400 protein-coding genes, 1 tRNA gene and 44 pseudogenes (2 of these 445 only partly in view) are annotated in these 461,373 nt (G+C 69.5%); 251 read left to right on the forward strand and 194 right to left on the reverse strand.

Translation table 11 applies throughout. The features are described 5' to 3' along the window. The 6 genes from OHA64_RS45620 to OHA64_RS45645 all read left to right on the forward strand — a co-directional run. Positions 1–371, forward strand: partial view of a TetR/AcrR family transcriptional regulator gene (locus OHA64_RS45620; protein WP_405623159.1) — the 3' portion only. 286 nt of this gene lie to the left of the window's left edge; only the last 371 of its 657 coding nucleotides appear in the window; the start codon falls outside the window, past its left edge; the stop codon is at positions 369–371. 30 nt (positions 372–401) lie between these two features. Then, on the forward strand, positions 402–1,124 hold the full coding sequence (locus OHA64_RS45625) for a response regulator transcription factor (protein WP_405623160.1): 723 nt from the start codon (positions 402–404) through the stop codon (positions 1,122–1,124). A gap of 293 nt (positions 1,125–1,417) precedes the next feature. Next, positions 1,418–2,647, forward strand: a complete 1,230-nt coding sequence (locus OHA64_RS45630; RefSeq protein WP_405623161.1) for a cytochrome P450 — start codon at positions 1,418–1,420, stop codon at positions 2,645–2,647. Between the two features lie 50 nt (positions 2,648–2,697). Beyond that, complete coding sequence (locus OHA64_RS45635) at positions 2,698–2,895, forward strand: ferredoxin (protein ID WP_405623162.1); 198 nt, start codon at positions 2,698–2,700, stop codon at positions 2,893–2,895. Next, positions 2,892–4,076 (forward strand): NAD(P)/FAD-dependent oxidoreductase, encoded by a 1,185-nt coding sequence (locus OHA64_RS45640; RefSeq protein WP_405623163.1) that lies wholly within the window; start codon positions 2,892–2,894, stop codon positions 4,074–4,076. The genes OHA64_RS45635 and OHA64_RS45640 overlap by 4 nt, the downstream gene beginning before the upstream one ends. 143 nt (positions 4,077–4,219) lie before the next feature. Beyond that, positions 4,220–4,741, forward strand: coding sequence for a MarR family winged helix-turn-helix transcriptional regulator (locus OHA64_RS45645; RefSeq protein ID WP_405623164.1), 522 nt, complete (start codon positions 4,220–4,222; stop codon positions 4,739–4,741). Positions 4,742–4,754: 13 nt separating this feature from the next. On the opposite strand, the pseudogene OHA64_RS45650 reads toward OHA64_RS45645, so the two are convergent. Further along, positions 4,755–5,922: pseudogene (locus tag OHA64_RS45650) on the reverse strand (MFS transporter). Between the two features lie 99 nt (positions 5,923–6,021). On the opposite strand from OHA64_RS45650, the gene OHA64_RS45655 reads away from it, so the two are divergent. From OHA64_RS45655 to OHA64_RS45670, 4 genes are all read left to right on the forward strand, one after another. Continuing rightward, positions 6,022–6,813, forward strand: coding sequence for an AraC family transcriptional regulator (locus OHA64_RS45655; protein ID WP_405623166.1), 792 nt, complete (start codon positions 6,022–6,024; stop codon positions 6,811–6,813). 32 nt (positions 6,814–6,845) lie between these two features. Further along, positions 6,846–7,226 (forward strand): hypothetical protein, encoded by a 381-nt coding sequence (locus OHA64_RS45660; RefSeq protein WP_405623167.1) that lies wholly within the window; start codon positions 6,846–6,848, stop codon positions 7,224–7,226. Then, positions 7,223–7,690: a peroxiredoxin gene (locus OHA64_RS45665; RefSeq protein ID WP_405623168.1), complete on the forward strand. Its 468-nt coding sequence runs from the start codon at positions 7,223–7,225 to the stop codon at positions 7,688–7,690. Before OHA64_RS45660 ends, OHA64_RS45665 begins: the two co-directional genes overlap by 4 nt. Positions 7,691–7,754: 64 nt before the next feature. Further along, positions 7,755–10,094: a SpoIIE family protein phosphatase gene (locus OHA64_RS45670; protein ID WP_405623170.1), complete on the forward strand. Its 2,340-nt coding sequence runs from the start codon at positions 7,755–7,757 to the stop codon at positions 10,092–10,094. Between the two features lie 6 nt (positions 10,095–10,100). Here the strand turns inward: OHA64_RS45670 and OHA64_RS45675 are convergent, their stop codons facing one another. Then, entirely contained in the window at positions 10,101–10,703 is a 603-nt protein-coding gene (locus OHA64_RS45675) for a DNA polymerase ligase N-terminal domain-containing protein (protein ID WP_405623172.1), read from the reverse strand. Between the two features lie 68 nt (positions 10,704–10,771). After that, on the reverse strand, positions 10,772–11,602 hold the full coding sequence (locus tag OHA64_RS45680; RefSeq protein WP_405623173.1) for an aldo/keto reductase: 831 nt from the start codon (positions 11,600–11,602) through the stop codon (positions 10,772–10,774). Positions 11,603–11,769: 167 nt separating this feature from the next. Between OHA64_RS45680 and OHA64_RS45685 the strand changes: the two genes are divergently transcribed. Further along, positions 11,770–12,744: a TauD/TfdA dioxygenase family protein gene (locus tag OHA64_RS45685; RefSeq protein ID WP_405623174.1), complete on the forward strand. Its 975-nt coding sequence runs from the start codon at positions 11,770–11,772 to the stop codon at positions 12,742–12,744. A gap of 6 nt (positions 12,745–12,750) precedes the next feature. Here OHA64_RS45685 and OHA64_RS45690 read toward each other — a convergent pair whose 3' ends face one another. From OHA64_RS45690 to OHA64_RS45710, 5 genes are all read right to left on the reverse strand, one after another. Continuing rightward, positions 12,751–13,797, reverse strand: a complete 1,047-nt coding sequence (locus tag OHA64_RS45690; protein ID WP_405623175.1) for an LLM class flavin-dependent oxidoreductase — start codon at positions 13,795–13,797, stop codon at positions 12,751–12,753. A 77-nt stretch (positions 13,798–13,874) separates the two neighbouring features. After that, entirely contained in the window at positions 13,875–15,377 is a 1,503-nt protein-coding gene (locus OHA64_RS45695; RefSeq protein ID WP_405623176.1) for a metallophosphoesterase family protein, read from the reverse strand. Between the two features lie 78 nt (positions 15,378–15,455). Next, positions 15,456–16,370 carry an MHYT domain-containing protein gene (locus tag OHA64_RS45700; RefSeq protein WP_405623178.1) on the reverse strand — a complete coding sequence of 305 codons (915 nt, stop codon included), beginning with the start codon at positions 16,368–16,370 and terminating at the stop codon, positions 15,456–15,458. Positions 16,371–16,691: 321 nt separating this feature from the next. Beyond that, entirely contained in the window at positions 16,692–17,447 is a 756-nt protein-coding gene (locus OHA64_RS45705) for a dienelactone hydrolase family protein (protein ID WP_405623179.1), read from the reverse strand. A 124-nt stretch (positions 17,448–17,571) separates the two neighbouring features. Beyond that, on the reverse strand, positions 17,572–18,192 hold the full coding sequence (locus OHA64_RS45710) for an L-threonylcarbamoyladenylate synthase (RefSeq protein WP_405623180.1): 621 nt from the start codon (positions 18,190–18,192) through the stop codon (positions 17,572–17,574). 646 nt (positions 18,193–18,838) lie between these two features. Between OHA64_RS45710 and OHA64_RS45715 the strand changes: the two genes are divergently transcribed. The 4 genes from OHA64_RS45715 to OHA64_RS45730 all read left to right on the forward strand — a co-directional run bounded on the left by OHA64_RS45715 (position 18,839) and on the right by OHA64_RS45730 (position 25,252). After that, the gene (locus OHA64_RS45715) at positions 18,839–20,371 is read left to right on the forward strand and encodes a helix-turn-helix domain-containing protein (protein ID WP_405624390.1); all 1,533 of its coding nucleotides are present in this window, start codon (positions 18,839–18,841) and stop codon (positions 20,369–20,371) included. 262 nt (positions 20,372–20,633) lie between these two features. Continuing rightward, positions 20,634–20,870: a hypothetical protein gene (locus tag OHA64_RS45720; RefSeq protein ID WP_405623181.1), complete on the forward strand. Its 237-nt coding sequence runs from the start codon at positions 20,634–20,636 to the stop codon at positions 20,868–20,870. 304 nt (positions 20,871–21,174) lie between these two features. Further along, a complete protein-coding gene (locus OHA64_RS45725; protein ID WP_405623182.1) occupies positions 21,175–22,914 on the forward strand; it encodes a hypothetical protein in 1,740 nt (579 codons plus the stop codon). Positions 22,915–22,969: 55 nt separating this feature from the next. Continuing rightward, positions 22,970–25,252 carry an NB-ARC domain-containing protein gene (locus OHA64_RS45730; RefSeq protein WP_405623183.1) on the forward strand — a complete coding sequence of 761 codons (2,283 nt, stop codon included), beginning with the start codon at positions 22,970–22,972 and terminating at the stop codon, positions 25,250–25,252. Positions 25,253–25,492: 240 nt separating this feature from the next. Here the strand turns inward: OHA64_RS45730 and OHA64_RS45735 are convergent, their stop codons facing one another. Next, positions 25,493–26,509, reverse strand: coding sequence for a helix-turn-helix domain-containing protein (locus OHA64_RS45735; protein WP_405623184.1), 1,017 nt, complete (start codon positions 26,507–26,509; stop codon positions 25,493–25,495). A gap of 319 nt (positions 26,510–26,828) precedes the next feature. Between OHA64_RS45735 and OHA64_RS45740 the strand changes: the two genes are divergently transcribed. The 5 genes from OHA64_RS45740 to ykgO all read left to right on the forward strand — a co-directional run bounded on the left by OHA64_RS45740 (position 26,829) and on the right by ykgO (position 28,566). Next, a complete protein-coding gene (locus tag OHA64_RS45740) occupies positions 26,829–27,299 on the forward strand; it encodes a hypothetical protein (protein WP_405623185.1) in 471 nt (156 codons plus the stop codon). A 1-nt stretch (position 27,300) separates the two neighbouring features. Further along, a complete protein-coding gene (locus OHA64_RS45745) occupies positions 27,301–27,771 on the forward strand; it encodes a pyridoxamine 5'-phosphate oxidase family protein (RefSeq protein ID WP_405623186.1) in 471 nt (156 codons plus the stop codon). A gap of 133 nt (positions 27,772–27,904) precedes the next feature. Continuing rightward, complete coding sequence (rpmG, locus tag OHA64_RS45750) at positions 27,905–28,069, forward strand: 50S ribosomal protein L33 (RefSeq protein ID WP_405623187.1); 165 nt, start codon at positions 27,905–27,907, stop codon at positions 28,067–28,069. A gap of 47 nt (positions 28,070–28,116) precedes the next feature. After that, positions 28,117–28,380 (forward strand): type B 50S ribosomal protein L31, encoded by a 264-nt coding sequence (locus OHA64_RS45755; RefSeq protein ID WP_405623188.1) that lies wholly within the window; start codon positions 28,117–28,119, stop codon positions 28,378–28,380. A 63-nt stretch (positions 28,381–28,443) separates the two neighbouring features. Beyond that, positions 28,444–28,566, forward strand: coding sequence for a type B 50S ribosomal protein L36 (gene ykgO, locus OHA64_RS45760; RefSeq protein ID WP_405623189.1), 123 nt, complete (start codon positions 28,444–28,446; stop codon positions 28,564–28,566). Between the two features lie 306 nt (positions 28,567–28,872). Here ykgO and OHA64_RS45765 read toward each other — a convergent pair whose 3' ends face one another. From OHA64_RS45765 to OHA64_RS45780, 4 genes are all read right to left on the reverse strand, one after another. Then, complete coding sequence (locus OHA64_RS45765; protein ID WP_405623190.1) at positions 28,873–29,382, reverse strand: carboxymuconolactone decarboxylase family protein; 510 nt, start codon at positions 29,380–29,382, stop codon at positions 28,873–28,875. A gap of 136 nt (positions 29,383–29,518) precedes the next feature. Then, the gene (locus OHA64_RS45770) at positions 29,519–29,893 is read right to left on the reverse strand and encodes a peptidase M23 (RefSeq protein ID WP_405623191.1); all 375 of its coding nucleotides are present in this window, start codon (positions 29,891–29,893) and stop codon (positions 29,519–29,521) included. 42 nt (positions 29,894–29,935) lie between these two features. Then, the gene (locus tag OHA64_RS45775) at positions 29,936–30,304 is read right to left on the reverse strand and encodes an SH3 domain-containing protein (protein ID WP_405623192.1); all 369 of its coding nucleotides are present in this window, start codon (positions 30,302–30,304) and stop codon (positions 29,936–29,938) included. Positions 30,305–30,483: 179 nt separating this feature from the next. Then, entirely contained in the window at positions 30,484–31,326 is an 843-nt protein-coding gene (locus OHA64_RS45780; RefSeq protein WP_405623193.1) for a serine/threonine protein kinase, read from the reverse strand. A 678-nt stretch (positions 31,327–32,004) separates the two neighbouring features. Between OHA64_RS45780 and OHA64_RS45785 the strand changes: the two genes are divergently transcribed. After that, complete coding sequence (locus tag OHA64_RS45785; protein WP_405623194.1) at positions 32,005–33,534, forward strand: MFS transporter; 1,530 nt, start codon at positions 32,005–32,007, stop codon at positions 33,532–33,534. On the opposite strand, the gene OHA64_RS45790 is transcribed toward OHA64_RS45785, so the two are convergent. Continuing rightward, positions 33,508–33,642: a hypothetical protein gene (locus tag OHA64_RS45790; RefSeq protein WP_405623195.1), complete on the reverse strand. Its 135-nt coding sequence runs from the start codon at positions 33,640–33,642 to the stop codon at positions 33,508–33,510. The two genes, OHA64_RS45785 and OHA64_RS45790, sit on opposite strands and share 27 nt — an antisense overlap. Positions 33,643–34,616: 974 nt before the next feature. Here OHA64_RS45790 and OHA64_RS45795 point away from each other — a divergent pair. From OHA64_RS45795 to OHA64_RS45815, 5 genes are all read left to right on the forward strand, one after another. Then, positions 34,617–34,976 (forward strand): DUF485 domain-containing protein, encoded by a 360-nt coding sequence (locus tag OHA64_RS45795; protein WP_405623196.1) that lies wholly within the window; start codon positions 34,617–34,619, stop codon positions 34,974–34,976. Beyond that, a complete protein-coding gene (locus OHA64_RS45800) occupies positions 34,970–36,562 on the forward strand; it encodes a cation acetate symporter (protein WP_405623198.1) in 1,593 nt (530 codons plus the stop codon). Before OHA64_RS45795 ends, OHA64_RS45800 begins: the two co-directional genes overlap by 7 nt. A gap of 232 nt (positions 36,563–36,794) precedes the next feature. Then, a complete protein-coding gene (locus OHA64_RS45805; protein ID WP_405623199.1) occupies positions 36,795–37,454 on the forward strand; it encodes a YceI family protein in 660 nt (219 codons plus the stop codon). 372 nt (positions 37,455–37,826) lie between these two features. Further along, positions 37,827–39,881, forward strand: coding sequence for a discoidin domain-containing protein (locus tag OHA64_RS45810; RefSeq protein WP_405624392.1), 2,055 nt, complete (start codon positions 37,827–37,829; stop codon positions 39,879–39,881). 33 nt (positions 39,882–39,914) lie between these two features. Then, positions 39,915–40,523: a TetR/AcrR family transcriptional regulator gene (locus OHA64_RS45815; protein WP_405623201.1), complete on the forward strand. Its 609-nt coding sequence runs from the start codon at positions 39,915–39,917 to the stop codon at positions 40,521–40,523. Between the two features lie 78 nt (positions 40,524–40,601). On the opposite strand, the gene OHA64_RS45820 is transcribed toward OHA64_RS45815, so the two are convergent. The 3 genes from OHA64_RS45820 to OHA64_RS45830 all read right to left on the reverse strand — a co-directional run bounded on the left by OHA64_RS45820 (position 40,602) and on the right by OHA64_RS45830 (position 45,264). Continuing rightward, the gene (locus OHA64_RS45820; RefSeq protein WP_405623202.1) at positions 40,602–42,689 is read right to left on the reverse strand and encodes a hypothetical protein; all 2,088 of its coding nucleotides are present in this window, start codon (positions 42,687–42,689) and stop codon (positions 40,602–40,604) included. 160 nt (positions 42,690–42,849) lie between these two features. Further along, positions 42,850–43,965, reverse strand: coding sequence for an SGNH/GDSL hydrolase family protein (locus OHA64_RS45825; RefSeq protein WP_405623203.1), 1,116 nt, complete (start codon positions 43,963–43,965; stop codon positions 42,850–42,852). A 147-nt stretch (positions 43,966–44,112) separates the two neighbouring features. Continuing rightward, positions 44,113–45,264, reverse strand: coding sequence for a M23 family metallopeptidase (locus OHA64_RS45830; protein WP_405624393.1), 1,152 nt, complete (start codon positions 45,262–45,264; stop codon positions 44,113–44,115). A gap of 928 nt (positions 45,265–46,192) precedes the next feature. On the opposite strand from OHA64_RS45830, the gene OHA64_RS45835 reads away from it, so the two are divergent. Together OHA64_RS45835 and OHA64_RS45840 are read left to right on the forward strand one after the other, a co-directional pair. After that, positions 46,193–47,581, forward strand: coding sequence for a diacylglycerol/lipid kinase family protein (locus tag OHA64_RS45835; RefSeq protein WP_405623204.1), 1,389 nt, complete (start codon positions 46,193–46,195; stop codon positions 47,579–47,581). Continuing rightward, entirely contained in the window at positions 47,574–48,149 is a 576-nt protein-coding gene (locus OHA64_RS45840; RefSeq protein WP_405623205.1) for a phosphatase PAP2 family protein, read from the forward strand. The genes OHA64_RS45835 and OHA64_RS45840 overlap by 8 nt, the downstream gene beginning before the upstream one ends. A 165-nt stretch (positions 48,150–48,314) precedes the next feature. Here OHA64_RS45840 and OHA64_RS45845 read toward each other — a convergent pair whose 3' ends face one another. The 8 genes from OHA64_RS45845 to OHA64_RS45880 form a co-directional block, all read right to left on the reverse strand. Beyond that, complete coding sequence (locus OHA64_RS45845; RefSeq protein ID WP_405623206.1) at positions 48,315–49,706, reverse strand: Tat pathway signal sequence domain protein; 1,392 nt, start codon at positions 49,704–49,706, stop codon at positions 48,315–48,317. A 299-nt stretch (positions 49,707–50,005) separates the two neighbouring features. After that, the gene (locus OHA64_RS45850) at positions 50,006–50,737 is read right to left on the reverse strand and encodes an FAD binding domain-containing protein (RefSeq protein ID WP_405623209.1); all 732 of its coding nucleotides are present in this window, start codon (positions 50,735–50,737) and stop codon (positions 50,006–50,008) included. Positions 50,738–50,994: 257 nt separating this feature from the next. Continuing rightward, a complete protein-coding gene (locus OHA64_RS45855) occupies positions 50,995–51,513 on the reverse strand; it encodes a GNAT family N-acetyltransferase (protein ID WP_405623211.1) in 519 nt (172 codons plus the stop codon). Between the two features lie 323 nt (positions 51,514–51,836). Further along, positions 51,837–52,997, reverse strand: a complete 1,161-nt coding sequence (locus tag OHA64_RS45860; protein WP_405623213.1) for a S1 family peptidase — start codon at positions 52,995–52,997, stop codon at positions 51,837–51,839. A gap of 200 nt (positions 52,998–53,197) precedes the next feature. Then, positions 53,198–54,163: a YihY/virulence factor BrkB family protein gene (locus OHA64_RS45865; protein WP_405623214.1), complete on the reverse strand. Its 966-nt coding sequence runs from the start codon at positions 54,161–54,163 to the stop codon at positions 53,198–53,200. Between the two features lie 98 nt (positions 54,164–54,261). After that, positions 54,262–55,587: an alpha/beta fold hydrolase gene (locus OHA64_RS45870; protein ID WP_405623216.1), complete on the reverse strand. Its 1,326-nt coding sequence runs from the start codon at positions 55,585–55,587 to the stop codon at positions 54,262–54,264. A gap of 225 nt (positions 55,588–55,812) precedes the next feature. Beyond that, positions 55,813–56,460, reverse strand: a complete 648-nt coding sequence (locus tag OHA64_RS45875) for a DUF6629 family protein (protein WP_405623217.1) — start codon at positions 56,458–56,460, stop codon at positions 55,813–55,815. 338 nt (positions 56,461–56,798) lie between these two features. Then, on the reverse strand, positions 56,799–56,936 hold the full coding sequence (locus OHA64_RS45880) for a hypothetical protein (protein WP_362447144.1): 138 nt from the start codon (positions 56,934–56,936) through the stop codon (positions 56,799–56,801). A 246-nt stretch (positions 56,937–57,182) separates the two neighbouring features. Here OHA64_RS45880 and OHA64_RS45885 point away from each other — a divergent pair, with 246 nt between their 5' ends. From OHA64_RS45885 to OHA64_RS45920, 8 genes are all read left to right on the forward strand, one after another. Then, a complete protein-coding gene (locus OHA64_RS45885) occupies positions 57,183–57,578 on the forward strand; it encodes a hypothetical protein (RefSeq protein ID WP_405623218.1) in 396 nt (131 codons plus the stop codon). Between the two features lie 118 nt (positions 57,579–57,696). Beyond that, positions 57,697–58,230 (forward strand): GNAT family N-acetyltransferase, encoded by a 534-nt coding sequence (locus tag OHA64_RS45890; RefSeq protein WP_405623219.1) that lies wholly within the window; start codon positions 57,697–57,699, stop codon positions 58,228–58,230. Positions 58,231–58,363: 133 nt separating this feature from the next. After that, on the forward strand, positions 58,364–60,376 hold the full coding sequence (locus OHA64_RS45895; RefSeq protein WP_405623221.1) for an alpha/beta fold hydrolase: 2,013 nt from the start codon (positions 58,364–58,366) through the stop codon (positions 60,374–60,376). A gap of 81 nt (positions 60,377–60,457) precedes the next feature. Continuing rightward, complete coding sequence (locus tag OHA64_RS45900) at positions 60,458–61,201, forward strand: YqjF family protein (RefSeq protein WP_405623222.1); 744 nt, start codon at positions 60,458–60,460, stop codon at positions 61,199–61,201. Positions 61,202–61,396: 195 nt separating this feature from the next. Further along, positions 61,397–63,733: a glycosyl hydrolase family 95 catalytic domain-containing protein gene (locus OHA64_RS45905; RefSeq protein WP_405623223.1), complete on the forward strand. Its 2,337-nt coding sequence runs from the start codon at positions 61,397–61,399 to the stop codon at positions 63,731–63,733. A 36-nt stretch (positions 63,734–63,769) separates the two neighbouring features. Then, positions 63,770–65,671: a glycoside hydrolase family 97 catalytic domain-containing protein gene (locus OHA64_RS45910; protein ID WP_405623224.1), complete on the forward strand. Its 1,902-nt coding sequence runs from the start codon at positions 63,770–63,772 to the stop codon at positions 65,669–65,671. Positions 65,672–65,752: 81 nt separating this feature from the next. Continuing rightward, positions 65,753–66,229: a carboxymuconolactone decarboxylase family protein gene (locus OHA64_RS45915; RefSeq protein ID WP_405623225.1), complete on the forward strand. Its 477-nt coding sequence runs from the start codon at positions 65,753–65,755 to the stop codon at positions 66,227–66,229. A gap of 329 nt (positions 66,230–66,558) precedes the next feature. Continuing rightward, a complete protein-coding gene (locus tag OHA64_RS45920; protein WP_405623227.1) occupies positions 66,559–67,665 on the forward strand; it encodes an NAD(P)/FAD-dependent oxidoreductase in 1,107 nt (368 codons plus the stop codon). A 311-nt stretch (positions 67,666–67,976) separates the two neighbouring features. Here OHA64_RS45920 and OHA64_RS45925 read toward each other — a convergent pair whose 3' ends face one another. Then, positions 67,977–68,843 (reverse strand): hypothetical protein, encoded by an 867-nt coding sequence (locus tag OHA64_RS45925; protein WP_405623228.1) that lies wholly within the window; start codon positions 68,841–68,843, stop codon positions 67,977–67,979. A 627-nt stretch (positions 68,844–69,470) separates the two neighbouring features. On the opposite strand from OHA64_RS45925, the gene OHA64_RS45930 reads away from it, so the two are divergent. From OHA64_RS45930 to OHA64_RS45950, 5 genes are read left to right on the forward strand one after another with little or no spacing between them, the layout of a single operon-like run. Further along, positions 69,471–70,757: an extracellular solute-binding protein gene (locus tag OHA64_RS45930; protein WP_405623229.1), complete on the forward strand. Its 1,287-nt coding sequence runs from the start codon at positions 69,471–69,473 to the stop codon at positions 70,755–70,757. Positions 70,758–70,763: 6 nt separating this feature from the next. Further along, positions 70,764–71,669, forward strand: a complete 906-nt coding sequence (locus tag OHA64_RS45935; RefSeq protein ID WP_405623230.1) for a carbohydrate ABC transporter permease — start codon at positions 70,764–70,766, stop codon at positions 71,667–71,669. Then, positions 71,669–72,607, forward strand: a complete 939-nt coding sequence (locus tag OHA64_RS45940) for a carbohydrate ABC transporter permease (RefSeq protein WP_405623231.1) — start codon at positions 71,669–71,671, stop codon at positions 72,605–72,607. The genes OHA64_RS45935 and OHA64_RS45940 overlap by 1 nt, the downstream gene beginning before the upstream one ends. Next, positions 72,604–75,183 carry a beta-galactosidase gene (locus OHA64_RS45945; RefSeq protein WP_405623232.1) on the forward strand — a complete coding sequence of 860 codons (2,580 nt, stop codon included), beginning with the start codon at positions 72,604–72,606 and terminating at the stop codon, positions 75,181–75,183. The genes OHA64_RS45940 and OHA64_RS45945 overlap by 4 nt, the downstream gene beginning before the upstream one ends. A 6-nt stretch (positions 75,184–75,189) precedes the next feature. Then, complete coding sequence (locus tag OHA64_RS45950; RefSeq protein WP_405623233.1) at positions 75,190–76,461, forward strand: ROK family protein; 1,272 nt, start codon at positions 75,190–75,192, stop codon at positions 76,459–76,461. Positions 76,462–76,532: 71 nt separating this feature from the next. On the opposite strand, the gene OHA64_RS45955 is transcribed toward OHA64_RS45950, so the two are convergent. Further along, positions 76,533–77,891, reverse strand: coding sequence for an MFS transporter (locus tag OHA64_RS45955; protein WP_405623234.1), 1,359 nt, complete (start codon positions 77,889–77,891; stop codon positions 76,533–76,535). Between the two features lie 595 nt (positions 77,892–78,486). On the opposite strand from OHA64_RS45955, the gene OHA64_RS45960 reads away from it, so the two are divergent. Then, positions 78,487–79,773, forward strand: a complete 1,287-nt coding sequence (locus OHA64_RS45960; RefSeq protein WP_405623235.1) for a phosphatase PAP2 family protein — start codon at positions 78,487–78,489, stop codon at positions 79,771–79,773. A gap of 249 nt (positions 79,774–80,022) precedes the next feature. Beyond that, positions 80,023–81,216, forward strand: coding sequence for an MFS transporter (locus OHA64_RS45965; RefSeq protein ID WP_405624394.1), 1,194 nt, complete (start codon positions 80,023–80,025; stop codon positions 81,214–81,216). 63 nt (positions 81,217–81,279) lie between these two features. On the opposite strand, the gene OHA64_RS45970 is transcribed toward OHA64_RS45965, so the two are convergent. Further along, entirely contained in the window at positions 81,280–82,188 is a 909-nt protein-coding gene (locus tag OHA64_RS45970; RefSeq protein ID WP_405623236.1) for an aminoglycoside phosphotransferase family protein, read from the reverse strand. Between the two features lie 309 nt (positions 82,189–82,497). On the opposite strand from OHA64_RS45970, the gene OHA64_RS45975 reads away from it, so the two are divergent. The 4 genes from OHA64_RS45975 (at position 82,498) to OHA64_RS45990 (ending at position 89,355) form a co-directional block, all read left to right on the forward strand. Continuing rightward, positions 82,498–85,323, forward strand: a complete 2,826-nt coding sequence (locus OHA64_RS45975) for a SpoIIE family protein phosphatase (RefSeq protein WP_405624395.1) — start codon at positions 82,498–82,500, stop codon at positions 85,321–85,323. Between the two features lie 136 nt (positions 85,324–85,459). Beyond that, on the forward strand, positions 85,460–87,013 hold the full coding sequence (locus tag OHA64_RS45980; protein WP_405623237.1) for a sugar ABC transporter ATP-binding protein: 1,554 nt from the start codon (positions 85,460–85,462) through the stop codon (positions 87,011–87,013). Positions 87,014–87,054: 41 nt separating this feature from the next. After that, entirely contained in the window at positions 87,055–88,122 is a 1,068-nt protein-coding gene (locus tag OHA64_RS45985; RefSeq protein ID WP_405623239.1) for an ABC transporter permease, read from the forward strand. Positions 88,123–88,191: 69 nt separating this feature from the next. Continuing rightward, positions 88,192–89,355, forward strand: coding sequence for a substrate-binding domain-containing protein (locus OHA64_RS45990; protein ID WP_405623240.1), 1,164 nt, complete (start codon positions 88,192–88,194; stop codon positions 89,353–89,355). 32 nt (positions 89,356–89,387) lie between these two features. On the opposite strand, the gene OHA64_RS45995 is transcribed toward OHA64_RS45990, so the two are convergent. Together OHA64_RS45995 and OHA64_RS46000 are read right to left on the reverse strand one after the other, a co-directional pair. Beyond that, positions 89,388–90,221 carry a class II glutamine amidotransferase gene (locus OHA64_RS45995; RefSeq protein WP_405623241.1) on the reverse strand — a complete coding sequence of 278 codons (834 nt, stop codon included), beginning with the start codon at positions 90,219–90,221 and terminating at the stop codon, positions 89,388–89,390. A gap of 172 nt (positions 90,222–90,393) precedes the next feature. Next, positions 90,394–90,945, reverse strand: coding sequence for a GNAT family N-acetyltransferase (locus OHA64_RS46000; protein WP_405623243.1), 552 nt, complete (start codon positions 90,943–90,945; stop codon positions 90,394–90,396). A gap of 194 nt (positions 90,946–91,139) precedes the next feature. Between OHA64_RS46000 and OHA64_RS46005 the strand changes: the two genes are divergently transcribed. Beyond that, positions 91,140–92,141: an aldo/keto reductase family protein gene (locus OHA64_RS46005; RefSeq protein ID WP_405623244.1), complete on the forward strand. Its 1,002-nt coding sequence runs from the start codon at positions 91,140–91,142 to the stop codon at positions 92,139–92,141. Between the two features lie 188 nt (positions 92,142–92,329). Next, positions 92,330–92,698: an amphi-Trp domain-containing protein gene (locus tag OHA64_RS46010; protein WP_405623246.1), complete on the forward strand. Its 369-nt coding sequence runs from the start codon at positions 92,330–92,332 to the stop codon at positions 92,696–92,698. A 29-nt stretch (positions 92,699–92,727) separates the two neighbouring features. Here the strand turns inward: OHA64_RS46010 and OHA64_RS46015 are convergent, their stop codons facing one another. From OHA64_RS46015 to OHA64_RS46030, 4 genes are all read right to left on the reverse strand, one after another. Beyond that, the gene (locus OHA64_RS46015) at positions 92,728–93,429 is read right to left on the reverse strand and encodes a response regulator (RefSeq protein WP_405623247.1); all 702 of its coding nucleotides are present in this window, start codon (positions 93,427–93,429) and stop codon (positions 92,728–92,730) included. A gap of 340 nt (positions 93,430–93,769) precedes the next feature. Beyond that, positions 93,770–94,489: a CBS domain-containing protein gene (locus OHA64_RS46020; RefSeq protein WP_405623248.1), complete on the reverse strand. Its 720-nt coding sequence runs from the start codon at positions 94,487–94,489 to the stop codon at positions 93,770–93,772. A gap of 33 nt (positions 94,490–94,522) precedes the next feature. Next, positions 94,523–94,987 carry a cyclic nucleotide-binding domain-containing protein gene (locus OHA64_RS46025; RefSeq protein ID WP_405623249.1) on the reverse strand — a complete coding sequence of 155 codons (465 nt, stop codon included), beginning with the start codon at positions 94,985–94,987 and terminating at the stop codon, positions 94,523–94,525. Positions 94,988–95,272: 285 nt separating this feature from the next. Then, on the reverse strand, positions 95,273–96,985 hold the full coding sequence (locus tag OHA64_RS46030; RefSeq protein WP_405623250.1) for a SulP family inorganic anion transporter: 1,713 nt from the start codon (positions 96,983–96,985) through the stop codon (positions 95,273–95,275). 373 nt (positions 96,986–97,358) lie between these two features. On the opposite strand from OHA64_RS46030, the gene OHA64_RS46035 reads away from it, so the two are divergent. From OHA64_RS46035 to OHA64_RS46045, 3 genes are read left to right on the forward strand one after another with little or no spacing between them, the layout of a single operon-like run. Beyond that, complete coding sequence (locus OHA64_RS46035; protein WP_405623251.1) at positions 97,359–98,264, forward strand: universal stress protein; 906 nt, start codon at positions 97,359–97,361, stop codon at positions 98,262–98,264. Positions 98,265–98,297: 33 nt separating this feature from the next. Continuing rightward, positions 98,298–99,320: a zinc-dependent alcohol dehydrogenase gene (locus OHA64_RS46040; protein WP_405623252.1), complete on the forward strand. Its 1,023-nt coding sequence runs from the start codon at positions 98,298–98,300 to the stop codon at positions 99,318–99,320. Next, positions 99,320–100,201, forward strand: coding sequence for a universal stress protein (locus OHA64_RS46045; protein WP_405623253.1), 882 nt, complete (start codon positions 99,320–99,322; stop codon positions 100,199–100,201). The genes OHA64_RS46040 and OHA64_RS46045 overlap by 1 nt, the downstream gene beginning before the upstream one ends. A gap of 17 nt (positions 100,202–100,218) precedes the next feature. Here the strand turns inward: OHA64_RS46045 and ppk2 are convergent, their stop codons facing one another. Further along, positions 100,219–101,022 carry a polyphosphate kinase 2 gene (ppk2, locus tag OHA64_RS46050; protein ID WP_405623254.1) on the reverse strand — a complete coding sequence of 268 codons (804 nt, stop codon included), beginning with the start codon at positions 101,020–101,022 and terminating at the stop codon, positions 100,219–100,221. Between the two features lie 48 nt (positions 101,023–101,070). On the opposite strand from ppk2, the gene OHA64_RS46055 reads away from it, so the two are divergent. The 7 genes and pseudogenes from OHA64_RS46055 to OHA64_RS46085 all read left to right on the forward strand — a co-directional run bounded on the left by OHA64_RS46055 (position 101,071) and on the right by OHA64_RS46085 (position 108,903). After that, positions 101,071–103,452 (forward strand): phosphoketolase, encoded by a 2,382-nt coding sequence (locus tag OHA64_RS46055; protein ID WP_405623255.1) that lies wholly within the window; start codon positions 101,071–101,073, stop codon positions 103,450–103,452. 88 nt (positions 103,453–103,540) lie between these two features. Continuing rightward, positions 103,541–103,792: pseudogene (locus OHA64_RS46060) on the forward strand (GNAT family N-acetyltransferase); the annotation flags it as partial. A gap of 19 nt (positions 103,793–103,811) precedes the next feature. Beyond that, entirely contained in the window at positions 103,812–104,309 is a 498-nt protein-coding gene (locus OHA64_RS46065) for a flavodoxin domain-containing protein (protein WP_405623256.1), read from the forward strand. A 181-nt stretch (positions 104,310–104,490) separates the two neighbouring features. Further along, entirely contained in the window at positions 104,491–105,561 is a 1,071-nt protein-coding gene (locus tag OHA64_RS46070) for a zinc-dependent alcohol dehydrogenase family protein (RefSeq protein WP_405623257.1), read from the forward strand. Between the two features lie 19 nt (positions 105,562–105,580). After that, the gene (locus OHA64_RS46075) at positions 105,581–106,255 is read left to right on the forward strand and encodes a helix-turn-helix domain-containing protein (protein ID WP_405623259.1); all 675 of its coding nucleotides are present in this window, start codon (positions 105,581–105,583) and stop codon (positions 106,253–106,255) included. Positions 106,256–106,369: 114 nt separating this feature from the next. Next, a complete protein-coding gene (locus tag OHA64_RS46080) occupies positions 106,370–106,810 on the forward strand; it encodes a pyridoxamine 5'-phosphate oxidase family protein (protein WP_405623261.1) in 441 nt (146 codons plus the stop codon). Positions 106,811–107,184: 374 nt separating this feature from the next. Next, positions 107,185–108,903, forward strand: coding sequence for a GAF domain-containing protein (locus tag OHA64_RS46085; protein WP_405623262.1), 1,719 nt, complete (start codon positions 107,185–107,187; stop codon positions 108,901–108,903). 143 nt (positions 108,904–109,046) lie between these two features. Here the strand turns inward: OHA64_RS46085 and OHA64_RS46090 are convergent, their stop codons facing one another. Then, entirely contained in the window at positions 109,047–109,520 is a 474-nt protein-coding gene (locus tag OHA64_RS46090) for an FMN-binding protein (protein WP_405623263.1), read from the reverse strand. A 7-nt stretch (positions 109,521–109,527) separates the two neighbouring features. Then, positions 109,528–110,880, reverse strand: a complete 1,353-nt coding sequence (locus OHA64_RS46095) for a ferric reductase-like transmembrane domain-containing protein (protein ID WP_405623265.1) — start codon at positions 110,878–110,880, stop codon at positions 109,528–109,530. A gap of 230 nt (positions 110,881–111,110) precedes the next feature. Between OHA64_RS46095 and OHA64_RS46100 the strand changes: the two genes are divergently transcribed. Together OHA64_RS46100 and OHA64_RS46105 are read left to right on the forward strand one after the other, a co-directional pair. Beyond that, entirely contained in the window at positions 111,111–111,860 is a 750-nt protein-coding gene (locus OHA64_RS46100) for a response regulator transcription factor (protein ID WP_405623267.1), read from the forward strand. A 35-nt stretch (positions 111,861–111,895) separates the two neighbouring features. After that, positions 111,896–113,392: a sensor histidine kinase gene (locus OHA64_RS46105; RefSeq protein ID WP_405624397.1), complete on the forward strand. Its 1,497-nt coding sequence runs from the start codon at positions 111,896–111,898 to the stop codon at positions 113,390–113,392. A 22-nt stretch (positions 113,393–113,414) separates the two neighbouring features. Here the strand turns inward: OHA64_RS46105 and OHA64_RS46110 are convergent, their stop codons facing one another. The 5 genes and pseudogenes from OHA64_RS46110 to OHA64_RS46130 form a co-directional block, all read right to left on the reverse strand. After that, positions 113,415–114,086, reverse strand: a complete 672-nt coding sequence (locus tag OHA64_RS46110) for a DUF4389 domain-containing protein (protein ID WP_405623268.1) — start codon at positions 114,084–114,086, stop codon at positions 113,415–113,417. Between the two features lie 135 nt (positions 114,087–114,221). Continuing rightward, complete coding sequence (locus OHA64_RS46115) at positions 114,222–114,752, reverse strand: hypothetical protein (protein ID WP_405623269.1); 531 nt, start codon at positions 114,750–114,752, stop codon at positions 114,222–114,224. 425 nt (positions 114,753–115,177) lie between these two features. Next, positions 115,178–115,944, reverse strand: a pseudogene (locus OHA64_RS46120) (hypothetical protein). Between the two features lie 309 nt (positions 115,945–116,253). Continuing rightward, complete coding sequence (locus tag OHA64_RS46125; RefSeq protein WP_405624399.1) at positions 116,254–117,399, reverse strand: RNA polymerase sigma factor; 1,146 nt, start codon at positions 117,397–117,399, stop codon at positions 116,254–116,256. Between the two features lie 8 nt (positions 117,400–117,407). Further along, the gene (locus OHA64_RS46130) at positions 117,408–117,815 is read right to left on the reverse strand and encodes a YciI family protein (protein WP_405623270.1); all 408 of its coding nucleotides are present in this window, start codon (positions 117,813–117,815) and stop codon (positions 117,408–117,410) included. A gap of 243 nt (positions 117,816–118,058) precedes the next feature. Between OHA64_RS46130 and OHA64_RS46135 the strand changes: the two genes are divergently transcribed. Further along, positions 118,059–118,583, forward strand: coding sequence for an ATP-binding protein (locus tag OHA64_RS46135; protein ID WP_405623272.1), 525 nt, complete (start codon positions 118,059–118,061; stop codon positions 118,581–118,583). An 82-nt stretch (positions 118,584–118,665) separates the two neighbouring features. Here the strand turns inward: OHA64_RS46135 and OHA64_RS46140 are convergent, their stop codons facing one another. After that, positions 118,666–119,136: a DUF3592 domain-containing protein gene (locus tag OHA64_RS46140; RefSeq protein WP_405623274.1), complete on the reverse strand. Its 471-nt coding sequence runs from the start codon at positions 119,134–119,136 to the stop codon at positions 118,666–118,668. Between the two features lie 273 nt (positions 119,137–119,409). Between OHA64_RS46140 and OHA64_RS46145 the strand changes: the two genes are divergently transcribed. Continuing rightward, positions 119,410–119,494 (forward strand) — tRNA-OTHER (locus OHA64_RS46145). 86 nt (positions 119,495–119,580) lie between these two features. On the opposite strand, the gene OHA64_RS46150 is transcribed toward OHA64_RS46145, so the two are convergent. The 4 genes from OHA64_RS46150 to OHA64_RS46165 all read right to left on the reverse strand — a co-directional run bounded on the left by OHA64_RS46150 (position 119,581) and on the right by OHA64_RS46165 (position 125,947). Beyond that, the gene (locus OHA64_RS46150) at positions 119,581–120,549 is read right to left on the reverse strand and encodes an MASE1 domain-containing protein (protein ID WP_405623275.1); all 969 of its coding nucleotides are present in this window, start codon (positions 120,547–120,549) and stop codon (positions 119,581–119,583) included. Positions 120,550–120,810: 261 nt separating this feature from the next. Beyond that, the gene (locus OHA64_RS46155) at positions 120,811–122,145 is read right to left on the reverse strand and encodes a PP2C family protein-serine/threonine phosphatase (RefSeq protein WP_405623277.1); all 1,335 of its coding nucleotides are present in this window, start codon (positions 122,143–122,145) and stop codon (positions 120,811–120,813) included. A 728-nt stretch (positions 122,146–122,873) separates the two neighbouring features. Then, positions 122,874–124,178: an MFS transporter gene (locus tag OHA64_RS46160; RefSeq protein WP_405623278.1), complete on the reverse strand. Its 1,305-nt coding sequence runs from the start codon at positions 124,176–124,178 to the stop codon at positions 122,874–122,876. 248 nt (positions 124,179–124,426) lie between these two features. After that, positions 124,427–125,947, reverse strand: coding sequence for an argininosuccinate lyase (locus OHA64_RS46165; RefSeq protein ID WP_405623279.1), 1,521 nt, complete (start codon positions 125,945–125,947; stop codon positions 124,427–124,429). 157 nt (positions 125,948–126,104) lie between these two features. Here OHA64_RS46165 and OHA64_RS46170 point away from each other — a divergent pair, with 157 nt between their 5' ends. After that, positions 126,105–127,127, forward strand: a complete 1,023-nt coding sequence (locus OHA64_RS46170; RefSeq protein WP_405623281.1) for a LacI family DNA-binding transcriptional regulator — start codon at positions 126,105–126,107, stop codon at positions 127,125–127,127. Between the two features lie 174 nt (positions 127,128–127,301). Beyond that, complete coding sequence (locus tag OHA64_RS46175) at positions 127,302–128,201, forward strand: aminoglycoside phosphotransferase family protein (RefSeq protein WP_405623283.1); 900 nt, start codon at positions 127,302–127,304, stop codon at positions 128,199–128,201. 91 nt (positions 128,202–128,292) lie between these two features. Here the strand turns inward: OHA64_RS46175 and OHA64_RS46180 are convergent. Next, a pseudogene (locus OHA64_RS46180) lies at positions 128,293–128,653 on the reverse strand (type III effector protein); the annotation flags it as partial. Between OHA64_RS46180 and OHA64_RS46185 the strand changes: the two are divergent. Beyond that, a pseudogene (locus OHA64_RS46185) lies at positions 128,612–128,991 on the forward strand (DUF2267 domain-containing protein). The pseudogenes OHA64_RS46180 and OHA64_RS46185 sit on opposite strands and share 42 nt — an antisense overlap. 528 nt (positions 128,992–129,519) lie before the next feature. Beyond that, positions 129,520–131,556, forward strand: a complete 2,037-nt coding sequence (locus OHA64_RS46190) for a S8 family serine peptidase (RefSeq protein WP_405623284.1) — start codon at positions 129,520–129,522, stop codon at positions 131,554–131,556. A gap of 255 nt (positions 131,557–131,811) precedes the next feature. On the opposite strand, the gene OHA64_RS46195 is transcribed toward OHA64_RS46190, so the two are convergent. The 6 genes from OHA64_RS46195 to pqqA form a co-directional block, all read right to left on the reverse strand. Continuing rightward, positions 131,812–132,891, reverse strand: coding sequence for a PQQ-dependent sugar dehydrogenase (locus OHA64_RS46195; protein WP_405623286.1), 1,080 nt, complete (start codon positions 132,889–132,891; stop codon positions 131,812–131,814). Between the two features lie 339 nt (positions 132,892–133,230). Next, positions 133,231–134,379, reverse strand: coding sequence for a pyrroloquinoline quinone biosynthesis protein PqqE (pqqE, locus tag OHA64_RS46200; RefSeq protein WP_405623287.1), 1,149 nt, complete (start codon positions 134,377–134,379; stop codon positions 133,231–133,233). Then, a complete protein-coding gene (pqqD, locus tag OHA64_RS46205; RefSeq protein ID WP_405623288.1) occupies positions 134,376–134,648 on the reverse strand; it encodes a pyrroloquinoline quinone biosynthesis peptide chaperone PqqD in 273 nt (90 codons plus the stop codon). The genes pqqE and pqqD overlap by 4 nt, the downstream gene beginning before the upstream one ends. After that, positions 134,642–135,391 carry a pyrroloquinoline-quinone synthase PqqC gene (gene pqqC, locus OHA64_RS46210; RefSeq protein WP_405623289.1) on the reverse strand — a complete coding sequence of 250 codons (750 nt, stop codon included), beginning with the start codon at positions 135,389–135,391 and terminating at the stop codon, positions 134,642–134,644. Before pqqC ends, pqqD begins: the two co-directional genes overlap by 7 nt. Next, the gene (gene pqqB / locus OHA64_RS46215) at positions 135,388–136,302 is read right to left on the reverse strand and encodes a pyrroloquinoline quinone biosynthesis protein PqqB (protein WP_405623290.1); all 915 of its coding nucleotides are present in this window, start codon (positions 136,300–136,302) and stop codon (positions 135,388–135,390) included. The genes pqqC and pqqB overlap by 4 nt, the downstream gene beginning before the upstream one ends. 9 nt (positions 136,303–136,311) lie before the next feature. Then, complete coding sequence (gene pqqA / locus OHA64_RS46220; protein WP_405623291.1) at positions 136,312–136,452, reverse strand: pyrroloquinoline quinone precursor peptide PqqA; 141 nt, start codon at positions 136,450–136,452, stop codon at positions 136,312–136,314. Between the two features lie 731 nt (positions 136,453–137,183). On the opposite strand from pqqA, the gene OHA64_RS46225 reads away from it, so the two are divergent. Together OHA64_RS46225 and OHA64_RS46230 are read left to right on the forward strand one after the other, a co-directional pair. Next, complete coding sequence (locus OHA64_RS46225) at positions 137,184–137,567, forward strand: signal peptidase I (protein ID WP_405623292.1); 384 nt, start codon at positions 137,184–137,186, stop codon at positions 137,565–137,567. Positions 137,568–138,453: 886 nt separating this feature from the next. Next, positions 138,454–138,777, forward strand: coding sequence for a MerR family transcriptional regulator (locus OHA64_RS46230; RefSeq protein ID WP_405623293.1), 324 nt, complete (start codon positions 138,454–138,456; stop codon positions 138,775–138,777). A gap of 177 nt (positions 138,778–138,954) precedes the next feature. On the opposite strand, the gene OHA64_RS46235 is transcribed toward OHA64_RS46230, so the two are convergent. The 6 genes from OHA64_RS46235 to OHA64_RS46260 all read right to left on the reverse strand — a co-directional run bounded on the left by OHA64_RS46235 (position 138,955) and on the right by OHA64_RS46260 (position 143,443). Next, positions 138,955–139,494: a GNAT family N-acetyltransferase gene (locus OHA64_RS46235; protein WP_405623294.1), complete on the reverse strand. Its 540-nt coding sequence runs from the start codon at positions 139,492–139,494 to the stop codon at positions 138,955–138,957. A 64-nt stretch (positions 139,495–139,558) separates the two neighbouring features. Beyond that, the gene (locus OHA64_RS46240; protein WP_405623295.1) at positions 139,559–140,257 is read right to left on the reverse strand and encodes a Clp protease N-terminal domain-containing protein; all 699 of its coding nucleotides are present in this window, start codon (positions 140,255–140,257) and stop codon (positions 139,559–139,561) included. Positions 140,258–140,585: 328 nt separating this feature from the next. Continuing rightward, on the reverse strand, positions 140,586–140,939 hold the full coding sequence (locus OHA64_RS46245) for a hypothetical protein (protein WP_405623296.1): 354 nt from the start codon (positions 140,937–140,939) through the stop codon (positions 140,586–140,588). Positions 140,940–141,319: 380 nt separating this feature from the next. Further along, entirely contained in the window at positions 141,320–141,535 is a 216-nt protein-coding gene (locus OHA64_RS46250) for a hypothetical protein (protein WP_405624455.1), read from the reverse strand. Positions 141,536–141,945: 410 nt separating this feature from the next. Beyond that, positions 141,946–142,482 carry a hypothetical protein gene (locus tag OHA64_RS46255; protein ID WP_405623297.1) on the reverse strand — a complete coding sequence of 179 codons (537 nt, stop codon included), beginning with the start codon at positions 142,480–142,482 and terminating at the stop codon, positions 141,946–141,948. Positions 142,483–142,819: 337 nt separating this feature from the next. Further along, the gene (locus tag OHA64_RS46260; protein WP_405623298.1) at positions 142,820–143,443 is read right to left on the reverse strand and encodes a histidine phosphatase family protein; all 624 of its coding nucleotides are present in this window, start codon (positions 143,441–143,443) and stop codon (positions 142,820–142,822) included. 314 nt (positions 143,444–143,757) lie between these two features. Here OHA64_RS46260 and OHA64_RS46265 point away from each other — a divergent pair, with 314 nt between their 5' ends. Continuing rightward, entirely contained in the window at positions 143,758–144,228 is a 471-nt protein-coding gene (locus OHA64_RS46265; RefSeq protein WP_405623299.1) for a hypothetical protein, read from the forward strand. 283 nt (positions 144,229–144,511) lie between these two features. Here the strand turns inward: OHA64_RS46265 and OHA64_RS46270 are convergent, their stop codons facing one another. Continuing rightward, positions 144,512–145,537, reverse strand: coding sequence for an Lrp/AsnC family transcriptional regulator (locus tag OHA64_RS46270; protein WP_405623300.1), 1,026 nt, complete (start codon positions 145,535–145,537; stop codon positions 144,512–144,514). Between the two features lie 144 nt (positions 145,538–145,681). Between OHA64_RS46270 and OHA64_RS46275 the strand changes: the two genes are divergently transcribed. Both OHA64_RS46275 and OHA64_RS46280 read left to right on the forward strand, forming a co-directional pair. Further along, positions 145,682–147,100, forward strand: a complete 1,419-nt coding sequence (locus tag OHA64_RS46275; protein ID WP_405623301.1) for a diaminopimelate decarboxylase — start codon at positions 145,682–145,684, stop codon at positions 147,098–147,100. A 146-nt stretch (positions 147,101–147,246) separates the two neighbouring features. Beyond that, positions 147,247–148,875, forward strand: a complete 1,629-nt coding sequence (locus OHA64_RS46280; protein ID WP_405623302.1) for an amidohydrolase family protein — start codon at positions 147,247–147,249, stop codon at positions 148,873–148,875. Positions 148,876–148,892: 17 nt separating this feature from the next. Here the strand turns inward: OHA64_RS46280 and OHA64_RS46285 are convergent, their stop codons facing one another. Continuing rightward, positions 148,893–149,099, reverse strand: coding sequence for a hypothetical protein (locus OHA64_RS46285; protein ID WP_405623303.1), 207 nt, complete (start codon positions 149,097–149,099; stop codon positions 148,893–148,895). Between the two features lie 62 nt (positions 149,100–149,161). Here OHA64_RS46285 and OHA64_RS46290 point away from each other — a divergent pair, with 62 nt between their 5' ends. From OHA64_RS46290 to OHA64_RS46305, 4 genes and pseudogenes are all read left to right on the forward strand, one after another. Further along, entirely contained in the window at positions 149,162–149,941 is a 780-nt protein-coding gene (locus OHA64_RS46290; protein WP_240436932.1) for an amino acid ABC transporter permease, read from the forward strand. Next, the gene (locus tag OHA64_RS46295; protein WP_405623304.1) at positions 149,938–150,750 is read left to right on the forward strand and encodes an amino acid ABC transporter ATP-binding protein; all 813 of its coding nucleotides are present in this window, start codon (positions 149,938–149,940) and stop codon (positions 150,748–150,750) included. Before OHA64_RS46290 ends, OHA64_RS46295 begins: the two co-directional genes overlap by 4 nt. Positions 150,751–150,780: 30 nt before the next feature. Then, complete coding sequence (locus tag OHA64_RS46300) at positions 150,781–151,653, forward strand: substrate-binding periplasmic protein (RefSeq protein WP_405623305.1); 873 nt, start codon at positions 150,781–150,783, stop codon at positions 151,651–151,653. Position 151,654: 1 nt separating this feature from the next. Further along, positions 151,655–152,088: pseudogene (locus OHA64_RS46305) on the forward strand (IS701 family transposase); the annotation flags it as partial. Between the two features lie 363 nt (positions 152,089–152,451). On the opposite strand, the gene OHA64_RS46310 reads toward OHA64_RS46305, so the two are convergent. After that, entirely contained in the window at positions 152,452–152,847 is a 396-nt protein-coding gene (locus tag OHA64_RS46310) for a hypothetical protein (protein ID WP_405623306.1), read from the reverse strand. Here OHA64_RS46310 and OHA64_RS46315 point away from each other — a divergent pair. The 4 genes from OHA64_RS46315 to OHA64_RS46330 all read left to right on the forward strand — a co-directional run bounded on the left by OHA64_RS46315 (position 152,812) and on the right by OHA64_RS46330 (position 157,416). Then, a complete protein-coding gene (locus OHA64_RS46315) occupies positions 152,812–154,056 on the forward strand; it encodes a hypothetical protein (protein ID WP_405623307.1) in 1,245 nt (414 codons plus the stop codon). The two genes, OHA64_RS46310 and OHA64_RS46315, sit on opposite strands and share 36 nt — an antisense overlap. 129 nt (positions 154,057–154,185) lie before the next feature. Beyond that, a complete protein-coding gene (locus OHA64_RS46320; protein WP_405623308.1) occupies positions 154,186–155,283 on the forward strand; it encodes an IS630 family transposase in 1,098 nt (365 codons plus the stop codon). A gap of 304 nt (positions 155,284–155,587) precedes the next feature. Then, positions 155,588–156,082, forward strand: coding sequence for a MarR family winged helix-turn-helix transcriptional regulator (locus OHA64_RS46325; RefSeq protein ID WP_405623309.1), 495 nt, complete (start codon positions 155,588–155,590; stop codon positions 156,080–156,082). Positions 156,083–156,276: 194 nt separating this feature from the next. Next, positions 156,277–157,416 carry an ABC transporter substrate-binding protein gene (locus OHA64_RS46330; RefSeq protein WP_405623310.1) on the forward strand — a complete coding sequence of 380 codons (1,140 nt, stop codon included), beginning with the start codon at positions 156,277–156,279 and terminating at the stop codon, positions 157,414–157,416. 168 nt (positions 157,417–157,584) lie between these two features. On the opposite strand, the pseudogene OHA64_RS46335 reads toward OHA64_RS46330, so the two are convergent. After that, a pseudogene (locus OHA64_RS46335) lies at positions 157,585–158,129 on the reverse strand (DUF1707 domain-containing protein). 293 nt (positions 158,130–158,422) lie between these two features. Then, positions 158,423–159,826, reverse strand: coding sequence for an IS1380 family transposase (locus OHA64_RS46340; RefSeq protein WP_405623311.1), 1,404 nt, complete (start codon positions 159,824–159,826; stop codon positions 158,423–158,425). Positions 159,827–160,048: 222 nt separating this feature from the next. On the opposite strand from OHA64_RS46340, the gene OHA64_RS46345 reads away from it, so the two are divergent. Both OHA64_RS46345 and OHA64_RS46350 read left to right on the forward strand, forming a co-directional pair. Then, on the forward strand, positions 160,049–160,645 hold the full coding sequence (locus OHA64_RS46345) for a sensor histidine kinase (RefSeq protein ID WP_405623312.1): 597 nt from the start codon (positions 160,049–160,051) through the stop codon (positions 160,643–160,645). A gap of 14 nt (positions 160,646–160,659) precedes the next feature. After that, a complete protein-coding gene (locus OHA64_RS46350; protein ID WP_405623313.1) occupies positions 160,660–161,076 on the forward strand; it encodes a roadblock/LC7 domain-containing protein in 417 nt (138 codons plus the stop codon). A 70-nt stretch (positions 161,077–161,146) separates the two neighbouring features. Here the strand turns inward: OHA64_RS46350 and OHA64_RS46355 are convergent, their stop codons facing one another. The 9 genes from OHA64_RS46355 to OHA64_RS46395 form a co-directional block, all read right to left on the reverse strand. Then, entirely contained in the window at positions 161,147–161,806 is a 660-nt protein-coding gene (locus tag OHA64_RS46355; RefSeq protein WP_405623315.1) for a CoA transferase subunit B, read from the reverse strand. Further along, complete coding sequence (locus OHA64_RS46360) at positions 161,803–162,585, reverse strand: CoA transferase subunit A (RefSeq protein WP_405623316.1); 783 nt, start codon at positions 162,583–162,585, stop codon at positions 161,803–161,805. The genes OHA64_RS46355 and OHA64_RS46360 overlap by 4 nt, the downstream gene beginning before the upstream one ends. A gap of 90 nt (positions 162,586–162,675) precedes the next feature. Continuing rightward, positions 162,676–163,449 carry an SDR family NAD(P)-dependent oxidoreductase gene (locus tag OHA64_RS46365; RefSeq protein WP_405623317.1) on the reverse strand — a complete coding sequence of 258 codons (774 nt, stop codon included), beginning with the start codon at positions 163,447–163,449 and terminating at the stop codon, positions 162,676–162,678. Next, a complete protein-coding gene (locus OHA64_RS46370; protein ID WP_405623318.1) occupies positions 163,446–164,417 on the reverse strand; it encodes a fumarylacetoacetate hydrolase family protein in 972 nt (323 codons plus the stop codon). Before OHA64_RS46370 ends, OHA64_RS46365 begins: the two co-directional genes overlap by 4 nt. Positions 164,418–164,524: 107 nt before the next feature. Beyond that, positions 164,525–165,463, reverse strand: coding sequence for a VOC family protein (locus tag OHA64_RS46375; RefSeq protein WP_405623319.1), 939 nt, complete (start codon positions 165,461–165,463; stop codon positions 164,525–164,527). Positions 165,464–165,475: 12 nt separating this feature from the next. After that, complete coding sequence (locus OHA64_RS46380) at positions 165,476–166,510, reverse strand: amidohydrolase family protein (protein WP_405623321.1); 1,035 nt, start codon at positions 166,508–166,510, stop codon at positions 165,476–165,478. Then, positions 166,507–167,670, reverse strand: coding sequence for an FAD-dependent oxidoreductase (locus tag OHA64_RS46385; protein ID WP_405623322.1), 1,164 nt, complete (start codon positions 167,668–167,670; stop codon positions 166,507–166,509). Before OHA64_RS46385 ends, OHA64_RS46380 begins: the two co-directional genes overlap by 4 nt. 167 nt (positions 167,671–167,837) lie before the next feature. Next, positions 167,838–168,809 (reverse strand): cyclase family protein, encoded by a 972-nt coding sequence (locus OHA64_RS46390; protein WP_405623323.1) that lies wholly within the window; start codon positions 168,807–168,809, stop codon positions 167,838–167,840. Then, positions 168,806–169,786 carry a fumarylacetoacetate hydrolase family protein gene (locus OHA64_RS46395; protein ID WP_405623325.1) on the reverse strand — a complete coding sequence of 327 codons (981 nt, stop codon included), beginning with the start codon at positions 169,784–169,786 and terminating at the stop codon, positions 168,806–168,808. Before OHA64_RS46395 ends, OHA64_RS46390 begins: the two co-directional genes overlap by 4 nt. 121 nt (positions 169,787–169,907) lie before the next feature. Here OHA64_RS46395 and OHA64_RS46400 point away from each other — a divergent pair, with 121 nt between their 5' ends. Next, complete coding sequence (locus OHA64_RS46400; RefSeq protein WP_405623327.1) at positions 169,908–170,873, forward strand: LysR family transcriptional regulator; 966 nt, start codon at positions 169,908–169,910, stop codon at positions 170,871–170,873. Between the two features lie 146 nt (positions 170,874–171,019). On the opposite strand, the gene OHA64_RS46405 is transcribed toward OHA64_RS46400, so the two are convergent. The 3 genes from OHA64_RS46405 to OHA64_RS46415 form a co-directional block, all read right to left on the reverse strand. Beyond that, positions 171,020–172,291: an MFS transporter gene (locus OHA64_RS46405; protein WP_405623328.1), complete on the reverse strand. Its 1,272-nt coding sequence runs from the start codon at positions 172,289–172,291 to the stop codon at positions 171,020–171,022. Between the two features lie 424 nt (positions 172,292–172,715). Continuing rightward, complete coding sequence (locus OHA64_RS46410; protein ID WP_405624400.1) at positions 172,716–173,363, reverse strand: response regulator; 648 nt, start codon at positions 173,361–173,363, stop codon at positions 172,716–172,718. Then, positions 173,351–175,000, reverse strand: a complete 1,650-nt coding sequence (locus OHA64_RS46415; protein ID WP_405623330.1) for a histidine kinase — start codon at positions 174,998–175,000, stop codon at positions 173,351–173,353. The genes OHA64_RS46410 and OHA64_RS46415 overlap by 13 nt, the downstream gene beginning before the upstream one ends. Before the next feature lie 366 nt (positions 175,001–175,366). Between OHA64_RS46415 and OHA64_RS46420 the strand changes: the two genes are divergently transcribed. Continuing rightward, positions 175,367–177,007, forward strand: coding sequence for an AMP-binding protein (locus OHA64_RS46420; RefSeq protein WP_405623332.1), 1,641 nt, complete (start codon positions 175,367–175,369; stop codon positions 177,005–177,007). 71 nt (positions 177,008–177,078) lie between these two features. On the opposite strand, the gene OHA64_RS46425 is transcribed toward OHA64_RS46420, so the two are convergent. Together OHA64_RS46425 and OHA64_RS46430 are read right to left on the reverse strand one after the other, a co-directional pair. Beyond that, entirely contained in the window at positions 177,079–177,732 is a 654-nt protein-coding gene (locus tag OHA64_RS46425; protein ID WP_405623335.1) for a GntR family transcriptional regulator, read from the reverse strand. A 48-nt stretch (positions 177,733–177,780) separates the two neighbouring features. Next, positions 177,781–178,464 carry a 4-carboxy-4-hydroxy-2-oxoadipate aldolase/oxaloacetate decarboxylase gene (locus tag OHA64_RS46430; RefSeq protein WP_405623336.1) on the reverse strand — a complete coding sequence of 228 codons (684 nt, stop codon included), beginning with the start codon at positions 178,462–178,464 and terminating at the stop codon, positions 177,781–177,783. A 203-nt stretch (positions 178,465–178,667) separates the two neighbouring features. Between OHA64_RS46430 and OHA64_RS46435 the strand changes: the two genes are divergently transcribed. The 10 genes and pseudogenes from OHA64_RS46435 to OHA64_RS46480 form a co-directional block, all read left to right on the forward strand. Further along, the gene (locus tag OHA64_RS46435; RefSeq protein ID WP_405623337.1) at positions 178,668–179,417 is read left to right on the forward strand and encodes a PIG-L deacetylase family protein; all 750 of its coding nucleotides are present in this window, start codon (positions 178,668–178,670) and stop codon (positions 179,415–179,417) included. Beyond that, a complete protein-coding gene (locus tag OHA64_RS46440; protein WP_405623338.1) occupies positions 179,414–179,731 on the forward strand; it encodes a hypothetical protein in 318 nt (105 codons plus the stop codon). The genes OHA64_RS46435 and OHA64_RS46440 overlap by 4 nt, the downstream gene beginning before the upstream one ends. Before the next feature lie 144 nt (positions 179,732–179,875). Continuing rightward, complete coding sequence (locus tag OHA64_RS46445; RefSeq protein WP_405623339.1) at positions 179,876–180,922, forward strand: PDR/VanB family oxidoreductase; 1,047 nt, start codon at positions 179,876–179,878, stop codon at positions 180,920–180,922. Between the two features lie 27 nt (positions 180,923–180,949). Further along, positions 180,950–181,993, forward strand: a complete 1,044-nt coding sequence (locus OHA64_RS46450; RefSeq protein WP_405623340.1) for a Rieske 2Fe-2S domain-containing protein — start codon at positions 180,950–180,952, stop codon at positions 181,991–181,993. Further along, positions 181,990–182,706 (forward strand): alpha/beta hydrolase, encoded by a 717-nt coding sequence (locus tag OHA64_RS46455; protein ID WP_405623341.1) that lies wholly within the window; start codon positions 181,990–181,992, stop codon positions 182,704–182,706. Before OHA64_RS46450 ends, OHA64_RS46455 begins: the two co-directional genes overlap by 4 nt. An 18-nt stretch (positions 182,707–182,724) precedes the next feature. Then, positions 182,725–183,006 (forward strand): muconolactone Delta-isomerase family protein, encoded by a 282-nt coding sequence (locus OHA64_RS46460; RefSeq protein ID WP_405623342.1) that lies wholly within the window; start codon positions 182,725–182,727, stop codon positions 183,004–183,006. Continuing rightward, positions 183,003–183,746, forward strand: a complete 744-nt coding sequence (locus OHA64_RS46465) for an SDR family NAD(P)-dependent oxidoreductase (protein WP_405623344.1) — start codon at positions 183,003–183,005, stop codon at positions 183,744–183,746. Before OHA64_RS46460 ends, OHA64_RS46465 begins: the two co-directional genes overlap by 4 nt. 32 nt (positions 183,747–183,778) lie before the next feature. After that, complete coding sequence (gene ligA / locus OHA64_RS46470) at positions 183,779–184,135, forward strand: protocatechuate 4,5-dioxygenase subunit alpha (protein WP_405623346.1); 357 nt, start codon at positions 183,779–183,781, stop codon at positions 184,133–184,135. Between the two features lies 1 nt (position 184,136). Further along, complete coding sequence (locus OHA64_RS46475) at positions 184,137–184,976, forward strand: class III extradiol dioxygenase subunit beta (RefSeq protein ID WP_405624402.1); 840 nt, start codon at positions 184,137–184,139, stop codon at positions 184,974–184,976. 102 nt (positions 184,977–185,078) lie between these two features. Next, positions 185,079–185,447 (forward strand): annotated as a pseudogene (locus OHA64_RS46480) (YeiH family protein); the annotation flags it as partial. A 49-nt stretch (positions 185,448–185,496) separates the two neighbouring features. On the opposite strand, the pseudogene OHA64_RS46485 reads toward OHA64_RS46480, so the two are convergent. Both OHA64_RS46485 and OHA64_RS46490 read right to left on the reverse strand, forming a co-directional pair. Continuing rightward, positions 185,497–186,335: pseudogene (locus OHA64_RS46485) on the reverse strand (transposase); the annotation flags it as partial. Between the two features lie 122 nt (positions 186,336–186,457). Continuing rightward, a pseudogene (locus tag OHA64_RS46490) lies at positions 186,458–187,569 on the reverse strand (IS630 family transposase). Positions 187,570–187,822: 253 nt separating this feature from the next. Here OHA64_RS46490 and OHA64_RS46495 point away from each other — a divergent pair. Further along, entirely contained in the window at positions 187,823–189,745 is a 1,923-nt protein-coding gene (locus OHA64_RS46495) for a glycoside hydrolase family 5 protein (protein WP_405623348.1), read from the forward strand. 192 nt (positions 189,746–189,937) lie between these two features. Then, positions 189,938–190,723: a polysaccharide deacetylase family protein gene (locus tag OHA64_RS46500; protein ID WP_405623349.1), complete on the forward strand. Its 786-nt coding sequence runs from the start codon at positions 189,938–189,940 to the stop codon at positions 190,721–190,723. 44 nt (positions 190,724–190,767) lie between these two features. Here OHA64_RS46500 and OHA64_RS46505 read toward each other — a convergent pair whose 3' ends face one another. Beyond that, positions 190,768–191,625: an SDR family NAD(P)-dependent oxidoreductase gene (locus tag OHA64_RS46505; protein WP_405623350.1), complete on the reverse strand. Its 858-nt coding sequence runs from the start codon at positions 191,623–191,625 to the stop codon at positions 190,768–190,770. Positions 191,626–191,856: 231 nt separating this feature from the next. Between OHA64_RS46505 and OHA64_RS46510 the strand changes: the two are divergent. Further along, a pseudogene (locus OHA64_RS46510) lies at positions 191,857–192,477 on the forward strand (helix-turn-helix transcriptional regulator); the annotation flags it as partial. 120 nt (positions 192,478–192,597) lie between these two features. Here the strand turns inward: OHA64_RS46510 and OHA64_RS46515 are convergent. The 4 genes from OHA64_RS46515 to OHA64_RS46530 form a co-directional block, all read right to left on the reverse strand. After that, the gene (locus OHA64_RS46515) at positions 192,598–193,056 is read right to left on the reverse strand and encodes a pyridoxamine 5'-phosphate oxidase family protein (RefSeq protein WP_405623351.1); all 459 of its coding nucleotides are present in this window, start codon (positions 193,054–193,056) and stop codon (positions 192,598–192,600) included. A 324-nt stretch (positions 193,057–193,380) separates the two neighbouring features. Further along, positions 193,381–194,766: a hypothetical protein gene (locus OHA64_RS46520; protein WP_405623352.1), complete on the reverse strand. Its 1,386-nt coding sequence runs from the start codon at positions 194,764–194,766 to the stop codon at positions 193,381–193,383. 65 nt (positions 194,767–194,831) lie between these two features. After that, entirely contained in the window at positions 194,832–196,076 is a 1,245-nt protein-coding gene (locus tag OHA64_RS46525; protein WP_405623354.1) for a CU044_5270 family protein, read from the reverse strand. Beyond that, on the reverse strand, positions 196,073–196,732 hold the full coding sequence (locus OHA64_RS46530) for an RNA polymerase sigma factor (RefSeq protein ID WP_405623355.1): 660 nt from the start codon (positions 196,730–196,732) through the stop codon (positions 196,073–196,075). Before OHA64_RS46530 ends, OHA64_RS46525 begins: the two co-directional genes overlap by 4 nt. 251 nt (positions 196,733–196,983) lie before the next feature. Here OHA64_RS46530 and OHA64_RS46535 point away from each other — a divergent pair, with 251 nt between their 5' ends. Further along, on the forward strand, positions 196,984–198,066 hold the full coding sequence (locus OHA64_RS46535; RefSeq protein ID WP_405623357.1) for a MerR family transcriptional regulator: 1,083 nt from the start codon (positions 196,984–196,986) through the stop codon (positions 198,064–198,066). 104 nt (positions 198,067–198,170) lie between these two features. Here OHA64_RS46535 and OHA64_RS46540 read toward each other — a convergent pair whose 3' ends face one another. Continuing rightward, positions 198,171–199,124, reverse strand: coding sequence for an AraC family transcriptional regulator (locus tag OHA64_RS46540; protein WP_405623358.1), 954 nt, complete (start codon positions 199,122–199,124; stop codon positions 198,171–198,173). A 100-nt stretch (positions 199,125–199,224) separates the two neighbouring features. Here OHA64_RS46540 and OHA64_RS46545 point away from each other — a divergent pair. Then, positions 199,225–200,145: pseudogene (locus tag OHA64_RS46545) on the forward strand (MBL fold metallo-hydrolase). 61 nt (positions 200,146–200,206) lie between these two features. Here the strand turns inward: OHA64_RS46545 and OHA64_RS46550 are convergent. Then, positions 200,207–201,106, reverse strand: coding sequence for an NAD-dependent protein deacetylase (locus tag OHA64_RS46550; protein WP_405623360.1), 900 nt, complete (start codon positions 201,104–201,106; stop codon positions 200,207–200,209). 323 nt (positions 201,107–201,429) lie between these two features. Then, positions 201,430–203,031 (reverse strand): GMC family oxidoreductase, encoded by a 1,602-nt coding sequence (locus OHA64_RS46555; RefSeq protein ID WP_405623361.1) that lies wholly within the window; start codon positions 203,029–203,031, stop codon positions 201,430–201,432. Between the two features lie 278 nt (positions 203,032–203,309). Between OHA64_RS46555 and OHA64_RS46560 the strand changes: the two genes are divergently transcribed. Beyond that, on the forward strand, positions 203,310–205,031 hold the full coding sequence (locus OHA64_RS46560; protein ID WP_405623363.1) for a serine/threonine-protein kinase: 1,722 nt from the start codon (positions 203,310–203,312) through the stop codon (positions 205,029–205,031). A 40-nt stretch (positions 205,032–205,071) separates the two neighbouring features. Here the strand turns inward: OHA64_RS46560 and OHA64_RS46565 are convergent, their stop codons facing one another. Together OHA64_RS46565 and OHA64_RS46570 are read right to left on the reverse strand one after the other, a co-directional pair. Beyond that, complete coding sequence (locus OHA64_RS46565; protein ID WP_405623364.1) at positions 205,072–207,417, reverse strand: ABC transporter permease; 2,346 nt, start codon at positions 207,415–207,417, stop codon at positions 205,072–205,074. Further along, on the reverse strand, positions 207,414–208,106 hold the full coding sequence (locus tag OHA64_RS46570) for an ABC transporter ATP-binding protein (RefSeq protein WP_405623365.1): 693 nt from the start codon (positions 208,104–208,106) through the stop codon (positions 207,414–207,416). The genes OHA64_RS46565 and OHA64_RS46570 overlap by 4 nt, the downstream gene beginning before the upstream one ends. Before the next feature lie 213 nt (positions 208,107–208,319). Between OHA64_RS46570 and OHA64_RS46575 the strand changes: the two genes are divergently transcribed. Both OHA64_RS46575 and OHA64_RS46580 read left to right on the forward strand, forming a co-directional pair. Next, complete coding sequence (locus OHA64_RS46575) at positions 208,320–209,615, forward strand: sensor histidine kinase (protein WP_405623367.1); 1,296 nt, start codon at positions 208,320–208,322, stop codon at positions 209,613–209,615. After that, complete coding sequence (locus OHA64_RS46580) at positions 209,612–210,385, forward strand: response regulator (protein ID WP_405623368.1); 774 nt, start codon at positions 209,612–209,614, stop codon at positions 210,383–210,385. Before OHA64_RS46575 ends, OHA64_RS46580 begins: the two co-directional genes overlap by 4 nt. 55 nt (positions 210,386–210,440) lie before the next feature. On the opposite strand, the gene OHA64_RS46585 is transcribed toward OHA64_RS46580, so the two are convergent. After that, on the reverse strand, positions 210,441–211,712 hold the full coding sequence (locus tag OHA64_RS46585; protein WP_405623370.1) for an MFS transporter: 1,272 nt from the start codon (positions 211,710–211,712) through the stop codon (positions 210,441–210,443). A 1,059-nt stretch (positions 211,713–212,771) separates the two neighbouring features. Here OHA64_RS46585 and OHA64_RS46590 point away from each other — a divergent pair. After that, positions 212,772–213,011, forward strand: a complete 240-nt coding sequence (locus OHA64_RS46590) for a hypothetical protein (RefSeq protein WP_405624403.1) — start codon at positions 212,772–212,774, stop codon at positions 213,009–213,011. A gap of 106 nt (positions 213,012–213,117) precedes the next feature. Next, positions 213,118–213,337: pseudogene (locus tag OHA64_RS46595) on the forward strand (hypothetical protein); the annotation flags it as partial. Here the strand turns inward: OHA64_RS46595 and OHA64_RS46600 are convergent. The 3 genes from OHA64_RS46600 to OHA64_RS46610 all read right to left on the reverse strand — a co-directional run bounded on the left by OHA64_RS46600 (position 213,273) and on the right by OHA64_RS46610 (position 214,804). Then, the gene (locus tag OHA64_RS46600; RefSeq protein ID WP_405623372.1) at positions 213,273–213,422 is read right to left on the reverse strand and encodes a hypothetical protein; all 150 of its coding nucleotides are present in this window, start codon (positions 213,420–213,422) and stop codon (positions 213,273–213,275) included. The pseudogene OHA64_RS46595 and the gene OHA64_RS46600 sit on opposite strands and share 65 nt — an antisense overlap. 128 nt (positions 213,423–213,550) lie before the next feature. Then, on the reverse strand, positions 213,551–213,961 hold the full coding sequence (locus OHA64_RS46605; protein ID WP_405623373.1) for a hypothetical protein: 411 nt from the start codon (positions 213,959–213,961) through the stop codon (positions 213,551–213,553). 36 nt (positions 213,962–213,997) lie between these two features. Further along, the gene (locus OHA64_RS46610) at positions 213,998–214,804 is read right to left on the reverse strand and encodes a TNT domain-containing protein (protein ID WP_405623375.1); all 807 of its coding nucleotides are present in this window, start codon (positions 214,802–214,804) and stop codon (positions 213,998–214,000) included. A 617-nt stretch (positions 214,805–215,421) separates the two neighbouring features. Between OHA64_RS46610 and OHA64_RS46615 the strand changes: the two genes are divergently transcribed. After that, entirely contained in the window at positions 215,422–216,072 is a 651-nt protein-coding gene (locus OHA64_RS46615; RefSeq protein WP_405623376.1) for an FMN-dependent NADH-azoreductase, read from the forward strand. A 560-nt stretch (positions 216,073–216,632) separates the two neighbouring features. On the opposite strand, the gene OHA64_RS46620 is transcribed toward OHA64_RS46615, so the two are convergent. Together OHA64_RS46620 and OHA64_RS46625 are read right to left on the reverse strand one after the other, a co-directional pair. Further along, positions 216,633–218,054: an MFS transporter gene (locus tag OHA64_RS46620; protein WP_405623378.1), complete on the reverse strand. Its 1,422-nt coding sequence runs from the start codon at positions 218,052–218,054 to the stop codon at positions 216,633–216,635. Between the two features lie 112 nt (positions 218,055–218,166). Next, entirely contained in the window at positions 218,167–218,487 is a 321-nt protein-coding gene (locus OHA64_RS46625; RefSeq protein WP_405623381.1) for a GYD domain-containing protein, read from the reverse strand. 214 nt (positions 218,488–218,701) lie between these two features. Here OHA64_RS46625 and OHA64_RS46630 point away from each other — a divergent pair. After that, a pseudogene (locus tag OHA64_RS46630) lies at positions 218,702–218,788 on the forward strand (IS5/IS1182 family transposase); the annotation flags it as partial. Here OHA64_RS46630 and OHA64_RS46635 read toward each other — a convergent pair. From OHA64_RS46635 to OHA64_RS46645, 3 genes are all read right to left on the reverse strand, one after another. Further along, positions 218,781–219,833, reverse strand: coding sequence for a zinc-binding dehydrogenase (locus OHA64_RS46635; RefSeq protein ID WP_405623382.1), 1,053 nt, complete (start codon positions 219,831–219,833; stop codon positions 218,781–218,783). The pseudogene OHA64_RS46630 and the gene OHA64_RS46635 sit on opposite strands and share 8 nt — an antisense overlap. Further along, positions 219,779–220,192, reverse strand: coding sequence for a hypothetical protein (locus OHA64_RS46640; RefSeq protein ID WP_405623383.1), 414 nt, complete (start codon positions 220,190–220,192; stop codon positions 219,779–219,781). The genes OHA64_RS46635 and OHA64_RS46640 overlap by 55 nt, the downstream gene beginning before the upstream one ends. 577 nt (positions 220,193–220,769) lie before the next feature. Continuing rightward, positions 220,770–220,955, reverse strand: a complete 186-nt coding sequence (locus OHA64_RS46645) for a hypothetical protein (RefSeq protein WP_405623384.1) — start codon at positions 220,953–220,955, stop codon at positions 220,770–220,772. A gap of 298 nt (positions 220,956–221,253) precedes the next feature. On the opposite strand from OHA64_RS46645, the gene OHA64_RS46650 reads away from it, so the two are divergent. Then, positions 221,254–222,438, forward strand: coding sequence for a type III polyketide synthase (locus tag OHA64_RS46650; protein ID WP_405623387.1), 1,185 nt, complete (start codon positions 221,254–221,256; stop codon positions 222,436–222,438). A gap of 169 nt (positions 222,439–222,607) precedes the next feature. Here the strand turns inward: OHA64_RS46650 and OHA64_RS46655 are convergent, their stop codons facing one another. Further along, complete coding sequence (locus OHA64_RS46655; protein ID WP_405623388.1) at positions 222,608–224,770, reverse strand: SpoIIE family protein phosphatase; 2,163 nt, start codon at positions 224,768–224,770, stop codon at positions 222,608–222,610. Positions 224,771–225,425: 655 nt separating this feature from the next. On the opposite strand from OHA64_RS46655, the gene OHA64_RS46660 reads away from it, so the two are divergent. From OHA64_RS46660 to OHA64_RS46680, 5 genes and pseudogenes are all read left to right on the forward strand, one after another. Beyond that, positions 225,426–226,469 (forward strand): PDR/VanB family oxidoreductase, encoded by a 1,044-nt coding sequence (locus tag OHA64_RS46660; RefSeq protein ID WP_405623389.1) that lies wholly within the window; start codon positions 225,426–225,428, stop codon positions 226,467–226,469. Positions 226,470–226,516: 47 nt separating this feature from the next. Beyond that, positions 226,517–227,731 (forward strand): cytochrome P450, encoded by a 1,215-nt coding sequence (locus OHA64_RS46665; RefSeq protein WP_405623391.1) that lies wholly within the window; start codon positions 226,517–226,519, stop codon positions 227,729–227,731. A gap of 55 nt (positions 227,732–227,786) precedes the next feature. Then, positions 227,787–228,254, forward strand: a pseudogene (locus OHA64_RS46670) (zinc-binding dehydrogenase); the annotation flags it as partial. A gap of 113 nt (positions 228,255–228,367) precedes the next feature. Next, positions 228,368–228,826 carry a MarR family winged helix-turn-helix transcriptional regulator gene (locus OHA64_RS46675; protein WP_405623392.1) on the forward strand — a complete coding sequence of 153 codons (459 nt, stop codon included), beginning with the start codon at positions 228,368–228,370 and terminating at the stop codon, positions 228,824–228,826. 100 nt (positions 228,827–228,926) lie between these two features. After that, positions 228,927–229,730, forward strand: coding sequence for an MBL fold metallo-hydrolase (locus OHA64_RS46680; protein ID WP_405623393.1), 804 nt, complete (start codon positions 228,927–228,929; stop codon positions 229,728–229,730). Between the two features lie 334 nt (positions 229,731–230,064). Here OHA64_RS46680 and OHA64_RS46685 read toward each other — a convergent pair whose 3' ends face one another. From OHA64_RS46685 to OHA64_RS46695, 3 genes are all read right to left on the reverse strand, one after another. Further along, positions 230,065–232,776: a GH92 family glycosyl hydrolase gene (locus OHA64_RS46685; RefSeq protein WP_405623395.1), complete on the reverse strand. Its 2,712-nt coding sequence runs from the start codon at positions 232,774–232,776 to the stop codon at positions 230,065–230,067. 488 nt (positions 232,777–233,264) lie between these two features. Beyond that, on the reverse strand, positions 233,265–233,744 hold the full coding sequence (locus OHA64_RS46690) for a nucleoside deaminase (protein ID WP_405623397.1): 480 nt from the start codon (positions 233,742–233,744) through the stop codon (positions 233,265–233,267). A gap of 208 nt (positions 233,745–233,952) precedes the next feature. Then, positions 233,953–234,936 carry a BtrH N-terminal domain-containing protein gene (locus OHA64_RS46695; RefSeq protein ID WP_405623399.1) on the reverse strand — a complete coding sequence of 328 codons (984 nt, stop codon included), beginning with the start codon at positions 234,934–234,936 and terminating at the stop codon, positions 233,953–233,955. A gap of 80 nt (positions 234,937–235,016) precedes the next feature. On the opposite strand from OHA64_RS46695, the gene OHA64_RS46700 reads away from it, so the two are divergent. Continuing rightward, positions 235,017–235,967: a MerR family transcriptional regulator gene (locus OHA64_RS46700; protein ID WP_405623401.1), complete on the forward strand. Its 951-nt coding sequence runs from the start codon at positions 235,017–235,019 to the stop codon at positions 235,965–235,967. 480 nt (positions 235,968–236,447) lie between these two features. Here the strand turns inward: OHA64_RS46700 and OHA64_RS46705 are convergent, their stop codons facing one another. Beyond that, positions 236,448–237,125 carry an SDR family NAD(P)-dependent oxidoreductase gene (locus OHA64_RS46705; RefSeq protein ID WP_405623403.1) on the reverse strand — a complete coding sequence of 226 codons (678 nt, stop codon included), beginning with the start codon at positions 237,123–237,125 and terminating at the stop codon, positions 236,448–236,450. A gap of 147 nt (positions 237,126–237,272) precedes the next feature. On the opposite strand from OHA64_RS46705, the gene OHA64_RS46710 reads away from it, so the two are divergent. The 6 genes from OHA64_RS46710 (at position 237,273) to OHA64_RS46735 (ending at position 244,115) form a co-directional block, all read left to right on the forward strand. Beyond that, positions 237,273–237,980 carry a TetR/AcrR family transcriptional regulator gene (locus tag OHA64_RS46710; RefSeq protein WP_405623404.1) on the forward strand — a complete coding sequence of 236 codons (708 nt, stop codon included), beginning with the start codon at positions 237,273–237,275 and terminating at the stop codon, positions 237,978–237,980. 558 nt (positions 237,981–238,538) lie between these two features. After that, the gene (locus tag OHA64_RS46715; protein WP_405623406.1) at positions 238,539–240,131 is read left to right on the forward strand and encodes an ABC transporter substrate-binding protein; all 1,593 of its coding nucleotides are present in this window, start codon (positions 238,539–238,541) and stop codon (positions 240,129–240,131) included. 1 nt (position 240,132) lies between these two features. Beyond that, positions 240,133–241,062, forward strand: a complete 930-nt coding sequence (locus tag OHA64_RS46720; RefSeq protein WP_405623408.1) for an ABC transporter permease — start codon at positions 240,133–240,135, stop codon at positions 241,060–241,062. Beyond that, positions 241,059–242,063: an ABC transporter permease gene (locus OHA64_RS46725; protein WP_405623409.1), complete on the forward strand. Its 1,005-nt coding sequence runs from the start codon at positions 241,059–241,061 to the stop codon at positions 242,061–242,063. Before OHA64_RS46720 ends, OHA64_RS46725 begins: the two co-directional genes overlap by 4 nt. Beyond that, entirely contained in the window at positions 242,060–243,073 is a 1,014-nt protein-coding gene (locus OHA64_RS46730; protein WP_405623411.1) for an ABC transporter ATP-binding protein, read from the forward strand. Before OHA64_RS46725 ends, OHA64_RS46730 begins: the two co-directional genes overlap by 4 nt. Further along, positions 243,066–244,115, forward strand: coding sequence for an ABC transporter ATP-binding protein (locus OHA64_RS46735; protein ID WP_405623413.1), 1,050 nt, complete (start codon positions 243,066–243,068; stop codon positions 244,113–244,115). The genes OHA64_RS46730 and OHA64_RS46735 overlap by 8 nt, the downstream gene beginning before the upstream one ends. An 11-nt stretch (positions 244,116–244,126) precedes the next feature. Here OHA64_RS46735 and OHA64_RS46740 read toward each other — a convergent pair whose 3' ends face one another. The 6 genes from OHA64_RS46740 to OHA64_RS46765 all read right to left on the reverse strand — a co-directional run bounded on the left by OHA64_RS46740 (position 244,127) and on the right by OHA64_RS46765 (position 251,081). Further along, positions 244,127–245,221 carry an ABC transporter permease gene (locus OHA64_RS46740; RefSeq protein ID WP_405623415.1) on the reverse strand — a complete coding sequence of 365 codons (1,095 nt, stop codon included), beginning with the start codon at positions 245,219–245,221 and terminating at the stop codon, positions 244,127–244,129. Next, on the reverse strand, positions 245,221–246,744 hold the full coding sequence (locus OHA64_RS46745) for a sugar ABC transporter ATP-binding protein (protein WP_405623417.1): 1,524 nt from the start codon (positions 246,742–246,744) through the stop codon (positions 245,221–245,223). Before OHA64_RS46745 ends, OHA64_RS46740 begins: the two co-directional genes overlap by 1 nt. 5 nt (positions 246,745–246,749) lie before the next feature. Beyond that, positions 246,750–248,402, reverse strand: a complete 1,653-nt coding sequence (locus tag OHA64_RS46750; RefSeq protein ID WP_405623419.1) for a GMC family oxidoreductase — start codon at positions 248,400–248,402, stop codon at positions 246,750–246,752. After that, on the reverse strand, positions 248,402–248,581 hold the full coding sequence (locus OHA64_RS46755; RefSeq protein ID WP_405623421.1) for a hypothetical protein: 180 nt from the start codon (positions 248,579–248,581) through the stop codon (positions 248,402–248,404). Before OHA64_RS46755 ends, OHA64_RS46750 begins: the two co-directional genes overlap by 1 nt. A 129-nt stretch (positions 248,582–248,710) precedes the next feature. Continuing rightward, positions 248,711–249,859 carry a substrate-binding domain-containing protein gene (locus tag OHA64_RS46760; RefSeq protein ID WP_405623422.1) on the reverse strand — a complete coding sequence of 383 codons (1,149 nt, stop codon included), beginning with the start codon at positions 249,857–249,859 and terminating at the stop codon, positions 248,711–248,713. A gap of 181 nt (positions 249,860–250,040) precedes the next feature. Then, the gene (locus OHA64_RS46765; protein WP_405623423.1) at positions 250,041–251,081 is read right to left on the reverse strand and encodes an NAD(P)-dependent alcohol dehydrogenase; all 1,041 of its coding nucleotides are present in this window, start codon (positions 251,079–251,081) and stop codon (positions 250,041–250,043) included. A 111-nt stretch (positions 251,082–251,192) separates the two neighbouring features. Here OHA64_RS46765 and OHA64_RS46770 point away from each other — a divergent pair, with 111 nt between their 5' ends. The 25 genes from OHA64_RS46770 (at position 251,193) to OHA64_RS46890 (ending at position 279,084) form a co-directional block, all read left to right on the forward strand. Then, on the forward strand, positions 251,193–251,993 hold the full coding sequence (locus OHA64_RS46770; protein WP_405623425.1) for an SDR family NAD(P)-dependent oxidoreductase: 801 nt from the start codon (positions 251,193–251,195) through the stop codon (positions 251,991–251,993). Positions 251,994–252,221: 228 nt separating this feature from the next. Then, positions 252,222–253,091: a branched-chain amino acid ABC transporter permease gene (locus tag OHA64_RS46775; protein WP_405623427.1), complete on the forward strand. Its 870-nt coding sequence runs from the start codon at positions 252,222–252,224 to the stop codon at positions 253,089–253,091. Between the two features lie 11 nt (positions 253,092–253,102). Next, entirely contained in the window at positions 253,103–255,652 is a 2,550-nt protein-coding gene (locus tag OHA64_RS46780; protein WP_405623429.1) for an ATP-binding cassette domain-containing protein, read from the forward strand. Positions 255,653–255,702: 50 nt separating this feature from the next. Beyond that, positions 255,703–257,043, forward strand: a complete 1,341-nt coding sequence (locus OHA64_RS46785; RefSeq protein ID WP_405623430.1) for an FAD-binding protein — start codon at positions 255,703–255,705, stop codon at positions 257,041–257,043. Positions 257,044–257,085: 42 nt separating this feature from the next. Then, entirely contained in the window at positions 257,086–258,654 is a 1,569-nt protein-coding gene (locus OHA64_RS46790) for an aldehyde dehydrogenase (RefSeq protein ID WP_405623431.1), read from the forward strand. A 58-nt stretch (positions 258,655–258,712) separates the two neighbouring features. Further along, positions 258,713–259,846, forward strand: a complete 1,134-nt coding sequence (locus tag OHA64_RS46795; RefSeq protein WP_405623433.1) for an acyl-CoA dehydrogenase family protein — start codon at positions 258,713–258,715, stop codon at positions 259,844–259,846. 18 nt (positions 259,847–259,864) lie between these two features. Further along, on the forward strand, positions 259,865–261,811 hold the full coding sequence (locus OHA64_RS46800; RefSeq protein WP_405623435.1) for an FAD-dependent oxidoreductase: 1,947 nt from the start codon (positions 259,865–259,867) through the stop codon (positions 261,809–261,811). 360 nt (positions 261,812–262,171) lie between these two features. After that, complete coding sequence (locus tag OHA64_RS46805) at positions 262,172–263,227, forward strand: alcohol dehydrogenase catalytic domain-containing protein (protein ID WP_405623437.1); 1,056 nt, start codon at positions 262,172–262,174, stop codon at positions 263,225–263,227. 110 nt (positions 263,228–263,337) lie between these two features. Continuing rightward, positions 263,338–264,126, forward strand: coding sequence for an enoyl-CoA hydratase/isomerase family protein (locus tag OHA64_RS46810; RefSeq protein WP_405623439.1), 789 nt, complete (start codon positions 263,338–263,340; stop codon positions 264,124–264,126). A gap of 5 nt (positions 264,127–264,131) precedes the next feature. Beyond that, a complete protein-coding gene (locus OHA64_RS46815) occupies positions 264,132–264,512 on the forward strand; it encodes a Zn-ribbon domain-containing OB-fold protein (protein ID WP_405623441.1) in 381 nt (126 codons plus the stop codon). Then, entirely contained in the window at positions 264,509–265,654 is a 1,146-nt protein-coding gene (locus OHA64_RS46820) for a thiolase family protein (protein WP_405623443.1), read from the forward strand. Before OHA64_RS46815 ends, OHA64_RS46820 begins: the two co-directional genes overlap by 4 nt. A 43-nt stretch (positions 265,655–265,697) precedes the next feature. Then, positions 265,698–266,900 (forward strand): acyl-CoA dehydrogenase family protein, encoded by a 1,203-nt coding sequence (locus tag OHA64_RS46825; RefSeq protein ID WP_405623445.1) that lies wholly within the window; start codon positions 265,698–265,700, stop codon positions 266,898–266,900. Then, a complete protein-coding gene (locus tag OHA64_RS46830) occupies positions 266,897–267,871 on the forward strand; it encodes a phosphotransferase family protein (protein ID WP_405623447.1) in 975 nt (324 codons plus the stop codon). Before OHA64_RS46825 ends, OHA64_RS46830 begins: the two co-directional genes overlap by 4 nt. Positions 267,872–267,911: 40 nt before the next feature. Then, on the forward strand, positions 267,912–269,195 hold the full coding sequence (locus OHA64_RS46835) for an acyl-CoA dehydrogenase family protein (RefSeq protein WP_405623448.1): 1,284 nt from the start codon (positions 267,912–267,914) through the stop codon (positions 269,193–269,195). Continuing rightward, positions 269,192–269,968 carry an SDR family oxidoreductase gene (locus OHA64_RS46840; protein WP_405623450.1) on the forward strand — a complete coding sequence of 259 codons (777 nt, stop codon included), beginning with the start codon at positions 269,192–269,194 and terminating at the stop codon, positions 269,966–269,968. The genes OHA64_RS46835 and OHA64_RS46840 overlap by 4 nt, the downstream gene beginning before the upstream one ends. 95 nt (positions 269,969–270,063) lie before the next feature. Further along, complete coding sequence (locus tag OHA64_RS46845; protein ID WP_405624405.1) at positions 270,064–270,813, forward strand: SDR family NAD(P)-dependent oxidoreductase; 750 nt, start codon at positions 270,064–270,066, stop codon at positions 270,811–270,813. Next, on the forward strand, positions 270,810–271,712 hold the full coding sequence (locus OHA64_RS46850; protein WP_405623451.1) for an enoyl-CoA hydratase-related protein: 903 nt from the start codon (positions 270,810–270,812) through the stop codon (positions 271,710–271,712). The genes OHA64_RS46845 and OHA64_RS46850 overlap by 4 nt, the downstream gene beginning before the upstream one ends. Before the next feature lie 47 nt (positions 271,713–271,759). After that, positions 271,760–272,908, forward strand: a complete 1,149-nt coding sequence (locus tag OHA64_RS46855; protein WP_405623452.1) for an acetyl-CoA C-acetyltransferase — start codon at positions 271,760–271,762, stop codon at positions 272,906–272,908. An 81-nt stretch (positions 272,909–272,989) separates the two neighbouring features. Further along, complete coding sequence (locus OHA64_RS46860) at positions 272,990–273,610, forward strand: TetR family transcriptional regulator (protein WP_405623454.1); 621 nt, start codon at positions 272,990–272,992, stop codon at positions 273,608–273,610. Positions 273,611–273,840: 230 nt separating this feature from the next. Continuing rightward, on the forward strand, positions 273,841–275,031 hold the full coding sequence (locus OHA64_RS46865; RefSeq protein WP_405623455.1) for an ABC transporter substrate-binding protein: 1,191 nt from the start codon (positions 273,841–273,843) through the stop codon (positions 275,029–275,031). A 66-nt stretch (positions 275,032–275,097) separates the two neighbouring features. Beyond that, the gene (locus tag OHA64_RS46870; protein WP_405623456.1) at positions 275,098–275,457 is read left to right on the forward strand and encodes a nuclear transport factor 2 family protein; all 360 of its coding nucleotides are present in this window, start codon (positions 275,098–275,100) and stop codon (positions 275,455–275,457) included. Positions 275,458–275,502: 45 nt separating this feature from the next. Continuing rightward, positions 275,503–275,889 (forward strand): hypothetical protein, encoded by a 387-nt coding sequence (locus OHA64_RS46875; protein ID WP_266395054.1) that lies wholly within the window; start codon positions 275,503–275,505, stop codon positions 275,887–275,889. 67 nt (positions 275,890–275,956) lie between these two features. After that, positions 275,957–276,277: an EthD domain-containing protein gene (locus OHA64_RS46880; RefSeq protein ID WP_057614575.1), complete on the forward strand. Its 321-nt coding sequence runs from the start codon at positions 275,957–275,959 to the stop codon at positions 276,275–276,277. A gap of 163 nt (positions 276,278–276,440) precedes the next feature. Continuing rightward, on the forward strand, positions 276,441–277,940 hold the full coding sequence (locus OHA64_RS46885) for a class I adenylate-forming enzyme family protein (RefSeq protein ID WP_405623457.1): 1,500 nt from the start codon (positions 276,441–276,443) through the stop codon (positions 277,938–277,940). 103 nt (positions 277,941–278,043) lie between these two features. Further along, positions 278,044–279,084: an MBL fold metallo-hydrolase gene (locus OHA64_RS46890; protein ID WP_405623458.1), complete on the forward strand. Its 1,041-nt coding sequence runs from the start codon at positions 278,044–278,046 to the stop codon at positions 279,082–279,084. 120 nt (positions 279,085–279,204) lie between these two features. Here OHA64_RS46890 and OHA64_RS46895 read toward each other — a convergent pair whose 3' ends face one another. Genes OHA64_RS46895 through OHA64_RS46905 form a run of 3 tightly spaced genes read right to left on the reverse strand, consistent with a single transcriptional unit; the run spans position 279,205 to position 282,226 of the window. Beyond that, positions 279,205–279,963, reverse strand: coding sequence for an SDR family NAD(P)-dependent oxidoreductase (locus tag OHA64_RS46895; protein ID WP_405623459.1), 759 nt, complete (start codon positions 279,961–279,963; stop codon positions 279,205–279,207). 35 nt (positions 279,964–279,998) lie between these two features. After that, a complete protein-coding gene (locus tag OHA64_RS46900; protein ID WP_405623461.1) occupies positions 279,999–281,027 on the reverse strand; it encodes a phosphotransferase family protein in 1,029 nt (342 codons plus the stop codon). Then, on the reverse strand, positions 281,024–282,226 hold the full coding sequence (locus tag OHA64_RS46905) for an acyl-CoA dehydrogenase family protein (RefSeq protein ID WP_405623462.1): 1,203 nt from the start codon (positions 282,224–282,226) through the stop codon (positions 281,024–281,026). Before OHA64_RS46905 ends, OHA64_RS46900 begins: the two co-directional genes overlap by 4 nt. Positions 282,227–282,358: 132 nt before the next feature. On the opposite strand from OHA64_RS46905, the gene OHA64_RS46910 reads away from it, so the two are divergent. After that, positions 282,359–283,084, forward strand: coding sequence for a TetR/AcrR family transcriptional regulator (locus tag OHA64_RS46910; RefSeq protein WP_405623463.1), 726 nt, complete (start codon positions 282,359–282,361; stop codon positions 283,082–283,084). 91 nt (positions 283,085–283,175) lie between these two features. Here OHA64_RS46910 and OHA64_RS46915 read toward each other — a convergent pair whose 3' ends face one another. Next, positions 283,176–284,147 (reverse strand): SMI1/KNR4 family protein, encoded by a 972-nt coding sequence (locus tag OHA64_RS46915; RefSeq protein ID WP_405623464.1) that lies wholly within the window; start codon positions 284,145–284,147, stop codon positions 283,176–283,178. Between the two features lie 374 nt (positions 284,148–284,521). Here OHA64_RS46915 and OHA64_RS46920 point away from each other — a divergent pair, with 374 nt between their 5' ends. Genes OHA64_RS46920 through OHA64_RS46930 form a run of 3 tightly spaced genes read left to right on the forward strand, consistent with a single transcriptional unit; the run spans position 284,522 to position 287,336 of the window. Continuing rightward, positions 284,522–284,707, forward strand: coding sequence for a hypothetical protein (locus tag OHA64_RS46920; RefSeq protein ID WP_405624456.1), 186 nt, complete (start codon positions 284,522–284,524; stop codon positions 284,705–284,707). Between the two features lie 41 nt (positions 284,708–284,748). After that, positions 284,749–286,116, forward strand: a complete 1,368-nt coding sequence (locus OHA64_RS46925) for an MFS transporter (RefSeq protein ID WP_405624408.1) — start codon at positions 284,749–284,751, stop codon at positions 286,114–286,116. Beyond that, positions 286,113–287,336 carry an FAD-dependent monooxygenase gene (locus OHA64_RS46930; RefSeq protein ID WP_405623466.1) on the forward strand — a complete coding sequence of 408 codons (1,224 nt, stop codon included), beginning with the start codon at positions 286,113–286,115 and terminating at the stop codon, positions 287,334–287,336. Before OHA64_RS46925 ends, OHA64_RS46930 begins: the two co-directional genes overlap by 4 nt. 97 nt (positions 287,337–287,433) lie before the next feature. Here OHA64_RS46930 and OHA64_RS46935 read toward each other — a convergent pair whose 3' ends face one another. Continuing rightward, entirely contained in the window at positions 287,434–288,045 is a 612-nt protein-coding gene (locus OHA64_RS46935) for a TetR family transcriptional regulator (protein WP_405623467.1), read from the reverse strand. Positions 288,046–288,177: 132 nt separating this feature from the next. Here OHA64_RS46935 and OHA64_RS46940 point away from each other — a divergent pair, with 132 nt between their 5' ends. Beyond that, complete coding sequence (locus tag OHA64_RS46940; protein WP_405623468.1) at positions 288,178–288,801, forward strand: hemerythrin domain-containing protein; 624 nt, start codon at positions 288,178–288,180, stop codon at positions 288,799–288,801. Next, on the forward strand, positions 288,798–289,484 hold the full coding sequence (locus tag OHA64_RS46945; RefSeq protein WP_405623469.1) for an SDR family oxidoreductase: 687 nt from the start codon (positions 288,798–288,800) through the stop codon (positions 289,482–289,484). Before OHA64_RS46940 ends, OHA64_RS46945 begins: the two co-directional genes overlap by 4 nt. A gap of 562 nt (positions 289,485–290,046) precedes the next feature. On the opposite strand, the gene OHA64_RS46950 is transcribed toward OHA64_RS46945, so the two are convergent. Further along, a complete protein-coding gene (locus tag OHA64_RS46950; RefSeq protein ID WP_405623470.1) occupies positions 290,047–290,442 on the reverse strand; it encodes a winged helix-turn-helix transcriptional regulator in 396 nt (131 codons plus the stop codon). Between the two features lie 158 nt (positions 290,443–290,600). Between OHA64_RS46950 and OHA64_RS46955 the strand changes: the two genes are divergently transcribed. Beyond that, positions 290,601–291,332 carry an alpha/beta fold hydrolase gene (locus OHA64_RS46955; RefSeq protein WP_405623471.1) on the forward strand — a complete coding sequence of 244 codons (732 nt, stop codon included), beginning with the start codon at positions 290,601–290,603 and terminating at the stop codon, positions 291,330–291,332. Between the two features lie 570 nt (positions 291,333–291,902). Here the strand turns inward: OHA64_RS46955 and OHA64_RS46960 are convergent. The 5 genes from OHA64_RS46960 to OHA64_RS46980 form a co-directional block, all read right to left on the reverse strand. Beyond that, positions 291,903–292,874 (reverse strand): cyclase family protein, encoded by a 972-nt coding sequence (locus tag OHA64_RS46960; protein ID WP_405623473.1) that lies wholly within the window; start codon positions 292,872–292,874, stop codon positions 291,903–291,905. A 21-nt stretch (positions 292,875–292,895) separates the two neighbouring features. Further along, entirely contained in the window at positions 292,896–293,624 is a 729-nt protein-coding gene (locus tag OHA64_RS46965; protein ID WP_405623474.1) for an IclR family transcriptional regulator, read from the reverse strand. Positions 293,625–293,776: 152 nt separating this feature from the next. Next, on the reverse strand, positions 293,777–294,055 hold the full coding sequence (locus OHA64_RS46970; protein WP_405623475.1) for a hypothetical protein: 279 nt from the start codon (positions 294,053–294,055) through the stop codon (positions 293,777–293,779). A gap of 15 nt (positions 294,056–294,070) precedes the next feature. Further along, positions 294,071–295,411, reverse strand: a complete 1,341-nt coding sequence (locus OHA64_RS46975) for a TRAP transporter large permease subunit (protein WP_405623477.1) — start codon at positions 295,409–295,411, stop codon at positions 294,071–294,073. Further along, entirely contained in the window at positions 295,408–296,805 is a 1,398-nt protein-coding gene (locus OHA64_RS46980) for a DUF1932 domain-containing protein (protein WP_405623478.1), read from the reverse strand. The genes OHA64_RS46975 and OHA64_RS46980 overlap by 4 nt, the downstream gene beginning before the upstream one ends. A 225-nt stretch (positions 296,806–297,030) precedes the next feature. Between OHA64_RS46980 and OHA64_RS46985 the strand changes: the two are divergent. Together OHA64_RS46985 and OHA64_RS46990 are read left to right on the forward strand one after the other, a co-directional pair. Next, positions 297,031–297,334: pseudogene (locus OHA64_RS46985) on the forward strand (hypothetical protein); the annotation flags it as partial. 34 nt (positions 297,335–297,368) lie between these two features. After that, complete coding sequence (locus tag OHA64_RS46990; protein ID WP_405623479.1) at positions 297,369–298,340, forward strand: SDR family NAD(P)-dependent oxidoreductase; 972 nt, start codon at positions 297,369–297,371, stop codon at positions 298,338–298,340. A gap of 478 nt (positions 298,341–298,818) precedes the next feature. Here the strand turns inward: OHA64_RS46990 and OHA64_RS46995 are convergent, their stop codons facing one another. The 5 genes from OHA64_RS46995 to OHA64_RS47015 form a co-directional block, all read right to left on the reverse strand. Then, positions 298,819–299,883 (reverse strand): zinc-binding alcohol dehydrogenase family protein, encoded by a 1,065-nt coding sequence (locus OHA64_RS46995; RefSeq protein ID WP_405623480.1) that lies wholly within the window; start codon positions 299,881–299,883, stop codon positions 298,819–298,821. Between the two features lie 321 nt (positions 299,884–300,204). Next, the gene (locus OHA64_RS47000) at positions 300,205–301,335 is read right to left on the reverse strand and encodes a sensor histidine kinase (protein WP_405623482.1); all 1,131 of its coding nucleotides are present in this window, start codon (positions 301,333–301,335) and stop codon (positions 300,205–300,207) included. A gap of 22 nt (positions 301,336–301,357) precedes the next feature. Next, entirely contained in the window at positions 301,358–302,062 is a 705-nt protein-coding gene (locus OHA64_RS47005) for a response regulator transcription factor (RefSeq protein ID WP_405623483.1), read from the reverse strand. A gap of 427 nt (positions 302,063–302,489) precedes the next feature. Further along, entirely contained in the window at positions 302,490–303,641 is a 1,152-nt protein-coding gene (locus tag OHA64_RS47010; protein ID WP_405623484.1) for an amidohydrolase family protein, read from the reverse strand. A 1,121-nt stretch (positions 303,642–304,762) separates the two neighbouring features. Then, entirely contained in the window at positions 304,763–305,557 is a 795-nt protein-coding gene (locus OHA64_RS47015; protein ID WP_405623486.1) for an alpha/beta fold hydrolase, read from the reverse strand. A gap of 143 nt (positions 305,558–305,700) precedes the next feature. Between OHA64_RS47015 and OHA64_RS47020 the strand changes: the two genes are divergently transcribed. Together OHA64_RS47020 and rox are read left to right on the forward strand one after the other, a co-directional pair. Next, entirely contained in the window at positions 305,701–306,300 is a 600-nt protein-coding gene (locus tag OHA64_RS47020; RefSeq protein WP_405623487.1) for a TetR/AcrR family transcriptional regulator, read from the forward strand. Positions 306,301–306,658: 358 nt separating this feature from the next. Then, entirely contained in the window at positions 306,659–308,203 is a 1,545-nt protein-coding gene (gene rox / locus OHA64_RS47025; protein ID WP_405623488.1) for a rifampin monooxygenase, read from the forward strand. A gap of 638 nt (positions 308,204–308,841) precedes the next feature. Here the strand turns inward: rox and OHA64_RS47030 are convergent. Next, positions 308,842–309,963: an FAD-dependent oxidoreductase gene (locus tag OHA64_RS47030; protein WP_405623489.1), complete on the reverse strand. Its 1,122-nt coding sequence runs from the start codon at positions 309,961–309,963 to the stop codon at positions 308,842–308,844. Between the two features lie 635 nt (positions 309,964–310,598). Here OHA64_RS47030 and OHA64_RS47035 point away from each other — a divergent pair. The 3 genes from OHA64_RS47035 to OHA64_RS47045 are packed head-to-tail and all read left to right on the forward strand — an operon-like array spanning position 310,599 to position 311,678. Further along, a complete protein-coding gene (locus OHA64_RS47035) occupies positions 310,599–310,934 on the forward strand; it encodes an FGGY family carbohydrate kinase (protein WP_405623490.1) in 336 nt (111 codons plus the stop codon). A gap of 22 nt (positions 310,935–310,956) precedes the next feature. Continuing rightward, positions 310,957–311,112, forward strand: a complete 156-nt coding sequence (locus OHA64_RS47040) for a hypothetical protein (RefSeq protein WP_405623491.1) — start codon at positions 310,957–310,959, stop codon at positions 311,110–311,112. Continuing rightward, positions 311,109–311,678 (forward strand): FGGY-family carbohydrate kinase, encoded by a 570-nt coding sequence (locus OHA64_RS47045; RefSeq protein WP_405623492.1) that lies wholly within the window; start codon positions 311,109–311,111, stop codon positions 311,676–311,678. The genes OHA64_RS47040 and OHA64_RS47045 overlap by 4 nt, the downstream gene beginning before the upstream one ends. Before the next feature lie 87 nt (positions 311,679–311,765). Here the strand turns inward: OHA64_RS47045 and OHA64_RS47050 are convergent, their stop codons facing one another. Continuing rightward, complete coding sequence (locus OHA64_RS47050) at positions 311,766–313,205, reverse strand: DUF1996 domain-containing protein (RefSeq protein WP_405623493.1); 1,440 nt, start codon at positions 313,203–313,205, stop codon at positions 311,766–311,768. Between the two features lie 634 nt (positions 313,206–313,839). Between OHA64_RS47050 and OHA64_RS47055 the strand changes: the two genes are divergently transcribed. Together OHA64_RS47055 and OHA64_RS47060 are read left to right on the forward strand one after the other, a co-directional pair. After that, complete coding sequence (locus OHA64_RS47055; RefSeq protein ID WP_405623494.1) at positions 313,840–315,285, forward strand: amino acid permease; 1,446 nt, start codon at positions 313,840–313,842, stop codon at positions 315,283–315,285. A gap of 23 nt (positions 315,286–315,308) precedes the next feature. After that, positions 315,309–315,422: pseudogene (locus OHA64_RS47060) on the forward strand (transposase); the annotation flags it as partial. Between the two features lie 45 nt (positions 315,423–315,467). Here the strand turns inward: OHA64_RS47060 and OHA64_RS47065 are convergent. The 4 genes and pseudogenes from OHA64_RS47065 to OHA64_RS47080 form a co-directional block, all read right to left on the reverse strand. Continuing rightward, positions 315,468–316,049, reverse strand: a complete 582-nt coding sequence (locus OHA64_RS47065; protein ID WP_405624409.1) for a VC0807 family protein — start codon at positions 316,047–316,049, stop codon at positions 315,468–315,470. A gap of 406 nt (positions 316,050–316,455) precedes the next feature. Next, positions 316,456–316,650, reverse strand: a pseudogene (locus OHA64_RS47070) (TetR family transcriptional regulator); the annotation flags it as partial. 65 nt (positions 316,651–316,715) lie between these two features. Continuing rightward, on the reverse strand, positions 316,716–317,726 hold the full coding sequence (locus OHA64_RS47075) for a Gfo/Idh/MocA family protein (RefSeq protein ID WP_405623495.1): 1,011 nt from the start codon (positions 317,724–317,726) through the stop codon (positions 316,716–316,718). Next, a complete protein-coding gene (locus OHA64_RS47080; RefSeq protein ID WP_405623496.1) occupies positions 317,723–318,709 on the reverse strand; it encodes an NDP-hexose 2,3-dehydratase family protein in 987 nt (328 codons plus the stop codon). Before OHA64_RS47080 ends, OHA64_RS47075 begins: the two co-directional genes overlap by 4 nt. Before the next feature lie 18 nt (positions 318,710–318,727). On the opposite strand from OHA64_RS47080, the gene OHA64_RS47085 reads away from it, so the two are divergent. From OHA64_RS47085 to OHA64_RS47105, 5 genes and pseudogenes are all read left to right on the forward strand, one after another. Next, positions 318,728–319,966 carry an acyltransferase gene (locus OHA64_RS47085; RefSeq protein ID WP_405623498.1) on the forward strand — a complete coding sequence of 413 codons (1,239 nt, stop codon included), beginning with the start codon at positions 318,728–318,730 and terminating at the stop codon, positions 319,964–319,966. A 241-nt stretch (positions 319,967–320,207) separates the two neighbouring features. After that, positions 320,208–320,822 carry an HAD family hydrolase gene (locus tag OHA64_RS47090; protein WP_405624411.1) on the forward strand — a complete coding sequence of 205 codons (615 nt, stop codon included), beginning with the start codon at positions 320,208–320,210 and terminating at the stop codon, positions 320,820–320,822. Positions 320,823–320,953: 131 nt separating this feature from the next. Then, positions 320,954–321,369 (forward strand): annotated as a pseudogene (locus tag OHA64_RS47095) (fic family toxin-antitoxin system, toxin component). Between the two features lie 1,125 nt (positions 321,370–322,494). After that, positions 322,495–322,776: a hypothetical protein gene (locus OHA64_RS47100; protein ID WP_405623499.1), complete on the forward strand. Its 282-nt coding sequence runs from the start codon at positions 322,495–322,497 to the stop codon at positions 322,774–322,776. A gap of 363 nt (positions 322,777–323,139) precedes the next feature. Next, the gene (locus tag OHA64_RS47105) at positions 323,140–323,541 is read left to right on the forward strand and encodes a hypothetical protein (RefSeq protein WP_405623501.1); all 402 of its coding nucleotides are present in this window, start codon (positions 323,140–323,142) and stop codon (positions 323,539–323,541) included. 314 nt (positions 323,542–323,855) lie between these two features. Here OHA64_RS47105 and OHA64_RS47110 read toward each other — a convergent pair whose 3' ends face one another. After that, on the reverse strand, positions 323,856–325,592 hold the full coding sequence (locus OHA64_RS47110) for a SpoIIE family protein phosphatase (RefSeq protein WP_405623502.1): 1,737 nt from the start codon (positions 325,590–325,592) through the stop codon (positions 323,856–323,858). A 240-nt stretch (positions 325,593–325,832) separates the two neighbouring features. Between OHA64_RS47110 and OHA64_RS47115 the strand changes: the two genes are divergently transcribed. From OHA64_RS47115 to OHA64_RS47125, 3 genes are read left to right on the forward strand one after another with little or no spacing between them, the layout of a single operon-like run. Then, on the forward strand, positions 325,833–326,357 hold the full coding sequence (locus OHA64_RS47115; RefSeq protein WP_405623503.1) for a PadR family transcriptional regulator: 525 nt from the start codon (positions 325,833–325,835) through the stop codon (positions 326,355–326,357). Continuing rightward, positions 326,354–327,046: an ABC transporter ATP-binding protein gene (locus OHA64_RS47120; protein ID WP_405623505.1), complete on the forward strand. Its 693-nt coding sequence runs from the start codon at positions 326,354–326,356 to the stop codon at positions 327,044–327,046. Before OHA64_RS47115 ends, OHA64_RS47120 begins: the two co-directional genes overlap by 4 nt. After that, positions 327,043–329,391 (forward strand): ABC transporter permease, encoded by a 2,349-nt coding sequence (locus OHA64_RS47125; RefSeq protein WP_405623507.1) that lies wholly within the window; start codon positions 327,043–327,045, stop codon positions 329,389–329,391. Before OHA64_RS47120 ends, OHA64_RS47125 begins: the two co-directional genes overlap by 4 nt. 772 nt (positions 329,392–330,163) lie before the next feature. Here the strand turns inward: OHA64_RS47125 and OHA64_RS47130 are convergent. The 4 genes from OHA64_RS47130 to OHA64_RS47145 all read right to left on the reverse strand — a co-directional run bounded on the left by OHA64_RS47130 (position 330,164) and on the right by OHA64_RS47145 (position 332,497). Next, a complete protein-coding gene (locus tag OHA64_RS47130; RefSeq protein WP_405623510.1) occupies positions 330,164–330,523 on the reverse strand; it encodes a hypothetical protein in 360 nt (119 codons plus the stop codon). Between the two features lie 296 nt (positions 330,524–330,819). Then, the gene (locus OHA64_RS47135; protein WP_405623511.1) at positions 330,820–331,371 is read right to left on the reverse strand and encodes an AAA family ATPase; all 552 of its coding nucleotides are present in this window, start codon (positions 331,369–331,371) and stop codon (positions 330,820–330,822) included. Then, on the reverse strand, positions 331,368–331,748 hold the full coding sequence (locus OHA64_RS47140) for a hypothetical protein (protein ID WP_405623512.1): 381 nt from the start codon (positions 331,746–331,748) through the stop codon (positions 331,368–331,370). Before OHA64_RS47140 ends, OHA64_RS47135 begins: the two co-directional genes overlap by 4 nt. A gap of 113 nt (positions 331,749–331,861) precedes the next feature. After that, positions 331,862–332,497: a TetR/AcrR family transcriptional regulator gene (locus OHA64_RS47145; RefSeq protein WP_405623513.1), complete on the reverse strand. Its 636-nt coding sequence runs from the start codon at positions 332,495–332,497 to the stop codon at positions 331,862–331,864. Between the two features lie 170 nt (positions 332,498–332,667). Here OHA64_RS47145 and OHA64_RS47150 point away from each other — a divergent pair, with 170 nt between their 5' ends. From OHA64_RS47150 to uidA, 4 genes are all read left to right on the forward strand, one after another. Beyond that, positions 332,668–333,960, forward strand: a complete 1,293-nt coding sequence (locus OHA64_RS47150) for a sugar ABC transporter substrate-binding protein (protein WP_405623514.1) — start codon at positions 332,668–332,670, stop codon at positions 333,958–333,960. Then, a complete protein-coding gene (locus tag OHA64_RS47155) occupies positions 333,957–334,910 on the forward strand; it encodes a carbohydrate ABC transporter permease (RefSeq protein WP_405623515.1) in 954 nt (317 codons plus the stop codon). The genes OHA64_RS47150 and OHA64_RS47155 overlap by 4 nt, the downstream gene beginning before the upstream one ends. Position 334,911: 1 nt before the next feature. Beyond that, the gene (locus OHA64_RS47160) at positions 334,912–335,787 is read left to right on the forward strand and encodes a carbohydrate ABC transporter permease (RefSeq protein ID WP_405623516.1); all 876 of its coding nucleotides are present in this window, start codon (positions 334,912–334,914) and stop codon (positions 335,785–335,787) included. A 122-nt stretch (positions 335,788–335,909) separates the two neighbouring features. Next, positions 335,910–337,700 carry a beta-glucuronidase gene (gene uidA, locus OHA64_RS47165; protein ID WP_405623517.1) on the forward strand — a complete coding sequence of 597 codons (1,791 nt, stop codon included), beginning with the start codon at positions 335,910–335,912 and terminating at the stop codon, positions 337,698–337,700. 268 nt (positions 337,701–337,968) lie between these two features. Here the strand turns inward: uidA and OHA64_RS47170 are convergent, their stop codons facing one another. Continuing rightward, positions 337,969–338,400: an NUDIX domain-containing protein gene (locus OHA64_RS47170; RefSeq protein WP_405624412.1), complete on the reverse strand. Its 432-nt coding sequence runs from the start codon at positions 338,398–338,400 to the stop codon at positions 337,969–337,971. Positions 338,401–338,403: 3 nt separating this feature from the next. Here OHA64_RS47170 and OHA64_RS47175 point away from each other — a divergent pair, with 3 nt between their 5' ends. The 3 genes from OHA64_RS47175 to OHA64_RS47185 all read left to right on the forward strand — a co-directional run bounded on the left by OHA64_RS47175 (position 338,404) and on the right by OHA64_RS47185 (position 340,226). Next, on the forward strand, positions 338,404–338,742 hold the full coding sequence (locus OHA64_RS47175; RefSeq protein WP_405624457.1) for a hypothetical protein: 339 nt from the start codon (positions 338,404–338,406) through the stop codon (positions 338,740–338,742). 162 nt (positions 338,743–338,904) lie between these two features. Continuing rightward, entirely contained in the window at positions 338,905–339,939 is a 1,035-nt protein-coding gene (locus tag OHA64_RS47180; protein WP_405623518.1) for a M4 family metallopeptidase, read from the forward strand. 11 nt (positions 339,940–339,950) lie between these two features. Then, positions 339,951–340,226, forward strand: coding sequence for a protealysin inhibitor emfourin (locus tag OHA64_RS47185; RefSeq protein ID WP_405623519.1), 276 nt, complete (start codon positions 339,951–339,953; stop codon positions 340,224–340,226). Between the two features lie 536 nt (positions 340,227–340,762). On the opposite strand, the gene OHA64_RS47190 is transcribed toward OHA64_RS47185, so the two are convergent. The 4 genes from OHA64_RS47190 to OHA64_RS47205 all read right to left on the reverse strand — a co-directional run bounded on the left by OHA64_RS47190 (position 340,763) and on the right by OHA64_RS47205 (position 346,388). After that, complete coding sequence (locus tag OHA64_RS47190; RefSeq protein ID WP_405623520.1) at positions 340,763–341,959, reverse strand: MFS transporter; 1,197 nt, start codon at positions 341,957–341,959, stop codon at positions 340,763–340,765. Positions 341,960–342,116: 157 nt separating this feature from the next. Beyond that, positions 342,117–343,172: a GDSL-type esterase/lipase family protein gene (locus OHA64_RS47195; RefSeq protein WP_405623521.1), complete on the reverse strand. Its 1,056-nt coding sequence runs from the start codon at positions 343,170–343,172 to the stop codon at positions 342,117–342,119. Positions 343,173–343,856: 684 nt separating this feature from the next. Beyond that, positions 343,857–344,921 carry a DUF6215 domain-containing protein gene (locus tag OHA64_RS47200; RefSeq protein ID WP_405623522.1) on the reverse strand — a complete coding sequence of 355 codons (1,065 nt, stop codon included), beginning with the start codon at positions 344,919–344,921 and terminating at the stop codon, positions 343,857–343,859. A gap of 732 nt (positions 344,922–345,653) precedes the next feature. Beyond that, positions 345,654–346,388, reverse strand: coding sequence for a heparin lyase I family protein (locus tag OHA64_RS47205; protein ID WP_405623523.1), 735 nt, complete (start codon positions 346,386–346,388; stop codon positions 345,654–345,656). Between the two features lie 149 nt (positions 346,389–346,537). Here OHA64_RS47205 and OHA64_RS47210 point away from each other — a divergent pair, with 149 nt between their 5' ends. Continuing rightward, a complete protein-coding gene (locus OHA64_RS47210; protein ID WP_405623524.1) occupies positions 346,538–346,849 on the forward strand; it encodes a hypothetical protein in 312 nt (103 codons plus the stop codon). Between the two features lie 81 nt (positions 346,850–346,930). Here OHA64_RS47210 and OHA64_RS47215 read toward each other — a convergent pair whose 3' ends face one another. Beyond that, positions 346,931–347,689, reverse strand: coding sequence for a DUF4232 domain-containing protein (locus tag OHA64_RS47215; RefSeq protein WP_405623525.1), 759 nt, complete (start codon positions 347,687–347,689; stop codon positions 346,931–346,933). Between the two features lie 502 nt (positions 347,690–348,191). Between OHA64_RS47215 and OHA64_RS47220 the strand changes: the two genes are divergently transcribed. From OHA64_RS47220 to OHA64_RS47230, 3 genes and pseudogenes are all read left to right on the forward strand, one after another. After that, positions 348,192–349,151, forward strand: a complete 960-nt coding sequence (locus tag OHA64_RS47220) for a DUF1152 domain-containing protein (RefSeq protein WP_405623526.1) — start codon at positions 348,192–348,194, stop codon at positions 349,149–349,151. Between the two features lie 212 nt (positions 349,152–349,363). Beyond that, complete coding sequence (locus OHA64_RS47225; RefSeq protein WP_405623527.1) at positions 349,364–349,738, forward strand: VOC family protein; 375 nt, start codon at positions 349,364–349,366, stop codon at positions 349,736–349,738. 149 nt (positions 349,739–349,887) lie between these two features. Beyond that, positions 349,888–350,123 (forward strand): annotated as a pseudogene (locus OHA64_RS47230) (4-hydroxy-2-oxovalerate aldolase); the annotation flags it as partial. A gap of 44 nt (positions 350,124–350,167) precedes the next feature. Here the strand turns inward: OHA64_RS47230 and OHA64_RS47235 are convergent. The 4 genes and pseudogenes from OHA64_RS47235 to OHA64_RS47250 form a co-directional block, all read right to left on the reverse strand. After that, positions 350,168–352,486, reverse strand: a complete 2,319-nt coding sequence (locus OHA64_RS47235) for a protein kinase domain-containing protein (protein ID WP_405623528.1) — start codon at positions 352,484–352,486, stop codon at positions 350,168–350,170. Positions 352,487–352,922: 436 nt separating this feature from the next. Beyond that, positions 352,923–353,069: a hypothetical protein gene (locus OHA64_RS47240; protein WP_405623529.1), complete on the reverse strand. Its 147-nt coding sequence runs from the start codon at positions 353,067–353,069 to the stop codon at positions 352,923–352,925. An 11-nt stretch (positions 353,070–353,080) separates the two neighbouring features. Beyond that, the gene (locus OHA64_RS47245) at positions 353,081–353,245 is read right to left on the reverse strand and encodes a hypothetical protein (protein ID WP_405623530.1); all 165 of its coding nucleotides are present in this window, start codon (positions 353,243–353,245) and stop codon (positions 353,081–353,083) included. A 39-nt stretch (positions 353,246–353,284) separates the two neighbouring features. Then, positions 353,285–353,383, reverse strand: a pseudogene (locus tag OHA64_RS47250) (dihydrofolate reductase); the annotation flags it as partial. Positions 353,384–353,397: 14 nt separating this feature from the next. Between OHA64_RS47250 and OHA64_RS47255 the strand changes: the two are divergent. Then, a pseudogene (locus OHA64_RS47255) lies at positions 353,398–353,574 on the forward strand (transcriptional regulator); the annotation flags it as partial. A gap of 407 nt (positions 353,575–353,981) precedes the next feature. Here the strand turns inward: OHA64_RS47255 and OHA64_RS47260 are convergent. Beyond that, entirely contained in the window at positions 353,982–354,812 is an 831-nt protein-coding gene (locus OHA64_RS47260) for an alpha/beta fold hydrolase (protein ID WP_405623532.1), read from the reverse strand. Between the two features lie 128 nt (positions 354,813–354,940). Here OHA64_RS47260 and OHA64_RS47265 point away from each other — a divergent pair, with 128 nt between their 5' ends. Beyond that, positions 354,941–355,273 carry a hypothetical protein gene (locus tag OHA64_RS47265; protein ID WP_405623534.1) on the forward strand — a complete coding sequence of 111 codons (333 nt, stop codon included), beginning with the start codon at positions 354,941–354,943 and terminating at the stop codon, positions 355,271–355,273. A gap of 17 nt (positions 355,274–355,290) precedes the next feature. Here the strand turns inward: OHA64_RS47265 and OHA64_RS47270 are convergent, their stop codons facing one another. The 3 genes from OHA64_RS47270 to OHA64_RS47280 form a co-directional block, all read right to left on the reverse strand. Then, positions 355,291–355,506, reverse strand: a complete 216-nt coding sequence (locus OHA64_RS47270) for a hypothetical protein (RefSeq protein WP_405623535.1) — start codon at positions 355,504–355,506, stop codon at positions 355,291–355,293. A gap of 181 nt (positions 355,507–355,687) precedes the next feature. Next, a complete protein-coding gene (locus OHA64_RS47275; protein WP_405623537.1) occupies positions 355,688–355,825 on the reverse strand; it encodes a hypothetical protein in 138 nt (45 codons plus the stop codon). A gap of 352 nt (positions 355,826–356,177) precedes the next feature. Beyond that, positions 356,178–356,540 carry a hypothetical protein gene (locus tag OHA64_RS47280; RefSeq protein ID WP_405623538.1) on the reverse strand — a complete coding sequence of 121 codons (363 nt, stop codon included), beginning with the start codon at positions 356,538–356,540 and terminating at the stop codon, positions 356,178–356,180. A 296-nt stretch (positions 356,541–356,836) separates the two neighbouring features. On the opposite strand from OHA64_RS47280, the gene OHA64_RS47285 reads away from it, so the two are divergent. From OHA64_RS47285 to OHA64_RS47315, 7 genes are all read left to right on the forward strand, one after another. After that, entirely contained in the window at positions 356,837–357,415 is a 579-nt protein-coding gene (locus OHA64_RS47285; protein WP_405623540.1) for a TetR/AcrR family transcriptional regulator, read from the forward strand. A gap of 110 nt (positions 357,416–357,525) precedes the next feature. Further along, positions 357,526–358,821 carry a hypothetical protein gene (locus tag OHA64_RS47290; protein ID WP_405623541.1) on the forward strand — a complete coding sequence of 432 codons (1,296 nt, stop codon included), beginning with the start codon at positions 357,526–357,528 and terminating at the stop codon, positions 358,819–358,821. A gap of 38 nt (positions 358,822–358,859) precedes the next feature. Beyond that, positions 358,860–359,738, forward strand: a complete 879-nt coding sequence (locus OHA64_RS47295) for an alpha/beta fold hydrolase (RefSeq protein WP_405624413.1) — start codon at positions 358,860–358,862, stop codon at positions 359,736–359,738. A 660-nt stretch (positions 359,739–360,398) separates the two neighbouring features. Next, on the forward strand, positions 360,399–361,694 hold the full coding sequence (locus OHA64_RS47300) for a sensor histidine kinase (RefSeq protein ID WP_405623542.1): 1,296 nt from the start codon (positions 360,399–360,401) through the stop codon (positions 361,692–361,694). Next, the gene (locus tag OHA64_RS47305; RefSeq protein ID WP_405623543.1) at positions 361,691–362,341 is read left to right on the forward strand and encodes a response regulator; all 651 of its coding nucleotides are present in this window, start codon (positions 361,691–361,693) and stop codon (positions 362,339–362,341) included. The genes OHA64_RS47300 and OHA64_RS47305 overlap by 4 nt, the downstream gene beginning before the upstream one ends. 225 nt (positions 362,342–362,566) lie before the next feature. Further along, complete coding sequence (locus OHA64_RS47310; protein ID WP_405624415.1) at positions 362,567–363,334, forward strand: ABC transporter ATP-binding protein; 768 nt, start codon at positions 362,567–362,569, stop codon at positions 363,332–363,334. 223 nt (positions 363,335–363,557) lie between these two features. Further along, on the forward strand, positions 363,558–366,089 hold the full coding sequence (locus OHA64_RS47315; protein WP_405623544.1) for an ABC transporter permease: 2,532 nt from the start codon (positions 363,558–363,560) through the stop codon (positions 366,087–366,089). 112 nt (positions 366,090–366,201) lie between these two features. Here the strand turns inward: OHA64_RS47315 and OHA64_RS47320 are convergent. Both OHA64_RS47320 and OHA64_RS47325 read right to left on the reverse strand, forming a co-directional pair. After that, positions 366,202–366,359 (reverse strand): annotated as a pseudogene (locus OHA64_RS47320) (peptidase); the annotation flags it as partial. Positions 366,360–366,644: 285 nt separating this feature from the next. Next, complete coding sequence (locus tag OHA64_RS47325; protein ID WP_405623545.1) at positions 366,645–366,827, reverse strand: hypothetical protein; 183 nt, start codon at positions 366,825–366,827, stop codon at positions 366,645–366,647. A 399-nt stretch (positions 366,828–367,226) separates the two neighbouring features. On the opposite strand from OHA64_RS47325, the gene OHA64_RS47330 reads away from it, so the two are divergent. From OHA64_RS47330 to OHA64_RS47345, 4 genes are all read left to right on the forward strand, one after another. Further along, positions 367,227–367,811, forward strand: coding sequence for a hypothetical protein (locus OHA64_RS47330; RefSeq protein ID WP_405623546.1), 585 nt, complete (start codon positions 367,227–367,229; stop codon positions 367,809–367,811). Further along, positions 367,808–368,413 carry a toxin-antitoxin system, toxin component gene (locus tag OHA64_RS47335; protein ID WP_405623547.1) on the forward strand — a complete coding sequence of 202 codons (606 nt, stop codon included), beginning with the start codon at positions 367,808–367,810 and terminating at the stop codon, positions 368,411–368,413. Before OHA64_RS47330 ends, OHA64_RS47335 begins: the two co-directional genes overlap by 4 nt. A gap of 729 nt (positions 368,414–369,142) precedes the next feature. After that, on the forward strand, positions 369,143–369,643 hold the full coding sequence (locus tag OHA64_RS47340; RefSeq protein ID WP_405623548.1) for a DUF6545 domain-containing protein: 501 nt from the start codon (positions 369,143–369,145) through the stop codon (positions 369,641–369,643). Next, positions 369,636–371,075: an FAD-dependent oxidoreductase gene (locus tag OHA64_RS47345; RefSeq protein ID WP_405623549.1), complete on the forward strand. Its 1,440-nt coding sequence runs from the start codon at positions 369,636–369,638 to the stop codon at positions 371,073–371,075. The genes OHA64_RS47340 and OHA64_RS47345 overlap by 8 nt, the downstream gene beginning before the upstream one ends. Positions 371,076–371,969: 894 nt before the next feature. Here the strand turns inward: OHA64_RS47345 and OHA64_RS47350 are convergent. From OHA64_RS47350 to OHA64_RS47360, 3 genes and pseudogenes are all read right to left on the reverse strand, one after another. Continuing rightward, positions 371,970–373,361 carry a TolB family protein gene (locus tag OHA64_RS47350; RefSeq protein WP_405623550.1) on the reverse strand — a complete coding sequence of 464 codons (1,392 nt, stop codon included), beginning with the start codon at positions 373,359–373,361 and terminating at the stop codon, positions 371,970–371,972. Between the two features lie 362 nt (positions 373,362–373,723). Beyond that, positions 373,724–373,843, reverse strand: a pseudogene (locus tag OHA64_RS47355) (nuclear transport factor 2 family protein); the annotation flags it as partial. A 162-nt stretch (positions 373,844–374,005) separates the two neighbouring features. Beyond that, complete coding sequence (locus tag OHA64_RS47360; RefSeq protein WP_405623551.1) at positions 374,006–374,896, reverse strand: LysR family transcriptional regulator; 891 nt, start codon at positions 374,894–374,896, stop codon at positions 374,006–374,008. A gap of 149 nt (positions 374,897–375,045) precedes the next feature. Here OHA64_RS47360 and OHA64_RS47365 point away from each other — a divergent pair, with 149 nt between their 5' ends. After that, complete coding sequence (locus OHA64_RS47365; RefSeq protein WP_405623553.1) at positions 375,046–375,492, forward strand: nuclear transport factor 2 family protein; 447 nt, start codon at positions 375,046–375,048, stop codon at positions 375,490–375,492. 75 nt (positions 375,493–375,567) lie between these two features. Continuing rightward, positions 375,568–376,764, forward strand: a complete 1,197-nt coding sequence (locus tag OHA64_RS47370; protein ID WP_405623555.1) for an NAD(P)/FAD-dependent oxidoreductase — start codon at positions 375,568–375,570, stop codon at positions 376,762–376,764. A gap of 211 nt (positions 376,765–376,975) precedes the next feature. Here OHA64_RS47370 and OHA64_RS47375 read toward each other — a convergent pair whose 3' ends face one another. After that, complete coding sequence (locus OHA64_RS47375) at positions 376,976–377,359, reverse strand: DoxX family protein (RefSeq protein ID WP_405623556.1); 384 nt, start codon at positions 377,357–377,359, stop codon at positions 376,976–376,978. Between the two features lie 171 nt (positions 377,360–377,530). Here OHA64_RS47375 and OHA64_RS47380 point away from each other — a divergent pair, with 171 nt between their 5' ends. From OHA64_RS47380 to OHA64_RS47405, 6 genes and pseudogenes are all read left to right on the forward strand, one after another. Then, positions 377,531–378,004: a carboxymuconolactone decarboxylase family protein gene (locus OHA64_RS47380; protein WP_399725528.1), complete on the forward strand. Its 474-nt coding sequence runs from the start codon at positions 377,531–377,533 to the stop codon at positions 378,002–378,004. 178 nt (positions 378,005–378,182) lie between these two features. After that, complete coding sequence (locus tag OHA64_RS47385) at positions 378,183–379,103, forward strand: RNA polymerase sigma-70 factor (protein ID WP_405623558.1); 921 nt, start codon at positions 378,183–378,185, stop codon at positions 379,101–379,103. Between the two features lie 155 nt (positions 379,104–379,258). Beyond that, positions 379,259–380,092 carry an NAD(P)H-binding protein gene (locus OHA64_RS47390; protein WP_405623560.1) on the forward strand — a complete coding sequence of 278 codons (834 nt, stop codon included), beginning with the start codon at positions 379,259–379,261 and terminating at the stop codon, positions 380,090–380,092. Beyond that, positions 380,089–380,757, forward strand: a complete 669-nt coding sequence (locus OHA64_RS47395) for an NAD(P)-dependent oxidoreductase (protein WP_405623561.1) — start codon at positions 380,089–380,091, stop codon at positions 380,755–380,757. Before OHA64_RS47390 ends, OHA64_RS47395 begins: the two co-directional genes overlap by 4 nt. A gap of 146 nt (positions 380,758–380,903) precedes the next feature. Continuing rightward, a complete protein-coding gene (locus OHA64_RS47400) occupies positions 380,904–381,410 on the forward strand; it encodes a DUF1772 domain-containing protein (protein WP_405623563.1) in 507 nt (168 codons plus the stop codon). 26 nt (positions 381,411–381,436) lie between these two features. Next, positions 381,437–381,727 (forward strand): annotated as a pseudogene (locus OHA64_RS47405) (IS982 family transposase); the annotation flags it as partial. A gap of 203 nt (positions 381,728–381,930) precedes the next feature. Here the strand turns inward: OHA64_RS47405 and OHA64_RS47410 are convergent. From OHA64_RS47410 to OHA64_RS47435, 6 genes and pseudogenes are all read right to left on the reverse strand, one after another. Continuing rightward, on the reverse strand, positions 381,931–382,824 hold the full coding sequence (locus OHA64_RS47410) for an RNA polymerase sigma-70 factor (RefSeq protein ID WP_405623565.1): 894 nt from the start codon (positions 382,822–382,824) through the stop codon (positions 381,931–381,933). A gap of 72 nt (positions 382,825–382,896) precedes the next feature. Continuing rightward, positions 382,897–384,075 (reverse strand): NAD(P)/FAD-dependent oxidoreductase, encoded by a 1,179-nt coding sequence (locus tag OHA64_RS47415; RefSeq protein ID WP_405623566.1) that lies wholly within the window; start codon positions 384,073–384,075, stop codon positions 382,897–382,899. A 627-nt stretch (positions 384,076–384,702) separates the two neighbouring features. Next, positions 384,703–384,948, reverse strand: a pseudogene (locus OHA64_RS47420) (ATP-binding protein); the annotation flags it as partial. After that, complete coding sequence (locus OHA64_RS47425; protein WP_405623568.1) at positions 384,900–385,466, reverse strand: hypothetical protein; 567 nt, start codon at positions 385,464–385,466, stop codon at positions 384,900–384,902. The gene OHA64_RS47425 and the pseudogene OHA64_RS47420, both read right to left, overlap by 49 nt. 92 nt (positions 385,467–385,558) lie before the next feature. Further along, the gene (locus OHA64_RS47430; RefSeq protein WP_405624416.1) at positions 385,559–386,257 is read right to left on the reverse strand and encodes a DUF4232 domain-containing protein; all 699 of its coding nucleotides are present in this window, start codon (positions 386,255–386,257) and stop codon (positions 385,559–385,561) included. A 249-nt stretch (positions 386,258–386,506) separates the two neighbouring features. Continuing rightward, positions 386,507–387,121: pseudogene (locus tag OHA64_RS47435) on the reverse strand (hypothetical protein); the annotation flags it as partial. A gap of 383 nt (positions 387,122–387,504) precedes the next feature. Between OHA64_RS47435 and OHA64_RS47440 the strand changes: the two are divergent. Further along, positions 387,505–387,828 (forward strand): hypothetical protein, encoded by a 324-nt coding sequence (locus tag OHA64_RS47440; protein ID WP_405623570.1) that lies wholly within the window; start codon positions 387,505–387,507, stop codon positions 387,826–387,828. A gap of 86 nt (positions 387,829–387,914) precedes the next feature. Here OHA64_RS47440 and OHA64_RS47445 read toward each other — a convergent pair whose 3' ends face one another. Next, the gene (locus tag OHA64_RS47445) at positions 387,915–389,141 is read right to left on the reverse strand and encodes a HEAT repeat domain-containing protein (RefSeq protein ID WP_405623571.1); all 1,227 of its coding nucleotides are present in this window, start codon (positions 389,139–389,141) and stop codon (positions 387,915–387,917) included. A gap of 308 nt (positions 389,142–389,449) precedes the next feature. Here OHA64_RS47445 and OHA64_RS47450 point away from each other — a divergent pair, with 308 nt between their 5' ends. From OHA64_RS47450 to OHA64_RS47470, 5 genes and pseudogenes are all read left to right on the forward strand, one after another. Next, entirely contained in the window at positions 389,450–390,724 is a 1,275-nt protein-coding gene (locus OHA64_RS47450) for an IS701 family transposase (protein WP_405606877.1), read from the forward strand. 166 nt (positions 390,725–390,890) lie between these two features. Then, positions 390,891–391,061: pseudogene (locus OHA64_RS47455) on the forward strand (transposase); the annotation flags it as partial. A 71-nt stretch (positions 391,062–391,132) separates the two neighbouring features. Next, the gene (locus OHA64_RS47460) at positions 391,133–391,447 is read left to right on the forward strand and encodes a DUF6980 family protein (RefSeq protein WP_405623573.1); all 315 of its coding nucleotides are present in this window, start codon (positions 391,133–391,135) and stop codon (positions 391,445–391,447) included. 120 nt (positions 391,448–391,567) lie between these two features. After that, positions 391,568–391,843: a hypothetical protein gene (locus OHA64_RS47465; RefSeq protein WP_405623575.1), complete on the forward strand. Its 276-nt coding sequence runs from the start codon at positions 391,568–391,570 to the stop codon at positions 391,841–391,843. 1,106 nt (positions 391,844–392,949) lie between these two features. After that, complete coding sequence (locus OHA64_RS47470) at positions 392,950–393,303, forward strand: VOC family protein (protein WP_405623576.1); 354 nt, start codon at positions 392,950–392,952, stop codon at positions 393,301–393,303. A 183-nt stretch (positions 393,304–393,486) separates the two neighbouring features. Here OHA64_RS47470 and OHA64_RS47475 read toward each other — a convergent pair whose 3' ends face one another. Then, positions 393,487–393,774, reverse strand: a complete 288-nt coding sequence (locus OHA64_RS47475; RefSeq protein WP_405623577.1) for a hypothetical protein — start codon at positions 393,772–393,774, stop codon at positions 393,487–393,489. A gap of 70 nt (positions 393,775–393,844) precedes the next feature. Continuing rightward, positions 393,845–393,973: pseudogene (locus tag OHA64_RS47480) on the reverse strand (MarR family transcriptional regulator); the annotation flags it as partial. Between the two features lie 328 nt (positions 393,974–394,301). On the opposite strand from OHA64_RS47480, the gene OHA64_RS47485 reads away from it, so the two are divergent. The 3 genes from OHA64_RS47485 (at position 394,302) to OHA64_RS47495 (ending at position 398,253) form a co-directional block, all read left to right on the forward strand. Further along, positions 394,302–395,954: a serine/threonine-protein kinase gene (locus OHA64_RS47485; protein WP_405623578.1), complete on the forward strand. Its 1,653-nt coding sequence runs from the start codon at positions 394,302–394,304 to the stop codon at positions 395,952–395,954. Next, the gene (locus tag OHA64_RS47490; RefSeq protein WP_405623579.1) at positions 395,951–396,745 is read left to right on the forward strand and encodes a hypothetical protein; all 795 of its coding nucleotides are present in this window, start codon (positions 395,951–395,953) and stop codon (positions 396,743–396,745) included. The genes OHA64_RS47485 and OHA64_RS47490 overlap by 4 nt, the downstream gene beginning before the upstream one ends. A gap of 401 nt (positions 396,746–397,146) precedes the next feature. Then, complete coding sequence (locus tag OHA64_RS47495) at positions 397,147–398,253, forward strand: IS110 family transposase (RefSeq protein ID WP_405606644.1); 1,107 nt, start codon at positions 397,147–397,149, stop codon at positions 398,251–398,253. Between the two features lie 596 nt (positions 398,254–398,849). On the opposite strand, the gene OHA64_RS47500 is transcribed toward OHA64_RS47495, so the two are convergent. Next, the gene (locus OHA64_RS47500) at positions 398,850–399,125 is read right to left on the reverse strand and encodes an SDR family oxidoreductase (RefSeq protein WP_405623580.1); all 276 of its coding nucleotides are present in this window, start codon (positions 399,123–399,125) and stop codon (positions 398,850–398,852) included. Between the two features lie 84 nt (positions 399,126–399,209). On the opposite strand from OHA64_RS47500, the gene OHA64_RS47505 reads away from it, so the two are divergent. The 3 genes from OHA64_RS47505 (at position 399,210) to OHA64_RS47515 (ending at position 400,812) form a co-directional block, all read left to right on the forward strand. Beyond that, positions 399,210–399,875 (forward strand): TetR/AcrR family transcriptional regulator, encoded by a 666-nt coding sequence (locus OHA64_RS47505; protein ID WP_405623581.1) that lies wholly within the window; start codon positions 399,210–399,212, stop codon positions 399,873–399,875. A gap of 219 nt (positions 399,876–400,094) precedes the next feature. Next, a complete protein-coding gene (locus OHA64_RS47510) occupies positions 400,095–400,364 on the forward strand; it encodes an SDR family NAD(P)-dependent oxidoreductase (RefSeq protein ID WP_405624417.1) in 270 nt (89 codons plus the stop codon). A 229-nt stretch (positions 400,365–400,593) separates the two neighbouring features. After that, the gene (locus OHA64_RS47515; RefSeq protein ID WP_405623582.1) at positions 400,594–400,812 is read left to right on the forward strand and encodes a recombinase; all 219 of its coding nucleotides are present in this window, start codon (positions 400,594–400,596) and stop codon (positions 400,810–400,812) included. A 63-nt stretch (positions 400,813–400,875) separates the two neighbouring features. Here the strand turns inward: OHA64_RS47515 and OHA64_RS47520 are convergent. The 3 genes and pseudogenes from OHA64_RS47520 to OHA64_RS47530 form a co-directional block, all read right to left on the reverse strand. Then, positions 400,876–401,720 (reverse strand): annotated as a pseudogene (locus OHA64_RS47520) (LLM class flavin-dependent oxidoreductase). A gap of 385 nt (positions 401,721–402,105) precedes the next feature. Further along, entirely contained in the window at positions 402,106–403,359 is a 1,254-nt protein-coding gene (locus OHA64_RS47525) for an MFS transporter (RefSeq protein WP_405623583.1), read from the reverse strand. After that, positions 403,356–403,910: an ArsR/SmtB family transcription factor gene (locus OHA64_RS47530; protein ID WP_405623584.1), complete on the reverse strand. Its 555-nt coding sequence runs from the start codon at positions 403,908–403,910 to the stop codon at positions 403,356–403,358. Before OHA64_RS47530 ends, OHA64_RS47525 begins: the two co-directional genes overlap by 4 nt. A gap of 194 nt (positions 403,911–404,104) precedes the next feature. Between OHA64_RS47530 and OHA64_RS47535 the strand changes: the two are divergent. The 5 genes and pseudogenes from OHA64_RS47535 to OHA64_RS47555 form a co-directional block, all read left to right on the forward strand. Continuing rightward, positions 404,105–404,362: pseudogene (locus tag OHA64_RS47535) on the forward strand (HNH endonuclease); the annotation flags it as partial. Between the two features lie 74 nt (positions 404,363–404,436). Continuing rightward, a pseudogene (locus tag OHA64_RS47540) lies at positions 404,437–404,894 on the forward strand (dienelactone hydrolase family protein); the annotation flags it as partial. Positions 404,895–405,181: 287 nt separating this feature from the next. Next, entirely contained in the window at positions 405,182–405,658 is a 477-nt protein-coding gene (locus OHA64_RS47545; protein ID WP_405623585.1) for a hypothetical protein, read from the forward strand. Beyond that, positions 405,655–406,266: a hypothetical protein gene (locus tag OHA64_RS47550; RefSeq protein WP_405623586.1), complete on the forward strand. Its 612-nt coding sequence runs from the start codon at positions 405,655–405,657 to the stop codon at positions 406,264–406,266. Before OHA64_RS47545 ends, OHA64_RS47550 begins: the two co-directional genes overlap by 4 nt. A 625-nt stretch (positions 406,267–406,891) precedes the next feature. Then, positions 406,892–407,638 (forward strand): annotated as a pseudogene (locus tag OHA64_RS47555) (alpha/beta hydrolase); the annotation flags it as partial. A 123-nt stretch (positions 407,639–407,761) separates the two neighbouring features. Here the strand turns inward: OHA64_RS47555 and OHA64_RS47560 are convergent. After that, positions 407,762–408,097, reverse strand: a complete 336-nt coding sequence (locus tag OHA64_RS47560; RefSeq protein ID WP_405623587.1) for a LysM peptidoglycan-binding domain-containing protein — start codon at positions 408,095–408,097, stop codon at positions 407,762–407,764. A gap of 144 nt (positions 408,098–408,241) precedes the next feature. Here OHA64_RS47560 and OHA64_RS47565 point away from each other — a divergent pair. The 5 genes and pseudogenes from OHA64_RS47565 to OHA64_RS47585 form a co-directional block, all read left to right on the forward strand. Beyond that, positions 408,242–408,469, forward strand: a pseudogene (locus OHA64_RS47565) (LysR substrate-binding domain-containing protein); the annotation flags it as partial. A 497-nt stretch (positions 408,470–408,966) separates the two neighbouring features. Further along, positions 408,967–409,116, forward strand: a complete 150-nt coding sequence (locus OHA64_RS47570) for a hypothetical protein (RefSeq protein ID WP_405623588.1) — start codon at positions 408,967–408,969, stop codon at positions 409,114–409,116. 31 nt (positions 409,117–409,147) lie between these two features. Beyond that, positions 409,148–411,601: a glycoside hydrolase family 3 C-terminal domain-containing protein gene (locus OHA64_RS47575; RefSeq protein ID WP_405623589.1), complete on the forward strand. Its 2,454-nt coding sequence runs from the start codon at positions 409,148–409,150 to the stop codon at positions 411,599–411,601. 139 nt (positions 411,602–411,740) lie between these two features. Next, positions 411,741–413,345 carry a carboxylesterase/lipase family protein gene (locus tag OHA64_RS47580; RefSeq protein WP_405623590.1) on the forward strand — a complete coding sequence of 535 codons (1,605 nt, stop codon included), beginning with the start codon at positions 411,741–411,743 and terminating at the stop codon, positions 413,343–413,345. A 58-nt stretch (positions 413,346–413,403) separates the two neighbouring features. After that, a pseudogene (locus tag OHA64_RS47585) lies at positions 413,404–413,780 on the forward strand (RNA-guided endonuclease InsQ/TnpB family protein); the annotation flags it as partial. 65 nt (positions 413,781–413,845) lie between these two features. Here OHA64_RS47585 and OHA64_RS47590 read toward each other — a convergent pair. Both OHA64_RS47590 and OHA64_RS47595 read right to left on the reverse strand, forming a co-directional pair. Next, positions 413,846–415,111 carry a sensor histidine kinase gene (locus OHA64_RS47590; RefSeq protein ID WP_405623591.1) on the reverse strand — a complete coding sequence of 422 codons (1,266 nt, stop codon included), beginning with the start codon at positions 415,109–415,111 and terminating at the stop codon, positions 413,846–413,848. A gap of 176 nt (positions 415,112–415,287) precedes the next feature. Continuing rightward, positions 415,288–415,782 (reverse strand): annotated as a pseudogene (locus OHA64_RS47595) (MMPL family transporter); the annotation flags it as partial. Between the two features lie 1,312 nt (positions 415,783–417,094). On the opposite strand from OHA64_RS47595, the gene OHA64_RS47600 reads away from it, so the two are divergent. From OHA64_RS47600 to OHA64_RS47630, 7 genes are all read left to right on the forward strand, one after another. Then, positions 417,095–418,000, forward strand: coding sequence for a helix-turn-helix domain-containing protein (locus tag OHA64_RS47600; RefSeq protein ID WP_405623592.1), 906 nt, complete (start codon positions 417,095–417,097; stop codon positions 417,998–418,000). 183 nt (positions 418,001–418,183) lie between these two features. After that, positions 418,184–418,393 (forward strand): hypothetical protein, encoded by a 210-nt coding sequence (locus OHA64_RS47605; protein WP_405623593.1) that lies wholly within the window; start codon positions 418,184–418,186, stop codon positions 418,391–418,393. Between the two features lie 120 nt (positions 418,394–418,513). Next, positions 418,514–419,218 (forward strand): MauE/DoxX family redox-associated membrane protein, encoded by a 705-nt coding sequence (locus tag OHA64_RS47610; protein ID WP_405623594.1) that lies wholly within the window; start codon positions 418,514–418,516, stop codon positions 419,216–419,218. Further along, positions 419,148–419,648, forward strand: a complete 501-nt coding sequence (locus OHA64_RS47615) for a TlpA disulfide reductase family protein (protein WP_405623595.1) — start codon at positions 419,148–419,150, stop codon at positions 419,646–419,648. Before OHA64_RS47610 ends, OHA64_RS47615 begins: the two co-directional genes overlap by 71 nt. After that, positions 419,645–421,567, forward strand: coding sequence for an ABC transporter ATP-binding protein (locus OHA64_RS47620; RefSeq protein ID WP_405623596.1), 1,923 nt, complete (start codon positions 419,645–419,647; stop codon positions 421,565–421,567). Before OHA64_RS47615 ends, OHA64_RS47620 begins: the two co-directional genes overlap by 4 nt. Further along, positions 421,564–422,064 carry a S26 family signal peptidase gene (locus OHA64_RS47625; protein ID WP_405623597.1) on the forward strand — a complete coding sequence of 167 codons (501 nt, stop codon included), beginning with the start codon at positions 421,564–421,566 and terminating at the stop codon, positions 422,062–422,064. Before OHA64_RS47620 ends, OHA64_RS47625 begins: the two co-directional genes overlap by 4 nt. Before the next feature lie 631 nt (positions 422,065–422,695). Beyond that, positions 422,696–422,935: a hypothetical protein gene (locus tag OHA64_RS47630; protein WP_405624458.1), complete on the forward strand. Its 240-nt coding sequence runs from the start codon at positions 422,696–422,698 to the stop codon at positions 422,933–422,935. 276 nt (positions 422,936–423,211) lie between these two features. Here the strand turns inward: OHA64_RS47630 and OHA64_RS47635 are convergent. The 3 genes and pseudogenes from OHA64_RS47635 to OHA64_RS47645 form a co-directional block, all read right to left on the reverse strand. After that, positions 423,212–423,472, reverse strand: a pseudogene (locus OHA64_RS47635) (helix-turn-helix domain-containing protein); the annotation flags it as partial. Between the two features lie 58 nt (positions 423,473–423,530). Then, positions 423,531–424,358, reverse strand: a complete 828-nt coding sequence (locus OHA64_RS47640; RefSeq protein WP_405623599.1) for a class I SAM-dependent methyltransferase — start codon at positions 424,356–424,358, stop codon at positions 423,531–423,533. Between the two features lie 11 nt (positions 424,359–424,369). Then, entirely contained in the window at positions 424,370–424,666 is a 297-nt protein-coding gene (locus OHA64_RS47645) for a hypothetical protein (RefSeq protein ID WP_405623600.1), read from the reverse strand. A 368-nt stretch (positions 424,667–425,034) separates the two neighbouring features. Between OHA64_RS47645 and OHA64_RS47650 the strand changes: the two genes are divergently transcribed. Beyond that, positions 425,035–425,352: a hypothetical protein gene (locus OHA64_RS47650; RefSeq protein WP_405623601.1), complete on the forward strand. Its 318-nt coding sequence runs from the start codon at positions 425,035–425,037 to the stop codon at positions 425,350–425,352. Positions 425,353–425,785: 433 nt separating this feature from the next. On the opposite strand, the gene OHA64_RS47655 is transcribed toward OHA64_RS47650, so the two are convergent. Together OHA64_RS47655 and OHA64_RS47660 are read right to left on the reverse strand one after the other, a co-directional pair. After that, positions 425,786–426,244, reverse strand: a complete 459-nt coding sequence (locus tag OHA64_RS47655) for an ATP-binding protein (protein ID WP_405623602.1) — start codon at positions 426,242–426,244, stop codon at positions 425,786–425,788. 348 nt (positions 426,245–426,592) lie between these two features. After that, the gene (locus OHA64_RS47660) at positions 426,593–427,156 is read right to left on the reverse strand and encodes a VanZ family protein (protein WP_405623603.1); all 564 of its coding nucleotides are present in this window, start codon (positions 427,154–427,156) and stop codon (positions 426,593–426,595) included. 455 nt (positions 427,157–427,611) lie between these two features. Here OHA64_RS47660 and OHA64_RS47665 point away from each other — a divergent pair, with 455 nt between their 5' ends. Together OHA64_RS47665 and OHA64_RS47670 are read left to right on the forward strand one after the other, a co-directional pair. Beyond that, positions 427,612–428,025, forward strand: a complete 414-nt coding sequence (locus OHA64_RS47665) for an ATP-binding protein (protein WP_405623604.1) — start codon at positions 427,612–427,614, stop codon at positions 428,023–428,025. Between the two features lie 5 nt (positions 428,026–428,030). After that, positions 428,031–428,600, forward strand: coding sequence for a hypothetical protein (locus tag OHA64_RS47670; protein ID WP_405623605.1), 570 nt, complete (start codon positions 428,031–428,033; stop codon positions 428,598–428,600). On the opposite strand, the gene OHA64_RS47675 is transcribed toward OHA64_RS47670, so the two are convergent. The 4 genes and pseudogenes from OHA64_RS47675 to OHA64_RS47690 all read right to left on the reverse strand — a co-directional run. Beyond that, entirely contained in the window at positions 428,594–428,728 is a 135-nt protein-coding gene (locus OHA64_RS47675; protein ID WP_405623606.1) for a hypothetical protein, read from the reverse strand. The genes OHA64_RS47670 and OHA64_RS47675 overlap by 7 nt on opposite strands. A gap of 205 nt (positions 428,729–428,933) precedes the next feature. Beyond that, entirely contained in the window at positions 428,934–429,170 is a 237-nt protein-coding gene (locus OHA64_RS47680) for a hypothetical protein (protein ID WP_405623608.1), read from the reverse strand. A gap of 298 nt (positions 429,171–429,468) precedes the next feature. Further along, positions 429,469–430,663: pseudogene (locus tag OHA64_RS47685) on the reverse strand (alpha-amylase family glycosyl hydrolase). Further along, a pseudogene (locus tag OHA64_RS47690) lies at positions 430,636–430,872 on the reverse strand (alpha-amylase family glycosyl hydrolase); the annotation flags it as partial. The pseudogenes OHA64_RS47690 and OHA64_RS47685, both read right to left, overlap by 28 nt. 774 nt (positions 430,873–431,646) lie before the next feature. Between OHA64_RS47690 and OHA64_RS47695 the strand changes: the two are divergent. Continuing rightward, positions 431,647–432,021, forward strand: coding sequence for a hypothetical protein (locus tag OHA64_RS47695; protein WP_405623611.1), 375 nt, complete (start codon positions 431,647–431,649; stop codon positions 432,019–432,021). Positions 432,022–432,698: 677 nt separating this feature from the next. Continuing rightward, positions 432,699–432,962 carry a hypothetical protein gene (locus OHA64_RS47700; protein WP_405623613.1) on the forward strand — a complete coding sequence of 88 codons (264 nt, stop codon included), beginning with the start codon at positions 432,699–432,701 and terminating at the stop codon, positions 432,960–432,962. A 36-nt stretch (positions 432,963–432,998) separates the two neighbouring features. Here the strand turns inward: OHA64_RS47700 and OHA64_RS47705 are convergent, their stop codons facing one another. Then, positions 432,999–433,169, reverse strand: coding sequence for a hypothetical protein (locus OHA64_RS47705; RefSeq protein WP_405623615.1), 171 nt, complete (start codon positions 433,167–433,169; stop codon positions 432,999–433,001). 159 nt (positions 433,170–433,328) lie between these two features. Here OHA64_RS47705 and OHA64_RS47710 point away from each other — a divergent pair, with 159 nt between their 5' ends. Beyond that, entirely contained in the window at positions 433,329–437,174 is a 3,846-nt protein-coding gene (locus OHA64_RS47710) for an XRE family transcriptional regulator (RefSeq protein ID WP_405623616.1), read from the forward strand. Positions 437,175–437,244: 70 nt separating this feature from the next. On the opposite strand, the gene OHA64_RS47715 is transcribed toward OHA64_RS47710, so the two are convergent. Continuing rightward, the gene (locus OHA64_RS47715; RefSeq protein ID WP_405623617.1) at positions 437,245–437,628 is read right to left on the reverse strand and encodes a DUF6355 family natural product biosynthesis protein; all 384 of its coding nucleotides are present in this window, start codon (positions 437,626–437,628) and stop codon (positions 437,245–437,247) included. A gap of 709 nt (positions 437,629–438,337) precedes the next feature. Then, entirely contained in the window at positions 438,338–438,808 is a 471-nt protein-coding gene (locus OHA64_RS47720) for a hypothetical protein (protein ID WP_405624459.1), read from the reverse strand. Here OHA64_RS47720 and OHA64_RS47725 point away from each other — a divergent pair. Next, positions 438,771–439,006, forward strand: a pseudogene (locus OHA64_RS47725) (IS5/IS1182 family transposase); the annotation flags it as partial. The gene OHA64_RS47720 and the pseudogene OHA64_RS47725 overlap by 38 nt on opposite strands. 70 nt (positions 439,007–439,076) lie before the next feature. Here OHA64_RS47725 and OHA64_RS47730 read toward each other — a convergent pair. Then, positions 439,077–439,550, reverse strand: coding sequence for an RICIN domain-containing protein (locus OHA64_RS47730; RefSeq protein ID WP_405623619.1), 474 nt, complete (start codon positions 439,548–439,550; stop codon positions 439,077–439,079). A 66-nt stretch (positions 439,551–439,616) separates the two neighbouring features. Between OHA64_RS47730 and OHA64_RS47735 the strand changes: the two are divergent. From OHA64_RS47735 to OHA64_RS47770, 8 genes and pseudogenes are all read left to right on the forward strand, one after another. Continuing rightward, a pseudogene (locus OHA64_RS47735) lies at positions 439,617–439,949 on the forward strand (transposase); the annotation flags it as partial. 52 nt (positions 439,950–440,001) lie between these two features. Then, a pseudogene (locus tag OHA64_RS47740) lies at positions 440,002–440,692 on the forward strand (IS701 family transposase); the annotation flags it as partial. Positions 440,693–441,034: 342 nt separating this feature from the next. After that, positions 441,035–441,379 carry a hypothetical protein gene (locus tag OHA64_RS47745; RefSeq protein WP_405623620.1) on the forward strand — a complete coding sequence of 115 codons (345 nt, stop codon included), beginning with the start codon at positions 441,035–441,037 and terminating at the stop codon, positions 441,377–441,379. 439 nt (positions 441,380–441,818) lie between these two features. After that, positions 441,819–442,457 carry a nucleotidyltransferase domain-containing protein gene (locus OHA64_RS47750; RefSeq protein WP_405623622.1) on the forward strand — a complete coding sequence of 213 codons (639 nt, stop codon included), beginning with the start codon at positions 441,819–441,821 and terminating at the stop codon, positions 442,455–442,457. A 339-nt stretch (positions 442,458–442,796) separates the two neighbouring features. After that, positions 442,797–442,988, forward strand: coding sequence for a hypothetical protein (locus OHA64_RS47755; protein WP_405623623.1), 192 nt, complete (start codon positions 442,797–442,799; stop codon positions 442,986–442,988). Positions 442,989–443,295: 307 nt separating this feature from the next. Next, positions 443,296–443,442 (forward strand): hypothetical protein, encoded by a 147-nt coding sequence (locus OHA64_RS47760; protein ID WP_405623624.1) that lies wholly within the window; start codon positions 443,296–443,298, stop codon positions 443,440–443,442. A gap of 351 nt (positions 443,443–443,793) precedes the next feature. Beyond that, on the forward strand, positions 443,794–444,030 hold the full coding sequence (locus OHA64_RS47765) for a hypothetical protein (protein ID WP_405623626.1): 237 nt from the start codon (positions 443,794–443,796) through the stop codon (positions 444,028–444,030). Positions 444,031–444,178: 148 nt separating this feature from the next. After that, positions 444,179–444,778, forward strand: coding sequence for a GNAT family N-acetyltransferase (locus tag OHA64_RS47770; RefSeq protein ID WP_405623627.1), 600 nt, complete (start codon positions 444,179–444,181; stop codon positions 444,776–444,778). Positions 444,779–445,120: 342 nt separating this feature from the next. Here the strand turns inward: OHA64_RS47770 and OHA64_RS47775 are convergent, their stop codons facing one another. Both OHA64_RS47775 and OHA64_RS47780 read right to left on the reverse strand, forming a co-directional pair. After that, positions 445,121–446,212: an MFS transporter gene (locus OHA64_RS47775; protein WP_405623628.1), complete on the reverse strand. Its 1,092-nt coding sequence runs from the start codon at positions 446,210–446,212 to the stop codon at positions 445,121–445,123. Positions 446,213–446,500: 288 nt separating this feature from the next. Continuing rightward, positions 446,501–447,091 (reverse strand): alkaline phosphatase family protein, encoded by a 591-nt coding sequence (locus tag OHA64_RS47780; RefSeq protein WP_405623629.1) that lies wholly within the window; start codon positions 447,089–447,091, stop codon positions 446,501–446,503. 159 nt (positions 447,092–447,250) lie between these two features. Here OHA64_RS47780 and OHA64_RS47785 point away from each other — a divergent pair, with 159 nt between their 5' ends. Then, a complete protein-coding gene (locus OHA64_RS47785; protein ID WP_405623630.1) occupies positions 447,251–448,312 on the forward strand; it encodes an alkaline phosphatase family protein in 1,062 nt (353 codons plus the stop codon). Between the two features lie 227 nt (positions 448,313–448,539). Here OHA64_RS47785 and OHA64_RS47790 read toward each other — a convergent pair whose 3' ends face one another. Continuing rightward, positions 448,540–449,088, reverse strand: coding sequence for a helix-turn-helix domain-containing protein (locus OHA64_RS47790; RefSeq protein ID WP_405623631.1), 549 nt, complete (start codon positions 449,086–449,088; stop codon positions 448,540–448,542). Positions 449,089–449,141: 53 nt separating this feature from the next. Between OHA64_RS47790 and OHA64_RS47795 the strand changes: the two genes are divergently transcribed. Next, positions 449,142–450,449: a hypothetical protein gene (locus OHA64_RS47795; RefSeq protein WP_405623632.1), complete on the forward strand. Its 1,308-nt coding sequence runs from the start codon at positions 449,142–449,144 to the stop codon at positions 450,447–450,449. 419 nt (positions 450,450–450,868) lie between these two features. Further along, complete coding sequence (locus OHA64_RS47800) at positions 450,869–451,363, forward strand: hypothetical protein (RefSeq protein WP_405624418.1); 495 nt, start codon at positions 450,869–450,871, stop codon at positions 451,361–451,363. A gap of 475 nt (positions 451,364–451,838) precedes the next feature. Here OHA64_RS47800 and OHA64_RS47805 read toward each other — a convergent pair whose 3' ends face one another. Together OHA64_RS47805 and OHA64_RS47810 are read right to left on the reverse strand one after the other, a co-directional pair. Further along, the gene (locus OHA64_RS47805; RefSeq protein WP_405623634.1) at positions 451,839–452,612 is read right to left on the reverse strand and encodes a class I SAM-dependent methyltransferase; all 774 of its coding nucleotides are present in this window, start codon (positions 452,610–452,612) and stop codon (positions 451,839–451,841) included. Between the two features lie 506 nt (positions 452,613–453,118). Next, complete coding sequence (locus OHA64_RS47810) at positions 453,119–453,742, reverse strand: TetR/AcrR family transcriptional regulator (RefSeq protein ID WP_405623635.1); 624 nt, start codon at positions 453,740–453,742, stop codon at positions 453,119–453,121. Positions 453,743–453,813: 71 nt separating this feature from the next. Between OHA64_RS47810 and OHA64_RS47815 the strand changes: the two genes are divergently transcribed. The 4 genes and pseudogenes from OHA64_RS47815 to OHA64_RS47830 form a co-directional block, all read left to right on the forward strand. After that, positions 453,814–454,236: a hypothetical protein gene (locus tag OHA64_RS47815; RefSeq protein ID WP_405623636.1), complete on the forward strand. Its 423-nt coding sequence runs from the start codon at positions 453,814–453,816 to the stop codon at positions 454,234–454,236. A 604-nt stretch (positions 454,237–454,840) separates the two neighbouring features. Further along, positions 454,841–454,990 (forward strand): annotated as a pseudogene (locus OHA64_RS47820) (IS5/IS1182 family transposase); the annotation flags it as partial. A gap of 394 nt (positions 454,991–455,384) precedes the next feature. Then, positions 455,385–458,054, forward strand: a complete 2,670-nt coding sequence (locus OHA64_RS47825; protein WP_405623637.1) for a discoidin domain-containing protein — start codon at positions 455,385–455,387, stop codon at positions 458,052–458,054. Positions 458,055–458,122: 68 nt separating this feature from the next. Beyond that, positions 458,123–458,332 (forward strand): annotated as a pseudogene (locus OHA64_RS47830) (DUF1949 domain-containing protein); the annotation flags it as partial. Between the two features lie 134 nt (positions 458,333–458,466). On the opposite strand, the gene OHA64_RS47835 reads toward OHA64_RS47830, so the two are convergent. Beyond that, positions 458,467–459,942: a carboxylesterase/lipase family protein gene (locus tag OHA64_RS47835; protein ID WP_405623638.1), complete on the reverse strand. Its 1,476-nt coding sequence runs from the start codon at positions 459,940–459,942 to the stop codon at positions 458,467–458,469. Positions 459,943–460,174: 232 nt separating this feature from the next. Further along, positions 460,175–461,373, reverse strand: partial view of an aldehyde dehydrogenase family protein gene (locus OHA64_RS47840; protein WP_405623639.1) — the 3' portion only. Its footprint extends 238 nt past the window's final position; only the last 1,199 of its 1,437 coding nucleotides appear in the window; the start codon falls outside the window, past its right edge; the stop codon is at positions 460,175–460,177.

Raw genomic sequence — 461,373 nt, forward strand, 5'->3', positions numbered from 1 at the left:
GCCTGGTCCGCCCGGTACCGGAGCATCTCGCGGCGCTGGGCAGTCCCACCTGGTACGCGCGGTTCTGTGCGCAGGTGATGACCGACCCGGCGCTGCGGCGGACCATGGCGGAGGAGTCCCTGGCGTCCCCGGACCTGCGGCAGATCGTGGAGGGGGTGCGGCGGTGTCTGCCCGAGCTGCCCGCCGAAGTGCGCACCGAACGCGGTGACATGGCCCGCCATCTCATCGTGCACGTCTGCGCCGAACGGGAGCGCGCGCTCGCCGAGAACGCGCCCACGCCACGCTCCAGCTGGCACGACGCCGCCACCGGCCTGGTGGACGCGGTCGTCGGCATGTGGCTGGCGCCCGTAACCCCGGGCAAAATTACTTGAGTTAGGCAATCAGCGGGGTAGGGTGGGAGCATGTACGGCGGCATCCGTGAGAAACCGGCGCCGGCCCGTGGGGCCGGACAGCACCTTCTGCTCGTCGTCGACGAACCGGACATGGCCGAACTGCTCTCCACCACCCTCGAACTGGCGGGGTACCGCATCACCGTGGTCGGCAGCGGGACCGAGGCGCTGGCACGGCTCACCGAGCGCCGGTTCGACCTCCTGGTCGTCGACGCGACGCTTCCGGACATGGAGAGCCTCGGCCGCGACCGGCCCGCCGTCGTGGACCGCCCGCCGGTGCTCCTGCTGACCGTGTACGAGTCCCTCGACCGGCTGGTCCCCGAACTGGGCCCGGGGGAGCGGGACTACGTCACCAAGCCCTTCCGGGTGGCCGAGGTCCTCGCTCGGGTGCAGGTCCTGCTGCGCGGATCGGGTCCCCGGCGACCGCGCCTCGACGAGCTGGGATACCGGGACCTGGTCCTGGACGACACCCGCTGCGAGGCGCGCCGCGGCACCCGGCGGCTCGACCTCACGCCGGCCGAGTACCGACTGCTGCGTCACCTTCTCGCCAACGCGCACCGGGTGCTGTCCAAGGAGCAGATCGGCCGCTACGTCTGGGGCGACTTCCGCGGCGACAACGCCATCGAGCAACTCGTCTCCCGACTGCGTCGCAAGGTCGACCAGGACGCGCCGGTGCTGATCCATACCCGCCGGGGCTTCGGTTACTGGCTGGGAGGAGCCGACGCCGAGCTCTGAGGCGTCGTAGAGCAGTCGTAGAGCAAACGCCCGTTCCCGGCAGGGGCTTTGTGTCATGGCCCTGCGGGCGCGTCAGCGTACGCGTTCAGGCATGGCCATCCTTTACAACTCCCTTATAAAACAAGGGGATCAGTGCATCCCGAGTGTGACTGTGATCCCGGTCACGTCAGCTTTCTGTCAGGAAACTGACGGGTTGACGTCAGTCCTCTCTGTTTGCATGTGCTCATCGAGGCCTCACCCATTTCACCCCGGCGTTCCGCCCGACGAGCGGAACCCCCACACCGAGGAGAACCATGGCCGACACCCTTGCCGGCGGCGCGCCCGACGCGGCCACGCCGGTGCCCGAGTTCCCGATGGCCAGGGCGGCGGGCTGTCCCTTCGACCCGCCCCCGACCCTCCAGGCCCAGCAGGACGAGGGCCGCCTCGTCAAGGTCCGTCTCTGGGACGGCAGCACGCCCTGGCTGGTGACCCGCTACGAGGACCAGCGAGCCCTGCTCCTCGACCCCCGGGTCAGCGCCGACATCACCACCCCCGGCTATCCGCTCCAGGCGCCGAGCAACGGCAAGAACAACATCAGCTTCATCCTGATGGACGACCCAGAGCACGCCCGCCTGCGGCGCATGGTGACGGCGCCGTTCGCGGTGAAGCGGATGCAGGCGCTTCGGCCCGGCGTGCAGAAGATCGTGGACGACCTGATCGACGACATGCTCACCGCCGGCGGCCCCGTCGACCTGGTGCAGGCGTTCGCCCTGCCGGTGCCCTCGCTGGTCATCTGCCGGCTCCTCGGAGTGCCGTACGCCGACCACGACTTCTTCCAGGAGAACAGCAGGACCCTCATCACACGGGACGCGGCCATGGAGGACCGCATGGCCGCCCACGGCAGGCTGATCGGCTACCTCGACGAGCTGATGGGCCGGAAGATGACCGACCCCGAGGACGACCTGCTCTCCGGGCTCGTGGCACGGGTCGAGGCGGGCGAGCTGACGCGGCAGGACGCCGCCCAGATGGGCGTACTGCTGCTGCTGGCCGGCCATGAGACGACCGCCAACATGATCGCGCTCGGCACGCTCGCCCTGCTCGAGAACCCGGACCAGCTCGCGCTGCTGCGTGACAGCGACGACCCCAAGCTGGTGGCGTCGGCGGTGGAGGAACTGCTGCGCTACCTCAACATCGTGCACGGCGGCCGGCGCCGGGCGGTGCTGGAGGACATCGAGATCGCCGGACAGGTGCTCCGGGCCGGCGAGGGCCTGATCCTGCCCAACGACATCGCAAACCGCGACCCCGAGGCCTTCGCCGACCCGGACCGGCTGGACATCACCCGCGACGCCCGTCGGCACGTCGCCTTCGGCTTCGGCGTCCACCAGTGCCTGGGCCAGCCGTTGGCCCGGATGGAACTCCAGGTCGTCTACAGCACCCTCTACCGCCGTATTCCGACCCTCCGGCTCGCCGCCGAGGTGGACAGCCTGCCGTTCAAGCACGACGGCTCGGTCTACGGCGTCTACGAACTGCCCGTCACCTGGTGACTCCCGCACCGATGGTCAATCCCCCGCACAGAACGAACGAGGTGCAGAGCATGCGCGTGGAACTGGACGAGCCGAAGTGTGTCGCGTCGGGGCAGTGCGTGATGGCAGCCCCCGAGGTCTTCGACCAGCGCGACGAGGACGGCATCGCCTTCCTGCTGGACGACAGGCCCCCGGCGGACTCCCTCGACGACGTGCGTGAGGCCGTGGCGATCTGCCCGGCCGCCGCCATCCGGCTGGTGGAGCGGTGAGGCGGATCGTCGTCGTGGGTGCCTCGGCCGCCGGACTCGCGGCGGCCGAGACGCTGCGCCGCGAGGGCTACGACGGCACGCTCACCCTGGTCGGTGACGAGCCGCTGCCCCCGTACGACCGGCCGCCGCTGTCCAAGCAACTCCTGGCCGCGGAGTGGGAGCCGGAGCGGCTGGCGCTGCGCACCTCCGCCGACCTGACCGCGCTCGGCCTCGACCTGCGGCTCGGGGTCGCGGCCACCCGCCTCGAACTGCCCCAGCGGATCGTCGAGTTGGCTGACGGCAGCGAAGTGCCGTACGACGGACTGGTGGTGGCGACCGGGGTCCGGCCGCGACGGCTGCCCGGCGAGGGGGCCCACGTGCTGCGCACCCTCGACGACGCCCTGACGCTGCGGGACCGGCTCACGCCGGGACGGCGCCTGGTCGTGGTGGGCGCCGGCTTCCTGGGCGCGGAGGCCGCCGCCGTCGCCTGGCGTCTGGGCGCCCACGTCACCCTCCTCGAACCCGCCCCGGTGCCGTTGGCCCACGCCGTCGGCACGTCCGTCGGGGAGGTGCTGACCCGGGCTCACCTGGACCGGGGCGTGGACCTGCGGTGCGGGGTCACCGTCACCGAGGTGACCGAGGGCGGGGTGCGGCTCGCGGACGGCGAGGTCGTCGACGCCGACGAGGTGCTGGTCGCCGTCGGCTCCCGGCCGAACACCGAGTGGCTGGAGGGCAGCGGCCTCGCCCTGGGTGACGGGGTGGTCTGCGACGAGTACTGCGAGGCCGCGAAGAACGTGTACGCGGCCGGGGATGTCGCCCGCTGGTACAACCCGCTGTTCGGCACGTCGATGCGGATCGAGCACCGCACCAACGCCGCCGAACAGGGCATGGCCGTCGCCCGCAACCTGCTTCGCCCCGAGGCGCGCAAGCCGTTCGCGCCGGTGCCGTACTTCTGGTCGGACCAGTACGAGATGAAGATCCAGGCGTACGGCTTCCTGCGCGGCCACGACGAGGTCGCGGTGGTGGACGGCGATCTCGCGGAGCGCCGGTTCGTCGCCGTGTACCGCACCGGCGACCGGGTCAGCGGCGCCCTCGCGGTCGGCATGCCCCCCAAGGCGCTCCGGACATGGCGGCAGGCCATCGCGGCCGGAGCGCCGTGGGACGAGACCGTCCGCGTCGAGGTCTCGGCGACCGAGGCATGACCTGAGCCGTCGAGGCAGGTCGCGGCGGGTCCGCTCCGGCGGATTGTTCGCCCGACGGACGGGGTGAGCGGGCTCGGGGGGCGGCCGTGCACGCGCGCCACCAGATTACTTGAGTTACGCAACAAGATGGTAAAGTGGCGCGCATGTCCACACAGCCGCTCCCCGACATCCCCGCCTCCCCGGAAGTCACCGAGATCGAGCGGGCGCTCACCCGCATCACCTACCTGAGCACGCGCGCCCGGCAGCACGAACGGCTCATGGCCCTGGCCGAGGTCCCCCTCGACCGTGCCGCCGTGGCGCTGCTGCGCCAGGTCGCCGACTCCGAGCCGCTGCGGCCGGGGGAACTGGCCAACCGGCTGGGCGTGGAGGCCTCCCACGTCACCCGCACCGTGCAGCAACTGCAGAAGTCGGGGTACGTCACCCGCGTCCCCGACCCCGACGACCGCCGCGCCCAGCGCATCCAGCTCACCGACACGGGCCGGCAGGCCATCGCCCGGATCCGGGACGCGGGCGCCCGCGGAATGCAACTCGCCCTCGGGCACTGGTCGCCCGAGGAACTGCGCCGGCTCGCCACGCTCTTCCACCGTATGGTCGACGACTTCCTGTCCTACTCCGTCGACGAGGACACCGAACCGGTGGCCGCGGCGCCCGCCGAGACCGCCTGACCGCATGGCCCGATCACCTCGACGCCGCACGGGAGCGGCGGCGAGGCGGCCGGTCGGCCGACACCGCCTCCCCGGGCGGTACGGGTTCCCGCAGGCCGCACAGCAGAAGGCACCCCAGCGCGGGCAGGGCCGCCAGCGGCACGAGCGCGGCCCGCAGAGACGTCGCATCGGCCACCGTCCCCAGAATCGGCGCGGCCAGACCCCCGACGCTCACGGTCAGGCCCAGCGTCACACCGCTCGCTGTGCCCATCCGCTCGGGCAGGAAGTCCTGCCCGAGCGTGACCTGCAGCGAGAACGGCACGTACAAGCCGGCCGAGGTGAGCGCGACGAACGGATACACCGCCGGGCCCGGGGCCAGCAGCACCCCCGCCACGGCGAGCACGGTCAGCGCGTACGACCACCGCACCACCGCCAGCCGGCCGTACCGGTCGGCGAGCCGGCCCCCGGCCAGGGTGCCCGTCGCTCCCCCCGCGTAGAGCACGCACAGCGCGACCGTACCGGCCAGGTCCCCGCCGCCGGTGCGCTCACGGACGTACAGCGAGACGAAGGCGCTCAGGCCGACGAAGACGATCGAGCGGCAGACGACGGCACCGGACAGCCGCAGGAACGACGGCCAGTCGTCGGTGCCGGTGCCCCCGGCGTCAGCGGCGACCGTGACGCGGGCGCCCCGTCGTGCGGACCGCGGCCGCGGACAGTACCGCTCCCAGCACGGCGGGGACGGCCAGCAGGGGAGTGGCGCGCAGGCCGCCGACGGCGACCACGCCGGCGACGAGCAGCGGGGCCAGGGCGAAACCGACGTTGCCGCCGAGAGCGAACCAGCCCATCGCCGTGTTGCCCTCGCCCGCGGCGGCACGGGCCGCACGGGCCGCCTCCGGATGGTAGGCGGCGATCCCGATCCCGGAGAGGGCGACCGCGGCCAGGGTGAACGCGTAGGAGCCGCCGATCCCGCTCGCGGCGACTCCGATCCCGGCGGTCAGGGCGCTCAGCGGCAGCAGCCCCGGCATCGCCCACCGGTCGGTGAGCGCCCCGAAAAGGGGCTGCACCACCGACGACAGCAGCGACGCCGCCAGGACGATGCCGGAGGCGGCGGCATAGGTGTAGGCGCGCTCGGCGACGAAGAAGGGGACGAGCGCGGCGACGGCTCCCTGATAGACGTCCACGCAGGCGTGGCCCAGGGACATCAGCGTGATGGTTCGGTCACCGGCTCGGTGACGGTTCTCGGACACCCGTCGATCGTCGCGGGACGACCGGGCGGCCCGCTTTCGATAACCTGCCGCACTGTGTCGAACATCCGCCACACGCCCACGGCCCCGACCCGCGCCCAGCCCCTGGCCGCCGGGGAACGCGTCGACGCGCACCGCCACGACGACCACCAGATCGTCTACGTGGGCTCCGGAGTCCTGGCCGTCACCACCGACGCCGGAACCTGGTTCGCGCCCGGCACCCGTGCCATCTGGGTCCCGGCCGGCACCGTGCACGCCCACCGCGCCCACGGCCGGCTCGACCTGCACCTGATCAGCCTGCCCGCCGAGGACAACCCGCTCGGCCTGGACACGCCGACCGTCCTCGCCGTCGGGCCGCTCCTGCGCGAACTGATCCTGGCCTACACCAGCGACCCCGCCGACGGCGGTCCCGAACGCCGGCGCCTGCTCGCCGTCCTGCGCGACCGGTTGCGCGCCTCACCGCAACAGCCGCTGTGGCTGCCCACCCCCACCGACCCGCGGCTCGCCGCGGTCTGCCGGATCGTCCACGCCGACCCCGCGGAACCCCGCACCCTCGCCGCCCTCGGGGCCGCGACCGGCGCCGGGGAGCGCACCCTCAGCCGCCTCTTCCGTCAGGAGTTCGGCATGACGTTCCCGCAGTGGCGTACCCAGTCCCGCCTCTACCACGCCCTGCGCATGCTGGCCGACGGCACACCGGTCACGGCCGTCGCGCACCGCTGCGGCTGGTCCTCCGCGAGCGCGTTCATCGACGTCTTCCACCGCGCCTTCGGCTACACGCCGGGCACGCACAACCGCCGTTGTCCGGCCGACGCGGACCCGGCGGGTCCCCGGGGTTGTACCGTCCAGTAATATCGCGCGGCAGGTCATCACGAGGAGGAACCGTGTCACGGTCCGAACGCTCGCCCCTGCTGCTCGCCGGCCTGCTGGCCGCCGCGGGTGTCACCCACTTCGCCGCTCCACGCCCGTACGACGCGACCATCCCGAGCGGTCTGCCGGGGCCGCCCAGGGCCTGGACCTACGCGAGCGGGGCCGTCGAACTGGCGCTGGCCGCGGGTGTGGCCCTGCCGCGCACCCGGCGGACGGCCGCGCGAGCCACGGCCGCGTTCTTCGTCGGGGTGTTCCCCGCCAACGTCAAGATGGCCCTGGACTGGCGCCACCGACCCGCACCGCAGAAGGCCGCGGCCTTCGGGCGGCTGCCCCTCCAGGTGCCGCTCGTCCTGTGGGCGCGCAGCGTCGCCGCGAGCGGGGAGGGCCGGTCGTGACCACACGTACAGAGGTCGGAGACACGGTCGAGGACTTCGAGCTGCCGGACGAGACAGGCACGCTCCGCAGCCTCACCGGCCTGCTTGCCGACGGACCCGTCGTGCTGTTCTTCTATCCCGCGGCCCTCACCACCGGCTGCACCGCGGAGGCCTGTCACTTCCGCGACCTGGCCGCCGAGTTCGCCGCCGTCGGCGCCCGGCCCGTCGGCGTCAGCGGCGACCCCGTCGAACGCCAGCAGGAGTTCTCCGGGCAGCACAACCTGGGCATGACCCTGCTGTCCGACCTCGAGGGGACGGTCCGTGAACGGTTCGGCGTCAAGCGGGGCTTCTCGCTCGCGCCCACCAAGCGGGTCACCTTCGTCATAGCCGAGGACCGGACGGTCCTGGAGGTCGTCCGCAGCGAACTGCGGATGAACACCCACGCCGACCGCGCCCTCGACGCGTTGCGAACTCACCGGAAGTGACGCAGGGGCCCAGGTAGCGGCCTCGCGCTTGATGCGGTGTGACAAAGAGACCATCCTGGACGATATGGAGCATGTCTCCGCTGCGGCGACCACGGATGCCCACGGCATCGTGACGGGGTGGAGCGAGGGTGCCCGGCGGCTGACGGGACGCACGGCCGAGGAGGCCGTGGGAGTCGCGGCGCGGGAACTGCTCGCCGAGGACCCGCCGGACCGAGCCGTGGCGGAGCTGGCCGGCACCGTCGTACTGCGGCACCGGGACTCCACCCCCGTCACGGTCACCCTGCGGGCGCAGCCGGTGCTCGGCGCGGACGGCACACCGAACGGCTACGTGATCACCGAGCAGCCCGGCGAGGGGGAACCCACCCTCGCCGGGCAGGCCTTCCAGCAGGCGTCCGTGTCGATGTCCGTCTTCGACACCCGGCAGCACTATCTGCGCCTCAACGACACCGCCTGCCGGGTGATGGGCGTGCCGGAAGAGGCTCTGATCGGCAGACCGTTCCCGGAGACCGTGGAGGACGCCGAGTACAGCCGGGGTTTCCACAACAACCTGCGCCAGGTCGCCGAGACCGGCCGGCCGGTCCACTACGAGAGCTTCGCGGGCGCGCCCGCCCTCAACCGGGAGCATGCCTGGACCACCGAGATGTGGCCCGTGCGGGACGACTCCGGGGTGGTGACCGGAGTCGCCCTCGCGGCGCTCGACAGCACTGAACAGCACCGGGCCCGGCAGCGTCTGGCCCTGCTCAACGAGGCGTCGGCCGCCATCGGCACCACCCTGGACGTGGTGCGCACCGCCGAGGAACTGGTCGAGCTCCTCGTTCCCGGGTACGCCGACTTCGCCAGCGTGGACCTCCTCGAATGGGTCCTCGGGGCGGACGAACCCCAGACGGCACTGGACGGAGAGGTAGTCCTGCGCCGCGTCGCCCACGGCTCCGGCACCGAGGGCACCCCGGAGGCGGCCGTGCACCTGGGCGAGACGGACGCCTACCCCGGGTACTCGCCGCCCGCCCGTGCCCTGCGGGAGGGCCGGGCGGTCCTCGGCCAGGCCGGCGAGCCGGACTTCATACGCTGGGTCGCCGAACGCAACGCCCGCGCCCCCGAGGGACGACCCCAGCGCAAAGGCGTCCACTCGATGCTCGCGGTGCCGCTGCGGGCCCGCGGCACCACCCTGGGCGTCGCCGTGGCCGTCCGCATCGCCCACCCGGACGACTACGGTGCCGACGATGCCGTCCTCGCCGAGGAACTCGCCAGCCGCGCCGCCGTCTGCGTCGACAACGCCCGCCGCTTCGCCCGCGAACGCACCACCGCCCTGGCCCTCCAGCACAGTCTGCTGCCCCGCGGCCTGCCCGGACAGGCGGCGGTCGAGGTCGCCCACCGCTACCTGCCCTCCGGCTCACTGGCCGGCCTCGGCGGCGACTGGTTCGACGTGATCCCGCTCTCCGGCAGCCGGGTCGCCCTGGTCGTCGGCGACGTCGTCGGACACGGCATCCCGTCGTCTGCGACCATGGGCCGCCTGTGCACGGCCGTGCGTACCCTCGCCGACGTGGACCTGCCGCCGGACGAACTGCTCACCCACCTCGACGACCTGGTCATCCACCTCGCGGCCGACGACCGCGACGCAGAGGCCGCGGAACTGGGCGCCACCTGCCTCTACTCCGTCTACGACCCGGTCTCGCGCCGCCTCACCCTGGCCTCCGCCGGTCATCCGCCGCCCGCCCTGGTGCTGCCCGACGGCACCACGAGCCTCGTCCCGCTGACCGCGGGCCCACCGCTCGGCCTCGGCGGCCTGCCCTTCGAGGCGACCGTGGTGGAACTGCCCGAGGGCGCCGTCGTCGCCCTGTACACCGACGGACTCGTCGAGGACCGCGACCGCGACATCGATCACGCCACCGACGAACTGTGCCGCGCCCTGACCGCCCGCACCGACACCCTCGACGCCCTGTGCGACACGGTCCTGAAGGCCGTCCTGCCGGAAGAGCCCGGCGACGACGTGGCCCTGCTGCTGGCCCGCACCCGGTCGCTGGGCGCGGACCGGGTCGCCACCTGGGACGTCGTCCCGGACCCCGTCCACGTGGCCGCCACCCGACAGGCCGCCACCGAGCAACTGACCGCGTGGGGACTGGACGAGGCGGCCTTCGTCACCGAACTGGTCGTCAGCGAACTGGTCACCAACGCCATCCGCTACGGCGAACCGCCCATCCAGCTGCGGCTGATCCGCGACCGCACCCTCATCTGCGAGGTCTCCGACGGCAGTTCCACCTCGCCGCACCTGCGCCGGGCGCACGCCTTCGACGAAGGGGGCCGCGGCCTGCTCCTGGTCGCCCAGCTCACCCAGCGCTGGGGCAGCCGGCAGACCGGCAGCGGCAAGACGATCTGGGCCGAGCAGTCGCTGACGCCGGAGTTCTGACGGTGCTCACCCCTCCCGGCCGCCGGCGGCGACCTGGGCGAGGGTGCGGCCGGAGCGCGCGGACCGGGCCCGGCGCGGGTCGGGCGTGCCCTGTGCCCCGGTGCGTCCCTCGGACGCCTTCACCAGCAGCCAGGACTCGTCCTTCCCCTTGCGGAACCGGGTCAGGGCGTACTCGCCGTGCAGCTTCGACCCGTGCAGCCGGAACCTCGCGTGCCCGTGCTCCAGGGACTCACCGAAGTCCACGGGCCGTCCCTGGCGGTCGTGGCTCAGCGGCTCGAACGTGCCGTGGTCCCAGACGATCACCGTCCCGCCGCCGTACTCGCCCCGCGGGATGACGCCCTCGAACTCGTCGTAGTCCAGCGGGTGGTCCTCGGTGGGCACCGCGAGCCGCTTGTCCTTCGGATCGTCGGAGGGGCCCTTCGGGATCGACCAGGACTTCAGGACGTCGTCGACCTGGAGCCGGAAGTCGAAGTGCAGGGTGCTCGCGTCGTGGATCTGCACGACGAACCGGGGCGCGCTTCCGGGGGACGCCGTCCGTCCCTCCGGTTCCTCGGTCCGGCCGAAGTCTCGTTTTCCGCGGTAGTCCCGCAGCCGCTCCTGTCCGCCCACGGCTGCCTCCTTCCCGAGCGCCCCGAGTACCCCGCCGAGGGCCCGCACAACGCCACAGGCCCACCGCCTCAGAACTCCTCGTGCGTCTCCGGATCCCCGCCGACGCGCCGGTGGGGACGGTCGGCGATCGCGTCCATCTGGTCGGCGCTCAGCTCGAAGCCGAAGACATCGAGGTTCTGGCGCTGCCGCTCGGGGTCCGAGGACTTCGGGATGGGGAGCGCGCCGAGCTGGACGTGCCAGCGCAGGACGACCTGGCCGGGCGTCACCCCGTGTGCCTCGGCGACGGAGACCACGGCGGGATCCTCCAGCAGCTCCGTGCCCCGCCCCAGCGGGCTCCAGCTCTCGGTCAGGACGCCCTTGTCGGCGTGGAAGGCGCGCAGCTCCTCCTGCGGGAAGAAGGGGTGCAGTTCGATCTGGTTGACGGCGGGCAGGACCCCCGTCTCCTTCTCCAGCCGCTCGATGTGCTCGGCCGTGAAGTTGGAGACGCCGATCGAGCGGACGAGGCCCTCCTCGCGCAGCCCGACCATGGCCTTCCAGGAGTCCACGTACTTGTCGACGCGGGGGAGCGGCCAGTGGATCAGGTACAGGTCCACTTGGTCCACACCGAGGCGGGCGCGGGACTCCTCGAAGGACGCGAGAGTCTCCTCGTAGCCGTGGTGCCGGCCCGGGAGCTTCGTGGTCACCACGATCTCCTCCCGGGGCACCGCGCCTCCCGCCAGGCCGCGGCCGACACCGGTCTCGTTGCGGTAGTTCGTCGCCGTGTCGACGAGGCGGTATCCCGTCTCCAGGGCGCCGCGTACCGCCTGCTCCGCCTGCGTGTCGTCCATCGGCCAGGTGCCGAGGCCGAGTGCCGGGATCGTCGTACCGTCGTTGAGCGTGTGCGTCGGGATGCTGATCACTGCCGGACCTTCCCTTGACTGTGGCTGTGCCCGTGTCGGGTACCCAGTCTCACCGGCTCGGACATGACCGTGCGACGCACTGTCGCCCGGCACTCCGAACGCTGTCACGATCTTCAGTGACCGGCACGGACCGAGCCGGTGCGGACGGACGGATCAACGGAGCGTGTATGACGACGGACAGGGCCACTGCGGACCGCTCGGACGAGGCCACGGGGGTCGAGGTGCGACCGGCCGCCGGACACATCGGCGCCGAGATCACCGGTGTCGACCTGGCCGGTGGCCTCGACGACGCCGTGATCGCCGCGATCCGGGCGGCGGTGCTGCGCTGGAAGGTGGTGTTCTTCCGGGAACAGCGGCTCGACCACGCCGGGCAGGTGGCGTTCGCCCGTCGGTTCGGCGAACCGGTCGCGCCGCGCAGACGAGGCAGCGCCTCTCCGCAGGACTTCCCCGAGATCGAGACGACCGCCGACCGGTTGGAGCTGGGCGGCAGGTTCGGCATGGAGCACGACGAATGGCTCAGGCGCCGCCGGCACACCCTGCTGCGCGGCTGGCACTGCGACCACGGAGCCCGTATCGACCCGCCGATGGCGACGATCCTGCGCGCCGAGACCGTGCCGCCCTACGGAGGGGACACCACCTGGTCGAACCTGGCCGCGGCGTACGCCGGACTCTCCCTGCCGGTAAGGGAGTTCGTGGACGGGCTCCGGGCCGAGCACCGGCTGGGTGTCGGCTACCAGGCACGGCCCGGCGAGGACGCGTACGTCCGGCATCTGCTGGACCATCAGGTCGCCTCGCTGCACCCGCTGGTCCGGGTCCACCCCGAGACGGGGGAGCGGATCCTGTACGTCAACGGCTACTACGTCGAGCAGATCGCCGGCCTCTCCCGGGCCGAGAGCGGCGCGATCCTGGAGATGCTCCTCGACCAGGCGACCCGGCCCGAGTACACGGTCCGCTTCCGCTGGGAGCCCGGCAGCGTCGCCTTCTGGGACAACCGGGCCACCATCCATCTGGCGCCCGGCGACAACGCGCACCTCGACTTCCCCCGGACCATGCACCGGGTGATGCTCGCCGGTGATGTTCCGGTCGGCGTGGACGGCAAGCCCTCGGAGCCGATCACCGGGACCGAGCCCGGGCGCTGGTGATCCCGCTCAGGCGCCGGGCCGCCAGCCCAGCGCCGGGCCCAGCTTCGTCGCCATGTCGGTGAGGATCTGCACGTAGTCCTCGTGCCCGAACGTGAACGGCAGCGCGAACGCCACCTCGTCGACCTCGCGGAACGCGGCGTGCGCATGGAGCCGTTCGGCGATCTCGTCCGAGGTGCCGACGATGTCCGGCGCGAACATCAGCCGGGCCGGTCCCTGCGGTGCCGCGGTACGAGGGGTGCGCTTCGCCGCGTACTCCTCGTACCGCGCGCGCTGCTCGGGCGAGGCGGAGTCGATGGGGATGACGACGAGGCCCTGGGAGACACGGGCGTCGTCGCCGTCGGGGTGGGCGGCGCGGAAAGCGCGGATGTGGGAGAGCTGGATCTGGGCGAAGTCCGGTGCCCCTTCGGCCTGTTCCACCTGTTCGGCCTGTTCCGCCTTGACGACGCTGCTGACCAGGAAGTTCATACCGTGCTCACCGGCCCACTTCGCCGAGCCCAGGCTGCCGCCGCCGTACCAGAGGCGCCGACCGAGGCCGGGGGAGTGCGGCTGCACCCGGTCGCTGAACACCTCGAACCCCTCGGCCCCGCTGAAGCCGGTGGCAGGCTCCCCGCGCACGAAGTCCAGCAGCCGCCGCACCCGCTCGTAGCTGAAATCCTCGGCGTCAGCGGTGTCCGGGTACAGCGCGCCCTTGACCTCGTCGTAACGCATGGGCGGGCCCACGCTCACACCGGGGTTGACGCGGCCGCCCGACAGCAGGTCGACGGTCGCCAGGTCCTCGGCCAGCCGCAGCGGGTTCTCCCAGCCCAGCGGGATCACCGCGGTGCCGAGTTCGATACGGCTGGTGCGCTGCGAGGCCGCCGCCAGGACCGCGACGGGCGACGAGATGCCGTACTGCAGATGGCGATGCCGCAGCCACGCGCTGTCGAAGCCCAGCCGCTCACCCAGCTCGATGATCTCCAGCGTGGACTCGTGGCCCCGGCGCGGATCCGCCTCGTCGAACAGGCCGATGGTCAGGAAGCCCAGCTTGCGCAACGGGCGAGAGGCGGGTGGCACGGGCTCCTCCGGCGTTCTTCGATCAACGCGTACGACGGTGCCAACCGGACCGTGACGGGAAGTGTTCCCGCGCCCCGTCAGGCAAGCGGAATCGTGACCTCGTCCTCGATCGGCGGCTCCATCTCCTGGGCGCGGTTTCCCGTCGCCGCGTAGCAACGCAGCCGGATCGCCTCCGGGGTGACGTCCAGACGCAGGAAGCACTTGAAGAAGGGCGGACTGTACGTCGCCGAGCTCGGGGAGAACAGCTGCGTGTAGATCTTGCGCACCGGGAGCCGGAAGCGTGACGTGCGGTCGGGGCGGCCCCCGGCGCCCAGGAGACTGGCCACGAGCCGGGTCCGCGCGGTGACCCGGACGACCCCGCCCGGGGCGCGGGTCGCGGAGATGCCGAGCCGCTCCGCGATGACGGCCGTGGCCTCGGCCTCGGTGAGCGTGAAGAAGCGACGCAGGCGCAGACGGCGGCCGTAGAGGCGGCTGTAGAAGGCGAGGGAGTCGCCCCGCAGCGGGTAGCAGCGGAAGTCCTTCTCGGTGACGCCGCCGACCGAGATACGGGGGATGGTGTGGGTGGCGTGCATGAACGCCCCGCCGCCGCCCGAGACGACGTACTGGAGGGTGCGGTCGCCCACCCGCACCGGATAGCGCTGGTAGTTGTGGATGTCGCCGCCTATCGCCGCCACGTAGTGGTGGTCCGGGTCGCGGACGATGTCGTCCACCGTGCCACCGCCCTCCATCGGGCACGGGTGGTGCTCGCCGTCCACGTACAGGGGCGACCCGGTGATGAGGAGCTTCGGGCGAGGGCCCTGCGAGACCTCACGGAGCCAGGCCCCCTGCTCGGCGTCGAGCGTGCCCAGCAGACCAGTGTCGATCCCGATGATCCGCACCGGTCCGGCGTCCACCGCCCAGTACGGGCCCGGCTGGACGGCCCGTTGGGCCGCCGAGCCGCGCAACTCCCGTTCCTGGTCGAGACGGTGGCCGTCGTGCGGATGCGGCCGGTGCCACAGGAACGACCGCAGCCAGGCCTTGGTGAGGGGCCGGGGCGTGGGCTCGGGAGTAAGGGGCGGGGCGTCGTCGCAGAAGACACGCATGAACGCGCCGAGGTCCTCGTACCAGTCATGGTTGCCGGGTATCGCGTAGATCGGCGCCCGGTAGTCCTGGTACGGGCGGAAGAACTTGGTGCCGTAGTCGTCGGCGCTGCCCACCGGATAGATCACGTCACTGGCGATGACGGCGAAGCGGGTGTCCTGACCCGTCTTCAGGAAGCCCGGCACGACGGCGTACTGGGGATCGTCGCCCTCGCCCGTGTCGCCGATGACCATGAACGAGAACTCGTCCGGGTCGTCCCGCCGGATCACCTTGTCGGCGGGCGCACCGGCCGCCGCCCGCTGCGCCACCCACCGGCTGCGGATCCGGCCCGTGGGGTCCCCGAACCAGGAGGCCACGACGCCGTTGCGGGCGGCCCACAGCGTCTTCGGGTTCAGCCAGGAGATCTTCTCGACCTTGGACGGCATCAGCCGCTGGTACTCGCCGCGTTCTGCGGTGCCCCAGCCGGCGCCTTCGGCGGTATCGCGTGAGGAGTCAGACACCGGTGCACCGTAACAACGATCTAGAACCGGCCGAGAGGGGAGTCCCCCAGTGCGTGCCCGCGCGGCACCAACTGACCGCTACCGCCGCCGTGGTCGCGGGGAGGCCCGGTGCGGATCCCGCGAGGCTCCCGCGTCCCCGTCGCGCCGGGCGGAACCGGCGGCCGAATCGAGGCGGAAGTCCGGCCGGGCGGCGGTCCGTGGTCCGGCCGCAGCTCCCTCAGCGCTCTCCCGGGGCGTCGCGCCCCGGCTCCGTTCGCCGTTGCCCAGGACCAGCAGGGGGTCGAACATCACCACCACCCCGGCCAGTACCAGGAAGACGATCGGTCCCAGAAGCATGGGTAACAGCAGTGAGCTGGGCGAGTCGCCCGCCCAGGTCCCAGGGCCGGCGTCGTGCAGGTGGACGCTGACGGCGGCCATGCCCGTGTAGTGCATTCCCGACACCGCCACGCCCATGATCAGACTGGCTCCGAGGCTGGTCAGGAACCCGCGGATCGAAACCGCCGCCCACAGGGCCGTCGTGGCCGCGACGATCGCGATCACCACGGAGAGCGCGACGACGGCCGGTGCGTAGCGTAAGTCGCCGTTCAGATGCATCGCCGCCATGCCCAGATAGTGCATCGCGGCGACACCGAGACCGGTGATCGTGCCCGCGACGCCGAGCGTGGCGCGGCTCGCACCGCGACGGCCGACGATGAACACGCCCACGCCGACCATGACGATCGCCACGACGAGACTGAGCACCGTCAGGCCCACGTCGTACCGGATCCGGGTCTCCTCGACCTGAAAACCGATCATGGCGATGAAGTGCATCGTCCAGATACCGCTGCCGATCGAGGCGGCGCCCAGCGCCAGCCAACCCGCTTTCCAGGCCTGCGTGTCCAGAAGTGTGCGGACGATGCAGCGCAGCCCCAGAGCCCCGCCCAGGCACGCCATCAGATACGCAGCCACAGGGGTCACCGCTCCATAGCGGAACCCGTCAACCGTGCCTTCCATATGCCAACTCCCCACGTCACGGCTGTTCGTGGGCAAGGTCTACGTGGAGGAGAAGAACAAAAGCAAGGGCTTACCGGGGGTACGCCGAGAACTCTCGATCACCATGGGTTGACTCGAGTCACACAGCGGCGATTTCCAGCCAGACGGACTCCTCGACCGGTGCGATGTGGCACCGTCCTCGGGGCACGCTCCATGCCGGAGGGCCCCGAGGCCGGGGGCGGAAGGTGCGCTCGCGGGTCGGAAGACGCACTTCAGGAGGCGCGCTTCGGGAGGCGTGCTCAGAAGGTGCTCTTCAGCAGGCGTGCTTCAAGAAGGTGAGCTTCAGAAGGTGCGCTTCAGGAGGTCCAGCAGGGCCGTCCAGTGCCGTTCGTCGCCCGCGGCGTCGTACGAGGCGGTGTCGGCCTGCGTGAAACCGTGGTGCGCCCCGGCGTAGACCTCGCAGGTGTGGCGGACACCGGCGGCGGTGAGCGCCTCCTCCAGGCGCTCGATCTGCTCGACGGGCAGCGACGGGTCCTGGTCGGCGTGCCCGAAGTACAGCTCGGCGGTGACGCTGTCGGCCACCAGGTGCGGGCTGTCCGGGGTGTCGGTCGCGAGGCGCCCGCCGTGGAAGCCGGCCGAGGCGGCGACCCGATCCGGATAGGTGCCCGCGGTGAGCAGGGCGATCCGTGCGCCCAAGCAGTAGCCGGTGAGGGCGACCGGACCGGCGGCGGCCGCCGGAGAGTCGGCCAGCGCCCGCAGGTAGGCGCCGGCGTCCCGCATCGCGAGGTCCGGCGTCAGTTCCTGCATGACCGGGCCGATCCGCTCGAAGATCTCCGGACGCGCGCCCGGGTCGATGAACTCCGGCAACTCGAAGACGGGCGCCCGCCCGTGACGGTAGAACAGGTTGGGCACCAGAACCGTGTAGCCGGCCCCGGCCAGCCGGTCCGCCATGGACCTCAGCTGCGGGCGCAGCCCGAAGGCGTCCATGTAGAGCAGCACCGCGGGACGCGGTTCTCCGTCGGCGGGGTGGACCAGGTAGGCGTCGGCGACGCCGTCCTCAGTGGGTATGTCGACGGCGGTTCCCTGTACGGCGGTCATGCCGGGCCTGCTCTCTGCGTGGGGATTCGGTGAACGCCCTGCCCGCGCTCGGACGGGGCAGGTCCGATCATCGTGGCATGGGGCCGTCGGTCCGCCGCTCCGGCCCCGGGGGCCGGCAGAACCCCTACTCGAACCGTGAGACGTCGCCCGCGCCCTTCCGCACGATCTCGGCCTCGCCGCCGGAGAAGTCGATGACCGTCGTCGGCTCGGTCCCACAGTCCCCGGAGTCGACCACCCCGTCCAGGACGTGGTCGAGCCGGTCCTTGATCTCCCAGCCCTGGGTCATCGGCTCGTCCTCGTCGGGCAGCAGCAGTGTGCTGGACAGCAGCGGCTCCCCGAGTTCGGTCAGCAGCGCCTGGGTGACGACGTGGTCGGGGATCCGGACGCCGACCGTTTTCTTCTTGGGGTGCTGGAGCATGCGCGGCACCTCCTTCGTCGCGGGCAGGATGAAGGTGTAGCTGCCCGGGGTCGACGCCTTGATCGCACGGAACACGTCGTTGTCGACCCGTACGAACTGGCCGAGCTGCGCGAAGTCCTGGCAGACCAGGGTGAAGTGGTGGCGGTCGTCCAGGCGGCGGATGGTCCGGATCCGGTCGATGCCGTCACGGCTGCCGAGCCGGCAGCCCAGCGCGTAGCAGGAGTCCGTCGGATACGCGATGAGCGCGCCCGAGCGGACGCTGTCGGCGACCTGGGCGATGGTGCGCGGCTGGGGGTTGTCTGGGTGCACGTCGTAGTACTTCGCCATCCGTCGAGCTTATGCCGTGCCGCGGCGCCGGTCGCGCGAGCCCCGCGCCGGGCGCGATCGCAGCGGTACGACACCTGTGGCGGGCGCCGCTCGCCAACGGCACGGAGACCGGGCGTCGACGGGGAAGCCCGGGCGCCGACGGGGGAAGCCCGGGGGTTCCGGAGCCTTTCCGCACGGAGCCGGCCGCGGTGGCCAAAGGCCGTCCGCCCGGCCGACCGGCGGACGTAGCCTCCGGCCATGGACATCACAACCGTACGACTGGAAGCCCCCGCCACCCCTACCGCTCCCGCGCTCGCCCTGCGGCCGTGGCACCCGGCGGACGCCACCGGCCTGGCGGCCGTGTTCCGCGACGACGAGGTGACGCGCCTGGACCTGTTGCACCAGGTGGACAACACCGCGTCCTGCCGGGTCGCGGACAAGTGCGGGTACGTCTTCGACACGCTGTTGCCGGCGGCGCCGCCCGCCTTCCCGCTCGACGGCCACCGGCATGTGCGCGCGTGGGGAACATGCGGCAGGACAGCGGGAAATGTGGACAAGTTGTTAAGTGGTCAAGGCGAGTTTCCGGGGCGGGAGTCCGGCGGGAAAGGGTGGGGTACCGTCCGAGCGGCAGGGCGTGACACGAGTGAAAGGGCCGGGGGCGGGCGACGTGGCTGGGCGGGAGGACAGGCACCTTCCTACAGGGGCGACGGGCGGCGAGAACGCGGACTGGGCACAGGAACTGCTCGACCACCTGCGACCGACCGGGCGCGACGTCCGCCGGGTCGTCGACTGGCTCGCGGCCGCCGTGCAGGGCACCGCCTCCCTCCAGGACGGCACCGGCGCCCTCCTCGCCGGCACCCGCGTCGTGGTGGACGAGGACCTGATCCGGGACATCGTGACCGGCCGCATCGCCTCCGCATCCTGGGAGGGGCAGGACCAGCACATGCGCCTGGTGAGAGTGGAGCGCCCGCACCCGGCCATGGCGGGCGTGCTCGTCGTCTCGCGCACGGCGCCGTTCGACCGGCGCGCCGCGGACGTGGTGCTGCGCACGGCGCAGGTCGTCGAACTGCTGCTGCGGGCCCATGAGACGACCGCGGCCGGGCACCGACTGCGGCGCGCGGCGTCCGATCTGCGGCTGGCGATCCTGCAACTGCTGATGGTGGAGGACACCGTCTCCGCCCGCCGCGTCGCGGCGGGCCTGTGGCCGGGCCTGCTCGACACGGACACCGCCTGTGTCTACGTCCTTGAGGGCGACGCCGGCGCCCGCGACCGCCTCGCCGACGAATGCCTCGACGCGACGCACGAACAGGCCCTCGTCGTGCGCTGCCCCGCGGTGGACCAGCACGTGATCGTGGTGGCCCCAGGGGAGTTCGCGGCCGGGGCGCTGAGGTCGCTGGCCGCCCGGACCCCGGACACGTTCCTCGGTGGCAGCGTCCGACAGAGCCTCGCCCGTACCGCCACCGCCTACGGACAGGCCGTCAGCGCCCTCGCCGTCGCCCGCTTCCGGCCGGAGAAATCGGCCGTCTACGCCGAACGCACCCACCCCGAACGCCTGATGGACCCGGCCGGACTGCACCACTGGAGCTCCCGCGTGCTGCGGCCGCTCGACACGCTCCCGCACCACACCCGCGCCGAACTGCTCGCCACCACCCGGCTGGGCCTGGAGTTCACCGCCGTCAGCGCCGCCAAGGTCCTCGGCGTCAGCCGCAACACCGTGCGGGCCCGTATGGAACGCGTCGAGGGACTGCTGGCCACGGACTTCTCCGACCTCACCGTCCGCGCGGTCGCCCACCTGGCCCTCAACACCCAGGTCGGCTTCTCCGAGGCGCCGGCCGAGGACACCGGGCCGCAACCGGCCCCCGCCCGGTTGGTCGACCTGCTGGCGGGGACCGCGGTGCGGGGCTGGGCGCAGGACCTCCTGGGACGGTTGGGCGCGGACACTCGCGACCTGCGCCGGACGCTGCGCACCTGGATCGCGGCCGGAGGCAACGCCGAACGCGCCGCGCTGACCCTCGGGATGCACCCCCAGACCGTGCGTGACCACGTCCGCAGCGCGGAGCCCGTCCTGGAGCACCACCTGCTCGTCACCGGCAGCGACCTCTACGAGGTCGTCCTCGCCCACTTGGCCGTCGGTGACCTGGAAGCCCCCGTCCTGGACCCGGCGAACCGGGGCGATCCGGACTCATCTGTGCACGGGTGAGTCCTCCGGGCCGACCGGCGGGCACCGATGCGATTCACAACGGTTCTGCCTGGGACGTAAGTTCTACGCACCGCATGGGGCACGACCGGAACGGGGGACCGGTCGCGCACCCGTGCGGTACACACCGTCACCGGACGAATTCGCCCGGTTGTCGAAGGCCTCCGCGGAAACCGTCCCCGGTCTGCGTCCGCCATGTTCCCTCGTGGAGCCGGCGGGTACTCGTCCGACTCCGGAACGACGACGAGCGCTGGAGGGGATCTTCATGACCAGCAGCACGGAGACCGGCGGCGTGACCGGTACGCCGGACAAGGACTACAACCTGATCTGGTATGTGGAGGCGTGCCTCAACAACGCGCTGCGACTGGATTCCTACATCCAGGACGCGGAGCGCGAGAAGGACACCGAGGTCGCCGACCTGTTCCGCAAGGCCCAGGCGGACAGCCGCAAGGGTGCCGAACTGGGCAAGGGGCTCCTGCGATCGCGACTCGACGGCGGCTGACGCCGGCGTATCCCGACGGCCCGGTCACCACGGAGGCTTCCGGTGGCCGGGCCGTCGGCGCGTGAGGTCGGGCGCTCGCCGCTTCCCGGAAGTGACCGTCGTAGTACCCCGGGAGCGACCGTCGTCGTACCCCGGGAGTGATCGTCGTAGAACGACGACACTCGAGTCGCACGTCGACGCTCCGGTCGCACGTCGACACTCCAAGGGGGCCCGCGAGGAGATTCCCGGCACGAAGAGGCTCAGATCGGGGAAAATCGGCTCCGGGACCGGACCTGCCGAGCGGCAGCACAGTCAGGAGTGACGCATGGGGTACTACGATCTCGGCCCGTACGGCCGCTCCGTGACGACTCCGTCCGCCGAGGCCCAACTGTGGTTCGACCGGGGACTGTTGTGGACGTACGCCTTCCACCACGAGGAGGCCGTCGCCTGCTTCGAGACGGCGGCCGAGGCCGATCCCGACTGCGCCATGGCCTACTGGGGCATCGCCTACGCCCTCGGCCCGAACTACAACAAGCCCTGGGAGTTCTTCGACGGCCAGGAACTGACCAGGACCGTCGACCGTACCCACGCCGCCGTCGAACTGGCCCATGCGAAGGCCGGCGGTGCCACCCCGGTGGAGCGGGCGCTGATCGGCGCGCTGCGCGCCCGGTATCCGCAGGCCCAGCCGGTCGCGGACTGCTCGGTGTGGAACACGCCCTACGCCGACAGCATGCGCGCCGTCCACGCCCTCGCCCCCGACGACCCGGACATCGCCACGCTGTACGCCGACGCGCTGATGAACCTCACCCCCTGGCAACTGTGGGACCTGCGCACCGGTGAGCCGGCCGACGGGGCCCGCACCTCGGAGGCCAAGACCGTCCTGGAGCGCGCGCTCGCCACCGACGCCGGAAGGCGGCACCCGGGCGTCCTGCACCTGTACATCCACCTGATGGAGATGTCGCCGGCCCCCGAGCTGGCCCTGCCCGTCGCCGACCGGCTGCGCGGTCTGGTGCCCGACGCCGGTCACCTCCACCACATGCCCTCGCACCTGGAGGTGCTCTGCGGCGACTACCGACGCGTGGTGTCGGACAACAGCGCCGCGATCATCGCCGACGAGAAGGTCCACGCACGCTCCGGGGCGATGAACTTCTACACCCTGTATCGGTCGCACAACTACCACTTCAAGATCTACGGCGCGATGTTCCTCGGCCAGTCCGAGGTCGCCCTGGAGACCGCCGAGCAACTGGAGGCGTCCATTCCGGAGGACCTGCTGCGTGTACAGAGCCCGCCCATGGCCGACTGGCTCGAGGCCTTCCTCGCCATGCGGGTGCACGCCCTGATCCGCTTCGGCCGCTGGGAGGACATCCTCGGGCGGCCCCTGCCGGCCGACCCGGACCTGTACTGCGTGACGACCGCGATGCTCCACTACGCCCGGGGCGTCGCCCTCTCCGCCACCCATCGGGTCCCCGAGGCGGAGGCCGAACGGCGACTGTTCCACGAGGCGGCTGCCCGGGTCCCCGAGACCCGCATGCTGTTCAACAACACGTGCGCCGACATCCTCGCGATCGCCTCCGCGATGCTCGACGGCGAACTGGAGTACCGCAAAGGCCACCACGAGGCCGCCTTCGCCGCGCTCGAACGGTCGATCGCACTGGACGACAACCTCCCCTACGACGAGCCCTGGGGCTGGATGCAGCCGACCCGCCACGCGTATGGGGCCCTACTCCTCGAACAGGGGCGCGTCGTCGAGGCCGAGGCGGTCTACCGGGCGGACCTCGGCCTCGACGACACGCTCCCGAGGGCCCTCCAGCACCCGGGCAACGTCTGGGCCCTGCACGGCCTCCACGAGTGCCTGGTACGCCTGGGCAGGACGGGCGAGGCCCGGATCGTCGCCCAGCAATTGCGTATCGCCGCCGCGTCGGCCGACGTACCGGTCGAGGCGTCGTGCTACTGCCGCCTCGGCACCGGCTCCGAGACCACGGACACCCACACGGACACGGACACCGATACCGGCACCGTTCCGAGCTCCGGAACGGGCGGGGTGGGCCACTGCTGCGGGGACTGAGCACCGTCGGCCGTCCTCTAGGCTGGGACGTCGCCGATGAGAGGAAAGCGCCGTCGTGGTCGGTCCGCAACCGGACGCCCTGGGTCCGTTGCTTCGCGGCTTCAGACATGCGGCGGGCATGACGCTGGAGGAGCTCGCCGAGGCCTCGGACGTCAGTGATCGCGCCATCGGCGACATGGAGCGGGGGCACAGCAGAGGACCACAGGCGCGCACCGTCCAGGCCCTGGCCACCGCCCTCGGCCTCCGGCCGGAAGACGCCGACGCCCTGCTCGCCGCAGCCCGCGACGGCCGTCGCCGCACCCGACGCACGCCGTCCGGACTGTGCGACCTCCCTCCGCCCATCCCCGACTTCGCCGGCCGCGACGAGGAGATCCGCTGGCTCGACACGGTCGGGGGACCGGGAGCGGGCACGCACGCCGTCATCATCAGCGGAGCTCCGGGGCTCGGCAAGACGACACTGGTCGTCCAGGCCGCCCACCGGCAGGCGAAGCGGTACGAGGACGGATGCCTGTTCATCAATCTGCGCGGCCTGGACGCCCAGCCCCTCGCCCCTCATGAGGCGCTGGCCCGCTTGCTCAAGGCTCTGGGCGTACGGGAACGCGACCTGCCGGCGGACCTCGAGGAACGCCAGGTGCTGCACCGTCGTCTGATCCGCGACAAGAACGTTCTCGTGATCCTCGACAACGCCGCCGACGAGGCGCACCTGCGCCCGCTGCTGCCGGGCGAAGGGACCTGCACCTTCTGGACAACCAGCCGCCGCGCCCTGACAGGCATCGAGCACGCACGCCGGCTCGTACCGTCCCCTCTCGCGGCCGACGCGGCCACCGCCCTGCTGGAGACGATCACCGGGGACCGACCGGGCTCCGGGACGGACGAGCAGGACACCGCCTCCCTGCAGCGCATCGCCGACCTCTGCGGAGGCCTGCCGCTCGCCCTGCGTATCGCGGGCAACCGCCTGGTGAGCCGTCCGGCCTGGACCGCGACCAGCCTGGCCGCCCGGCTCGCCGCCGAGGACCTGCGCCTGGACCGGCTGACCGCCGGAGACCTCCGGATCAAAACGGCCTTCACCCTCTCCTACGAGCAACTGGCCGAGCCTGCCCGGAAGTTGTTCCGGCGGCTCTCCCTGGTACCGGGCCCCGACTTCGCTCCCGCCCTCGGAGCGGCACTCACCTCCTTAGGGCCCGCGCAGGTGGAACAGCTGACGGACGAGCTCATCGAACTCGGCCTGCTGAACGCCGCCGGCGATGACCGGGCCGCCTTCCACGACCTGGTCCGGCTGTACGCGCACCAGCGCCTGAGCGAGGAGGAAAGCGCCGAGGAACGGGAGGCGGCCCGCACCGCCCTGCACACCTGGCTCCTGGACACGGCCTGCAGCGCCGGGCAGTGGTTCGAACCGGTCGTCGGCCCACGGACCGTCGACGATCCGCTCGTCGACCTGCGCCACGCACCGGCCGCCCAGGACTGGCTGCGGACGGAGAGCGCCAACTGGTTCGCCGCCCTGCGCAGCGCGGCGGCGGCCGGCGAACACCGCAGGGTCGTCGAGGTCGCGGAGTCCATGCACTGGTTCTCCGACCGCTGGATCCACTGGGGACACTGGCACACCGTCTTCGCGCTCTCGCGAGCCGCCGCCCATGCACTCGGTGACCCCGGTCTCGAAGCCACCCATGCCAACTACCTCGCCTGGGCGTTCAACAGCTGCCTCGGACGGCCCGCCGACGGCATGGCCCTCGCCCTGGAGGCCGCCGAGCTCGCCAGGCAGGCCAATGACCCCGTGCAGGAGGCGTGGTCACTGACGTACGCCACCTACGCCGCCACGGACTCGGGGAAGTTCGGTGTGGCTGTCGACAAGGCCCGGCGCGCGGTCGCCCTGTTCGCCGCCGCGGGGGACAGGGAGGGACACCCGCAGGCCCTCATGGGCCTCGCCCTCAACCTGCGCGCGGCGGGGCGCTTCCAGGAAGCCGTCGAGACCTTCGACACCGCCGTGGCGTGGGTGAGCGACCCGGCCACCGCCCCGGCGCCGCACATCGCCGACGTCACGGCCATGAACGCCTTGAGCGGCAAGGCTCTGGCACTGCTGGACCTCGGACGCTGGGAGGCGGCGATCGAGACCTGCGACCGCGCGCTGGAGCGGGACGCCCGGGTCGGTGTTCCGCTCAACCGCGGCGTGCCGGCGATGCGCAAGGCGCGAGCTCTGTGGGCGCTGAACCGGCGGGACGAGGCGACAAAGATGATCGAGGACGCCGTCCGCTGCTTCAGCGAGGCCAGGTCCGAACGATGGCTGGACGAGGCGAACAGCCTGCGGGAGAGGTGGCTGGAGCAGGGCGGGGCCACGGACTGAGGCGGGGGTGCGGGGCCTGCTTGGGCAGGCTGTGCGTGTCGGCGTGTCGGCGTGTCGGCGTGTCGGCTTGTTGGTCTGTCGATCTGTCGGCTTGTGCAGGGGCGTGCGTCTACGGCGGCTCGATGGTCGTGCGGGCCGGCTCGACGGTCGTGCGGCCCTCGACGGGGCGTCGTTCGTGAGGGCCCCGTCGTCGTCCGCGTACGCCGGGGCAGAGCCCGCGTGGGTCCGGTCGGCATCCGCTCATCCCTGGTCAGCGTCCGCGTATGCCGGTCGCGGCCCGTCCGCCGGAGTCCGCGTGTGCTCGCTCGCGCGCGCCGTCGCCTGCCAGTCGCTGGGCGACACGCCGTACGCGGCCCGGAAGGCGCGGCTGAAGTGCGCGGGACTGACGAAACCCCAACGCCGGGCCACGGACGCCACGCCGAGCCCGCGTGACGAGTGGCGTGCCAGGTCCCGACGGCACATGGCCAGCCGACGTGTCTGGATCCACCTGGCCAGCGTGGTGTCCTCGGACTCGAAGAGCTTGTGCACGTACCGGACCGAGACGTGGTGCGCGTCCGCGATCGACTGGGGCGACAGCCCGGGATCCATCAGATGCCTCAGCGCGTGGTCCTTGACGCGGACCAGCATGGCGCGGGTCGCCTCGGGGGCCTGAGGAGCTTGCCGATCCTGACGCTCCCGGATCAGGGTGGCCAGCAAGTCACAGGCGGTGAGCCCCAGTTGGCGTCCGGCCTCGGGTGGGACCCCGGCCGCGTCGCGGGCCAGCGCTCCCAGATAGGCCGCCACGACGCCGACGCAGCCGCCGGTGGGGGAGAACACGGTGGCGGTGAGGGCCCGTAAGTCCCCGTCGGTCACGTTGAGCGCGGTGCGGGGCAGATGGAACGCCGTGAAACCGAACTTCGCCGGCAGCTCCTTCAGGAAGGGCCGTGCGGAGTCGGACAGGGCGAACTGCCCCGGCTCCAGGAACGCCTCACGCCGGTCCTGTTCCAGCCGGGCGGTGCCGTGGTGCTGAATCGTGAGCGTGAGGTGGCTCTCGCCGCCCCGCGCGATCATCCGGCGATCCCGTACGACCTTCTGCGGTCCCGCCGAGACGGACGAGACCTGGAGCGGTCCCAGCTGATGGCTGGTGATCGTCGCCGCGGACGGCTGGGCCTCGTACAGCTCGACGTCCAGCGGGATGAACGTGTGGGACACGGCGTCACGCCAGAACTCCGCGCGGTCGGACGGGGACAGCGAAGAGGTCGACAGGGTGATGCTCATGGCGACTCCTTGATGGATCCTGACGCGACCACGACCGTGCGGCGCCATCCATCACACCTCGCGCCCACTCCCCGCGCCAGGAAGAACAACAGGAAGAACAACAAGGAGGAACAACAAGGAGGAACAAGGGAGAACAAGACGGAACAGGGGAGCAGCCCGGAACAGAGGAACCAGGCAAAACAAGGCAAAACAAGTAGAACAAGGAGAACAAGGAGAACAAGGCAGAACAGCAAGAGGGACGCGGTACGACCGATGAGTTCCTCCCGCCACCGAGGTCCCCCCTTCGAGGAGATCCGACGACCGCGAGGAGGCATGCGCGATGAGCGCGACGGAAGAATCGGCACGGCAGGAATCCCTGCGGAGGTTGGACGTTCTGGTCGGAGCGTGGGGCGTGGAGGCCGACTTTCCGGGCCTGGCGGCGCCCGTCGCACACAGCGTGTTCGAGTGGACCCTGGACGGACGGTTCCTGATCCAGCACACCAAGATCCCCATTGCCGAGGCACCGGACAGCATGGCGATCATCGCGGTCGACCCCGAGACGGGCGCGTACACCCAGCACTACTTCGATTCGCGCGGCGTCGTGCGGCTGTACGCGATGACCTTCGCCGACGGGATGTGGAGGCTGCTGCGGGAGACGCCGGACTTCTCCCCTCTGGCGTTCCGGCAGCGGTTCACCGGGGATGTCGATGACGACGGCGACACCATCCATGGCACCTGGGAGACATCGCCGACCGGCGGCCCGGCCGCCTGGGAGCGGGACTTCACGGTCACCTATCGCAGGAGCCGCTGACATGGTGACCGGTGCATCGCCGGCCGAGATCGCCCGCGCGGTGATCGACACGAACCGGTACCTGGTGCTCGCCACAGCCGACCGCACGGGCACACCGTGGAGTTCGCCCGTGTACTTCGCCCACCGGGGATTCAGGGAGTTCTTCTGGGTCTCCGCGCCGGAGGCCGCCCACTCGCGCAACATCGCGGTGCGACCCCAGGTGGGCATCGTGGTCTTCGACTCCTCGGTACCGATCGGCTGCGGTCAGGGCGTCTACCTGTCGGCCGTCGCCGCCGTGGTGGAGGGGCCGGACACGGACGCCGCGATCGAGGTCTTCTCCCGCCGCTCGGTCGTACACGGGGGCCAGGTGTGGACGGCCCGCGACGTACAGGTCGCCTCCGGCCTGCGGCTCTACCGCGCGGTGGCCGAGGACCACTCCATCCTCGCCAAGGACGGACGACCGGACCACCGCGTCCCGGTCCGCCTCACCTGACGCGCTCGGAACCCGAGCTGCCCATCGCCCGGGGAGAGGAGTCGGGAATGCACGGGCGGGGGACGGCGTTGTGACCCACGTAGCTGACATGCACGGGCCAAGAAGTCCGTGATGTGGGCGGAAGGAGGACCTCATGGCACGCACCACCGCGCGTCCCGTCGTCACACTCAGGTCGACGGCCGGGACCGGAGTCACCTACGTGACACGCAAGAACCGCCTCAACGACCCCGACCGACTGGTCCTGCGCAAGTACGACCCGGTGGCCGGGGAGCACGTCACCTTCCGCGAGGAGCGATGACCGCGATCACCGCACCCCACCGGACGGGCGTGAGAAAGGAAAACACCATGAGGTCCGACATCCACCCCGCCTACCGCCCGGTCGTCTTCCGCGACCGCGCGGCGGGAGCCACGTTCCTCACCCGCTCGACCGCACGAACGTCGCGGACGATCGAGTGGACGGACGGCTCCACCTACCCGCTGATCGACGTCGAGATCTCCTCGGCCGGACACCCCTTCTACACCGGCGCCTCGCGGGTCGTGGACACCGCGGGCCGGGTGGAGCGGTTCCGGCGACGCTACGGAGACACAGTGACCACCGTCCGCCACTGACCAGGCAACTACGGTCGAGGCCGTCGGAGTGGAAAGTGTGTTCGAGCAGGAGGAGGCACGTACATGAAGGTGCGCAATTGGCTGCGCTCGCTGAAGTCCAGGCCCGGGGCCCAGGTGGTGCGCCGCCGGGGCGTGACATTCGTGATCAACAAGAAGGACCCGCGCTTCAAGGCCCGCCAAGGCTGACACAGCGCGTCCACCCGGTCGGCCCGGCCCGCGCCTCGTGGCGGCCGGGACGACCGCCACGACGAACCGGCGACGCGCGCCCCGCCGGGCGCGCGCAGGTCGGCAGTAGGGGCCGCCGGAGCAAGGACCTGGAATGCAAGGGGTCCGACCCCACCCGCGGAGATGCGGATGCGCGAAGCCCTGTCAGGCGCCGCGGACCGAGCCCGTGACGCGCCGCCGACCGGCCCGGTCCGCGCGCCCGGTCCGCGCGCCCGTTCCGCTCGGCCAAGCCCACGCCCCCGGGCCCAGGCCGGCGCCACATCGCCGTCAGGCCGATGACGGCGGCGATGTCGGCGCGGGAACACCGCGCACGGGATGCTTGCTCATGACGGAGACCCGGTTGAAGGCGTTGATCGTGATCGCCACCCAGATCACCGCCGATATCTCGTCGTCGGACAGCACCGCCCGCGCCTGGGCCCAGGCGCTCTCCTGCGCCGCGATGTCCGCCGGACGCGTGGTGGCCTCGGCCAGTGCGAGCGCGGCCCGCTCCTGGGGCGTGAACAACTGGGTGTCCCGCCAGGCCGGAAGGACCCCCAGACGCTGGGAGGTCTCGCCGGCCCGCAGCGCGGCCCTGGTGTGCAGGTTGAGGCAGTACGCGCAGGCGTTGATCTGCGACACCCGGATGTTGACGAGCTCGACGAGGAGCCGGTCCAGTCCCGCGGCGGCGGCCACTCCCCGAACGGCCTCGGCCGTAGCGGTCAGGGCGTGGTACGCCTCGGGGCTCTGTTTGTCGACGAAGACCCGTCCGCCGGTGGTCGCCGGTGCCGCTTCTGTCACGTGCGCTCCTTGATCGCGATGTCTCGCTGATCGTCTTATCACGCGCCGAAGACCCCGACCGCGCCGGGAAGGCGGGCCGGGGCCGGGCGAGCAGGCACGCAGAACGGCAGCGGGTGCGGCGGCGTGCGGACCGAGGTCAGCAGTCCGGGACACCCGCGATCTTCTGGCCGCCCCGCAGGTACAGGTTGTTCACATAGGCGATGTCACTGCCGGACAACTCCTGGACGGCGGTCCACCAGTTGTTCGTCCCGACGGCGGGGTCGGTGATGGTCTGGCCCTGCTTCTGGCACACGGCGTCCAGCCAGTATGTCGAGCGGACGGCGAGCACCGCGGAAGAGGTGGTCGGCTGCGCGCGCAGGTTGACGTCGGTCGCCCAGATGTAGACGTCGGTGAGGGTCGGGTCACCGCCGTCGGCGGTGGCCGGAGCGGCCTGTGCCGTGGTGGCGAGGGCGCCGGTGGCGAGCGCGGCGACGGCCAGGGCGGTGGCGGAGCGACGTATCAGACTCTGCATGTGTGGGTCCCCCATGAGGTGGATGATGCTCGTACGGACGGTTCAGCAGGTCGCGGAGGCGGGCAGTCCGCCGTACTGGTCGCCCTTGAGGTAGACGGCGCTGACGTAGCCCTCGACGAGCTGCACCCAGACGTCGTTGACGTAGCCGTTGTCGCGGATGGTCTCGCCGTGCTTCCAGCAGTAGGCGCCGCGCGGCTGGCCGGCCGCGACACTGCCGACCTTGTCGTACGAGGTCGCCGGGCCCGAGCGGACGTTGACCGTCTCGTACGGCTCGACCGCGTACGGAGCCGCCAGTGCGGTGGCGGAGCCCCGGTCGGGGGCGGCGACGGCGGACGTGGCCGCGATCGGGCCGAGCAGGGCGAGCGCGCCGGCGCCGACGAGTGCGGCCCTGGCGATGGTGCGAGTGGGCATGCTGTGTTTCCCCCTGTGGTCATGTGGTCTGCGCGGCACCTGGCCGGCACTCAGCACGATAGGGAGAGGAGAGGCCCCGCGGTTCCTGACACATGTCAGGGACCCGCGCGAGGACAGCGGTGTAGGTGCGGGAGTCAGCGGCCTTCGTTTGCGGGCGGTCAGCGGTCAGCGGTCAGCGGTCAGCGGTGCGCGGGAGCCGGTGGCGCCGCCACCTCGGGTGCCGTCGCCGGGCACGGCGCGGAGGTGCGCCTGGGCAGCAGCGCGAGGTGCTCCTCGCGCACCAGGTTGAACCGCAGGGCCAGCGTAACCACGTCCTCGCGCTTGGCACCCACCCGCCCGCCGTCCCTCGGGCCGGCCGCCGGCAGGTCGTCCTCGTGGACGCTCCGCAGCCGGAGCTTCGCGGCCGTCAGATAGTCGATGTGGTAGTTCACCGCCGAGCGGGTCAGGTCACCGCACGACTCCAGAGGACGCAGCCGCTCGACGATCTCCCCGGCGCCGGGCAGGGCCGCACCGGAGGAACTGCGCAGCCTCGGCTCGCACAACGCGACCAGGACCAGGAAGTACTTCGATGTCGGGTCGAGGGAGAAGGGACTGACGGTCCGCTCCCCGTGGTCGGGACCCGCCCCGTCCGGCGCGTAGGCGTGCTGCGGTGCGAAGACCTTGAACGTCGAGGTGCCGTCCAGCGCGGGCAGTACCACTCTGGAGAACTCGAACGGAACGGGGGCGCCGAGCCGTCCCGGGGCGACCTTGATGTACTCGCCGGCCCCTTCGAGGTTCTCCACCACATAGGTGGAGGTGGCGCTGAAGTTCGACAGGCGCCAGAAGTCCCCGGCGGCCTCGATGCGTCCCGCAAGGCGCGACACCCCTGGATCGGCCAGCACGATGGCGGGCGCGTCGCCGGGCGCCCCCCGGCCGAAGTCCTTCGTCTCACCGGGCCCCATGTGGATCAGCCGCGGCTTCCGGTGAATTCCGCTGTGGTGCGCCGCTGTTTCGTCGGGCAACTGCACGATAACGGTGTCCATTACACACTTCCCCCGTCGTGGTCGTCGAAATCCTAAAGGCCCCGTGGACATTCCCGAGAGTCGCAACAGGCCGTTCTCCACCACTTGTTCTCGGGAACGCGCCCTCCCGACAGGATCCGAACATCCGGTCCCTACGGTTCCGGCGAAGCCTGTCGCGCCGGCGAATGACCGCTGCCCGTAGGCCCGGAAAGATCAGCCGCCGTCGTCGTTTCCGCGATGCCCGCGCGAGTGGCCTGGTGACCCCTCCTGACCTCGGTGCAGCAATGTCGGTGAACCCCGCCGGTCCACGAAGGGTTCGCCAACCGAATGCGACTTGGACGACTCCTGCGGGATTCCGGGACATCCCAACCCGGCGGAACTACGGTCCGACGCGCACGACCCGCTACCCGTGCGACCAAGGCGTCGCCAAATCCCCCTGATCGTCCAGGAACACGGCCGTGGAGGCCAGGTGCGCACCGAGCGCGATTACGCCGCGGACTCGCCGAGGTATGCGATCGCCGACGGGCCGCCGCAGCTCCGCATCGGCGGGGTCGAGGACGAGCATCCGCCGCCGCGCCCGCCAGCGACGTGATCGTTTGCTGTGTGGCACGCGCAAACCCGGGCAGCAGCACTGACGTGCGCCGGACGATCGGCGTGACACAGACGAAGTCGGTAGAAAGGCGGCAAATTGTGGCAGACGTGGATCTTGAGGAACAGCCCAATCCGCCGAGCAAGGGAAACCTTCCGAAGTCCGTTGCCAAGCTGCCGCAGCAGGTCCGGGAAGAACTGACCCGACGGCTGCGACGGAACAAGCGCGCCTTCCGCGAGGAGGACGTCCAGGTCGTCGAACCGCCGCTGTTGAGGCGTGCGGTCGGCGCCTCGGCGCTCGGCAACTGCATGGAATGGTTCGACTTCGGCGTCTACAGCTACCTCGCCGCCACCATCGGCAAGGTGTTCTTCCCTGGCGCCTCACCGGCCGCCCAGGTCATCTCCTCCTTCGCGACCTTCGCCGCGGCGTTCGTGGTGCGCCCCCTCGGCGGCCTCATCTTCGGCCCGTTGGGTGACCGGGTCGGCAGGCAGAAGGTACTCGCCACCACCATGATCATGATGGCGGTCGGCACCTTCGCCATCGGCCTGATCCCGAGTTACGGCACCATCGGCATCGCGGCGCCCATCCTGCTGCTGCTCGCCCGCATGGTCCAGGGCTTCTCCACCGGCGGCGAGTACGGCGGCGCCACCACCTTCGTCGCCGAGTACTCCCCGGACCGCCGCCGAGGCTTCCTCTCCAGCTGGCTCGACTTCGGCACCTTCACCGGCTACGCCCTCGGCTCCGCCCTGGTCACCGTGCTGAACCTGTTGCTCACCGACGCGGAGATGCTCTCCTGGGGCTGGCGGATCCCCTTCCTGATCGCCGGGCCGCTCGGGGTGATCGGTCTGTACATGCGGCTCAAGCTGGAGGAATCCCCGGCGTTCCAGCAGCAGTTGGACGAACACGAGAAGAGCCTCGCCCAGGAGTCGGCGGGCAGCGAGCTGCGGAGCATCGTCAAGGACCACTGGCGGCCGCTGCTGATCTGCATGGGCCTCGTACTGCTCTACAACGTGACCAACTACATGGTCACCGGTTTCCTGCCCACCTATCAGACGGAGACGTTGCACCGCTCGAGCAGCTCCGCGGACGTCCTGGTGCTGATCGGCATGGTGTGGATCGTGCTGCTGATCACCTTCCTCGGCCGGTTCAGTGACCGGGTCGGCCGACGGCCCCTCTACGGTGTGGCGGCGGCCGCGATGATCGTCCTCGCCGTCCCGTCCTTCCTGCTGATCAAGGCGGAGGGAACGTGGGCACCCATCTTCGGCGTGCTCATCCTCTCCACCCTGCTGGGCTGCTTCGCCGCACCGAGCGCCGCCACCCTGCCCGCCCTGTTCCCGACCGCCGTCCGCTACGCGGCCATGGGCATCGGCTTCAACTTCGCCGTCGCCGCCTTCGGCGGCACCACTCCGCTCGTGACCGAGGCGCTGGTCAGCGTCACCGGCGACGATCTGATGCCCGCCTACTACCTGATGCTGGCCGGGGTCATCGGCCTGGTGACGGTGAAGTTCCTGCCGGAGAGCGCCCAGGTACCGCTGAACGGCTCGCAGCCGATGGTCGGTTCGCGGGAGGAACAGCGGGAACTGATCAGCACCAGCACGGACCTGTACCGGGTGTCACGCGAAACCACCGGAGTCCGCTGAGCCGGTGCTTCGGCCGAGGGCCGTCTCCCAGGCGGCCACGGCGTGGTGCACATCCATCCCGTGGCGGGCGTACAGCTCGGACGCCCCGGTGGCGTTCGAGGTGTCCACGCCCCGTCCGGGAGGGTCCCGCCTCCCCCAAGCAGCCACCACCGGCACGCCGCGACACGACAGCCGCCGCGGTGCGAGTGTGGGTTCGCGCAACCTCCAGCCTGGGGTAAGCTTGATCCAGAACGCGGCGCCGAACTTCCGGTGTCCGACGATGCGTTGGTGGTCCAAGGAAAGACGCCCCGCTTCCTGCGGGGAGATGCAGGTGCAAGGCCTGCCCAGCGCTCGAACAGGAACCCCATCCCGCCCAGCGGGGTGGGGTTTCCGCATGTAGGCACCCCTTCCTCAGCTCGCCGCAAGGACGCGAACGCGACCGCCGGGGAGCATGGAGAGCGCGCCGACGGCGGCTGTGCCGAAGAGTCATGAGAGGCGAAAAACTGCCCCGACCATGGCGGGGTGGGCGAGGGCGGCGAGGGTCAGACCCAGTGCACCGAACACGAACTGCTCGCGGCGTCGGCGCCCTCATGGGCCGCAGCCCTCGTCCTGGACCTGTCGCGTACAAAAGCTGAGCACTGCATTTGAGCCAACCTGACCCTGGAAAAAGGTGCAGACCTATTCCGAAGGGCGTCCTTTCCGCAGGCCGTCCAGCAGTGAGTCCGGACGCCTCGCCATGTGAATGAGTCAGCGTCAAAAACAATCTGTCTGCCGGTTGATTGTTCAACGGGTGCGCTGCGACAATCCCCTCCCGGCCGGCGTCGCCACCCCCCGACGTATCGGCCGGACGCCGAACAAGGCACCAGTCTCACGGACATTCGAAGCACGCGAATTTCGTATTCACGAACCCCCCACAAGTCCGCACAGGGAATGACTCGGGTGCGCCTCGGCGCGCGCCTTGAGCCGCTGGGTCGGCAGCTCGAACGAGTCGGATGCGCGGCGACGAGCAGCAAAGAAGGTGCATATTGTCAGGGCACTCCACGCCGTTCGGCGGACCGTCGCCACATCCCGACGCGGCCCCCGGACATGCCGAGCTTCGATCCGTGTCCCACGATCCCGCCTATGAGTCACTCCGTCGCGCCCACCGTCGATTCTCTGTCAGGGCGACAGCCGTCGCCGTGGGTGGATTCCTCTCGTACGTCCTGCTGTCCAGCTTCGTGCCCGACCTGATGAACGTGTCCTTGAGCGGCCACTTCACTCTCGGACTGGCCCTGGGCCTTGGGCAGTTCGTGCTGATGGCCGTGATCGTGTGGCGCTACCTCGTCCATATGCGTACCCGCGTCGCACCGGTGGCCCGCGGGCTGCGTGGACTGGCCCGTCACCAGGAGGAGGTCGCGGCGCGAGGGCGTGCGACGGCCGAGCCGCCGGTGGCCCCCGGAGCGGGGGAGTACCGCCCGTGGTGACGACCTCAGCCGCGGTCGAAGATCGCTTCAGTCTGCAACTGACGCTCGTACTCTTTCTGTCCGTGGTCGTGGTCTCCCTGTTCACGGCTCTGCTGACCGCACCCCAACGCGACGAGATCAGCGAGTTCTACCTCGGTGACCGCACCATGACACCGCTGCGGAACGGGCTCGCGATGTGCGGGGACTACCTGTCGGCCGCGACGCTGCTGGGCAGTACCGGGCTGGTCGCCCTGACCGGGTACGACGGACTGCTGTACCTGTGCGGCACGGCCGTCGCCTGGATGATGGTCCTGCTGCTGATCGCCGAACCCCTCCGCAACACCGGCAGGTTCACCCTGGGAGACACGCTGGCGCTGCGCCTGCCACGCAAGCAGCGGCCTGTGCGGCTAGCCCTGGCGGTCTGCACGCTGACCATCGCCACCCTCTACCTGGTGGCCCAACTCGTCGGCAGCGTGGCTCTGTTGACCCAGTTCACCGGCGAGCCCAGTCCCGCCACCCGCACCCTGTGCGTCGTCGTCATCGGCACCATCGTCATCGTCTACGCCGCCATCGGGGGTATGCCCGGAGCCACGTTCATCCAGATCGTCAAGGCCGTGATGCTGGTCTCGGGAGTCAGTGTCACGGCCGTGATGGTCCTGCAGCACTTCGACTGGAACGTGGGCGCCCTGCTCGCCGCCGCCGCGGACAACAGCGGTTCGGGAACCCGGTTCCTGAAGCCCGGGCTGCGCTACGGCGCGAGCACCAACAGCAAACTGGACTTCCTCAGCCTGCAGTTGGCCATCGTGCTCGGCCTGGCCGCCCTTCCGCACGTGATGATGAGGCTGCTCGCCCCGAAGTCGGGCAGCGTCCTGCGCTCCTCGGTGGTGTGGGCCATGGGGCTGGTCAGCCTGGTCTGCCTGGCCGCGGGCATTCTCGGCCTGGGCGCCACCGCCATCGTGGGCCGGGACACCATCGTGCAGACCGACCGCAAGGGAGACGCCGCCGTCCTGCTGCTGGCGCACGCCCTTGGGGGCGGTGTCCTCACCGCCCTGCTGTCCTGTCTGGCCTTCGTGACGCTGCTGGCTGTCGCGGCCGGCCTCACCCTGGCCGCGGCCTCCTCTCTCGCTCATGACGTCTACGGCGAGGTGATCCGCAAGGGCAGGGCGAAACAGACGGAGGAACTGGCCGTGGCCCGGCTCTCCGCGGCCGTCATCGGTGTCCTCGGCATGCTGCTCGCGCTGATCTCCTGGGGCGCGAACACGGCCACGCTGGCGTTCCTCGCCTTCGCCATCGCCGCGTCCGCCATCCTGCCGACGCTCGTGTACACCTTGTTCTGGCGGCGCTTCACCGCACAGGGCGCTCTGCTCAGTCTCTGCGGAGGCCTGCTGTGCTCCGTACTGCTCGTCGTCTTCTCTCCCGTCGTCTCCTCCACCCCCGCGTCGCTCTACCCGGCCGCCGACTTCGCCTGGTTCCCGTTGCAGAACCCTGGCATCATCTCCATCCCCGCCGGTTTCCTCCTCGGCTGGCTCGGCTCCATACTGAGCCGGGGCGAAGACCCCGAAATCTACGAGGACTTCGAGACCCGTACCCTCGTCGGAGTCGACTAGGACCTGTCCTAGGGGTATTCGGGATGTTTGGCCCCAAGGAGTCATTGACGACCAGATCGCGTCCGCCACTCGGAATTCCCGCTGCTTCCTGGGAGTTCGGTGGCGGATGTGTGGAGTTTGCGTTCCTCTTTCATGCCCAGGAGGTGCGTGGTTTGTGCGGTGTACCTTCGGAAAGCGCCGGTGACCGGTGCGGACTTGCGGCAGGATCTCTCGTGCAGTAATCAGGTGAATCATGAACTTGTTCAGTCGTGGCAACGTGTTCCGACGCCCGGAGCCCACCGCCGCCCCCCACCCCCACACCCGGTCGACGGGCGCCGCCTCGGCCGTTCTTCCGGAGCCCGGTCTGTCGGCGCTGACCGGAGAATGGGTCATCGACCCGGCACACAGCAGGATCGGCTTCTCCGTGCGGCACGCCATGGTGACGACGGTCCGCGGTGCCTTCACCGACTACCAGAGCCGCCTCTACTTCGACGGTCGCGACCCGGCTCGCTCGAAGGCGGAGATCATCGTGTCCACCGCCGGCGTCGACACCGGCGTGGAACAGCGCGACGCCCACCTGGTGGGCCGCGACTTCCTGGACGCCGCGACCTACCCGCGCCTGCGCTTCGCCAGCACCGCCGTCGAGGTGTCCGGCAACGATGTCTACCGCATGACCGGCGACCTGACCATCAAGGCAGTCACCAGGCCGGTCGTGCTGGAACTCACCTACATAGGGCACGTCACCGACCCCTTCGGCTACGAACGTGTCGGCTTCGACGGGACCACCACCATCAACCGCTCCGAATGGGGTCTGACGTACAGCTCCAAACTCGCCGAAGGCGGCGCCATGGTGAGCGAGAAGGTGCGCCTGCAACTCGACATCGCCGCTATCCGCGCCATCCCCGGCGCCTGAGCACGCGGCCGACACCCGCGCGCCGATCGCTCCGGTGCTCGCGTGCGGCCGGCGAGTCGGGCGAGGGGAAGCCGACGGCGACGGGCGGCGGGCCTGGGCGACGAAACCGGCCTGGTCGGACAGGGGTTGGGTAGTGACGGGGGCGTTCTCCATGCCGCCCGTCACTGCCCGCCCCACCCTCGGCCGAGCCCAACGGTGGAGAACAGGTCGAGCGCGCGCTCATCAGGTCAAGCGTCCCGGACTCTTGACTCGGAATGCGCGCGCCGCGATCCTCGTCAGCATATGTTGCGCCGGTCATGACAACTCGCTGGGCAGTCAGGGTGCCTTCGTCGACCGTGCCATCCCGCCGATCGAGGGACGTGGGCAGTGACCATGACCGGACGCCCGTACCGCCGACGCAAAGACGTCACCTTGATGTCGCTGCTGCTTCTCGTGTTGGCCATGTTCCTTGGCCCTACGCCGAGTTCGGCGGCCGGCGCCGACTGGTGGGTGCCGACCGCGCGCCCGGCGCCGGACTCCCAGATCAACGTCACCGGTGAGCCGTTCACCGGCACGAACGCACAGGGCGAGGTACGCGGCTTCGTCGACGCCCACAACCACCTGTTCGCCAACGAGGGCTTCGGCGGGCGGCTCATCTGCGGAAAGACGTTCTCCGAGGCCGGCGTCGCCGACGCGCTCAAGGACTGTCCCGAGCACTACCCCGACGGCTCCCTCGCGATCTTCGACTACATCACCAACGGCGGTGACGGCAAGCACGATCCGGCCGGCTGGCCCACCTTCAAGGACTGGCCCGCCTACGACTCGCTGACCCACCAGCAGAACTACTACGCCTGGGTGGAGCGCGCCTGGCGCGGCGGCCAGCGGGTGCTCGTCAACGACCTCGTCACCAACGGCGTGATCTGCTCGATCTACCCCTTCAAGGACCGAAGCTGCGACGAGATGACGTCGATCCGCCTCCAGGCGAAGCTGACGTACGACCTCCAGGCCTACGTCGACAAGATGTACGGCGGCACGGGCAAGGGCTGGTTCCGGATCGTCACCGACAGCGCTCAGGCCCGACAGGTCGTCGAGCAGGGCAAGTTGGCGGTCGTCCTGGGCGTCGAGACGTCCGAGCCGTTCGGCTGCAAGCAGGTCCTGGACATCGCGCAGTGCAGCAAGGCCGACATCGACAAGGGGCTGGACGAGCTGTACGCGCTGGGTGTGCGCAGCATGTTCCTGTGCCACAAGTTCGACAACGCGCTGTGCGGCGTCCGCTTCGACGAGGGCGGGCTCGGAACGGCCATCAACGTCGGGCAGTTCCTGTCGACCGGCACCTTCTGGAAGACGGAGAAGTGCACCGGCCCCCAGCACGACAACCCCATCGGCACCGCCGCCTCCAAGGCGGAGGAAGACCTCCCGGCGGGCGTGCAGGTCCCCGCGTACGACGATGACGCCCAGTGCAACGCGCGCGGACTGACCGACCTCGGCGAGTACGCCGCCCGCGGCATGATGAAACGCAAGATGATGCTGGAGATCGACCACATGAGCGTCAAGGCCACCGGCCGGGTGCTCGACATCTTCGAGTCGGCGTCGTACCCCGGTGTGCTCTCCTCGCACAGCTGGATGGACCTCAACTGGACCGAGCGGGTCTACGGCCTCGGCGGCTTCGTCGCCCAGTACATGTACGGCTCCGAGAAGTTCAGTACCGAGGCGAAGCGCACGAACGCCCTGCGCGACAAGTACGACGTGGGCTACGGCTTCGGCACGGACATGAACGGAGTCGGCGGCTGGCCGGCCCCGCGCGGCGCGGACGCCGCCAACAAGGTCACCTACCCCTTCAAGAGCGTCGACGGCGGCTCCGTCATCGACAAGCAGACCACCGGCCGACGCACGTGGGACCTGAACACCGACGGCGCCGCGCACTACGGTCTCGTCCCGGACTGGATCGAGGACATCCGGCGCGTCGGCGGTCAGGGCGTGGTGGACGACCTCTTCCGGGGCGCCGAGTCCTACCTCGACACCTGGGGCGCGACGCAGCGGCACCAGGCGGGCGCCAACCTCGCCAAGGGCGCGTCGGTCACGGCCAGTTCGTCGGAGTCGAACCCGGTCACGAGCTACGCGCCGGGCCGTGCCGTGGACGGCGACACGGGCACCCGCTGGGCCAGCGACTGGAGCGACGACCAGTGGCTGCGGATCGACCTGGGCTCCACGAACCGGGTCGGGAGCGTCACGCTCGACTGGGAGCGCGCCTACGCGACGTCGTACCGCGTCGAACTCTCCACCGACGGCGTGAGCTGGCGGACCGCCTGGTCCACCACCTCGGGCGACGGCGGCCTGGACACGGCCCGCTTCACCGGTACACCGGCCCGCTACGTCCGCTTCGTGGGCCTGGACCGCGGCACGGACTGGGGCTACTCGCTGCGCGAGGTCGGCGTCCACAGCAGCTGACGGCAGGCCGGCACGAGCACGAGGGGCACGCACATGGCACGGATGCCGTCGGCACAACGGCGCCGACAGCTGACGGAGGCGGCGATCAGGGCGATGACCCGGGACGGCGTCGCGAGGACGACGACCCGGTCCATCGCCGCTGAGGCGGAGGTGTCCCTGAGCGTCTTCCACTACTGCTTCGACTCCAAGCAGGCCCTGATCGAGTCCGTCATCACGACCCTCACGGAGCACTCCGTGACCGTGGTGAAGGAGGCGATACGGCCCAGGGCCACGCTGGAGGAGACCGTCCGGGCCGGGTTCCAGGCGTACTGGGACCACGTCCGTGCCCACCCCGACGAGCACATGCTCACCTACGAACTGACCCAGTACGCCCTGCGTCAGCCGGGGTTCGAGCATCTGGCGCGACGCCAGTACGAGCTCTACGGCGACGCGTATGCCGAACTCATCGACGAGCTGGGCCGGAGCATGGACTTCCGACTGGGCGTGGAGGTCTCCGTCCTGGCCCGCTACCTGGCCGCGATGACGGACGGGCTGACCCTCAACTACCTGGTGCTCGGCGACGACGCGGCCTGGACCGACATCCTCGACACGGTCACCGCCCACATCGCCGGCCTCGTGGACACCGACGCCCCACCACGATGACCGGGCGCGCGGGCGCCGTCAGCCGAGTCACCGCCGCCGGAGCGGGGGACAGTGCCGAACGGGCCCGCGCGACACCCCTCAGACGTTGCTCAGAGGGGCCGGCCGATCGGACGGACCGGCCAGGTCCACACGAGGAGCCGAGTCGGTCCGCTGCGTCGGAATCACCAGGCTCTGCTCACGCTCGGTCAGCTCCGCCTCGGACAGGGCGGCCAGCGCGTTGAGGGCGGTGTTGAACCGCTCCATGGATGTGGGCGTGTCCGGGCCGAGGACGTACTCCTTGAGCGTACGGCGCTGCGGGGCCATCGGATCGTGGTCCGGCTCGCGGACCGACCGCAGGATCTCCGGCAGCCGGGCGCAGTCGCGGTCGAGCAGGTAGGCGCCCCCGGCGGTGGTGTACGCGGCCCGGAACTCCTGGTCGGGCAGGTCGTTGGCGTTGGTCAGGACATACGGCTTGAGGCTGGCCACGAAGTCGGCGACCACGGAGGAGACGTCGCTGATCAGGATGTCCGCCTGGTTGAAGCACTCGTACAGGGTCGGCAGCTGGCTGAGGATCACGTTGTGCCGGACGGCACCGCGGCTCTCCCAGTAGATCCGGTGCCACTCGGCGTGCAGTTCGTGCCACTCGGCCGCGCCGTCGTGGCCGGGGACCCGCGCGGCGCGGGTCTGCTCGGCGTAGTCACCCTGGTGTCGGCCGGCCAACTCGTCGAGCCGGGCCCGGATCTCCGCCAGCCGCGGCCGGACGGCGGCGAGCGCCTCCTGCGCCTGCGCGGCCTCGCGCTGCTCGTTGTCGGCGGTCAGCATGGCCCGGATGGCCCGGTCCGCGGCGGTGGCCTCGGGTGAGCGTTTGCCGGTGAGCGGATGCGGTTTGTAGATGACCCGTACGTTCTGCGCGAGCAGCTTCTCGATCAGGGGCACGCCCATCGGGATCAGGGAGGTGTGGCAGTCGTCGTCGCTCCAGCCCTCCCAGGTGGGGGCGTACAGCACGACGGGCAGCGGACCGGGCGTGTGGTCGGCGTGCAGCCGGATGGGCGCCAGTTGCGGGCGGCCCACCTCGACTATGGAGTCGTCGCTGATGGCGTGCCGCACCCGCTGGTACCGGTCGCGGCCGGCCCGGCCGGCCACCCAGATCTCGTCGTACACCTTGCTGACCCGGTTGCTGCTGGCGAGCTTGTCACTGTCGCCGTGGCCGATGAAAACATGCTTGGCCTCGGCGATCCGCAGCATGTGTACGTTCTTGCCCGCGTTGCCGGGATACAGGACGACGCGCACGCCGGACAGGTCCAGCTCCGCGAGGTCGTCCGCCTTGGGCACGCACAGCACGGGGAGCGAGGTACGGCTGAGATGACGGAACGAGGCGTGCTCCCGGAGGATGATCAACGGCCGCCGGTCGAGCTGCTCAAGCGTCTCGATCCACATGTTGACCTGGTACATGAAGTCCCGTGACACCGCGGCGAAGCTGAAATACAGGGCCACCTCGGGCCGGTAGTCGGCCAGTTGCCGGTTGACCTCGCGGATGAGTTCGTCCCGCGGCGGCGTCCGGCGGGCAGCACGGAACTGGACCAGCAGGGCCAGCACCGCCGCCACGGGCAGCCCGGCCGTCACGGCGTAGCCGATGCCCGCCGGATACCAGGTTCCGGCGGCCAGCGCCGCGAGCAGTGCCGCGTGCGCCGCCACATCGAGATGGAGCAGCTTGCGCAGGAAACGCCGGTAGAGGAAGGCCGGCGGCTGCGCCGGGATACCCGCCTCGCTCATGTCGAGATTACGCACGGCCACCGGCAGGACCCGCCGCAGGCGAATGCCGCGGTGCAGCGCCGTATAGAGCATCACCATCGCGAAGTGGGTGGTGAAGGCGGCCAGGCCGGCGGCCAGCACCACCTCCGGTGCATCCATACGCTGGGCCAGCGCGAGGAGCATGACCGTGCGGGCGGCGAACCGCATGGTGCGATTGAACTGCAGCGACGCCAGTCGGCGGACGAAACCGGGCGCTCGGACATGCAACGCCTCGTCCGCGAGGTAACTCACGGCGGACGCCGCCGCGAAGCCCCACAGGGACGGCATCAGTGCGAAGACGGGGAGCAGTGCGAAGCCGGCGCCGAAGAGGAACACCAGGCAGAGGTCGGCCTTCCCGCGCACGCGCAGGACGGCACACAACCAACGGACGATCACGGACAAGACTTCCCCCCAGGGACTTGCATGCGGCAGGTGACGCGTTGTTCGCCAGTTCGACGTGATCAGGGGGTGAAAGGTTGTACACCTGACAGACGAAAGTAATTCACCTTTGCTTCATGAAGGATCTGCATGGAGGATTCCGTCCCGCGTCAGCGGGCTACCAGCGCAGCGGCAGGCCGGCGAGGTGGTCCTCCAGCAGCCCGGAGATGATCCGGTGGTCGCTGAGGGAGGGGTGCCAGTCGCAGCCGAGGTGGTCCAGGCCGGGATCGTCGTAGTACCAGTGGCCGACCCGGCTGTCGCCGCGCCGGTTGCGCTGCTGGACGATGCGCAGGGTCGCGTCGGTGAACGCGGTGGTGTTCCAGAGGTGGGTGGCGCTGACCACGATGAACGTCCTGGGGCCGTAGCGGGTGCGCAGCTTGTCGAGGAAACCGTGGTACGCGGTCTCGTAGGCGGCGACCAGTTCGTCCTGCGTCGCCCAGCGTTCGCCGGGGTTGAGGGGTGTGGAGAAGTCGTTGAGGCCCAGTCCGATCACGACGACCTGTGGACGCCAGTCGGTAGGTCTGCGCCAGACGTCGCCGTCGACGTTCAGCAGGGCCCGGTCGTAGTAGGTGCGGAAGTCGGCCTCGGGGCTGCCGCCGTTGTAGTTGCGCACCATGCCGCGGCCGGAGAAGGCGTTGATCTGGTAGTCGGCGCCGAGGCCGCGGGCGGTGAGGGCGCCGAACGCGAGGTCGGCGTTGGTGTTCCGGTTGACTCCGCCGTTGCTCGAACAGTCGCGCGTGGTGGAGACGTTGCCGTAGCCGGCGGTGTTCGAGTCACCGATGAACTCGATCTGTCTGCTCCGTGCCCGCGGGCCCGGGAGGACGGCGCCTCCGGGAGCGGCGACGAATCCGCCGAACCGGCCGACCGCCCACGGGCTTTCGGTGCGTTTCACGAGCCGCACGCGGTGCTCGGTGTCGGAGAGGCCGTCGAGCCAGAACGTGGTCCGTCCCGGCGTCACCAGTGTTTCGACGGTGGTTCCGTCGATCTGGACGTCGTAGTCGTTGTCCGCGTCGTCGAGGGCGACGCCGACCCCGGTCCCGCGGAAACGCCCCTCGAAGTAGATGCCGGGCCAGCTGTACCGCACAGACCCGTCGGCGCTCCCTTTGACCCGACCCGCCGTGTGGAACCGGGCCCGCGTGCCGGATGCCTGCGAGGGGGAGGCGACTCCGGCCACGGCACCCGCGACGGCGGCCGTGACGAACGTCCTTCGGGATAAGCGACCGGGCGTGTCCATGAGGCCATCCTTCGATCCGCGAGTATGGGAGCGCTCCCATTTCTGGCTGCTATCGAAGGTGACCGCCACGCACGCCGTCGTCAACCCCTTGCGGAGCGCGACTTCAGGGAACCAGGCAGAACTCCCGTGCCGACAAGGCGTGTTGTGTCACGAGCTCGGGCTGAGCCACGGCATTGGATCGGTGTATCCCCCGTCGAAGATCACTTCGAAGTGCAGGTGGGGGCCGGTGGACAGGCCGGTGGACCCGACGAGTCCGATCGGCGTGCCGGCTTCGACCGTCCGGCCGACGGGAACCTGGAGGGACGACAGATGGCTGTAGGTCGTCTGCAGGGGCTTGCCGCTGATGGTGCCGTGGTCGACCACGACGCGGTTGCCGTACGCCTTCGTCATCCCGGCGAACACGACGCGTCCCGCGGCGGCGGAGGAGACCTGCGCTCCCTGCGGCGAGCCGAAGTCCACCCCGGTGTGGAGCTTGGTCACTCCGGTCAGCGGGTGCTCGCGGGAACCGTAGGACGAGGTGACGGTGAGGGTGCTCACCGGCGCTGCCAGGACCGCGCCCGGCGCCCGGTTCGCCGTGTCGTCGGGATTCTCGCGGTCGAACGCCTCGTAGCGCGGGAGCAGTGCCTTCACCTCGGCGACGTAGTCGCGCGACTCCGCTGGCACACGGCCCGCTTCCGCCACCGCCTCCGTGCCGACGGCGTAGGCGGCCAGCGTCAGGTCCACGAGGTTGCCGGTGACGGTGCCGTCGGTCCTGAGGTCGGTCACCTTCTCGGCCAGCGAGCAGTCCTGCCGGCCGAGCGCCATCATCGCGTCCGCCGGATCACCGGGCGAGGAGCGCCCGTTGCCGTCGTCGTCCTTGCCCCAGGTGCGCCATCGGGCGTCCGTGAAAGCGGCTATCCCCTTCTCGCCCGAGAGGCGTTCGGTGTCGTTGCTCCAGCCGGAGAGCTGCTCGATCTGGGCGGCGAGGACGGCAGGCGTGAGCACCGAGCAGGCGGAGGCTGACTTGCGGAGCCACGGAAGGTAGGAGGCGTCGACGCGGGTCGTGCCGACCGGGCCGGGAGCGGAGTTCTGTGGCGGGTCGGGGGACAGGCCACCCGTCAGCACCAGCCAGCCGACGATGCCCGTCAGTGTGACCAGCCCCGGCAGCACCACGACGGTGAAGAGGCCCGGGCCGCGTCGACGGGGTTTCACGGCCCGATCCGCACGGGCCTGTTCCCCGCCCTCCCTGCTCGCTTCGTCCGCTTCATGTGCTTCATCTGCTTCGTTCAACCGGCCGGTCGTGGCCGGTGGACCCTCCATGCCGTACGACGTTCCCTGCGATACGGCCTGGGCGTAGGGAGCGGGCGCACCCTGTGGGATCGGCGCCGACGGCGAATCCGGAGGGGTCTCGATGGTCACGGACGGACGGTAGCGCGCCGTCGCCCGGGCATCACGAGGCGCGGAGGCAGAGTGACCTGCCCGAACGGGCAGAGCTCACGGACGCCCGATGCTTCCCGGAACCTGGCCGCGTCCGACGGCGTCACTCCTGACGACTGATCAAGGACCGACTTCCCACCGACGACGCATTGACGACCGGCCGACGGCCGACCGACCGACCGATCAAGGGGCCGCCCCGGACCGACGGTCGATCAGGGGCCGACGACCGCAGAGAGGACCGGCGCACAGTGAGTGACGCGCAGCGAGGGCCAGAGACCGATACCGATACCGATGTCGACATATCGCCCGCGGGTCCCGAACCCTGGTGGGCCGGACTGAAGCCGGCGGCCGGAGTGGCCCTCGTCGTGTGTGGCGGGGCGCTGCTGTTGTGGCTCCTTCTGCGGGGGAACGGGGTCGAGGAGCACTGGGGCGCCTATTTCGGAACCGGCAAAGTAGTGGCCCTCGGTCTCGTCGTCGCGGGCACCCCCCTTGTCGCCAGGCGACGCGGGAAGGGCCGGGGGGATTAGGAACGCGAGGAGTGGACGCGTGCCCAGGGAGCGAACACACAGGGAGTGGACGCGTACACCTCGTGCCGCGACCGGCCGCGGCCCCATGAGATCGTTGGCTCGCCGAGCCTGAAGTCGCAGGTCCGCCTGATTCCGTGGCACTGGTCCGCGGATGTCGGGATACCGGGCCGGCGGCCCGAAACGACCATGGAGAGAGAGGCAGGGAAGGGACCCCGAGCAGGTGGGGAAACCGTTGGCCGCGTGCACGCGGAACGCGGAACCCCGGGGGGACCACCCGACGCATCATGAACGCGACCCGAACGAGCAGCGAGCCGGCACCGAACGGCACCGCCCGACGGGATGTGCTGTCGGTGCGAGCCCTGGCCAGGCTCGCCCTGCTGTGTGTCGCCGGTGCCGTCGCGGCCGTGGTGGCAGGCGCCGGATCCGGCCGGTGGCCGATCCTGCTGCTGGGGCTCGCAGGACTGGCCCTGGCCGGTGCCGGCATCTGGTGGGCCCTGGCCCACCGGGGGCCGGCCCGCCTTCTGGGCGCCCTGCTGGCGCTGGCCGCGCCTGTGGGCGTCCTGGTGCTCTACGCCGTGTCAGGACTGCTGGTGGTGGCGGTGGCGGCGGTGGCGTCGTGGGCGCTGGGGCTGGTCTGCGCCAGGAGCGCGCTGCGCCGCCTGCGAAAGCCGCACGGCATGCACACCCGGTCGGCCCGGCCGCCCCGCCGACCGGTGCTGATCATGAACCCGCGCTCCGGAGGCGGCAAGGTCGGCCAACACGACCTGGTGGAGCGGGCGGAGGCGTTGGGCGCCCGGGTGGTGCTGCTCGACCTCGACACCAACCCGGATCCGGTGGCCTTGGCGCGACAGGCCGTGGCCGAGGGGGCGGATCTGCTCGGCGTGGCGGGTGGTGACGGCACACAGGCCCTGGTGGCAGGGGTGGCGGCCGAACACGGGCTGCCGTTCCTGGTCGTGGCCGCCGGCACCCGCAACCACTTCGCCATGGACCTCGGCCTGGACCGCGACGACCCGGCCGCCTGCCTGGACGCTCTGTCGGACGGTGTGGAACTGCGCCTCGACCTGGGGGACGTGGAAGGGCGGCCGTTCGTCAACACGGTCTCGTTCGGGGCGTACGCGGAGATCGTGCAGAGCCCCGACTATCGCGACGCCAAGGCGGCCACCGCCCTCGAGCAGTTGCCGGATCTCCTGGTCGGCGACGGCGGCGCCTCCCTCGACGTCCGGGCGGACGACGAACGGGTGCACACCCCGCAGGCCCTCCTGGTCAGCAACAACCCCTACGGCAGGGCCGATCCCCTCGGAGGTGGACGCAGACCCAGACTCGACGCGGGCAGGCTCGGTGTGATCGCGGTCCGGGTGGAAGGCCCCGCGCAGGCCGCCGAACTGGCGTTGCGCGGTGAACGGGCCAGCAGTATCACGGCGTTGAAGGCACGTCGCGTGGTCGTCGAGGCCGACGAGGAGTTCATCCCGGTGGCCGTCGACGGCGAGGCCCTGACCCTGCCCCAGCCCGTCGTGTGCACGGTACGGCCCGGCGTCCTGAGGGTGCGGGTGCCCAGACATCGTCCGGGCGCGCCGTACGTCGCACCGTCCGTCGACTGGCGGCGTGTCGTCCGTCTCGCCTTCGGTCGGACCCCCCACCCGTCCCGTAAGAAACAGGAGCAGAGCGATGCTTGACCGCCCCTCGCGGAACCAGCGGGCGCAGCGAGGCCTGATGCGTGATCTCGCCGCCCTCGACCAGGCGCTCTACGAGGCCGTCACGATCACCAGGACACCCACGCTGGACTCCGCACTGCGGCGGCTGTCGGCGGCCGCGGACCACTCCAAGATCTCGTTCGTGGCCGCGGGACTTCTCGCCCTGCGCCCCGGTCGGCCGCGTCGTGCCGCCGTTCTCGGTGTCGCGGCCGTCGGTGTCGCCTCCACGACCGCCAATCTGCTCGGGAAGCGTCTCGTCCGGCGGCCGCGTCCCCACCGTGCCGAGGACTCGCCGTTCCCGGGCAGGCACGTGCCCATGCCGGCGTCCGCGTCCTTTCCCTCCGGCCACACGGCCTCCGCTGTCGCCTTCGCCGCCGCGGTGGGCCCCGCGTTCCCGGTCGCCACGGTCCCGCTCGGCCTGCTGGCCTGCGCGGTGGGCTACTCGCGGATCCACACCGGAGTGCATTACCCGGGCGATGTCGTCGCCGGCGCGGTCCTGGGAACCGGCGCGGCGGCCGCGGTCCTCGCCGCCGCCCACTGGGACGGCTGAGCGGGACCGCCTTCCGCCATGTTCAGGTGCTCGGGGCCGACGTGAAGGCCGCATGAAGTCGACGGGATGGTCGGCATGAAAGTCGACGTGAAGGCCGGCAAGCAAGCTCGATTGAAGGCCGGCAATCAAGATTGACTTTAAGGCCGGCATGAAGGTCGGCGTGGCTCAGGCCCGCAGCGGGTTCGCGCGGGCCACCGCCAACAGGTACCAGGCGGTGGCACCCGCATGGCGGTACGGGTAGTAGCCGAACCCGAAACCCGTGTCGAGCGGGCTGCTCGCGGAGACGACTCCGGACCGCACGGGAAGTGCTCCGCCGCCGACGGTCTGTCCGTCGCCGAGCAGGTCCTGGGCGCGCTCGACGGAGGCGAGCAGCCGCCGAGCGTGTGTCTCGTCGCCGGCGGCGCGCCGGTCGCGCAGGGCGAGCGCCAGGTGCGCGGTTCCCTCGAACCACACGCCGTTGCGGTCGGGCTTGGGCTGGCCCTCGGCGATCGGAGCGTCCTCGTTCGCCAGCAGACCGGCCGAGCTGAAGGTGACACCCTCGTACGACTGTCCCGCCGGCACCGTGCTGTTGCGTCGGTCGGCCGTGTCCAGGACGGCCAGTTCGGTCGCGGCCCAGTCCAGCGAGCGGGCGTGGGCGGGGGAGGCGAGGGCGAGGTGGGTCCAGGTCTGGGTGTCCTCGGGGATCGGCGACCTGTTGATCGTCACGCCGTCGTTGGTGCCGGTGTAGAAGAAGCCCCCCGACGGTTCCCACATGCTCGTGACGAAGGCCGCGGCCCGTGCCCGCCGTTCACGCCACTCCTTGTCGCCGGTGAGCCGGCCGAGCTGTCCGAACAGGGCGACCAGGTCGGTGTTGTGCTCGGTGGAGGTGAAGGGCAGTTTCGCGTCGGCGCCGTCGACGCCGAACTTGTAGCCGCCGAGCGGTTCGTCGGTACGGCCGACGCGCTCGATCCACTCGCCGATCCGGACGGCCCCCGTGAGGAAGCGGCGCTGCCCGGTCCGGCGGGCCAGCGCGCCGAGCGCGATGCCGGCCCAGGCCATGTCGCCCACGGCGGTGCCGGTGAAGCCGAACTGGGTTCCCACGTTGGCCGTACCGTCCGCTCGTACGAAGCCGTCCGGCTGCGGTGAACCGTCGTAGAAGGTGTACGGCCCCACGTTGTACGCCTGCCGCAGCCTTCCGTCGTCGTGGGCGGGGTCATGGGCCTGGGCGTAGAGGAGCGCGTCACCGAGCGCCACGGCCCGGGAGCAGCTGTCCCGGGTGCCTGACGCGAGATGGGCCAGGATCACGAGTGCGTTGTCGTACGTGAACGCGGTGCTGAACAGGCCGGCCTGGTCGGAGTAGCTCTGGGCGAGCCGGATCGTGCCATGGTCCGGATAGGCGTCCGTGGCGGCGGCGAGGAAGGCATACGCCCGCTGTGGTGCGCCGGCTCTGCCCGCGGACGGGCGTTCCGCCGCCGAAGCCGCGGCGGCTCCGCCCACGGCGAGGACCGAGGCGCCGACACCGAGGCCGGTCCCGATGAGGGCGCGACGGCTGAATACCGGGCCTTGGCTGCCGGTCATGGGTCTCCTCGAAGGTGCGGGTCAGGCCGGGAGAGGGCACACGGCAGGCCTGAGAGCGCTCTCACGAGTGCGCGCGCTCATTGTGCTGTCGTGCGTGCTTCTGGTCAACGTACGTGACACCTGTGTCAGTTGGGCGTCAGGTCACGCCCCCTCAGTACGCGCAGGGCAGCACGCACGGGACGGCACGCACGGGACGGCGCCCGCAGGGACGCACATGATGGCGGCCGGACCTCCACCTCATGGCGCGGCGGTTGTGAAGGGCGGCACTCGCCGCCTGGCCACGCGAGCCGGCCGCGTCTTCAGTGGCCGGTGAGGCCCGCCAGCACCTCGGTGACGTGCTGGCGGACCACGTCCCAGCCGGAGGCGTCGAGAGTGCCGAGGGTTGTGCCCTGGAGGGCGTTCAGTATCTGTTCGGTGCCGGTGCCGGTGCCGATGTCGTACACGGTGCTGTCGTTGAGGACCTCGTAACCGTCACGGACGGCGACACGAAGGAGGTGGCGTCCGCCGTCGGCATGAACGGCGGCGGCGACTATGAAGGGCGGCGGTCCACCGGCCTCACCGTCCAGCTTGCGGTACCCGCTGACGACCGGCTCGTGCCAGCGAAGGCCGAGCAGGAGGTGACGCTTGGCCAGAACCTCGGCGAGGTCGGTCTCGTGGACCCGGTCCACCTCCAGAACGACGCCACGGGCGTTGAGTACGAGAGCCGCGGGCAGCAGACAGCGCAGGGTGCTGCCGACCAGGTTGCCGCCGACCGTGGCGGTACGACGCACGGCTCCGGTCCCCACCGTCGAGGCCGCCCGACGCAGTGCCTCGGGCACGCGGTCGTCGATCTGGCGCAACACCACGGCCGCGCCGAGGGCCTCGCGCTCGATCACGTTGGCCTCCGGCAAGTGGCGCAGGGACATGGCCTGGTCGGGGAACCCGTCCTGTTGCCAGGTGGCCCACACGAGCGTCGCACCGCCGATCGGCACGGCCCCCTCAGTCAGGCACTCCTGTGCTTCGGACACGGACACCGGCAGACGCAACAACACGGGAACCGACCAGCCCTTCCGGCGAGTTGATGGCGGAGGAGAGAAGAGACGGAGAACAGCACCTCAGCCACACGATCACTGACGTGGCGCATTCTTTCCCTTGGGGAGGGGGCGCATGCAGGGCTCATCGCCCCGCGGGCCCGCGCCCCTCGCGCGCTGGCCCGCGCCGCGGGCGGGGACGTGGGTGCGGGCCGTCATCGTCGCCCGGTGCGCACGGGGGTGGTCGGCGTACCGCTTTCCACCCCCGTGCCCTCGGGTCAGCGCCGGTTCGGGCGCCTCTTCGTGACGTGGAACCGGGCTACGCCGTCCTGCCTGCCGATCTCCTGGAAGCCGGCCTTCTCCAGCACTCGGACGGAGGACGGGTTGGCGGTTTCGACGTCGGCCTGAACCGTGTGGACATCGGGAGCGGTGAGAGCGAACTCCGCCAGCGCCCGGGCGGCTTCGGGTGCGTAGCCGCGTCCGCGACGGGTGGGCACGATGCCGTAGCCGAGTTCCAGTGCACCATCGGTGGGGGGCCAGAACAGGCCGACAGAGCCGACCACCAGGCCGCTGCCGCGTTCGACCACGAGACGGTGGCCGTAGGCGCCGAGCCAGTCGGCGTTCCGGCCGATGAGGCCGGCGACGACCTGGTCGCCCTCCGCGGGGAAGTCCTCGGCCCAGTGGTCGAGTCGGGAACCGTGCAGGACGGTTGCGATCTCGTCGGGAGACCATGGCCGCAGGATGAGCCGGTCGGTACGTAGGTCCGCGTCAGCGGATGAGGGGAGAAGAGAAGACACGTGACACTCCTGGTCGTTCGTACGACCCGGACCACGCTCCAACGGCGCGCGGACCGGACAAGGGCATGCTGAACACGGCCATGGCAGCCATCTTCATCAACCTCCTCGCCGAACCGTGAGCACGTGTCTGTCGCCGCGCGACGCTACCGAAGGCTCAATGGTCGCGACAACTGGGTATTCCTCGAAGCGAGTTGGACCGCATCGAACCGATGGCCGGAGGATCCGCATCGAACCGGTGGGCCGGAGGATCCGCCGCCGGTTCGCCGCGATCCTCCGGCCATTCCGTGCCTTGCGTGCCTTCCGGCCCTTCCGGCCTCTTCGGTTCAGGCCGTGTGCAGGGTGAGCCCGTAGCGGCCGAGGATCTCGTTGACGGGCTGGAACCAGGTCTCTCCGCCACTGCCGCAGTTGCCCCAGCCACCCGAGGTGACCCCTTGTGCCTGGTCACCGCTGATGAAGGAGCCGCCGGAGTCCCCGGGTTCGGCGCAGACGCTGGTCTTCGTCATCTGGCGCACCGCGCCCTGGCTGTAGTTGACCGTCTCGTTCTTCGCCAGCACCGTGCCGCAGTGCCAATGTGTGGTGGAGCCGGAGCGGCAGATCGAGGCACCGACCGGCGACTCGGCCGAGCCGCGCACGAGTTGGTCCGGGATCGTGCCCCAGCCGAGGACCACCGGCACCGTCCACCATCCGCTGCCCACGCTGACCCACGCGTAGTCGTTGTCGGGGAACGAGGAGCCCTGGAAGGTGCCGATGTACGAGCCGTCCCAGCCGCTGACGCCGGCTCCCGCCCGGCCGCAGTGCCCGGCGGTGACGAACCCGCCATGGACCGAGAAGCCGATGGAACAGCGGACGTTGCCCGTGTAGTAGGGGTCACCGCCCACCGTGCCCGCCGCGAAGGTCCGGGGCTCGTTCCGCACCGTCCGTACCGTCACCGGGCCGGTCTCGCGGGCCCGGGCGACGAACCGCAGGACATCGTTGTCGGCGCGCTCGCCTTCGACCACGTTCACCACGACCGCGTTGGCCGACGGGTCGACGGACCAACTGCTGACGCCCGATGGCGCGCCCAGCCGGTCGATGCGTGCCTTGGTGGCGTCCAGTTGCCGCGCGCTGTGCTCCACGGTCCGCACCTGCGCGCCGGTGGCCCGTACCGCCCGGACCGTCGTGGCCGCCGTGTCCGAGGCGACCGCCACGGTCAGCCGCCGGCTCGCGGCGTCGAACCACGAGCCCCCGTACGCCGCTCCGGCGGCCCGGCGCGCGGTGGGCAGCAGGGCGGTGGCGTCGCGCTCCGCGGTCAGTCGAGCCTCCGCCTCGGCCTTCGACAGGCCGAAGTCCCGCTGCATCGGTTCCAGTAGACCGGGGGAGGCGGTCTCGGACGCGGCCGAGTCGGAGGAGTCGCTCGCTGCGGCCGGCAGGGTCCCGGCCGCCGACCAGCTGCCGAGCATGAGGAGGACGGCCAGGGTGACGTGCTGGAGTCTGCTGCGTCTCATGTGAACTGCCTTTCGTCGTTCCAGGGTGGGGGCGGAACAACGCAATCTGAGAGCGCTCTCATGGCGTTGGGCAGAGCCTAGCCCCAGGCCGCCATCAGGTCTAGGCCAATGCAAGCCTGTTCGTGTCAGGGCGAGTTGGCTCGGTTCGGTCGCAGGTCGGTCGCGGCGGCGATCGAAAGGCGGAGAGCCGAGGCGGGTAGTCAGTCCCCGGGTCCGGGGTCCGGACGTACCGCTGATGCGATGCCGGCGCGGGCCGCTTCGAGTTGGGCGGCGAACGCGATGCCGAGGAAGAGCGCGACAGCGGTGAGGTTGGCCCACAGCAGCAGGGCGACGAAGGCGGTGAGCGGTCCGTACACGGATCCGAAGGCGCCGCTCTCCTCGACGTACAGCGCGAGCAGCCACGTGGCCGACACCCACAGGAGGAGATGGACGGCGGAACCGAACGCCAGCCAGGTGTAGCCCGGTTGGACCCGCCGGGGCGACCAGCGGAAGATCACGGCGGAAGCCACCCAGGCCAGCGCGAGACCGACCGGAACGTCGAGCACGCCCCACCACTGCGGCCCGGCGCCCGCCCACCCGGCCGAGCGGGCCACCGCATCACCGACGGCCGCGCCCGCGACGAGGACGACGAACCCCAGCACCATGGGCAGTCCCGCCGTGAGTGCCAGCACCAACGCTCGGGCGTACTTGCGAGGGAAGGGACGATCACGCTCGATGCCGTAGATGCGGTTGGCGCCGCGCTCGATCTGCCCCATGGCCGAGGCGAGGTTCAACAGCGCGAACGCCAGACCGAGCCACAGGGCGAGCGTGCTCCAGACGTCGCCCTGGGCGCTGCGCCGGGTCCCGTCGAAGGCATCCTCGACGACGTCGGCGCTGGCACCCGGCACGATCCGGCCGAGGGTGAGCTCGATGATCCGGCCCACCCCCTCCGTGTGCACCGAGGTTGCCAGACCGACGAGCGCCACGGTGAACGGCACCAGTCCGAGCACCACTTGGAAGGCGAGCGCCCGTGCGTTGGTGAAGCCGTCCGCGTACCGGAACCGTGCGAAGGAGTCGGTCAGCAGCCTCCGTCCCCCGTAATGCCGCAGGGCGGTGAACGCTTCGTCGCCGGAGAGTTCGTCTCCGATCATGTCCCGGGTCTGCGGGACGTGGACGGTGGTTCCCATGCGCGGGCGCTCCTCGTCGTGCGGCGGCTCTCCTGTCCGGTTGCCCCGAGAACCGTCCCGTCCGACCTCGCCCCGCGGGTCTGTGGTGAGGCCGCTCCTCAGGGCTGCGAGGGCAGGCCGGAGCAGTTGGGCGTGGCGGGTTTGCCGGTGAGGCGGTCGGTGAGCCAGGAGATGGCCTCGCCCTGGTCGGTGAGCAGGGGAGCGAAGTGGTTGATCAGCGAGTTGCCCACGTCGGGCAGGGCAACGTACTTGTAGGTCACGTCGGCGCCTTTGCGGCACCAGTCGACGGCGAGCTGACGGGCCTGCGCGTGGGGTACGAGGTTGTCGCTGGTGCCGGTCGCCAACCGGACCGGGCCGCTGGGCTTGATCGTGCCGATCCGCTGTGCGGCGAGGAACGCGCGCAGGGCGGGTTCCTCCGCGATGATGTCGCTGATCGGCCGGCCGTCGGTGGTCCAGGTCGTGCTGCGCGCGGAGTTGTAGGCGAACAGTGCGTCGCCGACGCACATGGTCGACAGGTCGGTGAGCGCCGCTTTGCCCGTCGCGTTGAGGTGGGCGTCGGCGATCGGCCGAAGGGCGGGGTCGGACTGCAGGAACCCGTTGACCGACCAGCCCAGTGCCCCGGCGAGGTCGCTCCCGTCGATGGCTTTGGTGACCTCGGCCAGGTCGGCGGGCGGTGCTCCGGAGTAGGTGCCGGCGAGGGTGATGTCGGGAGCGTAGGTGGCCTGGAGTTCGGCGGCCGCCGCGGTGGCGCCGCCGCCCTGGCTGTAGCCGAACAGTGCCACGCGGGAGCCGGCGGTGACGGACGTCCCGGGCAGGGACCGGGCCGCACGGACGGCGTCCAGAACGGCGTGGGCCTCGTCGACGCGGTTGACGTAGGTGTGCAGACGGTCCGTGGCGCCGAGCCCGGCGTAGTCGGTGACCACGACGGCGATCCCCTTGGCGAGCAGACGGTAGACGGCCAGGGTCTCGTAGCCGACGGAAACGGTCTGCCCGTTGAACCGGAGAGGATGCTCGAGGCCGAGGGAGGCGGCGCACTGGTCGCCCTGTCCCATGGTGCCGGGTGCGACGGCCACCAGCGGTCGTGCGCCGTTGCCCTTCCAGGCGGCGGTCGGCTCGATGTAGGCGCCGGTGACCGCCACGGGCCCGCCGTCGGAGTCCGTGGACTTGTACATCAGACGGGTGGCCGTGCCCGGCAGTGGTCCGTCGATGCCGGGCAGGCTCAGCGCCAGCGGGAGGGGCTCGCTGCGCACCAGGGCACCGTTGGCCACCGGCAGGGTGGCGGGCGGGTTGTAGAACGTGGGGATGGTGACGCCGCGTGAGGTCACGGCGCCGGTGTCCGTTGTCGCGGCGGCCGGTACGGCTGTGGCGCCGAGGCAGGCGGCAGCGGTGACGGCTGCGGCCACTATGCGTGCGTTTGCGGGCATGGCGGACCTCCGAATGTGGGGGGAGGCCGAGCTTCGCGTGCGGCTCGGGGGCTGACTGTCCGGTGGGCGGACAAGGCGGAGCGGGCAGCCCGGCCGTCCAGCCGGCGCTGCCCGTACAGCTCTTAGACGGACTGTCAGGACCGTAGCCGCAATGATGTTACCGGCGGTAGCGCTTGGAAGGTTACGGTTCAGTAATATGGCTTGGGGGAGCCAGGTGCCCCGATGTCAGTGCCGTGCGGCCGGACCACGCGCAGTCGGCACGGAAGCCGGCCGTGTGCCGACCCAACGGAACAGCACCAGGGAGCACACCGCCGCGAGCGCGCACCAGGTGGAGACGACCTCCAGCCGCCACAGAACCCAGCAGCCCAGTGCCCCCACGGCGACCAGCGTCCCCAGCATCAGCAGCCACCGGTCACCGGACACCAGCAACGAGCCCACCGTGGCCAGGAGGTAGCCCGCGATGAGCAGAGGCGTCAGGGGAAGGTCGAACGTGTAGCCGACCGTGCGACCGCGGATCTCGGCCGTCACCGGCCCGGTGACGAGCCCGTACGCCAGCATCGCGGCCGTCGCGGCTCCGACGGCGAGCAGGGCGTACACCCGGGGCCGGGCGTGCGGCGGGCAGGCGCACAGCACCCCGGCCGGCACCCACACCGCCAGCAGGGGCAGCGCGATGACCGCCCATGCGATGGTCGCGGGTCCGCTGCCGCCCCCCGATTCCCAGACGGCCGACTCGACGATCTGATGGGCTCCGAGCAGCAACGGCAGCGCGGCGAGCGGCAGCTCCCGACCGCTGCGCACCCGCGCCACGCAGGCCACCCCCACGCCCGCGACGGCGCCGCCCGCCACGAGGTCGGCCGTCGCACTCCAACACATCACGCCACCATGGGATTCGTCGTCGTGTGTATCCGGCTTGTCACCGCGGACCAAGCTACGTCCGGGTGCCCCGACGGCCGGGGTGACACGACGGCCGCGTCACACGGGACGGAGGCGGCTGCCTCGCGGGTACGTGAGCGAGGGGGAGCAGGTGGACGCCCCCAGGGCATCAGAACGTGGATGGTTTGCCGATGGCCGGTTCGTCGACAGTGGCTTCGTCGACGCCGGGCTTGTCGACGGCACGCCGGGTGAAAGTCGTCGGGCGCGATCGAGCGGCCCGGCCGCGTCCGTGGGCCGGGCCGCGAGAACCCCGAGGGGACGGCGGATGGCGGCCGCCGTCAGCGGCGGCCGCGGAGCTTGCCCAGCAGGCGCTGTGCCTGGGCCCGCCGTCGAGGGTCGGCGGCGGCCCGCCGCGCCTGCTCGACCGTGCGTCGCCCTTGCGGGCTCTGCGCGAACCGCTTGATTCGTTCCAGCATGCCTGGCATGTGGCTCCTTCCCTCCGGCGCCGACGGCGCCTCTCGCTGCCTCAACTCGCTTACCCCCTGCGGAACTGCTCACCCCGTTCACCCGTCTTCAGTCCTGAGAACGACTCGGCGTCAGCACCCGTGAGGCAGCCACGCTGCCGCGTTGTCAGTGGTGTGATGAACAATGCCGAGAAAGCGAGATCAAGATCGTCTGCACTGGGTAGCCGGTCTTGAGTCCCCGCAGGAAGGTCACCGCAGATGCAGTCCACGCCCCAACCAGCGCAGCGCCCCGTTTCCGTCCTCACCTCGGGTCGTTCCCGCACACCGGTCAGCTCCACCGGTGGTGACGTTCTGCGGGTCATCTCCGACCCCTGCACCCCTGTGTTCCTCACCGTGCACGCGGACGGACGCCGCAGATACAGCTATTGGCAGCCGTTCGACCCCGACACGGGGCGAGGAAGCTGTTACGCCGCACTGCCGACCAAGGAATGCGACGCGCTGCACTCCACGGGCAGGATCACCTTCGGCGAGGCCGTCGTCGATCCGACCAGGACCACCCACCGGGTGCGGCCGGCACGTACTCCGGCTGTACCCGCGCGCCCCGCGGCGGCCCTGCCCGCACGCTCGATGCGGCAGCGGGTGCGCGCCGCGTGACCGGCCGGTCGTAAGAGAACGGCGACGTAGGAGAACCACGTCGTAGGAGAACAACCACGGTCCGCGCGGGCGAGTGCCGATTACCGGTGCGGCCCCCTCCTTCGGCAGGATGGGCGCCATGATCGAGATCCGCACTCCCCGTCTCCTCCTCCGTCGCTGGCACGACGACGACCTCGTGCCCATGGCGGACATCAACGCCGACCCGCGGGTGATGCGCTGGATCGACGACGGTTCGGTACGGGACGTGGAGCACACGGCGGAGGAGATCGAGCGGTGGGAGGAGGAATGGGACGAGGAGGGCTTCGGACTGTTCGCCGTCGAGCTGCTCGCCTCCGGTGAACTGGCCGGCTGCGTCGGTCTGTCGGTACCCGACTTCCTTCCGGAGGTATCGGCCGATGTGGCGATCAGCTGGCGCCTCGGCTCACCGTTCTGGGGACAGGGCTACGCGTCCGAAGCGGCTCATGCCACGCTGGAGTTCGCCCTTCAGGACCGTGGTCTCGGCCGCGTCATCAGCATCAGCCGCGCGGGCGACGACGCCTCCGAGAACGTCATCCGCAAGCTCGGCATGGTGCCGGAACGCGAGACCGTACATCCGGTGTACGACGTTCCGCTGCGTGTTCACGTCATCGATCTCACCGAGTTCGACGCGTGACTCGGTAGGCCCTTTTCGGTGTCTGGCGCTGTTCCAGCTCAGGTTCCCCGATTGACGGACGTCGTCGGGGCGTTGTCCGACCCGCGTCGCGGGGGCCTGTCGTGAAGCGGCCGGCGCAGGCAGGATGATCGCCATGCCTCATGTCCCGGCAGAGACCCCCGCCTTCCACGATCTGTTCGCCGCACAACCCCGCCTGACCGAGCTGGTCCTCGCGCCCGACGGAAGACGCTTGCTCGTCTCCGCGCAGACGAGCGACGACGAAGGGACCAGATACGTCTCGACGTTGTGGGAGGTGGACCCGGCCGGCGGACGGGGACCCCGCCGCGTCATCGGGTCCGACCAGGGCGAGTTGGCGCCCGCCTTCGCGGCGGACGGCACACTGCTGTTCCTCTCCGCCCGGGAGAAGGCCGACTCCTCCGGCGGGAACGGTGACCCTCAGGGTGTGGCGCTGTGGGCGCTGCCCGAGCGCGGCGCGGCCGAGCGGATCGCCCACCACCCAGGAGGCATATCCGCCTTCACCGTCGCCAGGGGCGCCGACGCGGTCGCCTACACCGCGGGTCTGCTGCCCGGCGCCGTGGACGTAGAGACACACGCCGGACTTCGCCGGGACCGCCAGAAAGCCGGGGTGAACGCCGTCCTGTTCGGGGCGAGCGCGACCCGGGCCGGGGGCAACACTCTCGGCCCGGACGAACCGCACACCTTCGTCCTACGCCCCGGCGACGCTCCGGTCGACGTCGGCAGCCAGGGCCTCGAGGGCGGCGGGGACGCGGCACTCTCGCCGGACGGATCGCTGGTCGCCTACACGCGGGCCGAGGCCGGCCGCGCCGCGGACACGAACGTCGTGGTGGTCGCCGACGCGGCGACAGGCGCCGAGCGCCATGCCCTCTCGCGCCCCGGCCATCAGTACTACCGCCCTGCGTTCACCGCCGACGGCGGGACACTGATCTGCCAGCGCCAGCGGGAGGAGACCTACGACACCGAATGGCGGGTCACCCTCGTCGCCTTCGACCTGGCCTCCGGTGAAGAGACAGATCTCCTGCCCGAGTTCGACAACTGGCCCTGGCCCGGGCGAGCGGTCCTCTCGCCGATTCCCGGGGACGGCACGCTGTGGTTCACCGGCGACGAGCGGGGTCACTGCCCGGTATTCCGCCGCGACACGGACGGCACGATCACCCGTCTGACAGCCTCCGGTGCCTATGCCGCGCTGTGCGTGACACCCGACGGGGCCGCCCTCTACGCACTGCGCGGCACGATCGACAGCCCACCTCGGGTGGTCCGGCTGGACGCCGCCACCGCCGACCAACAACCCGCCTTCCTCAACGCCCCCGGGGACCTCGGACGGCTCCCCGGCACCCTGACCGAGGTGCACGCCGAGGCCGAAGACGGCTTCCCGCTGCGCGCTTGGCTCACGCTGCCCGAGGGCGCCTCGGCCGAACGCCCGGCGCCGCTGATCGTCGTCCCGCACGGCGGACCGCAGGGGTCCTGGAGCAACTGGAGCTGGCTGTGGAACCCGTGGCCGTTCGTCGCCCGCGGCTACGCGGTGCTGCTGCCGGACCCGGCGCTGTCCACCGGCTACGGGCAACGCATGCAGGAGCGCGGCCGCGGCCAGTACGCCGGTCAGCCCTACCGTGACCTCATCACGCTGACCGACACGGCGCTGGCACGCGACGACCTCGACCCGGCCCGCACCGGCCTGGCCGGCTGGTCCTACGGCGGCTACCTGGCGAACCGGACCGCGACCCGCACCGACCGCTTCAAGGCGATCGTCTCGCACGCCGGGATGTGGAACCTGGAGGCGTTCCAGAACGACACGGACCTGCACGCCTACTTCCTGAAAATCTTCGGCGACCCGAGGACACGACGCGAACGGTACGAGGCGGACTCACCCCACCTCGACGTGGCGAAGGTGACGACGCCGATGCTGATCGTGCAGGGCGGCAAGGATTACCGGGTGCCGGTGGGCCAGGCACTGGGGCTCCACAACGACCTGCAGCGGTACGGCGTGCCCGTTCGTCTCCTGTACTTCCCGGACGAGAGCCACGGCATCGCGGTGCCGAACCACATCAGGATCATGTACGAGACGGTGCTGAACTTCTTCGACGAGCATGTCCTGGACCAGGAGTGGAGACGACCCGGGCTGCTCTGACGCATCGTGCGCACGCTGCTGTGCCGCCCACGGGGGCCGGGCGGTGATACTGGCGGGGTGACGCCTCCTCCTCCTCCTCCGTTGCCCGGCGAGCCCGTCACCGCCGACGCACCGGCCGGCGTCCGGCGTCCTCTGCTCACACAGTCATGGCTCGATGTGACCTTCCTGCACTGGGCCGCGGATCCGGCCGAGGTGGCCGGTGTGCTGCCGCCGGACGTCAGTCCCGACACCATGGACGGCGTCACCTATGTGGGACTGGTGGCGTTCCGGGTGCACCGTTCCGGCTGGTTCGGGCTGCCCCCGGTACCCGGTCTCGGCAGTTTTCCCGAGACCAACGTCCGCCTCTACACGGTGGACGCGCACGGACGGCGCGGTGTGGTGTTCTGCTCGCTGGATGCTTCCCGGCTGGTCCCTGTGGCCGTGGGCCGTATCGGCTTCGGCATGCCGTACATGTGGTCGCGCATGTCCCTGCGCGCCCGCGGTGACACCGTCACCTACACCAGTGCGCGGCGGTGGCCCGGACCGCGGGGTGCCCGCAGCAATATCACGGTGCGGGTCGGCGAGCCCATAGGAGAGCCGACCGGACTGGAGCACTTCCTGACCGCTCGCTGGGGCCTGCACAGCACCGTCTTCGGCCGTCGGCTGTACCTGCCCAACGCCCATCCGCGCTGGCCGTTGCACCGGGCCCGGCTGGTGACGTGCGAGGAGGACCTGGTGTCGGCGGCGGGGCTGCCCCGCCCGACGGGGGAGCCGGTGAGTGTCCTGTACTCGCCCGGCGTTCCGGCCCGCTTCGCCCGCCCGGTCGGGGCTCCGCCCACAAACTGAGGCAACCTCAATACATCGGATGGATCAAGAGTCTGGTCGGTCGGCGGGGGTGGGTGTGAAGCCGAATTGACCTCCGATTCCCCAAGTCGTTGCCGAATACCGCAGTCGTCCTAGTCATTGACAGGTACACAAGGGGTGCCTAAGTTCGCCGATACACCCGATGTATCGAGGATCCGTCAGGTCTGGAGGACGAAGGTGACCTCACAGCAGGGAAAGCGCCCGCCGGTGGCCCGCAGAGCCTTGCTCGGTACCGCGTTGAGCGGTGCGGCAGTGGCGGCTCTGCCCGGAACGGCCCATGCCGAACAGGCGGTTGCGGCGGCGGGGGCAGAGGGCCCGGGGGAGGCGGTCGGGGGCGGCAGACGCCCCTGGAAGCTCCGCGACACCATGACCACCGACGCCGCCTGGGACAGGTTCCTGCGCGGTCAGGACCTGAGGTGGACCAGGCTGCCCACGCTCTGGTACGAGGGCCCGTTCCTCGGCGACGGTCTGCTCGGCAGCATGGTCTACCAGGAGCCCGGCGCCAACCAGATCCGCTTCACCGTCCAGCACGGCCGCGTCCAGGACCACCGGCCCGAGTTCGGCAGCGGCTGGGGCACCTGCCGTCTGCCGGTCGGGCGCCTCACCCTCGAACCGGTCGGCACCATCACCGCCGTCGACTGGCGGCTGAGCCTGTGGAACGCCGAACTCACCGGCACCGTCACCACCACCGCGGGCACACTCGACCTCTCCGCCCTCATCCACGACGAGGTCCTGGCAGTCCGCGTGAAGGCCGGCGGCGGTGAACGGGCCACCTGGACGTTCCACCCCGAGGAGGCCCTCAGCCCCCGGCGCGTCAGCGAGGCCCCGCCCTCCGGCTACACCGCCAACCCGCCCTGGACGACCCGGACCACCGCCGACGGCACCGAGCAGGTGCTCCAGCCCCTCACCGCCGGCGGACAGACGGCCACCTCCTACCGGCGCGCCGGCAACGACCTCCTGCTCAGCGTCGGACACAGCTTCCCCTCCGACACCGCCGCCGAGGCTGACTCGCTGCGCAACCTCCGGCGCGCGACGTCGTACAGCGCCCTCAGACGGCGCCACACCCGCTGGTGGCACGCGTTCTACCAGAAGAGCTTCGTCTCGTTCCCCGACCAGCGGCTGCAGAGCTTCCACTGGATCCAGCTCTACAAGGTCGCCTCCGCCAGCCGAGCGGGCGGCCCCGTCATGGCCACCTCCGGACCGTGGCTGGAGCCCACGCCGTGGCCCGCGGTCTGGTGGAACCTCAACGTCCAGTTGGAGTACTGGCTCATCCACGGCTTCAACCACCCGGAACTCGACTCGCTCGCCACCACGCTGCGGCAGAACCAGGAACAGCTGATCGCCAACGTGCCGGCCGCCTACCGCGCGGACAGCGCCGGCGTCGGCCGCAGCTCCGACATGTTCGCCAACCGGACCGTGGGCCGGCCCGGCACGGGTGCCGAGACCGGTGACCTCACCTGGGCGCTGCACAACGTGTGGCTGTCCTACCGGCACTCCATGGACAAGGCGTTACTGCGCGACACGATCTACCCGGTGCTGCGCCGGGCGATCAACTACTACCTGCACTTCCTCACCCCGGGCAGCGACGGCAAACTCCACCTCCCGAGCACACTCTCGCCCGAATACCCCGTCGTACCGCCGCAGGACACCAACTACGACCTGGCCCTGATCCGCTGGGGCTGTCAGACCCTCATCGAGTCCGCCGAACTGCTCGGCATCGACGACGAGTTGACCCCGCGCTGGCAGGAGGTGCTGGCCAAGCTCACGCCGTACCCGGTCGACGACAACGGCTTCATGATCGGCGCCGACACCCCGTACGCGCAGTCCCACCGGCACTACTCGCACCTGCTGATGGTGTACCCGCTGTACCTCGTCAACTGGGACCAGCCCGGCAGTCGCGAGCTGATCACGAAGTCGGTGGTCCGCTGGCAGGCGCTGACCGGTGCCCACCGGGGCTACAGCTACACCGGGGCCGCCTCGATGTACGCGATGACCGGTGACGGCGACACCGCGATCACGTACCTGCGGAAGTTCTTCGACCCCACCACCCGCTACCCCTGCCGCGCCAACACGCACTACACCGAGGCCGGTCCGGTCATCGAGACGCCGCTGTCCGCCTCGCAGTCCCTGCACGACATGTTCTGCCAGAGCTGGGGCGGCGTGATCCGCGTCTTCCCGGCCGTCCCGTCCGCCTGGGCCGACGTCACCCTGCACGACTTCCGTACCCAGGGCGCCTTCCTGGTCACCGCCGTCCGGAAGAAAGGAGCGACCCGCTTCATCCGGATCCGGAGCCTGGCGGGCGAGCCGCTCACACTCCGGCACGGCCTCAGCGGCCGGCTCACCGTACTCCTCGACGACGGCAGCCCGGCCCGCACCCACGACCTGGGCGACGGCCTGCTCTCCATCGACCTGCCCCGGGGCCGCGAGGTGCTGATCCACTCCGGCTCCCGCCCCGACCTCGACATCGCGCCCGTCGCCGTCAGCGAACCGGGCACGGCCTGGGGACTGCCGTAACGAACGCCCGCCGGATCCACAACAGGAAAGATTCTCATGGCTGTTCCGATCAGAACCGCGGTCGCCACGCTCTGCGCCGGGCTGGTGGCCACCCTCCTCACGACCGTGCCCGCGCGGGCCGAGCAGGACCAGGGCTCCCGCGACCACGTCTGGGCCGTCTCGGCGGCGCCCCACGCACCCCGAGCGCGGATATCCCTGGACGACACCACCGGCACGCTCAGCCTCGCGGTGTCCCGCGACGGCCGTACGGTCATCGAGCCGTCGCCCGTCGGCATCGTCACCGAACAGGCCGACCTTTCCCAGGACTTGCGCTTCCTGGGCCGCAAGGACCGGCTGGTCGACGAGCGGTACCGGGCGAAGTCCGGCAAACGACTGGACCGCCGGGTCCGCATGAACGAGACCCGGCTGTCGTTCGCCACCCCCGCCGGCGCCCGGCTCGACCTCGTCGTCCGCGCCTCCGCCGACGGCGTCGCCTACCGCTATGTCCTGCCCGCCGGGCACGGCGACGTACTCGGTGAGACCTCCGCGTTCAACCTGCCCGCGGACGCGGGCGCCTGGCTCAGCACCTACCGGGTCGACAACGAAGGCCAGTTCGCCCAGTACACCGCGGCGACCGCGCCCACCAACGCCTACTCTCCACAAGCGCTCTTCTCCACCCCCGGCGGGTACACCCTGCTCGCCGAGTCCGACCTCACCGGCAGCTATTCGGGGGGCCGGCTCGCCCACACCCAGGGCAGCGGCACCTACCGCATCCAGCTCGCCGACGAACGGGTCCGCGCCGACGGCCCTCTCGCCACCTCCTGGCGGGCCATGGTGACCGGCGACCTCGCCACCGTGACCCGCTCCACCTTCACCGACGACCTCGCGCCCGCCTCCAAGGTCGCGAACTCCTCCTGGATCCGGCCCGGCACGGTGCTGTGGACCTGGCTCGCCGGCGGCAAGGAAGCCGGGCAGAGCCTCGCGGCACAGAAGGCCTACGTCGACTACGCCGCCGAACGCAACTGGCCCTACGAGGCCGTCGATTCGGGCTGGTACTTCAAGAAGGACGAGTGGGACGTCACCGACCCCGACTGGCAGACCAACAGCTGGATGCCGGAACTCGTCGACTACGCGCGGGCCAAGGGCGTCGGGATCATCGTCTGGATCCATCAGCGCGACCTCGACACACCCGAGGAACGCGCACAGTGGCTGCCCACCCTGGAGCGGTGGGGCGTCAAGGGCGTCAAGATCGACTTCATGAACTCCGAGGCGCAGTCCATGCTCCAGTGGTACGACGCCATCCTCCCGGAGACCGCCGCCCACCATCTCCTGGTCGACTTCCACGGCTCCACGATCCCCAAGGGCATCCAGCGCACCTGGCCGCATGTGATGACCCTGGAGGGCGTCGGCGGTGAGGAGAAGCGGACCAACACCGCCGCCCATCTCACCACCCTGCCGTTCACCCGCAATGTCATCGGCTCCATGGACTTCACCCCGGGCGCCTTCCAACGCGTCGGCCTGCGCCCCAACTCCGACGCCGCCGAGGTCGGGCTCACCGTCGCCTACGAGTCGGGCCTGCAGATGTTCGCGGGCACCCCAGAGTCGTACGACGACCGGCCGCTCGCCCGGGACTTCTTCGACCAGGTCCCCGCCGCCTGGGACGACACCCGGCTGCTCGCCGGGGCTCCCGGCCAGGAGGCCGTCCTGGCCCGCCGCAGCGGCGACCGGTGGTTCCTGGGCGGGGTGTACGCCGGCGCCGCCCGCACGGCCGAAGTGCCGCTGTCCGTCGGCCCGGGACGGTGGCTGGTCGAGACGATCCGGGACGGCGCCGACGGCCTGGTCCAGGACCGGCGGGTGCTGCGCGGCGGCGACACTCTCAGCGTCGATGTCGTCGGCAACGGAGGCTTCGCCGGGATCGCCTGCCCCTGGCGTCCGGGCGTAACGACCTGCTACCGCTGAGCAATTGGGCTTCCCATGTCACAACTCGCCGAGCTGTCCCGTCGTAGAGGTGTATCCGCCCACAACGGCAAGGAGAGCACCATGGAAGCCCGACTGAACCTCTTCGCCAGCCCGCTCGCAGCCAAGGCCCTGAAGCACCTGACCGCGGCGGGCAAGGTGATCGCCGCGGACTCGACACTGCCGTCCGCGACCCAGGACCTGGTGCTGCTCCGGGCCAGTCAGATCAACGGCTGCGGCTTCTGCACCGACATGCACACCAAGGACGCCGTGCACGCCGGGGAGACCTCGGTGCGGCTCAACCTGGTCGCGGCCTGGCGGGAGGCCACGGTCTTCACCGACGCCGAGCGCGCCGCCCTGGAGCTGACGGAGCAGGGCACGCGCATCGCCGACGCGGCCGGCGGGGTCCCGGACGAGGTCTGGGCGAACGCCGCCAAGCACTACGACGAGGAGCAGCTCGTCGCTCTGGTGTCGCTCATCGCCCTCATCAACTCCTTCAACCGCCTGAACGTCATCGTCCAGCAGCCGGCCGGCGACTACCAGCCCGGCCAGTTCGGATAACTCGGCCGACGACGACGACGACCGGCTGGCCGGTCGACCGGTCCGCCGGTATCACCCGACACCGGCGGCAGCGCACGCCCCGGGCACCGCTCGACGGTGCCCGGGGCGTGCGCTGCCCACCCATGGGTGCGACTGACGCGCTGCGGGCCTGTTGTGCCAAGGGCGCCGGCCTGGTCGTACACCGACATCCGCACGGTCGCTTCACACAAGACACACCAACCCCTCCCTAAGCTTTATGTTTCAAGCGTTACGCTCACCGGCACGAGTGGCCGAGGACGGCGCCTCCATCACGGCACTCGCATCCCCCACAGCTTCACAGGAGGCTCGGCGTGCGTGACGGCGACGTAGTAGTGATCGGCGGCGGCTATGCCGGCGTGCGTTTGGCGAAACGACTGGACGGGACGGCGCGGGTCACACTGGTGGATCGTAAGGAGATCTTCTTCCACCGCATCGCCTCCCTGCGCGCCGGTGTGCGCCCGGAGTGGACCGCGACCCCGTTCATCCCGTACGACCGGCTGCTGCGCAACGGGCGAGTGGCCGCGGGCAAAGCCATCCGAATCGACACCGCCGGGCGGCAGGTCGTGCTGGCCACGGGCGAACGCCTCCCGTACGACGTCGTGGTGATCGCCACCGGCGCGGACTACCCCGAACCGGCCCGCTTCACCGGCACCACCGCCGAGGAGGCGGCCAAGTCGTTCGCCGGACACCAGCGGAGCATCGCCGGCGCCGAGCACGTCCTCGTCGTCGGCGGTGGGCCCTCCGGCGTCGAGCTCAGCGCCGAGATCCGGCTGGCCCGGCCGGACGCCCGGGTCACCCTCGCCCACGCCGGGCCGGCGCTCCTCGAGGTCACAGGCAGCGCACGGGCCGGGAACAAGGCCCGTGCCTGGCTGGAGTCCCACGACGTGGACGTGCGGCTCGACTCCTTCATGTCCCCGGGCCACACCTTCGGTACGTATCGCGACGCCCGCGGAAACGTCATCGAGGCCGACCTCTCCTTCTGGGCGACGGGCACCACCCCCAACACGCTCTGGCTGCGTCTGGCCGGGCACGGCGACTGGCTGAACCCGAGCGGGCAGGTGAAGGTCGACCGGACCCTCCGGGTCCACGGACGGCAGGACGTGTTCGCGGTCGGGGACGTGAACGACGCCGCCGAGCTCAAGATCACCCCAGTCGCACTCGCCCAGGCCGACCTCGCGGCCTGGAACATCCGCGCCCACCTGCAGAGTTCCGGCAAGCACCGCAAGGAGCCCCGCTTCTACCGGCCCATCCACCGCACCCCGCTCATCGTGCCGTTCGGCCCCTCCGACGGGGTGACCATGATGCCCGTGCCCGGTGGCGAAACCGCGGTCCTGGGCTCTCGCACCAGCACCCTCGGCAAGGCGAAGACCCTGCTGACTCCGTACATGAGACGGCAACTCGGATACAGCGCGGCCTGAGCCGCCGACCGCGGAGAGCACGTCGGACAAAACCCCGGGGACGGTCCAGCGCACGGAGCGCAGGACCGTCCCCGGGGTTTTGTCCGACGCCGAAGCGCGTGGCGCTGGTGCTACGGAACGACGTGCCGTAGGCCCGCGCGCCGGTAGGCGGCAGCCGGGGCGGGGACCTGGACAGACCCCGGCTCGCTCATACCGCGGTCACGAGACTCGTCGGCGTCATCGACGACACCGTGGTCGATGACGCCGACGCCTCCCGTGGCCCGGGATCGAGCAGGGGCGACCACGCGCCCGTCACCCATCGCCGGCCACGGTCAGCCGATGCACACCACGAGCAGGCACAGTTGCGTCGGCGATGTGGACGCCGGGGCGGGACTCGCCTGGGAGGAGTCCGAGCCCGTGCCCGTGGTGGGCGCGGACGTCGACGGCTGCTCCGTCGCCGTCTCGGCCGTAGGGGTGGCGTCGGGGACCGTGGTCTCGGGGGTCGGTGTCGTGCTCTGCGTCCGCGGCCCCGACGTGGTGACCGGACGGGGCGGCGCGGCGGGATCCGGCCGATCGACCGACCTGGTCGTGCGGGACGGGGTCGAGAGGGACTGCTCCCGCGGCTCGTTGGTGACCGGTCGCTCCGCCTCGGGGGTGGTGCGTGACGACCGCTGAAGGGTGGGCGGTGTCGACACCGGACGGGCGTGCACGGGTGCCTGCTTCTCCGCGGCGCCCATCGTCCTGTCGTCGGGCGCGGCGGCCGCCTGGGGCTGGGCGGTGGAGCCCCGGTTCATCGCGCTGATGGTCAGGCCGCCTCCGACGAGTGCGACGGCGGTAGCGACCACGGCCCGACGCTGGTTCTTCTTCCAGCGAGCCCGTTGGCGGCGGCGGGCCGCCCGCCCCTCCCCGGTGGGCGGACCGCCGTCGACATCGGCGGACGGGGCGGTGTACGGGGCCGTGTTCGCGCCCCTCCCGAGCTCTGCCTCGTCACGTTCGGTTTCGTCGAACCACCGGTCGGAAGCCGCGGACTCTGCTGCGTACGCCGTGCCGGCTGCGTCACCCTTCATCTCCCACGAGCCCGGGGCCAGGCCGATGCGGCCGTCGACGAAGGTCGGAGCGATGTCGGGGGCGTAGGCACCGCACCCGGGACACATCAGGGCACCGTTGAGGTGCCGACGACACGAGGAGCAGTAGTCCATCTGGCTCTTCCTGGGTTGACTGCGCCGCGACCCGCTCGGGCCACGAACTGACACGTTCGTACGAAGGATGGAACGGCAGTCACGCTATCCAGGCTTTCGAAAGGCCAAGTGCAGCCTGTGTGATGCTCCTGCGCAGATTCGCCGACTCGCGCATATCCGGCCCGGACCGCAACCCACTGCTGTGTCGGCGTGCACGGCCCCGCCGCTGCCGCCTACGCGGCCCGCGGTGAAGAGGGTGAAGAGGGGACGGGTACGGCCCGTTCGCGTGTCGTCCTCCTCAACAGGCTTTACTCGGCAAAATCCCCCACCCGTCGCACCGGCGTCAAGAGCGGTACCCGAACCCGTCGGTGGCCGTCCGGTCACGGAACGGGAGGGGAGGGTCCTGGCCGACGCGTCTGACGACATTCGGTTCCCGGCGAGGGTGCTTCCCGCACTGGCACCCCACCTGCGGGGACATCGAAGATGACCGCTTTTGCGGAGGCGTGCGACGGGATGCTGACTGAAACCTGTGTGAAACAAGGTCTTGTCGCTGGCTTAAAACGAGGGTTAGTTTAACCGCCATTCGAAGTCCGGCGTGATCGTCGGACGGCTTCCGGGCGTGTGCGTGCTTCACGGAAAGGCAGTGCCATGACGCTTGACAGAGCGCGGTTTTCGCGACGGGGTTTTCTGGGCCTAGGAGTCGCGGCGGGCGTCATCACGCTCACGGCGTGCGGCTCCAGCGCGGGTTCGAGCGACGACCCCCTGGTGATGACGGTGTGGGGCGGCGAGACCGACCGGGCCACGTACCAGAAGCGCATCAACCTGCTGGTGAAGAAGTACCCCGACCTGAAGGTCAAGCTCCAGCTGATCCCGGTGGAGTCGTACCCGCAGAAGGTGCAGACGATGATCGCGGGCGGCAAGGGCCCGGACATCATGCAGGTCGCGGAGAGCGTCAACGTCTACTCGAGCAAGAACCAGCTCAGGCCGCTCGACGACCTCGCCAAGAGCGCGGGGCTGGACCTGTCGCAGCGGTTCGGGACGATCGGGTCGCTCTATTCCTACGAGGACAAGGTCTACGCGATACCGGACCGTTCCGGCGCGATGATCGTCTACTACAACAAGACTCTGTTCGACAAGAAGGGCATCAAGGCGCCCACGGCCGAGTGGACTTGGGACGACGCCCTCGACGCGTTCAAGGAGCTGACGGAGAAGGGCAAGACCTGGGGCTACGGCGGCGCGGGCTGGTGGCCCCAGTGGTGGAGCCTGGCGTACCAGAACGGTGGCGCGATCATCGACGCCGACGGGAAGCCGACGGCGGACAGCGACGAGGTCGTCGAGGCGCTGCAGTGGGTCGGTGACCTGACCTTCAAGCACGGCGTGGTGCCGACGAAGGCGCAGTACGCCGACATGGGCACGGACGTCGGCGGCGACCAGGCCTTCGCGGCCGGCACGGTAGCGGTCAACGCCACCGGGTTCTGGGCCATCGCCGGCCAGGCGCAATCCAAGTTCGAGTGGGACATCGCGCCGATGTGGCGCGGCAAGAAGCAGGCCGTGTCCTCCTTCGGCAGCGGTCTCGCCATCTCCCGCACCGCGAAGAACCCGGACAACGCCTTCAAGGCGATCGACTTCCTTACTTCGCCCGCACCTCAGCAGCAGATCATCGCAGCCGCCGAGGACGTGCCGGCCAACCTCGAGGTGCAGAAGAGCGAGGCGTTCCTCAAGCCGGCGTGGATGAAGACGAAGGTGGACATGGGCGTGTTCGCCGAGTCCAGCGAGTTCCTCTTCAAGGCGCCGTTCATCCCCGAGTGGAACGAGATGCTCGCGGCGATCGACACGGCGACGGCCGACTTCTGGCTCGGCAAGGAGAAGAGCGCCAAGAAGGCGCTCACCGCACTGCAGAAGAACCTCGAGTCCATCATCAAGCCCGCGGGCTGACCTGCGATGGCCATGACGAAACGGCGGCGCCGTGAGGCGCTCTGGTTCTACGTGTTCGTCTCACCGTGGGTGATCGGCTTCATCGCGTTCCTGCTCGGACCGATGATCTCGTCGATCTATCTCTCGATGACGGACTGGGACTCCTTCACCCCGCCCAAGTGGGTCGGTCTGGACAACTACGTCAAGCTGCTGACCGAGGACCCCGTGTTCTGGAAGGCACTCGGCAACACTCTCCACTACGCGGCGGTATCCGTCCCGCTCAGCCTGCTGGTCGGGCTGTGGCTGGCGAACCTGCTCAACAAACAGGTCCGTGCCCGCAAGCTGTTCCGCACCCTGATCTACCTGCCGACGCTGGTACCCCTGGTCGCCGCGTCGATGGCTTTCCGGGTGGTGCTCGCGCCGTCGGGTCCGCTCAACGACGTGCTCGGGTGGGTCGGAATCTCCGGGCCGCAGTGGCTACTTGACCCGAGCTGGGTGAAGTACGCGCTGATCCTGCTGTCGGTGTGGAGCGCCGGCAGCGCCACCGTCCTGCTGCTCGCCGCCATGAAGGGCATTCCGCGGGAGCTGTACGAGGCGGCCGAGATCGACGGCGCCGGCCCGGTACGGCAGTTCTGGAGCATCACGGTGCCCCAGCTGACGCCGGTCATCTTCTTCAACCTGGTGATGGGGCTGATCGCGGCGTTCCAGATCTTCTCCCAGGTGTACATCCTCACCCCGAAGGCGCAGCAGCCCGGCACCTACAACGCGAGTCAGACCACGGTGCCGTACCTCTTCGACCAGGCCTTCTCCTACTACCACATGGGCTACGCGTCGGCGATCTCGTGGCTGCTGTTCGCCGTGATCCTGGTGTTCACCCTGGTGGCCTTCCGCACCACCCGCCGCTGGGTGTTCTACGAGACCGAGGTGAAGTGATGGCGACCGTCGTATCCGCCGCCGCTCCGCAACAGCAGCAGGGTGCCAAGCGTCAGGGCGACCCGAGGCGCGCCGGCGACGCGCCCCGCGTCCTGCGGGTGTTCCGGGCGACACCGTTCACCTACGCGACCCTGATCGTGGTGTCCGCGCTGCTCTCGACACCGTTGATCTTCGCCGTGTCGATCGCGCTGTCGAGCGACCACACGGTGACCACGAACACGTTCACGATCCTCCCGCACGAGTTCCACTGGCAGAACTTCACCAAGGTGTTCGGCACCGATCTGCCGATGGGTCGGTTCCTGATCAACTCGCTGATCATCTCGGTGGGTTCGGTCATCGGCCAGATGGTGTCGAGCGGACTGGTCGGCTACGCGTTCGCGCGCCTGCGGGCCCCCGGGAAGAACGCCCTGTTCCTCGTCGTCATCGCGACGATGATGATCCCGACGCAGATCACGATGATTCCGCAGTTCATCCTGTTCAAGGACCTGGGCTGGGTGAACACCTACTGGCCGCTGATCGTGCCCAACTTCTTCTCGAACGCCTTCAACGTCTTCCTGGTGCGGCAGTTCGTGTCCCGCCTGCCCAGCCAGCTCGACGAGGCCGCCATGGTGGACGGGCTCGGGTTCTTCGGCATCTACCGGCGCATCATGCTCCCGATGCTGTGGCCCGTGCTGATCGCGATCGGCATCTTCACCCTGACATTCTCCTGGGGTGACTTCATGGGGCCGTTGATCTACCTCAACGACGAGTCGCAGATGCCCCTGGCGCTGGGCGTGCAGTACATCACCACCACGGCGGTGGCCGGTCAGCCGCCACCATGGAACCTGGTGATGGTCGGCTCGATCCTGCTCACGCTTCCGATGATCGCCGTCTACTACCTCGGCCAGCGGTACCTGTACGAAATGGACATCAGCAGCGGAAGCGCGGGGGTCAAGTGAGCCGGCCGACAGCCGTCAGCACGGGCGTCGAGCTCGACGCCCGTGGCATCCGGACCGACGGCGGACCGCGTGTCGTGCTGTGCGCGTCACTGTTCTACTTCCGCCTTCCGCGGGAGCAGTGGCGGGCGCGGCTCGAACAGGTGCGGGCCTCGGGATACACCTGTGTGGACGTCTACCTGCCGTGGAACTTCCACGAGACGGCGCCCGGCCGCTGGTCCTTCGAGGGCAGACGCGATGTCGCCGCCTTCCTGGACCTCGCGCAGGAGACCGGCCTGTACGTGATCGCCCGGCCGGGCCCCTACATCTGTTCCGAGTGGGACGGCGGCGCGCTGCCCGCCTGGCTCGGCCTCGATCCCGACCTGCGGGTCCGCCAGCACGAGCCGCGCTTTCTCGCCCAGGTCACCGCGTGGTTCGACCAGGTGCTGCCGCTCCTGGCCCGCCGTCAGTACCCGGCGGGCGGCCCGGTCATCATGGTGCAGTTGGAGAACGAGCTGGACTTCTTCGACTGCGCGGACCGCCCGGCCTATCTGACCGACCTGCGTGACCAGGCGATCCGCCACGGCATCACCGTGCCCCTCATCGCCTGCGCCGGACAGGGCGACATCGAAGGAGCCACCGGGAACGTCCCCGACGTCGTACCGGCGTGCAACTTCTACCCGGACGACGACTCCCCGCACATCGAACCCGAGGTACGGCGGTATGCCGAGGTGCTGGCGGAGCGGGACCTGCCGCTGCTGATCACGGAGACGAACCGGCGCCACCGGACGCTGCGGCGGCTCCTGGCGAGCGGTGCCTCGTTGATCGCGCCCTACCTCCAGTCGTCCGGGTGGAACTTCGGCTACACGCCGTCCACGGGGAACTGGGGCACCCCCGGCAACTTCATGAGCCATGGCTACGACTTCGGCGGATACGTCTCGTCCACCGGTACCGAACGGCCCGAGTACGCCCAGGGCCAGGTGCTCGCCCGCGTGATCGGCACCCTGGGATCACCACTGGCGCTCGCCACCTCGGCCGTGCCCCGGGTGCCGGTGACCGCCGACTTCCCGACCAGTTCGTCACTTTCGGCCCTTGACCTCGACGGAGGCGGCCAGCTCATCGCCGTACCGCATCTGGGGACGACACCGGGCAGGGCGGTCGTGAACGGCGTGCCGGTCGCCGTCTCCCCGGACTCCTGTCCATTGATGCTGGTGGACGTACCCCTCCGGTCCTGGGGATTCGACGCGACGCTCACCCTGGCGTCCGCGGATCTGGTGGCGGCGTCGGACAGCGTGCTGACGTTCTCCTCCGAGGTGCCGGTCACCGTCGTCCTGGGCGGAACCCGGGTCGAGATCCCGGCGCCGACGGCCGGTGCGCCCGAGCGGACGGTCGTCGGGGGAGTGACACTGGTCGCGCTGGCGCCGTCGGACGCCGCGCGTCTGCGAGCGACGGACGGCGACGGCACGGTGCACCTGGCCGACGCGCCACCCGCGCGGAGCACGACGCCGCCCACCGCCGTACGGGTCGCGCGGCGCCGGCCGGGCGTCGCGCCGGAGGAGCCGGCGGGCTCGCACGAGGTGCCGCCGTCGCTGGAGTCGCTCGGCGTGTACCGGGGGCGCGGAACCTATCGGACCACCTCGGATCTGACGGGTGTCGACGAACTGCTTCTCGTCGGTGCGGCGGACATCGTCGACCTGTCGATCGACGGCCGGGTACGTCCGACGATCGCCGGATTCGGTGCGGCACGGCGGATCGACGTCCGTGACGCGACCGGCCCCGTCGCCGTCGAGGCCCTGGTGGAGATCTGGGGGCACGCGAACTTCGACGACGCGCGGCTGCCGGCACTCCGCCTCGGCGCGCTGCGTGGACTCGGCACGCTGTGGACGGTCCGGGGTGTGGCGGACGTGTCGGCCTTGTGGGCGGTGAGCGGCCAGTGGACCGGCCTGCCGGCACCCCTGCGCGAGCTCGGCGGGTGGAGCAGTACCCGGGTCGCCCTCCCGGTCACCTACACCCGCGACGTCCGGTCGGCCACCCCGTCGGCGCTGCATCTGCGGGGCGTGGTCGAGCCGGTGCGCGTGAGCGTGGACAACGGTGAGCCGCGCACCGTGCACGCCGAGGACCCCTGGGTTCTGCTGCCTGCCGGAAACCACCAGATCTCCGTCACGATGCCGCACCACCCCAGTGGCGGTGGCCTCCGAGCCGAGTTGCTCAGCCTTGAACCGGTCACGGACTGGTCGTGCGCCGTGCAGGACGACGACCTTCTGACCGGGTTCGCCGCCGGGGCGGGCCCCACGCAGGGCGTTCAGCTACCGCTGGTCCTGGACGCGGGGGAGGAGGCGTGGCTCGACGTCGACCTGCCGCCGTCCGACGACGGCTTCCTGGTACGGCTGGACGGGTCTCAGATCCGGGCGACCGGATGGGCCGCCGGTGAGTGCGTGGGCCGCGTCTGGGTCGGTGCCCGGCCGGAATTCTCGGGCGGAGACCCCAACGTATTCTGGATTCCGCCGGGATGGTCCGGGTTGACCCTGTTGCTGAAGGGCATCGCGGGGCCGGGCGACGCGGAGCTCCGTACGGTGTGGCTGGAGCCATCTGACAGCTGAAGGAGAATGGTGGCGCGGCACACGGCCCGTGATCTTCGAAGCGAAAACCGGTTCGAGGTTCTGCATGCCCTGTTCGAACTCGGGTCGTCCACCCGTCAGGAACTCGCCCGGCACACCGGACTCAGTCCGGCGACCGTGGCGACCCTGGTCACCGAGTTCCTGTCCGAGGACGTCCTGCACATCGCGACCGTGGAGCGCAACACCGGAGGGCGGCCGCAGGAGCGTCTCACCATCAACCCCGACCGCGGTCGCATGGTCGGCGTCGACGTGGCCGAGACCTACGTCGACGCCACCGTGTACGACCTCGCGCTCGGGGCGCTCGGCAAGGGCGAGGTCTCGCTCGACGAGCACGAGAACGACCCGGACTACGTCGTCGACGGGATCTTCCGAGCGATCGAGGCGGCCGTGGGGTCCGGCGGAACCGAGCGCGAGCGCATCATCGGCGTCGGCGTCAGCATGCCCGGTCACGTCCATCCCGACGCCGGTGTGTCCGTCTTCGCACCGAACTGGGACTGGCACGACGTCCACATCGAGCGGATGCTGGAGAAGGACCTCCAGATGCCCGTCTACGTCGACAATCCGCTCAAGGCGGTCACCCTGTCCGAGATGTGGTTCGGTGTCGGGCGCACCGTCGACACCATGGCCGTCGTCAACCTCGGCACCGGCGTCGGCACCGGCATCGCCGTCGACGGCTCACTCGTTCGCGGCACCACCAACAACGCCGGCGAATGGGGCCACACACTGCTCCAGTTGGACGGCAGACAGTGCCGTTGCGGTCGGCGAGGTTGTGTCGAGGCATATCTCGGAGTCCATGGTCTGCAGACGACGCTCGCCGAGATCGACCTGAGGCATCCCGCGCTCCGGGAGCGGCGGCAGCGCGACTTCGTCGAGGCGGTCGCCGACGGTCTCGCCGCGGGCGATCCGGCGCTGATCGCCCTGGCCCTGCGTACCTCGCGCTATCTCGCCGCGGCGCTCGGCGACCTGGTCAACCTCCTCAACGTCCCGAGGATCACCCTCACCGGCTGGACCTCGAAGGCTCTGGCCGAATGGCTCGTGCCCGCCGTACGCGACGAACTTCCTCACCATGTCCTGCCCGGTTCGCTGCATGGTCTCACCGTCGAGCCGTCCCAAGTCCCGGGCAACGCGGTGGCCCTGGGCATGGCGGCCTTCACTCTGCAGCAGTTCCTCACCCGTCTCGGCCTGGCCAGCCCGGCCCGCACCCGGCCGCGAACGGAACCCGATCAGGGAAGCGATCCGTCAGGGCACGGGCGAGCGTAGGGCGTTGGGCGTTGGGCGCACCCAGTGGCTGATGGAGTCGGCCCGGGAGGGTGCGCGGACCCCACTCGGCGTCACCTGGCGGGTGGCTGCTGGTCTCGCGGAGGGGGTGTCTCGTCGGCCTGGGGCCCGCCGACTGGCGGCGGCGCGTCCTGCGGCGCCGGAAGCGTGGGTCCCAGGCGGCCGAGCGGGCTCAGAGTCATCAGCACCGGGGACAGCATCATGCCCGCGGCCGCTGCCAGCAGGCTGGTGCGCAACCCCCACTCCTGCGCGAGGAATCCGCCGAGCAGGGAGCCGAGCGGGGTCATCCCCATGCCGGCAAAGGTGATCGTCGCGGCCACGCGGCCCTGCATCCCGTCCGGAGTGAGTGTCTGCCGGACAGCCATGACCGTGACGTTCACCAGCTGACCGCCGGTCCCGAACACGAAGTTGACGGTGAGGAGCACGGGAATCGTCACCGCGGCGGAGCCACGCAGCGCGGGCACACACAGCATCACGCCGTCACCGAGTACCGCCGCGCACACGAGAACGGGACCGTACCCGAACCGTTGTGGCAGGCGGGCGGCCAGCACGGAGCCCAGGAGTGCGCCGGGTCCGGTCGCCGCGAGCGCCAGCCCGACGACAGTGCCCGACAGGTGCAGTTCGCGCGGCAGGAAGAGCAGATAGACGGTCATCGTGGCCGCGAAGGAGAACTGAAAGGCGGCCGAGGCGAGGCAGACGGCCCGCAGCGAGGTGTCACCGATGACGAACCGGAGGCCCTCATGGATCCGCCGCCAGACCCGAGGGGGAGGTTCCGCGTGCTTCGGCAACGGTTCGATCCGACGGATCCGCCGGATCGACAGGAACGACAGCGCGAAGAACAGTGCGCTGGAGGCGGCGGCGATCGGCGCCGACAACAGGGACACCAACGCTCCGCCGAGGGCGGGACCGCCGATCTGGGCTGCGGACCGACTGCCTTCCAGCGCGCTGTTTCCCCGCACCAACTGATCGCGTTTCACCAGCCGTACGAGAGACGTCTGGTACGCCACGTCGAAGAACACGGACAGGGCGCCGACGACGACGGCGCCCACGAACAGCGCGGGCAGACCCAGCCAACCGAGGACACCGGCCACGGCGGCCGTGCCCAGGGCCAGGGTCCGGCCGATGTCCGTCAGCACCATCACGGTGCGGGCCCGCCACCTGTCCACCCAGGCGCCGACGAAGAGCGAGAGCAACAGGATCGGCGTCTGCCCCACCGCGCGCAGGACGCCCAACTGGCCGGCGTCGGCCTCGAGGGTCAGGACGGCGATGAGCGGAAGAATCACCAGGCTTGCGTGTTCGCCGAGTTGGGAGGCGGTCTGCCCCACCCAGAGTCTGCGGAAGTCGTCGTCCCGCCACAGGCTGGGCGGAACAGGTCGACCGGAATCGGATTCAGCGCGGGAAGCGGACGGCACGGAGATCCCTTGGGTTACCGAAAGACGAGGCCCGCCACCCGGGCGCCCAAAGGCGCACCTACGGTTCAGACGGGGAAGGCTCGCTGTGCCGCAACATCAAGGGCAGCACGCGATGACGGGCCGATCACGGCCTACGACGTCAACGCGCGCTCGGACGACCGGGCATGTCTTGTCTCCTCGTGGCTCACTCGCTGCCCCCGAACACTAGCCCGCGGCGGCCCGGCGCGACACGCATTTAGGGCCGGGGGCAGACAGTCACGTCCAGGGGGCAGCCCATCGCACGCAACCGTGGGACTCCTGCCCTTGCACATCACCGAGCAGAGAGGCTCGTCGAACGCTACAGCGCCTGAAGCGGCTGCTGCCGGACCGGGGGTTCAGGCCCGGGCCGTCAGGCCGCTCCGCTAGCATGTTCGAACTCGTGACGAGTGCTGTCATTGCCAGTCCTTCAGCGGAAAACCCAGCTATCCGGCACAAAGAGTGACCTATTTAAATAACACCTAACAAAACGGCCAAACAATTGATATCTCTCGTATCGCGAATGTTTTCGCGAACAGATGGCAGAAACAACCTCGCCACGTGGCGTCGACCACGGGTGATGTTGTGGACCGCAGCGGGTGTGGGGACCCTCGGATTCCTCATCGTGCTGGAGATCGCCGCGCGCGGCTACGGGCTGCCAGGGCCGATCACCACGCAGGCGCAAGAGGCGATATTCCCGCCGAAATCAGGCTTCCTGTTGTACGCCAGCATGGCGTTGATGATGGTGGTCCTCACCTGGCGGCAACGGTTCATCGCGGCGGGTGTCGCGATCGGTATCGACGTCGCCTTCCTGCTGGTGCGGTGGGCGGCCGGTGCCGAGATGACCGACGGTCATCCCTTCGGAAACGGCGCGTTGTGGGTGATTCTGGGCTATGCGGTCATCGCTGTCACACGCCGCACCGGCCGGGAACGTGTCCTGCTGCTGAAGGGCGTCGGGCTGGGCCTGCTGCTGGTGACCGGCCGTAAGACGGGCGATGCCTGGCTGCTCATCACGTCGAAGACCCGCCCGGTGGTGCTCGACCAGTACGTCGCGACCGCCGATCAGGCGCTGGGCAACCCGTCATGGCTGGTAGGCCGGATCGTCACGGCCTCCGGCCCGATAGGCACCCATGTTCTCGACGTCGTCTACACCCTGCTACCGGTGGCCGCGGTCGCCGTCACGCTGTACCAAATGCGCAATGTGGCGGTCGAGCGCCGCTTCCCGGGTCATCATCTGGTGCGCACCTTTCTGGCCATCGGCCTCCTCGGGCCGGGCATCTACATGATCTTCCCGGTGGTCGGGCCGATCTTCGCCTACGGCGCCGACGGCGGACACTGGGCGGTGGCCAACCTGTGGCCGAACACGCCGCCGCCGATCGGTGCCCCGCTCCCGATGCCATTCGACGGGATCACGCCACGCAACTGCATGCCCAGCCTGCACACCGCGTGGGCTACCGCGATCTTCATTCATTCCCGCCAGGGTCCACGGATTCTCCGATTCGGAGGCGCGTTCTGGCTGATTGCCACGCTCGGCGCAACGCTGGGATTCGGCTACCACTACGGCGCGGATCTCGTTGCCGGCGTGGTGTTCACCTTCACGATCGAGGCAGCGCTGCGCGCGTTCGATCGTGGCTGGGACCGGTCAGGCATCCAGCTGGTCACCTACGGTGCGACGGTCTTCGCCGCACTCCTGGTGGCATATCGCTATCTTCCGGCGGAGATGGCCGAGTATCCGTGGGTGTTCGGGCCGCTCCTCATTCTGGCGATGGCCTCAGTGGTCCACGGCTACGTGCGGACCACCAAACAGTGGGATCCGGAGACCGCACCAGCGCAGCAACCGGAACCACAACTCGAACCAGTTGTCTGACCAGTTGTCTGAGTCGTGTCGCATCAGGCTGACCGCTGAGCGTCGACGGACTCGATGCGTCCCAGGCCCGGTGCCGAACCTTCGTCACTTTCGTCCAAGCGTCGTTGATCTTTGTCCATGGACGGACCCGCCACCGGAGTTGAGGGTGGTGCCATGAGTGAATTCGAGGTCGGGGACAGGGAGTTCCTGCTTGAAAGTGACGGCAACTCTGGAATTGCTTCGGGTAAGCCCGCGATCGAACAGCGCCGGATGCCGAGTGGACTTGTCGCGCTGGCACTCGGAGGTTTCGGCATCGGTCTGACCGAGTTCCTGATCGCCGGGCTGCTGCCGCAGGTGGCGTCGAGTTTCGCGGTGTCCGAGGCGGCGGCGGGGTGGCTGATCTCCGGGTACGCGTTGAGTGTCGCGATCGGCGCGATCGCGCTGACCGCGGCGACGGCACGGCTGCCACGCAAGGGAGTTCTGGTCGGCCTGGTGGCGTTGTTCGTCATCGGCAACCTGTTGTCCGCCGTCGCGCCGAACTATCAGGTGATGCTGCTCGGGCGGATCGTCGCCGCGTTGTGCCATGGTTCGTTCTTCGGTATCGGTTCGCTGGTCGCGCGCAGTCTGGTCGCGCCGGAGAGGAAGTCCCGCGCGGTGGCGCTCATGTTCGCCGGGCTGACGGTCGCGAACGTGCTGGGCGTGCCGTTCGGCGCGCTGGTCGGTGAGCGCTGGGGCTGGAGGGTGGCCTTCTGGGCGGTCACCGCGATCGGCGTGCTCGCGCTGGCGGGCATTGCCGCCCTCGTTCCGAGCGGCGCGGGGGAGGCGCGGTCGGCGGCGGAGACGGGCCACTCGGAGCCGATGCCGCCCACCAGCTTGCGGGCCCAGCTCCGTGCGTTCCGTTCCTGGCAGGTCTGGCTGACCCTCGCAGCCACCGCACTGAGCTACGGCGGGATGTTCGGTGCGTTCAGCTACATCGCCTACACGTTCACCGAGGTCGGCGGCTTCGCCCCGTCGGATGTCGCCTGGCTGCTGATGGTGTACGGCGTCGGCCTGGTCGTCGGGAACCTCGTCGGCGGGCGAGCCGCCGACCAGGACCGTGACCGCGCCCTGATCCTCGCTCTGCTCGGACTCACCGTCACCCTGACCGTGTTCGGCCTGCTGGCGGGCAGCCCCACCGCGTCGGTGATCCTGGTGTTCCTGATGGGACTGTTCGGGTTCGCCGGCGTGCCCGGGATGATCACTCGCGTCACCGACGTCGCCCACGGGGCCGCACTCGCCGCCAGCGCCAACGTGTCCGCGTCCAACGTCGGCAACGCCTTGGGCGCCTGGCTCGGGGGCCTGGCCATCACCGCGGGCCTCGGGTACACCGCGCCGCTCTTCGTGGGCGCCGGCATCGTCCTGGTCTCCGTCATCGTCATGGCCGTCGCCGCACGCCAGGTCAGGTCACTCGCGTCAGCGGACTGATCGCCGCGGGCGACCGCCTCTCCCGCGCCTCGTCCGGCGTCCCGCGTCCGGCCAGGACCACCTCTAAGCGAAGCGTTCGTGATCAGCGAGGACCTCGTCGAGCACGTGCCGGGAAGAGGCGGCGAGTGCCTCGTCGGTGTCGATGCACTCGGACAGGACCAGCAGCGCCTTCCACAGGGCCCAGCCCCTGGACCGTGCCCACATACCGTCGTCCTGGCCGACCGTGTTCCGGAACGCTTCCCTGCCGGCGCCGGAGAACATCGTCCAGGCGATCACCAGATCACAGGCCGGATCACCGACACCCGACGTGCCGAAGTCGATGACGGCCGTCAGCTTGCCGTCCATGACCAGCAGGTTGCCGCCGGCGATGTCCCCGTGGAACCACACGGGCTCTCCGTGCCACTCGGCGGCGAGGGCGGCGTCCCAGACCTCGGAGGCCCGCCGCGTGTCGACTCGGCCGTCGAGAACGGCGAGGCAACGTCGGGTCTCGTCGTCGTAGTGGGCCGGTGACGCTCCCCGGTACCAGCTGTGCTCCCCGGCGACAGGTCCGCCGACGGCGTCGCAGCGCTGGAGGGCCAGCACGAAGTCCGCGACGGCGATCGCGAACCGGGTCATGTCGGCGATGCGTTCGGGAGAGGAGGTCTGGCCCTTCAGCCAGCCGCGCACGGACCAGGGGAAGGGGTATCCCTCGCCCGGTGCTCCCTTGGCGAGGATCGTGGGGACGGCCACGGGCAACGATGCTGCCAGGCGGGGCAGCCACTCGCACTCCTTGCCCACCGCGGGGACGTAGCCGGCCGCGGTGGGCAGCCGGACCGTCATGTCGTCACCAAGACGATATGTGCGGTTGTCCCAGCCGTCGACTTCCACCGGGGTCACGGGTAAGCCGGTCCACTGCGGGAACTGAGCGGCGATCAGTCTTTTGACCAGTTCGGCGTCGATGCCCGCGCGGCCGTCGGGGGGTATGGAGACCATGCAGCGATGATCGCCGGTTCGAGAAGGGCAGTACAACCACATAACGACATCAGAAAGTCGGTGCCGCCGAGCCGACCCGTACCCCGATCGTGAGGGTCTCCTCCCACGAGGGACCTCGCCCCTTTGATGAACGGTTCGGCACCGTCACCATGTGTGAGAATTTTTACCAATCGTGACTCATATGCCTAATGCCCGTATCCTCGTCAATGCCGGAGTTTTTGCGAAATTTGGTTGTCTCACGTGTGAGAGAGGCGGAGCGTGGTTCGGTCCGACGGGGACCCGATGGCGCTGGGGCGTGCTGCGGACGGCATGGGGCCCGCCCGTTTTCGTGAGCGGTTTTTGCAGGGTGAGACGGTTGAGAAGGGCGTACGGACGTCGATCCTGGGCTCCTGGCAACGCTGCCGGTCCCTGGGCCTGTCTCCGGACCAGTCCGACCTTCCCTTCCGGGAGGACTTCGATCCGGACGGCCGGATCGTGCGCGCGGCCGAGCCGGTGCTCGACCGGCTGCAGTCCATGCTCTCCGGAAGCGAGATCAACATCTCCCTCGCCGATGCGGGCGGGACGGTCCTCCTGCGCCGTTTCGGCCAGGTGTCGCTGGCCAGTAGCCTCCCGGCGATCCAGCGGGTCCCGGGCTTCGTGTTCGCCGAGCGGTTCGCCGGCACCAATGGCATCGGTCTCGCCCTCGCGGAGCGGCAACTCATCCGGGTCTACGGTGCCGAGCACTTCGCGGAGCGTTCCCAGGCGAACGCCTGCGTGGCGCTTCCCGTCCGCGACCCGCTCAGCGCGCGCATCGAGGGCGTCCTGTGCTTCGGATATCCGCGCAGTGCCGAGACCCCCGCGCTGGGCGCTCTGATACGCAGAGCGGCGGACGCCGTGGAGCGGCGGCTGCTGGGACAGAGTTCCGCGCGTGAGCGCGCCCTGCTGCGGGCGTACCTGACCACCGGAGCCGAAGCCGCCGGCGGCCCGCACCGTGGTGTCGCGGTGGATGAACCGGCCCTTGATCTGCTTCCCCGTGACCGGGCGATCCTCATGGAGAAGGCCGCCGAGCTGATCTCCCGCGCGCAGCTGGCCGCCGTCGACGTTCCCCTGCCCGGCGGTCGGCGGGCCACACTCATGAGCCGTCCGATGACGAGCGCCTCCGGGGTGGAGGGCGTCGCGATCGAGGCTGTCCTCCCCGGCACCGCGCCCGGAGTACCCCCGGACCTCTCGCATCAGGCCGATGAGCTGCAAGGCTTCCTCGCCGCACCTGACGGCGTCGCGGCCGTCTCACGGCTCGCGCCGCTGCCCGTCACCTCGCTGTCCACCTACCTTCCCGAAGCGCCGGCCACGCACCGTCCCGAAGCCGCGCCCGGTCAGGCCGCCACGGGTGGCAACGGCGTCACGGCCGACGGTGCCTGGGGCGCTCACCCCGAACCGCTGCTCGGGGCCAGAGGGCTCGTACTGGTGGGGGAGCCGCACGTGGGGGCGTACGCCCTGGCCGCGCGACGCCGCCTGGAATTGCTCTCCGAGGCCAGCGTCCGCATAGGCACCACCCTGGACGTGCGCCGTACCGCCGAAGAACTCGCCGAGACGGCCGTCCCGCGACTGGCCGACTTCGTCACCATCGACCTGCCCGAGGCCGTGCTGCGCGGGGAGGAAGCCGCCGACCCCCTCGGCGACCTGCGCCGTGCGGTGGTCCAAGGCATCCGCGACGATCTCCCCTTCACCCCGGTCGGCAAGCGGACCGACTTCGGCCCGACCACGCCCCAGGGGCGGAGTCTGACCAGCGGACAGGCGGTGCTGGAACCCGACCTCAAGGCCGCCGCGGGCTGGCTCGCCCAGGATCCCGAGCACACCGACCGGCTGCTGGCCCACGTCCACTCCCTCATCGCCGTACCTCTGGTCGCCCGTGGTGTCGTCCTGGGCATCGCCAGCTTCTACCGCGCCCAGGATCCCGCCCCCTTCGGGGACGACGACCGCTCGCTGGCCCTGGAACTCGCCGCTCGCGCCGCCCTGTCCATCGACAACGCCCGGCGCTACACGCATGAGCGCACCATGGTCCTGGCCCTGCAGCGCAGACTGCTCCCGCACCGGCTGCCCGATCAGGACGCCGTCGAGGTCGCCCATCGCTATCTGCCCGCCGAAGCCGACGTGGGCGGAGACTGGTACGACGTCATCCCCCTCTCCGGCTGCCGCATCGGCCTCTTCGTCGGCGACGTCGTCGGCCACGGCATGCTTTCCGCCGCCACCATGGGCCGGCTGCGTACCGCCGCTCGCAGCTTCGCCGAACTCGACTTCCCTCCGGACGAGGTCCTCATCCACCTCGACAACCTCGTGGGGCGTCTGGACCGGGAGGATCCCGACGGCGAGGGCGCCGGCATCATCGGAGCGACCTGCTTGTACGCCATCTACGACCCGACCTCGCAGCGGTGCGTCATGGCACGCGCCGGTCATCCTCCGCCCGCGCTGGTCCGCCCGGACGGCGCCGTCTCGTATCCCGACCTGCCGGCCGGACCCCCTCTCGGCCTCGGGGGGCTGCCCTTCGACGCCGTCGAGATCGACCTCCCCGAGGACAGCCAGCTGGTCCTCTACACCGACGGACTCATCGAGGACCGGCACCGCGACGTCGACGTGGTCCTCGAACAGCTGCGCGCGGTCCTGGCCCATCATCCGGAGCGCGCTCCCGAGGAGACCTGTCAGGCGATCCTGGACGCCGTGGCACCCGCCCACCCGTGCGACGACATCGCCCTGCTCGTCGCCCGCACCCACGCCCTGGCCCCCGGTCGGGTCGCCACCTGGGACCTGCCCGCCGACCCGGCCTCCGTCGGCGAAGTCCGTGCGTCCGCCCTGCGGCAACTGGCCGACTGGGGGCTCGACGAGACCGCGTTCGCCGCCGAACTGATACTGAGTGAGCTGGTCACCAACGCCGTACGCCACGGTACGGGGCCCATCCGGGTACGGCTGCTCTACGACCGCACCCTGATCTGCGAGGTCTCCGACACCAGCAACACCGCCCCGCACCTGCGTCGGGCGGCCGCCACCGACGAGGGCGGGCGCGGCTTGTTCCTCGTCGCGCAGCTGTCGCAGACCTGGGGTACTCGCTACCTCTCGGAGGGCAAGGTCATCTGGGCCGAATGCGGACTCGACGACAGGTGAGGACGCACCCCGGTGCTCCGGGACCGACTCGCTGGCCCGTTGGAGTCACAGTGGGTCGAATTATCTGAAATGATGCAATTCGCTCGGCTAGTATCCGTCGAACATCGGGCAGAAATCGCCAGGCCGACCCCCGGAGATGTCCGTGCACGACGCTCCCGACCCGTCCGCGAAGGCGACGGCGCCCTTCGAGGCGGACCCCCTGGTCCGCATCCGTGGGCTCGCCAAGCGGTTCGGCGGGACCCTCGCGTTGGCCGGGGTCGACCTCGACATCCACGCCGGCAGCGTCCTCGCCCTCCTCGGACCCAACGGCGCCGGAAAGTCCACGCTCATCAAGGTGCTGGCCGGCGTCCACCACGCCGACGCGGGACAGATCACGGTGGACGGACACCCGCTCGGCACTCCTGCCGCCTCCCGCAGCATGTCGTTCATCCATCAGGACCTCGGTCTCGTGGAGTGGATGACGGTCGCCGAGAACATCGCCCTGAGCGCAGGCTATCCACGGCGCGCCGGACTGATCTCGTGGCGGCAAACCCGCGAGCGCTGCGTGGACGCCCTGCGGCTCGTCGCCGGACATCTCGACCCTGACGCGCCGCTCGCCCGACTCGCGCCGGCCGAGCGTTCGCTGGTCGCGATCGCCAGGGCCCTCGCGGCGCGCGCGAAGCTCATCGTCCTCGACGAGCCCACCGCCCGCCTCCCGTCAGCGGACTGCGCACGGCTGTTCCGCGTCCTGCACGCCCTTCGCGACGAGGGGCACGCCATCCTCTACGTGAGCCACCGCCTGGACGAGGTGTACGAGGTCGCCGACACCTTCGCCGTGCTGCGGGACGGCCTTCTCGTCAGCCACGGCTCACTGGCCGGCCACAGCCCCGCCCGTCTGGTGCACGACATCGTCGGCGAGGCACTGACAGGCCACCGGCCCGCCGCGGCTCCGGTCGACGGGCCGGCCGTACTGGCCCTCTCCGACGTAAGGGCCCCCGGCACCGGACCGGTCAGCCTGGAGCTGAGGGCCGGTGAAGCCCTGGGCCTGGTCGGCCTGTCGGGCGCCGGGCAGCGGGAGCTGGGCCGGGCCGTCGCCGGTATGGGGCCCCTCCTCGGCGGCCGCGCCCTTCTCGGCGGCCGGCCGTACCGACCCCGCACGGTCGCCGACGCCGTGGGTCTCGGGGTCGGCCTGGTACCCGGCGACAGACTGCGGGAGGGTTGCCTCGCCGAGCTGACCGTACGGGAGAACCTCCTGGCCAATCGTCGCGTGGGAGGCCGGCCGGCGCCGCGCTGGATCAGCCCTCGCCGCGAACGCTCCGAGGCCGCCACGCTGATCGAACGGTTCGCGGTGCGCCCCCGCGACACCGAGGCGCCCATCGCCGTCCTGTCCGGTGGAAACCAGCAGAAGGTCATGATCGGCCGATGGCTCAGGGTGGGCCTGCGTCTGCTGATCCTCGAGGAACCGACCGCGAGCGTGGACATCGGCGCCAAGGCCGCGATCCACCGCCTGCTCGACCAGGCTTTGGCCGAAGGGCTCGCGGTCCTGCTCGTCTCCACCGACTTCGAGGAGATCGCGGGGGTGTGCCGACGCACCCTGGTCTTCGTCCGCGGATCCGTGACTGCCGAGTTGAGCGGCGCGGCCCTCACGGTCGCCGAGCTCACCCGGGCGGCTTCGGCCATGCCCCCCTCCGGAACCGGAACGGCCTCGTGACCGCCCAGCCGCCCCCGCCCCGAGCGGGCGGAGCGGGCAGAGTGGGGCGACTGCGTGGTCCCGGGGGGCACCTCATCGGCGCGTACGGCCTCCTGGCCCTCACCGCTCTGCTCGTCCTGACCTTCTCCCTCGCCCTGCCGCGCACCTTCCCCACGCTGGACACCGTCGACTCGATCCTGTCCAACCAGTCGATCCCGGCCGTGCTCGCACTCGCCGCCATGGTGCCCATCGTGACCGGCGCGTTCGACCTCTCCATCGGCTACGGACTCGGCCTGGCACACGTCATGGTGATGCAACTCGTCGTCAACAGCGGCTGGCCCTGGCCGCTCGCCTGCCTCGCGGTGATCGTGGGAGGGGCGGTCGTCGGCGTCCTCAACGGTGTCATCGTCGTGTTCGGCCGGATCGACTCCTTCATCGCCACCCTCGGGACCGGCAGCATGCTGTACGCCGTGACCGGCTGGATCACCGACGGCGGCCGGATCGTCCCCGGCCCGCAAGGCCTCCCGGCGGCCTTCACCGACCTCTACGACTCCACGTTCCTCGGCCTTCCGGTCCCGGCCTTCTACGTGCTCGCCCTCGCACTCGTGCTCTGGCTCGTGCTGGAACGGCTGCCGCTGGGCCGAAACCTGTACGTCGTCGGCTCGAACCCCCGCGCGGCCGACCTCGTCGGTATCCCGACCCGCACGTACACGATCTACGCGTTCACCGCCTCCGGGCTGATCGTCGGCTTCGCCGGTGTGCTGCTCGCGTCCCAGCAGCAGATCGGCAATCCGAGCGTCGGCCTCGACTACCTGCTGCCGGCCTTCGCCGGTGCCCTGCTCGGCTCCACGGCGATCAGACCCGGTCGGCCCAACGCCCTCGGCACCGTCGTGGCCGTCGCCGTCCTCGCCGTCGGCCTCACCGGCATCGGTCAGTTGGGCGCCGACTTCTGGACGGTCCCGCTGTTCTACGGAGGCACCCTGCTCATCGCCGTCGGCCTGGCCGGATACGCCGCCCGCCGACGTCTGCGCAGCGGTGCCGCCGCGGCCCGCGACGCGCCCCCCGAGCCGCCGCGGCCGCCGTCCTCCTGGAGGCAGGACGGCGGCACGACAGGCACCACTACTCCCTGACCCGAGCCATGGGCACCGCCTCCGTGCCCCGGCCGCATCCGCCCGCTCGTTCCTCCGCGAGGAGTTCCCGTGCACGGCAACCGCAAGCTTGTTCCCGGAGTCTTCAAGGTTCGCCCCGCCGCCTGCGCCCTGCTGGTGACGGCAACGGTCCTCGTCGGCTGCGAACGCGGCTCCTCGGGTGGCGCGGGGGATCCCCCCACGGGCCCGAACGGCTGCCCCGCTGTCCACAGCAGGGCCGAGGCCGCGGTCGCCCGGGCGGAGGAGACCGACGTTTCCTGGGACGGGCCGACCAGCGGTCCCGCGGCGGTGTCCGACAAGACCCTCGTCTACGTCGCCCAGACCATGACCAATCCCGGAGTCGCGGGCGCCGCGAAAGGGGTGCGGGAGGCCGCGCGGGTCATCGGATGGAACGTCCGGGTGATCGACGGCGGAGGCACCCCCGCCGGCATTCAGTCGGCCATGAGCGAGGCCGTGTCGCTGAAGCCCTCGGGCATCGTCATCGGAGGCTTCGACCCCGACTCGACGTCGCGGCAGGTCTCGCAGGCCAACGCGCAGAACATCCCGATCATCGGCTGGCACGCGGTCGCCGCTCCCGGCCCCAGTCGGCGACCCGAGCTCTTCACCAACGTCACCACCCGCGTCGAGGAGGTGGCCGGCATCAGCGCACAGTGGATCATCTCGGACTCCAACGGCCGCGCCGGGGTCGTGCTCATCACCGACGCCTCGATCCCCTTCGCCAGGAACAAGTCCGAGCTGATCAGGAAGGAGCTCGCCACCTGTCCGGGCGTGAAGCTGCTCGCGTACGAGAACATCCCGATCCCGGATGCGAGCGCCCGCACCCCGCGGGAGATCTCCTCCCTCCTCTCCCGGTTCCAGAGCAGGTGGACCCACTCCGTCGCCATCAACGACCTGTACTTCGCCGACGCCGCCCCCGCCTTTCGCGCGGCAGGCGAGAACGGCTCAGGCCCGCCCTTCAACATCGGCGCCGGCGACGGGGACCCCTCGGCCTTCCAGCGCATCAACAGCAGGCAGTACCAGGCCGCCACCGTGCCCGAGCCGCTGTCCCAGCAGGGCTGGCAGATCGTCGACGAGTTCAACCGCGCCTTCTCCGGCCGTCCCGCCAGCGGATACGCGGCCCCTGTCCACATCGCCACGGCCGACAACAGCGACGGCGCCACGACGTGGGATCCGTCGGGTTACCGGGAGGCGTACCGGAAGATCTGGGGCAGGTGACGGCCGTGCAGGGCGCCGCGCCGGAGCGGGCGCTAGACAGGCAGCGGGGCGAAGGGGAGGCGTTCGTCCGCTCCGGGCTGCACGACGGTGCATGTGCTCTCGGGGACCTCGCTCCAGGCGCCGGGCAGATCGCCCAACGGCTCGGACACGATGAGGCGGGTCTCGTCCGAGATCCCCCGCAGGAACTCCAGGTCGGGGTGGAGTGCTCGCAACGTGTGCACCTCGGTGCTGGCGTACAGCGAGCGTGACGTTCCCTGGCTGGAGTAGCGGAAGATCCACACTCCCTGTCCGTCCGACACGGCGACCGTCATCTGCAACGGGAACTCCACCCCGTGCTCGTGACCGGTCCGTTCCACCAGGCCCGCCATCCGCGCGACGGCGCTCGGGGGGTCGTCCTCCAGGCCGAAGGTGAGAGCCAGCAAGAACATCAACTCGGAGTCCGTCGATCCCTCGATGCCGGCGAAGAGCGTCGGGTCGACGGACAACGCGAGATCTCGATGGACCAGGTGGAAGTCGGCGATCGCACCGTTGTGCATCCACATCCAGCGGCCGTGACGAAACGGGTGACTGTTGGTCTGCTGCACCGCGGTACCGGTCGAGGCTCGGATGTGCGCGAAGAACAGCGGAGAGCGGACGTGGTCGGCGATCTCCCGCAGATTGCGATTGCTCCACGCCGGACCGGTGTCGCGGACGACCGCGGGGGAGTCGATCTCCGGTGAGTACCAGCCGACGCCGAACCCGTCGCCGTTGGTGGTCTCGACGCCCATCCGGGAGTGCAGGCTCTGGTCGATCAGAGAGTGAGCCGGTCTGTAGAGGATGGTGTCGAGCAGAATGGGCGTTCCTGAGTAGGCGAGCCACCGGCACATCAGCTACCACCTTCCTGGTGCTCTGATCTGCGCTGCGCGGCGCCGACTGGGGGCGATCGACAGAGCCTGACCAGGCACCGACTCCGGTCCCGCCGCTGAGGGGGACCGGGCCGGGGGGAACGGCCTTCTCAGGGTCGTACGCCTGGCCGTTGATCGCCACACGACGGGTTCTTCACAGGCCCGGACCGGCCGCCGTCCTCGCACGGTCCAGGAGGCCCGTGCCTGGCGCCCTCGCCAGGTCAGCCGGAATCAGGAACTCGAGCTCGGGACGGTCCCACACCACAGCGGGCGGGTTCGCGGACACGGTCCCGGTGTGCACCGCCCCCACGCTGCGGTAGAAGCCCTCGGCGGGGGGATGCGACACCACCCGGACGCTGTCGAGCCCGGCGGCGCGAGCCTCGGACTTCATGTGCGCGACCAGCTGCCGTCCGATGCCACGCCCCTGTGCCCCGTCGGCGACGAACAGCAGGTCGAGCTCCGGTGGCGCGAGGACAAGCGAGTAGAACCCGAGGACTCGGCTCTCGTGCTCGTCGGCGGCGACGGCCACGAACACGCGGTGGGTCTCGATGTAGTCGGGACCCACCCGGTAGCCCGCGACCATGGCCGCGTACTGCCCTTCGTAGGCGCGTGAGCCACGCACGAGCCGCGTGAGCCGTTTGGCGTCGCGCGCGACGGCCCTCCGCACTGTGATCGTCCCGCTCCTGGGCGTAATGCTCGGATTCATCAGGAGAGTATTACGCACCAGGAGGCGCCTTCACGCGGCGGGTGCGGGGGAGCAGTACGGCGCTCGCCGAGCGTCCGCGACCCGAGCCGCTGGTGCCCGGCCTCTCCCTCGACGCACGATCCTGCCCCGGCCGTCGTATCAGCGACCGGCTGGGGCAGGATCATCAGCACACCTACGCGATGAGGGGTTCAACGATGGAATACCGGCACCTCGGCAACAGCGGCATGATCATCAGTGAGATCGCCTACGGCAACTGGCTGACCCACGGCTCGCAGGTCGAGGAAGAGGCCGCCGTCGCCTGCGTGCGAGCCGCTCTCGACGCGGGCATCACGACGTTCGACACCGCTGACGTCTACGCCGAGACCCGCGCCGAGTCGGTGCTCGGGCGGGCGCTGAAGGGCGAACGTCGCGAAGGGATCGAGATCTTCACCAAGGTGTACTGGCCCACCGGCCCCGGGAAGAACGACCGCGGGCTGTCGCGCAAGCACATCATGGAGTCGATAGACAACTCGCTGCGCAGGCTCGAGACCTCGTACGTGGACCTCTACCAGGCGCACCGGTTCGACCGGTTCACGCCGCTGGAGGAGACCATGGAGGCATTCGCGGACGTGGTCCACTCCGGTAAGGCCTTGTACATCGGCGTCTCCGAGTGGACGGCCGATCAGATACGACGGGCGCACGCGCTGGCGCGGGAGCTGCGGATCCCGCTGGTGTCGAGCCAGCCCCAGTACTCGATGTTGTGGCGGGTGATCGAGGGGGAGGTCGTGCCGACCAGCGAAGAGCTGGGCATCGGGCAGATCGTGTGGTCCCCGATCGCCCAGGGTGTGCTGACCGGCAAGTACCTTCCCGGGCAGCAGCCGCCGACCGGGTCACGGGCGACGGACGACAAGGGCTCGGCGATGATCAGCCGCTTCCTGCGCGACGAGGTGCTCGAGGCGGTGCAGCGGCTGAAGCCGCTGGCCGACGAGACCGGCCTGACCCTGGCCCAGCTGGCGGTCGCCTGGGTGCTGCAGAACAGCAACGTCTCTGCCGCGATCGTCGGCGCCTCGCGGCCGGAGCAGGTGGCGGAGAACGCGAAGGCGGCCGGTGTGACGCTGGACGCGGATCTGATGGCGCGCATCGACGAGATCGTGCTGCCGGTGGCGGTGACGGATCCGCATCTCGTGCACCAGAGCGTTCCGCCGCAGCGTCCCTGAGTCGTCGGAGGGTGTCAGCGCCCCTCGTGGAGGGGGCCGCCGGTGGCCCGGCGCTGGTCTCGTCGCTATGACGGCGTCGAGCAATTCGGCCCGCGCCGGGCTTGGCCACGTTGCCATGAGGATGTCCGATCTCGTGCATGGCGTCAGAATTGGCGGTATGTGCTGTTCGTCCCGGATCGGAGACCCGTATGAAGGACCTCAAGTTCGAGCAGAAGCGCTCGCTGTCACGCTTCGAGGCGGCTGACCAGCTCACGGCACTGGCGGCCGTGCTGAGGGAAGGTGGGGAGGCCGACCTGGAACTCGGCCCCGGGACGCTGAGTCTGCGCGTCCCCGACGACCTTCGCGGCGAGATCGAGGTCGAGGTCGGTGACGGGCAGATCGAGCTGGAGATCGAGTTCACGTGGCCGACCGCACCGGCCGGGACGGCGCCGTCGCGAGCGGCCGCGGGCACGGAGAAGGCCACGAGGCGAAAGAGCGCGCCCGCCAAGCCCCGTCGGAGCAGCACGGGCACCGGCAGGAGCAAAGGCGCGAAGAGGACTGCGGCAAAAAAGTCCTGAGACTTCTGCCGCCGATGGCCCGTCCTTCGTCACCGGGTTCGGTGTTCGCCCGTGTCCGGCTGCTCCAGATGGGAGGCCAGGACCGCGGCCTGAACCCGGCGTTGCACGCCCAGCTTGGCCAGCAGACGGGAGATGTGGTTCTTGACGGTCTTCTCCGACAGGTAGAGCTTGTTGCCGATCTCGCGGTTGGTCAGGCCGTCGCCGATCAGAGCCAGGATGTCCCTCTCGCGCGGTGAAAGGCTTGCCAGCTCGGACGGCACGGCCGGGCTGTCCGCGGGGTCGGCCCGAAGCGAGCGCATCAGGCGGGCCGTGGTCGCGGGATCCAGCATCGACTGCCCCGCGGCCACCGTGCGAACGGCCGAGACCAGATCGGATCCCTTGATCTGCTTGAGGACGTAGCCGGAGGCGCCTGCCATGATCGCGTCGAGCAGGGCCTCCTCGTCGTCGAACGAGGTCAGCATCAGACAGGCGAGCTCGGGCATCTGGTTGCGCAGCTCCCGGCAGACCGAGATGCCGTCGCCGTCCGGCAGTCGCACGTCCAGGACGGCGACGTCGGGGCGTAGCGCCGGGCCTCGCACGAGTGCGTGGTCAACGGTGCCGGCATCGCCGACCACCGAGATGTCCGGCTCGGCGTCGAGTAGGTCGGCCAGGCCGCGGCGAACAACCTCGTGATCGTCCAGCAGAAACACACGGATCGGGTTCTGCTTGGTGAAGATGCGTGGCTCTTGCATGGCGGACTCCTCGTTCCCCGGTGGAGGACAGGCTGCGGGCTGTCCCTGGTGCCGATCATCACGCGCCCGGACCGAACGCACCAGGGCCGACCGGCCTTACTCGCGCGGATGAAGCGGCCGCTCTGGCAAGGCCGATGATCACACGGTGGCAGGGGTCCCCCTCGTGGGCAATTCCCCGCGGCGGTACAGCGACGCCGTCGAGGCCGGCATGGTGCCAGTGCTGTGGGCGCGATCCTCGCCGACGGGGCCCTTGTCGGTCTCGCGGGAGCGCAGGCCATGGGCGGCGTTGTGCCCGTGGGCGGGCCGCACCGTTCCGCATCCGCCACAGCTCCTGGCAGGTTCATGAGGTGCTCTTGGTGTCACCTGCGGGCGCGTCCCGCGGCCGGGCCGGCTCGACGTGGCGTGTGAGGTCGAAGTCCACGTCCACGACGCCCTCGACGGCCCGGACCAGCCGTGCTGCCACCGGCACCAGCGAGGTGTCCCGGACCTGGCCGAGGAGCTTGACCACGCCGTCCAGCACCTCCACGCGGATGCTCGAGTTCGGCGCGGGGAACAGGCAGGAGACGACCTCCCGGCGGACCTCTTCGGCGATCTCGTCGTCGGTGCGGAGGAAGACCTTGAGCAGGTCGGCACGGCTGACGACGCCTTCGAGCAGGCCCACGGCGTCGACCACGGGGAGCCGCTTGACCCCTGCCCGGGCCATGGTCCGGGCGGCTTGGGCGAGGGTGGCGTCCGGGTGGACCGTGACGACGGGGGAGGTCATGAGTTCCTCCGCGGTCACCGCGCCGGCCTTCGCCAGATCTGACAGGCGGGGCGGTTGGGTGGTGGGGGTCCCCCAGGTCGAGCGAAGCCGAGGATCGCTGTCGCGGAACTCCTCCTTGGGCAGCAGGTCCGCCTCGGAGACGACGCCGACGACACGACCCTCACCCTCGACGACGGGCAGGGCGCTGACCTTCCAGTCCTGCATCAGCTGCACGATCTCCTTGAAGGTCGCGCTGCGGCCGACTGCCGCGACGGTGTGGGTCATCACATCGCTGACGATGTGCACGGTGGCGTCCATGGCCACTCCTTCGTCGCTGCTCGAGGGGGTGGATCAGAGGGAGCTGCCGGCGCCGTAGGGGGCGTACAGGTCCAGCAGGCGCGTCCTGGCCGAGCGGAGACGGTGGGCGAGTATCTGGCCCACCCACTGGCTGACGTCGCTGCCCAGGGTGGGGTCGTCCCGGCACATCGACCGGACGGCCGTGGCATCGAACTCGTAGGCCCGTATCGGTGTGGTCGCCTCTGCGCCCAGGTGCCAGACGTGCGGCGCGAAGAGCCAGGACCAGCCGACCAGCTCGTTGTGCCCGAGGCTCTCGATGACGGCCGCCCGACGGCCGGGCACATGCATGTCGAGCTCGATGGTGCCGGTGCGGATGATCCAGAAACGGTCGGCGCGTGCACCCTCTTCGAACAGGCGTGTCCCCTGAGGTATGGACACTTCCTGTGCGACGCGCATGAGCTGCTGACGGTGTTCCGCTGACAACGAGCGCAGCATGGTGGGGGTGGGAGAATCGTTCATGGCCTGCCTCCGCGGAGGGGTGTGCGAACTTCCAAGGCCAGCGTGCGCCGGGTCCTCCTGGCAGCCCATGGGCCACCTGGTCCATCGATCGGGGCCATTCAGTACCGATGAGCTTCTGCGGTACGGAGTCGAGGTGGGACCGCTGACACCCGTGTCGTCTTGGACAGGTTGCCGGTCGAGTTCTTCAGCGTACGAGCAGGCCCGGGACGGCATTCGCCCCACCGACGATCACCCCGCAGTCGTGACCGGGAGCGTCCGCGAACGCTCAGGGGTAGGAGCGTCGGGCTACTGGCGGCCGAGCCATGTGCGGTACGCGGTCACGGCCGTCGGGAGCGTCGGGAAGATCCGGTCATTGCCGACGGAGTCCGTCAGGCCGTACGCCTCCAGATCGTCCAGCAGGTCCTGCTTCACGCGGGCCAGAGCGAACACGATGCCGTGGTGGGCCAGTTCGCGGCGCAGTTCGTCGACCGCGTCGAGGGCTGTGATGTCCACCTCCACGTTGGCCTCGGTGTTGAGGACGAACCAGCGGACCGGTTCGCTCTGTTCGTCGACGGTTGCCAGGGCGCGGCGCCGGAAGTCCTCCGCATTGGCGAAGAACAGCGGAGAGTCGTAGCGGTAGACCAGCAGACCGGGGATCGTGCGGGCCTGTGGGTAGTCGTCGACGTCGTGCATGCCGGCCACGCCGGGCACCAAGCCCTCGACGGCGTCGTGCGGGCGCGCCACCCGGGTCAGCAGCTCGGCCACCGACAGGCCGACGGCCACGATCACGCCGTACAGGATGTCCAGGGCGAGCACCCCGGCGAGGCAGCCGAGGGCCAGAAGCAGCTCCCGGCGGCGGAAGGAGGCCAGCCGTCCGAAGCCCGCGAGGTCGATCATGCGGACCGCGGCGTAGACGACGAGCGCGCCGAGTACCGCGGAGGGTGTGCGCGTCAGCAGCGGGCTGAGGAAGAGCAGCACGGCTAGGACCACAGCCCCGGCCACCAGGGAGTATGCCTGACTGCGGGCGCCCGCCGACGAGGCGAGGGCGGTGCGGCTGGCGCTGCTGCTCACCGGGAAGCCGTGCAACATGCCGGCGCCGAGGTTGGCCGAGCCCAGGGCGAGGAACTCCTGGTTGGCGTCGAGACCGGGGCCTTCGTCGTCGCGGACGCGGAAGGCCCGCGCGGTGAGGATGAAGTCGGTGTAGGCGACCAGAAGCACACCGAGCGCGGGCAGCACGAGGCGTGGTAGTTCCCCCAGGTCCGGGACGGCGAGGCTCGGCAGACCGGACGGGACCTCGCCGATCACCCTGAGCCCGTACCGGCCGTCGAGGTCGAATGCCACGACGGCCGCGGTGCCGAGAACGACGGCCACCAGCGGGCCGGGCACGGCAGGGACGTAACGGGCCGTCACGAAAAGGAACACGAGTGTGACGGCGGAGAACACGACGGTGGCAGGGTGCGCGTCCGACAGATGGGTGACGAAGGACCACAGCTGGGGGAAGAACTCCGCGCCGGTCGTCCGTACGCCGGTGAGTTTGGGCAGCTGGTCCACCATCATGATGAGCGCCACGCCCGCGAGATAGCCGATCAGGACGGGGCGGGAGAGCAGGTCCGCGAGAAAGCCCAGCCGCACCGCCCGGGCCACCAGGCACAGCAGTCCGACCGTGACCGCGAGGGCCGCCGCCAGTGACGCGTAGCGCCCGGAGTCCCCGGCGGCGAGTGGTGCGATCACGGTAGCCGTCAGGAGGGCGGTCGTGGACTCCGGGCCGACCGACAGCAGGCGCGACGAACCGAACAGGGCGTACAGCGCGAGCGCCGGGAGGATCGCCCACAGACCGGCCACCGGTGGCAGCCCGGCCACGCCCGCGTAGGCCATGACCTGCGGTACGAGGTAGGAGGCCACGGTCACACCGGCGAGCAGGTCGCCCTTCAGCCACGAGCGCCGGTATCCGAGGAGCATGACCAGCCCGGGAGCCAAGCGCTGCCACCCCGATACGTGTCTGCCCGAGCCTGGGGACATCTGCCGCCTTCCGTCGTCTGACGTCATGGTCCACCGTGGTCCGACCGGGCGCGAGGACTACGACGGAGGACTACGACGACGGTCCGCGAGTCCGGTGCGCCGTACCGAGTCCAACGGCCCCTGAAGACAGGGCCGTTCAGCCCAATGACCGTAGACCTTCGGCATCCGGTGTCGCCCGGCGCGCGGGGCGAGAGTGAGTCGCGTCAGGCAACGCCCCGACCACTCACCTGATCCATGCCGCTGTCGGCCGCGCTGACCGCCGAGGGAGGCACGGCGGGCCGGTCGGCCCTCAGTCGGGACCAGTGGCCCCTGCGCAAGGAACCCCCCGACCACGACGCTGGAATCCGATCCCTCGCCCCAGGAGGTGGAGATCATGCTCCGCACCATCACCGTAGGTCTGGACGGTTCGCCCGAAAGCCGGGCCGCCGCGGAATGGGCAGCCCGCGAAGCGAAGCTGTGCGACCTGTCACTGAAGGTCGTCCACATCTGGGAGCCGGTACCGGACCCCATGGCTCAGGCCCCGCTCCTCGGAGTCGGGACCCAGCAGCACTGGACCGAGAGGGTCCCCCGCGAAGCCGCCGAGGGAATCAGCCTGCGCCACCCCGGCGTCACGGTGACCAGTGAGCACGCCGTCGGCCGCCCGAGCGAGGTGCTGGCCGAGGCGGCGAAGCACGCCGAACTGCTTGTCCTCGGCTCGCGCGGCCTCGGCGGGATCGGCGGGTTCATGGTCGGCTCCGTCGGCCTCTCCGTCGTGGCGCACACGGAGTGCCCCGTGGTGCTGGTCCGCGCGCTGGAGCAGGCGGCCGGCGAGCACGAGATGGACCCGGCGGGCATTCCGTCCGCCGCGACTCCGTTCCGGCCCGTGGTGCTCGGGCTCGATGTCGAGCGCCCGGACGAGACGCTGATCGAGTTCGCCTTCGACGCCGCCGAGCGCTGCGCCACGTCCCTGCGGGTCGTCCACGGCTGGAACCCGCCGCCCTATTACGCGTACGGCACGCCCGTCAATCCCGCGCTGCACGAAGCACTGTCCCTGAGCGAGTCCGAGGCCCTGACCGAGGCGCTTCGGCCCTGGCGGCAGAAGTTCCCGGACATGGAGGTCGTCGGAGAGTCCCGCTACGGCAGCGCGGCCGTCCATGTCGTGGAGGCCTCGCGTGATGCCTCCCTCGTCGTGGTGGGCCGACGGAGGCGCCGCAGCCCGTTCGGCGCCCACATCGGCCACGTCACGCACGCCGTCCTGCACCACTCCGCCGCCCCCGTAGCCGTCGTCCCCCACGACTGAGCCACCCCTGTCACCTGCGAGGAGAAGAAACCCATGAAGGCAGCGGTCGTACGAGCATTCGGCGAGCCTCTGGTCATCGAGGAGCGCCCCGATCCGGAGCCCGGCCCCGGCCAGGTCCGGGTCCGGGTGGAGGCGTGCGGGCTGTGCCACACCGACATCCACGCATCCCGCGGTGACTGGCCGGTCAAGCCGAACCCGCCGTTCGTTCCCGGTCACGAGGGCGTGGGTCTGGTGGAGGCGCTCGGCGAGGCTGTCACCCACCTGTCCGTCGGGCAGCGGGTCGCCGTGCCCTGGCTCGGCAAGGCGTGCGGACGGTGCGAGCACTGCCTGTCCGGCTGGGAGACGCTGTGCGAGCAGCAGATCAACACCGGTTACGGCTGCGACGGCGGCTACGCCGAGAAGATGCTCGCCTGGGCCGACTTCGCCCAGTTGGTGCCCCAGGGCGTCACCGCCATGGACGCCGCCCCGCTGACCTGCGCCGGGGTGACGACGTACAAGGCACTGAAGGTCGCCGGCGTCCGGCCCACCCAGCTCGTCGCGATCTCGGGCGTCGGCGGGCTCGGTCACCTGGCGGTGCAGTACGCGAAGATCGCCGGCGCGCGGGTCGCCGCGATCGACGTCACCGACGAGAAGCTCGAACTCGCCTCGGAACTCGGCGCCGACCTCGTCATCGACGCCCGCAAGGACGATGTGGGCCAGACGCTCAAGCGGTACGGCGGCGCGCATGCGGCCATCGCGCTCGCGGTGAACGACGCGGCCTTCGAGGCGGTCAACTCCGGGCTGCGGCGCGGCGGGAAGCTGGTCATGGTGGCCCTGCCGGCGCACGGCACGGTCCGCCTGCCCGTCTTCGACACCGTCCTGAACGGTACCTCCGTGATCGGCTCGATCGTCGGCACCCGGCAGGACCTCGCCGAGGTCTTCCAGCTGCACGCGGCCGGGCGCACCAAGGTCATCTACCAGGCCCGTCCGCTCGTCTCCGTCAACGACTCCATCGACGAGGTACTGCGCGGCGAGGTCAAGGCCCGCATCGTGTTCGACCTGGGCGCGGGGCGGTGATGACGATGACGGAACTTCCTCTGGTCGTAGGCGTGGACGGCTCCGAGTCGAGCCTGCGGGCCGTCGACTGGGCGGCCGACGAGGCCGCCCTGCGCGGGGCGACGCTGCGCCTCGTGTACGCCTCCCTCTGGGAGCGGTACGAGGGTGCCGCGCTCGCGGGAGACCTCGGCAAGCCGTCCGAGCAGGTCATGGCCGAGGACATCGTGAGGGCCGCCGCACAGCGGGCCCGTCTGCGCCAACCCGGCGTCAAGGCCGCCACCGACATACTGCCCGAGGAACCCGGGTACGCCCTGGTCCGTGAGGGCCGCAACGCCTCCGCGCTGGTGCTCGGCAGCCGCGGTCGCAGCGGGTTCGCCGAGCTGCTGCTGGGCTCGGTCAGCCTGACCGTCGCCGCCCATGCGGACTGCCCGGTGATCGTGCTGCGCGGCAGCCATGACAACCAGGTTCGGTCCGGGCCGAGCGGCCGGGTTGTCGTCGGCGTCGGCGAGCAGGGCACGGACTCCGCCGCACTGCGCTTCGCCGTCCAGGAGGCGAGGATCCGCGGCGCGACCCTGGACGCGGTACGGGCCTGGCGGTGCCCCGCGCACGAGACCACCGACCACCTCCTGCTCGCCGGCGAACCCGCCAGGCTGCACGAACAGCACGCTGCTGAGATCCTGGAGCAGGCACTGAAGGACGCGCCCACGGATGTGGAGCTGCGCCGGAGCACGGTGGAGGGCCCGGCCCGCAGGGTGCTCCTGGCCGCCTCGCACGAGGCCGACCTGCTGGTGGTCGGGGCCCGGCGCAACCCGGGGCAACTCGGTCTCCAGATGGGGCGCGTCGCCCACGTGGTGCTGCACCACGCCGACTGCGCGGTTGCGGTCGTACCCGAGCGGGCGTGAGCGGGGTGACCGGCTGTTCAGAGGCTCGCCGCATGGTCGGGGACGTAGGTCTGCAGATCGCGGGACGGGCGCACATAGCCGGTGGACTCCGGCCGCTTCGGCAGCCGCAGCACGGGCGGGGGAGCATCGAGATACGGCAGGGAGCCCAGCAGATGGGCGATCATGTTCAGCCGGGCCCGGCGCTTGTCGTCGCTCTCGACCACGTACCACGGCGCCTCGCTGATGTCGGTGTGCACCAGCATCGCGTCCTTGGCCCGCGAATAGGCCTCCCAGCGGGTGATCGACTCCAGGTCCATCGGGGACAGCTTCCAGCGCCGCAGCGGATCCTCCAGACGGCGCCGGAAGCGTTCCTGCTGCTCGGTGTCGCTCACCGAGAACCAGTACTTGCGCAGCAGGATCCCGTCCTCGACCAGCATGCGCTCGAAGAGCGGGCACTGGCGGAGGAAGAGCTGGTGCTCCTCCTTCGTGCAGAAGCCCATCACATGCTCGACCCCGGCCCGGTTGTACCAGGACCGGTCGAACAGCACGATCTCCCCAGCGGCCGGAAGATGCTCGACGTAGCGCTGGAAGTACCACTGGGTGCGCTCGCGCTCGGTCGGCTTAGGCAGCGCCGCGATCCGTGCCACGCGCGGGTTGAGGTGTTCGGCGACCCGTTTGATGGTGCCGCCCTTGCCCGCCGCGTCCCTTCCCTCGAAGACGACGACCAGCCGGGCGCCCTCCACCCGCACCCACTCCTGCAGCTTCACCAGCTCCGTCTGCAGGCGGAGCAGTTCCCGCTCGTACGCCTTGCGAGGCAGCCTCTCCGCCTTGTTGCCGGCCATGCCGCCTCCACGCCCGATGACCTACGCCGATGACATCCGGAGTCACTCATGCCCACGGTCGAACACCAGAACGCCACCGTACTGACCGACGACGAACTGCGCACCCTGGACGCCCACTGGCGCGCCGCGAACTACCTGGCCGTCGGACAGATCTACCTGATGTCCAACCCACTGCTCACCGAGCCCCTGCGCCCCGAGCACATCAAGCCCCGGCTGCTCGGCCACTGGGGCACCTCACCCGGCCTCAACCTCGTATACACCCACCTCAACCGCGTGATCAAGGCGCGCGGACTCGACGCCCTGTGTGTCTGGGGGCCGGGGCACGGCGGTCCGTCCGTGCTCGCCAACTCGTGGCTGGAGGGTACCTACAGCGAGACCTACCCGGACGTGCCGAGGGACGGGGACGGCATGGACCGGCTGTTCCGGCAGTTCTCGTTCCCCGGCGGTGTGCCGAGCCACGTCGCCCCGGAGACACCGGGCTCGATCCACGAGGGCGGTGAACTCGGCTACTCGCTGGCGCACGCCTACGGGGCCGCCTTCGACAATCCGGACCTGCTGGTCGCCTGTGTGATCGGTGACGGAGAGGCGGAGACGGGGCCGCTGGCCGCGTCCTGGCACTCCAACAAGTTCCTCGACCCGGTGCACGACGGCGCGGTGCTGCCGATCCTGCACCTCAACGGCTACAAGATCGCCAATCCGACGGTGCTCTCACGGCTCCCGGAGGCCGAACTCGACGCTCTGCTGAGGGGATACGGCCACGAGCCGATCCACGTGAGTGGCGACGACGCGATCCAGGTGCACCGGTCCATGGCCCGGGCGTTCGACGACGCGCTGGAGCGCATCGCCGTGATGCAACAGACCGCCCGCGAGGACGGCGTCACCGAACGCGCGCACTGGCCGATGATCGTGATGCGTACCCCGAAGGGCTGGACGGGTCCCGCCGAAGTCGACGGCGTGCCCGTCGAGGGCACCTGGCGCGCCCACCAGGTCCCGCTCGCAGCGGTCCGCGAGAACCCCGAGCATCTGCGCCAGCTGGAGACCTGGCTGCGCTCGTACCGGCCCCAGCAGCTCTTCGGCACGGACGGCCGCCCCGTCGCCGACGTTCTCGCCTGCGTCCCCGACGGTTCGAAGCGGCTCGGCGCCTCTGCGCACGCCAACGGCGGCCTGCTCGTGCGGGACCTTCCCGTCAGGTCCCTCGACGACTTCGCCGTACCGGTCGACAAGCCCGGAACCACCCTGCACGAGCCGACCCGCATCCTCGGAGACCTCCTCGAGAAGGTCATGGAGGACACCTCGGAAAGGCGCGATTTCCGTGTCGTCGGTCCGGACGAGACCGCATCCAACCGGCTGCAGGCCCTCTTCGACGCCAGCGGGAAGGCCTGGCAGGCGCAGACACTCACGGGAGACGAACACCTGGACCGGCACGGCCGGGTGATGGAGATCCTCTCCGAACACCTCTGCCAAGGCTGGCTGGAGGGCTACCTCCTCACCGGACGCCACGGGCTGTTCTCCTGCTACGAGGCCTTCGTGCACATCGTCGACTCGATGGTCAACCAGCACATCAAGTGGCTCAGGACGTCGCGGGAGTTGCCGTGGCGGGCGCCCATCGCATCCCTCAACTACCTGCTCACCTCGCACGTGTGGCGCCAGGACCACAACGGCTTCTCCCACCAGGACCCCGGCTTCGTCGACCACGTCCTCAACAAGAGCCCGGAGGTCGTACGGGTCTACCTGCCGCCGGACGCCAACACCCTGCTGTCGGTGGCGGAGCACGCCCTGCGCAGCAGGGACTACGTCAATGTGATCGTGGCAGGCAAGCAGCCCTGCTTCGACTGGCTGTCCATGGGCCAGGCTCGCGCCCACTGCGCACGAGGCGCCGGCATCTGGGAGTGGGCCGGCACGGAGAACGGCGGTGAGCCGGACGTCGTACTCGCCTGCGCCGGAGACGTGCCCACCCAGGAAGTGCTGGCCACCGCGCAACTGTTGCGCCGCCATCTGCCCGAGCTCGCCGTTCGCGTGGTCAACGTGGTCGACATGACCCGGCTGCTGCCGCGCGAGGAACACCCGCACGGGATGAGCGACTTCGAGTACGACGGCCTGTTCACCACCGACAAGCCGGTGATCTTCGCGTACCACGGCTACCCGTGGCTCATCCACCGCCTCGCCTACCGCCGCACCGGCCACAAGAACCTGCACGTACGCGGCTACAAGGAGTCCGGCACCACGACCACGCCGTTCGACATGGTCGTCCGCAACGACCTCGACCGCTACCGCCTCGTCATGGACGTCATCGACCGCGTCCCCGGCCTGACCGTGCGCGCCGCCGCGGTGCGCCAGCTGATGGCCGACGTCCGCACCCGCCACCAGGCCTGGATCCGCGAGCACGGCATGGACCTGCCCGAGGTCGTCGATTGGACCTGGAACGGCTGACCGCGCCGCGCAGGGCACACGCAGTGTTCGAGGAGCCCGCAGATGGCCCGCTGAACGGCATTCGGCGCTGGTCGCCGACGACCGACGACTGCGGAGGGGGGTGGCCGCACCGCCCCCTTGCCGCGAGGTGCGGTTCTTCGCCGAGAGCCGACGCTCGGCCGCCCTGGCCGCCGACCGGGCCTGTGCCCCGGCCCGCCCGGGCTACCAGGCCCTGGTGGCCGAGGCGGATGGCCGGATGATCGGCGTCGCCGAGTACGACACCGGCGAGCAGAAGGACGACGCGGAGATCTCCATCGCCGTGGCCGACCGCCCGCACCACCGGGGTGTGGGCACCCTGCTGTGAAAGGAGGCGGATCACCATGACCGACACCGTGCTGGTCACCTACGGAACGACGAACGGATCCACGGCGCGGATCGCCGAAGCCGTCGCCGATGTACTGCGCAAGGACGGGCTTACCGCCGAGTTGCTGCCGGCCCGGTCCGTGACGAGCGTGGCGCCGTACGACGCCGTCGTGGTCGGCGGCGGGCTGTACGCGGGACGCTGGCACAAGGACGCGCGGCGTTTCGTCCGCCGTCACAGCGGCGAACTCGCGAAGCGCCCCGTGTGGTTCTTCAGCAGTGGTCCGCTCGATCCCTCGGCCTCCGAGCGGAACATCCCGCCCGTGCGCGGCGTGCAGCGGGCGATGACCCGCCTGGACGTCCGGGATCACGTCACTTTCGGAGGGTGCCTGGAGGAGGGCGCCAAGGGACGCGTGGCCGGGATGATCCTCCGCTCCGGGAAGGGCGGCGACTTCCGGGACTTCGGCGCGATCGAGGCATGGTCGGAGAGCGTCGCGGATGCCCTGACACACGCGTAGGAGGGAGAGGAGAGGGGGTGTTCGGCACCTGCCGACCGGCCCCGGCGCCTGAGTCGAAAGGCGCATCGGGGCCGGACTCATGGCGCGCAGGGCCGGACGGCCCAAGCGGTGCAGACGGTCGGTGGACACGCTGGATCTGTGGGGCAATCTCGGCACTCGACCAAAGGATGGTGAGGAGCGCATGAAGGGCTTCGTCTTCCACGGCCCCGGGCAGTCCGCCTGGGAGGAGGTCCCGGACCCTGCCATCAAGGAGCCCACCGACGCCGTCGTGCGGGTCGACACCGTCACCATCTGCGGGACGGACCTGCACATCCTCAAGGGCGATGTGCCCGAAGTACGGCCGGGCACCGTCCTGGGCCACGAGGCCGTCGGCGAGATCGTGGAGGTCGGCAGCGACGTTCGGACCGTCCGTCCGGGTGACCGTGTGCTGGTCTCCTGCATCAGCGCCTGCGGCCGTTGCCGTTACTGCCGTGAGGGCAGCTACGGCCAGTGCCGGGGCGGCGGGGGCTGGATCCTCGGCCACCTGATCGACGGCACCCAGGCCGAGTACGTCCGCGTCCCCTACACCGACCTGTCCGTGCACGCGCTGCCCGGCGGGGTCGAGAGCAAGGACGCCGTACTGCTGGCCGACATCTTCCCGACCTCCTACGAGGTGGGCGTACTCAATGGGCGGGTACGCCCCGGTGACACCGTCGCCATCGTCGGAGCCGGTCCCATCGGCCTCGCGGCGATCACGACGGCGCGCCTGTTCGCGCCCGAGAGGATCGTCGCCGTCGACCTGGTTGCGTCCCGGCTGGAGGCCGCCAGGCGACTCGGCGCCGACGCGGTGGCCGACGCCCGCGAGGACCCCGAGCAGCTGATCGCCGATCTCACCGACGGTCTCGGCGCGGACGTGGTCATCGAGGCGGTCGGCGCGCCGGAGAGCTTCGAGCTGTGCACGCGCATGGTGCGGCCGGGCGGCCACGTGGCCAATATCGGCGTCCACGGCAAGCCCGCCACACTGCACCTGGAAGACCTGTGGATCAAGAACGTGACCATCACCACGGGTCTGGTGGACACCCACTCGACGCCCACCCTGCTGCGCATGGCGGCCGCCGGCAGGCTGCCGACCGCGGAGCTGGTCACCCACGCCTTCCCGCTGGAGCGCGTGGAGGAGGCGTACGAGGTCTTCGCCCGGGCCGCCGACACCGGCGCCCTCAAGGTGGTGCTCGGCGGGCCGTCGCACGAAGAGGTCGCCGTCCGGGCGGCCTGACGAGAGGACGTGACGGGCCATGACCGAACAGACACAGGCGAACGCTACGGACAGCCCACCCTCGGGTGACCTGGGCCGCCGAATCGCCGCACGCCGCGTTCAACTCGGGCTGACGCGAGAGGAGACGGCCGCCCGAGCGGGCATGGCCCCCACCTATCTGGCGCACTTGGAGCAGCATCCTGGTGCCGGGCCGAGCCGGGGCGCCCTGCTCACGCTGGCGGCGGTTCTGCGGACCCGGGTATCGGCGCTCACCGGCGGCGATGCCGAGGTGCCACCTGGTCCTGGACAGGCCGCTCGTGCTCCCGAGTTCACCGAGCTGAGCAGGACCGAGTGTGCTGACCTGCTCGCGACACACGGTGTGGGAAGGCTCGCGTTGTCCACGGACCAGGGCCCCGTGATAGTCCCCGTCAATTACAGCGTCGTCGACGGCAGCGTCGTCTTCAGGACCGCCCAGGGCGCGACGCCGTCGCTGGCGTCCGGCTGCCGGGTCGCGTTCGAGGTCGACCGCATCGACGACGTGTTCAGCCAGGGCTGGAGCGTGCTGGTGCGTGGCCACGCACGCATGGTGACGGACCCCGGCGAGGCGCAGCGGCTCGCACGACAGGCGTACAGCACGCCGTGGGCGGGGGGCCGTCGCGACGTGTGGGTGCGCATCGAACCGTATGCCGTCACGGGACGCCGGATCGAGGTCTGAACCCGGCCCTTCTCAGGGAAGCCAGGGACCATCGGTCCCTGGCTGAGGGTTTCCTCACCACGTCAGGATGGGCCAGCGCAGGACGGCTTTGTCAGGTCAGAGACGAGAAGGCAGATGTACGCCAACGACGGATTCCGCGAACTCGACCGGCAGGAGTGCGTGCGCCTGCTGGTCCAGGTGCCTGTGGGGCGCATCGTGTACACACGGCAGGCGTTGCCCGCCGTGCTGCCGGTCAACTTCTGCCTGGACCGCGACGGCGCGATACTGGTGCGCACCTCGGCCTCCTCGGAACTGGTGAGCGCGATCGACGGAGCCGTGGTCGCCTTCGAGGCCGACGAGGTCGACGCCGCCGCCCACTCCGGCTGGAGCGTCGTGGTCACCGGAGCGGCCACCCTGGTGACCGACCCGGCCGAGCACGCACAGCTCCTGCGGACCGGGCCGCGTTCCTGGGTGCCGGCGCCGCTGGAGGTCTTCCTGCGCATCGACCCGGAGCTGGTCACCGGGCGCCAACTCTTTGGCGGCCCCACCCTGGACAGCGTGCGCCTTCCCTCCTGAATCCCGATCACCAGGTACGTCAGGGCCGCAGTCCTGGCCTGGACCGAACGGCCCTTGCGGCTGGGGCCGTTCGGCGCACTTCCGCAGGTTCTCTCGGTTTCTCGGAGCGGCCGGACACCGTCCGGCTCGGTGCCGGTGGAGAGAAAGGCCCGGTAGGCGTCGGTGGTCACGTTGAAGCCCGGCGGGACCGGAAGTCCCAGCGTCGGGACGGGACGGCCAGGTACTGTCGGTCCCCCTCCGCTGGGCCGATCGGCCGTGGCAGGAAACCCGGGGGACCCGGCCCGGTCCGCTACCACCCCAAGCCGCCGGCCATTACCGTGGCAGTTGACCGGACCGGTGCCTGTCCGTGCGTCAGGGGACCTGGAGGAGCGCAGGTGGGAAGCCCCGAGGAAGCCCGCGTACGGCTGCCTCAGCTGCGGCTGGACGAATTGCTGGAGCAGTTGCAGGCGCGGCTGGACGCGGCCCGCGGCACCCGCGACCGGGTGCACAGCCTCCTGGAGGCGGTGCTCTCGGTCGGCCGGGATCTGAACCTGGAGCAGGCGTTGTACAGCATCGTGGAGGCCGCGGCCACCCTGGTGGACGCGGAGTACGCGGCCCTGGGTGTGATCGGACCGGACGGCAAGCGGCTGTCCGCCTTCCACACCATCGGAGTCACCCATCAGCAGATCGACCGGATCGGCCCCTTCCCGGAGGGGCACGGCATCCTCGGAGAACTGATCAGCCACCCCGAGCCCCTGAGGCTGGTGAAAATTTCCGAACACCCCTCCTCGTACGGCTTTCCGCCCCACCACCCGCCGATGAACACGTTCCTCGGCGTCCCCATCCGCGTGCGCGACCAGATCTTCGGCAACCTGTACCTGACGGAGAAGCGGGGCGGGCTGCAGTTCGACGAGGAAGACGAATCGGTGCTGGCGACCCTGGCCGTCGCGGCCGGCGTCGCGATCGACAACGCCCGCCTGTACGAGGACTCCCGGCTGCGCGAGCGCTGGCTGGGGGCCAACGCGGAGATCACCCACAGCCTGATGTCCGGCCGCCCGCACACCGAGGTCCTCGGTCTGATCGCCGAGCGGGCCATTGAGATCACCGGGTCGGCCCTGGCGGCGGTCGCGCTGCCCATGGAGGACACCGGGTCACTCGCCGTGGAGATCGCCGTCGGGATGGACGCCGAGGCGCACCGGGGACTCGTACTGCCCCTGGACAGGAGCCTGATGGGGCTTGCCTTCTCCGGCGCCGCACCGGTCACCAGCGGGGACGTCGGCCACGACGATCGGATCTCACTGGAACCGCCGCGTTTCGGGGGGCTCGGCCCCGCCGTCGCGGTGCCCATCGGCACGGGCGAGGCGGGTGCACGAGGTGTGGTCCTGCTGGCGCGGGAAGCCGGTCGGCAGGCGTTCTCGGCGACGGAGACCGAGACCTTGCAGGCCTTCGCCGCGCAGGCCGCCGTCGCGATGGAGCTGGCGGAACGCCGCCAGGACGCCGAGGAGGTCGCGGTGCTCAAGGACCGCGACCGGATCGCCCGCGACCTGCACGACCTCGCGATCCAGCGGCTGTTCGCCACCGGTATGACCCTGCAGAGCGCGGGCCGCTTCATCGAGCACCCGGAGGCCTCCGAACGCGTGGCGCGGGCGGTGGACGACCTGGACGAGACCATCAAGATCATCAGGTCGACGATCTTCGGCCTGCGCACGCGCGGGGGCGCCGGGGAGGCCGGGCTGCGGGCCCGCACCGTACGGGTGGCCGGGGAGGCGGCGCCGCTTCTGGGCTTCGCTCCCAGTGTGCGGATGGAGGGTCTGCTGGACACCGACGTGCCGAAGGAGATCGCCGACCACATGGTGGCGGTGCTCTCCGAGGCGCTGGCCAACGTCGCCCGGCACGCCCGTGCCGACCGGACCGAGGTGGTCCTGGCCACGGACGGACGGGAGGTACGGCTGTCGGTCACCGACAACGGCGTGGGCATCCCGGCCGACGGCCGCCGCAGCGGGCTGAGCAACATGGCGGAGCGCGCCGAGCAGCTGGGGGGCCGACTGGAGCTCGGCGAACCCGAGGGCGGCGGCACCACGCTGGTGTGGCGGGTGCCGTCGAGGAAGCTCTAGGAACCGAGGTGCGCGGCATCCGCCCCGACCGACCCGCGGTCCCGCGGGCCTAGGGTCTTTCGTTTGGATCAGGCCGGATCAGGGTGCGGTGCCAGACCCCGCGAGCCCGGCATGATCCAAACGAGAGGCCCTAGTGGCAGGGGTCAACGGCTCGCGGAGTCCAGGGCCGACTGGAGTGAATCGTGGTAGCCCTCGCTGGTGTACGTGGCTCCGGAGACCGTGTCGATGTCGGCGCTCTGGGCGGTGAGCGCCTCTCTGGTCAACTGCGGGATGGCGTACGCGTTGATCTGCTGATCCCTCGGGTTCTCCTGCGGGTAGGTGACCGCGGTGACGTCGGTGAGCTTCCCGTTCTTCAGCGTGACGCGGACCTGGACGGGGCCGTAGCGGGTCTGGACCGAGTCCCCGGTGAGGGTCTGGGTGCCCGTGGCCGAGCCGCTCGATCCGGTTGCTCCACCTGACGTGCTCGAACTGCTGGGTGGTGCGGGAGACGTGGCCGTCCCGGTCACGGAGGGCGTCGTGTGCGGCTTCAGCGACAGCAGCAGCACCATCCCGGAGACGGTCGCGGCGCTCGCCAGCACGACGCGGCGCAGCGGACGGTTCTTCCTCAACGTGTGCAAGACGGCCTCACAGCTCGAAGGACTCGTGGTGGATACGGCGGTCCGGAACCCCGGCGGTGCGCAGCGCCTCGTACAGGTCCCGCGCGAACCCGTGCGGGCCGCACAGGTACACGTCATGGGCGTCCAGGTCGGGCACGGCCGCGCGCAGGGATTCGGCGGTGATAATCGGGCGGTGACCGTGCGGACCGTTCAGGGCGTAGAGCACCTTCGCTCCGCGCCACCGTGCGACGGCCTCCAGTTCGCCGCCCAGAGCGAGGTCCTCGGCCGTGCGCGCGCGGTACAGGAGGGTGACGTCGCCGGGCAGCGTCTCGAACAGGGCCCGCAGCGGGGTGATGCCGACACCGCCCGCGACCAGCAGGGACTTGTGCGAGGTCTGACGGTCGGCGGTCAGCGCCCCGTAGGGTCCCTCCGCCCACACCCGGGTGCCCGGCCGCAGCAGGGCGACGGCGGCGCTGTGGTGGCCGAGCGCCTTGACGGTGATGCGCAGCAGGTCCGGGCGCGGCGGCGCCGACAGGGAGTACGGGGTGGAGGTCCAGCGCAGGCCCTCGGTGAGGAACCGCCAGCGCAGGAACTGTCCCGGCCGGGCACCCACCTCGTGCAGTCGTCGACCCCATACGACGACGGAGTACACGCCCGGCGCCTCCCTGTGCACGGAGTCGACCCGCAGCCGGTGACGCAGGTTGAGCCGTACCGGCGTGAGGATCCGGAACCACCCCACCAGGGCCGCGACGCCCAGGTACAGCGCGTACCAGGCCGCCTGAACGGGCCGACTGCCGACGAGGTCGGACCCCAGGGCGAGCTGGTGGCCGAAGGAGAGGAAGACCGCGGCGTAGGTGAGCAGGTGCAGGTAGTACCAGAACTCGTGGCTGACCCGACGGCGCACCGCGCCGGCCGAGACGAGCCCGACCGCGAAGAGGATGACGGCGCCGGCGGTGGCCTTGAGCATCTCCGGGTAGTCCAGGACCACGGTGAGGGTCTCGTCCAGGATCGAGGAGCCGTCCTGGGCCGCGTATCCGAGCAGTATGAGCACGACATGTGTCACCAGCAGGCAGATCGTGTAGCGGCCCGCCCTCGCGTGCCAGCGCGCCACCCGGTCCGACCCGATCCGCCGCTCCAGGAGCGGGACACGGGCCATCAGAGCGACGAGGACGGCGCAGGCGTATCCGCACAGCAGCCCGGCGATCCGCCCGGCGCCGGTCAGCCGGCCCGCGGTGCCGACGACCGACCCGGTGTCGTGCCACCACAGGGCGAGCACGGCGCCGGCTCCGCCCCACAGGACGGCGAGCACGGGGCCGGCGGGGGAGCGCCGTGGTGCAGGAGGCGCTGGGGCGACCCTTCGTTGCGCGTACGCCGTCGTCATCCGTATGTCCCTTCGGCTGTCCGTACGTCCTGTCGGCCGTCCGGGACGACACTGTGCCGACGCAACCTCTGAGCCCGCTCTCAGCGCGTGGTGGGCGGTGCGGGCCCCGCCGCAGGTGGGAAGGGCCGCCGAGCCGATCGGAGTCGACGGGTGGCGCGGCGGACTCACAGCGAACTCAGAGGTCGGGAAAGCGGCCCGGGACACGGTGAGACCGCATCCTGGTACGTGAGATGAACACTCCCCGCCACCGCGGCTCCGGCCGCCCCGCGCTGACCCGGACCGACGGCGCCCCGCTCCGGGTCCTCGTCGTCGACGACGACCCCGACCTCGCGGAGGTCCTCTCCGGTGCCCTGCGGTACGAGGGCTGGGAGGTACGCACGGCCGGCGACGGCGTGTCGGCCCTCGCCGGGGCACGCGAGCTGTTGCCCGACGCCGTCGTCCTCGACGTCATGCTCCCGGACACCGACGGCTTCGCCGTGCTGCGCTCGTTGCACGCCGTGCGGCCCGACGTGTGCGTGCTCTTCCTGACCGCACGGGACGCCGTCGAGGACCGTATCGCGGGCATCACGGCGGGCGGCGACGACTACGTGACGAAACCCTTCAGCCTGGAGGAGGTCGTGGCCCGCCTGCGCGGACTGCTCCGCCGTGCCGGCATGGCCCGGCAGACCGAGGACGGACCGCGGCTGACGGTCGGCGACCTGGTCATGGACGAGGAGGCCCGTGAGGTCACCCGCGGTGGCGAGCTCATCGAGCTGTCCCCGACGGAGTTCGAACTGCTGCGCCTGCTCATGCGCAACCCGCGACGCGTGCTCAGCAAGGCAAAGATCCTGGACCGCGTATGGTCCTACGACTTCGGCGGGCAGGCCCATGTCGTCGAGCTGTACATCTCCTACCTGCGCAAAAAGGTGGACGCGGGCCGCCCGCCCATGATCCACACGGTGCGAGGCGCCGGTTACGTGCTCAAGCCGGTCGCCCGGTGAGGGCGGGGCCGCGGCAGCGTCTCGCGCGCGATCCGCTGCGGCCCGGGGCGAGGCGGTGGCTGCCGCGCCCGTCCTGGCCGCACACGCTGCGGGCGCGGCTCACCGTCGGCCTCGTCGTGCTGCTCGCGGTCAGCTGCGCGGCCGTCGGGGTGGCGGCGGTGGTGGAGCTGAACGGCTTTCTCACCGGCCGTCTCGACCAGCAGCTGCGCGAGACGGGCGCACGGTTCCCGGCAAGCCTGGAGCACGGCGGCAGCCTGCCGTCGGACCACGACGGTGACGAGGACGGCGACGGTGACACCCGCCGGCAGACCGTTGGAACCTTCGGCGCCCGGCTGGTCGGCGACACGGTCACCAACGCCGCGGTGGTGGCGTCCGGCAGCGGTACGGGCACGGTGACCGTCTCACTCGGGGCGCAGGACAGGAGACGGATCGCCGGGCTGCCGGCCGACGACGAGGGGCACACCACCGATCTCTCGTCCTTGGGCGAGTACCGCCTGATGGCAGCCCAGGGCAGGGACGGCGACATCCTGATCACCGGGCTGCCCATGGAGCCCGTGGAGGCCACCGTCCACCGGCTGGAACTCGTCGCCGCGGTCGTCTTCGGCGCGGCGCTCGCCGTCGCCGGTGTCGCGGGAGCGCTGTGGGTGCGCTGGTCGCTGCGACCGCTCAGCCGGGTGGCCGCGACCGCCACCCGGGTCAGTGAACTACCGCTCTCCAGCGGTGAGGTGGCGCCCGCGCCACGCGCGCCCGAGAGCGACCCGCGCAGCGAGGTCGGACGCGTCGCCGACGCCTTCAACGCGATGCTCGGCCACGTCGAGGACGCGCTGACCAAACGGCACGCCAGCGAGGAACGACTGCGCAGCTTCGCCGCCGACGCCAGCCACGAGCTGCGCACGCCCGTGGCATCGGTCCGCGGTCACGCGGAACTGGCGCTGCTGCACCCGGGCCCGGTGCCGGGGAAGGTGGTGCGGGCCCTGGAGCGTATCGAGGCCGAGGCGGCCCGCATGGGCGAGATGGTCGACGACCTGCTGCTCCTCGCCCGCCTCGACGCGGGCCGCCCCCTGGAGCGCCTGCCCGTCGACCTGACCCGCCTGGTCCTGGACGCGGTGACGGACGCGCAGGCCGCGGGCCCCGGACACCGCTGGACGCTGGAACTGTCCGAGGAGCCGGTGACGGTGCCGGGCGACGCCCACCGGCTCCATCAGGTGCTGGCCAACCTGCTGGCCAACGCGCGCCTGCACACACCCGTCGGCAGTACGGTGACCATCTCGCTGGAGACCGAGGACAGCACGGCGTTGCTGAAGATCCACGACGACGGTCCGGGCGTCGCCGGGGATGTGCGGCCCAGGGTCTTCGAACGCTTCACCCGCGCGGACCGCCGCCGCACCGAGGACGCGGGCGCCGGTGCCGGCACCGGCCTCGGTCTGTCGATCGTGGCGGCGGTGGCGGAGGCCCACAGCGGAAGCGTCACCCTCGCGAGCCGTCCTGGATCGACCACGTTCACCGTACGGCTCCCCACCGACGTCGGATGATCGCAAGCCGTCGGAGCGGTGATCACGGGCGCTCCTGAGCGGCGGTCGGCTCCGAGCCGCCCTGGTCGAGGCGGAACGGTGGGTACGTGTCCGTCATCAGAGCTGCGTAGGCGCACACTCGCAGGACCCACCGGTCGAGACCGATGATCAGATCGAACAGATCCTTCGGATACTTCTCGGTGAAGGCCAGGACCACGGCCGCGATGACCGTCAGCAGGGTGATGAGCCCGCCGGACCACCAGCCGACGTGGGCGCCGCCGAGGAAGAAGCCGAGGACCATGTAGTGCGGGATGGCCAGGAGCCACCACTTCACCAGCACCAGGCCGCGGGAGAGACGCTCCGGGTAGGCGATGTCCAGCCGTGCCGGGTAATCCGGTTCCTCGCCCAGGCTGAACGGCGGGTAACGGTCGGTGCCCAGGGCGTCGTACGAGTAGAAGGCGACCCGCCAACTCCAGCGCAGCACACCCAGGTTGAAGTCGAACAGAGAGCGGGGATAGCGCTCGGTGAACAGGATGGCGAAGAACGCGATCACGGTCACCACGGTGAAGGCGATCCAGAGGAAGAACAGCACGATGTAGTGCGGAATGGCGAGGATCCACTTCACGAGCCACAGCCATCGGGACAGTGGCGAGTCGATACGCGCGTTCACCTGGACCGGCTGGCCCGGGAATCCGACCGGAGACGTCATGGTCATCAGCTCCTTCGCCCCGACGGTTGAATCGAGGGGGTGGGCTCATGACCAGCCTGACTGCTTCCGCGCGACGCCGCGAGGGCAGCGTGGACCGGCCAGAGAGGAGGTGTTCCTGCGCAGGCGCCGACCGGTCCCGCATCACGTGGCCTTGGGCCCCCACTGAGGTCCGACCTGAGCCCACTCACGGCCCCACTGTTCGTATCGCCCCTGGTCGAGCCGCCACTGCGCGAGGCGTCCGGCGGCGAGCGTCAGACCCCCGAAGGTGAGCGCGGCCCCGGCGCCGAGCAGGGCCGCCTCGGCGGCCGCCGCACCCGCGGTGGGCGGCTCTGCCGCGAGCTGACCCTGACTGTCCATCCAGACCATGACTCTTGATCCGGGCTTGTGCCCGGAGCCCACCAGGGTCCAGCCGGTACGGGTGGAGCCGTCCGACACCGTCCAGCGGACTTTCGCCCGGACACGTTCGGAGGTCGTGGCTTCCCCTGTCGACACCGCTCCGGCCGTGTTCTCCACGAGGACGGCCGGAACCGAGTGGCGCTCGCGTCGCAGTTGAGCGAAGGAGTCCTCGGCCGCGTGGGCCGCCACCACGCCGACGAGGGTGCCGCCCACCGCGATGACCGTCCAGACGACGAGGACGATCCAGGCCTCGACGATGTCCGCGTGCCGACGCAACGGATTCCTCCGCCACCGCCAGCACCTCCGCGTCGTTCGCGTTGCCTCGCGCATGGGCCGCACCTCCTCGTCGTCCCTGAGAGGAAGGTGACACCCGGGAACGAGCGGCGCTGGGGCCGACCGGACGACACCGTGGGGCCGGCCGGTACACCCCTCACCTCCAGCCTTGGACTGTTCGCGCTGGTGCGCAAGCGGTGGCAGGGGCCTCCGGAGCCGCGCCCCGGCAGCGCTGCCGCGGGCGCTGCTGCGGGCCGGGTGCGGGCCCGGTCGTCGGGCTCGTCGTGGAAGCGCGCGCTCGGTGCGTGTTTTGCTGGCCCTGAAGCGTCCCGCCCGTCCCGCTAGGGGGATCGCCCTGGCCGTGCGGACAGCCGTCCGCACGGCCAGGCGGGAGAGACGTGGCGGTGCGCGAGCCCGCCGACGCGCGGCTACCGCGGTCGCATCAGGTCCAGGTCGGCACCCCACGCGTCCAGCACCGCGCCGTGCCCGGCCCGGCGGGCCACGGCCTCGACCTGGACGAAGAGACGACGCTGCGCGGACACCTCGCCCGTTCCCGAGATGTGGTCCACGGCATCGAGCAGCTTGCCGGTGTCCCAGCCGGGCAGCGGGAATCGGGCAAGTTCCCATTCCGGTACTTGTTGTAGGGGCGGGGGCGGGGGCGGGGGCGGGGGCGGGGGCGGGGGCGGGGGCGACGGTCGAGCGCGAAGAGCAACTCCAGCAGAGACCGGATGCTGTCGGCGGCGTCGAGTCGGGCCGCGAGCGCATGTCCGTCGCGGTCGTTCTTGACCGAGCGGTAGAGGGAGTTGGCGTAGGCATCGAGCCACGCGCCCGACTCCCGGAAGGCTTCGTCGGCGTCGAGCCGTGCCTTGCCTGCCAGGATCCGGGCGATGCCTCCGTCGAGCCGGTCGAGCACGACCCGGGCGTGGGCGAGGGTGTACCGCTCGAAGCCCCCGGCACCGCGGAACTCGTCGAGGGAGAGAACGACGAGGTCGAGTTCCGGGGCGCGGTGCCCCGTGAACCGGGTGAGGGGCGTCGTCGCGCCATCGGCGAGAACGACGTACAGGTCGTGGTCGGAGTACTCGGTGGTCATGCCCTCGTGGGCCCGGGAACCCTTGAGGACAAGGCCGAGGACAGCTGGATCAGCGGCGGCGAGCTCGACGAACGCGTCGTAGGCGATGGGCTGCTGAGCAGTCATTGCGTGATCTCCGGTGGTGTGACGACGGGTATGCCAACCGGGCGGCCCCACTCGGATCGGGGTCACCCATACCGTCTGCGGCGGCGTTCGGCCGCCGCCCGGAAGATCAACGCACGTGCGGACTCTACCGCCCGGCCGTCCGAGAGGTCTCGCCCTTTCGGTCGTGAAAGAGGGGGCGGGCGACGTGCCCGCCTCCCGCTCACGCCGCGACCAGGCACCGCAATCGCGGTCACGCCAGGACCCCTGGAGCAGGTCGCGTGGCACCGTGTGCGGCCTCGTGCGGACTCGTCCGGGAAGGAGCGCGACCTCTCAGCGGCACCGGCGTGTGTTGAGCCGGGCGGCCTGGCGGGTCAGGTGGTCGCGCTCGGCGAGGTTGGGTGCCTTTCGGGCCGCCTCGGCGTACAGCTGTGCCGCCGTTGCCAGGTCTCCGTCGCGTTCGTGGAGGTACGCCGCCACCGCGGCGTGGCGGGGCAGTGACTCGTCCAGCGCCGCCAGCGCCTTCAGGCCGGCGCGTGGTCCGTCGGCTTCGCCGACGGCCACCGCGCGGTTGAGCCGGACGACCGGACTGTCGGTCAGGCGCGCGAGTTCGTCGTACCACTCGACGATCTGCACCCAGTCGGTCTCCTCGGCGGTGGGCGCGTCGGCGTGGAGTGCCGCGATGGCGGCCTGGGCCTGGAACTCGCCCAGCCGGTCGCGGGCCAGGGCCCTCTGCAGGATCTCGACGCCCTCGGCGATCACCGCGGTGTCCCAGCGGCCGCGCTCCTGCTCGGCGAGTGGCACCAGGCTGCCGTCGGGGGCGGCCCTGGCGGCGCGCCGGGCGTGGTGGAGCAGCATGAGGGCGAGCAGCCCCGCCACCTCGGGGTGGTCGATCGCCGCCGCGAGCTGCCGGGTGAGCCGGATGGCCTCGGCGGCGAGGTCGACGTCGCCCGAGTAGCCCTCGTTGAAAACCAGGTAGAGGACGCGCAGCACGGTGGCGACGTCGCCGGGCTGGTCGAAGCGCACGCTGGAGACGGTGCGCTTTGCCCGGCTGATGCGTTGCGCCATGGTTGCCTCGGGCACCAGGTAGGCCTGGGCGATCTGGCGGGTGGTCAGCCCGCCGACAGCGCGCAGCGTGAGGGCGACCGCGGACGACGGTGTCAGCGACGGGTGGGCGCACAGGAAGTAGAGCTGGAGCGTGTCGTCCACCGCGGGCGTGGGACCGGGCGCCGGTTCCTCGTCGACAAGGTCCTCACGCCGACGGCGGGCGGTGTCCGCGCGGGCCTGGTCGAGGAACCGGCGCCAGGCCACGGTGACCAGCCAGCCCTTCGCATCCCGTGGCGGGTCGGCCGGCCAGACGCGGACCGCCTCGACCAGCGCGTCCTGGACGGCGTCCTCGGCCGCCGCGAAGTCGGCTCCGCGGCGGACGAGGATCCCGAGGACGCTCGGTGTGAGGCTCCGGAGCAGTACCTCGTTCACGGCAGGGGTCACTCCGTGATGGTGGGCGGCTCGGTCAGGAAGGGGCGCAGTTCGAGCCACTCGTGGATCGGCTGCCCGCCCGCCCCGGGGGCCGCCGACAGCTCCCCGGCCAGCTCGACGGCGCGGTCGTAGCTGTCGACGTCGATCACCATCCAGCCGGCGATGAGGTCCTTGGTCTCGGCGAACGGTCCGTCGGTGACCGGCGGGCGCCCCTCGCCGTCGTACCGGACCCACTTACCCTCGGGCGCGAGAGCCTGACCGTCGACGAACTCCCCGCTCTTCTCGAGCCGGGCCGCGAAGTCGTTCATGTACTGCACGTGGGCCGAGATCTCCTCCTGCGTCCACTGGTCCATGGGGATGTCGTTGACCGCAGCAGGGGCCCCGCGGTAGTGCTTGAGCATCAGGTACTTGGCCATCGTGCTTCTCCTCGGTGCTGGTGCGGCCCATTGTGGTCGCGTTCACTGCAGGGACGGAGCCGGACACGGGTTCTCGACATCGGCAGCCGACTTTTTTTGGCTTTTTTTCAGGCGGAACCTGAGTGAGCTGTCTCGCGGCGTCCGGGTCCACTCGGTGTGACTGGGCGGGACCTTTTCGTGTGTGCCCGTTCTGTGACATGAACGGCGCCCATCGCGGCCCGGACACCGCTAGCGTCGGGCCCCATGATCGTATGGCTCAACGGCACGCACGGCGCAGGCAAGACGACGACCAGTGCACTCGTGCAGCAACTCCTTCCGGATTCACGGGTGTTCGACGCCGAAAAGGTGGGTGAGGCGCTCATGGACATCACGCCCGGGCTGCCCTCGACGGACAACTTCCAGCACTGGCCGCCGTGGCGGCCGCTCGTCGTCGAGACCGCCCGCCGCGTACTCGACTACACCGGCGGCACCCTGGTGATGCCCATGACCGTCCTGGTCGAGCAGTACTGGCGCGAGATCAGCACGGGCCTCGCCCAACATGCCATCCAGGTACAGCACTTCGTCCTCCATGCCGACCAGGACACCCTCCGCGGGCGCATCGCGGGCGACACTGTTGTCGGCCCCAACTCCTCGTTCCGTCTCCACTACCTTGAGCCCTACGCCGAGGCGGCCCGCACATGGCTGCACGCCGAAGCCGAGGTCGTCGACACCACGCACCTCACTCCCGCCCAGGCCGCCCTGCGGATCGCGGAAGCCGTCAAGAGCTGACCTTCACGACGCTGCTGATGTGGATATCACCTGTACTGAACACACCGCTGTACCGAACACACCGCCGTACTGAACACACCGCCTAGGAACGCCCACGCCCCACCATCGCAACGGCCGTCCCGATCCCCGCGGCCAACAGCCCGAGCCCGCCGAAGATCAGCGGCAGCAGCCACAGCGAGACGAACCCGTTGATCCGCGCGTCCTCGGGGGAATCGGCGTGGTACAGCACCTCGACCCGGTCGCCCTCCTCGTACGACGGTGGATTGGAACCCGTCGAGTTCCGGAACGTCCTCTGCGTGCCGTCCGACGACGTGAACTCGACCACCGGGTACGCATGGGGCTCGTTGTTCCCACGCTGTTTGCGAGACGCACTGCTGTAATCGTTCCGCCAATCCAGGGCCACCACTGTGCCCTTGGCGCGCTCCGCATCAGACAGGAATGAGACCGACACCCCCGCCAGGATCAACCCGATGACCAAGAACAGCGACCCGAACCCGATCGTCCCGAACGCGATCCACTGGCGGGCACCCCACCTACGCACCTGCAACTGCACGACGTCCCTCTCACTTGTCCTGACAGGGAGGGACGCTATCCCAGGCACCCTGGTCGCAGCCCTCCCGCCCCGGGCGGTCCGGCGTCGTTCCGCCTTCAGGAGTCGTCGGATCCGGACCCTGCCGCCCTCATCTGACGGAGCGGCGCCGCAGGAGCGCCGAGTTGCTCGGTCGGGAGGCGGCGGACCGCGGGATCGGGTATCGACGTGACATGTTCAAGGCCCTTCGCCGGAAGAGGCAGGCGGAGCCGATCCGTGAGCGGATAGGGTCTGTCCGGCCATGCGTCGTTCAGCGGCCCAGGACACCGGTATCGGTTTCGCGGCGACGCGGAAACCCCGGTTCGAATCCGGGCCATGGCCACCTCCGCCCACGAGGGGACCCAAAGTGCGCGGCACTGGCCTCATCGGCAACGGCCTCATCCGCACCGGCCTCATGTGCTCCACTGATCACGCCGGTTTCTTGGTTTGTCCGCCGGGATCTTTCTTCCCCCGCTCGTTCCCACCGTCGTGGAGCGGCGGGTAGTGGTCACCAGCGGTGATCTTGGACACCATCTCGGCGAGCATCCCGACGGCGCGCACGATCTCCATCTGGGTCCGGTCGCGCTCGCTGACGGCTGCCCCGACCAGGAGCGCCGTCAGTGACGAAGAACCGTTGAACGCCTGCAAGGCGATCATGGTGCTGAGCAGGTCATGACCGGCGAACGGGCCAGATCTCTCGGCAGCGGCGACGATGGCAAAGATCGACACGTACAGGGCGCAGGGGGCGGCACCGGCCAGCTGGAAGCGGAAAGCTGCCCAGATCAGCAGCGGGAAGCCGAGGAAAATGAGCGGAGTGTCGGCGGTCTCGAGGAAACCGACGCCGACCGTTGCCGCCACAAGGAGCAGCCCCTCCGCCCAACGCGACGGCGGAACCCCCTTGGGCCGGCGTGCGGAGTGGAGAACGAGCAGAACCGGGGTGACGAGCAATACGCCCATCGCGTCGCCGGTCCACCACACCGACCACGTCGGCCAGAACTCGTCTGCGCTCAGCACACCGGTGAGGGCGAGGGTCCCGCTGCCGATCGTCGCGCTGACCAGCATCCCGGTGAACGCACCGAGAAAGATCAGTGCAAGCGCATCCGGCAAACGGTCCAATTGTTTGTGGAACCCCGTACGGCGGAGCAGTGCGTACGAGCAGAGGGGCGCGATGGTGTTCCCCAGCACGATCGCGAGCACGGCCGGGATCGATGGCCCGAGCGAGACATTGACCAGGAAAGCCCCCAGCGCGATCCCGGGCCAGACCCGAGGGCCGCGTAGGAGCAGGGTCGCCACGGCGATACCGGTCGGCGGCCACAGCGGCGTGACCTGCCCGCGCACCAACTGCTGGAGCAGTCCCACCCTGGCCGAGCCGTAGTAGAGCGCGGCAACGACGCACATCTCCAGGACAGCCAGGCCACCGCGACGGAGCCGCTCCTCCCGCGCGACAGTCATCGAGCGACCTCCGCATCGACATGGCCCCGAGTCCATCATGCGTCGGGTGGCTCGGATCCTCCACGGCACCGCTGAGATGGACGTTCGGCTCCGTATGGCAGAGCGTGTCTGCGTCGCGCAGCCATTTTCGCCGTTCCACGTGCGTGGATCGTCGCCGCGCCGACCGAGGCCGAGACCCCACGAGAGGGTGGCCGACACATGTGTGCGTCAGGTGTGCGGGGTTCGCAGGGCGAGGATGGCCATGTCGTCGTGACCGTCGCTGGGGTGGTGATCGGCCAGTGCTCGAACGAACTCGTCCAGGGGCAGGGCGGCATGTTCGGTGCAGAGCTCGGCGAGCTCGGCGAGACTCTCGTCGATGGGGTGGCCCGGGTGTTCGACCAGCCCGTCAGTGAAGAAGACCACGGTGGTGTCCGGGGGTAGGAAGCGGGAATGGTCGGGGCGGGGGTGCTCGGGGTCGACGCCGAGCGGTAGCCCGGGCTCGGCGAACAGGTATTCCACTCGGCGCCCAGGCCAGATCAGCAGTGGTGGGACGTGGCCCGCGGAGCTCCAGTGAAGTCGCCAGCCCGGCCCCTCCGGCGCGATGCGCGCGAGGATGGTGGTGGTGACGGGATTGTCCGTCATGGCCTGCAGAGCGCGGTCGAGCTGGGCAAGGACCGCTCCGCACGGACTTCCCTGGTCGAACAGGAGAGCACGCAGCATGTTACGGGTGGCGGCCATGGAGGCGGCTGCCTGCAGATCGTGGCCGACCACGTCACCGATCACGACCGCCACGACGTTGTCGGGCAGCGGGATGGCGTCGTACCAGTCCCCACCGAGTTGCGCGGGCTCGGCTGCGGGCCGGTAGATGGCGGCGGCACTGAAGGGCCTCAGGTCGGGCAGCGCCGGCAACAGCAGCCGCTGGAACTGCTCGGCTCCGAGGCGAACCCGTTCGAACAGGCGGACGTTCTCGATCGCGATGCCGGCGGCACTGGCCAGGGCAATGACGACTTTCTCGTCGTTGACGTCGAAGGGCTGTCCATCGTGCCGCTCGGACAGATAGAGGTCACCGTAGATTTCGCCGCGCACACTGATGGCGACGCCGAGCAGGGTGTGCAGGTGCGGGTGGCGGGGCGGGAACCCCACGGACGACGGATGGGCCGAGATGCCGTCGATCCGCAGGGGTTCGGGGTGGCGGATCAGGTGCCCGAGGACACCCAGGCCGCGAGGCAGGCCGGTCTCGGCCAGATCAGCGCGTTCCTGTTCGGACAGACCGGAGGCGATGAACTGCTCCAGGTACTCTCCGGATTCGTTGAGTACGCCCAGCGCTCCGTAGCGGGCGCCGACCAGGTCCATGGCGGTGGTCACGATACGGTGCAGCACCGCGGACAGCTCCACCTCCCGGCTGATGGCCACGACGGCGTCCAGCAGGCCCTGTAGTCGGTCCATGGCGGCCAGCAGTGCCCGCAATTGCTCGTCGACCCTGCCCAATTCGTCGCGCAGACGCACGTGCAGGTCGACGGGGTGCGGCTGGCCCGGTCGTCTCCCTTCCTCCTTTCCTGCCATCACGAGCGTCCACTGGCCGAATGTTCCGCAGTGGTCACCTTCACCCGGCACCCATCGATGCCGGGTGAAGGGAACGCCTGGAGCGGGTTGAGCCCCTTGCCGCGGAGGGATCTCACGGAACTCGGCGACGGGGCGACATCGGTCTCGTCAGGTCTGCCGGACATGCGCTCCGACAGTGTCGGGTCCGCCCGCAGGACATGAGGGATCCGCTCGTACAGCTCTTCACCAGAGCGGTACATTCCGGCCTCCTGACGCGACCCTGATCAATCGAGAGCACAGCGTGGCACGGTCGAAAACGCCAAACGGTCATTACTCCAAGAGCGGCATGCCACACCGGGCCGCGCCGGCCGAGGAGCAAGAAGCGACTGGAGGCCGACGTTACCCCCAGGACAGCCGACGTTACCCCCAGGACAGGGGCAAGCCCACACCAACAACCACGAATACCAAAACCTGCACTGCCTGTTTCGGGCAGTCCGACCGCATCTTCGACATCGGGGGGGCGTCGGGTTGGAAGGGTCGTGAAGGCGAGGCCGCCGGGTGAACGAGGCCATCAAGCTTCGGGACGGCATCCGGGACGGGCCTGGCCCTGGTGGCCCCTTCGATGCTGAAACCGGACCTCCACAAGGCGAGGTCAAGTAGCCGCTCTCCGGCCGGAGTTCAGCACACCGGCGGGAACGTCGGTCCCGTCCGCCTGGGCCGGCGCCTGTCCGGCCCCTGGGAGCCGTTCTTCACCGGGTGGACTTGACGAAGGCCACGGCGATGGCACCCAGGAGCGCGAATCCCGCGGCGCTGAGGTAGAGGGCCGCGTAGTTGGAGCCGCTCCCCATGGCGAGGAACAGGGGCGCGATGGCGGGCGCGACGCTCTGCGGGAGGGCGTTGGCGATGTTGAACAGTCCCATGCCCTTCGCGGCGTCGGTTTCGCTGTTGGGCAGGACGGAGACGACCAGCGCGTAGTCGACGCCCACGTAGATGCCCTGGCCCACACTGGCAACGGCGATACCGACGACGAAACCGGTCACGCTGGAGGAGAGGGCGATGAGGACCATGCCCGCGCCGAACACCAAGGACGCCACCGCGATGAAGATCTTGCGGCGCTGGAGCTTGTCGGACAGCCATCCGCTGATATTGCTGCCGACGACGACGCCGACCGCCAGGACGAGCATGGCCCAACTCAGGATGGACGCGGCCTGGTCCGCGGTGTAGCCGAGGTGGTCCATGAGGAAGTACGTCTTGTAGGTGAGCAGCAGCGCCTTGCCGGTCCAGACGAGAAACCGGCTGACGAACGCCCATGCGAAGTCACGGTGGCGCAGGGGATTGATCCACATGCTGCGCGGGATCTCCCGCCACGACATGGGAGCCACCTCGTCCTTGCCGCGGGGGATCTCCCTCAGGTAGAAGACGAAGACGACGACCAGGACCAGGCCCAGCAGTGAGGGCACGACGAACATGGTCAGCCCCTGGGTGCCGGTGACGGTGACCAGGAAGGCTCCGCTGACCGTGGCGACCTGGTTGGTCATGCCCATCAGGCCGGAGACGGTACCGCGGCGTTCCTTGGGTACGCGGTCGGGCAGGACGGCGATGAGGGCGGCCATGGCGGCGTTCAGCGCGACCTGGGTCAGACACCAGCCGACCAGAACGACGGGAAGGCTGGGCGCCATGCCGATGACGACCAGGGACGCGCCGCCCACGACGGCGCCGGTGATGATGAACGGACGCCGTCGGCCCCAGCGGGAGGTACAGCGGTCGCTGAAGTGCCCGAAGACCGGGTTGGCGACCATGGCGAATATCGCGCCGACGCCCGCCACCAGGGCCAAGGAAGAGGCCTTGTTGTCGGGGTCGAGGTCCGCGATGCGCAGGGACAGCGTGACCGAGGCGGGCGTGAGCAGGGCGATCCAGACGCCGATGATGGCGAGGATGTACAGGGCGGTGAAGCCACCGCCCACACGCTGGCCGGTGAGCCGGGCCGAGCGTTCGGGTGCGGTCTCTCCGCTGTCGGCCGCGGCGGGCGCGGCATGGGGTGCGGGTGCGGACACGGGGACTCCTTTGTCGAGCGTGAGGGAACGGGCCTGGGGGCGCAAGAGGCGAGACCGAAGGGCTCACGGGGCCGAAAGGCTCGCGGGGCCGAGGTGTGCACGGGACGAACGGTGTGCGTCCTCGGGCTGGGCGGGCCGAGCTGAAGGTGCTCATGGCCGGCCGGGTGCCCCGGAGTGGATCGGCGAGAGAGCCGACCGGGGCGGAGACTTCCGCCGGGGGAGGGGCGGGGAGGGGGAAGCGACCGGCGTCAGCGCCGGTCGGCCCCGGCAGCGGCGGGTCGGCGGGTCGGCTGCTGACCGAGGAGGGTGACGGCGTCGCGCACGAGGCGGGCCTTCGCCTGTTGCGCCGCGGTGGTCAGCGACGTGACCGTGTCCTGGTGGGCCTTGAGATCACCGGCTGCCTCGGTGGCCAGTTCCGCACGCCGGGCGGGGCTCGTTCCGCCGTCGCTGTGGCGGCTGTCGACGAAGGTCTGCACGTCGAGGATGTCGCGCAGACGTTCCGGGCTGTAGTCGCGCAGGGGGCCGTCGGCGAGATCGGGACGGATCGTCGCGTCGGTCGCGCCGGCCGCTTCGTGAGCGGTGATGAACCGGGCGACCGTCTCGTGGGCGGCGCGGAAGCTCAGTCCTCGGGAGCGCACGAGGTCGTCGGCCAGGGCGCTGGCAGTCGACCAGTGCCGACCGGCGGACTCGCGCAGCCGTTGGACGTCGGTCTCCAGCGTGGACACCGCATGGGCCAGCAACTGGACGGCGCCCGCCGTCTCGCGGCAGTACCCGGGCAGGCGGTTGTGGACGTAGCCCTGGTCGGCGTCGGTGGATGTCGCGAAGTGCAGCAGCCCCAGTTGGCTCGCACCCCACCCCGCCGCGTCTCCGGCCAGGCCCCGGATGCGTTCCAGCACGATCGGGTTGCGCTTCTGCGGCATCATGCTCGACGTGCCGCACAGCGACGCGTGCAGCCGTACGAGAGCGACCTCGGAGGACGACCAGTAGAACAGGTCGGACGCGCACCTGCTGACACCGGACAGGGTCAGGCCGAGGACCGAGGCGAGTTCGGCGCCGGCGTCCAGCGCGGACAGCCCCGCGTCCCTGGCGTTGCGCACCGGGCGGGTGAAGCCGAGGTAGGCGGCCGTGGTGTGCCGGTCGATGGGCCAGTCGGTGCCGCTGTGCGCGGCTCCGCCCAAGGGGCATTCGTTCAGCCGCTCGTACAGCTGCGCCATGCGCGCCAGGTTCCGTGACACCGACCAGTAGTGGGCGTTGAAGTAGTGGCCCAGCGTTGTGGGCTGGGCGTGCTGGAGATGGGTGTATCCCGGGGCGATCACCGCGTCATGCTCGGCGGCCGCCTCCAGCAGGACCTCTCCCAGGCGCAACAGTTCGCTCATGACGTGCAGAAGCGCCGCGCGGTCGGCCATGCGTACCCCGGTGGCCTTCTGGTCGATGCGGCTGCGTGCCCGTTGGATGTCCAGGCCCTGCGGACCGCACTGCTCCTCCAGGTACCTCTCCAGCTGCAGGGCGATCGTGCCGATCGCCGCGTCGCCGTCCAGTGCCTGCTCCGCGTCCCCCTCCAGCAGGCGCAGCAGCGCCCCGACCAGCTTGCGGCCCTGCTCGGGACCGAACACCTGCTGCTGGGTCAGCATCAGGGCGTGCGCCAGGTCGATGCGGACGAAGTGCTCCGCGGCGGCCACCTCGTCTTCCAGTTCGACTCCGTTGACATGGTCGACCAGCGCCTTGTCCGGGCTCGCGCCCAGGCGGCCGTCGGTGAGTAGGGGTTTCATGGATCTGATCTCCCGAACGATCGATTGTTTCCCGCCATGTAAACGTCAACATGGCTATGTAAACGTCAACACGGCCTCAGTGTTAAGGTCGCCCTTGGAGCATGTCAACGGTTACATCGCGGTGAATCTGCTCAGGATTCACATCCGAGGGGGCACGATGCCGAGCAGTGCGGAACAACGAGTCACCCTGCGTGACGTCGCGACGGCGGCCGGCGTGAGCACCGCCACCGTGACCCGGACGCTGCAGAACTCCCCCCGGGTGGAGCCCGACACCCGCCAACGCGTCATGGAACAGGTCCGGCGCCTCGGCTACTCGCCCAACCCCATCGCACGCGATCTGCGCTACGGACGCCGGGAGGGAGCCGTCGGACTGGTCACCGCCGGCTTCACCAACCTCTTCCAGGCGGGCGTCGCCTCCGGCGCCGAACGGGAACTGCGCCGGGCGGACCTGCAGCTGATCATCGGCTCGACGGATGACACCCCCGAGCGCGAACCAGAACTGGCCCGGGCCATGATCGACCGCCGAGTCAGCGCGCTGCTGATGATGCCCGACGGCGACCACCGCGACTTCCTCGCCCCCGAGCACACGTACGGCACCCCCGTGGTCCTGGTGGGCCGTCCCGCGACGGGACTTGCCGCCGATGTCGTGATGACCGACGACGACCAGGCCGTCCAGCAGGCCACCGAGCATCTCATCGAGCTTGGACACCGTCGTATCGCCGCGCTCGTCGGCCGCCTGGACAGCTTCCGCTCCGCCCAGCGCCTCAGCGGGCATCGCGCCGCTCTCGCCCGACGCCGACTCCCCGAGGACCCGCACCTGACCGTCGGCGACCTCACCACCCCCGCACAGGCCCGCGACGCGCTCACGCGACTGTTGTGCTCGCCCTCACCGCCGACCGCCGTCCTCGGCCTCAACCTCGGCATCAGCACCGGCATCCTCATCGAACGCCTCGCCGGACACCACACCTTCGCCTTCATCGGTCTCGACGAGAACGAGCTTTCCAAGGGCCTCGGCGTCTCCGCCGTCGTCCGCGACCCCCAGGAAGTCGGCCGCCAGGCAGCGCGCCTGGCCATCGACCGCATCGCCGACCCCGACCGGCCACCCCGTACCGTCACCGTCCCCAGCACCCTTGTCCATCGCGGCACCGGTGAAGCGAAACCCGCACGCAGCGGAGCCTGAGGCCAGGGCCGAACAGGGCCGTCACCCCACGTTCGCCTTCGCGCCGATCACATCAGGGGTGCCGCAGGCGTCGGATGACGGTCGGACGGGAAATTCGGTCGACAGGCGAGCCCGCGACGCACTGTCATGGCTTCGACTGCCCGACGTGTGGAGCGGGCCGACTGGGAGCGGGACTTGGCAACCGAGAGAACCGCGGACACCCGTCCGGCGATCAATGTGGAACTGGTCCAGCGCCTGGTCGATGCGCAGTTCCCGCAGTGGGCCGAGCTGCCTCTCGAACTGCTCGACCCAGCCGGGTCGGACCATGTGATCTACCGGCTGGGCGAGGAGCTGACCGTCCGGCTGCCCCGTCATGCGGGCGCCATCGGGCAGGCCAGGAAGGAGTTCGAGTGGCTGCCCCGGCTAGCCCCACACGTGCCGCTGGCCATCCCGGAACCCGTGGGAGTGGGTGAGCCCGACTTCGGCTACCCGTGGCCGTGGGCGGTGTCCCGCTGGTTGCACGGCGAGGTCGCCACCGTCGAGGCGTTGGCCGGCTCGTCGCGGACTGCCGTCGAGCTGGCGGAATTCCTGACCGCCCTTCAGCGGTTCACGCCCGCGGACATCCCGGTCGGGGCCGCCCGCGGGGACCTCACCGTCCAGCCACTGGCCGACCGCGACCGCGCTACACGGGCCGCCATCGCGGAGGTTGACGGCCGATTCGACACCGCGGCCATGACCGAACTGTGGGACGCGGCGCTGGGCGCCCCCGGGTGGGACCGCCCTCCGGTCTGGTTCCACGGTGACTTCCACACCGGCAACCTGCTGACCGTCGACGGCCGCCTCAGCGCGGTCATCGACTTCGGAGGGCTCGGCATCGGCGACCCGGCCTGCGACTTGACCATCGCGTTCACCCTGATGTCGGCCGGGAGCCGGGCTGCCTTCCGGGCCGCGCTCGGCGTGGACGACGCCACGTGGACCCGGGGCCGCGGCTGGGCTTTGACCACCGGTCTGAACGCCTACACCTCCTACGCCGCCGTCAACCCCCGGGTCGCCGCATCGACCACCCGGCAGATCACCGAGGCGCTGATCGGCTGAGCAGTCAACTCTGACCGGGAACTCTGACCGGGGTGGAACCTCATGCGGAGGGTTCACCGCGGATCGAGCGGGACGACCGAAAGCGCGGAGATCACGCTCGGTTCCGGCGCTGGTCGCCGCTGTGCCGGCGGAGTCGGCCGGTGTGCCGGGCGACGTCGTCGACGCGCGCCGCGAGGTCGGGGTGGCGGGGTGCCAGGTAGGCGTGTGTCGCTGTCAGGGGACCGACGAGGGCGGCGGCGTCGTTGTCGGCGAGGGCCGTGGTGAGCTCGGTGAGTGGAGCGCGGGCGGCGGCAGGGAGGTCGGTGAGCGCGGTGATCTGACCGATGAGTTGTCGAAGGTCCGCGGCATTGGCGCGGGCCCAGGCGGTGACCGTGCGGTCGGCGGCGCGGCGGTCGCGGGTGGCCTGTCCGTTGCTCGCCCGTGGACCCAGGATTTCCGGGGCGTACGCGCAGGCCCGGGCTGAGGAGTCGCTGCGTGCCGTGCTGGCCGCCTTCGGCCGCCAGCTCACGGGTGATGAGCGCGTGGAGCTCGCGGCCAGGCTGCCGCACGAGGCCGCCGTCACCTTCACATCCGGGATTCCGGCCACCGAGCCCCTCACCGGCTGGGGTTTCGTCAAGGACCTGGCGTCCAGCACCGGCGGCACGGCGGCCACCACCCGCTGGACACCGGTACCGTCCTTCGCGTCGTGGCCCAGCTCGCCGGTGAGGAGCTCCTCAGCCGTATCCTCGCCCAACTCTCCTCCGGCTACGCCCTGTTGTTCGGCCGCGCCGAGCTGATCCAGGCGGCCTGACGCGCGGGATGACGTGCCGGCCCTGGGATCTGCCGAGCTGTTGCCGCGTGCGGCGTCGTTCTCCACCCGTCCGCTGCCGTGAGCGCTGCGGCTGTTACTCGCTCCCGGGTAACAGCCCGCACGGTGCCGGGGGCGTGGTCGGTCGACCTCGCGGACTCGGTCTTCGGTGCCGGGTTGGTGCAAGCAGGGGGCGGCGGTCCCCCCGTACTCGTCCTCAGAGGATCACCACGGGCGCCGCCGGCGTGGCCGTGGTGACGTTCAAGGGCGTACTGGTTGGTGACAAGCGCACGCCGACACTCCTGCCAGGGCACCCAGAGCAGTAGCGTCCGGACGGGGCGCCTCCACCCAGGCTCGACGTGCAGCTGGACCGTCACTCGCCTAGCGTATTGACCGAACGGAAGAAACCACGCAGCCCGGCGTGCCACCGGTTCAGACGGGCTTCGGCCATGTGGGCGCCGGCACGGGCAGTGTCAGGACGTCACGGCTGCCGGTGCGCGCCTTCCCCACCCCTTTGGGAGGGAGCCAGGCATGGCCCGTATCACCATCAACGGCGTCACGGTGGACCCGTTGGCCCAGGCTGACGAGCTGGCCACCGCATCGCTCACGTCCGATGACGCCTCCGCGTCCAACTACCTGCTCGTGCAGACCACGCACCCGCCCACAACCGAGGAGAAGGAACAACTCGCGGCGCACGGGGTCGTGGTCCACGAGTACGTTCCGGAGGACACCTACCTGTGCGGCTACCGGGACACGGACTTGGATGCCGTGCGCGCACTGCCGTTCGTGACCTGGGCGGACGTGTACTTCGACGGCTTCAAGATCGGCCGGTCGCTGCAGTCGCCCCGGCTGCGTTCGAGTGTCGCCGCGCTGGCCGATCCCCTGGAGACGGCGGACGGCGGGACCCACACCGTCGACATCGTCGTACACGAGGATGTCGATGCGAGTGTGGACGACGTACGGGACCGGATCGCGGCGGCGGCCGGAGTCAGCTCCGGTGACGCACAGCCCAGCCGCGGCAAGGTGCGTGTGACGGTTCGCAAGGAGGACCTGCCCGCACTGGCCGCGCTAGACGAGGTGAAGGAGATCGAGGAAGTCCCGGAGCGGGTGCTGTACAACACCGTCTCGGGGACTCTGATGCACGCTCATGTGTCCCTCAACGGCACGAAGTTCCGGGGCGGGGGCGAGATCGTGTGCGTCGCCGACACCGGCTTCGACAAGGGTTCGACCACCAACGTGCACCCCGCCTTCACCGGCCGGGTCAAGCGCCTGGTCGCCCTGGGGCGAACGAGTCCCGCGCGAGCGGACGATCCCAGCGGGCACGGCACCCATGTGGCGGGCTCGGTCCTCGGTGACGGGACGTCGGAGTCCATGGGCGGCGACATCACCGGCACGGCTCCCGAGGCGCGACTGGTCCTCCAGTCCGTGATGGCCGAGAACGGAACTCTCGCCGGTATCCCGGACAACCTGCTCGACCTGTTCGAGCCGCCCTTCCTGGAGGACGGGGTACGGGTCCACACCAACTCGTGGGGCCCGGTCACTCCAGGGCTTCCGTACGGCCCGGCCGCAGCCGAGGCCGATCAGATGGTCTGGGACCACAAGGACTTCGTCATCTGCTTCGCCGCGGGCAACGACGGCACGGACCGGGACGGGGACGGCCACATCAACTTGAGATCCGTCAGCGACGAGACGGGGGCCAAGAACGTCATCACCGTCGGTGCCAGCGAGGGCAACCGCCCCGAGATCCCCCTCACCTACGACGGCACGCTTCGCGACGGCCCGATCAAGTTCCCTGCCCCGCCGATCCACGGGGACAAGATGGCGGACAACCCCGCCGGGATGGCGGCCTTCAGCAGTCGCGGTCCGACAGCGGAGGGCAGGTTCAAGCCCGATGTCGTCGCCCCCGGCACGTCGATCCTGTCGACGCGCTCGCGGGTGGGCCCCGACCCCCAGAACTTCGGTGTCTCCACAGACCCCGCGTTCATGTTCGACAGCGGCACCAGCATGGCCACCCCGCTGGTCGCCGGCTGCGTGGCGGTGCTGCGCGAGACGCTGGTGAAGAACGGCACCCCGAAGCCGAGCGCCGCGCTCATCAAGGCCATGCTGATCAACGGTGCCGATGAGCTCAAGGGTCAGTACGTTCCCACCGAGGCGGGCCCTTCCCCGAACAACAACTCCGGCTTCGGCATGGTCAACCTCGAGCGCGCCGTAGTCCTCCCGACCGATGGCGACCGGGCGGGCTTCAGGGACGCCAAGGAGCTGGGCCAGGGAGAGGAACGTGAGTTCCGCATCCCGGTGCCGCAAGGGGCGGGCCATTCCCTGAAGATCACCCTCGTGTGGACGGACCCCCCTGCCCCGACCTTGCAGAACGACCTCGACCTGATCGTCCGCGCAGGCGGTCAGGAACGCCACGGCAACATGGGCACGGATCCCGGTTTCGACCGAACCAACAACGTCGAGCAGGTCCATTGGCGGGACATCCCCGCAGGCGAAGCCGAAGTCGTCGTCCGCGCCCACCGGATCACCCGGTTCGCCCAGCCCTACGCCGTCGCCTGGCGCGTTCTCTGACGCGCATTCGGACAACGTCCCGGCCTGTCTGTCCTGCCGGGACGTTGGTCCCGGGAAAGGGCGCCATCCGACCCCGGTCCAGGACTCCGCGTCCATCGAAGACGTGGGGTTCTGGCCGGAGTTCAGCGCGTGCAGCGTCCGGCTCGGCCGGGCCGTAGCTCGGCCGACGGAAAGCCGAGGAGGCCCCCAGAGCCCGGATCGGTGCGGCTCTGAGGGCCTCTCGACCGTCCGAACGACGGCCACGGACGGCCGATGTCAGCCGAGGTCGACCTGGAGCACTCGGTCCCCGCCCTTGCCGGCCTGGTCGGTGGTGATCCACAGGGCGTTCTTGCCCGGGACCTTCACCACGTCCCGCAGTCGGCCGTAGCCGTTGGTGTAGTGCGCGACCGGGGTACCGATGGTGGTGCCGGTGACCGGGATGCGCCACAGCCGCTTGCCCTTCAGGGCGGCGACGTACAGCGAGCCGTCGGCGTAGGCCAGGCCGCTCGGCACGCCCTTCGCGGGGCGCCACTGGTGCTTGGGGTTGGTCATGCCTGCGGCGGAGCAGGTGCCCTCGCAGGTGGGCCAGCCGTAGTTCTTGCCGGGCTTGACGAGGTTCAGTTCGTCGTACGCGGCGTCGCCGATCTCCGTCTCCCACAGGTGGCCCTGCGTGTCCCACGTGAGACCTTGCGGGTTGCGGTGACCGTAGGAGTAGACGAGGGTGCCGAAGGGGTTGCCCGGCGCAGGCTTCCCCTCCTTGGTCATGCGGAGGATCTTGCCGTTCAGGGACTTCTTGTCCTGTGCGGAGTGCTTGTTGTCCGCGTCCCCGGTGGTGGCGTAAAGGTAGCCGTCCGGGCCGAACTTGATGCGGCCGCCGTTGTGCAGACCTCTCTTGATGCCCTTGACGAGCGTCTTGTATCCGGTGAGTTTGGAGCCGTCGAAGGTCAGCCGGGCGATTCGGTTGCCCTCCTTCGCCCCGTGGTAGATGAAGACGTGGTGGTCATTGGCCCAGTTGGGTGACACGGCGATACCGAGCAGCGATTGCCCGCTGTTGGGAGCGGCGATCTGCGGCGATGCGGTGACTTCGGTCCTCTTGCCGGACGGGGTGGTCCTGAAGACCTTGAGGGAGTCCCGTTCGTTGACCAGAGCCGAACCGTCCGGCAGCCAGGCCACCCCCCACGGGATGGTCAACCCGGACGAAACGGTCTTGATGCCTGAGGGGGCGTGGGCCGCGGGCACGGTCGGGACCGGCGCGGCGTGGCCGGACTCGGCAAGCGGGACCAGCAGGCCGGCCGTCGCGGCCACCGCAGTGGCGACGCGAGCCGTGGTTCTCCGGCGGGGTGTGTCGACGTACATGGGCGGATCCTCCTGCAAGCGGCTGATGTCGATGTCTGACGTGAGGAACGGCCAGGTGACCGCCCCCAGGTCCTCTCCCGGACCCAGACCCGGCCCGGCTTGAGAACACTGGCGCCGGCGAAACGTCGCCGCGAGAGCCACCGAGGTCCCGACGAAACGGCCGCGGAAAATCAGTGAGCGCACCCAAGCCTCCAGTTCCACGAGAAGGCGCTGATAGGTAAAGGTGACGAATGGACGTGTCATGAGTGATGCAGCGCCACCGCGCTTCGTCCGAGCGGCGGGGAATGTTCACCCCGTTGGGGCATGACGTCGGCCGACCTCACCGACTGTGAATGCCGGTCAGGCTTTTGACGGCGCTTCCGGGGCATTTTGTGCCGCGCCGGGACGGCGGTAGACGTACGGAGGTCGCTCCTGCGTCGGGCTGTCGTCGGTGAGGGTCCGAATGAGGTGATGGTCGGGGGACAGCGCGCACGCCGGGTCGGTGCGGGCGGCATCACCGGTGAGGGCGTACGCCTGGCAGCGGCAGCCGCCGAAGTCCTCCTCGCGGCGGGGGCAGGTGCCGCAGGGGCCGGTCATCCAGTCAGTGCCGCGGTAGCGGTTGAAGGCCGGCGAGTGGTTCCAGATCCAGGCGAGCGGACGGTCTCGTACGTTCGGCGCGTCGAGGTCCGGCAGCGAGGCGGCGGCCGGGCAGGGCAGGACGGCGCCGTCGGGTGCCACGGTGAGGGAGACCGCTCCCCAGCCACCCATGCAGGGCTTGGCGACGCCGTCGAAGTAGTCGGGGACGACCCAGACCAGGTCGATCCGGCCGGCGAGCCGCTCCCGTGCCCGTTCGACGGACTCCCGGGCGCGGGCCAACTGCTCGCGGGTGGGCAGCAGCGCGGCGCGGTTGAGCAGACCCCAGCCGTAGAACTGGGTGTTGGCCAGCTCGATGCGGTCCACGCCCCAGGACACACCCAGCTCGATGAGGTCGTCGATGGCGTCGAGGTTGTCCCGGTGGAGGACGACGTTGAGACCGAGAGGGAGCCCCGACCGGCGGACCAGAGCCGCCGCCCGTTCCTTGGCGGCGAAGGAGGACGGGCGTTTGCCGATCCGGTCGTTGGACTGGGGATCGGAGTGTTGGACCGAGAGCTGGACGCTGTGCAGCCCCGCAGCGCGCAGCGCGGTCAGTCGGGCCTCGTCCAGGCCGGTGCCGCTGGTGACCAGTTGGGTGTAGATCCCGGCGGCCTCGGCTGAGGCGACGATCTGCTCCAGGTCGGGGCGCAACAGTGGCTCGCCGCCGGAGAGATGGGTGTGGACGACGCCCAGAGCGGCGGCCTGACGCATCACGTCCGTCCACTGGTCGGTGCTCAGTTCGTGCGAACGGCGTGCCAGTTCCAGCGGGTTGGAGCAGTACGGGCAGTGGAGCGGGCAGGCGTGGGTGAGTTCGGCCAGCAGGGCCCAGGGGGGTGCGGGCGCGGTAGGGGTGACCGAGGCCTGGGGAGCGATCACTTGAGCCAGCCTTCCTGGCGCAGACGGTCGAGGAAGGTGGGGACCTCGGTGGCCACGGGCGCGCCGGGGTGGCGCTCGGACAGTTCGTCGACGATCCCGCCCACGGTGCGCGTGCCGTCGCACAGGCCCACCACCTGGCCGGCGTGTCCCTTGAGCACAACCACCCGTTCCGGCAGGACCAGCAGGTCGGCGTCGCGCACGCTGTCGTGCCGCAGCCTCAGGGCAGGAGCGAGGGCGGGTCGCCACTGGTTGTCGGACGCCGTCACCATTTCTGGCCCCGTCCGCCGTCCGGGGCGGGCCGGTCCGCGTGCCCCTGCTGGACGGCGTCGAGCAAGGTCCACAGCACGTCGCACTTGAAGGTCAGCGCCTCCAGCGCCCGTTCCTGGTCCTCCCGGGTGCGGGCCCACTCCACGACGAGGGGGAGCGCCTCGGCGCTGTCCCGTTGGCCCTGGTCGACGCGGGTGCGGAAGTAGGCAAGCCCGGACGGTGCGATCCAGGAGTAGTGGCGTTCGAAGGCGTCGATGCGCCGGCGCATCAGATCGGGAGCGGTCAGCTCGGTGAGCGACGCGGCGACGGCCTCCAGCGGCGGACGCAGCCGGCAGAAGTTCACGTAGCCCTCCACCGCCAGCCGTACGCCCGGCAGGACGGACTCGCCGGACAGCAGGCTCCTGCGGTCCAGGCCGGCCGCCTCGCCGAGCCGCAGCCAGCGTTCGATGCCGCCCTCGCCCTCCTGACGCCCGTCGTGATCCTCGATCCGGCGCAGCCACATGCGTCGCAGCCGCGTGGAGTCCAGCTTGGCGGTGATCAGAGCGTCCTTGACGGGGATGTGACGCTGGTAGTGGAAGCGGTTGGCGATCCAGCGGCGCACCTCCTCCGGGGTGAGATCGCCCTCGTGCATACGCACGTTGAAGGGATGTCGGTCGTGGTACCGCTCCTGGCCGACCGCACGCAGGCGGGCCTCGAACTCCGCAGGACTCCAGGGCTCCGTCAGGGGGGCGAGTGCCGTGGTCACAGCTCGATCACCATCTCGTCTTCGGCCACCTCGATGCCCAGTCGGGCGAGCCGCTTGTGCTGGGCCGCGGCTGGGTCGACGAGGGGGTTCGTGTTGTTGAGGTGTGTGTAGAGGCAGCGGGCGGACAGCGTGGCGAGGATGCCGGCGGTGCCGTCCGGTCCGTCGATGGGCAGATGGCCCATGCCGGTGGCGGTGCGGGAGGAGATGCCGGTGCGGCGCGGCTCCTCGTCGTCCCAGAAGGTGCCGTCGACGATGACACAGTCGGCCTCGGCGGCGGCACCGTGCAGGGCGTCGGACCAGGCGGCCACTGCAGGGGCGTAGACCGCCGACTTGCCGGTGGCCGGGTCGTACAGGCGCAGCGCGACCACCCAGGCGTCGTCCTCGGGGGAGTCGGCGGCGTATCTCGGGCGTTTCCCGGACACGGGTACGGCGCTGATGCGCAGGTCGCCGCCGTCCGGCCCGGGGGAGTAGCCGCTCAGTGGCCGCGCGCTGTGGGACGGCAGCTCACGCCAGGTCAGAGCGGTGTAGGGGCCCAGTACTTCGCCGAGGCGCAGGCGGTCGTCCAGGGCTTGGCGGACCGGGGCGGTGGCGAGGATGTCCAGACCGTCGGCCTCGCGCAACCGGGCGAGGCCCAGGGTGTGGTCGAGTTCGGCGTCGGTGAGGACCACACCGGCGATCGGCGTCTGTCGGGGCCCGGGGCCGGGGTGGAGCGCTGGATGGGCCTCGATCTGGTCGCCGATGTCGGGGGTGGCGTTGACGATGTACCAGCGGCCCTCGCCCGTACGGACGGCGAGCGAGGCATGGCGGCGGCGGCGCTCGGGATGGGCGCGTGCCCCGGAGCACCCGGGGCACGCGCAGTTCCACTGCGGGACGCCGCCGCCGGCCGCGGTGCCGAGCACCTGCAGCAGCACGGCGGCCGACTAGCGGTTGGACAGGGAGTAGGCGGTGACTTCCATCGCGCAGTCGACGACCGTGTACCCGGGCGTCTGCCAGGCCGTGGTGTCGAGCTGCTCCGCGGTGGTCGCAGCCGGCTGTTCCGTGTACTCGAAGGTCTCGTTCATGTGTGTCTTCCTTTCGGGGGAGGTGGTTTCACCCCTTCGTGAGAAGGGGGGTCCGTGGATGGTGATCTCGAGGATGTGGTCCTTGTCGTTCCCGTCGATCGGCAGCGCTCAGAGCCTTCGGCAGAGCAACGCCGAGACGTGGATGGCGTCGTGGTCGACGGCGGTCCGGGCGGTCGGCCGCCGAGGGCGGCTCCCGGACGCAGGAGCCGAGGAAAGCGGTGACGGCGGTGATCGCCGCGGTGCCCGGACGGACTCGATTCAGCGCCGAATGCGCCAAGCGTGGCATTTCGATGTCCGTCCTGTCATGGGGGCGACCGACTGCATTCCGGGCATGAATCCAACGATAAAATAAAAGGCGGGATCCGAAGCACAGTGAATCGCTCCTGCAGGGATTATTGAGCGCCGAATTTCGCGCGGGCCACCTGGGCTCCTCCATATTGCTGATGGCGGAGCCCGGGCATGTCAGGTAATAGGCGCAGTGTGATCGCGCAGTTGGGCCCGCTTCTCACAACCCGACCAGGTCCGGAGCGGTCGGCTCGGGCACCGCGGTCTGATGTCTCCGCCTCCGGATGACGCTCTCCAGGCCGTTCTCGCGCATCAGCCCTTCGACGGTCTGGCGAGCCGCAATGATTGCTTCGCCCTGCTGCAGAGGGAAGGCGAGCCGGTCTTCGCACGTAGGTTCATGGTCGCGCCAGGAGGGAATGGGCCGACGACTGTTAGCGTTCGGGCACATGAACGACAGCGTGTACGTGGGTAACGCAGGCAAGGACGCGGCGCTGGATCGAGGATGGCTGCTCGGGCATTTCAAAGAGCACGGTGATCCTCGTCAGAGCGAGGCCGTAGAGATCAAATGGGGCGTCCACCCACCTGGCGACGAGCGAGGGCAGTGGGTGCGGGGCGAGGAACGTACGGCTCTCCTGGTTCTCATCAGCGGTCGCTTCCGTGTCGAGTTCCCTGACCGCAAGGTTCTGCTTCAACAGCAAGGTGATTACGTCGTCTGGGGCCGCGGAGTAGACCACTCCTGGGTTGCGGAGGAAGAGTCGGTGGTGCTGACCGTGCGGTGGCCTTCGGTCCCCGGATACGAGGAAGGCAGCGCAGACGGAGCGCGTCTGTGACCGGTTGAGGAAAATGCCGCGCCCGAGCAACGCCCGGGCGCGTGGCGGCACCAACCGATGCGCCGTCTGCCAGGACGTGATGTGTGATCCCAGACGGAGCGGATGACCGGGGGCGCCATCCCGGCGCAGCAACCCTGACGAAGAGCTGAGGATGCCCAGGGCGATGGCTGCGGCGGTTCGCCGGCACTGCGGGCGGCGGGCGCCGGGGTCAACGATCGCTGCTGCTGTCTGCCGGCTCTGCCCACGCGGGTGGCGGTGCTCCTTGATGCTGTTCGCGCGCGATTACCCCACTGCCGGACACGTGGAAATCTATGCCGAGCAGAGTAGACATTGGGTGGTGGCATGGTTATGGTTTCTCTCGTAGCCCAGAGAGACGGCAAGGCCTGGCAGAGATGAACTGCCGGTCGGCAGTACATGCAGGTGTAGTGCGCAGGACGGTGCGGTGGTGGAGTTCCGAAGCCAGGGTTGTTGCAGGTCGGCGACGGGGCTGACGACCGGACCGGGTGGCCCGCAGTGATCAGGGGCCGCCGTGAGCAGGGCCCGCGGTGACGCGGTGGCAGTACCTGTAAGTGCAGTTCGCAGTATCAAGCAGTACGTAGTACCCCGCTTGTAAGCAGTTGATCACCGAGGGAAGAACGGAGGAACCCGCGCCATCAGGATCGCCCGGGCGGAAATCGTGAACCCGGGTACCGCAGGACATCGTTAGTGAGGTGGTCTCCGGTCAAGCAACCGCGATCCCCGCACCCCCGGCAGCATCTCGGCCGGGTCTGCGGAAACAGGAAGCCGGCCCAGTACCAGTGTCGGCAGATGGTCTAGCAGTTCCTTCGGGGTCCTGGCGCCGTACGGCACCAGGACCCCTCGACTCGTTCCACACAGAGAGGTGCAAGTGACAGCAGGCGACACGTACGGTCGTCTCGACGATGACGACTACCCCGCCTACACGATGGGCCGGGCCGCCGAAATGCTCGGCACCACCCAGGGCTTCCTCCGTGCCATCGGAGAGACCCGCCTCATCACCCCGCTCCGGTCCGAGGGCGGCCACCGCCGCTACTCCCGCTACCAGCTGCGCATCGCCGCACGCGCCCGGGAACTCGTCGACCAGGGCACGCCCATCGAAGCCGCCTGCCGCATCATCATCCTCGAAGACCAGCTCGAAGAAGCCCAGCGCATCAACGCCGAATACCGCCGCGCGGTCGAAGCAACGAAGTGAGTGCCGGCGCACAACTCGCTCGTCCAGCCGGGACGGGGCCTTGACCCGGCCCCTCGGAACCGGGCGTGACGGTTTGCAAGCACCTTGGTTCAAGCGGTGGTTGGCCGCTGATGCTGCGAGAGGCTCGGTTCATGGTCCTCCGGCGCGGCATCGCGGTCGTCAGCGGGTTCCGCCGTGCTACCGCGGTTGTTCGGCCCGCCCGGCCGGCCCGCAGGTCTTCTCAAGGAGTGTGAAGGACTTGGGTTCGCCGCCCGGCTGCGGCTTGCCCGCCTTGTGGCCGACGACCCGGTAGCCGTCGTCCAAGTAGTACGTGTTCAGGCGCGCGTTGCCGGCCAGGCAGTCCAGACGTGCGAACCGTCTCCCCACCGCGGCCACGCGGTGCTCCGCAGCTCGCAGCAGCAGCCGCCCCGTCCCCGGCCGGGTGCTGCTACGGTCCACCATCAGCCGGTGCACGTAGCCCGCCACCGGCGGTTGCGGCCCCCACGCGTCCTCGTCCTCCCACCACAACTCCCAGGCCCCGGCTGCGCGGCCGTCGGCCTCGGCGAGCCAGACCTCGCCGCCCGCCATGATCCGGCGGAAGTGGTCCTCGTCCAGCTCACCGGGCTGCCACTGGCCGGTAATGCCCCGGGCAAGCATCCAACGGGCGGCGTCGTCGCGCAGGCGAACGAGAGAGGTGAGGTCGGAGTCGTCGGCGAGGCGGAAGCGTAGATCGTTCACGTCGCGATCCTCGCACGGGCCCGCACGGGTGCTGGAGACTGTGTTTGCTGGCTGAACGGGATGCTCAGGTGGCGGAAGGCGTGGCGTCGACGGTCGCTGGGTCGAAGCCGGCCTCGGCCAGGACGGTGGCGGCCACTCCGCGACCGACCTGGGCCAGGCCGATCAGCAGGTCCTCGCAGCCGATGTGGTCGGCACCGTTCTGCTCGGACCGTGCCTCCGCGATGGCGATTGCCTTGCGGGAGTAGGGAGTCCAAGGGATCCGCTCGGCTGCTTGGGAGGCGCCGACGCTCAGTCGGGTTCCGACGGACCGGTGAACTGTGTCGGGGGAGACCCCGGCGGCCTGCAAGAGCCGGGTGGCGCTGTTGTCTTCAGTGGTGAGGCCCCAGAGCAGGTGCTCGGTGCCGATGAAGTTGTTGCGGTGATGTACGGCTGCCTGCTTGACGTGGACCATCGCCTGGCGAAGGTCGTCGGTCATCATCTCGGGGCTGTAGCGCTTGTGCGGGGCGTGGAAACGCTGCTGTACCGCCTGTCGGGTCACGCCCAGGGACGCGCCGATGTCCGTCCACGAGGAGCCGTGCATCCGGCAGTGCTCGACGTAGTCCTCGACCAAGTCGTCTGCCAGTGCCTGTAGTTGACCTGCGAGCTGTGCGGCGACCGTCAGCAGGGCGAGCCAGTCGGGCTGTTCTTGTCCACCGGGGCGGTGGGCGCTGTCGCACCTCCGGTCGACTTCCGCGATGAGATCGTCCAGATCTGGAAGAGTCATGAGGCAAGTAGGCCTTGACAGTTCAGGATTGTCAATGCGTCCTTGCCTCGGTCCGGTGTCGGGGTGCTCTCTCCGGGGTGCTCTCAGGGCGCTGGGTATCTGCGGGCGAAGGTCATGCGCGGTGATACCTGCTGATCGCGCTGTTGCTCTGGTGGGTGGGGGTGACCGCGCAGTACGGCAACTGCGCTGCACCAAGGGCGAGTTCGAGGTTCCGTTGGCGGGAGCGAACGCCGGCGATGGCTTGCGCCGTGGTCGTACGACCCTTCGATGGCGCTGCTGTCCGACGGGCCTGCGGGCGGAGAGGTCCTGGGCGTGTATCGGAAGTGGATCAACTCGTAGTGGCGAGCTCGACGAGGTGCCGGGCGCTGCCGGCAGGATCGACGATCTGATGGAGGTGTGCGCCGGGCAGGTGCGCCACGCGCCAACCGCGTGCGCGTGCCTCGGCGGCAAGGTCGTCATACGGAAGGCCGAACAGCAAGTAGGAGCAGGGATGGTCGTCCCAGCCGTCGGGGACCGGGATGTGCTGCTCGTAGTAGGACAGCGGCAGGGTGGGCTGCTCCTCGATGACTGTCTGCCGCATCATCGGATCAGAGAACATGGGTGCGATGTCTGCTTCGTCCCACCAATCGGTCCAGCGCGGCAGCCTGCCGTCCACCGCCATCGGGCCGAGGAATTCCAGCAACCCGAGTTAGGCGACAGGGGTCGGTCCGATCCGGTCCGGCAGCGCGGCGTCGACGAAGATCGAGCTGGTCCGGATGGTCGAGGCCCGAGCGAATCGCCGGGAGAAACAAGCCTGCGTTGCTGTGTGCCACCAACGTGACGGGGCTGTCGGCCGGGACCTGCCGGAGGTCGTCATGGACGGCGTCGACGACGCGGGGCCAGAATGGCGGAGCGTCGGCGCCTATGTGCAGCAGGGACGGCACCCGTACCTGCTATCCCGCCGCCGTCAGGTGTTCGGCCACTGGGCGCCAGGTCGAGGGACCACGGACGGACTGTGCATGAGAACGAAGATCGGCTGCATGTGACGATCCTGTCGCCCATGCCATCGGAGCCGCGACAGCCTTAGCCGACAGCAGAGGTGAGGCGACGGGCCGTACGTCTGCCGCGCTCCTGGCGGTGGGTCTGGGGCCCGGTGGCCGGAACGCTGGCCGCGACCTCGTTCGACGGCGAAGGGCTGCTGTCGGAGCCCGGCGACCTGCTGCGCGAGTGGCTGCTGCGCGGCAGCTGGACGGGTCCGGAGACCTCGCCGCTCGGCGACTGGACCGGGGGGCGTGTCATTGCCGAATTCCCAGGCCGCGCAGCCAGGTGTGGGCGCGGTCGTCGTCGTAGCGCTGGTGCCGCAGCAGGTGCAGCGGGATGGGGGCATCTGGAGTGACCGGGGCAGTGTGACCAGGCCGAGTTGGTCCCGAGTCGTGCGGGTGACCGCGTCGGGACGGGGAAGCACCAGGTCGGGGGTGGGGGTGAGTTGCAGTGCGAAGGCGATGGTGGGTCCCCGGCGACGACGCGGCGTTCGTGCCCGCGTGTGGTCAGGGAGTCGTCGATCGGGTCGTGCAGGCGTCCGCGTCGCGAGACGGTGAGGTGTTCGGCGGCCGCGTCGTAGTGCTCAAGGCTCAGCGGGCGTTCGGCGATACCCACGCCAGGACGCGGGAGTCGGCCCCGTATCAGGTAACGCCCCCGACTTCGCCTGCCTACTTGATCAGGGCATTCGCGATGATGATCATCAGGCCGATCAGCATGTCCATGCCTCCTGCCCGGACCGAGGACGGCCACCCGTGCCCGGCGGTGCGGGCGGCCCAGGCGCCGCAGCCGAACAAGGCAACAGTGTTGAACACCAGGGCCGCGTCCACCGCTGTGGCCTCTGCCCACCCCCCGGCCACCGCGACAAGCAGTATCCCCACCGTGGGGAGCGCGGCGGCGACCAGTGGCCACTCGGCGAGCACCAACTTCCGCCTGCTCGTGGTGGCTGCACTGTCAACGGACGCACGCTGGGCGATGACGTGCGCGTACCCGTGGGCGGCGCCCGACGCCAGCGCGGTGAGGAGGACCCACAGCGTGTCGGGGCCGGGATCGGCCTTCTCGCCCGTCGCGTCCAGTGCGGCCACCAGGGCGCTGGCCAGCACCAGGCCGTAGATGCCGCTGAACAGCGACTGTTCCGGCGGTCGGTGCCGCGAGATCCACCTTGGCGCGACGCTCTCGGGGCGGACATGGCAGGCGCGGTCGGGCATCGCATCGCCTCGGTGCGGGAGGGGGACTTGGTCCGCACATGCTCACCCACGTGGCGTCGAGGAACATGGCGCCACGCGCTGGTCGCACGATGTTGTGCCTTCAAGCCGCTGGTCCGCGGAAGCACCGTCCCGCCCGCTACCTGCCTGCCGTCCGCCGTCAGGCCGTCGATGCTGGACGCCACCGCATGGGAGTCGCTGTGGGTTTCTACGTCGATACCATGTGTCCGGTCTCAAGTAAGTCCGGGTGGGGCGGGCCCCTGACCTGTGGTGCCCGGACTTGAGTGAGACGGGTTTTGCAAGGTCGTCTCACTCAAGTCCGGGTAAACGGCCTTCTTGGTCAGATGTGGAGTTCGGGCGGGAAGCCGGTCCAGCGCAGTTCTGCAGGCAGGTGCCGCATGTCGTTGTAGAAAAGCACGGAGGACGGCCTGCCGGGTGTGTATCGGATGGCCGTCAGAGCTGCGTTGCCGTGGTTGAGGCCCATCCAGCGCCACTCGGGTGCATCGAGGGCAGCTCGGACCAGCCAGCCGATGAGGAAGTTGTGGGTGACGACCAATTCATGGCGGGGGCGATCTCCGTCGACCGGACCTGTGAATTCTGCGAGTGCTTCCCGGGCCAGTGCTGGACCAAGGTTGCGCTCCTCTTCCGGAACCTGAGCGAGGAAGTTGAGCATGGCTTCGGCCGAATCAGGCGGCAACTCCTCCTTCGTAGGAAGGTAGGGGACGTAGTCGCCGGCCAGTTCCGATTGGTGCAGTGGGACGGCGTCAAGTTGTGCGCTGATCAGCTGGGCCGTCTGCTGCGCCCGAGGCAGTGGCCCGTGGTATATCGCCGAAAGTGGAGTGCTCTGGAGCCGTTCACCGAGCAGAACGGCTTGGCGCCGGCCGCTTTCCGTCAGGGTCGTCTCATCTGCTGACGCTTCACCGTGCCGAGCGAGGTATAGGTATCGAGCGGCTGTGTCTGTCATGTCCCGGGTCTCCGTTGTCGTCCGTGATCTTGTATGTCGGGATGGACGCTGACCTCGTTGTGCATAGTTCCGTCGTGGCTGAGCGGGCTCAGTTGGCGATGAGTGTGGGGACGCCTTCGGGGCTGCCGAGCCGATACTCGATCTCCGCAGCCGATGACTTGACGGTTTTCGTGAGCCAGATGCGGATGGTGCCGCGAAGCGTGCGGAGACGTGAACATGTGGATCAGCGCGACGCGTTCGGGGAATCCCGCTGCTGTCGGCCAGGGTGCCTTCCTGTCCGGCTCGACTTCGGGCCCTTTGACTCGGACCAGGTCGTGAAGAGTCTCGGCTCGGTGGACGAGCCGGTAGTGGTGGTGGGCGAGGCCGGCCCGGAGCCCTGCGGTGAGTTCCTCGCAGAGGTCGATGAGGGCCGGGCCGTGATGTCGGCGAAGGCGCCAGTACTTCTGCTGTGCTCGAACGACGTCGGGGGTGCGGGACAGATCGAGTTGCTCCTCGGGCGCGTGGACGTGCTGACCGACCCAGAGTTTGTGGCGGGTGCAGACGTTGTCGTGGACGGATGCCCAGATCTGGGCGGGAAGTGTTGCGCCGGTGCGCGCGATGACGCAGCGGCGGCAGGCCCAGCGAAGAACGTGGTCATCCGGGATGGCGGGCCGATCCGCAGGGCGGTCGTCGGTCTGAAGGTCGGGGAGCGTGCGGGCGAGGTGCTGTCGAGACTGACCGCTGAGGATGCAGAGGGCAAAGACAACGCTGCTGCAATGGCTGGCTGTCGCCACGGCACGCGATGAACTGCCGAAGGAACTGGGCGACTGGCGGGGGCGGATTCCGTTCGTCCTGCCCCTGCGGACGCCGGTGCGGCGTGGGCCCCTTCCGGAGCCGCAGGATTTCCTGTCCGCGGTCGGAGCCCCCTGGCCGCCTCGCAGCCGGAGGGCTGGGCCGATGACGTACTCGCCAGAGGCGAGGCACTCGTCCTGGTCGACGGCATCGACGAGGTCCCCCAAGAGCAGCGGAGTGCTACGCGGGACTGGCTCGAACGGCTCTTGGCGGCCTACACGGACGCACATTTGCCTTTCAGGCGTCCAGGAAGTCCCCCACATTGGGCGCCACATACCCGACGCTGCGCCCCTCACTGTCGAGCAGTCGGCCCATCTGATTCACGGTGTGCAGGCAGACGGCCCGGTCCACGATGGAGAGATCTCGAGAGCGCTCTGTGATCGTCGCCTCCAGTTGCGGCAGATTTCCGAGCGATCGCAGCCAGACCATCAGCAGGAGGTTCCGCTCTCCCGTAAGGGCGCAGCACAGGCGTACGTCAGGGAGCGCCGTAAGCGCGCGTGCCGTGGACTCCATGTGCTGCGGTGCCACGCTCGCCCACAGTACGGCCGAGTGCGGCCAGCCCGACAGGGATTGCGCCATCTCGCAGCGTAGCCGGAGCAACCGGCTGGTCAGCAGGCGCTTGACGCGGCGGCGCGCGGTGGGCTCGCTGATCCCGGCGCGGTCGGCGATCGCGGTGTAGGACATGCGGCCGTCCTCGTGCAGCAGCCGGAACAGCTTCTGGTCCACAGCGTCCATCCGGGCACCTCCCACCGTGGTGGGAGGTGTACTGGCCAGTCCCAATGCGCGTCGCTGTGACAGTTCGAGGCTGCGCAGACGCCATCGGCTCGGCTCGCCGTAGCCCATGGTCCGTACCTCCGCTCGATACGCCCGGACACCGGACAGCTGCCCTAGCGTGCCGCGCAGGTACGCCGACACCTCCGAGGATGTACGCAACGTCGCCACGACCAGCAGCCCGTACACGCCTGTGAGGTGGTGGACGTAGCGCACGTGGGGCTCGGCACTCAACGCTGTGGCAATGTCGTCCAGCCGGCCGGGAACGCAATCGATCTCGATGTACACCATGCAGAACTCGCTGTGCAGGGCCGTGCCGGCCACACAGGTGACCCACGCCAGTCCCGCCTCGGCCAGCCGCTCCCAGCGGCGTGCCACAGTCACCGGATCGAGCGCGAGCGCCCCGGCCAGCTGAGCCCAGGAGGCGCGCGGCGAGAGCTGGAGCGCATTGATCAGCTCCAGGTCTTTCTCATCGACGGAATCGTGCGGCATGCCTCTTCCTATCACCGTGTACGAGCTGCGTACAGGCCACCATTCGCCTGTCGTGACGGAATGCTGCGTATCGGGAGTCGTTCCACGAAGCCTGCCGATTCTGGTGGCCCAAACACTCTGGGGGCACCGAGGAGGTCCGAGATCGTGAGGATTGCGCAAGTCGATCAAGACACTGACGGCCGTCGGCAGCAGCGTGACCGAGCTGTCCGCGAGGCGGTGCGGGCCGGTCTGATCGGCCCCGCCCATGTGGCGGCGGGGTTCTTGGACGCCGACGGGATCCAGGAGTCCGTGCGCGACCTCCGACGAGCCTTTGGCGACGCGCCAGTGCTGCACACGTTCGCCGCCAAGGCCGCGCCTTTGGTCCCCGTGCTGCGCCTGCTCGCCCGGTCCGGCATGGGGTGCGAGGTCGCCAGCCCGGGCGAACTCGCCCAGGCCGTCGCTGCCGACTTCCCACCAGAACGCATCGTGCTGGACTCACCCGCGAAGACCCGTGCCGAGCTGGCCGACGCGCTCGCCTTGGGAGTGGCGGTGAACGCCGACAACTTTCCCGAGTTGGACCGCATCGGCGAACTACTCGCTGTGAGCGAGAGCACCTCGGTGCTCGGGCTGCGGATCAACCCACAGGTCGGCGCCGGAGCCATCGACGCGATGAGCACCGCCTCGCTCAGCTCGAAGTTCGGCGTGCCACTGCGAGATGCCGGAGCACGGAAGCGCATCCTCAAGGCTTTCGCCGAGCGGCCCTGGCTCACTCGGCTGCACGTGCACGTCGGTTCGCAAGGCTGCTCCCTGGAACTCATCGGCCAGGGAGTGCGCGCCGCGTACGAACTCGCCGAGGAGATCAACGCGATGGCGGGCCGGCAGCAGGTGACCAGTCTGGATATCGGCGGCGGCCTGCCGGTCAACTTCGACGACGACGAGATCCGCCCGACCTACGCGGACTACGCCCGGCAGCTGCGCGCCTCCGTTCCCGAACTCCTGGGCGGGCGCTACGACCTGGTAACCGAGTTCGGTCGTTCACTGGTCGCCAAGAACGGCTTCACGGCCGCGGTCGTGGAGTACACCAAAGACGCCGGCGGCCGCCGCATCGCGCTGACACACGCGGGCGCGCACATCGCCACCCGCACCGTCTTCATGCCGGAGGCGTGGCCGCTGCGGATCGCGGTGTACGACTCCGACGGCAAGCCCAAGCTTGCTCCGGAGCGGGTCCAGGATGTCGCGGGCCCGTGCTGTTTCGCCGGGGACCTCGTAGCCCGCGGACGCAAGCTGCCCGAACTGGCACCTGGGGACGTCGTGGTGCTGCTGGACACCGGCGGTTACTACTTCTCCTCCCCCTGGTCGTACAACAGTCTCGCCCGGCCCGCCGTACACGGCTTTACCACACGCGAATCGGACATACGGTTCGCCGCGGTCCGCCCGGAACAGACCCTCGTCGAGATCCTGGCGGAAAGCGGCGTCGACCAGGCAGACGCACTCCTCTTCAGTGACGTGGACAGCACCCCGGCCCAGGCGGGCACCCCGGCCCCCGCGCGATGTGTACAGACAGAAGCCCGATCGTGGCACTGACCGAGGTTGCGACGACACCCGCTCGCCGTTTGCCCGCGGCCAAGCAGGCGGCACCCTACGCCGTTGCCGTAGCGGGACTGATCGCCACACCGACACTCGGCTTCGTTGTCGGTACCCGAACCCAACTCCACTGCGAAGGAAGAAAGTTGAACGAATTCGATGTACTCGCCGTCGGCGGTACCGTCATCGACGGCACCGGCGGCCCGGTCCGACGGGCAGATGTCGGCATCCGGGACGACCGCATCGTCTTCCTCGGACGGGCCACGCCTCACGCCACCGCACGGGAGGTACTCGACTGCACCGGCCACGTCGTCGCGCCCGGCTTTGTCGACCTGCACTCGCACGCCGACTACACCGTGTGCGACGCGCCCAGCGCCGAAACGTGCATCAGACAGGGCGTCACCACCATCGTCACGGGCAACTGCGGCGCTTCCCCCTTCCCCATCACTCCCGAGCGGCGACACGCGTGGCACACCACGCTCGCACGCGGCAACCTCAGCACCGCCGACATGCCCTGGGAGGACTTCGACGGATTCGCACGCGCGGTGGAGGAGGCCGAACCGTGCGTCAACCTCGCCGCCCTCGTCGGCCACGCGGCCCTCCGCGTGGCCGCTGTTGGCACCGAACGGCGCCCCGCGACAGCCGACGAGACCGCCCTCATGCGCAAGCTCCTCGCCAGGGCTGCCGAACAGGGGGTGTTCGGTCTGTCCACCGGACTCATCTATGCCCCCGGGTCGTTCGCCGACACCGACGAGGTCGTGGCGCTGGCCACCGAGGCTCGGCAGGCCGGACTGCTCTACAGCACTCATATACGCGACGAGGGCGACCATCTCGTCGAGGCCGTGACCGAAGCTCTGGAAACCGCCCGACGCAGCGGCGTGCGCCTTCAGATCTCGCACCTCAAGGCCATGGGTCCCGCCAACCACGGCAAGGTGCGCGAGGCGCTGACCCTCATCGACTCCGCTGTCGCGGAAGGAGTGGACGTGGCGTGCGATGTCTACCCCTACGCCGCCTCCTCCACCCGGCTCACCTCGCGCCTTCCCGACTGGGCGCTGGACGGCGGTCGCGACGCGCTCCTCGCCCGACTGGAGAACCCGAAGACCCGCGAGGCGATCGCTTCGGAGCTCCGGGCGAAGACCGGACACACCTTCCTTCCCGAAAGCACCGTCATCGCTTCGATGCCGCCGGGCCGCTACTCCTCGTGGGTGGGAAGCACGGTCCAGGACATCGCCGCCGCCACTGGCCGCGATCCGGCCGAGGCATCCCTCGACGTACTGCGCGCGCACAAGGCCCTGGTCTGGATGGTCAACCATGCGATGTCCGAGGCGGATGTGGAAACAGTGCTGCGCCACCACCGCAGCGCAGTCGCCAGTGACAGCTGGGTACTGGACACCGCCACCGACGGCAACCCCCACCCCCGTCACTTCGGTACGTTCGCCCGGGTCCTGTCCCGGTACACCCGCGACGGCCAGGTCCTCACGCTCCGGGAGTCCGTCCGCAAGATGAGCGCGCTGCCCGCCGCCCGCCTCGGCCTCACCGACCGAGGCATCCTGAGCGAGGGAATGGTCGCCGACCTCGCCGTTTTCGATCCCGAGACGGTCAGCGACACCGCCACCTTTGACGCACCGCTGTCTTATGCCGTGGGCACTCGTCACGTCCTCGTCAACGGCCGCCCCGTACTGCGTGATGGCGTCCTCACGAAGCACCGTCCTGGCACGGTGCTCCGCAAGACGGCCGTGCGCTCCCTCTCCCACCACACAAGGAGGTCCCCGTGAGTTCCACCCTCGTCCAGTCACAGCCGACTGAGCCCCAGTCGAAAGCCTTGCACACCGCGTTCCGGGAACTTCGTACCCTTTCCGCCGCCGGCCACCATCCTCATCGTCGGCTTCGGTATCGCCGTCAGCGAGGCGAGCTGGCTGTTCCCCGCGCCGCTGTGCCGCACATACCCGACCTTCGCGCTGTCGATGACGGTGATGGGACGGTCCGCTCGGAGTTCCACGCCTCCGATTCTTCCTTCGCGCCTGGTCAGGAGTCGTGATGACCCTCTCGTCCCCTGTCTCTTTGGCTTCGAATGCTCTGGCCGACACGTTCTTCGACTGGGGCGTGATCGCCGAGACCTTTCCGCGGTTGATCTCCGAGGGCCTGCTGAACACGTTGACGATCGCCGCAGGGGCCATCGTGCTCGGTGTGGTCATCGCTCTGGCGGCCGCGATGCTGCTGCTGTCGAACCGATGGTGGGTGAGGCTGCCCGCCCGGCTCTACGTCGACGTCTTCCGCGGCCTTCCGGTGATCATCACGGTGATGCTGGTCGGTGTGGGCCTGCCCGCCGCCGGGATCCGCCCCTTCGGCACCGACCCCCTCGGCTACGCGGTCCTGGCGATCGGCATCATCTCCGGCGCGTACACCGCGGAGATCTTCCGCTCCGGCATCCAGAGCGTCGATCCCGGCCAGTTGCAGGCCGCCCGCAGCCTGGGTCTGAGCTATCTCAAGGCGATGCGCCTGGTCGTGGTGCCGCAGGGCATCCGCCGCGTGCTGCCCGCCATGACCGGCCAGTTCGTCAAGGACATCAAGGAAAGCTCGCTCGTCTACCTCCTCGGCCTAGCCGTCGGACAGCGCGAGCTCTACTTCATCGCCCAGGAGGAGGTCGCCCGTACCTACAACTCCTCACCCCTGATCGCCGCGGGCATCTGCTACCTCGCGCTGACCATCCCCATGACCTACTTCGTGAACTACCTGGACCGGCGGCTGCGTGAGGGCCCGCGCCCCGACAAGACACCGGCCTCGGCCGATCCGGACCTGCCCACCACCCCGCTCCAGCCTGCCGGAGGAGAAGCCCGATGACCCCCGCCACCGCCGGTCCGAACCCGGTCGCCCCCCTGCCCGAAGCCGAGACCGAAGCCGCGCCCCGGACACCGGACGACCTCGCCGCCCTGCAGGTCAAAGGGCTCAGCAAGAGCTACGGCTCCCACACCGTGGTACGCGAGGTCACCCTCGATGTGCAGCGCGGAGAGACCCTCTGTGTGATCGGCCCGTCCGGCTCGGGCAAGTCCACCCTGCTGAAGTGCCTGAACCTGCTGGAGATCCCCGACTGTGGTGAGATCTGGCTCGGCGAGACCTGTCTGACCGCGCCGGACGCCGACGTCGACGCCGCCCGCTCCCGCGTCGGCATGGTCTTCCAGCACTTCAACCTCTTCCCGCACATGAGCGTCGAGCGCAACGTCAGCCTCGCCCTGACCTCGGTCAAGGGCATGGGCCGCGAACAGGCACGCGCCACCGCACGACGCCGCCTCGATGAGGTCGGCCTCGCCGCCTTTGCCGAGCAGCGGCCCAGCCGGCTGTCCGGCGGGCAGCAGCAGCGCGTGGCCATCGCCCGCGCTCTGGCCATGGAGCCGGAGGTGATGCTCTTCGACGAGGCCACCTCCGCGCTCGACCCCGAACTGGTCAAGGACGTACTCGCCGTGATGCGGGATCTCGCATCGGGCGGCATGACCATGGCCGTCGTCACCCACGAAATGGGCTTCGCCCGGGAGGCCGCCGACCGCGTCGCCTTCATGTGCGACGGCCGCCTCGCCGAGATCGGCACCCCCGACCGGATCTTCGAAAGCGCCGAACACCCCCGGCTGCGCCAGTTCCTCTCCCAAATCTTCTGAACCGCCCTCCCAGCACAGAAAGTCCCAGCCATGCACATTTCCCGTAGAACACTGCTCGTCGGCGCCGTCACCACCGCGCTGCTGCTCCCCCTCACCGCCTGCGGCGGCAACAGCAATGCAGCGGACTCCGGAACAGCCAAGTACAAGGACCTGGTCAACCCCGGTGTGATCACCGCGAGCACTGTGTCCGAGCAGCCGCCCTTCGCGGTCACCGACGAGTCGGGCAAGCCCAGCGGATTCGCTATCGATCTGATGAACGAGGCAGCCAAGCGCCTCGGCGTGAAGGTCCAGTACAAGGCCACGAGCCTGCAGGGCGCGCTCACCGGCCTGACCGCCAACCAGTACGACATCGGGGTCGGCGGGTTCATCGCCGCCCCCGAGCGCAGGAAGCAGGTCGACTTCACCACCCCGTACTACTGGGGCTTCACCAAAATCCTGACCCGGAAGGGCGACAAGCAGACCAAGCTGTCGGACTTCGACGGCAAGCGGGTCGGGGTCGTCAGCGGCTCAGTGCAGGAGGACTATATGGACAAGCGCATGCCGGACGTGCGTAAGGTGAACTTCAAGGACCACACAGCGCTTGTCACCCAGCTGCTCTCCAAAAGCATCGACGCTGCCATTCTCGGTGGTGGCGTCGCGGACACATACGCCGCGAAGTCGCCGGTACGCATCGCCGTCACACGGGAAGCCCCCCAGGGCACCGCCTTCCCCATGCGCAAGGACGGTGACCCGAAGCTGCTCAAGGACATCGACACCCAGATCAACGCGATGATCGACGACGGAACCTACATCAAGCTCTACAAGAAGTACTTCCAGGACCCGGTCAGCGCCGACCTGATCAAGGAACGACCCAAGCTCGCGAAGCAGGTCGAGAACACCAGCCTGGCCCCTTCCGAGAAGTGACGACTGGGCCGTCATCGACCTCGCCGAGCCGGCCTCGGGTCACCACCAGCTGCTGATCCGCCGCAACCGCAGCACCGGTGAACTCGCCTACTACCGCTGCCAATCCACCACGCCGGCATCCCTGGCCACCCTGTCAGGGTCGCGGGTTCCAGATGGCGGGTGGAGGAGACCTTCCAAACGGAGAAAGGACTGGCCGGACTGGATGAACACCAGGTCCGCCGCTACCCCTCCTGGGCCCGCCGGGTCACCCTCGCGATGCTGGCCCACGCCTTCCTCGCCGTCGAACACGCACACCGACCCACGCCGGACGACCTGATCCCGCTGTCCTGCAACGAGATCTGCCGCCTGTTCATCGCACTCGTCATCCGGCCCGTCCGCGACGCGGCCCACCGGCTTGCCTGGTCCGACTGGCGCCGCCGCCACCAACCTCACTGAGACCGGCGCGGATGCGCCCCATGTAGTGGTTGTCGATTCGCTCCTGCTCATCTTCGTCAAGAGCGCACAGGAGCTGCTCGTCAAGGAAGGCCTTGAGGAAGTCGAGCACCTCGGCTGCTCGTGCCTCCGTAGCCGGTCCACTCGCCGTCAACCCATAGTGCTGAAGGGCGTTGCGCGTCTTGGCCAAGCTGTTGAGAGCCTTTATGTCCTTGTCTTTCAGCGACAGCCCAACGACGTCCCGAAGGCGGGCGATCACCTCGGGAGTGGTACAGCTTTCGAAGTCCCCAGACTCGAACTTGCTCCGTACGGCAGAGCCGGGGTTCTTGAAGATCAAACTCCAGTGCTCACGTTGCAGGCGAGCCTTCAGCAGGACCTCGGCTGCCGCCTGGAGATGCAGAACAACGCAACGCCGCCCAGCGCATCGGGGCGATCGGAGAGGACCGCTTCCGGCTCTCCTGCCAGGAGAACTTCATCATCCCCAACAAGGTCGAACACGACTTCGGGTTCGACTTCCTGTGCCAGCCGGACCTGGCCGCAGGCTTCGGCCGGACCGGACCGGTAGCCGGAGTTTTCGTCGGCTTCAGCGTCCGCGCGACGGATCGGGACGACGGACGGATCAGGCTGAACCAGGCGGATGCCGAGTGCCTGCTGGCGGCCCAGTTCCCGACCGGTCTCGCCCTGGTGAAGCTGAACGGGCCGAGGTCCGCGGCCGTCTATTTCCGGATGATGGACGCCGCCTTCATCGTGGAGCTGTCCCACTTTCTGGCGTCCGCCAAGAAGTCCAAGCACTTCACCCCCAAGGACACGCGGCCCGTGGCGGAGATCCGGGACGCGATCGGGGAGGTCAGCGCCCCCGGCTACCTTGAGCAGGTGCGTGCCGACGCTGCCCGGAAGATTGCCGAACCGATCACCGGACCCGTCCAGATCCAGATCCACCGCGATGCCGACAGCCAGGCAACCCTCATCACATCCCTGGACCTGTACGCGTGGTTCGAGCAAGGAACACCCGCTGAGCAGGAGGCGCTATACCTGGCCACCTTCGGTGAACCGGCGCGACGTGACCAGAGGATGCGCGAACTCGCGCTGAGCGGCAAGGTCATGGGGGGCCTGGCGCACCTGCCCCAGCCGTATGTGCTGGCCGGTTTCGTCATGGACCATCCCACCAGGGTGCGCGTCCAGACCACTCCCGTGTCCGCGGAGCTGCCGGTGCTGCGTACCGCCAACGAGCACCACTTCGGTTACGTCTACCCTGCGGGCTTCGCCCTGACCGTTTCCGCCCGCGTCAAGCAGGACGGTCAGTACGTGCACCTGATGCGGGCGCTCGCCGACCCGGCAAGCGACGCTCTCCTTGGCGACCATCCGGTCCTGCTTGACTTCCTCACCACCTGCCACCCCGAGTCGGTCTTCTGTTTCGACGACCACGACGGACCGACTCTCGATGTGACGCACTTCGAGAGCTTGGGCGATCTGGCCCAGTGCGCGGCGGCCTACCGCGATGCCCAAAGCCTGGACGGCTGGGACGCGGTGCCTGTCATGGTCAAAGACATGGCCAGCCCGGAATCCCGGAACTCCCTGATGTTCCTCGGCTCGGCAGCAGACCCGCAGACCCAGCCAATCCCCCGGGGACTCCTCCTGGCGGCGTCGGAGGTGGAGGAGGAGGACTGCGACACCGCGCCGGGGACCATTAACGTCCCGGTTGTCTGCAACCTGGCCCATTCCAGCCTCGTCGCCTGGTTTTCCGGCCACGGATCCGTGTTGTTCCATGATGGTGATCCGTGCGGATTCAAGGTGCCCGCCTTCCGCTTGGACACCGTCGAGGTGCTTCCCCGGGTGCCGAGCCGGTCCTTGTTCCCACGAGTCCTGCTCGGGTCGCGGACGCTGATCTGTGACGAAGGACGGTGGCAGGAGAGCGACGCCGACACAGGGCAATGGGCAGACGACATTCGCCTTCGTTTCCAGCTGGACTAGCGCCCGCTCCTGACCGGTTTGTGATCCGAGATGATCGCCCTGCTAGTGCTGTGACCGCATAGGTTCTCCGGTTTGGTGGTCGTGGCGGTTGGATGTGCGGTGACGTCCGATCCGACCGTTGGAGGCGCGGTGGCTGAGCCCGTCCGTGTACGCAGACTGACCGACCAGGAGGGTCAGAAGCTGCAGCGGATCGTGCGCCGGGGCAGCACGAGCACGGTGCGCTGCCGGCGGGCGATGATTCTGCTGGCCTCGGCCGGCGGGAACCGGGTACCGGTGATCGCCCAGCTGGTGCAGGCCGATGAAGACACCGTCCGGGATGTGATCCACCGGTTCAACGAGATCGGCCTGGCCTGCCTGGACCCTCAGTGGGCGGGAGGCCGTCCCCGCCTGCTCAACCGTGACGACGAGGACTTCGTCGTCCAGACGGCCACGACCCGCCCCACCAAACTCGGCCAGCCGTTCACCCGCTGGTCACTGCGCAAACTCGTCGCCTACCTGCGCAAAGTCCACGGCCGTGTGATCCGCATTAGCCGCGAGGCGTTACGCGGCCTGCTCGCCCGCCGCGGCGTCACCTTCCAGCGCACCAAGACATGGAAGGAGTCCCCGGACCCCGAGCGGGAGGCGAAGCTGGACCGGATCGAAGAGGTCCTGGACGGCTTCCCGGACCGGGTCTTCGCGTTTGACGAGTTCGGTCCGCTCGGGATCCGGCCCACTGCGGGCTCGGGCTGGGCCGGGCAGGGCCACCCCGACCGGGTGCCCGCCACCTATCACCGCACCCACGGGGTGCGCTACTTTCACGGCTGCTACTCGGTCGGTGACGACACCCTGTGGGGCGTCAACCGCGGCAAGAAGGGCGCTGCCAGCACGCTCGCCGCGCTGAAGTCGATCCGCGCCGTCCGACCTGACGGCGCCCCGATCTACGTAATCCTGGACAACTTGTCCGCCCACAAGGGCACCGACATCCGCCGCTGGGCGAAGAAGAACAAGGTCGAGTTGTGCTTCACCCCGACCTACGCCTCCTGGGCCAACCCGATCGAGGCCCACTTCGGACCACTGAGACAGTTCACCATCGCCAACTCCGACCACCTCAACCACACCGTCCAGACCCGGGCCCTGTACGCCTACCTGCGCTGGCGTAATGCCAACGCCCGCCACCGCGATGTCCTGGCCGCCGAACGCCGAGAACGCGCCCGCATCCGCAGTGAGAAACGCATCCGCTGGGGCTGACGTCCTCTCAAGACCGCAGCCTGAGCTTGACGTTTAACCTCGCCGGTCACCCGACCTGCTGATCTGCGGTTCTTCCCGGGACAGCGAAGGCGGCCGTTCTCCACGCTTCGAGATTCCTGCGTAGGGCCCTTGCCGGGTGATGGCAGCAGTACCCAGTAGGCACCGTCTGCCTCTCAAAGCCGCGCGCTAGTCGCCGACTCGCCTCATCCAGTACGGATAACCACCTGAATGCCGGTGCTATCAGGCCCCCCGGAACCCCGTCGGAGCGACGGCCCGCGAACGAGCTCTCGCTAGAGTGCGATCCATGGAACCCCGTTGGCTCTCCCCCGAGGAGCAGCGCGCCTGGCGCGCCTACCGCGACCTCAGCCTGGTACTGGAGGACGTCCTCGACCAGCAACTGCGACACAAGGCCGACCTCAGCCACCTGTACTACTCGGTGATGGTGTTCCTCTCGGAGGCCCCCGAGCGACGGCTGCGCATGACAGACCTCGCCGAACAGCTGAAGATCGCCCGGACACGGCTCTCCTACACCGTCAGCCGCATGGCGGAGCGCGGCTGGGTGCGCCGCGAGGACGCGCCGGGGGACGGGCGGGCCCAGCTCGCTCTGCTGACGGCGGAGGGGCTGACCGCCCTTGAGCAGGCCGCCCCCAGTCACGTCGCCACCGTTCGGGCTGCCGTCTTCGACCGGCTGACGCCTGAGCAGGCGCGCGCCTTCGGTGAAGCGTGCGAGCTCATTCTCAACGGCCTCACGGGCCCGGACCGCCCGGCCTTCCCCGCCGACCTCCCCTGGCGCCGCTGACCTCCCTCCAGAGGCAGAGGCAGAGGCAGAGGCAGAGGCGAGCCCGCCGGACTCCCAGCCTCCCTGGCTACCCTGCATGACCATTCAGGCACTCACCACAATTTCTTGCAGATTTGCAATACCTGCTCTAGGGTGAAATCAGATGCTTGAAGTATCAAGCTTCCCCTTCTTGCCCCACCACGAAGGAGTCGAGTGTGAAGTCCCCCCACAAGGCATGGGCCGTCGCCGTCGCCCTGGGCGTCCTGGCCGCAAGCGGTGCCACCATCGCCGCCGCCACCCCTTCCCCGAAGCCCGCCCCCAAGCACACGAGCGAAGAAGACCAGCTGCAGAAGCTGTACAAGGGAGCCGTGGCCGAGGGCGGCCGTCTGGTCGTCTACGCCGGCGGTGACAAGCCGGGCCAGGCGGACTACCTCAAGGACGCGTTCGTCAAGAAGTTCCCCAAGATGAAGGTCGACATCGTCGTCGACTTCAGCAAGAACCACGACGCCCGCGTCGACAACCAGATCGCCGAGCACCACGTGGTCGCCGACGTCGTCCACCTCCAGACCGTCGACGACTTCCCGCGCTGGAAGAAGGAAGGAGTGCTGCAGAAGTACAAGCCGGTCGGCTGGAACAAGGTCTACCCGCAGATCAAGGACAAGGACGGCTACTACACCGGCCTGTTCTTCTTCGCCTTCTCCAACGTCACGGCCACCAAGCTCGGCGACGACGCGCCCGTCGAGGCCAAGGACTTCCTCAAGCCCGAGTTCAAGAACAAGCTCGTCTTCACCTACCCGAACGACGACGACGCCGTCCTCTATTACTTCAAACAGCTCACCGACCAGTACGGCTTCGACTACCTGAAGAAGCTGCTCGCCCAGAACCCGAAGTTCGTCCGCGGCACCCAGGACTCCGCCGACCTGGTCGGCTCCGATAACTACGTGGCGAGCTTCGCCACAGCCGGAGGCGCCCCGGGCGTCGCTGAGACCACCCTGCCGAAGAAGTCGCCGTGGGTCGCCTGGCCGCAGACCGGCGCCATCCTCAAGAACGCCCCGCACAAGGCCGCCGCCAAGCTCTACATGAGCTGGCTGCTGTCCAAGGAAACCCAACACGACTCCATAGGCACCTGGAGCGCCCGCACCGACGTCGCCGCGCCGGCGGGCCGCAAGGGCATCTTCGACTACAAGAACATGAACCCGCTCGGTCTCGGCGAGTTCATGAGCGACCGCACCGCCCTCGACCGCTACAAGGCCCGCATCAACCTCTATGTGGGCGACGTCAAGGGCGTGAACCCCTCCGACCCGCAGGGCGTGCTCGGCCTGTACCCCGTAAACCAGGACGGCACCCAGGGCTGACGGCCCTTTTTCCGCCCCCCTCTGCTCCCCACCAGAGGGGGGAAGCCGTGACCACCCACCCGGCGGCCTGACACTGAGCCAACCTGGCGACCCAATGAGGTCACAGCATCAGCAGTCGAGCGGGGACGAAGAAGTTACGGACAGGTGGTGCCGACGCCGGATGGGGCCTCACCGCCGCGCGTGGCGGATCTTCAACCGTCCGTACCCCATGGTCCCGGAAGTCCGGATCGGCGGCCCCCGCCGGACGAGGAGCGGCGCTGGGGCTTGTAGAGCGTGTCCTTCCACCCGGTGCGCAGCTCCTCGAAGTCGACGACCGCGTCGCGAGGCACCGTGATCTTTGCCCTGCCGGTGCCGAGTTGCAGCTCGATGTCGACTGCCGGATGCTCGATGACCGCGCGGGACAGGTTGAGGTGCACCCTTCCGTATGCGGACTCGACCTTGAGGATGCGAGGTACCCGCCATGCGCCTCGCCGCTTGATCCGTCCGCCGGCGGCGGCAATTGTGGACGTGGTGCCCGCATTCTTCTCCGGTAGCGAGGCCAGAGCCGGCACGAGCTCGCTGTGCGTCTTGGCGGTGAGGACCTGGTGGAGGCGTTCGTCCATCTCCTCGTGTGAGATGTGCCCTTCGGCGTACGCCTCCTGCAGGCGCTGCACGGCTGTGTCGCGGCCGTCTTCGCTGATCAGCGAAGACGGGTCTTCCGGCAGAGAGGTCACCGTCTCACTCTAGTGCCGTGCCGACAATGCGAACACGCCAAGGTCCTTAGCAGGCAAGGCAATTGATGGGGAGGCCGATCGCTCGTCTTCATGGCCTTGATCGCCCAACCCGGCGAACCTATGCGGTCGAAGCACTAGCCTCCCCGTTTCGCTTGGGGTGGCTGAGCTGGAGTGATGGCTGTGAAGTGGGGTTTCTGATGGTTGGCTGCCGGGCGGGCATGGTCGAGGCCCGACGCGCGGGTCGGTTTCTCCAGGGTTCCTCGGGTCGTGGGCGTGCAGGACGGTGCCGACGTTCAGGTGGCTGGCCGTGGCAGCGCCGCTAGGCGGGCGAACGCGGTGGTCAGCTCGTTTCGCCAGGGCCAGGTCGCGGCGATCCGCAGGTGTATGCGGCGTCCGCCACGGGTGATGCGGGCAGCTGCGTGCAGCAGCCGGTAGCGGAGCTTCTTCGGCTCGGCGGCTGCCAGTTCGCCCTCCAGCAGCAGGAGGCGTGTCCAGGCGAGCAGGTCGAGGGCGGTCAGGGACAGCTCCAGCCACGCTTGGTTGACGTGGAAGTGTCGGGAGGGGAAGCGGCCGAAGCCGGTGGTCTTGCCGCAGCGGATGCGGTCCTCGACGCGGGCGTGGGCGCGGTGGCGGACTTCCAGGTGCTGCAGTGAGCCTTCGCCGTAGGGGGTGTCGGTGAGGAAGACCTGGTGGCGCATGCCCTCGTCGAGATCGAACAGGGACAGCTGGGCGCCGGGGTGCGGGCGCTCGCGGTGGACGATGATCCGAGTGTCCTCGGGCAGACCCGGCAGGTCGACCAGGCCGGTGAGCTCGGCGACGTGGGCGCCTTGCCGCAGGGTGCCGTCCTGTTCGAGGGCGGGGTGCCAGACCTGGTCGGGCAGCTGGCGTATCGCTCGGCGGACCGGTTCGGTGATGGACCATCCCACGGAGAAGGATGTGTGGATCCCGCGCGAGCGCGGCCCGCGGATGTGGGCCAGGAACGCTTTGGCGGAGCCGGCGCTGTCCGCACGGATGAGGATGTCGGTGCCGTGGCGGTGGGCGTCGGGGAGCTGGGCGAACGCGGCGTCGAGCACGGTGATGTGGTCCTCGGCGGTGTTGGCCGCGGCGTTGCCGGGCCGCAGCAGGCCGGCCAGGGCCTCGCCGGTGTTGTCGAGGAAGCACAGCAGCGGGTGGTAGCCGAAGCCGTGTTTGTAGGTCGGTGCCGCGTGCTCCTTCTCGGAGTGGCAGGTGACCAGGGTGGCGTCGATGTCCAGGACCAGGCCTGGCAGTTCGCGTCCGCCTGCACGGGAGGCCGGTATTGCCTCCCGCCTCTCCTCGGCTTGCAGCCAGGCGACCTCGCGGGCGGTGGCACGGGCCGCGCGCAGAGCGCCGAGTGCGGCCGGATCGATGTCCGCCAGCAGTCGCCACGCGGTGGGATTGGACGCGACCGGGCCGAACACCTCGGCCTGGTCCCGCAGCAGGGCCAGGTCGGCGATCGCCTCCCCGCCGTCGGCCAGCATCACCGCCAGGTCCACTGCGATCCGGCCGGGGGCGTGACCGGTGCCGCGCGGTCGCAGTTGGCGCAGCGCGTTCGTGAAGGCCGTGGTCAGGCCGGTGGCATCGGCGAGATCGGACAGCAGACGGGACCCGGCATGACTGACCATCCCGCGACCGTCGGCTGATACGACGAGCTTGGGACGTGACCCGGTAGTCTGCACGCAGAAAGCGCCTTCCTGCTGTGGTGACAGAAGCCCTAGACAAGCCTCATCATCCCAGCTCAGAAGGCACTTTTGCGTTTCCGCTCAAGATCCGGACGACACCGTAAGTGAAACGCGGAGGCTAGCCTCGATACAGAGCGCGAGGATTCTGGCATCTACTCACAGCTGGTCGTCGGCCGTGACTACGGCTTCGCCCTTCGGGTCGACCACCTCGCGACCCGTATGCGCCGCAACGCCGAGAGCCTGCTCGTGCTCGTCGACGAACGCAGTCCCCAGATCGGCAGCGTGACCGCCACCAGCCTCGAACTCGTGCAGTCCGCCCTCGGCGAGGTCGAGCAGTACCGACGGGTCGTCATCGCCGAGGTCGAGCCCCGCCGGATCAGCGGCCGGGCCGTCGCCGAGCTCTCCCACTTGCTGGCCGAGCTCGTCGAGAACGCCCTCACCTTCTCCCCGCCGGAGCAGTCCGTGGACGTCCACGGCTGGGCGGACGGCGACGACTACTGCATCGCCGTCGTAGACCACGGTGTCGGCATGTCCCCCGAGGATCTCGCCCGCGCCAACGCCCGTATCGCAGGGGAGGAGGCGTTCCTCGTCGCGCCCACCCGCTACCTCGGCCACTACGTCGTCGGCCGTCTCGCCACCCGCCTCGATGTCGAGGTCCTGCTCTCCGACACCCCCGGCGGGGGCGTGTCCGCGCTCGTCACCCTGCCCGCCAAGATCCTCGCCCCCGATGAGGCCCCGCCGCCCGACCGACGGACGTATGTCTCCTCCATGCTCAACGGCTTCCGGGCGGGCGTCGCGCGCGCCGAAGCCAGATAGGAACCCGAACCCCCGTGACCTCCGCGCACCAGAACTTCGCCTGGCTCATCTCCGACTTCGCCCGCACCGCCGACGGCGTCACCCATGCGGTCGCGGTGTCCTCGGACGGCCTCCTCATCGCGGCCTCCGACGGCCTCAGCCGTGATCTCGCCGACCACCTGTCCTCCGTGGTGTCCGGCATCGCGTCCCTCACGCAGAACGCCGCCGACACGTACGGCTTCCGCGGGATGAAGCTCGTCATGATCGAAATGCTGGACGGGTTCATGATGGTCAACCACATGCGCGACGGCTCCTGCCTCGGCGTCCTCGCCGAGGAGGGCTGCGACATCGGCCTGGTCGGCTACGAGATGGCCGTCCTCGCCGACCGCGCCGGCGCACTCCTGACCCCGCAACTCATCGGCCGGCCCCAACAGCCTCCGTTCGTGCGCTGAACAGGACACAGAACGTCGGGCGGGCAGGGACTACGGTCCCTGCCCGCCCGGGCATTTCCACGTCCTTGGCTCATGGCTTCCGGACCAGAGGCGCTTCTGTGCGGGCCGCGATGTACTCGGCGGTCACACCCGGCCCGCACTCCACCAGCGCGAGGCCCCCGGGTGTGACGTCGAGGACGCCGAGGTCGGTGATGACGCGGTGGACGCACCGTTCACCGGTGAGCGGAAGAGTGCACTCCTTGACGATCTTCGGGCTGCCGTCCTTGGCGGTGTGTTCCATCAGGACGATGACCCGGCGGGCGCCGTGGACGAGGTCCATCGCGCCGCCCATGCCCTTGATCATCTTGCCGGGGATCATCCAGTTGGCCAGGTCGCCGGCGGCGGAGACCTGCATGGCGCCGAGCACGGCGGTGTCGATGTGGCCGCCGCGGATCATGCCGAAGGACAGGGCCGAGTCGAAGAAGGAGGCTCCCGGCAGCACGGTGACGGTCTCCTTGCCCGCGTTGATCAGGTCGGGGTCGACCTCGGCCTCGGTCGGGTACGGGCCCGTGCCCAGGATGCCGTTCTCGGAGTGCAGAACCACATGGATGTCCGGGGGGAGGTGGCCGGGGATGAGGGTGGGCAGGCCGATGCCGAGGTTGACGTAGGAGCCGTCGGTGAGTTCGGCGGCGGCGCGGGCGGCCATCTGGTCGCGGGTCCAGCCCCGCTTCGTACCAAGAGTGGTGCTCATGCGGGTACCGTCCCTCGAGTCGAAGACGCGGAGATGGAAAGGTGTTCGATGTGCTTGTCGGCGGCCTGGGCCGGAGTGAGGGCCACGATCCTCTGGACGAAGATGCCCGGCAGATGGATCTCGTCCGGACTCAGCGCTCCTGGTTCGACGAGTTCCTCCACTTCGGCGACGGTGATGCGGCCGGCCATCGCGGCCAGGGGGTTGAAGTTGGCGGCGGATTTACGGAAGACCAGGTTCCCGTGGCGGTCACCGCGCCAGGCCCGTACGAGGGCGAAGTCGGTGGTGATGCCGTGCTCCAGGACGTAACGGCGGCCGGCGAAGTCGCGCGTCTCCTTGGGCGGTGAGGTCACGGCGACCGTGCCGTCGTCCGCGTAACGCCAGGGCAGCCCGCCGCGGGCGACCTGGGTACCCACCCCCGCCGGAGTGTAGAAGGCCGGGATGCCTGCCCCTCCGGCGCGCAGCCGCTCGGCCAGGGTGCCCTGCGGCACCAGCTCCACCTCCAGCTCGCCCGACAGATACTGGCGGGCGAACTCCTTGTTCTCACCCACGTAACTGCCCGTGACACGGGCGATCCTGCCGGCGGCCAGCAGGACGCCCAGTCCGCGCCCGTCCACGCCGCAGTTGTTCGACACGACCGTCAGACCCGTCGCGCCCTGGGCGTGAAGGGCCTGGATGAGCACGTCGGGGATGCCGCTGAGGCCGAAGCCGCCGACGGCCAGGGACGCGCCGTCGGGTATGTCGGCGACGGCTTCCGCGGCGCTCGACCTGACCTTGTCCATGAGATGAAGGGCCTTTCTTTTCGGCGGGGTCAGCCCCCTCCTGGGGCTGACCGTGGTGCCTCGACGGGGCGGCCTAATCTGGACGGCATGTCAGCGATCCGTCTCCTGGTGCTGGGCGCCGTCCGTGTCCGTGCGCAGGGCGTCGGAGATGGACTTCGCGCCGCCGTGGGCGGTGAGGCCGCCGTCGACCGGGATCTCGGCCCCGGTGATGAAGGACGCCTGGTCGGAGAGGAGAAAGGCGACGAGCGGGGTGATCTCGTCGACGGTTCCGGTGCGGCCGAGCGGTGTCTCGCGGATGTTCGCCTCGCGGAACGCGGGCGCAGCGGAGGCGGTCATGTCCGTCTCGATGAAGCCCGGGTGGATGATGTTCACTCGGATGCCACGGGGCCCCAGTTCCATGGCGGCGGTCCTTGAGACGCCGCGCAGCGCCCACTTGCTGGCCGTGTACGCGATGGGGTAGTGGGCGGTCAGCGCCGCCGACGAACCGACGTTCACGATGGAGGAGCGGGGTGGCATCAGGGGCACCAGGTGCTGGATGCCGAGGAGCGGGCCGGTGACGTTGACGGCGTGCACCCGGGCCATGTCCTCGGGGCGTACGTCGTCGATCCGGGCCCGCCAGGTGATGCCCGCGTTGTTGACCAGGCCGTGCACCTGTCCGTACGCCTCGCGCAGGTCGGCGGCGAGCTGGACCCAGTCCTTCTCACTGGCGACGTCGAGGCGGCGGCAGCCAGGGGATTGCTCCATGTCGGTGGCGATCACCCGGGCGCCCTCGCGGGTCAGCGCCTCGGCCTCCGCGGCGCCCTGGCCACGGGCCGCGCCCGTGACCACGACCACCTTGCCGGAGAGTCTGCCCCGGGCGTTCACGGCCGCTCCCGCGGACGGCGCCGAGCGGCCGGGACCGGCACGGGATCAGTGCCGGTCACCACGGTGTTGGAGACGCTGCCGATGCCCTCCACGGTGAGCGTGACCGTGTCGCCGGGCTTGAGCGGCGGGGGGTCCTGTCTGCCTCGTACGCCCCACAGTTCGGCGAGGCAGCCGCCGTTGCCGCAGGTGCCGGAGCCGAGGACGTCGCCGGGGCGGACGACGGTGCCGCGCGAGGCGTAGGCGACCAGTTCCTCGAAGGTCCAGCTCATGTTGGACAGCAAGTCCTTGCCCACGGCCTCCCCGTTGACCTCCGCCGTCAGTGCCAGGCGCAGGAAGCCGTCCGCGTCCCGGTACTTCTCCAGCTCGTCGGCGGTGACCAGGAATGGGCCCAGCGTGGTGGCGGTGTCCTTGCCCTTGCAGGGGCCGAGGCCGACCCTCATCTCGGCGGACTGCAGGTCACGCGCCGTCCAGTCGTTGAAGATCGTGTAGCCGACGATGTGGTCGCGGGCCTGCTCGGGGGTGAGGTCGCGGCCCGCCCTGCCGATCACGGCGGCGACCTCCAGCTCGAAGTCGAGTGCGTTCGATCCCGGGGGCAGGGGGATGTCGTCGTGCGGGCCGTACATCGCGTACGGGTTGGTGAAGTAGAAGGTGGGCGCCGCGTACCACCGTTCGGGAACACCGGCCGCCGCGTCCACCGACCGCCGTACGCCCTCGACGTGTTCTTCGAAGGTGACGAAGTCCCGTACGGTGGGCGGCTGGAGCGGCGGCAGCAGACGCACTTCGGAGACGTGGGGACCGGCCTGGGCGCCGAGCGTCCTGGTGCCCGCGTCGAGCAGTTCCGGCACGCTCCCCGCCTGGGTGAGCAGTGCGGTCAGGGAGTGGACACCGGGCAGGGGGCGCAGTGTGCCGTCCTCGTCGACGACGGCCACATGGTGTCGGTCGCGGTGTTCGTACGTGGCGAAGCGCATGGGAGGGTCCAGTCGGCGTAAGGGCGGGCGGGCATGAAAGGAGCAGGGGGCGCGGCGTGCGGTGGCGGCAGGACAGCTGATCACCGCGCCCTCGGGGTTCGAGGGGGTCAGACCGGCGGGGCGACGAAGCAGCCGCGGTCGACGTCGTTGAAGGACTCCTTGGCGACCAGTTCGTTCATGGGATTGGCGGTGCCCCACTGGTCGGCGACCTCGGGCTGGGAGAGGTCATAGACGTGGGGGTGCCAGGTGTCCTCGTCCAGCAGCTCCAGTTCCGTCGTGTACTCGACGGTGTTGCCGTGCGGGTCCAGGAAGTACGTGAAGGTGTTGTCGCCCGCCAGGTGCCGGCCCGGGCCCCAGACCTTCTTGAATCCGGCCCGCAGCACGCGGCCGGAGCCGCGCATGTACTCGTCCAGGCCGCGCATCTCGAAGGAGACGTGGTGCAGGGAGGTGTGCGGGCCCTTGGCGATGGCCATGGAGTGGTGCTGGCTGGAGATCCGCATGAAGTGCATGACGTCACCGACGTACGGCGAGCTGAGCGTGTCGGAGTGGCGGAAGCCGAGGTGGGTCTCGTACCACTCGCGGGTCCTGTCCAGGTCCGGCGAGTTCAGCACGACGTGCGACAGCTTGACCGGGATCGACTCCTTCTCCTCGATCTTGCGGTGCTGGCGTACCTCCACATCGGCGGACACTTCGATGGTGCGGCCGTCGACGTCGAAGAAGCGGAAGCCGTAGCCGCCACCGGGAGTGTCGATCTTGCCCGGCTGGGAGATCAACTGCACTCCTCCCGCGAGGAGTTGTTCGGCGAGGGTGTCCACGTCCGCCGCGCTCGCGGCGCCGTAGGAGACGAGGTCGAGGCGCTTTTCGTCGGCTTTGCGCAGCCGTACCACGTACTGTTCGGGGCTTCCTTCGGCGGCGAGGAAGGAGATGCCGGAGTCCTCGGCGACCTGGGTCAGGCCCCAGACGCCGGCGTAGAAGTCGAGCTGCTTGTCGTAGTCGGGCACGGCGAGGTCGACGTGCCGCAGATGGGTGAGCAGGCGATTGCTCATGGGGTGTCCTTCTCAGGCGAGGTCGAGCAGTGCGGCGGCGTTTTTGCCGCGGATGGCGTGGAAGTCGGCGTCGGGCAGGCCGGCGGCGCGCAGCGCGCCCAGCGGGTCCTCGGTGCCCATGTCGAAGGGGTAGTCGGAGCCGAGCAGGACCCGGTCGGGCCCGGCGGCCCGTACCAGCTCCCGCAGTACGTGCGGGTCGTGGACGAGGGAGTCGAAGTACAGCTGCTTCAGGTAGCTGCTTGGCTCACGGGCGCAGTCCCGGGCGTCGGGGCGGACGCCCCAGGCGTGGTCGGAGCGGCCGATGTGGGTGGGGAGGTAGCCGCCGCCGTGCGCCGCGATCAGCTTCAGGCCCGGATGGCGGTCCAGCACGCCGGAGAAGATCAGGTGGGAGAGGGCGACGGCGTTCTCGGTGGGCTGGCCGACGGTGTTGGACAGGTACCACTGGTCGAGGCGCTCGTCGAGCGTGCAGCCGAAGGGGTGCAGGAAGATGAGGGCGCCCGTCTCCTCCGCCCGCGCCCACAATGGTGTGAGCCGCGGGTCGCAGAGTTCCACCGCCCGTGTTCCGTCCGGGCCGGGCGCGTGCGAGGAGATCTCCACACCCCTCAGGCCCTGGTTCAGGGCGTCGTCGAGCAGGGCGACGGCGAGGTCGGGGTGCTGGAGGGGGGCCAGCCCCAGGCCGTGCAGTCGGTCGGGGGCCTTGGCGCAGTGTGCGGCCGTGCCCTGGTTGGCCAGCCGGCACACCCGCTCGGCCAGTGGGGGCGCGGCCCAGTAGTGGTAGTGGGACGGCGAGGGGCTCACCAGCTGCACGTCCACGCCGGCCGCGTCCATGGCCGCCAGGCGCGCGGCCACGTCCGTCAGCCTGGGCACGCGCGCGCCCACCATGGGCCCGTTCACGGCGCGGGCCGCCGGCCCGTTGCGGCGGGCATCCAGGCCCTGGGCCTCGGTGAGACCGGGCTGACCGGCGACGGCCTCCTCCACCTCCGAAAGCAGGAGGTGGGCGTGGATGTCGATCGTCGGTATGGGCACAGGGTCAGTCAGGTCGGTCACGGGAGTTCCTTCAGCGCGCTCAGGGTGCGGTGCATCAGCCCGGGTACGTCCGCGTCGCGCACCCCGTCGAGCAGCCACTGGGCGAGCTGGACGGAGGCGTCGACGACCATGCGTACACGGGGCAGCCGTCGGGCGTGGTAGTCGGTGAGGAGCTGGTCGTCCCAGGTGTCCCGGCCGGTCAGCAGGTCGGCGAGGACCTGGGCGTCCTCCAGGGACATCGCGGCGCCCTGGGCGAAGGTGGGCGGGCAGGCGTGGGCGGCGTCCCCGAGGAGCACGACCCGGCCGCGGTGCCACGGGCCCTCCACCAGATGCCGGTCGAACCACGTGTAGTTGACGGCCTTCGGGTCGGTGAATGCGGCGCGGAGCTCCTCCCACACGCCGCCGTAGCCCTCGCTGAGCGCCCGCATCTCGTCGGCGTAGGCGTCCGGGTCCAGTGAGGCCCGGTCGCGGGCCGGTTCGACGAGGTAGGTGTAGACCGTGTCCTGGCTGGTCGGGCAGTAACCGGCGATGAAACAGCGGCCGCCGTAGATCATCTCGGTGCGGCGGACACCGGCCGGGCGGGGCGCGGGGGCACGCCAGATACCCATGCCGGTGGGCTGGGGCTCATCGGTGATGCCGATCATGGAGCGGGTGGCGGAGTGCAGCCCGTCGGCGCCGACCACCAGGTCGTACCGCCGGCTCGTGCCGTTCGAGAAGGTCACGTCCACGCCCTCGCCGTCCTGCTGGAAGGCTGTGGCAGTGGTGCCCAGGTGGACATCGGCGCCCGAGGCGCGCACCTGGTCGATGAGGAGCTGCTGGAGCCTGGGGCGCTGCATACCGATGTGAGAGGGCAGGTCGTCGCCGCCGGTGCGCAGTTCCTCGTGGGCGTGCAGCACGGTGCCGTCGGGGGCGAGGACCGCGAGGCCGTCGGCGGCGTATCCGTCCTTCTCGATCCCTTCGAGGACTCCGACCTCGCGCAGCACGCGCAGCGCGTTGCCCTGAAGGGTGATTCCGGAGCCGGCGGAGGCCTTCCAGTCGGGGCTCGCCTCGACGAGGTCGACGGCGATCCCGGCCCGGCGCAGCAGGACGGTCAGGGCGTTTCCGGAGGTGCCTCCGCCGATGACCAGGACGATGGGGTCGCCCCCAGCCGGAGGCGGGGGGAGGGGGAAGCTGTCAGCCATGTCGGGGATACCTCCCGGGGTTGGGCCGCGCGGCTTCGGGCGGCGGGGGTGCGGCTGTCGCCTGCTGGGAAAGCGGGCCGGGGATGGTGCGAGGGACGGACCGGATGCGCCGTCGCTGTCCGGGGAGGGACGCGTCCGGCGGCCGAGGGCTGAGCGGGCCGCTCGGGCTACTTGACGGCGACGGGGTTCACGGGGGAGCCGACGGCGCCGGTGATGGGCAGGGGCGCGGCGGTGAGCCAGAACTCGTACACGCCGTCGTCGGCGCAGTCCGCGGCGAGGGCGTCGAGGTCCCACATCTCGCCGATCAGCAGGCCCATGTTGGGGATGACGACCTGGTGCAGCGGCTGGAAAGCGTTGTCGAACTCGTTGGGGCGGACCTCGAAACCCCAGGTGTCGGTGGCGATCGCGGCGATCTCGCTGCGGTGCAGCCATCCGGCGGTGGTGAACGACAGGCCTGGCGCGGGGCCGCCCGCGTAGTCGCCCCAGCCGTCACGCCGGGCGCGGGCGAGGCGCCCGGTGCGGACGAGCACGATGTCGCCGCGGCCGATGCTCACGCCGTGGGCCTCGGCGGTCGCGGTCAGGTGCTCCTCGGTGATCGCGAAACCGTCGGGCAGCTCCGGTTCGCCGTCGTCGTCACCGATGGCCCGGGCCACGTCCAGCAGGACGCCGCGACCGGCCACGTACGGGGCCATGTGTTCGATCCCGGTGACCAGGTCGCCGGCGGAGGTGACGACCTTCTCGGCGTCGCGTCCGTTCCACGCCTTGCCGTGATCGAAGATGTGCCCGAGGCCGTCCCACTGGGTGGAGCACTGCAACGGCATCGCGATCACGTCGTCCGCGCCGCCGATACCGTGCGGGAAGCCCTGATTGCCGAGGGCGGCGTCGGTGCCGGTGTCGAGCATGGTGTGCACCGGGTTGGTCCGCCGGCGCCAGCCCTTCTGCGGGCCGTTCATGTCGAACCGCTGCGAAAGCGAGAAGCTCACACCCCGGCGCACCAGCGCCGCGCCTTCGCGCCGCTTGGCCTCGTCGAGGAAGTTCAGCGTGCCGAGCACGTCGTCCTCACCCCAGCGCCCCCAGTTGGAGTACGCCTTGGCGGCCTCGGCGATCGCGCCCTCCGGGTCGCGGCGGTCCAGGCTCATGGCGTCTCCTCCACACAGCGGGTGCGCTGCATGCCCAGCCCGGTGATGGAGCCCTCCATGACGTCGCCGTCGCGCAGCAGCCGTCCCCAGTGGATGCCGTTGCCGGCCGGGCTGCCGGTCAGCACCAGGTCGCCGGGCAGGAGCCGGGAGGTCTGGGATATGTACGACACCAGCCGCGCGACGCCGAAGAGCATGTCCTTGGTGGACTCGTCCTGCATGGTCTCGCCGTTCAGCTTCAGCGTGACCCGCAGGTCACCCGGGTCGGCGATGGACTCTGCGGGGACGATCCAGGGCCCGAGCGGGGTGAAGCCCGGGGCGTTCTTGCAGCGCAGCCAGTCGGTGCCGATGGCGGGCATGTCCCGGCGGAAGACGGTGGCGCGGTCGGTGAGGTCGTTGGCGATGGTGTAGCCGGCGACGTACTCCAGGGCCTCCTCGACGGAGACCCGGTAGGCGGGCCTGGCGATGACGGCCGCCAGCTCCAGCTCCCAGTCCGGCTTCTTCGCCCAGGAGGGGAGTACGACGTCGTCGTACGGGCCCGTGATGGTGCTGGGCAGGCCGATGAAGACGTACGGCAGGTCCTCGGCGGCCCGGCGGTCCATGATCGCGGCGATCTCCGCACGGGCCTCCTCGACAGTGCGCGGGTCGTCGGGAGAGCGGTGGGCGACCTCCAGGTCGATCACGTGCTGGCGGTAGTTGGCACCGGACTGGAAGATCTGACGGGGCTCCAGGGGGGCGTGCACATGAAGGCCGTCCAGCGGCCGCCAGTCGAGGGTGTCGTCATCCGCCAGGGAGTGCAGGACGGGGAGGGTCTCCTCCCACCGTTCCAGTACGGCTCGCAGTCCGGAGGGTGCCCAGTCCAGGGCTCCGCCCAGGTCGAGTACCCGGTCCCTGGCCAGGAGACCGGGGAACGGCACCCCGTGCGGAGCGGAGAACGTGCCGAGCCCGAACGGGCCGGCAGGTTGCGCGAGCGTTGCCATCAGATTTCCTCCCTGCTGGTTTCGGTCTACTGTGACCCCCATCGGCGAATCACGGAAATCAATCTTGTGGATGTGTCAAATCCATGCCGTGGATGACTTTCCCTCGCATAGGCGGTGCCCGGTGAACCTGTCCCGACTCGACCTCAACCTGGTACTCGCCCTGCGCGCGCTGCTGGAGGAGCGCAACGTCACCCGGGCCGGCGAGCGCATCGGACTGAGCCAGCCCGCGATGAGCGCTGCGCTGTCCCGGCTGCGCCGCCACTTCGACGACGAACTGCTCGCCCGCACGGGCAACAGCTACGAGCTGACACCACTCGGTGTGGCCCTGCGGGACCGCAGCGCCACCGCTTGCGACCTCCTGGAGCGCGTCTTCTCCAGCCAGGCCGACTTCGACCCGACCACTGAGACCCGCGAGTTCACCCTGCTCGCCGCCGACTACGGCGCGGCCGTGTTCGGTGCCGCGCTCGCCCGCGTCCTGCATCACGAGGCACCCGGTATCCGGCTCACCTTCCAGCACCCGGCGCCCTCCGTCGAGGAGAACACCGCCGCCCTGCTGAGCACCGTCGACGGACTGCTGATGCCGCACGGCGTCATCGACGGCTTTCCCTACGTCGACCTCCACCAGGACCGCTGGCTGTGCATGGTCGCCGACGACCACCCCGAGATCGGCCACGAACTCACGCTCGACCAGCTGGCCCGTCTGCCCTGGGCCGTCTACCAGCGCCCCTACGACGCCCCGGCCGCCCGCCAGCTGAGCATGCTCGGCGTCAGCCCCCTGGTGGAGGTCTCCGTCCAGAACTTCCAGTTGCTGCCCCACATGGTCGAGGGCACCCGCCGGATCGCGATGATCCAGGAGCGCCTTGCCCGCAAAGCGGTCCGCTCCGCCGCCGTGCGGGTCCTGCCCTGCCCGTTCGAGGCCGTGCCGGTGCAGGAGGCGATGTGGTGGCACCCGGTGCACACCCAGGACGCGGGCCACATCTGGCTGCGGCAGAAGGCGAGGGAGGTGGGCGCGACGCTGGAGGGCCACGGCCCCGACGACGGCGTGTCCGTCGTACAGGGCCCGGGGCGGGCGCCGGGCCTGCTGTGATCCCGGACCGGAAACCCGCCAGGTGTTCGGCACATGTGGGCCTCGCCGCCGCCCGGTGCGTCCGGTACGACGGCGAGGCCGGCATGCGATGCGGGACGAGGGCCGGGCCATCGTCGTCTATGTTCCGGCTCGCCAGCTCCGCGGCCTCAGGCCGGCTGTTTCGGCAGCGGCCGGGGATGGGCGGCCCCCGCGCGGCGCAGGGCGCCCCACAGCCCCGCCGCGACCACCGCGGCGGCCGCGCCGAGCAGGCCCACCGCACCCGCGAGACCGCCGACCGCCGGCCCCAGGGCGAGCAGCACCAGCGGGCATACGAACGCACCGCCGAAGAAGGCCGACGTCCACAGCCCCGTACCGCGGCCGCGGTCCTCGAACGCCAGGCGTGACATGGCACTGGTGAGGAGGGCGGGCAGCAGCACGCCCGTGCCCAGGCAGTTGACCACCGCCCCGACGACCAGCAGGGGGGCGCTGCCGGCGAGGAACATCACCCCGAAACCGGCGCCACAGACCGCGAAGACCGCGGGCAGCGTCACGTCCGGGGAGCGCTTCAGCCGGGCGAACACGAGCGCTCCGGCCACGGTGGCGGCACTCGCGATCGCCGTGGCCAGACCGATGACGCCGGGGTCTTCCACACCGAGGTCGTCGAGCAGGTACGCCATCTCCACCGGGACCGTGTAGAAGACCATCGCTCCGAAGAAGGTGAGGGCGCAGATCCCCGCCAGCGGCCGCCAGGGGAACGGACGACCGGGCATGGCCACGGCCGGGGCCTCGTGGGTGGCCGCGCGGGCCGCAGGGTTGGGCAGAGCGGCGACCATCAGCGGGGCGATCACCAGGCTCACGGCGTAGATCCAGAAGGGCACGCGCCAGCCCGCCGCGCCGACGGCGCCGCCGACCACGAAGAAGGCGGTGGCCGACGCGGAGGTACACACGGCCTGCAGCGCCAGGTACTTCACCCGCTGCTGACCGCTGTAGTAGTCGCCGATCAGGGTGGTGCAGCAGGTCATGATGGCGGCCTCGGCGACACCGACCAGGGCGCGGCTGGCGATGATCGAGCCCAGCGAGTCCAGCCAGAGCGGCGCCGTTCCGAACACGGCGTACAGGACGGTCGCCATGATCAGCAGGCGCTTGCGGCCGAGCCGGTCCACGATCACCCCGGCGAACGGGGCCAGCAGTGCCAGCGACAGCGCCGGAACGGTCAATGCGAGGGGCACCAACGCCTTCGCCCCCGGCGTCGAGGCGAAGTGGTCCTGCATCCTCGGCAGCACCGGGGCGATCAGCACCGCACCCAGGATCGGCAGACAGCTGCCCGCCATCAGCAGGATCAGGCGCAGCAGATGCGCCGGACCCGAGACAGCGACGGGTGACGGAGCACCGTCGTCGACCGCGGCGGAGGACGGGGTCGGGGACACGGAACCGGGCATGGCGACTCCAGGGAACGGCGTACGAGTGCGGGCATGCCTGCCTTCTTGGGCGCCGATGGCGCACGGCATGCTGTGGACGACCGCACGTCGGCGGCTGGTCCGGACAGCGGCGTGCGGGTAGCGACGACTATGGGCCGCCGGGGACCGCACCGCCACCCTCAGCGCGATCCGAATACCGTATCCGGCCCATCCACGGTGTGGATGAGTTCTTCCCCACGATGCGGTGGAGAGGCGGGCTGGGCAGGTGAATCCGAGCAGTTGAATCCGCCCTCCTCACGCCAGAGTTCCACGGCGAGTGGTGGCCCGGTCTACTCGACGTTCCCACTCCTGCGAGCCGTCCCCGACTGCGTTTCCGCGAGGATCCCGCCGATGACGGCACCTGCGGCGGACCCGTGTCCTGCACCGTCCAGGACATCTGTCGCGGTCAGCCGCGCGGCGGGACCAGCCCTTGCCGTACGGCGAACAGGGCGGCCTGTGTGCGAGAGGTGAGGCGGAGTTTGCGCAGTACGTTGCTGACGTGGGTGCGGGCGGTGCGCTCGCTGATCACCAGTTCGTCGGCGATCTGCTGGTTGGACCGGCCCTCGGCGACGAGGACGAGAACGTCGCGTTCCCGGCTGGTGAGAGCGGCGAGCCCGGTCGGCGGTGAGATGATCTCCTGGGTGAGTCCCCTGGCGACTGCGGGGTCGAGGAAGACCTCGCCCCGGGCGGCGGCGCGGATGGCGGCGACCACTTCGCCGGCTTCGGCGTCCTTCAGCAGGTATCCGGCAGCTCCCTGCGCGAGCGCGGCGTGGACGCGTTCCATCTCGCCGAAGCTGGTGAGCACCACGACCCTGACGTCGGGGTGGCGCTGCTTGATCGCCCCGATGGCCGTCGCTCCGTCCATCCTGGGCATGAGCAGGTCCATCAGCACCACGTCCGGCAGTTCGAGGTGCGCAGCCATCGCGTCCAGTCTGGTGAGCGCCTCCTGCCCGTCGGCGGCCTCCGCGGCGACCTCCATGTCGTCCAGGACCTCGAGATAGGCGCGGATTCCGCGGCGTACGACGGCGTGGTCGTCGACGATCAGGACCCGGATCGGGCGGAGTCCCGTGTCTCGCGGAGCGGCACCGCCGCCGGGGTGCTCCCAGGGTCCTCCGGATCCGTGGGCTGCGGCTCCGGCACCCGTACAGGGAGGGGTATGACGACCCGTACGGCCGTACCGCTCTTCCCGGATCTGATCCTCATGGTGCCGCCCCATCGCTCCGCCCTTTCCCGCATGGTCGTCAGTCCGTAGCCGTGGTCCCAGGCCGTGCCGGGCGTCCGGCCGCCCTCCCCCTCCGGCGCGGCCGAGCGCCCACCGGATTCCGCGAGCCCGCGACCGTCGTCACGGACGCTCGCGGTCAGGGTGTGGTCGCGAACGCCGAGGCGGATGGTGACGGTGGTGGCCTCCGCGTGCTTGACCACGTTGTGGATGGCCTCCGCGAGGATCCGGTACATGTCCTCGGCCAGGTCCGGCGCGACCGCGTCCAGGTCCACTCCGTACAGCAGCCGGATGCCGAGGCCCGTTCGGTTCTCGGTGCTCTTGACGAGCGCGGTCACCGCGTCCTCCAGGCCGAGCCGGGTGGAGGAGGGCGGACGGAGTTCGTGCACCATCGCCCTGAGGTCGGCGAGGACGGTCTGCGACAGGGCCCCGACCTCGTCCGCGAACTTCCGCACGGCCTCCGCCGGAAGCGGCCCGCCGCGCGCCCCCAGTACTCCTGCGGCATTGGCCTGCATGCCGATGGAGAACACCTGCTGGACGATCGAGTCGTGCAGGTCGCGGGCGAGGCGCTGGCGCTCGTTCCTGCGGGCCCCCTCACGCTCGCGCTGCAGCAGCGTGGCGTAGTCGACGGCGAGTGCGGCCTGCTCCGCCATGGCGGCCAGGAACTCCAGGGTCCCGCCGCCGATCTCCTGCCCGGGCGCGAAGTAGGCGTTGAGCACGCCTTCGGGCCGGCCGCGTGCCATCAACGGAACGCTGACGAAGGAGTCCCAGTTGAGCTCGCCGAGGTAGGCGTGCAGCGGCTCCCAGGCAGCATCCGCACGAATCTGGGCCCACCGGTGTGGGACGACGATCGGTTTGCGCTCCCGCAGCGTGTCCAGCATGCACAGCTGGGCGCCCCGGTCGCGGCACTCCAGCAGCCGGTCGAGGAACGCGTCCCAGTGCCGCAGCCCCGCCGAGCCCATCAGCCGCAGTTCCCGGCCGGTGCTGTCCAGGATGAGGATCTGCACGCCGGCCAGGCCGTCGGCCTGGACGATCTGGCGTGCCACGGCGTCCAGGGTCGAGCCGAGCGAGCCCTCCGAAGCCAGAGCGATCGACGTCTGGGCGATCGCCGCGATCCGGCGCTGCCGGTGCCATGCGGCGGTCATGTCGCGGAACGACACGACCGTGTACCGGCTGTCCGGCAGGGCGCGGGCCCGATAGGCGAACTCGCGCCGGGCTCCCGAGGCGGGCACCCAGTGGGCCACCCGCTCTTGCGACCGCTCCTCCAGCAGCCCTGTCGGGCATGTGCAGTCCCCCTCCGCGAGCGCGAACGGAGACGGCGTACCGAGCAGGTCGGACTCCTCGCGCGCACCGCACATCGCGGCCCCCGCCGGGTTCAGGCGGACGAACTGGCCCTCGCGGTCCAGGACCGCCAGGCCGTCCGGCGCGACGGCGGCGACGTCGTCCCAGCCCACGAGCGGCGATGCGGACATGACCGATCTCCTCGTCATCGTCGTGATCGACAGGCAACGGGGCCCTGCGGTCGCGGGTGCCGGACACGCGACGCGCCGGGAGAACGCGTTGGCTGGTGAGCGGACGGGAGGTGCCCCGCGGTCGGTCCGAGCATCGTAGCCCGGCGGATCGTACGGGGCCTACGTCATTCGACCCGTTCACGACCCGGTCGAAGCGCCGAGCCGGTCGAGTCATTGCGCGCGTTCCCCGGACGCGCGTCCCGCCTACCTTGAGGAAGCAACGTCCGGTGGAGCGCTACTCCTGCGGGACATCCACGGGGCGCCCCCGGCCTGTGTGCCCGGCCGTCGCGGTCTGCCCGTGCCTAGAGGGACGAGGAGGTCTGAGGTATGGACGTGTCCATCGGGACGATCTGGGAGGCGGTCTGCCGGGCTCTGCCCGATGCCGTCGCCATCAGCGAGCCCGGACGTGACACCACCTACCGGGAGTTCGACGAGCGCGCGTCACGACTGGCCGCCGCGCTGGACGTGGCCGGGGTGCGCGAAGGCGACACCGTGGCCTGCTACCTGTTCAACGGTGCCGCCTACCTGGAGACGGTCTTCGCCGCCTTCAAGCTCGGCGCCGTGCCGGTGAACGCCAACTACCGCTACACCGGTGAGGAGCTTTCCGAACTCCTCACCGACGCCGACGCGGCCGCGCTCGTCTTCAGCGGCGCCCTGGCGGACCGGGTCACCCACGCCGCCGGGCACGTACGCACGCTGAAGCTGCTCGTCCGGGTGAGCGATCCGCCGGCCGACGGCCCGGCCGGGCCCGCAGTGCCGGAGCTGGAGGCGCTGCTGGCGGCGCACGCACCGCGCGAGCCGCAGCCGCGGCCCGGCTCCGACCGGCTCTTCATGTACACAGGCGGAACCACGGGCAGGCCGAAGGGCGTGGTGTGGCGGCAGAGCGATCTGCTGCACTCCCCGCTGGTCCCGATCTTCCATCCGATCGGTGTCCCCGAACTTCCCGCGACGCTCGAAGAAGCCGCCGACATCGCGGTCAAGGCGTACGGCGAAGGCCACGCCCCGACCCTCATGCCCGTCGTGCCGCTCATCCACGCCACCGGACTGTTCAACACGATGGGCGCCCTGATGGTAGGCGGCCGGGCAGTCACCGCGCGGCGGGGCGGCCTCGCTCCGAAGCACGTCTGGAGCACTGTCGCCGAGCAGCGGGTCGAGACGGTCATCGTCGCGGGCAACGCCGTGTGCCGGCCACTCGTCGACGAACTCGTGCACGCGGAAGAGACCGGGACGCCGCACGACCTGCGCTGTGTGCGCAGGATCCTCAGCTCCGGCACCGCGCTCAGCGACTCACTCAAGAGGGCGCTGCACGAGCGTGCCGACGTCACCGTCATCGACGCCATCGCGTCCAGTGAGGGCGGTCCCTTCGCCTTCGCGATCACCTCGTCGGTACGGGACCTGCCCGCCCGCTTCTTCCCCGTGCCCGCGACACGAGTGGTCGGCCCCGATGACCGGTTCGTCGAACCCGGCAGTGACGAGGTGGGGAACCTCGCCTACTGCGGGCCCATGCCGCTCGGCTACTACAAGGACACCGCGAAGAGTGCGACGACGTTCCGCACCATCGACGGGGTGCGGTACTCGATCCCCGGCGATCTCGCCACGATCGAGGCCGACGGCGCGATCCGGTTCCTCGGTCGCGGCTCGGGCGTGATCAACACCGGCGGGGAGAAGGTGCATCCGCAGGAGGTCGAGAACGTCCTGCTCTCACACCCCGCCGTGAGGGACTGCGTCGTCGTCGGAGTCCCCGACGAGACCTGGGGAGAACGGGTGGCAGCCGTCGTGGCGGTCCCGCCCGGCGCGACGGTCACCGGCGAGGAACTGCGCGGCTGGGTCCGGCGCGGCCTCGCCGGCTACAAGGTGCCGCGTTCCGTCGTCCTGACGGACTCCCTGCCACGCACCCCGACCGGGAAGCTGGAAGTCGCCTGGGCCAGGAAGACGGCACAGGAGGCCGGCGCGGGCGACGGAACGTGACAGCCGAGTCGGGAGGAGCGCTTGAGGGGGACACCGGCAGGGCACATCGTGTCCTGCCGCCTCACCGTGCCTCAGCTCACGCGGTTCCGGCGTGCTTCGAGCGCCCGCAGCGCCTCCACCACACTGCCCATGTGGTCCCGCATGGCCGCTTCGGCCTCCACCGGGTCCCCGGCGAGGATCGCCGCGATGATCCGCTGGTGCTGGGGCATCGACAGGCGAGCCCGCCCCGGCACCAGGGAGAGCATGAACTGGTGCCGGACCATCTGGGCCCGCAGTCGTTCGACGACTTGCTTGGCGGTCTCGTGGCCGGCGATGTCGCGCACACGGCGGTGGAGACGGGCGTTGAGGTCGCTGTACGCCATCAGTTCGCCGTCGGCGACCGCCTGTGCCATGTCCGCGCCGATCCCGCGCAGCTCCTCGGCCTGCGCGGGGCTGACCCGCTCCGCCGCACGAGCGGCGATCAGACCTTCCAGAACCATGCGTACCTCCGTCACCTCGACCGCCTCGGCGAAGGTGATCTCCCGGACGCTCGCGCCGCGGTTGCTCTGCATCTCGACCAGCCCTTCCGCCGCCAGCTGCTGGAGCGCCGACCGCACCCCGGAGCGGCTGGCGCCGAATTGTTCGCAGAGGTCCGCCTCGATCAGGCGCTGTCGCGGCACGTAGTCACCGCGCAGCAGCGCGGCCCGGATCGCACCGGTGATGTCGGGTCCAGCAGAAGTGCTCACGGTGTGCAGTCACCATCCACCACAGGTTCAGGGCGAGAAGAGGTGCAGTCAGTCCTGATAGGTGACGCCCAGTTCGGCGAGCCTGGCGCGCAGTCCGTAGTAGTCGACGCCCAGCGTCCCGGAACGCAGGACCTTCCGGGTGGTGGCCTCCTTGGCGATCCGCTTCTCGGCGAGCTCCGCCGCCTCCGCCGCCTCCTCCAGGGGCACCACGACCACGCCGTCGTCGTCGGCGACGACGACGTCGCCGGGGCGGACGGACACTCCGCCGAGCGTCACGGGCACGTTGACCGAGCCCGGGGACGCCTTCACCGTGCCCTGGGCGGACACCGACCGGGCCCAGACGTGGAAGCCCATCTCCCGCAGCTCGGCGGTGTCGCGCACACCTGCCGCCGTGATCAGGCCGATGACGCCGCGGGCGGCGAGGGAGGTCGCCAGCAGTTCGCCGAACATGCCGTCCGTGGACGGCGATGTGGTCGTCACCACGAGGATGTCGCCGGGTCGGCAGACCTCGACGGCCGCGTGGATCATCAGGTTGTCCCCCGGGTGGGAGCTGACCGTCACCACCGGGCCGGCTATGCGCACGTTCTGCTGGTTCGGCCGCAGACCGGTTCCCGCGAAGCCACGACGGCCGATGGCCTCGTGGACGGTGGACACCCCCGCCTGCGCGAGCCGGGCGATGACGTCGGCGGCGGGACGGGCGATGTTCCGGACGACCACAGGGCGGTTCGGCATGTCTACTCCGGGCTGTTCCAGGGCTGTTGTCAGGAGAATCACTGGTATCAGCACTATTGTCAACAATTAAGTTGACGATATGGTGACATCTGCACTTTTGATCGCTTTCATCCCGCACTCCTTCTGTGAAAGCCGCACTGAGGCAACGGAGGTGCGTGGCCCCGGTCGATGCGTCCCTCTCTCTCGATCCCCCAGGAGTCCTCATGACCCTCGACGCCCCCACTGCGCCCGAAGGCGCGCTGCTGGTCGTCAGCGCACACGCCGGCGACTTCGTCTGGCGGGCCGGCGGCGCCATCGCCGCGGCCGCCGAACGCGGTCAGCGTGCGAAGGTGCTGTGCCTGAGCTTCGGCGAGCGCGGCGAGTCCGCCCGGGCCTGGCGGGACGGCCTGCGCCTCGACGAGATCAAGGAGCTCCGCCGCACGGAGGCCTCGAACGCGGCAGCGACGCTGGGCGCGGAGATCGAGTTCCTGGACGCCGGGGACTACCCGCTGCTGGAGACCCCGGAGTTGGTGGACCGCATCGTGCGCGTCTACCGGGAGGTGAACCCCGCGGTCGTCCTCACCCACACCCTCACCGACCCCTACAACGGCGACCACCCGGCCGCCGCCCGCATGGCGCTCCAGGCACGCGTGCTCGCCCAGGCGGTCGGCTACGACGCTCCCGGCGAACCGCTCGGCGCTCCCCCGGTGTTCTTCTTCGAGCCGCACCAACCCGAGCAGTGCGACTTCAAGCCGAACGTGCTGCTGGACATCACCTCGGTCTTCGACAAGAAGCGCAAGGCGATGGAGTGCCTGGCCGCACAGCAGCACATGTGGGACTACTACACCGACCTCGCCAAGCGGCGCGGCGTGCAGCTGAAGCGCAACGCCGGCCCCAACCTCGGCCTTTCGCACGGGACTATGGCCGAGGCATACGTACGTCTCTATCCGCAGACGACCGGCGTGCTGGCATGACGGCGCCGCACGGGACCGGTGCCCGCGGCACCACGCACATCTGGGTTCCGTTCCGCGACACGTCCCTCTACGTGGACTACGCGGACGAGACGGAGGAGACCGCCCGGACGCCCGATCACCGGAGCCTGCTGGCCGCTGGCGTCCCCGAGGGCGGCATCACGCGCGACGACCGCTACGGCGCACCGATGTGGCGCGTCGACGCCCAGCGGCTGCACGCCGTGGTGGAAGCCCTCTGGAGCGCGGACCGCCAGGTGCGGATCCACCTCGACCAGGCGCCACGGCCCGGACGGGATGCCGGTACGCGCGACGGATGACGTAGTCCGTGCCACGACCATACGCCGCCCCGGTCCGGTCATTCGAGCGATGACCTGCACGTTCCCCGTTGGCTAGCGTCAGTTACGGCCGCCGGTCCGCGGCCGAAGCGGTCCCCGACCGACCGTGCCGAGGAGATGACGAACGTGACGAGCCCATCAGCCGCCGCCCCGGACACGCGCACCCTCGCTTACACCGGAGCCGGAGCACCCGTCGCGGCGCGGCGCGGCGGCGAGTTCGAGGGCACCGTCACCGTACTGACCCGCCAGACGGTGGCCGACGATGTCGTGTCACTTGAGCTCGCACCGCGCTTCGGTGACGACGGACCGCTGCCATCCTGGCAGCCGGGGGCACACATCGACGTCGTCCTGCCCACGGGTGTCACCCGCCAGTACTCGCTGTGCGGCCCGGCCAAGGACACGGCCCGCTGGCGCATCGCGGTGCTGCGGGAGCCCGACGGGCGCGGCGGTTCCCAGTGGATCCACGACAACGTCCACGAGGGCAGCGAACTCAGGGTGCGCGGTCCCCGCAACAACTTCCCCCTGCACACCACGCCGAATTACCTGTTCGTCGGCGGCGGCATCGGCATCACCCCGCTGCTCCCGATGATCGCCGAGGCCGAGGCCGCCGGAGCCGAGTGGTCCCTGCTCTACGGTGGCCGCACCCGCACGTCCATGGCTTTCCTGCCCGAACTGGAGCGCTACGGCGACCGCGTGACCGTGTGCCCGCAGGACGAGCACGGGCTGCTCGACCTCACCTCCTTCCTCGGCGATCCCGACCCGCCCACCCTGGTGTACTGCTGCGGCCCCGCGGGCCTCATCGACGCGGTCGAGGAGTACTGCGCCACGTGGCCGACCGGGACGCTGAACGTCGAGCGGTTCGCCGCGGCCGACAGGCAGTCCCCCACCGAGAGTGAGGCCGGGCAGCAGCCGTTCGAGATGGAGCTGCGGGCGTCCGGGGTGACGCTGACCGTGCCTCCGGAGCTGTCGGTCCTCAAGGCTGTGGAACAAGCGGGCGTCCCGGTCCTGTCCTCCTGTGAGGAGGGCATCTGCGGCTCGTGCGAGACCGCCGTCCTGGAGGGCGAGGTCGACCACCGCGACTCACTGCTCACCGAAGACGAACGGGCCGCGAACGACACGATGCTCATCTGCGTCTCCCGCGCGAGGAGCGGACGCCTCGTCCTGGATCTCTGACTGGACCTATGAAAGGAAAGACCCGCCATGCTGACACAGCAAGTACGCAACGGCTGGTACCTGGGAGCCTGGTCCGACGAGATCGGCCGGACACTCGAGCAGCGCTGGATCACGGACCTCCCGGTCTGCTTCTACCGGCTTCCCGACAGCACCGTCACCGCCGTCGAAGACCGCTGCCCCCACCGCAAGTACCCGCTGTCCCTGGGCCACCTCGACGACGAGGGCGTCCTCCAGTGTGACTACCACGGCTACCGCTTCGACGGTCAGGGCGTGTGCGTCGGGGTCGCCGAGCAGGCCGACCGGCCCAAGGCGGCACTGCGCCGGTTCCCGCTGGTCGAGCGGAACGGCGCGATCTGGATCTGGCCCGGTGATCCGGGACTGGCCGACGAGAGCCTGCTGCCCGACACCTCCTGGCTCACCGACCCGAACTGGACCCATGTCCACGGTGTGGTCCCGCTGAAGGCCCGGCACCAGTTGCTGCTGGAAAACCTGCTCGACCTCACCCACGAGACGTTCCTGCACCCGACGAGCATCGGCAACGCCGCCGTCGCCGCGACCCCCATCGACGTGACCGTGGACGGCGACCGGGTCAGCTTCAGCCGTCACATGATCGGCATCGAGGCGCCGCCGTTCTATCGGAAATCCTGCGGACTGACCTCTCCGGTGGACCGCTGGCAGGACGGCGACTTCTACCCTCCGGGCATCTTCGTCCTCAACATCCGCGTCGCGGCCACCGGCACCGAGGAACCGCAGGGCTTCCACATGAAGGTGCTGTACGGGATGACGCCGGGACGCGGCAACGTGACACACGACTTCTACGCGCTGGGCCGCGACTACCTCATCGACGACGAGGAGCTCACGAAGTTCCAGCACGAGCAGCAGCTCGCGGTGATGCAGGAGGACGTCGACGCCCTTGAGGCGCAGGAGGTCATGTACGCCACCGATCCGGGCGGCACCGCCGAGTCCAGCATCAAGTCCGACCTCGCCGCACTACGCGGGCGTCGCGCGGTGGCGAAGATGCTCGCCCGTGAACAGCAGGGTGGCGGCACGCGGCCCCGGGCGTCCGTATGAGCGGCCGCCACGTCTTCGTACTGCTCCACGGAGCCTGGCACGGCGGCTGGGTATGGCAGCGCGTGGCACCGCTGTTGCGCGCGGCTGGGCACGAGGCGTACGCCCCCACGCTGACCGGGGTGAGCGATCGCGCCCATCTCCTCACTCCCCAGGTCGGACTCACCACGCACATCCAGGACATCGCGGCGCTGATCGAAGCCCATGACCTGCGGGACGTCGTGCTCGTCGGGCACAGTTACGCCGGCCAGGTCGTCACCGGCCTCGCGGACCGGATTCCGGACCGGCTGGCGAAACGGGTCCACCTCGACGCCTTCGTCGGCGACGACGGGGACGCGGCGATCGACCTGCTGCCCGACCGCATCGCCGGGCACTACCGGGAGTCCGTGTCCGGACCCGGCTTCGGCTGGCTCGTCCCGGTGCGCTCACTGAGTGTGCTCGGCGTCACGGAACAGGCGGACCTCGACTGGCTCGGCCCGCGGCTGACCCCACACCCGTGGCTGACGTACACCGAGCCGTTGCGGCTCACCGGCAAGGCGGACCAGGTCCCCGGTGTCTTCGTCGAATGCACCGACTGGATGCGGGTGTTCACCCCGCACGCCGAGCGGGCCGCCGCCCGCGGCTGGCCGGTCCACGAGATCGCCACCGGACACGAGGCGATGGTCACGGCTCCGGATCGACTTGCCGAACTGTTCCTGGAGATCGCGGCAACCTGACCAGTGAAGGGACGTTCCATGGAATTCCTCGTCCGCACCGAGAACACCCTGCCCCCGGACACCCCCGACGGCGTCCGCGAGGCCCTGCGCGATGGCGAGCGCGAACGGGCCATGGAACTGCGGGAGGCAGGCGTCCTCAAGCGGCTGTGGCGGGTTCCGGGCCGCAACGCCACGATCGGCCTGTACGAGGCGGCCGATCCGGCGGAGCTGCACGACGCGCTGGTCTCCCTGCCGATGTGGAAGTGGATGGACATCACCGTGGAGGCGCTGGCCACCCATCCGCAGGAGAAGGCACCATGACCGGCCGGGACAGCCCTCGGGTCGCGATCGTCACGGGCGCCGCCGGCGGCCTGGGGCGGGCCATCGCCCGCAGACTGGCCGCGGACGGATTCACGGTCGCCGCACTCGACATAGCCGAACCGGAAGGCACCGGTGGCATGGCCGGTGTGCGGCCGTGGCGCTGCGATGTCAGTGACCGAGCCGCGATCCGTCGAGCCGTGGAGGAGATCAACGAGGCGTACGGCAGTGGCAGCATCGACGTACTGGTCAACAACGCCGGCCTGCTGTCCGGCCGTGCGCCGCTGCTGGAGGCGTCCCCCGAAGAACTGCACCGCTTCTTCGCCGTCAACGCCGTCGGCCCGCTGCTCATGGTGCAGGCGTGCGTGCCGTGGCTGCGCACCAGCCCGCACCGCGGGCGGGTCATCAATGTCGCGTCCCGCACCTTCTTCACCGGGGCACCGGGGCAGATCGCCTACGTGGCCGGCAAGGGCGCGCTCATCGGGATGACCCGGGTGATGGCACGGGAACTGGGCGAGCACCGGATCACGGTGAACGCGGTGGCGCCCGCTCAGGTGGCCACCCCGGGCACCCGGGCGCACTCCGGCGACGAGGTCTTCGCCGAGACCATGAGCCGACAGGCGATCAAGGAGTACGTCACCCCGGAGCACTTCGCCGGGCTCGTCTCCTTCCTCGCCTCACCGGACGCGGTCATGGTCACCGGCCAGACGCTCGTCTGCGACGGCGGCGGACTCCTGCACTGACCGGCAACCCCACGGGAGAGGAGAGGAACGGCATGTCCAGCAGCACACCCCAGGTCCCCGGCACCTACGTCTTCGACGCCGCCGAGAACCGCCGCGGACGGGCCCTGAACCAGCTCTGCGGGTCGCTCAAGTACGCCGGAAACCGGGCGAGGTTCAAGGCCGACGAGCCCGCGTACTGCGAGACGTACGGCCTGACGGCCGAGCAGCGGGACGCGCTTTTGGAGCGGGACTGGAACCGGATGATGGAGCTGGGCGGCTCCATCTTCTACGTCTTCAAACTCGCCATGGTCGACCAGAAGTCCATGCAGTACCTCGGCGGGGTCTTCACCGGCATGACCACCGAGGAGTTCGCGGAAGCGCTGAAAGCGGGAGGGCGGAGCTTTGGCTGAGGTGATGTGGGGACTGGCCACCTCGCACGTACCGTCCATCGGTGCGGCCATGGACCGCGAGAAGACCCAGGACTCGTATTGGAAGCCGCTGTTCGACGGGTATGGGCCGGCGCGCGAGTGGATGGCCCGGCACACCCCGGATGTCGCGGTCGTCGTCTACAACGACCACGCCAACGCCCTGGATCTGAGCGTCACGCCGACCTTCGCGATCGGCTCGGCCCCGTCGTACCAGGTGGCCGACGAGGGCTGGGGCAGCCGCCCCGTGCCAACCGTCTACGGCGCCCCGGAGTTCTCCGACCACCTCGTCAAAAGCCTGATCGACGCCTCTTTCGACCTCACCGTCTACCAGGAGCTCGACGTCGACCACGGCCTGACGGTGCCCCTGTCGGTGTACTGCCCCGACCCCGGGGAACGCTGGCCATGCATGGTGGTCCCCCTCCTCGTCAACGTCATCCAGTACCCGCAGCCGACCGCCGCGAGGTGCCTGGCCCTCGGCCGAGCGCTGGGCGAGGCGATCCGCGCCTACCCCGAGGACCTCAAGGTCGCGGTCTTCGGCACCGGCGGCATGTCCCACCAGCTCGCGGGCGCCCGCGCGGGGCTGATCAACCAGGAATTCGATCGGATGTTCCTCGACGCGATCGAGCACGACCCGGAGAAGCTGGCCTCGCTGACCCGCGAGGACTACATCCGCGAGGCCGGCTCCGAGGGCATCGAACTCATCATGTGGCTAATCATGCGCGGCGCCCTGGGCCCGCGGATCCGCCGCGTGCACGAGACGTACCATGTGCCCGCGTCGAACACCGCGGCCGGGATGGTCCTATTCGAGAACCTGAGCGCCTGATCCGATTGCCGCCGTACCTGTGAGGGTCCCCGCCGCGGCGCCGAGTTCATCGCAGCCACCGGTAGCGAAGTGCTGCAAGTGGGGGCCGGTTCGCGACCGGTCATGCTGGGCACCTTGGCGGTGGCGTTGAGCGGCGCCTGGTTCGTCGGCCGCCTGCTGGGCATCCATCCGGAGTCCCGGCTGCTGATCGGCGTGGGGACGGGGATCTGCGGAGCCTCGGCGATCGCCGCGGTCACCTCCGTCGTGAAGGCGACGGAAGCCCGTGTCGCGTACGCGATGGGCGCCATCTTCACGTTCAACATCGCCGCTGTCCTGCTGTATCCGTCCCTCGGCCACCTGCTCGGGCTGTCCCAGCAGGCATTCGGATTGTGGAGCGGCACCGCAGTCAACGACATATCATCGGTCGTGGCCGCCGCCTACACATACGGGACGCCGGCCGGGACATATGCCGTCGTAGTCAAGCTGACCCGCAGCCTCATGATCGTACCGATCTGCGTGTTCCTGCAGGGGTGGCAGTCCCGGCGCCGACATACCGCCGTTCCTTGCGGACGACCAGCCGCATCCCTGTGGGCCAGCCGGTCAGGCAGTCGCCGCCGAGTTCGGCGCCCCAGGCGCCGTCGCGGATGTCGCCGTCGGGTTCGACGGCCGGCGTCCAGGCCGAGGCCGACACCTTGAGGACGGCCTGATGGATGGCGTCGGTGATGGTCATGCCGACCGAGTACGACAGCCACCTGCCGCGCCGAGTGAGCCAGGCGACGAACTCATGGGTGCCGCCGCCGGAGTCGGTGCGGATCAGTGTCTGACGTCCCCGCCACAACCGTTTCGGCAGCTGGGCCAGGGCCAGCGTCGTGGCTTCGATGTGGTCCGCGGCGGTGTTGCAACCCCGCGTTGCCGGGCCGCAGCAGGCCCACGACCGGCTCGCCGGGCCGGCCCCGGCCGTGGTCGACGAACCCCATCAGCGGGTGATGCCCGAATGTCTTCTTCCAGGTCGCAGCGGCGTCCTGCTTCTCGGAGTGCGCCAGGACGAGGACCCCGTCGATGTCCACGATCACCTGCCCGTCCGCGTCCGGCGCCGCATCACCGGCCAACTTCCAGACATGTTCGCGTACTTCGGCCCGGGCCATGCGCAGCGCGGCCAGAACCCTCTGCCCTCCTGCGGCCAGTCGGCCGATCAGGCGGGAGACCTTCGGGTCGGAGGCCACCGGCCCGAACACGGCCGGCTCCGCCCGCAGCATGCCCACATCGGCGAGGCAGTCCCCGCCCAGCGCGATCGCGAAGCACGGCCCCTGCCTGGGAGACCACCCCGCGGCCGCCGACCTCGACACGGACATGCGGGTACGACCCGATACGCTTCTTCACGTGAGAAGTGCTTCTTTCCTCGCAGCCAACAGGACCCTCAGCAAGTCCTATCGTTGCAGGTCAGGGGCACTTCCCGTGTTTTTGATCAAGCCTCGGACAGCACGCTACGTGAAAGCGCGAGGCTAGTGTCCTGCGCCGGAGATCCGTTGGCAGAAGCGGGCGAGGGAATCGAGGATCTCTTCGGCGGTCTTGGTCCAGATGAAGGGCTTGGGTCCTCGTTCCAGTCTTTGACCCATGCGCGGATGTCGGCCTCGAGGGTCTGCACGTTTTTGTGTGCGCCGCGGCGGATCTTCTGGTCGGCCAGGAAGCCGAACCACCGCTCGACCTGGTTGATCCAGGAGGAGCCGGTGGGTGTGAAGTGCATGTGGAAGCGTGGGTGCTTGGCCAGCCATGTCCTGATCGCGGGCGTCTTGTGGGTGCCGTAGTTGTCGCAGATCAGGTGGACCGCCAGGTGCGCGGGCACTTCCTTGTCGATCCGGATCAGGAACTTCTTGAACTCCGCGGCCCGGTGCCGGCGGTGCAGAGCACTGATGACCTCGCCGGTGGCGACGTCGAACGCGGCGAACAAGGTAGTCAGCCCGTTGCGGACGTAGTCGTGGGTGCGCCGCTCAGGCATTCCCGGCATTATCGGCAGCACCGGCTGGGACCGGTCCAGGGCCTGGATCTGCGACTTCTCGTCCACCGACAGCACCACCGCTCCCTCGGGCGGGTCGAAGTACAGCCCGACGACGTCGTAGACCTTCTCCACGAACAGCGGGTCCGTCGACAGCTTGAACGTGTCCGTCAGATGCGGCTTGAGCTGGAACTTCCGCCAGATCCGGCCGACGGTCGACTTCGACAGGCCGCTGTGCTCCGCCATCGACCTTCGCGACCAGTGGGTGGAGTCCTTCGGAATCTCCTCCAGCGTGGTGACCACGACCGCTTCCACCTGATCGACGCTGATGGTGGGTGGCCGGCCCGGCCGCGGCTCGTCGACCAGGCCGTCGAGCCGCTCCGCGAGGAACCGGCGCCGCCACTTGCGGACGGTGTCAGCGGCAACCCGCAACTCGCGGGCGACTGCGACGATCGGCGGCACCTCCACACCCGCGCACGCCAGCACGATCCGCGCTCGCAGGGCCAGCGCCTGGGCCGACGACGCCCGCCGCTCCAACACCGCCCGTTCGTCATCAGACAGCAGCAACGGTTCCAGTTTCGGGCCCCGACGAGGAACTGACGCACCAGCAGCAGAAGTCACGCAACTACTAACGATCAACTACTGGCGCAGGACACTAGCCCTCGCGGGTCCATTCAGACCAGATCCTGCGGGGCGCGCTGGAGACCGACAATTCCCTGTAGGGAATGGGCCTTTCGAGTCAGCGCGATATCCGGCATGGCCCGGGTCAGAGGGAGCATGGTGGCGAGAACTGACATCGACCTGGCCGGTGTTCCTTCGTAGGCTGGCAGCCACTGCTCGTCACGCTCCCCACCACGCAGCCACAGAGGACCGGATGCCGACCGTCAGACTTGTCCAGTACCTGACAACAGCAGCCGTGGTTCTCGCGCTGCTGACCACAACGCCGACCACTGTTGCCGCCACTGGGAAGCCCGCAGCCTCCGAGGCCCCGGCCCAGGCCAATTCGCCGGCTGTGGACAGCTGGCAGCCGCCGTTGTCCGCCCGGGGCCGGTACATCGTCGATGCTCAGGGGCGCCGGTTCCGCCTGAAGTCGGCCAACTGGGACGGCGCGCAGGGCTCGTGGGCAGGAAGTGGCAGCACCGCCGATTCCGCCAACCACCACGCCGGCCAGAACTCCTACGGCATACCCCTCGGCCTTGACCGCGCCCCGCTGCCCGAGCTGCTCGCCGACTTCCAGGAACTAGGCATCAACAGCATCCGGCTGCCGTTCTCCAACGAGATGATCCACGCGACAGCTCCCGCGCCGGACGCCGCCGTCGCGGCCAACCCGCGGCTGCGCGGCAAAACGCCTCTGCAGATCTACGACGCCGTGGTGGCCGCCCTCACCCAGGACGGGTTCGCGGTCGTCCTCAACAACCATACGAACAGCACCCGTTGGTGCTGCGGCATCGACGGCAACGAACGGTGGAACAGCGGTCAGTCCACCCAGCAGTGGGCCGACGACTGGGTCTTCATGGCCCGCCGGTACGCCACCAACTCCCGTGTCGTGGGGGCGGATCTCTACAACGAGGTACGCCGTGACGTCCTGGACGACCCCAACTGGGGCAGCGGAGACGACCACGACTGGTACGCCGCCGCCCAACTCGCCGCGGACCGCATCCTCACCGAGGCCAACCCCGAACTCCTCATCGTCCTCGAGGGCATCAACTGGACCGGCCTGCCCGTCGACGGACTGCCGCACGACCGGCCCACCCTCACGCCCGCGCGCACGCTCTCGCACACCCTCATGAACGCTCACAAGCTGGTCTACTCGGCCCACTTCTACGGCTACACGGGTCCCCGGCACAGTGGTGCCACCGGAATCGGCGAGACCCACGATCCCCGTTACCAGGACCTGACCCGCGACCAGCTGTCCCAAGTCCTCGCCGACCAGGCCTTCTTCGTGACCACGGAGGGACAGCACTACACCGCGCCCGTGTGGATCAGCGAATTCGGCATCGGAGCCAACGAGACCGGCACCGCCGCCCGCGCCTGGTTCGGCAACATCACCGACTACTTCGCCGACCATGACGCCGACTTCGCCTACTGGCCCCTGGTCGGCTGGGAGGGCCACGACGACTGGGCCCTGCTGCGCTACGACACCGCGGGGCGACGACACGGCGTCCTCGACCAGGGCGACTGGCGCGGCACCGCCTGGGGTCACCTGATGACGTCCGCGACCCGCACCGGGTACATCGATCCGGTGCCGGTCTGGCGCATGCTCACCGCCGACCACGGCGACAGCGTGCGGTCCCTGCGGGTACGGGCCGGCGGCGACTGGGATCCGGGGGCCTACAAAGCCGTCTGCCCCGACGGCCTGCGGCTGATCGGCCTCAGCCACACCGGCGGCCGCGGCCTGTGCACCGACACGACCGTCGGCGACCTGCGCGCCGCAGGCGACGCACAGACGGTGATCACCGACGAACGCCACGTCCCCCCAGGCCGTGACTGGGCCGGCGGCTACACCAAGTTCCAGTGCCCGGCCGGGCAGTTCCTCATCGGCTACAGCCGCCGCGGTGACCGGGTGTCGGCGGCCCTGTGCGCGCCCGCCCGCACCTCACCGGGCCTCACCGGACGGACCGTCTGGTTCGACCGGTCCGACAGCCGGCCCGCTGACGGCGTCGGCGGCGACTTCGCCGAGGGCCACTACAAAGGCCAATGCGCCGCAGACGAGTACGCCGCCGGTATCGCCTTCACCACTCGCCTGGCGAGCACGCCAGGCCCCGCGGCCCTGTTGTGCAGCCCGCTGCGCCCCTGACCCGCGCTCACCGCAGGGCCCACTGGCTCATGGGCACGGAGGAACGCACTCATCCGCTTCGTGCGCGGATACCGAGGCGTCTCAGAACCCCCGCGGAATTGTCCGTGATCAGTAACAGGCGGATCCCGCGGTGCCCTTTCTCCGTCCTGATGGATGCACGGATCCACCAAGACGACGAGAAACAGGGCGGACATGGCGCGGCATGGGGGACGGGGATGGCACGGCCGGGTACTCGCGGCGGCGGTCGGGGTGACAGCGATGGCGGCCGCCACCTCGGTATGGACCGCGCAGGCCGGGCCCGTTGACGAGCGGCAGGCCGGAGCGGGCGTCTCCGCGGGCCCCTCCGCACCGGGTTCCGGCACCGGCGGGGCGCCGGTGTCGGTGGACATCGCCCATGCCTCGGACCAAGGCGCCCGCGGCGTCAACATCACCATCGACGACGGGCCGGACCCGGCCTGGACACCGCAGGTGCTGGAAGTGCTGCGGGAGAACGGCGTGAAGGCGACCTTCTGCATGGTGGGCACGCAGGCCCAAGCCCATCCGGACCTGGTGAAGGCGGTGGTGGCGGCCGGGCACCGGCTGTGTGACCACACGGTCTCCCACGACACCACCATGGACACCAACTCCCACGCCTACCAGTCACAGCAGATCCTGGACGCCGAACGCATGATCACCAAAGCCTCCGGGGGCGTCCGGCCGCTGTACTACCGGGCGCCGGGCGGTGCCTTCACCCCCTACAGCAGGCAGCTCGCCGCATCCCGGGGGATGCGGCCGCTGGGCTGGAACGTCGACTCCAAGGACTTCGAGCGCCCCGGCACCGACGCCATAATCGCCACCGTCAAGAACGAGATATCCAACGGCCCGACCGTCCTCTTCCACGACGCGGGAGGCGAGCGCTCCCAGACCGTGGCCGCCCTGCGCGAGGTCCTGCCGTGGCTGAAGCAGCAGGGATACTCCTTCGGCTTCCCGGTGCGCTGAGCACCAACGCGGAGCAGTGAGCCCAGCCGACACGCACACGCAGGTCAACCGCCGACTCCGGTCAGCGCGACGGTGGCCTGCCACAACCTGCCTGCCGTCTCCTCGTCGAGGCCGGCCTTGCCCGGCTCGCGTACGGTGGGGTGGCCCTTGATGCTGCCGGGCCCGTCCGGGCCGACGTAGGCGTTGCCGGGCACGTTCTGCGTCGCGCCGTAGAGGATGGACAGGGCTCCGCGTTCCGGGTCGTTGAGCAGGAAGGAAAGGCGGTTGATGGCGTTGGCCGGCGAGTGGGCGGCCAGCTGGGTCGTCGCGATGCCGGGGTGGGCGAGCACCGACCGCACACGGCTGCCCGAGGCGGTCAGCCGCCGCTGCAACTCCAGGGAGAACAGCACGCCCGCGAGCTTGGAGTCCTGGTAGGCGTTCATCCCGTTGTACTTGCGCGTGCGCCAGTCGAGGTCGTCGACGTCCAGCTTGGACTGCCGGTGGAGCTGGCTGATCACCGTGACCACACGGTCGGTCAGGTGCGGCAGGAGCAGATTGGTCAGGGCGAAGGGGCCGGTGTAGTTCGTCGCCGTCTGCACGTCCAGACCGTCCGCGGTCCGCGCCGCCGGGATGTCCATGACGCCGGCGTTGTTGATGAGCACGTCCAGGGCACCGCTCCACTCCTGTGCGAAGCGGCGTACCGATCCCAGGTCGGCGACGTCCAGGTGCCGGACGTCGAACTCGCCGGGCATGCCGGAGACGGCCAGCCGGCCCTTCTCCGTGTTACGCACCGCCAACACGACGCGGGCGCCGGCACAGGCCAACTCACGAGCCGTGATGAGCCCGAGACCGCTCCCGGCGCCGGTGATGAGCACCGTCCTGCCTGTCAGCTCCGGCAGATCGGCGGCTGTCCACTTGGCCATGGGAATCCTCTCCTCCGCTGGGCGCGGCGGTGCCCGCCGCACGTCCAGGTCGTCGCGGAAGGCACTGCGCCGTCCCGCGGTAGCCACTGCACCGCACCCGGCGATACCGAGGAAGGACTCCCTCAACCACTGACTCGCAGTCCGTGGATAAGGCCCACCGACGGCTGCGACACTGGCGAACGCACGGCGATGTCCCACGTTCGCGAAGCACACGATCTTCTGGAGACAACCATGGAACGGTCCGTGGATCGCGCCTCGTTGGGCGCCTTTCTGCGTGCCCGTCGGGAGGCGCTGCAACCGGAGGACGTGGGACTGCGCCGCGGGTCGCGCCGACGTGCCCGCGGACTGCGGCGGGAGGAGGTCGCGGAGCTGTGCGACATGTCCAGCGACTACTTCGCCCGTCTGGAGAGGGGGAACGGACCGCAGCCGTCGCAGCAGATGGCCGCGGCCATCGCCCGCGGTCTGCGCCTCACCCCGGACGAACGCGACCACCTGTTCCTGCTGTGCGGGCACGGCACACCGCAGCGGTACCTGCGCAGCGAGCACGTCAACCCCGGACTGATGCGCGTACTGGACCGGCTGCAGGACACCCCGGCACAGGTCATGGGCCACCTCGGCGCGACCTTGCTGCAGACACCAGCCGCCGTGGCGCTGCTCGGCGAAGAGACCCACTACACCGGGGACGACCGCAGCGCCCCGTACCGCTGGTTCACCGACCCTGCTGCCCGCAGCCGCTACCTCCCAGACGATCACGCCTCCAACAGCCAGGTGAACGTCTCGCTCCTGCGGGCGGCCGCCACGCGGGAAGGCCCCAAGTCGCATGCCGCCGGCCTCGTGCGGCATCTGCACCGACAGCTTCACGGTCGGATGAGCATGTCGTTCGCGGCACCATCCCCTCCGAGGTAGTCCCGGCCCGTCCAGGTGCCGCCGATGACGTGACACACCACGAACGGGCGAGGTGACCTCTGGTGGTCACATCTTGCGGAAGTCCCAGGAGAGGGTTTTCGACGGTGTCAGTCGGATCCACGCATGCCGGCCGTCGTGCGGCATTGTCTCCAGACCGAAGTTCTTGCGAGCGAACAATGGTTCCACTGCTTCGAGTTCGGCGCAGGGTTCTCCGGTGCGGGGGATCTCCCCCACGAACTCCACAGCGCCTGACAACTCGACCCCGCGAAGCTCTCCGTACCCCTCACCGGAGTCGATGACGATCGCCACGCGCCGGTCGTGCCGAAGGTCGGCCCACCGCTTGCTGCGCACGATGGAGTACAGCCACACCGAGGTACCGTCCCATGCGAACCAGAGGGCACTGAGATGCGGGGCACCGTCGCTCGAGACCGTAGCGACCCGGCATGTGCGCTGGGCGGCGAGGAACTCGTCCAACTCATCCTGCGTCATCATGATCTTCCGGCTCCTGCGCTGAGGTGCAGCCATGCGAGCCTCTCTTCTCTGCGCGTCAGGGCGTCGGCGCATCGGGGCGTCGTGTCTGGGCGTCTTGGTGAAGATAGTCCTTTGCGTAGCGTCAGAAGAATGGGTCATCAGCCATAAGCCTGCAATGGCTGGGGACCCAGTAATCGGCTCACAAGCCGATTACTGCGGCCCGCGTCGCATTGCGGCGCTGTCACCTGCCTCTCGTGGCGCGGCGGTGGCCACCTTCGTACCCATGGCGAGCCACGGACAAGACAATGAGCGCACGTTCGCCTGTGGCCCGCATCCGTGTGCGGGCCACAGGCGGTCCGTACCGTCAGGGATCCTCCGTCAGCGGATCCCGCGCGAGACCAGCAGGCCGCAGGACTCCGTCACGCTGTCACACGCGGCGTTGCCCGCGGCCCATACGGCGCGGGTGCCGGGAATGTCTTCGATGTCGAAGATCGTGCTGCCCCAGCTCGTCGAGGTGAGTTCCGCCGGAAGGTCCTCGGCGGTCCAGGTGGTGCCGTCCCAGCGGGAGAGCCGCGAGTGGCTGTCGCCCTGGGGCAGCCAGCCCGCGACCCAGACGCCCCCCGAGCCGTCCGCGCCCGCGGCGTTCACTTCGTCGATCCCGGGGGCGGGCAGCTGCTGCCATCTGCGGCCGTCCCAGCGCGCGGAGAGCAGCCCGCTCGGCACCTGGGGGTCGTTGGTCTTGCCGAGCACATGAACCGTTCCGCGCCTGGTCGACACGATGTGGTTGGCTATCCAGCCGGAGTCGTACGCGTACGGGCCGGGGATGGCCTTCACCGTCCAGCGGCGGCCGTCGAAGTGGTAGAGCAGGGGCTTGGCGACGCCGTCCGTTTCACTGTGCGCGCTGACCCACACGTCGTCGGGTCCGGTGCCCGCGATGGCCGAGGGCTCCACCGGACTGCCGTCCGGTGCCTGGGGCAGTGCCGTACGGCTCCACTTGCGGCCGTCCCAGTGCTCCAGCTGCCCGGAGTAGGCCTTTGCGGGGTCCGCCGCTGTCGGGTTCCAGTCCATGGTGGTCAGCCACACGGAGTCCGCGCCCACCGACTCCAGGTTCAGGACGAAGCGGAGCGAGCCCTCGGCGGGTGCCGGACGCGACACCGGCTTCCAGCGGGTGCCGTCCCAGTGCTGGAGCACGATCGGGCTGGCGGTCTCGGGGAGCGCGGAGCCCTTGCGGAGCCGGTCCGCCAGGGTGTCCGGCAACCGGTCCAGGAGCGTGTCCGGCAGCCGGCGGGCTGTGGGGCGCTCCGGCATCCGGGCGGCAGCTGAGGAGGCGGTGCCGACTTCGACGTCGCCGTACGTCCCGGCCGCCCAGACGTCGTCCGGGCCCGAGGCGGCCACCGCGTCGAACTTCGCGGGTCTGCCGCCGGTGTCCGCGGGCGGAACATCGCTCCATCGGGTGCCGTCCCAGTGCTGGGCCACCGGAACCGAAAACCAGGACTCGTCGAATGTGTTGCCAACCGCCCACGCGTCGGTCCGGCCCGTCGCGGTGACGTCGTAGAAGTCGGTCGACTGCGCCGCGGACAGCGGTAATGCCAGTTTCCAGGGCGTCTTCGCGAGGGCGGCCTTTTGCCCGGCCGGTGCTTGCGTCTGTGCCTGCGACTGCGCCTTCGCCTGCGCGGCATACGGCGTGAGCGCGATGGCGCAGGCCGCGAGCGCGGTGGCCACGCGGGTGGCGGGTGAAGCCAACCGTCGTACGGGTGTTGTCATCTTCTCCTGTGCTCCTACTGGTTGCCGTGCTCTTGCTGAAAGGTGTTCCGCCGGATCACGCACGCTCAGCGCTTGGCGTTCTCCGGCACCTTGATCTGGCTGTCGCCCCAACTCATGTGCGTCGTCGCCGTGTAGTTCACCGTCGTGCCCGCGTCGAGCCCCGCCTCCCGGGCCCTGGCCGACGGTGCGACCAGCACGAGCTGCTCGCAGAGCATCCCGCCGGTGGACGGGTCAACGACCAGCCGCTGCTCCACGCCCCCCAGCGGCGTCTCATGCGTGCCGGGGAACGCGACACCGGTGCCCTCGCGCCCCAGCGGATCGGTGACACGCCCCAGCCCCCGGACGCCGGGCTGTTCCGCCATCACCCGGTACGCGGCCGCCCGGACAGCGGGCTTCACCGGCATCGTGATGAGATCGGCCGCCTGGCGCAGCACGTAGGCGGTGCGGTCCTTGATCTCGGCATCGCTGTCCTCCCCGTGTAGCCGCTCCAGCTCTCGGCGCAACTCGCCGCTGCTGGCGGGCAGTTCACGCAGATCCTGGTAGGAGATGTTGCGCGGGCCGAGGGCGTAGATCTTGTCGTCGGCGTCGGTCCGCATGACCATCGGCCGCCCGGTCCCCATCGTGTACCCGAGCGTGCCGCCTTCGGCGTTCCCCGTGACCTCGGCCTGCATCGTCTCGGGTGAGCCGGCGGCCCGCCAGCGTGCCGCGTCCGCCTCGGTGCGGGGGGCGGTCACGCCGTTCAGGCCGGAGACCATCAGGCTCCGGGTTCCCGGGCGCACACCCACCGACCACTCGTCGGTCGACGTGGTGCGAACGGCGAAGAGCTGCCCTTGCTCGCCGACGACGTCCACGTCCTCCGAGCGTGTGGTGGTCTGCCAGTACGTCCCGTCGGCGGTTGACGTCTCCGCCTTCTTCGCCACACTGAGCAGTTCGAGGCGGCCGTCGACGCGGACGTCACCCTGGCCGTGCGACGTGGACGAACCCGGTCCTGCGGCAGCGGCGGAGGACTGCTGGGGCGCGCCCGGGCGCTCGCCCGAAGGATCCCGGTCGAGAGAGCTCACGACCACCGCGGACGCCGCGACGGCTGCAAGGGCCGCTACCGTCCCGAGCGGCCGGATTCCGCCCCGCAGGCGTCCCGTCACCCGGAAACCCGCCGCGCGATTGTCCATCCCTCCGGCCAGGATGCGTGCCAGGTCCTCACGCTGCCGCGGGGAGTCCGCCAGCCTGGACGGGTCCAGTTCGTCGGGCCGGGCGCCCGCGAGTACCTTCATGACGTCAGGCCGCCCGGACCGTTCGCGGGTGTTCTTCATGTGAGTGCTCCTTTGCGATCAGTGCGGCGCGGGGCCTGTGCGCGTGGTGCGGAGTCCGTTGTCCGCGCGGATACCGACTTCTGCACGGACGCCGGTTCCGGTCCGGGGCCCGGCTCTGGTACAGGTACTGCTGCCTCCCGTACGGGAGCCGTGACTGCCAGGTGCGAAGGCTCCAGGGCTTTCTCCAGGCGGCGGCGGGCCCGGTGCAGCCGGACGGTCAGCGTCGCGGTGGTGCAGCCCAGGACCCGTGCGGCCTGCTTGGCGCTCAGCCCGTGCCAGGCGATGAGCGTCAGCAGTTCCCGGTCGGCGTCGGACAGGCTTGCCAGGGCCTGCAGGGCGGTTTCCCGATCGGTCACGTCCGCCGCGACGTCGCCGACGTCGGTCCGGGTACTGCTGCTGATGCGCTGTGCCTCCGCGGCGGCGAGGGCGTACTGCTGGCTGTCCCGGCGACGAAGCTCGCGCACCAGGTTGCGGGCCACTCCTAGAAGCCAGGGCAGCGCGGGTTGCGGAATGTCCCGCACCCGCCGCCAGGCCACGGTGAATGTCTCGCTGGTGATGTCCTCTCCTACCTGCCGTCCCACCAGGCTCGCGGTGTAGGCGAGGACGCGCGGATAGCACTCCTCGTAGATGTCCCGGAAGCGTTGGGCATGTGTCATGCGCCGTTCCTCATATCGGCTCTCATGCCAAGCAATGCGCGCAGCGGCCCACTTCTTACAGGGGAGCCGAAATCCAACGGTGTGGTCCGCATCACGCAGGTCTCCCGTCGGCGCACAGGACGTTACGGGGGGACCAGCGAGCCGGCTGCCGCCTGTCCCCACATCACCGTGCAGGTACTGCACTTCGAACAGGGCGACACCTCAGCCCGACACATGGTGGAGGGCGCAGAGTTCTGGGTGTGGAGAGCGAGATGCGCAGTATTGGTGAGATGGCCCGGGACAGCGGACTGAGTGTGAGTGCCCTGCGGTTCTACGACGGTGCCGGCGTGCTGGTGCCGGCATGGGTGGATCCGGTTACCGGCTACCGCTGGTACGGCCCCGAACAGCTGGAAGAAGCCCGGTTACTGGCCCGGCTGCGGCGGGCGGGTATGCCGTTGGCGGACATTCGGCTGGTACTGGCCGGCTGGTCCAGCCAGGACACCGACCTGGTGCGGAAGCTGCTTCAGGCGCATCTGCGCCGTCTTGAACTGGGACTGTCCGATGCCCGCAGTGAGTTCTCCACGCTCCGAGCGCTACTCGAATGCAGGGAGAAATCCATGACCATGCTCCGCACCGCCACCGTCCGGCTGGCTGTCTCCGCGCCTGAGCTGGCCGCCGCGTTGGACGCGGTCCGCTTCGCCGCCAGTTCCGATCCGGAGCTGCCGATGCTGGGCGGTGTCCTGTTCGACATCGAGGGTGAGGCGCTCCATGTGGTGGCCACCGACCGGTACCGGATGGCTGTCGGACATGCCGCTACCACAGGGCATGACAGGCCCCGTGTGCAGGTCATCGTCCCGTCCCCGCTCGCCGACGCGATGCGGGCGCTGTTGAGCGACGACGCGTCCGTCCAGCTCGTTGTGGAGGGTGACCGCGTCGCCTTGGAGACGGGGGACCGTCAGGTGGCAGGCCAGTGCCTTGATCACGACTTCCCTGATTACCGTCGCCTCCTCCGCCTGCCGGCAGGACACCGTGCGCTCATCGATGTCGAGGCCTTTCGGGAGGCGGTGGAAACCGGTCCCGTCCGTGCAAGCGAGGTGCGCGAGCAGGACGGTGTTTCCTTCGACCTCAGTGTGCTCAAGGTGACGGCTGACGGCGTGGTGACCGTCTGCGAAGACGTTGAGGACGACCCGGACCACGTCGCCGTCAACCGCGAGTTCCTCCTGCACGCCATCGCCGCCGGAGCCCGGGACCAGCTGGTCCTGGAGTTCGGCGCTGCTACGGCGCCCCTGGCGATCCGCCGGACCGACACCGAGGACACCTTTTCGATCCTGATGCCTGTTCGCCTGGAGAACTGACCACGGGGCGGGGCCAGTCGCCGCTGATGGTCAACTGGGGACCGAGTTCAGGGCGCTGCTGTCATGGTCCTTGGACTCGGCTCCGGCAGTTCGGGCCGGGACAGTCATGAGGAAGTCAACAAGGACTCTCCCGTGGAGGCCGAACGCTCCGCTGTCTCAGCCCGGTACTGCCCCGGGGTAGTACCGAATTCCCGGCTGAAGGCGTGGGAGAGGGCGTAGGGGGTGCCGTATCCGACGCGGCGAGCGATGACGGCCAGCGGGTCCGGGGTGTCGCGGAGCAGAGTGGCGGCGAAAGTCAGGCGCCACCAGGTGAGGTACGCCATCGGCGGGCGGCCGACCAGGGTGGTGAAGCGGCGCGCCAGGGTGGCGCGGGACACGCCTGCCTCGGCGGCCAGGCTGTCGTTGGTCCACGGGGCGGCCGGGTCCGAGTGCAACGCCCGTAGGGCGGCGGCAGCCACGGGGTCGCCCAGCACGGTCGACCAGGTGCCGTCCGTGCCCTGGGCTGCCCAGGAGCGGATCATATAGACGAGGAGGAGGTCGAGCAGGCTGGGCACTGCGATGCAGGAGCCGGGGCCTTGTGCGCCCAGCTCGTGGCCCAGCAGGTCGACGGCGGCGCGCAGTTCGGGATGGGCGCCCACTCGGTTCGGCAGGTGGACGACCTTCGGCAGTTCCGCCATGAGCGGGTGCATGCGACTGCGGTCGAGCCGGTACTTGCCGCACAGCATCTGTACCTCGCCGGAGGCGGTTCGCGGCCCACGTGGCCCCCTCTCGTCGACCCATCGCTCAAATGCCACCGCCTGTTCGACGGTCGTCGCATCGGCGGGAGCGTCGGCGATCACATGTCCCGTGCCGTGCGGCAGCAGCACCACGTCACCCGCGCCGAGTGAGACGGGAGAGCCGCCGTCGGGCAGCAGCCAACAGCTGCCCTCCAGCAGCACATGGAAGCCCGCACCGTTGTACGGGGCGAGCCGCGCGCACCAACTCCCGCTCATTCGTACCCGGTTCGAGGAAGGACGCCCGATGCGTACCGCCGAGACTGCGTCGCTCACCACATCCATCGGGGCAGGGTACCAAGAGCATCAGCGGTGATACGGATGCGTAGTCGCTTGAGCAAAACAGGCATTGAGAGGCTCACCTATCCTTCCTAGGGTCGACGGCATGAAGAGTGAGAGTGTGCAGAGCATCGTGCTCGGCGAGGTCGAGATCATCCGAGTCGTCGAGTGGTAAGGGGCGCTCGTGCCCGCTCGCGGCCTGGTTCCGGAGTCGGGTGCGCAGGTGTGGAAGGGCAACGAGGGCTGGCTGGCGCCGGATCACTGGGAACCGGACAGCGGCAGGGTGGTGATCGCGCTGCGGACCTGGGTGCTGCGCAGCGGCGGACGGACCGTCTTGGTCGACACCGGTGTGGGCAACGGGCGCGAGCGGCCCGGCTCTGCTCACTTCCACCACTGGCAGGGCGATTTCCTGGGTGGGCTGGCGCGGGTCGGAGTCCGGCCGGCGGACGTCGACATCGTCGTCAACACCCACGTCCACGGTGATCACGTCGGGTGGAACACCGTGGACGTGGACGGAGGATGGGAGCCCACGTTCCCCAACGCGCAGTACCTCATCCCGGCCGCGGACGACTTCCACTTCGGCCCGGACAACGGGTACGGGAACGGCCGCAGGGAGGATGACCGGCTGATCTACGAGGACAGCATCGCGCCCGTCCACCGGGCCGGGCGGAGCGTCCTGTGGGACGGCACCCACCGTATCGACGAGTACCTCACTCTGGAGTCTGCGCCAGGCCACACGCCCGGCTCGTCCGTGCTGCGGCTCGCATCCGGGAGTGACCGGGCGGTTTTCGTCGGCGATCTTCTGCACAGCCCGGTACAGGTCCTCACACCCTCCTGCAACAGTTGCTTCTGTCTGGATGCGGAACAAGCAGTGGCCAGCCGTCGTCGGGTCCTTGAACGCGCCGCTGCCGAGAGGGAGTTGGTCGTCCCCGCACATTTCGGTGGGGCGGGTGCCGTGGAAGTGCGGCAAGAGGGCGGCGGGTTCACCCTCGGACGGTGGGCGTCCTACGGTACTGAGTTGAATTAGCCGGACGGTGCGGTGTGCGCCCAAACAGCCCGGTGGCAGTCGACCACCGGCAAGCTCCCACTCAGGCCGTCGCCTGACCGTCGACGGGGATGTTCAGCCGGTCGGCCAATGAGGTGAGGGCGGTGCCGAGGGGGAGTGCGACCCGGGTGAGGGCGTGCTGGTCGCCCCGGGTCGGGTCCCGATTGACGATCAGTACCGGCGTTTCGGCCAGGGCCGCCTGACGGACGAACCGCAACCCAGACATCACCGTGAGTGAGGATCCCAGAACCAGCAGCGAGGACGCCTCCCGGACCAGCGTGCGGCAGTGCTCGACCCGCTGCGGCGGAACGGCCTCGCCGAAGAACACCACGTCCGGTTTGAGGATGCCGCCGCAGTCCGTGCAGGGCACCAAGCGGAAGTCCTTGACCTGTTCGTCGGTGAGGTCGGCGTCACCGTCCGGGTTGATTCCGGCGGCGACCGGCTCGAAGCCGATATTGGCCTCCTCCAGCCGCCGGGCGAGTTCGCGGCGAGGGGTAAGGGCGCCGCAGGACAGGCAGACGACCCGGGCCAGGCTTCCGTGAAGTTCGACGACGCCCTCGCTGCCGGCGGTCTGGTGCAGGCCGTCGACGTTCTGGGTGATCACCCCCGACAGCAGGCCGTGCCGCCCGAACGCGGCGACCGCCCGGTGCCCGGCGTTGGGGCGGGCGCGACCGAAGGTGCGCCAGCCGAGGTGGCTGCGCGCCCAGTACCGCCGCCGGGCCTGGGCGCCGGCGGTGAAGTCCTGGTAGGTCATCGGGGTGTGCCGGCTCAGGCTCCCGCCATCGCCCCGGTAGTCGGGGATGCCCGACTCCGTGGAGAGACCCGCCCCGCTGAGAACCACCACACCGCCGGAGCCCAGCGCATCGGCGACCGGCTCCAGATCCGTGGTGCCCGGCGGCAGGTCCGCGGCAGGGGTCCAGCTCAGTGTGGGGCGCATGCGCATGCCGCCAGGATACGGAACGGGCTGCCACCGCCCGGTCCTGCCGCGATTCCACCGTCGGGTGGTGTGCTGCTTCCGCGAGGGCGGACGCGTTCCGTGTTCAGCCGGTTGACCGGCATCCGCGGCACCAGCGGCAGCGACGACCGTGAGGGAGGAACCCAGTGAACCTGCCCCGCCGGCGAGGCTTGACCGAGCAGGCAGCCGACGCCACGACACGGCCTGCCGCCTGCTGAGGCCGCCCTCGATCCGGCGCGGATTCAACGAGGTCGCCGGCAGAGTGGTCATGGACCGGATGACCTACCGCGGCTTCCTCACCGAGCTGCCGATCAGTTCCCGTCGAGGATGAGGTCGGAGGCCCGCCAGGCCATGGCCATGATCGGCGCGTTGAGATTGCCGGACACCATCGTCGGCATGACCGAGCAGTCGACGACTCGCAGGCCCTCGATGCCGCGCACGCGCAGTTGGGGATCGACGACATCGTCGTCGGCCGGACCCATGGCGCAGGTGCCGATGGCGTGGTAGCCGCAGCGCCCGTGATCAAGGCCCGCGTCTATGATCTCCTGGTCCTCCCGTACCGAGGGGCCCGGCAGGGTTTCGGCCGCTATCCGCCCGGCGATCGGCTCGGTCTCGAAGAGTTCACGCATTCTGCGGAACAGGGCGGTTCCCACGGTGCGGTCGTGGTCGGAGCCGTAGTAGTTCGCCGTGATGGTGAGGGGTGCCTCGGGGTCCGCCGAGGCGATGTGCAAACTTCCCTCGGCGGTGGGGCGCAGGATGTAACCGAGGCCCATGACACCGGGCTCGCGTTCGACGCCCGTCTCCTTGCCGGGGGTCTCCGGCGTCAGGGACACCGGCGCCATCAGCAACTGGGCGTCCGGGCGGTCGATTTCGGGACGGCTCTTGAAGAAGGCGATCACGTCGAAGGCGGGCGCGGCCAGTGGACCACGGCGGGTCGCGAGGTAGCGCACACCGGACAGGCTCTGTCGCAGTGGGGTACTCAGTGCCTTGTTGTAGCCGAGGTTGTCCTTGAGCCGGTACTGGACGACGAAGCAGCGGTGCTCGCGCATCCTGCCACCGACGTGCGGGCTGTCGACGAGGACATCGACGCCCGCCGACTTGAGCGTCTCAGCCGGTCCGATGCCCGAGAGTTGCAGGATCTTCGGCGTGGCGATGCTGCCTGCCGAGAGGATCACCTCGCGTCGGGCGCGGAAGCCGGTCTCCTGGTCCTTACCGCGGGTCCGTACGCCGACGGCCCTGCCGTTCTCGGTCAGGACCCGGGTGACGAGGGTGTCCACCGACACGGTCAGGTTCGGCCGGTGTTCGACCGGGTGCAGGAAGGCTCGGGCGGCGCTGAACCGCTGTCCGTTCTTGATGGTGGCCATGGAGTAGCCGATGCGTTCGTCGTCGCTCGCGTTGAGGTCGTCGGTGCGGGCCCAGCCGAGTCCGGTTCCGGCGGCGATCGCCTCCTCACAGAGCCGTTCCGGCCTGGGTGCGGTCGAGATGTGCAGCGGCCCGCCCTCGCCTCGGACCTCGGAGGCGCCGAGTGCGTTGTCCTCGATCCGTTTGAAGACCGGGAGCATGGTGTCCCAGCCCCAGCCGGGGTTGCCGAGCCGCTCCAGTTCGTCGTAGTCGGCGCGGTCCCCGCGGTTGTAGACCATGCCGTTGACGGAACTCGATCCCCCCAGCGTCCGGCCCCGGGCCCAGTACTCGACCCGCCGGGTCGGGCCCACCGGCTCGACCGGGTAGTGCCAGGCGTAGCGGGGGTCACCCAGGAGCTTGCCGAAGCCCTTGGGCATTTTGATCAGCGGAGTGGAGTCCCTTCCCCCCGCCTCGATCAACAACACGGTCGTCCCAGGGTCCTCGGACAGACGGTTGGCGAGCACACACCCCGCCGAACCGGCACCCACCACGATGTAGTCGAACGTCGTCATCCGTACTCCCTGCCCCATAGAGCCTCGGCCGACCGCTGTTCAGGGACCGGTCCATGGCTGATCGCAGCCCGGCCGAAGGCCAGGAGGGCCAGCACAGAGCCCGTACGGCTAACGGTACATTGAGTTAAATCTATTGGATATATCAAGGGCCTGGCGGCGCAGCACCGCGAGCCGGCCTCTGTTCGAACCGGTAGTGTCTCCGTCGCGCAGGGCAAGCTGACGCACACGGGGAGAGCGGGGCACGGATGCACGTCCTGGAGCCGGGGGATCCGCGGCGGATGGGAGACTTCACGCTGGTCGGCAGGCTGGGTGCCGGCGGTATGGGCCAGGTCTTCCTGGGACGTTCCGCGGGCGGACGGGCCGCAGCGGTGAAGGTGGTCAAGGCGGCGCTGGCCGAAGACCCTGAGTTCCGGGCGAGGTTCCGCCAGGAGGTCGCCGCGCTGCACCGGGTGGGCGGTGAGTGGACGGCGCCCGTGCTGGGCGCCGACACCGAAGCCGCGGCCCCGTGGGTGGCCACCGAGTACGTGCCCGGCCCTTCACTGCACCAGGTCGTCGGGTCGAGCTATGGGCCACTGCCCGAGGCCACACTGCATTCCCTGGCCTGGCGGCTCGCCCGTGCACTGCGCGCCATCCACGGCGCGGGCCTGGTGCATCGTGACCTCAAGCCGTCGAACATCCTGCTGACCGTCGACGGCCCGCGCATCATCGACTTCGGTATCGCCCGGGCACTCGACACCGTGGCGGGCAGTCTGCGTACCTCCACGGGGGTCGTGCTCGGCTCGCCCGGTTTCATGTCGCCGGAGCAGGTGCGCGGACAGCGGGTGACGCCTGCCGCTGACATGTTCAGTCTCGGCTCCGTTCTGGTGTACGCGGCGACGGGGCGGCTGCCGTTCGGTTCCTCCGAACTGGGGCTGCACGCGCTGATGTTCCGTATCGCCGAGGAGGAGCCGGACCTCACCGGGGTGCCGCCGACGCTGACCGATCTGGTGACCGCCTGCCTGGCCAAGGACCCGCAGCGGCGGCCCACAGCCGCGCAGCTCGCCGTCCACACCGGCACCGACGCGGACGGCCCTTGGCTGCCCGCGGAGCTGCTGGCTGAACTCGGTCGGCTCGCGGCCCGGATACTCACCGCGGAGACACCGCCGCAGGGCTCGTCGGCGCCGACGCGGTCCAAGCGGCGGTGGCGGCCGGTCCTCGCGGGAGTGGTGGCACTGGCCGCGGTGGCCACGGGCACGGCGCTGGCACTGCGTGACGACGAGAAGGAACCCGCGGCGGGCAGCGCACCTTCGGCGAGTGCGTCGCGGGGTACCGAGACGGGCATCCCCGACGAGTTCATCGGCGCCTGGGAAGGCGTAGTCGAAGGCAATTCCGACATGCCGAAACGCGTACTGCGGCTGGAAATCTCGCCCGGCAGTCCGGGCGAGAAGGCCGCCGCGTACATCGACACCGACGGCGACCTCCAGTGCACGGGTCGCAGCACGCTGGTCTCCGCCGATGCCGACACACTGGTCGTCGGCAAGGGCCAGGTGACCGCAGGCGTGCCGCAGGGACGCTGCACGCCGCTGTCGCAGCAGACCCTCAAGGTGCGGTCACGGGACGTACTGGTGTGGAAGTCCGGCGACCTGACGGCCGACTTCTACCGGTCGGTCGGCGGACGAGACGCGGTGCCGGACCAGTACGTCGGCACCTGGGTGCCGGCCAACGAGACATATCGAGCGAAGGAGTTGGTCCGGATCGCGCAGGGCCCGGTCGGTGGCCGCCTGGTGCGGATGTCGGTCACGGCGGGCATGGACGACGGCACGGAGCAGTACTGCGACGGCACCTTCGTCATCGGCGCGGTGTCCCCGGTGCTGGCGCTCAGCCCGGCGACGTACACCGCGGAGTCGGGCAAGGGCTGCCGTCAGTCCGACTCGGTCTTCTTCACTGCCGCCCGCGACGGCAATCTGCTGCTGTTCAGCATGGCCGCGGACGCGGAACCGGCAGAGTACGTGCGGAAGTAATGACCCCGCCCCAGACGGCAGTTGCACCGTTTTCCCTTTTCTATTCGGTCCGCAGGGCGGTGGCGGTGCGTACTCTGGCGGCCCAGCTCGCCGGCAGCAGCGCGCCCAGGACGGCGATGAGCAGGCCGCCCAGGACCAGCAGGATCAGCTCGGCCGCGTGGTAGACGGCGAGGACGGAGCCGGGGAGGTCGAGGCCGACGCTGTGGCCCATGGCGGGGATGACCCAGCCGTGCAGAGTGACGCCGAGCGGAACGCCCAAGGCGCCGCCGACCAGTCCGGTCACGACGACGGAGGTGACAACCATCGTGATCATCTGCCGGGGAGTCATGCCCAGGGCTTTGTGGACGCCGAGTTCCCGGACGCGTTCGCGGGTGTCGAGCACGACCGCGTTGAGCACACCCAGCGCTGCGACGGCGACGAGCATCAACGTCAGAAGCGCGGACAGTGCGTTCAGGGTGACGACCATGTCGCTGCCGCCTTCGGCCCCTCCCGGTCGTGCGGTGACCCCCAGCGGCTTCAGGACCTCGTTCAGCGCGTCGACGTAAGTGGCCACGTCCGTACCGGACTTCACCGCGATGTGCTGTGTGGTGTCCGTCAGGTCCGGTTGCGCGGGTGCGAGCGTCGCAGCGTCGGTGAACACCTGCATGCCGTCGTTGCGGGGGTCGAGGACCTCGCCGACTATCCGGACCATGACCGACTTGCCCAGGCCGCCCAGCGTGACCGTGTCCCCGATGTGCGTACCGGTGGCGGTGAGGAAGGGGGTGGGTACCACGGCCTCGCGGGGCGTGGCGATCCAGCGGCCGGAGACCATGGTGTAGCCGCCCCAGGAGGCGTCGCCGGTGAAGGCGACCACTGTGGTGGTGCCGGCCACGCCGGGGACTGTGGCCCGGGCTGTCGCGGTGCTGTAGCGGATCCGGGTCGCGGGCTGGGCGTCGATCGCGGCGCCGATGGCGGCCGCATCGGGCTCGGGCTGCGTTGGGGCGATCGGACCGTCGGGGCCGAACTCTGGCAGAGGTGCGGCGACAGCGACGTCGGCGGCGTCGTGGGCCTTGGCCTTCGTCACTTCGCCGAGCGACGCCCCCATGCCGACGGTGAAGGTGATGGCGGCGGCGCCGAACAGGACCGCCGCCCCCATGCTCAGGGCACGGGCGGGGCGGGCGAAGGGGCGGGTCAGTCCCAGGGCGAGCGGCCGGGACACGGGGAGCCGTCCGGCCAGGCGGGCCGCCCACCGTCCGCGTTCCGTCCGCGCGGCACGCCCGACGGTGATCGCGTCGACCGTGCGCAGCCGTCCGGCCCGCCAGGCGCTCGCCCACGCGGTCAACGCGACCAGGCCGAGTACGCCGGCGGCCACGGCCGCGTCGACCCAGGGGGCGACGGTCAGGGAAGCGGTGCCGTAGAGGTCCTCGGTCTCCGACATCACCGGCACCGCCAAAAGGTGGCCCGCGAGAACGCCGAGCGCCGTGCCGACCGTCGCCGGGGTCAGCGCCTGGCTCACGTGGGCCCGCACGACCTGCGCCGGGGTGAAGCCGATGGCCTTGAGGACGCCGATCCGGCGCAGCCCCGCACCCACGGTGCCGGCGACCACGTTTCCCACGATGAGCACCGACATGACCAGCCCCAGGACACCGAACGCCAGGAGGAACGGTACGTACAGAGCGGTGTCGCGCTCTGCGGACGCCCTGACGGTGAGCCAGGACTGCGTCCCCGTCACGGCTTTGACTCCCGCCGTCACGGCCTTGCGGCCTGCCGAGACCTGTGCGGCCGTGTCGGCGGCGTCGAAGCGGTAGAGCATCTGGTAGCTGCCGCGGCGGCCGGGCGTGCTGAGCTCGGTGACCTGGGCCGGAGTCACCCATGCGTCGGCGCTCTGGGTGACCGAGCGGGCCGCGCCCACCACCTTCACGGTGGAGGCGCCGGGCCGGCCAGGGAAGGTGAGTTCGAGACCGAGGGTGGGGAACAGCGAGGCGTCTGCGTTGAGCACGATCTCGCCGGGTCGACTGGCCCAGCGTCCCGCGGTCAGCGTGAGGCCGTCGACCGCACCATCGGGATCGCCGCGGCCGACGACGGTCATCGGCCACGCATCCGGGCCGTCGTGGGTGCGGGGGGTGACCGACACTGCGCGGAACGGGCCTGCCGCGGCCGCCACCCCGTCGGCCTGCCCGGTCGCCTTCGCCCGCCCGGCGCCGATGCGGGCCGCGTCGAACTCGACGGACAGGTGCGCGCCGTGCTGCCGGGCGAAGGCATCGTCGAACGGTGCACCGGAGACCACCAGCAGCGAGCCTCCCAGGACGGACGCGGCGACCGCCATCATCGCGGTCAGGCCGATCACGATCGTCTGCACCCGGCGTCGTCCCACGCCCGAGCGCACCACCCGGCCCAGCGCGCTCATCGAGCCACCCCCGCGCGGAGGTCCTCGGCGATCCGACCGTCGATGATCCGCACCGTGCGATCAGTGCAGGAGCGTGCCAGCGCGAGGTCGTGAGTGACGACCACCAGCGTCTGGCCCTCGGCGTTGAGGTCCCTGAGGAGGTGGCTGACGTCCTGACCCGCGGCCGTGTCGAGCGCGCCGGTGGGTTCGTCGGCCAGGATCAGCGGGGGCCGGTTCATCAGTGCCCTGGCCACCGCGACGCGCTGGCGCTCACCACCGGACAGCCGCCCCGGGTAGGCGCGGGCGTGTCGGGCGATGCCGAGGATCTCGAGGAGTTCCGCCGCCCGGCGATGAGCTTCGCCTCGCGCCGTGCCCGCCAACTGCGCGGGAAGCGCGACGTTGTCCGCGACGGTCAGGTCGTCGAGCAGGTTGAAGAACTGGAAGACCATGCCGATTCTGGATCGCCGGTAGCGGGCCGCCGCGGCCTCGCCCAGCTGATCGACCCGTACGCCGTCCACCGTGGCGGTCCCCGTGTCCGGCCGGTCCAGGCCCGCGATCAGATTGAGGAGCGTGGACTTGCCGCTGCCGGACGGCCCGAGGATCGCGACGGCCTCACCGGGCCACACGGTCAGCGACGCGTCGTGCAGGGCGGGCGGCCCGTCGTCGTATCTGCGGCTCACGTCGCGCAGGTCGATCACCGGCTCGGTCATACAGGACTCCTTGAGTCAACACATCTGGCGACCTGGACGCTAGGCGGGCTCCCGCCCCGGCCGCGTCCTTCGCCCGAGCCGTTTCCGGTCCTCCGACGGGACGAGGGCCTGCCGGCCTCATACCTGAGAAGTAGACGGCTGATGTAGACGGCAGGCCAGGAGTGATCGCCAAGACGGATCCCAAGTGGACGCCACGGCGGTGACAATGTGTCAGTGACGAACGAGACGACAGCGGGGCACCGGCTGCGAGCGGCAGCCGGCCGTGCGCTGCGCCCGACCGGGTCGGCACCGCGCCTCACCCGGCGCGGCCGGCAGTTCGACCTGTTGGTGGCGATGGCCTTCGCCGTCACCACCGTGTACTACGCCATCGACGTCGCGGACAATCAGATTCGCGAGGTGCTTCCCGGTGTGCAGAAGGCGGTCCAACCGTCGGGAACGGACGCCGCGATCGCCCTGAGCGCCCTCGCCCTCGTCACCTCCGGTGCCCTGATACAGCGCCGCCGCTACCCACTCGCCGTGCTCTGCGTGGTGACCTGCCTGGCGATGCTCACCCCTCAGGACGTCGCGCGGCTGACCTTCTACCCCCTCGTCGTCGCCGTCTACAGCGCCGCCGCCTACAGCCCGTACAGGATCCCCACCCTGGCGGCCGTACCCACGGCGGTCCTCCTGGTCTACACGTCGGGCACCTCGACCACCCATGTCTACCCGTACCAGCCGGGCATCGTCCCGAACGAGTACGTGGTCCTGTGGATTCTCGGGCCCCTCGCGATGGCAGCCAACGGCCTGCGCACCTGGCGGGTACGCACCGACGAGGGCCGCGCCCGGCTGACCGCCGTGGAACGAGAGCAGGCCGAGGCGCTGCGCCGAGCCGTCGACGAGGAACGCGCCAGAATCGCCCGCGAACTGCACGACGTCGTCACCCACAACGTCAGCGTCATGGTCATCCAGGCCGGCGCCGCCCGCAGGGTCATGAGAGCCGTCCCCGACGAAGCCGACGAGGCACTGCTCGCCGTGGAGGCGAGCGGCCGGGCGGCCATGACCGAGCTGCGTCACGTGATGGGTCTGCTCACCATGGGCGGCGGCAATGAGGAGGCGACCCGCGCCGAGAACCTGACCCCACAGCCGGGTCTGGAGCAGCTGGAAACACTCATCGGGCGGGTCCGGGACACCGGCGTCCCGGTGGCCCTGGAGATCACCGGAGCAGTCCGCCCCATGCCGCCGGGCATCGAACTGACCGCGTACCGGGTTGTCCAGGAGGCACTGACCAACACCGTGAAACACGCGTCCGGGGCCAGCGCCACGGTCTCCGTCGAGTACGCCCCCGACCGGCTCCGGGTGGAAGTCTCCGACACCGGCGGCCGCCCTGGCCCTGGCGTGGCGACCGGGAACGGCCGCGGACTGCTCGGCCTGCGCGAGCGCCTCTCCGTCTACGACGGAACCCTGCGCACCGGCCAACGCCTCACCGGTGGCTACCGTGTCGAGGCACTCATCCCCCTGGAGGCACCGTGACCGAGCCGCCGCCGCGCGTGGTGCTCGCCGACGACCAGACCCTTGTCCGCACCGGATTCCGGATGATCCTGCGCTCCGACGGCATCGAGGTGGTCGCCGAGGCCACCAACGGCTCCGAGGCCGTCGACGCGGTCCGCCGTACCCGGCCCGACGTGGTCCTGATGGACGTGCGGATGCCGGAGATGGACGGCTTGGAAGCCACCCGCCGCATCCTCACCGGCATTGCGGGCGAGCCCCGAGTGATCATCTTGACCACCTTCGACCTCGACCAGTATGTCTACGCGGCGCTGTCCGCAGGGGCCAGCGGTTTCCTCCTCAAGGACGTCACCCCCGAGCAACTGATCTCCGCGGTCCGCACGGTCCGCTCCGGTGACGCGCTGCTCGCACCAGCTGTCACTCGGCGCCTGGTGGAGCGTTTTGCTGGGGGCGAACATCAGCGCAGTGCCGGAGGGGAACATCAGCCCGGAGCCGGATGCGAACATCGAAACAGCACGCAGCATGACAGTCACACCACTGCAATCCACCGCAACCTCGCCTCGCTGACCCCGCGCGAACGCGAAGTCCTGGGCCTGGTGGCCCGCGGGCTGAGCAACGTCGAAGTCGCCGACCACCTGCACCTGGCCGAGACGACCGTCAAGACCCACGTCTCCCGCGTCCTCGCCAAGCTCCAACTGCGTGACCGCGTCCAGGCCGTCATCGCCGCCTACGAGACGGGGCTGGTCAGCGTGGGCAGGCAGGAGTCCGCAGGGCCGTCCGCCGAATACCCGTGAACCGCCCGGCGCATCCAGGTTGGATGTTGCTTTGGTCGTGAGTCGGGTGACGGCTTCAGCGGTCTGCGGAGCGGTCGGGGGGCGCCGGGATCGACGGATCGCCGGTGTCGCGGCCGTCGGGTGTGGTGGGGCGTGGGACCCGCAGTGCGGCGACCGCCGCGATGGCGACGCAGAGGGCGGCGAGGTCCGCGGTGATGCTGATGCCCGCCCGCTGTCCGAGGACGGCGCCGCAGAGCATGCCCGCCAGCGTGGCGGCTGCCTGGAGCATGCCGTAGGCGGAACTGACGCGGCCGAGAAGGGCGTCGGGGGTGCAGCGGGCGAGGTAGGTGTCGACGGTGACCAAGAAGCACACGCCGGGCGGTCCGATGAGGACGAACAGTACGAGGGCCCAGGCGAGATTGCGGATATTGAAGGTGACTGCGAAGACCACGCTCAGGCCGGCCAGACTGCTGATCATGACCGTGCGGTCGGAGAGGTGTGCGGCGGTGGCCCGACTGAGCGGGGCTCCGGCCAGGTAGCCGGCGCCCAGGGCGGCGAACAGGAGGCCCAGTGTGCCGGCTCCGGCGCGCAGAAGGGTGCCGGTGTAGGGCACGAGCAGGGCGGTCAGGGCCGCGTTCCCGAGGAAGAAGACCGAGGCTGCGGCGAGCACGGCAGGGAGCCCTGGGGCCGTGAGGAGGTGCATGGTTCCGTCTCGCAGGTCGCTCGCGAACCGTCGCAGCACTGTGGTGTCTTTGCGGTGTGGTCGCGAGGCCGGTTCGGGGCGGTGGCGGATGGTGGTGATCAGGAGGGCGGAGGCGAGGTAGCTGGTGGCGTCGAGAGACACCACCGGGGCGAAGCCGACCAGTGCGTAGAGGGCGCCGCCGAGTGGACCGCCGACCAGCCGTACGGTGCCGGCGACCAAGGCGAAGAAGGAGTTCGCCGCGGCCAGTTGGGGACCACGCCCGACAAGCGCCGGAACGAGGGCTCGCCGGGCAGGGCCGAAGAACTGGCCAAGACTTGCCTCTCCGATCAGGGCGACGTAGATGAGCCAGACCTGGTCCGGATGGTGGACGAGGAGCATGAGCGCGACCACCGCTGCGCGTGACAGGTCGACGGTGAGCATCGTGCGGCGGCGGTCCCAGCGGTCGGCGAACACACCGGCCACTGGGCCGAGGAGGAGCGCGGGTACGGTCTCGGCTGCCAGTGACAGCCCGGTGGCCAGCGTCGATCCAGTCAGGCGGAGCACGAAATAGGGTGCGGCGACCAGCAGTAGCCAGTCTCCGAGGCTGGACAGGAGTTCGGCCGTCGCCACCAGACGGTAGTTGCGTACCCGCAGGACTTCGAACACGGCAGCCCTCTCATCCCTGTGCTCCGACATCGGTCACGGCTGCGAAGGAATGAGTTCGACAGCTGCTTCTGTCGGCACTTCGGTTAGCACTCTCCATACGAGAGTGCTAACAGGTGGGTAGCAGCACTGAGTGCTGTGACGCAAGGGCTCGCCAGGCCCGCAGTGCTTCCGGAGCGCCTCCGTGCGCTCGCGGGCCGGCAGGACGCCGCCCCGAAACCGGCTCGACCTAGCCACGGCTTTCGTCGAATCTGCCGCCACCACTCGAACGGGGAACTACCCTCCAGCCGACGCGCAGGTCGACGAACACCGCGGCGCCCGAGCCCACGCGTCCGTGTCCGGCCACCTGGCACCGCTGACCACCTCGGCCGTCCGGGCCGGGGCCGATACCCAATGAGATCCACCAACGTGAAGTTCCTTGTCATGGGGCTGGTGTGAGCTGTCGGTCGAGTTCTCGCCATCTACCGCGGCGATTGGGGTTTGCCGCCCCTCGCTCTACGGCGGCCTCGACAAAGGGGCCGCACCGGCGCCTGACTTCCGGACCAACTCTCCGTTCCGGGCCACTCGTTGGGCGCTCACTTGGCCGGACGGTCCACTTGCCTAGGTCCGCGGTAAGGGGCGCCGGCCCCATGCCGCACTGTTCGGTGAGGACGTTGCGGATGGTGAACGGCGGCGGGGCGGCGCCGGCGGGCGAGGAGGGGCGCGGTCCGTGCCGGCGGGGCGAGGCGGTCCTGGTGTGCACGTTCCTCGGTGATCCGGGTTTGCGTGTCGGCGGGCAGGGCGGCGGTGCACGTGAAGGTGTAGGAGCCGCCGGGGTGTCGGGGTGGGGGACCCACGGGGGGATCGGAGCAGTCCGCCGACCAGCCCCGGGGAGTTCGGACTTCGGTGCGGACAGCCCCGTCATGGACTTCCGAAGCAGTCGCGAAAAGGTGCATAAACTAAATATCTCTAATTAAGCGGGTGTGTCAGCGATAAACGCCTAAAGAGGATGCGTGCTATATCTGTGACCAGTCGGGCACGATCCGTAAGGGTGGTCGTGCCTGTGAAGGAATCGGAGACGTGATGCACAAGTTCAAGAAGGCTGCGGCCGTAGCGGCGATGGTCGGCGGCCTCGGTCTTGTCGGCAGCGGGGTTGCCAGCGCCAACGGTGGCCACGACGACCCCTTCGACGCCGTCGTCAACAACCTGCAGATCGTGGGCTGCCAGCAGGGCTTCGAAGCCGGCGCCATCTTCGCTCCGGTCGGTTCGGGCACCGGTGACACGAACCAGAACATCGGCAACTTCTGCACGGTGATCGGTTAATCCAGAGCTGGACAGCTGGGTCTCGCACCACGAGTGCGGGACCCGCTCCCATGTAGCAGCAGTTGGCCGCGGCGAGGCCGAGGAAAGCCAGGTAGTAGCGGGTTAGCGCATCGGAGTGCGCATCGCCCGAAAGGCGTCGAGTCCAGCGAACGACCAGGACGCCGAGGTGTCCGACTCAACCCCGCTACGAACGCAATCCCGTTGACTACCTGGCCTTTCTCGGCCTCGCCGCAGCCCTGTGCGACAGGCGACTCGTCCGTCTCACCACGCATAGGACGCCGTCGGCACCGTCAGCTCGTATGCCACCGACCTCGCACTGTTGGTGACCGCTACCTGCAAGAACACCGGCATCGCCAGCGCCCGTGCCGACAGGGTCCGCATCAGCTCCATCATCTGCATTGGCTTCATCACTGCGAGACGCCACCCTGCCGGACCACGACCCGCTCGTAGCGTTTTGAAGGCGTGCGGTCGCAAGGCGACCCGCCGGTCCGCGCGCCGAGGGCCGCAGTCATGAGCGGGCTGCGGCCCTCGGCGTGTGGTCAGCGGCCTGGATCCCCTCGGGCATGCTGCCCGGTATCCCTTTGCGGTGGCTGTTGGGCGGCGATTTCCAGTGCCCGCGCCAGCTGCTCGCGGGCGCGGCGCCGGATGCCCTCACTGTCGTGCAGGAGCTCCTCGGTCTCCTCGGGAGTGAGCGGCGAGGGCGGCGAGCTGCGGTCGGTCAGCTCGGCGTAAAGGCTGCGGCAGGCCCGGTCCTCGTCAGGGAAACGCTCCAGCACCGTGCGCATGCCCCGCTGCTGGACGCCCACCACCCACTCACCAGCCTGTTCCTCCAGGTAGAGGCGGTCCTCCGGCCTGGGGCCGCCGGGGGAGCCAGGACAGTCTGCGATCTCGTACAGTCCTGCCGGGACCCCGGCCGCGCTCAGCGCCTCGCACAGCTGGTGACGGTCCATGTCCCGCCCCTGCTCCTGCCCTCGGCCCTTCCGCGATCAGTTCGCCCGCTTCAGGTGGTGGTTGCCCACCAGGGAGTTCACTGTCGCGCCGGTCTTCACATGGGGGCAGTACTTGGTCTGCTTGGCGTTGACCGAGGTGACGTACTGCACACCCAGGCCGGGTTGCTCGAAGGCCGGGGCGACAGGCCCGGTACACACGAGGGTGTCCTTCTTCACCCGGTACAGGCGGTAGTCGTAGGGGTACCGCGGGTCCTGGGTGTTGAGGTTGGACGGCGGAATCGAGCGTTCACCGTACTTGGCACCGGCCGGCGCGAGGAACTTGCCGAACTCATTGCCGAAGCGGTCCAGGAGCTGGCCGCGCTTGAGGGTGATCTCGGCCGCGATGACGTTCCCCTGCTTGTCATGGGCGAAGCCGTCGTCCGGGATCTTTGAGTACTTCCAGTCGCCCTGCCCGAAGTTGCCCGCCGGGTCCCACCATTTGTTGAGGAACTCCACCGGGGTGAGGCTGCCGAACCGGTCGTAGCCTCTGAGGATGTTGCCGAGGATCCCGGTGTGCGGCAGCTTGGCCGGGCCGAACCGCCAGTCGTTGCACGTGAATTGCGTGTGTGCGTAGGGGTAGGGCGACGGCACCAGCCCCAGGCAGCGCGCCTCCTGGCCGTCCGCTGCGGGCCGGAGGTCCTGTTGCCGCTGCTTGCCCTCCTGGGCTGCCTGTTCACCCGCCGGCGGCGGGGCGAAAACCGCCGGTGTCAGGGAGCGATCGACGGTGGAGGTCTGCGTGTCCACGGCAGCGGACGGGGGAGCACTGAGCAGAAGGGAACCGGCAAGGCCTGCCGTCGCGGCCATGCTCGCGCCCCATAGACGGATTGCCACTCATACCTCCGAAAGATCGAGTCCACAGGGCGTCAGAAGCACCCCGACCCATCACAGAAGCCCCGGCGAGGCACAGCAACACAGGCGGGCCGAACGGGCGCACCCGCCACTCGTTTGCCAGTCGGCCTCCCTCGTGACTGTGGACGCCGGAAGGGCGGGACGGGAGTCCAGAGGAAGGAGTGCGGGCGGGTAGCAAGAGCAGCCGCAGCAGGCGGTACGTGGAGGAGCGCAAACGGGGACGTGCTTGCGCTCGGTTGCTGGAGGTGGCCCGCTCCTCCACGGGTCGCGCGGGCTCGCTGTGACTGAGCGACTGCCCCGGTTGGCCTCTGAGTCTTGTGGTTGGCGGCCTTGTGCTCGGCAGTGGCTGCCTAGCTGTCCTGGGCACAGGCGATGCCGCCTTGGGCGGTGATCTGGATCACGACCGCTGGACCTCAACCCTGCTTGAGGAAGCAGGATGTTGCCCACAGCAGGGCGGTCGCGGAGGCAGCCCTGCAACCCGCGCACCAGATGATCCGCCGACGAAGTCTCCGTGGGCTGTGCGACCCGTCCGGGTTGCCTGGCCGCGGACCACTCAGCTCAGGAGAACAACCATGGCCACGCTGCTGCACATCGATACTTCCCTCAACCGCGAGAACTCGCACTCCCGCGCTGTGACCGCCGCGTTCCGCGAGGCATGGGAGAACGAGCACAAGCAGAGCACGGTGATCTACCGTGACCTCGACGCCGAACCCATACCCCATCTGCAGGCCGCCGCCTACTACGCCGGCTACACCCCAGCCACCGATCAGTCCCCCGAGGAGCGGGCCGCCTTCGCTCTGCGCGCCAAGCTGATTGAGGAGGCCGAGGCGGCGGACGTGATCCTGCTCGGCGCCCCGATGTACAACTACTCGATCCCCTCGACGCTGAAGGCTTGGCTCGACCACGTCTTCGCCGTAGGCCGCACGGCGATGACCGAGAACCCCTCGCTCGGAGGCAAGCCTGCCGTCGTCGTGACCAGCCGCGGCGGGTCGTACCAGCAGGGCACACCCCAGCATGGCAACGACTATGTGCAGAGCTATCTGCACCAGGCCCTCGGCACCGGTCTCGGCTTGGATGTCACCTTCATCGTCCCCGAGCTGACCCTGGCCCCGACCGTTCCCGCGATGGCCGACTTGGTCCCGCTCTTCGAGGCCTCCCGCACTGAGGCCCTCACGGCCGCCGAGACCCACGCCAAGGAACTGTTGATGCGTCTGGCCGCATAGCGCCCCCGCGTCCCGCGCGCGATAACGCCGGCCTCCCGCCGGGCGTCGTGATCACCGGAAGGAGCGGAGTCTGCCAGCTCTTGTGCCGTGGTGCCGGTCTGACCAGCTCAGGTGATCGGTAGTCGACTTGGCGCCCGGCGACTCTCCTGCCGAGTCGGACACCGTCAACCGCGCGGCCAACTGTCGTGCTCAAGGGGCCGACTGGGACGCTCGGACGCACCCGCAGAGGGGGGCGACAGGCAGCGGCAGGGGCGCCGCCCAGTTGGAGGCGGAGGAAGTCTCCGAGACACCCGGAAGACGGTCGCCTGATCAGCAGGATGAATCGCCATGCGATCCTCATGTACGACCAGGTCCGCCCACCCGGCCATCACCGGTACACGATCCACCGCCCCTGATGGTCCTCCCAGCCGTTCGCCTTGCTTGTCTTGCCGTTTGTCTCCGCCACGCACTGCTTCTCCAGCTTCTGCATCACTCTGCGGACGTAGGGCCACAGCCGGTTGGCGACAGCTGTGAATCCGTGTTCTGCCAGTCATGCGAAGTTCACATGTGCGCTGGCGTCGTCAGCTCTTCGCCTTGGACCTCTTCGGCACGCACAGCCACGCGAGGCCTGCGGCGGTCAGGTAGGCGAGCGCGCCGATGGCCATGCTCGTGCGCAGCCCCGTGTTGTAGTCGGTGGCTGTGGCGAGCAGGCTGCCGCCGAGCGCTACGCCGGTGGCGCTGCCGACCTGGCGGGTGGTGTTGAACAGGGCGGAGGCTGCCCCTGAGTACTCCGGGGGCGCGGCACCCATCACGGTGGCGGTCGAGCCGGTGAGGGCGAAGGAGGTACCGAATCCCGCAGCCATCATCGGGGCCACCAGCAGCACGTAGGCGGGGTCGGCTCCCGCCGAGGCCCAGCCGGCCAGACCCAGGGCAGCCAGGAGCATGCCGGAGATCACCAGCGGACGGTCGCCGGTGCGGCGGCTGAGGCGTCCGGACAAAACGGAGGCGAACATGGTCATCGCCACCGCCGGGAACAGCGCCAGCCCGGTGCCGAGGGCGCTGTAGCCGCGCTGGTGCTGGAATTCCAGGCTGGCGGTGAACACCATTCCGTAGAAGCCGAAGTTGAACAGCAGGCCGATGACGGATCCGCCGCTCATCGTACGAGAACGCAGCAGGCTCACGGGAAGGACCGGTGAGCGGGCCAGCCGCTCGCGTACCACGAACGCCGCGGCTGCCAGCACGGCCAGGCCCATCCCGGCGAGAACAGTCACATCTGACCAGCCCCGCCGCCCGGCCTCGTTGAGCGCCGCGGTCAGTAGCGCCACCGCCGCGACGACCGCGCACTGTGCCGGCCAGTCCAAGGCGCGGGTGGCCCGGCGGGGCGAGCGTGTCACATGCCGCAGGGTCAGCACCAGGCAGGCCGCACCGACCGGCAGGTTGATGAAAAACACCCAGCGCCACCCCACCGTGGTGACGAGCAGCCCGCCCAGCAGCGGACCGGCTGATGCCGCGATGCCCGCCATCGAACCCCACAGCCCGAAGGCCCGCGAGCGGGCGGCCGGCGCCGGGTAGGACTGCTGGAGCAGAGCCAGGGAACCGGGCACGATCAGCGCCGCACCGAGCCCCTCCACCAGCCGGGCCGCAACCAGGAAGGGGGAGTTCGGCGCGAGCGCGCACGCGGCCGAGGACACGGTGAAAACCGCCACACCCGAGCAGAAGACACGACGGTTGCCCAGCCGGTCGCCCAGCGCGCCACCGGTCAACAGGAACCCGGCGAACACCAGGGTGTACCCGTCGGTGATCCACTGGACGCCGGTGAGCGATGCCGACAGTTCACGGCCGATCACCGGCACCGCGACATTGATGACCGTCACATCCAGGATCACCATGAAATACCCGGCACACACCGCCAGCAGCGGTGCCCAGGACCGTCGCCCGGACTCCGGGGCCGCCTCGGGAGAGGGCATGGACTCGTTCCCACCGGCCGACCCCGCGAACGCCACGGTCCCCACTCCATCCCGTCCGCGGAACCACTACACCAAAAGCCATGTGGCGTGCGCTCAGCCCCGGGCCGCCTCTGCCGACCCCGCCCACGCATCCGCCGGCAGGAGTCCCCTACGCGCCTGGGGCGCGGAAGGCGACCTCTCGGCGGGCGGCCTCGTCGATCTCGTCGAGGGTGAGGAGCGGGGTGGCCCGGGTGCGGAGAGCGCCGCTGGCCTTGACCGTGAGGCTCGCGGCGGCCATGGAGACCGGGTCGGGGAAGTCGAGGATGAGGACGATGTCGTCCTCACCGAAGGCGAAGTACATGGCCTCGACCGTGCCACCCAGGCCGGTGACGACCTGGTCGACGGCGGCGCTGCGGCTGCTCGCGCCCTCCTCGAGCAGCCCCTTGGCTCCATCGCGTGTGTAGGTCGCCTGGATGAGGAACTTCGGCATCGGGTCGCTCCTTGGCCATCGCTTGTCCGGTCTACGCAAGGACCTTCCCGTAGGCTCGGCGCCTGCCACTCACCACAGGGCCGGGTTCACCCGGACAGCAGGGGCCGCCGGTCACGACCGGTCGTCGTGCCAGGGGAGTCCGTCACCACGTAACGGGGGATCAACCGGCAGGACGAATCTGAGGTTCACGAACTCGGACGATCACGATCACGAACTCGGCCGATCCCGAGGCGGACTGGCCAGCGAAAACCAACTTGCCTGCGACGGCAACGGTCGGCCCTTGGCTGTTCTGCTCAGCGCTCAACACCGCTGCCGACGGCGTGGAACTGAGCGCCGCGCAGATCGAGAAGCTCAACCTGCTCCCGGCGGTCCCACACCACCTCGTCGTTCACCCGGACGACGAAGACACCGCCCGTGCCGGGCTTCAGGGAGGGGGTCGCCTGGGGGTATACGCCTTGGGCGATGAGGGCCTCGATCTCGACGAGAAACGACTGGTAGACGGACGGGGCTGCGGCCGCCAGTGCACCGATGTGCAGGCCCTTGACTTGGACCTGGTGGGGGAATACCAGGTCGTGCGTGGTCAAAGTGGCGTCGCCGGAAGCGGCACCGAACACCACGATGCGTCCTGTGAAGGGTTTGGTGACCGACAGGCTGACCTTGAACGTGGCCTGTCCCACCGATTCCAGGACCAGGTCGACACCGCCGGTCATGCGGGTGATCTCCTCGGCCAGATCGGGGCGTGTGCTGTCCAGGACAGCGTCGGCGCCGAGCTCTTTGACGGTGTCGTGCTTGGCCGGTGACGCCGTGGCGATCACGCGCGCACCGTAGTGGCGGGCGAGGCGGACGGCGGCCTGCCCCACGCCTCCGGCCGCGGCATGAACGAGCACCACGTCACCTGTCTTGATCTCGCCCAACGGCTTCAGTGCCGCCAAGGCGGTGGCCCAGTTCAACACCGGGCCGAGGGCCTCGATGTCGCTCCAACCGGCGGGTACGGGAAGTGCAGCTGCGGTCGGCATCGTCATGTACTGCGCGAAGGCGCCCGGGCCGGCCCCGACGACGTGGGTGCCGAGCGGAAGCGGGCCCTCGACGTCCGGACCGATGCCCACGATCTCGCCAGCGGCTTCGAAGCAGTCGCGGAACCCGTTGCTGCAACGCCCGGGGACGATCAAGCCCTCATCCTCGTAGTGCCGTAACGATCGCGCACTCACGCCGCTGGCCCGGGAGGCTTCGCTGAATCTTCCAGCACACTGGTTGACCCTCTGGCGTAACTTCTCGCTGAGCCCGCGGCGACTCAGTTGCCGGATGGGCGCCTCAGATGACGAGTTGGTTCGCTGGAGGCCAGCCATCGCCAGCGTCGGCGCTCCGTGACGAGGGTGGCGGCGGCCAGCAGGGTCACCGGGCCCGCCGCCCACGCAGGCCAGGCCAGCCACGACGAAGCCACGGCCGCGGCGAGTTGGACAAGCACCAGAAGGATCGTGACCCAACCCGGTACTGCGATGATCACGTGCGCCTTGTCACCCGGGGTGGAGAAGCACGTGGGAAGGCCGATCAGGAACACCACGGACAGGGCCGCAAGCAGCCATGAGTGGCTGGCCAGCGCCCAAGGGGTCGCCACCCAGGCGACGAGTTCCAACGCGAAGCGCAGAACGGACGCACTGCGGTCGTCCGGTCGTGCCGAAATCGTTTCCCCAGCAGCGTCGGTCACCAGCGGACGATCTCACGCCTGCCACACAACGGCCAAGAGCCTGGGCGCCGTTGCCCACCCCATAAGCCTTTCCCGCATCCCGTACAGCCGGTGACGACTGGCGTCACAGGCCCGCTCAACCCAGGCAGATCATCGAAGCGAAAGGCAGCCCTCGTGTTGGAGTGGCGGTCCCGCAAGAGCGCCCCTGATGCACCACCAGCCCACCACCCTCCACACATCGCCTCTGACCAGGCCGGACAGCGGCACGCCGCTGGAGCACCAGTCGAAGAAGTCGCATTCCATGAAGGCGAGGCAGACGACCGTTCCGTCCTCCTCCACTGCCTCGTAGCCGTCTGACGTGCAGCGGGTCGAAGGGATCGCTGCACAGGACGGCGTATCCGTCCACCGCTGCCGGTTCGTAGGCACCGTATCCGTCGCCCCACTCGGCCGCGACGATCCGGGCGGCATCCGCCTGCGGCAGAACGACCATGCTGACCCGGGCCACCGCCGGCCCGGCGCCCTCGTCGTGCCAGTAGAAGCCCACGTACACCGGGGCGGTGCGCAGGCCGGAGGGCAGGTTGCCGTGAACCCAGCTACCTTAGGTCGTCATTGCGTACCAGGTGACCCCTTCCGCCAGCACCAGCTCTCCGACGTACGCGAACCATTCCGGCCGCCTCATTACCCCCTCGCCGTTGGGATCGAGGTGATCCGCCCACCGCCATAACAGGGCGTCCATCGTGTCCGCGGGGGTGGCGGAGGCGGGCGAGTCCTTGGCTGCTGTCATGGCGCACAGCGTGGCAGGGGGGTGCGACACTGCACGGCCTGACCAGCTGGTCCCAGGCTGACGGCAAGTCAGATAAGACCTGTGGAACCGCTTTGGGCGCCTCAGTGGTGTGCTGCGTATCACGCCCTCAAGGGTCGCCCAAGTTGTCTGCATCACAGCGGATATGTCCCTTTGGCGTTCATGCTCGCAGGCGTAGCGACTCCCGAAGTGGGGCCCGTTGGTATGGGTGAGAAGTTCCAAAATGTCCCATTATCGCCCTCGTGACGTTCCTCCTTGTTCCCCTGGAAAGGTGCCCATCATGGCCGCTTACCTCTGTCCCCCTGCCGTGATACACGGCGAACACACCGTGGAGACCAGCCAGATCGTGGCGGAGGTGCGCGACCGGCACCCGCACGCCGCGTGGGCGCCGCGGATCGACGGCATCGCGGCCAGTACGGGCATCGAGACCCGCGGGTGGATGCTGCCTCTGGAGACCGCCGTCGCGCCCGGCGACGGCAGTGGCCTGCGGGCCGTCGGCATCGGCCCCGCTCAAAAGGCGCTGGCACGTGACGGGTTCACCCAGCAGGACGTGGACCGTGTGATCGCCGCCCTAGAGTCGATACCCGCGCCGCAGACCGTCCAGGAGCGCACCGCCCCGGCCTGGGAAGCCGTGCAGTCCTACGGGGAGCGTGCGGCTCGCGGGGCACTGCAGACAGCCGGGTTGGACGTCGCGGACGTCGACTGCCTGATCACCAGTCACTCCACCACCCCGGCGCTGCCGGGTCTGGACATCGCCCTGGCGAACAGGCTTCCGCTCCGCAACGACGCGATGCTGCTGCCGGCTACGCAGTGGGCCTGTGTCGCGGGGACCCGTTCCCTGGCCCTGGCGGCGGATCTCGTGGCAGCGGACCCCGACCGCGTGGTCCTGGTCGTGATCGCGGAGGCGCTGAGCACGACCTACCAGCCCGCGGACGACACCATCGAGTCCCTGATCGTCCGGTTGCTGTTCGCGGACACCGCGGTCGGCGCGGTGGTCACGGGCCGCCCGAGACGCGAGTCGGTGCTACGGCTGGACGCCGCCTGGCACCACACCCTGCCCGGCACCCAGAACCTGCACCGCCTGGACACGCGGGCGGACGGCACCCACTTCGTGATGGACCGGCGAGGGCCGCGCGCCGTACAGGAGACGGTCACCGCGATGTGGGAATGGCTGCGCCTCCGTTACCAGGACGACCCCGACTCCTGGCACCCCGACGTGCTGCTCGCGCACCCCGGCGGGACCAGGGTGCTGGAGTACATGGAGCAGACGATGCCCGACGCGTGGCCGTCGGGGCTGTTGGACTACAGCCGGGACAGCTACACCAGCGGCAACCGTGGGGGCGCCGCCGTGTTCGACATCCTGAGGCGGGCGCACGACGCCGGGCAGAAGCCGGGCCATCGCGCCGTCCTGTACGCGGCGGCACCGGGGCTCACCGCCACCGCCCTGGAAGGGGAGTGGCTGTAGAGGGAGCCCGCGCCACCGTGCCGGCAGCAGACGGGCGGCCCGCATCACCGGTCACGCCACCGGGATCGCTGAGGATGCGCCCGTACCGTCGGTGCCGTCGGCTGTGGCGCACGACGCCCCGGCCCTCGCCGCACTCGCGTGCGGGGGCGCGCCCCGCGCCGCAGCCGCGTCACCTTGCGACTTCCGCCCAGACCACCTTGCCGGTGTCCGTCCACCGCACCCCCCACCGGGTGGTGAGCCTGTGCACGATGTGCAGGCCACGCCCGCCGTCGTCGAGAAGGCCGCCCCGGCTCAGATGTGGCCTGCCGTTGCCGGTGTCGCCCACCTCGCACAGCAGGCTGGGACCGGCCCTGATCAGCCGTATCGTGATGGGCCCGGTGGCATAGCGCACCGCGTTGGTGACCAGTTCGCTGACCAGCAGCGGTACGTCGTTCTGGGTGCCGCCCCTGGTGTGCCATTGCCGCAGCAGCGCCAAGACGTGCGCGCGGGCACGGGCGGGCGCGTCGTCGCGGGCGGGCAGCCGCCAGGTCGCGGTGTCCTCCTTGCGGTAGCCGATCATGCGTGCGAGCAGCAGGGTCACGTCGTCGCGCTGGCGCACGGGCGCCAGCGCGGAGACGACGTGCCGTGCGGCCTGCTGCAGGGCGTCCCAGGGGTGCACCGTGGACACGGCATCCGCCAGTCTGCTGATGCTCTCGTCGATCGACAGGGTCCGATCCTCCACCAGGCCGTCGGTGTAGAGGGCGAGCAGGGAGCCCGGGGGCGCCCTGAACGTGTGCACGTCGAACGGCTCCCGCAACGCGAACTCGGCCCCCAGACCGGGGTGAGGACGGATCGGGAGGGGACCCGCGTGCCCGTTCGGAAGCATCAGGACCGGGGGGAGGTGGCCGGCGCTGGAGAGCGCCACATGGTGGCTGACCGGGTCGTAGAGGGCGATGCAGCAGGTGGAGCCGAGGGCGCTGTAGCCGGCCGTCAGCCCGGACTCCGTGTCGTCCAGCAGCGTCACGGTCTCGTCCAGGTGCTCCAGCACCTCGTCGGGTGCCAGCCCCGCCGACAGCAGCGCGCGTGCCTCCATACTTAGCTGGCCCATGGCTGCCGCGGCTCCCAGGCCGTGCCCGACGACGTCACCGACCACCAGCGCGGTACGACCGTCCGGCAGCGGGAAGCTGTTCACCCAGTCGCCGCCGACGCCCGCGCTGTCGGGGGTGGCGGGCTGGTAGATGCTGGCGATCTCAATGGTGTGGCCGCCGGCCCGGGGCAGCAGCCGGCGCTGCAACGCCAGCACCTGCGTGTGCTCGCGCTGATGCTGACGGGCCAGATCGACGTGATGGGCGGTCCTGGCCACCAGTTCTTGCAGGTCGAACAACTCGCTGTCACGGAAGGGGCAGCCCGCCCGCCGCCAGACCTCCGCCACGCCCAGCACGACGGGCGGCGCGGAGTCCAGAACCAGCGGTATGCACGCGACACTCGCCGACCGGTCACCTGGCACCAGGGCACGTACCACTCGCGGACTGTCGAGTAGCCGCTCGACCGACTCCCGGTCGGGTATGACGATGGCCTGCGGAGCATCGTTCCGCAGTACCGCCTGTGCCAGCAGGCGACTCGCGTCGCTCGGAAGATCGCCGCCCGGAGTCACGTAACCCTCGGGCCACGCCCTGTCCGGCACCAGGGCTGCCCGCCGTAGCCGGATGCGGCCCTGCGCCTGGTCGGTGACTCCCTCGCCCGTCCACACGGCGAAGTCGAGGTCGACGGCGGCCACGTCTCCCCAGGCCAGCAGTGACTCCGCCAGCGACTGCGCGGTCTCGCCGATGTCCAGCGAGGTGCCGATCGCGTTCTCGGCGGCGTACAGGTGCAGCCTCCTGGCCATGGCGATCAGGGAGACGGTCAAGCCGTCATCAGGTGCCGCGGCGGGCAGGATGCTCATCGAGACCACCAGCTCCGACCCGTCGCCCCGCCGCAGGCGCTGGATCCGGGCGACGTGCGCCTCACCGATCTCCAGGACCTGCCGCAACCGCCGTGTGACCGTCGGTACGTCCCCGGGGGGCAGGAGATCGGCGAAAGGACTCCCGGCAGCGGGTTCCAGACCCGCGAATACGGGGGCGTCCAGATTGCAGCGGGTGATTCTCAGATCCCTGTCCAGGTTGACCACGCCGAGAATCTGATCCTGCCGGGCGTCTGTCGGGCCGTCGGGTATGCGCCGGCGGGGGGCGCGGTCGCCCTGCGCGTTGCCAAGACCGGCGGCCGCTGCCGCTCCGCCGCGCGGGATGTAGCGCCCCAGGGCGCTGCTGACCAGGTCAAACGGCGACGAGGGCGAGGGGGTGGGTGTGGAGTCCATGCGGCCCTCTCGACAATCCCCGGCGCGGTGCCGGGGCCGTACTCGGACCCGTGCGACGGGGCCCGGAGACCCCTGACCGCACACCTCATTGAATAACACCGGGGGGCGCTTCGCCCACACCAGAGGATCGCGCGGTGAACGGCGACGGTGAGGAATGCCGCGGCCGGGGGGCCGTGCTCACCTTGCCGGGGGCGTCGCCCGCCAGCCTCGGGGACCGTCGCAGGACCACTGGGCGCCGACTGTTGGTGCGAGATCGGCGGCCGATCCCCAGCGGTGCCAGAGGGCTACGCGGAGTGACCACTCGCGGTGCCTGTCGGCGGTCCGCTGTCAGTCAGGTATGGCAGGCCCTCGTTCCATCCGCCCGTACCCCCGCTCGCAGCCGCCATGAGTCAGGTGCCGAACAACACCGGACACCGACCTGGCGCCGGGCCACGTCCGTCGTACCGGTCGTGCGGACCCCGGCACGTGGCGCTTCCCGCGCGCTGGGGCACCGGAAACCCGGCGCGGCGTCACGAGCGCGGTGACCCACGTGCCGGCAGCGCGGCGGCCGTATGACCGTCGGTGGAAGTTCGTCTCTCACTGATTGAGAATGCCGTCGCGACCGTCTGTCGTCCGCGCGCATCCTGCCTGCAACCCAACGACGGGAGGCGACAACGTGGTCGGAACCAGTGAGGTCGCGGATGCCGGGTCCGGCGTCGCCGCGGGGCGGTCGACGCCGAGGAACGCGGCGACTCTGACGGTTTCCGCGAAGGAGGATGTCGCCGAGGGCGTCGTGGCACTCACTCTCGCTCACCCGGACCGCGCCCGGCTGCCGGACTGGACGCCGGGCTCTCACATCGACCTGGCCCTGCCATGGGGGCCCCGCCGCTCGAACGAAGCCGGGAGTGGGGGAGGGGCGACCAGACAGTACTCCCTGTGCGGCGACCGATGGGACGCGCACACCTACCGGATCGCCGTGCTGCGGGATCCCGCGGGCCGCGGCTGCTCCGCCTATGTGCACGATCGGTTGCGTGCGGGAGACCGCGTCGGGGTCGGCGGCCCGCGCAACCACTTCCCCCTGGTGCCGTCGGAGAAGTACCTGTTCATCGCGGGCGGCATCGGCATCACCCCGTTGCTGCCCATGGTGCGCCAGGCCGAACTGCTCGGTACGGACTGGCAGTTGCTGTACGGCGGGCGTACACGGTCGTCGATGGCCTTTCGCGAGGAGCTGACGGCTGCCCACGGCGAACGGGTGCACGTCGTCCCGCAGGACGAACTCGGGCTGCTGGACCTGGCGACCTGGCTGGGCACACCGCGGCCGGACACCAAGGTGTACTGCTGCGGCCCCGCTCCGCTGCTCGCCGCCGTCGAAGCGGCGTGCGCCGCCTGGCCACCGTATGCCCTGCGGGTCGAGCGCTTCACCGCCGCCGCGCAGACCGCGTCGGTGCGGGACGCGCCCTTCGAGGTCGAGTTGCGCCGCACCGGACGTAGCATCACCGTCACCCCGGAGGTCTCGGTGCTGGATGCGGCGCGTCGCGCCGGTGCCGACGTGCTGTCCTCCTGCGAGCAGGGCACCTGCGGAACATGTCTGACACCGGTGCTGGACGGGCAGCCGGACCACCGGGACTCGGTGCTGGCCGACCATGAACGGGCGGCGAACGACTGCATGTTCCTGTGCGTGTCGCGTTCCTGCGGCGACCGTCTTGTTCTCGATCTCTGAGACCGATCTCTGATGTCCGAGACGTCTTCACTTCTCAAGGAGCCGTGATGACCGAGGCACTGGACGGTGCCGTCGTGCCGCCCGTCAGTGACGCCGACCCGTTCGCCCACGAGGTCCTGCTGGACCCCGAACCGCTGCACCACGCCCTGCGCGAGGCCGGTCCGGTCGTGTACCTCTCGCGCTACGACGTCCACGCGCTGGCCCGCTACGAGCAGGTGCACGCCGCCCTGGTGGACTGGCAGCATTTCGAGTCCGGCTCGGGCGTCGGCCTGGCCAACTTCCGGCACGAGAAGCCGTGGCGTCCGCCGAGCCTGCTGCTGGAGGCCGACCCGCCCCGGCACGACGCCCCGCGCCGGATCCTGCGCGAGATCCTCGCCCCGCCCGCCCTGCGTCGCCTGCGCGCGTCGTGGGCCGTGGCGGCCGAGGAACTCGTCGACCAAGTCCTGGCCGACGGGAACGAGTTCGACGCCTTTACCGCGCTGGCGGAGGCCTTCCCGCTGCGGGCCTTCCCGGACGCGGTGGGCCTCGGTCCACACGGCCGGGAGAACCTGCTGCCGTACGGCAACATGGCCTTCAACGCGTTCGGCCCGCGCAATGACCTCGTCGCGGCGGATGCCCACCGGGTGGCCGAGCTGTCGGTGTGGGTGAACGCGCAGTGTGAACGGGAGGCGCTCAGCGAGGACGGCTTCGGCGCGCTGATCTGGGCCGCCGCCGACCGAGGCGAGCTGACGCACGAGCAGGCGCCGTTGGTGGTGCGGTCGCTGCTCACGGCCGGCGTCGACACCACCGTGCACGGCCTGGCGGCCTGCCTGTACGCATGTGCCACTCACCCCGAGGAGTGGCAACGGCTGCGGGAGCAACCGGAGTTGGCGCGGGCCGCGTTCGACGAGGCGGTCCGCTGGCAGTCGCCCGTGCAGACCTTCTTCCGCACCGCCACCACCGACGTGACCATCGCCGGCACCGTCATCCCCGAAGGCACGAAGATCCTCATGCTCCTCGGCGCGGCCAACCGCGACCCCGACCGCTGGACCTCCCCCGGCCGCTTCGACCTCACCCGCGATCCCTCGGGCCACGTCGGCTTCGGCATGGGCCTGCACCAGTGCATCGGCCAGCACGTCGCCCGACTGGAGGCCGAGGCGCTGCTGACCGCCCTGGCCCACCGCGTCGAGCGGATCGAACCCACCGGCACACCGCACCGCCACCCCAACAACACCCTGCGCTCATGGGCGTCCCTGCCCCTACGCGTCCGGCCGACCGCCTGAACGGTCGGCGCGTCATCTCCGCTCATCTCCACGGAAAGCAAGGGAAACCAGCTGGGTGTGTCACACCGACCTCCACTACCGTGAGGGTGGCATCAAGGACGAGTTCCCCTTCCTGCTCGGTCACGACCGCGGGCGTCGTGGAGTCGGTTCGGCGAGGGTGTCACGGATGTGGCGCCCGGCGACTTCGTGGTCCTCAACTGGCGTGACGCGGCGGTGGTCGGCTCCCGGCTGGCGGGCGTGGCGAAGATCATTGCGGTGGACATCGACGACCGCAAGCTCGCCACCGCCGCGTCCCTGGGCGCCACGCACACCGTCAACTCGCGGGAACGGGACCTGGTGGAGGCGGTACGCGAGCTGACCGGTGGTTTCGGCGCGGACGTGCTCATCGAGGCGGTCGGCCGCCCGGAGAAATCAACAGGCCTTCTACGCCCGCGACCTGGCCGGGACTTTCGTCCTCGCCGGTGTGCCGACGCCGCAGATGAAGCTTGAGCTGCCGCCGACAACAACGTGGTGGCGGCGCGGCAGACCCCTTGATCGAGAGGCAGAAGCCAGCCGAAGAGCCTTGACCTCAAGCCTGGTTGAGTTTTTATGGTCGGTCTCGTCGAACCAGTTCAGGCAAAGACGGAGGGATTGGCCGTGGAGTACTCGCACAACGACGCCGAACTGATCCAGCAGCCCATCGGCTACTGGAGTTGGGCCGCCTTCAAGGCTGTCGTCACCCGAACCCGGGGCGCCCTCGCCGAGATCGGCACCACCCAGCCGCAGTGGTGGGTCCTCGCACAAGTCGCACGAGCCGACACGGTCAAAACCCGGGACGAGGTGTCCCGCCTCCTCAGGAACTACCTCGACACGGGCTCGCAGACCATGGAGTCGGAGATCGACACGACTATCGCCCAGGGCTGGACCACCGAGGATTCCGAGGGGCGCCTGAGTATCACCGCCGAGGGCAGTGCGTTCTACGACAAGGCCGCGGTCCTCCAGGACGAGCTGTGGGCGGAACGGCACGCGGGCATCTCCGACGAGGAGTACCTGACCACCCTCAAGGTGCTCCAGCGATTCATCCACAACACGGGCGGGCGTGCCTGGCACCACTAGGTTCCCTTCCTTCGATCAGGAGCGGAGCCAGAGCAGGAGGCGTGCGGCGGTGACGGTGAAAGGGTCCCACCCTGTGGATCATGTGTTCTAAGATCCCGTGATGAGTGATGAGCTTCCTCGCCTTACGGTCCTGGGGAGTGCGACGCCGTACCCGAGCGTGGACAACCCGTGCTCGGGCTATCTGGTGTCGAGCGGTGACACCCGGATCTGGGTGGATGCGGGGAGCGGGACGCTCGGCCCGCTGCAGCGGCATGTGCGGCTGGACGAGCTCGACGCGATCTGGATCTCCCACCTGCACGCCGATCACAGCGCGGACCTGCTCACCGCGTACTACGCCGCCCTGTACGCGGACATCCGCCTGGCGGCGCCTGTTCCGCTCTTCGGCCCGCCGGGAATCGCCGACCGGCTGGCCGGGTTCCTCACCAACACCTCGACTCGCAGTCCGGTCGAATCCGCCTTCGCCGTCACCGAGTTGCACGACGGGCACCAGGCGGCCATCGGCTCGCTGCGGCTGACCAGCCGGGCGGTGGCGCACGACATTCCGGCGTTCGCCGTGCGCATCGAGGCGGCCGGCACGTCGCTGGTGTACTCCGGGGACACCGCGCCGTGCCCGAGCCTCACGCAGCTGGCCGAGGGATGCGACGTGCTGCTGTGCGAGGCCGAGAGCGCACAGGCGCCGGCCGAGGGTGACCAGGTGCACCACACCCCCGAGGACTCCGGCGACACCGCCCGCGCGGCCCGGACAGGCCATTTGATCGTCACGCATGTCGGCCGCTTCCTCACCCCCCAGCAGGCGGTGGCCCGCGCCTCTGCACGGTTCGACGGTCTTGTCGACTACGCCGCCCCCGGTGCCACCTTCACCATCGGTCAGGCCACGACCGCCTCGGCGCGCTCGACGAGCTGACCGCGTTCGAAGCGGGCCCCGTCGCGAACCAGGGCGACGAGGTGGGGTGGGTTCACGGCTCGCCGGCGGGTCTGGGCGGACTCGACGGGCTCGAAGAGCGCTGCCAGGGCGACGGCTCGGGAGCCGGCCCCTTTGGTGACCTTCGTCCGCCGAGGAGTGGTGCGCGACCACTGGGATCCCGTTCGTCTACGCAGCCGTCGCCCGGGCGCGGCTGACGTCGCACGTGTGGGAACGGAACAGCACGGGCACCTCGACGCACCGCGGCACTCGGCCTGCCTGTTCGGCGGAAGGGCAATCCGCGCCGAACAGGCAGGCCGCGGTGGAGGGTTGTGTGTCAGCCGGCGTAGACCTCGAACTCTCTCAGCGCCCAGCCGTACCCGTCGGCCGGCGCGCCCGTCTTCGCGGAGGCCCAACTGTTGACGCTCAGCAGCACATAGCGGGCCTTCGTCGGCGCGAACGTGTACGCGTGCAGCTGACCGCACGTCGTGACGCCATAGGAAGAGCAGGTGGCCGTGCCGCCGGCGGCGGTCTCCGTGGCCACGGTGGTCCAGGTGGTGCCGTCGTCGGAGACCTTGATGTCGTAGTTCACGGGGTAGTTCTCCCAGTCGGGGTTGACCACCACGCGTCCCACGGTGGTGGCGGCGCCCAGGTCCACCCGTAGGCTCCACGGCGCACCGCTGGTTGACTGTGCCTCGGTCGCGGGGTCGCCGTCGACGGCGTTCTCGGTGGGTTTGCCCCAGTCGACCGCCGGGGTTCCGTCGATCATCGCGACTGGCTTGGACTGGGCGAGGTTGTGCGCCGCCGGGGGCGGTGTCGTCGAAGCGCTCCACGCCTGTGGTGCGGCATTCATGGTGAAGTCGAGGTGGCCGCCGCCCGTCAGGTCTGCCTGGCTGAGGAAGGGCTTGGTGATGCTCTTGCCGTTCAGGCTGAGCGCCTGCACGTACGGGCGGGACGCCGCGTGCGGGGACGAGATGACGAGCGGGCGGTCCGCCCCGGGAAGTCTGAGGGTGACCTTGTCGAAGAAGGGACTGCCCACGGCGTATTGGCCCGAGGCCGGGTTCACCGGGTAGATACCCAGGGCGGAGAGCAGGTACCAGGCAGACATCTGGCCAGCGTCCTCGTTGCCGGTGAGTCCGTCAGGGGTGTTGTGGTAGTTGGCGTCGGCGATCTGCCGTACCAGTTGCTGCGTCCGCCACGGTCGGCCGGCGTAGTCGTACAGGTAGGGGATGTGGTGGCTGGGCTCGTTGGTCTGGTTGTTGTGTCCTCCGGCGAAGTAGGTGTCGAGCCAGGAGGCGAAGGCGGTGTCCCCTCCCTTGAGGGCGATCAGGCCGGGGACGTCGTGGAGGACGTCGTTCGTGTACACCCACTGGTCACCCTCGGTCCAGGCACCGTCGGCCCAGGTGCCGTCGAGATTGCGGGCCTGCATGAAACCGGTCGCTGCGTTGTACTGGTTCCGGTAGTTCTTGCTGCGCTTGAGGAAGTACGCGGCGTCGGAGGCCTTGCCCGCTGCTCTGGCGACCTGCGCGACGGCCCAGTCCTCGTAGGCGAAGTCCAAGGTGCGCGCACCCGCTTCGGCTGTGCGGTCCGCCGCGACCCAGCCGTTCTTCAGATAGGTCGTCAGGCCCGCCCGGGCCTCCACAGGTGTGCCTTGCTGGCGGTCGCCGTACCAGAGCGTGGTGTCGTCGTCCGGCGGAGTCATCGCATCCTTGCGGACGGCCTGGTAGGCGAGGTTCAGATCGAAGCCGTGGAAGCCCTTGGCGATGTCCTCGGCGATCACCGAGTCGGCGTTCGTGCCCTCCATGATGTTGGTCTCGGTGAGGTTCTTCCACAACGGCAGCCAGCCGCCCTGCTGATAGTCCTGCAGCATGGAGGTCACCATGTCGTCGATGCGCTCCGGTGCGAAGAGGGTGAGGAAGGCGTTCTCCGCGCGGAAGGTGTCCCACAGCGAGTATCCGGTGTAGCTGACCCCCTTGTGCACCTTGTCGTCGTACGCGCTGTAGTAGCGGCCGTACTCGGACATCTCCGAGGGGTACTGCAGGGCGTGGTACATCGCGGTGTAGAAGATGGCCCGTTGGTCGTGCGTCGCGCCGTCGATGTCGACCCTGTCGAGCTTGTCGGCCCAGGCGGCCCTGGTCCTGGCCACCGTGGCGTCGAAGGTCTGCCGGTCGGGTACCTCCTTGTCGAGGTTGGCCCGCGCCTGGTCGACCGAGATGAACGAGGTCGCGATCCGTACGGTGACGTTCACGGTGCCGGACGGGAACCGCACGTATCCCGAGACATCCTGATCCGTGCGGTCGCTCTGCTGGTCGTACTGTGTGGCGCCGGTTGCGGTGCCGTAGCCGGCGAAGGGGGTGTCGAAGCGCGCTACGAAGTAGCCCTTGAAGCCGGGTGCCTTGAAGGGCCCGAGGTTGCTGTCCTGGCGGTCGGGGTTGTCACCACTGATCTCCCGCCGAGCCGGATCGATGTGCACGTCGCCTGTGACACCGGAGCGTGTCGCCTGCACCACGTAGTTCGCCCCCGTGCCCTGAGGGTAGGTCAGTCGCTGAACACCGACCCGGGAGGTGGCGGTGAGCTCGGCGCGGAGCGTCTGTCCGGCCGCAGGGTGCATGTTCACGGTGTACAACTCGGGCGAGGCCGTCTCGTCGCTGTGGCTGTAGGGCAGCCCGCGGTCCGCTGCGGTGGTCTTGACGGCGCCGACCCCGGGCATTCCGACCACGTAGCCGGAGTCGCCCATCCAGATCGCCGGCTGATGGGTGCCGATGAAGCCCGTGATCTTCGGGTCGCCGAGGTGGTACGGCAGGCGGCTGACGTAGTTCTCGCGCGTCATCGGGGACCACCGCGTCATCCCGAAGGGCGGTGCGGTACTTGGGATCATGCCCCCGTACTCGGTACTGCTGCTGCCGGTCGTCCCGATGAACGGGTTGACCCGGTCCACGTTCGACCCGGCAGAGGTGTCGTCCGCGGCCGCGGACGCAGGGTTCGCGGTGCCGAGCGGCGGGACGAGCGCGGCCAGCAGGGCGATGAGTAGGAGGACAGACCGGGTCAAAGCCGTCGGCTGTGGCCGTGTCCGGTGCGACAACAAGGCCCGCTCTCTGAAGCGGACAGGGTCCGTTCTGCCGTGCATGGAGTCTCCAAGGAGGTGCGTGCAGAGAGGCATGACAACGTTGCCGTGCCGTCGAGGCACATCTTGCTCGCGGTTGAAGCGAGGCGAAAGAGGCAGGAGGACACCTCGCGATGCAGGTGATGTCGCCGACGAGGTTTTTCGCCGGGCGCATCCGCCGTGAAGTCGCGGCCGACGAAGGCCCGGCACCTGCCGGCCGCGGCCATCGTTGGCCGAACCTCCTCGGCCGTGGCCAGGGCACCAGGCCCAGGTCACGCAGGGGGGTGGCAGACCAGCTCCGGGCCCGCGGCGACACCCCACCGGTCCAACTGCGCCGGGATGTCAGCCTGGAGAACCTCGTCGCGCGGCGATGCCGTCGGCGCGCATGATGAGGCCCGTGCGCTCCATCTGGCCGTCGAACCGCGTTGTTGCGTTCAGGATGCGCCGTGAAAGCGGCGGTGCAGGTCGCGCACCTGCTCCGCAAGTCCGGGAATCGGGCCCTCCACCACAAGGTCAGGGACGATGTCCCGGATCGGCAGGGTCCGCACAGGAGGCGCGGGAATCTCCAACTCGGCGAGCCAGGTCGCCAGTTGCCGGGAAGAGCTCACGTACACGATGCGACCCAGGCCGACCCAGCCATGCGCGGCGGCACACATGGGGCAGTGCTCACCGGAGGTGAAGACGGTAGCCGCCGCTCGCTCCCCGGGGGACATGTTCGCCGCGGCCCAGCGCGCCAGCTCGAATTCTGGATGGCGTGTCCGGTCGCCTGAGGCCACCCGGTTGTGGTCCTCGGCGAGGACGGTCCCGTCCGCGGCGACCAGCATCGAGCCGAACGGCTCGTCGCCCGCCTCCAGGGCCTCAGCCGCCAGTTCCACGCAGCGGCGCAGGTGCCGCAGCTCAGCGTCGTTCACCATGATGCCCCCAGCTCCCGTGATCTTCAGGATGCTAGACCCTCGATGCCCACGGCGCACCCGAATTGGCGGGACGGAGAACCCTCAACAGGTGCATGAATCCGGTCCTTGGTGGCACGGTCAGCGGGCCCCGTGGTCGGTGTGCCTGACCGTGCCGGTGAGGCCGCCGCCGGACCTGCGGCGTCCGCAGATGACCCGACGGGTACGACCCCTAGAGCATGCTGAGTGCCTGCATCGCGTCGCGTTCGATACGCGAGAGCTCGTGAAGGGTGGAGCCGGCCTGCATGAGGTTCTTCGCGTCACCGGATTCGCCTGCTGTCGCGACGAGTGCGGCCACCTGTGTCCAGAGGGTGGCGGCCTCGGTATACATGCTGTGGCCCGTGCGCAGATGGCTGCTGTCGATCAGCTGGGCACACTCGGCGAGGAAGTCCCGGTAGAGATTGCGGAACAGGGCGCCGCCGGTGCCGGCCCTCTCCATGAGGACGGCGGCCCGTGGCAGGTCCTCCCGCGGATTGTCGCTGCGCTGCAGCCACTTCGGTACCAGCTTGGCGGCCTTCTCGATGCCACGGTGGCCCAGGTTCGCGATGGGCGGGCTCAGGAAGGCGTCGGCGCAGGTCTTGATCGCGGGGATGATCCGGTCCTGCGGTGACGTCAGCCCGCGGGGCGCCGTGAGGGTGAAGGAGCGATGCCTGGCGGTCATGGGGCCGCGCTCGGCCCTGGCCCTGGCCAGGCCGGCGAGGCTGGTCGAGACGGCTCCGCCCTGCGGGTCGGTGTCCACCAAGTAGGCGTCCTGTTCGTCGTAGCCGTACATGGCCACGACGTGCCCGCCGAAGTGCACCTTGGTGCTGAAGTAGTCCAGGTGGTAGCTGTCGAGCTGGAGGCCGACCGGCCGACCGGCGTCGATGGGTGCCGCCACGTTCTGCCATGCCTTACGCGGAGAGGTGCTCTCCTCGACCAGCAGCTCAAGCCCGAGTACGTCGGCCAGGCTCCTGGTGAGCTGGAACGGCTTGACCCGGCCTCCCAGGAAGGGGAAGCCCATCCCTTTGCTGTCCCAGTAGATGAAGGACAGCCCGGAGCCAAGCCCGAACAGCATGGGCTCGGACAAGTCGAGTCCCTCATGTCGAAGGAGCACGCCCAGCGCCGTCGTCTCACAGTGCTGCATACCGCGGACATCGATGCCCTTCACCATGGCCATGCCGCTCATCCTTCCCCCTCACCAGACAAGTGCGGGCTCCGGTTGAGTCTCCCGTGGGGGGAGACAGCAAGCTGTTGGGCATGGACAGCGGCACGCTCTATTCCATCGGGGACCTATCCCGCCGGACCGGTCTGACGGTGAAGGCCATCCGGTTCTACTCCGACCAGGGCATCGTCCCGCCGACCGACCGGAGCCCGGCGGGCTACCGGCTCTACGGCCTCGACGCACTCGCACGCCTGAGTCTGGTCCGCACACTGCGTGAGCTCGGGCTCGACCTGGCGAGCGTGCGCAAGGTGCTGGAGCGGGAGGCATCCATAACCGAAGTCGCTGAAGCACACGCCGACGCCCTGGACGTACAGATACAGACCCTCCGCCTGCGCCGGGCAGTACTGCGAGCAGTCGCCAGACGCGGCCCCACCACCATGGAGATGGACCTCATGCACCGACTCGCCAAGCTCTCCCAGGCAGAACGGAGCCGCCTGGTGGCCGACTTCATCGACGACGCCTTCCGGGGGCTTGATGCCAACCCCGAGTTCGTCACCCTCATGCGATCCGCCATGCCGGTACTCCCCGACGATCCCGCGCCCGAACAGGTCGAAGCCTGGGTGGACCTTGCCGAACTCTGCCGGAACGCAGACTTCCGTATGACGGTTCGACGCATAGCCGAGGAACAGGCGGAAGAGTATTCCCACAAGGACATCAGCCGTCTGCAGGACGGCCTCGACCGAGCGATGCGTGAACGGATCGACGAAGCCGTGTCAGTCGGCATCCTTCCGCCCTTCGCCGGAGCCACACCCCTTGCCCACTCACTGGGCTGCCTCTACGGCCACGCATTCGAGCGCGCTGGCGACGGTGATCTGCGCCGCTGGCTCCTCGCCCGCCTGCAGATGACCGCCGACTCACACGCCGCGCGCTACTGGCAGCTCCTGGCGACCATCAATGGATGGCCCGCATCCCCGACTCTCGCCCCCGTATACACCTGGTTCACCACCGTTCTGAGCGGTGGTTCCAACGCGGCAGCGATGGCGTGAGCCTTCCGTCGAGTTGGCGCGTCCAAGGAAAGGCCTGTTTCTGCGAGGCGTCCGTCCATGAGGTGGAGTTGTCGTTGGATGCGGCGTACGCCGTACGAGCCGTTCGGCTGGGTCCCGGACGGAGCCGACGTGCGCGTCCGGGCCGGCGCCGGGTGTGGCTGGTGCCGGACGACAGGACGGTCGACGGTCCCTCGACGGCGAGTTCGGCCCAGTCCGTAGTGCTCGCCGAGGCCGAAGACGTCGGGGAGAGGATGCCGAGTTCCACCGACAGCGCCTGGGCGCGAAAGGGGAGTTGTACTGGTGGGGGAGTGGGCAGGACGCAGGTTCAGGAGGAACGGGGGCCGAAACGGCCCCACGGGCGGGCGGCAGGTCCTCTACAGGAACACGCTCACCGGAGCTGCGCCTTCTCCTTCATCGCGCCGCGGTGCGGCATGCCCCACCGCGGCGCGATCGGGGGTCGGCGTGAGGGCCGACGCGGCTTCAGCCCCTGTAGACGATCTCGGCCTGGTCGCGCTTGGTGGCGTGCAGGTCCCAGTAGACGGAGGAGACGGCCTCGGGTGTGGCCGCCCGTAGGTTGGGGTCGATCGAGACGCCGCCGAGCGCCACGTCGATGGCGACGTGAGCGACCTGGATGCCGGTGCCGTCCAGCTCCTTGTGCAGGTTGACGACCCAGTTGCGCAGCGCCGCGGCGGCGGCGTTGACGTTTGCGACCATTGGCAGCGGGTCGAGAGAGCCGGCGCCGGTGGTGTAGAGCAGGGTGCCCGCGCCGGCCTCGCGCATCGCGGGCAGTACGGCCTTGGTGGCGGCCATCGCCCCGTACAGCTGGACCTCGATCTCGCGCTGGATGTGGGAGGGGTCGCTGTCAGCCGGAGTGGCCAGCACGGTGGATTCCATGGCGAGCGGGGAGTACTCCAGGACGTCGATGCCGCCGAACCTGGTGGCGGCGTCCTTGAGTGCCTGGGTGAGGGCGCCGTGGTCGAGGACGTCGGCGGGGAACGCGGCGGCCGTGATGCCCTCGGCGGTGAGCGTGGCGACGAGACCGTCGAGCTTCTCGCGGTTGCGGGAGATCAGGGCGACGTCGAGGCCCTGTGAGCCGAAGGTGCGGGCGATGGCCATGCCCATTTGGGGGCCGGCTCCGATGATGGCGATGCTGGTCACAGCGATCCTCTCGTGAGTCTTTGCAGGGAAGCGAACAGAATTCGGATAGGCCTATCCGATTCGTGAACCGGATAGGCCTATCCGGCTCGCTGGACTCAGGCTAGCACCAAAAATGGATAGGGCAATCCGATTGCTAGGCTGATCGGCATGACCCCTGGCTACCAGCACCCCGACGACACCGCCGCCCAGCCGCTGCGCAGCGACGCCGAGCGCAACCGGGAGCGGATCATCGCCGCCGCGCGCAGGGTCTTCGCCCGCGATGGCCTGAACGCCTCCATGGCGTCGGTGGCCCGCGAGGCGGGCGTCGGCATCGCCACCATGTTCCGTCGTTTCCCCACCAAGGAGGAGCTGGTCGCCGCGGTCTTCGCCGACCGCATGGACGCCTACGCCGACGCGGTCGCCGTCGCCCTCGAGGACCCCGACCCCTGGCACGGTTTCACCGGCTACATCGAGACCGCCTGTGCGATGCAGGCCGCCGACCACGGCTTCGCCGACGTGCTGACCACGTCCTTCCCCACCGCCAAGTCCATGGAGGGGCGCCGCAACGAGGCACTCGAGGGCATGCTGCGGCTCATCGACCGGGTCAAGGCGGCGGGCCGGCTGCGTGAGGACTTCGACTCCTCGGACATCGTGCTGCTCCACATGGCCAACGCCGGTGTCGTCAACGCCACCGGCGGCGCCGCCCCCGACTCCTGGCGGCGCGTCGTCGCCCTGTTCATCCAGTCCTTGGAGGCCCCGGCCCGCGGCCCCCTGCCCGCCTCGCCCGAGCACGAAGCCCTCCACCAGGCCATGCTCCGTGCCAGTCCGGCCGGCCTCGCCCCGCCGGAACCGGACTGCCCTCCGTACGCGTCATGAGCGGCTCGTGAAACCGGCTCGGAATGCGGTGATTGAGCATGATGTGCACGAGGAGGTCACCACCGGCGGATCTTGAGCGAGAAGGAGGGGCCAAGCGGCGCATGATCCGCGGAACGCCACGGGTGTCACTGCCACGTCGACGATGCGTTCCGAGGTGCCCACCATCTGCCGTCCTCATCCATAGTCGACGTTCTCATATGTAGACATCCATTTGTGCGCACGGGTGTGCGGTGGTGTCAACGGGCGGCGCCCCTTGACGATCAGACACACCCGTCGGTCGAGGTGCCGGGTGGTGCGGCGCTCGACAGTCGAGGGCTGCTGTCCTGAGCGGCATGCCGAGGCTTTGGGTCGGATCTCGCGGAGCCCGTGGTGGGCCGGGGCGGGGTCACGCCCGAATGTCCGATCCTCCGGATGTCTTGACGCTGCCACGGCGCCGGTTTAGCTTCGGCGTTCACAGATACAGACCAAGTGCGCAAGTGTAGACAGCTGGTGGTGAGCGGGCCTAGACCCCCGAGTTCGGAACGTGACACATCAGCACTGCCCCGGAGACACACGACGATGAAGTCCTCCGTTTCACCCGCCCAGCGCGCCGCACCGCCGCGGTCCCGCACGACCAGCGCGATGCTGCTGGCGGGCGTCCTGCTCACGTCCAGCGGGTGCGCCGTGGCCAACAGCGCGGGTGGCGACACCGGCCGCGCCGACGGCCGCACCTTACGGGTGGTGCTCACCCAGGAACCGCCGACCCTGGAGCCCTGTGAGGCGTCACTGACCGGCACGGGCGTCGTCGTCCGGTCCAACATCACCGAACCCCTGGTCGAACGAGATCCCACGTCCGGTGCACTGAACCCCCTGCTGGCGACCGGCTGGAAGCAGACCGCGCCCCGCACCTGGACCTTCGACATCCGCTCCGGGGTGACCTTCCAGAACGGCGCCCCCTTCACCGCCGAGGACGCCGCCTTCTCCATCGACCGAGCCGTCAACTCCGACCTCGCCTGCAACGTGGAGGGCTACGTGTTCGGCGACGAGGACCTCGAGGTGAAGGCGGTGAACGACGGCAGCCTGACCGTGACCACCGAGAAACCGGACCCCATCCTGCCGTTACGCCTGAGCTTCGTGGAGGTCGTGCCCCGCACGACCGACGCAAAGGCCAAGGTCCGTGTCCCGATCGGCACCGGCCCCTTCGCCGTCCGCTCCTGGCAGCCCGGAGCGGCGATCTCGCTCGACCGCTTCGACGACTACTGGGGTAAGGCCCCCGACTTCGCACGGGCCCGCTATGTGTGGCGCAGCGACGCCAGTGTGCGCGCCGCCATGATCGACAAGGGCGAGGCGGAGATCGCCGTCGCGCTGGATCCGATGGAGGCGGAGAAGGACACGACGGTCGCCTACCCCAACAACGAGACGACCGCCCTGCGGCTGGACGGCCGCGAGGCCCCGCTCGACGACATCCGGGTGCGCCGGGCGATCGACCTGGCTGTGGACCGCGAAGGCATCATCGACGCCCTCCTCGGCGGTCTCGCCGAACCGGCCGGCCAGCTGGTGCCGCCCGGAGTGGTGGGGCACAGCGACCAGATCGAACCGCCCCGGCAGAACGTCGCGAAGGCCCGCGCCCTGGTGCGGGAGGCGACCGCGGACGGAGTGCCGACCGACCGGCAGATCACCCTGGTGGCCCGCAACGGCATGTTCGCCGGGGTGTCGGAGACGGCGGAGGCCCTCCAGTACCAGATGCAGGAGATCGGCCTGAACGTACGGGTCCGGATGGCCGACACCGCCACCCAACTCCAGTACCAGCTCCGCCCGCTGCCCAAGAACGTCGGCCCCATCGCCCTGCTGATCATGCACGGCAACCAGGCCGGTGACGCGGCCTTCACCACCAGCCAGTACCTGCTGAGCGACGGCCCTCAGTCCACGTTCGGCACCGACGCTCTCGACCGGCGCATCGCCTCCGCGGGCGCAATGTCCGGCGAGAAGCGTCAAAAAGCCTTCGCCGACCTGCTCACCGAGCAGAACCAGTCCGTCGTCCAGTACGCCCATATCGCCCACATGAACGGACTGCTCGGCCTGTCACGGTCGATCCGGTACGAACCGAATTCCGCCACCGGAGACGAAATGCGGCTCGCCGAAGTCCACTCGGCCAAGGGGGCGAAGCACTGACATGATCCCTTTCCTGCGCAAGCGCGTACTCTCCAGCGCCGTCCCCCTCATCTGTGTCGTCCTGGGCGTGTTCTTCCTGGCCCGGATGACCGGCAACCCCGTCGACCTCTATCTCCCCCTGAGCGCCACCCCCGAGCAGCGGGCGGAGTTCTCCGCCGCGCAGGGCTTCGACCTGTCGATCCCGGCGCAGTTGTGGAACTACCTCGTCGACGCCGCACAGTTGGACTTCGGCACCTCGCTGCGCACCGGGCAGTCGGCGGGCTCGATGGTGATCGACGCGTTTCCCGTCACCCTTCAACTCGCCGGTGTGACCATGCTGTTGGCGATCACCGGAGCCGTGCTGGTCGGCAGCCTCGCCGCCTACCGGCCCAACTCCCTGATCGACAGGATCGCCAGCCTGCTGTCGATGACCGCCGCCAGCATCCCCGACTTCTGGTTCGCCATCATGGGCGTACTGGTCTTCGGCGTGAGCCTCGGATGGCTGCCGACCTCGGGCACGCTCGGCGGCCCCGAGATATGGGTCCTGCCCATCGCGACCCTGCTGATCCGCCCCTTCGGCGTACTGGTCCAGGTGGTACGCGGCAGCATGGTCAGCGCGTTGTCCGCCCCCTACGTCAAGATCGCCCGGAGCAAGGGCGCCACGCCCCGGCGCGTGGTCTTCGGGCACGCCCTGCGCAACGCCGCCACACCGGTCCTGACCGTCGCGGGCGACTTGACGGTGGGCCTGGTCAACGGCGCGGTGATCGTCGAGACGATCTTCGGCTGGCCCGGCATCGGCAAGCTCATGATCGACTCCATCCTCCAGCGTGACTTCGCGGTCCTCCAGGCAGCCGTGCTCCTGACCGCCGTGACGATCTTCGCGCTGAACCTCCTCGTCGACGTCTGCCACGCGCTGACCGACCCCCGAGTGCGACAGGCGGTGCCGGCGTGAGCGAAGCAAGCAGCAAGACCCGAGAGGAGGCCGACGTCTCGGACGTCGCCGACGTCTTGGACGTCTCGGACGGAGCCTCCACCGCCCCCCACCGGCGGCCGAGCCTGTGGCGGATGCTGGGCCGGGACCGGGCCGCGGCCGTCGGGGCCGTCATCCTCACCGTGGTCGCCCTCGTGGCCCTCTTCGGCAGGCTGTTCATCGGCGACCGCGCGCAACGCCAAGATCTGGACGCCTCCCTGCGTCCACCGTCCCTGAGCGACGGGGTGTACGGGCTGCTCGGCACCGACGTCCTGGGACGCAGCATCTTGGCCCGGCTGATCGAGGCGGCGGCGACGACGCTGTCCGTCGCCGTCCCGGCGGTGCTGTGCTCGCTGGCGATCGGCTCGGCCCTCGGGCTGTGGGCCGGCTACCACGGAGGACGCCGCGAGAGTGTGGCGATGCGGCTCGCCGACGTGATCCTCAGCTTCCCCTCGCTGCTGATCGCGGTGGTCGTGCTGTACGTCTTCTCGCCCAGCGCGCTGAACCTCGTACTGATCCTGGCCGTGACCCGTATACCGGTGTACCTGCGCACCGCGCGGGCCGAGGCGGCGGAACTGCGCAGCCGGCTGTTCGTCGACGCGGCCCGGACCTTCGGCACACCCAGCTCGGTGATCATCTACCGGCACCTCCTGCCGATCGCCCTGCCGACCCTGCTCACCGTCGCCACCCTCGACTTCTGCTTCGTGATGCTCACCGAGTCGTCGCTGAGCTTCCTGGGCATCGGAATCCAACCCCCGGACGTCAGTTGGGGCCTGATGGTCGCCCAGGGACGGCAGTACCTCCAGACCGCGTGGTGGATCACCGTGCTGCCGGGACTCGCCATCGTGCTCACCACCGTGTCCGCGACGGTGCTCGCCGCCTGGGCCCGCATCGCCACCGACCCCGCCCAGCGCTGGCGCCTGACGCTGCCCAAGAAGCGCCGGGCCGTCTCGGCCGCCGTTCCTCCGGAGATGATCCCGTGACGAGCACCACCGCTTCCGCCCCGACCACCACGGACACCCCCGCCCTGGAGGTCGAGGGACTGTGCGTGGACCTGAGTACCCCCTCCGGGACGGTACGTGCGGTCGACGGCGTCAGCTTCAGCGTCCGCCGCGGCCGCACCCTGGCCCTGCTGGGCGAATCCGGCTGCGGCAAGTCGATGACCGCGCTGTCCGTGGTCGGTCTGCTGGACCCCGCGGCGTCGGTCACCGGCGGTGCCGTCCGGGTCCGGGGCGACGACACCCTCCGCATGAGCCCCGCGGAACGCCGCAAGCTGGCCGGCCCGGTCCTGTCGATCGTCTTCCAGGACGCCCTGACTGCCCTCAACCCGGTGCAGCCGGTGGGCAGACAGATCGGCGAACCCTTCCGCATCCACCACGGCCTCTCCCGGCGCCAGGCCCAGGAGAAGGCGATCGAGCTGATGACACGGGTGGGCATCCCCGAGCCGAGGCAACGGGCCCGGTCCTATCCCCACCAGTTCTCCGGCGGCATGCGGCAGCGGCTGCTCATCGCGATGGCCGTCGCCCTCGCTCCCGACGTGCTCATCGCCGACGAACCCACCACCGCCCTCGACGTGACCGTGCAGGCGCAGATCATGCGGCTGCTGCGGGACCTCCAGGACGAGCGGGACATGGCCGTCGTCCTGATCACCCACGATCTGGCCGTGGTCGCACAGCGCGCCGACGACGTGGTCGTGATGTACGCCGGCACGGTCGTGGAGAACGGACCGGTGCACGACGTCTTCTTCGCACCCCGCCACCCCTACACCCGGGGACTGCTCGACTCGGTGCCCGAAGGCAGCGTGCGCGGACGCCCGTTGCCCGCCGTCCCCGGCAGCCCGCCCGAGCTGAGCGCGGTGCCGCCCGGCTGCGTCTTCCAGGCCCGTTGCCCGCTGGTGCGCGAGCGCTGTGTCCAGGAGCGGCCGCCCCTGCGTACGTCGGACGACGGTCGCTTCGCCGCCTGTCACTTCTCCGAGGAGCTCGACCGTGTCTGAGTCCCGCGCCACCACCGCCGCCCCCGGGGCCCGAGCGGACGGCACCCAGGAGAGCGCGCCGCTGCTGGAGGTACGAGGGGTCACGAAGACTTTCGGCAGCGGCCGGCGCCGGATGACCGCCCTGGACGGGGTGGACCTACGGATCGGCAGGGGCCAGACCCTCGGGCTCGTCGGCGAATCAGGCTGCGGCAAGTCCACCCTGGCGCGGGTGCTGCTCGGGCTGGAGCGTCCGGACGCGGGCACCGTGCGGTTCGACGGATCCGATCCCTTCGCGCTGCGTGGCAAGGAGCTGCTGGCCTGGCGCCGGCGCGTGCAGATGGTCTTCCAGGATCCCTTCGCCTCGCTCAACGCGCGCATGTCCGCCGCCGACCTGATCGGCGAACCCTGGCGCACCCACAAAGACGTCGTACCGGGGGCGAAGGCCCGCGACAAGCGGATCCGCGAACTGCTCGCGCTGGTCGGTCTGCGGGAGAGCGACGCCCACCGCTACCCCAACGAGTTCTCCGGCGGTCAGCGCCAACGCATCGGCATCGCCCGCGCGCTCGCCCTGGACCCCGATCTCATCGTCTGCGACGAACCCGTCTCCGCCCTCGACCTGTCGGTGCAGGCGCAGGTCCTGAACGTACTCTCCGACCTGCGAACGCGCCTCGGTGTCACCTACCTGTTCATCTCCCACGACCTGTCCGTGGTCCGCTACATCTCCGACCGGGTCACCGTGATGTACCTGGGCAAGGTCGTCGAACACGGGGACACGGAGGACGTCTTCGAACAGCCCCGACACCCCTACACGGCCGCGCTGTTGTCGGCCGCCCCCGTCCTTGACACCGGCCGGGACCCCCGCAGGGAGATCGAGCTCCAAGGGGAGATCCCGTCTCCCTTCGACATCCCCTCCGGGTGCCGCTTCCGGACCCGGTGCTGGCGTGCCGAGGACCGGTGCGCGACCCAAGCACCTCCCGTCGTCGTGCGGGAGAGGGCGGACGGTGCCGAACCCCACACCGCCCTGTGCCACTTCCCGCTGGAGGCGGAGACCGCGGGGGCCTGACCGGCTCGCAGTCAGGCGGCCTCCTTGCGCGGTGCGCGGCGCCGGGTGAGGCGGGTGCGGAGGCCCAGCCGTCCGCCGGTCACGACCAGGGCGACGATCAGGACGAGACCGGTGAACAGGCTGGGGGCCCACTGGGCGGAGGTCGCGAGGCCGAGGCCCACCGTCCCGGTGCCCAGCAGGAGGATCGCGATGACCGTGCCCCAGGAGTTGAAGCGGCCCGCGCGGAGCTGGGTGGCACCGACGAAGGCGGCGGCGTACGACGACAGCAGATAGGGCGTGCCCGCCTCGGGAGAGCCCGAGCCGATCTGCGAGGCGAAGACGACGCCCGCGCACCCGGCGATCGCCGAGGACGCGACGAGGGTGAGGAAGCGAAGACGGTCGGTGGGCACGCCCTGCAGACGCGCCGCGTCCGAGTTGAAGCCCGTCGCGTACAGGCGGCGCCCGCTCGCGGTGTGCTCCAGGACGAACCACAGCGCGGTCGCCACCACCAGGAGGTAGAGGACGGGGATGGTGAAGCCGCCCGCGCTCTTCTGCCCGATGCTCGCGAAGGGCTCACGCAGGAGTTTGACGCCGGTGATCGACGTGCCGTCGGTGAACATCGTGATGAATGCCTGGATGAGCGACCCGGTCGCCAGCGTCGCGATGAACGAGTCGACCCGCAGCGTCACCACGACGATTCCGTTGATCACGCCGATCACCAGGGCGGTGCCCATGGCGAGGGCGATCGCGCCCCCGGCGCCGATGTCAGTGGAAATGATCACCTTGGCGGTGATGACGCCGGTCAGCGACATGGTGTAGGCGATCGACAGGTCGAAGACGCGCGCGGCGAGCGGCGGCACCACGCTCAACGCGACCAGGCCGGTCACCGCGTTGCTGTTGAGTACCTGCTGGAACGTCTGCCAGGTGGGAAACGTGTCCGGCGCCCAGAACGAGAACACCACGATGATCACGATCCACACGTAGACCGCGCCGATGTTCGTGAAGGTCAGGCCCGTGAGCGCACGGCGTCTGAGCGGGGGTCGAGTCGGCGGCGAGGCGGGTGGCGCCTCGGTCGACTCGCCCACGGACGGGCCGGTGCCGGTGGGGTCGGCGGCGGTGGTGCTCATCATTCGGTTCCTTCCATGGCATGGACGAGCGTCGGCTCGGTGATGGCCTCACCGGCGATCTCCCGTACGACCCGGCCGTCGCGCAGCACGAGGACCCGGGTGCACAGGGCGAGCAGGTCGCCCACGTCCGACGAGGAGACGATGACGCCGAGCCCTTGGGCCGCCTGCTCCTTGATCAGGTCGTAGAGCTGGAGCCGGGTGGCGATGTCGACACCGGCCGTTGGCTCGCACAGCACCAGCACCTCGGGTTCGAGGGCCAGGCAGCGGGCCATGACGACCTTCTGCTGGTTGCCGCCGCTGAGTGTGGTGATAGGGGCGTCGCGGCCGGCGGTACGGATCCCGACCCGGTCCACCCAGTCGTCGACGACTGCGGCCTCCTGCCGGCCGTCGAGGATGCGCCGCCCCGTACGGAGCCGGGACAGCAGCGGCAGCGTGAGGTTCTCGGCGACGCTGAAATCGGCGATCACACCGTGGGCGGCCCGGTCGCCGGGCACCAGGGGGATGCCGAGGCGGGCGGCGCGGGAGGCGTCGCACCACTCCGGCGACCGGGCGGGACAGCGCAACTGCCCTTCCACGTCACCGGACCAGGCGCCGGTCACGACGTACGGCAGCACGTCGTGACCCGAACCGGCGAGCCCGGTGATACCGAGCAGTTCACCGAGAGCGAGGGAGAACCCGAGCTCCCGGAGCGGACCGCCGGTCAACTCCCGAGCTTCCAAGGCGAGTTCGCCGGACCGCGAAGTCGCCGGGACCTTCGGGCGCTCGGCGGAACGCTCCGTCGCCTCGCCGGCCATGAGGGAGGCGAGGCTCTGCGGTGTCAGCCCCCGCACGGGCCGGGTGGCGATGCGCCGGCCGCCCCGGATGACGGTCACCCGGTCCGCCACCTGGAAGATCTCGTCGAGGCGGTGCGACACGTACAGCACGCCCGCTCCGCCCCGCCGTACCTCCCGCACGATGTCCAGGAGCTTGCCGACCTCGCCCGGCGGGAGTACCGCGGTCGGTTCGTCCAGCACCAGCAGGCCCTGGTCGGCCTCCCATCCCTGGAGTGCGGCGGCGATGGCCACCACCGTGCGTTGCACGGGCGTGGCGTCCACCAGGGGACGGCGCACGTCGATGTCCAGGCCGAACCGGTGGACGAGTTCCACGGTGCGCTGCTCCTGCTCGCGCCAGCGGATGTTGCCGAGGCGGCTGCGGGCGAAGCCCCGGCTGAGCGCCAGGTTGTCCATCGCGCTCAACTCGCCCACCAGGCCCAGCTCCTGATGGACGAAGCGCAGCCGGTCGTGGTCCGAGCCGAGGTCGAAGGGCTCACCGTCCAGCCGGGCCTCGGCTCCCGCGTCGGCCTGGTGGTAGCCGGCGAGGATCTTGATGAGGGTCGACTTGCCGGAGCCGTTGGGGCCGACCAGGGCGTGGATCTCGCCCTGCGCGATGTCCAGATCGACGTCCCGCAGCGCCTGGGTCCCACCGAAACGCTTGGACAGTCCGGTGATGCTCAGCACCGGACTCGTCGTCACTGTGTCCGTCATCCCGATCACGACCCGCCCCGTACGGCCAGACTTTCGACGCCGGTGGTCGGGTTCGTGCGACCTGTCATGAGGTCCGCGAGCCGTTCCGCGGCGGCGATGGTCGGCAGGTTGGTGTTGGCCCGCGGCACCTCGGGGAAGACCGAGGCGTCGGCGACCCACAGCCCGTCGACCCCGAGCACGCGGCCGGCCGGGTCGACCACCGCGCGCGGGTCGTCGGGCGCGCCCATGCGGCAGGTGCCGCAGATGTGTCCGGTGTCGCCGATCGTCTCCAGCAGCCACCGGTCGATGGCGCTGTCGTCCGTGAGCGTGTCGATGCCCGCGCCGGCGAGGTCGACGGCGATGTGCTCGAAGGCGGCGTCGAACGACCCGGAGCGGACCAGCTCCAGGCAGCGGTGGACGCCGTCCCGCATCCGTGTCAGGTCCCCTGGGTCGTTCAGCAGGTTCTGTTCGATGAGGGGGTGGACGTCCGGGTCGGGTGAGGCCAGGCGCAGTGTGCCGCGGGAGAACTCCTGGTTGGCCCACAGACACAGCAGTCCCGGACCGCCCGAGGCGTGGCCGCCGCCCGCACCGCCCCAGGTGCCGCGGGCCCCGTCGGCCACCAGGTGCGAGTCGTTCATGTCGGGCAGGGCGAGGGTCTGATTGATCGACACGATCATCATGTCGTTCTCGCCGGCGCCCGCCAGATCGGACGAGTAGCGCAGACAGCAGTTGGTCTGCCGTTCGTCCAGGCCGGGCCGTGCCTCGGGGCGCTGGTGGAGCCAGAACAGCGCCAGCGGGTGCTCCTGCATGCCCTCACCGACCGGCAGCGACGCCACAGGACCTCCCGGTCCGATGCCGGAACGCAGCAGGATCGAGGGGGAGTGGACGGCCCCGGCGCAGAGCACGACCCGCGCGGCGCGGACCTGTGTCCAGGTGCCTTCCACGCGCACCCGCACACCCACCGCACGACCGCCCTCGACGATCACCTGATCGACCGTCGCGTCACCCACGATCCGCAGGTTCGGCCGCTGCCGGGCGGGCTCCAGGTAGCCGTCGTTGGCGGTGACCCGAGCACCGTCGCGGGCGTTGATTCCGTAGGGCGAAACGCCGGTGCCCGTGGGCCCGTTGTGGTCGTCGCACCACGGGTGGCCGATGTCCATCGCGGCTTCGGCGAGCGCGTGGTCGGCGGGGCCCCACGCCTCACGCCCGAGCCGCTGCACCGGGATCGGGCCGTCGGCGCCGTGGTGGGTCTGGTCGCTGAAGTCCGCGTCGCTCTCCATGCGCCGCAGGTACGGCAACATCTCCTCGTACGACCAGCCGGGACAGCCGTAGGACGCCCAGCGGTCGTAGTCGTCGGGCAGCGCACGGATGGCGATCATTCCGTTCACCGATGACGAACCGCCGAGACCCCGGCCGCGCACATGCGGGCGGCGCTCTTGAGCGCCGCTGCGCCGCGACTCCAGATTGGGCCACTGGAACGGCGCGCACGCCGTCCCGTCCAGCGCCCGCCAGCCGTTCATGCTGCGCATCTCGGGCGGGGCCTCGGCGGACCGCCAGTCCGGTCCGGCCTCCAGGAGTACGACCTCCTGGCTGGGGTCCTCGCTCAGCCGGGCGGCCAGCACACAGCCCGCGCTGCCACCGCCGACGACCACCCAGTCGGACTCGATCACCTTGCCCATCACGCGCCCACCTCCACTCGCGGGCGCTCGGGGACGGTCAGGTCCTGCTCCAGCGGGGCCGACGCCGTCCGATGGCCGTCGTCGACGGCAGTGGGCGCGGAGCGTACGGCTGTCGCTGTCCGGCCGCCACGGGGATGAAGGGAACGGGAACGGGTGAGATCGAGGAGCTGTGTGGACATGCGGTGACTCCCATATGCGCTTCGTCGCGCGATCGGGTTCGTGAGCCAAGCTGAAGTAGCTTCAGGGCTGCGAAGCGTCGGTGATGTGCTGGAGGGCGGGGGCGGGGGCGGGGACGTCGGGAACGGACGTCAGCTCTTGCCCCACAGCTTCTTGAACTGGGCCTGGTAGTCCTCGACGAGCGGGAACTGCGTCTTCGTCGAGATCAGGGTGTCCTTGGTGATGAGCATGAACGGCAGCTGGGCGTCCTGCGTCGGCTTCATCGACTGGCCGGTGAAGTGCCGTGCCAGCCCGTCGGCCTGCGCCCACGCGTTCTCGATGTTGTTGAACGCGACGGCGGCCTGCGTCTGACCCGAGTCGATGTACTGGTAGTTCGTGGACTCGCCGACGTTGACGATCGTGTGGACCTTGTTCTGCAGTCCGGCGGCCCGCAGCGCGGCCGGCACGCCCACGTTGAGCAGGGCGAGCGAGAAGGCGATGTGGGTGACCTTGGGGTGCGCGCGGACGTAGGAGACCACGCGGTCCGGCATGTCCTTGCCGATGGCGCTGATCGGCACGTCGACCTTGTCGTACCCGCAGCCCGCGCACCACTTCTCGTAGTCGCTGCGGAAGGCGTCGGCGACCGGCTTGAGGATGCCGAAGGTCGGCATGTCGAAGTAGACGGTGTCGGCGTCGCCTCCGCTGTCCGAGGTCACCCAGGACGCCATGATCTTGCCCTCGACGTCCACGACGTCGGGCCCGTCGATGAGCATGCTGATGCCGTCGCCCGCGGTGTCGTCCGTGGAGGACTCGACGACGGGGATCTTCATATCCTTGAGCTGCTTCAACTGCTTGGCGAACACGCTGCGCGGGAATCCGGAGGCGATGACCGCGTCGGGCTTGTCGCGCACCGCCTGCGTCCAGGCGGCCTGGACCGACTGCGGGGTGCCCTGGGTGGGGATCTTGTTGACGCTCCAGCCGAGCACCTTGGCAGCCTCGGTGAAGTAGTTCGCCAGGTCCTGGCAGGACTGCACACCGCACAGGATGAAGTCGATCTTCTTGCCGGTCGGGACCGGCTTGCCCACCGGCTGCGTGATACCGATGCTCGTCGGACGCTTCGAGTACTGGGCGAGGACCGCCTCGGCCGCCTTGACACCGGCGGAGTTGCCGCCGGCCGCCTTGGCCGGGCTGCTCGCGTCGGAGTTGCCGCCGCACGCCGCCAGGGCGAGCAGTGCGGCGGTGGTGAACAGGGCCGTTGTGGCGCGGGTACGGCCCTTTGAGCTGGTTCTGCGACGTCTCATGGCACTTCTCCTGTCGACCGGGCGACGGCTCACGCCGTGCCTCCATGCCGTGCAACCTGAGTTCAGTTCAGGTGAATGTAAGCGCGTCGGGTCCGGCAGGCAACAGTTGTGCACACGATTGATCGCGTCTCTTCAATCAGCGGCAATCAACGTCCATCAGCAGAGAGACAGGAGACGCGTGTCAGTCGGGCAGCAGAACCGCTCGACCTCGCACGCGCCCCTGGCGCAGCCGGTCGAATGCCTCGGGTGCGGCGGACAGGGGGAACTGCTCCGTCTCGACGTGGAGTGAGCCCGCGCGGGCGAGGGTGATGACCTCGGCGAGTTCGGGGCGGGTGCCCCAGAACGGCAGGGAGAGCCGGAAACCCGCGGGAAGGAAGCCCGGCTTGCGTACCGTCAGTCGGCCGCCTCCGCTGCCGACCACCGCCAACTCCCCGCCGGGGCGCAGCAGTTGGACGGCTAGGGCGAACGTCGCCTCGTTGCCGACGAAGTCGAGTACGGCGTCGACTCCCACACCGCCGGTCTCCGCCCTGAGCACCTTGGCCGTGTCCGCCCCCATCGGGGCGCCGAGATGCGCGCCGGACCGCAGGGCGAGGTCCACCGCCTCCTCGCGGATGTCGACCGCCAGCACCCGGCTCGGGGTGGTCGCACGCACCATCTGGACGGCCAGGTGCCCGAGCCCGCCGACACCGATGACCAGGGCGACGGTGCCCTCGCCGAGCGCGTGCCGCACTCCGGCGAGGGCGTGATACGACGTGAGGCCCGCATCGGAGAGCGGCGCCGCCTGCGTGGCGGGCAGGTCACCGATCGGCACCAGGTGGCGGGCGGAGGGGACGAGGAGGTACTCGGCCATCCCGCCGTCCCGGCCGAGCCCGACCCCGTGCCAGCCGAGGCCGCCGCGGCGGTCGCAGTAGTTGTCCCGACCGGCGGCACAGCGGGTGCAGTTCCCGCATCCCCACGGGCCGTAGACCACCACGCGTTCACCCGCCGCCATACCTTCGGTGTCGGGGCCGAGGGCCGCCACATGACCGGCGACCTCGTGGCCGAGGGTGAACGGCGGCCGGTAGGGGAGTGCTCCCTCGGCCGCGTCGATGACATGGACGTCGGACTGGCAGAGCCCCGCGGCTTCCACCCGCACCAGTACCTCGGTCCCGCGCGGGATGGGGCGCTCCAGCTCGGCGAGCGCCGGTTCCCGTCCCCATTCAGTAAGCCGCACCGCTTGCATGCACACCGTCCCGGGTCTTGTCAGTTGGCCGATGGTGACGGTAACAGAGGTGAAGTCAGTTCAGTAACGATTGGGTCGACGCCGAAACGCGGCCGAGAGGGAGTGCGCGGGATGGACGGGAACGAGCGAGGGGCCAGGTTCGAGGGCAGCGTCGTACTGGTGACGGGTGCCGCCTCCGGAATGGGGGCGGCGGTCGCCAGGCAGGTGGCCGCCGAGGGGGCGCGGGCCGTGGTCGTCGCGGACGTGAACGGCGCGGGTGCCGCGGTCGTCGCCAAGGAGCTGACGGCCGGCCGTGCGGTGCCGCTCGACGTGGCGGACGCCGCCGCGGTCGACGCGGTTGTCGAGGACGTACTGCGCGAACACGGGGGGCTGGACGTCGTCGTGCACGCCGCGGGCGTCGACGACCCGGAGGCCAAGCGGCTCATCGCGGACGCCCTGGTCGAGGGGCGTCCCGTCGAGGTGACCGACCGGCTCGACGACGCGGCCTGGCGGCGCGTCACGCGCGTCAACCTGGACGGCACCTTCCATGTGCTGCGGGCCGCGGTACGGGCGATGCGGCCGGTGGGGGCGGGTGCGATCGTCGTCATCGGCTCCTCCTCGGCCTTCGACACCCCGGTCGGTTATCCCCACTACGCGGCCTCCAAGGCGGGGGTGCACGCCTTGAGTCAGGCGGTGGCCAAGGAGGTCATCGCGTCCGGGATCCGGGTGAACGTGGTCGCGCCCGGCCCGACGGAGACCGGGATGGCGGCGCGCACGCCCGAGGTCCTGCGCAGCGGTTTCGCCGACCCCCGGGTGCGCCCTTACGCGACGCCCGAGGAGATCGCCGACATCGCCCTCTTCCTCGCGAGCGAGGCCTCGGCGAACCTGGTCGGCGCCGTGCTGCTGGCCAACGGCGGCCGGTTCACGACCTGACCGGGCGGGGGCCGTCGGCCACCCGTCGCAGGCCGCCACTGTGGCGGTCCCGGTGGGGTCGTCGGCCCCGGCTCTCCATGGTCGACAGCGCTCGAATCAACTCGTGCAGGGGTATTGCCCCTCCCCGGCCCGTTGCTTACGGTTCATGAATTGAGTTCAGTTTGTAATGCGCGCGGGTGACCTTGAGCGTGCCGGGCGCGCGGGTCTGGGTGCGAGGAGACGGTCGACGTGGATCAGTTCCTGCTCATCCTGGTGAGTGGTCTCGCCAGTGGTGCGGTGTACGGCCTGATGGGCCTCGGGCTGGTGATCATTTATCGGGCGACCGATGTGGTCAACTTCGCCCTCGCCAGCCTGGCGACCGTCGGGTTGTACGCGGCGCTGGCGCTGAACGAGCGGGGTCTGCCCCTGCTGCTGGCCGCCGTGGCCGCGATCGTCACGACCGCGGCGGTCGGCCTGGTGGCCCGGGAAGCGGTGATCAGGCCGCTCGCACAGGGGGAACTCCTCTCGGCGCTCGTCATGACCATGGGCGTCTCGCTCATCGCGGAGAGCGCCATCAGCACGATCTGGGACGACCAGCCACGGCTTTTCCCGAGCCTGGTGGAGGGCTCCGTATCCCTTGGCAGCGCCGCCGTACCGGCACAGAGCCTGCTGACCATCGCGGTGGCCGCCGTCGCGATGGCGCTGGTGGCGTACCTCTTCGGACGCACCAGCATCGGCACCGCGATGCGCGCCGTCGCCGAGTCAGCCGACACGGCACGGATCCTCGGCCTCGGTTCCCAGCGCATCGCCCGGATCGCCTGGGCGCTCGGGCTCGGCCTCGGGGCACTCGCCGCCTTCCTGTACGCGCCCCGGGCCGGACTGGTGCCGACCGTGCTCAGCGCGCCGCTGTTCCGCGCCTTCGCCGGGATCTTCCTCGGCGGTCTGACCAGCATGTACGGGGCCGTCATCGGCGGGCTGACGGTCGGCGTCCTGGACAACCTGGCGGCAGGTTATGTCTCGGCCGGCTACCGCGACACGTTCGTCTTCTCGTTCACCATCCTCGTGCTGCTGATCCGCCCGCAGGGGCTGTTCGGCGTACGCACCTTCCAGCGGGTCTGAGGGAGCGGTACATGTCCTTCGTCAGTCGTTCCAGCAACTCCCTCGTCAGCCGTTCCACCCTCTCGCTCGTCAGCCGCTCCACCATCGCCAGGGCGGCGCTCGGGCCGCTCACCGCGGCAGTGCTCCTCATCGTGCTGAACACCGGGGCCATCCCGCCCTACCAGGCGTATTCCGTGGGTCTCGCGGCCGTCTACACGATCCTCGTCCTCTCGGTCAATCTGCTCGCCGGATGGGCGGGCATCTGGTCGATCGCCCACCCCGCGTTCTTCGCCCTGGGCGCCTACTTCGCGGCATACGGCAGCACACACGGCTGGTCGCTGGAGCTCGTGCTGCTCGGCGCGACCGTGTGCGCCGCGGGTTTCGGGGCGTTCCTGGGGGCCGCGGGGGCCCGCTTCTCGATGCTGTACGTCGCGCTGCTCACGCTCGCGTTCACCATGGTGTCGCTGGAGGTCATGGGCCAGTGGACCGGAGTGACCGGTGGCGACCAGGGCATTCCGATGGAGAAACTGCACAGTGCCCTGGGTCTCGGCACGCTGGCCAGCGCGGGCACCCAGGCGCAGTACCTCGCGGTGGGCACGGCCGGGATCGCGCTCGCCGTGGGCGCGGTGGCCCGGCCCAGCGCCCTGCGGATGCGGCTGGTCGCCGCCAAGTCCCATCCGATGGCCGCCCGTTCGATCGGGATCGCTCCCGAGGCCCAGTCGGCGCTGGCCTTCGCGGTCAGTGCCGTGTTCGCCGCCATCGCGGGGGTGCTGCTCGCCCTGGTCGTCGGATTCGTCAGCCCCGACCCGTTCTCCCTGGCACTGGCGATCGCGCTCATCTCCGCGTGCGTGCTCGGCGGCGCGGGCACGCTGCTGGGCGCGGTCGTCGGCGGCGCGTACCTGACCTGGGCCCCTACGGTCGCCGAAAGCGCGGGAGTGGCGCAGCCCATCCTTCAGGGGGTCGTCCTCATCACCGCGTTGCTGTTCCTGCCGGGCGGAGTGGTCCTCTTCCTCGGGCGGACGGCGCGGCGGCTGCTGCGACGGCCGTCCGCGCGCCCCGCGACACCGGTGGAGCCGTCGGAGGAGTCCCCGCAGCGCGTGCCGGCACCGGCGGCAACCGCGGACGAAGTGCTGCGTCTTGAGGACATCGCGGTCACTTTCGGCGGGCTCAAAGCGCTCGAGGGCGCGTCCCTGTCCGTGCGGGCCGGTGAGACCCTCGCCATCATCGGGCCCAACGGCGCCGGAAAGACGACCCTGTTGAACGTCCTGTCCGGGCTCGTCGGGGGCGGACGGGTGGCGGGCAGCGCCCACTACGCGGGCAAGGCTCTGCTGAAGAGCCGTGCCACCGCCCGCCGCCGGCTCGGCATCGGGCGTACCTTCCAGCACGCCGAGACGTTCCCCGAGCTGACCGTCCTGGAGAACGTGCTCTGCACCCGTCGCCGTATCACCGCGCACGACCGGGACAGGGCCGCCGAGCTCCTGGACCGCTTCGGTCTCGCGCACGTCGCGGACCGCTACCCGGCCGAGCTGCCGTTCGGCCTGCACAAGCGCCTCGACCTTGCCCGGGCACTCGCCGAGGAACCCGGCCTGCTCATCCTGGACGAGCCGTTCGGCGGCCTCGACGCCACCGAACGTACGCTGCTGACGCGGCAGATCGTGCGGCAACAGGAACACGGCACAGCGGTCGTGATCATCGACCACGTCCTCGACGACCTGTTCGCCGTGGCCCATCGGGTGGTCGCTTTCGACTTCGGCCGGCCGATCGGCGAGGGCGACCCCGGCGACATCCTGGACGACCCCCGAGTGCGCTCCTCCTACCTCGGCGAGGGAGGCACACGGGACGAACTCCCCGCCCGCGACGGCACCGAGAGCCCGGCCGTGCACCTCGACGCAGTGGGCCACGCCTACGGCGGGGTCACCGCGCTGCGTGAGGTCGGCCTCACCGTTCCCAGGGGCAGCGTGCTCGGAGTCGTCGGCGCCAACGGCGCGGGCAAGAGCACCTTGGGCCGGATCCTGCACGGCACCCTCCCGCCCACCCGGGGCCGGCGCAACGCCGGAGGCGACCTGCGCACCGCGTTGGTGCCCGAGGGCCGCGCCCTGTTCAAGACGCTGTCCTTGCGCGAGAACCTGGAGGTCGCCGCCTACGCCGCAGGCATCCGGGGGGCCGAACTGCGAGCGCGGCTCGCGGAGACCACGCAGTGGCTGCCACCGCGACTGCGCGAGCGCATGGGGATACCTGCCGCCGGGCTCTCCGGAGGCGAGCAGCAGGTCCTGGCGATCGCCCGGGCCCTGATGGCACAGCCGGACCTGCTGATCGTCGACGAACCGGCGCTCGGGCTGTCCCCCGCGATGGCCGACGAGGTGTACGCCCGTATCGGCCGGCTCGCCCGCGAGGGCATGACGATCGTCCTGCTGGAGCAGTCCCTCGGCCGTGCCGCGTCCGCCTGCCACGAGGTGGTCGTGCTCCACGAGGGAGGCATCGCGGTCCGTGGCGAACCCGCCGACCCGACCTTCCTCGCCCGCGCCGAACAGGCCTACTTCGACGGGGAGGACGATGCCGCCGTACCGGTCCCACAGGGCTGAGCCAGCCCGGATCCCGTAGCGAGGTTTCCCTTTTGCCTGAGGAGAGTGGCGTGCGCACGGAAGACGTGGATCTGCTGATCATCGGTGCGGGAATGGCGGGGCTCACCGCCGGCGCCCGTGCCGTCCGAAGCGGTCTGTCCGTCGCGATCGTCGAGATCGGTGCGGATGTCGGCGGCTCGGCACGCTTCGCCGGCTACGCGTGGACCGCCCCGAGCCACGAGGTCATGGACCAGCACAATCCGCGCGGAGACCGCGAGTTGAAGCGCGCACTGGTGGACCGCTTCGCCGACGGCATCTCCTGGATCCGCTCCGTCGGCGTGGAGGCCAAGGACGCACAACGCGTTCTCAGCTTCGGCCGCGGGCACCAGTTCGACACCAACCACTACATCGACACCTGCCGGCGACTGATCGTCGAAGGCGGCGGCGAACTGCTGCTGGAGACCCACACCGAACGTCTGGTGGTGGAGCGGGGAGCCGTGGTCGGAGCCGACCTGAGAGCGGCCGACAGCACACGCAGCCATGTGCGCGCCCGCACCACACTCGTCGCGACCGGCGGTTTCCAGGGCGACCCCGCCCTCCGTACCGCGCACGTGCACCCCCACGCCGACCGGATGCGGCTCCGTTCCAACCCGCACAGCCGCGGCGGCGGTTACCGTCTGGCCACCCAGGCCGGCGCGGCGACCGGTCACGAGGACGCCGGTTTCTACGGCCACCTCATTCCCAGCGGCATCCCGTTCGCCGACCCCGCCGACTTCGTCGACATGTCGCTCTACTACAGCGAGCACGCCCTGCTCCTCAATCTGCGGGGCGAGCGGTTCGTCGACGAGACGCTGGGCGACCACCTCACGGCCATGGCGCTGCTCGACCAGCCCGAGAGCCGCGGTCTCCTGATCGCCGACGCCCGCGTCTTCCGCGACTGGATCATCGGCTCGTACGTCGAGGGTGCCGTCGCCGTCGACAAGTTCGCCCTCGCGAGCAGGCGAGGGGGCCATGTCGGGCTCGCCGAAGACCTCGACGAACTGGCCTACCTGCCCGAGGAATGGGGCTACCACGGCGAGACCGTCCGCGACGCCGTCAAGCTGTTCAACGAGCACGCCTCGGCAGGATCGGCGCCCTCGCCCGGCCGGGAGCTGGACCCCCTGCCGCTGGACGAACCGCCGTACTACGTCATCGAGACGGCGCCCGCCCTCACCTTCCCGTTCCACGGCGTACGCATCGACGACCAGGCCCGCGTGCTCGGCCACGACGGCCGGCCGATCCCGGGACTCCTCGCCGCCGGATCGGACACCGGCGGCCTGTGGCACCGCGCGTACGCGGGCAGCCTCGCCGCGGCCCTCGTCTTCGGCCTCACGGCCGCGGACACCGCCACCCAACCGACTTACCGCACTTGACCATGTCGTTCGACGACATCACCACCCTCGCAGGAGCCAGAGATGACAACGATCGATCACAAGGCCTTCTTCATCGACGGGGCGTGGAGAGCGGCCTCGGGCACGGACCGCTTCGACGTGATCTCCCCGAGGTCGGAGCAGCGCATCGGGAGCGTCCCGGCCGCCTCCAGGGAGGACATCGACGCCGCGGTCGCCGCGGCGCGGCGCGCGTTCGACGAGGGGGAGTGGCCCCGGCTCACCCCCGCGGAGCGAGCGGGCTATCTCTCGCGTCTGGCCGACGGGATCGAGAGGCGGCAGACCGAGCTCGCCGAGCTGATCACCGAAGAGCTCGGCTGCACGTTGTTCCTGTCGCAGGTCTACCAGGCGGTGTCGCCCGTCATGAGCTTCAACTACTCCGCCGAGATCGGCCGAAGCCTGCAGACCGCCGAGGTACGCATCAGCGACCTCTCCTCGCTCGCGGGCAAGTCGGCGGGAGGCAGCATCATCCCCATGGCGGGTGCCAGCCTGGTCGTCAAGGAACCCGTCGGCGTGGTCGCCAGTTTCCCGGCGTACAACTTCGCGCTCCCGGCGATCGGCCAGAAGGCCGGGCCGGCGATGGTCGCGGGCTGCACCGTCATCGTCAAGGTCACCGAACCCAACCCGCTGGCGATCTTCGTCATCGGTGAGATCTGTGAGGAGATCGGCCTGCCGCCCGGTGTCCTGAACATTGTCGCGGCGCGCGCCCCGGAGTCCGAGTACCTGGTGCGCCACCCCGGTGTGGACATGGTCAGCTTCACCGGCTCGGCCGAGGTCGGCGCCAAGATCGCCGCGGCCTGCGGAGAACTCGTCCGACCGTGCGTGCTGGAGCTCGGCGGCAAGTCCGCGGCCATCGTCCTCGAGGACGCGAAGCTGGAGGACGTGCTGCCCACCCTCGTCGGGGCCACCGCCGGCACCAACGCGGGCCAGAGCTGCGTCGCCCTGTCACGGCTCCTGGTCCCGGAGTCCCAGTACCGCGCCTATGCGGAGGCACTGGCCGACGGTTTCGCGTCGCTCAAGATCGGCGACCCCATGGAAGCCGACACCGTGGTCGGACCGCTGGTCACGTCGCGCCAGCGCGAACGCGTCGAGTACTACGTGGCTGTGGCGCGCAAGGAGGGTGCGACGATCGCCTACGGTGGCCGCCGCCCGTCGTACCTGGAGCGAGGCTGGTACTACGAGCCGACGCTCGTCACCGACGCCCACAACGACATGAGGGTCTCCAGGGAGGAGATCTTCGGGCCCGTCGCCTCGCTCATCCCGCACCGCGGTGAGGACGACGCCGTCCGTATCGCCAACGACAGTGACCTGGGGCTGGCGGGCTCCGTGTTCACGGCGGACGCGGCACACGGCTTCGAGGTCGCCCGACGCGTGCGCACCGGCACGTTCTCGGTCAACACGTTCGCGGCCGACCTGGGCTCGCCGTTCGGCGGGTTCAAGAAGTCGGGGATCGGTCGCGAGCACGGTCCCTACGCCGTGGAGGAGTACCTGCAGACGAAGACGATCTCGATCGACCCGAGCCAAGAGCTTCCCGAGTCGGTCACCAGGAACGTTCCGCACGGAACCGGTCCCGGGACGCGCGGCTCCGCCAACTGACCTCAGTCCTCGTCCAGTCGCCACTCCCTCTCCGCCACCCGAGCACGATGGAGACCCCATGCACCACCGTCACCCCGACATCGACCCCCAGCTGCTGTCCGAGACCGAGGAACAGCGGGAACTGCGCACGGTCCTGCGGGACTTCTTCACCGAGGAGAGTGGTCCCGAGGACGTCCGCAAGCACCTGGCCACCCCGCGCGGACACGACGAGACGCTGTGGGCGCGGCTCGCGGGCGAGATCGGGGTGCATGGCCTGGCGATTCCCGAGGAGTTCGGCGGGTCCGGCTTCACCTTCGCCGAACTGGCCGTGGCTCTGGAGGAGTCAGGGCGTGCGCTGTACTGCGCGCCGCTGCTCCCCACGGTGGTCCTCGCCGCGCACGCCCTGCTGAACAGCGGGGACCAGCAGGCGTGCGCGCGCTATCTGCCGCGGATCGCGGACGGCACGCTCACCGCCACGGTGGCGGGATTCGACGAGGCCGAGCCCGGCGTCGGCGCCGAGCGGAGCGGGCCGGGGTGGGTGCTGCGCGGGGCGGCCGACTTCGTACTGGACGGAGCCGGCGCGGATCTGATCGTGGTCCGGGCCCGAACCCCCGAGGGCACCCGGCTGTTCGCCTGCGAGCCGGCCGAGGACACCTGCCCGCGGACACCTCGCCGTGTCCTGGACGAGACGCGCCGCCAGGCGCTGGTGGACTTCCGTGGCGCACCGGCCACACCCGTGGGCGAGTCGGGTGAGGTGACTGGGGCGCTCGACGCGGGGCGGGCCGCGCTCGCCGCCGAGCAGGTCGGCGGCAGCGGCCACGCGCTGGACGCCACCGTTCAATTCGTCGCCCAGCGCGAGCAGTTCGGGCGCCCCATCGGCTCCTTCCAGGCGGTCAAGCACCGGCTGGCCGACGTGCTGGTCGCCCTGGAAGCAGCACGCTCGGCATCCGCGTACGCGACCGCCTGCGTGTCCCTCGTGTCACCGCAACTGCCGGTGGCCGCGAGCGCCGCCGCCGCGGTCTGCTCCGAGACCTACCGCCTGGCCACGGCCGAATACGTCCAGCTGCACGGCGGGATCGGCTTCACCTGGGAGCACCCGGCACACCTCTACGTGCGCAGGGCACGCAGCAGTGAGGTGCTGTTCGGCACCGCGGACCACCACCGCACCCGGCTCGCCGAACTCGTCGGCCTCACCACGCGGCCCGCGGCCTGAGCGGACACGGAGAACCCCATGACGCCGAGCACCGACCTCACCCTCGCCAGGCCGTTCACCCTCGGTGATCTCACCCTCCGCAACCGCCTGGTCGCCACCGCCCACGCCACCGCCGCCGTCGCCGACGGCGCCCCCACCGACGCCGACGCGGCCTACTGGCGCCGCCTGGCCCGGGGCGGCGCCGGGATGGTGATCACCGGAGGCACCGCCGTGGCCCCCGAGTCGACCCTGCCGCAGCGCTACCTGACCGAGGCATGGCGCCCCGAGATCAAGGACGCCGTACGCCGCCGGGCCGAGGCCATCACCGACGGCGGTGCCGTGGCCGTCGCACAACTCGTCCACCTCGGCCGCGAGACCCTCGGCGCGGGCACCTACTATCCTCCGGTCTCCGCCGCCGCGGTCCGTTCCCCCCGTGAGGCGACCGCGCCCCACCCGCTGAGCTCGGAGGAAGTGCGCCGAGTCGTCGACGCCTTCCGCGTCTCGGCGGCGAACAGTGTGCAGGCCGGCTTCCACGGCGTCGAACTGCACGCCGGCCACGGCTACCTGCTCGCCCAGTTCCTCTCCCGCGTCAACAACACCCGCGACGACGAGTACGGCGACCGGATCGCCCTGCTCGCCCAGGTGATCGACGCCATCCGCACGGAGATCGGCCGACTCCCCATCGGCGTACGGGTGTCGGTGGAACCCGGCGACCATTCCGGACTCGGCCTGGACGACCTGACCGAGCTGCTTCCGCGCCTGTACGACGCATCGCCCTTCGCCTACGCCAACGTCACCACCGGCGTCCGCAACACCTACGTCCCCGGCATGGCCACCACCAGCCCGCCCCTGCTGGAGTCGGTGGCCCGGCTGCGTACGGCGGTGGCGGTGCCGTTGCTGATCAGCCAGGGGTTCCGGTCGGTGGCCGACATCGAGCGGGCCCTGGACTCGGGGGCCGACCTGGTGGGCATGGCACGACCCTTCATGGCGGACCCGGACTTCGCCCGCAAGGTGATCGCGGGCGACGAACGCTCCGTACGCCCCTGCACGGGCTGCAACGAGGGCTGCCGGACCTTCGAGCCCACCGGATCCTGCTCGGTGAACCCGGACCTGGGCCCGCCGGGAGCCACGTCCCGCCCGGCCGTACCGCTGTTGCTGACCCGGCGCGCATCCCGCACCGGACCTGTCGCCGTCCTCGGTGCGGGCCCCGCGGGCATGGAGTGCGCCATGGCCCTCGCCCGTACCGGAGCCGAGGTCGTCGTCTACGACAGCGCCCGGGAGACCGGCGGCCAGGCGCGTCTCGCCTCACTCGCCGCGCACCGCTCCGGCTGGCAGAAGCTCGTCGCATACCAGCGCGACCAGCTCGCCGACCTCGGCGTGCGCGTGCTGCTCGGTACGTCCGTGACCTCCGCCGAACTGGCCGAGTACTCCCAGCTCGTGCTCGCCACCGGCGCCGCGGAGACGGTCGTCCCCGTCCCGGGCGAGCTGCGCACGCTCACCAGCACGGACTTCCTCGACCAGTACGCAGACATCGTGCCGCGTGCGCCCAGGGTGGCCGTCCTGGATGACGGCTTCGGCTGGTGGCAGGGCATCAGCGCCGTCGAGAGCGCGCTGGCGGCGGGTGCTCGCGAGGTCGCGGTAGTCACCCCCGGCACCGGGTTCGCGACGGGCCTGTCACCGGAGAACCGCACCCAGCTGATGAACCGCCTCACCGGCGCGCCGCTCCGCATCGCCGCGATGAACACCGTGACGGCCACGACGGCCGGTGAACTGCGCTTGCGCAACGTCATGGACGGCCACGAGACGCGCCTCGCCGCCGACATCCTGGTGACCGTCGGCGAACGCCGCCCGCGACGCCCGGACTTCACCGCGGCCGACGGCCAGACCGTCCGCGCGATCGGCGACTGTGTCGTACCGCGCCGCATCGCGCACGCCCTCGCGGAGGGGCGTGCGGCTGCGGAGGCGGTCGCGCCGAAGGCATCGTGAGCAGCGGATGTAGACCCACCCTCAGGCCGCCGGACGACTGCGACGAAGCCGCGCGGACCTGTCCTGGCGAGGCACTGGCGGGCGTTTTCGGTCGCAGTCCTCCCCCCATGCGTGAGCCGGCAGCTGGATGACCAGCTGCCGGCTCACGCACAGGGACGACATGTGCTCGGGCCCGTACACGCAGAATCCACGGCCGCTCTCGCGGTCCAGGTTGGCCCGGCGGCGCGCAGCGGATGGGGCCGGATCGAGCCCTTCCCTACTGAACCGAAGTAGGTGAGGGTCACATGCTTTCTATTGAAGTCAGTTCAGTTCGGTGGCAACCTCAAGGGTGTCGTACGGGACCGACACCGAGGAGGAAGCATGCTGGCCGCCAGGCTGTACGGAACCAAGGATCTGCGGATCGAGGACATGCCCGAGCCCGATCCGGGACCGGGCGAGGTGAAGATCCGCGTGGCGTACGCGGGGATCTGCGGCACCGATGTGCACGAGTACTTCGAGACGCCGCGGGCCACGCACGTACCCAACCCGCTCACCGGTGCCACCCTCCCGCAGACCCTGGGGCACGAGTTCGCCGGGACCGTGGTGACCTGCGGTGAAGGCGTCGACCGGGTCGCGCCCGGCGCCCGGGTCTGCGTACGGCCGATCCGCACCTGTGGGGCGTGTCCGCGCTGCACGTCGGGGCTGTCCCACCTGTGCACGGGCCTGGCGGCGATCGGTGTGACCGCCCCGGGAGGCGGCCTCGCCCAGTACGTGGTCGTGCCGGCCGACTCGGTGCATCAGCTGCCCGACGGTGTCCCGCTGGAGCAGGGCGCCCTGGTGGAGCCGATGGCGGTGGCCCTGAACGCGGTGGAGAGGGCCTGCGCGCCCCGTGGTGGCAGCGCGCTGGTGACGGGTGCGGGCGCGGTCGGGATGGGCGCGTTGTTCGCGTTCAAGGCGCACGGTGTCAAGGACGTGCTGATGGTGGAGCCCTCGCCGTCACGCCGTGCGGCGGCCGAACGGCACGGGGCCCGGGTGCTCGACCCCGGCGCCGCCGACGTGGCCGAGGAGGTCATGGCCTTCACCGCGGGCCGTGGCGTGGACGCCGCCGTCGAATGCTCGGGCCGAGCCGATGCGCTGAACGCCGCGATCCGCTCGCTGGCCGCCCGGGCACCGGTGGTGATGGTGGCCCTGTACTCCGGCCCGGTGGCCATCGACGCGTCCGTGGTGCGCCTGGCCGAGCTCGCCCTGCTCGGCTGCGAGGCCTACCCGGACGGGGTCTTCGAGCGGGTCATCGAGCACATGGCGAGCGGTCGCTACCCGACGGACGGCTGGCTCGACCACATCCCCCTCCACGACACCCTCGCCGGGCTGCACGACGTCCGGGACGGACGACGGCTCAAGGTCCTCGTGGACATTCCGGGCGCCGGCGGGGGCTGAGCCGGGCGGACCGGTGGACGTCCGCCGGGGCAATCTCGGCAAGGGGCTTGACAGTGGATCAACACCTCCGCAAACTCGTAGTGAATTCAGTTCAGTTTGGAGGATCTGAGATGGCAGTGGAAGACGAAATCCAGTTCGAGCGTGACGGTCATGTCGCCCGCGTCTGGCTGAACCGACCGTGGAAGAAGAACTGCGTCACGGTGCCGATCCTGGACCGGCTCGACGAGATCATCACCGAGGTCGACGAGGACCCCGAGCTGCGAGTCCTGGTGTTCCGCGGTCGTGGGGGCACGTTCTGCTCGGGGTTCGACCTCGACAGCCTCAAGGCGGACTTCGTCGGCAAGTCGACCGCCATCGAGGTCGCGGTGAAGTCCGCGAAGGTGTGCGACCGCCTCTACTCGATGAAGACCCCCTCCGTCGCGGTCCTGGAGGGCTACGTCACCGCGGGCGGCTTCGAGATCATGATCTCCTGCGACTTCGCCATCTCCGCGGACGACGCCAAGATCGGCGACTTCCACATCCGCCGCTCGCTGTTCGGCGGCGCGGGCCCGATCTACCGCGTGCCGCGCATGATCGGCATCCGCAAGACGAAGGAGCTGATGCTCACCGGCAAGCTCCTGTCCGGCATCGAGGCCGCCGAGTTCGGCCTGATCAACAAGTCCGCCCCGGCCGACAAACTGGACGAGACGGTCGAGGACTTCATCGGTGACCTCACCGACAAGAGCCCGTTCACGATGTGGCTCACCAAGATGACCATCGACCGCAGCCTCGACGCCGACACCCAGTCGCTGATGGTGATGGAGCACCTCGCCGTGGGCGTGGCGCTCAACTCCGAGGACGCCAGCGAGGGTGTCTCGGCGTTCCTGGAGAAGCGCGAGCCCAAGTGGCAGGGGCGCTGATCCGCATGACCACGGATCCGCGCAGTCCGGCGGCCGCACTCCAGGGCTCACGCTGCTCCGGCTGCTCGGTGTCGGTCTACCCCGCGGACGACGCGTGTCCGCGCTGCGGAGGGCCGGCCGACCCGGCGGCCCTGTCCGGCGCGGGCACCCTGTGGACCTGGACGGTGCAGCGCTACGCACCCAAGTCACCGCCGTACCAGGCCCCACCGGGCGGCTTCGTACCGTTCGCGCTCGGCTACGTCGAACTGCCGGAGGGCGTACGGGTGGCCGCCGTCCTCGATGTCGACGACCTCGGGGAGGTCCGCATCGGCATGCCCCTCACGGTGACCGCGGGCGAAGGGGTTCCGCGGGCCCGCCCCACCACCGGCCACAAGGGGAGCTCATGAGCGCCGACGTCCTGATCTGCGGTGCCGGGCGTACCCCGTTCGGCCGCACGGAGGCAAGCGGCCGCCAACTGGCCGTCGGAGCGGTGAACAGCGCTCTGGCAGATGCCGGAATCGAGTGGTCGCGGGTGGGAGCGGCGTTCGGCGGCAGCGACAGCGCCGGGCTCGCCGACACCCTGGTGGCCCAACTCGGCCTCACCGGCCTGCCGTTCGTCAATGTCAAGAACGGCTGCGCGACCGGCGGCAGCGCCCTGGTCTCCGCCGTGAACGCGATCCGCTCCGGCATGGCGGACGTCGTCCTCGCCGTCGGCTTCGACAAACACCCGCGCGGCGCCTTCGACCCACGCCCCGAGGACTGGGGACTGGGCGCCGAGTACGGCAGCGACGGACTGATGGTGACCACCCAGTTCTTCGGCATGAAGATCCAGCGCTACATGCACGACCACGGCATCACGCCGCAGACCCTCGCCCTGGTCGCCGAGAAGGCGTACCGCAACGGAGGGCTGACCCCCGAGGCATGGCGGCGCAAGCCGGTCTCCGCCGAGGAGATCCTCGACTCCGGCATGGTCAGCGACCCCCTGACCCGCTTCATGTTCTGCTCGCCGGGAGCGGGCGCCGCCGCGCTCGTCCTCTGCTCGCCCGAGGTCGCCCGCACCCTGGACGGCCCGTCGGTCACCCTGCGCTCGGCGGCCGTACGCACCCGCCGCTTCGGCTCGTTCGAGGTGTTCAGCCCCTGGATCCCCGGGGGTGAGCTCACCAGCGTCAGCCGCGACGCCTCCGCCGCCGCCTTCGAGGAGGCGGGGCTCGGTCCTGGGGACGTGGACGTGTGCCAGCTCCAGGACACCGAGAGCGGCGCCGAGATCATGCACATGGCCGAGTGCGGGTTCTGCGAGAACGGCGAACAGGAACGGCTGATCGCGTCGGGTGCCACCGAGATCGGCGGCACCCTGCCCGTCAACACCGACGGCGGCTGCATCGCCAACGGCGAACCCATCGGCGCCTCGGGACTGCGCCAGGTCTACGAGGTCGTCCAGCAACTGCGCGGCCGGGCCGGCGAACGCCAGGTCCAGGGCGAACCGAGGGTCGGCTTCACCCATGTGTACGGCGCCCCGGGCGTGAGTGCCTGCACGGTGCTGTCCCGCTGATCCGCGACGGAAGGATCCGCGACGGAGGAAGGAGAGGAAGGACATGAGCGGTATCCCGGACCCCGACGAGTTCCGCGCGCAGGCCCGGCAGTGGCTCGCCACGGTCGCCCGCCCGCGCACCGCCGACGGGGCGTGGGGCAGCGGCTCCGACTCCGTCGCCGTGTTCGAGAACTGGACGGAGCAGCAGGAGCGCGAGCACACCGCCCGCACCCAGGAATGGGAACGTACCCGGTACGACCACGGCTGGGGCGCCCTCAACTGGCAGACCGCGTACGGAGGCCGCGAGCTGCCCGCGTACTACGAGCAGCTCTACCGCACCGAGGAAGCGGCCTTCGACGTGCCGCACCGCACCGAGATCTTCCCCGTGACCCAGCAGCTCGTCGCCCCCGCCATCGGCATCTGGGGCACCGACGAGCAGAAGGGGCGCTGGCTGCGGCCCATGCTGCGCACGGACGAGCTGGCCTGCCAGCTCTTCTCCGAGACCGAGGCGGGATCCGACCTCGCCGCCGTGCGGACGAAGGCGGTGCGTGATGGTGACCACTGGGTGTTGCGGGGTCACAAGGTGTGGACCTCCGGGGCCGGGGTCGCGACCTGGGGGGTCGCGGTGTGCCGCACCGACCCGGACGTACGCAAACACGCCGGCATCACCGTCTTCCTGGTGCGCATGGACGCGCCGGGCGTGACCGTACGGCCCATCCAGCAGATGACCGGCGGGGCCAGCTTCAACGAGGTCTACCTCGACGACGTGATCGTGCCCGACACCGACCGGCTGGGACCGGTCGGTGAGGGCTGGCGGGTCACGCTGAGTGTGCTGGCCGCCGAACGGCTCGACTCCGGAAACCTGGGCCTCGACAACGCCGACCGTGCCCTGGACCTGGCCAGGAACCTGCCCCGCCCGCTCACCGGCGGCGAACAGCGGCAGGCTGCCGACCTCTACCTCCGCGCCCTCGTGCAGCGGCTCATCGGACTGCGGGTGACCGGCGCCCTCGTCGCCGGACGCGAACCCGGAGCCGAGGCCTCGGTCGGCAAGCTGTACGCCACCGAGACCATGCGCCGCACCAGCGACCTGGTGTCCGAGCTGCTCGGCCCGCGTCTCGTCGCCGACACGGGGGAGTGGGGCACGTACGCCTGGACCGAGCACCTGCTCGGCGCGCCCGGTTACAGCATCGCGGGCGGTACCGACGAGATCCAGCACAACATCCTCGCCGAGCGGGTGCTCGGCCTGCCCAAGGAGCCCGTCCGATGAGCACGGCCACGCAGGTGTCGGAGCTGGCCGCACGGGTCCGTGACGCTCTCGCCCGCCGCCATCCGGGGGCGCCCGTGGGCGAGTTGAGGACCCTGCCCGGCGGCCACTCCGGGCTGACGTACTCGGTGAGCGCGGGCGAGGCGGCGTACGTCATCAAGGCCGTGCCTCCCGGGCAGCGGCCCGTCGGGCGCAACGACGTCCTGCGCCAGGCACGGGTCCTGGGCGCCCTCGCCGGAACCGCGGTGCCGGTGCCGGGCGTCGCCGCCGTCGACGAGAGCCAACCGGCCTGGTTCGCCATGGACTTCGCCGCCGGTGACGCCGTCGAACCCGTCCTCGACGAGCCCGAGGTACCCGCCGCCACGGCCCGGGCACGCATGCTGCAGATCGCCTCCGTGCTGCGGCGGCTGCACGAGACCGACATCGACACACCCGGTCTCGACGCGCCCGAACCACTCGACGCCGCCGGTGAGCTGGAACGGTGGAGCCGCACCCTGCACGCCGTACCGTCCGAACTGCGGCCGGGAGGCGAGGAGTTGCTCAAGCGCCTGGCCGACGACGTGCCCGACGGGCTCCCGCCGGTGCTGCTGCACGGCGACTTCCGGCTCGGGAACGTGCTGTGCGTCGGCGAGCGCGCGGTGGCGGTCGTCGACTGGGAGATCTGGAGCGTCGGCGACCCACGCATCGACCTGGGCTGGTTCCTGCTCTTCGCCGACCACCACAACTTCCCGCAGCTGGGCCGCGCCGTACCCGGCCTGCCCACCGAGGCCGAACTCCTCGACGCCTACGGCGACGGCGGCCCCGCGCTGCCCGCGATGGACTGGTTCCGTGCCCTGGGCCGCATGAAGATGGCCGCGATCATGGGCCACAACCTGCGCCGGCACCGCGAGGGCAAGCACCACGACCCGGACCAGGAGCGACTGCCGCCCACCATCGCCGCGATGATCCGCACGGCGCGCGACATCCTCGGCTGACCCGGACCCGCCAGGCACACCCCAGCATGAGGAGCAACTCGTGGATTTCGGATTCTCGCCCCGGGCGAGTGAACTCCAGGACCGTATGCGGTCGTTCATGGAACAGCACGTCTTCCCCGCGGAGGCCGTCTACGACCGGCAGCTGGCCGAGGCGGACGACCCGCACGCGCTGCCGCCGGTGATGACCGAGCTGAAGGAGAAGGCACGCGCCGAGGGGCTGTGGAACCTCTTCATGGCGCACGGCGACTGGGGCGCGGGGCTCACCAACCTCGAATACGCGCCCCTCATGGAACTGGCGGGCCGCTCCATCATCGGCCCCGAGGTGTTCAACTGCTCGGCGCCCGACACCGGCAACATGGAACTGCTCGCGCTGTACGGCACCCCCGCCCAGCAGGAACGCTGGCTGCGGCCCCTGCTGGAAGCCGAGATCCGGTCCTGCTTCGCGATGACCGAGCCCGAGGTCGCCAGCTCCGACGCCCGCAACATCCGCACCCGCATCACCCGCGACGGCGACAGCTATGTCGTCAACGGCCGCAAGTGGTACACCTCCGGGATCCTCGACCCCGACTGCAAGCTGATCATCCTGATGGGCAAGACCGACCCGGACGCGCCCACCTACCGCCAGCAGAGCATGCTGCTCATTCCCCGCGACACACCGGGCGTCACCGTCCTGCGCGACCTGCCGATGTTCGGCTACACCGACCGGTGCGGCCACGGCGAGGTGCTCTTCGACGACGTCCGCGTGCCCGTGGAGAACATCCTCGGCGGTGAGGGGGACGGATTCGCGATCGCCCAGGGGCGGCTCGGCCCCGGACGCATGCACTACGCGATGCGCGCCGTGGGTTTCGCCGAGCGCGCCCTGCAGCTGATGTGCGAACGCGCCACCGAGCGCGTCGCCTTCGGCGGGCCCCTCGCCGACCGCGGCGTGGTGCGCGAGTGGATCGCCCGCAGCCGTATCGAGATCGAACAACTGCGGCTGCTGGTGCTGAAGTCGGCCTGGCTGATGGACACCGTCGGCAACGCCGCCGCCCGGATGGAGGTCGCCGCGATCAAGGTGGCGGCGCTGGAGGTCGCCCACAAGGTGGTCGACCGCGCGGTCCAGGCACACGGCGCGGCGGGGGTCAGCGACGACACCGTACTGGCCCGGCTGTTCTCCATCACCCGGGCGCTGAAGATCGCCGACGGGCCCGACGAGGTGCACCTGCGCACGGTCGCCCGCCAGGAACTCGCCCGGTACAAGAAGACCGATCCGAAAGCCGAACGGCCGACGGCCGATCCGAAGGCCGAACGGCAGTCGGCCGACACGAAGGCAGGAGCAGCGTGAGCGCCAACACCCTCGACGGCAAGGTGGCTGTCATCACCGGCGGATCCCGCGGCATCGGCCTCGGCATCGCCGGCGCCTACCGGGCGGCCGGCGCGCACGTGGTCATAGCGGCACGGAAAGCGGCAGGACTGGCCGAGGCACGCGAGGAACTGCTGCGCGTCAAGGGCGACGGCGACCTCCACACCGTGGTGGCCAACGCAGGCGAACCCGACCAGGCCGAGGCCTGCGTCGACGAGACCATGACCCGCTTCGGCCGCGTCGACATCCTCGTCAACAACGCGGCGACCAACCCGTACCACGGCGACCTGCTCGACCTGGATCTGCCGCGGGCGGAGAAGACGGTACGGGTCAACCAGTACGGGATGATCGCGTGGACCCGCTGCGCCTGGCGCGCCTGGATGGCCGAGCACGGGGGAGCGGTCGTCAACATCGCCTCCGTCGGCGGGCTGATCGTCGACCCGCACATCGGCTACTACAACGCCACCAAGGCGGCCATGCTCCACATGACCCGACAGCTCGCCTACGAACTCGGGCCACGAGCACGGGTGAACGCCATCGCCCCCGGCCTGATCAAGACCGAACTGGCGCGTGCGGTGTGGGAGGTCCGCGAGCCCATCCTCACCGCCAAACTGCCGATGCGGCGCCTGGGCACGGTGGAGGACGTGGCGAACGCGGCACTGTTCCTCGCCTCCGACGCCTCCTCCTGGATGACCGGCCAGACCCTGGTGCTCGACGGCGGCGCGACCGCCCTGCCGATCGGGGTGGACGAGTGAACGCGCCGCGCCCCGCCGAACGGGAAGGACGACCGAGCCCGCCGCGACCCGCTGAACGAGAAGGACGACCGAGCGCGCCGCGGCCCGCCGGTGAACTGTTCTCGCTGGAGGGCAGGACCGCCATCGTCACCGGTGCGTCCGCGGGGCTCGGCGCCCGGTTCGCGAGCGTCCTCGCGCAGGCCGGCGCCACCGTGTTCGCCGCCGCCCGCCGCATCGACCGGCTGAAGGAACTCGCCGACTCCGACGCGCGCATCCACCCGGTCGCCTGCGACGTCGCACTGGAGGCGGACCGTACGAGGCTCATCGAGGCGGCGCTGACCACCACCGGTCGCATCGACATCCTCGTCAACAACGCCGCGACCTCGGGCGAGACCCGTGCCGAGGACGAGTCTCCGGACGCCTTCACCGACGTCCTCGGCGTCAACCTCACCGCGCCGTTCCATCTGGCCCGGCTGACAGCCGAGGCCCCGGCCCCGGTGAGCGGCGGCAGGAGCATCATCAACGTCTCCTCCATCCTCGGCCTGGTCTCGGCCGCGCCCCTCGGAGGGGCGAGCTACTCCGCGTCCAAGGCCGGCCTCATCGGCCTGACCCGTGAGCTGGCCGGACAGTGGGGCCGTAGCGGGACACGCGTCAACGCGCTCGCCCCGGGCTGGTTCCGCACCGAGATGACCGAGGACCTCTTCGGCGACGAGCGCTCCAGCCGCTGGGTCGAACGCAACACCCTGCTGCACCGCGGCGGCGACGGCCACGAACTCGACGGCGCGCTGCTGTTCCTCGCCTCGGACGCGTCCTCGTACTGCACCGGACAGGTCCTGACCGTCGACGGCGGATGGACCGCGCGGTGACGGGCGCCGGATCGGGTGCGGGGGGTCGCGCGGCGGCAGATGGAGGTCCGGGTGCCGCGGATCGCCCTACGACGGGCACCAGCCCGCGTGCAGCGGATCGCGCCGCGAGCGTCGGCGTCGAGATCCAGGACGACGGCCTCGCCCGCGTCACGCTGCGCCGGAGCCAGGCGGGCAACGCCATCGACCTCGCGACGGCGCGCGGGCTCCTCGACGCGGCACGGGCCTGCGAACGTGCGGCCGTACGGGTCGTACTGCTCACCGGTGAGGGAAAGTCCTTCTGCGTCGGCGGCGACCTCAGGGAATTCTCCCGGCTGACCGGTGAGGCCCTGGAGAAACACCTCGTCGCGGTGACCGACGCACTGCACGACGCCCTGCGCACGTTCGCCTCGATCGACGCGCCCATGGTGGCCGCCCTCCAGGGAGCCGTCGCCGGCGCGGGCATCGGCCTCGCCGCGGCCGCCGACGTGACACTCGCGGCCGACGACGTCACCTTCACCGCCGCGTACACCGGCATCGGCTACTCGCCGGACGCCGGCGTGAGCTGGCAGCTGCCCCGCCTCGTCGGACCCAAGCGGGCCGTGGAGCTGCTGCTGACGAACCGCCGTGTACCGGCGGCGGAAGCCGCCACGATGGGTCTGGTGAGCCGTGTCGTCCCGTCCGGCGAACTGGCCGCCGAGGCCGAGCGGACCGCCGAGGCCCTGCGCCGCGGCCCCACCTCCGCCTTCGGCGCCACCCGCCGCCTCGTCGCCTCCGGTCAGACCGCGGACCTCACCCGGCATCTCGACGACGAGGCCGGTGCGCTCGCCGCCGCGGCCGCCTCGGACGAGGGCCGCGAGGGCGTCGCCGCGTTCCTCGACAAGAGGGCGCCCGACTTCACGCGCGTCCCGTCCAGGCCCTGATCACTCAACGATCACTCAACTCGTCCTCCGAACCAAGGGAGCCCACCGTGTCGGAAGCATTCATCGTCGGGGCCGTCCGTACCCCGGTCGGCCGCCGCAAGGGCACGCTCAGCGGCGTGCACCCGGCCGATCTCGGCGCCCATGTGCTGCGGGCCCTGCTGGAACGCACGGGAGCCGACCCGGACGCGGTCGACGACGTGTATTTCGGCTGCGTCAGTCAGATCGGGGCTCAGACCGGAAACATCGCCCGCACCTCCTGGCTGTCGGCGGGGCTACCCCAGCACGTACCCGGAACCACCATCGACCGTCAGTGCGGCTCCTCCCAGCAGGCCGTGCACTTCGCCGCCCAGGCCGTCGGCTCCGGCGCCGCCGACCTGGTGGTCGCGGGCGGGGTGGAGGTGATGAGCCTGGTGCCGATAGCCAGCCCCATGTTCGTCGGGGAACAGGCGGGGATGGGCAGTCCCTTCGCGGGGGACGGCTGGCGCGAGCACTTCGGGGACCAGGAGGTCTCGCAGTTCCGTGGGGCCGAGCTGATCGCCGAGAAGTGGGGTGTCTCCCGCGAGGACATGGAGGGCTTCGCGCTCACCAGCCACCAGCGGGCCCTCGCCGCGCAGGCCGGCGGAGCCTTCGACGAGGAGATCACCCCGGCCTTCGGACTCGCCGCCGACGAGGGCCCGCGCGCCGACACCACGCTCGAGAAGATGGCGGGACTGAAGACTCTCACCGAGGACGGGCGGCTGACTGCTGCCGTCGCCAGCCAGATCTCCGACGGCGCCGCCGCCCTGCTCATCGCCTCCGCGGACGCGGTCCGCCGGCACGGTCTGACCCCCCTGGCCGGCGTGCACACCATGGCGGTGGTCGGCTCCGACCCGATCCACATGCTGACCGGCCCGATCCCGGCCACCGAGAAGGTCCTGGACAGGGCGGGCCTGTCCATCGACGACATCGACCTGGTCGAGATCAACGAGGCCTTCGCCTCCGTCGTCCTGGCCTGGCAGAAGGAGATCGGCGCCGCCGAGGAGCGGGTGAACGCCTTCGGCGGGGCGATCGCGCTCGGGCATCCGCTCGGCGCCACGGGAGCCCGACTGATGACCACGCTCGTCCACCAGCTGCGGCGGACCGGTGGGCGCTACGGTCTGCAGACGATGTGCGAGGGCGGCGGGATGGCCAACGCGACCGTGCTCGAACGCCTTTGACCGGATCCGATTGGCAACTGAGTTCAGCTTGGGTTTACTCTCGGGTACGGACACGGTGGGTGACGGCCATGGAGAGGCAGCATGACGAGGATCGTTGAACCGGAGGCGGGACCGCGGTCCAAGCGCGCGGCCATTCTCACGGCCGCGGTGGACTGTTTCGGCGAGACCGGCTTCGAGGCCACCAAGTGGTCGACGGTGGCGGAGCGCGTCGGCATCGGGCAGACGGCCCTCTACCACTACTTCGAGTCGAAGACCCACTGCCTGCTCACCATCATGCGGCTTGAACTGCAGCGCTCCCATGACCGGTTCGTGGAGGCGACGAAGGACGCCGCGGATCCCGTCGAGGCGCTGCGGGCCGCGGTCCGTGCGGCCTACGAGGTGTCCCCGCAGGAGGTCCTGCAGATGCGCATTCTGCAGAGCCACATGGATCTGTTGTCCGGTTCGCGCAGGTCCAAGCGCGAGGAGGACGAGCGGGTCGCGGCCCGCCAGCTGGTCCAGGTCGTCGAACGGGACTGGACGAACCTGCTGGTCAAGGGCATGTCCCAGGGCTCCTTCCCGCTGCGTGACGCACAGCTGCTCGGTGCGAGTGTGCTCGGGCTGATCGTCAGCGTGTGGCGGTGGTACCGGCCGTCGGGACCGACCCCGCTCTCGGAGGTCAGCGAGCTGATCGAGGGCGCCTGCGTCCGGATGGTCGCCTCCTGACGCGCTGAGCGGTCACCGCACCTCACGGCCCTCCGACGGACACCCCGTCGGAGGGCCGCTCTGTTTCTCCGGCAGTGACACGCAGTCACCCGCAGTGATCGGTCGTGGTCGCGGGTGATCCTGGGCGGTCGCGGTGATCGAGTACGTAACGAGCCATTGCCAGGGCTGTTTCCTCGGGATTAAAATCCAAACTGAACTGAACTTAACTCAGGTTGATCTGAGGAGGGGTCTTGCGACGACGCACGACACGCTCGCTCATCGCCGCAGCCACCGCCCTGCTCGCCCTGGCGGCGAGCGCCTGCGGCACCGGAGGCCCCGCGGCGCGGGACGACATCATCAGGATCGGCGCGTGGTACCCGCTCACGGGAGCCCTCGCGTCGTTCGGCATCCCCGAGAGAGCCGGCGCCGACGCGTACTTCAAGTCGGTCAACGCCCGTGGCGGGATCAACGGACGCAAGATCGACTGGGTCGTCAAGGACAACGCCTACGATCCGCAGCAGACCGTCCAGATCGCCCGACGGCTCGTCGACCAGGACGGGGTCGTGGCGATCGTCGCCACCAACGGCACCGCCCAGTCCCAGGCGACCTTCCCCTTCGTACTCGAGCAGTCGAAGGTCCCCGTCCTGAACACCCTGGGCGGAGACGCGTCCTGGTACCAGCCGGCCCGCGACGGCCTGTTCGGCATCCAGACCCTCTACGAGGACCAGGCATCGGCGCTCGGGCAGTGGGCGGCGCGCGACGGGGCGAAGAAGGTGCTCGTCGTGCACAGCGACCCCGCGGCGTTCGTGAACGTCGCCAAGGAGATCGGCCCGGCCGCCCGCAAGACCGATCCGTCGGTCCGGGTCAAAAGCCTCTCGGTCAAGTTCCAGACCACCGACTACAGCCCGGTGATCAGCAAGGTGAAGCGCGAGAAACCCGACGCCGTCGTGGTGATCCTCGCCGCCGCCGAGGCCGCGGCCTACCTGAAGGAAGCCAAGCTGCAGGGGCTGTCGACACCTGTGTACGGCTATGCTCCGGTCGCGGCACAGTCCACCCTCACGCTCGCGGGCAAGGCGGCCGAAGGCGTCAAGGCGGTGCAGCTGGTGAAGTCACCCAACGATGACGACGACCCGGCCATCAAGGAGTTCCGCTCCGCGATGGCGAAGTACGAGCGCGGGCAGCCGGCCGACTTCATCACCCTGTGGGGCTGGGCCGCGGCCAAGGCGTTCGTCGAGATCGCCAAGACCATCGACGGCCCGGTCACCTCCCAGTCGCTGACCGCCGCGTACCAGAAGGCCCGAGCGGTCGACACCGGCGTCGCACCGGTCCTGAACTTCTCCGCGGGGAACCACCTCGGCACCCGTGACGTGCAGAAAGTCGTCGTCAGGGACGGCCGCTGGGAGTCACAGGGTGACTTCTTCACCCCGCCCGCCCGTCACTGAATCCCCGATCGCGACTGATCCCGCCCGCGATTGAAACCAGCCATTCCCAGCATGGAGAGGACTCCCATGGCCGGCGTAATCCCCGACTACATGGCCCGTATGGACAGTGACGACCCCCGTCAGGCCCTCGAACTCCTAGTGCCCGACTTCCGATACCTGATCGCCCTGCCCGGCCGCGAGGCGACGGGAACGTCCAGGGACGACTTCGCCGCTTACATCGCCGGCCGCAACGCCGTCGAGAGGGGACACAAAATCCTCCGGTACAGCTCCGACGGCGATCTGGAGACCGTGTACGGAGTGGTCACCGAGTCCGGGAAGGCCGTCGGCTCCTTCCTGTCGGCCGCCGTCGTCACACCCGACGGGCGCATGGCGCGCTACCAGTCGTACTTCAGCACCACCTACGACCTCATCGACCGGCCGGACTAGGCGTGCCCGACCCCGGCAGACACCCGCAGATTCCTGGGAGCCGACATGACCGACACCTCCACGGACGCCGCCCCCGCACCCTTCCTCACCGCCTGGTTCGACATCCTCGACAGTGACGAACCGACCCGGATCCTCGACCTGATCAGCGACGACTTCACCCTCTCCATCCTGTTCTCCACCGGCGACGGCAACGCCACCGACTTCGCCGGGGACCGTGCCGCCCTCGTCGGCTATCTCGAACAGCGCGAGAAGGGCACCCGCACCCACCATCTCCTGTCCGCGACCACCCTCGGCCAGGACGAGCTCTTCCTCGGCGAGGTGCGGCGCGGGGGAGTGCCCGAGGCGAGCTTCGTCGCCGCGGGCCGGGTGGACGACCACGGACGTCTGCAGCGCCTGCTGATCGGCCGGTCGTCCGAGATCCGCTTCACCTGAACCCACACGACCGGATTCAGCCGAACCTGCAAGCTCCGCTTCGACCGGACACCCACGGAGGACCGCCATGTACAACCTCGTCCTGCTGGCCGCCAGGCCCCCGGAGTGGACGCACGAGCAGTTCATCGACTGGTGGCGGGGCGACCACGCGGAACTGACCTACCGCCTGCCCGGTCTTCGCGCCTGGCGGCACACCGAGATCGACCAGGCGCTGGAGCCCCGCTCGGAGGGCTGGGACGGAATCTCCGTGCTCAGCTTCGACTCCCCGCAGGACCTGAAGAAGGCCCTCGCCAGTCAGGAGTGGGCGGACGCGATCGCACAGGTCGGGGACATGAAGGGCCGCCGCATCGCGGTGATGGGGCACGAGGCGCAACTGTTCGGCGGCTGAGACCGCCGGACCGAGCGTCCTCCAGCCCCGCCGGCACGGCCAGGCGTCGGGCATGCACCGCGGCGTTCATCACAGAGTTCGCCACCGCGTTCATCACAGAGTTCAGCACCGCGTTCATCACAGAGTTCTTCACGGAGTTCGGCCAGCGTAGCGAGGAAGCGGGATGCGACAGGTAGTGCGGGAGTTCCAACAAAGGGCCGAGCAGGCGGACTTCGCCGCTGTCATCGACGACGAGGGCAGTCATACGGCGCGCGAGCTGCTCGCCGAGGCCGGCCGGCTGGCCGAGGCGATGTTCCCCGGCGGCCCGGGCGGCACCGTCATGCTCCAGGCCGACAACTCATGGCGTACCGTCGCCGGCTCCCTCGCCGTGGGACTGCGCGGCGGGGTTCTCGCGGTCGTCAACCGGCACACCACACATGCCGAGTTCGCCGCGGCCTACGAGGACATCCGCCCGGACGCGGTCGTCGCCGAGGCCTCGGCGAGCGACGAATGGGGGCTCCCCGAGATGCTGCCGGGCCCGGTGGACACGGTGCTCGACGGCTGGACCTGCCGTGCCACGCCCGGTCCGCGTGAGGTGTCACGGTGGTCGGGAGGTGTCCTCATCGGGCTGACCTCCGGTTCGACCGGGAGGCCCAAGGGTGTGGTGCAGTCCGAGGAGGCCCTGCGCTACGCCGGCGCGAGCACGATCGACATCAACGGCCTGGCCCCCGGGGACGCGGTGGCCGCGATAGTGCCGCTGTCGTCGACCGCCGCGTACTGCTTCGGCGTGTACCTCTCCCTCCTGCTGGGCGGCCCGCTCGTCCTGACGTCGAAGTGGGACCGGACCGTCGCGCTGCGGCGGATGGCCGAGACCGAGGTCCGCTGGACCATGTGCGTACCGACGATGGCGTTGCAGATGGGGGCCGAGGCGGCCGGTTCCGGCGTGCTGTCGGGAGTCCGCGCCATCACCGTGGGCGGTGGCCCCATGGACCGTGGTGCCCTGGCACGCGCCGAACAGTCGCTGGGCACCAGGATCCTGCGCGTCTTCGGCATGTCGGAGTGCCTCGGCCACACCTCGCCCCGCCCCGACGACCTCGAGGAGATCAGGCTGGGCAGGGACGGCCGCCCCTTCCCGGGCACGCACCTGCGCGCCCTGACCCCCGACGGCGCCGAAGCCGGGCCGGGCGTCACCGGCCGGGCACAGGTCCGCGGCCCCTCCCTGTTCGTCGGCTACGCCCGCGACGGCCGGGTCGATCGGCCGGCGCTGACCGAGGACGGCTTCTTCCCGACCGGTGACCTGTTGCTGACCCACGAGGACGGCACCGTCAGCATCATGGGCCGCGAGAAGGACATCATCATCCGCGGCGGCCGGAACATCGACATCACGGAGATCGAGCGGGCGGTCGCCGGGTACCCGCGGGTGGCCAGGGCCTGTGTCGCCGCGGTCCCGGACGAGGTGCTCGGCGAGCGCGTCGCGCTGCTGGTCGTCACCGAGGACGGACACGGCATCGACCTGGCCGAGGTGACCGGACACCTGGAGAACGTCGGACTGTCCAAGGCCAAGTGGCCCGAGTTCGTGTACGACGTCGAGGAGCTGCCCCAGACCAAGGTCGGCAAACTCGACCGGAGCGGGGCCCGCGACCTCGCCCACCGGCTACGAACGGGCACCCCCGGCTTGGCCTGAGCAGAGGTCATCTGGCTTGATCAGAGGACGGACCCGGCGGGGTCGCGCCCCCCGCGCACCCCGCCGGGTCCGGTCCCCAGCGAAACAGAAGCATTGGAGAATCATGACAGCGCGGTTCGACCAGGGCCCATGGGCCGCAGCCGGAGTCCAGACCGTCCAGCCCGGAGTGCACCGCGTTCCCCTGCCGCTGCCCAACGACGGCCTGCACGCCGTCAACGTCTACCTGCTGGAGAACCTGGCGGAGGACAACGGCCTCGTCATGATCGACGGGGGCTGGGCGATCCCCGAGGCGCGCAAGGTGCTCGAGGAGGCGCTGGCCGCCATCGGGCGCGACCTCGGCGACATCAGCCACATCCTGGTCACCCACATCCACCGTGACCACTACACCAACGCCGTGGAGCTGCGCCGGCTGCTGGGCTCACGGGTCTATCTGGGCGCGGGCGAGCGGCCGGGCCTGGAGATGCTCGACCGGCTGCGCAGTGACGAACCGGCCGGCTCGTTGGAGACGCTGCGCAGGGGAGGGGCGGCCGAACTCGCCGACCAGATCCAGGCGATGGACCACGGCGGCTACGACCCGAGCGTGTGGGAGGCCCCCGACCAGTGGCTCGGCGCGGAAACGCTCCGCTTCGGCGACCACGAGCTGCGCGTCATACCGACTCCCGGGCACACCAAGGGACATGTGGTCTTCCTGGACGAACGGCGCGGGCTGCTGTTCGCCGGTGACCACGTCCTTCCGCACATCACCCCGTCCATCGGCTTCGAGCTGACCGAGGCCGGCGGGCGCCCCCTCGCCGACTACCTGGACTCGCTGCGGCTGATGACGCAGTACGCCGACACCCGTCTGCTGCCCGCGCACGGGCCGGTCACCGACAGCGCCCACACCCGCGTCGCCGAACTGCTCACCCACCACGACGACCGGCTGTCCAAGAGCCTGACCGCGCTGGGCGAGGACACCCTCGACGCGCACGCGGTGGCGCGCAAGCTGGGCTGGACGCGTCGTGAGGTGCCGTTCGGCGACCTCAACGCCTTCAACCAGATGCTCGCCGTGAACGAGACAGCGGCCCACCTGGACGTCCTCGTACTGCGCGGACGCGCCACGGTGGCGTTCGTGGGCGGGGTGAACCAGTACACGCGCGTGCGCTGACACGGCACGAGCGCAGGGGGAGGGGCTCGGCCATCGCCGCGCCCCTCCTTCCCCGTCAGCGGAACCATGGCAGCAGACCATGGCAGCAGACCAGGTGAGGGGACCTTTTCAGGGACCTCGTCAGCGGGCCGTCCAGCCACCGTCCACGTACAGCTCGGATCCCGTGATGAAGGTCGCGTCCTGGGAGGCCAGGAACGCCACCGCGCCCGCGACCTCGTCGGGCCTGCCCAACCGCCCCATGGGGGTGCCCTCAACCATGGCGGTGTGCCGGGGCGTGCCCCGCCACAGTTCCCGGGAGAGGGGCGTCTCGATGAAACCGGGGTGGATCGAGTTGACGCGGACGCCGCGCGTGGCCCAGTGAAGTGCCGCGTTCTTCGTCATCAGGCGGACCGCGCCTTTCGCGGCGTGGTACGAGAACTGGCTGCCGAAGCCGCCGACAGTGCCGAAGATCGACGCGATGTTGACGATCGAGCCGCCGCCGGAGCGTTCGATCGCGGGACCGCCGTGCTTCATGCCGAGCCACACGCCGCCCTGGGTGACCGCGATGACCTTGTCCCAGGACTCCTGGGTCTCCGTCTCCACCGTCCGCATCTCGGCGATGCCCGCGTTGTTGACCAGCACCGACAGGCCACCCAGCTCGTCGACCACCCGCTCGACCGCGCCGCGCCACGCCTCCTCGTCGCTGACGTCCAGCGCGAGGCCGAGCGCCCGCGCCCCGTCACCCGTCAGCTCCTTCGCCAGGTCGTCGCAGCGACCGGCGTCCACGTCCGTCACCACCACCGTCGCGCCCTCCGCGGCGAGCCGGTACGAGACGGCCTGTCCGATGCCGCCGGTAGCACCCGTGATCAAGGCGATCTGTCCGGACAGTCGGTCTCCCACGAGCTCTCCTCGGTTCGGTGTGTGCGCGGTCGCGGTCATGGCAGCAGCTCCAGCCCCGAGCGCAGCAGCGCGGGAACCGCGGAACCGACCCGCTCGAATCCGGTGCCGACGGTCTGTCCCGCGAGGTAGCGGGCGTGGATGCCCTCCGCGATGACGGCGAGCTTGAAACAGCCCAGGGCCTGGTAGTAGGGCAGGGCGTCGATGGCGCGGCCGGACTTCGCGGCGTACCGCTCGGCGAGTTCGGGGCCCGTGGGAAAGCCGGCGTTGGCCGTCGGGACGTGGCGCGCCGCCAGGACCGGTTCGCAGGTCGGATCCCAGTACATGAGGAGCATCCCGAGATCGGCGAGAGGATCACCGAGCGTGGCCATCTCCCAGTCGACGATCGCCGCGATCCGGCCGAAGCCGTCCGGCGCCAGGATGGTGTTGTCCAGGCGGTAGTCGCCGTGCACGATCGCCGGAGCACCACTCACGGGCACGGTTCGGGCGAGCCTGCCGTGCAGTTCGTCGACGTAGGACAGCGAACGCGTGGCGACCTTCTCCCACTGCCCGCGCCAGCGCCTCACCTGACGCTCCACATAGCCGTCCGGCCGGCCGAAGTCGCCGAGCCCGACATCGGAGGCGTCGACCGAGTGGAGTGCCACCAGGGCGTCCACGAGTGCGTCGGCGGCTCGTCGTGCCTCGGCGGGCGGCAGTACGGCAGCGTCGTCGCCGTCGCGCAGCACCGTCCCCTCCACGAAGTCGACGACGCAGAACGGCGCGCCGATCACCTCCGGGTCCCGGCACGACAGCACGGCGCGCGCGACGGGCACCCCGGTGCCGCCGAGGGCGGCGACGACGCGGTACTCACGGTCCATGTCGTGTGCCGTGGGGGTCAGCACCCCCAGCGGGGGCCGGCGCAGCACCCACCGGTGCGTCCCGTCGGTCACCTCGTACGTCAGATTGGAGCGCCCGCCCTGGAGCAGCTGGATCCTCAACGGGCCGGAGCACTCGGGGACATGGTGGTCGAAGTACCGCTGCAGCGCGGGCACGTCGACGCCGACCACGGCGGCCTCGGACGCGGTCACTGTGCGGCCACCCGCTCCCGCGTCGCTCGTACAGCGCGCTTGGCGATGGCCCACCGATGGGTCTCGGAAGGGCCGTCGTAGATCCGGAAGGGACGTACCTCGCGGTACAGCCGGGACAGCGGGGCGTCCCCCGAGATGCCGAGGGCGCCGCACACCTGCACGGAGCGGTCGACCACCCGGTTGACCGCCTCGGAGACGTACGTCTTGGCGATCGAGGTGTGCTGGGCTGCCGAGCGGCCCTGGTCCAGTTCCCAGCAGGCCCGCCACAGCACCGCACGGCTGGTCTCGATGTCGATCTCGGAGTCGGCCAACAGCTGCTGCACCATGCCCAGTTCGGCCAGTGGTTTGCCGAATGCCGAACGCTCCGACGCGCGCTCCAGTGCGATGTCCTGCGCCCGCCGTGCCACGCCGAGCCAGCGCATGCAGTGCGTCATCCGGGCGGGCCCGAGGCGCACCTGCGCATACGTGAATCCCTGGTCCACCTCGCCCAGGACGGCGCTGTCGGCGACTTCGCACCCCTCGAAGACGATCTCGCTGTGCCCGCCGAACAGACCCTGGTCCAGCGTGTCGATGTTTCGGACGATCTTCATTCCCGGGTTGTCGGCATCGACGAGGAACATCGTCGCGCCGCCCGCGTCGCCCGGTCCGCCACGGGTGCGGGCCATGCAGATGGCGAAGGTGGCCCCGTCGGCGCCGCTGATGAACCACTTGCGTCCGTCGATCCGCCAGCCGCCGTCGACCCTGGTCGCGGTGGTGGCGAGGGCACGCGGATCGGAACCGGCGCCGGGCGCCGGCTCGGTCATCGCGAAGCAGGACCGGACCTCCCCCGCGGCCAGCGGCCGCAGGTAGCGCTCCTTCTGCTCCTCCGTGGCGACCACTTCGAGCAGATGCGTGTTGCCCTCGTCGGGTGCCGCGCAGTTCAGCGCCAGCGGCCCGAGCAGCGAGTACCCGGCCGCCTCGAACACCACTGCCTGGCCGCACAGGTCGAGCCCGAGCCCTCCCCATTCCGTTCCGACGTGGGGTGCGAACACCCCCGCGTCGCGGGCCGCCTGCTGGAGCCGGCGGCGCAGTGGCTCCGGACCGGCGTGGACGTTCCCGTCGCACGCCCGCTCCTCGGGTATCACCACGTCCTGTACGAACGCGGTGGTGCGCTGGGCGACGGCGGCGACCCTCTCGTCGATCTCGAACCCGATGGGCATGTTCACTCCCGAGCTTGGCTACTGACCATTAGCCATCTCAGAGGTGAAAGGGTCGGCATGTCAAGGGTCCGGGCTATAGTGGCCACTCCAGTAGACGAAATCGGCTAACGGTCGATAGCTTCAGGAGTTCACGTGAGCTCAGCCCAGAGCGAGGGGCGCGGTAGATCGCAGGGCCAGTCGCACAGCGGATCGCGCGGCGGGTCGTACGAGCGGCCGCACCGTCCGGCCCGGGCCGAGGGCGTACCCGTCGCCGACCGCCGGTCGGCGATCCGGCAGGCCGCGCTCCGGCTCTTCGCCGCACAGGGCTACCGGTCCACCACCATGGCCGACATCGGAGCCGCCGTGGGCATCCGAGGCCCGAGCCTCTACAAGCACGTGGCCTCGAAGCACGAACTGCTGGCCGAGATCATGATCGGCACGATGGAACAGCTCATCGCCGACAACATCGTGGCCGTCTCCGGCACCGACGACGTCCGGGAACAGCTGCGCCGCTCCGTGGAGGCGCACATCCGCTACCACGCCCGCCACCGCCTGGAGGCCTTCGTCGGCAACCGCGAGATCGGCAGCCTGGACCAGCCCGACCAGGACCGGGTACTCGGCCGCCGTAGCGACTACGAGCGCCGCTTCCGCGAACTCATCGAACAGGGCGCCGCCGAGGGCGCCTTCCACGTACAGTCGGCCCGCATCGCCTCGTACTCGATCCTCGACATGGGCATCGGCGTCGCCAGCTGGTTCCACGAGGGCGGCGAGTTCTCCGTCGATCAACTCGCCTACCAGTACGGCGACATCGCCCTGCGCATCGCGGGAGCGCGCCCGCACGGCGGCACAGTGGCGGGGGAGGAGCCGGAGAATCCCTGAACGAGGAACGGTGTGATCGACGGCGCCACTGTCCTGGCGCGGGGAAGGGGAGCCGGGAGCCGGTCCACAGGGCCGCCCTGCTCATGAGTGGTCAGCCGGTCAGAGGCTGCCACCGGTCCCCCTGATCGGGATCGATCCCGCTGAGCCACACCAGCGCCCCGCAGATCAGGCCGGGCTTGTCCCGCGTGGCGAGCGCCGGGGCTTCGAGCATGTCGGCAGCCTCTTCCAAGTAGGTGACCAGCGTGTCGAGTTCGTCGCACGGGCCGTCGTTGTAGCGGGACCAGCTGCCCAGGTAGCCGGTCGCGGTGTCCAGGTACAGGCCCGAGGCGTTGTCAGCCGGGCCCGAGGCGACAACCGGAATCCAGGTTGCCTTCCACACGGTGATCCGGTCGTACTCGGTGCGGCGGGTGTTGAGGGTTTCCTCGTGGGCCTGGGCGTCCATCTTCAGCCGGTAGGCGGCGGCCACGGCGTCCAGAGGCATCAGCGCCCGATTGCCGGGGAGGCATCCCCAGCCATCACCCCCGTCGTCGCCCGCCGTCAGCAGCCACAGGACCTGCAGCTCAAGGGGTATCCGAATGTCGAGGTCCGCTTCCAGAGCGGCGATGGCCGCGGGGCTGGCACCGGCGCGGAGCGCAGCGTAGGAGTTGGGGGCATGGTGCTTGAGCCAGCCGGTGATGCGCCGCCATGCGTCGGCGACCTCCCGTACGGTGACCGCGGCGGCAGCAGGGTCGGCAAGCTGGTCTCGGTCCTGTTCCTGTTCCTGTTCCTGTTCCCGAGCCTGTTCCTGGGCGGGGGCGTCCGTGGCGGGCTCGGTGGAGGGGGTCGCTCTCAGAAACCGGATCTCGATCCGGTCCGGCTCGCGGATGTAGCCGACGGACAGGTCCGGGCAGTCCTCGAACATGTCGCCGTCGACCGTCACGCTCAGGATGCCGGGCAGCCCCGAGGGCCGGCCCATGTCGGGGTCGTCCGCCAGCTGGCCGGCCAGGGCCTTCAGCGCGTAGGGAACGTCCGCCCCGAGCTGGGCGGCGATGTGGCGTACGTCCGGCTGGATTTCGACCTTCACTGCCAAGCGCTCCTTGCTGGTCGGATGGAGGACGGTGCCCCTCGCACGGTTGGCCCCCCGCGCTCACCGGCGAGTGGTGCGGGGCGCCCTGTCGTGTGCGGGGCGGGGGTGAGTCGGGCGGTCGCGTCGGATCAGCACCGGCTCAGTCTGGGTGCCAGAGAGGCGCGGGCGCAAAGGAAAGGCTGAGAACCCCCGTTGAGACCCAAGTCCGCTTGTAGTGCGCAGGCACCAGGCATGGTGAGGCGCTGGTCCGGGTGCACCAGGGCAAGACGGCGGCTGGGGACGATGCCCGCCAGAGCGCCGGAGGGAAGTGTGGGAGGCGCGCGAGATCTCGCGCAGTGCTCTTGTCCAACGGTGTCTGGAGTGATCAGCAAGTGGCGACTTATCTTTACCGGAACGAACGGTGGGCCTTCCGGCGGCGCCGGCTCACGGGGGGTCTGTGGCTGGGTGCCCTGGTGCCGGCCATCGCCGCCGCCATGGCGCCGGCCGGGGAGGAAGAGGACCGCTCCATACCCGGCACCGAGTCCCAAAAGGCGTTCGACCTGGACGAGCTCCGGTGAACAGGACGTCCATATCCGAAGCCGTGGTCTCCCCGGTCCGCATGGGGTGGCTGCCGATCGGTGCCCTCGGCATCTTGGCACTCGCCCTCGGCACCCTGCAGTCAGTCGTGGAGCCCGCGCTCCCGCTGCTGCAACGTGAGCTCGGGGTCAGTCCTGCCGAAGGGGCTTTGATCGGCAACGCGTTACTCATCACCGGCGCGGTCATCACCCCCGTCGCGGGCAAACTCGGCGACCGCTACGGCGGAAAGCGGGTGCTGATCCGGCTGATGGCCGTGGTCTCGGTGGGTGGCCTGATGGCCGGCCTGGCGCCGAACCTGCCGGTGTTGTTGCTCGGTCAGGTCTTGCAGGGCGTCATGGTGGGTGCGCTGCCCCTCTCCTTCATCCTGGTGCGCAAACACCTCACCACAGGAGAGTCACAGGCGGCGATCGGGCTGGTCGTCGCGCTGTTCACGGGCGGCAGCATGGTGGGAACGTTGTTTGCCGGGCCGATCGCGGAAGGACTGTCCTGGCAGTGGATGTTCGCGCTACCGACGATCGCGATCATCGCGGCGACGTTGGTCGTGACCCGGCTGCTGCCGCATGATCCGCCGATCCAGTCGGACAACGGGATCGACTGGCCTGGCACGGTCCTGCTGAGTGGCACGTTGCTCACGTTCATGCTCGGGCTCGTGACGGTGACGAGGGACGGCGGCCTGCCGCCACTCGCGATCGGTGCCCTCACGGTGGCGGTGGCCGCTCTCGCGACCGGATGGGTCGTCGTCGAGCGCCGGGCGGCCTCGCCGATGGTCGATCTACGCATGCTGGCGAAGCCCGCGATGTGGAACGCGTGCGTGCTCACCTTCGTCATCACCACCAGTTCCGGGATGGTGCTCTTTCTCCTCCCGCAGCTGTTCGCGGTATCGGCCGACGGGTACGGCTTCGGAGCAGGCACCACCGAGATCGGACTGTTCCTGCTGCCCGGCGCCATCGCCGGAGCCTTGAGCGATTCGGTCGGCGGGATCGCGGCGCGGCGCTTCGGTCCGCGTGCCGTCGTCGTCGTGGGCACCGTCGTCACGGCGGCCACGATGATCGCCCTGGCGTCGCTGCACTCGGCTGAATGGCAGCTCGCCCTCGCGAAGGTGCTGACCGCGTTCGCTGCGGGAGTTGGTACCACGGCGTTGCTTGCCGGCACCGCCACCGCCATCGAGACCAAGGACATCGGCATCGCCACCAGCCTGCTCGTCGTCACTCGCGTGATCGGCGTCGCCCTGGGTGCCCAGGCCGCCGGCGCGATCCTCGACGCCGGGGCCGAGCCGATCACGGGCCGGCCGACCGAATCGGCCTTCGTCACAGCGTTCGCCGTTGCCGGCCTCGTCGCCGCCTTGTCACTGCTCGTTGTCCGTGTCACGAGAAAAGGAGTCCAGGCATGACATCTACCGGCCTGTCGATGGACGTGAGTACCACCGCGAAGCGCACAGTTCTGATCTCCGGGGCCAGTATCTCCGGACCCGCGTTGGCGTACTGGCTGCACCGGTCCGGATTCGCGGTCACAGTGGTGGAGAAGGCGGGCGCACTCCGCGGCGGTGGTTACCCGATCGACGTCCGCGGTACCGCGACAGAGGTGGTCCGGCGGATGGGAATACTGCCGCAATTGCAGGACGCGCACATCGACTCGCGTCGCTGCACTTTCCTCAACGCCGATGGCAGTGAAGTGGCCACGCTCACCCCGCGTGCCGTTGCAGGCGGTGTCGAAGGACAGGACCTCGAGGTGCGCCGGGGGGATCTGGCCGCGGTCCTCTACGCGATGGTTCGCGACGACGTGGAATTTCTGTTCGGCGACTCCATCGACACCCTCGACCAGTCCGGACAAGGGGTCGACGTTACTTTCCACACGGGGCGACGGCGCACGTTCGACCTGGTGGTCGGCGCTGACGGTATGCACTCACATACCCGGGAGTCCCTGTTCGGCCCCGAAGAACAGTTCCATCGCCATCTCGGCTACTGCTTCGCCATATTCACCATGCCGAACACCTTCGGGCTCTCCCGCGAGGTCATGGTGTGGAACACCCCGGGGAAAGCCGCGGCCCTCTACGCGGTCGGGGACAACGACGAGCTGCACGCCTTCCTGAACTTTCACCGACCAGAACCGCCGTTCGATGCCCTCCGGGACCCCGACGCGCAGAGGGACCTGGTCGCCACGGTCTTCGCGGGAGCGGGATGGGAGGTCCCTGGCATGGTCAACGCCATGCGCGACGCGGATGACCTGTTCTTCGACACGGCCGGTCAGATCCGCATGCCCCACTGGTCCAGCGGCCGCGTCGCGCTCGTCGGCGACGCCGCGTACGCACCCTCGTTCCTCACCGGACAAGGTTCAAGCCTTGCGCTGGTCGGTGCATACATGCTCGCCAACGCCCTCGCCATGAACCGGGACCATACTGCGGCCTTCGCCGCATACGAACGCGACCTCCGCACGTTCGTAGCCATGAACCAGGCACTGGTCGACACCGGTGCGGCCACGCTCTTCCCCACCACGGTGCGGGCCCTGGAGCAACGCAACACCATGCTGCGTGACCTCGTCACCATGCCCTCCGCGACAGCACGACCGGCCCACTCAGCCCTCACGCTGCCCGTATTCGCCCCGATGCCGTGACCTGACACGCCAAGCCGGACTTCTCCATTGCCTCTGGTCAAGGGCTTGGGTGCGGGAAGCTCGCCGACGTGGCGCCGGTGGCGGCGCAACGAGAAAGTCAGCCGAGGAGGATGTGCCGCAGTAGCCGGGTTAGGTGTTCGGCGAGCTGATCGGGCGGCATCGAGGCGAGGGGTTCGGTCCGTGCGATGTACCGGCTGAACGCCACCCCGATCATCTGCGCCCCCACGAGCGCCACGCGCGTGTCCAGGTCGTCGTCGGGCGTGGCGGCCGCGCCGGGTGACAGGACGGACCGGTAGACGGCGGCGCTCTGCTCCTGCATCGCGACCAGGAGATGGGCGGCGGCGCGCTCGTCGGATGCGGCGCTGCGCAGCAGGGCGATGAGCGGGTCGTTGACGGCGTCGGTCTCCAGTCGCCGTACGAAGGCCTGAGCGATCCTGTCGGGCAGCGTCTCCGGGGCACCGACCGCGACGCCTTCCAGGTCGCGATTGCCCGGCACGGATGCGAGGAACAGCCGTTCCTTGGAGGAGAAGTGACGCGTGATCAGGCCGTGCGTGACACCGGCCCGGCGTGCGATTTCCCGGAGGGTCGTACGGGCGTATCCGCGCTCGGCGAAGGTGTGGCGGGCCGCGTCGATGATGGCCGCCCGGTGTCCCTCAGGATCCCGCCGGCGCCTGCGCGGCTGCTCGTCGGCCGGCTCTGCGTCGTTCACGGCACCACCTTCATGTGATCACTCTACGACGCCGGATGCATCGTCCGGCGCCGCCGCTACGTTAGTATCCGCTTGGATATTAACTAGGGGACGGAGCCCGTAGTGAGTGTTGAGACACCTGAAGGAGCGGCGGTGGTCGAGACCCGCCTGCTGCACAAGATGCACAGGGCCGCGACGTCCTTGCTGGTGGAAGCCGCGCAGAGGGATGCCGCCCCCTCCGCAGCCCTGGAGGAGTTGCGTGACTTCGTCGTCGCGGCGCTGCGGCACCACCACGAGAGCGAGGACGACGTGCTCTGGCCGCAGTTGACCGCCGCGGACTCCGCGGCCGCCACCGCTCTGGCGGAGCTTGCGGCGGAGCACGACGCGGTGGACGCGGCGCTGGACGCGCTCAGCGTCGCTCCCGTGCGAGCCGACGACGACCGTGCGGCGCTGGTCACCGCGGCGGTGGCGGTACGCGACCTGGTGCACACGCACCTCGACCATGAGGAGCCGGTCCTCTTCCCGGCACTGACGACGCACATGTCCGACGAGGCATGGGCGCGGTTCTCCCGCGCCGTCATCGCGTCGGCCCCGCCCGTGGGCGCCCACCTCAACATCGGCTTCTTCGAACAGGTGGGCACTCCCGCCGAACTCGCGGTGGTCACAGCCAACTTGCCGCAGACAGCCCTGCCCCTCGTCCCGGCCATGCGCGAGCAGGCCCAAGCCACTCTCGGCAGCCTCCAGGCCGCCGAGCACGAAAGGACCATCACCGCATGACCAGCACACTCATCGTCGGAGGCAGCGGCGGTCTGGGCAGCGTCATCGCCGAGCACTTCGCGAGCCGCGGCGACGACGTCATCGTCACCAGCAGGGACAAGGCGCGGGCCGAGGCCATGGCCGCCCGGATCGGCGCCGGCACCCGCGGGCTGGCCCTCGACCTCGCCCAACCCGAGACGATCGGCGCCTCGTTGGCGGACGTGACCCACGTCGACCACCTGGTGATCACCGCTGTGGGCCAAGCAGCCAACACACTGGCGCAGTTCAGCATCACGGACGCGGTCTCCGCCGTGACCATGAAGCTCGTCGGCTACGCGGAGACCGTCCGAGTGCTCCGCGACCGGTTCACCCCGGACGCCTCGGTCGTGCTCTTCGGCGGGCTCGCCAAGGAGCGCCCGTACCCCGGCTCGACGATCGTCAGCACCTTCAACGCCGGTATCACCGGCCTGGTCAGGACGCTTGCGGTGGAAATCGCCCCGCACCGCGTCAACGCCCTGCACCCGGGCCTGATCGGCGACAGCCCCAAGTGGCGCGACGTCCCCAACCCGCCGCACTCGGCCCAGACGCCGATCGGACGGCTGGTGACCATGGCCGAGATCGCCGACGCCACCGACTTCCTGCTCCACAACACCGGTATCAACGCGCACGACCTGCACATCGACGGCGGTCTGCTGGCCACCTGACCTCACAGGACAGCAGCCGCTTCCTGGCTGTAGTGTCGTGCACTCGTCCGGGCCCAGGCCGTCGCCGCGCACCTGACGGCTTGGTGCTTTCCCCGAACCGCACCGGCCGACCCGGCGCTGATGGTACGGACAGCGCCACAGGTGAAGGCGCAGGCCAACCTCGACGAGGACCCTCATGCCCCGGGGCGGTGGAATCCGCGTCCGAGCTGACCCTACTTCGCGCTTCACGGCGAGCCGGCCCCCGCGGCGACTGAGCCAGACGGGCCGGACGCCGTGCGCAACGGCGGACGGGCTGTCCTGCGCCATGGTGACGGCCACGACACGAACGTACGAAGCCGAGCTGAGCGCGGGGGAGGAAGCCGCTCACGCGGTGGTACGGCGTGCCGCGACCCATGCGGGCAGAGCACTGGCCGGCCTGGCCAAGGCACTCGGACCGAGCGTGGTCGTGGTGGGCGGCGAGCTCGTCACTCTCGAACCAGCCCTGATGAGCCACAGTTCACCGCTGATCAGGGCAAGCTCATGGAGCCGTACCTGCCGATGGGTGAGTGCAGCCGGGCGGGCGTCAGGCGGGCGGGGTGTCGGGGCGGGCGTCGTACACGGCGCGGGCGGCGTCGATGTGCGTCAGGTGCGTGGTGCTCCACTCCAACAGGGGTGCGGTGGCTTCGCGGAGGGTCCTGCCCATCGGAGTGAGTTCGTAACTGACGTGCGGCGGCATGACGTTGAGGACGGTCCGTGTGAGGATCCCGTCGCGCTCCAGGCCGCGCAGGGTGACGGTGAGCATACGCTGGCTGATCCCGTCGACGGCTCGCTTGAGTTCGGTGAAGCGGCGCGGCCCCTGGCTGAGGTTACGCACGATCAGCAGAGACCACTTGTCGCCGACGATGCCGAGCACTTCACGGGCCTGGCACGGGTCCTCCTGCCGCGCCGGCCGCGACTCGCCGCCCACTGTGCCGCTCATGGTTACCTCCAGAGAACCGGGGCACCGAAATGTGCCTTATTGATCGGGGTGCGGCAGGTGCAGCACGATGATGTCGGTTCCCGAAGAGTACCGAGGCACAAACAGGAACCGTAAGGGTTCCGCGCCTCCACGCCCCGAAGAGGAAGAACATCCCCCTCATGTCAACTTTTCTGCTGGTACACGGTGCCTGGCACAGCGGCCGGTGCTGGGAGCGGGTGGTCCCGCTGCTGGAGTCGGCCGGACACCGCGTGTTCGCGCCCTCGCTGACCGGCTACGGCGACAAGGCACACCTGCTCGGTCCCGAGGTGGGGCTCGACACGCACGTCGCGGACGTCGTCAAGCTGATCCACGAGGAGAACCTGACCGAGGTGGTGCTCGTGGGTCACAGCTACGCGGGGCTGGTCGTCTCGTCCGTGGCCAACGAGGTGCCGGAACGGATCGCGCACCTGGTGTACCTCGACGCGATGGTCCCGGAGCACGGCGAGGCCGCCGTCGACGTGCAGCCCATGACCCAGGACCTGATCGACCTTGCCGCCAAGTCCGACAACGGCTGGCGCATCCCGCCGCTGCCCGAGATGCCTCCGCCCTTCGGCCTGTTCGGAGTCACCGACCCGGCGGACGTCGCATGGCTGCGTGCGACGCTCTCCGACCATCCGGTGCGCTGCCTGCGGCAACCGGTCCGGCTGGACAACCCTGCCGTGGACTCCATTCCGCGCACGCACATCCACTGCGTCGGCGCAGAGCCGGAAGGCATCGTGCGGCGGCCCGTCCCAGCAGCACAGCCCAACGGCTCCCCGGCACGGATACGGGAACTGCCGACCGGGCACGACTGCATGATCACCATGCCGGCAGACCTGAGCGAACTGCTGCTTGAATCCACCCTTCGGTAGCGTCCGGACCGTGACTGCGGCAGCGAGCCGGAGAGGGCCCGCCACCGTCGGACAGCGGACCCGGCCCACGAAGCCGCCCGCTTCGCGAAGGAAGCGCCATGGGCAGATGGGAGGTCTTGATCACTTTGTCTTCGGCAGAGGCAGGAGGCCGTTGATCCAGATCATCGAGGCTCGTAGATGGAGACCGGTGAATCTTGCACGTCAGTCCGCCTCTGGACCTGCCGAGATGAGTTCCCACTGGTCATCGGTGAGCTGCCGCCGTGTCACACGCTGCGTTCTACCGCGGCCAGCCTCACCAGGGCAGCGGAATACGCATACTGATCACGACCGCCCGCAGGCCCCAGTGAGGCCCCCCGCCAGCGTCTCCGACAACGTCGGTCGCATGCCTGCCCCGGATCGTCGTCATCGCGAACGCTGGTGTCACCAAGGCCTGGGCCGCTACCGGGCGTGGCACCAAGGCATCGACCACGGCGCCCGCTCGGCGGCCGAGAGGTGCTGAGGGGGAGCGCCGCGAAGGCGGTTCCTGGCTCGGTTCTCGCTGCCGCACCTGACGTCGGCATGGGGCGCATCTCAGCGCAGTGCGGTGGCATTGGCGGGTGAGCCGACTCCACCGGTGAGGTGGAGCGGTTTGACGGTCAGGAGGCTGTCCCAGCGGCCGGTGGCCCGGCAATCGGCGGCCAGGGCGGTCAGGTTCCACAACTCGCCCAGGGGAAGGCCGAGTTTGGCGATCAGTTCCTGGTGCATCATCCCAGCGTCTTCAGGTGCGCTTTCCTGAAAGTCGCTCTCCGGCAGTACGGGCAGGACCTCAACGGCGAAGGTGTCGGTGGCCATCAGGGCTATGCGGTGGTCCCAGCACCAAGCGGCGAAGGCGCGGGACTGGGCGAAGCCGGTGGCGCGCCGCGCGGCTCGTGTCCCGGAGCGGGTGGCGGGGTCCGTGGTGAGGTACCAGTGGGCCCAGCCGGTGTGGACGAGTACGAGGTCGCCGTCCTCGATACGGCAGCCCTGCGCTTCCACCGCCTCGTCGAGCAGGGACGGCGCAAGGGCGGCGCCCGCGGAGTGATCGATCGGAGTGCCGCGTGCTTGGAGGAGTCCTTCGATGTCGATGAGGAGGGCACGTCCGGCCAGCGGTGTCTCCGCCCAGAGCTGGACTCCGAGACGCGGGCTGCGCGGGGTGATGTCCTCGTCGGGTACGCCGTTGTAGAAGCCGTGTCCGGAGGCGCGGCGGTGGCGCAGTCCGTCGATCTGGGTGCTCGCCTGGAGGTGGAAGTTGTCCAGGACGTCGTCGCGGGCCTGGTCGTGCTTGGCGGTGATGCGGTGGTGGGGGATGCCGCGTGCCGTGGACATGGGCGGATCGAAGGCGTCGAGGGGGTGGTCGAGGTTCAGGGCGCGACCGTCGCGTACGCACTGGGTGGCGCGCAGGATCTGCTGCGGGCCCGCGAAGTTGGCCATGCCGCGTTCGGGCTGGTCGGCGAAGACGTACCAGCTGGATCCGGGGGGTGCGTCCGTGCGGTGGAGGAGTTCCTCGTACGTCGGTATGGGCACCGGCACAGGAGTGGCTTTCGGTCAGGGGCAGCGGGCGGCGATCGCCTCCGCTGCGCGGCGGACTTCGGTGATGATGCGGGGATGGTCGCTCTCGGGCAGGTCGCTGCCAGGTCCGGCGATGCTGAGGGCTCCCAGCAGCGTGTCGCCCTTGAGGATGGGTGCGCTGACGGAGGTGACGTCCGGGACGCGTTCGCCTTGGGCGAGGGCGAAGCCGTCCTCCCTGACACTGCGCAGTTCGGCGGTCAGGTCCTCAGCTGTGATCTGTTCGCCGGAGGCCCGGGTGAACGGCGCTGCGGCGGTGACACAGGCTGCTCGTTCGTCCTCGGGCACCCAGGCCAGCAGTGCCTTTCCGGCGCCCAGGTGCAGGGGGAGCTTGTCCCCGATGGGCAGTTGGTAGCGCAGCGGGTTGCGGCCTTCGACGCGGGCGATCGGTACCCGGGCGGATCCGACGCGGACGAACAGGGTCGGGGTGAGGCCGGTGGTGGCGGCCAGTTCCTGCAGGACGGGCAGAGCCACGGGGCTGAGCCGGTTGTTGACCAGGAACGCGTGGGCGGTGGCAACGGTGGCGGGGCCGGCCACGTAGCCGGAGTCCTCCTTGGCCGCGTAACCACGATCGACCAGGACGTTGAGGATGCGCTGGGCGGTGGCAACGTGCAGCTCCGCGCGGCGGGCGACGTCACTCAGGCGAAGCGGATGACGGGCGTCCTCGAGAACACCCAGCACGTCGAGGGCCCTTTCGACCGAACGCATGGGGGAAGCGGAGGTGGGGGCCATGGGTGGTGAGCTCCTGGACAGTAGGCACGGCACCCGGTGCGCCGTAGTCCGATAAGAGTTATCAGACGGCGTGGTGGCCGTACGGGGGATCACCCCGGTCGTCCGGGCTGTCCAGGCTGCCGGGCCCGCTATTTCGGGCGGGGGGCTGCCGCGGGCTGCAGGTCCTGAGGTGTGGTGGGCGTGCCCGGCAGCTCCTCCGTTGTCAGGTAGGAGAGGACGAAGGCGAGCAGTCCGCTGACGCCGGCGATGATGAAGACGGGCGGTCCGGCGTGCTCCTCGACGGCGGCGACCCAGTCGGCGTCACCCAGGGCGAGGCCCAGGGCCTGCCCGATGACGATGAGGAAGCCGCCGGTCAGGAAGCCGATGACGCTGAGGCGGAAGAGGAGTTGGAGCGAACGGATGGGCATGGGTGGCCTCCGGTTTCAGACGGGCAGGACGCCGATGGCCACGGCGGCGCCGATGAACAGGATGGGGATGCAGTAGTAGGAGAGCAGCGGCATGAAGGTGCGCGACGGGTCGACGCCCGCGATGCCACTCGCCACGTAGATGGGCGCGCCCGACGGGGGTGAGGCGCCCTCGGTGGAGGCGAAGATCAGCACGGCGACGCAGGCGGTGGCCGGGGAGACCCCGGCACCGATCAGCGCGGAGACCGCGACCGGGCCGATGGCGGCCATGGTGGCGCTGGCGGTGAGCGGGATCGCGACGCCGACCACGAGAACGCCGACCAGCAAGGCCATGGCCCACACCGGCGCGTCCACACCGGACAGCAACTCGGTCAGTTGCTCAGGCAGGCCGAGTTCGCCCAGTGCGCCCGCCGCCGAGAACGCGGCGACGATGGTGACGCCGAGGACACCGAACTTCGGGGCGGCCCCGCCCAGCAGGTCCCACCACCCCTGCCCGGTGCGCGGCAGGTGGCGACGGCCGAGCAGCAGCACGAGGGTGATCATCAGGACCGGTATCCAGGTGATCAGGCTGATCGCGTCGGACATCCTCACACCGTCGAGGTAATGGCCGAGCGCGCTGGCAAGCGGCCCGCGCGTCAGCAGCAGCGGCAGCGCGATCCCGCCGAACAGCAGCAGGCTGGTCCAGCCCACACCCAGTGTGCGGCGCAGCGGCTTGAGCTCGCGGGTGTCCACCGGCTGGATGCCGTGGCGGCGGATCATGACGAACGCCGCGACCAGCCGGTAGCCCAGGCACCACAGGCCGCCCAGGAAGAGCGGCAGCACGATGTCGTCGGTGGACACCACCGAGGCGACACCGGCCGAGCCCATGAGGATGAACATGGTGGAGCTGAAGGGGAAGGTGACGCCCATGCCCGCGCCGCCGGCCGCGACAGTGGCCGCAAGCTCGCCACTGACGTTCGACCGTTTCATCCACGGGATCGTGACCGAACCGACAGCCGCGGTGACCGCGGCGCCCACGTGTGCGATGGCGCCGAACACGCCCGCGGCGACGGTCGAGGTGTAGATCGGGCCGCCGCGCAGGCGTCCCAGCATCGAGTTGAGGATGTCCAGCAGATGGTCCAGGACCGGGGTGCGCGCCAGCACGTAGCTCATGAAGACAAAAGCCAGAGCGGCGAAGGTCACCTCCTCCTGCATCGCCTCGGCGAGGCTGCTCCACAGCACATGGCCGATGTCGCCGCCGGAGAACAAGCCGGTGACCAGGAATCCGACGATCAGCGCCTCACCGATGTTGCGCTTGAGGACGGAGTTCCATACGAGGATGGCCGCGATGTAGCAGCCCAGCGCCCACACGGCGATCATGAGGCGCCTCCCGTTCCGGCGTTGCCGCCCGCGGTGGCGCGGATGTCGGCGCGGCGGTCTGCCTCGTCGGCTTCGACCGCGCGGGCGGCGGCGAGCACCGACTCTGCCTGTTCGGCGGCGACCACGGCAACTCCGTCGCTGTCCGCCACGACCAGGTCACCGGGCCGACAGACGAGCCCGCCCACCGCCACGGGCACGTTGACGTGTCCGGGGCCGAACTTGTAGGGACCGGCTGGGGTCACCGCCCGTGCCCATACCGGGAAGCCGATCTCGGCGAGTACGTCCACGTCGCGCGCCGCACCGTCCAGGACCATGCCCGCCACGCCACGGGCCTTGGCGCGTTCGGCGATCAGTTCGCCGATCAGCGCGCGGGAGGTGTCGCCCTCCCCGTTGACCACGATGAGGTCTCCGGGTGCCGCCACCGTGATGGCCTTGTGGATGGCCTGGTTGTCCCCGGCCCGCGTCCACACCGTCAGGGCCCGCCCGATCGCCCGCGCACCCGGCCACAGTGGCCGGACACCCGAGTCGAGCAGGGCGAGACGGTCCCCCGCGTCCCCGATGTTCGCGGTGGCCACGTCCCGGTGCGCGGCCAGCAGCTCGTCCGATACCCGCGGTACGTCCCGCAGCCCTTCCGGACGGGCCGCCAGCGTGTGCACATGGCTGATCGCGTGCACCAACTCGGCGTCCAAGCCGAGGTCGGCCATCAGATCGGCGGCCGCCGACATCTCGTACGCCCGGCGCACGCCGTGTTTGGCGGTCCCCGCGTACAGGCGCTGCAGTGTGCTCTCGCCCCCGGCGAGCTCGGAGGCGATCTGCTCGCGCACCCACAGCTCGTCCCCGGCGCCCCGGCCCGCCTCCACGGTCTGCACGATGATCGCGCCCAGGCCCTTCATGAAGACACTGCGCAGCAGCTTGCGGGCCGAGGCCAGCCCCGGGTCCCCGCCCAGGTCCTCCACCGGCGCACCGAGTGTGCCGAAGTAGTCCGCGATCACCGTGGCGCCCGGGCCACTGGCGACCAGAGCGGTGCGGTGCCGGTGCGTGGGAACCGGACCGATCACCGACACGTCCGCGACGACGGCCCACGACGAGGAGCTCACAACCTGCGCGATCTCCCGCTTCAGTTCCGGGGCCCCGGCGTTCATGTCCGCGTACACCGTGGAGGGACCCAGGTGCGGAGCCGCCTCCCGGGCCACCGTCAGTGCGACCTTGGCCCCTGTCAGGCCGAGCACCAGGTCACAGTCCCGGACAGCGGCTTCAACGCTCTCCGCACGTTCCACGCCCGTCGGCGTCGGCACATCCCCCGGGTCGTACCCGGCCACCGACCAGCCGTTCTCCCGGAACCCTGTCGCATACAGGTTTCCCGCCTCGCCCAGCCCGAGCACTCCGACACGCATGCGTGGTCTCCTTGCCATCCACCAGGGATTCTCATTACGTGATAGCTCTTATCGTTAAATGAGCAAGGTGGATGCTGCCTGCGAGTGAATCGGACGTCAAGGGGTCGCGGAATGATCGATCAACCATCTCCGCAAAGACTGGAGGGGGCAGTAGCGTCGCATCCGGTTTCGGCCGGGTCCATGTACGCGGGGGGAGGCGTTCAGGTGTACGCCGACACCTGCCAGGTGTGCAGGGTCATCCAGCGGCTGCGGCCCCTCCTCGCGCTCGAGCCGCCTCACGTCCTGTCGACGCCGCGGACCGGCTGTGGATCGTGGACGGCACCTTGATTCCAGTCCGCGACCGCAACATCGCCGGGTCCGTGCGCGGGTCGAGCATGCGATCGGCAGGCTGCGGAACTACAAGATCCTCCGCGACTGCCGACAGCACGGCGACGGCCTCCACCACGCGGTCCAAGCCGTCGCGCACATGCCCGCCGTCCAGCGCAGACGCAGCGGCTGGACCCGGACGTTCGCTGTCACCGGCCTTTGACCTAGAGCGCGGTCCAGTATTTAGCGTCTCCGACATGACGACACCTCAGCACAAGATCGGATCGGGCTTCGGCGCCCGGAGCACCGCGGACGACGTCCTGAGCGGGAACGACCTGTCCGGCAGCACGGCGATCGTCACCGGTGGCTACTCGGGACTTGGTCTGGAGACAACCCGCGCCCTGGCGGGTGCCGGAGCCCGCGTCGTGGTCCCCGCCCGGCGACGGGCGGCCGCTCAAGAGGCGGTCGAGTCCATCGACGGCGTCGAGACCGACGACCTCGACCTGTCCGACCTCGAAAGCGTTCGCGGTTTCGCCGAGCGGTTCCTGGACTCGGGTCGCAAGGTCGACATCGTGATCAACAACGCTGGGGTCATGGCCTGTCCCGAGACGCGGGTCGGCCCGGGGTGGGAGGCGCAGTTCGCCACCAACCACCTCGGCCACTACGCGCTGATCAACCATCTCTGGCCGGCGATCGCCCGCGGTGGCGCGCGCGTGGTCGCCGTGTCCTCGGGCGCCCACGGCATCGGCATGCGCTGGAACGACGTGCAGTTCGAGCGTGGCTACGACAGATGGCAGGCGTACGGGCAGGCCAAGGCGGCGAACGTGCTGTTCGCCGTGCAGCTCGATGCGCTCGCCCGCGACGCCGGAGTCAGAGCGTTCGCCGTGCATCCGGGCAGCATCCTCACCCCGCTGCAGCGCCACCTTGCGAAGGCGGAGATGGTCGACGCCGGCTGGATCGACGAGGATGGCAACCCGACCGATCCCACCTTCAAGACGCCCGGGCAGGGCGCGGCGACGCAGGTATGGGCGGCGACCTCCCCCCAGCTGGCGGGCATGGGTGGCATGTACTGCGAGGACTGCGACATAGCCGAGCCGGCCGGCGACGACTCGGAAGGCGGCGTGCACGCACACGCGACCGACCCCGAGCAAGCCGCGCGCCTGTGGGCGCTGTCGGCCGACCTCACGGGCGTCGACGTTTTCGCGGCGGCAGCCCAGCCCCGGACGTAGCGGGTCACCGTTTCAGGTCTGTGGCCGGTCGACCCCGGGCCGGTCACACCACACGGATCAACGACCCGCGAGGTACGGGCCTACTGTCCCGCAGAAGAAACTCCGGGTCGCCCGCTGCCGGACTGAGGACGTGACGGGCCAGGATGAGTCGCTTCCAGGCAACCCGCCGCGGCTCCTTCGAGGACGTCACCGAACTCATCGCCACAATCCGCGCCTTCATCGACGGCTGGAACGATCGCTGTCACCCCTTCACCTGGATCGCCGACGAGTCCTGCCACGCCATCCGTAAACGAGATTCAGACGCGGGACCCGAGAAGCCCAGGCACTGCGGTCCAGAGGCTCGGGAGCGGTCACCGGTCAGTCCTCAACCACGTTCACAAATTGGCCCTGGCACATCGCCCACCAGCCGTTCGGCATCGTGGCCGGCACCCGGCAGCAGTACCAGGCGCCCACCGCCGTCTGCCGCAAGCGAGCTCTGTCATGGCAGAAGGACCACTTTGCCGGTCTGCCGGTGGCTTTCCAGGTACGCGTGGGCCTCGGCCGCCTCTGCCAGGGGATAGGCCCGGTCGATGATCGGGTTGATCTTTCCGTCTGCCAGCAGTTCCAGGCACAGTTGCTGGTCGCGCAGGGTCGCGCCGCGCACGCTGGCGATCCTCACCTGCTGGCCGATGAGCGCGAGTGCGTCCAGCTCGAGGCGGGATCCCTGGTCGGTCGGTGTGCCCAGGACGATGACCGTGCCGCCGAGCCGTATGCAGGAAAGGGAGAGCTGGAAGAAGTCGTTGCCGCCGACACAGTCCCAGACGGCGTCGGCGCCCAGACCGTGCGTCAGCTCCCGTACCTGCGCGGGCAGTCGGGGATCGGTGGAGTGCAGGATGTGGTCGTAGCCGAGTTTGCTGAGTGCTTCGTCGCGGTCCGGCTTGGTGGTGGTGCCGATGACGGTGGCTCCGCTCAGCTTGGCCAGTTGCGCGCAGGCGATCGCCATCCCGCCGCTGGCGCCGGTGATGACCACCGTGTCGCCGGGACCGACAGGTGCTTGCCGCGCACAGTTGAGCGGGGTGGTGTAGGTCCACATGGTGGCTGCGGCTGTCTCGAAGTCGACGCCGTCGGGGATGGGCAGGATGGCGTCCTGGCGACGCACGACGTACTGGGCGTATCCGCCGAAGACCTGGTGTCCGGGGTAGGCGGTGTCGACGCACAGGTTTTCGAGCCCGCGTACGCACAGGGCGCAGTTACGGCACGGCGGGTGCGGAAGCTGTACGGCCCTGTCGCCGGCGCGCCACCTGGTGACGTTCGCGCCGGTGGCGACGACTTCACCGGCCGCGTCCCGGCCGAGCTGGAACGGCAGGGGCCACGGCGGCCGTCCTGGCAGAGGCTGCGGCAGGTTGCCCGCGCGGTACCGCAGATCCCAGCTGTTGACGGCCGTGGCGTGCACGCGCATCAAGACGTCGTCGGGGCCGACCTCGGGAATCGGCGCCTCTATGTACTTGAGCACCTCGGGTCCGCCATGTTCGAACAGGCGGACCGCCATCATGGTTTGTTCCACTTTCACGTTCCTTCAGATTGTCAGGCGGTTCACAGGTGCCCGCAAAGCACGGTGATCAACGGTGGTCGATGGCGGGACGAGGAAAACCCGCATGAGAGCCAGGCAACAGCCGACCCATAAAGCACGAACCACTCGGCGTATGAAGCTTCCATGAAGCAGGGCACTCCACGCCGGCGCCCACTCCCGCAGCGGCGCCCGAAGCCAGGCCGAAGGCCCACATGCCTCTGGCCCCAGCCCTGGCAGGGGTCGGGGAGGGAACTCTCATGGTGATGATGGTCGCGGCACTGCTGCCCTGCGTGAACAACAGCCGGGTCGATGGAGTCAGCGGGACAGCGACGGCATGCCGCCCCCTGGGGCGGGTTCCTGCGGCAGGCGCAAGGTGAACGTCGCTCCCTTGCCCAGCCCGGCGGATTCCGCGGTGATGTCTCCGCCATGAGCCCGGGCGATGCCCCGGGCGATGGCCAGGCCGATGCCGCTGCCGCCGACGGCAGCGGGCCGGCCGGGATGCTCAAGGCGTTCGAAGCGGTGGAAGATGCGCTCGAGGTCGTGTTCGGCGATGCCGATGCCGTCGTCCATGACGCGGACGATCACGTGGTGCGTGGGAGACGGTTCGGTGTGCACCGTCATCGCCACATGCTGGTGCGGATCGCATGCGGCCAGTGCGTTGCCGAGAAGATTCACCAGGACCTGGGTGATCCGGTCCGGGTCGCAGGAGGCGCCGACGGTTGCGCCTGCGTCCACGACAAGGGCCACCATCTGGTCGTCGTACTGGGGGCGCAGCCGCTCGGCAATGGCCCGTGCCAGAGTGGCCACGTCGATGGGCTTGCGGTGAAGATCGAAGGCGCCCTCCTCCGACCGGGACAGGCTGGAGAGATCGCCCGCCAGGCGCTGCAGCCGGTGAAGGTCGTCGGCGAGTGAGGCGAACATCGCCTCATCGGGGATGAAGATGCCGTCGGCCACGCCCTCGATCTGGCCTCGTAGGAGAGTGATGGGGGTTCGCATCTCGTGGGCGACCTCGGAGATCAGCCGGGCGCGGCGGCGTTCGGTGTCGGCGAGGGCGGCCGCCAGCGTGTTGACGTCTTCGACCAGTGCCGCCAGGCCGGGCTCGCTGGGGAGTTCGAGGATGTCGTCGTAGTGTCCCTCGGCAAGCCGGCGCGTGGCGGCGCGCACCCTGTCGAGCGGACGCAGCAGAAACCGGGTCAGGGCGACGGACGCCGGGAAAGCCGCGGCCACTCCGAACAAAAGGCCGACCTGCAGGACCACGTCACCTTCGACGTCGTCAAACCCGAGCCACACCTCGATCAGCGCACTGATCGCCGCCATGGCCAGCAGTGCCAACAGGAGCACCATGACGTGTGAAAGAACCAGCCGGTTGCGGAGCGAGAGACGCTGCAGGATTCGGCGCAGTCGCGCACGAGACTTGTGGAGGGCAGGAACGGGGGTGGGGGGCATGGGTGGGTGTCCTTCCTGGCTGCTAGGCGGGGCCCCCGATGAACCGGTAGCCGATACTGCGGACGGTGCCTACGAACCGGGGTGTGGCCGCGTCGTCGCCCAGCGCGCGCCGCAGAGTTCGGATGTGCACGTCCACGACGCGTTCGTCGCCGAAGAAGTCATCACCCCACACCTGGGCCAGCAGGCCGCGCCGGGTGAAGACCCGCCCAGGGGCCCGGGCCATCGCGAACAGCAGATCGAAGTCGAGAGCGGACAGCTCCACCGTCCGGTCGGCGTCGACGAGGACGGTCCGTGTCTCGGGATCCACAGTCAGTCCGTCGAAACGCAACACGCCGTCCTCGGGGGCCGCCTCCAACTGGCTGTCGGTGCGGCGCAGGATGGCGCGCACCCGTAGTGCCAGTTCGCGGGGGCTGAACGGCTTGGTGACGTAGTCGTCGCTGCCTGCGGTGAAGCCGATCAGCCGGTCGACCTCCTCGTCGCGGGCGGTGAGCACGATCACGGGAATCTGACTCGCCTCCCGGATGCGGCGCAGGACCTGGAATCCGTCCAGCCCGGGGAGCATCACATCGAGCACCACGAGGTCCGGCCGGTCGCGGGTGACCGCCCGCAGGGCGGACGGTCCGTCAGCGGCTTCGACGACGTGGAACCCGTCCGCCTCCAGATAACCGCGCACGGTCATGCGGATCTTGGGTTCGTCATCGACGACCAGAACGCGCTGCGTACTCATCGTGCTCGCTTTCCATCGCCGAGGTGGAGGGGAAGGGGGAGGGCCGCCAAGGCCGCGGGGTGACCGGCGGCATGGAGGTAGAGGGCTTCGAACGCGGCCAGCGTACGGTGTATGTCGTGCCCGACGACTGTCGGCCCGCCCCGCCCTCCGGTGCCGGGCTGCCGGGTCGTCGAGCGTCCCCCGAGGCCAGGACCTCTGGTGACCAGGCCCTGCAGCTCCGCGGGCAGGAGAGTCGACTCCATACGTACGAAGCGCGCCTGCGCACATCGGATTCCCCGTCCTGCGGGCCGCGTTCGCCCGGCCGCCGACGTGGAGCTCCGTCGATGGCCGCCCCCGTCGTCCGGCGCCGACCTTTGCACAGAGCGCCGCCCGCGCCTCGTCGGCGGGGCGGCGGGCAGCGGGCGGCGGACTTGGCGTGCTTCGCGGATCAGCGCGAGCCGGCGCGGCGAATACGCGCCCGCAGCTTCGGGAACTGCTCGAGGGCGTTGGTCCGCTCGAGAGCGATCCGCTGGCGTCGGCTGTAGACCTCATCGACGGTCGGTTCGGGGTCGCCTGCCTTGAGATTCGGCAGGCTGCCCTTGAGGAAGGGCATCGTCTCGACGTTGTCGGCCGCGTAGAGGTGGCGGGTCGCGGGCCAGTCGCTGCCGAACATGATGTGGCTGTCGGGCACCAGCGACGACAGCGGCTCCAACTGCGCGGCGGTGAACGCCTGTGCGTCGTCGAAGAACATCCGCTTGATGTACTTGAGGGGGCCTTCCGGCAGCACCTCGTTGAACGGCGGGAAGGCCGAGTGCCGTGTCGCGAGCCGGTAGGCCAGGAAAGGCAGAGCCCCGCCGGAGTGCGTGAAGTGCCAGCGGATGTTCGGGTAGTCCCGCAGGACACCGTTGTAGATCAGGCTCGTCATCGCACGGGTCGCGTCGAACGTGTACTCGAAGACGTTGTTCCCGGCCGGGATGTCGGGGCCGAAGCAGAGCTTCGGAGCCGGGTTCACGTCCGGACCTGTCGGGTGGACGTAGACGTAGGCACCGCGGTCATTGAGGATCTCGTACAGCGGCGCGAAGGAAGGATCCCCCAGGTAGGTGCCCTTGTAGTTGGTGAGCAGGCAGATGCCGTCGAGGTCCAGTTCGCCGAGCGCGCGGTCAATCTCGGCCACCGAGCCCTCGATGTCGGGCATCGGGGTGACCGCGAAGATCCCGAACCGGTCACCACGGGTCTGCACGAGGTCGCGGGCGTAGTCGTTGACCGCGCGGGCGGTGGCGCGCCGGTCGTCGACCGGGCCGACGGTGACCTGGAGGTCGCCGAACGACAGGACGCTGGCCTGGATCCGGTACTCGTCCATGAAGGCCACGTGCCGATCGACCGACCATGGACCGTACGCCCCGGTAATGGCGCCGAGCAGTCCGTAGCGCTTCAGGTAGGCGTTGTACACGTCGGGCGAGTAATGCGCGTGGGTGTCGATGCGCCAGTTGCCCTTCGGCAGCCCCGAGCCGGACGGTGCCGCCTCCCCAGTAGCCATGGCAGCCGGCATCGCGGCCGCTGCCGCCCCGACCAGCGCCGCGGCCGATGCCCCTTCGATCATCCTTCGACGCGAGATCTTCTGTCGCAGGTTCATTCCCAGTTCCCCTCTTCGTTCTGTGTGCGAGTCAGGTCGTATGTGTGTGCGTCACGACGCCGTCGCCAGGCGGGCAGGGCCTGCGCAGGACGGCGATGGGGCCGGTGCCGTGTCAAAGGGGCAGGCCGGTGTCCCGGTTGGGCTGTGCGGCGATGGTCCCCGCCGTGATGGAGACCGCCGTTTCCGCGGGCTTGCGTGCGCGAGGTCCAGGCCGATCGGAGAGTGCAAGCGGGCAAGTCGCTCCTCGGCTGGGCCGGCCGCCGCCAAGGGTCGATGCGGCGCTCATACGGGGGAACCCCATGGCGTCGACGTGGCCGCGCCGACCGGTGGTCGGCTGTGGGGCGGACCCGCGAGCAACGCCGCCGACCAGCCGCCGCTGCCCCTCACACAGGCCGTGAACAGGCCTGCGGTTTCTTCATGCAGCGCGTGATCGCCGACCGCCCGCTCAACGGGGTCGACGTGCCTGGCCGAATCCGGACGACGGAACGCGCCGAGCACGACGGGACCGGACAGCGCGGTGTGAACCGACGTAGTCAGGTGCCGCACAGCAGGGTGATCAACGGTGTCCATCGGCGGGACGAGGAGTGCGTGCATGACCGCCAGACAACAGCCGCCTCATAAGGCACGTACCACTGAGCACATGAAGCTTCCATGAAGCGAATCGCCGGACTGGCGCCCACTTCCTGCAGCTGTCTCCTGCTTCTTCCAGATTCGGGTGCCGCCCGCGGCCGCCGTGCTGAGGAAAGTGATGCGGAAGGTGAGACGCTGCCATCCGGCGGGCTCAGGTCGGTGGTCGACCACACACGCACGATCGGCCAACCTGCGTCGGTGAGCATCTCCGAGGACCTGGCGGCGCTGCACGTGCGGACGCGGGCGCTGGGTGGCGGCCACGCAGGGTGTGCGCTTGCGCTCGGCAGCGGGCGACGAGGCTCGCCGCACTATCTCCCCGCGCGCCTCCACGGCGATCCATGGCTCACGCGACGCGGGACTGGCCCGGTGCTGGTCCCGGACTCGTCGGGGCGGTGACGGGTTGACATGGAATGGGGCCACGCAGCTGTTCGCCGCGTGGCCCCATTCGTGGTGTGTGTTCAGGCGTGGTGCTTGCTGAGGAAGTCGGTGATGAGTTGCAGCCATTCGTCGGTGCGTTCGAGCATCGGCAGGTGGCCGGTGGCGATGTCTGCGAGTTGGGCGCCGGGGATGGTCTGGGCGAGGTGGTGGTGGAGGTTCGTGGAGACGAGTCGGTCGTCGGTGGTGGAGATGACCAGGGTGGGGGCGGTGATGGCGGTGAGGTCGTCGCGGACGTCGAGCCGGCCGACGAGGTCGGTCTGTTCGGGGCTGCCGTCGGCGGCGCCGGCGGCGGCGTAGGCGAGGGTCTGCTGGAGTTGCTCGGCGGGCATCGATTCCAGTGCCTGGGTGCCGAGGGCCATCATGAGCTGGAATTGGGCGAGGAGTTCGCGGTCGCCGGATGCGGCGATCTTGCTCTGGATCGAGGAGGCGAGTGCGAGCCGGTTGTCGCGGTGGGGGAAGGCGGCGGTCAGGACGAGTGCGGTGACGCGCTCGGGGTGGCGGGTGGCGGCGCGGATGGCGACCGGGCCGCCGAGGGAGTAGCCGGACACGGCGAAGCGGTCGAGGCCCTCCGCGTCGGCGGCGGCGATGAGTTGGTCGGCGAGGTCGTCGACGGTCAGGGGGGTGGTGGAGCGGGGGGTGTCGCCGCTGCCGGGGTAGTCGATGCCGACGATGGTGTGGTGGGCGGCGAGGGTTTTGAGGACGGGGCCGTAGGTGCCGGCCAGGCTGCTGCCGGCGCCGTGGGCGAGGAGCAGGCCGGGGCCGGAGCCGAGGCGAGTGCGGGCGAAGGTGGGTTCGGCCAGAGTGCGAGGTGACATGGTGACTGCCTTTCGAATGCGTGCTGAGCCGTATAAATCATCCAGTGCGTGTGATTACCTCTCCAGGTTTATCACACGCTGCGTATGATTAGAGGTGTGACGTCAATCACACGCACCGTATGATGTGCCGGTAGGGTGGCGGCATGAAGCAGCCCCTCCACCGCCGACAGCCCACCCCGGGCAACCCGCGCGTGCAGCGCACCCGCAACCGCGTGCTGGCCGTCGCGCGAGAACTGCTGCCTCAGGTCGGACCGGCGGGACTGACCTACGCCCTGCTGGCCGAGCGGGCCGACGTCACCCGCCAGACCCTCTACCGGCACTGGCCCACCCGGGCCGCACTGCTCTTCGACCTCGTCCTCGAAGGCCCCGACCTGGGCACCTACCCCGAACCGGGCAGCGATGTGGGCGCCGTGGCCACCGCCTGGCTCAAGAGCCTGCGCGCCGGAGTCAGCGTGCCGGCCGTACGCACCGCGGCCCTGGCCGTCACCGCCCAGGCCGACCACGACCCCGACAGCGCCCGGGCACTCGCCCGCATCGGCGAAGACCGCCACGCCGGCTTCAACAGGCTGCTGGAGCCTGCGGGCGTCCAGATCGGCGAAGACGAGTTCACCCTGCTGTACGGGCCCGTCCTCGCCCGGCTCTTCCTCGACCGCGGCCAGGTCACCGACACCTTCATCGACGCCGTCGTGGCCCAGTGGCTCACCATGCTGCAGCGCACCGACGCACCGCAGGACTCCCAGTAGTACTCGCCGAAGAGCACCGAAAGGCAACGGAGCGGCGCCTGAACGTGCGGGTCGCCTCTGGCCCACGGTGCAAAGTAGCCGCGCGGGGCGGCGGGGCACCCTGCTCGTGCTGCCACGACGGCTTCGCCCTGCAACCGCACGGGCCCCGTGTGGAGTTGTGATCACGTGGCCGGGAAAGGAATGGACGGGGTGATGCTCGGGCTTGTAGCTTGCGGTTGACAGTGACACCGCCCGAGGAGGTGAGACCCATGAACGTTGTATCGATGTGGGTGCTCCCCCTTCCCGTCACGGTCGGGCGACTGACGTAGGTGTCGCCGGGAGTGCCTCGCCAACAAGGCACTCCCGAAAGGCAACACCTATGGACTCTCAGCAGTTCACCGCCGAGCCGTCGTCGAACGATACGGTCGAGCGCGGCTTCACCGTGAGCGACGTCCCGGGACTCCGGTCGTCGGCCTCCGGCGCGGATCGCGCGCCTCTCATGTTCGACGTGATCATTGCCGGGTGCGGGCCGACCGGCGCGATGCTGGCCGCCGAACTGCGGCTGCACGATGTGCGGGTACTCGTTCTGGAGAAGGAAACCGAGCCCGTGTCCTTCGTCCGCATCGTCGGTCTGCACATTCGCAGTCTCGAGCTGTTGGCGATGCGTGGACTGCTGGATCGCATTCGCGAACACGGCAGACAGCGTCCGGCCGGCGGATTCTTCGCCGCCATCAACAAGCCCGCGCCCCAGGGCCTGGACTCCGCGCACGCCTATCTGCTGGGCATCCCGCAGCCGGTCATCATTCACCTGCTCGAGGAACATGCGACCCAACTGGGTGCGCAGATCCGGCGCGGTTGTGCGGTGGCCGACTTCGAGCAGGACGACGAGGGTGTGACCGTCGAGCTGGCCGACGGCGAACAACTGCGTTCGCGCTATCTCGTGGGCTGTGACGGCGGGCGCAGTACGGTGCGCAAACTGCTCGGTGTCGGCTTCCCCGGTGAGCCCTCGCGGACCGAGACGCTGATGGGCGAGATGGAAGTGGGTGTCCCGCAGAAGGAGATCGCCGCCAAGGTGACCGAAATCGGCGAGACCAACAAGCGATTCTGGCTCAGGCCCTTCGGCGAAGGGGCCTATAGCGTCGTAGTCCCCGCCGCGGGAGTCAGCGATCGTGCGGAACTCCCCACCCTCGAGGAGTTCAGACAACAGCTGCGCACCATCGCCGGAACCGATTTCGGAGTGCACTCCCCGCGATGGTTGTCCCGCTTCGGGGATGCCACCCGGCTGGCCGAACGCTATCGGGTCGGGCGGGTGCTGCTGGCCGGCGATGCGGCACACATCCACCCACCCACCGGCGGACAGGGCCTCAACCTGGGCGTTCAGGACGCATTCAACCTCGGCTGGAAACTGGCCGCACAAGTCCGCGGCTGGGCGCCAGAAACACTGCTGGACACCTATCAGGATGAACGACATCCGGTCGCCGAGGACGTGCTGGACAACACCCGCGCCCAGATGGAACTGCACTCCACCGAACCGGGCCCGCAGGCCGTGCGCAGGCTGCTCACCGAACTGATGGACTTCGACGAGGTGAATCGCTACCTCATCGAGAAGATCACCGCGATCGGCATCCGCTACGACTTCGGCGAAGGCCCCGATCTGCTCGGCCGCCGCCTGCCCGACATCGACGTGAAACACGGCCACCTCTACGATCTGCTGCATCGAGGCCGCGGCCTGCTGCTGGACCGCACTGACCGCCTGACCGCCGGCAGCTGGTCAGACCGGGTCGACTACCTCGCGGACGCCACTGCGGCACTGGATGTTCCCTGCGTCCTGCTACGCCCCGACGGCCACGTCGCCTGGATCGGCGACGATCAGCAGGACCTGGACGACCACCTCTCCCGCTGGTTCGGCAAGCCCGACAACTGATTTCGCCTGAGCAACCGAAAAGCCCGCGAGGACGATCGAACGGCCAGTAGCGACTGACCATCGGACGGCTGCCTGTACCGAACGCAGCCGCCAGCCCGCTACTGCCACGATCCGGTCCGATCCTCCTCGCGGGCCGATCCGCGACCCGATCGAGACCCACATCCGTGGCCTGGCGGGCGAGGCGGTCCCGGAGGGTGTGGTTCTCGGCCTTCAGGCGGGCGAGTGGGCGTCCCGGGTTCCGGAAGCGTGCCCGTTTCGTGCAGTGCCTTCCTCGAAGCAGGCCGGTGTGAGCAATTCGTCGAGCGGTGAGCGTAGTTAATTACCGAAGACCCTCAGGAACGCCGTGGCGGGCATGAGGCGCCACTGCCGGGCAAGTACGCCCGCAGCCGCATCGGATTGTGCGGGTGGCGGGCAGAGAAGACGGCTGACGGACACAGCAGGCACCGTCACCGCCTCGCGGGCACGGCTGGCCCGCCGGTCCGTGCAGTCCCGAAAGCTGATCCGCGCAGCCCGCCACGAACACATCCCGCTCGCCGCCCAGCAGTTCGGCCGGCGCTCGCGATGGTCAGCGCATCGACTCGGCCCCGGCCCCGGCCCGGAGGGCGGTAACGAGGGCATAAGTTCGGGGCTCGAGTGGCTCATTGGCCCTTCTTGGCGAACCAGTCGATCAGGCCCTGGGCTGTGTTGTGGGTGGAGTCGATCCCGGGCATCTCGTCGGGGACGGTCTCAGTGCTGCGGGCGTACATGGCCTGCTCGTACTCGGTGAGCGCCGTCTCGATGTCGTCGGGGTGCGCGGCGAGGGCTTCACCAAGTTCGGCGCCGTCGAGCATGGCCAGGTTGGCGCCCTCGCCATTGGGAGCCGCAAGGTGCGCGGCGTCGCCGAGCAGGGTCACCCCCGGCACCCGGTCCCATCGGTGCCCGGGCGGCAGGGTGTAGAGGGGGCGCAGTACTGGCGCCACGTCGCTGTCGGTGATCAGCGCGGTGAGCTCCGGCGCCCAGCCGTCGAATTCCCGCGCGATCCGCGCGGTGGCCGTGGCGGCATCGGCGAAATCGATGGCGGCGAACCAGTCCCGCGGCTCGGACAGCCCCACGTAGGCGTGCAGGGTGTCGTCCTTCTCCCGATGAGCGAAGATCTCCCTGCCTGGCGAAGGAGCGATCAGCATCCCGCCGCCGACCGCTTTCGCCGTGGCCGGGTGCCGTGTGTCGGCGTCGAACAGGTAGGTTTCGACAAACGACATGCCTGTGTACTCGGGTGCCGCATCGGACAGCAGTGGCCGGACCTTGGACCACGCGCCGTCCGCGCCGACCAGCAGGCCGGTGACGACCGTGGCCCCGTCGGTGAACGTCACCTCATGGCGACCCGGGCCGAGGGCACGGGTACCGCTGACCTTGTGCCCCCACCGCACGGCGCCTGCCGGGAGTGAGTCGAGCAGGACCTGTCGCAGGTCGCCGCGCTGCGCCTCGGGGCGTCCGCCCGTGCCGTCGTCTGCTTGGTCGAAGAGGACTGTCCCGTCCCGGTCGAGGACCCGCAGCGCCTGGCGGCCCTCCAGAACGATGGCGTGGAACTCGTCCATCAGCCCGGCTGCCTTGAGTGCGAGCTGCCCGTTGTAGTCGTGGATGTCGAGCAATCCGCCCTGCGCACGCGCTGAGGGGGAGGACTCCGCCTCGTAGACCGTGACCGGGATTCCGTGAACGTGCAGGACGCGGGCCAGGGTGAGTCCGCCGAGGCCGGCGCCGATGATCGTGACTGGGGTGTGCATGGTGGCTCCTTCGGGATCGGGCCGCCGGTGAGCTCCGGCCGGCCGTCTCTGGAAAGGTGCCAACCCCCGCCGACGAGCCACCGACATCCGATCGACAGCCCCGACAGCGCCCCGACAGCACTCCGACATGGCAACGACATGACTCCGACACCGCAGATCAGCTGGTTGTCAGATGGGCACGCCCGCCTGGTTGAGCCCGCAACCAAGTGGGGTGGGAGTAGGTGTGAGTGTCGGCCCAGGGGCGACTCGGCCGGGTTGCATCCGGCTCCCTGCGTCCGGCTCCCTGCGTCCGGCCCCCTTGCGTCCGGCCGCCGCCCTGCGTCCGGCCCCCTGAGTCCCGGGGCCCGGTCGGCCCTGCACGCAGCGGCCCATGGGTGGGTCGTACAGAAGCTCCTTCGAGGCCGAGCGCCTGTGGGACGAGCTCAGCCAGGTCCTGCGCCTGCTCGACGTCGGTGACGCCCGCCCACGCCTGCGGTGTCTCGCGATCGCCGGACACGTCGGTCAGGTCCTGGTCGACGAGCGGAGCCGCCCGCTCGGCATGGCCGGCGGGTGGGCGGACTCCCGCGGCGTCCGCGAGGGCGCGGCCGGGGTGGCCCGACCCGGCCGCCGCTCTTCGCCCGACCGGCCGCCCCGCCGTGACGGGCGGGGCGGTTCCCCTGCTGCGCTGGCTGAAGGACAACGACCCGTCACTCCACCAGCGGGCCAGGTGGGTTCTGGCACCCAAGGATTTCCTGGTACTGCGCCTCAGCGGCCAGATCGCCACCGACATGACCAGCGCGGCGTACACGCTCGGCAGCGATGTCACCCGCCGGGCCTGGGACCCCGCACTGCTCGCTGCCGGGGGGAAGGGACCGGAGTGCTTCCCCCCCCCCGCAACACGCCGCGACGGACATCGTCGGTGCGGTCACCCCGGCCGCCGCCGACACGACGGGTCTCCCGCCCGGCCTGCCGGTGGCCGCGGGAGGCCCTGACGGCACCGTCGGCGCGGCGGCCGTGGCCGGCTCCCGACCCGGCGCCGTCGTCGACGTGGCGGGCACCACCGACGTACTGACGCGGGTGATCGCTTCCCCCGACGAACGTCCCGAGGCGGCGGTCCTCAACCCCTACCTCGTCCCAACCTGTGGACGTGCGGCGGGGCAACTGGGATGACCGGCGGAGCGCTCGCCCACTGGGCCCGCCTGCTGGGGCTGGGCGACCCGGCCACCGCCTTGAACCGGATGGGCCGCGAACTGGGCGCCATCCCTCCCGGCAGCGACGGGTTGTCGATGTCCCCGCTGCTCACCGGCAGCCGTTTCCCCGGCTGGAACCAGGAGGAGCGGGGCAAGCTGTGGGGCCTCGGCGAGCACCACTCCGCCGCTCACGTCCTGCGCGCCGCACAGGAAGCGGCCTCCTATGTCGTACGCCAGGCCGTGGACATCCTCATGGCCGACGATCCCCCCGACATGCCCGTCGTACTGGCCGGCGGGCCCTCGCGCTCAGCCGAGTTGGCTCAGCTGAGAGCCGACGTGCTCGGCCGGCCTGTGCACGTCAGCTCCGAGGCCGATGCCAGCCTGCGCGGAGCCGCGCTGCTGGCCCTGGTCGCCGCGGGACTGGAGCCCAGCCTGCCAACGGCGCAGGCGCGCAGCGAACCCCCTCTGCGCCGGTTCACCCCGCAGGCTCCGGCAGCGGCATGCCATGACCGGCTCTACCGGCTGTGGCTCCAGACCAGGAACTAGGGTCCGCCTTCAGGCATTCCCCTGCCCTGCCAGCCGTTCACGGCGGTGGGCGTCGTCAGCGCGGCGCCCACCGCTCGGTACTCGGACTCAGCTGCACTTACGTCCGGTGTTGATGCACTGGACCGCCTTGTTCATCAGCTTCGCGTCGAAGACGTTGATGAAGTCACCGTGATCGGTGACCGGCTTGTGCTGCTGTTCGGGGAAGCTGTCCAGCGAGAAGAAGGGACGGGTCTTGCCGTTGTCCTTGACGCTGGGCGCGTCCACGTCATACACGAGACGTTGCACCAACTGAGGAATGGCCTTGAAGCCGGCCGCGCAGTTGCCCTTGGCGTCAGCGAAGGCCACGTGCGTACGGTGGTTGGCGCTGTCGATGTTCGTGCCGTCCCAGCAGCTCTGGAACTTGAAGGTGCGCACCACGTCGCTGCCTGACGGGCAGAGAGGGTACTTGTCCTTCAACTGCACCTTGTTCTCGAAGCCGGTGCAGCTCCAGGAGGCGTTGGCGTTGGCCGTGCCGTTGACGAAGGCTTTGGCGTCACCGGTGATGATGCGCAGGAACTTGGGCATCGCCACCACCTTGCCGCGGGGGCTGCCCACGAAGTCCAAAGTGGCTTTCTTGGCCGTCAGAATGCGGCCCGTGTTGCCCTCGGCGCCGCCGCCCTGCTTGGCGGCGTCGAACTCCTTGGTGCCGTCCTGCAGGCGCAGCACCGGCCAGTAGTAGGACGACTTGTCGCCCTTGTTCTGGCAGCTGGTCCCGGCCTTGGCGAAGTCCTGGTCGCTCGAAAAGGCGTCGTTGTCCTGGTTGCCGACGTAATCGTGCACGTGGTGTGCGCCGTTGGTGACACCGGGCGCGACGATGACGTTGTCGCTGTTGTACAGCTTGTTGGCGTTCACCCCGCACTTGCTGACGAAGACACCCCTGGAAGCCTTCGCCGACTTGGCCGGCGTGCGCACATTGGACTTCACCTTGGTGATGTCCACGAAGTCGGCTCGGACGGGGCCGTTGCCGGTCCCTCCGGCATTGGTGTTGTTGCCACCCTGACCCGTGGTGGGCTGGTTGCCGGTGGCGCGCAGCGTGCAGGCCGCCAAAGCGTCAAGGCCCTGCGGCTTGGCTGCCACACGGCCGATGGCGATGGCGATCCGGTCGATCGTCGCCTTGCGCTTGTCCTTCAGCGGGCCAACGATCGCGTTCTGGGCGAAGTTGGGGTCCTGCTGAATCGCCTTCTGGGAGGTGGAGAGGCGCTGGTACGCCTCGGAAATCTGCTTGTCGAGGAGTGCCAGTTCCTTGTCGACCTGGGCCTTCGCCCGGGCGGGCACCGATGTCAACTGCTGCCCCACGTCGGGGCAGTCAATGGTCGAGGTTCCAGCCGCGAGCGCCTGGTTCTGGGCAGAGCCCTTCGACGCGCTGGTTTCGTCGGCCGAGGCGTAGATGTTGACCGCCACCAGTCCACCGGCCCCTACGGCCAGTGCGGCCGCCGCGCCTACCGCCCGGCGGGCGGTCTTCGATCTCTTTCGCGTGTTGCGTCTCATCAGGCCTCTCAAGGACATCTCCGGAGCCGGCAGGACTTCCGGCATGGGCGAAGCGCGCCCTCACATACGTATGCGAGCGTCGAATGCTCAGCGAATTCCCAGGTTCATAGGTTCCTCCATTCGCAAACAGTGCATGAGCGCACAAATCCGGGCCGGGTCGGCATCCAGTGATTGTCGTGAGCAGTTCACCAGTTGTGGTCGCAGTGATCGAGTCGGTCAACGCCCGCATCCGGCAAGGGGTCAAGCCCGCTGGACTCTGCCGCATGCCGGTCGTTGCCTGGCGACTGTTGACTCGTCAGAGACCTGCCCTGCACCTTCGCCCACGTCATACATCTGTAAGAAAGCGGGCTGCCGGATCCTAGACGTCTGTCGATGGCTGCGGGTACGGACGGGACCTAGATTCCACGGAACGGCCACTCACTTACGCCCTCCCACCCCGAGGGACGCCGACCCCGTTCAGGTGCGCTCCGCTTGTGTCCGCACCGGGCTTGGAGCGCAGCGAACCGCTGTGCCTCACCGTCACCGCCACACCGTCGCGCCGCCGATCGTGGATCCGGTTCCCCGCAGTGACACCGCGCGCCTACGCCGCGTGGACCCGTAGGCAGAACCCCGAATCGAGAGTCGAGGCACATCCATGAGCGCGCAGCCACCGACCACAACCGAGCATCACGGATCCGGCGCCCCAGGGGCGGACGCGGGCGGGGCCGCCGATTCGGGCGCGGGTCTTCAAGCCGGGCTGAAGAACCGTCACTTGTCGATGATCGCCATCGGTGGTGTCATCGGCGCAGGGCTCTTCATCGGCTCTGGTGCGGGCATTGCCGCGGCGGGCCCCGGAATCCTCGTCTCCTACGCCCTGGTGGGTGCCCTCGTCGTCCTCGTGATGCGGATGCTCGGCGAGATGGCAGCGGCCAACCCCGTCTCCGGATCGTTCTCCGCCTACGCGGACGAGGCGCTGGGACGCTGGGCGGGCTTTACGATCGGCTGGCTCTACTGGTTCTTCTGGGTCGTGGTGCTCGCCGTCGAGGCGACCGCGGGCGCTGCCATTCTCACCGGGTGGGTCCCCGCCGTACCCCAGTGGGCCTGGGCGCTCATCGTGATGGTGGTGCTCACCGCGACCAATCTCTTCTCCGTCGGCTCCTACGGGGAGTTCGAGTTCTGGTTCGCCGGGATCAAGGTTGTCGCGATCGCCGCGTTCCTCGTGCTCGGCGGCCTGGCAGTCTTCGGCGTCCTGCCCGCCGCCGGCGACGGAGCGGTCGGCATGGCCAACCTGACCGGCCACGGCGGCTTTCTGCCGAACGGTCCAGGCGCCATCCTGACCGGCGTTCTCATGGTGGTGTTCTCTTTCATGGGCAGTGAGATCGTCACCCTCGCGGCGGGCGAGTCCGCCGACCCGCGCAAGGCGATCGTCAAGGCCACCAACAGCGTGATCTGGCGGATCGCGGTCTTCTACCTGGGGTCGATCCTCATCGTCGTGACACTGCTGCCATGGAACTCCCCGGAGGTGGCGAAGAGCCCGTATGTGGCCGTGCTGGACCACATCGGTGTCCCGCACGCCGGTGACGTGATGAACGTGATCGTGCTGACCGCCGTGCTGTCCTGTCTCAACTCGGGCCTGTACACGGCCTCCCGGATGGCTTTCTCGCTTGGAGCGCGGGGCGACGCGCCGAAGCGGTTCAGCCGGACCATCTCGCGCGGCGTGCCCATGGCGGCGATTCTGGCGTCGGTGGTCTTCGGCTTTCTCGCGGTCTTCTTCAACTACCAGTACCCGGACACGGTGTTCCAGTTCCTGCTGAACTCCTCGGGAGCGGTCGCGCTCTTCGTGTGGCTCGTGATCTGCTTCTCCCAACTGCGGATGCGCAGGGCCCTGGAGCGCACCGCCCCCGAGCGGCTGACGGTGAAGATGTGGGCGTACCCGTATCTGACGTGGATCACCATCGCTCTGATCACCTTCGTGATCGGCTACATGTTCACCGACCCCGACGGCCGCGAACAGATGATCCTCTCCCTCCTCGCTGCCGCAATCGTGCTCGGCGTCGCCGTACTGCGCGAGCGCAAGCGGGACGCAACCTCCACCACCTGAGCGGCAATCGGTCGGCGGCACCCCGTGCTTCCTGGGATCCGGTGCCGGTGCGGCGGCGGATCGCGGAGCGGATGGTGCCGCTGCTCGGCCCGGATGCCTGGGCGGTCGATGACGTGTCGCTCCCGAAGGAGGGGGAGACGGTTCCGCGTCCCGCTGCTCGTGGTCACGGCGGCTTCCGCAGGTCATCTGCCTTGCTGTCGTGCCTTTGCAGTGGGCGGCGGGCCGTCAGCGAAGATCTTGCGGAGGGTTCCGGTGCGGTGCAGTGTGATCTGGGTGACGATCTGCAGCGCGAGCCACGTAACCGCGTACAGCACGCCGTCCAACGCCGGAACGGTATCGACGGGAAGCGTGTAAGCCATCACCACGCGCAGGGCCGCGTCCACGAGGAGGCCCCAGCCCCACAGCGTCGTCAGTCCGCGCCACACGCGGACGAAGGACGGGTCGGTGGCCAGCAGGCGTTCCATGGCCGCGCTTCGGCGCGGCAGCATCGCCTTCGCTGCCTGGTAGGTGAACGGACGCTTCGTGAACAGAGTGACGAACAGCCAGACGGCGGCGAGCGCGGTGAAGGCTCCGTTGCGCGCCAGCGCTGTGCGAGGGTTCCCGGTCAGCAGCGTGGCCAGGGCGCTGACGGCCAGGATGGCGAGGGTGAACACACCTATGGCGTTGATCTCCCGGTGCCTGACGGCCTGGTAGAGCGCGTGCGCTGCGGGGGCGGACGCGCTGATCAGGAGTGAGGACACCTCGCTGAACCCCGCGCCGCGCAGCGTGTAGTAGAGCCGTCAGTTCCCGCGCGCAGCGGCCGAGGTCGAGCCCGGTGCAGGAGAAGTGACGTTGAAAGTAGGCATCGATCGCCGTGCGTATCACCATCGCCATGGTGTGGGAGTCGAATGTCCCGAGTTCCCCGGCGTTGCGGCCTTCTTCGAGAAGGTCGGCCAGTCGGTCCACGCACATGGCCCACCGCCGGGTACTTTCGAAATCTTCTAATCCCGGAGACTGCTTGAGCGCGACGATTTCCGCGAGAGCCTTGGCATGTGCCGGGTACCTGGAGACGAAATCGAAGTTGGACTGGATGTATGCGCCGACTTTTTCCCGGTATGTGTCCTCGTCGTCTATGTGGGATTGGGACACTTCTCCGGCGATTTCATGAATGGTCTTGACGATCTCCGTGAACAGTTCTGCCTTACCGGAGAAGTGGTAGGAGATCATTCCGGTGCTGCTCAGGCCGGCACGTCTGGTGATCTTGTCGAAGGATGCCTTGGAACATCCGACTTCGGCGATCGTCTCGATTGCGGCCTGTACTATCTGGGCCCTCCTGGCCTCTTGCGTGAAGGTCCGAGAGTTCCTGTTCCTGGTCTCTGAATCCATGGTTCCAAAAGTGTCGTGGTGATGCAGTCGGTTGCCCGCGCGTCCGACGAGTGCATGCGTTCTGCCTACTGGCCGACGGTCACGCGCACTGCTTTCCGGCGGACCGTGTCGACCAGTTCCATTGCTGCCACGCTGTCCTGTCTCCAATCGGCCTCCTGTGCCGAGTCGGCACCCCCCGCTCTGACTGCCGCGGCGAACGAGGCGAGGCAGGTGCCCAGTTGGTCCGCGGCAGGAAGGGTGAACCGTTCCTCGTGCCCCTGCTCCGTGAGCAGCACCACCGGTTCGTACGTCGGCGGAGGGGTGAAGGCCCGGTCCATGGTCACCCGCGCACGGTCGCCCCACAGGGTGTACCTGGACGCGTAGGCGTGCTCGAAGCCGAAAGCGATGTGGGCCAGGACTCCGGAAGACGACACCAGTAGCGCCTGCCCCGACAGGTCCAGCCCGTCCGTCTCCCTGGTCCGAAGCGTCGCTCCCGCTACGCGGATTCCCGGTCCGAGAAACAGTCGGGTCGCCCGCAGGGGGTACACCCCCACATCCAGCAGGGCACCGCCGCCCATGTCCCTCGCGTACCGGATGTCGTCGGCCGGCAGCGGTGGGATGCAGAAGGCGGCATGGAAGGAACTGAGGGTGCCGAGGCGCCCCTTCTCCAACGAGTCGCGCACGAAGGCGTGCTGAGGGTGATGCAGAAACATGAAGTTCTCCCGCAGCACCACGTCGTGCGCCTCGGCGAGGGCGCTCAACTCCCGTGCCTCGCGAGCGTTCACTCCGATCGGTTTCTCCACCAGGACATGCTTGCCCGCCCGTATCGCCTTCATCGCCCAGGTGTGGTGGAGCGCGGTGGGCAGCGAGATGTACACCGCCTCCACGTCCGGGCGCTCCAGCAGTGCGTCGAAACCGGACTCCGCCCTGCAGCCGAAGTGTGCGGCGAAGCGGGCGGTCTTCTCGGCGGACCGCCCCGCCAGGGCCACCAGTTCCACCTCGGGTGCGCGCACGGCGGTGGGCAGTGTACGGCGCCACGCGATGGACGAGGTGCCGAGCGCGCCCAGTCGCAACGGCCGGTCGGCTCGGTCCGTCACAGCGTCCGCAGCGCGGCGACCAGGGTCCTGGCCTGAACGTTCAGCTGGTGGCTGTACTTCAGGAGCGCGTCCAGTTGCCATGGTGCCACCCAGTGGAAGTCCTCCGCGGACGAGGTGGGGAAGTCCTCCCCCACCTCGATGATCATGTAACGGCTCTGTGCGTGCCGGAAACGCCCGCCTTCCTCCGACAGTGTCGTGTCGTACAGAACGCCGGCCGAAGAGCCACGGAGAACCTCGGCAAGGTAGGGCGGCTGATCGGCGGGGGGCAGATGCGCGTAGCTCTCCGGCACGCACTGCACGGTCGGGCCCAGTTCCACCACGTCGAGGAAACCGGGTTCGGCTCGGGCGCGCAGCAGCGCGTGCCGAACGCCTCCGATATTTCTCACCAGCAGTGCGGTGATGCCCGTCCCATGGGGCTGGAGCAGCGGCTGCGTCCAGGCCTCGACCTCACGCCGCCCGGAGGACACGTCGACCGCGACGATGCTGAAGAACAGCCCTCGCGCGTGCGACAGCGCGTCGGCTGACCGGCGCCAGCCGTCGGCGTCCTTCAAGGGGAGCAGATCGACCGCGACATTGTGTTCAGCCCGGCGCCGCGTGATCCAGCTGCGGATCTCCAGGTCGGTATGGAGCGCCGACCGGTGTTCCCGCGCCGAACCGCCGCTTCCATGCCGCCAGTCGGGCAGGCACGAAAGGACCGTTCGCGCATCCATGTTGACCAGGTTGTCGTGGCGCAGAAGGGCGTTGACCTGTCCAAGTGTCAGCCAGCAGAAATCCGGACCGGCCTCGACCTCGGGGCTCACCTCGATGATCATGTTGCGATTGCGCTTGTGCAGGAACCACGAGCCCTGCTCCGACTGCAGGACGTCCGCAACCACCTTGCGCGGATCGGGCAGGCGGAAATACTCCAGGTACGGGACGGCCGAACCGCCGTGCAGCCGGGTGTAGTTGCTCTTCGTGGCCTGCACAGTCGGGGACAACTGCACGCCATTCACGTTGCCCGCTTGGACACCGAGGCGGTGCGGGACTCGCTGGCCCGCACTCTGGTGCGCTACCCCACGCTCTCCGGGCGGATGGAACGCGACCCCGACGGCGGCATCGGCGTCGTGTGCAACGACGCCGGTGTGCTTTTCGACGAGGTCCATTCGGAACTCCGCATGCCCGACTACGGCATCTGCAGGTCGGCCAAGCCCGACCTGCAGAGATACCTGCACCGGGTCAATCCCTTCGCGGTCGTCGGACACGACACACCCTTGCTGACGGTGAAGATCACCCACATGCGCGGTGGCGGCTCGGTGCTCGGCGTCACCTTCAACCATGGTGTGACCGACCTCAGCGGCTTCATGGACTTCCTCCAGAACTGGTCCCGCGAACACCTCGGACTCCCGTACCAGGCCCTTCCGGAAGCACGGAACACTCTCGACGGACTCGGACTCTTCGCCGGGCGGGAGGCCAGACAGCACAGCGGGCAGTACGTCGCTGTGAACCGACGGGAGAAGTTCCGCTTCCTGTGGCGGGTCAACGCGGGTGCGCGCCGGGTACGCCACCTCACCGTGCGCTTTCCGGGTGACGAGGTGCGCGCCATCAAGGCACATGCCGCGGCGCCGCTCGCCGGCACGGGGCAGTGGGTGTCGACCGGTGACGCCCTCGCGGCACATGTGTGGAAGACCATGGGTGAGATGCGAGCGCGGCCTGACGACAGCGTTGAGCGCCTCGGCATGGTCGTGGACATCCGCTCGGCGCTGCGCGATGTGCTGCCCGACGGCTTCGGCGGCAACGCCGTCACCAATACGACGGCCACGCTCAAGGCGGGTGAACTGGCCTCCGCGTCCTTGGCGGACGTTGCCTCGGCCGTGCGCATCGCGATCGACGATGTCACCGAGCGACACCTCTGCAAGGAGATCGGGTTCCTGGTGGCCCAGCGTAGGGCGGGACGCTCACGCTGGGTGCTCAGCCGTATGGCACTGGACGCTTTCGAGGACACTGTCTCCGTCAACAACGTGGGACGGTTTCCGATGTACCGGATCGATCTCGGCGGTGGGCGGCCCTTCTGGTTCGAATACCCGCCCATTCCCATTCCGTGGAATGTCTTCATCACCCCGATGCCGGACGACGACGAGGGGCGCGACGTGCACCTGAGCATCCCTCAGGACAAGGCCCAGGTGTTCGGTACGCCATCCTGGAACGCGCGTCTGCACACTCATGCCCCCGAACGTCCGGCTGCCGGCCTGCCACGGGCGTAGGCCCAACACAGCGGTCAGTACCGAACACACCACCTCAGGCTGACGCTCCAGCGACAGGTTCTTTCGGCACGTAGCTGAACGTGGCCGCGCCCCTTCTTGACCGGGTTGTCACCGCCGGTGGAGTTGGCCAGGCGCTTTGCGGTCTCCCAGGGTGGCGAGCCCTCAGACTGGGCGGATGACGACTCGACCAGCCTCTCCCGACGCTCTCCGTGCCGTTCTCTTCGACTCAGGCGGTGTGCTGATGCGGCCGATCGGCGGCCGTTGGAACCCGCGAGCAGACTTCGAGCAGACCGTCCTCGACCACGATCCGTCCATCACGCCGGGACAGTTCATGAAGGCCATCGCTGCGGGTGACCACTTCTTCGCCACCTCGTCGTCGACGCCCGAGAACGACGACTACCACCGGGTGATGCTTCGCCAACTCGGCGTGGAACCGAGCTCGCAGCTCCTGGCTGACTTGCGACGCGAGGTTCCCCCGGCGGTATTCCTGGAGACCTACCCCGACGTCGAGGAGACCCTGGAGGAGCTGAGCCGGCGAGGGGTGCGGATGGCCGTGGTGTCGGATGCCTGGCCCAACCTGCCCGATCTCCATGCCGGGCTCGGGATCGGCCGGTTCTTCGAGGCGTACGCAATCTCCGCTGTGCTTGGCTGCAACAAGCCCGACCCGCGCATGTATCACCACGCCAGCGCCGCGCTGGGCCTCACTCCTGCGCAGTGTCTGTTCGTTGACGACGATCCGGAACTGGTGGCTGCGGCGATCCGACTCGGCTATGCAGGACGTGCGCTATGCCGAGACTCGGCGGTCTCGGACGTGCCTTCCATCAGCTCGCTGACGGAGCTCCTGGACTTCTTCTGACACTCCAGCAGTCAAGTCGGCTGCTGAAGGGTCAGCAGCCCCGTGCCGGTGAAGCAGCCGTTCAGCACGTCGCCGCGCTACTGAAGTCGGCGTAAGCCCCGTTGGACGGCGGTGATCAGGTCCTTGAGCAGATTCAGTCAGCTGTCAGGGCCCCGTCGAGACTCACATCGGGGCAGCCAAGCTCCGGCCACCGCGACCCGGCCGCCGACGACTACGGCGTCCCCATCGCAGCAGTCGCCCGCCACCGCGGGGAGCTCCTCGACACACCCGTCCACGAGGGGGCCTATGCCCGTGCCGCCGCCCTGGTGCACAGTCTGGGCCGCTGCCACTGGCTGGAGAACTCCAACCTGACCGTGGCCTGCGCGGTCGCCGTCATGTATCTCGAGGCCGGCAACATCCCTGTCAGCCCCCTCGCGAACAGCTCACCGCGCTCGCCCATGAGCTGCGCAACCCGCGCTGTACAGCCCCCCGGATCGCTGCTTTCCTGCGCACCTGGAAACCCGGATCCCGATCCGGGATCCGGACGGAAGGGACCGACCACTGCTGACCGGGCTGCGGCACGGGCGTGCTCATACCCCGTTCCGCGTACCGGCCCTCCGTGCCGCCCGAGGAAGCCTGGCGGTTCGCGTGCCCAGCCGGCCGTCCCCTCATGTATCGGCAGCGGCTGGCTGGGGCGTACTGGCTGCGCCGCCGAAGACTCCTACGCCCCAGCGCATTCTCCGGGGCTCCGCCACGACCGTGATCTGCACGCTGCCCGCGGGCGCCCGGCCACGGCCCGAGTTCGTGGACAGGCCGCTGCGGCCCGGCCGCTGTGCCGCTCGTCATCGTCGACTTCATGGCGCCCCCGGCTGCCCGATGCGCTCGCCCCTGCAGTTCGCCGTGGCCGGCTCCCGTATCGAGGCTTGTCGCCACCCCTGACGGCAGGTGGCTGCTGCTGGCGCGCACGCCCTGATCGGCATGGGGCAGGTCCTCTCAGCGGAGGCAAGGACCTCGGACGCCGGGGTAGCGCACCGATCGCCAACTGACGGACGCGGGCCGCGCGCCAGGCCGCCCTGCTCGGCGAGCGGCAAGTCTGCAGGCGTCCCGCACCCTCTCCAGCCAGATCCGCGCGGTTGATACGCAGTACGAGCCGGCGCACACGGGGTTGCTCCTGATGGACCCCTACAACTCTTCGAAGACGGAGCCTGGGGCGGCGACTGGCACCCGGACTTCGTTCCCCAGGAGAACGATGTCGTCGTCCACGAGCACTGGGGACAGAGCGGGTAAGCCAACGGGGAGTTCTTCGGCCCGCGCTCCGTTGGACACCCCAAGGGCCAGCAGAGCAAGATCCCGGTGGTGCCGCAGGACACACAGGAACCGCCCCCCAGCGGAGCTGGTCCAAACCGTGGGAGCGGATCGTGGAGGCAGGTTTGCCCTAGGTCTTGAGTCCGGTGGAGAAGCTAGCGGAAGAGGCCAGTGACCTGCGCATACTCAAGGCTGGTTCGGTTGGCGGGCCAGGCCGAACGAGATGCACCGGACCAGATGGTTCGGGACATGGCTGACCTTCGTAGCAGCCCATAGCAGCATCAACCCGACGCGACATCCGCCAACCCCGTAATACTCGCAAAAGCCACGAATAGGTGCGAAGGATGTGAGGAACCCGGGCAGCGAACCCCTCACGAATGGAGCAACCGTGATCATCAAGAGACTCCACGACATGGGCATCCGCAGCGAACACGCGTACACCGCAGCCATGGCATCCATAGGCCTCTCCGTCCTCAGCTGGATGACCAGCCTCAAAGCCGAACCTGGAGCCCACGCAGACCTTGCCCGCGCCGACCGCTGGGGCATCTACGTCGGCGAATGGGCGCCCACCTTCTTCGGCCTCGGCGTCGCCCTCTCCCACTACGAACAACAAGACGGCACCCTCACCGCCAGCGTCCACGAACTGAGGGAACAGAAGCAGGCCGGCTGACCACGCGCGAGCGCCCGCCCTGAGGCTGAAGGGGCGGGCGCCCCGTGAACAATGCCCGCTCCACCCCCGGCTACTGCGGCGTCGCGATCGAACCCGCGCGTACGGTGGCGCCGCGCTCGCCCCTGTTTGGCCACTTCGGCCACTCGGCCCAGAGCGCCGGCGGGCCGCGGGAGCGTGTGGCACCGTGAACGCGGCCGTGGTCCGTCATGCCCCCGTGGTGTCGGACCAGGGCTTCCTACCTGGCCGACGGCTCCGGTTCCGGTGACGAGGCTGTGATAGGTCCGGTGGCGTCCATGACGTCGTCCTCCTCGTGGGATGTCGAGGCGGGGGCGGGGACTTACGCCTCAGGATGGGCGCACGCTGGTGGGCGGTGAGGAGGCCGGCTCCAGGAGGACGCAGGCCTCCCAGCGGGCCGCGCTCGCTGATCCCGGCTACCAGGCGTTCCTCATCCTGCGCACCGGGTTCGTCGTGGCGCCGATGCTGTTCGGACTGGACAAGTTCGCCAACCTGCTCGTGGACCGGCCTACCTACCTCGCGCCGTGGATCAACGCCGCCTGGGCGCTGCCCGTCGTGGGCCTCGCCGTCGCGCTCGCCCCGCGCTTCGGGGGTTGGCTGGTGGCCGGATGGCTCGCCGGGATCATCGTCAACCTGCTGACCATCCCGGGGCACTACGACATCGCGCTGCGCGACTTCGCTCCTCTGCTCGGCGCGGTCGCCCTCGCCCGGCTCGCACAGCGCTACCACGCCAAGCGGCAGTCTCACTGACGGCAGGAAAGTGTCGGGGAAGGTGGCGGGCGGGTGGGGCCCCATCGGCCCGCCCGGGGCCGCCTCCCCGCGGCGAGTACACCCTCACTGCGCGCGGCTACGCCTTCCTCATCCCCTGGCCGCCCTGACCGTTTGGGCACGGACCGCCTCCCGGCAAGAGATTCGCCAACGCCGGGCGGGCCGCTCACCTCGCACTCATGACGGCGGAGCCGCCGTCGCGGCCTCGCTTCCCCTGGTGGGGCGGCCACACGAGGAGGTGTGTCGCTTGCACTGCGGACCCGTTCGACGAACCCGTCCCGTCCGGGCACTCCGCGTCACTGATCCTGGGCGGGCGGGGGAGTGCGTAGCGCGATCATGGCGACGTCGTCGTCGTTGTCGCTGGGGCGGACCTGGTCCAGCAGGGAGTGGCAGAAGGAGTCCAGGGGGCGGTGGGCGAGGGAGGCCGCGTGTCGGCGCAGCCGGTTCAGCCCATGGTCGATCGAGCGGTGGGGGGATTCGATCAGGCCGTCGGTGTAGAGCAGGAGCGTGGATCGGGGTGGCAGGACGGTGACGGCGTCGGGGCGAGGTCTGGTGACTCCGGTGCCGAGCAGAATGCCGTGAGCTTGGTCGAGGTAGCGGGCCCGACCGTCGTGGGTGACGAGCAGAGGTGGTGGGTGGCCGGCGTTAGTCCAGTGCAGGTGCCACAGGGTGTCGTCGCCGAGTGTGAGCCTGGCGAGGATCATGGTCGCCACGGGTACCTCGGCTACGTGCATCACGGCCTCGTCGAGGCGTGTGACGACGGCGCTGGGGGCGGCCTCGGGGTGGGACCAGGCGAAGGCGCGCAGCATGTTGCGGACCTGCGCCATACCGGCTGCGGCGTCGAGATCGTGCCCGACGACGTCGCCGATGGCCAGCGCGTGGGCGTGGGGAGCCAGGGCGAAGGCGTCGTACCAGTCACCGCCCACGGATGAGGCGTCCGGAGCAGGCACGTACCGTGCGGTCATCTCCAGGCCGGGCAGGACGGGGAGTTGGGGCAGCAGGTGGCGCTGCATGGTTTCGGCGACTTTGCGCTGGCGCTGGTACAGGCGCGCGTTGTCCAGGGCCAGGCCTGCCCGGCGGGTGAGGTCTTCCAGTAGCGGCAGGTCGGCGGGCGTGAAGGTGACGTGTCGTTGTGCGCGGCCCAGGGTCAGGGCGCCGAGTACGTCGCGCAGACCGCGAATGGGTGCGATGACGGCGGAGTGCATGCCCGTCTCGGTGAACAAGCGCTGCTGCTCGACCGCGATGCCCGAATCGGGCGGTCCCTGGTAGGTGGCGGGACCGGCGAGGGAGGAGGCGGCGCCACGCAGGGCCCGCGACAGGGGCATGGGCGACTCCGCCGGCACGGGGGGCATCGGGCCTTGCAGGTCATCCCGCTCGACGAGAATGCCGTCCTTGTGTTCCACCACCAGGACGCGTCGCACTTCGTCACGTTCGGTGAGGAGGTCAAACACTGCCCAGTCCGCCAGCCGTGGCACGGTCAGGGCCGCCAGCCGGTGCAGTGCCTCGTCCACGTCCAGAGTGGAGGTGAGCTGCGTGGTCGTCTCTGCCAGCAGGGCCAGGCGGTCCAGTTCCGTCAGCGGTGCGGAATGCCAGCCATCGCTGTGGTGCACGTCCTCCTGCTTCGGCTCGTACAGCATCGTCAGCGCACCGGCCACGCCCGGGCCGGGTGTCGAGGGCGTGACCAGCCAGGACAGCTGAATAAGCGTGCCGTCCCCGCGGGCGAACCACTCGGCGTCGCCATGCCTGGTCCTCCTCGTGAGAAGCGCCTTCCTTATCTGACAGCGAGTGCGCGGCATCGAGTGCCCGTGCTTGTCCCGGTGCAGCAGGTCGTGGAAGTCCTCACCGATGAGTTCCGAGGCGTCCCGGCCCAGCAAGCTTTGGGCTGCGCTGTTGGCCGCGAGGATGAGGCCGTCGTCATCGAGCGCGATGGCGGACGCCTGCAGGCCTTCCAGCGCTTCACAGAGCAGGGCACCAGACCGCGCCTGAGACTCCGACACGGGAATACCTTCCCTGCCGGAAGCGGCGTCGTCCATGTCCCTCCTCCGTTCAGACACCAGTCCCTCCGGCTACCCCGACCGGACCACTCCATGTAACAACAGCAACGGCCGGCCGCGGTCGACGGCATCCCGCCCGTCGCCGGAGGGCCCGGCTGTTCCCGCAGACACCCCGACGCACTTCTGGGCCCCTCTCCCTCCTGCACGGCCGTACGCCCGGTCCTGAGCTATGCACGCCGCGTATACATGCGGCGTATACGTTGTGTGTATAGTGTGCTCATGTCCATCGGTCACACCCTTTTGGGGCTCCTGGAGTCCGGCCCGCGACACGGTTACGACCTGAAGCGGGCCTTCGACGAGACGTTCGGTCACGACCGGCCGCTGCACTACGGCCAGGTCTACTCGACGATGTCCCGGCTGCTGAAGAACGGCCTCGTCGAGGTCGACGGGATCGAGGCCGGCGGCGGCCCGGAGCGCAAGCGCTACGCGATCACCGACGCCGGCATCACCGACGTGGAGCAGTGGCTGGCGACCCCGCAGAGGCCGGAGGAGTACCTCCAGTCGGCCCTCTACACCAAAGTCGTCCTCGCGCTGCTCACCCACCGCGACGCCGCCGACATCCTGGACACCCAACGCTCCGAGCACCTGCGCAGCATGCGCATCCTGACCGACCGCAAGCGCAAGGGCGATCTGGCGGACCAGCTGATCTGCGACCACGCCCTCTTCCACCTGGAGGCCGACCTGCGCTGGCTGGAACTGACCGCCGCCCGACTCGACAAACTCCGTGAGGCTGTAGCCCGATGACCACTTCTCCTCCTGGTTCCCTGCTCACCGCGCAGGACCTGCGCAAGACCTACGGGCACACCCACGCCCTCGACGGCGCCGAGTTCTCCATCCACCCCGGCGAGGTCGTCGCCATCATGGGCCCCTCCGGCTCCGGCAAGTCGACGCTGCTGCACTGCCTCGCGGGCATCCTGCCGCCCGACTCCGGGTCGATCACCTTCAACGGGCGCGAGGTGACGACGATGAGCGACGCCCAGCGCAGCGCGTTGCGCCGCTCCGAGTTCGGCTTCGTGTTCCAGTTCGGGCAGCTCGTGCCGGAACTGACCTGCGTGGAGAACGTCGCCCTGCCGCTCAGGCTGAACGGCACCTCCCGCAAGGCAGCCGAGCGGGCGGCGCTCGGCTGGATGGAACGCCTGGAGGTCGACGACCTGAAGGGCAAGCGGCCCGGCGAGGTCTCCGGCGGCCAGGGCCAGCGCGTCGCCGTCGCCCGCGCGCTGGTCACCGGCCCCCGGGTGCTGTTCGCCGACGAACCGACCGGCGCGCTCGACTCCTACAACGGCGAGCGCGTGATGGAACTGCTCACCGAGGCGGCCCGCTCCACCAACGCCGCCGTCGTCCTCGTCACCCACGAGACACGGGTGGCCGCCTACTCCGACCGCGAGATCGTCGTACGCGACGGCAAGTCCCGGGACATGGAGCGCGCCATATGAGTCCGCGCCGGCAGTGGTCCAGAGACCTGGCCCTGGGAGCTCGGTTCTCCGTCACCGGCGGCCGTGAGGGCTGGGTCCGAATGACGTTGACAGCGGTCGGCGTGGGCCTCGGCGTGGCCCTGCTCCTGTTGTGCACCGCGATGCCCAACGTGCTCGCCTCCCGCAGCAAGGTGGAGGACGCCCGCTACGCCAGCATGTACTCCCAGACGGTCCCGCCCAAGGCCGACAACACGCTCCTGATCGCCGACGCCGACACCACCTGGCACGACGACGACATCCGGGGCCGGATCGTCGAGCCCGAGGGCAGGCGGGCACCGCTGCCCCCGGGGGTCGACCGCTTCCCGGGCAAGGGCGAGATGGTGGTCTCCCCCGCGCTCAGGGACCTGCTGGACTCGGACGACGCGAAACTGCTGCGGGAGCGCCTGCCGTACAAGATCACCGGCATGATCGGCGAGAGCGGGCTGATCGGCTCGCACGAACTGGCTTACTACGCGGGCGCCTCGGGGTTGAAGGTCACGGACACCGCCCTGGTGACGCGGCTGACCAAGTTCGGCAAACCGGACGCGGCGCCCGAGAAGACCGACCCGGTGCTGCTGCTCATGGTCCTGGTCGTGTTCGTGGTGCTGCTGACGCCGGTCGCCGTGTTCATCGCCGCCGCCGTCCGCTTCGGCGGTGAACGCCGCGACCGCCGCCTCGCCGCGCTGCGCCTGGTCGGATCCGACCGGGGGATGACCCGGCGGATCGCGGCGGGCGAGGCGCTTGCCGGAGCCCTGCTCGGCCTGGCCGTGGGCACCGGCTTCTTCTTGCTAGGCCGCCAGAAGCTGGGCACCGGCGAGTTGCTGGGTGTGAGCGTCTGGCCCAGCTACCTCGACCCCACTCCCGCGCTTGCCGCGCTGGTCGCGGTGGCGGTGCCGGTCGCCGCGGTGCTGGTCACGCTGCTCGCGATGCGCGGCGTGGTCGTCGAACCCCTCGGTGTCGTGCGCGCGGCCAAGCAGCGCAGCCGCCGGCTGTGGTGGCGGCTGCTGCCGCCTCTGGCCGGCCTCGGGATGCTCTACCCGATGATCGGTCAAGGCCACAAGAACGGAAACTTCAACCAGTACCTCGTCATCGGCGGCGTCGTGATGTTGCTGATCGGCGTCACCGCCCTGCTGCCCTGGGTCGTGGAGGCGGTCGTCGTCCGGCTCGGCAAGGGCCCGCTGTCCTGGCAGCTGGCCGTGCGACGGCTGCAGCTGAGCAGCGGCACTGCCGCCCGCATGGTCAACGGCATCGCCGTGGCGGTGGCCGGGGCCATCGCGCTGCAGATGCTCTTCACGGGAACGCAGAGCCAGTACACCGAGAGCACCGGCCAGGACACCAGCCGGGTCCAGATGCAGGTCGACTTCAGCGACCCCAAGCCGCTGTCCGGCATCGAGCGCGAATTCACCGGCACCAAGGGCGTCAAGGCCGCGGTGGCCCTGGCCAGCTCCCAGTACGGGGACACACGTCGCGACCCGGAGAACAGCCGCGGCTTGACCGTGGGTAACTGCGCCGCCCTGCGCGAACTCGCCACATTGCCCTCCTGCAAGAACGGTGACGTGTTCGTCACGCGAACGCGGAGCGGCTACGAGGACCCCAACAACGCATCCGAAATCGCCCTGGTGCAGTCCGGTCGGCCGCTCTACATCGACCCGTCGTACGAGGGCGCCGAACGGGGCCTCGAGGTGGCCTGGACCGTTCCGGCGAACATTCGGGAGGTGAACGCGCGCAAGGACTCACTGCAGGACTACGACAGTCTGCTGGTCACCCCCGCCGCCCTGCCCCACAAGGCCGCGCCCGCGGTGATCTCGGACGGTGTCTACCTGCGTCTGGACCCCTCGGTGCCGGACTCACGGGAGTACGTACGCAACGTTGCCGCCCGCGTTGACCCCCTGGCACAAACCTTCGGCTGGTCCGTTTCCCAGGAGGACGCCAAGTACACCTCCATCCGCACCGGTCTGTTCGTCGGCTCCGCCTTCGTGCTGGCACTGATCGGAGCGAGCCTGCTGGTCTCCCAGCTGGAACAGCTGCGCGAACGCAAGAAGCTGCTCTCCGCGCTGGTCGCCTTCGGCACCCGGCGCCGCACACTCAGCCTGTCCGTCCTGTGGCAGACAGCCCTCCCCGTCGGACTCGGTCTCGTACTGGCCACGACGGTGGGCGTCACCCTCGGCGTGCTGCTGCTGAAGATGACCCGTACACCGGTGACCATGGACTGGGCGAGCGTGCTCACCATGACCGGCGTGGGCGCGGCCGTGGTCGCCATGGTCACGCTGCTCAGCCTGCCGCCGCTACTGCGCATGATGCGCCCAGCGGGCCTGCGCACGGAATAACCCTCACACGTCCCATGAAGTGGGCCCCTCCTACCAGGAGGGGCCCACTCCTGCACGCAGGCCAGCCCGGTCGACGTCGGCACAGTCATCGTCAGGGCGCCCTCGGCGCACAGCAGGATCCTCATCCGAGGCCAACACCCCACCAGACGGCGTCGGCCGGGAGCCTGCCGACCGGGACAAGGCAGAACTCCGCGGCCGGACGGCTCGCCGCGTCGACTCGCCGCGTCAAACAGAGCAGGTGTGTCGAGCATCGACGACAGGGGCGTCTTCATCTTGTCGGTGGTGGTCAGCTTCGACACCGACTTGATGGGCGTGCAGCTCTACCCGTTCGTACACCAGAAGGTCTAGCTCGTCAGCTTCCACTCCGCCGGCCCGGAGCCGGACCTCGAGCTGTTCGACGACTCCGAGGGTCAGTCCAGCCAGGTGCGTCCCTGTTGCCATGCGTGAGGCGGTGGACCGGCGGACCGCTGGACCGGTGGCCTGAGCCCTGGTCGGAGGAGGCCGGCCTCCCGGTCCCCCAGTGGTTCCTCGCCCTGGGGCCGGCCCGTCGACGAGGACGAGGAGCAGCAGCCCGCCGATGGATGGCGGCCCGCGAGCCGCGGCTGCAGTAGCCCGGCCGTGTCGTCGAGCTGGTCAAGGGCGGCCAACAGGACGCCCTTGCTGTCCCGAGGGTGGACGTGCGGCGCCCCGCCGCCGGATGTCCGGGGCGGGGCGCCGACGGCCGTGGGGCCGGGTTGTGTGGGTCGTACGGCCCTGCGGCCTGCGGGTGGGGTCAGTACGCGCAGATGGCGTAGACGCTGATGCCGACCGAGGTGTAACCGTCCTGGCGGCCGATGCCGACCCAGGCCTTGCCGTCCGGCGTGGGGAAGCTGCCGACGAGGACAGCGCCGTTGCCCTGGGCTTCGGCGCCCCCGCCGATGACGCGCTTGCCCGCCGGGCAGGAGAGGGTGCGCCGCTGGAAGTTCGGGACGTTCGCGTTGGGGAGCGTGACGATCTGGTAGCCGTCGACGACTCGGGCCTGTGCGGGCTTGGCGGCCGGGGCCTGGCTGGGGGATGCCTGGGCGGCCCAGCCGATACCGGTTGCCAGCGTGAGCGCCAGTGCGCCCGCGGTGAGGGCCCGGGTACCTCGCATGATGTCTCCTCTTGGCCGTGCGGGACGCCTTGGGTGGTGTCTCGCTGCGGGGGCAACGTTGTCGGATCAGCGAGGGCGCCGACGCGGCTTCCGTGGTCAAACGCCCTGATCGTGCGAGGTGGGGGTGCGGGGTGAAGTGGGGGGCTCAGGCGGCGCAGCCGGGCCGGGGCCGCCGTCCCCGACTGCCGAGAGTCCGCCGCGCAGGCCACCGCGTCGCGGCGTCCTGGCCTGCGGCTATGGCCTGAGTGAAGGCCAGGCGGTGGGATTCGTGCCGGTTTGGATGAGCCGGACTGAGGTCAGTTCACGAGGGCACGGCGGCCTGCTTCGCGGACGATGCGATCGGCGGTCTGGTCGGGAGTGAGGGCCGCGGTGTCGAACCACCAGCCGACGTCGCCGAATTCGCGTTTCATGTCGGCTTCGAGGGCTTCGTAGCCGTCGAAGTCGAACCGTTCACGTGGATCCCTGATGGTGTTGCGGTATTGGCAGACCTCGATGCCCGGCGTGAGGACGACGAACAAGACCTGGCGAGGCGTGAGGAGATCGAGGAAGAAGTCCAGCTTCTCGCGGGAGGGGATCACCGCGTCGATCAGGGGTGTGAAGCCGGCGTCGGCGAAGTTGTTCGCCAGCGTGCACAGATTGCGGTGCAACAGCTCGACTTGCCGTGCTGCTTCGTCGGCGGGTTCGCCGAGGGCCCAGACGAATCCGCTGACTATCATCCTGTTGAGTTCATCGCCGTCGAGCCGGGCGGAACGTGACAGCCGCTCAGCGACGAGCCTGGTCACGGTCGACTTCCCGGCGCCCGGCATCCCTGTCACAATCAGGCAGTTCGGCGCTCCAGCAGTGGTCATGTCGGCATGGTGTCAGCGTGCTCGCTGGGCGGCAATCGACACCAGCTCAGCAGGCTGATCTGCCACGACCCCTGTGCGGTGGGCGTGGTAATCGACTCCGGTCCGTGAAGGCAGTCGTGACCGCTGGGAAGTACTCCTGCGGTCACGATGCGGGCAAGAAGACCAATGGCCGCGCGAGCAGGTGACGCGCTCATCGCGCTCTCTGGTTCCCGTGCAGACACCGGGATCACAAACAGTGTATTCAGCTTGTCCTTCAACGTCTGTGCCTGTTGGTCGATGGCAGCCGGGGCTTGCTGACTTCGGCCCGGTTGAGCTCCGCAGCCTGCGAGGATCGCTCCATGACGGGTACTCAATTCGACGTCGACGATGACGGGCACGCGGGCTACCTCGGCCGCTGAAGCGCCTGAAGCGCCTGAAGCGCCTGAAGCGCTTGCCGAACCTCGGCGCCGGGGCGAAATCCAACTCGAACTTGATCGCTCACAGGGTGTTGCTACGGGTGCCGCCGGTCACCGACGGCAGGATCGCCCAGCAGATCCTCCAAGCCGGCCGAGATCCCGCCCATGAGATCACGCCGCGGGTCGATGAGCCACTGGAGCTGGAGGCCGTCCCACATCGCGACAAGAGCCGCCGCGATCAGCTCGGGGTGCCTCCGGTTCGAGATACGACCCAGGTCCTGGTCCCTGCGTACCGCGGTCGTGAAAACTGTGACGACCCGCTCGTACCTGTCACGGAACCACTCGTGCGCCGGGTGGTCGGGAGCCGAGGCCTCGGCGGCCATCAGAGCGAGGAGCCGCAGCATCTCCTGTCGTTCCAGATTGCGGCGGACGTACCGCAGGACCGCGTAGGTCACGCCCTTTTCACGGCTGTCCGACTCGAAGGCGTCGCCGCTCGCGGCGTCGGCGTTCTCGAGGACGGCCACGAGGAGCTCGCTCTTGCTGGGAAAGTGGTGCACGACGCTGGTCAGGCTGACGTCGAGCTGCTTGGCGATCTCCCTCAGGGACCCCCCACGGTAACCGCGAGCCGCGAACACGGCGGTCGCTGACGCGACGATATCGGCCCTGCGTTGTGCGCTCTTGGCGTATGGGCCTCGGCGAGTGGCCGGACGGGCCGCCGTCTTCTCGGTCATGCCCCCACCCTAAGCGGGCGGTGCGGGGCAGTGTCCGGCCGATAATCCGCCATCGTCACTTCGGCTGAAAGTATGGCACCTGTTCGGTTTTCGCTGTACGGTCTCGCTGACCCACACCACGTCGTGCGGTAGAGCCGCTCACGCATCCACCGGGTGGAGAGGAGACGAGGATGTCCACCTCACATTTGTCGAAAGCGCTCATCGGCGGTCTGGCCGCCACACTCGTTCTGGCCGGTTGCGGCCGGTCCGATACACAAGGCGGTGGGGGAGCCACGGGCGCTCCCATCAGCAACTCACCTGCCAAGGGCGAGATCAACGTCTGGGCCATGGGTACCGAGGGCGAGCGCCTGCCCGAGTTGGCCGCGCGCTTCCAGAAGGTCAACCCGGACGCGAAGGTGAAGGTCACGGCCATCCCGTGGCAGGACTACGCCAAGAAGGTCGAAACGGCGATCGCCTCCCAGGACACGCCGGACGCCACGCTCGTCGGATCTGCCGACCTGACGAACTTCGCCTCGACAGGCGGACTCGAGCAGGTGCCGGCCGGCCTCGTCGACACCTCGTCCTTTTACCGAGGCGCCGCTCAGAGCACCACCTACGACGGGGGCACGTACGGCGTTCCCTGGTATGTGGACACCCGCGTCCTGTTCTACCGCAAGGACCTGGCACAGGCTGCCGGAGTCTCCGCGCCGAAGACCTGGAAGGAGTACGGCCCGTTCCTCAAGGCCCTCCAGAAGAAGGGCGCGAAGTGGGGCCTGGCGCTGCCCACCGGCGTGGCGGCGAGCTGGCAGGGCGTCCTGCCCTTCATGTGGCAGGCCGGTGCGCATCTCATGAACGAGAACGGCACCGAGTTCACCTTCGACACACCCGAGGCGCTCAAGGGGCTGGAGTACTACCAGTCGTTCTTCACATCGAAGACCTCAACCCGCAACGGGGCGGTGAGTCTCGGGGAGATCGAGCCGCAGTTCGTCGCCGGTTCCACCGCCGCACTCGTCTCGGGCCCCTGGGAAACGGCACTGCTGAAGGGGGCGGGAGGAGCGGACTTCGTCAAGGACAAGGTGGGGGTCGCCACGCTCCCGAAGGGAGCGACGTCCAACGCCAGCTTCATCGGGGGAGGGCACTGGGCGGTGTTCAAGAACGCGAAGAACCGCGACGGTGCCTGGAAGTTCATCCGGTGGCTCTCCCAGCCCGACATCCAGCAGGACTGGTACGAACAGTCCGGAGACCTTCCCGCCGTCCAGGCGGCCTGGGATGAGGGGAAGCTCAAGTCGGACCCGACGCTGGCCGTCTTCCGATCCCAGCTCCAGACCGCGCTGCCCGGCCCGACCGTCACCACGTGGAAGCAGATCTCCGCGGTCATCGATGCCGAGATCGAGAAGGTGGCCAAGGGAGTCTCGTCGCCGAAGGCGGCCCTTGAACGGATTCAGGTGAAAGCGTCCGCGATCGGAACAGGGCAGTCCCGATGACCACGGCCACCTCCCTGAAACCCGTACGCGAGAGGGCTTCCACCAGGAAGCCGGCGCAACGGTCGAAGCACGGTTCCGGACGCCTGCGGCGCACACTGATCGCCTGGGCCTTCTGCTCACCCTTCGTCCTGCTGTTCGCCACGTTCGGCATCTGGCCCGTCTTTTCATCACTGTCGATGAGCGTTACCGACATCACCAGCAGGGACGTGCAGACGCCCTTCAGCGTCAACTTCGTCGGCCTGGAGAACTACACAGCGCTCTTCGACGATCCCACCTTCGTCCGCGCAGCGTTGAACACGCTCTATTTCGTCGCCGTGGGCATACCACTGACGATGGGGATCTCTCTCGCCGTCGCCGTCGCACTCAACTCCGGGATCCAGCGCGCGAAGGGCTTCTTCCGGGTCGCCTACTTCGCTCCGGTCGTGACGAGCATCGTGGCGGTGGCGGTCGTATGGAGGTACCTCTACAAGCCCGACGGGATGATCAACTCGGTCCTGTCCGTAGTGGGAATCTCAGGGCCGGACTGGCTGAACGATCCCAACTGGTCCATGCCCGCCCTCATACTGATGGCCGTCTGGCGGCACTTCGGCATCCCCATGGTGATCTTCCTGGCGGGACTGCAGTCGATACCGCCAGAACTGCACGAGGCGGCCGTTGTGGACGGCGCGTCCCGCTGGCGGGCCTTCCGCAGTGTGACCTTGCCGCTGCTCCGGCCCACCACGCTGGTGGTCGCCATCCTGCTCAGCATCAGCTACCTCCAGTTCTTCGAGGAACCGTTCGTCATGACGAGCGGCGGGCCCTTGGACAGCACGACGTCGATCAGCTTCTACGCCTACCAGCAATTCGGGTTCGGGAACTACGGAGTGGCATCGGCCGCGTCCTATGTGCTGGTCACCGCGATCGCCCTACTGAGCCTTCTTCAGTTCCGCATCTTCCGAGCGAGGGCCTGACATGACCGCCACCACCACAACGACAGGACCGGCCTTCCGGGACCGGCATCCGTCCCGGCGAGTCCCCACAGCTCGTCTCGTTCTCTACGGCGCCCTCGTGCTCGGACTCCTCGCGACACTGGCGCCCTTTGCCTGGATGTTCCTCGGCTCGGTGAAACCGACGGGTGAGATCGTCGCCCATCCCAGTTCCTGGCTTCCGCGGTCCCCGACCTTCGCCAATTTCCAACAACTGCTGTCGAAGCAGAGCTTCGGACTCTACTTCTTGAACAGCACGCTCGTCGCGGTGGCTTGTGTGCTGGGAAACCTGCTGTTCTGCTCGATGGCCGGATACGCCTTCGCGAAGATCGAGTTCGCGGGGAAGCGTCTGCTGTTCGGCCTTGTCCTCACCATGCTGATCATCCCCGGCGTCACGACCTTCGTCCCCCTGTTCGTGCTCGTCAGCAACATGGGCCTGGGCAACTCCTACCTCGGGCTCATCCTGCCCTTCCTCGTGACACCGTTCGGCGTGTTCATCATGCGGCAGTTCATCCGGGACATCCCGGACGCCCTCGTCGAGGCGGCGCGCCTCGACGGTGCGGGCGAATCCCGGATCTTTCTCAGGGTGATCCTGCCGTTGACACGGCCGGCGCTGGCGACACTGGCGATCCTCACCTTCCTCGCGCAGTGGAACAACTTCCTGTGGCCGCTCGTCATCGCGCAGACCGAGGACCACTACACGCTGCCCGTCGCCCTCGCCCTCTTCTCCACGGGAGCCAACGGCACCAACTACGGCCTGCTGCTGGCCGGGGCGGTCACGGTCGTCACACCGATCATCCTGCTCTTCCTCGCCCTGCAACGACACTTCATCCAGGGCATCGCCAACACCGGCATCAAGTAGACCGGCCCGCGCCCGACGAAGCCGGTCCCCACAAGCGCCGACAGCCCCCGGGCGCCCTTCATTTCATTGCTGCCCTTTCGACTGCCGCGTCGACACGCGCACACAGAACAGGAGAACCAACCATGCTTCGTCCCCAGGACGGCCCCACTCGTGAACGCCGCTCTCTCGGCGGCCTGTGGAGCTTCCGCCTGGACGCGGAGGGTGCCGGCCGTGCCGAGGGCTGGTGGCGCTCGCGGCTCGCGGGCGCCGTGGACATCCCGGTGCCGGCCAGCTACAACGACATCTTCCCGGACAAGACCGTCCGTGACCATGTCGGGGACGTCTGGTACCAGACGCAGGTATGGGTTCCTGACCGGTGGGCGGGGGAACGGACGGTACTCCGCTTCGACGCCGCGACGCATCGCGCCGTGGCCTGGGTCAACGATGTCGAGGTCGCCCGGCACGAAGGCGGTTACACCCCCTTCGAGGCCGACGTCACGGCGCACCTGCGGCCGGGTGCCGAGAACCGTGTCACCGTCGTGGTCAACAACGAACTGACCTGGGAGTCGATACCGCCCGGCCGAGTGGAGGAACGAGCGGACGGCCGCCGGGTGCAGCACTACTTCCAGGACTTCTTCAACTACGCGGGGCTGCACCGGCCCGTGTGGCTGTACACCACGCCCCCGGTCCACATCACCGACATCACCGTGACCACCAGCTTGCAGGACACGACCGGCCTCGTCGGCTACCGCGTGGACAGCGGCGCACAAGCCGAAGAGCACGTGGTGCGCGTCTCGCTGCGCGACGCCTCCGGGGTCGAGGTTCATGCCGCCACCGGGGCGGAGGGGACCCTCAGGATCGAAGACGTGCACCCTTGGGCGCCCGGCGACGGCTACCTCTACGAACTCGAGGCCACGCTGTGGAGCACCTCCGGCGACCTCGTCGACAGTTACCGGCAGTCCGTGGGCGTGCGCACGGTGGAGGTACGGGGCAAGGAATTCCTGATCAACGGAATCCCCTTCTATTTCAAGGGTTTCGGCAAACACGAGGACGCCGCCGTGCGCGGCAGGGCTCACGACGACACCCTGATGGTGCATGACTTCGCCCTGCTGGAGTGGACCGGCGCGAACTCGTTCCGCACCTCGCACTACCCCTATGCCGAGGAGGTGCTGGACTACGCGGACCGACAGGGTGTGGTGGTCATCGACGAGACGGCGGCCGTCGGCCTGAACCTGAACATCGCGGGAGGTGTCTTCGGCTCCGGCCGGAAGGCGTCGACGTTCTCGCCCGACACCGTGGGTGAGAGCACACAACGCACTCACCTGCAGGCGGTGAGGGAGCTCGTGGAGCGCGACAAGAACCATCCGAGTGTCGTGCTGTGGTCCATCGCCAACGAGCCGGACAACGTCCAACCGGAGGCGCGCGACTACTTCGCACCTCTGGCGGCCGAGGCGCGCCGGCTGGATCCCTCACGGCCCGTCGCCTACGTCAACGCGCTCATGGGGAAACCGGACCAGTGCGTGGTCACCGACCTGTTCGACGTCGTGCTCCTCAACCGTTACTACGGCTGGTACTTCGGCCCCGACGACCTGGCCACGGCCGAGACGGAGTTGGAGGCGGAACTGCGCCAGTGGGCCGCGCACGACAAGCCCATCGTCATCACCGAGTACGGAGCGGACGCCTACCCCGGACTGCGCAGCGCCGTACCCAGCCCGTGGACCGAGGAGTACCAGACCGAACTGCTCGACGTGTATCACCGGGTGTTCGACCGTGTCGACGCGGTCGTCGGCGAACAGGTCTGGAACTTCGCCGACTTCGCCACCGCACCCGGTGTCTTCCGTGTCGACGGCAACAAGAAGGGAGTGTTCACCCGCGAACGTCGGCCGAAGGGCGCGGCGTTCAGTCTGCGCGCCCGCTGGCGGAAGGCCGACTAGGGTTCGACCAGGGTGGGTTTCGTGAGTACTGGTCTCGGCCCGGACTTTACCTCGAAGGCCTGGGGATCTTCGCCCGGGCCCGAGCGTCAACTGGCTCCACAGCTGCAGGAGTTCACCGCAGTCCGCTGATCCGCGAGATCCGGCACGGCAATGAGAAACGAAAAAGGGGGCGTTCCCGTCCGGCTACCGGCCCTGGGGCAGCCAGCCGGACGGAATCAGCCATGACTCCTGGTGAACCGGGTGTTGCCGACTCGGCCCAGGCGCGCGCTCAACCGCGTTCCCTGAGCCATCCGGCGCACCGCTCCATACAGAGGCGATCTTCGGAGAACCAGCCCTGCCACGGCTCATCCAGCCGCAGCCAGGCAGCAGGCTGGCCCTCTTCGGGGACCAGCTCCGCGCCCCGATCGACGACCGTCATGAAGGACACCCCCATGGTGGCCGACCAGCCGGGATGATAGGAGCGCACGGTGACAGCCGCCGGCGTCCCGAGCAGTTCCGCCCGTACGCCGGTCTCCTCGTACAACTCCCGACGGGCCGCCTCTCGTGGCGTCTCTCCGGGATCGACCCTGCCGCCGGGCGGTACCCATCCGCGCCAGCGGTGCCGCACCAGCAAGACATGCGTCAAGGGCCGGTCGAATACCCAGGCCTCGGTGGCCAGCGGACCATCACGTGCCGCTTCCGGGCGAAGCAGCCAATCCAACGCATGGTCGTGCTCGACAAGAGCCTGACGTGCATCATCGATCGCAGCGTCAAGGGCGCGTTGCTCTATCAGATGGTGGGTCACCTGGCGGAGGGTACGTCAACCCACTACGGCTACGACATCTACCTGCGTCCCCGGAACGTGGCCAGGGCGTTGGCCAATCTGGCCGAGCTGGCGCCAGCGACCCGTGCCGTGCCGCCGCTTGAGATCAGACTGCCTGACGGTGACCGGCTCGTCGTCCCCCTTCACATCCCACTTCAAGAGCGAGCCGGTCGACTGCTCCAGCAGCGCGCTCAAGCTCGACATGACCATGATGTGGCGCAGTCGGTGCGGCGGTACTGATCCCGCGCAGCCACGCTCCGCATGCGCAACTCCGCCCACCGGCGCAGAATAAGAGGCATGGGACTTGTCCGGCCCGCGTGACTACGCGGCCCCCGCTCCGAGTCCCCGGTGCAGGGGACTCGTGACTCTCCTCAAGCAGCCCTCTAAGAAGGAGGGACCCCTATGCGCCCCGTCTGCGGCATCCTCCCGCCGTACATTCTCGAAAAGCTGGCCGAGGCGGCGGACCATCCCGACGCCCGCGAGGCAGCCCGGGAAACGCTCGCCGTTGCCGCCGACTTCCGGCAGAACCGGATCGACACGCCGAGCCTGGCGGCACCCGCCCCGCCCACGCAGTACGTCCTGACGCGAACCATCTACGACACCAACAACAGCATGGCGCTACCCGGCAACGTGGTCAGGGCAGAAGGCGGCGCCCCCATGCTGGACGGCACCGTCAACCGTGCCTACGAAAGCCTCGGTCTCACCTTCACGTTCTTTCAGAACGTCTACGGGCGCCACTCCATCGACGACGCCAACCTGCCGCTGGATGCGACGGTCCACTACCGTCGCCGGTTCAACAACGCCCTCTGGGACAGCAGTCAAATGATCTTCGGAGACGGTGACGGTCGCGTCTTCAACGACTTCACCCTCTCCCACGACATCATCGCCCACGAACTCTCGCACGGGGTCACGCAGTACACCGCCGGCTTCGTCTACCAGGACGAGTCGGGCGCCCTCAACGAGTCGGTCTCGGATGTCTTCGGCTCGCTGGTGAAGCAGTACGTGCGACAGCAGAGGGCTGATCAGGCCGACTGGCTGATCGGGGCGGGCCTGTTCACCCCGGCGGTGCGCGGGCAGGCCCTGCGGTCCATGAAGGACCCAGGTTCGGCCTTCGACGACCCACAGCTGGGCGGCAAGGACAAACAGCCGAAGCACATGAGCGGCTATATCCGCACCACGAACGACAACGGCGGCGTCCACGACAACTCCGGCATCCCCAACCAAGCCTTCTACCTGACCGCGACCGCCATAGGCGGCTTCGCCTGGGAGAAGGCGGGACGCATCTGGTACGAGACGATGAGCTCCGGGCAGCTCTCCCAGAACTGCACCTTCCGGGAGTTCGCGGAAGCCACGGCGAGCACAGCCAAGCAGCTCTACAACTCGGGGAGTGAGCTTGCTGCGGTGGAAGACGCGTGGCGGGCCGTCGGCGTCCTGTGAGCCCCCACGCCATGCACATCCGGCTGGTCAGAAGCGGTGGCCTGCTCGGCATGCCACGCCGGGCCGACGTGGACACCTCCGGGCGGCCTGACGGGGCGGAGCTGGAACGGCTCGCGCACGAGGTCCTCGCCGAGCCACACAACCGGCCCCCGGCCGGGCCGGGTGTGCCCGACGCCTACCACTACACGCTGACCGTGGACGACCAGCCCCCGCTCGAGTTCACCGATCCCGGACTGACGGAGGGGCAGCTCCAGCTGGTCGAGCGCGTTCTCGGGGAAGGCTTCTGAGTCGAGTAGCCCATCACGTTCTCCTGCGTACGAGTACTCAGTGACGGTTTGGTGACCCCCTTCGCGACCATGCCCCCTTCGTCCGTTGACCTGACCGGTGCCGTCGCCGGCCAGGTCCATACACGTATCCGCCCCTCCTGTGACTGGCGGGCGGATGGCCGTGCCTCCCGATCCGACATCTGGACGGCGAGGGCTACAGATGTGCACCACGTGCCGTGGACTTCCAATGGGCCGATTGCGGGGCCGCCGACGGTCGCTTCACGCCCGCCGGTGACAGCCGGGCCGCAGTGTTCCTCAAGCACGGGTGGGCCACAGCATGCGACGCCCTGCCACCCCTTCCCGATCGTCACAAGTCACCGCGCCAGCCGGTGAGTTGTCCGGCCGCGCTCATGGCAGTCGCCAATTGGACTGGGCAGGCCCATGTGGTCTTCAGGCGCGAGCTGCTGTCCAAGGGCGGCGGCGTCGACCCGCTCATTGGCGTACGCAGCGTTCAGAGGCGCGCGCCGCGCGTGGAGCCGCTGTTGGACGACGCGGACTCACGACGCCACGGACACCGGCTCCTTCCGCCACGGCCTGAGCAGGACGACAGTGAACGCGGCGAACGCGCCCAGGCAGAGGAAGACCGGGCGGATGCCGACCATCGATGCCACCAGGCCCCCGACGATCGCGCCCAGAGGCGCCGAGCCGATCCCGACAACCTGGAACGCGGAGTTCACACGGCCGAGAAGATCGTTCGGTACGGACCGTTGACGCATGGAGATGACCTTCACTCCGAAGAGGGTGCCGACCGCACTTCCCGCAGTCATCAGGGTCCCGATGACCCATACATCGAGCGAGAGACCGGGAGCCGCGATGGTGATCAGCAGCCCTGCGACGCCGACCGCAACCGCATTGGACTCACCGAGCAGTCGGGAGATGCGCGCGGCGACCGAACTGCCGATCATCGATCCCACACCCAGTGCCGACAGCAGCACCCCATACTGGCCCGTCGTCAGCTCAAGTGGGCCGGGGCTCACCGCATACGTCACCAACAGCCCGGCATTGGCACCCGATGCGAAGTTCATGACGCCCACCGAGAGCGCGGCGCGGCGCAGCCAGGAGTTGGTGGTGACGGCCGACACCCCGGCCCGTAGTTCGCTCCGGATCTGGCGGAAGGACCAGGGCTCGCGGGTGTCCCCTCTGCTGTCCGCGGTCGCAGGGGTCGATACCCCTGCGATCACGTAGCACGCGCCGATGAGTCCTATCAGGGTGAACTCGGTCCGCCCGAACAAGATCCCGGCCGCTGCCGGTCCCACCAACGTATTTGCGATCACCTGCGAGACGGATATCCGCCCGTACGAGGTCTCCAGTTGCTCATCCAGGACCACCTGGGAGACCGCGCTCTGGGCGCTCAGGTCCGCCGCCACCTCCGCGACTCCGTAGACGAGAGCCAGCGCGACCAGCAGAGCGACACTCGCATAGTCGGCCAGCGTCACCGTCAGGAGGACGAAGGTGGCGAGAACCCGTACCGCATTCGCCGTACGGATGATCGAGGATCTGTTCAGCCGGTCGACGAAGACGCCGATGACCAGACTTCCGAACAACCATGGGAGGTAGCTCGATGCGACAACGAGGGACACTTCGAAGCCGGAGGCGCCCCAGGCCAAAGCCAGGAGCGGTAGCAGGACATGAAGAAGTCCGTCGCCGAAGTTGGATGAAGCGGTGGATGCCCAGAGGCGGTAGAACTTGGTCACGTTCGACTCTCTGTGATGTGACGCCAGCCGTCGGCAGAGGGTAGGGCGACGGACAGGACCTTTCTGCCCTCCCGCAGTATCAGCCCGCGTTCGGCGAGGTCTGAGACCATGGCCAGGACCGATTGTTCGACAGATCGGCGTGGACTCAGTCAAACCCTCACCAAGACGCCGAACACGTGGCCGTCGCCGAAGGCGTGCCCGCCGCAGCCGACGTACTCGCGAGGAAGCCGAATGTGGTGCTCGCCCCCGCCGTCACCGTGCCGTTCCACCCGGCGTTGCGCACCGTCGTCCCGGTCAGCGCGCCGTTCCAGACCTGGGTGAGCCGGCTGTCGGTTGGGAGCGCGAGAGTCACCGCCCAGGAAGAGATCGCCGCCGTGGATGAGGTGTTGGTGACCGTCACTTCACCCTGGTAGCCGCCCTGCCACACGGACACCGCCCGGAAGGTGGCCGAGCAGCCACCGCTCCCGGGGCCTCCGGGGTCCCCCGGGTTCCCCGGGGTGAGCAGGGCCGACAGCGCCGGGTACCAGCGGGCCGCCATCTTGGTGTCGCCGGAGGCGTTGGGGTGGACGCCGTCGTAGGTGTCGGCGGCAGTGTCGAAGCCTGTCCACTGGTCGACGACGGTTACTGGCGACTGCGCGGTGGTGATGCCATTTGCCCAAGCCGGAATGCGCTGGTTGAAGGCCACTGTACGAGCGGCGCACTCGGCGCAGCTGTTCGGATTGATCGGGATGAGCTGGGCGACCAGCACCTTCATCGCCGGGTTGCTGGCACGCATCTGGCCGACCAGCTTGGTGTACGCGGCGAGGATGGTGTCCGGCGCGATACTGCTCCAGACGTCGTTGGTGCCGAAGTGCATGACAACGATGTCCGGCCGGGTCGCCGCCAGCCATCCGGGCAGCAGGTTCTGGTCGGCGGTGGCGGTGGCCTGGAAGCCGCCGTGGCCTTCGTTGTCGGCGTCGTGCGTGAGGGCGCAACTCTGGGCGTTCAGTGTGCCGACGAAGTCGATGTCGGTGTAACCGGCGTCCTGGAGCTGGTTCCAGAGGAGAGAGCGCCAGCAGCCCGGGGAGCCGGTGATGGAGTCGCCGAGCGGCATGATCCGTACCGGGGTCGCGGCGGCGGCGGACGGGGCGCCGGCCAGGCCGAAACCGGCGGCGAAGACGAGCAGAGCGGCCAGGAAAGTAGCGAGGAGATGGTGATGGTGTCTGCTGCGCACGGGGTGTCCTTCCCGAAGAGTGGGGCGGAGCGGGGAGTGCGGAACGCCGGGTATGGGAGCGCTCCCATGTCAACGTATTGTTCATCAAGCCACCGTTGTCGCTGACACGTCAATACCCCGGACAGGGCTCGGACTCTGCGCACTCGGTGCAGCCGGCACTCCATTCCAAGGTGAGCCCAGGCGTCGAGGTCTCGAAGCCGAGTGGAGCGCGAAGCTGGTGAGGACGGGCAGTTGACGGGAGTCGACGCCGTCGGTCCAGGCGGGAGCGTGCCGCCAAGGCGCGCGGTAGGACCAGTCCAGCGGCGCCCTGCACAAGGACGCCATCACAAGAACATTTCCCGACACCCGTACCGAGGCGGAGACGGTGATTGCCATAACGGCCGCGCTCAGTCGGTTGCGCGTCGGCGGGGCCGCCGCGTCCCTGCCGACGTCAATGGGGCGGTGATGTCAACGGGGGAGTGGTTGGGAGCTGGTCGCGTCCGCGTCGAGGCTTCTTGGGACCGGGCAGCCCCATGGAAGTGCCCGGCCGACCCCGTGGCGGCGATCACTATCAGCGACGGCCATGGTCAAGACGAACGTCTGCTTGCCAGGATGCGCCTCCCGGCCTTCGTCGTGTCCGAAGTGGCAGTGGAGCTGGACTCGGCGACCCCGACGACGGATCCGTGGAAATATGTTCTCGGCGTCTCATCGGACGGACCGTTCGGGGATCGTCGGTAGAACCTTTTCAGCGATGTCGAGGAGAACGCTGTCGTTCGGGAGGGCTCCGGACGTGCTCCACACGGTGATGTCGCAGTAGCCGCCCTGGTCATTGCGGTCCAGGGCCACGGACAGCGTCCTGGCCAGGGGACCTTGTTCGACTGGTCCGCCGGAACTGCCGCTCCCGAGATTGATCTCGATCTTCATGGTGTGATCCGAGGAGAAGACCGCGGGCCGACCTAGAACCCTAAGCGTCCTGACGTCCTTCTCATTCCCGAACTTCATCAGCTTGACGTACTGGTCAGTCGACAGGTCGTTGTAAGTGGCCGAGACATTCACGGTGTAGGTGTCGAACTTGACCTCGGCCTCCGGCTGCGCCACCTTCCCATCAGTCAGAGGAGCGGTGTTGTTGGTGCCGGAAGCAGTGGTCGCGGTCTCTTCAGGTGTTCCAAGGAGCTTGGCCAGGTCTGGCCGGTTGAGCGCCTTGCACAGCTCTTCACCGGTCACAGGCTGGGGCGTCTGCTTGTAGGCCTTCGGCAGCTCCTCGTGTTCCCCGTCTGAACACGAGGCGGGCTGAGGGGTGTTGTCGTCGGACGGCATCACGCGTGGGGCCACCCACAGCGCGGCCGCGAGTGCCCCGAACACGGCCACGGCCGCGACGGCCTGGCCCCATGCGTTGGGCTCCTTCTCCGAGGTGTCCGGGCCGGGACGCGGCCCAATTCCGGCCTGGGCCTGGGCCTGGGCTTGAGTCTGGGCCTGGGTTTGGGTCTGGGTCTGGGTTTGGGTCTGGGTCTGAGGTTGGGCGGCAGCATCGACTGTCACCCGGTCTGCGGCGGCCGCCGGAGTCAGGCTGCGGCGTGCGCGCAGTGCCCGGACCACCGTGTGGACGCGTATTGCGGTGAACACGAGGAACACCGCGCCGATACCGGCCGCGACCCGATCGTGATCGCGGACGGCGAGATACATGATGCGTACGCCGAAAACGGACCCGACCGCGATGAGCAGGGGCTCGCGGACCCAGAACGGCAGGAGACGGAGGAGGAAACCGAGCATCCGGTGATCTCACCAGGACAAGACCACATTCGCTGTGGTGGAAGCCACAGTTCCGGGCATATGCAGCGCCCGCCTCAGGAAGAGGCGCCAAGCAGGCGATCCCGAGATCACTATCGGGACGGCAGCGGGGGCAGGCGCCTGCGGCCAGGTCCTCGCCTTCGGCGTCCTCTGAGCTGTCCGCGGTATTGAGTCCGAGGCCATGTCGATCTCGGGATGGCGGGTGCACTCACTCGCCGCGATCTTCCATGTGCCGCGCGAAGTGACGTTCTTCGGGGAGGAGTTCAGCGTGCTGTTTACCGGTCTCGATCAGCGGATGGACGACCTGGGCGTACCAGAAGGCCACGCTCTTCCTGGCCGCCGGTGTGCTGCGACGTGGTCACCATGGGCGCGGCGCCGGTGAGGGCGTGCTTAGGCAGGTGCCGGCGGAGGCGTCCCCTACGGAGCCGCGGCGGGAGGTGAAGTGGCTCGGGACGCTCTGGCAACGCAGGCCTCCTTTTGGGGCAAGTAGGGGTCGATCACCGGGGCAGGCCGCCGTAGCGGGACACCAACTTGGTCATCTCGGCGGAGGCGTCGGCGGGGAAGCCGTTGCCCCGCTGGGTGTACGACGCGGCATATCAGGACGGCGCGCCGACCGCTGCCCAGCTCCACCAGTTCGACATCCGCGCTGGTAGAACATCAGACGGGTCTCGGAGTCCGCCCTGCAGGACAGCGATCGTGAGTCATGGGCGGGGATCAGTCCACGTCGTTGTATGTGGTTCCGGCCTTGAGGTCGTCGATGTAGTTGATGACGTTGCTTCCCTGTGCCCCGTAGGTGCCCCACTTCGGGTCGTTGCTGCTGTCGAAGGTGCGGCAGGCCCACTGCGTGGTGCCGTCGCTGAATGTCTGGCGTTTGCCGTTGAGGTAGAGCTCGACCCATCCGCCCTTGGTCGCGTCGGACAAGTGCAGCCCGATCGCGTAGCGGTTCCACTGGCCGGCCGAGACGGGCGCCGACCAGATCGTGTAGACCTTGCCGTCGGGCTGACGCTGGATCACCGTGGCGCGGCCGCTGATCATCTTCAGCACGACCGGCCAGTTCTGGACGTGATCGCCGTAGGACTTCCACTGGAAGTTGGCGTTGTTGTCCACAGTGCTGGACAGCTTGCTCGACCAGCCGAACCAGTAGGTCTTCCCGTTCTGGAAGGTGTACTTCGCGCCGTCGACCTTGATGCCGTGGCTCTCGCAGCGGTTGCTGCCGCTCGGCTTGCTGTACTTCCAGATCGTGCCACGCTGCGCGTCGTTCGTTGTGGTGATGCTGCCGGGGGCGTCACAGTTCAGCAGCCCGAAGACGCCGGTGCCGCCGGAGGCATCGCCGGTCCAGATGGAGGCGGCCTGAGCCGGCCATGCGAGCGCGAGTATGCCGACGGCGCTGCCGACGGGTAACGCTGACCACAGCGTCCTCGTACGAGGTGTCATGGGTCGAATGGGCATCTTGGCTCCTTCTGGGGGCTCTTCTGAGGCGGGCTGGGACCGTAGCCGATTGGCATGAGCAGGTCCATACTTTTGACGGTGCCGTCGATGCCCGCCAACTGCCGGACGCCACAGGCTTCGCACTCCACCTGCTTCGAGACTCTGACGCCGTGACGCCAGGCCTCAGCCCGCAACAGCAGCTGCTCACGCCCGAGGGCTGGTGCCGCGATCTGCCGCTGCTCGCCCCGCCGGGCGTCCAGGACGCCATGGGTGCGGCCATCCCGTCGGGCGGCACGGGCCCAATCCCTCATTCCCTGGCCGCCCTGCCGGTGTGGGCACAGGACCACCTCTCGGCAGGAGGCTCGCCAACGCCGGGCGGGCCGCTCACCACGGTCCCGGACGGTGGTGTGCCGTGGGGCATGCTTCATTCAGACCGGCAGGCGCGTGAGGCCGAGGGGTCTCGCGTGGCCAGTGCCCTGTGAGGGGCCCCGGGACCCCCGGGATCTCCGGGGCCCCTCGATCGCGGTGGCAGGCCTCAGGGCAGCCGGCGTCTGGCCGCCCCGTCAGTGGGCGAACAGCGGCGACACGGCAGCCTCCGAACTGTCGTTCCAATATGTCACGCGGGCCTTGTCGTCCACGCGCACGCCGCCCTTCGGCATCTCCAGGAGCACACCCTCGCCGGTGTTGTTGTCAGGGCTCTGACCGTGCGGTGCGAGCGCCATGTTCTTCACGAGGGTGCTGACGTCGTTGGTGCTCTGGCGCAGAAGCAGACCCGCGTACGCCTCCTTGCCGGGGGTGAGGGTCACCTCCGTCTGCGGCTTGGAGTTCTTGAAGACCCCGACGAGCTGGCCGTGGCCGTCCTCCAGCCGGAGTACCGGGTAGGTCCGCAGCTTGCACGGCTTGGTGCTGGTGTTGGTGACGATCAACAGGAGCTTCGAGTCGTCCTTCGTGGGAGGCACGGCCCACTCCACCTTGACGTCGGTCGAGTCGTCGGGGCAGTTGCCGTTGATGCCCTTCGGGTCGCCGGCGGCCTCGCCCGGACGTCCCGGCGCGGACGGCTTGGCAGAGGACGCTGCGGAGGTCGAGGAGGCAGTCGGCGTGGGCGCGGAGACGGAAGGCTGGGCAGAGGACGGCGTGGAGGTCGAGGAGGCAACCGACGTGGGCGCGGAGACGGAAGGGGAGGTGGAGGACTTCGGCGACGGGGTGTTGCCGGCCTTGTCGTCGCTCGGCTCGCAGGCCGTGGCGGCCAGGAGTGCGGCGGCGGCGAGGCCAAGGGCGCCGAGCGTCCGGGCGCGGGTGGTCTTGCGGAAAGTGCGCATCATGAGCCCCCGTGGCTGCTGACGTACTGGGATGGGTCTTGACAGGATGCTCGCCCTGGCTCCGGATTCACGCCCCCCGCAAGGACTGTTACGGCTCTCGCACAGGACGGTGACGGTTGCGACGAGCGGCCAACACGGACTCGAGCGCGGCCCCGCGCCGCCGATACGGCCATCCGACCGGATCAGTCCCGGACAGCCGCAGCAGAGCGAACGCGACGAAGTGAGTCGGCCACTCGCCCGCCGCCCGGGCTGTGCCGGCGACGCGCCGCCGCAGCCGGTCCTGCAGTTGCTCGAAGGCGAGACGACCCGCGGCGTCCACACGACCAGCTCGCCGCTTATGCGAACTGTTCAGGTGTCTCATGAGCGGGTGCCGGCCAGGGCCGTCACCGCAACAGGTCGACCTGACAGTCGAGCGTCGGAGGCTTTGACTCCTGTCGCTCCGGAACTCCGTCGTCAGGCGAGAACTCGGGAGCGCCCGGGGCCGGGTCACGGGACAATGGTCGGCATGACGTCTCTCCACACCAACCCACTCTTCACTCGGCTTGCCGATGCCGAACGGATCCTCGTCGCGGGTGCGGGTGGCGGATTCGACATCTACTCCGGCCTGCCGTTGGCTCTTTCCCTCCTGCACCAGGGCAAGCAGGTGCATCTCGCGAACCTCTCCTTCAGCGCACTCGAGGGTCTTCCGATAGACGACTGGGTCGCCCCCGACCTGGTCGCGATCACTCCCGACTCCGCTTTGCACCAGAGCTATTTCCCCGAGCGGACCCTTGCTCAGTGGCTGCGCCAGCACGGCTACCCGTTCACGGTGTACGCCTTCCCCCAAACCGGGGTGCGTCCCCTGCGCGCCGCCTACCAAGCACTGATCGAGCTGCACCGCGTCGACGCCGTGGTGCTGGTTGACGGTGGTACGGACATTCTGATGCGCGGTGACGAAGCCGGGCTCGGCACTCCGGAAGAGGACCTGGCCAGCGTGGCGGCGCTGGCCGCGCTGGACGGTATACCGACCCGCCTCGTCGTCTCGGTCGGCTTCGGTGTGGACGCGTACCACGGCGTCAACCACGCGCAGGTGTTGGAGAATATCGCCGCGCTGGAGCGCGACGGCGCGTACCTCGGGGCGTTCTCGATATCGCGTGCCACCCGTGAGGGCGCTCTCTACCTCGACGCGGTGACACACGCCCAGCACCACACCCCGGAGCACCCCAGCATCGTGAACGGTTCCATCGCGGCAGCCGTGCGCGGCTCGTTCGGCGACGTCCGGTTCACTGATCGCACCCGGGGCAGCGAGTTGTTCGTGAACCCGCTGATGTCCCTGTACTTCGCCTTCGACCTGCCAGGCCTGGCAGCCCGCTGCCTCTATCTGGATCGGATCGAGGACACCCACCTGATGCGCCAAGTCCATTCGCGAATCGCCGAGTTCCGCGAATCCACCGTCACTCGCCCGCCTCGCCGCTTCCCTCACTAGGGACCAGGCCGACTGTGGATGTCGCCCTCTCAGTGCCGCGCCTTGAGCGTAGCGTCACCTGCCGCACGTCGACGGAGACCAAGGGCCGGAAGCCGTCCCGCTTCGGTGATGCGCTGGTGAACTGTCCAGCGATACTGGCCGGCGTCACGTCGATCACACGATGGCGGGACACCACGTTGCGTGAGAACGAGTGTCGGGGCAAGGCTGGATACATGACTGCAACGCTCGGTGCCTTTGTTCTCGGTACTCCCGATCCTCCCGCGCTGGCCGACTTCTACCGGGCCCTGCTCGGCTGGCAGGAAGTCGATCGACAGCCGGAATGGGTTCGTCTGAAGGCTCCGGACCAGGAACGCCCCAGTCTCAGCTTCCAGTTGGAGACGGATCACACTCCTCCGACGTGGCCGCAGGGCCCGGGCACTCAGCAGATGCAGGCGCACGTGGACCTGCAAGTCGATGACCTGGAGGCGGAGACCGAACGGGCTTGCGCCCTGGGCGCGACGCTGCAGGAGTGTCAGCCTCAGAAGGACGTGCGGGTCCTCCGCGACCCTCACGGCCATCCGTTCTGCCTCTTCCTTCCGGGTGCCTGAGGGCCGCCGACTCGGAGCCGGGAGATCCAGAACTCGCGCCTTCAAGAGCCAACCGTGGACAACGGAATCGGGCAGACGGACGCTACAGAGCCCTGTCGATAACTTGGGCTCCGCGGCCCCACCCGGCCCGGGCGAGGGCATCGATAAGTTCAGGCGCACAGGCGGTCGGCAACATGGACTCCGGCGGCCACTCACCTGCCGACCGACGTGACCGAGCGCATCCGCGCCATCACCGTGGCGGTGGCCATGCCCGTGATCTTCCACGGGCACAACAACCTGGGCATGGCAGCCGCCAATTCGGTTGCCGCCGTCACCGCGGCGCGGCGCCACCGTCATCGACGGCTGCGCACGCGGTCTTGGCGCCGGAGCAGCCCACCTCAGATTGGCCAGGGGCCATCTCCAGTACCGTCGAAGGCCGGTTCCTGGTCCTCAGGTGACGGGCAGTCCGTAGGCCCGGTCGAAGTGCTGGGCCACAAGGTGTCCGGCACCGTCGCAGGAGAGCTGCCAGTCGTTGACGCCCGTCTCGCGGCCGTCGGTGAAGTTCCACAGCAGACGGCCCGAGGCGGCGTCGATCGCGTAGAAGCCGTTCCTGTTCTCGAAGGCCGGCACGTGGACGGCGTGCGCCCCCACCGCGATCGCGTGGTCAACGTTGAGGCGGGGGGTCTCGCAGAACCAGCGTCGCGCGCCGGTTGCCGCGTTGAAGGCGTGGACGCCGTAGGGATCGGTGCCCGTGGCGTAGACCGTGTTGCCGCCCGCCCCCAGGGAGGCGAACATGCCGCGTTCCGCCTTCGCCTTCCAGCGGAGCTTTCCGGTGGCGAGGTCCAGGGCGATGAACTCGGAGCCGATGGCGAAGACCGTTCCGCCGAGCACCGCGAGCCCCGGCCGCAGGTCGTAGCCCACCGGGTGCCGCCAGCGCAGGCCACCGCCGTCGCGGGTGCTGCGGACCGTGACATTGCGCAGCCCGTCGGCGTAGACGAAGTAGTCGGAAGTGATGACGGGCTTGAGGGGAACGCCGACGTCCTCGGGGTCGATCGGTATGACGACGGCCCGGCGGGCCCTGAGGTCGACGCCGAAGACCGCGCTGGTGGAGGTCGCGACGCCCTGCTCCTCTGACCGGCGTTCCAGCCTGGCGCCGAGGACGGAGACGACATTACCGTCGTATCCGCCGAGGAGTTGATCGAACTGGAAGTCCCGGCCGAAGTCGAGGGTGAACTTCTCGGCGCCGCCGGCCAGGTCGACGCCGATCACAGTCGCACCGGTGCCGAGGGCGACCGCGGCGCCGTTGGCCAGCAGGACGGGACTGGGCGACAGGCTGATGCCCTGGTAGACCCATTCGGGCTGGGATCCGTTCCTCAGGTCGAGGCAGATCATGTTGCCCGGGCGGCTCTTCAGCAGGGCCGTGCCGTTGTTGAAGACGGCCGGGGTCTGGAGCAGCGGGCCGCCGCGGTAGACCCAGGTCGGCTCGGGGGCGGGGCCGGGCCGACGCGCCCGCTGCCTGCCCGTCCTTCGTCCGACGACGAGGGCGGTGCCCCCGACGAGGGCCGCGCATGCGGTCACGGCGAGGAAGGTGCGCCGACCGAGACGGGAGCGTTCGGGGGCACGGCGGTGCGCGGGTGCGGCGGAACGTCCCGTCGCCGATTCCGCCGGTTCCATCGATTCGGCCGTGGCCGCCGGGGGTCTCCGTTCCGGCGGCTCGCCGGCGGGCGGCGCTCCACCGGTGGCTCCGGCTCCGCCGGCGGCGCGGTTGTGGGCGTTGTGGGCGTCCCCGCCCAGGAGGATGCGGTCCGGGTCTGCCGCGCCGTCTTCGCCGTCGGTCCCGTGCGACGACGGCCTAACCGGCGTCCGGCCCGACCCGTATCGGGCGGACGTGGCGGGAGCCCCGGCGGCGGCTGCGTCGGCCGCGGGCCGTGCGGGGGTCATGGTCCGCGCGAGGCGGTAGAGATCCGTCGCGGCCGCCCGGCGGTCGTCGACCATGGCGGCCACCCGAGCGGGCAGCCAGCCCTCCGTCAGCACCTGTTCGGCACCGCCGGGCGCGCAGGCCGCAGAGAGCCGGTCGGGGCTGATACGAAGGGCCGGGTCCTTGGCGTGACAGAGGCTGATGATTTTATCCAGTGGCTCGGGCACCAGGGTCAGATCGGCCGAACCGTGGACCACTTGGTAGAGCAGGGCGGCCGCGGCGGCACCACTGAACGGCGCGTGTCCCGACGCCGCGAACGCGAGCACCGAGCCGAGACAGAAGACGTCTCCCTCTGGTCCCACCGGATGGCCGGTGGCCTGTTCGGGACAGACGTAGTCGAGCGAGCCGAACAGGCCACCGGAGCCGGTGAGCTGGTAGCCGTCCCGGGCCCGGACGATGCCGAAGTCGATGACGCGCGGACCGTCCGCGGCGAGCAGCACGTTGGACGGTTTGAGGTCGCGGTGCACCAGCCCCTCGGCATGCACCGCGATCAGCGCCTCGGCGATGCCCGCGCCCAGCGCGAGGACCGTCTCCACCGGCAGCGGCCCGTGTGCGGCAACCGCCTCGGCCACGGTGGGGCCGGGTACGTAGGCGGTGGCGAGCCATGGCGTCTCGTCATCCGGCGCGGCGTCCACCACGGACGCCGTGTACACGCCGCCGACCGCCGCCGCGGCCGCCACCTCGCGCCGGAAGCGGATCCGGAAGTTCTTGTCCTCGGCCATCTCGGGACGGATGACCTTGACCGCGACGGTGCGGCCGGCCGGCGAGGTGGCCAGATAGACCCGGCCCATCCCGCCTGCTCCAAGACGGGCCACCGGACGGTAGGGCCCTAGCTGCTCGGGATCTTCTGGGTGCAGTGGTTGCATGCCCTCGGCCGCCTGTTCTCGGTGGTACGGGCGGGAGTTCCGCCCACACCGCGGGGGAAGGCCCTGTGGGGGGTCTGGCAGCAGACTAGAGGCTGAAACAGCCCGTGAGAGTGCTTGTCGGCAACCGTCGCCGCGTCTCCGGGAGGAAGACGTTCCGCCCTACTCATGCCCCGGCACGTTGATTTGACGTCGTGTCAGAGATCGGGTGACACGTGCCCGTCCTGCGAGAACGGTGCGCCGGTAACAACAGGCGGGGGAAAAGTGCAGAATGAAACCACCGGCCCGGCGGAAAACCTCCGATGTGCCGAAGGTCACCCCGCGCTCCCGCCGTTCCCGCTCCCACCCGCACTCACTCGCCCGTTCAGGCGACGTCATCGCGGTCGCGTGCCCATTGACTCCAGGCCTGGTCGACACCGTGGTCGGAGTCGACCAGGACACCGTCGTTGTCGAACAGCAGGCCCTCGCAGGGGATGTCGAGCACGGTGGGCGGGTGGGGCAGCGCAGTCATGGATCGTCTCTTCAGGTCACGGGGCGGTTGCGGTAGCGGCCGACCAATTCACGGGCGGCGGTCTGCATACGGACAGGTGGAAGTCCCTGAGCGAGGAGTGTCAGGTCGTCGAGGACCATGTCGCCGATGCTCTGGAAGGCTTCCGGGATGCCGCCGGCGCGGTGTGCGGAGAGCACGAGCCCCTCGAGTTCGCGGGCCGGGTCGTTTGCGGCGACCGGTTCGTCCGGCCATACGTCGATGCCTGCGAGCAGGCGTCCGCGTGCGACGTGGGCGAGGAGCGCCGGGTAGTCGACGACCGGAGCGCGGCTGACCAGGACGACGTTTCCACCACCCGGTCGTCGGCGAGGTCACCCTCGCCTGGCACGGGGCGGCCGTGGATGACGAACCCGGCCTCACCCTCCTCATCTACACCGCCGAACCGAACTCATCTTCCGAAGAGGGCCTGCGCCTGCTCGCCTCCTGGGCCGCCTCCCAGGACGGTGCCTCTCCTGCCGATCGCCTCTGATGCCACCGGCGCCCGGCCCCGCCCGTCAGGTTCCGCGTCGACGACCCGGGCCGGCGCTGCCGGCGCTGTCCCGAGCCCGCCGGTGCTGAATGCGGCGCACGCCGCCGGGCACATCCCTTGTGCGCGACGGGCTTGCCTGGCGGCCGGCCCGGTGGGCGGAACGGGTATCGAAGTCCTCGCACCACCGCACGGGATGGGTCTACCGGACGGCCGCGGCCCACGGCAGGCCCCGCACATGCGGTAGGAGAGGCAGCCGAGATGAGACCACCGCCTGTGATCTGCCAGGAAGCCTGCGGCACGCCCTGTCCGAACTCCAGCACACCCTCCCGACTTCGTGGGCCGCATTCGGGCCGCTTACCACTTCCAGAACGCCACCGGCACCATCTGCGCCCGCTGTACAGCGCGGACTACGACTTCACGAAGTCCAAGAGGCCGGGGTTGAGGACTTCCGGGTGGGTCGAGAACATGCCGTGGGGGAGTCCTTCGTAGGACTTCAGGGTGCCGTTCTTCAGGAGTTCGACCGACAACGGCGCCGAGTCCGCGTACGGCACGACCTGATCGTCCGTGCCGTGCGCGACGAGGACCGGGACGTCGATCTGCTGCAGGTCGTCGGTGAAGTCGGTCTCGGAAAAAGCCTCGATGCACTCGTAGTGTGCGTTGGCCGCGCCCATCATCCCCTGTCGCCACCAATTGTTGATCAGGCCCTGGGACACCTGCGCGCCGTCCCGGTTGAAGCCGTAGAAAGGACCGGAGGGCACGTCGATGTAGAACTGCGAGCGGTTGGCGGCGAGGGACGCTCGGAAATCGTCGAAGACCTCGATCGGCGTACCGCCGGGATTGGTCTCGGACTTGACCATCACCGGTGGAACAGCGCTGGCGAGCACGGCCTTCGCGACCCGGCCCGGCTTGGCGCGCGCCACATAGCGCGCCACCTCGCCGCCACCGGTCGAATGCCCGATGTGTACGGCGCCCTGCAGGTCCAGTAGGTCGGTGAGTGCCGCGACATCGGCGGCGTAGGTGTCCATCTCGTGGCCCGTCGAGGTCTGGCTCGAGCGTCCGTGACCGCGCCGGTCGTGCGCTATCACGCGATAGCCCTGGGACAGGAAGAACAACATCTGGTTGTCCCAGTCGTCGGCGCTGAGCGGCCAGCCGTGGTGGAAGACGATCGGCCGGCCGTCACGCGGACCCCAGTCCTTGTAGAAGATCGTCGTGCCGTCGGAGGTGGTGAACGTGCCCATCGCTGATCCTTCCGCGTCTGGCTGAAGGGGCTGGGTCGCGCGGAGGCCGCTGATGCACAGCAGGGGCGGACGCACCCAGCTGAACGAAAGTGCAGGATCCGCGGCCCGGACAGACCACGGCTGTGCCTATGGCAGCCACCATACGCCCACGTCCGGCACGCCTCATGTGCAACGGCAGGCGCCCCGGAACCGGCGGTGCGTGCCACGAGGTCACCGGCGTCCGGCAGGCCCGTGTCATCGCGGGGATCGAGGTTCCCGAGACCGTGGCGGTCGCCGAAGCCACGCTCCTGATCCGGAAGACCATCAGTCCGCATTTCCGCTCGAGGCCCAGGGCGTGGTCTGGATGGCTGTCGCCCTGCACAGGACACCAGGCCTTCAGCCCACGATTGATCAATGCGACACAGAGCGAGGACGACAACCGCATCATCGAGAAGGACAAGTTCCTCGTGTGGATCAAGTAGGCAACCGTCAACACCCGTCAGAGGACTGCGAGATGAGTGACGAGGTCGAACGCGGCCGTGGACGCGTACCGGTTCAGTACCACCAGTTCGACATCAGCGACGAGGACGGGACGACCGGCCCCGACCTGGACCGCGGACACAACGCACTGGTACGGGTGGACAAAGGCGTCACCATCGTCATGACCGGCATCCACACCGGCGACGTCGACGTCGACGTCACCGTCACCGTCCACGAAACCGAACCCGCACCTGACGACGGCAACTGGCAGCTGCGGAAATCTCCGCCGGCGACTACCGGCTGCGCATTCACGCCCGCGGCCGGGACACCGCCGCCGACCTGGCCCTCGACGAGATCACCGAGTGGTACCTCATCCAGGCCTGACCGGCACCCACCCAACCGAGCACGGTGCTCCGTCAGCCCACGGTGTAGGAGTACGGGATTCCGATCAGCTCGGATCCCATGACGTCCGGGAAGGCCGAGTCGGTGTCGACGTAGACCGTTCCGTGGACGACCGTGCCGACGGGTGAGGTGGGGGTCAGGGTGAGCTTCATCGTCGCGGTCCTGCCGGCGGTTGCGGCGACGGGGTTCCAGTCGGCCTCGGGGTCCCAGAACTCACCGGGGGGAGGCCTTGGCCGCCGGGTCGAAGGACCGGGTCGTGGCGGTGAGCGTGACCTTCGCGGTGCCCTGGCCCGCGGGCTTGCGGGAGGGACGTCCGGGTCCCTGTGTCCGAGGCGAACTGCAACGACAAGGGCGCGTCACCGGCCGTACGCAGCAAAGGGACCCGCACCGGGAACCGTGCGGTGCCGCCCGCCGGGAGGGTCCGGGTCTGCTCGGGCACTCCGGCCGAGGTGTAGCGGTGGCCGGTGATCCGGACGGTGACCGGACCGCGGTAGGTGCCCGGCTTCAGGGGCTGGTCCTGAAGGTGCGCGCGGCCGTTGTTCCACACGACCTTGACGGTCCAGGTGCCGGGCGCGGGTCGTGGACGTCGACGTGCTGGTAGTTGCTGTGCAGCCCGTAGCCGTCGTAGTCGTAGCTGACCTGCGTCAGCCGTCCGGCCGGATCGGTCAGGAGCAGCGCGAGCTTGCCGGAGTCCGCGGTGCCGGGCCCCACCATCTCGGCGTCCAGCAGCGGGGTTCCCTTCGCCACCCGGACGGTGAACGGCCGGGCCGCGAGCGCGCCTTCCCGGTCGTCCCCGGCGAGCGGGGCGCCGACGGTGACCTTGCGCGGGTCACGGAAGGTCTGGGCGCCGACCGTGCGGGAGGTCATCGTGACCCGCTGCGGCCGGTCGGCGATGTTGGAGAGGAGTATCTGAGGTCGCGACGGCTCATCGTTCCTGTGTTTGATTCCAGGATCCTGGCGAAGGAGACGCTGCACTGAACACCTGACCGCCGCGGCCGACTCGCCCCCGCGCACGTGGGCATGGTCTGTGCCCGCTGCGCGACTCGGACACCGCCGAGGACGCCGACGGCGAGTAGCCGTGAGGTAGGCCTGCCGGTCGGCGCATGGTCAGCCGCCTGTGGTCTTTTCTTGAGCGTGCGATCCAGATAGGTTACGGTGGGGTCATGGCAAGGACCCGGGAGTTCGACACGGAGGCGGCGGTGAGCCGCGCGATGGAGCTGTTCTGGACGCGCGGCTATGAGGCCACCTCGGTGCGCGACCTGACCGGGCACCTGGGGATCGGGCAAGGGTCCTTGTATGCCGCGTTCGGCGACAAGGAGGGCCTGTACCGGGCGGCGCTGGAGCACTACCGCACCACCCTGGCGGCGGCCGCCCTGCGAAGTCTGGAGGAGGGGGCGGACGCCCGGTCGGCGATCCGTACGATGCTCGTCGAGCGGGTCCGGATCGCCGTGGAGGACAACGGTCGAGGCTGCCTGGTGGTCAACGCCGCCTGCGAGCGCCTGCCGGAGGACGCGGCGACCCGGCGCACCGTGCGCGACATGCAGGACGCCAGCCGGGATGCGCTCGCCGAGGTGCTGCGGGTCGCGGCGGAGCGGGGCGAGATCGCGGCCCGACACGACCCGCACACTCTCGCCGCTTTCCTCGTCACCTTCCTCAACGGACTGCTGGTCTCCTCGAAGATCACGCCGGACGTCCGCGCCCTCGAACCCCTCGTGGAGGTCGCGCTGGCCGCCCTCGACTGACTTTTTCATGCCCTCAATCTGTATCAGACGATCCAGATAAGTCGCCGGTGCCGCTCGGACACGGGATCCGGCGACCCCGCCCCTGCTTCATCGAAGACTCCGGAGGACCCATGCCCCCCGCACCCACCCCGAGCACGCCCGCTCTCGGCGGCAGCCGCTGGAACACCTTCCCCGCGGCCGGTACCACCCTGACCGCCCGCGAGTTCTTCACCGCCGCCGAGCCGCTGCTGCAGGGCATCATCGACGACAATGCCCTCACCAGCGCCGACAGCAAGGTGCTGGAGGACCAGATCCGTGCGGCACTCGCCCTCGGCACCCGGGAGACCTCCCTCCCACTGGTCATCGGCCCGGACAGTGCCTCGGCAGCGCGCGAACTGGGCGCGCAGGCCGAGACGATCGGTCAAGAGCTCGCCTCGTGGTCCACCGAGGCACTGGAGCGGCTGCTCACCGATCCGGTACCGCTGCCCGCCGGCCCACTGGTCGTCCGCAGCCACTGCTACGGCCACCTGCTCACCCCTCCCGCAGCCGATCTGCTCCTCGGCCGTCGCGGTGGACCGGTCACGATGCAGCTCTACAACGAGTGGCTCCACCAGATCGTCCTGCTGCGTGACGCCCTGCTGCCCTTCACCAACTGGCAGGACGTCCCGTTCCTGATCACCCCAACCGGACTGCGGCACACCGAACCGGCCCGCGACACGTTCCTCACCGAACTCATCGTCCGCCAGATCCGGCACACCAGCATCGTGGCCTTCGCCCGCCACGCCGTCACCGGCACCTCCGGCCCGGCCGGCTACGGCTTCGACGCCGTCGGCGGCACCGTCCTGCCCGCCGTCCTCGACCAGCCGCCCCTGACCGCCCCCCGGCACCTGCTGACCTGGCGCCCCGGCCCGGCCACCGACGAAACCACCACGTATGTCGCCGAGTTGCAGGACTACTACGCCGCACCCCGCACCCTCGTCGAGGACCTGCCGCCCGCCGCCACCACATCTGGCCCGCTCACCGCGCGTACCGTCACCGCGCCGGTCGCCGACGGTGCCCGCAGCGCCAGCATCGAGATCACCCACGACGGCACCACCGCCCGCGTCGACCTCGGCCAGGCTCTGCGCGGCCACCGCTACGCCCACCGACCGGACCCCGCCGCAGGCGACGCACATTCCGATGCCGCGCCCCGCACCGCAGCTGTGTGGTCCGCACTGTGCGCACCGGGACTGGTGTGGACGCAAGCAGGCGACGTCACCCTGGACGCCACCCACCAGGACGACCTCGTCGTACTGGCCCTGCTCGGCCGGCTCTACCCGGAGAACGTCACCCTGCGCCCCGTCGGCCATTCCGCTGCCCGGACGACCGCTGACGGCACCGGACCCAGCCGCCTGGTGACCCTCGTCGACCCTCCGCAAGCCCACTGACACCCGCATCGCGAAGTACACCAGGAAGGTTGGAAAAGTTGATGTTCGACCATGACGGAACGCCCGTCCGCACGGGCCGAGCCGCCGTCAACGGAACGAGTCTGCACTACCGCACGGCCGGGTCCGGCCCCGCAGTGGTGCTCCTGCACGGCGTGCCCAAGACCAGCTACCACTGGCGCCACCTCGTCCCGAAGCTGACGCCCCACTACACCGTCGTCGTCCCCGACCTTCGTGGTCTCGGCGACTCCGCCCGCCCGTCGGACGGCTACGACTCCGCGACGATGAGCGACGACATCGCCGAGCTGATGACCTACCTCGGACACGAGACATACGCGGTGGCGGGCGAGGACTGGGGAGCGGTGATCGGCTACCAGCTCGCCGCCCGCCACCGCGACCACGTCACCGCTCTCGTGTTCGTTGAAGCCCTGTTCCCCGGATTCGGCTTCGAGGACCACACAGCCCTCACCCCCGAGAATGTCTCCAGCGGCATGCACCTGTGGCACCTGGGCTTCTACTTCCAGCCGGACATACCCGAGATGCTCATCGCCGGACACGAGCGCGAGCTGATCACCTACATGATCAAGTACGAGCGCAGCCACCCCGACAGCGCCACCCTCGACGCGGTCGACGAATACGTGCGCTGCTACTCGATGCCGGGCGGAATCCGCGCGATGCTCTCCATCTACCGGGCCATGCTCGTGGACGCCGAACAGAACCGGCAGACCGCACAAAAAAAACTGGATATCCCGGTCCTGGCCCTCGGCGGATCCGCGTTCATCGGCGACCGCAACGAGTCCCAGATGCGGCTCATGGCCCATCACGTCACCGGACACACCTTCGACGCAGGCCACGACCTTGCAGAGGAAGTACCCGACGAGATGGCCGACGTCATCCTGCCGTTCCTGGCCACGCACTAGGCGGGCACTAGGCGCTGTTTCTGGATCATGTGCGGAGACAGGCGATGAGGGCCGCGACGGTGACGGTTCCGAGGCAGATGTAGGCGCGTTTGGTGTGCCGTATTCCGCATTCCGCGTCGCCGTAGGTAAAGGCGGTTGTTGCGGGATGTGTAGGCCCTGTCCGCGGCGAGTGCCGGCATCGTCCGCCACGAAGAGATGGAATTTGGTGGTGAACCCTCGACCAGGCGGCCGCGCAGGAGCCGCTTCGCGGGCACGGCGGTCACCTGCCGCCTGACGAGGGTGACCAGGGTGTGGAGGAGTCGCTGCGGCGGTACGCAGAGCTACGAGGTGCTTCGGATCCTGGCCTCCGCGCCGGACCGTTCGAGCTGATCCCGAACCCGCCGCTGAGCGAGCGCACCGGCCGGCGCCGGTGGAGTACGGAGGTGGCCAAGAAGGTAGTGGGCTGGAAGACCGAAGAGATCCAGGTCCCGGTCATTGCCCGGGGTCAGGGCACCGGCGATCCCCCCGCCCTGGACGCCCCACGGAGCCACCCGGCGGATCCGCCGGACCCCTCGTACCGGACTCCGAAGCGGGTGCGCGACGCCCGGCCCGCGCCCAACCACCGACCCACGCGCGGGAGGCGGGCGGCAATCGCCGCCGTAGGTGCGTAGGGTGGCGCGGGTGCGAATAGCTGTGTCCTCCGGCCGGCGTGCCGGTTACCGAAGTTGGCCGGGGCGGATCCTGATCTCGGCGCTGGCACTGTTGTTCCTCCTCTCCGTCTATGAGGACGTGCGGGGACGGATCGTCTTCGACCCGGCCTTCGACAGGGCGGCCTTCGTCGGGGACTGGGCGCCGGTCTGCTCCGGAGCCCTGGCCGGGGCGATGGCCGTGCTGGCCGCGGTGCGCGATCCCCGATGGGTCCTGCGGGCCGCGCTGGTGGCCTGCGCCGGCACCTTCGTGGCCACGGTGGCCTACCACCTGCTGCCGGTGAACATGGTGACCAGCGAGAGCAGCGGCAGCGAACTCATAGGCCTGCTGGTCCTCCTCGCCGTCGCGGTGCGCCGCTGCACGCCCCGGTGGGCCCCGGTGGTCGTGGCGGCCTTGTGCATCAGCGTGTTCTCCGTCCCGGTGCTGCGGGACTCGGATCCTGGCGACTTCTCCGACAGCACCGTGCTGGAACTGGCCCTGGCCTTCGTCTGCGGCCTGGTGCTGCGCCTCTACGACGTCCAACAGGAACGCACCGGACAACTGGTCCGGCAGGAGGAACGGCTCGCGCTCGCCCGCGACCTGCACGACACCGTGGCCCATCAGGTGACCGCGATCGTGGTGCAGCTGCAGGCCGTGCGCCATGTCACCGGCCGGGGCACCCCCGACCCGCGGATGCTGAACGAGATGCTCGAGGCCGTCGAGCACGCGGGTGGCGAGGCGCTGACGTCGATGCGGCGTCTGGTCGGTTCGATGCGCGGTGACGAGACTCCGCGGCATCAGGAGAACCTCGGTGAGGTGCTGACCCGCATCGTGGACGAGGCACGGGCGACGGGACTGCCGATCCGGCTGGACCTCGGACAGGAGCTGCCGGAGGATGTCCCCACGGAGGTCACCGGCGGGCTGAGCCGTGTCCTGCAGGAAGCCCTGACCAACGCCCAGCGCCATGCGCGCGGAGCGCGGTCGGTGGACGTGTCCGCCCGGGTCGCGGCACGCAACGCCGAACTGATCGTCGAGGACGACGGACAAGGATCTCCGTCCGGACACCGCGGCACCCTCGGGCGGCTCGGCGGCGGCTTCGGCATCATGGGCATGCGGGAGCGGATCGAGCTGCTCGGCGGCGCCTTCGAGGCGGGGCACCGACCCGAAGGCGGGTGGCGTGTACACGCCTCCGTACCGCTGCACCCCGACGACGCTTCACGGAACGCCCGTGCACGCGGGCGGCACGCCGTACGATCCGGGTCGCGGCTACGGGAGGGCAGGACGGCATGACCATACGCATCCTGGTCGCGGACGATCAGTATCTGGTGCGGGCCGGGTTCCGCATGGTGCTGTCGGCCGAGTCCGACATGGAGGTGGTGGCCGAGGCCGCCGACGGGGCCTCGGCCCTGTCGCTGGCCCGCGAGAGGAGGCCGGACGTGTGTCTCGTGGACATCCGGATGCCCCCGCCCGACGGTCTGGAGGTCACCCGCCGACTGGCCGGCGGCGGTCATCCCGGAGCGCCGAAGGTGGTCGTGGTCACCACCTTCGACCTCGACGAGTATGTGTATACGGCGCTGTCGAACGGAGCGTCGGGCTTCCTCCTCAAGGACGCCGGTCCGGCGCTGCTGACCGAGGCCGTCCGGGCGGCCGTCCGCGGGGACGCCATGGTCGCCCCGCAGATCACTCTCCGTCTGCTGCAGCACTTCACCAAGGCGCGGCGACGCGGTGCGTCCGAGCCGGCGGAACCGCTGACCGACCGCGAGGAGGAGGTCATCCAGGGCGTAGCCCGCGGACTGACCAACCCGGAGATCGCCGCCGAGCTGTACATCGCGCCCAGCACCGTCAAGACGCATCTGGGGTCGGTCCAGGCGAAGTTGGGCCTGCGCAACAGGGTCGAGGTCGCGGCCTGGGCCTTCCGCTCGGGGCGTGCCGAATAGCGATCGCGCCGTGAGAGCGGTCCGGCCGGAACAGCGGTTTGGCGGTCATCGCGGTCGGTCCAGGACGGCGGTCCCGCAGCGATCTCCCCCGATCGGGGGATGCGGCGCCGGATGTTCGGGGGATCCGCCGGCGGGTGGCAGAGCGGGAGGCTCATGGAGGTCGCCATCAGCGGCGACACCCTCTGCCACGAGGGGCAATCCATCGAGCGTCCACCGAGGATCGGCATGCACGCAATCCCGCCCCCTTCCGCCCCGGAGAGCTACGCGGCCCACGCCACCGACCTGACCAAGGTGTACGGCACGGGGGACACCCGTGTGGTGGCCCTCGACGCGGTCACAGTCGGGTTCGTCCGGAGCCGGTTCACCGCGATCATGGGTCCCTCTGGATCAGGGAAGTCCACCCTGATGCACTGCATGGCCGGTCTCGACTCGCTGTCCTTCGGGTCGGTCCGCCTCGGCGACACGGAGATCGGCTCCCTGAACGACCGTCAGCTCACCCGGTTGCGCCGCGACCGCATCGGCTTCGTCTTCCAGGCGTTCAACCTGCTGCCCACCCTGAGCGCCGTGGAGAACATCACCCTCCCCATGGACATCGCGGGCCGCAAGCCGGAACGGGCCTGGCTGGAGAGCATCATCCAGACCGTCGGCCTGGCCGACCGGCTCGACCACCGGCCCGGCCAGCTCTCTGGCGGCCAGCAGCAGCGCGTCGCCGTCGCCCGTGCGCTGGCCGGGCGGCCCGACATCGTCTTCGCCGACGAGCCCACCGGCAACCTGGACTCCCGCAGCGGGGCCGAGATCCTCGAGTTCCTGCGCCGCTCCACGAGCGCGCTGGGCCAGACCGTCGTCATGGTCACCCACGACCCGGTCGCCGCCTCCTACGCGGACCGCGTTGTCTTCCTCGCCGACGGGCGCATCGTCGACGAACTCCACGCGCCCACCGCCGAGGCCGTCCTGGAACGCATGGGACGCCTGACACCCGCGCACCAGGTCTGACCGCCCACGCCACGCCTGACGTCCGCTCACCGCGCCTGACGCGCGTACATCCCGCGCCTGACGCGCGTACATCCCGCGCCTGACGCGCGTACATCCCGCGCCTGACGCGCGTACATCCCGCGCCTGACGCGCGTACATCCCGCGCCTGACGCGCGTACATCCCGCGCCTGACGCGCGTCCCGCTCTCCGAGCATCCCTCACCCGGCACCCCGGAAGGCCGCCAGTGTTCCGCACCGCCTTGCGCAACGTCCTCGCGCACAAAGCCCGCCTGCTGATGACCATGCTCGCCGTTCTGCTCGGCGTCGCCTTCGTCGTGGGCACCATCGTCTTCACCGACACCGTCACCAATGCCTACAAGGAGCGCTACCTCACCACCCTGCGCAATGTCTCGGTCCAGGCCACACCGCCGTTCGACGAGAAATCCGGAGAGCCCGGCACCGTGGGGGAGGACACGCTACGGCGCCTGCAACGGCTGCCCGGCGTGGCGTCCGTGATCGGCTCCGTCGAAGGGTTCGCCGCCGTGGCCGCGAAGGACGGCCACCCCCTCGGCGAGGGCAACGTGGCCATAGCGGGCAACTACTTCCCCCAGGCGGACGGCAAGGACAACCGCCACCCGCTGACCACCGGACGCGCCCCCGCCGGGCCCGACGAGGTGCTGGTGGACACCAGCACCGCCGACCAAGGCGGCTACAAGGTGGGCGACATCGTCCGGCTGGCCATCGACGGACCGGTGCTGCACAAGAAACTCGTCGGCATCGTCCGCACCGACGACACCTCCGGCTCCGGCGGCACCTCGGTGTACTTCGACGACGCCACCGCGCAGAAACTGTTGCTGAAGCCGAGTCAGTACGACGGTGTCTCCCTCGAGGCCGAGCGCGGCGCCTCCGAGCAGCGGCTCGCGGCCGAGGCGCGCGACCTGCTGCCCAAGGACTCCGAGATCAGCACGGGGGCACAGTTGCGCGAGCAGCAGCAGGCCGAGGCCGCAGAGGGGGCGGACGGGCTCAGCCAGGTGCTGCTCGTCTTCGCGGCCATCGCCCTGTTCGTCGGCATCTTCGTCATCGGCAACACCTTCACCATGCTGGTCACCCAGCGTTCGCAGGAGATGGCGCTGATGCGGGCCGTCGGCGCCGAACGCCGCCAGGTGACCCGTTCCGTCCTCATCGAGGCCGCCCTGCTGGGGCTGTGCGCAGGGGCCGCGGGGTTCCTCCTCGGTATCGGCGTGGCCATGGTGATGCGTCAGCTCTTCGCGTCCACCGGATCCGGCTTCCCCGACGGGCCGTTGGTCGTCGCTCCGGGCACCGTGCTGGTCTCGTTCCTGGTGGGCGTCGTCGTCACCATGCTCGCCGCCTATCTGCCGGCCCGCCGCGCCGCCGCCGTGCCTCCCGTGGCCGCCATGTCAGCGCTCCACACACCCCCGCCGGTCCGCAGCCTCCGCAGGCGCAACGCCATCGGTGTCGCCCTGATCGTGATCGGTGTGCTCGGCGTGGTGCTCACGGCGTCCAGCGGCGAACAGGGCCGCACCACCGTCCTCTTCCCGTCCGCCCTGCTGCTCATCGGCATCATCGTGGTGACCCCGGCGCTCTCCGTCCCGGCCATCGCCCTGGCCGGGCCCCTCCTGCGCCGCCTCGGTGTCCCGGGCACGCTGGCCCCGCGCAACGCCCGGCGCAATCCCCGGCGCACCGCCTCCACGGCCTCGGCCCTGATGATCGGGCTGTCCATGGTCATCGGGCTCACGGTGGTCGCGGTGTCCGCCACGACATCGCTGCACCAGCGGGCCGAGAACACCGTCACGGCCGACTTCGAGATCTCGTCGAGGAGAGGCGGCTACCTGCCCGCGTCGGTTAATGACACCCTGGCGAAGTCCACGGCCGTGACCTCGTCGAGCCCGCAGCGCCAGAGCGCCGTCCGGATCGGCGGCGACGAGGTGAACCTGACCGGTGTGGACGCCCGGAGCATCGGCGACCTCCTCGACCCGAGCTTCGCAACGGGGTCGCTCGCTGCACTGGGCGCGGCGGGCGGCGAAAACCTGCTGATCGACACCTCCACGGCCGACGTCTACGGATGGACCATGGGCCAGCAGCTTCCGGTGGTCTACGGCGACGGCAGCCGCGGCACCCTGCGGATCGGCGGCATCTACCGCGTCGACGAATTCCTCCCGGCCACCATGATGCCGCTCGCCACCCTCCAGCCCCATCTGAAGGAGATCGAGGACACCTCGGTCCTGGTGCACACCAAGGACGGCGACGGCGAGACGGTACGGCGGTCCCTGCAGCGCGCCCTCGACCAGAACCCCCTCATCCGACTGCGGAACACCGACGACCTGGCCGAGTCCGCCGGTGGCGAGGCCATCACCCTGCTCCTCAACATCCTGTACGGGCTGCTGGCGATGGCCGTGGTGATCGCCGTCCTGGGAGTCGTCAACACCCTCGCGATGTCGGTGTTCGAGCGAACCCGTGAGATCGGGATGCTGCGCGCGGTGGGCCTCCAGCCCGAGCAGACCAAGCGGATGATCCACCTGGAGTCCGTCCTCATCTCACTGTTCGGGGCCCTTCTGGGCATCGGCGCGGGCATCTTCCTCGGCTGGGCCGCGGGCAGGATCGCCTCCGACAGCATCCAGGGGTACGAGATGGTCGTCCCCTGGGGCCGCATCGCCGTGGCCCTCGTGGGCGCCGCACTCGTCGGCGTGGTGGCGGGACTCTGGCCCGCCCGCCGCGCGGCCCGGCTGAACGTCCTCACCGCCCTCAAGGCGGACTGAGGCGCGGGCGGGACGGCTTGGTACCCCGGGCGGCGGTCGGACTGGTTCCACCGCCGCCACGCGCGCCACCCGGCGCATTCCCCAAGCGCTCCGGGGCTGCCCGCCCGAGCGCTCAGGGGTTGCCGTAGGCCGTCACCATGATGTTCCGCGCCACCTCGTTCCTCTCCTGGCCCTTGGCGCCCGTGGAGTTGACGCTGCGAACCAGGATGCGCGAACCGTCGCGAGTGGAGGCCATGCCGTGTTGTAGCCCCAGCGGCCGCCCGTCTTGCCCAGGTTGGCACCGCTTGCGAAGACGGCCGCCAGCGATCGCTGCGGGCCCACGTCGACGGGCAAAGAGGCGAAGTCGAACCGGCGGCCCGTGCCGCGGGCGCTGTGATGCTTCACCAGCCGCCTTGGAGAAGGACCTCGGGCCGGTGGTGCGGGTGGCTCGGGCGGACAGCTGACCGACCTCGCCGGCTCATGCCACTCCCTCAAGACGGTCATCGACGTCCTGGATGCCTTCGGCCTCCCGCGCCAACCGCGCGAACGTTTCGTCCCTCTGCCGTCGGGCCGTGTTCAGCTCCGGCACATCCTCCAGCAGGGAGCGCAGCGCAGGTCGGCCACAGGCGCGAGGTATATGTCCCAGGTGGTCTCGCGCTGTGCGTGTCCGAGCAGGTCCTGGACCGTCTGCCACGGATCGCCGTAGAGCAGGCGGAAGTCCCTTCGCTCCTCGGTGGTCAGGTGCACACGCGCATCCATTACGTGGCTCCGCCATCAACGCACCCAGCTCCTGACGACACCGGTCATCGGCCGCGCGGAAGACGTTCTCCCATGAGGCCGGTCGCAGGGCGGCCCCTGCTCGTTCAGCCACAACCACAACCACAACCACAACGGCTCCGGCCCGTTCGGACCCTCCGTGTACATGGTCATCCGCTCAGCCACGGTCGCCTCGCTCTGCGCGGAGTCAGGTCCCGGGATCCCGCATGGACCAGCACGACGCCCTAACGATCGTTTTGAGCCAGTTAACGATCGTTGAAATCGGGGATCAGGGCGCGTACTGTGCCGATGCACGCCAGTATCCGACTCGGAGGGCCTGGGAGTACGCCGGTGGACTCTGCCCCGTCACTGCCAGAGACACTCGAGCGCCTCAAGGCGCTCATGCAAGAGCGGGACCTGGAGCAGTCGCACCTGCTCAACCCCAGGGAACTTGCCGCCAAGACGGCTCTGCCCGAGCACACCGTGCGTGCCCTGCTCCGGGGCAGTACCCTCCCCGCCGACACCGTCAACGAGCGGGTCCGGGCGCGCCTCAAGGCTCTCTCGGACGCCCACCTGGCACGCCACGGCCAGCGCATGTCCGATCTCGCCGGCAGCATCTCCCGAAAGCTGGGAGTCTCCGGCGTCTGGGCGCGCCAGGTCTGCTCCGGCGACAAGATGCCCAGCGTCGAACTTCTGCACGGCCTCGTGGACTTCTTCCAGGTCGAAGGCGGGGAGGCGTTCTTCACCGCCCCAGCACCCGAGGCCCTCAGCCGCGTGCTGCAGCCCGTCCTCGCCGCGCAGCAACAGGAGGTAGGGGACAGGCCCCACGCCACAGTTGACCCACTGACCGCTGTATCGGAGCAGTTCGACGACGTCCGAGGCATCGCCCTGCGCCAGGCGCAGAACCTGCCAGAAGAACGGTGGAACGTTCTCAACGCGACCCTCAAAGCCCTGCTCGAGCTCGATGAGAACGAAGGTGACCAGTGAGCACGCGATTACGGGCGATGCGACAGCTCAGCGCCCAACTCGTCCGCAACCTCCAGCCCGCCAGTGACCAAGAGATCATCCCCGCGATAGGCCAGGCCCTCACCCAGGGACGTGGGCGGCCGGTCCGGCTGCGTACGGCAGCGTTTCCGCCCGGGATCGCCAGCGGCCTATGGGTCGACCGCACCAGCCACGACCTGATCGCCTATGAGGAGAACACCGACCCCGAGCACCAGCTCGTGATCATCGGGCATGAGGCGTGGCACATGTTCCAGGGCCACTGCAGCAGCACCACCGCCCACGGTCCCACCGCATCCCGCGCCCAAGAGCCCCAGACGGCAGGCGCGCTGTTGAAGCTGGCGGCCGTCCTCTCCGAGGCCGACGACACCGAACTTCCTCCAGCCACTCGCACGGACGCCGGTTTGCACTTCGCTGCCCGCGCCGATGCCCACCAGGTCGACGAGGAACTCGAAGCAGAGCTCTTCGGGTTCCGGTTCGCCACAGACGTGCAGGCCGCCCTTGCTCAGGCCCGCACCCTGGCCGACCCGCACTACCTCGCCGGGCGCATCCAGGTCTCCATGGCCCACCGCGTCCCCCGCAGCTGACCCGTTCCGTTCAGGGGACCCCGCCGCACCGTTACGAGGAGAAGAAAAGCCAGGTGTCGTCCGGAACCAGCAATCTCGGCTTCTACGCCTGCGGGATGATCCTCCTGCTGGTTTGCGCGGTGAAAGTCCCCGCGTTGGTCCGAAGATGGCACGACACGCTGCTACGCGCGGCCTGCCTGCTGCTCTTCGCCGCAGGCTGCCTGATGATCCTCGCGGCCCCGGATTCCATAGCGGGGCTCAACCAGCTCACCGGGATAGCCAACGTCGCCGCCCCCGTCGTCTACGTGACGACGACCGGGTTCTCCGGAGCGAGCCTCCTGCTGATCATCAACTGGCGGCCGGCACCTCCCGAACAGACCCGGCGCGCTTCACGCTGGTGCGTGATCGCCTACAGCCTGGCCATCGTCGTCATCATCGGCCTGTTCTGGGCAGGCAGCGCCCCGGTGGAGCAGATCGCCCTGTTCGACGCGCACTACGCCAACACCCCGTACATCCGGGAGATGATCGTCACCTACCTGGCTGCGCAAGGCGTGGCGATGATGGCCGCGAGCACCCTGTGCTGGCGGTGGTCCAAGGAGGTCCACGGCTCGCTTCGGGCAGGCCTGCGCATCCTCGCCCCCGCCTACCTGATCATCGTGTGCTACGACGGCATCAGACTGGTGGCCGTCGGCGCCCGCTGGACGGGCCCTCGTCGACAAGGTCTCAGTCCACCTTGCCCCTCCCGCCTCCATGCTCGGCGCCATCGGGTTCGTCCTCCCCCTCGCAGGCCCGCGCATGGCAGAAACCACACGCATCATCGGGCAACTGCGGCAGCTCGCACCCCTGTGGCGGGCCCTCCAGCACGTGCCCACCCCCGGCGCCGTCCGGACCTCGCTGCCATGGTGGCGAACTCCCCCTGCCGTACTCCTGACCGGGCGGAAAACGGCACTCTACGACGCCATACTCGCACTGGTCCCCTATTGCGACCCCGCCGTACGAGAGACCGCCTACCGCGCTGCCCTCCGCAACGCCAACGACGTGCCCTCCGCCGCCATCACCGCCGAAGCCGCCATGATCCTCATCGCCCGCGAACGGCAACGCACCACGCCTGACCAGCAGTACGAAACCACACAGACCGCGCTATGGCGCTCGAAAGATCTGGTTCGCCTGTCTCAGGCACTGACCTCGCCCATCGTCCGAGATCTCCACGACCATTGCATGCCCCAGAAGAAAGCAGCCCACCATGACTGAAGCCCCGCGCCGGAACACCACCCGCGTGGTCGTCATCGGGGGCAGCATCTCCGGCGTGCTCGCTGCGGCCGCGGTCAAGAACCACGTCGACTCCGTCGACATCATCGAAGCCCACGACCTCCCGCAAGGCCCCGAACCACGCACCGGCGTCCCCCAGGCCGCCCACATCCACCTCCTGCATGCCGGCGGCGCCGAGGCCATCGACAGCCTCCTGCCCAACACCACCGACCAGTTGCTCGCCGCCGGCGCCAACCGCATCCCGATGACCACCAACATGGTCATCTACTCTCCCGAAGGCTGGTATCGGCGCTGGCACCACACCACCCATTACCTGATCTCCGCGAGCCGGGACCTGACCGACTTCGTCGTCCGCGAGCAGGTCCTCAAAGACCCCCGGGTCAGCGTCCACACCAACACCAAAGTGCTCGCACTCCTCGGCAACCACCGCACCGTCACAGGTGTGCGGGTCCACACGGCCGACGGCGAGGAGTCGGAACTGCACGCGGACCTCGTCATCGATGCCTCCGGCCGAGCCACCCGCACCCCCCAGTGGCTCACCCGCCTGGGCATCACAGGCCTCGCCGAGAAACACATCGACTCCGGACTCGTCTACGCAAGCCGCATCTACCGCGCTCCCGGCCCCACCCGCAACTGGCCCATGGTCGGTGTACAGGCCGATCCACGGCTGCCCCAGCCCGGCAACGCAGGCGGCCTCCTGCCGATCGAAGGCGACCGCTGGCACGTCAGCCTGATGGGCGCACCCGGCGGACAACCCACGCGCGACCCAGACGCGTTCGAAACCTTCGCCCGCACCCTGCGCCACCCCGTCCTGGCGGACCTCCTCGCCGGCGCCGAACCTCTCACCGACGTCAGCGTCACCCACAGCACCGCCAACCGACGCTACTTCTACGAACGGCTCACACCCTGGCCCCAAGGCCTGGTAGCGCTCGGTGATTCCGTCGCATCGTTCAACCCCGTCTACGGACAGGGCATATCAGTGGCCGCACAAGGCGCCGTCGCCCTGCGCAACCTGATCTCCGCCGGCCTGACTCCAGACCTCGCGCGCCGCGCCCAGCGTGCCATCGCTCGCCCCGTCCACACCGCGTGGACCCTCGCCGTGGGTCAGGACGTCCACTTCCCGACCACGACAGGCGCCAGCCCGAACCTCGCCGACCGCATACTGCACCGCTACGTCAGCCGCCTGTCCCGCACAGCCACCGGCTCCTTCCACGCTGCCACAGCCTTGACAGACGTGCTGGCCCTACAAGCCCCGCCCGCCTCACTCGTCAAACCCAGCGTGCTGCTGACATCCTTGCTCGGCCCCATCCGCCCAACACTTGACCGGCCTCAGTTCACCCCGGCGGAGCGCAAGCTCCTGGACCACCATCTGAACGAGGCCGGTACATCTTGCGAGGGCGACAAAGGCTCATAAACGGGTACGTACGGCTCGCCACCGAGCAGGACCGGGGGCAACTCCGCATCGCGACCGCTGAGGCACAGAAGGCCATGGCGAACAACTACCGTACCGTTCTGTTCACAGGAACTCGTTGACCGTGTCGACCTCGACGCCATCGCTTCCGATCAGCCGGTACGGAAGCAGTGGGTCGCCGGTCTATTCGACCCGGCCCGTCCTCAGTACCTCCAGTACCTCCAGTACCTCCAGTACCTCATTGTCTCGTACCACTGCCGTGTGTTCTGGCATCTCTACCTCCTACCATCGCACCCGCCTCCTCGAACCGGGCGAGTGCGTCGGAAGGATTGTGCACGCAGGTCCCGGGATCACTATGGATCTCAAAGATCGCATCGATATCCGCTTCGTTCGGACGTCGCAGCGACAGCCGGGGTGTCTGCAACTCCTCGGCTGCCAGGCTCCAGTCATGCATATGAAGATCCCAAATCTGGTCTCCGGTTCAACATGGACCCACTTCGTTCACTTTCAACAACAGCCATGGTCAAGGGTGTTGGAGGTCAGGTGCCATTGTCAGGCAGGCTCACGGATCTTGATCCCTGTTCTGGAAGATCCGGTTGAGATGGTGGTCCAGCACTGCGGCGGCGGATCGCGGGCTGCGCTGGCCGACAGTGACGGGTTCGTGAGACTGGCGGTGAAGGCGTCGACGACGGGTCTGGCCGCTGCGGCGATCTACTGGGTTCGGATTCCTCACCCATCACCCGCGCCTCCGGCAAGAAGTCGTCCTTCACCTGCCGGCGGATGAAGAACGACCGCCTCAAACACGAGCACGGCCTTCCCTGGAGGCCGTGGCGGGTCTTCCGGCTCTGCCGGAATCGCTGGCGTAGGTCTGCCGCTGGGTGGGTCAGGCGAGCCCTTTCAATCGAGGCGGCGGACGAAGACGTCGCTGGTCTCGTTGGTGTCCCCGGGTACGAGGTCGTCCTCCCCCGAGCTGAAGGCCACGGTCCGGCCGAAGGCGTCAACAACTGGCGACGTGCGTTGAGCTGTGTCGCTCTGTGCCCCGTCCTTCGTGACATTGACTCGTTGGACGTCGCCTGTGATCAGGTCGCGTACGAAGGCGTCCGCGTCGCCGTTCGTGTCGCCCGGCACCAGGTTGTCGGCGGACGACGTGAAGACCACATGCCGATTGTCGGCACTGAGAGAAGGTCCGGCGGCCAAGGCCGCAGCTGTGCCGGCCGAGTGATCGTTCGGCTCCGACCCGTCGTACGCGAGCGAGAGGCGCCGGGTGGCTCCGGTGGCCAGGTCCGTGGCGAAGACATCCCGTTTGTCGTTGGTGTCGTCCGGCACAATGTCCCGCCACTCGCTGGAGTAGAGGGAGTAGCGCCCGTCCGGGCTCAGCCCGATGTTGCCTCGGACGGGCACGGGCAGGCCGTCGCGAGTGTGTGCCGCCAGGACGGTCCGCCCCGTGCGGGTGTCGTGCACGTAGAAGCTGAGGGCCTCGGGCCGTCTGATGCCGGAAGCCTCCGGCATCAGACGGCCCGAGGTGTCCGGCCGCGCCAACGCTTCGTCGTCGCCGCCGAGGGAGAACTGGGTCCGGAAGCCGATCCGGGTCCCGTCCGCGCTGATCGCCGCGCCCTCCGAGAACCCGTCGGTCTGGGTGCCGTCGTCGGCCACGCTGACCCGTTTGATGGTCTTCTTCCAGCGGTCGCGTACGAATACGTCCCTGCTGTTGTTGGTGTCCCCGGGGACCAGGTCGCTCCTGCTCGAAGTGAAGGCGACGTAGCGGCCGTTGGCGCTGATGGATGGTTCGTATGTCTGGGCCCCGGCCTCCCCGGCCTTGACGAGGAGCTCTGTCCGCCCCGTCAGGCGGTCGTGGACGAATACGTCCTGGGCGTCGGGAGTGTCGCCGGGCGCCAGGTTGTCGGCGTAGGAACTGAAGGCGATGTAGCGCCCGTTCGCACTCATTGAGTACGTCATGGTTTCGTTGTCGGCTTGGGTACCGTCGTCGGCCACGTTGGCCCGCTCGATCGTGCCGGTGTGCAGATCTTTGATGAAGATGTCGGAAAACCCGTTGCTGTCACCGGGCACCAGATTGGTCGCCGAGGAATCGAAGGCGATGTAGCGGCCGTTGGCGCTGATCCCGCCCACGCCGGAGAAATCGTTCGCCTGGGTGCCCTCGGCCGTGACACTGACCCGTTCCGTGCGCAGCCGGTGTTCGCGGCCGGACGCCGCCGCCGTGGTCACAGGCAGTGCGGTCGCGCAGCTGCCCACTAACGCCGCCAGCACGGCGACCTGTCTCAGACAACGCATTGCTCCCCCTTCAACAAGCTCCTCGGGCCCTGGACTTGCGGGCCAAGCGAAGCCAATACCGAGAACCGGCCGCGGGCAACGGGGCGGGAGGGCAAACAAGCCGTCTTTACCCAGCTGCTCGTAGTGCCAAGAAGATCGGCCCGTTCCGGACTACGAGCTGTTGCGTCTGGTGGGTCGCGGCAGTCGTTGTGGTCGTCACACACGACCTTGGGCCGATGGCCGTCGAATTCATCGATTCACGGGCGGGCCGGACGTCCGGTCGGTGGACCGGGGGACCAGCCAGGGCAACACCGACTTCGCCGAGGGGGATCACTTGATCCTGACTCGACGCTGAAACGGGCGAGGGATCGCTTCTCGCGCTCTCATGAGTGTCGGTGATAAGCCTTGTTGGCGATGCGCCAATTGTCGTCGACGCGGACCAGCAGGAAGATGTCGGTGAAGGCGTCCGCGCCGTGCTGGAGCGTCATGGTCGCGGTCGCGATGTGCCTGGGACGAGGGTGCCGTCGACGTCGAAGAACACGGCGCCCACATGATCGGTGAGAACACCGACCAAGGATGTCACCGCCACGTGAGACGCCAGATCCGGAGGCGACCCGAGTACTTCTGATACACGCCCCAGCCGATCAACTGCCCGTCACCCGCTGTCACAGGGAGATGGGACCGAGGTCGGCGGCGGTCTGGGCCAGTGCGCGGAGGGTGGGGCCGTCGGCGGTGGATCGCCACGTGAGGGCCCAGTGCATGGTGGGGGCGTCGTGAAGGGGGAGGAAGACGATGCCGGGGGGACGGTTGTAGCGGGCGGCGATCTCGCCCAGCGGGTGGACACACTGTCCGGAGGCGACCAGAGAGAGAACCTCGTGGAAAGTCCGCGCGGCGGGCCCGCGCGGGATACGGCGGCCGAGCGGCGTACGCGTGGGGACCATGGCCGCGATCCAGTACTCGGGGGCGTGGGGGCCGAAGTCGACGACATGGTTGTCGCCGAGGTCTTCCAGCGACGCGGTGCCGCGCTCGGCCAGCGGATCGTCTGTCGCCACGGCGAGCACGCGGCCTCCGGTCAGCACGGTCGGGCCGACCGTGAGGTCCGGTTCGGCCACCGGAAGCCACAGCACGTGCGCGTCGTGCTCTCCGGTGCGCAGCGCGGTGAACGGGTCGCTGCCGTTGATCTCGCCGAACTGGACATCGCTGCCGGGGTGGCGGGAGCGGAAGGCCTCGATGAGGGGGCGCAGTTCGTGGCCGGCGTGGCCGAACACACCCAGGCGCAGGGTCTGCCCCGTCCCCGCGCCGGACGCTTCGGCGCGGGCGAGCCCCTCCCGGAGAAGGTCGACGGCCTGCTGGAGGTCCTCGCGCAGACGTCGGCCGACCGGGGTCAGGGCGACGTGCCGGCTGGTGCGGTCGAACAGCACGACGCCGAGGCGCCGTTCCTGCTTGGCGATGGCCTGACTGACGCGGGCCTGGGACACATGAAGCCGCTCTGCGGTACGGCCGAAGTGCAGCTCCTCGGCCAGGGTCAGGAAGATCTCGATGTCACGCAGCTCCATGCACAACCCCCGTCCATGCATAACCGCCACATTATGAATAGCCCAAGGAACCCTACATTGTTCCGCCCTCCCGCCGCACCGATGCTGGATCCATCACCACCGGACAGGCGGCACACGCCTGACGCACACATGGATGGGGAGGGAAACCGATGGGCGACATGCGGGCCATTGCCGATCGCGTCGAGATAGAGGCGCTGCGAGCCGAGCTCACGGACGCGGTGATGATGCGTGACTTCGACCGCGCCGTCTCGACGTTCACGCCCAAGGGCGCCATGCGCTGGCCGCACATCGACAAGGAGTTCGTCGGCCGCGAGGAGATTCGCGCGGGGATCGAGTGGGGCCAGTCGCTCTGGGAGTTCTTCGTGCAGAACGCCCACCCGGGCGTCATCCGGCTGGACGGCGACACCGCAGCCGGCCGGGCGCACATCCAGGAGTTCGGACGGATGCGCGACGGCAGCTCGCACCTGAACTACGCCTTGTACCACGACCGTTACGAGCGAACCGCCGACGGCTGGAAGTTCAGCGAACGCATCTACGAGGTCCGGTACCTGGACTCCACCCCGCTCCGCGGCTCGGCGCCGGAGCGCCTCGGCTGATCCGTCCCGCACGCCGTCACGGCGTGCCAGGCCGACATCTTGCGTGCGAATTCCTGAAAGCGGAGGAGAGAAACCATGGCTGAGAACACCGAAGTCGTCGTGATCGGCGGCGGTTACGCCGGGGTCATGGCGGCCAACCGGCTGACGCAGCGCGACGACGTGACCGTGACGCTGTTCAACTGCCGCCCGGACTTCGTCGAGCGGATCCGACTGCACCAGCTGGCGGGCGGAACGCACGAGGCCGTCAGCGACTACCGGAAGGTCCTGGGCGAGCGCGTCCGGCTGGTGGTCGACACCGTGACCCGGATCGACGCGACGGGGCGCCGGGTGGAGCTGGCGAGCGGCGACACGGCCGGCTACGACTACCTGATCTGCGCGGTGGGCAGCGGCAGCGCCGACCCGGGCGTGCCCGGAGCTGCCGAGTTCGCCCACCCGATCGCCACGTTCGAGGAGGCGCGGCGCCTGCGGACGGTCCTCGACGCCGCTCCCGCCACTGCCCCTGTGACGGTGGTCGGGGCCGGTCCGACCGGCATCGAGACCGCCGCCGAACTGGCGGAGGCGGGCCGCACCGTGACCCTGGCCTGCGGCGGGCTGCTCGGGCCCTACCTGCACCCGAACGGCCGCCGCTCGGTCGCCAAGAGGCTGGCCGGCCTCGGTGTGACCGTGCTGCAGGGCCCCGGCACGAAGGTGACGGAGGTGACCGGCGACACCGTACGGCTCGGCGACGGCCGTGAGCTGTCGAGCGAGGTCACCATCTGGACCGCCGGGTTCGGCGTGCCGGACGTGGCCGTCCGCAGCGGGCTCAGCACCGACACTTTGGGCCGGCTGCTCACCGACGAGACCCTGACGAGCATCGACGACGAACGGATCGTCGCCGCCGGGGACTCGGCGGCACCGTCGGACATGCCGTTCCGGATGAGCTGCCAGGCCGCCGGCCCGCTGGGCGCACACGCCGCCGACACGGTGCTCAGCCGCATCGCGAGCAAGCGGCCCGCACCGATCGACCTGGGGTTCGCCGGCCAGTGCATCAGCCTGGGGCGCCGCGCGGGCATTTTCCAGTTCGCCCACAAGGACGACACCGCCAAGCGGCTCCACCTCGGCGGCCGAACAGGCGCGAAGGTGAAGGAACTTGTGTGCAGGCTCACCATCAAGCAGCTGGTGAACGAGGCACGCAAGCCCGGCTCCCATACCTGGGCCAAAGGCGAGCAGGGCCGCCGACTGCTGCGGGCCCAGCGCCGCGAGACGGCGGCCACCGCCGAACAGTCAGCCTGAACCACGCACCGGCAGCCGACGTGGGTCCCGGCACTCCGTCGTCTTCTTTGTGCGGCGCGGCGAAAGTTCAATAGCGGCGGAGCTGTTGTAGTAGGCGGGTGTTCATTGCTGAAAAGAGTGACGTGGTAGCCAATTCCGTTGGCTGGTAGGTGTATCGGTACGACCTGGAGTGTGCCTGGCACTTCGGCGCTCGACTGATATGCGCCGGTGGTCAGCCGGTGAAGGACTCGGGGCCGAAACGGCCCCATGCGACGAAGGCAGCCAGGGCGAGGTAGATCAGGTCGCCGGCGATCGTGGCTTTCTCGCCACGGCGCAGACGCATGGTGACCGCGCAGGCGAACAGCAGAACGAGTCCGGTGGCGGCCAGCGGCACCAGTACCGGCGCGATGTCGAGCAGCGCGGGCCCAATCAGGCCGACCGCAGCCAGCAGCTCGACGGCGCCGATGGCCTTGAGAGTCCCGGGGCTGAACTCCAGGACCCACTGGGCAGAGGAGCCCATCGCGGCCAGCTTCTCCTGCGGCACGAACGTCTTGGAGCTGCCCACCAGGCAGACAGCGGCGAGTACCCCAGCGATGATCCACAGCGCGACGTTCATCATCAACTCCCTGATCGAGGACTTCCGTACCCGAGACGAGGCAGCGACTCGGCCTGTGACATGCCCGAACCCAGACAGCGGAGAGACGTGGGTCACACCGTTCCGTGTCACAGGAGTGAGGGCCGCCTCGTCTTGAGGGTGAAGGCATCGACGAACATGGAGGAGCACACGATGGACGCGCGATTGAACTACTTCGCCAACCCGGCCGCCGGTAAGGCCCTCAAGTACTTCATGTCGGCTGGCCGGGAGCTGAAGGAATCGCCGCTGCCGGCCACGACGCAGGAGTTGGTGGCGCTGCGCGTGAGCCAGATCAATGGCTGCGCGGTCTGCATCGACATGCACACCAAGGAAGCCGCCGCGGCCGGCGAGACCCCGGTGCGGCTGAACCTGATCGCGGCCTGGCGGGAAGCGACGGTCTTCACCGCGGCCGAGCGCGCCGCACTGGAGCTGGCGGAGCAGGGAACCCGGGTCGCGGACGCGGCCACCGGGGTCAGCGACGACGTGTGGGCCCGCGCCGCTCAGCACTACGACGAGGAGCAGCTGACGGCCCTCGTGCTGCTGGTCTCGTTCATGAACACGGTGAACCGGCTGAACATCATCACCCAGCAGCCGGCCGGCGACTACCAGGTCGGCCAGTTCCACTGAACCACCACCGCACCCTGGCCCAGGTCAGGCCCGCCGGGGCCAGGACGCCGTGGTCAAGGCGGGCAGGGCGGTCGCGGCACGAGCGTTGTCTGCTCCGCTCACACATCGAATGATCTTCGAAGGATGCCTCGCCGGCGCGGGTCCGGCCGGGCACACAGAACGCAAAGGGGGAGTCGGCGTGGGCAAGGTCGAGGAGTTCGAGGAACTGCGGCCGCTGCTGTTCTCGATCGCGTACCGGATCCTGGGCAGTGTGGGCGAGGCGGAGGACGCGGTGCAGGAGAGCTGGCTCCGCTACGACGCCTCGAGAACCCGGCCCGTGTCGGCCAAGGCGTTCTTGTCAGCCACGGTGACCCGGATTGCCATCGACGTGCTGCGCTCCGCCCGGGTGCGGCGGGAGGAGTACGTCGGACCGTGGCTCCCCGAGCCGCTGCTGGACGATCCGTACCAGGACCCGGCCCGCGCGGCGGAGCTGGCCGACTCGGTGTCAATAGCGGCGCTGCTGCTCCTGGAGCGGCTCAGTCCGCTGGAGCGGTCGGTGTTCGTGCTGCGGGAGGTCTTCGCCTTCGGCTTCGCCGAGATCGCCGCCGCGGTGGGGCGCTCAGAGGCGGCGTGCCGGCAGCTGCTCGTACGGGCACGCCGCCACATGCACGAGGGACGGCCCCGGTTCGAAGCGGACCGCCAGGAGCGGCAGGAGCTGGCGAGGCGGTTCTTCGAGGCACTGACGCAGGGAGACGTGGACGGACTGCAGAATCTGCTGTCCGCCGACGTCCAGCTCGTCGGAGACGGCGGTGGCAAGGCACCGCAGCTGGCCAGGGCCGTCACCGGCGCCGAGAACGTGGCCAGGCTGCTCGCCACCGTCTACCCGCTCATGGCCCGGATCGACATCACGTTCGAACCGCACGAGGTCAACGGCCAGCCGGGCGCGCTCTTCCGCGACCGCGACGGCAAAATCCTCCACATCCTCGCCCTCGACACACTCGACGGGCAGATCCAGACGATCCGCGCGGTCATCAACCCCGACAAGCTCAGCCACCTCGGCCCGGTCGCCGACGCCTGGGCCGTCGACCAGGAAGTGAAGCAGACCCGTAAAACCCAGTGATCTACCGACCAGCCTGACAGGGCAGGACCGGAGGTTTCAGTGCCGCATGCCGATGATCCTGGCACACGGCGCGCCCGTGACGTCTTCCCGCGATACGAACCGCGATCATCCACCGCGCAAGATCGACTTCGACACACCCACTTAGGGGTTCAGTCATGATCCTGATTACCGGTGCCACCGGCGTCGTTGGCCGGGAAACCGTCCGCCTCCTCGTTGAGGGGGGAGCGAAAGTCGCCGCTGTCACCCGCAACCCGCACGCCGAATTCCCCGCGGGAACACAGCTCGTCCACCCCGCGAAGGTTCCCACCATCGACGGCGTGGAGGCCATCCTGCTCAGTCCGCGTGCCGCCGGATCCACCGCGGTCGACCTGTTGGCCCGCGCCCGCGAGACGGGCGCGGCAAGGGTGGTCGTACTGTCCGCCGTGACCGTGCGGTACCCGGCGGGGCACGCACGCTTCCGGCAGCAGTTCCAGGCGGTCGAGGAGCTCGCCCAGGGGAGCGGCCTGGACTGGACGATCCTGCGCTGCGCCGATTTCGCCGCCAACACCCTGGCCTGGGCCGGGCAGATCCAGGCGACCGGGACCGTGCGGGGGGCATACCCGCACGCGAGGACCTCGACCGTCGACGAGCGTGACATCGCCGCGGTGGCCGCCCTCGCCCTGACCCACCCGCAGCACCGCGCTCAGACGTACCTGCTCACCGGAGAGCAGTCGCTGAGCCAGCCGGAGAAGGTCGCCGCGCTCGGCGCAGCGCTCGACCGGGCACTGTCGTTCGTCGAGGCCGCACCGGACGAGATCCGCCGCGGCATGCTCGCCGCCGGCCTGCCCGACGAGGTACCCGACCGGCTGCTCGGCTCGCTGGCCGACTACGCCCGCGAAGCCGGGCCCACCACCGACACCGTGCGGCGGCTGCTGGGCCGCCCGGCACGCACGTACGCCACCTGGGCGCAGGACCACCGTGCCGCCTTCATCGCAGGAGGACCCCGATGAAACTCACGATCGTGGCCGCCACCGGCGGTATCGGACGGCACCTGGTCGAGCAGGCGGTAGCCGGCGGGCACGACGTCACCGCCGTGGCCCGCCGCCCGCGTGAGCTGCCGGGCGGCGTCCGGACGGTCGCCGTCGACCTCACCCGACCCGACATGCTGACGCTCGCCACGGCGGTACGCGGCGCCGACGCCGTCCTGTCCGCGCTCGGCCCGCGAAACCCGCGCGCGGACGCGGGCATCACCTCGCGTGGCACCCGCGCGATCGTCGCGGCGATGCAGGCCGAACACGTCCGGCGGATCATCATCGTCAGCGCCGCACCCGTCGGACCGGTGCCGGTGCCTGGCCGGCCGACGCCACCCAGGCACGATCCCGGCGACGGCTTCTTCATGCGCCACCTGGGAGTCCCGTTGACCCGGGCGATGTTCGGCCGGCACTACGCCGACCTCGCCGTCACCGAGCAGATCCTGCGCGACAGCGGACTGCAATGGACGGTGTCGCGCCCGCCCAAGCTCACCGACAAGCCCCTGACCGGCACGTACCGAACCGCGTGGAACCGCAACATCCGGGGCGGGTTCTCCGTGCCACGCGCCGACGTCGCCCACCACATGCTCGCCATGGTGAACCAGCCGGACACCATCGAGCAGGTCGTCGGAATCGCGAACTGACCCATAACCAGCCACGCACACGACCCGGGCTGCGGGAGAAAAAGCGGGCGACAACCTGCGACAGTCACGGACAAGTCAAGAAGATGCCTCGGCCGTCCCGCCCGCCCCTCCGCCGCCCGGGTCACCTCTACTGAAAGAGCGTGATCATGACGAAGTACGCCCGTTTCGCCAGCCTCGTATGCGCGGGACTGTTCGCCGGATTCCTCACGTCAGTCCTCGTCCTGGAACTCTCGCTGCGCGGCTTCGACAGCACCGTCTACACCCAGGTCCGGCTGGTCGAGCTGGACTCCCTCGACAAACTCGCCGTCGCCACACTCCTGCCGGCGCTGATCGCCACAGCGGTACTGGCTTACCAGACCTACCGGTTGAACACCCGATGGTGGGCCGTGGCCGCACTCGCCCTCCTGGTCTTCGTTCTCGGCCTCACGCTCATCGTCAACCTGCCCATCAACTCCGACCAGCTCCACTGGAATGCCCAGTCCCCGCCCTCCAATTGGACCGATGTACGGGATCGCTGGCAGATCGCCCACGCCGCCCGGACGGTGGCCGCGGTCGTTGCCTTCGTGGTCCTCGCCCTTGCGGCGCCGTTGCCTCGTACACGTCGTTCAAGCTCGCCGAACACCTCGACGCGGAGGGATCGGCTGCGCGCATGAGGTGAGGGAGTCAGCCGCCGAGCTCGCTGCGTCGGGTCACCCGGCTACCGGCCGACGACACCTCCGTGTGGAGCGATGACGTGTGGATCGTGGACTCCACGCCGGTGGAGTGCGGCTGCTCACGAGAGACCGTGAACGCTTCCGACCTGGCCGGATGGACCGAGTTCGGGTACTGCGCCAGCCACAGCTGCTTCTTCTGGGGCGTGCGGCTGCACCTGGTGTGCACCCTCCAACCTGAGGGCGAGCCGGAACAGCCCGGCGTACCGCTGTTCTCACCGTTGCGGCAGGTCATCGAGTCAGTCGACGAAACCTTCAAGCCTGAAAACGGCTGGCGATGCTCTTCACTGCCCAGGCCGTTGCCTTCGTCAACTGGGGCCGCTTCGCCCGCCGGTGAAGGGTTCGGGGCGACTCGGCTCCGGCAGGGGCGCCTTCGGTGTCGTGAGCGACGGGCTGCGCCCGCCCCGTACACAGCTCGTCCCGGTCCAGGGTCCCGACCGGTCATGCTTCAGAATTGAACGCTTCAGGGCAGCGCCAAGCTGTTGTCGGGGGTCAGGCCGCTGAGCTTTTCGGGGTTGACCTGGAAGCGCAGGTTCTGGATGCGGCCGTCGGCGAGGTCGAACGAGAGGGCGCCGACTGTGTGTCCGTCGAGGGTGGCCAGGATGCCGAGCTCGCCGTTGATGATGGCTGGCTCCATGGTCAGGGCGGCCAGTTCGGGCTTGGCCAGGAAACCTACGATCCAGCGTGCGACGTGGTCGGTGCCGTGGAGGGGGCGGCGGGCGGCCGTGACTTTGCCGCCGCCGTCGGACCAGGCGGTGACCTCGGGGGCGAGTAGCTCCATGACGGCGTTCAGGTCGCCGCCCGCGCAGGCCTCCATGAACCGGGTGGTGACCTGTCGGCGCTGAGTCTGGTCGGTGTCGAAGCGGGGGCGGCGGGCCTGGACGTGCTCGCGTGCGCGGTGGGCGATCTGGCGGACTGTCGGCTCGGGACGTTCGAGGGTCTCGGCGATCTCGGCGTGCGAGTAGCCGAAGACCTCGCGGAGCAGGAAGACGGCGCGTTCGACGGGGCTGAGGGTTTCCAGGACGACCAGCATCGCGGTGGAGACGCTGTCGGCCAATTCGGTCTCCGCGGCGATGTCGGGGGAGGTCAGCAGGGGCTCGGGGAGCCACGGGCCGACGTACGTTTCGCGGGTCGCCCGTGCGGAGGTGAGGCGGTTCAACGAGAGGTTGGTGACCGTGCGCACCAGGTAGGCCTTGGGGTGGCGGATCGCGTCGCGGTCCGCGGTGCTCCAGCTCAGCCAGGTGTCCTGGAGGACGTCCTCGGCGTCGGTGACGCTGCCCAGCATGCGGTAGGCGGTGGCGAACATGAGCCTGCGGTGTTCGATGTACGGGTCCTGCTCGTCCCTGGTGTCGACCATCGGCTCATGCTGCCAGCGCCGTAACCAGGGCGGCAAGGCCCGAGATCATGGCGCTGGGAGCAGATGCGCCCGTCATGCCGCGGGCTTGCGGGTGGCGCGGCCGCCCTTGGAGACGATGGTGGTGACGTTCATGCGCTTGCTGAATCGGTAGGTCGTGAGTGGGCTGCCGCTGACCATCTCCTTGTACGCGGCGGCGCTGCGGCCGGTGAGGTGCATGCGGCGGGGGGTTTCGTCGGCCTTGGTGAACTGGATGACGGCGTCACGGCGGCCGAGGCTGACCGGCTGGTGGAAGTAGCCGAAGCGGAACGGCTTGACGGCCTTGCCGCGCACGAGCCGCGCGATGGTGTCGGCGGTGTACTGGGCGGTGGGCAGGCCGCTCTGGCAGGTGCCGTGGATCTGTCCCCAGGCCAGCCGGACGGCGGCGGCGTCGCCGATGGCGTGGATCTCCGGGTGGGAAACCGAACGCAGGGTGGCATCGACCAGGATGAGGCCGCGGTCGTCGGTGGCGATCCCGGCGTTGGCGGCGAGCGGCGACACCTTGACGCCGGTGGTCCACAGGCACGCGTCGGAGCGGACGAGCCGGCCGTGGTCCAGTTCGACGGCGTCGGGCAGCACCTTGGTGACGCGGGCGCCGGTATCAAGAGTGACGCCGAGGCGGTCCAGCGCGCCGTGGAGGTAGGCGCGGGCCTTGGGGCCCATCATGCAGCCGGGCTCGTCCAGGCTGATCAGCGTGACGTTCAGGCCGGGGTGGCTCTCGGCGATCTCGGTGGCCGCCTCGATACCGGTCAGGCCGCCGCCACAGACGGTGACCGTGCCGCCGGACGCGGCGACCTCGGTGAGGCGCGTGGCAAACCGACCGGCGATCTCAGGGTTGTTGAGGGTGAACGCCTGGGTGTCGGCGCCGGGGACCTTGCCGGTGTCGGTCGAGCTGCCCAGCGCGTAGACGAGCGTGTCGTACCCGAGGGGCTCGGCGCCGTCGACGGTGATCTGCCGGGCCTCGGGGTCGATGGCGGTGGCGGTGCCCTGGACGAACGTGACGCCGGTCCCGGCGAGCAGGTCGGGGATCTGATGGTCGGCCAGCTCCTGCCCGGCGGCGATCTGGTGCATCCGCAGCCGCTCGACGAAACGGCTCGAGGGGTTGACCAGGGTGATCTTCACGCCGGTCCGGCGAGTGCGGTGGGCCAGCCGGATGGCGCTGAACAAGCCCGTGTAGCCGGCGCCGAGGACGACGATGTGGTGGCCGTTGTTCATCGGATCTCCCAGGGTCGGGCACCGGCTTGGTACCGGTGACGCCCATGGGACAAGCAACCCGCACCGGACGTGACAGGTCGCCGATGTGAACCACGTCACGCCACATGCGCCGTTGGTGTGCTGGCAAGAACCTGTCGGTTGCCTCGCCGTACCGAGCCCGGCCGAAGCAGAGCGGGCCGCCGAAGGGGACGGGCTCCCACTGCCGCCCAAACCAGCGCGTATCCGACGACGCCCCGGCGCACCACTCATCCCAAAGGAAGCCGGACTCTGCGAGCGACTCCAGCGCCAGGTCATCGAGGCGCAGACTGATAGGCGCCCAGGTTCAGCTCAACGCACTGCCCCCGCTCGGCGTTTCATCCTGGATGAATACCGGCGGAACCCCGGCCCCAACTGCGGCCGGCTGTTATTGCGAATCCGGAGGTATGCCGTTCCGCCGCAGGTCAGCTGGCCGCCGGTGGGGAATTTCGGAGAGCAGGCCTGTCCCATGCCCGAGCGAACCGAGCTTTCACCGAAGAGGCCGACAGATCCGAGGCTGCGCCAGGCGCTCGGCCGGTCGTCGAAGGTCGCCTGACGGCGTGTCTGGCCGGCGGCCTCCAGCCGTTGCCGGCCAAGCGGTGAAGCGGTTGGTCAGCCCACTGTCTGTTCGGCAAGGGCTCGGCTGCTGGCCAGGCGGTAGGAGTCAGTGCCGGTCTCGATGATGGTGCCGTTGCATGTCAGCCGGTCGACGATGGCGGCGCACAGACGGGGATCGGTGAAGGTCTTCGTCCAGCCGGCGAAGGACTCGTTGGAGGCGATGGCGACGCTGTTCTTCTCCTCACGCTCGGTCAGAACCTGGAAGAGGAACTCGGCGCCGTGCCGATCCAGTTCCATATGTCGAGTCGGGGACGGGACGCCGTGCACGTTTCCAGTGCCGGTCTTCCCGTCCCCGCCCGCCGAACCGGACGTGCCCGTTGGTGGGCCCTGGCCTCGCCGAAGGTGAGCGTGGAGCCCACCACGGTGCCCATCAGGCCGATCACCAGGAACATCGGGGTGGCCATGGACACCGTACGGCGCACCGCTGTCAGCGCGTTCTGCCGGGCCAGCAGTCCGACCGCGCCGCCGGCCAGCGGAACCGGGCGGGTCAGCAGCCGGATCAGCGGCGGAACGAGCAGCGGGGCGAACAGCGCGAGCACCATGATCGCCATGACGTCGAGCAGCAGGGACCACACGGGCAGGTTCTGCGGGTCACGCAGTTGGGGGTCCTTCCGCAGCCCCGGGGGCATGGCCGCGAACAGGGCCAGCACCGTGCCGAACAGCGCCAGGCAGGCGATGGCCCACACCCAGCGGCCGAGCGTCATGACCTTGCGGTCTGGCAGCTGGCCGAACATCTGATGCCGGCCGGCCCAGGGCACGCGTGGGAAGGCGTCCGCTTCGCCGCCTCTTGGGGATCACGTGCTGAGCTCGACATCGTCCTGCTGCGCGCTGGTGCTGCGGCTGGAATCGGTCAAGAAGGCCTGACCGCCGATACGGCGGTGACGGTCACAGTGTCGTCGCACTCGGCGAACTGCCCGTCGTCCAGGGCCACCTGGTGCGCCCCGGACCCCGGCAGCCGGACGACCATCGTGGGGTACACCACGGGCGCCGAACCCGACACGCAGTACCCGTCGGCCTCCCCCTGCACCTGCACGAACGTCAGCTTCACCCACGCCTTGCCGTCGGGGGCGACCTTCACCGGCGCCGCGGCTCCGGTCGGCTTGACGGTGAGCGGCACGTTCATCTCCGGAGAGCCGTTCCCGGCGCCGGCCACCGTGGGGTGCCCCTTGAGGACGCACGTCCGTCCGGACACGTTGGTGAACTCGACGACGGCCGCTCCGGTCCCCGTACCGGCCGGCCGCACGGCGGCCTGCCGGGCGCTCGCCTTCAGACTGCCCGCGGAACAGGTCGCCGCCGAACCGCCATGAGCGGGTGCGGACGACGGGGGTGCGGAGGCGGAGGGCGTGGAGGAACCGGAGGAGGAGCTGCCGGGCTTCGGGGTGCTGGCCGCGGAGGAGGAGGCCGCTGAGCTGACGGGCCCGGGCGGGGTGACGCCGCCGTCTCCGGTGTCCGCACCGCCCCCACCGGGCTGACATCCCACCATCCCCAGCGCCGCCGAAGCCACGACGACCACCACCGCCGAACCGCGCATTCCGTTCACGTATCGCATGCTGTCCCCCGAGTCCCAGTTGTCCGGAGCGCGGCTTCTCGCCGCCCTCGTCGAACCAGACAGAACCGTGGAGCCGGCAGTTCTTCCGCACTCCGACCTGTGACCCACCGGTGACGAAATCCGGCCACAACCACCGTGAACGCCCCGGCAGACCGAGCTCCTGACCCGCGGCCTCCAGGCCTCATGCGTCTTGTACTTGTGCCACCCTCTCGCTGACGGGTGGTAGGTGTCTTCGAGCCGCTTGAAGACGATGCCTTCCATGCCGACGGCCGCCCACGACAGCCACTCGCGCACGGTGTCCGGGTCGGTGGTCGACGGACACAGCGTCCACGGCACCGACAGGTGCCGGGCGGAGAACACCGACTCCAGCGCGGCCCGGCGCCGCCGGTACGGCCAGGCGGTGGTGTCGGTCCCGGACAGGCAGGAGATCGAAGGCGACGAAGTGGGCCGGCCACTCACCCGCCGCCCGGGCCGCCCCGGCACCACGCCGGGGCAAGCCCCCTGGCCCCCTTCGACGGAGACGAGAGTCCGGCGGCGCCGACCAGGAACCCGCGCCGGGAGGGCTGGCGGGATGGGCAAGCCGTCGCTGCCTCCTGCCGCCGGCCCTTGCGATCCCACTGCCGTACCCATTCCGTGCTCCGCACGAGCGCTGACCGCAAAAGCCCTGCACGCCACGGGTTTTCGGGACTGTGGCGCGTCGTCGCAGCCCTCTTCTCTTCTCCTTTCACTGACCAAGTCCTGGGAAATGCGTGGGGTGTCAGTTGTTGAGGTGATCATCGGGTTCAGGGCGCGCCTGGTGCCCGCTGCGGCCGGACGGGGCCGGCGCCCGGCCGGTAGCCGGTCGCGACGCACGGGAGGGTGCATCTGATGGCGAAGCGCAAGACGAACGAGGCGGGATCGTCGACCGGCCTGCGCGCCGATGTGCTGCGCGTGCTCGGGTGCTCGGGTGCTCAAGGCCGCGACGGCGGATCAGATTCAGCGGCTGTCCTTACCGCACCTGACGTACCGGCACACCACGAAGAAGACGGCTGCCCTGCGGAAGGAAGCGCGCACTGCCTCCCATCGCGGCGCGCTCAACGATCTGCGCAGGCACGGCCTGTCCGTCGACGGCGGCCGCACCCGAGGGGGAGAGGAGGTGCGCCTGCTCACCAAGGACGAGCTGGCGGCCGCCGGACACGAGTTGGACCGGGGGCCGGAGAAGATGGGCGGCATGCCCAGGAGCGGGCCGCTCGGGTGCCTCGCACGCGATGACGGTCAACGATATGGCCCTCGCGATGATCCGCCCGAAGCCCGACCGCCACCGGGTGGCCGATGAGCCGGCCGAAGCCGTCGCGGCCGCGCAGGCCTGTGTTGCCGCGCCCGATGGGATCGGCAGCATTCCCTCAGCCCGGGAGAACGCACAGCTCCAAAGGACCGTCGCACTTCTCACGGCGGAGCTCGCACAGCCTCAGATCGGCGCCACCGCCGCCGTCAACAGCATCGTCGACCTTCTGCTCGTCCAGTCCGTCGTAGCGCTTGGGCGTGCCCCAACCCATGCACAGGTCTACGTATCGGCCTCCCCGAAGGGCTGACCTTGGAGGGCCTGCGTCAGGACCGCATCCTGTGATGCACTGCGAAGCCGCCGACCGTGGCCAAATACATGCACGGCGGTAACCTGTCATGCCTGGTCGGTCTGGTTGCTCGTACGGTACCGCCAAGGGGCGAACAGCCGATGGTCGTGCTCTGAGAACGCGTCGAGCGGTCCGACCCGCTCGTACGCCTCCTCGGTGCGCGGGTCGCCGCGCCGAGCGAGTGCCCAGGCCGCCTCCAGACGCAGATCCTTGTCCTCCTCGTCGAGGAGCGCGAGGAAAGCATCCAGGGTGGGCGTGGTCCGATCGTCAGAGCCGGCGAGGGACTGTGCAGCATGGCGCCGTACCCAGAGGGTGTCGTCGCGAATCAGCAAGAGCAGGGCGTCCCGAATCGCTGGCTCGAGTCGGTTGTCGGGAGTGAACCGCGGGGCGAACGCCTGGGCTACGGAGGCCCGTACCTCAGGCTCGGGATCGTGAACGAGGCCGAGCAGTGCCGATGTTGCCGCATCGCTGCGGGCGGTCCGCTCCCGGCTCACGCAGAACACGGCCTCGCTGCATACGCTCGGGTCCGAATGGCCGATGTACCGCAGGCCGATGGCCTCCTGCTCCGGATGCCCATGGCCGGTGTAGGTGTCCAGAACCGCGGCGAGTACCTGCCCGTCAGGCTCCTCTTTCGCCCAAGACGCCAGGAAGTCGACATCCTGGGCGACGTCCGGTGCGCGGTCCACCGGCACGTTGAAGTTCCGGTGCCAAATGACCTGCGCGAGGAAGCGGCGGTATATGGGATCGGGGTGCTGCCGCAGCGAGGTGAGCTCGGACCAAATGCCTGGGCCGCGGCGCTGGCCCAAGTAGAAGGCGACGGCGAACCAGTTGCTGTCCCCGTCCTGCGAGTGTGGGATGGCGCGTGCCATCATTTTGTCGAGAGGCGGGAACACACCGAACTCCCACTCGAGGTGGGTGAGGATGGCTGCGTGGCCGTCCCGCACGGTGCGCCCGCCGAGGGAGAACTCTTCGATTGTGTCACCGTGAGGGTCCTCGATCCGGCGCTTGACAGCCGGTTCTGCGGCTCCGGTCCGGCGGCGCAGTTCTTCAACCACGCCCGTCTCGTGCCAGTACCGGGTCAGGTCGAGCAGTTCTCGCCGGGATGCCTCAGGCAGGCGAAGCCGAGGGGTGTTCCCGAGCACAGCGGAGACCAGCGTGGGGGAGCCCGTATCGACCGCCTGCAGCAAGGGAGTACCGCCGTCCGGAAGCTCGCGGTCCTGGTCGGCGCCCCCATCGACCAGGACCTCAGCGGTGAGGTGATCGAGCCTGGCCACGGAGGTGCAGAGCAAAGGCAGTCCATCAGAGCCCAAGGTGTCCGGCGCTGCGCCTTGTTCCAGACAGGTCCGCACCGTGTCGGTGTCCCCGGCGATTACGGCACTGACCAACCGGCCAGCCAGGTCCAACGACGAGTCCGTCAAACGCTCCCCCTGATGGTGTGTTCGAAGTGAGCAACGTACCCGAAGCAGCCAGACGATGCCGAGTCCACCCGGGTAGCGACGAAGCGCTCGGCTAATAGGCCATCTGATCTAGTAGGACTCCGTTAGGTCTTTTCGTCGGTGGTGTTCAGCGGCATGGTGGGTGTGTGGACGCACATGAAGTGAACCGTGTTCGGGCGAAGTTGGCGTTGTTCGTTGCTGATGTGTTCGCGTCGGTGCCGCGCAAGGACCAGCGGGCGAAGAGCGACTGCTATCTGCGGGGGCTGATGCTGGACGGTCGCCGCAAGTCGATCCAGCCGATGGCGGAGCGGCTGCCGGACGGCAACGAGCAGAATCTGCAGCAGTTCGTGAACCAGTCGACGTGGGATCCGGTGCCGGTGCGGCGGCGGATCGCGGAGCGGATGGTGCCGCTGATCGGCCCGGATGCCTGGGCCGTGGACGATGTGTCGTTTCCCAAAGACGGGAAGATGTCGGTGGCGGTCGCGCCCCAGTACTGCGGAGCCTTGGGCAAGCAGGCCAACTGTCAGGTCGCGGTGAGCGTGCACGCGGTCTCCGACACCGCCTCCTGCCCGCTGCAGTGGCGCCTGTTCGTGCCCCAGGAGTGGGCGGACGATTGGGTCCGCCGACGCAAGACGGGGGTCCCTGAGGAGATCGGGCACCGGGAGAAGTGGCGCCTGGCCCTGGATGTCCTGGACGAGCTGGCCGGTTGGGGTCTCATCCCGCCGGTGGTGGTGGCCGACGCCGGCTACGGGCAGAACGCCGGCTTCCGCGACGGGCTGGACCGTCGGAGCATCGGCTACGTGGCGGCGATCCGCTCGGACGTGACCGTCCACCCGCACGATGCCGTGCCCAGTGCCCCGCCCTGGTCCGGCAACGGCCGCAAGCCCCAGCCCCGCTACCGCGACAAACCGTCCCCGGTGGCCGCGCTCGTTGCGGACCAGGGGCGGCAGGCTTTCACCGAGGTGACCTGGCGGGAAGGCTCCCGCGGACCGATGCGTTCGGATTTCCTGTCCCTGCGGGTGCGGCCGGCCGGGGTCAAGTCCCGACGCCTCGCCCAGGCCGTCGCCACAGACGAAAACTGCTGGGACGGTGTCCTGCCCGAGGTCACACTGCTGGTCGAATGGCCCGAAGGCGCCGAGGCGCCCACCGGCTACTGGCTGTCCAACCTGCCCGACACGCTCTCCCTCGCCGAACTGGTCCGGCTGGCGAAGATCCGCTGGCGCATCGAGCACGACTACCGGGAACTCAAGCACGGCCTCGGCCTGGACCACTTCGAGGGACGTTCCTGGGCGGGGTGGCATCACCACGTCACCCTGGTCACCGCCGCCCACGCGTTCCTCACCGAACAGCGCCTGGCCCCAAAAGCCGATACAGCGGGCTCACCCTCTACCAGATCCTCGACACCATCCAGGACCTGCTGAACTGCTGGACCGGCACCTGCACCACCTGCCACCGCCCCCTGTCCAGAACATCCACCACCAGCCCGAACCCAAGAGCCAGAGCAACCTAACGGAGTCCTACTAGGTAGTTGGTGTTCTGGCATGTTCTTGTGACTGGCGTCGTTGGTGGTCGTCGCTTGTGATGTGAGTGTTCGTCGTTCCGTACCGCAGTGACGTGTTCGACGCCCGCTGGGCCTTGATCGAACCGGTCTTTTCCGCTTGGCGGGCGAGACGGACCGGATGGGGCACAGCGGCCCGGGTGCATGACCTGAGAGAGATCGTCAACGCGATCCTCTACGTCAACCGCACCGGCATCCCGTGCCACCCGGTGACTATCACGGACCGTGATCTACTCCTGGTTACGATGCCGATCAACGAGAACCCGAGGTCATGACCAATCACTGTTGCGAGGCGATGACCAGCCGCGTGAACGTGTGCTGCGACCAGCACGATGGTCCCTTCGCCTGTCCTGACACGCTGGTTGACTTCAGTGCCAAGTTTCAGGAGTACGGGCTGATTGTTCATGACGGCGGCACGTCGAGCATCACGATCGACTTCTGCCCCTGGTGCGGACGACGCCTCCCTGAGTCGCAGCGGGACCGATGGTTTGACGAGTTGGAGCGCCGCGGGATCGATCCTTGGGAGGACGAGGTGCCTGCCGAGTTCCAGGATCACCGCTGGCTCACCTCTCTGCACCACGAGTAATCGAACCAGCAGCCTCGGACCACTTCTGAGACACGCCCTACCTACCGGCTGTCCCAGAAGCAGAGGCACGAACGGTTCGCCGCGGTGGCCGAACGGGCCTGGCGTGAGGAACAACTGCGAGTGGAGACTCCCGGGAAGCCGAGCATGGCCGCCCACTTCGCCTACGGAGTGCCCGTGTACTCGCGCGATCGGTATCACTCGCTGTACGGAATCGTGCGCCCGTGCCCCGGGCTGGTCACCCTCTCACCGCAGCTGTCGTCCCACCGCGTCCTCGTGCGCAACTCCCAGGAGATGAGGGATTTCGACGAGACGCCGGCCGGCCGCATCACCCACTACGACCTCCCCGAGCACGAGGGCGGCGCGTTCCGTCGTGCATACGCGGAAGGTCGGGGTTGACTGTGAGCCTTGCCGGCGCCCATGGTGCGCCTGACGATGGGCAGCAACTCCTTGACGATGATGGGTGCCAGGACGAGGCTGAGCTCGTCGGGCGACCGTCCTGCCCGGCGCCAGCCTGTGCGACGTCGAGCGGCTGGGAAGGCTCCGGTCAGAAGGCGGCCGTGAGGGTGTCTCAAGCGGTAGCCGAGAAGGGTGAGGCCGCGGCGGCCGCTGCGCGGTGCTGGTAGGCGCGCGGTCCTGGGGCGCCGGGGGGTGCGGGTTGCGGGCGTTGCGGTGCCAGTGGCCGGTGAGCGCGGCCAGGAACGCGCCCCTCCCAGGAGTTGCTGTCCAGATCCACATCATCCATTGCAGCTTGGACCACCACGGCGTCCAGTTCTGGCCGCACCGGAGTTGAGTGTGTCCAAGACTTCCGGCAGCGTCACCCCGGGCCGGGGTGCATAGCTAATATCGAATAGGTGACCGAAAAGCCGACCCTGCGCGTGATCGTCATCCCCCCGGGGGGCAGGGCTGTCCACGGCCATCTCCACGCCCGTCGGCAGGACACCGACGGCTGCTCGTGGTACGAGGTTTCGCTGCCCATGCCCGCCACGGCCGTGGCCCCCGTAGAGGGTGAGGACCACGGCCAGGTCCCCACCGAACCGGGCAGCTGGCCCTCGGTGGGTCCTTCAAACTCTGCGCCATGGCAAGCCGGAGCAGCGTGCCGTGGTTCTCCACCGGGCCGGCTGCTGGGCCGCCGATGGACGCATCACCCCGGCCAATGACGTCGAAGCTGCGGCTTTTTCTCCGGCATGGGTGGGCCGCAGCATGCGACGACTGCCACCCGGCACCCGATCGTGGGAGAGGCCTGCGTTGGCGGTAGTGGAGCGGTATCCGGGGGAGTGTCAGTGCCCTGGGTTACCGTCCTGGTGTCCTGACGGACTGTTTCGCCTCTCGCCTGGCCTCCAACAGCAGCCAGGCGAGAGCCAGATGCTCGCTCCCCATTGTTCTCGGCACAGGAGCCCGAAGAGGTCCTCGCAAGTAGCGGCTGCCCCGCGATTGAGACGGGGGTGAAGCGGACGATGGCGTGGTGTCGGCCCGCCTGATCGCCGTCCTGCCAAGATGGCGGTATGGAACGTGTGCTTGGAATCGGTGGATATTTCATGCGGGCCGCAGACCCAGCGGCACTGAGCGCGTGGTATCGCGATTGCCTGGGCCTGGACGCTGATGCGAACGGCCTGTGGCGTCAGGGAGCCGGGCTGACGGTGTTCGCGACGTTCGAGTCCGAGACCGACTATTTCGGGTCCCGCGCCCAGCAGGCCATGCTCAACTTCCGAGTCCGTGACCTGGATGCGATGCTCGCGCAATTGCGTGCCAAGGGAGCGGACGTGGCGAAAGAGACGCAGGACATGGAGGGTGTCGGTCGATTCGGCTGGGTCACCGATCCTGAGGGCAACCGGGTTGAGCTGTGGCAGCCCGCCTGACCGGGTCTTCACACAGGCGGTGGAGTGCTGGTGGCTCACCAGGTTGTCGAGGTGTGAAGCGCCGGTCAGGCCCCCGCGACCATGCCCCATTGCCCTTCTGCGGTCCATCGGATGAGCACCTGGGTGAGCTCGTTGGCAATCGAATCCGACCATGAACAGGCCGAACGCGATCGGCGACCAGCGTCAGCCAGGGGTTGGCGCGGTGACTGCGTGCGACAGGGGCAGGGGCAGGGGCAGCGGCGGTGAGCACGCGGGGAGTCGGGACCGGTCAGACGGCGCGACCGCACGGGCCGCCGTCTCCACCTCGGCGTCGCGGTCGCGCAGCCGCCGGGTGAGAGCCTCGAGGGCGCCGAGCGCCGAGCCGAGGGCGCCGAGATCGCCTTCGGTGAGGGTACGCAGCGCGGACTTGAGCTGCCGCGCCGCGACGTCCTCGGCCTCGCCGATGAGCTGACTGGGCCTTGAAGGTGACACGCAGGTGCGCGACACGCTTGTCGGTGTTGTCCTGGTGCCGTTCGAGGCGCCCCGCTTCGGTGAGGCGGGTGACCATGGCGCTGATGTTGTTCGGCTTCATCACAAGTGCGCCCGCCGCCTTGTGGACGGTGGCGCCGTCGTGTTCGGCGACGTACCGAAGGAGCGCCAGCTGTCGCTCTGGGGGCTTGGGGTAGGGCAGCTGGCCGTCGACGCCCCGCTCGACGTCGGTTCAGCGCGGGCAGGCACGCTGCGAGGCCCGCGGCCAAGTGGTCGATGCTCAGGATCCGATGAGCCTCGCTGAATACGCCCCCACGGTACCTATGAAGAGAAACCTATGTAAACGTACCAATTGATACCGGCCGGGGTGGCTGAAAGGATCAGGTAGCGTTCGTCGGCCGCCGGTGCCCGGACCGGGTTCCTGGCTGCCGCACCGCAACCGCAGTGGCTGAAAATGTGTCTTTGGGCGCGTGGCCGAAGCTCCGGTGGCGGTGGGTTTCCGGCAGCACGCGCGGCCTTGGGGGGCTGGAATGAACACATGGGCAGTGCCTGGATACACCGAGTCACTGGAGCTCGGATCCGGGGCGAGCGGGCGGGTTGTCCTGGCCGTGCACGAGGAGACCGGCGTTCCGGTCGCGGTGAAGTACCTCAGCGAGTCACTGCGCACCCGGCCGGGCTTCGTACACGAGTTCAGGGCGGAGGCGCGGCTGCTCGGCGGCCTCGAGAGCCCGTACGTCACGGGGTTGTACGAGTACGTCGAAAGCCCGGACGGCGCCGCCATCGTGATGGAGCTAGTCGACGGCGTCTCGCTGCGGACCCTACTGGCCGGGCAGGGCCCGCTCGACCCCGAGGCCGCACTCGTGCTTCTCAAGGGATCGCTGCTCGGTCTGCATGACGCGCACCGCATCGGCGTCGTCCACCGCGACTACAAGCCGGCGAACGTCCTGGTCGTACCGGACGGATCGTCCAAGCTCGTCGACTTCGGGATTGCGGTGGACGTCGGCACCAGCGTCGGCGTGGCGGGAACCCCCGCCTACATGGCCCCGGAGCAGTGGACCGGCGCGCCCGCCTCTCCCGCCGCCGACGTGTACGCGGCCTCGGCCACGTTCTTCGAGTGTCTGACGGGCCACAAGCCGTACGCGGGTGACAATCTCGCCGAACTCGCGCTGCAGCACATCGACGCGCCCGTCCCCGCCGAGGAGGTCCCGGAGTCGGTGCGGGAGCTGGTGCGGCGCGGTATGGCCAAGGATCCGCAGCAACGGCCCAGAGACGCCGAGGAGTTCGTCACGGAACTGGAGGCGGTTGCCGGGGCAGCCTACGGGCCCGACTGGGAGGAACGCGGCCGCGGCCGGCTCGCCGCGCTGGCGGCACTGCTGCCGCTGCTGCTGCCCTCGGCCCGCACTGCCCCGCGAACCACCACCGACACCGCACGTACGGTCCTGGGCCGCGAACCGGGCCTCGGCTGGGCGCGGTCGTGGCGGCCCGGCCGGCCGGGGATGCTGGTGGCCGGTGCGGCCGTGCTCCTGGCCGTCGTCCTGTCCTACGCCGTCCAGCGCACCCCGGGAGCGGATCCGCAGCAGGCGGCGCAGGCCCTGGCCACCACCAGTGCCCAGTCCGGCCTCGAGTCGGGAGGACCTACCGGCCCTACCGCGTCGGCCGACCCCTCCCCGTCGTCCCCGTCGTCCCCGTCGTCCCTGGTGTCACCCGGCCTGGCGCCCTCGGACCTGGCGACAGCCGGCACTGGCGAGCCCTCCGCGCCCACCACCACGGCTCCGCCCCCGGCGACCACGACACCCACCGCGACGGCCACCGGGGCGACACCGACGACCGCTGCCCCCACCTCCCCGGCCCCGCCAGCCGTCAAGGACATCGCGGTGTCGAGCTTCCAGCAGACGGGTTCGACGACCGCCTCGGCCACGATCGACATCACCACGGACGGCACCGGGCCGATCTCCGTCACCGTCTCGTGGTCCACGGGCGACACCGGGCTACAGCTCGGCACCACCCCGGACGGCGAGTCCCAGACGTTCGGACGCAGCGGCGCCACCCAGTACACACTCACCGTCGACCACACTTTCCAGGGGAACGGCTGTTACTGGACGGTGCAGGCCACGACCACGCCGGCCTCCGCCGACGGCGGCGCCTCGCAGCAGCTTCTGACCAGGGGATGTGGCCTCCGATGACCACTCAGGACGACGACCGCACTCCGGCTTCCGCCGAGGCCGCCGAGCCCACCCGGGTGCTCGACCCGGCCGACGCCGAGCCCACCCGGGTGCTCGACCCGGCCGCCGCCGAGCCCACCCGGGTGCTCTACCCCGCCGACGACGAGTACAGCGCCACGGTGCTGGCCAGCCACTGGATCCAGAGGCCCGAGCCGGAGGCCACCCTCGTCGGGTCACCCTCAACGGAGATCTGGCCGACACCGGCCGCCCCGTCGGCAGCACTCACACCACCCACACCACCGACGCTGCCCGACCGTTCCGAAGGCACCGTGCTGCGTTTCGGCCCGGGCGTGACGGCGGCCGTCGCACACCGCACGCACAGCACGCTGACCACGGTGCCGCCGCCCCTCGCACCCCCGCGCCGACGCCTGCGAAGACACGCTCTACCGGCGCTCGTTCTGATCGCCGTCGTCGCCTTCCTCGCCTGGCAGCGCCCAGGACCGTCCGTCGCGGCACGCACAGTGGCGGTCACCGCCCGGCCGACGGTTCTGGGATGCGACGACACAGCGGACATCATCGCCCTCGTCACCACCAACGGCCGGCCGGGCACCCTCTCCTACCGCTGGACCCGAAGCGACGGCACCGCCTCGGGCGTCCTGCGCGAAGTAGTGACCCGGGGCCAGACACAGGCCCGCCTGCACCTGCTGTGGACCTTCCAGGGCAAGGGCCACTACACGGCACAGGCCGAACTGCGCCTCCTCTCGCCCACTCACCGCCCGGCGACCACCCACTTCACGTACGACTGCCCCTGACCGGCCGGTCAGGGGCAGATCTCTTGCCGTCCCAGATGGCCGTGGTCGGAGAACCCCGGCTCGAAGGTCGTCTTCGAGTGCCTGGCGGTGACCGAGCAGCAGATCGAGGAACACCGAGGAACGCGAACGCCGCGGCCTTCTCGACGACGTGAGCATCCACGCCGACCCCGGGCGCAGACCTGTCGCCCGCGAGCTGTCCGGCATTGCGCCGGACCGGGCGGTGGCCGGGCCTCTGACTTGTTGAATCGACCCCAGACGCGCGGTCTGCAGCCGTAGCGTCCAGGGTGCCGACCGGCACGGGCTCGCGTGACCTCATGCCGCCCCAACTCGGGCTGGCTCATGATGAGTTTGCCGCCGCCGGCCGGCACCCGCGCGGTGTGGCTCGACAGAGGCGTGACCAAATGGACGCTGAGACTTCAAGTCAGAGTGCCCACCGCACCCATCCCATCCCGTTCGACCTGGGCAAGGTGCACGTGATCACCATCGGTATCGATCCCCACAAGTCGTCCCACACCGCCGTCGCCGTCGACACCGCCGGACACCAGCTCGCCCAGCGGCGCTTCGTCGTCAACGCCGGAACCGTCGGCCAGCTGATGAGCTGGTGCGAGCGGTGGCCGGAACGCCGCTTCGCCGTCGAGGGCGCCAAGGGACTCGGCCGCAGCCTCGCACAGCAGCTGGCCTGCGCCGGCGAGCACGTGGTGGACGTGCCCTCTACCCTCTCCGCCCGGGCCCGGCTCCTGGCCACCGGCGGGGACCGCAAGACTGATGCAGCAGACGCTCTGCACGTCGCCCAGGTCGCCCTCTTCCGCCACGACCTGCGCAAGGTCGAACCGGAAGACCAGTCGACGATCCTGCGGCTGCTGACCGAGCGGCACGACGACTTGGTCAACGAACGCACCCGCATCATCAATCGCCTCCACGCCGTGCTGCGAGACCTGTTGCCCGGGGGTGCCTCCACCCGCCTGTCCGCGGAGAAGGCCGCCGCCCTCATGAAGGGCATCCGCCCAGCCACCGCCACCGACTGCTGCCGCCGCGACCTCGCTCGGGATCTGCTTGCCGACCTGCGGCGCGTCGACCGGCAAGTCCGTGACAACGAAGCCCAGATGCGCGACGCGCTGGCCGCCGCCCGCACCGCGCTGACCGCGCTTCCCGGTCTGGGCACTGTGTTCGCCGCCAAGCTCCTCGGACACGTCGGCGACGTCACCCGCTTCCCCACCGAGCACCACTTCGCCAGCTACACCGGCACAGCACCCCTGGACGCCTCCAGCGGCAAGAACACCCGCCACCGCCTCAACACCGGAGGCAACCGCGCGCTGAACTGCGTGCTGCACATCATCGCGGTCTGCCAGATCCGCGACGGCGGCCGAGGCCAGGACTACTACCTGCGGAAAATCGCCGAAGGCAAGACGCCTGCGGAGGCCCGCAGGGCCCTCAAGCGGCGCCTGTCGAACGTCGTCTACCGCACCCTCAAACGCGACCGCCACAGGACTTTCCCTGCTGCCGCTTGACACACAGAGGCACTCATCAGCGTCTCTGACGGCACTTCCCGGGCCCGGTGACACCACCCCCCCCAGGTCATCAGTTCGGCAGAGGGGAACAGCCATGCCGGGCCCGGAGGCCAGCGGCCCTCTTGCAGGACCGCGAAGAAGATAACGGGGGGGCGCGCAGGGCGGCGAGCAGTGCGCGGAACTGGTCGACGGCGGCCTGGTCCTCGGGGCTGCGGGCGCCGGCGCGTGGCCGCAGCGTCGAAAGAAACGGCGCTCATCAGCGTCTCTGACGGCACTTCCCGGGCCCGGTGACACCACCCCCCCCCAGGTCATCAGTTCGGCAGAGGGGAACAGCCATGCCGGGCCCGGAGGCCAGCGGCCCTCTTGCAGGACCGCGAAGAAGATAACGGGGGGGCGCGCAGGGCGGCGAGCAGTGCGCGGAACTGGTCGACGGCGGCCTGGTCCTCGGGGCTGCGGGCGCCGGCGCGTGGCCGCAGCGTCGAAAGAAACGGCGCTTCATCGGGTGGCCTCCTGCGTGGCCTCGTACGACGCACACGCGCGGCCGGGAGTGCGCCCCATCGCTTCGCGGGAACCGGATGCGCACCACTGGCCGTCGTTCAGGCCCGGGTGTAGCCGCCGTCGGCGAAGAGTTCGGCGCCGGTGACGAACGACGAGGCGTCCGAAGCCAGGAAGAGAGCGGCCTCGGCGATTTCCTCGGCGTCGGCCAGCCGCCCCAGTGGCACGACGGCCTCGGCGAACCGGTCGGCGTCCGGCCCCGCGGCGCCCACGAAGACCCGTGCGCCCTCCCGGACGAAGCGGTGGGCGATGGCCAGCCCGATCCCGCTGGTCCCTCCGGTGATCACGGCCACCTTTTCCTGCAGAACGCCTGGCATGTCGAACCCCTTCAGTTGTGGAATGGATCGTCCATAACGTAGCCAGTAATGGACGATCGAGTCAAGAATGGTTAGGGTGAGACCATGCCGAGACCACGCGCATTCGACGAACGCCAAGTCCTGGAGCGGGCCCGGGAACAGTTCTGGGCGACCGGCTATGCAGGAACCCGGATGGACGACATCGCCCAGGCGACCGGCCTGGGGAAGGGCAGCCTGTACGGCGCATTCGGCGACAAGGGCAAGTTGTTCCACCGTGTGTTCGGCGACTGGTGCACCGCAGTCGTTGAGGTGGCCGAAGGGCGGCTGGCAGGTGGCCCGGACGCAGAGGCCTTGGCTCGGCTGTCGGGATACGTGCACCTAATGGCGGAGAACACCGCCTCCGACACCGAGCGCCGCGGGTGCCTGTTGGCCAAGGGCGCGGCGGAACTGGCCCAGCACGATCCGACGGTCGCCGGACGGTCGGCCGAGACCATGACGGCACTGCTGACCCTGCTGCGGACGGAGATCAGCGCCGCCCAGCGCCACGGCGACATCGACAGCGCTGCGGATCCGGAGCGGTTGGCGGCACTGCTGCTGACGGTGGTCCGCGGTATCGAGGCGGTAGGCAAGGCCGGTCTGGATCCGGAGACGCTGCGGAACATTGCAGACACCGCACTGGCGGTCCTGCCCATGCCCAAGAGGCAGAAACGCCTCGCAGCCGGGCGCAGTCCGGCCCGCGAGAACCAACTTGGTGCCATCACGGCCACATGATCCGCCGGACACGGCCAAGCACCGACGACGCCCGGCCGCCCCGCCGACATTGCGGCAGGAAGCAACTACCGGCCCCGGGCCACACGCCGTTCCCCCGAGGGCGGACCGGCGCCTTCACAGCTCCTCGTCGCCGTCGAAGGTGCCCGCAGACTTCTCCTTGCTGAACTTTTGCCGGTGCGCCCCGACCGGGCCGTCTCCTTGGACTTCGCCCGCCACGGAATGGCAGTGGCGGTGGCGGACCGTCACCACCACGCCGCCCGAGCCGTCGCGTCCGCGGTCACCGGGGCCGACGGTGCCACGATTCCCGTCGTGGTCGATGTGGCAGATCCGGCCGCGCCAGAGGCAGGAGTATACGAAACCGTCGATCGGCTGGGCGGTCTGGACATCCTGGTCAACAACGCCGGCTTCACCGTGCGCGTCCTGGGCATCGCGCGGAACCGCTTCGGTGGTGTTGGTGATAGTCCCGGTTGCCGCGGCATATCGAGGTGAACGACGCCTGTTTGCGGTGTGTGCGGGGGTGTAGTCGGTGATGACCGGCCTCATGGGCAGTCATGCTGCGTGGGGTATTGCGCCGTGGAGTGCTTGGTCGACGAGGTGTTCGGCGAGGGTGTCGTCGAAGGGGACTCGGCCCGGACCCCGGCACGGGTCAGTGCGCTCGCTGCGATCGAAAGCGTCCAGGTCCATCTGCGCGATGGGGGCGAGCGGCATGATGCCCGCGGTGTGGACGACGACGTCGACGCCGCCGAAGGAGGACCTCCTCGCGCGCCGCGAGCGTGCTGTCGCCGAAGGCTGGCGGGGTGAGATCGACGGACTCGACCTCACCCTCACCTTCCTGCGTGGCAAGCGGGAGCAGGCCCGCCGCTTCGCCCGAAGCGGTCCGGTCTCCCTCGGGCTTCCCGTGGTTCCTCATCAAAAGCACCACGCCACGCCGGGGTGATCAGAAGCGCTGAGACCAGCAGCACGGTCTGATGGGGGCCTGTCGGTCACATACATGCCACCGTCACAGGGCATCAGCAAGGCGGTCTACCTGGCTTGGGTCGAGGCCGTAGCAATAGAGCATGACCTCGTCGGCGCCGAGATCGGCGAAGCCGGCGATCACATCGCGGATCTCGTTCGGCGTCGTGAGCAGTCCGGCGACCATCCGATCGGCCATGCCGGTGAAGGTGTAGTACGCGTGCATATTGGCCTGGGCGTCGTAGATCACGTCTGCAGGGCCGAGCGCGACGTTGACTTGCGCGACAATACGCGGTTCGCCGTCGCGGTCGTACTCCTTCCAGAACCTGCGGACGGTGTCGAACAGGCCGCCTGCCCAGGAGGGCGCTGCTGCTGCGAGGAAGCCGTCACCCCAGCGCGCGACGCGTTCGATGGCGGCGGCTTGAAGCCACCGAAGAGCACCTCGGGGCCGCCGGACCGGGCGGGCGCAGGACCGATCGGGCCGATGCCGTCGCCGTACGGCTCGCCGGACCACAGGCGGCGCATCACCGCCATCTGCTCGTCGAGGCGACGGCCTCGGGTGCGCATGTCGATGCCCGTGACCTGGTGGTCGTCGTCCCGGCCGCCGATGCCCAGGCCGAGGACCAAGCGGCCACCGGTCATCCGATCCAAGGTGGCGGCTTGCTTGGCGAGGAGGGCGGTGTCGCGCAGCGGGGCGAGCAGCACCTCCGTCTGGACGCGGATGCGGGAGGTGGCGCCCGCGAGGATGGCAAGAGCGACCAGTGGTTCAGGGTTGTGGTAGACGAGCCGGTCGAGCAGGCCGAGCGTGCTGAAGGGCCCGGCGTCGGCGCGCTGGGCCCAGGTAAGCAAGGTGGCAGGGTCGCCGATAGGCAGACCAAGACCAATGTTCATGAAGGAGACCTCCGAAGGGAAGGGTCGACAGAGACTGCTGCCGCCTCTCCGGCACCTCAGCGAGGTGGGACGCTCCCGCCCTGCGGCATGCTTCTGGGGAGCGTCTCGTCGAAGTAATCCCACCTTAGGGTGAGTCGATTTGGAGCGACAAGCCGATTTGGGCCAGCTCCGACCTCCAGCAGCTACAGGCAGGGCGTCTGGAATCGCAAAGTGCAGAGAATGTCGAGTGGAAGGCGCCGTTGACGCCGAAGTCGGCCAGCTTGTAGAAGCGGCCCTTGCCGGTCTTGGTGGCGATCTTCTCCAGGGCTAGCAGCAGGTTCGGATATTCAAGGGCGCGGAATAGAGCCAGGCACCGGGCGGCGGATTCCGCAGTTGGCGGTCGAGGTTAGGCCGACTTGTCGTGCGCGGGGATCGGCGGGGCATGACGGACAGCCGGACTGACGGAGGCGATGACCGCGGTAACAAGCATCACCGTGGCAAGCACGAACACGGAGCCGGTGGGTCCGATGGCGGTGAGCAGGTATCCGGCACCGAGGGAGGCCAGCGGCATGACCCCCCAGGACAGGGTCATGGCCGCGCTGGTGACACGGCCCAGTAGCTCGTTGGGAACCAGGACGGTTGTGTAGGTGATGATCACAACGTTCCACAACGGTCCGATGAACGCGCTGGCAGCACCGATAGCACCTATCAGCAGAGGGCTCGACGTGAGTGCGAACAGAGGCAGAAGCGCAGCCCAGATCCAATTGGCGCCGACGATGACGGTCTTGGGCTTGAAGTGACGATGGAGCCTGCTCGCCGCGAGTGCGCCGATCAGACCGCCACCGCTGTGGATGCCGAGCATCATCCCGATGGTGGTGGATGTGGCGCCTTGGTGTTGGGCGAGGACGACCAGGATCAATACGAGGGCCTGGAAGACCATGTTGCTGACGGCGATCAACAGGATCGCTGCGCGGATGAGGGGGTGGCGCCAGACCCAGAGCAAACCTGCGGTGGTCGCCTGCCACAGAGGCTCCGATGGAGGCTTTGTCTGGTTCTGCAGGTCGCTTCGGATGAACAGCAGCACGATGGAGGCAACGATGTAGGAGACCGCGTCGGCCAGGAATGGCATGGCGCGGTCGATGCCGAAGAGCATGCCGCCCAGGGGAGGACCGGCCAGAGCCGCACCGCGGCTCCTGGCCTCGTTATGGGCCACTGCGGTGGACAGGAGTGCGATGGGGACGATCTTCGGGAGTGCGGCGCGCTCGGCCAGCCCGAAGAAGACGAAGCACAGTCCCTGCACGAAGGCGATCACGGAGAGGTGCGTGACCGTGAGTTTGCCCCACCACAGGGCGATCGGGACGGTGGAGAGTGCCAGTCCCGCGACGAGTTCGCTGATCAGCAGGATCTTGCGGCGGTTCCACCGGTCCACCAGCGCTCCGGCCGGCAGGTGAGCGATGAGGAAGGGGAGCGTGCCGGCGGCTCCGACGATCCCGGCGTCGGAGGGCGATCCAGTGGTCGCAAGCACAAGCAGTGGCATCGCCGTCCCGCTGATCTGGGCGCCCAGGGTCGAGACGACCTGACCGCTCCACAGAGCGACGAACTCGCGGTTGCGCCATAACGAGGGTCGTTCGGTGGTTCCTTCGGCGGTCGGGGCGGTCACGATGCGTTCCCGCTGTCAGGGGTGGGAAAGGCATGGAACACCACGGAGATGTGCCGACTGCCGGGGGGTGCCTGACCGGGTTCCCGGTCCCAGCGTTTGAGGAAGGCGATGTACTCCTCACCGAACTGGGCCAGTTCCTCAGCGGTGAGCATGGTGCTGCCGAAGGAGTGCATGGCGCTGCCTGCAAACTCGCCGAACGTTTCTCTGTTGGACAGGTAGGCGGTCAGGTCACGATCAGCACGCTCCATCCATTGCCGGCCGATTTCCTCGGCGGCGAGAGCAACCTCGGGTTCCGTCGGGCGGCGCGGCAGCCGCACGTCCTGTGGGATGGCTCGCCAGTACTTGCGACGCCCGGATGAGCGGGCCGTGTCCTCTTCGATGAACCCGAACCGGGCCAGTTGGCGCAGGTGATAGCTGGTCGCGCCGCGGTCCTCACCGAACTCTGCGGCCAGGTCGGCGGACGTAGCCGGACCATGGCGCTGAAGCCAGGTCACCAGTTGTTGGCGCAGCGGGTGAGCGAGGGCCTTGAGCGCGTCGATGTCAGACAGCACGCGTGGTCGTAGTTCAGGCATGACGAGAAGATATCTATGCAAAGATTTCTTCTCAATGCCCCTCGCGCGGCTTCTCAGGATCGGCGGGCCACCTCGGCCGCGTAGGCCGTTCCAACGGACCCGGCCGCCCATCGCTCGGCGGCCGATGGGCTGATCCCCAGCAGGCGCTGACGGGCGGCTGCGGGCGTCTGTGCCGCGAGCAGTACGCCAACGACCAGGGCGCCGAGCAGTCGCTGGTCGCGGTCACCGCTCGCTCGAACCGGAGCAGGGCTGACCAGGACCCGGCCGAGTGGCTGCCGCCCGCCGCCGACGTGCACTGCCGGTATGTGGCCGAGTGGGTGGGCACAAAGCTCCGCTGGGGCCTGGCCTCCGACGAAGCCGAGCTGGATGCCCTGCGGCATGTGGCCATCGGCTGCCCCGGCCAGACAGTGACGTACGAACCGGCCTCATAGCTCCACCGCGCCCCTGCCGCCTTGGGCCGCGGGGGCGCTTCGCGTCACAGAAACGCGTTCATCCCAAAAGCTCCCACGCGGCGCTCGACATTCCGCGTCGAGCCGCGGACCGACCCCGACCGGATCGCCGCCGTCGGCTACGGCACCGCGGGCGCAATCGCGCTGGAACTCGGGCGCGACGGCGTCGACCCGCGCGCGATCGGGACAGTCAACGCAACTACCACGGGCCGACCGGGCGAGACGGCGCGCATCCGCTGCCCAGTGTGGGCCGGGTTCGGGTCGGAAGACCCGACCATGCCGCCCGCGCAACGGGACGCATTCACCACCGAGATGCAGACCGCGGGCGTCGACGGGCGCCTCGTGGTCTACGGCGGCGCCTTACAGGCGCCTTCCACCACTACCGGTCGACCACACCGTGGTCCCCGGCGTCGGCTACCACCCACGGCACGCGGAGCGAGCGTGGCGTGACGTCGTCGACCTGCTCGCATTCGCGCGGCACACCGAATGGTTCGGGCTGCTGCTGCTCCGTTGACGGCGACGGCAGCCGGGTCGTGGGGACGCCGCTGTATGAGACGCCGTCGCCCGGCCTCGCGAGGTCGGGCGCCTTCACCCCCACACCGTGTGCCAGGCGGGCTCCGCACCGCCCCCAACTGGTCATTGCCAGAGCGCGGTGTTCGTGTGCCAAGAGAGCCTTGATAGACCTTGGCCTCTCCACAGAGCTCGTAACCGAATTCTGTTGACCTGCCTGGCGAGACACCGACATGCGCATGTGTTCCAAAATATGGTGATCGCCCTTTTGGTATGTGTCATGATCGCGCCATGAAGAAGATTATTCCGTTAGCGGCCACTGCCCTGACTACCGCAGTCCTTCTGTCCGGTGCATCCACGACCGCGCAGGCCAGGCCAGGTCCGGTCGTACCAAATCCGTTCGACAAGAGGGTTCACTGCACGTCGACTGATGACGACGGACGCAAGATCGTTACCCGGAACGGCAATTCCGAGCTCGGCTGGAACCACTTCACCCACCGGCACAACATCAAGAAGTGTGCCATCCTCAACGCGGCCCTCAAGGACAAAGTCGACCGCAATGACGGCCACGGGCGGTTGGAGTATGACGGCGTCGCGATCAGAACCGGCGGCAGCCCCGCGCAGGTTAAGTTTGTCGTGATCGTTCAGTACACCCGCAAGACTAAGGACGGACGGTACGACGCCGGTCGGGGACAGAAAATCGGCGTCGTCAACGCCTTCTGCCGCAACCAGCCGAACAACAAGTGCCCCGCATGGATGAATCAGTGATCGATTCCGAAGACCGAGAGCAGCAGGCGGCTGTCAGCCGCCTGCTGCTGTACTACCTCAACGCCCCCATCGCCGAGGGCTGCCGCCTGCGCGGCGTCGTGCCCGCCCCAGGCGCCGTCCGGATCGCAGTCCATGCTGGAGACGACGAGGACGGCGCTACGTTCCTCTACGAGATTCCCCACGACGCCGTCGCCCCGTACTACATCCCCGGCATCCTGCGCACCGTACTGGCCGGCACTCAGCTCTACAGCAGCAGCGACATCAGCGAAGCCATGGGGATGACCGTCATCCGCCTCCGTCCCGAGGAAATCACCCCGGACCCAGAACCCGAACAGGGCCAGGCACTCACCCTCTTGCGCGCCTTGTCGGGCCCCGGCGACGAGGAGAACCCCTTCCTGATCGGGTTTCTACTTCTGGGACACAGCCTGTTGCGCCTGTACGTGCAGCGCTCCGACCACCCAGGCATCATCGGCGCAGACATTCGCCTCACCGGTACGCCTACCGCTTTGATCGCCTCCCTTCCCAGCCTCATCGAAGAAGAGCAGCACCAGAAGCCGTCTCCCGACGACCCTCACTGCGATCTCATCGCGGACCTGACCGACTGGTAGAACAGCGGACCTGACCGACTGGTAGAACATCTGCATGACGCCCTGGGCGAGTGCGCCTGCCGATTGCGCGCAGTCGACCTGCTTTACACCTGGCCGACGACGTGGCAACTGTCCGTTGCGAGGGATCGCGGCCAAAGAACCGCCCGTCCCACTGCGCACCCTGCGCCCGGACGTGGTGGTCTCGCGGTGGGCGTCGTCCAGGAGTTGGTTGAAGTGGTCGACGTCGCCGCCGAGGACGCGCACGAAGGTCTGCAGTAGGTCGCGGTGCGGCAGGATCGTGGCTTCGAGGATGGAGGCGACGGCGCTGGCGCTCAGCAGCCAGCAGCCAGCGGCTGGCGACCGCGATGTCGTTTGGTGCGGGGCGTCCTGCGCGCAGGCGCAATGTGGGCACGGCGGCACGGAGCTGTTCGGCGGCGGGAGGGGGAGTGGCGTCGAGGGTCTGGGGCGGCCGGTTCGCGGCTTTTCTCCATCGGAGCGGCCACTGGCTGGGCAGCCGCCGCGGGCGCCCCCCCCGCGCGCAGTACGCCGCCGAACTCAGCCGCCGCTTGAAGAGCGGAGACCAGGGTCGGACGCTTGCGGTGACACTCTCGAAGAACGGAGGCCACGGAGTGAGTGAATAGAGGGCATGCTCTTCGACTTCACGTACGAACATGACGGTGAACGACTCAACGGTGTGTACGGCGGTGAGCCGTCCGGGGTCACCGCCGTGGTGCTGCATGGCGCGGGCACCAGCAGTACGGAGCGATTGCTTCCGCTGGTGCGGGAGTTCGTGGCCCACGGCTGTCGCGGGATCGCCTTCGACTTCTCCGGGCACGGCGAAAGCACCGGCAAACTGAGCGAGTTAAGCCTGCGGCGACGGTTCGAGCAGGCCGTAGCGGTGATCGACGCGTACGCGGCGGAGGACGGGCCGCTGGTCCTGGTGGGGTTCAGCATGAGCGGGCAGACGGTGGCGGATCTCCTCCGGCACTATGGGGATCGAGTGACGGCCCTGGGGCTGTGTGCACCCGCCGTGTACACCGCCGAAGCGTGGGACGTTCCCTTCGGGGACGGGAACAGCCGGTTCAGCGAGAGCATCCGGCAGCCGGACAGCTGGCGGCAGGCGCCCGCGCTTGAGGAGCTGCGGGCGTACGAGGGCCGGGCGGTGCTCGCCGTGCCGGGCACGGACGCGGTGATCCCGCCCGCGGTGACCGAGGCCGTACAGGACGCGCTGACCGCGCGCGCCCAGTACACGCGGTTCGACCTTCCGGACGCACAGCACCAGCTGGGAATGTGGTTCCGCGATCATGGCGACGACCGGCGGGAGTTCGTGGAGGCGGTGCTGACCGGCCTCGACGACCGTGGCTGGACGGCCACGCGTACGTGGGTGGCCAAGCACCACCAGGGCGAAGTGTTCGGGACGGTGATACAGGCCATGAACGAGCACCACGGCGGCCAATGCGCACGTCCTCGGCAGGTCCCCACGAGGTCTCGACCCAGTCCACGACGCCGCTGATCCTCAGCCCCGGCCCTGCTCCCGCGAAGAGCTTGCCGGTGGAGGAGTCCTGACCGGTACTGGGGTGCTCGTCGGCGGGCTTGTCCTGGGAAGGAGCGGAGTCGGCGCCGGGCAGGACCAGCTTCCACCCGGAGTAGATCTCGTCCGGTCGGTGAATGTGCGGCCGTCCTGCTGCTTCTTGCCCTGGTTGAGGCGGGCGATGTCCATGTAGTCACCGGCGTCGCCGAGTTCGTCTTCGGCGATCGTCGACAGGTTCTCGCCGGAGCGCACCGTGTGCCCGCTGTGGTGGGCGCCGGAGGGCTCCGCGTCCTGGTCCTGCTGCCTCCAGTCCTTCGGCATGGACTGTTTCCAGCCCGCTCACGGAGTCGGCCGAACTGCGCCGCCGGATCGGCCCGTTGCTCACGGCTGCCGACCTCGGCGTCGACGCCGTGGAGATAGGGCTCGCCGCACACGTAGGCATGGATCTGCCGCGCATGCAGGGCGGAGGCCCGGGCCATGGTCGCCGCCGGCATCGGCGCCGCCCTCGCCCCCACCCTTGCCCTGGAAGGCATCCGAGCCGGTGTCAGCATCCTGCCGCTGCACCCCGCCGGCCCGGTGCGCCGCGTCCTCCTCGTCCGCATGAGCGAACACGCCCTCACCCCCGCCGCCCAGTCCTTCGCGGCCCTTCTCCACAACAGCGCCGCCGCTCGGCGTCATGACATGCCGCGTTGATCGGTCCGCGGTGATTTCGACGCCGTCGGTGGCGGCCGGACCGGCCCCGTCGCACATCCTCGGACTGTTGGTGAAGAAGCCCCGCACTTTCTCGCCGACGTAGGCCGGCGCCAGATCGCCGAAGAAGCGGGGCTGACCAGGATCACGGTGCACCGCCGGTCAGCCAACCGGCAGGCGCTGCTGGAGGCGTCTGCGACGGCGCGGCTGAGCGAGGACTGGGAGAGGTGCATCTCCGCGGCGGCCGTGGTGAAGCTCGCGACCAGGGCGACGGCCGTGTACGCCGTCAGTTGTCGCAAGGCGGTGGCCTCCGTGGCCGACGAGTGTAGGGCTCGCCCGCGTTGATTGATGCGTTCATCGCATGGACAGATCTCGGTTTGATGCTGGACACCGATCCGGTGGTGCTTCGAAACTCTCGCGTAACACCTCGGCTTGCCCTCGCCCGACTCCGCCCCGCCCCGCCCCGCCGAGGGCCCGTCCCCGAGAAAGCGAGCACCGCCATGCCGGCAGCTCTGGGCTTCGCCACGATCGCCGTCCTCCTGCTGGTCACCATGACCAAAAGGGCCTCGGTACTGGTCGCGCTGATCCTGCCTCCGGTGCTGGGGGCGCTCATCGGCGGCTTCGCGGACGATCTGGGCGAGTGCATATGAATGGTCGAGCATTCGTTGAAGAGGAGCCCGCATGGAGTTCACTCGGACATCGGTACGACGTCGCAGGAAAGGCCGGTTGCGCCGCACCGGCCTGATCGCGGGAGCGAGCGCGATGCTCCTTGCCGCAGGCACGGCCGTGGCACCCGGCGCCTCGGGCGCGGGTGACGCCCGGGGCACCGGCAGCGTGTCTCCCCGCGTCGCCGCCCTCATCGCGAGGATGTCGCTGGACGAGAAGTTGTCCTTCGTCCATGGAGGCACCGATCCCCGTAAACTCGGCCAGGCCGGATACATCCCCGGGGTTCCCCGCCTCGGCATCCCCGAACTGCGGCTCACCGACGGTCCGGCGGGCGTCCGGGTCAACGCGCACGCCACCGCGATGCCGGCGCCGGTCGCGCTCGCCTCGTCTTTCGACGACCGACTGGCCCGTACGTTCGGCCAGGTCATAGGACGCGACGGCCGTGCGCTCGGCCAGGACGTCCTGCTCTCACCGATGACGAACATCATCCGGGTGCCGTACGCGGGGCGGAACTTCGAGACCTTCAGCGAGGACCCGCTGCTCAGCTCCCGCATGGTGTCCGGCGAGATCGGGGGCGTTCAGAGCCAGGGCCTGATCGCCACCGTCAAGCACTACGCGGAGAACAACCAGGAAGACAACCGGATGGGGGTGAACGTCAACGTCGACGAGCAGACCCTGCGTCAGATCGAGCTGCCCGCCTTCGAGGCCGCCGTCAAGGCCGGCGCCGGTTCGGTGATGTGCTCGTACAACTCGGTGAACGGCAGTCACGGCTGCGGCAGCGACGAACTGCTCGACTCGATCCTCAAAGAGCAGTGGGGCTTCAAGGGTTGGGTCATGTCGGACTGGGGCGCGGCCCACGCGACGACCGACATCGTGAACGGCCTCGACCAGGAGATGCCGAGCGGCGTCTTTCTTGGCGGCGAACTGAAGACCGCGATCACGAATGGCACCATTCCGGTCTCGGAGCTGAACGACGCGGTCGCCCGCATCCTGGGCCAGATGAAGAAATTCGGTCTCCTCGACGGCGCCGCGGGCCGGCGGCCCGCACGCGACCCGAAGGGCGGCGCCAAGGTCGCGCAGAAGGTGGCCGAGTCGGGCTCGGTTCTGCTGAAGAACACCGGCAAGGCGCTTCCGCTGACCGGCAAGGACACCAGCATCGGACTCATCGGTCCGACGGCGAAGACGCCGAAGGTCACCGGCGGCGGCAGCTCCTACGTCGTACCGGATTCCGCGGCCTCGCCGCTGGCCACCATCACGCAGCGGGCGGGCCGGAATGCCACGGTGCGCCACGCGGCCGGCGTCGACAACACCGGCGCCCCCATTCCCACGACGGCCCTCAGCCCCGCCCTGCCGGTCGGCTCGGACGGCACGATCACCGTCACCCCGGACAAGTCCTTCGACTACAGCGGCACCCTCACGGTGCCGGCCGACGGCGACTACTCCTTCGTCTACGACCTTCCCGCCGCGTACGGCGCGCTGAAGATCGACGGCAAGAGCGTCATCACCGGCTTCCTGGGCTCCAGCAGCGCCACAGTGCACCTCACGGCGGGAAAGCACCGCCTCGCGGCCAACGCCCAGGCCATCCAGGGCGCACCGGCCAAGATCCGGCTGAACTGGGTCACCCCGCAGGCCGCGCAGACCGCCCGGGAGCAGGCCGTGGCACTGGCCCGCCAGGTGAAGACCCCCATCGTCTTCGCCTACGACGACGGTACCGAGGGCGTCGACCGGAAGAACCTCTCCCTGCCGGCCGACCAGGACGGGCTCATCTCCGACGTCGCCGACGCCAACCCGAACACGATCGTCGTCCTCAACACGGGATCGTCGATCACCATGCCGTGGCTGTCCAAGGTCAAGGCGGTGCTCGACACGTACTACCCCGGACAAAACGGGGCCGAGGCCACCGCCCGGCTGCTCTACGGCGACGTGAACCCGTCGGGCAAGACCACCCAGACGTTTCCCACGAGCGAGTCCGCCACACCGATCGCCGGCGACCCGCTCCGGTACCCGGGAGTGGACAACCAGGAGAACTACTCCGAGGGCGTCTACGTGGGCTACCGCTGGTACGACAAGGAGAAGGCCGCCCCGCTGTTCCCCTTCGGCCACGGCCTGTCGTACACCTCCTTCGCCTACCGCGACCTCGCGGTACGGCAGAGTCACGGCGGGGTGACCGTCTCGTTCACCCTGAAGAACACCGGCACCCGTGACGGTGACGAGGTCGCCCAGGTCTACGTCGGTGCGAGCCCGAAGACCACCGTGCCGCAGGCGGTGCGCTCGCTCGGCGGCTACGAGAAGGTGCATCTGCGCGCCGGTGAGTCGAAGACCGTACGCATCCGGGTCGACGCCCAGCAGTTGAAGTACTGGAACACGTCCTCCCACGCCTGGGTGCTCGGCACCGGGCACCGGGAGGTGTGGGTCGGCTCCTCGTCGCGGACGCTCCCCCTGCACGGCGGGGTCGACGTCACGCACTGACCGCACGGCTCGCACCGTCAACCGGGTGCCGAGCCGCGTCTGATGCCGGGCCCGCCCAGGCCCGGCTCCCTCCCCCCCCACCACCAAGGGTGCCGGCCGCGCCGCCGCGGCCGGCACCCGGCCAGAGAGGTTCTCATCCATGACTGCCAGCAGAATCCGTACTGTCCTGGGCGGCGCGTTAGTCATGTCCCTCGCCGTCGTCGGGCTGCTGCCCGCGACGGCTTCCGCGAGTGCGCCGACCGTGGTGCCCACCGACAAGGGCGCTGTGCGCGGCGCCACCTCGAAGGGCGTCGAGAGGTTCCTCGGCATCCCCTACGCGGCGGCGCCCACCGGCTCCCTGCGCTGGAAGCCGCCGCGGCCCGCAGCGCGGTGGACCGGCGTCCGGGAGGCGGCCGATTTCGGCAATCCCTGCCCCGTACTGCCCAGCGGCAACGGACCACGCAGCGAGACCGAGGACTGCCTCGACGTCAACGTGTGGCGGCCGTCGGGCGTACGGGCCGGCGCCCGCCTTCCGGTGCACGTCTTCATCCACGGCGGTGGCCTGACGAACGGCAGCGGCTCGCAGAACGACGAGTCGAAGCTCGTCAAGGAGACGGGTGTCATCGGCGTCTCGCTCAACTACCGACTCGGCGCCTTCGGCTTCCTCGGCCTGCCCGCCCTCACCGAGGAGGACGGCGAGTCCGGCAACTACGGGTTCATGGACCAGCAGGCCGCGCTGCGCTGGGTGCAGCGCAACATCGCCGCCTTCGGCGGGAACCCCGATGAGGTCACCATCGACGGCGAGTCCGCGGGCGGCTGGTCCGTCTGCGGGCAGATGGTGTCGCCCGGCTCGCGCGGGCTGTTCACCCGCGCCATGATCCAGAGCGGCTCCTGTACCAGCGAACCGCAGGCCCGGGCGGAGGCCGCCGGGACGGCGTTCGCCCGGCAAGCGGGCTGCGACGGCACGGCTCAGGCGGCCGTCCTCGACTGTCTGCGGTCGGCTTCGGTGGGTACGCTCCTCGACGCGAGCCGGACCTTCTCGGCCCGCTTCGTGGACGGGACTCCGACGTTCCCGACCGGAGTGGGCGATGCGCTGGACAGCGGGAGGTTCGCCCGGGTGCCCGTCGTCGTCGGCGCCACCCGTGACGAGGGCCGCACCTTCGCCGCGGGCTACATAGGCGAAGGCAAGCAGGCCTACCTCGCCTTCGTCCAGGGCATCGCCGGCGCCCGGGCCGACGAGGTCCTCGCCCGTTACCCCTGGCCCGATACGTCCGACCGGTACACCGCGGCGTACCTCATCGGCGGGATCATGACCGACTCGGGGATGATCTCGGGGATCGGCGGGTGCGGACTCCGCTCGCTCGCCCGGACCCTCGAGCGGTACACCCCCACCTATGCGTACGAGTTCGACCACCGGACCGGCCCTGGCCTGACGCAGATCCCCGGCTACGTATGGGGGGCCGGCCACGCCGCGGAACTCGCCTACATCTGGCCCAGCTTCAACAACGGCACACCCATCGCCCCGCTGTTCAACGCCGACGAGCGCCGGCTCGCCCGCGAGATGACGCGGTACTGGGGCGCGTTCACGAAGACCGGCCGGCCGGCCGTCGCCCGGCAGACGAGCTGGCCCGGCTATCACAGCGGCAACGGCCTGATGCTGTCGCTGCGGGCGGGGGGCAGGAGTGCCCTGATCGACGACGACCGGTACTCGACGGAACACCAGTGCGCGTTCTGGGAGACGATGCCGGGCACACAGCACTCCTGAGTAGGCCGGGGACTGGAAACGGAGCATCAGCCACCGCGCCAGTCCCCGTCCCTGCTCAAGGAGGGCCCGCCAGAGGGTCGCGAAGATCCACGCCCGGATCGCCGACCGCAGGCGTGATGTGCTGCACAAGCTGACCACTCGACTCGTGCGCGAAAACCAAACGCTCGTGACGAGGACCTGACCGTACGCACCATGGTCAAAAACCGAACCCCGGCCCGCGCCATCAGTGATGCCCCGTGGGCCCAGTTCCGCTCCCTGCTGGAGTACAAGGCTGGAGTACAAGGCCAACTGGTACGGGCGGGAAGTGATCGCGGTGGATCGCTTCTTCCCCTCCTCCGAGCTGTGCTCCCACTGCGGCAGCCTCGCTGAGGCGATGCCGCTGCGCGTCCGCACCTGGATGGCGACAGCTGCGGCACGGCCCACGACCGGGACGTGCAGTGAAGCAGAAAACCCCACAGCGCGAGCCGTAGGGGTCCCCCTCGCTCACGAGGGGGAGGAAGTCAACGGGCCTCTTCTCGATGCTGCTGCGCGTGCACGGACGGCGCGACGGGCTCGGTTGACGGGCGTGTCGCGGACAGTACAGGCAGCTCAGACAGTACAGCGGTCACCTCGAACCCCCCGGCGGCCCCCGGCCCGGCGTCCAGTGTGCCGCCCACACTCCGCGCCCGCTCCCGCATCCCGACGAGACCGAACCCAGGGGTGTCCGTGGAGCACGGCCCCGTGCCGTCGTCGGTGACCGAGACGTGCAGGGCGCTGTCCTTCTCGTACACGTGCACCTGGATCGAAAGCCCCGGTCCCCCGTGCCGTACGGAGTTGGTCAGCGCCTCCTGCACGATGCGGTACGCGGCGGCGCCCACGGCGGGCGGCGCGTGGTCGGCCCGTACGGTCAACTCGACCCGTGCCCCGGCGGTGCGGGCGGTCTCCGCCAAGTGGGCGATGCCGTCGAGGCCGGGCAGCGGCCCGCGGCCGTCGCCGTGCTCGGCGGCGCGCAGCACCTCGAGGGTGGTGCGGAGTTCACCGCGGGCGGTGCGGCAGGTGTAGGCGATGTCGTCGAACGCCTTCGCGACGGCCTCGCGGTCGAGGCGGTCCGGGTCGGCGGCCAGTACGTGGGCGGCGACGGAGGTCTGCACGCCGATGAGCGTGATGCTGTGCGCGAGCAGGTCGTGCAGGTCACGGGCGATGCGCAGCCGCTCCTCGGCGACCCGGCGGCGGGCCTCCTCCTCGCGGGTGCGTTCGGCGCGTTCGGCACGTTCCAGGGCGGAGGCGAGGTACTGGCGGTGGACGCGGATGTAGCCGCCGAGCAGCAGTACGGAGATGAGCCAGCCGGTGATGCGGATGATCTCGGCGAGTCCGTCCGGATTGGTGACCGCGTTGACGGTGAGGGTCGTGCTGATGAGGACGGTCCCGATGAGCAGGGTGCGGCGGGCGCTGCCGGCGACGGCGACGGTGTAGAGCGCGAGCAGGGTCGCCGGGACGGGGGCGCTGTGGGTGTAGTCGAGCGCGTGGTACGGGACGACGCAGGCCACCATGGCCAGCATCACGGTCATGGGGTGGCGCCGACGCCAGATCAGCGGGACGTTCGCGCCCAGCAGCAGCAGCCACGCGAGGAGGTCCGGCTGGCGCCCGTCCTTGAGGAAGAGGGCCATGACCGTGGTGAGGGCGGCCACCGCGGCGGCGAGGTGCGCGTCGTTGCGCAGGGAGGGGACCGCCGGAGGGTGGTTGACGGCGGTCAGGGCCCGCTCGATGAGGGATTGGGGGCGCTGCACTGCTCCATCTTCCGTCAGGCGGGCGTCCCTCCGGCAGTGGGAGGGACGCCCGCGGTGTCTACGAAACTGCGACAGGCTCCTGTGCGTCAGGATCCGGCTCCGGTTCCTGCGACAGGCGACCCGTCCACCACATCTTCCGCCGCAGGGCGACGCTTGCGCTGGTCACCAGGTACGTCGTCAGTGTCCAGCGCCCCCGGGCCGCCCACCTCGACGCTCAGCCCGCCGTCCCCCTGAGCGACATCGCGTACATCTTTGACGAACTCGTCCTGGAGTTTCTCGTCGATGCCCGGTTCGTTGCTGGCGACCGGGTACATCAAGGTGGTGCCGTCCTCGGACGGCACCACCTTGGGCGTCGCGGTCAGCCGGCCCGCGCCCGCGATCTCCTCGACCTGCTGGGCCGCCGTCTCGCGGTCGGTGGTGGTCAGCCCGCCGTACCGGTGGTAGACGAGCACCAGCTCGGTGGTCTCGCCGCCCGGCAACTGCTCCTGGATCTTGGCGACTTGGGTGGAGTCCGTGCTCGCCGGCAGATTGTCGACGGCTCGGTCCTGCTGCACATCGGACAGCTTGGACGCGAACGGCAAGGTCAGGGCGAGCACGGCCACCCAGAGCCCGATCAGCACCCAGGGCACGGCTCGTCGCCGCGTACGAGTGGTTGTCTTTCCGGGCCCCATGGCGGGGCCCCCTTCCCTTTGACGGTGTCTGGACTCCACCAGACTCCCGGCGCGAAGGGCCGGAATCGTCGCGCGTCAGGGCGACTTCGGGGGTACTGCCGTAGGTGACTGAAGGGGCGGATTACTCCCCGGGGAGTAGCGCCGTCGGCGGTAGGAGGGCGTCCGCGCCGCCAGTCCTACGCCCCTCGCGAGGGCGTCCGTGCCGCCTGCCTCACGCCCGCCCCCCGGTCCGCGCATCGAGGCCCGGATCGCCGGCCTGCTCCGGAGGCCAGGGCCGTGGACGGCGCCCCAGCTGTACCAGTACCTGGGGCGGCCACGCCTGAGTCGGCGCATGCTGTATCGGCCGGTGCGCCAGGTGGCCAAGTGGTGGCGGTCCAAGCTGATCGCGAAAGGCGACCCCCGCCGTACCGCGGTACTGGCCGCACTCGCTCGCAGACTGCAACGGCTGCCGACCGGGACCAAGATCTGGGCCGCTGACGAAACGCACGAGCACCTGCTGTCACATGTCCGGGCGAGCTGGACACTGCCGACCAGGCGCGCGCTGGCTACGGAGCCTAGGTGTGGCCCCAGTTGAGCCTTCATGGTGAAGAGGTACGTCGCCGCGCAGGGAGATCTGGGCCGCGGCGCGGCAGGGTCCGGCGGCGGAGAGCCGGTCAGTGAAACCCGTCGGGCTCAAGCCGACGGCGGCCCGAGCGAACAGACCAAGCCAATGGCATTACGTGGTCTGGCGGTGGCTAGAGGCGCTGTGTGATTCTTGGCCCCGCGGAGCAGTCTCCGTAACGGGGAGGGAACATGGCTGAATCGAGCGATGCCGTCCGGCCACGAGATCCGCACACGGCATCCCGGCACACCGCATGAAGTGCGCACGCTATGGGTGACCGCCACGGATTCCCTGGCACGGGAATTTGAGCCGATTGCCCATCCCTCCCTACGGCCCGGCCGAGCGTCGCGTACTGAATGACGGGCGGGCCCACTTCACCCGGGCCTTCCCGCACAACAATGCGCTGTCCGCTTGTTCTTGAGGCGTACGAATTCAGCACCTCCGAAAATCGCCCGCCGTTATGCCTCGGTCGAGGGCGAGCGGACGCGTGCGAGGACCGGACCGCCGGCACTCGACTCCACTCGTGCATCACACCATCCCCCACGACCATCGGAGAGTTGCCATGCGTGCATTACCCCATTTATCCCTCGCCGCCTCGACTGCCGCGATCGCCGCTGTGTCCGACGACCCCGTGCGGGCGCTGCGGGGCGACGGCGAGGCCACATACCTTCAGGCCACCGCGCAGTGTCCATGCCGACGGTGGGTGCTCAGGTGTCCGACTCCCTGCTGACCAGGCACGTCCCGGCAGGGCGGCGGCTGCGATGCCCCGAGGAGCAGTGGGAGCTGGCCCTGGGGCAGCCGCATGCGTCGCTGGGGCCGGGGGTGCTCTGCTACCGGGGATTCCGGTTCGCGCCAGGGCCGGTCCGCAGACGTCTGGAGATCCCGTGCGGGCTGGCGACCCTGGTCCTCGGCTTCGGCGAAGCCCTGCGGATCTCACCGGTGGGTGCGGCGCATCGGACCCGCACGGTCGTATCCCTGCTGAGCCCTCCCACTACGCGCCCAGTGCTGGGCGAGCACCACGGAGGGATCCGTGGCGTCGAGGTGATGCTCGCGCCGTGGGCGGCCTTCGAGCTGTTCGGTGTGGCCCTCGGGGACCTGCCCGAGCCCGGGGTGGAGCTCTCCGAGCTGCTCGGTGTCCGGGTCGATCACTTGGCGGAGCAGCTCGCACGGGCCTCGGGGTGGTCCTCCCGATTCGCCGTGGTCGACCAGTTCCTGCTGCGCTGCCGCGAGGACGGCCCCCGTGCGGCCGCTCGGGTGGTCGAGGCCTGGCAGCGGCTGGAACGTTCCCACGGCCGCCTGAAGATCACCGCCTTGGCCGAAAGTCTCGTCTGGAGCCAGCGCCAGCTCGAGCGCGGGTTCGCGGAACAGCTCGGGCTGACTCCCAAACGGCTGGCCCGCGTGCTGCGTTTGCAGCACGCGGCGGCGCTGCTCACGGCCGGCCGCAGTCCCGGTGAGGCCGCGTCCAGCTGCGGGTTCTGCGATCAGGCGCATCTGACAAGGGAGTTCACCACGCTGACCGGACGCCCGCCGCTACGTTTTCTCGCCGAATATCAGAGTGGGGGAGGGGGTGTCGACCGGATGGCCAGTCGCATTACCAGCATTCTGCAAGAAGGCTGAATCCCGCGCAGCGGTCTCACTCGCCCCGGATGGACGGGAATCCGCTGCAGCGTTGCGTCCCGTACCTGCCGTGCATGTCGAAAAGATCCAATGTCGATTTCCTTCAATACCGGCCGACCGACCGAATGCCAAGGTCGCTCATCCGACGAACGTCGGGCCGATTGACCTAGAGAGGAGAGCGACATGCTTCGCATACTGGAATCCGCAGGGCAGGCCCTGCTCGAGCGATTTGTGCCCAAGATTTCCGCTTCGGCGCAGGTCGGGCCGCAGGGCTGCTGGAACGCGTGCTGGCAGTGCAACGTGGCCAACCATTACCAGAACGTGAACACCTGGTGCCGCTACAACGCTCCGTGCTGTGGCACCGACGGCGGTTACCTGAACTGCTACTGCTGACCGTGCTCGTGGGGCCCGGGGCGTCGGCGCCGGGCCCCGCTTCACAGCGTCCGGGCGGGGCGAAGGCCCCTGCGCAGGACGGATGCGCCAGCCCACTCGACCTAGCAACTCTGGGGGATCGTGGAGCCTTATCTCTCGACCTGGATCAGGTGTCTGATCGGTCTGGTCTTCCTGGTATCCGCGGTGAGCAAGGTCCGTGGCCGCCAGTCCTTCGCCGACTTCGCCGCGGCGGTCGAGGCACTGGCCCCCGTGCCCGGGGCGCGCAGGCTGCTGGCTCCCGCTGTGGTGGCCCTGGAGTTCGCCGTATGCGGGCTGCTGATCGCGCCACTGCCCGGGGCGTTCCGGTACGGCGCCTGGCTCGCGACGGGTCTGCTGCTCGCCTTCGCTGTCGGTATCGCGTTCGCGGTATGGCGGGGTCAGGCCACGGCCTGCCGCTGCTTCGGGGCTTCCGCGACACCCGTAAGCGCCTGGCAGGCGGTACGCAACCTGGCACTGGCCGTCCCGGCCGGTGTCGCGGCGCTGGTCGGTCCGGGCTCCGGCGGCACCACCGGCGCAGTCGCCCTGACGATCGTGATCGGGCTCGTGTGCGGCGCACTCGTCACCGTGCTCGACGAACTCGTGGAGCTCTTTTTGCCGGGTACGGGCACCGCCGCGTCGCCCGCCACCATGCCCACCGCCATCCGACAGGAGAAACACCGTGCCCCTCGTGATCGCCGCCCTCGTCTTCGTCGGGGCGTTGTGCATCCTCAACCTCGTGCTGAGCCTCGGCATCATCAAGCGTCTGCGGGACCAGGCCGAGATCCTCAACCGCGACGGCAGCTCTAGCCCGCCCGTCTCGGTCGGCATGGGCGACGAGATCGGCGAGTTCACCACCCTCACCCTGGACGCCGAGCCGGTGGACGACGCGAGTCTGCGGCACGGCGACACCCTCGTCGCCTTCTTCTCGCCGAGCTGCCGCCCGTGCCAGGAGAAGCTGCCGAAGTTCGTCGACTTCGCCCCTTCGTTCCCCGGCGGCCTGGACAAGGTGCTCGCCGTCGTCGTGGGCGAGCCGGAGGAGGCCGCCGACATGCTGGAGCGGCTGCGTCCGGTGGCCCGGGTGGTACGCGAGTCCACCACCGAGAAGGGGGAGATGAGCAAGGCCTTCGACCTCCAGGGATTCCCTGCCGTGCTGGTCGTCTCGCCCAGCCCCGAGCACGGCCGCCCCATCGTCACCGCCGACAACATCGACCTCGACGTACCGGTGCCGGCCCGGTGAGATCGCTCCGCCGACGCGTACCGGCTTCCTCGGAGATCGGGACCGGGACCGGGCACACACGCTCCGCGCGCCGGCGCGTCACCGCCGCCGTCGTCCTGTGTGCCACTGCGGCGCCCTGGGCCTCGGCCGGTTACGCGACGCTCACCCTCACGTCCGGCCTGGTACCGGTGCTGATCGCGTGGATGACGAAGCTCCTGATCGACGGACTGACGCACGACGCGGATCTGCGGACGCTGCTCATTCCCGCACTCGGTTACGTGCTGGCGGCCATCATCGTGGGCATCGGCCCGCTGGCCGCCCGCTATCTGCGGGGTGTGGTGGACCGTGAGGTGGGGCTGCTGGCCCAGGACCGGCTCTTCACCGCGGTGGGCCGCCACCCCGGCCTGGGACGGCTGGAGGATCCGGCCTTCCTGGACCGCCTGCGGGTGGCCCAGGACGTGGGCAGGACGGTCGCGGGCCAGCTCGCGGACGCGGCGCTGTCCGCGGGCCGCTCCCTGCTGACCGTCACGGGGTTCATGGTGTCCCTGGTGGCGCTCAACCCGGTGATGGCGCTCGTCGTTCTCGCGGCGGGTGTGCCGTCGCTCGTGGCCCAGCTCGCCCTGTCCCGGCACCAGGCCCGTGCCGTGCTCGAAGTGGGCAGGATCGAGCGCAGGGAGGACTTCTACGCCCGGTTGATCGCCGCACCCACCGCGGCGAAGGAGATCCGGCTCTTCGCGATCGGTGACTTCCTGCGGTCGCGGGTGCTGGCCGAGCGGCGGGCGGCCAACGCCGTCACCCAGTCCGTGGACGCACGCCAGACCAAAGTGCAGAGCGTCCTGGAAGTGCTGTCCTGCCTCGTCTCCGGAGCCGGTCTGGTGTGGGCGGTGTTCGCGGCCCACACCGGCGACCTCACGGTCGGCGGGGTCACGATGTTCGTGGCGGCGGTCGATGGTGTGCAGGGCTCGCTCGGCAGCCTGTTGATCCAGCTCGCGGCGTCCCAGCGCGCGCTGCTCATGTTCGACCACTACCTGGAGGTCGTCGAGGCCGAACCCGACCTTCCCGTGGCCGCTGAGCCGGTGCCGCTGACACCCCTGCGACACGGAATCGAACTGCGCGACGTCTGGTTCCGCTACGCCCCGGACCATGACTGGGTGCTGCGCGGCCTGAACCTGTTCATCCCGCACGGCGGTTCCCTGGCCCTGGTCGGCCTGAACGGTGTCGGCAAGTCCACGCTCGTCAAGCTGCTGTGCCGCTTCTACGATCCCACGCACGGCGCCGTGCTGTGGGACGGAGTCGACCTGCGCGACGCCGATCCGGTGGAGCTGCGCGCACGGATGAGCACGCTCTTCCAGGACTTCCAGCACTACGACATGACCGCTGCCGAGAACATCGGACTCGGTGACCTGCGGCTGCTGGAGGAACGCGACCGGATCGAGGCCGCGGCGGCCAAGGCGGGCATGCACGAGAAGCTCGCCCAACTGCCCCAGGGATACGACACGATGCTCTCGCGCACCTTCCACCACGACGCTCCCGCAGAGGAACACCGGCCAGGAACGCTGCTCTCGGGCGGCCAGCACCAACGCCTGGCCCTGGCCCGGGCCTTCATCCGCGAAGGACGCGACCTGATGATCCTCGACGAACCCTCCGCGGGACTGGACGCCGAGGCGGAGCACGAGATCCACCTCTCGATCCGCCGCCACCGGGCAGACCGCACCAGCTTGTTGATCTCACACCGGCTCAGCGCCGTGCGCGACGCGCACCGGATCGCCGTACTCGGCGACGGCCAGGTGAAGGAGGAAGGCAGCCACCGCGAACTGGTGGGGTCCGGGGGCGAGTACGCGCGCCTGTTCGCCCTCCAGGCCGACGGGTACACGGACGACGGGCATGGCCCGGGCACCGTCGGCCCGGCCGACCCGGTGGAAGCGGCGGCCGGACGATGATCGCGGACCACGCCGCGGTCGTCACCGCCGCGCTCACCCGCCGTCTGGTGGCCGTCACCGTGGACGGAGTCAGCATGGAACCGGCCTACCGGGACCGTGACCAGGTGCTGGCCATCCGGGGCACGCGGCTCAAGGTCGGCAGGGTGGTGGTCGTCGAGTCCCCGTTCGGCACCAGCGGCTGGAGACAGCGGGCGCTCGCGGCGAAGGCAGCCCCGTCCCTCGTGTCCCAGCGCCGGTGGATGATCAAGCGTGTCGTGGCCCTGCCCGGGGACCCCGTCCCGCGCCGGGACGTCCCGGCACTCGCCGACGTGGCCGAGGACCGGGTACCGAACGGCATGGCCGTACTGCTGGGCGACAACCGGTCGGCGAGCTTCGACTCACGGGCGTTCGGCTATTTCCCCCTCGAACGGATCCTTGGCGTGGTGCGAGTCGCCGTACGTTCACGGAACGGCTCGCCGGGTTCACGGGAGCCGTCGGGACCCGTGGGGGCCGTCTGACCGGGGCGAGTTCAGGACGCCGAGGGAAGGCATCTCGTACATCCCCGATACCAGGGAGGAAGGGGCCTGGGATTCGACCTGTACATCGAGTGCCCGCCAGCAGAGGGCGAGGCCAACTGCGAGGCCGCGCATGCGGTGGCTCACGGCATGGCGCACTACGACTGACCAGCGATTCCCCCGTCGTCTCAGGACACGTTCCTGCACCCGAGTCCCAACTCCCATGGTATTTCCCAGGGCCGAGTCCGGCCCATGCTGGAAGATGGGGAAGTGCCGCCCTACGTCTATCGCGTCACCGAGTACGACCCCGCCGACCGTGATGAACACGGTCACTACGTTGGCCCCGAGGACACGGTCAGCGATCATGGCCAGGTCGAGGCGGCCCATCTTCAAGCGGTCGAGGCCTTTGCAATGAGCACCGGAATCGATCACCTGGCCGGTCGCGAGCCGAAGCTCTCGTCCCCCATGCACTTCGGTGTCGAGCAGCCGCTGGAGGGCTTCGGGCTCGACGGACTCTTCCCGACCGGCGCATCTGGCTTCCACGACGCGACAGAGGTGCCCCTCGACATCGCGCTGGCACTGGTTCGGATCATGCTCCGTGACGGCGGAGCCTGGTGCCGGCTGGAGGCGGAGGATGCCTTCGCTGTGCACGTGGGATGGGACGCGCGCTCGGCTGGCCGTCTGGCCGGACCTGACCTCCGACATCGCCGCGGTCCTCGGTGCCCTCCCCACCGAGGGCCTGATCGAATGCGTCTGGCAGGACGAGGATGGTCGGCTGCAGAGCGCCACGGTCGACGAGGACGAGTTCCCGGAGCTGGCCACCCGGATTTCCGGTGCCAGCGGTTGCAGCACTTCTTCCCGTGTACGCCGATGAGCGTGTACCTCTGTTCACCGTCGTCATGCCCGAGGCGCCGCTGTGCATTCGCCCACCGGCCGGATGTGCCCCCGCCCCGCCGGGACTTGGTCCACGGTGTGCGCGACCGGCGCCCGGTATACGCACGCGGAAAGCCGCCTGGAGCGGCGACCGCAACGAAAGAACGCACATGGTCATGTATGAAGCAGGCGGCAGATGAGCAGGGCGCGGACAAGCAGGCCACCCTGCGCTGCGCCAAGGTGTGGGACGAGGGCGCGGCTCGTGCCGTCGACGCGCGCCGGATCCTGCGCGCCTGTCGGACAGGCCGTCCAAGCCGCGTTCGAGGAAACGCCGCCGCCAGGTGCGAACCGTGTCCGCAGTGATCCCGAGCCGGCGTGATACCTCCATGATCGAGTGCCCCTCGGCGCACTCCAGCACGATCCGCGACCGCTGGGCCAGAGCCTGAGCCGTCGAGCGGCGACGCACCCAACCCTCCAGCACAGCCCGCTGGGCATCGGTCACCGACAACGGCGGAATCTTCGGACCCGGACGACTCATACCAAACCAACGAGGAATCTCCGACTCAGGTCACTAGTTCAGGGGCAGGTCCCTGGCCTCACCGGGCACGCCGTCCAACGCGGAGGACGCTCAGGTAACGGCGTGATGCCCGGTCGCCCATCCGCGTGCGGATCCGCTCGGCGACGGCGTCGAGCAAAGGCTCACGGACTTCGCGATCGAGTCTCCGGTACAGCGACAACGAGCGAAGGTGATCGGCAAAGCCGTCCCCGGTGAACCACTGAACGGTTGGATACCAGCGCACAATCGTTGCGCCAAACAATTCTCCGGGATCGTCGACCGGGCCCCAACCCTCGTCGGTGCCGCGCACGTCTTCTTCGAGTGGCGGATGACCCCAATCGGGGTTCCCCGGGCAGAACCGCTCGTGGAGATCGGCGGTCTCGGCATACACCTCCGGTTCTCCCGGCCGGCGGACAACGACATGACCGAGCAGCGCCATCCAGCCTCCGGGAGGGAGCATGTCGTGCGCTCGCTGCCAGCCAATCGACGGGTCAACCCAGTGCCACGACGACGCAGCCACGAGGACATCGAAGCGTCGACCGCAGTTGTCCCACTCCTCAAACCTCGACGTCTCGACTTCGACGTTCCGGAAAGAGGCCATCCGCTGGCGAGCGAGTGCGGCCATATCTGCGCCCGGCTCGACGGCGGTCACTGAGCATCCGAGCGCTGCAAGCGAGCGCGTCGCCTGCCCGGTGCCGCAGCCCACCTCCAGCACCGACGACCGTTCGTCCATGCCCGTGATGGCGCAAAGGTCCGAGAACAACTCGTCGGGGTATCCCGGCCGGACCCGGTCGTAGAGCTTCGGCACCTCGTTGAACACCCGGCCGAGGCCCTGTCGATTCGGGTGCGCGTTCGGATCATCAGTCACGAACGCACAAGCTATGAGGCCCATCCACGGAGACGCCACTCATTTGCCGGCAGCTGCTGCGCTGCCGCCGGTAGTTCAGAGAAGAGTTCGTGGCGGTCGTCGACGACGACACCCGCCTGGACGACCGGCTCGCCGACCTTGCCGAGCTGCTGCGCCAGCCCGTCGAGCACCCGGATGCGTGCTGCGTCGTTCAGCAACTCGAACACGTACTTCGGCTGGACGCCGAGCACGCCCACCACCCACACGGAGAAGTTTGTCTGGCCAGCAACAAGGTGAAGCTCGCGGGCCTGGGCAGTCTCCAGCAGCACTGCCTTGTTCAGGACGATGAAGTCCTCGGCGCGCTTACCGGCGGCGTCGATCTCCAGAAGGCTCGGGCACGGGCGTGGTCAGCATTGGCGGTGTTCTCGATCCACAGAGCGTCCACTCGACTCCAAGCCTGCCACCTGGGCGCCGCGCCGGCGTACCGGCTTCGGCTCGGATACCGCGAGGGTGCGCAGCTTCGTCAACCTGCTGGTTCCCGGCGAGGAGACACAGCGGGGGTAATGCTCACGGCAAACACGGGGTATACGGACGGTCCGCAACTGCAACTGACCGCAGATAACGCAGTGCCTGGCACCGGGGAGGACCCATGGGCCAGCTGGGCGTCAGGCGATAAACACCCACGCAAGGAGTCCCTTTGACCACCTACGTCATCACCGTCCCCGGCACCTTCGTCCACGGTGTCACCGATGCCTCACGTTCCGATGTCGAACGCAGACTGCGCCCGCAGGACCCCAAGAACACCGACTTGGGCGAGAACGAAGAGTTGAGCCTCGTGACAGTCGAAGAGAACAACACGTTCTCCGTCCGCCTCGAAGTCAAAGCAGCAAACCAGACCAGCGCCGAAGCCGAAGCGGTACGCATCGTTTCCAGCGCACTACGGGACAGCGGCTTCACAGAGGATGACGCACCCCTGGGGCCGGCCGCGGTCACAGGGATCGACCGAGAATTCTGACCGCCCCGCCCACGGGGACTGTCCGGGCGGGGTGCAGACCGGGGTGGGGGTGCGCAGGGTGGACAGGACGACGTCGTCGTCGCTGTCGGTGGGGCGGACCGGCGCAGTGCACGACCTGAACGGCGAAGTCGCCGACCAGGTCGGCCAAAACGTGGACGCGCGGACGGTTTGTCCGTAGTAGCCGTCCCCATAGTTCTTGGCTGCCGTGTCCACACGTCGGGCACAGACTGGGCTGCGCTGGGGCTGGCGCCCTCGTTGCTCGCAGAGTTTGGTCGGGCCGCTGCCGTCAGATGCGGCGGCGGCCCGCGATCGATGGGTGCCCCATGACCGCTTCCTCACACCCGACCGGATTGCGCGGTCGCCACTGTCGTATGCCCTCGGGTCAGCAGTGTTGCAGTCACCAGGACAACAGCCGCGCCCGGCCCCTCTGCCGCTACTCCGTACAGGAGGAGGAAGGCGGGATGATCAGCCTGCCGGAGAGGGTTGTGGGCAGGACGCTTCTGTTCCTGGCGGTGGTCTCGTCGGGTGCCAGGCGTAGGGCGGCGGTGATCTGTTTTCCTCGGGCGTGGGGTGCGACGCTGGCGCTGACCGTGTGCACGAGGTGGAGTCCATGGCCGCCCATGCGGTGCCGGTCGCCGTGCCTGACCGTGGGTTCTTCGGTGGAGGTATCCCACACGGTGATCGTCAGTTCGCCGTTGGACAGCTGGACGATCAGCCCGCAGAGGCCGGGGGCGTGCCGGATGGCGTTGGTGACCAGTTCACTGACGGTGAGTTCGGCGTCCATCGCCACAGGGGCCGGGACGGAGATGCGGCCGGTATGTCGGGCGTGAGCGAGACACGCGCGCAGGATCCGGCGCGCGTCGACGGCACGAGCCGCGCCCTCGTCCCACACCGTGGCGCAGCGCAGGGTGGCCTGCTTGTCCGCGCCCTGCTCATCTGCCGCCTGCTTCGTAAGCGGGATGCCATGTGCGTTCTTTCGTTGCGGTCGCCGCTCCAGGCGGCTTTCCGCGTGCGTATACCCGGGCGCCGGTCGCGCACACCGTGGACCAAGTCCCGGCGGGGCGGGGGCACATCCGCCCGGTGGGCGAATGCACAGCTGCGCCTCCAGTAGCTGCGCGGTACCCGCCCCAATCTCCGGAAGACCAGCGAGGTCGGCCGGAGTGGCCCTGCCCTTCGGTAGGCACCTCCGGCCGGATGCGTCCGCGACAGCAGTTGCCTTACTCCGCCGATCGGCAGGATCTCAGTCTGCGGCAGTGGCCCGCCGTTGGGTGAAGCGGTGCCACCAGTGGCGGCGCCTGGGGTGCACGGCGCGACCAAGCCGACGGCCGATCAGCAGGTAGCCCAGCAAGGCGCCCGACGTGTTGAGCAGGACATCATCGATGTCGAAGGCTCGCCCGGTGACCAGGGCACCTTGGACAAGTTCGACCAGCAGCATCACCAGCGCCGTGACCAATGCCACGCGCAGCAGCCCACGGACTTTGGGCACCAGCACCGGCAGCAGCACGCCGAACGGGATGCCCAGCACGATGTTCCCGCCGAGCTGCTTGACGGTGTCACGGAAGGCGGGCTGCGCAAGATAGTTGCGGATGGAGTCCCCGGGGCGCAGGTTACTGTGCGTCAAGGACACGGAGGCAGCCGACGGTTCCAAAGTCAGCCGGGCCAGCACCACGGCGAAGGCCACGGTTACCGCGAAGGCCAACAGCATGGCAGCCCCCCGGCCCCACCACGACAGGACGGGCTTGCCAGGCTCCGCCCGTCTCCCCGCTTTCTTTGCGGCTTTGTCGTACAGAGCTGTGCGCGCCATCACGGGTCCCCAGTCAGATCGGTTGCACGTCCGTTACCCCCGATGAGAAACGGCACACAGTCGGCGGTTGACCGTCGCCAGTTGCGGGAGATCACTGGTGTACTCGCCTCCCCTTGATCCGGACACTGAGCAGCGGATGCGTGCCTGCCACGCCCGCGCCGCGAAGGCTCTGGACGTGCGAGTCGAGGCTGCGGTCAGAAGGGCTCACCTCGCCGACACCGCCACCACCGTCCGGCCCGGCCTGGTGCAGCACAGCCGCAACCGCTGGCCAGTGTCGATGTCCACGCCTTCAGCGTGCGGCCGCATGGCGGGAAGTCAAAGGGCGGGAGCATGAGAGCAGTATCTGTCCGGGACTGCGCGCCCGATCGTCCCACGGTGTGTGCGGTGGGCGCCTGGGCATACGCAGTACGGAAATGCCCCCCAACGGGGCGGCGAACGCAACGAAAGAGCCCCGCATGATCACTCCGCTTGGGAATCAGGCGGCAGCTGAGCAGGGCACGGACGAGCATGCGGCGCTGCACTACAGCGCCGCCTGGACCGACGGCGCGGCCCGCCCCGCGGACGCGCGCCAGGCCCTGCGCGCCTTCTTCGTCCACGCCCGGCAAAATGGCCGCACCCTCGTGCCAGCCACCCTGGCACTGGACGCCGAACTCACTGTCAGCGAGCTGGTCACCAACGCCATCCGGCACGCTCCCGGTCCCTGCGAGATGACTCTGAACCTGTCCAGGGAAGAACTGACGATCACCGTGTGCGACACCAACCCGCCTACGAAGTGGCCCGTACCGGCCCCAGGCCGCAGGAAAACAGATCACCGCCCACCTGCGCTTCCCAGCAAACGACACGGCATTCGCCCGAGCGGACTGAGCTGACGCAGATGGAGCGGGTCACTGAACTGACCCGCGAGAACTGGCAGGGCGTGTGGAACAGCTGGCGTGGCTTCCACTCCTTCGACGGGAAGATGCCGATCGTGGCGACCACGCTGGAGCTGCTGCGCGAGCACGGCCCGGCCGGGCCCGCGTTCCAGCGCTTCGGCCGCGAGCGCTACCAGAACCTCTGGGACGCGATCGGCAACCCCCGCGCCGGGATGCCGCCCTGGCCCACCGCACCGAAGACGGACGGCGCCGCCGAGCGCAGGAAGCAGCCGAATGCGAGGCCCAGCGCCCGGTATGCGCCAACTGCGGGACCAAGTTCACCGACGACCGGTGGAACGCCAGCACCAGGGTCGACTGGTGCCGCGAGGACAGCCACGTGCACCTGTGCGACAACTACACACCGGGCGCTCGAAGCGGAGCGGAAGGCCGAACAAGCCGAACGCGGGCGCCAGGAGCTGGAGCGCCAGGAGGCGGAGGCGGTGCAGGCCGCGAAGGTCGGCGGCCGACTTTCCCGGTTCCGACCTGATCCGGGCAGGTCGGCGGCGGGGGCCAGCCCGGGGCGCCGTCACTGATCGGCATCCATGACGACGCTGTTCTTGGGGAACGCGGCTTGTGCCACCGGGGCCGTCTTCTTGGGAACCTCGTCGATCTTCCTGGCGCCGCGACACAGACCCTGCCCAAACGCGACGTCGGCCTTCACGACCACGATGGGTCATGAAGGCCGACGTCGTATTCGGCCGCAGGAGTGGCCGGCAGTGTTGCTGGAATGCCGGTGTCGGGCGTGTGAAGCGCTCCGGAATCGGTGGAGGCTCGAGGCGTTGGCTCCAGCCGCCGGTCGGGGCCGGCGTTTGTGCGTGGGAGTTGGTCCCGTGCTCGTGGGCCCGGGATCCTATGGCGTGCCGGACTTAGTCGGCCGACCCGATCACCGTGCAGAAGTTGCCGATGTTCTGGTTCGCGTCGCCAAGGAGCAGCGAACCGATGGGGACGAACGCAGTGCCCGCGTCGAAGTTCTGCTCGCAGTCAACAACCTGCAGGTTGTTGATGTCGAACGGGCCGTCGTTGGCGCTGGCAACACCGCTACTGACGAGGCCGAGGCCGCCGACCATGGCCGCTACGGCCGCAGCCTTCTTGAACTTGTGCATCAACGTCTCCGATTTCCTCAACGCACACGACCTTCCTTACGGACCGTGTCCGACTCATCGCAGAAACTAGCATGAGTCTCGTTAAACCTCTTATTCCCGACACTTCCGTTTTGGGTATTGCAGTCAGATCGGCAAACGGCCCGTGCTGACGCAGATGGAGCGGGTCGCTGAACTGACCTGCGAGCACTGGCAAGGCGACTGGAACAGCTGGGGTGGTTTCCACGATGTGGAGCCCAGGGCCGGGTGAGTCCTGCGGATGTGCAGCGCCCGCCGGTACAGCTCCAGCATCGACTGCTCATCACCTTGCTGCACTTGCACGGTGAGACGCTTCCATTCCTGCGGCTGAGGCAGCCACGGGGCTGACCCGGCGTGGTCGGGACTGAAGCCGAAGGGTGGGGTGTTGCCGGACCAGGGCATCGGCACACGGCAGCCGTCGCGACCGCGGTTGGTATGCCCCGAGCGCCGCCAGATGGGGGTCCTGCAACGCCTCATCAGGCAGGTCCTCCACCTCCCACAAACCCAGTTCCTCGCCCTGGTAGAGGTAGGCGCAACCCGGAAGGGCCAGCGTGAGCAGAGCGGCCGCCCGTGCCCGACGCGTGCCCAGATCCACGTCGAACGGACCGGCGAGAAGATGATCGGCGAGCTCGTGAACCGGGCCGTCGGACTGCGGCCGCCCGTAGCGGGTGAGGTGTCGCACGACGTCATGGTTGGAGAGCACCCAGGTCGCCGGTGCGCCGACGGCGCCCGTCGTCGTCAGGGATTTGTCGATGGCGGTGCGCATGTGCGCCGCGCGCCACGGGGTTGTCAGGTAATCGAAGTTGAAGGCGGTGTGCAGTTCCCCAGGCCGGGCATAGCGGGAGAGGCGTTCTGGGTTGCGCGCGCACGCCTCGGCGACGAAGACGCGGGGCTCGGCATAGGAGTCGGCCAGCGCGCGCCAGTCACGGAAGATGTCGTGGATTCCCTCGCGGTCCCAGTGAGGGGGGCCTGGATGGGCGGCCGAGCCGATGAGTTCGATGTCTGCCGGCCCCAGGTCCGGCAGACCTGGGGCCTTGATCACGGCGTGCGCGACGCCGATGCGGATCCCGTCGACGCCATGATCGAACCAGAACCTGAGGGCCGACTCGAACCTCGGCATTGTCCCAGTTGAGATCGGGCTGCTCAGGCGCGAACAGATGCAGGTACCACTGCCCGGGCATGCCGTCGGGTTCGACGACCCGGGTCCACGCCGAACCGCCGAAAACACTCCGCCAGTTGTTGGGCGGCAGGTCACCATCTGGCCCGAGGCCCGGCCTGAAGATGAAACGGTCCCGCCCCACGCAGCTGGGACCGCCGGCCAGCGCCTCGCTGAACCAGGGGTGCTGCGAGGAGGCGTGATTGGGCACCAGGTCGAGCGAGCCTCGGGCAGGCTCCCGAACGTGGGATCGATGGCCCGGTAGTCGGTGACGTCGTAACCGCCGTCGGCCATCGGAGAGGGGTACCAGGGATTGACCCACACCGCGTCCACACCCAGCTCGGACAGATAGGGCAGGCGTCGGCGCAGCCCGGCCAGATCCCCGACACCATCGCCGTTTCCATCAGCGAAACTACGCAGGTACACCTGGTAGCAGACTGCGTCGCGCCACCACTCGACATCCCCGTGGCGGGCATCGTCCCGGCGCTGTGACGTCTCCCAGGGCAGGTCCGGATCGTGGCGACTGGTCATACGGCGGCCTGCGCCGGCAAGCCACCACGAGTGGGGGGGGAGTGGAGATCAAGACCGCCAACGCCAACCGCCACGATCTCGGCGGACAGGGATCACCACACGCACACAGATGAGTCGTCACCACGGCCAGTACAACGCAGGTCAGCGTGTGAGGACACTCGCTTACGGAGCCAGTCTCGATGAGGCTTAAGACCGGAAACACAGCCCTTCGTCCTGTTACTGGCTCTGCCAAGGTCAATCCGCGGGTGACCAGCACCTCCCCTTGGATCTGCCCGTCGGGGTACAACAGAACAGACTCGACAAAGAAAGGCCGCCATCTCGGTGCCGCGCCTTGAAGTGCAGCACCAGTCGGCCCACGTCGACGGAGAACCAGGGACCGGAAGCCGTCCCACTTCGGCTCCGCAGCACAGCCAGGGCGCAGAACGGGCACGGACACGGGAACGGTCAGTATCGGCTCCGGCAGTGTCCACGTCACGCCGGATCTCTTCCACCAAGAGCTCCGATGCTGTCCTACCTGTGACGACCTGCCTTCGGGTCAGCTGGCTGGCGGCGGCACGGCAACGCCGGGAAGTCCATGCAGGCCAACCCAACGTACGGGCGTGACGAGCTGACGGAGGCGAGCCACGTCGTTGCGGAATCCGGCGCGTAGTTTGTAGCTGTTTCGTGGTGTACGGGACAGCCCATGGCCGTCAGCATCCGCTCGTGTTGTGATGGGGGGTGTCACGGTGCCCCCGTGAGGGGGAGCACCACGCAAAGGACCTACGGGGGATTCACATGCGCAAGACGAGCAGGGTGGGTGCGGTGCTGACCACTGCCGCAATCGCCGTCGCCGTGGTGGGAACCGGCACGCCGTCCGCCGGGGCGGCCAGCGGGTGCTGGCAGAGCGGTGGGCGCTGGTGGTGCAACAACGTGTCGGGGGCGCCCGTCTACGGCACGATGGGAGCGAGCACGCAGTACCCTGACCCCGACGTGATCGTCGGCTACATGTACTCCAACCCCAGTTGGTTCGACTGCAAGATGGACGATCAGGCATGGGTGGGCGGACCGCACCCGAGGCGTTGGGAGTTCACGAAGGCGGACAACGGGCAGTGGGGCTGGATGAAGGACACAGCGATCTCCAGCGAGACGAACCCGCTGCCCAACTGCTGAGTAGGCGTGCGGGGTCTGACATCCCCTTCGCGACCCCTTTCGCCCATGCCCTGGCTGAGTTGAGGATGAGGGAGGGCGGGCTGGACGGCGCAGACGCGGCCGGGGACCGGGGCGCGCTCGCCCTGTTGCGCGTCGGCTCCGCCGCCGCGCGGGTGGCTGACCCAGTCGGCCGTGAGCGTGCCGTCTTGCGGCGTACTCGGGGTGAGTAGCTGGTGCCCGCCGGACAGCACCCGGACACCGGAGATGCCCTTGGCGTCCTCGGCTGTCCAGGCGGGTGAGTCGCAGCCGCAGCCGCAGCCGCAGCCGTAGGGGCTTGCCGCGGTTGCGGTGTGGTCCAAGTGCCGTCAGTGCCCTGGGTTTGGGTGGTCGTAACGGCCCTTGTGACACCGGTGACAGGACCGCGACAACAAGGCCCACAACTGTCAGTGGGCCTGTCCGGTCTCACTCTGCGTGGACGGCAACGACCGGCCGTCCCGCCATGACACCAACAGGGGGAACACCGTGAAGTCGATCCGCCACAAGGCAGCCACCGCTGGCGCCCTTGCCATCCTGGCCATGGGCGGCACGCTCGCCGCGACCACGCCGGCCTCGGCCGCCACGGCCGGCGCTACAACGGGGCGTGCGGCACGGGGTACGAGGTCTTCACCTCGACTCCGATCAAGTCCTCGCAGACCACCGTGGCCGCCACCACGTACGTGGCCTACAGTTCCGCGGACAAGCAGTGGTGCGCCGTCACAGTGCGCAGCAAGCCCGGTGCCCGCGTGTTCATGGAGGTCACTCTGGACACCTGGCCGACCAGCAGCACCCCTGAGAGGGATGCCGGCTCTTACACGATCTTCGCCGGCCCGGTGTACAAGGACCTGCCCCAGCCCGGCCTGTGCATGACCTGGAGCGGTTCGATCGACATCAACTACAACTCCGACCGCGGCCTGTGCCCCTGACCTGACGGCTGCCGGCGTGGCCGACCTCCGGGTCGTCTACGCCACCTGCCCCCGCTGACCACCCACCCCCGCGCCTTGCGCGGCGTCGCGCGCCAGCAGCGAGACCTCGGAGGCGGAGCGCGCGTCTTCGTCGTCGCCGGTCTCCACCGCCAGGTAAACGGCGAAGCAGTCGTCGGTGTCGCACACGACAGCCACTCCCGTAGGCATCCGATCCCCTCTCAAGCCGCACCCCTCCCCGCCCCATGTACCGAGATCATTCACTGCCCAAGATCCACTTTCGATACACGGCCTTGTTCAAACCGGTGCCGGCACCTGCGACGCTGCGATGCTGGCGGTGAACGGCCGGAGGCTGAGGGGAGCATCGGGATGCCGCGTAGGGAACGACCGCTGGACGACGACCGCGGTCCGGTGGTGGCTCTGGCGGGGGCGCTGCGGGAGTTACGTAGCGAAGCGGGCCGACCGACGTACCGGGAGTTGGCGCGACTGACCGGCTTCTCCTCCTCGACGCTGTCGGCCGCCGCGGCCGGCCGTCACCTGCCCAGCCTGCCGGTGCTGCTGGCCTTCGTCCGCGCCTGCGGTGGCGAACTCGGGCCGTGGGAAGAGCGTTGGCGTGCCACGGCGGCCGAACTGTCCGGAGAGTCCCCCGCCGACGAAGCGGAGCCGGGGGACAAAGAGCAGGCGCCGTACGCCGGGCTGGTCGCCTTTCGCGCCGAGGACGCGCCGTGGTTCTTCGGCCGCCAGCGGCAGCTCGAGAAGCTGTCAGAGCAGGTGGGCCGGCGCCGGTTCACCGCCGTGGTGGGCGCGTCCGGTGCGGGTAAGTCGTCCTTGCTACACGCCGGGCTCGTTCCGGCCTGGCGGGCTGAGCACCCCGACGGGCTCGTGGTGACGCTGACACCGGGACCCCGTCCGCTGAGCGCCTGCCTCCAGGCACTTCACGCGCCGGGGGAAGACCTCCCGGCCGACGCCCACGCCGGAAGCGATCCGGTGGGCCGCGCCGCCCGGCGGCTGCTGGCAGGCTTGCCCGGCTCGGTGGAACTCCTCTTGGTGGTGGACCAGTTCGAGGAGGTGTACACGCTGTGCGAAGAGCCGGGGGAGACCGCGCGGTTCATAGCGGCTTTGCTGGCGGCGGCACACCTGCCCGGCAGCCGGTGCCGGATCGTGGTGAGCTTGCGCGCCGACTTCTACGCCCACTGCACCGACCACCCCGGACTGGCCGAGGTGATGCGCGAGGACCAGGTGCTGGTGGGCTCCCTGACCACGGAGGAACTGCGGCAGGTCATCTGCGGGCCCGCCGCCCGGGCCAACCTGATGGTGGAGTCGGCCCTCCTGGCTGAACTGGTGGCCCGGACTCAGGGGCAGCCGGCGGTGCTTCCTCTGCTTTCCCACGCGCTGCGCGAGACATGGCGGCGGCGCCGGGGCAACGCCTTGACGCTGGCCGCCTTCGAGGCGACCGGCGGTATCGACGAGGCCCTCGCCCGCACCGCCGAGCAGGCGTACCGCGCGCTCAACCCGGCACAGCAGAGCATCGCCCGCGACATGTTGCTGCGCCTCACTGCCACCGGCGAGGGCGCCGAGGACGTCAAGCGGCGGGTCGAACGCGCCGAGCTGAGACTGTGTGGAGGCGACCCGACGCCGGTCCTCGAACACTTCGTCCGGGCTCGGTTGCTGGTCTTGGACCACGACACTGTGGAGATCGCGCACGAGACACTGATCCGCCGCTGGCCCCGGCTACGCGACTGGCTGGCCGAGGACCGCGAGGGACTGCGCGTGCACCGGGAGCTGACCCAGGCCGCCCGGCAGTGGGCCGCCGTCGGCCGAGACGCCGGTGCCCTGTACCGCGGTGTCCGGCTGGACCGGGCGCACGCCTGGGCGGTGGCGCGGGACGCCCAGGCCCTCAGCGGCGACGAGAGGGACTTCCTCACAGCGAGCCTGCGCGCCCGAGGCCGGGCGCGGACCGCGGCCCTACGCGAGCGGCGACGCCTGCGCGGCCTGCTCGCGCTCGTGACCGCCTTGCTGGCCGGAGCCCTGGTCGCCGCCGGAATCGCCGTCGTCTCCCGGCAGGAGGCCACGCACCAGCGCGACCAAGCCCGGTCCCAGCAGATGGCGCAGCAGGCCGGGGCGTTGCGCCGCACGGAACCGGCCCAGGCACTCCAGCTGGCGCTGGCCGGGTACCGGACGCGGCCCACCGCTGCCGCGCGCGGAGCGCTCCTGAGTATGTACGCCACCCCCTACGCGCGGCAGGTGAAGGGAGACGAACGGGTCGAGGCAGTCGCATTCGCCCCCCGACTGTCGCAAGCGGGCATGCTGGCGACGGGCGACGCGGGCGGCGCGCTGCGGATCTTGAACACCTCCGGTCCGCACCCGCGCACCGCGACCGTCGTGCGAGGCCGAACGGCCCTCCGGTCGCTCGCGTTCAGCCCGGACGGCACCCTGCTGGCCTCGGCGGATGCCCGGGGCGAAGCGACACTATGGCAGGTTAGGTCGGGGGGACACCTCACCCGGCGTGCCGTGCTGACACCGCGCAGCCCGTCGCGTCTCGACGGTCCCGCCGTGGTGGCGTTCAGCCCTGACGGCCGCCACGTCGCCGTGGCCGGCCCCGGGGGTGCCGTCTCTCTGTTCCCGGCCACGGGCACGGACCGCACCCCACCCCGTGCCACCCTCGGCGACCACCCCGGCTATCTCCAGGCCATGGCCGTCGGTGCCGACGGCCGCTCCGTGGCCGTCACCGGCCCGGGTGGCACCGCCGTATGGCACCTTAACCAGGCCTGGACGCATCCCGATCGCCCAGTGCGGCACCTGCCAGCCGCCGACAGCCTCGCCTTCTCCCCGCACGGCGACCGCCTGGCCACGGCGGAAGCCGACCGAACGGTGCGAGTGCGGGACCTGTCCGGCTCCCAGCCACAGACCACGGCGGAACTCTCCGGCCCCACGGACCGGATCCTGACCCTGTCCTTCAGCCCCGACGGCCGCATCCTGGCCGGTGCCGGCGTCGATCCCACGGTCAGGCTCTGGAACCTCGGCGCCTCCGCCGGCCAGGACGGCCCCGTGCAGCGCCCGTTGAGCGGTCACACCGGCTACGTCACCTCGATCGCCTTCAGCCGGGACGGTCACACACTGGCCACCGGCGCCAACGACCGCACCACCCGCCTGTGGGACCTGCCGGGGCCGGCACTGACCGGGCACTCCAGTTCCGTGTACGCCGTTACGTTCAGCCCTGACGGTCGCACCCTGGCCACCGGCAGCTTCGACCACACCGTCCGCCTCTGGGGCGTCGCCAGCCGGCACGAACGTCCCGAGGCCGTCCTCAGCGGTCATGACGCCGCGGTGAACACGGTCGCTTTCGCGCCCCACCGCCGACTGCTGGCCTCCGGCAGCCTGGACCGGACCCTGCGGCTGTGGGGCATTGGCGGCTCGCGTCCCCCGCAGCAGCTGGCGCGCGTCGTCGCGGGCTCGGACGCGGTCAACAGCGTTGCGTTCGCGCCGGACGGACGCTTCCTGGCCACCGGAGGCGGTGACCGCACCGTGCGGATCTGGGACACCCGCACCCCCGAACACCCCCGGCAGATCGCGGTGCGGACCGCCCACCGGGACGAACTGGAGGCGGTCGCCTTCAGCCCGGACGGCCGCACCCTCGCCACCAGCGGCCGGGACCGGACGGTACGCCTGTGGGACGTCAGCCGCCCGGCCCAGCTCCACCCGCTGGCCGCACTGCTCTGCCACCGCGACGCGGTGAAGACGCTCGCCTTCAGCCCCGACGGCCGTACCCTGGCCTCCGGAGGAGACGACCGCCAGTTGTGCCTGTGGGACACCGCCCGGCCCGGTGCCCGTCCCCGGCTGCTGGCCACCCGCGGCGACTACCCGGGCGCGGTCAAGGCGGTCGCCTTCGCCCCCGACGGCCGCTCGCTCTACACGGCCTCCGACGACGCGGTGCGGCAGTGGGACGTGCGCGACCGGCGACGCCCCGTCGAGTGGGCCGAGCTGCGCGGACACAGCAAGTCTGTCGACGCCCTCGCCGTGAGCCCGGACGGGCGGACCCTGGCCACAGGAAGCGAGGACTGGACGGCGCTGCTGTGGGACACTGACCCGGACCGCGTGGCCCGCCGAGTGTGCCGGACCACAGACCCGGCTGACCTCACGGCCGCCGACTGGCACCGCTTCCTGCCCGGTCTCGCCTACCAGCCGCCTTGCCCGGCCGGGATCCGAACGCGCTGAACGGCCGCAGGCGCGAAGCGGAAGACCTGCCCCGGACTATGCACGAGCCGGTCCGGACGAAGGCCTCAGCTCACGGCCCGGTGTCACCGGGGTGCGTGCACAGGCCGCCGCGGTAGCCGCTGTCGTACCAGGCGCCGGTGGCGTTCGAGTCCAGCACCGTCTTGCCGGGGCCCACACAGCGGTGGTAATCGCTGCTGGGCCACTGGCGGATGACCTGGATCCACACATTGGTGCGGGTGTCGCAGTGCTCGTAGAAGGGGTGCTCGGTGCCGGGGTTGTTCCATCCACACCCCGCGAGCCGCGCCGCCGGCTCGGAAGCCTGGGCTGGCGGCGCGACCGCGCAGGCCAAAACGGCGGCGAAGGCGGCGGCGGGCAGGGCGAGCAGCCGCGCGGAGCGTCCGGTCCGCCGGGCGCCCGCTGTGCGAGTGGTGTCCGTGGAACTATTGATGCGCACGTGTGTGCCCTTTCATCCGGTGAAGGCCCCTCGGCCACGGCACTTCGGGCCGTGCCGGCCCGGGGCGCCCGACCGCACTCGCAGTCGGACAGGCCCCCGGAGGCCGCAACCAGTCGAGCAGGCGGGTGCGTTGACCGACAGTGCCGCCTCGATACCAATCAACGCACCGCGTTGTCCGGCGCCGTGGCCGCCCACCGGACAACGCCGTTTTTGCTGCGGGGGACCCAACTGTCAGTGCCGACCGCTAATTCCTTACCGACCAACTGCAAGCTCTACCGGGTCGCCGCCCACGTCCAGTTGAGCGAAGGCGCGGACGCCAGGCCGTCGCGGCGGGCATCCCCGGCGCCGCCCTCGCCGACCTCCCGCGCGAGCGCCGCGCCCACCTGCTCACGCCATCGGAGAGAAGCAGGCCGGCCGGCCAGGGTGAGGCATCAGGAGGAACTCAACCGCAACGACCGGAGCCTGCGGACATTTGGGAGACCACCGTCGCCACCGGGCGCCGCTGCAGCGAGGCCGTCGGACTGCGGCTGGACTGCATCGGCCGCTACCGCGGTCTGGCCATGCTGGAAGGGCGTGACCAGCGCGCCGATCGTCGTGCACCGCCCCTCTCTCTCGGGCGGCCGGAGAGTCACCGCGCACAGCGGTGGGCGGGACGGAATCCTGGGGCCCGCGCTTTCGAGCGCTGCGCCCTTCGCTGTGCCGGATCGTCTCAGAAGAGCAGAGGGCGGGTGGGGTGGACCGTGACCTCGGCTTCGGGGGAAAGGGCCTGGTAGGGGGCCGCTACTAGCCCTGTGGAGTGCTCCTCCGAAAACAGCGTGAGCGTGCGGACCTGTGGGCAGTTGCCGTACAGCGGCGTGAGATCAGTGTCCTCGCGAATGTTCGTCACATAGACAGTCTCGAGTGTGGGCAAGTGGGGAGCGGAGAGGAGCCCGGTGAGGTATTTCGCCGGGATGCTTATTGAGCTGAGACACGGGAGTCTGGCGATCTTGGTCCAGTCCCTGGGACCGAGGTCGCCGATGTCGTTCTGGATGGTGAGGTACTCCAGCGTCGGCCAGGTGTTCAGACCGCGCAGCCCGGTCTCCGCGACGGCGCCATCCTCATCTGGGCACGACGCTAACCAAAGAGACAGAACCTGAGGTCGGTGGCATGAGGCCGGCGTCTTCGAGACGCTGCCGGGCATCCTGCTCGCCGAGTTGCACGCGGCCGACGCCCTGGACTGGACCCGGGCCTGCGTGGATGCATCCCACATCCGCGCGAAAAAAAGGGGGGCGAGGCGACCGGCCCGTCACCGGTCGACCGCGGAAAGGCGGGCAGTAAACACCATCTGATCTGCGACGGGAAGAACACCCCGTTCAAGGTCATCACCACCGCGGCCAACGGACCGCCTTCCGGCCTCGCGTAAAAGAAGAGCTGCTCGCCCGGCGGCATCAAGCGGTCGGGATATCCGTTCAGCCGATGGTGAAGCGCTGGTTCTGGGCGCCTCGGTCGCAGCGGGCAGTGCGGTAGTAGCCGTTGTCCTGCTGGTAGAGGCAGCGGCCCGTGCCGACGCTTTGGAGCATGATGGCGCTGCGGGCGGCGGGCTGGACGGTGCGCCACTTCTGGTATGAGCCGCCGTTACAGCGCAGGGGGTAGACGTCGCCCCGGTCATTGCTGTCGAGGCAGCGGCCCCAGAAGTTGTTCTTAAGAGTGGTGCTGGTGTTGAGGCGGCCGTTCCACTGCCACAGGAGGCTGCCGCGTCCGGTGGTGCAGCGGTCGCCCTTGAGGCCGGTTTCGGAGGTCTCGCGCAGGCAGTCACCGTAGCGGTAGTTCGCGAAGCGGCTGGTGGTGGTGGCAGCCGAGGCGGGTGTGGGGGTGAGGAGGGAGAGGGCGAGGCCGGCTGCGGCGATGAGGGCGGCGAAGGCTTTCCGGGTCGGGCGGCGCACTGGGGGTCTCCTGACAGTGGTTTTCAGAGGTACCTCGACAGGATCCCCGAACACCATCGCCCACGCCTGAAAAATGGGGAAAACCCCCGGATCGAGCCACTCATGTCGGCCGATCCGGTCCGGGGACGGCGCTGGGCCGATCACCGCGGCACGCTCGAGGCCATCGCGTGGAAGTACCGCACCAACTCGCCCTGGCGGGACCTCCCCGAGGAGCTCGGCTCGTTCCAGACGGCCCACAAGCGGCTGATCAGGTGGGCCGTCGACGGCACGTGGGAGAAGATCTTCGCCGCCCTCCTCGCCGCAGCGGATGCCGTCGACGACATCGGCTGGACCGTAGTGATCACTAATCGGACAGACACATCCGATCAACTGACCAACCCATCAAAGAGACACGCTCTAGTAGTGCTTAGTTACGTTGGGTGATCTCGCCTGGTGTGTGCATCTTCCTGGTATGAGGTTGGGGGAGATGGAACGACTCCGGGGTGAGTTAGCGGAGTTCGTTGCCGATGTGTTCGGGTCGCTGCCGCGGCGGGATCAGCGGCAGTGGGGCGAGTGTTATCTGCGGGGTCTGATGCTGGACGGCAGGCGCAAGTCGATCCAGCCGATGGCCGAGCGTCTGCCGGACGGGAACATGCAGGCCCTGCAGCAGTTCGTGAGCCAGTCGCCGTGGGATCCGGTGCCCGGTGCGGCGGCGGATCGCCGAGCGGCTGTCCCACGTAGTCGGGCCCGAGGTGTGGGTGATCGACGATGTGTCGTTCCCCAAGTGCGGCAGGGCGTCGGTCGGGGTGGCCCGTCAGTACTGCGGAGCGGTCGGCAAGCGGGCGAACTGCCAGGTCGCGGTCAGTGTCCATGCCGCCACCGACACCGCTTCGTGCCCGTTGCAGTGGCAGTTGTATCTGCCGCGTGAGTGGACGGATGCGCCGGAGCGATGCCGCAGGGCAGGAGTCCCCGACGACGTGGTGCACCAGGAGAAGTGGCGTCTGGCGCTCGGCCTCCTGGACACACTCGCCCAGTGGCAGTTGAGGGCTCGGGTCGTGGTCGCCGATGCCGGCTACGGCGTCAGTACCCCGTTCCGGCTCGGTCTCGAGGAGCGAGGGCTGTCCTATGTCCTGGCCCTGGCCGGTAAGGCGAACGACCAGCCTGTCCACGGATGACCTTGCCGCCGCGGAGCGAGCAGGCCGCCGACCGCAGCACCTGCCGCTGGGCGAGGGTGATGGTGCGGCCGACGTGCTGAAGGCGGCCTTCGTCGTCGTACCTGCCGAGCAGCAGCGTGCGGGGAACGGACAGAGAGCCGGTGACCGCGCCGACGATCGCCTCGCTCGTCTCACGGACCTTGTGCGGACGGATCTGGACGAGGGTGGGGTGGTCGCAGCGTGAACTCCACGTGTCACCCGAAGGCTGCGATCTCAGACGAAACCGCTGACAGGCTGCCGCATCACCAGCACACTGCCCTAACAGCCCGTCAGCCGCAGAGGAGCCCCGCCTTGGCCACCAACCCCTACTTCACCCAGCCGTTGGCGCCTGTCCGGCCCCGCATGTACACCTCGACCATCGCCAAGGTCATCTGGACGATCGTCCCCGTCGTCACCCTCGGCCTGTGCGCAGCGGTGCCGTTCGTCGTCGCCGCCGTGAAGAGCGTCGTGAAGCCGTGGCTGGCCATCACCTACGTGGTCGGGGAGATCGCCATCTTCGTGATCGCGATGGTGATCAGCCCGAACGACGGTGATGCGGGGAGCCCGTTCGCTGGGCTATTGCTGATGGTCCTGATCATCACGGCGGCGACGCACACGGCGCTCCTCGACAACGAGAAGATCAACATCGGGAAGTAGACACCTGCCAAGATCACCGCCCCGTACCTCACCGAGGACGGGGCGGAAGTGCGTCACCAGCAGCAAGATGTTCCGCTCCGGTAACATCTGGGCCTGGCCGGCATGCTGCACCGCGTCGGCGAACAGCTCAGACACCACCAGCAGGACCGCCTCCGCCGCGCCGCCACCCTGTGGCGCGGCCACCGACAAGTAACCACGGGCCACATCCCGGGCCTGCTCGGCCGTCCGCACCAGACCAACTTGTGCCTATGCCTCCTGCCGAATCCGACGACACACAGCCTGTAGACGCGCCGCCAGAGCCAGAAGAGGAAGCCAGCAGCTGACGACCACAACTGGACCGCGGCCGGGACCGGGACTACGCCGAACTGGTCGGCGGGCCACCAGTGGACGGGCTGCTGCTCTTCTCTGAACTACCCAGTTGAGGCAGTACGTTGGTCCGATGACCGATGCTGTGCCGCCCGGCGGCGCCGTCCTTGATGCGGACGAACTGGATGCTCGGTGGGCGAATGCCTGGCGGCCGGAACAGGTTGCGGAGCGGTTGGCTGGTGTCAGTGCGCCCTGGTGCGTCGTGGCAGGGTGGGCGCTGGATCTGTTCCGCGGAGACCAGTCGCGGCCCCACGGTGATCTGGAGATCGCGGTGCCCGCGGCGGGGTTCACGGAGGTTCGGGACCGCTTCCCTCAGTACGTGTTTGACGCGGTGGGCTCGGGACGGGCCTGGGCGAGGGCAGGAGCTGAGGTGCTCGCGGCCACGCACCAGACCTGGCTGCGGGATCCGGTGAGCGGTCAGTTCCTGTTCGATGTCTTCCGTGAGCCGCATGAGGGTGGGACGTGGATCTGTCGACGGGACGAGAGCCTGCGGCTGCCGTACGACGCGATTATCGAGTGGACTGCAGACGGCATCCCGTATCTGGTGCCGGAGCTGGTGCTGTTGTTCAAAGCGAAGGCGTCACGACCCAAGGATCAGGCGGACTTCGACGGGGTTCTGCCGTTGCTGAGCCAGGCGCGGCGCGATGTTCTCAGCGGGTGGCTGACGCGCGTACATCCTGGACATCCATGGCTGGCGAAACTGGCGAGGTAGTGAAGCAGGCTCTGCCTGTGGAACACGGCACCGGAGCCTCCCTCCAGACTGAGCTCGGGCAGTTCGGCGCCGGCGGTCGGGCGATGTACGACCCGCGCCACGGCGACCGTCGACGCTGGGACTGGTCCGGCGATACACCCTGGTCCGGCCGAGAGCGGTACACGGTCGGGTGACCACGGCGCGGCACGAACCTTCTGCTGCGCCGTAACGTCGCTCAAGGCATGAAGCCGATCGAGGACGTACACGTGGCCGAGGCGGGCCTGAGCGCACATCTGGGGACCGTGGAAGTTCAGTGCGGACGGCCGCGACGACACCGGCCGCACGGTCGCCGCGCAGCAATTGGCGGTTGGCGAGTGGACTCGCTACGGCCTGACCCCTACCTCTCCACCGCTGTGGTCGGCGACCACCACGGACGCCTGGCAGGCCGACTACGCGAACGAGCCGGTACGTCTGAGCATCACCGCCAGGTCCCAGGGCAGCGAGTGGATCGTGCCGCTGGAAGTCCCCGTCACGATCGAGGGCACCTCCTGACGAACGGCAGACATGCCGCCGGGTCCCAACCTCCCACCGGAGGTCCGGGCCCGGACGTATGACCGGCGGGCGGTCAGAGGTTGCGGGTGATGAACTGGTCCCACTTGTGCAGCCAGTGCCCGTGCTCGGGGCTGCCAGGGGTGGGAACGGTCTGCAGGTCCTCGGGCAGGGTGATCTCTTCCGGGGCCCACGTGCCGTCGTTGAAGTAGCAGGCCCGCCAAGCCCGCGCCCAGGCGTGCCGGTGCGGCGGAAACGTTGAGTGACGGCTGCGGGCGGTGTCAGACGCGGTGGGCCCGGAGCCCTGGCGATGCTCCAGGATGCGAAGACCGAGACCAACGACACCTTCTTTGACCTGCTTCGCTGCCTGAGCATCAAGGGCCTGGAGCGGGACCCAGCCCGACTGGGTGAACTGGCCCGATCCTTCGCCGAGCCGGCCAGCACGGGGGTCGATTGACCCAGTCGTCGACGGCCCCGTTCTCCTGCCAATGTGGTGGGGGAGCGGGGCCCGGGTGCGCCGCAGGCAGCTCGCCCGCGTCCTGCGCCGTGATGCAGCGGGTCGACGGACCCGGCTGCGGTGCGCGGGTTGGGGTAGGCAGCCGGAGGCGTACTGCCACTGCGTGATGTTGGCTGACTTCACACCCTGGGGCCGGACACGGCGTTCTCGAGGAAGAGCACATTGGCGTGAGTAAACGCCGTGGATTCGAGCTCGCGAGCGACGACGGCCTGGCCGAGAAGTAGACGAGCGATCCTCCTGCCGGGCAAGTCGCGGCGAGGGCCTCAGTCGTGCACAGCTTAGGGTCCCTACGTGGCACACACCTTCGAAGAACTCGTGGAGAAGCAACGCGCCGCCGACCAGGCGCACGCGACCGTCCAGGCCCTACGCGACCAAGGCGACCCGCCCGCGTACGAGACCGCGTGGCAGGCATGGCGCGACCTCGCCCAAGACGTGCGGGCCGCAGTCACCGAGCACGCGAAAGAGCAGGGCGCGATGCGGGCCGGCGTGGAGCTTGAGGTGAAGCAGACGGTCCGGCATAGCGAGTAGCGAGTTCACTCAGGACGGCCGGTGGGCGCAGACAGGCCCGCACGATGCAGCTGAAGCTGCATCGTGCGACGCCGACCCGATGTTGGACGGCGTGCTGGTGCCTGGCGGTGTGCGGATCGGGTTCGCGAGGCCGGAGGAGGCTGCCACGGTGACCCTGCTGCTGGAGGCGGCCGCTGACGATCTGGAGGCCGGCCATCTTGAAGCCCTTGGGCGCGGAGAGTGTGGGACGTGGCTGCTGGATGCTCTCGGGGGCGCCGATCTCGGGGACCTGCTTGTGAGGGTAGCAGCGGACGGGGAACTCCAGCGGGCGGCGGGCGAGTTGTCGCTGCCGCTGGTCGCGCGGGACAGCGACGGACAGGTCGCCGGCGCGCTGCTGGGGGTCCCCTCGGGCACGGTCGTCTCCGGGCTCGCCCGGCTGTCGGTCTCCAAGCAGCAGATCCTGATGTCGATGTTGTTGTACGCGAAGATCAAAGCGGTTGCCGTGTCCGAGGATGCCCGTGGTCGCGGAATCGGGGCCGCGTTGATTGCACGCTGTGTGCAGGTCTACTGGCAGCTGGACTACACGCTGCTGTTCGGCGAGTTCGACACCACGCGCGCCCTGGGCCCCTACTACACACGGCAAGGATTCAGCGTCCTGGAGCCCGGGCAGGGCATCGACGTCGGCACCTGGCTCGCCGAGGTCCCGCTTTATCTCGGTGCCGGACCGGGCCTGACCTTCTTCCACCGGTGGCGGACGCGAGACACGTGAGGCCTTGGCGGTTGCCCATCATGGCTAGGCATGCGACAACGGAACTCACTGATAGAGCCACGCAGGAGCTCGGCTGCACCGTCGCCGTCGACGCGTACCTGCGTCGTGAGACCGGCGCGTATGTCTGGTCAAGACCAGCAACCGGAGCAAGATGCCGCCGCTCTGGCTCGGCGTGGGCAGCGCGGTCGTCCTCAGCATGAGTGTGAATCGGTGCTGCAGTTCGGCTCTGCCCAGCTGACCTTCCAGACCAAGAAGTTGCTGGGCGGCCCTCTGTCCATAGTTGCGGCGGATGCGCCGTACCGCCCGGCATCTGAGGGCGGGTTGCCCGGCAGGTACTCGGGCCTACTTCGCCGCGCGCGGTGTGGGGGAGCGGACCGCCAGGGCGACCAGCGGCCCTGCGGCCAACAGGACGGCGAGGGCCGCGTAGCCGGCGGTGAGGGTCGACAGGGTGGCGGCACCGGCGACGAGCAGGGGGCCGCCGGCGTCGCCGAGTTCGCGGCCCAGCTCGGCTGATCCCATCGTCTGGCCCATGCGCTCCTCGGGGGTGGAGGCGGCGAGGGCGGCGAAGCCGAGCGGGGTGATCAGTCCAGTGCCGGTGCCGATGAGGGCGGCGCCCAGCAGGACGCCGGCCAGGCCGGGCAGCATGGCGGCCGCGAGTCCTGCGGCGGTGGTGAGCAGTCCGGTGAGCAGTCCGGTGCGGGTGGTCAGGCGTCCGGCGTCCAGGGCGCGGCCGGCCTGGGGCTGGACGATGGCTGCGGTGGCGGCGAGGACGGAGACGGCGGCGCCGGTGGCCACGGTGCCGAGTCCGGCCGCGGCTCCCGAGACGGGAAGGAAGCCCACGCCCACGGAGAGCGCGGCGGTGGCGGCGGCGAGAGCGGCGGTCGGGGCGAGGAAGGAGCGGTCGGTCAGGCGGCGGGCGAGGTCGGCGATGGTCTGCCGCTTGCGGGGCAGCGGCGGTACGGCGGGTACGGCGAGTGCGGCCCACACGGCGACGGCTGCCGCGCACATGGCCATCACGGTGAACAGCAGGCGCAGGCCGCCCGCCCAGACCAGAACGCCGCCGAGGAGGGGGCCGAGGGTGTAGCCGACGGACTTGTAGAAGCCGTAACTGCCGAACGCGCGGCCCCGCTTGGCCGCCGGGTTGAGGCGGGCGACCATGGCGGAGGCCGAGGGCGAGAAGGCGGAGGCAGCGGCGCCCTGGCCCAGTCGGGCCGCCCACAGCCAGCCGGGACTGTCCGCGACCGCGTACAGCGCGGAGGCGGCGGCGAAGGCGATCAGACCGCCCAGGACCAGCAGTGAGGTGACCGCGTCCTCGGAGAATCCGCCGAGGTTGGCGGCGATACCGTGTGCGCCGAAGGCGGTGGTGAACCCGGCCGCGTACAGCGGCCACATGGCCTGCTTCGGGGCGGCCGGAACTATGGGCTGATGGCTCATCACGCGTCCTCGTCGATCACAACATCAAGCTGCGCGATGTCGCCCAGAAGGTTCGCGCTGACCGTACCGATCCGGTCTGAGGAAGGCAGTGCCCCGGGGCGGGCAGGCGACGGGGGGTGCACCTTCCCTTTTACCCGGCCGGGGGCGGGCTATGTGCGGGTGCTGACGTAGCGCACGGCCGTCCCCCACTGTTCCAGCACTGGCGCCATGTACCACTGACACAGGGGACTGCCGCCGCTGCCGTACTTGTGGGTCTTGCGCTGGCACCTGGCACACAGGCCGACCCGGTCACCTGGGCAGGTCAGCGCGGACGGGTCCGGCTCGGAGACCGGGGGCGCGGGCATCGACATCTTCGCTGAACCAGTGGTCGAACACGCCGAAGGCGCGGGCCAGCCCGCTGAGGACCGGGATCTGATCGGGTGTGAACCCGGTCATCACCTGCGCGTACTCCTCGTAGGTGGGCTGGCGCCCGAGCTCGGCGGTCAGAGTGCTGACGTAGTCGGTGACGAACCCGTCCATCGAGGGCATGCGGCCGGGTTCGGGAGCGTTGTATGGGGCCGTGACCTCCTCGCCAACCTTGAAGCGGTTGTGCTCGTCGATGATGTTGAACAACTGGGTGTTGGCATGCCAATACTCCTCCCCGGTGTCGGGGTTGGGGCTGTCCATGTCCGTGGCCACCGTGTACGGCACGACCTCGCGGTCGGCCCCGTGCTCGGCCCACTCCGGGATCGGGTTCGTCAAATCCTTGCCGACCACGCCCTCGAACGCCTTGCCGTCCTGCGGCCCGTACAGCCGGCCGAGCATGTTGTCCAGCGATCGGTTCTCGAACACGACCACCACCACATGATCGAGCGCGTGGTCCCTGCTCCGACTCGCCATGTGTGACCTCTTCTCGACGGGGTCGGCTCTGCCTCCGCGACCACACTGCCGAGAGCACCCGAAAGACGGCCTAGGCCCACCCCTCCACCCCTGGGGACCCCTTCCTCACCGGGGGCCTGACCCACGCCTCCAGCGTGCCCCGGCCCAGGCACAACCGAAGTGCCCTCACAGACGTTCACCAACCGGTCGTTCTGGACTGCGGCGACCGCGTCGGGGTTCGTGGTGAACTCGCCGGTCAAGAACTGGGTGCTGCACAACGACGCCGAAACAATCTTCAACCGGCTGGAGCAGCACGGCCGGACGTGGAAGGTGTACGTCGCGGAGCCGGAACGCTTCGCCATCACCGGCCTGATCCACTACCCGCGGCTCAAGGACCGCTTCGAGACACATTTCCTGCCGTTCTCCCAGTTCGAGGCGGATGCAGCCGCCGGTCAGCTGCCGGATTTCTCGTTCATCGAGCCGTGCCTGGTGCTTGGGCACGGGGACTACCACCCGGCGGTCTCACGGGTCCTGGGGCACGGCGTCGTCCTTCCCGGCGTGGACCCGCCGTCGTCGGTCCTGGGCGGCGAGGCGTACCTGGCCCGGATCTACAACACCTACAAGGCGATGCGCTCACCGGACGGGTCCAACCTCTGGAACACCGCCCTGCTGATCGGCTGGGACGAGCCCGGCGGCACCTACGACCACGTCCCCCCGGGCCCGGTACCCATGCCGACCCCGTCCGCCCCCCTTGGCGAGCAGGGGTTTGCGTTCGACCGCTCCGGCTACCGGGTCCCGGCCGTCCTGGTCTCCCCCTGGGTGGCCGATGGCCAGGTGTTCAACGAGGAGCACCGCCACACCTCACTCATCGCGACCCTGCGCGAGCAGTGGGCGCTGGGCGAGCCGCTCACCGCACGCGACGCCGCCGCCCGCACCTTCTCGCACGCCTTCACCCTGGACAGCCCCCGCGACCCGGACACCTGGCCCCCGGCAGACCCCCTCCCTGTGCCCCAGTACATCGAGGACGCCCTCATCGTCGGCAAGAGCCTCTCCACCCTCGGCAAGGCCGCCTTCGAGGGCATCCGGGGATTCGCCGACCACCACGGCATCCAGATCACCGGACTGCCCGAGGACGTGAACGTCGAAATCCCCCCGGAACAGGCCCTGCAGATCATCCGCGACTTCCTCGCCATCCACTTCCCCCGCCTGGCCCCGTCGGCCCCGGCTATCCCGGAAACCTGACGAACCTCCCAAGCGGACCCGTCTCGGGCCGATCCCCGGGCGGTCAAATTTCAGTGGCAGGGAACTACCGGCCGTCAAAGTTCAGTGTCACCGGACACTGTGACCGGCACGTCGGCACCCTGTTGCGACAGATGTCCCGTCTCTGTCGACCTGGCCCTCGTTTCAAGCGATCTGGTCTGAGGCGCTCGTCATCTCGATGATCTGGTTCGCCGCGAGCGTGGTGTCGGCTACAACGGGTCTTGCTGGTCGGTCTGTTCGGCGGGGAACAGGATGGGGCTGAGGAGGTAGCGGGTGCGCTCCTGCGAGGCTTCGTTGGCGAGGAGGGGCGCGATCGCGGCTTGCATCGCGCCGATCAGTGCTACGAGCTCGTCCTTGCTCAGCCAGATCGCGTGCTGCCGGTAGCCGACGAGGTCGTCCACGGGATCGCTGTCTTCGCGCTCCAGGTAAGCGCCGAACTCCGCGACCAGGGCGGCCATGGCGGCAGCGAATGCCCGCTCGTGGTGCTCCGGAGTGAGTGCACGCGCGGTTTCCGTGTCGATGCCCGCGTGTTCCTGCCGTAGCCGGTAGCGGCGTTCTACGGCGCCCCGCACTCGCCGTTCGTCGGCGACTTCGAGGACGCCGCCCGCGGTGAGAAGGTCGACGTGCCGGTAGACGGTCGCCTTGGACACGTCCGGGATCAGAGCGCACAACTGCCCGGTGGTCAGGGCCCGCCCGCCGCGCAGTGCGTGGACCACGCGGAGACGGACGGGATGTGCCAGAAGTTCCAAGGTGTCCATCACTCCACTTTCTCACGCATGCTACCTTTCTCAAGTCTAAGAAAGGTGAGGGGATGCAGACTGCTGAGGAGACCGCCGCGTTGGTGGTCGAGTGGGCACGCGATGGCCGTTTCAGGGAGATCACTGCGCTGTTCGCCCCGCCCTTGCGTGCTGCGCTGACCGCCGAGGCACTCCAGGCGGTCTGGCTCGCCGAGACCGCGGGATCCGGTCCGGTGACGGACCTCGGCGAACCGTCGAGCGAGCCTCTGCCGCCGGACCTGATTCGTGTCAGCGTTCCTGTGGTCTGCGAGCGGGGACAGTTCACCGCCGTCATGTCGGTCGACAACGCCGGCCTGCTGAACGGGCTGCGCCTCGCGCCCCCTGCCTGCGAACCGTGGGCGGCACCCTCCTACGCGGATCCGGACACTTTCGCGGAGTACGACGTCACGGTCGGAGCGGGTGCCCTCGCAGTGGCCGGAACCGTTACCGTTCCGCGTGGCGAGGGCCCGTGGCCCGGTGTCGTGCTGCTCAGCGGCGGAGGTCCCTTCGACCGGGACGCGACCAGCGGACCCAACAAGCCCCTGAAGGACCTCGCCTGGGGTCTGGCCAGCCGCGGCATGGCGGTGCTACGCCACGACAAGGTGACCTTCACGCACGCGGCGGAGGTGGCTGCCGCAGACGACTTCACGATGACACGCGAGTACGTTCCCTATGCCGTTGCCGCCGTGCGCCTGCTCCAAAAGGAGCCGCGCGTCGATGCCGGCCTGGTCTTCGTCGCCGGGCACAGCATGGGTGGCAAGGTCGCCCCACGGGTCGCCGAGGCTGAGCCGTCCGTCGCGGGCGTCGTGATCATGGCGGGTGACGCCGAGCCCATGCACCGCGCGGCTGTCCGGGTCGTGGGCCACCTCGCCGCCCTCGATCCCGGCCCGCACTCCGAGGCGGTCCTTGCGGAGATCACCCGTCAGGCCGCGACGGTCGAGACCGCCCTGTCACCCCGTACGCCCCGGGAAGACCTGCCCTTTGGTCTTCCTGCCTCGTACTGGCTGGACCTGCGCTCCTATGACCCGGTTGCCACCGCCGCCCGCCTGGACAAGCCGGTGCTGATCCTCCAGGGCGGCCGCGACTACCAGGTCACCGTCGAGGACGACTTGTCCCTCTGGCGCGAGGGGCTGACCGGGCGTCCGGACGTCACCATCCAGATCCACGAAGCCGACGACCACCTCTTCTTTCCTGGGACAGGACCGTCGACGCCCGCCGGGTACATGGCACCCCAGCACGTCGACGCGGCGGTCATCATGGACGTCGCCGCATGGGTTACATGCCGGCTTCAGCACGAACCCTGGAACCAAGGGGAAACGCCCCCGGCGAGCCAGATCACCTGAGACGGACACAGATATCCGCTCTCGCCGGACCAGATCACCTGAGATTTTCAATGCCTCCGCGTCTCACTTGGTCTGGTCGATCCAGGTCAGAGCCGGTCTCGGAGACCAGCCCCTTTGCGACGGGACACTTGCGTCCCGGTGGGCCATCTACCGATCCGTCTCGCTCTTTCCTGGCCGCTGCCGTGCCCAGCTCCCTATGGTCGTCGTACGCGGTCAGCGCCCGGGTGGGGGTGGCTGGTGGAAGTTGAGGATTTCTCGCTGGAGTACGTCGACGGTCGTGGTGAGCTGCACAGCGGGCTGTTTGAGGCGATGTGGTCGACGCGTTTCAAGGCTGCCGGGCAGGTGCGGACGTTCCCGCGTCGTACCGGGGGCAGCGCAATTTTCCCGGCTGGTACTGGGCTGCTACCAATGGCGAGTTGGTGGGCTTCGAGTCGTGGTTGGAGCTCGGTCATCTGATGTGGCTGGACTCCGAGCCGGACGTGGTGGCCTTCGCGTCACAGCCGTTCCGGCTCCCACGGCGGCTTGGTGACCAGGCTCGGCGGGTCAGTCATACGCCGGACTACTTCGTGCGCCGTCGGGACGGCACCGCCGCGGTGCTGGATGTGGCTGGACTCCCGTCTGGATCCGGTCGTCCGGCTCAGCGTCCTCAGCGGACAGCCCCGGGCCTCGATCCAGTACGCGATCCCCCGCTGGGAGCGACAGGCGTGGCACTTCCCGCAGGCCCCTTTGCCGCAACTCCCCGATGGGCGTGCCGGCGCTGTGTCGCCCGCAGGACCGGCGCCCCCGGTCAAGGCGTCATGGTCGGGATGTCGAAACACCGACCAGGTCTGCATCCCGCATCGCCTCTGGATTGGCCGGGCCGCCGAAGCCCCCCGCCAACCAGTTCGACCTTGCCGATCTACCGGAGATCGTAGCCGCCCAGAAGCACCACTACCGGCCCCTTCGCCGCTACGGCCCCGACGTGATCAACGCGTGCTACGGACAGACCTCCCGCTTCTGGACCACCCTCCTCCAGCACGGCTACCGGATCAGCGACCTCACACAGCGGCTCGCCCGGCTCCAGCCCCGCGCGGCCCGCACCGTCCGTCCGTCCGTGGGATCCCAAGCGCTACGCGGCCATCTATCCCGAGATCGTCAAAGCCATGGTGTTCTACGCAGCTCCGCACTGGCGCAGCCTGGCACTCTCCGGCACTGAAGAGGACTTCCGGGCCTTCCACGTCGAATGCATCCGGCGGCTCCCCAACGAGAGTCCCTCCGCACCACCGCCAAGCCGTGGTTCATCCACCAACTCCGCATGATCGCGCACACCATCAAGGCAGCGACGGCACCCGACGCTGACAACTCGGGGCTCAGTTGATACTCCCGTTCCACCCACCGATTCGGCAGCGTTCAGGTTCTGGTAACCGGGACGAGGGTCAAGTACGTGATGCCAAGGATGTTGCGGTAGCCGTCAGCCCAGGACGACCGCTGGCGGTCGACTCGTTCGCGGGTCTCGGCGGCGAGTGGATGGTCCGGGTTCATGGCGAGCCAGACTTCTGTGTCGTGGCGGTAGCCGGACTCGAATTCCTCCCACTCCTCGCGGCTCGCCGACTCGATCCAGGCTGGCCGGAAGCCCGCCTCGACAGCGAGGTCGACGAGCGGTCCGAGCCGCAGGTGGTCGCCTGCGTGCGCTCCGGGCCACATGGCCGCGAGTTCCTCGTCCGTCGGGGCGCGATCCCAGAAGCCCTCGCCCAGGACGACACGTCCGCCAGGGCGGACCAAGCGGCGCAGCTCGTGCAGTACGACGCTGGGATCGTACGGCTGCTCGGGGTCGCACAGCGCCTGACCAGCCCCCAGGCAGAGCACCGCGTCCACGGGCCCGCGTGCCGTGCCAAGGGCCGACTCCTCGCTGAATTCGACCCGTCCGGCCAGTCCGCGCCCCTTCGCAAGGTCCCTGCCTCTGGCCAGATCCTCGGCGTTGGTGTCGAGGCCCACGCCTGTCGATCCCGGGATGGATTCCAGAACGCGGAGTAGCAGTTCGCCGCAGCCGCAGCCGATGTCGAGGATGGTGGAGGGCGAGACGGCGGCGAGACGCGCGACGATGCGCCCGGCGCGGGCTTCGGAGAGCGGTCCGTGGAAGGTCAGACTGCCGAGACGCGGGGGAAGATCGGAAGCGATTGCCATAGGGGGGAACATTAGTTCTCCCCTGAGTGGCGTGCCGAGCAATTTAGATCCGGCTCGACCAACCCGGACAGCTGGCCCCGCACCTCCAATGCCCGCCGCGGATTTACCCCGATCGGCCGCACCCGCAGCTTCACCCGCTCGCAAGCCGGCAGTCTGAACGCCGCGGTTTTCACCCCTTCAGACGGCCTGCTGCGCAGGGCGCCCCGGGGGCATCCTGCCCACGGAGCTCAAGTCTCAGATTGCGTGAGACGTCGGCCCTCGCCTCGTCTCACGCAATCTGAACCACCGCAGGTCACAGCATCGCGATGGCCCATCTTCATTGAGACGGGTCACTCGGTCTTTGTGAGGCATCTGGTTGTACGTCTCTGTCAATCTCGGGCATCAACTGGACTACCAGCCCCGCACCACCACAGGCCCCTGGATCCGCAGCAAGTTCAACTCACTCGTCGAGGCCACAGCCAAATATGTCACCACCTCGGATGGGGGCGGCTCTTCCGCGGTGACCATCACGAAGGGTCCGAGTCGTGATCGATGAGGGACACGTCGGACACCAGAGCGCGGGCAGTGTCGGCGAAGTATTCCTCGTCGGCAGCCGGAGCGAGGCCGAGGGGGACGCCCTGGCTGAGGCCGACGAACAGCGCCCTGAGTGCCGTGGTCATACGTTGTGCCTGCCGCGACGTCACGAAGCTTCCATTGTGCGATCTTCCAGTGAACAGCGCGATCAGGTGGTTCTCCTGCGATCGGATGGACGTGGCGAGCTGGGACCCCAGCTCTGGGTCATGCAGGGCCATATCCAGCAGGGTGATCTGGAGCGACAGCCGAGACAGCGCGTCGGGACCGTCACAACTACGCCGGTAGTACCGAGCGAAGGCGTCGACCGCTTCAAGCAGATCCAGTCCAGCGGGGACCGCCTGCTCAACCTCTTCGTAGTACGGCCGCAGGTAGTCGGCTACCAGGGCGACTACCAGGCCGTTCTTGCTCCCGAACAGCGAGTAGATGGCACCGGTGGTCAAATCGGCCCGTTCGGCGATCTCCTCAAGCTTGGCCCGATACCCGTCCCGGGAAACGACCTGGAACGCAGCATCCAGCAAGGCGCGGCGGTTGCGTTCCCTGGCCTCCGCTCTCGTCATTCTCATAATTTGATTATTGCAGTAATCTCGTTACGAAACCGGTCGAGACAAGCCTTCAAGGAGGAACGCTCATGGCCCAGGTCGCACCGCCGATGACGCGCAGGACGGCGGGGATCATCGCCGATGGCGTCTTCAAGGTGCTGCTCGCCGCTGTCTACATCGCCGGCGCTGCCCCGCTCGGCCGTCTGCTCGGCGTGTCCGCCTGGCTGATGGTTGTCTCCGGTCTGGCCCTGCTGATCGGTGGTGGGATCGAAATCCGATACGTGCGTAGACGACCGCTGCGCACCTACACGCGACTCATGGTCGCCTACGACAGCGGCTGGGTACTGACGGCCCTGGCCGGCCTTCTGATGGCGCGGCAGGGCAGCAGCGCCGGGGGCGAGGTATGGATCGGCTACCAGATAGCCGCCCCCGTCGCGTTCGCCGCACTACTGGCCGCCGCCACCCCCACGCAGGCGACCTCGAATGCTCGCACGGAGCACCCCGCCCGCTGACGATGCCGCCGAGTGAAAGGTCCTTCAGGTTCCCGGCCCAGCTGGTGCTCCAGAAGCCCTGCACCTCGGTTTGAGCGAGACAGTCGACCCACCCCCGTCTCGCTCAAACCGAGGAACCCCAGGTCACGAACTCACGCTTCCTCACCTTCAGCGAGACCGGACAGTTCGGTAGCCCGCCGATTTTCACGCCGTGAAAAATCACGGAAAGGTAATGCCCCGGTGTGGGGTGACGCTCCCACGATCGAGTGACACCAGGGCGATCCGCTCAGCGAGTTGGCTACGCTGCTCGTCAAACGGCAGCGGCAAGGCAGTGCTCCCTGAACGCCATCGGCCCACAGGCGTTCATCCACGGGCGGCGAAGGAGCTCAGCTTCAAACCGCCAACACTCCCCGCGCTTGGGCTGAACGCCCTCGGCCTCCAGGACGGCGGCGATCTCCCACTGCAGGTCTCGTCACCGGCGGGTTCGCTGTCGCGGACGCCGTCGCCGAGCCTCAACTCGGGCGCCTTGTCGACCGGTTCGGGCAGGCACCCGGAGACCGTCCGGTGATTGCTTGCGAACAGCAGCAACCAGGCCCCCACACTTCGGAAGCGGTAGCGAGACAAGGCACTGGCCGCAGTGCGCGCCCCGGTCGAGCACGGCTTCGCACACCTGAAGAACTGGCGCGTCCTGGGAAAGGTCCGCACGGATCCGAGGTGGGCGACCGCGCTGGTGCGGGCCCTGCTGGTCCTCACGGACAAGGAAGTTGCCCGATGACCGACGATCTTGTCGCTGGACTCCCGCCCTGGGCCTGGCCGAGCACCCCGACGTCTACGCACACCAGCCCGCCCGATCTGCACTTTTCACGATGCACACTGCTCACTGTGCCCGCACGGCAGTCAGCAGCGGTCGCACCTCTTGACCCCCGTTGCGCCATGCGCCTACGCTCCGGCTGCAAACATCGGATGCCTTCGCGAAGTTGGAAGGCTCGATTCATGTTCCAAGTCGTCTACCAGTCCTACCCGTCACCGCAGCGACATTGGCTTGACGCATCATCCTAACTGTGAAAACAGCTTGGCTGACGTGCTCTGGCCAGGACAGGCGCTCATTCCACAGCTGGCTACTGGTCGCCAGCCGGATGCTCGGAGATCCGATGACTAGATTCGTTCGTTTGACCTCCGGCTTTACCGCAGCCCTGTTCGTCGGCGCTCTCGGCACCGCGGCCTCCTCCTCCGCGGCGCCGACGCCGCCCCCTGTGCTGCTCCGCGCGGCACCGGACGGATCCGGATCGGAGTGCACCCAGTCGCGGCCGTGCTCCGTGCTCGGCGCACAGCAACGTGAGCGGCAGGTGCTGGCCGGCGACGAGGGCACGCGCGGAGACGTCGTCGTCATGCTGTCCGACGGCACGTACCGGCTCACCGCGCCACTGCGGTTCGGGCCGGCCGACTCCGGCCGGAACGGACATCGGGTGACCTGGACCTCCGCACCCGGCGCTCGTCCCGTGCTGAACGGCGCGACACGTGTGAGGGGTTGGCGGCTGACCGATCCGGCGAAGAATGTCTGGTCCGCTCCGGTACCCGGGGGCCTCGCCACACGGCAGATCTATGTCGACGGCAAGCAGGCGCCGATCGCGCAGACCACTCCGGATGAGCAGGGCGTCACCTTCGCGGCCGCCGACGGCGGTTACACCACTTCGCCGGACTGGGCCGCCGCACTGCGGGACCGTATCGGTGCCGCCGCGATGTCGCGGGTGGAGTTCGCCTACACAGGGAAGAACGGGGACTGGACCGAGTCGCGCTGCCGCGTCGATTCGGTGAGCGGAACCACCGTGCTGATGCAGCAGCCCTGCTGGCGCAACATCACCAGCCGCCCGGTGTTCACCCAGGCATCCGGAGGCCTGCCCAACATGAAACCGGGCACCGCGCCGACCCGGATGGAGAACGCCTACCCGTTCCTGCACACCGGGCAGTGGTATCTCGACCAGAAGCGGCATGTGCTGAACTACGTTCCGCTGCCGGGGCAGGACGTGAACCGCCTCGACATCGAGGCGCCTCGGCTGACCTCGCTGGTCACTGGTGCCGGCACGCTCGACCAGCCGGTGCACGACATCACCTTCAGGGGGCTGCGGTTCGCGTACGCGACATGGAACGAGCCGAGTTCGGCCGCCGGGTTCGCCGACGTGCAGGACAATCTGCGGCTCACCGGCGACGACCCCACCCACCCGCAGGGGACGTGCACGTTCGGAGCCCCGCCGGGCACCTGCCCGTTCGGCTCGTTGACCCGTCAGCCGGGCAATGTGCAGTGGCGTGCCGCGCAGGACGTGACCTTCGAACGGAACACGTTCACCGGCCTGGGCGCGGCAGGGCTGGTCTTCGAGTACGGCAGTCGGCACAACACGATTCAGGGCAACGTGTTCAGCGGTATAGCCGGCAACGGCGTGATCCTCGGCGACACCACCGACCCGCACCCGTCCGACGTGGGCGCCGACGACCGGGAGATCAACGCCTACAACACGATCGACAACAACCTGATCGAGCGCATCGGCACCGACTACCCGAGCGCGGCGGCCATCACGCTGTTCTTCACGCAGCACACCTCGGTGACGCACAACGACATCCGGGACGTGCCGTACACCGGGATCAGTGCGGGTGTCATCCAGGGGCACGTCGACAACGTCGACCACCCCGACAACACATCGAACGTCAACAGCGACAACATGATCAGCGCCAACCTGATCCACGGCTTCATGCAGGTGCTCAGCGACGGTGGTGCCATCTACGCCGAGGGCCACCAGGGCCAGACCGTCCTCGCCGCCGACGGCTCCGTCGACCGCACCGCAAGCATCGCGCACGGACTGCACGCAGTCGGCAACGTCGCCTACGACCAGGGCAACGTCAACTACACCTGGTACGACGACGCGGGAGCGCAGTGGATCAACTGGGATGGCAATGTCGAATGGAACGGCAAGCTGTCACAGGGCGGCTGCCAGACCACCGGACACTTCGACGTGACGGGCAACTACTCCGCGCAGCCCATCGGCCAGTACCACTGCACGCCGCCCGGCGGCACCGACGTCACCTACACGGACAACAAGGCCCTGCCCCTGCGGCCGACGGCGAGCGACCTGCCGTCGGGGACGGTACGTGACGCCGGCCTGCAGGACGGCTTCCGGGACCTCGCGACCGACCGGGCCCCACAGGTCAGCTACGCCCAGGCCGCAGGCGGAACGGTCTTCGTGGCCGGGGACGGGTTCACGTCCGGCACACGGGTGAGCTTCGCCGGAACGCCCCCCGCGACCGTGACGGTGCACTCGCCCGCCTTTCTGACCGCCACCGTGCCATCCGGCACGACGGTGACCTCGGTGACCGTCACGACCCCCGCCGGCACAGAGTCCCGCGCGGTGCCACCGCCCGATGTCGCACTGGGCAAACCCGCCGAGCAGTCGTCGACGGTCTCGTCCAACTACCCCGCGAGCTATGCCGTGGACGATGACCTGCGCGACTACGCGGGCACCAGGACCGAGGCGCAGCCGTGGTGGCAGGTCGACACGGGAGCCTCCTATCCGATCGACAAGATCGCGGTCCACAACCGGGCGGACTGCTGCGCCGACCGGCTCGCGGACTACTACATCTTCGTGTCGGACACCCCCTTCACATCCACCTCGCTCAACGACACTCTCGCTCAACCCGGAGTGTGGTGGACACACAGGGCCGAGCAGGCCGGTAGGCCGAGCACGATCGACGTGGGGCGCACCGGTCGATACGTCCGCGTCCAGCTCGCCGGGACCAACCAACTCGCACTCGCCGAGGTACAGGTCCTGACAGCGCCGCACAGCTACTGAAGTTGATCGGGTGATGTCGGACCATGCCTGACAGTTGAGGGGTGGTCCGGTAGGACCTTGCCGGTCCGGCCACGGTGACCGTCGACCACCAGCGCGCGGGCAAGGTGCAGAACGACCTGCGCTCGAGCGAGCGCGAGGTGCGGGACGTTCGGTACGGCGAGGCGGTGACGGAGATCGGGCTTCCGGACGCCGATGTCGAGGCGTTCCGGGCCTGGCTCGCGGACGTCACGGCTGTGACGGCCGGGTTCGAACTCGGGGTAGAGGCGTACGGGGACGCGCAACGACCCCGACTTGCGGGTGAGACGGTCCGTAACGGGCGTATGGCGGGCCTATCGTGACGGGATGATACGGGAAAGCCGTACACGCGGGTTCCCGGCTGTCCACCTTCGCCCAACCGAAGGGAGGGAGTCAGTCAGGGTTGTGGGGTGATCAGTGGAAGCGCGTTGAACACGTGGTCCTGCCAGAGGCGGCGTGAGGCTTCCTCCGGGTAGGTGGTGGTCATCGGCTCCGTGTCCAGGATGCGCGTCGGGCGGTGCTCGGTGTCGTAGGCGGGCCAGCCCGGATCGCCGGTGGTCGCGAAGGAGGTCCAGGCGGCGCGGACCAGACCGGAAAGGGCATCGGCCTCGTCGAGGTGCGCGGGGCCGATCAGTTCTCCGCCGAGGCCGCCGAACGTACCGAACACGAGCGGGATGTCCAGCGCGTGGCAGGCGCCCATGCCACCGCCGTTCGCCGGTGCGGCCCAGGTTAGTTCGTAGAGGTGGGCCCGGCCGCCTCCCGCCACCTGGGCTTCCGCGAGGTGCAGTGAGGGCATGCGGAAGAGCCAGTCGGACTGGACGAGCTCGAAGAGGCGCTCCGCCGGAGCATCGGGGAAGGCGGTGCGGTAGGCGTGCCCGGGGTCCGCGCCCGGCCCGAACGTATTCAGCGCTGCGGCCGCCAGTTCCTCGCCGACCTGACCGAGGAGCCCGCCCAGTGCCATGAACAACCGGTACTCGTCCCGGGTGTGCCCGATGATCAGCTCCACCTCGCGTGCGGCGCCGTCGGCGAGCGCCTGCCACGGATCGGTCGGCAGGACCTCGCCGTCGACCACGGGGGAGTAGGCCGTCGACGTGTGCGCGATCGGTCCCCAGCGGTCCGCGAACTGACTCATCCGGGCGCCGAGGGCAGCCCCCACCCCTGGGAGTCTGTGCGGATCCACCGCCGAGAGGTCGCTCACCGTGGGCCGTAGCCCGAGCTCACCCGCCAGGGCGGTGGCGATGTCGGTGGCCAGCTCGCCGGAGAAGAAGGTGCCGCACACGCTCTGTGCGATGGCCCGCCGGAACAGGCCTCGCGCGCTCGGCATCGCCAGCAGCGCGGCGACGGACCCGGCGCCGGCTGATTCGCCGAACACGGTGACCTGGCCGGGGTCGCCGCCGAAGGCGGTGATGTTCTCCCGCACCCACGTCAGGGCTGCGACCTGGTCGAGCAGTCCGCGGTTCGCCGGCGCCCCCTCGATGCGGGCGAACCCCTCCATGCCGACTCGGTGGTTGAAGGTCACCACGACGAGATTCCCGTCACGGGCCAGCCGGCTGGGATCGTAGGCGGGGTCGTCGACGGAACCGAACTTGTAGGCCCCGCCGTAGATCCACACCATCACCGGGCGCCTCTTCGCCGGGTCCGGATCCGGTGTCCAGACATTGACCGTGAGCCAGTCCTCTCCTCCGGGCGTGGAAACGGGTATGGCAGGGCTCAACGGTTCCTGCGGTGGCGGGGGACCGAACACGAACGACTCGCGCGTGCCCTCCCATCGACGCACCGGCTGCGGCGCGGCGAAACGCAAGCTCCCCACCGGGGGCTCGGCGAACGGGATGCCCCGGAAGACCGCGAGACCGTCCTCGTGGCGGCCGCGCACGACGCCCCCCCACGGTGGCGACGTCGGGAATCGGTTCTGTGGCCACGACACTCCTCATTGAGCTTTCCGACCGCCACGCGGTCGCTGTACGAAAACCAGGCGTCGGCTGCATGAACCTTCAGGCTCCTGGACGGCCGCGCGGGCGGACGGACAGGCGGAAAGGCCGCGCATGATCCTCAGGATCGTGCGGTCCGAACGCGCGGGGGCTGCCTGTCCGCGACAGACGGGCACCTCAGGCGAGCGAGGTCCACACGCTCTTGACCTCCGTGTACGCATCGATGGCTCCGCTGCCCATCTCCCGGCCCCAGCCGCTCGCCTTGAACCCGCCCCAGGGGGCGGAGGCGTCCACGGGGTTGGGCATGTTGATGAACACCGTGCCCGCGCGGATGGAGCCCGCCACGCGGTGCGCCGCGCCCACGTCGCGAGTCCATACGGCCGCCGCCAGGCCGTACTCGGTGTCGTTGGCGCGGGCGACGGCCTCGTCCTCGTCGTCGTACGGCAGGACGGACAGCACCGGGCCGAAGATCTCCTCGCGGGCGATGCGCATGTCGTCCTGCACACCCATGAACACGGTCGGCTGGTAGAAGAAGCCCGGCAGGTCGTCGACGGGGGCTCCGCCGGCGAGCAGTTGGGCGCCTTCCTCGACCCCGCTGCGGACCAGTGCGTGGACGTGGTCACGGTGTTCGCCGGTGACCAGGGGGCCGAGCTCAGTGTCGGGCGCGCTGCCCGCGCCGAGTCGCATCCCGCTGACGGCCTTGGCACAGCGCTCGGCGAACTCGTCGGCGAGGGAGCGGTGGACGAGGAACCTTGTGTAGGCGGCGCACACCTGGCCGCTGTTGAGGAGCGCGCCCTGAAGACAGCCCGCCACGGCCGCGTCCAGGTCGGCGCCGGGCAGGACCAGGCTCGGTGCCTTCCCGCCGAGTTCGAGCGAGACACGCTTGAGGTTGCCCGCGGAAGCCCGGACGATGTCCCTGCCGGTCTCGGTCGAACCGGTGAAGGAGACCTTGTCCACGCCGGGGTGCTCGACGAGGGCCCGGCCGGCCTCGGGACCACCGGTCAGCAGGTTGATGACGCCGTCCGGCACACCGGCCGCCCGGCACAGCTCGACGAGCCGCACCGTGGTCATCGGGGTCTGTTCCGCGGGTTTGACGATCACCGTGTTCCCGCAGGCGAGGGCCGGTGCGATCTTCCAACTCGCGATCATGAGCGGGAAGTTCCACGGGGTGATCAGCGCGCACACTCCCACCGGCTCGCGCTTGGTGTACTGCAGCACGCCGGGGAAGGACAGCGGCGCCGTCTCGCCGTAGATCTTGGTGACCCAGCCGGCGTAGTAGCGGAAGTGCTCGGCAGCCGCGGCGACGCTGACCGCCATGGAGATGCCGAGCGGCTGGCCCTGGTCGCGGGTCTCCAACTCGGCCAGTTCCTCGGCGT

It is taken from the genome of Streptomyces sp. NBC_00076, assembly GCF_045041235.1.
Classification (GTDB): domain Bacteria; phylum Actinomycetota; class Actinomycetes; order Streptomycetales; family Streptomycetaceae; genus Streptomyces.

Bases quoted from the DNA above. Each gene is read 5' to 3' on its own strand.
- OHA64_RS45880 (WP_362447144.1), bottom strand. From the start codon at position 56,936: ATGCTGGAACGAATCAAGCGGTTCGCGCAGAGCCCGCAAGGGCGACGC.
- OHA64_RS47780 (WP_405623629.1), bottom strand. From the start codon at position 447,091: ATGGCGAGTCGGAGCAGGGACCACGCGCTCGATCATGTGGTGGTGGTC.
- OHA64_RS47560 (WP_405623587.1), bottom strand. From the start codon at position 408,097: ATGCCGAAGGACTGGAGGCAGCAGGACCAGGACGCGGAGCCCTCCGGC.
- OHA64_RS47045 (WP_405623492.1), top strand. From the start codon at position 311,109: ATGACCGGCGGAGCGCTCGCCCACTGGGCCCGCCTGCTGGGGCTGGGC.
- OHA64_RS46495 (WP_405623348.1), top strand. From the start codon at position 187,823: ATGCCGACCGTCAGACTTGTCCAGTACCTGACAACAGCAGCCGTGGTT.
- OHA64_RS46765 (WP_405623423.1), bottom strand. From the start codon at position 251,081: ATGCAAGCGGTGCGGCTTACTGAATGGGGACGGGAACCGGCGCTCGCC.
- OHA64_RS46255 (WP_405623297.1), bottom strand. From the start codon at position 142,482: ATGCCCGACCGCGCCTGCCATGTCCGCCCCGAGAGCGTCGCGCCAAGG.
- ppk2 (WP_405623254.1), bottom strand. From the start codon at position 101,022: ATGGCCGGCAACAAGGCGGAGAGGCTGCCTCGCAAGGCGTACGAGCGG.
- OHA64_RS46710 (WP_405623404.1), top strand. From the start codon at position 237,273: ATGACCCCTGGCTACCAGCACCCCGACGACACCGCCGCCCAGCCGCTG.
- OHA64_RS46550 (WP_405623360.1), bottom strand. From the start codon at position 201,106: ATGCGCATGCGCCCCACACTGAGCTGGACCCCTGCCGCGGACCTGCCG.
- OHA64_RS46645 (WP_405623384.1), bottom strand. From the start codon at position 220,955: ATGACAGCAGCCAAGGACTCGCCCGCCTCCGCCACCCCCGCGGACACG.
- OHA64_RS47010 (WP_405623484.1), bottom strand. From the start codon at position 303,641: ATGATCGAAGGGGCATCGGCCGCGGCGCTGGTCGGGGCGGCAGCGGCC.
- OHA64_RS46795 (WP_405623433.1), top strand. From the start codon at position 258,713: ATGCACCACCGTCACCCCGACATCGACCCCCAGCTGCTGTCCGAGACC.
- OHA64_RS46930 (WP_405623466.1), top strand. From the start codon at position 286,113: ATGACATCTACCGGCCTGTCGATGGACGTGAGTACCACCGCGAAGCGC.
- OHA64_RS46195 (WP_405623286.1), bottom strand. From the start codon at position 132,891: ATGTACGTCGACACACCCCGCCGGAGAACCACGGCTCGCGTCGCCACT.
- ligA (WP_405623346.1), top strand. From the start codon at position 183,779: ATGTCCAGCAGCACACCCCAGGTCCCCGGCACCTACGTCTTCGACGCC.
- OHA64_RS47665 (WP_405623604.1), top strand. From the start codon at position 427,612: ATGATCACTCCGCTTGGGAATCAGGCGGCAGCTGAGCAGGGCACGGAC.
- OHA64_RS46830 (WP_405623447.1), top strand. From the start codon at position 266,897: ATGAGCACGGCCACGCAGGTGTCGGAGCTGGCCGCACGGGTCCGTGAC.
- OHA64_RS46540 (WP_405623358.1), bottom strand. From the start codon at position 199,124: ATGGATGTGGTGAGCGACGCAGTCTCGGCGGTACGCATCGGGCGTCCT.
- OHA64_RS47460 (WP_405623573.1), top strand. From the start codon at position 391,133: ATGACCAATCACTGTTGCGAGGCGATGACCAGCCGCGTGAACGTGTGC.
- OHA64_RS46130 (WP_405623270.1), bottom strand. From the start codon at position 117,815: ATGGCCAAGTACCTGATGCTCAAGCACTACCGCGGGGCCCCTGCTGCG.
- OHA64_RS47175 (WP_405624457.1), top strand. From the start codon at position 338,404: ATGGTCGTGCTCGACAAGAGCCTGACGTGCATCATCGATCGCAGCGTC.
- OHA64_RS45685 (WP_405623174.1), top strand. From the start codon at position 11,770: ATGACGACGGACAGGGCCACTGCGGACCGCTCGGACGAGGCCACGGGG.
- OHA64_RS47705 (WP_405623615.1), bottom strand. From the start codon at position 433,169: ATGCCTACGGGAGTGGCTGTCGTGTGCGACACCGACGACTGCTTCGCC.
- OHA64_RS46325 (WP_405623309.1), top strand. From the start codon at position 155,588: ATGGAACCCCGTTGGCTCTCCCCCGAGGAGCAGCGCGCCTGGCGCGCC.
- OHA64_RS46605 (WP_405623373.1), bottom strand. From the start codon at position 213,961: ATGGACCGTCACCAGCTGTGCGAGGCGCTGAGCGCGGCCGGGGTCCCG.
- OHA64_RS47340 (WP_405623548.1), top strand. From the start codon at position 369,143: ATGCTCGGCGCCATCGGGTTCGTCCTCCCCCTCGCAGGCCCGCGCATG.
- OHA64_RS45635 (WP_405623162.1), top strand. From the start codon at position 2,698: ATGCGCGTGGAACTGGACGAGCCGAAGTGTGTCGCGTCGGGGCAGTGC.
- OHA64_RS46925 (WP_405624408.1), top strand. From the start codon at position 284,749: ATGGGGTGGCTGCCGATCGGTGCCCTCGGCATCTTGGCACTCGCCCTC.
- OHA64_RS46970 (WP_405623475.1), bottom strand. From the start codon at position 294,055: ATGCCCATCCGTTCGCTCCAACTCCTCTTCCGCCTCAGCGTCATCGGC.
- OHA64_RS47400 (WP_405623563.1), top strand. From the start codon at position 380,904: ATGACGAAGTACGCCCGTTTCGCCAGCCTCGTATGCGCGGGACTGTTC.
- OHA64_RS47790 (WP_405623631.1), bottom strand. From the start codon at position 449,088: ATGGACACCTTGGAACTTCTGGCACATCCCGTCCGTCTCCGCGTGGTC.
- OHA64_RS47220 (WP_405623526.1), top strand. From the start codon at position 348,192: ATGACGTCTCTCCACACCAACCCACTCTTCACTCGGCTTGCCGATGCC.
- OHA64_RS46170 (WP_405623281.1), top strand. From the start codon at position 126,105: ATGCCGAGCAGTGCGGAACAACGAGTCACCCTGCGTGACGTCGCGACG.
- OHA64_RS45975 (WP_405624395.1), top strand. From the start codon at position 82,498: ATGGGGCCCGCCCGTTTTCGTGAGCGGTTTTTGCAGGGTGAGACGGTT.
- OHA64_RS45980 (WP_405623237.1), top strand. From the start codon at position 85,460: ATGTCCGTGCACGACGCTCCCGACCCGTCCGCGAAGGCGACGGCGCCC.
- OHA64_RS47050 (WP_405623493.1), bottom strand. From the start codon at position 313,205: ATGAGACGCAACACGCGAAAGAGATCGAAGACCGCCCGCCGGGCGGTA.
- OHA64_RS47410 (WP_405623565.1), bottom strand. From the start codon at position 382,824: ATGGTCGACACCAGGGACGAGCAGGACCCGTACATCGAACACCGCAGG.
- OHA64_RS47275 (WP_405623537.1), bottom strand. From the start codon at position 355,825: ATGAAGCTCACCCTGACCCCCACCTCACCCGTCGGCACGGTCGTCCAC.
- OHA64_RS47135 (WP_405623511.1), bottom strand. From the start codon at position 331,371: ATGACCACTGCTGGAGCGCCGAACTGCCTGATTGTGACAGGGATGCCG.
- OHA64_RS46075 (WP_405623259.1), top strand. From the start codon at position 105,581: ATGACCGAACAGACACAGGCGAACGCTACGGACAGCCCACCCTCGGGT.
- OHA64_RS45870 (WP_405623216.1), bottom strand. From the start codon at position 55,587: ATGCCCGCAAACGCACGCATAGTGGCCGCAGCCGTCACCGCTGCCGCC.
- uidA (WP_405623517.1), top strand. From the start codon at position 335,910: ATGCTTCGTCCCCAGGACGGCCCCACTCGTGAACGCCGCTCTCTCGGC.
- OHA64_RS45770 (WP_405623191.1), bottom strand. From the start codon at position 29,893: ATGCAGAGTCTGATACGTCGCTCCGCCACCGCCCTGGCCGTCGCCGCG.
- OHA64_RS46460 (WP_405623342.1), top strand. From the start codon at position 182,725: ATGGAATTCCTCGTCCGCACCGAGAACACCCTGCCCCCGGACACCCCC.
- OHA64_RS46870 (WP_405623456.1), top strand. From the start codon at position 275,098: ATGGCCGGCGTAATCCCCGACTACATGGCCCGTATGGACAGTGACGAC.
- OHA64_RS47495 (WP_405606644.1), top strand. From the start codon at position 397,147: ATGGACGCTGAGACTTCAAGTCAGAGTGCCCACCGCACCCATCCCATC.
- OHA64_RS47130 (WP_405623510.1), bottom strand. From the start codon at position 330,523: ATGCGAGGTACCCGGGCCCTCACCGCGGGCGCACTGGCGCTCACGCTG.
- OHA64_RS46045 (WP_405623253.1), top strand. From the start codon at position 99,320: ATGACGATGACGGAACTTCCTCTGGTCGTAGGCGTGGACGGCTCCGAG.
- OHA64_RS46435 (WP_405623337.1), top strand. From the start codon at position 178,668: ATGACCCTCGACGCCCCCACTGCGCCCGAAGGCGCGCTGCTGGTCGTC.
- OHA64_RS45865 (WP_405623214.1), bottom strand. From the start codon at position 54,163: ATGGGAACCACCGTCCACGTCCCGCAGACCCGGGACATGATCGGAGAC.
- OHA64_RS46080 (WP_405623261.1), top strand. From the start codon at position 106,370: ATGTACGCCAACGACGGATTCCGCGAACTCGACCGGCAGGAGTGCGTG.
- OHA64_RS47305 (WP_405623543.1), top strand. From the start codon at position 361,691: ATGACCATACGCATCCTGGTCGCGGACGATCAGTATCTGGTGCGGGCC.
- OHA64_RS47510 (WP_405624417.1), top strand. From the start codon at position 400,095: ATGGCAGTGGCGGTGGCGGACCGTCACCACCACGCCGCCCGAGCCGTC.
- OHA64_RS46825 (WP_405623445.1), top strand. From the start codon at position 265,698: ATGAGCGGTATCCCGGACCCCGACGAGTTCCGCGCGCAGGCCCGGCAG.
- OHA64_RS46500 (WP_405623349.1), top strand. From the start codon at position 189,938: ATGGCGCGGCATGGGGGACGGGGATGGCACGGCCGGGTACTCGCGGCG.
- OHA64_RS45860 (WP_405623213.1), bottom strand. From the start codon at position 52,997: ATGAGACGCAGCAGACTCCAGCACGTCACCCTGGCCGTCCTCCTCATG.
- OHA64_RS47225 (WP_405623527.1), top strand. From the start codon at position 349,364: ATGACTGCAACGCTCGGTGCCTTTGTTCTCGGTACTCCCGATCCTCCC.
- OHA64_RS45705 (WP_405623179.1), bottom strand. From the start codon at position 17,447: ATGACCGCCGTACAGGGAACCGCCGTCGACATACCCACTGAGGACGGC.
- OHA64_RS45965 (WP_405624394.1), top strand. From the start codon at position 80,023: ATGCCGAGTGGACTTGTCGCGCTGGCACTCGGAGGTTTCGGCATCGGT.
- OHA64_RS46760 (WP_405623422.1), bottom strand. From the start codon at position 249,859: ATGAGACGTCGCAGAACCAGCTCAAAGGGCCGTACCCGCGCCACAACG.
- OHA64_RS46965 (WP_405623474.1), bottom strand. From the start codon at position 293,624: ATGCGTTCGGTCGAAAGGGCCCTCGACGTGCTGGGTGTTCTCGAGGAC.
- OHA64_RS46515 (WP_405623351.1), bottom strand. From the start codon at position 193,056: ATGGCTGCACCTCAGCGCAGGAGCCGGAAGATCATGATGACGCAGGAT.
- OHA64_RS46805 (WP_405623437.1), top strand. From the start codon at position 262,172: ATGCTGGCCGCCAGGCTGTACGGAACCAAGGATCTGCGGATCGAGGAC.
- OHA64_RS46070 (WP_405623257.1), top strand. From the start codon at position 104,491: ATGAAGGGCTTCGTCTTCCACGGCCCCGGGCAGTCCGCCTGGGAGGAG.
- OHA64_RS47110 (WP_405623502.1), bottom strand. From the start codon at position 325,592: ATGGACGACGCCGCTTCCGGCAGGGAAGGTATTCCCGTGTCGGAGTCT.
- OHA64_RS46955 (WP_405623471.1), top strand. From the start codon at position 290,601: ATGTCAACTTTTCTGCTGGTACACGGTGCCTGGCACAGCGGCCGGTGC.
- OHA64_RS45995 (WP_405623241.1), bottom strand. From the start codon at position 90,221: ATGTGCCGGTGGCTCGCCTACTCAGGAACGCCCATTCTGCTCGACACC.
- OHA64_RS46420 (WP_405623332.1), top strand. From the start codon at position 175,367: ATGGACGTGTCCATCGGGACGATCTGGGAGGCGGTCTGCCGGGCTCTG.
- OHA64_RS47680 (WP_405623608.1), bottom strand. From the start codon at position 429,170: ATGCACAAGTTCAAGAAGGCTGCGGCCGTAGCGGCCATGGTCGGCGGC.
- OHA64_RS47710 (WP_405623616.1), top strand. From the start codon at position 433,329: ATGCCGCGTAGGGAACGACCGCTGGACGACGACCGCGGTCCGGTGGTG.
- OHA64_RS46415 (WP_405623330.1), bottom strand. From the start codon at position 175,000: ATGTCCGCATCGCCGCTCGTGGGCTGGGACGACGTCGCCGCCGTCGCG.
- OHA64_RS46465 (WP_405623344.1), top strand. From the start codon at position 183,003: ATGACCGGCCGGGACAGCCCTCGGGTCGCGATCGTCACGGGCGCCGCC.
- OHA64_RS46240 (WP_405623295.1), bottom strand. From the start codon at position 140,257: ATGACTCTTCCAGATCTGGACGATCTCATCGCGGAAGTCGACCGGAGG.
- OHA64_RS45845 (WP_405623206.1), bottom strand. From the start codon at position 49,706: ATGACCGGCAGCCAAGGCCCGGTATTCAGCCGTCGCGCCCTCATCGGG.
- OHA64_RS46530 (WP_405623355.1), bottom strand. From the start codon at position 196,732: ATGACACATGCCCAACGCTTCCGGGACATCTACGAGGAGTGCTATCCG.
- OHA64_RS46450 (WP_405623340.1), top strand. From the start codon at position 180,950: ATGCTGACACAGCAAGTACGCAACGGCTGGTACCTGGGAGCCTGGTCC.
- OHA64_RS45895 (WP_405623221.1), top strand. From the start codon at position 58,364: ATGCCTCATGTCCCGGCAGAGACCCCCGCCTTCCACGATCTGTTCGCC.
- OHA64_RS46135 (WP_405623272.1), top strand. From the start codon at position 118,059: ATGATCGTATGGCTCAACGGCACGCACGGCGCAGGCAAGACGACGACC.
- OHA64_RS45625 (WP_405623160.1), top strand. From the start codon at position 402: ATGTACGGCGGCATCCGTGAGAAACCGGCGCCGGCCCGTGGGGCCGGA.
- OHA64_RS46885 (WP_405623457.1), top strand. From the start codon at position 276,441: ATGCGACAGGTAGTGCGGGAGTTCCAACAAAGGGCCGAGCAGGCGGAC.
- OHA64_RS47180 (WP_405623518.1), top strand. From the start codon at position 338,905: ATGCGCCCCGTCTGCGGCATCCTCCCGCCGTACATTCTCGAAAAGCTG.
- OHA64_RS46455 (WP_405623341.1), top strand. From the start codon at position 181,990: ATGAGCGGCCGCCACGTCTTCGTACTGCTCCACGGAGCCTGGCACGGC.
- OHA64_RS45840 (WP_405623205.1), top strand. From the start codon at position 47,574: ATGCTTGACCGCCCCTCGCGGAACCAGCGGGCGCAGCGAGGCCTGATG.
- OHA64_RS47695 (WP_405623611.1), top strand. From the start codon at position 431,647: ATGCGCAAGACGAGCAGGGTGGGTGCGGTGCTGACCACTGCCGCAATC.
- OHA64_RS46430 (WP_405623336.1), bottom strand. From the start codon at position 178,464: ATGCCGAACCGCCCTGTGGTCGTCCGGAACATCGCCCGTCCCGCCGCC.
- OHA64_RS46270 (WP_405623300.1), bottom strand. From the start codon at position 145,537: ATGCCGCACGATTCCGTCGATGAGAAAGACCTGGAGCTGATCAATGCG.
- OHA64_RS47030 (WP_405623489.1), bottom strand. From the start codon at position 309,963: ATGCACACCCCAGTCACGATCATCGGCGCCGGCCTCGGCGGACTCACC.
- OHA64_RS47160 (WP_405623516.1), top strand. From the start codon at position 334,912: ATGACCGCCACCACCACAACGACAGGACCGGCCTTCCGGGACCGGCAT.
- OHA64_RS46790 (WP_405623431.1), top strand. From the start codon at position 257,086: ATGACAACGATCGATCACAAGGCCTTCTTCATCGACGGGGCGTGGAGA.
- OHA64_RS46555 (WP_405623361.1), bottom strand. From the start codon at position 203,031: ATGACGACGTTCGACTACATCGTGGTGGGTGCCGGTTCGGCGGGGTGT.
- OHA64_RS46395 (WP_405623325.1), bottom strand. From the start codon at position 169,786: ATGGCAACGCTCGCGCAACCTGCCGGCCCGTTCGGGCTCGGCACGTTC.
- OHA64_RS47500 (WP_405623580.1), bottom strand. From the start codon at position 399,125: ATGCCAGGCGTTCTGCAGGAAAAGGTGGCCGTGATCACCGGAGGGACC.
- rpmG (WP_405623187.1), top strand. From the start codon at position 27,905: ATGGCACGCACCACCGCGCGTCCCGTCGTCACACTCAGGTCGACGGCC.
- OHA64_RS46150 (WP_405623275.1), bottom strand. From the start codon at position 120,549: ATGTGCGTCGTTGCCGCGCTCTACTACGGCTCGGCCAGGGTGGGACTG.
- OHA64_RS47090 (WP_405624411.1), top strand. From the start codon at position 320,208: ATGCGGCCGATCGGCGGCCGTTGGAACCCGCGAGCAGACTTCGAGCAG.
- OHA64_RS46560 (WP_405623363.1), top strand. From the start codon at position 203,310: ATGGGAGACTTCACGCTGGTCGGCAGGCTGGGTGCCGGCGGTATGGGC.
- OHA64_RS47670 (WP_405623605.1), top strand. From the start codon at position 428,031: ATGGAGCGGGTCACTGAACTGACCCGCGAGAACTGGCAGGGCGTGTGG.
- OHA64_RS46155 (WP_405623277.1), bottom strand. From the start codon at position 122,145: ATGGCAGGAAAGGAGGAAGGGAGACGACCGGGCCAGCCGCACCCCGTC.
- OHA64_RS46690 (WP_405623397.1), bottom strand. From the start codon at position 233,744: ATGGTGAACGACGCTGAGCTGCGGCACCTGCGCCGCTGCGTGGAACTG.
- OHA64_RS47325 (WP_405623545.1), bottom strand. From the start codon at position 366,827: ATGGATGCGCGTGTGCACCTGACCACCGAGGAGCGAAGGGACTTCCGC.
- OHA64_RS46875 (WP_266395054.1), top strand. From the start codon at position 275,503: ATGACCGACACCTCCACGGACGCCGCCCCCGCACCCTTCCTCACCGCC.
- OHA64_RS45885 (WP_405623218.1), top strand. From the start codon at position 57,183: ATGCAGTCCACGCCCCAACCAGCGCAGCGCCCCGTTTCCGTCCTCACC.
- OHA64_RS46110 (WP_405623268.1), bottom strand. From the start codon at position 114,086: ATGACCATGACGTCTCCGGTCGGATTCCCGGGCCAGCCGGTCCAGGTG.
- OHA64_RS47720 (WP_405624459.1), bottom strand. From the start codon at position 438,808: ATGCCCGGCAGCGTCTCGAAGACGCCGGCCTCATGCCACCGACCTCAG.
- OHA64_RS45915 (WP_405623225.1), top strand. From the start codon at position 65,753: ATGGAAGCCCGACTGAACCTCTTCGCCAGCCCGCTCGCAGCCAAGGCC.
- OHA64_RS47020 (WP_405623487.1), top strand. From the start codon at position 305,701: ATGAAGCAGCCCCTCCACCGCCGACAGCCCACCCCGGGCAACCCGCGC.
- OHA64_RS47380 (WP_399725528.1), top strand. From the start codon at position 377,531: ATGGACGCGCGATTGAACTACTTCGCCAACCCGGCCGCCGGTAAGGCC.
- OHA64_RS46950 (WP_405623470.1), bottom strand. From the start codon at position 290,442: ATGAGCGGCACAGTGGGCGGCGAGTCGCGGCCGGCGCGGCAGGAGGAC.
- OHA64_RS46300 (WP_405623305.1), top strand. From the start codon at position 150,781: ATGCACATTTCCCGTAGAACACTGCTCGTCGGCGCCGTCACCACCGCG.
- OHA64_RS47115 (WP_405623503.1), top strand. From the start codon at position 325,833: ATGTCCATCGGTCACACCCTTTTGGGGCTCCTGGAGTCCGGCCCGCGA.
- OHA64_RS46065 (WP_405623256.1), top strand. From the start codon at position 103,812: ATGACCGACACCGTGCTGGTCACCTACGGAACGACGAACGGATCCACG.
- OHA64_RS47290 (WP_405623541.1), top strand. From the start codon at position 357,526: ATGCCCCCCGCACCCACCCCGAGCACGCCCGCTCTCGGCGGCAGCCGC.
- OHA64_RS45720 (WP_405623181.1), top strand. From the start codon at position 20,634: ATGACCAGCAGCACGGAGACCGGCGGCGTGACCGGTACGCCGGACAAG.
- OHA64_RS46615 (WP_405623376.1), top strand. From the start codon at position 215,422: ATGGCCACGCTGCTGCACATCGATACTTCCCTCAACCGCGAGAACTCG.
- OHA64_RS46770 (WP_405623425.1), top strand. From the start codon at position 251,193: ATGGACGGGAACGAGCGAGGGGCCAGGTTCGAGGGCAGCGTCGTACTG.
- OHA64_RS45700 (WP_405623178.1), bottom strand. From the start codon at position 16,370: ATGGAAGGCACGGTTGACGGGTTCCGCTATGGAGCGGTGACCCCTGTG.
- OHA64_RS46355 (WP_405623315.1), bottom strand. From the start codon at position 161,806: ATGAGCACCACTCTTGGTACGAAGCGGGGCTGGACCCGCGACCAGATG.
- OHA64_RS45890 (WP_405623219.1), top strand. From the start codon at position 57,697: ATGATCGAGATCCGCACTCCCCGTCTCCTCCTCCGTCGCTGGCACGAC.
- OHA64_RS47775 (WP_405623628.1), bottom strand. From the start codon at position 446,212: ATGAGCCATCAGCCCATAGTTCCGGCCGCCCCGAAGCAGGCCATGTGG.
- OHA64_RS46405 (WP_405623328.1), bottom strand. From the start codon at position 172,291: ATGCCCGGTTCCGTGTCCCCGACCCCGTCCTCCGCCGCGGTCGACGAC.
- OHA64_RS47440 (WP_405623570.1), top strand. From the start codon at position 387,505: ATGACGGTCAACGATATGGCCCTCGCGATGATCCGCCCGAAGCCCGAC.
- OHA64_RS45805 (WP_405623199.1), top strand. From the start codon at position 36,795: ATGAACTTGTTCAGTCGTGGCAACGTGTTCCGACGCCCGGAGCCCACC.
- OHA64_RS47125 (WP_405623507.1), top strand. From the start codon at position 327,043: ATGAGTCCGCGCCGGCAGTGGTCCAGAGACCTGGCCCTGGGAGCTCGG.
- OHA64_RS46000 (WP_405623243.1), bottom strand. From the start codon at position 90,945: ATGAATCCGAGCATTACGCCCAGGAGCGGGACGATCACAGTGCGGAGG.
- OHA64_RS46975 (WP_405623477.1), bottom strand. From the start codon at position 295,411: ATGATCGCCGTGTGGGCGCTGGGCTGCTACATCGCGGCCATCCTCGTA.
- OHA64_RS47810 (WP_405623635.1), bottom strand. From the start codon at position 453,742: ATGACGAGAGCGGAGGCCAGGGAACGCAACCGCCGCGCCTTGCTGGAT.
- OHA64_RS46250 (WP_405624455.1), bottom strand. From the start codon at position 141,535: ATGACACGCCCCCCGGTCCAGTCGCCGAGCGGCGAGGTCTCCGGACCC.
- OHA64_RS46015 (WP_405623247.1), bottom strand. From the start codon at position 93,429: ATGCAAGAGCCACGCATCTTCACCAAGCAGAACCCGATCCGTGTGTTT.
- OHA64_RS46610 (WP_405623375.1), bottom strand. From the start codon at position 214,804: ATGGCCGCGACGGCAGGCCTTGCCGGTTCCCTTCTGCTCAGTGCTCCC.
- OHA64_RS45745 (WP_405623186.1), top strand. From the start codon at position 27,301: ATGGTGACCGGTGCATCGCCGGCCGAGATCGCCCGCGCGGTGATCGAC.
- OHA64_RS47485 (WP_405623578.1), top strand. From the start codon at position 394,302: ATGAACACATGGGCAGTGCCTGGATACACCGAGTCACTGGAGCTCGGA.
- OHA64_RS47360 (WP_405623551.1), bottom strand. From the start codon at position 374,896: ATGGAGCTGCGTGACATCGAGATCTTCCTGACCCTGGCCGAGGAGCTG.
- OHA64_RS46225 (WP_405623292.1), top strand. From the start codon at position 137,184: ATGAACGACAGCGTGTACGTGGGTAACGCAGGCAAGGACGCGGCGCTG.
- OHA64_RS45910 (WP_405623224.1), top strand. From the start codon at position 63,770: ATGGCTGTTCCGATCAGAACCGCGGTCGCCACGCTCTGCGCCGGGCTG.
- OHA64_RS45780 (WP_405623193.1), bottom strand. From the start codon at position 31,326: ATGGACACCGTTATCGTGCAGTTGCCCGACGAAACAGCGGCGCACCAC.
- OHA64_RS47490 (WP_405623579.1), top strand. From the start codon at position 395,951: ATGACCACTCAGGACGACGACCGCACTCCGGCTTCCGCCGAGGCCGCC.
- OHA64_RS45835 (WP_405623204.1), top strand. From the start codon at position 46,193: ATGAACGCGACCCGAACGAGCAGCGAGCCGGCACCGAACGGCACCGCC.
- OHA64_RS46815 (WP_405623441.1), top strand. From the start codon at position 264,132: ATGACCACGGATCCGCGCAGTCCGGCGGCCGCACTCCAGGGCTCACGC.
- OHA64_RS45935 (WP_405623230.1), top strand. From the start codon at position 70,764: ATGGCCATGACGAAACGGCGGCGCCGTGAGGCGCTCTGGTTCTACGTG.
- OHA64_RS47795 (WP_405623632.1), top strand. From the start codon at position 449,142: ATGCAGACTGCTGAGGAGACCGCCGCGTTGGTGGTCGAGTGGGCACGC.
- OHA64_RS45970 (WP_405623236.1), bottom strand. From the start codon at position 82,188: ATGGTCTCCATACCCCCCGACGGCCGCGCGGGCATCGACGCCGAACTG.
- OHA64_RS46010 (WP_405623246.1), top strand. From the start codon at position 92,330: ATGAAGGACCTCAAGTTCGAGCAGAAGCGCTCGCTGTCACGCTTCGAG.
- OHA64_RS47375 (WP_405623556.1), bottom strand. From the start codon at position 377,359: ATGAACGTCGCGCTGTGGATCATCGCTGGGGTACTCGCCGCTGTCTGC.
- OHA64_RS47630 (WP_405624458.1), top strand. From the start codon at position 422,696: ATGCCTTCGCTGTGCACGTGGGATGGGACGCGCGCTCGGCTGGCCGTC.
- OHA64_RS47005 (WP_405623483.1), bottom strand. From the start codon at position 302,062: ATGAGTACGCAGCGCGTTCTGGTCGTCGATGACGAACCCAAGATCCGC.
- OHA64_RS46655 (WP_405623388.1), bottom strand. From the start codon at position 224,770: ATGGACTCCACACCCACCCCCTCGCCCTCGTCGCCGTTTGACCTGGTC.
- OHA64_RS46635 (WP_405623382.1), bottom strand. From the start codon at position 219,833: ATGGCTGGCCTCCAGCGAACCAACTCGTCATCTGAGGCGCCCATCCGG.
- OHA64_RS46880 (WP_057614575.1), top strand. From the start codon at position 275,957: ATGTACAACCTCGTCCTGCTGGCCGCCAGGCCCCCGGAGTGGACGCAC.
- OHA64_RS47150 (WP_405623514.1), top strand. From the start codon at position 332,668: ATGTCCACCTCACATTTGTCGAAAGCGCTCATCGGCGGTCTGGCCGCC.
- OHA64_RS46890 (WP_405623458.1), top strand. From the start codon at position 278,044: ATGACAGCGCGGTTCGACCAGGGCCCATGGGCCGCAGCCGGAGTCCAG.
- OHA64_RS47625 (WP_405623597.1), top strand. From the start codon at position 421,564: ATGATCGCGGACCACGCCGCGGTCGTCACCGCCGCGCTCACCCGCCGT.
- OHA64_RS46700 (WP_405623401.1), top strand. From the start codon at position 235,017: ATGGACAGCGGCACGCTCTATTCCATCGGGGACCTATCCCGCCGGACC.
- OHA64_RS46565 (WP_405623364.1), bottom strand. From the start codon at position 207,417: ATGAGCGCGCTGGGCCGGGTGGTGCGCTCGGGCGTGGGACGACGCCGG.
- OHA64_RS46025 (WP_405623249.1), bottom strand. From the start codon at position 94,987: ATGAACGATTCTCCCACCCCCACCATGCTGCGCTCGTTGTCAGCGGAA.
- OHA64_RS47215 (WP_405623525.1), bottom strand. From the start codon at position 347,689: ATGATGCGCACTTTCCGCAAGACCACCCGCGCCCGGACGCTCGGCGCC.
- OHA64_RS47575 (WP_405623589.1), top strand. From the start codon at position 409,148: ATGGAGTTCACTCGGACATCGGTACGACGTCGCAGGAAAGGCCGGTTG.
- OHA64_RS46165 (WP_405623279.1), bottom strand. From the start codon at position 125,947: ATGAAACCCCTACTCACCGACGGCCGCCTGGGCGCGAGCCCGGACAAG.
- OHA64_RS46535 (WP_405623357.1), top strand. From the start codon at position 196,984: ATGCGCAGTATTGGTGAGATGGCCCGGGACAGCGGACTGAGTGTGAGT.
- OHA64_RS47395 (WP_405623561.1), top strand. From the start codon at position 380,089: ATGAAACTCACGATCGTGGCCGCCACCGGCGGTATCGGACGGCACCTG.
- OHA64_RS47365 (WP_405623553.1), top strand. From the start codon at position 375,046: ATGGGCGACATGCGGGCCATTGCCGATCGCGTCGAGATAGAGGCGCTG.
- OHA64_RS46440 (WP_405623338.1), top strand. From the start codon at position 179,414: ATGACGGCGCCGCACGGGACCGGTGCCCGCGGCACCACGCACATCTGG.
- OHA64_RS47155 (WP_405623515.1), top strand. From the start codon at position 333,957: ATGACCACGGCCACCTCCCTGAAACCCGTACGCGAGAGGGCTTCCACC.
- OHA64_RS45950 (WP_405623233.1), top strand. From the start codon at position 75,190: ATGGTGGCGCGGCACACGGCCCGTGATCTTCGAAGCGAAAACCGGTTC.
- OHA64_RS46820 (WP_405623443.1), top strand. From the start codon at position 264,509: ATGAGCGCCGACGTCCTGATCTGCGGTGCCGGGCGTACCCCGTTCGGC.
- OHA64_RS46360 (WP_405623316.1), bottom strand. From the start codon at position 162,585: ATGGACAAGGTCAGGTCGAGCGCCGCGGAAGCCGTCGCCGACATACCC.
- OHA64_RS46800 (WP_405623435.1), top strand. From the start codon at position 259,865: ATGACGCCGAGCACCGACCTCACCCTCGCCAGGCCGTTCACCCTCGGT.
- OHA64_RS47805 (WP_405623634.1), bottom strand. From the start codon at position 452,612: ATGGCAATCGCTTCCGATCTTCCCCCGCGTCTCGGCAGTCTGACCTTC.
- OHA64_RS46625 (WP_405623381.1), bottom strand. From the start codon at position 218,487: ATGCCGAAGTTCCTCATCCAGGCGACCTACACACGCGATGGAGCCAAG.
- OHA64_RS47055 (WP_405623494.1), top strand. From the start codon at position 313,840: ATGAGCGCGCAGCCACCGACCACAACCGAGCATCACGGATCCGGCGCC.
- OHA64_RS47185 (WP_405623519.1), top strand. From the start codon at position 339,951: ATGCACATCCGGCTGGTCAGAAGCGGTGGCCTGCTCGGCATGCCACGC.
- OHA64_RS46390 (WP_405623323.1), bottom strand. From the start codon at position 168,809: ATGAGCCTGGACCGCCGCGACCCGGAGGGCGCGATCGCCGAGGCCGCC.
- OHA64_RS46665 (WP_405623391.1), top strand. From the start codon at position 226,517: ATGACCGAGGCACTGGACGGTGCCGTCGTGCCGCCCGTCAGTGACGCC.
- pqqD (WP_405623288.1), bottom strand. From the start codon at position 134,648: ATGGTGACGGCGTCCGACAACCAGTGGCGACCCGCCCTCGCTCCTGCC.
- OHA64_RS45960 (WP_405623235.1), top strand. From the start codon at position 78,487: ATGTTGTGGACCGCAGCGGGTGTGGGGACCCTCGGATTCCTCATCGTG.
- OHA64_RS45940 (WP_405623231.1), top strand. From the start codon at position 71,669: ATGGCGACCGTCGTATCCGCCGCCGCTCCGCAACAGCAGCAGGGTGCC.
- OHA64_RS46810 (WP_405623439.1), top strand. From the start codon at position 263,338: ATGGCAGTGGAAGACGAAATCCAGTTCGAGCGTGACGGTCATGTCGCC.
- OHA64_RS46715 (WP_405623406.1), top strand. From the start codon at position 238,539: ATGAAGTCCTCCGTTTCACCCGCCCAGCGCGCCGCACCGCCGCGGTCC.
- OHA64_RS47015 (WP_405623486.1), bottom strand. From the start codon at position 305,557: ATGTCACCTCGCACTCTGGCCGAACCCACCTTCGCCCGCACTCGCCTC.
- OHA64_RS47415 (WP_405623566.1), bottom strand. From the start codon at position 384,075: ATGAACAACGGCCACCACATCGTCGTCCTCGGCGCCGGCTACACGGGC.
- OHA64_RS45725 (WP_405623182.1), top strand. From the start codon at position 21,175: ATGGGGTACTACGATCTCGGCCCGTACGGCCGCTCCGTGACGACTCCG.
- OHA64_RS46100 (WP_405623267.1), top strand. From the start codon at position 111,111: ATGAACACTCCCCGCCACCGCGGCTCCGGCCGCCCCGCGCTGACCCGG.
- OHA64_RS45670 (WP_405623170.1), top strand. From the start codon at position 7,755: ATGGAGCATGTCTCCGCTGCGGCGACCACGGATGCCCACGGCATCGTG.
- OHA64_RS46750 (WP_405623419.1), bottom strand. From the start codon at position 248,402: ATGGGCAAGGTGATCGAGTCCGACTGGGTGGTCGTCGGCGGTGGCAGC.
- OHA64_RS45810 (WP_405624392.1), top strand. From the start codon at position 37,827: ATGACCGGACGCCCGTACCGCCGACGCAAAGACGTCACCTTGATGTCG.
- OHA64_RS45815 (WP_405623201.1), top strand. From the start codon at position 39,915: ATGGCACGGATGCCGTCGGCACAACGGCGCCGACAGCTGACGGAGGCG.
- OHA64_RS45645 (WP_405623164.1), top strand. From the start codon at position 4,220: ATGTCCACACAGCCGCTCCCCGACATCCCCGCCTCCCCGGAAGTCACC.
- OHA64_RS45775 (WP_405623192.1), bottom strand. From the start codon at position 30,304: ATGCCCACTCGCACCATCGCCAGGGCCGCACTCGTCGGCGCCGGCGCG.
- OHA64_RS46650 (WP_405623387.1), top strand. From the start codon at position 221,254: ATGGCCGCTTACCTCTGTCCCCCTGCCGTGATACACGGCGAACACACC.
- OHA64_RS46095 (WP_405623265.1), bottom strand. From the start codon at position 110,880: ATGACGACGGCGTACGCGCAACGAAGGGTCGCCCCAGCGCCTCCTGCA.
- OHA64_RS46945 (WP_405623469.1), top strand. From the start codon at position 288,798: ATGACCAGCACACTCATCGTCGGAGGCAGCGGCGGTCTGGGCAGCGTC.
- OHA64_RS46345 (WP_405623312.1), top strand. From the start codon at position 160,049: ATGCGCCGCAACGCCGAGAGCCTGCTCGTGCTCGTCGACGAACGCAGT.
- OHA64_RS46745 (WP_405623417.1), bottom strand. From the start codon at position 246,744: ATGACGGACACAGTGACGACGAGTCCGGTGCTGAGCATCACCGGACTG.
- OHA64_RS46035 (WP_405623251.1), top strand. From the start codon at position 97,359: ATGCTCCGCACCATCACCGTAGGTCTGGACGGTTCGCCCGAAAGCCGG.
- OHA64_RS47350 (WP_405623550.1), bottom strand. From the start codon at position 373,361: ATGCGTTGTCTGAGACAGGTCGCCGTGCTGGCGGCGTTAGTGGGCAGC.
- OHA64_RS46190 (WP_405623284.1), top strand. From the start codon at position 129,520: ATGGCCCGTATCACCATCAACGGCGTCACGGTGGACCCGTTGGCCCAG.
- OHA64_RS47370 (WP_405623555.1), top strand. From the start codon at position 375,568: ATGGCTGAGAACACCGAAGTCGTCGTGATCGGCGGCGGTTACGCCGGG.
- OHA64_RS45740 (WP_405623185.1), top strand. From the start codon at position 26,829: ATGAGCGCGACGGAAGAATCGGCACGGCAGGAATCCCTGCGGAGGTTG.
- OHA64_RS47120 (WP_405623505.1), top strand. From the start codon at position 326,354: ATGACCACTTCTCCTCCTGGTTCCCTGCTCACCGCGCAGGACCTGCGC.
- OHA64_RS47470 (WP_405623576.1), top strand. From the start codon at position 392,950: ATGGAACGTGTGCTTGGAATCGGTGGATATTTCATGCGGGCCGCAGAC.
- OHA64_RS47330 (WP_405623546.1), top strand. From the start codon at position 367,227: ATGCAAGAGCGGGACCTGGAGCAGTCGCACCTGCTCAACCCCAGGGAA.
- OHA64_RS47545 (WP_405623585.1), top strand. From the start codon at position 405,182: ATGAAGAAGATTATTCCGTTAGCGGCCACTGCCCTGACTACCGCAGTC.
- OHA64_RS47200 (WP_405623522.1), bottom strand. From the start codon at position 344,921: ATGCTCGGTTTCCTCCTCCGTCTCCTGCCGTTCTGGGTCCGCGAGCCC.
- OHA64_RS46590 (WP_405624403.1), top strand. From the start codon at position 212,772: ATGCACAAGTTCAAGAAGGCTGCGGCCGTAGCGGCGATGGTCGGCGGC.
- OHA64_RS47430 (WP_405624416.1), bottom strand. From the start codon at position 386,257: ATGCGATACGTGAACGGAATGCGCGGTTCGGCGGTGGTGGTCGTCGTG.
- OHA64_RS46755 (WP_405623421.1), bottom strand. From the start codon at position 248,581: ATGTCCACACAGCTCCTCGATCTCACCCGTTCCCGTTCCCTTCATCCC.
- OHA64_RS46740 (WP_405623415.1), bottom strand. From the start codon at position 245,221: ATGAGCACCACCGCCGCCGACCCCACCGGCACCGGCCCGTCCGTGGGC.
- OHA64_RS46260 (WP_405623298.1), bottom strand. From the start codon at position 143,443: ATGACAGACACAGCCGCTCGATACCTATACCTCGCTCGGCACGGTGAA.
- OHA64_RS47205 (WP_405623523.1), bottom strand. From the start codon at position 346,388: ATGCCCATTCGACCCATGACACCTCGTACGAGGACGCTGTGGTCAGCG.
- OHA64_RS47260 (WP_405623532.1), bottom strand. From the start codon at position 354,812: ATGGGCACGTTCACCACCTCCGACGGCACGACGATCTTCTACAAGGAC.
- OHA64_RS47240 (WP_405623529.1), bottom strand. From the start codon at position 353,069: ATGACTGCGCTGCCCCACCCGCCCACCGTGCTCGACATCCCCTGCGAG.
- OHA64_RS46040 (WP_405623252.1), top strand. From the start codon at position 98,298: ATGAAGGCAGCGGTCGTACGAGCATTCGGCGAGCCTCTGGTCATCGAG.
- OHA64_RS45875 (WP_405623217.1), bottom strand. From the start codon at position 56,460: ATGTGTTGGAGTGCGACGGCCGACCTCGTGGCGGGCGGCGCCGTCGCG.
- OHA64_RS46720 (WP_405623408.1), top strand. From the start codon at position 240,133: ATGATCCCTTTCCTGCGCAAGCGCGTACTCTCCAGCGCCGTCCCCCTC.
- OHA64_RS46020 (WP_405623248.1), bottom strand. From the start codon at position 94,489: ATGGACGCCACCGTGCACATCGTCAGCGATGTGATGACCCACACCGTC.
- OHA64_RS46680 (WP_405623393.1), top strand. From the start codon at position 228,927: ATGAGTGATGAGCTTCCTCGCCTTACGGTCCTGGGGAGTGCGACGCCG.
- OHA64_RS46695 (WP_405623399.1), bottom strand. From the start codon at position 234,936: ATGGCCATGGTGAAGGGCATCGATGTCCGCGGTATGCAGCACTGTGAG.
- OHA64_RS45710 (WP_405623180.1), bottom strand. From the start codon at position 18,192: ATGGCGAAGTACTACGACGTGCACCCAGACAACCCCCAGCCGCGCACC.
- rox (WP_405623488.1), top strand. From the start codon at position 306,659: ATGGACTCTCAGCAGTTCACCGCCGAGCCGTCGTCGAACGATACGGTC.
- OHA64_RS46525 (WP_405623354.1), bottom strand. From the start codon at position 196,076: ATGAAGAACACCCGCGAACGGTCCGGGCGGCCTGACGTCATGAAGGTA.
- OHA64_RS47345 (WP_405623549.1), top strand. From the start codon at position 369,636: ATGACTGAAGCCCCGCGCCGGAACACCACCCGCGTGGTCGTCATCGGG.
- OHA64_RS45925 (WP_405623228.1), bottom strand. From the start codon at position 68,843: ATGGACTACTGCTCCTCGTGTCGTCGGCACCTCAACGGTGCCCTGATG.
- ykgO (WP_405623189.1), top strand. From the start codon at position 28,444: ATGAAGGTGCGCAATTGGCTGCGCTCGCTGAAGTCCAGGCCCGGGGCC.
- OHA64_RS46030 (WP_405623250.1), bottom strand. From the start codon at position 96,985: ATGTCCCCAGGCTCGGGCAGACACGTATCGGGGTGGCAGCGCTTGGCT.
- OHA64_RS45825 (WP_405623203.1), bottom strand. From the start codon at position 43,965: ATGGACACGCCCGGTCGCTTATCCCGAAGGACGTTCGTCACGGCCGCC.
- OHA64_RS46990 (WP_405623479.1), top strand. From the start codon at position 297,369: ATGACGACACCTCAGCACAAGATCGGATCGGGCTTCGGCGCCCGGAGC.
- OHA64_RS45735 (WP_405623184.1), bottom strand. From the start codon at position 26,509: ATGAGCATCACCCTGTCGACCTCTTCGCTGTCCCCGTCCGACCGCGCG.
- OHA64_RS47605 (WP_405623593.1), top strand. From the start codon at position 418,184: ATGCTTCGCATACTGGAATCCGCAGGGCAGGCCCTGCTCGAGCGATTT.
- OHA64_RS46980 (WP_405623478.1), bottom strand. From the start codon at position 296,805: ATGCGTGTCGGAGTGCTCGGGCTGGGCGAGGCGGGAAACCTGTATGCG.
- OHA64_RS47000 (WP_405623482.1), bottom strand. From the start codon at position 301,335: ATGCCCCCCACCCCCGTTCCTGCCCTCCACAAGTCTCGTGCGCGACTG.
- OHA64_RS46005 (WP_405623244.1), top strand. From the start codon at position 91,140: ATGGAATACCGGCACCTCGGCAACAGCGGCATGATCATCAGTGAGATC.
- OHA64_RS45830 (WP_405624393.1), bottom strand. From the start codon at position 45,264: ATGGAGGGTCCACCGGCCACGACCGGCCGGTTGAACGAAGCAGATGAA.
- OHA64_RS45630 (WP_405623161.1), top strand. From the start codon at position 1,418: ATGGCCGACACCCTTGCCGGCGGCGCGCCCGACGCGGCCACGCCGGTG.
- OHA64_RS47310 (WP_405624415.1), top strand. From the start codon at position 362,567: ATGCACGCAATCCCGCCCCCTTCCGCCCCGGAGAGCTACGCGGCCCAC.
- OHA64_RS47750 (WP_405623622.1), top strand. From the start codon at position 441,819: ATGACCGATGCTGTGCCGCCCGGCGGCGCCGTCCTTGATGCGGACGAA.
- OHA64_RS46860 (WP_405623454.1), top strand. From the start codon at position 272,990: ATGACGAGGATCGTTGAACCGGAGGCGGGACCGCGGTCCAAGCGCGCG.
- OHA64_RS46370 (WP_405623318.1), bottom strand. From the start codon at position 164,417: ATGCGCTTCGCCACGTACGAACACCGCGACCGACACCATGTGGCCGTC.
- OHA64_RS45930 (WP_405623229.1), top strand. From the start codon at position 69,471: ATGACGCTTGACAGAGCGCGGTTTTCGCGACGGGGTTTTCTGGGCCTA.
- OHA64_RS46315 (WP_405623307.1), top strand. From the start codon at position 152,812: ATGATGGACGCCGCCTTCATCGTGGAGCTGTCCCACTTTCTGGCGTCC.
- OHA64_RS47505 (WP_405623581.1), top strand. From the start codon at position 399,210: ATGCCGAGACCACGCGCATTCGACGAACGCCAAGTCCTGGAGCGGGCC.
- OHA64_RS46570 (WP_405623365.1), bottom strand. From the start codon at position 208,106: ATGACCGAGCCGGTGATCGACCTGCGCGACGTGAGCCGCAGATACGAC.
- OHA64_RS47815 (WP_405623636.1), top strand. From the start codon at position 453,814: ATGGCCCAGGTCGCACCGCCGATGACGCGCAGGACGGCGGGGATCATC.
- OHA64_RS47280 (WP_405623538.1), bottom strand. From the start codon at position 356,540: ATGACCTCCCGCACGGTCGGCGCCCAGACCTTCCGTGACCCGCGCAAG.
- OHA64_RS47265 (WP_405623534.1), top strand. From the start codon at position 354,941: ATGGCAGCCACCATACGCCCACGTCCGGCACGCCTCATGTGCAACGGC.
- OHA64_RS45755 (WP_405623188.1), top strand. From the start codon at position 28,117: ATGAGGTCCGACATCCACCCCGCCTACCGCCCGGTCGTCTTCCGCGAC.
- pqqA (WP_405623291.1), bottom strand. From the start codon at position 136,452: ATGAACGAGACCTTCGAGTACACGGAACAGCCGGCTGCGACCACCGCG.
- OHA64_RS47570 (WP_405623588.1), top strand. From the start codon at position 408,967: ATGCCGGCAGCTCTGGGCTTCGCCACGATCGCCGTCCTCCTGCTGGTC.
- OHA64_RS46905 (WP_405623462.1), bottom strand. From the start codon at position 282,226: ATGCCCATCGGGTTCGAGATCGACGAGAGGGTCGCCGCCGTCGCCCAG.
- OHA64_RS47285 (WP_405623540.1), top strand. From the start codon at position 356,837: ATGGCAAGGACCCGGGAGTTCGACACGGAGGCGGCGGTGAGCCGCGCG.
- OHA64_RS47580 (WP_405623590.1), top strand. From the start codon at position 411,741: ATGACTGCCAGCAGAATCCGTACTGTCCTGGGCGGCGCGTTAGTCATG.
- OHA64_RS46780 (WP_405623429.1), top strand. From the start codon at position 253,103: ATGTCCTTCGTCAGTCGTTCCAGCAACTCCCTCGTCAGCCGTTCCACC.
- OHA64_RS46055 (WP_405623255.1), top strand. From the start codon at position 101,071: ATGCCCACGGTCGAACACCAGAACGCCACCGTACTGACCGACGACGAA.
- OHA64_RS46385 (WP_405623322.1), bottom strand. From the start codon at position 167,670: ATGGCTGACAGCTTCCCCCTCCCCCCGCCTCCGGCTGGGGGCGACCCC.
- OHA64_RS46375 (WP_405623319.1), bottom strand. From the start codon at position 165,463: ATGAGCAATCGCCTGCTCACCCATCTGCGGCACGTCGACCTCGCCGTG.
- OHA64_RS47390 (WP_405623560.1), top strand. From the start codon at position 379,259: ATGATCCTGATTACCGGTGCCACCGGCGTCGTTGGCCGGGAAACCGTC.
- OHA64_RS46520 (WP_405623352.1), bottom strand. From the start codon at position 194,766: ATGACAACACCCGTACGACGGTTGGCTTCACCCGCCACCCGCGTGGCC.
- OHA64_RS47235 (WP_405623528.1), bottom strand. From the start codon at position 352,486: ATGGGCCGGGTCTATCTGGCCACCTCGCCGGCCGGCCGCACCGTCGCG.
- OHA64_RS47145 (WP_405623513.1), bottom strand. From the start codon at position 332,497: ATGACCGAGAAGACGGCGGCCCGTCCGGCCACTCGCCGAGGCCCATAC.
- OHA64_RS47660 (WP_405623603.1), bottom strand. From the start codon at position 427,156: ATGGCGCGCACAGCTCTGTACGACAAAGCCGCAAAGAAAGCGGGGAGA.
- OHA64_RS47760 (WP_405623624.1), top strand. From the start codon at position 443,296: ATGCTCCAGGATGCGAAGACCGAGACCAACGACACCTTCTTTGACCTG.
- OHA64_RS46505 (WP_405623350.1), bottom strand. From the start codon at position 191,625: ATGGCCAAGTGGACAGCCGCCGATCTGCCGGAGCTGACAGGCAGGACG.
- OHA64_RS46295 (WP_405623304.1), top strand. From the start codon at position 149,938: ATGACCCCCGCCACCGCCGGTCCGAACCCGGTCGCCCCCCTGCCCGAA.